This window comes from Rhizobium sp. NZLR10 (assembly GCF_019685125.1).
In the GTDB taxonomy this organism is placed as follows: domain Bacteria; phylum Pseudomonadota; class Alphaproteobacteria; order Rhizobiales; family Rhizobiaceae; genus Rhizobium.
In genome coordinates this window covers 56336-400910 of the sequence record NZ_JABDWE010000003.1, presented here as the reverse complement: position 1 = coordinate 400910, position 344575 = coordinate 56336, and the positions used below count along the sequence as shown (strand labels likewise).

At 61.5% G+C, this 344575-nt stretch carries 318 protein-coding genes, 2 tRNA genes, 2 other RNA genes, 11 pseudogenes and 2 riboswitches; of the genes and pseudogenes, 141 read left to right on the top strand and 192 right to left on the bottom strand.

Annotated features, from left to right (window positions below):
- Positions 1-199 precede the first annotated feature (199 nt).
- Positions 200-1780 (bottom strand): Na+/H+ antiporter, encoded by a 1581-nt coding sequence (locus tag HJB82_RS07575; protein ID WP_207580917.1) that lies wholly within the window; start codon positions 1778-1780, stop codon positions 200-202.
- Between the two features lie 15 nt (positions 1781-1795).
- A complete protein-coding gene (locus tag HJB82_RS07570; RefSeq protein WP_207580918.1) occupies positions 1796-2032 on the bottom strand; it encodes a hypothetical protein in 237 nt (78 codons plus the stop codon).
- Positions 2033-2107: 75 nt separating this feature from the next.
- Between HJB82_RS07570 and HJB82_RS07565 the strand changes: the two genes are divergently transcribed.
- Positions 2108-2884: a protocatechuate 3,4-dioxygenase gene (locus HJB82_RS07565; protein WP_207580919.1), complete on the top strand. Its 777-nt coding sequence runs from the start codon at positions 2108-2110 to the stop codon at positions 2882-2884.
- A gap of 191 nt (positions 2885-3075) precedes the next feature.
- Positions 3076-3354, top strand: coding sequence for a nodulation protein (locus HJB82_RS07560; protein ID WP_207584333.1), 279 nt, complete (start codon positions 3076-3078; stop codon positions 3352-3354).
- 24 nt (positions 3355-3378) lie between these two features.
- Here HJB82_RS07560 and HJB82_RS07555 read toward each other — a convergent pair whose 3' ends face one another.
- The 8 genes from HJB82_RS07555 to HJB82_RS07520 form a co-directional block, all read right to left on the bottom strand.
- Positions 3379-4869: a right-handed parallel beta-helix repeat-containing protein gene (locus HJB82_RS07555; protein ID WP_207580920.1), complete on the bottom strand. Its 1491-nt coding sequence runs from the start codon at positions 4867-4869 to the stop codon at positions 3379-3381.
- A 554-nt stretch (positions 4870-5423) separates the two neighbouring features.
- Positions 5424-6911 (bottom strand): right-handed parallel beta-helix repeat-containing protein, encoded by a 1488-nt coding sequence (locus HJB82_RS07550; protein ID WP_207580921.1) that lies wholly within the window; start codon positions 6909-6911, stop codon positions 5424-5426.
- Positions 6912-7220: 309 nt separating this feature from the next.
- Positions 7221-8429: an ABC transporter permease gene (locus HJB82_RS07545; protein WP_221139773.1), complete on the bottom strand. Its 1209-nt coding sequence runs from the start codon at positions 8427-8429 to the stop codon at positions 7221-7223.
- A gap of 4 nt (positions 8430-8433) precedes the next feature.
- Positions 8434-9573, bottom strand: coding sequence for an FtsX-like permease family protein (locus HJB82_RS07540; protein ID WP_221139772.1), 1140 nt, complete (start codon positions 9571-9573; stop codon positions 8434-8436).
- Positions 9570-10268: an ABC transporter ATP-binding protein gene (locus tag HJB82_RS07535; RefSeq protein ID WP_221139771.1), complete on the bottom strand. Its 699-nt coding sequence runs from the start codon at positions 10266-10268 to the stop codon at positions 9570-9572. Before HJB82_RS07535 ends, HJB82_RS07540 begins: the two co-directional genes overlap by 4 nt.
- A 200-nt stretch (positions 10269-10468) precedes the next feature.
- Complete coding sequence (locus HJB82_RS07530) at positions 10469-11713, bottom strand: efflux RND transporter periplasmic adaptor subunit (RefSeq protein WP_221139770.1); 1245 nt, start codon at positions 11711-11713, stop codon at positions 10469-10471.
- Between the two features lie 176 nt (positions 11714-11889).
- Entirely contained in the window at positions 11890-12933 is a 1044-nt protein-coding gene (locus HJB82_RS07525; RefSeq protein ID WP_221116765.1) for an AraC family transcriptional regulator, read from the bottom strand.
- 178 nt (positions 12934-13111) lie between these two features.
- Positions 13112-13903 (bottom strand): SDR family NAD(P)-dependent oxidoreductase, encoded by a 792-nt coding sequence (locus HJB82_RS07520; protein ID WP_221133149.1) that lies wholly within the window; start codon positions 13901-13903, stop codon positions 13112-13114.
- A 98-nt stretch (positions 13904-14001) separates the two neighbouring features.
- On the opposite strand from HJB82_RS07520, the gene HJB82_RS07515 reads away from it, so the two are divergent.
- The gene (locus tag HJB82_RS07515) at positions 14002-14919 is read left to right on the top strand and encodes a LysR family transcriptional regulator (RefSeq protein WP_207580927.1); all 918 of its coding nucleotides are present in this window, start codon (positions 14002-14004) and stop codon (positions 14917-14919) included.
- Between the two features lie 131 nt (positions 14920-15050).
- Here the strand turns inward: HJB82_RS07515 and HJB82_RS07510 are convergent, their stop codons facing one another.
- The 14 genes from HJB82_RS07510 to HJB82_RS07445 all read right to left on the bottom strand — a co-directional run bounded on the left by HJB82_RS07510 (position 15051) and on the right by HJB82_RS07445 (position 28696).
- Positions 15051-15680 (bottom strand): dienelactone hydrolase family protein, encoded by a 630-nt coding sequence (locus HJB82_RS07510; protein WP_311043802.1) that lies wholly within the window; start codon positions 15678-15680, stop codon positions 15051-15053.
- Between the two features lie 9 nt (positions 15681-15689).
- Positions 15690-16067 carry a cytochrome C oxidase subunit IV family protein gene (locus HJB82_RS07505; protein ID WP_207580929.1) on the bottom strand — a complete coding sequence of 126 codons (378 nt, stop codon included), beginning with the start codon at positions 16065-16067 and terminating at the stop codon, positions 15690-15692.
- A gap of 7 nt (positions 16068-16074) precedes the next feature.
- Entirely contained in the window at positions 16075-16794 is a 720-nt protein-coding gene (locus tag HJB82_RS07500; RefSeq protein ID WP_207580930.1) for a heme-copper oxidase subunit III family protein, read from the bottom strand.
- A gap of 70 nt (positions 16795-16864) precedes the next feature.
- The gene (locus HJB82_RS07495; protein WP_207580931.1) at positions 16865-17578 is read right to left on the bottom strand and encodes a cytochrome c oxidase subunit 3; all 714 of its coding nucleotides are present in this window, start codon (positions 17576-17578) and stop codon (positions 16865-16867) included.
- A complete protein-coding gene (ctaD, locus tag HJB82_RS07490) occupies positions 17575-19344 on the bottom strand; it encodes a cytochrome c oxidase subunit I (protein WP_207580932.1) in 1770 nt (589 codons plus the stop codon). The genes HJB82_RS07495 and ctaD overlap by 4 nt, the downstream gene beginning before the upstream one ends.
- A 65-nt stretch (positions 19345-19409) precedes the next feature.
- Entirely contained in the window at positions 19410-20228 is an 819-nt protein-coding gene (locus HJB82_RS07485; RefSeq protein WP_207580933.1) for a cytochrome c oxidase subunit II, read from the bottom strand.
- Between the two features lie 145 nt (positions 20229-20373).
- The gene (locus HJB82_RS07480) at positions 20374-20763 is read right to left on the bottom strand and encodes a cytochrome c family protein (RefSeq protein ID WP_221133138.1); all 390 of its coding nucleotides are present in this window, start codon (positions 20761-20763) and stop codon (positions 20374-20376) included.
- 200 nt (positions 20764-20963) lie between these two features.
- Entirely contained in the window at positions 20964-21887 is a 924-nt protein-coding gene (locus tag HJB82_RS07475; RefSeq protein ID WP_207580935.1) for an MYG1 family protein, read from the bottom strand.
- A 354-nt stretch (positions 21888-22241) separates the two neighbouring features.
- Entirely contained in the window at positions 22242-22805 is a 564-nt protein-coding gene (locus HJB82_RS07470; protein WP_207580936.1) for a hypothetical protein, read from the bottom strand.
- Positions 22806-22906: 101 nt separating this feature from the next.
- A complete protein-coding gene (locus HJB82_RS07465) occupies positions 22907-23671 on the bottom strand; it encodes an ABC transporter ATP-binding protein (RefSeq protein ID WP_207580937.1) in 765 nt (254 codons plus the stop codon).
- Positions 23668-24699: an iron ABC transporter permease gene (locus HJB82_RS07460; RefSeq protein ID WP_221139769.1), complete on the bottom strand. Its 1032-nt coding sequence runs from the start codon at positions 24697-24699 to the stop codon at positions 23668-23670. Before HJB82_RS07460 ends, HJB82_RS07465 begins: the two co-directional genes overlap by 4 nt.
- Positions 24700-24704: 5 nt before the next feature.
- Positions 24705-25721: an ABC transporter substrate-binding protein gene (locus HJB82_RS07455; protein WP_221139768.1), complete on the bottom strand. Its 1017-nt coding sequence runs from the start codon at positions 25719-25721 to the stop codon at positions 24705-24707.
- 173 nt (positions 25722-25894) lie between these two features.
- A riboswitch (cobalamin riboswitch) is annotated at positions 25895-26151 on the bottom strand.
- A gap of 255 nt (positions 26152-26406) precedes the next feature.
- Positions 26407-27687: a bifunctional sulfur transferase/dioxygenase Blh gene (gene blh / locus HJB82_RS07450; RefSeq protein WP_221116759.1), complete on the bottom strand. Its 1281-nt coding sequence runs from the start codon at positions 27685-27687 to the stop codon at positions 26407-26409.
- A 535-nt stretch (positions 27688-28222) separates the two neighbouring features.
- Positions 28223-28696, bottom strand: coding sequence for a cupin domain-containing protein (locus HJB82_RS07445; protein WP_207580941.1), 474 nt, complete (start codon positions 28694-28696; stop codon positions 28223-28225).
- 200 nt (positions 28697-28896) lie between these two features.
- Here HJB82_RS07445 and HJB82_RS07440 point away from each other — a divergent pair, with 200 nt between their 5' ends.
- Positions 28897-29427, top strand: coding sequence for a 2'-5' RNA ligase family protein (locus HJB82_RS07440; protein ID WP_207580942.1), 531 nt, complete (start codon positions 28897-28899; stop codon positions 29425-29427).
- A gap of 302 nt (positions 29428-29729) precedes the next feature.
- On the opposite strand, the gene ilvB is transcribed toward HJB82_RS07440, so the two are convergent.
- The 3 genes from ilvB to HJB82_RS07425 form a co-directional block, all read right to left on the bottom strand.
- On the bottom strand, positions 29730-31352 hold the full coding sequence (gene ilvB / locus HJB82_RS07435; RefSeq protein WP_246762762.1) for a biosynthetic-type acetolactate synthase large subunit: 1623 nt from the start codon (positions 31350-31352) through the stop codon (positions 29730-29732).
- Positions 31353-31698: 346 nt separating this feature from the next.
- Positions 31699-32130 (bottom strand): hypothetical protein, encoded by a 432-nt coding sequence (locus tag HJB82_RS07430; protein ID WP_207580944.1) that lies wholly within the window; start codon positions 32128-32130, stop codon positions 31699-31701.
- 72 nt (positions 32131-32202) lie between these two features.
- Positions 32203-32691, bottom strand: a complete 489-nt coding sequence (locus HJB82_RS07425; RefSeq protein ID WP_221116757.1) for a hypothetical protein — start codon at positions 32689-32691, stop codon at positions 32203-32205.
- A gap of 148 nt (positions 32692-32839) precedes the next feature.
- On the opposite strand from HJB82_RS07425, the gene HJB82_RS07420 reads away from it, so the two are divergent.
- The 3 genes from HJB82_RS07420 to ftsZ (HJB82_RS07410) all read left to right on the top strand — a co-directional run bounded on the left by HJB82_RS07420 (position 32840) and on the right by ftsZ (HJB82_RS07410) (position 36112).
- Entirely contained in the window at positions 32840-33508 is a 669-nt protein-coding gene (locus tag HJB82_RS07420; protein WP_221116756.1) for a response regulator transcription factor, read from the top strand.
- On the top strand, positions 33505-34872 hold the full coding sequence (locus tag HJB82_RS07415) for a HAMP domain-containing sensor histidine kinase (protein WP_221139767.1): 1368 nt from the start codon (positions 33505-33507) through the stop codon (positions 34870-34872). The genes HJB82_RS07420 and HJB82_RS07415 overlap by 4 nt, the downstream gene beginning before the upstream one ends.
- 217 nt (positions 34873-35089) lie before the next feature.
- Positions 35090-36112, top strand: coding sequence for a cell division protein FtsZ (gene ftsZ / locus HJB82_RS07410; protein ID WP_207580948.1), 1023 nt, complete (start codon positions 35090-35092; stop codon positions 36110-36112).
- A gap of 75 nt (positions 36113-36187) precedes the next feature.
- On the opposite strand, the pseudogene HJB82_RS07405 reads toward ftsZ (HJB82_RS07410), so the two are convergent.
- Positions 36188-37704, bottom strand: a pseudogene (locus HJB82_RS07405) (Ig-like domain-containing protein).
- A 250-nt stretch (positions 37705-37954) separates the two neighbouring features.
- Positions 37955-38779, bottom strand: a complete 825-nt coding sequence (locus HJB82_RS07400) for a helix-turn-helix transcriptional regulator (RefSeq protein WP_207584335.1) — start codon at positions 38777-38779, stop codon at positions 37955-37957.
- Positions 38780-38870: 91 nt separating this feature from the next.
- Between HJB82_RS07400 and HJB82_RS07395 the strand changes: the two genes are divergently transcribed.
- Positions 38871-39761 (top strand): SDR family oxidoreductase, encoded by an 891-nt coding sequence (locus HJB82_RS07395; protein WP_221116753.1) that lies wholly within the window; start codon positions 38871-38873, stop codon positions 39759-39761.
- Positions 39762-39860: 99 nt separating this feature from the next.
- Here the strand turns inward: HJB82_RS07395 and HJB82_RS07390 are convergent, their stop codons facing one another.
- The 3 genes from HJB82_RS07390 to HJB82_RS07380 all read right to left on the bottom strand — a co-directional run bounded on the left by HJB82_RS07390 (position 39861) and on the right by HJB82_RS07380 (position 41577).
- Entirely contained in the window at positions 39861-40304 is a 444-nt protein-coding gene (locus HJB82_RS07390; RefSeq protein WP_207580951.1) for an SRPBCC family protein, read from the bottom strand.
- A gap of 116 nt (positions 40305-40420) precedes the next feature.
- A complete protein-coding gene (locus HJB82_RS07385; RefSeq protein ID WP_221116752.1) occupies positions 40421-40834 on the bottom strand; it encodes a GFA family protein in 414 nt (137 codons plus the stop codon).
- Between the two features lie 50 nt (positions 40835-40884).
- Positions 40885-41577, bottom strand: coding sequence for a type 1 glutamine amidotransferase domain-containing protein (locus HJB82_RS07380; protein WP_207580952.1), 693 nt, complete (start codon positions 41575-41577; stop codon positions 40885-40887).
- A 223-nt stretch (positions 41578-41800) separates the two neighbouring features.
- Here HJB82_RS07380 and HJB82_RS07375 point away from each other — a divergent pair, with 223 nt between their 5' ends.
- The 12 genes from HJB82_RS07375 to HJB82_RS07320 all read left to right on the top strand — a co-directional run bounded on the left by HJB82_RS07375 (position 41801) and on the right by HJB82_RS07320 (position 53919).
- Complete coding sequence (locus HJB82_RS07375) at positions 41801-42802, top strand: LacI family DNA-binding transcriptional regulator (RefSeq protein WP_207580953.1); 1002 nt, start codon at positions 41801-41803, stop codon at positions 42800-42802.
- 111 nt (positions 42803-42913) lie between these two features.
- Complete coding sequence (locus tag HJB82_RS07370; protein WP_207580954.1) at positions 42914-43948, top strand: sterol desaturase family protein; 1035 nt, start codon at positions 42914-42916, stop codon at positions 43946-43948.
- Entirely contained in the window at positions 43945-44256 is a 312-nt protein-coding gene (locus tag HJB82_RS07365) for a MocE family 2Fe-2S type ferredoxin (protein ID WP_207580955.1), read from the top strand. Before HJB82_RS07370 ends, HJB82_RS07365 begins: the two co-directional genes overlap by 4 nt.
- A gap of 151 nt (positions 44257-44407) precedes the next feature.
- A complete protein-coding gene (locus tag HJB82_RS07360) occupies positions 44408-45613 on the top strand; it encodes an NAD(P)/FAD-dependent oxidoreductase (protein WP_207580956.1) in 1206 nt (401 codons plus the stop codon).
- Positions 45613-46497 carry a sugar phosphate isomerase/epimerase gene (locus tag HJB82_RS07355; protein ID WP_259669714.1) on the top strand — a complete coding sequence of 295 codons (885 nt, stop codon included), beginning with the start codon at positions 45613-45615 and terminating at the stop codon, positions 46495-46497. The genes HJB82_RS07360 and HJB82_RS07355 overlap by 1 nt, the downstream gene beginning before the upstream one ends.
- 145 nt (positions 46498-46642) lie before the next feature.
- Complete coding sequence (locus HJB82_RS07350; RefSeq protein ID WP_207580958.1) at positions 46643-48295, top strand: bifunctional diguanylate cyclase/phosphodiesterase; 1653 nt, start codon at positions 46643-46645, stop codon at positions 48293-48295.
- A gap of 77 nt (positions 48296-48372) precedes the next feature.
- Positions 48373-48879 (top strand): hypothetical protein, encoded by a 507-nt coding sequence (locus HJB82_RS07345; RefSeq protein WP_207584336.1) that lies wholly within the window; start codon positions 48373-48375, stop codon positions 48877-48879.
- The gene (locus tag HJB82_RS07340) at positions 48876-50048 is read left to right on the top strand and encodes a methyltransferase domain-containing protein (protein ID WP_221133144.1); all 1173 of its coding nucleotides are present in this window, start codon (positions 48876-48878) and stop codon (positions 50046-50048) included. The genes HJB82_RS07345 and HJB82_RS07340 overlap by 4 nt, the downstream gene beginning before the upstream one ends.
- Positions 50045-52408 carry a SpoIIE family protein phosphatase gene (locus tag HJB82_RS07335; RefSeq protein WP_221139766.1) on the top strand — a complete coding sequence of 788 codons (2364 nt, stop codon included), beginning with the start codon at positions 50045-50047 and terminating at the stop codon, positions 52406-52408. The genes HJB82_RS07340 and HJB82_RS07335 overlap by 4 nt, the downstream gene beginning before the upstream one ends.
- A gap of 3 nt (positions 52409-52411) precedes the next feature.
- Complete coding sequence (locus HJB82_RS07330; protein ID WP_221139765.1) at positions 52412-52972, top strand: slr1658 superfamily regulator; 561 nt, start codon at positions 52412-52414, stop codon at positions 52970-52972.
- A gap of 7 nt (positions 52973-52979) precedes the next feature.
- Positions 52980-53318, top strand: coding sequence for a slr1659 superfamily regulator (locus HJB82_RS07325; protein ID WP_207580962.1), 339 nt, complete (start codon positions 52980-52982; stop codon positions 53316-53318).
- A 175-nt stretch (positions 53319-53493) separates the two neighbouring features.
- Positions 53494-53919, top strand: coding sequence for a pyridoxamine 5'-phosphate oxidase family protein (locus HJB82_RS07320; protein ID WP_221133145.1), 426 nt, complete (start codon positions 53494-53496; stop codon positions 53917-53919).
- A 333-nt stretch (positions 53920-54252) separates the two neighbouring features.
- Here HJB82_RS07320 and HJB82_RS07310 read toward each other — a convergent pair whose 3' ends face one another.
- The gene (locus HJB82_RS07310) at positions 54253-55188 is read right to left on the bottom strand and encodes a LysR family transcriptional regulator (protein WP_207580964.1); all 936 of its coding nucleotides are present in this window, start codon (positions 55186-55188) and stop codon (positions 54253-54255) included.
- Positions 55189-55343: 155 nt separating this feature from the next.
- Between HJB82_RS07310 and HJB82_RS07305 the strand changes: the two genes are divergently transcribed.
- Complete coding sequence (locus HJB82_RS07305) at positions 55344-57035, top strand: GMC family oxidoreductase (RefSeq protein ID WP_221139764.1); 1692 nt, start codon at positions 55344-55346, stop codon at positions 57033-57035.
- 28 nt (positions 57036-57063) lie between these two features.
- Positions 57064-59577, top strand: coding sequence for a CoA transferase (locus HJB82_RS07300; protein ID WP_221139763.1), 2514 nt, complete (start codon positions 57064-57066; stop codon positions 59575-59577).
- A gap of 364 nt (positions 59578-59941) precedes the next feature.
- Here HJB82_RS07300 and HJB82_RS31980 read toward each other — a convergent pair.
- Positions 59942-60067, bottom strand: a pseudogene (locus HJB82_RS31980) (hypothetical protein); the annotation flags it as partial.
- Positions 60068-60272: 205 nt separating this feature from the next.
- On the opposite strand from HJB82_RS31980, the gene HJB82_RS07290 reads away from it, so the two are divergent.
- Positions 60273-60932, top strand: coding sequence for a hypothetical protein (locus tag HJB82_RS07290; protein WP_221116748.1), 660 nt, complete (start codon positions 60273-60275; stop codon positions 60930-60932).
- Positions 60933-61313: 381 nt separating this feature from the next.
- On the opposite strand, the gene HJB82_RS07285 is transcribed toward HJB82_RS07290, so the two are convergent.
- The 3 genes and pseudogenes from HJB82_RS07285 to HJB82_RS07275 all read right to left on the bottom strand — a co-directional run.
- Positions 61314-64097 (bottom strand): EAL domain-containing protein, encoded by a 2784-nt coding sequence (locus HJB82_RS07285; protein ID WP_221139762.1) that lies wholly within the window; start codon positions 64095-64097, stop codon positions 61314-61316.
- 128 nt (positions 64098-64225) lie between these two features.
- Positions 64226-64660, bottom strand: coding sequence for a hypothetical protein (locus tag HJB82_RS07280; RefSeq protein ID WP_221139761.1), 435 nt, complete (start codon positions 64658-64660; stop codon positions 64226-64228).
- A 698-nt stretch (positions 64661-65358) separates the two neighbouring features.
- Positions 65359-65565 (bottom strand): annotated as a pseudogene (locus HJB82_RS07275) (GFA family protein); the annotation flags it as partial.
- A 128-nt stretch (positions 65566-65693) separates the two neighbouring features.
- On the opposite strand from HJB82_RS07275, the gene HJB82_RS07270 reads away from it, so the two are divergent.
- The 3 genes from HJB82_RS07270 to ilvD all read left to right on the top strand — a co-directional run bounded on the left by HJB82_RS07270 (position 65694) and on the right by ilvD (position 70479).
- Positions 65694-66296: a hypothetical protein gene (locus HJB82_RS07270; protein ID WP_207580969.1), complete on the top strand. Its 603-nt coding sequence runs from the start codon at positions 65694-65696 to the stop codon at positions 66294-66296.
- A 315-nt stretch (positions 66297-66611) separates the two neighbouring features.
- Entirely contained in the window at positions 66612-68318 is a 1707-nt protein-coding gene (locus tag HJB82_RS07265; protein WP_207580970.1) for an adenylate/guanylate cyclase domain-containing protein, read from the top strand.
- A 487-nt stretch (positions 68319-68805) separates the two neighbouring features.
- The gene (gene ilvD / locus HJB82_RS07260; protein WP_221139760.1) at positions 68806-70479 is read left to right on the top strand and encodes a dihydroxy-acid dehydratase; all 1674 of its coding nucleotides are present in this window, start codon (positions 68806-68808) and stop codon (positions 70477-70479) included.
- A 105-nt stretch (positions 70480-70584) separates the two neighbouring features.
- Here the strand turns inward: ilvD and HJB82_RS07255 are convergent.
- Positions 70585-70835, bottom strand: a pseudogene (locus HJB82_RS07255) (ATP-binding protein); the annotation flags it as partial.
- Between the two features lie 144 nt (positions 70836-70979).
- On the opposite strand from HJB82_RS07255, the gene HJB82_RS07250 reads away from it, so the two are divergent.
- On the top strand, positions 70980-71465 hold the full coding sequence (locus tag HJB82_RS07250) for a hypothetical protein (protein WP_221139777.1): 486 nt from the start codon (positions 70980-70982) through the stop codon (positions 71463-71465).
- 406 nt (positions 71466-71871) lie between these two features.
- On the opposite strand, the gene HJB82_RS07245 is transcribed toward HJB82_RS07250, so the two are convergent.
- The 5 genes from HJB82_RS07245 to HJB82_RS07225 all read right to left on the bottom strand — a co-directional run bounded on the left by HJB82_RS07245 (position 71872) and on the right by HJB82_RS07225 (position 78360).
- Positions 71872-74004, bottom strand: a complete 2133-nt coding sequence (locus HJB82_RS07245; RefSeq protein WP_221116743.1) for a beta-galactosidase — start codon at positions 74002-74004, stop codon at positions 71872-71874.
- A 13-nt stretch (positions 74005-74017) separates the two neighbouring features.
- Entirely contained in the window at positions 74018-75163 is a 1146-nt protein-coding gene (locus HJB82_RS07240) for an ABC transporter ATP-binding protein (RefSeq protein ID WP_221139759.1), read from the bottom strand.
- A 38-nt stretch (positions 75164-75201) separates the two neighbouring features.
- Positions 75202-76053, bottom strand: coding sequence for a carbohydrate ABC transporter permease (locus HJB82_RS07235; RefSeq protein WP_207580974.1), 852 nt, complete (start codon positions 76051-76053; stop codon positions 75202-75204).
- The gene (locus HJB82_RS07230; protein WP_207580975.1) at positions 76053-76937 is read right to left on the bottom strand and encodes a carbohydrate ABC transporter permease; all 885 of its coding nucleotides are present in this window, start codon (positions 76935-76937) and stop codon (positions 76053-76055) included. The genes HJB82_RS07235 and HJB82_RS07230 overlap by 1 nt, the downstream gene beginning before the upstream one ends.
- 148 nt (positions 76938-77085) lie before the next feature.
- Positions 77086-78360, bottom strand: coding sequence for an ABC transporter substrate-binding protein (locus HJB82_RS07225; protein ID WP_207580976.1), 1275 nt, complete (start codon positions 78358-78360; stop codon positions 77086-77088).
- Positions 78361-78555: 195 nt separating this feature from the next.
- Here HJB82_RS07225 and HJB82_RS07220 point away from each other — a divergent pair, with 195 nt between their 5' ends.
- Together HJB82_RS07220 and HJB82_RS07215 are read left to right on the top strand one after the other, a co-directional pair.
- Positions 78556-79767 carry an ROK family protein gene (locus HJB82_RS07220; RefSeq protein ID WP_207580977.1) on the top strand — a complete coding sequence of 404 codons (1212 nt, stop codon included), beginning with the start codon at positions 78556-78558 and terminating at the stop codon, positions 79765-79767.
- 383 nt (positions 79768-80150) lie between these two features.
- A complete protein-coding gene (locus tag HJB82_RS07215) occupies positions 80151-80537 on the top strand; it encodes a cupin domain-containing protein (protein WP_207580978.1) in 387 nt (128 codons plus the stop codon).
- Between the two features lie 82 nt (positions 80538-80619).
- Here the strand turns inward: HJB82_RS07215 and HJB82_RS07210 are convergent, their stop codons facing one another.
- On the bottom strand, positions 80620-81087 hold the full coding sequence (locus tag HJB82_RS07210) for a DUF4168 domain-containing protein (RefSeq protein ID WP_207580979.1): 468 nt from the start codon (positions 81085-81087) through the stop codon (positions 80620-80622).
- Positions 81088-81314: 227 nt separating this feature from the next.
- On the opposite strand from HJB82_RS07210, the gene HJB82_RS07205 reads away from it, so the two are divergent.
- Positions 81315-81929 (top strand): 3'-5' exonuclease, encoded by a 615-nt coding sequence (locus tag HJB82_RS07205; protein WP_207580980.1) that lies wholly within the window; start codon positions 81315-81317, stop codon positions 81927-81929.
- Positions 81930-81953: 24 nt separating this feature from the next.
- Here HJB82_RS07205 and HJB82_RS07200 read toward each other — a convergent pair whose 3' ends face one another.
- The gene (locus tag HJB82_RS07200) at positions 81954-82817 is read right to left on the bottom strand and encodes a DMT family transporter (RefSeq protein WP_207584337.1); all 864 of its coding nucleotides are present in this window, start codon (positions 82815-82817) and stop codon (positions 81954-81956) included.
- Between the two features lie 122 nt (positions 82818-82939).
- On the opposite strand from HJB82_RS07200, the gene HJB82_RS07195 reads away from it, so the two are divergent.
- On the top strand, positions 82940-84322 hold the full coding sequence (locus tag HJB82_RS07195) for a PLP-dependent aminotransferase family protein (protein ID WP_207580981.1): 1383 nt from the start codon (positions 82940-82942) through the stop codon (positions 84320-84322).
- A gap of 294 nt (positions 84323-84616) precedes the next feature.
- Here HJB82_RS07195 and HJB82_RS07190 read toward each other — a convergent pair whose 3' ends face one another.
- Complete coding sequence (locus HJB82_RS07190) at positions 84617-85018, bottom strand: PleD family two-component system response regulator (protein ID WP_164011395.1); 402 nt, start codon at positions 85016-85018, stop codon at positions 84617-84619.
- Between the two features lie 10 nt (positions 85019-85028).
- Positions 85029-86771, bottom strand: a complete 1743-nt coding sequence (locus tag HJB82_RS07185) for an ATP-binding protein (protein ID WP_207580982.1) — start codon at positions 86769-86771, stop codon at positions 85029-85031.
- A gap of 84 nt (positions 86772-86855) precedes the next feature.
- Here HJB82_RS07185 and HJB82_RS07180 point away from each other — a divergent pair, with 84 nt between their 5' ends.
- The gene (locus HJB82_RS07180) at positions 86856-87389 is read left to right on the top strand and encodes a GNAT family N-acetyltransferase (RefSeq protein WP_207580983.1); all 534 of its coding nucleotides are present in this window, start codon (positions 86856-86858) and stop codon (positions 87387-87389) included.
- 200 nt (positions 87390-87589) lie between these two features.
- On the opposite strand, the gene HJB82_RS07175 is transcribed toward HJB82_RS07180, so the two are convergent.
- From HJB82_RS07175 to HJB82_RS07165, 3 genes are all read right to left on the bottom strand, one after another.
- On the bottom strand, positions 87590-88504 hold the full coding sequence (locus HJB82_RS07175) for a phosphotriesterase (RefSeq protein WP_207584338.1): 915 nt from the start codon (positions 88502-88504) through the stop codon (positions 87590-87592).
- Between the two features lie 310 nt (positions 88505-88814).
- Positions 88815-89447: a PQQ-binding-like beta-propeller repeat protein gene (locus HJB82_RS07170; RefSeq protein ID WP_207580984.1), complete on the bottom strand. Its 633-nt coding sequence runs from the start codon at positions 89445-89447 to the stop codon at positions 88815-88817.
- A gap of 93 nt (positions 89448-89540) precedes the next feature.
- The gene (locus HJB82_RS07165) at positions 89541-90761 is read right to left on the bottom strand and encodes a helix-turn-helix domain-containing protein (RefSeq protein ID WP_207580985.1); all 1221 of its coding nucleotides are present in this window, start codon (positions 90759-90761) and stop codon (positions 89541-89543) included.
- A 119-nt stretch (positions 90762-90880) separates the two neighbouring features.
- Here HJB82_RS07165 and HJB82_RS07160 point away from each other — a divergent pair, with 119 nt between their 5' ends.
- Complete coding sequence (locus HJB82_RS07160; protein ID WP_207580986.1) at positions 90881-91690, top strand: thioredoxin family protein; 810 nt, start codon at positions 90881-90883, stop codon at positions 91688-91690.
- Positions 91691-91695: 5 nt separating this feature from the next.
- Positions 91696-92082 carry a hypothetical protein gene (locus tag HJB82_RS07155; RefSeq protein WP_221116737.1) on the top strand — a complete coding sequence of 129 codons (387 nt, stop codon included), beginning with the start codon at positions 91696-91698 and terminating at the stop codon, positions 92080-92082.
- Positions 92083-92229: 147 nt separating this feature from the next.
- Here HJB82_RS07155 and HJB82_RS07150 read toward each other — a convergent pair whose 3' ends face one another.
- On the bottom strand, positions 92230-92871 hold the full coding sequence (locus HJB82_RS07150) for a metallophosphoesterase family protein (protein ID WP_207580988.1): 642 nt from the start codon (positions 92869-92871) through the stop codon (positions 92230-92232).
- A gap of 444 nt (positions 92872-93315) precedes the next feature.
- Here HJB82_RS07150 and HJB82_RS07145 point away from each other — a divergent pair, with 444 nt between their 5' ends.
- Positions 93316-94338: an LLM class flavin-dependent oxidoreductase gene (locus tag HJB82_RS07145; protein WP_207584339.1), complete on the top strand. Its 1023-nt coding sequence runs from the start codon at positions 93316-93318 to the stop codon at positions 94336-94338.
- A gap of 25 nt (positions 94339-94363) precedes the next feature.
- Here the strand turns inward: HJB82_RS07145 and HJB82_RS07140 are convergent, their stop codons facing one another.
- Complete coding sequence (locus HJB82_RS07140; protein WP_207580989.1) at positions 94364-95188, bottom strand: AraC family transcriptional regulator; 825 nt, start codon at positions 95186-95188, stop codon at positions 94364-94366.
- Between the two features lie 97 nt (positions 95189-95285).
- Between HJB82_RS07140 and HJB82_RS07135 the strand changes: the two genes are divergently transcribed.
- Together HJB82_RS07135 and HJB82_RS07130 are read left to right on the top strand one after the other, a co-directional pair.
- Positions 95286-96209, top strand: coding sequence for a phytanoyl-CoA dioxygenase family protein (locus HJB82_RS07135; protein ID WP_221139758.1), 924 nt, complete (start codon positions 95286-95288; stop codon positions 96207-96209).
- 206 nt (positions 96210-96415) lie between these two features.
- Positions 96416-97333 carry a LysR family transcriptional regulator gene (locus HJB82_RS07130; RefSeq protein ID WP_207580991.1) on the top strand — a complete coding sequence of 306 codons (918 nt, stop codon included), beginning with the start codon at positions 96416-96418 and terminating at the stop codon, positions 97331-97333.
- On the opposite strand, the gene HJB82_RS07125 is transcribed toward HJB82_RS07130, so the two are convergent.
- The 3 genes from HJB82_RS07125 to HJB82_RS07115 form a co-directional block, all read right to left on the bottom strand.
- Entirely contained in the window at positions 97322-98587 is a 1266-nt protein-coding gene (locus tag HJB82_RS07125) for an MFS transporter (RefSeq protein ID WP_221139757.1), read from the bottom strand. The two genes, HJB82_RS07130 and HJB82_RS07125, sit on opposite strands and share 12 nt — an antisense overlap.
- Positions 98584-99228 (bottom strand): helix-turn-helix transcriptional regulator, encoded by a 645-nt coding sequence (locus tag HJB82_RS07120; protein WP_207580993.1) that lies wholly within the window; start codon positions 99226-99228, stop codon positions 98584-98586. Before HJB82_RS07120 ends, HJB82_RS07125 begins: the two co-directional genes overlap by 4 nt.
- A 73-nt stretch (positions 99229-99301) precedes the next feature.
- Positions 99302-100420, bottom strand: coding sequence for an adenylate/guanylate cyclase domain-containing protein (locus HJB82_RS07115; protein WP_207580994.1), 1119 nt, complete (start codon positions 100418-100420; stop codon positions 99302-99304).
- 194 nt (positions 100421-100614) lie between these two features.
- On the opposite strand from HJB82_RS07115, the gene HJB82_RS07110 reads away from it, so the two are divergent.
- Entirely contained in the window at positions 100615-100839 is a 225-nt protein-coding gene (locus tag HJB82_RS07110; protein WP_207580995.1) for a hypothetical protein, read from the top strand.
- 82 nt (positions 100840-100921) lie between these two features.
- Here HJB82_RS07110 and HJB82_RS07105 read toward each other — a convergent pair whose 3' ends face one another.
- Positions 100922-101242, bottom strand: coding sequence for a GCG_CRPN prefix-to-repeats domain-containing protein (locus tag HJB82_RS07105; RefSeq protein ID WP_221139756.1), 321 nt, complete (start codon positions 101240-101242; stop codon positions 100922-100924).
- A gap of 184 nt (positions 101243-101426) precedes the next feature.
- Positions 101427-101873: an SRPBCC domain-containing protein gene (locus HJB82_RS07100; protein ID WP_207580997.1), complete on the bottom strand. Its 447-nt coding sequence runs from the start codon at positions 101871-101873 to the stop codon at positions 101427-101429.
- 415 nt (positions 101874-102288) lie between these two features.
- Positions 102289-102431: riboswitch (FMN riboswitch) on the top strand.
- 76 nt (positions 102432-102507) lie between these two features.
- Here HJB82_RS07100 and HJB82_RS07095 point away from each other — a divergent pair.
- Positions 102508-102942, top strand: coding sequence for a 6,7-dimethyl-8-ribityllumazine synthase (locus HJB82_RS07095; RefSeq protein ID WP_007630468.1), 435 nt, complete (start codon positions 102508-102510; stop codon positions 102940-102942).
- A 160-nt stretch (positions 102943-103102) separates the two neighbouring features.
- Entirely contained in the window at positions 103103-103792 is a 690-nt protein-coding gene (locus tag HJB82_RS07090; protein WP_221133158.1) for a VOC family protein, read from the top strand.
- Between the two features lie 157 nt (positions 103793-103949).
- Here HJB82_RS07090 and HJB82_RS07085 read toward each other — a convergent pair whose 3' ends face one another.
- Both HJB82_RS07085 and HJB82_RS07080 read right to left on the bottom strand, forming a co-directional pair.
- A complete protein-coding gene (locus HJB82_RS07085; RefSeq protein WP_207580999.1) occupies positions 103950-104726 on the bottom strand; it encodes a DUF1194 domain-containing protein in 777 nt (258 codons plus the stop codon).
- A 101-nt stretch (positions 104727-104827) separates the two neighbouring features.
- Complete coding sequence (locus HJB82_RS07080) at positions 104828-105730, bottom strand: LysR family transcriptional regulator (protein WP_221116730.1); 903 nt, start codon at positions 105728-105730, stop codon at positions 104828-104830.
- Between the two features lie 186 nt (positions 105731-105916).
- Between HJB82_RS07080 and HJB82_RS07075 the strand changes: the two genes are divergently transcribed.
- Both HJB82_RS07075 and HJB82_RS07070 read left to right on the top strand, forming a co-directional pair.
- Positions 105917-106642, top strand: coding sequence for an SDR family NAD(P)-dependent oxidoreductase (locus HJB82_RS07075; protein WP_207581001.1), 726 nt, complete (start codon positions 105917-105919; stop codon positions 106640-106642).
- The gene (locus HJB82_RS07070) at positions 106636-107124 is read left to right on the top strand and encodes a RidA family protein (RefSeq protein ID WP_221116729.1); all 489 of its coding nucleotides are present in this window, start codon (positions 106636-106638) and stop codon (positions 107122-107124) included. Before HJB82_RS07075 ends, HJB82_RS07070 begins: the two co-directional genes overlap by 7 nt.
- 97 nt (positions 107125-107221) lie before the next feature.
- Here HJB82_RS07070 and HJB82_RS07065 read toward each other — a convergent pair whose 3' ends face one another.
- Positions 107222-107761, bottom strand: coding sequence for a Pycsar system effector family protein (locus HJB82_RS07065; RefSeq protein WP_221139755.1), 540 nt, complete (start codon positions 107759-107761; stop codon positions 107222-107224).
- A gap of 128 nt (positions 107762-107889) precedes the next feature.
- On the opposite strand from HJB82_RS07065, the gene HJB82_RS07060 reads away from it, so the two are divergent.
- Both HJB82_RS07060 and HJB82_RS07055 read left to right on the top strand, forming a co-directional pair.
- Positions 107890-111648 (top strand): FecR domain-containing protein, encoded by a 3759-nt coding sequence (locus HJB82_RS07060; protein ID WP_311044400.1) that lies wholly within the window; start codon positions 107890-107892, stop codon positions 111646-111648.
- A complete protein-coding gene (locus tag HJB82_RS07055) occupies positions 111648-113630 on the top strand; it encodes a CHASE2 domain-containing protein (RefSeq protein ID WP_207581004.1) in 1983 nt (660 codons plus the stop codon). Before HJB82_RS07060 ends, HJB82_RS07055 begins: the two co-directional genes overlap by 1 nt.
- A 108-nt stretch (positions 113631-113738) precedes the next feature.
- On the opposite strand, the gene HJB82_RS07050 is transcribed toward HJB82_RS07055, so the two are convergent.
- A complete protein-coding gene (locus HJB82_RS07050; protein WP_207581005.1) occupies positions 113739-114605 on the bottom strand; it encodes a LysR family transcriptional regulator in 867 nt (288 codons plus the stop codon).
- 68 nt (positions 114606-114673) lie between these two features.
- On the opposite strand from HJB82_RS07050, the gene HJB82_RS07045 reads away from it, so the two are divergent.
- Positions 114674-115645 (top strand): quinone oxidoreductase, encoded by a 972-nt coding sequence (locus HJB82_RS07045; RefSeq protein ID WP_207581006.1) that lies wholly within the window; start codon positions 114674-114676, stop codon positions 115643-115645.
- Positions 115646-115712: 67 nt separating this feature from the next.
- Here HJB82_RS07045 and HJB82_RS07040 read toward each other — a convergent pair whose 3' ends face one another.
- Complete coding sequence (locus HJB82_RS07040; RefSeq protein WP_207581007.1) at positions 115713-116249, bottom strand: GNAT family N-acetyltransferase; 537 nt, start codon at positions 116247-116249, stop codon at positions 115713-115715.
- Between the two features lie 311 nt (positions 116250-116560).
- Between HJB82_RS07040 and HJB82_RS07035 the strand changes: the two genes are divergently transcribed.
- Positions 116561-117541 (top strand): SDR family oxidoreductase, encoded by a 981-nt coding sequence (locus HJB82_RS07035; protein ID WP_221139754.1) that lies wholly within the window; start codon positions 116561-116563, stop codon positions 117539-117541.
- A 130-nt stretch (positions 117542-117671) separates the two neighbouring features.
- Here the strand turns inward: HJB82_RS07035 and HJB82_RS07030 are convergent, their stop codons facing one another.
- Both HJB82_RS07030 and HJB82_RS07025 read right to left on the bottom strand, forming a co-directional pair.
- Positions 117672-118484 (bottom strand): class I SAM-dependent methyltransferase, encoded by an 813-nt coding sequence (locus HJB82_RS07030; protein ID WP_207584341.1) that lies wholly within the window; start codon positions 118482-118484, stop codon positions 117672-117674.
- Between the two features lie 177 nt (positions 118485-118661).
- Positions 118662-119414 (bottom strand): nucleotidyltransferase domain-containing protein, encoded by a 753-nt coding sequence (locus tag HJB82_RS07025; RefSeq protein ID WP_221139753.1) that lies wholly within the window; start codon positions 119412-119414, stop codon positions 118662-118664.
- 284 nt (positions 119415-119698) lie between these two features.
- Between HJB82_RS07025 and HJB82_RS07020 the strand changes: the two genes are divergently transcribed.
- Positions 119699-120394: a fumarylacetoacetate hydrolase family protein gene (locus HJB82_RS07020; protein ID WP_207581010.1), complete on the top strand. Its 696-nt coding sequence runs from the start codon at positions 119699-119701 to the stop codon at positions 120392-120394.
- A 10-nt stretch (positions 120395-120404) separates the two neighbouring features.
- Positions 120405-120935 (top strand): gamma carbonic anhydrase family protein, encoded by a 531-nt coding sequence (locus HJB82_RS07015; RefSeq protein ID WP_207581011.1) that lies wholly within the window; start codon positions 120405-120407, stop codon positions 120933-120935.
- A gap of 148 nt (positions 120936-121083) precedes the next feature.
- Here HJB82_RS07015 and HJB82_RS07010 read toward each other — a convergent pair whose 3' ends face one another.
- Positions 121084-121485, bottom strand: a complete 402-nt coding sequence (locus tag HJB82_RS07010; protein WP_207581012.1) for a hypothetical protein — start codon at positions 121483-121485, stop codon at positions 121084-121086.
- Positions 121486-121690: 205 nt separating this feature from the next.
- Entirely contained in the window at positions 121691-121942 is a 252-nt protein-coding gene (locus HJB82_RS07005; RefSeq protein WP_221139752.1) for a hypothetical protein, read from the bottom strand.
- On the opposite strand from HJB82_RS07005, the pseudogene HJB82_RS31890 reads away from it, so the two are divergent.
- Positions 121830-122182: pseudogene (locus HJB82_RS31890) on the top strand (hypothetical protein). The gene HJB82_RS07005 and the pseudogene HJB82_RS31890 overlap by 113 nt on opposite strands.
- Before the next feature lie 11 nt (positions 122183-122193).
- Here the strand turns inward: HJB82_RS31890 and HJB82_RS07000 are convergent.
- The gene (locus HJB82_RS07000; protein WP_207581013.1) at positions 122194-122592 is read right to left on the bottom strand and encodes an ester cyclase; all 399 of its coding nucleotides are present in this window, start codon (positions 122590-122592) and stop codon (positions 122194-122196) included.
- A 330-nt stretch (positions 122593-122922) separates the two neighbouring features.
- On the bottom strand, positions 122923-123498 hold the full coding sequence (locus HJB82_RS06995; protein ID WP_207581014.1) for a transglutaminase-like cysteine peptidase: 576 nt from the start codon (positions 123496-123498) through the stop codon (positions 122923-122925).
- A gap of 191 nt (positions 123499-123689) precedes the next feature.
- Between HJB82_RS06995 and HJB82_RS06990 the strand changes: the two genes are divergently transcribed.
- Positions 123690-124553, top strand: a complete 864-nt coding sequence (locus HJB82_RS06990) for a hypothetical protein (protein ID WP_221139751.1) — start codon at positions 123690-123692, stop codon at positions 124551-124553.
- 267 nt (positions 124554-124820) lie between these two features.
- Here the strand turns inward: HJB82_RS06990 and HJB82_RS06985 are convergent, their stop codons facing one another.
- Genes HJB82_RS06985 through znuC form a run of 3 tightly spaced genes read right to left on the bottom strand, consistent with a single transcriptional unit; the run spans position 124821 to position 126947 of the window.
- Positions 124821-125219 carry a Fur family transcriptional regulator gene (locus HJB82_RS06985; protein ID WP_207581016.1) on the bottom strand — a complete coding sequence of 133 codons (399 nt, stop codon included), beginning with the start codon at positions 125217-125219 and terminating at the stop codon, positions 124821-124823.
- The gene (gene znuB, locus HJB82_RS06980) at positions 125216-126031 is read right to left on the bottom strand and encodes a zinc ABC transporter permease subunit ZnuB (RefSeq protein ID WP_207581017.1); all 816 of its coding nucleotides are present in this window, start codon (positions 126029-126031) and stop codon (positions 125216-125218) included. Before znuB ends, HJB82_RS06985 begins: the two co-directional genes overlap by 4 nt.
- Complete coding sequence (gene znuC / locus HJB82_RS06975) at positions 126024-126947, bottom strand: metal ABC transporter ATP-binding protein (protein WP_207581018.1); 924 nt, start codon at positions 126945-126947, stop codon at positions 126024-126026. The genes znuB and znuC overlap by 8 nt, the downstream gene beginning before the upstream one ends.
- Positions 126948-127049: 102 nt before the next feature.
- Between znuC and HJB82_RS06970 the strand changes: the two genes are divergently transcribed.
- From HJB82_RS06970 to HJB82_RS06960, 3 genes are all read left to right on the top strand, one after another.
- Positions 127050-128075, top strand: a complete 1026-nt coding sequence (locus tag HJB82_RS06970; protein ID WP_311044138.1) for a zinc ABC transporter substrate-binding protein — start codon at positions 127050-127052, stop codon at positions 128073-128075.
- Positions 128076-128194: 119 nt separating this feature from the next.
- Positions 128195-129400, top strand: coding sequence for a GTP-binding protein (locus tag HJB82_RS06965; protein WP_221139750.1), 1206 nt, complete (start codon positions 128195-128197; stop codon positions 129398-129400).
- Complete coding sequence (locus tag HJB82_RS06960; protein ID WP_207581020.1) at positions 129397-129564, top strand: hypothetical protein; 168 nt, start codon at positions 129397-129399, stop codon at positions 129562-129564. The genes HJB82_RS06965 and HJB82_RS06960 overlap by 4 nt, the downstream gene beginning before the upstream one ends.
- A gap of 269 nt (positions 129565-129833) precedes the next feature.
- Here HJB82_RS06960 and HJB82_RS06955 read toward each other — a convergent pair whose 3' ends face one another.
- A complete protein-coding gene (locus tag HJB82_RS06955) occupies positions 129834-130160 on the bottom strand; it encodes an RcnB family protein (RefSeq protein ID WP_221115731.1) in 327 nt (108 codons plus the stop codon).
- 316 nt (positions 130161-130476) lie between these two features.
- Here HJB82_RS06955 and HJB82_RS06950 point away from each other — a divergent pair, with 316 nt between their 5' ends.
- Together HJB82_RS06950 and HJB82_RS06945 are read left to right on the top strand one after the other, a co-directional pair.
- A complete protein-coding gene (locus HJB82_RS06950; RefSeq protein WP_207581022.1) occupies positions 130477-130860 on the top strand; it encodes a VOC family protein in 384 nt (127 codons plus the stop codon).
- A 183-nt stretch (positions 130861-131043) separates the two neighbouring features.
- Positions 131044-132375, top strand: a complete 1332-nt coding sequence (locus HJB82_RS06945; protein ID WP_207581023.1) for a hemolysin family protein — start codon at positions 131044-131046, stop codon at positions 132373-132375.
- A gap of 91 nt (positions 132376-132466) precedes the next feature.
- On the opposite strand, the gene chrA is transcribed toward HJB82_RS06945, so the two are convergent.
- Together chrA and HJB82_RS06935 are read right to left on the bottom strand one after the other, a co-directional pair.
- A complete protein-coding gene (gene chrA / locus HJB82_RS06940) occupies positions 132467-133888 on the bottom strand; it encodes a chromate efflux transporter (RefSeq protein WP_207581024.1) in 1422 nt (473 codons plus the stop codon).
- Position 133889: 1 nt separating this feature from the next.
- Positions 133890-134705: a chromate resistance protein ChrB domain-containing protein gene (locus HJB82_RS06935; RefSeq protein ID WP_207581025.1), complete on the bottom strand. Its 816-nt coding sequence runs from the start codon at positions 134703-134705 to the stop codon at positions 133890-133892.
- A 314-nt stretch (positions 134706-135019) separates the two neighbouring features.
- On the opposite strand from HJB82_RS06935, the gene HJB82_RS06930 reads away from it, so the two are divergent.
- Positions 135020-135331 carry a hypothetical protein gene (locus HJB82_RS06930; RefSeq protein WP_207581026.1) on the top strand — a complete coding sequence of 104 codons (312 nt, stop codon included), beginning with the start codon at positions 135020-135022 and terminating at the stop codon, positions 135329-135331.
- Between the two features lie 252 nt (positions 135332-135583).
- Here the strand turns inward: HJB82_RS06930 and HJB82_RS06925 are convergent, their stop codons facing one another.
- From HJB82_RS06925 to HJB82_RS06895, 7 genes and pseudogenes are all read right to left on the bottom strand, one after another.
- The gene (locus HJB82_RS06925; protein ID WP_221139749.1) at positions 135584-135886 is read right to left on the bottom strand and encodes a hypothetical protein; all 303 of its coding nucleotides are present in this window, start codon (positions 135884-135886) and stop codon (positions 135584-135586) included.
- A 60-nt stretch (positions 135887-135946) separates the two neighbouring features.
- On the bottom strand, positions 135947-136243 hold the full coding sequence (locus HJB82_RS06920; RefSeq protein ID WP_221139748.1) for a hypothetical protein: 297 nt from the start codon (positions 136241-136243) through the stop codon (positions 135947-135949).
- A 154-nt stretch (positions 136244-136397) separates the two neighbouring features.
- Positions 136398-136473, bottom strand: a tRNA-Lys gene (locus HJB82_RS06915).
- 221 nt (positions 136474-136694) lie between these two features.
- Complete coding sequence (locus HJB82_RS06910; RefSeq protein WP_207581029.1) at positions 136695-137606, bottom strand: PhzF family phenazine biosynthesis protein; 912 nt, start codon at positions 137604-137606, stop codon at positions 136695-136697.
- Positions 137607-137841: 235 nt separating this feature from the next.
- A complete protein-coding gene (locus tag HJB82_RS06905; protein ID WP_221139747.1) occupies positions 137842-138612 on the bottom strand; it encodes an NUDIX hydrolase in 771 nt (256 codons plus the stop codon).
- A gap of 8 nt (positions 138613-138620) precedes the next feature.
- Positions 138621-139730: an endonuclease/exonuclease/phosphatase family protein gene (locus HJB82_RS06900; protein ID WP_207581031.1), complete on the bottom strand. Its 1110-nt coding sequence runs from the start codon at positions 139728-139730 to the stop codon at positions 138621-138623.
- A gap of 560 nt (positions 139731-140290) precedes the next feature.
- Positions 140291-140809, bottom strand: a pseudogene (locus HJB82_RS06895) (TOBE domain-containing protein); the annotation flags it as partial.
- Between the two features lie 144 nt (positions 140810-140953).
- On the opposite strand from HJB82_RS06895, the gene HJB82_RS06890 reads away from it, so the two are divergent.
- Entirely contained in the window at positions 140954-142012 is a 1059-nt protein-coding gene (locus tag HJB82_RS06890) for an aldo/keto reductase (protein ID WP_221139746.1), read from the top strand.
- 293 nt (positions 142013-142305) lie between these two features.
- Here the strand turns inward: HJB82_RS06890 and HJB82_RS06885 are convergent, their stop codons facing one another.
- A complete protein-coding gene (locus HJB82_RS06885) occupies positions 142306-143526 on the bottom strand; it encodes a PLP-dependent aminotransferase family protein (protein ID WP_221115734.1) in 1221 nt (406 codons plus the stop codon).
- 312 nt (positions 143527-143838) lie between these two features.
- Between HJB82_RS06885 and HJB82_RS06880 the strand changes: the two genes are divergently transcribed.
- The 5 genes and pseudogenes from HJB82_RS06880 to HJB82_RS06860 all read left to right on the top strand — a co-directional run bounded on the left by HJB82_RS06880 (position 143839) and on the right by HJB82_RS06860 (position 146485).
- Entirely contained in the window at positions 143839-144939 is a 1101-nt protein-coding gene (locus HJB82_RS06880) for a branched-chain amino acid aminotransferase (protein ID WP_221115735.1), read from the top strand.
- A 66-nt stretch (positions 144940-145005) separates the two neighbouring features.
- Positions 145006-145224: pseudogene (locus tag HJB82_RS06875) on the top strand (PIN domain-containing protein); the annotation flags it as partial.
- 116 nt (positions 145225-145340) lie between these two features.
- Positions 145341-145589 (top strand): type II toxin-antitoxin system ParD family antitoxin, encoded by a 249-nt coding sequence (locus HJB82_RS06870; protein WP_221115737.1) that lies wholly within the window; start codon positions 145341-145343, stop codon positions 145587-145589.
- Positions 145576-145908: a type II toxin-antitoxin system RelE/ParE family toxin gene (locus tag HJB82_RS06865; RefSeq protein WP_207581037.1), complete on the top strand. Its 333-nt coding sequence runs from the start codon at positions 145576-145578 to the stop codon at positions 145906-145908. The genes HJB82_RS06870 and HJB82_RS06865 overlap by 14 nt, the downstream gene beginning before the upstream one ends.
- A complete protein-coding gene (locus tag HJB82_RS06860; protein ID WP_221139745.1) occupies positions 145898-146485 on the top strand; it encodes a bifunctional 2-polyprenyl-6-hydroxyphenol methylase/3-demethylubiquinol 3-O-methyltransferase UbiG in 588 nt (195 codons plus the stop codon). The genes HJB82_RS06865 and HJB82_RS06860 overlap by 11 nt, the downstream gene beginning before the upstream one ends.
- A 101-nt stretch (positions 146486-146586) precedes the next feature.
- On the opposite strand, the gene HJB82_RS06855 is transcribed toward HJB82_RS06860, so the two are convergent.
- Positions 146587-147111 carry a hypothetical protein gene (locus tag HJB82_RS06855; RefSeq protein ID WP_221115739.1) on the bottom strand — a complete coding sequence of 175 codons (525 nt, stop codon included), beginning with the start codon at positions 147109-147111 and terminating at the stop codon, positions 146587-146589.
- A gap of 82 nt (positions 147112-147193) precedes the next feature.
- Here HJB82_RS06855 and HJB82_RS06850 point away from each other — a divergent pair.
- Positions 147194-148146 (top strand): annotated as a pseudogene (locus HJB82_RS06850) (LysR substrate-binding domain-containing protein).
- Between the two features lie 361 nt (positions 148147-148507).
- On the opposite strand, the gene ilvC reads toward HJB82_RS06850, so the two are convergent.
- A complete protein-coding gene (gene ilvC, locus HJB82_RS06845; RefSeq protein ID WP_207581039.1) occupies positions 148508-149527 on the bottom strand; it encodes a ketol-acid reductoisomerase in 1020 nt (339 codons plus the stop codon).
- Between the two features lie 49 nt (positions 149528-149576).
- The gene (locus tag HJB82_RS06840; RefSeq protein WP_207581040.1) at positions 149577-150242 is read right to left on the bottom strand and encodes a TetR/AcrR family transcriptional regulator; all 666 of its coding nucleotides are present in this window, start codon (positions 150240-150242) and stop codon (positions 149577-149579) included.
- Positions 150243-150383: 141 nt separating this feature from the next.
- Between HJB82_RS06840 and HJB82_RS06835 the strand changes: the two genes are divergently transcribed.
- The gene (locus HJB82_RS06835) at positions 150384-150863 is read left to right on the top strand and encodes a hypothetical protein (RefSeq protein WP_221139744.1); all 480 of its coding nucleotides are present in this window, start codon (positions 150384-150386) and stop codon (positions 150861-150863) included.
- Between the two features lie 21 nt (positions 150864-150884).
- Positions 150885-151249, top strand: a pseudogene (locus tag HJB82_RS06830) (DUF4087 domain-containing protein).
- Positions 151250-151267: 18 nt separating this feature from the next.
- Here the strand turns inward: HJB82_RS06830 and HJB82_RS06825 are convergent.
- The 3 genes from HJB82_RS06825 to HJB82_RS06815 all read right to left on the bottom strand — a co-directional run bounded on the left by HJB82_RS06825 (position 151268) and on the right by HJB82_RS06815 (position 155018).
- On the bottom strand, positions 151268-152950 hold the full coding sequence (locus tag HJB82_RS06825) for a hypothetical protein (RefSeq protein WP_221115742.1): 1683 nt from the start codon (positions 152948-152950) through the stop codon (positions 151268-151270).
- Entirely contained in the window at positions 152950-154005 is a 1056-nt protein-coding gene (locus HJB82_RS06820; RefSeq protein WP_221139743.1) for a glycosyltransferase family 2 protein, read from the bottom strand. The genes HJB82_RS06825 and HJB82_RS06820 overlap by 1 nt, the downstream gene beginning before the upstream one ends.
- Positions 154006-154109: 104 nt before the next feature.
- Complete coding sequence (locus HJB82_RS06815; RefSeq protein WP_207581044.1) at positions 154110-155018, bottom strand: AraC family transcriptional regulator; 909 nt, start codon at positions 155016-155018, stop codon at positions 154110-154112.
- Positions 155019-155218: 200 nt separating this feature from the next.
- On the opposite strand from HJB82_RS06815, the gene HJB82_RS06810 reads away from it, so the two are divergent.
- Complete coding sequence (locus tag HJB82_RS06810) at positions 155219-156265, top strand: NAD(P)-dependent alcohol dehydrogenase (RefSeq protein ID WP_207581045.1); 1047 nt, start codon at positions 155219-155221, stop codon at positions 156263-156265.
- Between the two features lie 221 nt (positions 156266-156486).
- Here the strand turns inward: HJB82_RS06810 and HJB82_RS06805 are convergent, their stop codons facing one another.
- From HJB82_RS06805 to HJB82_RS06790, 4 genes are all read right to left on the bottom strand, one after another.
- The gene (locus HJB82_RS06805; protein ID WP_221139742.1) at positions 156487-158454 is read right to left on the bottom strand and encodes a translation factor GTPase family protein; all 1968 of its coding nucleotides are present in this window, start codon (positions 158452-158454) and stop codon (positions 156487-156489) included.
- A gap of 417 nt (positions 158455-158871) precedes the next feature.
- Complete coding sequence (locus tag HJB82_RS06800) at positions 158872-160137, bottom strand: NAD(P)/FAD-dependent oxidoreductase (protein ID WP_221139741.1); 1266 nt, start codon at positions 160135-160137, stop codon at positions 158872-158874.
- Positions 160138-160424: 287 nt separating this feature from the next.
- Positions 160425-160949: a BA14K family protein gene (locus tag HJB82_RS06795; RefSeq protein WP_207581048.1), complete on the bottom strand. Its 525-nt coding sequence runs from the start codon at positions 160947-160949 to the stop codon at positions 160425-160427.
- A 225-nt stretch (positions 160950-161174) separates the two neighbouring features.
- Complete coding sequence (locus HJB82_RS06790) at positions 161175-161639, bottom strand: Lrp/AsnC family transcriptional regulator (RefSeq protein WP_207581049.1); 465 nt, start codon at positions 161637-161639, stop codon at positions 161175-161177.
- Between the two features lie 156 nt (positions 161640-161795).
- On the opposite strand from HJB82_RS06790, the gene HJB82_RS06785 reads away from it, so the two are divergent.
- The 5 genes from HJB82_RS06785 (at position 161796) to HJB82_RS06765 (ending at position 166068) form a co-directional block, all read left to right on the top strand.
- Positions 161796-162530, top strand: coding sequence for an aspartate/glutamate racemase family protein (locus tag HJB82_RS06785; RefSeq protein WP_207581050.1), 735 nt, complete (start codon positions 161796-161798; stop codon positions 162528-162530).
- Positions 162531-162791: 261 nt separating this feature from the next.
- Positions 162792-163709: a helix-turn-helix domain-containing GNAT family N-acetyltransferase gene (locus HJB82_RS06780; protein WP_221139740.1), complete on the top strand. Its 918-nt coding sequence runs from the start codon at positions 162792-162794 to the stop codon at positions 163707-163709.
- A 59-nt stretch (positions 163710-163768) separates the two neighbouring features.
- Positions 163769-164392 carry a TetR/AcrR family transcriptional regulator gene (locus HJB82_RS06775; RefSeq protein WP_207581052.1) on the top strand — a complete coding sequence of 208 codons (624 nt, stop codon included), beginning with the start codon at positions 163769-163771 and terminating at the stop codon, positions 164390-164392.
- A 104-nt stretch (positions 164393-164496) separates the two neighbouring features.
- Positions 164497-165720, top strand: coding sequence for an MFS transporter (locus HJB82_RS06770; protein WP_207581053.1), 1224 nt, complete (start codon positions 164497-164499; stop codon positions 165718-165720).
- Between the two features lie 165 nt (positions 165721-165885).
- Positions 165886-166068 (top strand): DUF6429 family protein, encoded by a 183-nt coding sequence (locus HJB82_RS06765; RefSeq protein WP_246762763.1) that lies wholly within the window; start codon positions 165886-165888, stop codon positions 166066-166068.
- A 37-nt stretch (positions 166069-166105) separates the two neighbouring features.
- Here the strand turns inward: HJB82_RS06765 and HJB82_RS06760 are convergent, their stop codons facing one another.
- Positions 166106-166522 carry a helix-turn-helix domain-containing protein gene (locus HJB82_RS06760; RefSeq protein WP_207581054.1) on the bottom strand — a complete coding sequence of 139 codons (417 nt, stop codon included), beginning with the start codon at positions 166520-166522 and terminating at the stop codon, positions 166106-166108.
- A 123-nt stretch (positions 166523-166645) separates the two neighbouring features.
- On the opposite strand from HJB82_RS06760, the gene HJB82_RS06755 reads away from it, so the two are divergent.
- A complete protein-coding gene (locus HJB82_RS06755) occupies positions 166646-167554 on the top strand; it encodes an SDR family oxidoreductase (protein WP_207581055.1) in 909 nt (302 codons plus the stop codon).
- A gap of 114 nt (positions 167555-167668) precedes the next feature.
- On the opposite strand, the gene HJB82_RS06750 is transcribed toward HJB82_RS06755, so the two are convergent.
- Together HJB82_RS06750 and HJB82_RS06745 are read right to left on the bottom strand one after the other, a co-directional pair.
- On the bottom strand, positions 167669-169501 hold the full coding sequence (locus HJB82_RS06750; RefSeq protein ID WP_246762675.1) for a WG repeat-containing protein: 1833 nt from the start codon (positions 169499-169501) through the stop codon (positions 167669-167671).
- A 176-nt stretch (positions 169502-169677) separates the two neighbouring features.
- Positions 169678-170430 carry a pyridoxine 5'-phosphate synthase gene (locus tag HJB82_RS06745; RefSeq protein WP_207581056.1) on the bottom strand — a complete coding sequence of 251 codons (753 nt, stop codon included), beginning with the start codon at positions 170428-170430 and terminating at the stop codon, positions 169678-169680.
- Between the two features lie 453 nt (positions 170431-170883).
- On the opposite strand from HJB82_RS06745, the gene HJB82_RS06740 reads away from it, so the two are divergent.
- Positions 170884-171576 (top strand): MerR family transcriptional regulator, encoded by a 693-nt coding sequence (locus HJB82_RS06740; RefSeq protein ID WP_207581057.1) that lies wholly within the window; start codon positions 170884-170886, stop codon positions 171574-171576.
- Positions 171577-171700: 124 nt separating this feature from the next.
- Here HJB82_RS06740 and HJB82_RS06735 read toward each other — a convergent pair whose 3' ends face one another.
- Together HJB82_RS06735 and HJB82_RS06730 are read right to left on the bottom strand one after the other, a co-directional pair.
- Positions 171701-172828: an ATP-dependent RecD-like DNA helicase gene (locus HJB82_RS06735; protein ID WP_207581058.1), complete on the bottom strand. Its 1128-nt coding sequence runs from the start codon at positions 172826-172828 to the stop codon at positions 171701-171703.
- A gap of 79 nt (positions 172829-172907) precedes the next feature.
- Positions 172908-173824: pseudogene (locus HJB82_RS06730) on the bottom strand (LysR substrate-binding domain-containing protein).
- 132 nt (positions 173825-173956) lie between these two features.
- Here HJB82_RS06730 and HJB82_RS06725 point away from each other — a divergent pair.
- The 4 genes from HJB82_RS06725 (at position 173957) to HJB82_RS06710 (ending at position 177316) form a co-directional block, all read left to right on the top strand.
- Entirely contained in the window at positions 173957-174436 is a 480-nt protein-coding gene (locus HJB82_RS06725; protein WP_221139739.1) for a carboxymuconolactone decarboxylase family protein, read from the top strand.
- Positions 174437-174504: 68 nt separating this feature from the next.
- Entirely contained in the window at positions 174505-175260 is a 756-nt protein-coding gene (locus HJB82_RS06720; RefSeq protein WP_221139738.1) for an SDR family oxidoreductase, read from the top strand.
- A 61-nt stretch (positions 175261-175321) separates the two neighbouring features.
- Complete coding sequence (locus HJB82_RS06715; RefSeq protein ID WP_207581061.1) at positions 175322-175741, top strand: cupin domain-containing protein; 420 nt, start codon at positions 175322-175324, stop codon at positions 175739-175741.
- A 93-nt stretch (positions 175742-175834) separates the two neighbouring features.
- Positions 175835-177316 (top strand): mechanosensitive ion channel family protein, encoded by a 1482-nt coding sequence (locus HJB82_RS06710; RefSeq protein WP_221139737.1) that lies wholly within the window; start codon positions 175835-175837, stop codon positions 177314-177316.
- A 107-nt stretch (positions 177317-177423) separates the two neighbouring features.
- Here the strand turns inward: HJB82_RS06710 and HJB82_RS06705 are convergent, their stop codons facing one another.
- Entirely contained in the window at positions 177424-177912 is a 489-nt protein-coding gene (locus HJB82_RS06705; RefSeq protein WP_207581063.1) for an Rrf2 family transcriptional regulator, read from the bottom strand.
- A 236-nt stretch (positions 177913-178148) separates the two neighbouring features.
- Between HJB82_RS06705 and HJB82_RS06700 the strand changes: the two genes are divergently transcribed.
- Genes HJB82_RS06700 through HJB82_RS06690 form a run of 3 tightly spaced genes read left to right on the top strand, consistent with a single transcriptional unit; the run spans position 178149 to position 179873 of the window.
- Complete coding sequence (locus HJB82_RS06700; RefSeq protein WP_207581064.1) at positions 178149-178529, top strand: hypothetical protein; 381 nt, start codon at positions 178149-178151, stop codon at positions 178527-178529.
- 49 nt (positions 178530-178578) lie between these two features.
- A complete protein-coding gene (locus HJB82_RS06695; protein WP_221115755.1) occupies positions 178579-179094 on the top strand; it encodes an RNA polymerase sigma factor in 516 nt (171 codons plus the stop codon).
- Positions 179091-179873, top strand: a complete 783-nt coding sequence (locus tag HJB82_RS06690; RefSeq protein ID WP_221139736.1) for an anti-sigma factor — start codon at positions 179091-179093, stop codon at positions 179871-179873. Before HJB82_RS06695 ends, HJB82_RS06690 begins: the two co-directional genes overlap by 4 nt.
- Before the next feature lie 202 nt (positions 179874-180075).
- Here the strand turns inward: HJB82_RS06690 and HJB82_RS06685 are convergent, their stop codons facing one another.
- From HJB82_RS06685 to nthA, 3 genes are read right to left on the bottom strand one after another with little or no spacing between them, the layout of a single operon-like run.
- A complete protein-coding gene (locus HJB82_RS06685) occupies positions 180076-180447 on the bottom strand; it encodes a nitrile hydratase accessory protein (RefSeq protein WP_221139735.1) in 372 nt (123 codons plus the stop codon).
- Positions 180434-181093 (bottom strand): nitrile hydratase subunit beta, encoded by a 660-nt coding sequence (nthB, locus tag HJB82_RS06680; RefSeq protein ID WP_207581068.1) that lies wholly within the window; start codon positions 181091-181093, stop codon positions 180434-180436. Before nthB ends, HJB82_RS06685 begins: the two co-directional genes overlap by 14 nt.
- Positions 181090-181734, bottom strand: a complete 645-nt coding sequence (nthA, locus tag HJB82_RS06675; protein WP_207581069.1) for a nitrile hydratase subunit alpha — start codon at positions 181732-181734, stop codon at positions 181090-181092. Before nthA ends, nthB begins: the two co-directional genes overlap by 4 nt.
- 258 nt (positions 181735-181992) lie before the next feature.
- Between nthA and HJB82_RS06670 the strand changes: the two genes are divergently transcribed.
- From HJB82_RS06670 to HJB82_RS06660, 3 genes are read left to right on the top strand one after another with little or no spacing between them, the layout of a single operon-like run.
- Entirely contained in the window at positions 181993-182661 is a 669-nt protein-coding gene (locus tag HJB82_RS06670) for a hypothetical protein (RefSeq protein ID WP_246762676.1), read from the top strand.
- Positions 182662-182682: 21 nt separating this feature from the next.
- Positions 182683-183966, top strand: coding sequence for an SDR family oxidoreductase (locus HJB82_RS06665; protein ID WP_221132067.1), 1284 nt, complete (start codon positions 182683-182685; stop codon positions 183964-183966).
- Positions 183966-184442, top strand: a complete 477-nt coding sequence (locus HJB82_RS06660) for a DUF2269 domain-containing protein (RefSeq protein WP_207581070.1) — start codon at positions 183966-183968, stop codon at positions 184440-184442. Before HJB82_RS06665 ends, HJB82_RS06660 begins: the two co-directional genes overlap by 1 nt.
- On the opposite strand, the gene HJB82_RS06655 is transcribed toward HJB82_RS06660, so the two are convergent.
- Entirely contained in the window at positions 184434-185027 is a 594-nt protein-coding gene (locus HJB82_RS06655; protein WP_207581071.1) for a LysE family translocator, read from the bottom strand. The genes HJB82_RS06660 and HJB82_RS06655 overlap by 9 nt on opposite strands.
- 151 nt (positions 185028-185178) lie before the next feature.
- On the opposite strand from HJB82_RS06655, the gene HJB82_RS06650 reads away from it, so the two are divergent.
- Entirely contained in the window at positions 185179-186027 is an 849-nt protein-coding gene (locus HJB82_RS06650; RefSeq protein WP_221139734.1) for an aldo/keto reductase, read from the top strand.
- A 34-nt stretch (positions 186028-186061) separates the two neighbouring features.
- Here the strand turns inward: HJB82_RS06650 and ilvN are convergent, their stop codons facing one another.
- Together ilvN and HJB82_RS06640 are read right to left on the bottom strand one after the other, a co-directional pair.
- Positions 186062-186634 carry an acetolactate synthase small subunit gene (ilvN, locus tag HJB82_RS06645; protein WP_207581073.1) on the bottom strand — a complete coding sequence of 191 codons (573 nt, stop codon included), beginning with the start codon at positions 186632-186634 and terminating at the stop codon, positions 186062-186064.
- A gap of 83 nt (positions 186635-186717) precedes the next feature.
- A complete protein-coding gene (locus tag HJB82_RS06640) occupies positions 186718-188508 on the bottom strand; it encodes an acetolactate synthase 3 large subunit (protein ID WP_207581074.1) in 1791 nt (596 codons plus the stop codon).
- Between the two features lie 324 nt (positions 188509-188832).
- Here HJB82_RS06640 and HJB82_RS06635 point away from each other — a divergent pair, with 324 nt between their 5' ends.
- Positions 188833-190857 (top strand): ATP-binding protein, encoded by a 2025-nt coding sequence (locus tag HJB82_RS06635; RefSeq protein ID WP_207581075.1) that lies wholly within the window; start codon positions 188833-188835, stop codon positions 190855-190857.
- A 64-nt stretch (positions 190858-190921) separates the two neighbouring features.
- Here the strand turns inward: HJB82_RS06635 and HJB82_RS06630 are convergent, their stop codons facing one another.
- Positions 190922-191824 (bottom strand): dihydrodipicolinate synthase family protein, encoded by a 903-nt coding sequence (locus HJB82_RS06630; protein WP_207581076.1) that lies wholly within the window; start codon positions 191822-191824, stop codon positions 190922-190924.
- 308 nt (positions 191825-192132) lie between these two features.
- Positions 192133-193029 carry a tRNA (adenosine(37)-N6)-dimethylallyltransferase MiaA gene (miaA, locus tag HJB82_RS06625; protein WP_207581077.1) on the bottom strand — a complete coding sequence of 299 codons (897 nt, stop codon included), beginning with the start codon at positions 193027-193029 and terminating at the stop codon, positions 192133-192135.
- Between miaA and serB the strand changes: the two genes are divergently transcribed.
- Positions 193028-193918, top strand: coding sequence for a phosphoserine phosphatase SerB (gene serB / locus HJB82_RS06620; RefSeq protein WP_207581078.1), 891 nt, complete (start codon positions 193028-193030; stop codon positions 193916-193918). The two genes, miaA and serB, sit on opposite strands and share 2 nt — an antisense overlap.
- Before the next feature lie 305 nt (positions 193919-194223).
- On the opposite strand, the gene HJB82_RS06615 is transcribed toward serB, so the two are convergent.
- The 5 genes from HJB82_RS06615 to HJB82_RS06595 all read right to left on the bottom strand — a co-directional run bounded on the left by HJB82_RS06615 (position 194224) and on the right by HJB82_RS06595 (position 199733).
- Positions 194224-195999, bottom strand: coding sequence for a Do family serine endopeptidase (locus HJB82_RS06615; RefSeq protein WP_207581079.1), 1776 nt, complete (start codon positions 195997-195999; stop codon positions 194224-194226).
- Between the two features lie 206 nt (positions 196000-196205).
- Positions 196206-197165 (bottom strand): protease modulator HflC, encoded by a 960-nt coding sequence (gene hflC / locus HJB82_RS06610; RefSeq protein ID WP_207581080.1) that lies wholly within the window; start codon positions 197163-197165, stop codon positions 196206-196208.
- Positions 197166-197168: 3 nt separating this feature from the next.
- Entirely contained in the window at positions 197169-198257 is a 1089-nt protein-coding gene (gene hflK, locus HJB82_RS06605) for an FtsH protease activity modulator HflK (RefSeq protein WP_207581081.1), read from the bottom strand.
- A gap of 149 nt (positions 198258-198406) precedes the next feature.
- Complete coding sequence (locus HJB82_RS06600; protein WP_207581082.1) at positions 198407-198925, bottom strand: dihydrofolate reductase; 519 nt, start codon at positions 198923-198925, stop codon at positions 198407-198409.
- Between the two features lie 13 nt (positions 198926-198938).
- Positions 198939-199733 (bottom strand): thymidylate synthase, encoded by a 795-nt coding sequence (locus HJB82_RS06595; protein ID WP_221139733.1) that lies wholly within the window; start codon positions 199731-199733, stop codon positions 198939-198941.
- A gap of 111 nt (positions 199734-199844) precedes the next feature.
- Between HJB82_RS06595 and ssrA the strand changes: the two genes are divergently transcribed.
- The 4 genes from ssrA (at position 199845) to HJB82_RS06575 (ending at position 201481) form a co-directional block, all read left to right on the top strand.
- Positions 199845-200207, top strand: a transfer-messenger RNA (tmRNA) gene (gene ssrA, locus HJB82_RS06590).
- Positions 200208-200335: 128 nt separating this feature from the next.
- Positions 200336-200851 (top strand): SspB family protein, encoded by a 516-nt coding sequence (locus tag HJB82_RS06585; RefSeq protein ID WP_207581084.1) that lies wholly within the window; start codon positions 200336-200338, stop codon positions 200849-200851.
- Positions 200852-200898: 47 nt separating this feature from the next.
- Entirely contained in the window at positions 200899-201093 is a 195-nt protein-coding gene (locus tag HJB82_RS06580; RefSeq protein ID WP_221139732.1) for a DUF4169 family protein, read from the top strand.
- Positions 201094-201262: 169 nt separating this feature from the next.
- Complete coding sequence (locus tag HJB82_RS06575; protein WP_207581085.1) at positions 201263-201481, top strand: ribbon-helix-helix domain-containing protein; 219 nt, start codon at positions 201263-201265, stop codon at positions 201479-201481.
- Between the two features lie 96 nt (positions 201482-201577).
- Here the strand turns inward: HJB82_RS06575 and HJB82_RS06570 are convergent, their stop codons facing one another.
- From HJB82_RS06570 to HJB82_RS06560, 3 genes are all read right to left on the bottom strand, one after another.
- The gene (locus HJB82_RS06570) at positions 201578-205285 is read right to left on the bottom strand and encodes an AsmA-like C-terminal region-containing protein (RefSeq protein ID WP_221115772.1); all 3708 of its coding nucleotides are present in this window, start codon (positions 205283-205285) and stop codon (positions 201578-201580) included.
- A 210-nt stretch (positions 205286-205495) separates the two neighbouring features.
- Positions 205496-206908, bottom strand: a complete 1413-nt coding sequence (locus HJB82_RS06565) for an FAD-binding oxidoreductase (RefSeq protein WP_207581087.1) — start codon at positions 206906-206908, stop codon at positions 205496-205498.
- 268 nt (positions 206909-207176) lie between these two features.
- Positions 207177-208211, bottom strand: a complete 1035-nt coding sequence (locus HJB82_RS06560) for an aldo/keto reductase (protein ID WP_221139731.1) — start codon at positions 208209-208211, stop codon at positions 207177-207179.
- Between the two features lie 92 nt (positions 208212-208303).
- Between HJB82_RS06560 and HJB82_RS06555 the strand changes: the two genes are divergently transcribed.
- Together HJB82_RS06555 and HJB82_RS06550 are read left to right on the top strand one after the other, a co-directional pair.
- Positions 208304-209206, top strand: a complete 903-nt coding sequence (locus tag HJB82_RS06555) for a LysR family transcriptional regulator (protein ID WP_221132073.1) — start codon at positions 208304-208306, stop codon at positions 209204-209206.
- 254 nt (positions 209207-209460) lie between these two features.
- A complete protein-coding gene (locus HJB82_RS06550; RefSeq protein WP_221139730.1) occupies positions 209461-210555 on the top strand; it encodes an AbrB family transcriptional regulator in 1095 nt (364 codons plus the stop codon).
- Here HJB82_RS06550 and HJB82_RS06545 read toward each other — a convergent pair.
- Positions 210515-211426, bottom strand: coding sequence for an AraC family transcriptional regulator (locus HJB82_RS06545; RefSeq protein ID WP_207581091.1), 912 nt, complete (start codon positions 211424-211426; stop codon positions 210515-210517). The two genes, HJB82_RS06550 and HJB82_RS06545, sit on opposite strands and share 41 nt — an antisense overlap.
- A 41-nt stretch (positions 211427-211467) precedes the next feature.
- On the opposite strand from HJB82_RS06545, the gene HJB82_RS06540 reads away from it, so the two are divergent.
- Positions 211468-211875, top strand: coding sequence for a DUF2000 family protein (locus HJB82_RS06540; RefSeq protein WP_221132076.1), 408 nt, complete (start codon positions 211468-211470; stop codon positions 211873-211875).
- 49 nt (positions 211876-211924) lie between these two features.
- Here HJB82_RS06540 and HJB82_RS06535 read toward each other — a convergent pair whose 3' ends face one another.
- The 9 genes from HJB82_RS06535 to HJB82_RS06495 form a co-directional block, all read right to left on the bottom strand.
- The gene (locus tag HJB82_RS06535) at positions 211925-212590 is read right to left on the bottom strand and encodes an OmpA family protein (protein WP_003564977.1); all 666 of its coding nucleotides are present in this window, start codon (positions 212588-212590) and stop codon (positions 211925-211927) included.
- Between the two features lie 349 nt (positions 212591-212939).
- A complete protein-coding gene (locus tag HJB82_RS06530) occupies positions 212940-213938 on the bottom strand; it encodes a flagellin (RefSeq protein ID WP_207581093.1) in 999 nt (332 codons plus the stop codon).
- Between the two features lie 271 nt (positions 213939-214209).
- A complete protein-coding gene (locus HJB82_RS06525; protein ID WP_221132078.1) occupies positions 214210-217365 on the bottom strand; it encodes an efflux RND transporter permease subunit in 3156 nt (1051 codons plus the stop codon).
- A complete protein-coding gene (locus HJB82_RS06520) occupies positions 217362-218567 on the bottom strand; it encodes an efflux RND transporter periplasmic adaptor subunit (RefSeq protein WP_207581095.1) in 1206 nt (401 codons plus the stop codon). The genes HJB82_RS06525 and HJB82_RS06520 overlap by 4 nt, the downstream gene beginning before the upstream one ends.
- A gap of 370 nt (positions 218568-218937) precedes the next feature.
- Entirely contained in the window at positions 218938-219846 is a 909-nt protein-coding gene (locus tag HJB82_RS06515) for an adenylate/guanylate cyclase domain-containing protein (RefSeq protein WP_207581096.1), read from the bottom strand.
- Positions 219847-220009: 163 nt separating this feature from the next.
- Positions 220010-221560: a SpoVR family protein gene (locus tag HJB82_RS06510; protein WP_207581097.1), complete on the bottom strand. Its 1551-nt coding sequence runs from the start codon at positions 221558-221560 to the stop codon at positions 220010-220012.
- Entirely contained in the window at positions 221557-222831 is a 1275-nt protein-coding gene (locus HJB82_RS06505; protein ID WP_207581098.1) for a YeaH/YhbH family protein, read from the bottom strand. Before HJB82_RS06505 ends, HJB82_RS06510 begins: the two co-directional genes overlap by 4 nt.
- Positions 222832-222843: 12 nt before the next feature.
- Positions 222844-224787: a PrkA family serine protein kinase gene (locus tag HJB82_RS06500; RefSeq protein WP_207581099.1), complete on the bottom strand. Its 1944-nt coding sequence runs from the start codon at positions 224785-224787 to the stop codon at positions 222844-222846.
- A gap of 407 nt (positions 224788-225194) precedes the next feature.
- Positions 225195-225671: a VOC family protein gene (locus HJB82_RS06495; RefSeq protein ID WP_207581100.1), complete on the bottom strand. Its 477-nt coding sequence runs from the start codon at positions 225669-225671 to the stop codon at positions 225195-225197.
- Positions 225672-225934: 263 nt separating this feature from the next.
- On the opposite strand from HJB82_RS06495, the gene HJB82_RS06490 reads away from it, so the two are divergent.
- Complete coding sequence (locus HJB82_RS06490; RefSeq protein ID WP_221115788.1) at positions 225935-228415, top strand: ATP-dependent helicase; 2481 nt, start codon at positions 225935-225937, stop codon at positions 228413-228415.
- A 27-nt stretch (positions 228416-228442) separates the two neighbouring features.
- Here the strand turns inward: HJB82_RS06490 and HJB82_RS06485 are convergent, their stop codons facing one another.
- Positions 228443-228790, bottom strand: a complete 348-nt coding sequence (locus tag HJB82_RS06485; protein WP_207581102.1) for a hypothetical protein — start codon at positions 228788-228790, stop codon at positions 228443-228445.
- A gap of 363 nt (positions 228791-229153) precedes the next feature.
- Between HJB82_RS06485 and HJB82_RS06480 the strand changes: the two genes are divergently transcribed.
- From HJB82_RS06480 to HJB82_RS06470, 3 genes are all read left to right on the top strand, one after another.
- A complete protein-coding gene (locus tag HJB82_RS06480) occupies positions 229154-229651 on the top strand; it encodes an EF-hand domain-containing protein (protein ID WP_207581103.1) in 498 nt (165 codons plus the stop codon).
- 240 nt (positions 229652-229891) lie between these two features.
- Entirely contained in the window at positions 229892-230527 is a 636-nt protein-coding gene (gene pncA, locus HJB82_RS06475) for a bifunctional nicotinamidase/pyrazinamidase (RefSeq protein ID WP_221139729.1), read from the top strand.
- A gap of 92 nt (positions 230528-230619) precedes the next feature.
- Entirely contained in the window at positions 230620-231285 is a 666-nt protein-coding gene (locus HJB82_RS06470; RefSeq protein WP_221115789.1) for a dihydrofolate reductase family protein, read from the top strand.
- Between the two features lie 45 nt (positions 231286-231330).
- On the opposite strand, the gene HJB82_RS06465 is transcribed toward HJB82_RS06470, so the two are convergent.
- Positions 231331-231594, bottom strand: a complete 264-nt coding sequence (locus HJB82_RS06465) for a DUF2164 domain-containing protein (protein WP_207581106.1) — start codon at positions 231592-231594, stop codon at positions 231331-231333.
- A 133-nt stretch (positions 231595-231727) separates the two neighbouring features.
- Between HJB82_RS06465 and HJB82_RS06460 the strand changes: the two genes are divergently transcribed.
- Entirely contained in the window at positions 231728-232456 is a 729-nt protein-coding gene (locus tag HJB82_RS06460) for an AzlC family ABC transporter permease (RefSeq protein WP_207581107.1), read from the top strand.
- Between the two features lie 3 nt (positions 232457-232459).
- A complete protein-coding gene (locus HJB82_RS06455; protein ID WP_207581108.1) occupies positions 232460-232768 on the top strand; it encodes an AzlD family protein in 309 nt (102 codons plus the stop codon).
- Positions 232769-232874: 106 nt separating this feature from the next.
- Here the strand turns inward: HJB82_RS06455 and HJB82_RS06450 are convergent, their stop codons facing one another.
- A complete protein-coding gene (locus HJB82_RS06450; protein ID WP_221115790.1) occupies positions 232875-234740 on the bottom strand; it encodes an aminopeptidase P family protein in 1866 nt (621 codons plus the stop codon).
- 278 nt (positions 234741-235018) lie between these two features.
- On the opposite strand from HJB82_RS06450, the gene HJB82_RS06445 reads away from it, so the two are divergent.
- Positions 235019-235192 (top strand): hypothetical protein, encoded by a 174-nt coding sequence (locus HJB82_RS06445; RefSeq protein WP_207581110.1) that lies wholly within the window; start codon positions 235019-235021, stop codon positions 235190-235192.
- Positions 235193-235643: 451 nt separating this feature from the next.
- Here HJB82_RS06445 and HJB82_RS06440 read toward each other — a convergent pair whose 3' ends face one another.
- Together HJB82_RS06440 and HJB82_RS06435 are read right to left on the bottom strand one after the other, a co-directional pair.
- Positions 235644-236522, bottom strand: coding sequence for a 50S ribosomal protein L11 methyltransferase (locus tag HJB82_RS06440; RefSeq protein WP_221115791.1), 879 nt, complete (start codon positions 236520-236522; stop codon positions 235644-235646).
- Between the two features lie 68 nt (positions 236523-236590).
- Positions 236591-237193 carry an SCO family protein gene (locus HJB82_RS06435; RefSeq protein WP_207581112.1) on the bottom strand — a complete coding sequence of 201 codons (603 nt, stop codon included), beginning with the start codon at positions 237191-237193 and terminating at the stop codon, positions 236591-236593.
- A gap of 146 nt (positions 237194-237339) precedes the next feature.
- Between HJB82_RS06435 and HJB82_RS06430 the strand changes: the two are divergent.
- Positions 237340-237829: pseudogene (locus HJB82_RS06430) on the top strand (methyl-accepting chemotaxis protein); the annotation flags it as partial.
- A 2-nt stretch (positions 237830-237831) separates the two neighbouring features.
- On the top strand, positions 237832-238302 hold the full coding sequence (locus HJB82_RS06425) for a chemotaxis protein CheW (RefSeq protein ID WP_003541378.1): 471 nt from the start codon (positions 237832-237834) through the stop codon (positions 238300-238302).
- Between the two features lie 300 nt (positions 238303-238602).
- On the opposite strand, the gene HJB82_RS06420 is transcribed toward HJB82_RS06425, so the two are convergent.
- Positions 238603-239097 carry a CreA family protein gene (locus HJB82_RS06420; protein ID WP_207581113.1) on the bottom strand — a complete coding sequence of 165 codons (495 nt, stop codon included), beginning with the start codon at positions 239095-239097 and terminating at the stop codon, positions 238603-238605.
- Between the two features lie 176 nt (positions 239098-239273).
- Positions 239274-239864 carry a 3'-5' exonuclease gene (locus HJB82_RS06415; protein WP_207581114.1) on the bottom strand — a complete coding sequence of 197 codons (591 nt, stop codon included), beginning with the start codon at positions 239862-239864 and terminating at the stop codon, positions 239274-239276.
- Between the two features lie 283 nt (positions 239865-240147).
- Here HJB82_RS06415 and HJB82_RS06410 point away from each other — a divergent pair, with 283 nt between their 5' ends.
- Positions 240148-240684, top strand: coding sequence for a GNAT family N-acetyltransferase (locus HJB82_RS06410; protein ID WP_221139728.1), 537 nt, complete (start codon positions 240148-240150; stop codon positions 240682-240684).
- Positions 240685-240713: 29 nt separating this feature from the next.
- On the opposite strand, the gene ligA is transcribed toward HJB82_RS06410, so the two are convergent.
- The 10 genes from ligA to aqpZ form a co-directional block, all read right to left on the bottom strand.
- The gene (ligA, locus tag HJB82_RS06405; RefSeq protein WP_221139727.1) at positions 240714-242870 is read right to left on the bottom strand and encodes an NAD-dependent DNA ligase LigA; all 2157 of its coding nucleotides are present in this window, start codon (positions 242868-242870) and stop codon (positions 240714-240716) included.
- Positions 242871-243041: 171 nt separating this feature from the next.
- The gene (locus HJB82_RS06400) at positions 243042-243569 is read right to left on the bottom strand and encodes a DUF6886 family protein (protein WP_221132091.1); all 528 of its coding nucleotides are present in this window, start codon (positions 243567-243569) and stop codon (positions 243042-243044) included.
- Between the two features lie 75 nt (positions 243570-243644).
- Positions 243645-245318, bottom strand: coding sequence for a DNA repair protein RecN (gene recN, locus HJB82_RS06395; protein ID WP_221132092.1), 1674 nt, complete (start codon positions 245316-245318; stop codon positions 243645-243647).
- A 5-nt stretch (positions 245319-245323) separates the two neighbouring features.
- Positions 245324-246193 carry an outer membrane protein assembly factor BamD gene (locus HJB82_RS06390; RefSeq protein ID WP_207581119.1) on the bottom strand — a complete coding sequence of 290 codons (870 nt, stop codon included), beginning with the start codon at positions 246191-246193 and terminating at the stop codon, positions 245324-245326.
- Between the two features lie 245 nt (positions 246194-246438).
- Positions 246439-247395, bottom strand: a complete 957-nt coding sequence (gene lpxC / locus HJB82_RS06385; RefSeq protein ID WP_207581120.1) for a UDP-3-O-acyl-N-acetylglucosamine deacetylase — start codon at positions 247393-247395, stop codon at positions 246439-246441.
- 261 nt (positions 247396-247656) lie between these two features.
- The gene (gene ftsZ, locus HJB82_RS06380) at positions 247657-249375 is read right to left on the bottom strand and encodes a cell division protein FtsZ (protein WP_207581121.1); all 1719 of its coding nucleotides are present in this window, start codon (positions 249373-249375) and stop codon (positions 247657-247659) included.
- Positions 249376-249431: 56 nt separating this feature from the next.
- Positions 249432-250763, bottom strand: a complete 1332-nt coding sequence (gene ftsA, locus HJB82_RS06375) for a cell division protein FtsA (RefSeq protein ID WP_007630115.1) — start codon at positions 250761-250763, stop codon at positions 249432-249434.
- Complete coding sequence (locus HJB82_RS06370) at positions 250760-251692, bottom strand: cell division protein FtsQ/DivIB (protein ID WP_207581122.1); 933 nt, start codon at positions 251690-251692, stop codon at positions 250760-250762. Before HJB82_RS06370 ends, ftsA begins: the two co-directional genes overlap by 4 nt.
- Positions 251680-252606 (bottom strand): D-alanine--D-alanine ligase, encoded by a 927-nt coding sequence (locus HJB82_RS06365; RefSeq protein ID WP_207581123.1) that lies wholly within the window; start codon positions 252604-252606, stop codon positions 251680-251682. The genes HJB82_RS06370 and HJB82_RS06365 overlap by 13 nt, the downstream gene beginning before the upstream one ends.
- A 295-nt stretch (positions 252607-252901) precedes the next feature.
- Entirely contained in the window at positions 252902-253588 is a 687-nt protein-coding gene (gene aqpZ, locus HJB82_RS06360; RefSeq protein WP_207581124.1) for an aquaporin Z, read from the bottom strand.
- Positions 253589-253806: 218 nt separating this feature from the next.
- On the opposite strand from aqpZ, the gene HJB82_RS06355 reads away from it, so the two are divergent.
- Together HJB82_RS06355 and HJB82_RS06350 are read left to right on the top strand one after the other, a co-directional pair.
- Positions 253807-255117 (top strand): MFS transporter, encoded by a 1311-nt coding sequence (locus tag HJB82_RS06355; protein WP_221115794.1) that lies wholly within the window; start codon positions 253807-253809, stop codon positions 255115-255117.
- 113 nt (positions 255118-255230) lie between these two features.
- On the top strand, positions 255231-256160 hold the full coding sequence (locus HJB82_RS06350) for an SDR family oxidoreductase (RefSeq protein ID WP_221139726.1): 930 nt from the start codon (positions 255231-255233) through the stop codon (positions 256158-256160).
- A 3-nt stretch (positions 256161-256163) separates the two neighbouring features.
- On the opposite strand, the gene murB is transcribed toward HJB82_RS06350, so the two are convergent.
- The 18 genes from murB to HJB82_RS06260 all read right to left on the bottom strand — a co-directional run bounded on the left by murB (position 256164) and on the right by HJB82_RS06260 (position 275720).
- Positions 256164-257138, bottom strand: coding sequence for a UDP-N-acetylmuramate dehydrogenase (gene murB, locus HJB82_RS06345; RefSeq protein ID WP_221115796.1), 975 nt, complete (start codon positions 257136-257138; stop codon positions 256164-256166).
- Positions 257135-258550, bottom strand: a complete 1416-nt coding sequence (gene murC / locus HJB82_RS06340) for a UDP-N-acetylmuramate--L-alanine ligase (RefSeq protein WP_207581128.1) — start codon at positions 258548-258550, stop codon at positions 257135-257137. Before murC ends, murB begins: the two co-directional genes overlap by 4 nt.
- The gene (gene murG / locus HJB82_RS06335; protein WP_221139725.1) at positions 258547-259671 is read right to left on the bottom strand and encodes an undecaprenyldiphospho-muramoylpentapeptide beta-N-acetylglucosaminyltransferase; all 1125 of its coding nucleotides are present in this window, start codon (positions 259669-259671) and stop codon (positions 258547-258549) included. Before murG ends, murC begins: the two co-directional genes overlap by 4 nt.
- Before the next feature lie 5 nt (positions 259672-259676).
- Complete coding sequence (gene ftsW / locus HJB82_RS06330) at positions 259677-260831, bottom strand: putative lipid II flippase FtsW (RefSeq protein ID WP_164011711.1); 1155 nt, start codon at positions 260829-260831, stop codon at positions 259677-259679.
- A 1-nt stretch (position 260832) separates the two neighbouring features.
- Complete coding sequence (gene murD, locus HJB82_RS06325) at positions 260833-262245, bottom strand: UDP-N-acetylmuramoyl-L-alanine--D-glutamate ligase (RefSeq protein WP_221139724.1); 1413 nt, start codon at positions 262243-262245, stop codon at positions 260833-260835.
- Between the two features lie 7 nt (positions 262246-262252).
- Positions 262253-263353 (bottom strand): phospho-N-acetylmuramoyl-pentapeptide-transferase, encoded by a 1101-nt coding sequence (mraY, locus tag HJB82_RS06320; protein WP_207581131.1) that lies wholly within the window; start codon positions 263351-263353, stop codon positions 262253-262255.
- Positions 263354-263375: 22 nt separating this feature from the next.
- Complete coding sequence (locus HJB82_RS06315; RefSeq protein WP_207581132.1) at positions 263376-264809, bottom strand: UDP-N-acetylmuramoylalanyl-D-glutamyl-2,6-diaminopimelate--D-alanyl-D-alanine ligase; 1434 nt, start codon at positions 264807-264809, stop codon at positions 263376-263378.
- Positions 264806-266326: a UDP-N-acetylmuramoyl-L-alanyl-D-glutamate--2,6-diaminopimelate ligase gene (locus HJB82_RS06310; RefSeq protein ID WP_221139723.1), complete on the bottom strand. Its 1521-nt coding sequence runs from the start codon at positions 266324-266326 to the stop codon at positions 264806-264808. The genes HJB82_RS06315 and HJB82_RS06310 overlap by 4 nt, the downstream gene beginning before the upstream one ends.
- Positions 266327-266332: 6 nt before the next feature.
- Positions 266333-268093, bottom strand: coding sequence for a penicillin-binding protein 2 (locus HJB82_RS06305; protein WP_164011719.1), 1761 nt, complete (start codon positions 268091-268093; stop codon positions 266333-266335).
- Positions 268093-268614: a hypothetical protein gene (locus HJB82_RS06300; protein ID WP_207581134.1), complete on the bottom strand. Its 522-nt coding sequence runs from the start codon at positions 268612-268614 to the stop codon at positions 268093-268095. Before HJB82_RS06300 ends, HJB82_RS06305 begins: the two co-directional genes overlap by 1 nt.
- Position 268615: 1 nt before the next feature.
- On the bottom strand, positions 268616-269641 hold the full coding sequence (rsmH, locus tag HJB82_RS06295; protein WP_221115799.1) for a 16S rRNA (cytosine(1402)-N(4))-methyltransferase RsmH: 1026 nt from the start codon (positions 269639-269641) through the stop codon (positions 268616-268618).
- Between the two features lie 17 nt (positions 269642-269658).
- The gene (gene mraZ, locus HJB82_RS06290; RefSeq protein ID WP_221115800.1) at positions 269659-270096 is read right to left on the bottom strand and encodes a division/cell wall cluster transcriptional repressor MraZ; all 438 of its coding nucleotides are present in this window, start codon (positions 270094-270096) and stop codon (positions 269659-269661) included.
- A gap of 426 nt (positions 270097-270522) precedes the next feature.
- Positions 270523-270920: RNase P RNA component class A (gene rnpB / locus HJB82_RS06285), an RNA gene on the bottom strand.
- A gap of 53 nt (positions 270921-270973) precedes the next feature.
- Complete coding sequence (locus HJB82_RS06280) at positions 270974-272149, bottom strand: FAD-binding oxidoreductase (RefSeq protein ID WP_207581137.1); 1176 nt, start codon at positions 272147-272149, stop codon at positions 270974-270976.
- Positions 272150-272160: 11 nt separating this feature from the next.
- The gene (locus HJB82_RS06275) at positions 272161-273348 is read right to left on the bottom strand and encodes an FAD-binding oxidoreductase (RefSeq protein ID WP_221139722.1); all 1188 of its coding nucleotides are present in this window, start codon (positions 273346-273348) and stop codon (positions 272161-272163) included.
- A gap of 117 nt (positions 273349-273465) precedes the next feature.
- Complete coding sequence (locus tag HJB82_RS06270; RefSeq protein ID WP_007630080.1) at positions 273466-273993, bottom strand: lytic transglycosylase domain-containing protein; 528 nt, start codon at positions 273991-273993, stop codon at positions 273466-273468.
- Between the two features lie 261 nt (positions 273994-274254).
- Positions 274255-275016, bottom strand: coding sequence for an N-acetylmuramoyl-L-alanine amidase (locus HJB82_RS06265; RefSeq protein WP_221115802.1), 762 nt, complete (start codon positions 275014-275016; stop codon positions 274255-274257).
- Positions 275013-275720, bottom strand: coding sequence for a DnaJ family molecular chaperone (locus tag HJB82_RS06260; RefSeq protein WP_164011729.1), 708 nt, complete (start codon positions 275718-275720; stop codon positions 275013-275015). The genes HJB82_RS06265 and HJB82_RS06260 overlap by 4 nt, the downstream gene beginning before the upstream one ends.
- 456 nt (positions 275721-276176) lie before the next feature.
- Here HJB82_RS06260 and HJB82_RS06255 point away from each other — a divergent pair, with 456 nt between their 5' ends.
- From HJB82_RS06255 to HJB82_RS06245, 3 genes are all read left to right on the top strand, one after another.
- The gene (locus HJB82_RS06255) at positions 276177-277388 is read left to right on the top strand and encodes a pyrophosphate--fructose-6-phosphate 1-phosphotransferase (RefSeq protein WP_221115803.1); all 1212 of its coding nucleotides are present in this window, start codon (positions 276177-276179) and stop codon (positions 277386-277388) included.
- Positions 277389-277446: 58 nt separating this feature from the next.
- Positions 277447-278082, top strand: coding sequence for a LysE family translocator (locus HJB82_RS06250; protein ID WP_221115804.1), 636 nt, complete (start codon positions 277447-277449; stop codon positions 278080-278082).
- 115 nt (positions 278083-278197) lie between these two features.
- Positions 278198-279127: a lytic transglycosylase domain-containing protein gene (locus HJB82_RS06245; protein ID WP_221115805.1), complete on the top strand. Its 930-nt coding sequence runs from the start codon at positions 278198-278200 to the stop codon at positions 279125-279127.
- A 31-nt stretch (positions 279128-279158) separates the two neighbouring features.
- On the opposite strand, the gene HJB82_RS06240 is transcribed toward HJB82_RS06245, so the two are convergent.
- Positions 279159-280583 (bottom strand): serine hydrolase, encoded by a 1425-nt coding sequence (locus HJB82_RS06240; protein ID WP_221115806.1) that lies wholly within the window; start codon positions 280581-280583, stop codon positions 279159-279161.
- A 189-nt stretch (positions 280584-280772) separates the two neighbouring features.
- Here HJB82_RS06240 and HJB82_RS06235 point away from each other — a divergent pair, with 189 nt between their 5' ends.
- The 5 genes from HJB82_RS06235 to HJB82_RS06215 all read left to right on the top strand — a co-directional run bounded on the left by HJB82_RS06235 (position 280773) and on the right by HJB82_RS06215 (position 285945).
- On the top strand, positions 280773-282017 hold the full coding sequence (locus HJB82_RS06235) for a DUF3419 family protein (RefSeq protein WP_221132099.1): 1245 nt from the start codon (positions 280773-280775) through the stop codon (positions 282015-282017).
- Entirely contained in the window at positions 282014-282688 is a 675-nt protein-coding gene (locus HJB82_RS06230; RefSeq protein ID WP_221139721.1) for a class I SAM-dependent methyltransferase, read from the top strand. Before HJB82_RS06235 ends, HJB82_RS06230 begins: the two co-directional genes overlap by 4 nt.
- Positions 282689-282813: 125 nt before the next feature.
- Positions 282814-283611 carry a GH25 family lysozyme gene (locus HJB82_RS06225; protein WP_221115808.1) on the top strand — a complete coding sequence of 266 codons (798 nt, stop codon included), beginning with the start codon at positions 282814-282816 and terminating at the stop codon, positions 283609-283611.
- Positions 283612-283692: 81 nt separating this feature from the next.
- Positions 283693-284910 carry a lytic murein transglycosylase gene (locus HJB82_RS06220; protein WP_221139720.1) on the top strand — a complete coding sequence of 406 codons (1218 nt, stop codon included), beginning with the start codon at positions 283693-283695 and terminating at the stop codon, positions 284908-284910.
- 129 nt (positions 284911-285039) lie between these two features.
- Positions 285040-285945: a DMT family transporter gene (locus tag HJB82_RS06215; protein ID WP_221115810.1), complete on the top strand. Its 906-nt coding sequence runs from the start codon at positions 285040-285042 to the stop codon at positions 285943-285945.
- Between the two features lie 551 nt (positions 285946-286496).
- Here HJB82_RS06215 and metF read toward each other — a convergent pair.
- The 4 genes from metF to HJB82_RS06195 all read right to left on the bottom strand — a co-directional run bounded on the left by metF (position 286497) and on the right by HJB82_RS06195 (position 291075).
- On the bottom strand, positions 286497-287399 hold the full coding sequence (gene metF / locus HJB82_RS06210) for a methylenetetrahydrofolate reductase [NAD(P)H] (RefSeq protein ID WP_221139719.1): 903 nt from the start codon (positions 287397-287399) through the stop codon (positions 286497-286499).
- A gap of 1 nt (position 287400) precedes the next feature.
- Positions 287401-288426 carry a metalloregulator ArsR/SmtB family transcription factor gene (locus HJB82_RS06205; protein WP_221139718.1) on the bottom strand — a complete coding sequence of 342 codons (1026 nt, stop codon included), beginning with the start codon at positions 288424-288426 and terminating at the stop codon, positions 287401-287403.
- Between the two features lie 161 nt (positions 288427-288587).
- Positions 288588-290237, bottom strand: a complete 1650-nt coding sequence (gene ettA, locus HJB82_RS06200; protein WP_207581151.1) for an energy-dependent translational throttle protein EttA — start codon at positions 290235-290237, stop codon at positions 288588-288590.
- A gap of 97 nt (positions 290238-290334) precedes the next feature.
- Positions 290335-291075, bottom strand: a complete 741-nt coding sequence (locus HJB82_RS06195) for a ribonuclease T2 family protein (RefSeq protein ID WP_207581152.1) — start codon at positions 291073-291075, stop codon at positions 290335-290337.
- A gap of 255 nt (positions 291076-291330) precedes the next feature.
- On the opposite strand from HJB82_RS06195, the gene HJB82_RS06190 reads away from it, so the two are divergent.
- From HJB82_RS06190 to HJB82_RS06175, 4 genes are read left to right on the top strand one after another with little or no spacing between them, the layout of a single operon-like run.
- Positions 291331-292275: an alpha/beta fold hydrolase gene (locus HJB82_RS06190; RefSeq protein WP_221115812.1), complete on the top strand. Its 945-nt coding sequence runs from the start codon at positions 291331-291333 to the stop codon at positions 292273-292275.
- Positions 292276-292292: 17 nt separating this feature from the next.
- Positions 292293-293249 carry a DMT family transporter gene (locus tag HJB82_RS06185; RefSeq protein ID WP_207581154.1) on the top strand — a complete coding sequence of 319 codons (957 nt, stop codon included), beginning with the start codon at positions 292293-292295 and terminating at the stop codon, positions 293247-293249.
- Between the two features lie 16 nt (positions 293250-293265).
- Positions 293266-294453 (top strand): CaiB/BaiF CoA-transferase family protein, encoded by a 1188-nt coding sequence (locus tag HJB82_RS06180; RefSeq protein WP_207581155.1) that lies wholly within the window; start codon positions 293266-293268, stop codon positions 294451-294453.
- A gap of 2 nt (positions 294454-294455) precedes the next feature.
- Positions 294456-296114, top strand: a complete 1659-nt coding sequence (locus HJB82_RS06175; protein WP_207581156.1) for a thiamine pyrophosphate-binding protein — start codon at positions 294456-294458, stop codon at positions 296112-296114.
- A gap of 39 nt (positions 296115-296153) precedes the next feature.
- Here HJB82_RS06175 and HJB82_RS06170 read toward each other — a convergent pair whose 3' ends face one another.
- From HJB82_RS06170 to HJB82_RS06160, 3 genes are all read right to left on the bottom strand, one after another.
- Complete coding sequence (locus HJB82_RS06170) at positions 296154-296498, bottom strand: RidA family protein (RefSeq protein WP_207581157.1); 345 nt, start codon at positions 296496-296498, stop codon at positions 296154-296156.
- An 86-nt stretch (positions 296499-296584) separates the two neighbouring features.
- Positions 296585-296923, bottom strand: a complete 339-nt coding sequence (locus HJB82_RS06165) for a TIGR01244 family sulfur transferase (protein WP_207581158.1) — start codon at positions 296921-296923, stop codon at positions 296585-296587.
- A gap of 71 nt (positions 296924-296994) precedes the next feature.
- Complete coding sequence (locus HJB82_RS06160) at positions 296995-297834, bottom strand: DUF4432 family protein (protein WP_221115813.1); 840 nt, start codon at positions 297832-297834, stop codon at positions 296995-296997.
- Positions 297835-298089: 255 nt separating this feature from the next.
- Between HJB82_RS06160 and HJB82_RS06155 the strand changes: the two genes are divergently transcribed.
- Complete coding sequence (locus HJB82_RS06155) at positions 298090-299490, top strand: L,D-transpeptidase (protein WP_207581160.1); 1401 nt, start codon at positions 298090-298092, stop codon at positions 299488-299490.
- Positions 299491-299560: 70 nt separating this feature from the next.
- Here HJB82_RS06155 and HJB82_RS06150 read toward each other — a convergent pair whose 3' ends face one another.
- From HJB82_RS06150 to HJB82_RS06125, 6 genes are all read right to left on the bottom strand, one after another.
- A complete protein-coding gene (locus tag HJB82_RS06150) occupies positions 299561-300259 on the bottom strand; it encodes a ParA family protein (protein WP_207581161.1) in 699 nt (232 codons plus the stop codon).
- 303 nt (positions 300260-300562) lie between these two features.
- Positions 300563-301714, bottom strand: a complete 1152-nt coding sequence (locus HJB82_RS06145) for an iron-containing alcohol dehydrogenase (protein WP_207581162.1) — start codon at positions 301712-301714, stop codon at positions 300563-300565.
- Positions 301711-303096 (bottom strand): aldehyde dehydrogenase family protein, encoded by a 1386-nt coding sequence (locus HJB82_RS06140; protein ID WP_221115815.1) that lies wholly within the window; start codon positions 303094-303096, stop codon positions 301711-301713. Before HJB82_RS06140 ends, HJB82_RS06145 begins: the two co-directional genes overlap by 4 nt.
- 207 nt (positions 303097-303303) lie before the next feature.
- Positions 303304-304671, bottom strand: a complete 1368-nt coding sequence (locus HJB82_RS06135) for a glutamine synthetase family protein (protein ID WP_207581164.1) — start codon at positions 304669-304671, stop codon at positions 303304-303306.
- A gap of 249 nt (positions 304672-304920) precedes the next feature.
- Positions 304921-306477 (bottom strand): amino acid permease, encoded by a 1557-nt coding sequence (locus HJB82_RS06130; protein WP_207581165.1) that lies wholly within the window; start codon positions 306475-306477, stop codon positions 304921-304923.
- Between the two features lie 121 nt (positions 306478-306598).
- Positions 306599-307369, bottom strand: a complete 771-nt coding sequence (locus HJB82_RS06125; protein WP_207584345.1) for an N-formylglutamate amidohydrolase — start codon at positions 307367-307369, stop codon at positions 306599-306601.
- 178 nt (positions 307370-307547) lie between these two features.
- Here HJB82_RS06125 and HJB82_RS06120 point away from each other — a divergent pair, with 178 nt between their 5' ends.
- The 6 genes from HJB82_RS06120 to HJB82_RS06095 all read left to right on the top strand — a co-directional run bounded on the left by HJB82_RS06120 (position 307548) and on the right by HJB82_RS06095 (position 313041).
- Positions 307548-308420: a MurR/RpiR family transcriptional regulator gene (locus HJB82_RS06120; RefSeq protein ID WP_207581166.1), complete on the top strand. Its 873-nt coding sequence runs from the start codon at positions 307548-307550 to the stop codon at positions 308418-308420.
- Between the two features lie 191 nt (positions 308421-308611).
- Complete coding sequence (locus tag HJB82_RS06115; protein ID WP_207581167.1) at positions 308612-309715, top strand: ABC transporter substrate-binding protein; 1104 nt, start codon at positions 308612-308614, stop codon at positions 309713-309715.
- Between the two features lie 73 nt (positions 309716-309788).
- Positions 309789-310682: an ABC transporter permease subunit gene (locus tag HJB82_RS06110; protein ID WP_207581168.1), complete on the top strand. Its 894-nt coding sequence runs from the start codon at positions 309789-309791 to the stop codon at positions 310680-310682.
- Positions 310679-311467: an ABC transporter permease gene (locus HJB82_RS06105; protein WP_207581169.1), complete on the top strand. Its 789-nt coding sequence runs from the start codon at positions 310679-310681 to the stop codon at positions 311465-311467. Before HJB82_RS06110 ends, HJB82_RS06105 begins: the two co-directional genes overlap by 4 nt.
- 12 nt (positions 311468-311479) lie before the next feature.
- Positions 311480-312541, top strand: coding sequence for an ABC transporter ATP-binding protein (locus tag HJB82_RS06100; RefSeq protein ID WP_207581170.1), 1062 nt, complete (start codon positions 311480-311482; stop codon positions 312539-312541).
- Positions 312542-312735: 194 nt separating this feature from the next.
- On the top strand, positions 312736-313041 hold the full coding sequence (locus tag HJB82_RS06095; protein WP_221139717.1) for an NIPSNAP family protein: 306 nt from the start codon (positions 312736-312738) through the stop codon (positions 313039-313041).
- Positions 313042-313110: 69 nt separating this feature from the next.
- Here HJB82_RS06095 and HJB82_RS06090 read toward each other — a convergent pair whose 3' ends face one another.
- The 5 genes from HJB82_RS06090 to HJB82_RS06070 form a co-directional block, all read right to left on the bottom strand.
- Positions 313111-314112 carry an ABC transporter ATP-binding protein gene (locus HJB82_RS06090; protein WP_221115817.1) on the bottom strand — a complete coding sequence of 334 codons (1002 nt, stop codon included), beginning with the start codon at positions 314110-314112 and terminating at the stop codon, positions 313111-313113.
- A gap of 10 nt (positions 314113-314122) precedes the next feature.
- On the bottom strand, positions 314123-315187 hold the full coding sequence (locus HJB82_RS06085) for a Gfo/Idh/MocA family protein (protein ID WP_221115818.1): 1065 nt from the start codon (positions 315185-315187) through the stop codon (positions 314123-314125).
- The gene (locus HJB82_RS06080; protein WP_207581173.1) at positions 315184-316023 is read right to left on the bottom strand and encodes a carbohydrate ABC transporter permease; all 840 of its coding nucleotides are present in this window, start codon (positions 316021-316023) and stop codon (positions 315184-315186) included. Before HJB82_RS06080 ends, HJB82_RS06085 begins: the two co-directional genes overlap by 4 nt.
- A gap of 9 nt (positions 316024-316032) precedes the next feature.
- A complete protein-coding gene (locus tag HJB82_RS06075; protein WP_207581174.1) occupies positions 316033-316980 on the bottom strand; it encodes a carbohydrate ABC transporter permease in 948 nt (315 codons plus the stop codon).
- Positions 316981-317200: 220 nt separating this feature from the next.
- Positions 317201-318460 carry an ABC transporter substrate-binding protein gene (locus HJB82_RS06070; RefSeq protein WP_221115819.1) on the bottom strand — a complete coding sequence of 420 codons (1260 nt, stop codon included), beginning with the start codon at positions 318458-318460 and terminating at the stop codon, positions 317201-317203.
- Between the two features lie 524 nt (positions 318461-318984).
- Between HJB82_RS06070 and HJB82_RS06065 the strand changes: the two genes are divergently transcribed.
- From HJB82_RS06065 to HJB82_RS06050, 4 genes are read left to right on the top strand one after another with little or no spacing between them, the layout of a single operon-like run.
- Complete coding sequence (locus HJB82_RS06065) at positions 318985-319869, top strand: N-acetylglucosamine kinase (protein WP_221139716.1); 885 nt, start codon at positions 318985-318987, stop codon at positions 319867-319869.
- Positions 319866-320630: a GntR family transcriptional regulator gene (locus tag HJB82_RS06060; protein WP_207581177.1), complete on the top strand. Its 765-nt coding sequence runs from the start codon at positions 319866-319868 to the stop codon at positions 320628-320630. The genes HJB82_RS06065 and HJB82_RS06060 overlap by 4 nt, the downstream gene beginning before the upstream one ends.
- A gap of 59 nt (positions 320631-320689) precedes the next feature.
- On the top strand, positions 320690-320944 hold the full coding sequence (locus HJB82_RS06055) for a type II toxin-antitoxin system prevent-host-death family antitoxin (RefSeq protein ID WP_207581178.1): 255 nt from the start codon (positions 320690-320692) through the stop codon (positions 320942-320944).
- A gap of 6 nt (positions 320945-320950) precedes the next feature.
- Positions 320951-321379 carry a hypothetical protein gene (locus HJB82_RS06050; RefSeq protein ID WP_207581179.1) on the top strand — a complete coding sequence of 143 codons (429 nt, stop codon included), beginning with the start codon at positions 320951-320953 and terminating at the stop codon, positions 321377-321379.
- A 95-nt stretch (positions 321380-321474) separates the two neighbouring features.
- Here HJB82_RS06050 and metH read toward each other — a convergent pair whose 3' ends face one another.
- Entirely contained in the window at positions 321475-325248 is a 3774-nt protein-coding gene (metH, locus tag HJB82_RS06045) for a methionine synthase (protein ID WP_221139715.1), read from the bottom strand.
- A 171-nt stretch (positions 325249-325419) separates the two neighbouring features.
- Between metH and HJB82_RS06040 the strand changes: the two genes are divergently transcribed.
- Complete coding sequence (locus tag HJB82_RS06040; protein WP_221139714.1) at positions 325420-326664, top strand: AGE family epimerase/isomerase; 1245 nt, start codon at positions 325420-325422, stop codon at positions 326662-326664.
- Positions 326665-326667: 3 nt separating this feature from the next.
- Here the strand turns inward: HJB82_RS06040 and HJB82_RS06035 are convergent, their stop codons facing one another.
- The 8 genes from HJB82_RS06035 to HJB82_RS06000 form a co-directional block, all read right to left on the bottom strand.
- Positions 326668-327291 (bottom strand): DUF2799 domain-containing protein, encoded by a 624-nt coding sequence (locus tag HJB82_RS06035; protein WP_221115824.1) that lies wholly within the window; start codon positions 327289-327291, stop codon positions 326668-326670.
- Positions 327292-327420: 129 nt separating this feature from the next.
- Positions 327421-327915, bottom strand: a complete 495-nt coding sequence (locus tag HJB82_RS06030) for a heme-degrading domain-containing protein (RefSeq protein WP_164011818.1) — start codon at positions 327913-327915, stop codon at positions 327421-327423.
- A gap of 91 nt (positions 327916-328006) precedes the next feature.
- Positions 328007-328618, bottom strand: a complete 612-nt coding sequence (locus HJB82_RS06025) for a flavin reductase family protein (RefSeq protein WP_221139713.1) — start codon at positions 328616-328618, stop codon at positions 328007-328009.
- A gap of 4 nt (positions 328619-328622) precedes the next feature.
- Positions 328623-329366, bottom strand: a complete 744-nt coding sequence (locus HJB82_RS06020) for an aspartate/glutamate racemase family protein (protein WP_221139712.1) — start codon at positions 329364-329366, stop codon at positions 328623-328625.
- A gap of 1 nt (position 329367) precedes the next feature.
- Positions 329368-330189 (bottom strand): ABC transporter permease, encoded by an 822-nt coding sequence (locus HJB82_RS06015; protein WP_221139711.1) that lies wholly within the window; start codon positions 330187-330189, stop codon positions 329368-329370.
- Between the two features lies 1 nt (position 330190).
- Positions 330191-331105, bottom strand: a complete 915-nt coding sequence (locus tag HJB82_RS06010) for an ABC transporter permease (RefSeq protein WP_221139710.1) — start codon at positions 331103-331105, stop codon at positions 330191-330193.
- A 302-nt stretch (positions 331106-331407) separates the two neighbouring features.
- Complete coding sequence (locus tag HJB82_RS06005; protein ID WP_207581187.1) at positions 331408-332706, bottom strand: PotD/PotF family extracellular solute-binding protein; 1299 nt, start codon at positions 332704-332706, stop codon at positions 331408-331410.
- Between the two features lie 49 nt (positions 332707-332755).
- Positions 332756-333844: an ABC transporter ATP-binding protein gene (locus tag HJB82_RS06000; protein WP_207581188.1), complete on the bottom strand. Its 1089-nt coding sequence runs from the start codon at positions 333842-333844 to the stop codon at positions 332756-332758.
- A gap of 264 nt (positions 333845-334108) precedes the next feature.
- Here HJB82_RS06000 and HJB82_RS05995 point away from each other — a divergent pair, with 264 nt between their 5' ends.
- On the top strand, positions 334109-334819 hold the full coding sequence (locus HJB82_RS05995) for a GntR family transcriptional regulator (RefSeq protein ID WP_221139709.1): 711 nt from the start codon (positions 334109-334111) through the stop codon (positions 334817-334819).
- Positions 334820-334907: 88 nt separating this feature from the next.
- Here HJB82_RS05995 and HJB82_RS05990 read toward each other — a convergent pair whose 3' ends face one another.
- Together HJB82_RS05990 and HJB82_RS05985 are read right to left on the bottom strand one after the other, a co-directional pair.
- On the bottom strand, positions 334908-335321 hold the full coding sequence (locus HJB82_RS05990) for a DUF4174 domain-containing protein (RefSeq protein ID WP_207581190.1): 414 nt from the start codon (positions 335319-335321) through the stop codon (positions 334908-334910).
- A 116-nt stretch (positions 335322-335437) separates the two neighbouring features.
- Positions 335438-335821: a hypothetical protein gene (locus HJB82_RS05985; RefSeq protein ID WP_207581191.1), complete on the bottom strand. Its 384-nt coding sequence runs from the start codon at positions 335819-335821 to the stop codon at positions 335438-335440.
- A 360-nt stretch (positions 335822-336181) separates the two neighbouring features.
- Between HJB82_RS05985 and HJB82_RS05980 the strand changes: the two genes are divergently transcribed.
- The 3 genes from HJB82_RS05980 (at position 336182) to HJB82_RS05970 (ending at position 337424) form a co-directional block, all read left to right on the top strand.
- A complete protein-coding gene (locus HJB82_RS05980) occupies positions 336182-336406 on the top strand; it encodes a hypothetical protein (protein WP_207581192.1) in 225 nt (74 codons plus the stop codon).
- A 26-nt stretch (positions 336407-336432) separates the two neighbouring features.
- Entirely contained in the window at positions 336433-336672 is a 240-nt protein-coding gene (locus tag HJB82_RS05975; RefSeq protein WP_207581193.1) for a DUF2934 domain-containing protein, read from the top strand.
- 455 nt (positions 336673-337127) lie between these two features.
- Entirely contained in the window at positions 337128-337424 is a 297-nt protein-coding gene (locus tag HJB82_RS05970) for a GIY-YIG nuclease family protein (protein WP_207581194.1), read from the top strand.
- A gap of 641 nt (positions 337425-338065) precedes the next feature.
- On the opposite strand, the gene HJB82_RS05965 is transcribed toward HJB82_RS05970, so the two are convergent.
- Positions 338066-338260 carry a hypothetical protein gene (locus tag HJB82_RS05965; protein WP_207581195.1) on the bottom strand — a complete coding sequence of 65 codons (195 nt, stop codon included), beginning with the start codon at positions 338258-338260 and terminating at the stop codon, positions 338066-338068.
- Between the two features lie 124 nt (positions 338261-338384).
- On the opposite strand from HJB82_RS05965, the gene HJB82_RS05960 reads away from it, so the two are divergent.
- The 3 genes from HJB82_RS05960 to HJB82_RS05950 all read left to right on the top strand — a co-directional run bounded on the left by HJB82_RS05960 (position 338385) and on the right by HJB82_RS05950 (position 340225).
- The gene (locus HJB82_RS05960; protein WP_207581196.1) at positions 338385-339110 is read left to right on the top strand and encodes a LuxR family transcriptional regulator; all 726 of its coding nucleotides are present in this window, start codon (positions 338385-338387) and stop codon (positions 339108-339110) included.
- 261 nt (positions 339111-339371) lie between these two features.
- Positions 339372-340037, top strand: coding sequence for an acyl-homoserine-lactone synthase (locus HJB82_RS05955; RefSeq protein WP_207581197.1), 666 nt, complete (start codon positions 339372-339374; stop codon positions 340035-340037).
- Positions 340034-340225 (top strand): hypothetical protein, encoded by a 192-nt coding sequence (locus tag HJB82_RS05950; RefSeq protein WP_003593249.1) that lies wholly within the window; start codon positions 340034-340036, stop codon positions 340223-340225. Before HJB82_RS05955 ends, HJB82_RS05950 begins: the two co-directional genes overlap by 4 nt.
- A 133-nt stretch (positions 340226-340358) precedes the next feature.
- Here the strand turns inward: HJB82_RS05950 and HJB82_RS05945 are convergent, their stop codons facing one another.
- Entirely contained in the window at positions 340359-340727 is a 369-nt protein-coding gene (locus HJB82_RS05945) for a response regulator (RefSeq protein ID WP_207581198.1), read from the bottom strand.
- Positions 340728-340947: 220 nt separating this feature from the next.
- Between HJB82_RS05945 and HJB82_RS05940 the strand changes: the two genes are divergently transcribed.
- The 4 genes from HJB82_RS05940 (at position 340948) to HJB82_RS31505 (ending at position 343349) form a co-directional block, all read left to right on the top strand.
- Positions 340948-341023 (top strand) — tRNA-Ile (locus HJB82_RS05940).
- A gap of 282 nt (positions 341024-341305) precedes the next feature.
- Positions 341306-342373, top strand: a complete 1068-nt coding sequence (locus HJB82_RS05935; RefSeq protein WP_221139708.1) for a hypothetical protein — start codon at positions 341306-341308, stop codon at positions 342371-342373.
- A gap of 281 nt (positions 342374-342654) precedes the next feature.
- A complete protein-coding gene (locus HJB82_RS31885) occupies positions 342655-342864 on the top strand; it encodes a hypothetical protein (RefSeq protein WP_207581200.1) in 210 nt (69 codons plus the stop codon).
- A 290-nt stretch (positions 342865-343154) separates the two neighbouring features.
- A complete protein-coding gene (locus HJB82_RS31505) occupies positions 343155-343349 on the top strand; it encodes a hypothetical protein (RefSeq protein ID WP_259671359.1) in 195 nt (64 codons plus the stop codon).
- Positions 343350-343609: 260 nt separating this feature from the next.
- Here HJB82_RS31505 and HJB82_RS05930 read toward each other — a convergent pair whose 3' ends face one another.
- Entirely contained in the window at positions 343610-343804 is a 195-nt protein-coding gene (locus tag HJB82_RS05930; protein WP_207581201.1) for a hypothetical protein, read from the bottom strand.
- A gap of 249 nt (positions 343805-344053) precedes the next feature.
- On the opposite strand from HJB82_RS05930, the gene HJB82_RS05925 reads away from it, so the two are divergent.
- Positions 344054-344200 carry a hypothetical protein gene (locus HJB82_RS05925; protein WP_003593213.1) on the top strand — a complete coding sequence of 49 codons (147 nt, stop codon included), beginning with the start codon at positions 344054-344056 and terminating at the stop codon, positions 344198-344200.
- Positions 344201-344575 lie beyond the last annotated feature (375 nt).

The window sequence follows — 344575 nt, the reverse complement described above, 5'->3', positions numbered from 1 at the left end:
AAGGTCGACATACGAAAACAGCGACCCCGTCCGATCATCCCCGCCGCGCATCCAAATTCCCTCGAAATCACTTGCAAGATGGAATCATGTGTCCAGCCCAAAAGCCAGTGGGTTTTTCAGCAGCCTGCTAGAGCGTGGCAGCGAAGAGAGCTCCGACAGTTGGCCCGCTTCGCGAGCTCCACGCGTGAGACACTGAACGTCAGGCCTTGGCCGAGATCGCGCTCAGCTCCTCGAGATCGAGATCGCGTTCCAGCTCGTCCAGCGTCTCGTCATCGATGTCGCCGGCGCGGTGGAGACGAATGAGTTCCCGTCGCCCTGTCGCAACCGCTTCGAGAACGACGTCAAAATGAGCATGGAGCAGCGGCACGTAATGCTCGGTTCTCTCGGCGTAGTCGACGATGGCTGTCGCCCTGCGCTGATAGCGCTCCAGCAATTGAGGGTGGATGAGCTTTCCCTCTGCGTCATATGCCAGGTTTTGGACGATCCCGAGCTGCACCTGTGCCATGGCGGCTTCGGCCTGGCTCATTGTCAGGCGCGCTCTTTCCGTCTCCGGCGCCAGCCGCGCCCAAGCAATCACCCGCCCCAATGTCGTGCCCTGCACCAGCACGGTTCCGAGAATGACGGCGAAGGACGTGGCGAGGATGAAGTCACGGCCCGGGAAATCCTCGGGCAGGCTCAGCGCCAAAGCGAGCGTGACCACCCCGCGCACGCCTGCCCAGCTCAGAACGGTCGCCCCGCCTGCTCCGAGCGGCCGGGCACGCGTGAACCCGAGCGCTGCACACGACCTGATGACGAGATCGGAGGCGAAGACCCAGGCGAAACGCGCGACCACGAGTGTCACGAGGATCGCCAGCATCGGCAGTCCCATCGTCGCGATCACAGTGTTAAAGCCGCCGCCGCGTTCGACGACATCCCGGAGCGACAGCCCGATCAGTGTGAAGACCGCCGCCTCCATAAGGAAGATCATCACCGTCCAGAACGAGGTGCCTCGCATGCGCGTCGCCGCTGAAAATACAGTGTGCTGGTGCCAGGAAGCGATCAGGCCCGTGGTAACGGTGGCGATGACGCCGGAAACATGCAGCAGTTCGCCAAACAGATAGGAAATCCAGCCGAGCAACACGGTGGCGGCGATGATAAGATAGTCGTCGCCGAGATGCCGGATAAGTTTGACCCACGCCGCTCCGATCACGATGCCGACGATGGCGCCGCCGAGCGCCAGCACGAAGAAGTTACCAACCGCCTCCCCCGCGCTGAAGGCTCCCGTTGCGGCGGCGGCAACGGCAAAACGGAAGAGAACCAAGCCGCTCGCATCGTTGAGCAGGCTCTCGCCTTCCAGCAGAATCTGAAGGCGCCTTGGCAATCTTACGCGCTCCAGCACGGCGCGCGCTGAAACCGCGTCCGGCGGCGCAACGATCGCGCCCAATGCCGCGCAGGCGGCCCAGGGAAGTGATGGAAAGATAAGATGGACGACAACAGCCACGACGGCGCAGGTGAAGAGTACCGCGCCGACGGCAAGCGAGGCGATCCCGATCATATGGCGCCGCAGCCGCGACAACGCAATTGACCAGGCGCCATCCATCAGCAGCGGCGGCAGGAAGATGACCAGCACCAGCTCGGGATCGACTGATATCGCCGGCAGCCCCGGCACAAAGGCCAGCAAAGCGCCCCCGGTCAGCAGCGCGACGGACGGCGGCAGTCCGAGCCTGTGGGCAGCATAGTGCAGCGCGATGATCGCCAGAAACATCGCGATAACAAGCTCGAATAAGTGGGTTGGTTCCATGTGCCCTGCCCTGGCTCAGCAACGAATGTCGGATGCCTGCTCCAAAGAGTTACAGCGACGTTGCGCATCTGAAAAGACGCGCCGCGCTGTAAAGGTTGCAAGATCGGAAATGGCTGTTTTGGTCCAGATGCGGCCGAAGATAATTTCCGCCTCTGCCATCAGCGGCCGACCAAGGAGGATATCTGGCAAGCCTATAAGACGCAGCGGGAGCTCGTTGATGGCAAGATTGGAGACTTCGGCCCAGGTTGCCATCAATCATTGTCTGGATTTAATTGGAACTTCCTGCGCATCCTCCTTACACGCTGCGTCTTCAAGAAAGGAAGACATATGAAAAGGCGAACCCTCGTGCTTGGAGGTGCGACTATTGTCGCTTCAACCGTGGCTGCGGCAGCCATCTGGCCACGGCGGCATATCACCGTTGCCGCCAGGACATTCGACTGGAAGGGAACGGATTTCCTGAGCGGCGGCACAAAGTCGGTCGCATTGGAAAAGTTGCCTGCGCCGCTCTTCCGCAGCCGTCCGAATTGCATCGTGACCACCGCCCAGACCCTTGGCCCCTGCCACGTCAACAATATTCCGGCCCGTCAGGACGTCTCGGAAGGAAAGGCGGGGCTGCCGTTGCGGCTGGCCGTGCGCATCGTCCATGCCGCCGATTGCCGCCCGGTCGAAAATGCCGATATCGAGATCTGGCATACCGATCATCGCGGCGTCTATTCCGGCCGCGAGGCGGCCGACATGTGTACGCTCGGCGACGCCGAGGCGGTCGGCGGGCTCGCCTTTCGCGGGCGCCAACTGACGGATGCTGAGGGGCAGGCAAGCTTCCTGACGGCCTATCCCGGATGGTACAAGGGCCGCACGCCGCATGTTCACTGCCGCATCCTGGTCGAAGGCAAGGAGCTTCTCGTCAGCCAAATCTATTTCGACGATACGCTGAGCGACATCATTTATGGCGAACATCCGGACTATCTTGGACGCCCTCCCCGCGATACCCGCACTGAAGCCGACGGCCTTATCCCAGAGGATGCCGCCGATCACATGTTCGATTTCGAGAAGCTCGACGGCGGCGTGCTTTCCGCCACCATCACGATCGGCCTCTCCTCCTGAGCGGACAAGCCAGGGAGAAAGCCGCCAATCGCCAGCGGTTGACCAAGTGCCTTTCCAATTCTGGCGCGCAATGCCGGGCTCAGCGGAAGACACGCGGCGCTAATCTAATTCCGCATCCGGCATGAAACCAGATGCAGCATTCCTTCGTACTAACTCTCGACAGCAGAATACAGGCAGCGAGGGTCGATGGCATGGTCAGGAATGAAGGTGTAGCACACATCACCCGGCAGGTCGCCGAACAGGGGCTGGCCAGGCTGATGATGAGGCTGCCCGCGACGAGGGCAACGATCCGAGCGGCCGCGGCGAGCCAGCCCCATCTTTACGAACTGTGCGGAGCCTATGGCGAGGCCTGCGCCGTCCTCGATCGCATGCGCAAGGATATGTCGGCCGATCCGGCGATCATTACCGAATACGAGATCATCTGCGCGGAAATCGAAATCGACGTCACCGGGATCCTGCTCGGCGACTGATGAGTTTGCCGCCGGCATCCCCCGTCACGTCAGCACGCCATCCACATGGATGGAAATGCTCAGCGTATCCGTGTCGAAATGATGCGCGACCCCATCGGAGATCTTATAGAGGAAAGTCTCGCTCACGTTTCCGCTAAGCCCGGCAAGCTTCGTCGTGTCGAGCGTGTAGCTATAGTCGCCGTGATCGTCGACATGGATGCTGCCGTATTGGCCGGTCAGCGTCAGGCCATCCTTGCCGACGACCTCGCCCCCGAAGCGGCGAAGCAGCAGGGTCCCATTGGCCGAGCTGTCGTTTTCAAGGAGATTGCCATGATGGGCGCCATCCGTGTCGGCTGAGATTTTCAGGCTGTCATGGGTTGCGACAATCGCCGGGGCCGCGTCCACGTGCGTCGTATCTGCCGCAGTGAGACTATCGTGAGCGAAAAGCGTCGCCTGGGCCTCGTCGAGCGTCGTGTTGTTGCTGACCGGAAAGGTGTTCGCCGCGATGATTGCCGGCGATATGCTGTAGGGCGTAACGTCGCTTGCGATGACATTATCGTGGAAGGCGCCGGATGCAGGTCTGTCGACCTTCAGCGCTGCCTGCGACAGGTCGTCGAAGACGTTGTTATGGATATCGATATCTTCACGAATATAACTGGTGGTGCCGGCAGCGCTGACCGCCACGCCCCATACGCCGTCATGGATATAATTGCCCGAGATATCATAATCCCGCGTATCGCCCTGGTCGCCGAGACCGATGGCGTAGGACCAGCTGTAACCGCCATATCCTGAAATGTCGTTGTCATGGATGGCAATATTCGTGCCCGCCTGAGCGCTCACCCCGAAGCCGCCGCCAACCAGCGTGTTATCCTCGATTAGGGCATTCACAGGCCTGATGAGCGCCAGCACGCCCTTTGTGCTGATGGCACCCGTCTGGTCGAGAACATTGCCGCTGATCAGGATGTTGCTGCTGTCGTTCATCTGCACGGCGTCTGCCGCAGTTCCATGGGCGTTGGTGACGGTATTGTTGATGAGGGTGACGCCGTTGATCTTCTCGATCCAGATGCCGTCGCCGTTCACGTCGTTGATCGTGCTGTTTTCGATGGTGATGTTCGAGCCGGTTCGGAAGGTGACGGAACCGGCCTTGCCTGCCAAGCCGGTGTGATCGACCTCGACATTGCGCACCGTCCAGTTCGAAACACTGCCGCCATAGATGGCTGCACCGCCGGTATCCGAAATCTTGATGTTCTCGATGACGATATTGGAGGCATAGAGGCTGTGAATGCCGTCGCCGGGACTGTGGATGACGGGCGCATCGCCGACCCCGTAGCTGCCGATGGTGATCGGGGCGCTGACGGTGCCGGAATATTTGAGGTCGAGCTGGTCGTTGTACACGCTACCGGCAGCGAGCAGCACACTGTCGCCGGGCTGTAGCTTCAGATTTTCCACCGCCCAGAAGGACGCAAAAGGCGTGTCCTCGCTCGTTCCGCTGTTGCTATTGGCCCCTGTTGCCGAGTTCACATAATAGACTGTCATATCGCCTTGTTCTCGCATTGTCGCGCAGCCCTCTGGATGAGCGGCGACGAGTGGATCGGATGCGGTCGGGGCGAAAGGCTGGAGGGCCTTCTATGCCATACGGCGATAGACAGGCCTTTGGCCTGCCTTGCTCCCGAGAAGCCTGGCGGTGGCTGCATCCTCAATAATACAACTTAAACGTAAACAATATATAAAATAACGACCGAAAGGTGAATGAACGGTAACCTACCTTTTATTGACGGTCAGGCGAGGTACCCAGCAGACCAGTTCTCTTCGGTGGTCGCCCTCGTCCTCGGAGCCCAGGCCCCATCAGGATGAGGCCGAAGAGAAGGTGTGGCTTACCAATCGGTGCACCATTTAGAAGGCACACCGGTCAGCCCTCATGCTTGAGGCACGTAGCCAGCGGGGCGAAGCTTCGAAGGACGAGGGCGGGGTGGCTGAGCGCCCCTAACTCCATCTGAAATATTCGATAGCACTGGGGGTGGCCGCCCTCGCCCTGCGAGGCCCCTTCGGGGCACGTCAGGGTGAGGGCGGCGAGAGGCCGTCCCCTACCCTCAGCTCAGCAAGCCATCCGTATGGATGAAGACAGTCAGCGTATCCGCGTCGCTATGATGCGAGGTTCCATCGTCGACACCATAACTGAAGGACTCGCTCACATGTCCGCTATGGTCGGGGAGCTTCGTGTCATCGAGCGTGTAGGCATAGTTGCCCTCTCTGTCCACGTGGATGGAACCATAGTCCCCGGTCAGAGTCAGTCCGTGCTTGCCCACGCTTTCGTCTCCGAAGCGGCGAAGCACCAGGGTGCCGTTGTCCGAACTGTCGTTTTCGAGAAGATTGCCATGATGGGCGGCGCCCGTATCGGTCAGGATCTTCAGGTTATCATGAACAGCGGCAATCGCCGGATCCGCGGCCGCGTCCGTCACTGCGGCAGCCTTGGTATTCGTGCTTGCAAGCGCCGTCTCGACATTTGCGACCGTATGGTTGTTACTGACGGAAAAGGTGTGCGCGTCAACGACGGCGGGCGACAGGCTGGTGGCATTGACCCCGCTCTCGATGGTATTGTTGTAGAACGTGCCCGATGCCGGCCGGTCTACTTTCAGCGCTGACTGCGTGAGGTCGTCGAAGACATTGTCGTGGACCTTGATATTCGTGAGGGTATAGCTGGTGCCGATGGCGCCGCTGACGGCCACTCCCCAGGCGCCGTCGTGAATATGGTTGCCCGATATGTCGTAATCTCGCGCACTACCCTGATCGCCGAGACCAACGGCGAAAGACCAGCTGTAACCGTGAAATCCGGATATGTCGTTGTCGCGGATGGCGACATTCTTGCCCGCGGGCGCACTGATGCCGAAGCCACCCCCGGTGAGCGTATTATTCTCGACCACCGCATCCGTGGCCCGCACCAGCGCGATCACCCCCTTCGGGCTGCTGGCATCAGTCTGGTCGAGATGATTGCCCTTGATCAGAATATTGCTGCTGTCGTTGACCTGCACGGCATCGGCCGTCGAGCCATTGGCGCTGGTGACGGTATTGTTGAGAAGTTTGACGCCGCTGACCTTTTCGATCCAGAAGCCGTCGCCTTTGACATCCGATATCTTGCTGTCTTCGATCGTGACGTTCTTGCTGTTCCTGAAGGTGACGGCACCGGCGTTTTCCGACATTCCCGACTTGGCGATCTCGACATTGCGGACCGTCCAGTTCGTGACATCGCCGCCATAAATGGCCGCACCGCCTGTGTTCGATATCTTCAGGTTCTCGATGACAATGTTCGACGCATAAAGACTGTGGATACCGTCACCGCCGCTATGGATGACAGGTGCGTCCCCCGTCCCGTAACTGCCGATCTTGATCGGCGCGCTCGCGCTGCCGGAATTTTTGATATCGAACTGCTCGTTGAACACGCTGCCCTTGGCGAGAAGCACGCTGTCGCCGGCTTTCAGCGTCAAAGATTCCACTTTGGATAATGTCGCAAAAGCTGATTTCTCGCTCGTTCCGCTGTTCTGATTGGAGCCGATTGCTGAATTCACATAATAGGTTGTCATATCGCCGTGTTGCCTTGTTGGTCGGATCGCTATGAGCCGCGAGAATCGAATCGGTATCGGTCGATCCGACGCAGCGGGGGCAACCGGCCACGGCAAGAAGGCGACAAGATGTTGTCAATGCGGCAGCGAGAAGGTTCGCGGGCCTTCTTCCACAGGCAAACACCCCAGTCGACTAAGATATTGGAAAGATGCAACTTATCCGAAAAATATCCGGCACGGTAATTGCATGAACCGACGGCGTCGCACGGTTCTGTGATGACTGGGCCGCAAAGCGCGCCGACCGAGGGCGGGTGACAATCACGGCGCCTCCTACCCCCTCGCCCGCAACGCCGAACTCAGCGGCAGCCGGGCAGCCGCCAGCGCCGGCAAGGCGCCGCCGAGGATGCCGATCGCAAGCCCCAGCACGCCGGCAGTCAGGATCACATCAAACGTCACATCGAGTTGGAACGCCATTTTGGTGTTGTTGGCGCCCATTGTGCTCGCCTGCCAGCCGTTAAAGGCAAGGCGGGAGGCGAGGATGCCGAAACCCGCGCCAGCCACGGAAAGCAGCACCGCCTCGAACCAGGTGGCGGCGAAGGCCGGCAGGCTGGAAAACCCGAGCAGGCGCAGCGTGGCGATCTCGACGCCGCGGTCGGAGACCGAGTTCATCATCGTGTTCAAAGCGCCCGCCGTCGCGCCGATCGCCATCAGCAGCGCGATTGGCCAGCCAAACAAGCGGATCAGCCTCTCGGTCCGCTCGGCCTGCGCGGCATAGAGATCGGCCTCCGAGATGGTGGTGAGCGGCGTGCCAGATAGATCAGACAGGCGCTGGCGCAGCGTCGCCAACGCTGTTGCGGGGTCGACGCCGGCAAGCTTCACGCGCAGGCTCTGCACCTGCCCCTGCCAGTCGAAGGCCGATTGCACCGCGTCCAGATCCGCCCAGATCTCTGACTCGAAGGCGCTGCCGCCGGCGGTGAAATGGCCGGCGACGGTCCAGTCGACCGCGCCGAACCGTACCGTCTGGCCGACGCCAAAGCCGGGGAAAGCCTCTGCGACGCGGGCGCCGACGACGATCTCGCGCGCGCCTGATACAAACAGCCGCCCTTGCAAAAGCCGGGCGCGGCCCCGGAGATCGATCCCGGCCCGGTCCATGCCCCGCAGCGACAGCGTCTGCTCGGCACCGTCGCTCCCCTTTACATCGATCGGCACGATGGTCTCGCGCGACAGCGCCAGTCCGCCGGCGCCATCGCGCGCAATCCCGGTATCGCCGCTCATGGCAGTCAGGCTGCGGATCGCATCGGCCGGCACGTCCGAGCCGGTCTCCTGATTGGTGCCGCCGCCGAGGATGATGGCGATATCGGGCGAGCCGGCGGCGGCAAGAGCGGCCTCGAAGCCGCGCGCCATCGCCAGAAAGCCTGACAAAACAGCGACCACGAGGGCGACCGACAGCACCATCGACAGCGAAATCCACAGCCGCCGCGGCAGGCTTCCGAGGTTGACTCTGATCATGAGAAAGGTCTGCTTGAGCGCTGATGACATTGGATTATCTCATTCTGAAGGCGTTGACGATTGGCAGGCGCATGGCGTTCAGGGCCGGCAACAGCCCGGTCAGCAAGCCAAGCCCCACAATGATCGCGGCGGACTTGAGCAGTACCTCAAAGCTGAAGACGAGGCCGAATTCCGGCCCGATGGAGAAAGTTGCGAGCTTGGCGAGGAGGAGCCCACCGGCGCCACCGACGGCGAAGATGAACAGCGTCTCGCCGAGAATGAGCGCCATGATCGCCCCGCGAGAAAAGCCGAGCACCTTCATCACGCCGATCTCGAAGCGGCGCTCCCTGATGGCGAAGAGCATGGTGTTGACCGATATCATCAGGATCGTCACGAAGGCGGCGCCGACGACGAGGCTGACGATCAGCCCGACATCGGCGAATTGCCGCAGAAACGCTTCGAGGAACTGCTTTTCCGATTGCGTCCGGGTCTGCGCCGCCGAATTGGCAAAGAGCGCATCGATGCGCGCCGCCAACAGGCCCGAGGCGACACCTTCGCGCGGGCGCACCACGAAGGCGTCGACCGTATCCTTGTCGCGCGCGCGGGCGGCATTGACCATGTCGTAGCGGGCGAGCATGAAATAGGTGTCGGTGCCGGCATCAGAACCCTCGAAGATGCCTGATATGGTGAAGCTCCAGTTCCGGCTGCCGTCGGCCTTCATGATCTGGCTGGTGACGCCGATGCGCTGGCCGACCGACCAGCCCTGCGCCTCAGCCAATGCCCTGCCGACGAGCACCCGGTCGCGACCCTCTTCCAGCGCCGCGATCAGCTCTGGCGTCAACCCGAGTTCGGCGCCATTGGCGGCGGCAATCGCCTGCGGATCGACCGCGCTGACGGCCACGACATTCTTCTCGACCTCGACGAAGCCTCGCATGCGCGCCGTATAGGCGACGGCCGCGACATCACCCTCCGTGGCGATTCGGTTGAGATAAGCAAAAGGCAGCGGCAGCCCCCGGCCCGATTTGTTGAAGACGCCGAGCAGATTGTCGCTGGCGCCGGCCGCGCTCTGGCTGCCGCTGACGAAACTCGCCGTCAGCCCGTAGATCAGGAAGGCGATGCCGACCGAAAACATCAGCAAAACGGCGCGTAGCCGTTTGCGCCAGGCATTGCGCCGCATGAGCTCGACGAAGGTCATCGGCTTTCCCCCTCGACGAATTCGCCCTTGTTGAGATGCAGCGTGCGCCGGGCAAAGGCGGCGGCCTCGGGATCATGCGTGACCATGATGATGGTCTTCCGAAGCTCGCGATTGAGGAGGCCCAGCATCTCGAGGATATCATTCGCCGATTTCCGGTCGAGATCGCCGGTCGGCTCGTCGCAGAGAATGAGATCGGGATCGGAGACGATGGCGCGCGCAATGCCGACGCGCTGCTGCTGCCCGCCCGACATGCTCGACGGAAATTGCCGCTGCCGCCCGGTAAGCCCGACAAGATCCATGACCGTATCGACGCGCGCCCGCCGCTCCTTGCGCCCCAGCGGCTTAAGCAGCAGCGGCAGCTCGATATTCTCCGCCGCATTCAGCATCGGCAGCAGATTGTAGAATTGGAAGACGATGCCCATGCTGTGCGCCCGCCAGGCGGCTCTCGCCCCCTCGCCCATCTGCTCGAGATGGCTGCGCCCGATCCGGATCTCACCGGCGTCAGCGCTGTCGATGCCGCCAAGCATATTCAGCAACGTCGATTTCCCCGAACCCGACGGCCCCATCACCGCGACGAAATCGCCGCGCGGAATGGAAAGGTCGAGCCCCGAGAAGACCGGTATGGTCTCCGCCCCGATCCGGAACGCCTTCCTGACGCCGGCAAGCGTAATATAAGGATCTTGAATGTCGGTCATACTCTGCTCCTTGGTGGTTCGTTGATCCGTGGCCGGGAACCGGTGGCCGCCCTCGTCCTTCGAGGCCCCCCTGTGGGGCACCTCAGGATGAGGTCGGAGAGACGTCGCGGTTTGCGGCGCCGGAAGCCAAACCGCACGGCACACGATCAGCCCGCCGCCACGCGGCACACTTTCCAGCCACACGGCACAACAACCAGCCCTCATTCTGAGGTGCGCAGGCCAAAGGCCGGAGCCTCGAAGGACGAGGGCGGATGATGGGCACCAGCGGCCGACGCACCCACACCCGCGGCATCACCCACCACCAGCCGGATGCGCGCAGCCATGGCAGGCCGCATGCCTGGCGGCGGAGACGCCAGCGACAGGCGCAGCGTCACCGTCCCCTTCTCCCGCGAAATGACAGGCGCGATCTTCGAGACCTCGACCGCAAAGGGCTGGCCGGGAAAGCCGTCGAGCACTGCCTCGCCTGACAAGCCCGGCCGCATCAGCGCGATATTGGCTTCGGCCACATCGGCATCGATGACCAGGCTCGCCATATCGGTAATGACGAGCAGGCTTTCATCCTCCCGCACGCTGTCCTCGCGCGACAGCACCGTGTCGCCGACATGCGCGTCGAGCCGCGTGACAGTGCCGGAGATCGGCGCACGCACAGTCAGCGCCTCCACCTGCTCACGCGCCTTGTCGATCTCGAGTTCCGCTTTTTTGACATCCTGTCTTGCCTGCTGGGCTGCATTCTCGGCCCGGTCGACAGCTGTCCCCGCCTCCTCCAGCGCCTGCGCCGACATCGCATCACGTCGGGCGAGCCGCCCTGCGCGCGCAAGCGACGACCGCGCCTGCGCTAGTTCGATATTCCTCGCATCAAGTGCCAATGCCGCCGCCCGCCCGGCAATCTCCACGCCCCGAAGCGAAAAGCCCGCGCCGGCATCGTCGAGCCGCACCAGCACCTGCCCCGCGACGACGCTATCGCCCGCCTCCACCCCGACCGCGACAATCCGGCCCTCATATTTGGAAAAAACGGTGGTGATAACGAGTGCGGTGACATAACCGGAGCCGGTGATTTCCCGGGTCGAAGCAGTCGTGCCCTTCGCTCCATCCTCGATCGGAGTCCGTACCCCCTCAACGGCGGCACCGCGCCTGGCTGGCGCCTCCACCCCATCGGCGGATATCCCAAGGTCGCTGCCCGAAAACCCCGCAAGCGCGGTCTCGATTCGCTGCAGCGCCTCGGATCCATTGGAAAGAACCGCCGCCAGCGATGCCGCCGCCGCAATGACGAGCATTGCGCCAGGGGTCGTGCGCCGCCGGGCATGAGGCTTCGGCGGCTCTGTCTCGAAGGCCGCGGGCTCGATCGAAAGCGATCTGAGCTTGGCGGCAAGGTCTCGGTCATGTTCGGATGTGGTGTTCATGCCGGCAAACATCGCCGACCCGGCAGAAATCGCGACCTGGAACACGATCCAGGGAGTCCTCGATCGCGATTGTGTACGTGGGAGTGGCCGGCCTCGTCCTTCGCGGCCCCTGCGGGGCGCCTCAGGATGAGGGCGGAGAGAGGTCGCGGTCGGCTCACCGGCAGCCGCCATCGCTTCCCTAGAGGCGGCCTGGAACTCGTCGGCTCAGGCTGAACATCCTCTCACCCCTTCCGCTGCCGCCAGGCCAGCGGCGTCATATCAGTCACCCGGCGGAATTCGCGGTTGAAATTGGATTTGGTCTGGAAGCCGACCTCGAACATTACCTCGGTCACCGGTTTCTCGGTGGCGGCGAGCAGCCGGCAGGCCTCGCCGATCCTGTAGTCGTTGACATATTGCGAGACGTTCTTGTCCATTGCCCGGTTGATCGCCGCCGAAATCTGCCGCGCCGGGATGCCGGCCTTGCGGGCCAGCCGGTCGAGATTGAGATTGGCGTCGCGATAGAGTTTCCTTGCCTCCATCAGCGCATCGACCGCAGCGATCGTCTCCTTATCCTCGCTCGTCTCCGGCCGCAGGGCTGTCTCCACCGTCTCGGCAGGCGCCCGGCTTCGGCTGGCGACGGCGGCCGCGATACCGAGGATGACGAGGACGGCGAGATTTCCTATACTGATCAGCGTCAGCGCGCGCTCGCTGTGTGCCGAGGTAAGGTCGAGGAAGACGAAGGTATCGACCGCGGCCGAGAGACACAGGGCGGCGGCCGTAAAGATGATCGCCCGATAGGCCGGCACCGCCCCTTCGAAGGGCGCCAGCCGCAGCGCATCTGCGCCAGGGCGCATCAGAAGCAGGATGACCAGGGCATAACCGACGAAAACAAGCACCAGCGCGATATCGATCGCATCCCGCCAGAAAGCCGTCAGAAGCAGGATAACGACGGCGGGCACGGCATGCAGCGCAATCCGCACCGGCAGCGGCCGCCGGCTCGTCCGGACCAGCCGGGAAACCCCGGCATAGGCGAGCGGCGGCACTATCGCCGCGATCACCGGCGCGACCATCCCCACCGTCTGCACCCCATAGCCCCAGCGCAAGCCGGAGAGCACGGATTGCAGCGCGGCGAGCAGGATAAGCGCCAGAAACGGCCGGTTCGGCGCAGCCTCCTCGTCCTGCCTGAGGACGGTAACGAAGAGGACAAGCAGCAGAAGGGCAACGGCGAAGGGAAGCGGAATAAACAGCATGGCCTGATAGGATCGTGGCGAATAGATGGTCATCATTGCCGAGATCCTCGCCCGAAGCGACCTCCATCACGTTTTAGGTAGGGATTTTTGGCTCCGCCTCTCCGCGCTCATCCTGTGCTCGTCAGCAATCCGGCCGCGGCCACGGCCGCCTCCTTGCTCCGTTCGGCAAAGGTGACGGCGGTGATCGTCAGCAGTGTATCGGTCACACCATCCCTTATGCGATGGTGTTGACGAGGCCGCCTTCGGCCCGGAGCGCCGCGCCATTGGTAGCAGACGAACGGGGGCTCGCGAGATAAGCGACCAGGCTTGCCACTTCCTCGGCCTCCACCATGCGCTGCAGGATCGAGGCGGAGCGTGCGGTTGCGAAGAATTCGGCCTCGATCTGCTTGATGGGCGCGGAAGGATCGCTCGCCTGGCCGCGCAGGAAGGCTTCGATGCCGTCGGATCGGGTCGGCCCGGGCAGCACCGAATTGACGGTGACGTTGGTGCCGCGCGTCAACTGTGCCAATCCACGTGAAATCGAAAGCTGCGCTGTCTTGGTGGTGGCGTAATGGATCATATCCTGCGGGATGGCGAGCGCGGATTCGCTCGAGATGAAGATGATCCGGCCCCAGTTCCGCTCCAGCATGCCGGGCAAATAGATGCGTGACAGGCGCACGCCGCTCATCACATTGACTTCGAAGAGATGGCTCCAGTCGGCATCGCTGATGTCGTTGAATGCTTTGCTTTCATAGATGCCGAGATTGTTGACCAGGACATCGATGGAGGGTGCCGCCTTGGCGATCTCGGCAACCCCCTCACCGGTACCGGCATCGGCCAAAATCCCGCTGACGCCCTTGGCGCCCGATGCCGTGATATCGGCGATGGCAGTGTCGAGCTTGCTCCGGTCGCGGCCGGTGATGATAACACGTGCGCCTTCGGCGGCCAGCGCGCGGGCGATTTCCAGCCCGATGCCGGCGGTGCCGCCGGTGACGAGTGCAGTCCTGTCAGTCAGTTTCAAGTCCATCATGAGGTCTCCAAATTGCGTTCTGGACCAATTTATGATCTGAGAAGACAAAGAACTATTGCCTGAAATGGACATGCACCTGTGAACGAGGTTCCTCAATGATGCGCGTTCTGATGGAGCGTTCAGGCGAGATGGAAGTCTTTGCCCGCGTGGTCCAGGAGGGCGGCTTTTCGGCCGCAGCCCGCAGCCTCGAAATCACTCCGTCCGCCGTCAGCAAACTGATCGCCCGCCTGGAAGCACGGCTCGGAACGCGCCTGTTGCTGCGCACCACGCGCGCCCTGACGTTGACGGAGGAAGGCGAAGCCTATCATCGCGCCGCACTCAGAATCCTGCAGGATCTGAACGACGCCGATCAGGAAGCGGCGGGCGGCGCTGTTCGCGGCCGGCTACGCGTCAGCGTCACCGTGCCCCTCGGAACTATGTTCGTCGCACCCGCCATGCCTGATTTCGTCGCCCGCAACCCCGATCTCATCGTCGAGCTGAGCCTCACCGACGGCATCGTCGATCTGGTCGCTGAGAAGACCGACGTTGCCATTCGCATGGGAAACCTTCCGGATAGCGGCCTGATCGCCCGCAAGCTCGGCCAGTCCCGGCGCGTCGTCTGCGCCTCGCCATCCTACCTTGCGCTGAAGACGCGGCCGCAGATCCCGGCCGATCTCGAACATCACGACTGCCTGACCTTCAGCTTCCGCCGCGCCCGGCCGTCATGGCCCTTCCGCTGCGACGGCAAGGATATCGAACAGCCGGTGTCGGGAAGCCTTGTGGTCAACAACGGCGAGACGATGAAGCAGATGGCGCTTGCCGGCGCTGGCATCGCCCGTCTCGGCCGGTTCCACGTTGCGGCCGAAATTGCCGAGGGAAGCCTTGTCGCCTTGCTGGAGGATTGCAACCCGGGAGACTTGGAACTGATTCACGCCGTCCACGTTGCCGGTGGCCCCATCCCCCATCGCGTTCGCGCCTTCATCGACCACATCGTCGGGACGCTGAAGGCCTCGCCGCTGCTGCATGCGGATTGATTGCTCGATGAGCGACAGGGTGACGCCGGGATGGGGCCGTTCAATCGCCCGAGCATCGCCTCTCCATGCGTGCGCCGACGAAGATGTCTGACCTCCCGGAGGTCACACCTACGACAGGGCCGACGCCAGGATCAGAGGCGATGCAGGAACTCAAGCACGCGGGTGGTGAGGAGCGCAGTCGCATCCGCGTCATAGGATGGCAGCGAACTGTCGGCGAAATAGTGCTGATCGCCGGGATAGAGGAAAAGCTCTGCGTCCTCGACCTTCGCCACGATCTCGCGGGCGGCGTCGACGTCACCCTCGCCGACAAAGATCGGATCGTTGTCCATACCATGGATCTGCACCGCAACGCCGTCCGGCCAAGGTCCAAAAGCCCATTCGCCGCTGATCGGCAGGCAGGAGTAAAAAAGCAGGGCCCCGCGGGCGCCCCGCCGTGTTTGTGCCAGCTTCTGCGCCGGCAGCACCCCGAAGGAGAACCCGGCATAGACCAGTTCGGGAGGCAGTTGGTCGGCGACCCGGACGCCGCGCTCCCTGATGGCGTCGAAGCCGATCTCGCCAATATGGGCAAGCCCCTCCTCGATGCTGTGGAATATGCGTCCGTCGAACAGATCAGGCGTGTGCACGATGTGGCCGGCTGCCCTGATCTCGTCGGCGAAGGCGCGCACTCCAGGGGTCAGCCCTTGTGCGTGGTGGAACAGCAAAATCTCGGCCATAATTGCTTCCGGTTGAAATAGTCTATTCGATAAAAATTCGGAACCGATGACCGATATCTACGGCCCAGCCCCAAAGAAGGCGAGCCGGGTGAAAATCGTATAGTCCGCCTCCGATACCATCAGCGCGACGAAAACCAGCACCAGCACCGGCGGCAGCAGAATGGCGTAGACCAGCGCCAGCCGTTCCCAGGCCATGTGCATGAAGATGGCGACGATCAGCCCGGCCTTCAGCATCATGAACACAAGGATCAGCGTCCACCTGAGATAGCTCTGGATGCCGAGATAATCGACCATGTAGGAACAGGCGCTGAGCACGAAGAGCAGGCCCCAGACGAAGAGATAGAGCCGGATCGGGTGCTGCTGTCCCGGGGCTTGTGAATGCGGTGTTTGTGCATGCGCCGTTTGGGTGTGTGCATGCGCCGTTGTCTCGTTCATGACGACCTCACCACAGATAAAAAAACGCGAAGATGAAGACCCAGACCAGGTCGACGAAGTGCCAGTAGAGGCCCATGATCTCGACGGCCTCGTAGCGCCCTCTCCGGCTGGTGAAGAAGCCGCGGCGCTCCTCGTCGAAATCGCCCCGCCAGACCTTGCGGGCGACGATGAGGAGGAAGATGACGCCGATCGTGACGTGGGTGCCGTGAAAGCCGGTGATCATGAAGAATGTCGATCCGAACTGTGCTGCCCCCCACGGGTTCTCCCAGGGGCGCACGCCTTCGGTGATCAGCTTGGTCCATTCGAAGGCCTGCATGCCGACAAAACATGCTCCGAGAAGTGCGGTCAGCAGCATCAGCATCGCCGTCTTGTGGCGGTCGCGGCGATAGCCGAAATTGACCGCCATCGCCATGGTGCCGCTGCTTGAGATCAGCACGAAGGTCATGATTGCGATCAGAATCAGCGGAACATCCTCGCCCCCGATATGGAGCGCGAAAACCTCGCTCGGATTGGGCCATGCGACCGGCGTCGACATACGGGCGGTCATATAGGCGATCAGAAAACAGCCGAAGACGAAGGTGTCGCTGAGGAGAAAGATCCACATCATCGCCTTACCCCAGGACGCCGTCTTGAAGGCGCGCTGATCCGAGCTGAAATCGGCGGCGATACCGCGCAGACCGACCGGCCTGAGGTCCGGCTCGCCGTGCGTCTCGATAGTCTGTGCCATCTGCAACCTCCTAGTTCGGCCCCTGGTTCAGCCCCTATTTCAGCCCCTATTTCAGCCCCTATTTCAGCCCCTATTTCAGCAATGTGCGGCAGAGATCGACGAAATCATTCGCCCACCCGGCAAAGAGGGCAAAGAGCAACAGCCAGACGGCGAGCATGAAATGCGAATAGATGGCGGAAAGATCGACGCTGAGGCGTAGCCTGTCCGGCGCGACGTCGGTTGAGAATGCCCTGACGGTCGTGTGCGAGAGCACGGCAAGCCCACCGAGGATATGCAGTCCGTGCAGGCCGGTCAGCATGTAGAAGAAGCTGTTGGCGGGATTGTCGGCAAGCACGTAGCCGGCTGCAGTCAGTTCCCGCCAAGCCTGGATTTGTCCGACGAGGAAGAAGACCGCAAGCGCAAGTCCCGTCACAAGCGCTGGCCGCAGGGCTTCCATGCGGCCGTGCCGCGCTTCTCGTTTGGCCCATTGCAGCGCGGCACTGCTCAAGGCAAGTGCTGCCGTGTTCACCCAGAGCAGGCGCGGAACCGGCATCCCCCACCAGTCCGCCGACGCCATGCGCATGAAATAGGCGCTGACAGCAAGGCTGAAGAGCGCGCCGACGACACCGAGAAACACGAACAGGCCGATTTTCACCGCCGGCACGGGTGGCCGATCGGCGCTATGATGATCCGGCAGTTGCATGGATCCGGCTTCCAGCCAGGGCTTCGAGGTCAGCCGCTGCCCGGAAAGCCACCAGAAGATGATGGCGCCGACTGCGGCAAGGAAGAGCAGGATGACGTTCATGCCGGCACCTCCCGGGTGATGCCATCGCTTGCCGGCACATTCTGCGGGATGAAATCCTCGGCCGCCCCTGGCACGCTGTAATCATAGGCCCAGCGGTAGACGACAGGCAGGTCCTTGCCCCAGTTGCCGTGCGCCGGCGGCGTCTGCGGCGTCTGCCATTCGAGCGTCGTTGCCCGCCATGGATTGCCGCCGGCCTCCCTGCCCCGGAAAAGGCTCCAGACCAGATTGAACAGGAAGACCATCTGCCCGGCCCCGACGATCAGCGCCATGACCGTGATGAAGATGTTCAGCGTATGGGCCGAAGGTGGAACGAAGGCCGTCTCCCCGAGCTCGTAGTAGCGACGCGGCACGCCGAGCAGGCCGAGATAATGCATCGGAAAGAAGATCGCATAGGTGCCGAGGAAGGTGATCCAGAAGTGGATCTGGCCGAGCGCCTCGTTCAGCATGCGTCCCGTCACCTTCGGATACCAGTGATAGATCGCCCCGAAGATGACGAGGATCGGCGCCACACCCATGACCATGTGGAAATGCGCGACGACGAACATCGTATCCGACAGCGGCACGTCGACGACGACATTGCCGAGGAACAGACCGGTCAGGCCGCCATTGACGAAGGTAACGATGAAGGCGAGCGCAAAGAGCATCGGCAGCGTCAGATGGATGTCGCCGCGCCACAGCGTCAGCACCCAGTTGTAGACCTTGATCGCCGTCGGGACAGCGATAATCAGCGTCGTGGTGGCGAAGAAGAAGCCGAAGGCCGGGTTCATGCCGCTGACATACATATGGTGCGCCCAGACGACGAAGCTGAGCGCGCCGATGATGACGATCGCCCAGACCATCATGCGATAGCCGAAGATGTTCTTGCGCGCATGCGTGCTGATCAGGTCCGAGACGATGCCGAAGGCAGGTAGCGCGACGATATAGACTTCGGGGTGCCCGAAGAACCAGAACAGGTGCTGGAACAGGATCGGGCTGCCGCCGCTATGCTGCAGTTGCGTGCCCATTTCGACGATGGCGGGCATGAAGAAGCTGGTGCCGAGCACGCGGTCGAACAGCATCATGACGCAGGCGACGAAGAGCGCGGGAAAGGCCAAGAGCGCCATCACGGTGGCGGTGAAGATGCCCCAGACGGTGAGCGGCATCCGCATCAGCGTCATCCCCCGCGCCCGCCCCTGCAGCACGGTCACCACATAATTCAGGCCGCCCATGGTGAAGCCGATGATGAAGACGATCAGCGAGGAGAGCATCAGCAGGATGCCCCAGTCCTTGCCGCCGGGCGTGCCGGAGAGAACGGATTGCGGCGGATAAAGCGTCCATCCAGCCCCGGTCGGACCGCCGGGGGCGAAAAAGCCCGCAACCAGGATCAGCACCGCGAGCAGATAGATCCAATAGCTCAGCATGTTCGCGTAGGGGAATACCATGTCGCGCGCGCCGACCATCAGCGGAATGAGGTAGTTGCCGAAGCCGCCGAGAAACAGCGCGGTCAGCAGATAGATCACCATGATCATGCCGTGCATCGTGATGAACTGGTAATAGTGATCGGCGTCGATGAAGGCGAAATGGCCGGGGAAAGCAAGCTGCAGCCGCATCAGCCAGGAGAGTACCAACGCCACCAGGCCGATCGAGATGGCGGTGATCGAATATTGCACGGCGATGATCTTGGCATCCTGGCTGAACACATATTTCGTCCACCAGCTTCTCGGATGGTAAAGCTCGACATCCTCGACTTCGGCGGATGGAATGCTGCCGGATGGAATCTCGACCATGATCTCTCTTCCCTTTCCCCGCCGGTTAACTGAGCCATCAAGCGGCTCCGGCGGCTGCGCCGAAGTCAGTTTGCCTGCGGCGGCTCTCCCGATGACGCCGTAAGCTGGGTGAAAGTCTGTTGCTGCCCGAGCCAGGTCTGGTAGTCCGCGTCGTCGTCGACGACGACGGTGCCGCGCATTTGCGGGTGGCCGACGCCGCAGAGTTCGGCACAGAGGATCTCGAAGGTCCCAGTCCGCGTCGGCGTCAGCCAGAAATAGGTGATCATGCCGGGGATCATGTCCATCTTGGCGCGGAATTCCGGCACGTAGAAATCGTGGAGCACATCGACGGAGCGCAGCAATATGTGCACCGGCTTGCCGATCGGCAGATGCAGCTCACCGCCCTCGATGATGACGTCGTCGAGGCCGCTTGCGTCGTTCTTGTCGAGGCCGAGCGGATTGTCAGGAGTGACGTTGCGCGTCTCCGCACGGCCAAGCTTTCCGTCCGCGCCCGGCAGGCGGAAGCTCCACAGCCACTGCTGGCTGACGACCTCGACCGATGCGGCATCGGCGGGCACCGTGATGAACTGGTTCCACACAATGAGGCCGGGCGCCAGCATCGCCGCGACGCCGACCGCCGTTCCCCCTGCCAACAGCAATTCCAGCCGACGGTTTTCAGGCTCATAATGCGCCCGGTTGCCGGGCTTGTGGCGGAAGCGGAACACGCAGTAGGCCATGAACGAAATCACCGCTACGAAAACGGTGCCGGTGATCCAGAAGGTGATGACGAGGGTACTGTCGATATAGGTCCAGTTGGACGCGATCGGCGTCCACCACCACGGGCTCAGCACATGGAACAGCACCGAGCCGACGACAATCAGGACGAGGATCAGCACGACAGCCATTTCCGCTCCTCCTCGAGCAGGTTGACCGTGAAACCGCATTCCGCAGAAAGTCCGTGTTTATTATCGCACAGATAGAAAATATCGGCAATTACGGCAATTTAGGCATGCGCCGTCGGCCGCGACCCGTCATTTGGAGTATTCAACCTCACTGGGAATATTGCTTGAGATAGGCGATGAGATCGGTGATCTCCTGGTCGTCCTTCAGGCCGACAAACGCCATCTTCGTGCCCTTCACCTTCGCTCTCGGATTGTGCAGATAGTCACGCAGCACCGTCTCGTCCCAGACGAGACCGCCTTCGCCTGCCGCCTTCATGCCGGCCGAATAGGCGAAATCAGGATGCGTTCCCGCCTTCCTGCCAAACAGCTTGTTCAGCGACGGGCCGACCTTGTTCGTATCGGACTCGGCGATATGACAGGTCGCACATTTTTTGAAAACGGTGGCGCCCGCCGTCGCATCACCCTCCTGCGCCCCGGCGACAGCAGGGAAAAGGGCAGTCACAGCTGCACCAATCAGCAGAACAACACGGTAATCCATGGCAAACCTCATCCTCCTCAAGGTCGCCAGCCACTCACACCGTCCATTATCTCTCGCGTGTGGGTGGTGGTTGTTATGGCCCAAAGCTTAGTCCTTCGCGGATGCAAGTCAATCGCTTCCACATTTGGGTCACCTGAACGCCTCTGATACCAGGTGGACCCGACGCGGATAACTGCCACGCCAGCTGACGCCCTTTTTGACTACTCCCCGATCGAGAGCGCTTCCTTTACCGCCAACTCGGCCATGGCAAGCGTCGCCTCGCGGGTTCTGGCGGCGGCGATGAAGCGGCCGTTGTGGCAGAAGGTCGCACCCTCTATGCCGCAAACCGCCTCCAACTCTCCATTAGCAAGACCGGCCCAGGCTGCCGGCAGATCGGCCCTGAGCTCGAAACCCTGCTCGGCACGGCGGATGCCGGTCACGCACCAATCTTTTTCGCGCGGGTGGACGACGAACAGCAGGTGATCGGCGCCGGCCTTGACGATGGCGGGACGGAAGGGCATTCCTCTTGGCAATTCCAGAACACGCCCTTGCCCCGCAGCCTCGATCGCCCGATGCACCATCGCCTCGGCCCGCAGTTTTGCGGCACTCTGGGCGATCCTCGCCTCAACGAAACTGCGGGCAATGGCAAGAGCCGCATGGAAGGCGCGATCGTCTGCCTCGGGGTCCGCTTCGTCGAAAACCGGTTTCAGGGTCTCCAGCAGCGCCGGCAGCGTTAGCCCCGCCAGCGGTCCCGAGGGGCTGAGCGCACCGTTGTCGGTCAGATCGATCGGCAGCACGAAGCCGGCATCGAAAGAGCCATGCACCACATCGACATGTGTTTCGGGAAGGCCGGAGGCTGCGAGATAATCACGGCCGTAATGCTTCCAGATCAAGCCGAACGAGCTGTAAGGCTGGCCATCGTCGCGCAACGGCGCGCCGCGCTGGTGGTGATCGAATATCCCGGCATCGGGGTCGTAGACGCCGCCGACATCGTAGATGATCCGGTCTTTGCCCGGCGTGATCCATTCCGGCGCCCGGCTGCGGACGATGCGCGCCTGCGGGAAAAGCCGGGTCAGGATGACGCTCGACAGCAATTCGTCGGCATGGAAGCCACCGGAATGGGTGACGAGAAAATTGGGGATCATGAAAGGCCTTGTCGTTTTCGGCGGGTCCGCCTGGGTCAGCACCAGATAGCGGTTGGCGGATATAACGACAAGCCTCTATGGGATGAGGCTCTTGGACTTTGGCGTATTGGCGCCTGCAGTGACTGCCGCGGTGGAATAGCAAGAGCAAACCCCCGGCATCCCCGAAGCCTGGGCGCGGAAACCTCCAACGCCCCTCATCCTGATGCGCGTAGCCCACAGGGCGAAGCCTCGAAGGACGCGCTGCAGCGCTGCTCCTTCCGCTGGCGCACCCACCTCGCCCTTCGAGGCCTGTAAAGGTCGGCCGAAACAACTGCGCAGCGGTTTTGGCCGAACGACGTGCATGAAATCAGAGGCCTAAGACAGCGCCGGTCCCGGCTGTCTTGCAACCAGCGCACGGCCACCCGCCGCGCCGGCATGAAGGCAGATGAGCCCGATCGCAGCGATAGAATTGATCAGCAGGACATTTGCCACGACCGACGCCGAAAACGCGCTCTCGCCTGACGGAAGCACCGCCGTTGCGGCAAAGAGTACGCCTTCATAGGCAACGAAGCCGGCCATGAAGGCGCCAGCCGCGGTGACGGCAAGGTCCGCCGCGAGACGAAGCACTCCGAGCGCTGCCGCCAGAGATGCGATTGCAGCGATACCGATCGCCAAGCCCCAGGCATAACTGTCCCAAGTCTGGGGATAACCGAGCAGGAGATATCCGACCATCTGGTTGGCGAGCCAGGCCAGCAAAACCGCCGTCACCGCCATCCGCCGAGGAAGAATGACCGCTGACACCGCCGCCAAGGCCACGAAGGGCGTCACGCAGGCAAAAAGCAGGCTGAGAGCGACGCTAGCACCTGAAATGATGACGACCCAGGCGACCGCGAAACCGGGAACGACCGGGCGCAGGGGAAACTGATTTCTTTCGAGCATCGCGAAACTCCGTTCGACCGGGCGCCCGCGCCCCAGGAAATCATACGCCAGTCCTGGAAAAATGCCAGTAAGCCTCTCCCTGAGAACGAATTCCCAGCCGCTCAATCCATGACGTATTGGATATGATGCCGGCCATGCACGGCCGATTTCTGGACATGGGCGCGAACGCCGAAAACACGGGCGATCATATCCTCCGTCAGCACATGCTCCGGTGCGCCCGAGGCGACGACCTCGCCCTTCTGAAGCACCGCCAGGCTGTCGCAGAACATCGCCGCCAGGTTGAGATCGTGCAGCGCGACGATGCAGGTGATGCCGAGTTTCGAGATCAGTTGGAGAATGTCGAGCTGATGCTGGATATCGAGATGATTGGTCGGCTCGTCGAGCAACAACTCGCTCGGCGCCTGCGCCAGCGACCGCGCGATATGGACACGCTGGCGCTCGCCGCCCGACAGCGTCTGCCAGAGCTGGCCCGCCCGCTCCCCCATGTCGACCCGTAACAAGGCCTCATCGACCGCGGCATCGTCCTCCGCGCCCCAGGGCGAGAGCAGCCCGCGATGTGGCGTGCGGCCGAGCCGCACCGCGTCGCGCACCGTCAGCTGCGTATCGGTCGTCGACTGTTGCTCGACGAAGGCGATGCGCCGCGCAAGGGCTGCGCGTGACAGCGAGGCGATATCGTCTTCGCCCAGCCGGATGACGCCACTGCGGACCTTCCGCAGCCGGCAGATCAGCCTGAGCAGGCTCGATTTGCCGGAGCCGTTCGGCCCGAGCAGACCGAGCACCTTGCCCTTTGCCACCGTCAGGCTGACGCCGTTGACGATGACCGTGTCGCCGGCGGCGAAACTCACCGCATCGATGGTAATGCTCATGCACTCCTCCGGACGCGATAGAGGATGACGGCGAAGGCCGGCGCGCCGAAGAGCGCCGTGACGACGCCGATCGGCAGGACCTGCTGCGGGATGATGATGCGCGAGACGATATCGGCGCCGACCATGTAGATTGCGCCGCCGAGCGCCGTTGCCGGCAGCAGCCGCCGATGGCCCGGCCCGACGAGAAAGCGGGCGGCATGCGGAATGACGAGGCCGACGAAGCCAATCGAGCCCACCACGCTGACGACGCTTGCCGTCATCGCCGCCGTCAGGCCGAACAGCAGGATCTGGACGCGGCGCACGGCAATGCCGAGCGAGGCCGCCGCATCCGTGCCGAAGGAGAAGGCGTCGAGCGCCCTGACATGGACCATGCAGATGACGAAGCCGGCAAGCGCGATCGGCACCGAGAGATAGACATCCGGCCAGCGCACGCCGCTGAGCGACCCCAGAAGCCAGAACAGGATGCCGCGCGCCTGCTCGGCATTCGCCGATGTCGTCACTATGTAGGAGGTCAGCGCATTGAAGAGCTGCGAGCCGGCGACGCCGCAAAGGATGATGCGCTCGCCGGTTCCCCCCGCACCCGTCGCAAGGAAGCCGATCAGCAGAAAGGCGATGACCGCGCCGATGAAGGCGCCGCTCGACAGGCCGAAAACACCGTAGCCGAAGCCGAGGATCATCACGCACACCGCTCCCGTCGAGGCGCCGGCAGAGATGCCGAGCACGTAGGGTTCGGCCAGCGGATTGCGCAGCAGCGCCTGCAGCACGGCGCCACAGAGCGAGAGCGACGCGCCGGCGCTGGCCGCAACCAGCGCCCGGCTCAGCCGATAATCCCAGACGATGCCCTGGTGGATGCGGCTGAGCTCGAAATCCGTGCCGAACAGCCGGTTCGACACCGCCTCCGCCGTGGTCGCTAGCGGGATCGCGATCTCCCCGATCGAAACAGCGAGACTGATCATCAGGCCGAGAAGCAGAAAGGCAGAAATGGTGAGCGCGCCAAGCGCCCACCATCCGTGTTGTCTGACCGACATTGCCTTCACTGCGAGAGACCGAAGGACTTGATGCCGTTCGCCAAGGTCTCGATGCCGTCGATCGTACGGATCGTCGGGTTCATCGATTGCGCGTCCATCATCACGAAGTGCTCGTTCTTGACCGCGTCAAGCTCCTTGGTCACCGGGTCGTTCTCGAGAAAATCGATCTTGACCTTCGGATCGTCGGCGGCGTAGCGGCGCCGGTCCATGGTCGCCAACACGATAACCGCCGGGTTCACCTGAGAAATGGTTTCCCAGCCAACCAGCGGCCATTCCTCTTCGGTTGTCACGACATTCCTGGCGCCGATCGCCTTCAGGATATAGGCAGGCGCGCTGTTCTTGCCAGCGATGAAAGCATCGCCATTGACTTGCTTGCTGGAGAACCAGAAGACGATGGGCAGGTTCTTGCCCGATGCGCCTGATATCGACGCGACGGCATCCGCCTCGCGCTTCTTCAACTTGGAAATCAGCGCATCGCCGCGCTCCCTCACGTCGAAGATCTCCGAGAGCTCGGCGATCTCACGGTAGACCAGCTCCATCGTGAACAGCTCCTTGCGCACACCGTCGCCGCCATCGGTGTTGACCTTGGCGACGCAATCGGCCGGCGCGAGATAGGTATTGATCCCGAGATCCTGGAACTGCTCCCGCTTGCCGACGGAGCCCTGCGCGCCGACATGCCATTCGAACTCGGCCGCCACCAGGTCGGGCTCCCGCCCAACAACGGATTCGAAGCTCGGATCATTGTCGGCGAGACGCTTTATCTTGCTGTTAGCCTCGGCATATTGCGGCAGGACGGGACCTACCCAGACGGCCGTACCAGCAATCTTCTCGGCAAGGTCGAGCGAGAAGAGAATTTCAGTCATGCCCTGGCCGATCGAAACGATCTTCGACGGCGCCTTCTGGAACGTCACCTGCTGACCGCAATTGGTGATGGTCAAAGGATATTGGGTGGCGGCAAGGCTCGGTGCCGCAAGGCCGATCAGCCCGAAGGCAAATGTCATGGTGGCGAGAATCTGGCGCATGAAAAACCTCGATTGAAGAGAAAAAGCATGGTTATGCCGCACCCGCGGCCGAAGGCACGGTGATACGTGCGCTAACCGCAGGAGGCCCAATCGAGACGGATGCATGCCGAAATTCGGCGAAGGTTCAGAAGGTCAATCATGTCTGTTCCTTGTCCGGGCATCCCCGCCCGGTTGATTGGATCGTGATTGACGGCAGGTCTCCTGGCTTGCGGATATCCGTCGGTTCATCCGCCTTCCCGCGATATCTCGCAGTGGCAGGGCTATAAGCCCTTCAGAGATGGCCAGTCGCTGGCCACACCTGAGATGATCGACAATCCGCATACAGTTGCGGGGGCAGCCACGGTCTCGGTCCCTGCTGGGTCGTCCTTACCGTGTTCCCTATTAATCCCCTTGGAGTCATCTTCAGGGAACCGTCGCCCCCAGTTACGTCGCCTGCCCGCAAGACGTCAATGCCTATTGCGGAGGATTGGGTTCGTGCGGGTGAAAAATAGAGACGGAACGTAGGGGGCCTGTTGGCCGGTGTAATACCTGCATCCTCGCCTCCTCAGGATGAGGCTCTCTTGAGCGTTGGCGCCGCTTTCTCCCGTTCCCGCTGTCGTGAGCGCGGCATCCGCCAACGTCCCTGATGCTGATGTGCGCAGCCCGAGAGGGCGAAACCTCGAAGCACGCCGCACGCTACTTCTTGCTACAACGCATCCAGCGGTATCTTCAGATACCGCCGCCCATTTCCCTCCGGCTCCGGCAATCTGCCTCCCCGAATATTCACCTGTAGCGCGTGCAACATCAGTTTCGGCTTCGGCAGCGTGCGGTCGCGCGCCTGGCGCAGCGCCACAAAGCCGGCCTCGTCGATGCCTGATATATGCGGGTTACCGTTTTTCTGGGCGGCCACCTTGCTTTCCCAGCGCGCGTGGCGCCCGCCGGGCTGATAGTCGTGGCCGGAAAAGAGCCGGGTCTCATCGGGCAGCGACAGGATGACCTGGATCGAGTGCCAGAGGGCGCTGGCGCTGCCGCCGGGGAAATCCGTGCGCGCCGTGCCGGAATCCGGCGTAAATACGGTGTCGTGCACGAAGGCGGCATCGCCGATCAGATAGGTCACCGAAGCAAGCGTATGGCCGGGCGAAAACATCACACGGGCTTCAAGCCCACCGATCTCGAAGGTGTCGCCATCGGCAAACAGCCGGTCCCACTGCGAGCCGTCGGTTTCGAGTGCCGGCAAGTTGTAGATCTCCTTCCAGAGCACCTGGACGTCGGTGACATGGGCGCCGATCGCCGTCGGCGCGCCGGTCTTTCTCTTGAGGTAATGCGCGGCGGAGAAATGATCGGCATGCGGATGCGTGTCGAGGATCCACGCGACCGTCAGCCCCTCGCTGTCAATATGAGCGAGGATGGCGTCGGCATTCGCCGTTCCCGTCGCGCCCGACATCTCGTCGAAATCGAGCACCGGGTCGATGATGGCACAGCGTTTTGTCACCGGGTCTGAAACGACATATTGCACGCTGCAGCTGCGGGGCTCGAAGAAAGCCTTCACACCAGCCGCCTGCCCAGCCCGCTTTTCCAGCCAGCGGCGTGCGCCGGCAAGATCGAAGCCGAGTCTTTGGCCGAAGACCTCGACCTCTCCGGGCTGCATCCGCCCGTCGAGCACCTCTCCCAGCACATAGAGCGTCAGCGCCCGTGTGCCGCTCTTGCAATGAGCAACGACCGGCCCCTTCGCCTGCGTCATCGCCATCTGGAAAGCGCGGATATCGGCCTCGGTGATCTCGGCCCCTTTCACCGGCACGAAGCTGTAGGCGAGCCCCGCGGCAGCAGCAGCAGCCTTTTCCGCGGCATTGCCAGGCTGCCCCGGCTCCTCGCCATCCGGCCGGGCATTGATGACGCCGGCAAAGCCGTTTGCCGCAAAAGCGGCAAAGCCCGCGGCATCGGGCTGTCCCGTCACCGATATCAGCTCATTGACCCTCACGGATGTCATCGAAGCCCCCATGCTACCTGCATCATGCAGTATCGCATGTATATCGATACAATCTCACAAGTATATTGCCGAGCGCAAGAATAGCCGCCTGGCGTTCCCCGCGCCTGCGGCAAGTCCGCAAACCTGAATGATGCCGGCTACGCCATCGAAGCCGCCTTCAACCGCGCCTTCTCCCGCGCCTTCGCCATCCCGCCGGTCGCCTGGCGGGCGATGGCGCGGGAATAGAGCGAGAGTGGGCGTCAGACATCGAGCCGATAGCATTCACCTGGTCGGCAAAGCTTCCGCATCCTGCCCTTTTCCGCCAGCCCCGGCGCCCCCCAAGAGAGCCTCATCCTGAGGTGCCCCGAAGGAGCCTCGAAGGACGAGGCGGACGCTCGGCGCGGCGGCAATATTGATGCGGAGCAGTGCCGCCGCGTGTCCTTCGAGGCTCCGCCCTGCGGGCTCCGCACCTCAAGGATGAGCAGCGTTGGAGGACGCCGCCCCCATAAGCTCCGTTGTCAATCTTACGCAAGGCCGCGATGGTCGATCAGCGCCATCATGGGCTCTTCAATCCGAGCGCCAGCGTCATGTCGTTGATGATCCCCAATCGCGCTTCGATCACCGCGATTTTCGCGGGCGTATCAGCACCGAAGGCGTCGATATCGATGAACAATTGCTCACATCCGCCCGGCGTCACCATGCCGAACATCTGACCGGGTTCGTCGCTTATGTTTCGCCAGCTGTGCTGTACATGCGGCGGCAGAACGACGACGCTTCCCGCAGGCGCATCGAACTCCTCGTCGCCGCATTGAAATTGGTAGAGCCCATGGATGACTCGAAAGACTTCCGTCTCCCGCGTATGCGTGTGCGGGGCCGGACCATGACCCGGCGGGGTGAAGGTTTCCCACATCCCGAACGCGCCGCCGGTCTCCTTGGCCGTGGCATGGATGACGATCCTCGCGCCGAAGGGCGTTCTCGCCAACCGCTCCTTACCGGGCAAAGAAACCACGGCGCTCCTGAAACTCGACATTTCTACCTCCCTCGGCAAGCTTTTGCCAACGGCCGCGTCGTCACCCCTGCTGCGCCTCGTTCAAGCATCCCATGATAGTCGAATCCCCGCGGCGGAAAAACAGACAAAGCCGCCCGATATCCTGCAATGCCGGCGGCTGCTCGACATCGGCAACGATGTAAAGCTATGGTTCAGCCGGGATAGACTGATAACGCTCGCGCATGTCTTACGGGGTCAGCCTCAAATGTCTGAACGAGACCGCGTCGCCGGTTTTCAAACTCTGGGAGGAAGCCGCTGTATTCGAAGAGATCGCTTCGATGCGGGCTTTGAACTATCCTCGCCACCTCACCCTCGCCGTCTATCAAGAGCTTGCTTCCGATCGGTTGGCCGAGGCGTTCGAGCGTGTTTTCCGCACGCGTTCGACCGTGACCGTGAACTTTTCGGGTGCCAGTTATTTCGAGAACGAGTTCATCGTCTTATGGGCGCGTCCGATTGCGGACGACGCGCTTTTCCAGTTGCACGCGGCACTGCACCAAGAGATCGATCCCGCATGCTGTCACGAGCACTATAGGCCCGGCAACTGGGTACCTCACTGCACCGTCGCCGCAAAAGTGCCGAAGGCAAAATCAGAGATCGCGATCAACTGGGCGAACGAAAACCGGATGCAGTTCGCGGTGAATTTCGATGCCGCAGACTGTGTCCGATTTCCGCCTGTGGAGCTAATGAGCGAGATCGCATTGACGCAGCAATGACGGCCGGCGGCGCAAGGCGACCTGCTTGATACGACAGCTTTCAGTGGTCGATGCAGAGGATGAATGCCGGGCGGAGTCTGGCCGTTGGCACACCGCAGGACCTTCCGGTGACACAAGCCGCGCCCTCTCTCCACCCTCATCCTGAGGAGCCCCGTAGGGGCCTCGAAGGACGAGGGTGGCCAGTGGCGGTTCATCTGGCGGTGGATGTGGACTTAAGCGCCGAGCCACCCGCCCTCGTCCTTCGAGGCTCCGGCCTTTGGCCTGCGCACCTCAGGATGAGGGCTGATCGGTGTGCCGCTGGGTTAAGTTGACGGTGTGCCATGCCAGTGGGCACTGTCGGCGACGCGGCAGTCGAACAGAACAGGCATGTCCACCTCGATCATCTCCAGGATTGCATCGTCGAGTTCGGCCAGCCTCTCGCAGCGAATGCCATGTCCGCCATAGGCTTCGGCAAGCTTCACGAAATCCGGGTTTCCGTGCTGGCGCTGCGTTCCCTGATCGCCGCCATTGAGAATGAAGATCTTGATCGGCGCGTTGTGCTGCACGGCGGCCGACATTTCCTTCATCGTCACCTGCACGGAGGCATCGCCGGCGATGTCGATGACAAGGCTGTTGGGATTGGCGATCTGCACGCCGAGGGCGGCGGGCAGCCCGTATCCCATCGTCCCCAGGCCGCCTGACGTCACCCAGCGGTTCGGTCGCTCGAAGTCGTAAGATTGCGCCGCCCATATCTGATGCCGGCCGACCTCCGTCGTGATGTAGGTATCCCGATGCTTCGTCAGTTCATAAAGCCGCTCGATGGCATATTGCGGCATGATGACGTCCTCGCGCTTCGCATAGGAAAACGATCGGCGCGCCCGCCAGTCGGCAATCGCGCTCCACCACTCGGTCAGCCGCGCCCGGTCCGGCGCCTGCGGCAGCGCCCGCCACAGGCGAACGAGCTCGGCCAGCACACCCGCGGCATCGCCCCGGATGGCGATATCGGCGCGCACAGTCTTGTTAAGCGAGGAAGTATCGATATCGATCTGGATCTTCCGGGAATTCGGTGAGAAACCATCGACGCTGGCGGCAAGCCCGCCATCGAAGCGCGCCCCGATGCAGAGCATGAGGTCGCAGTCATGTATTGCCATGTTGGCCTCGTAGGAGCCGTGAAGCCCGGCCATCTTCAGCCAGTTCGGGCTGGAAGCCGGATAGGCGCCGAGCCCCATCAGCGTCGACGTGACGGGAAAGCCGGTGAGATCGACCAGTTCACTCAGCAGTTTTGACGCTTCAAGACCGGAATTGATGACACCGCCGCCCGCGCAGATAATCGGCTTACGTGCCGTCGCCATCAGAGCGGCCGCAGCCTCGATCTCCCTGATGTCGCTTAGGCGGTCCGGCTGATAGCTCGTCCTCGGGGCGACTGCCTCAGGCGGCGTGTAGTTGCCGCTCGCAAACAGCACATCCTTCGGCATGTCGACCAGAACGGGGCCGGGCCGGCCCGATCCGGCGATGCGAAAGGCTTCGTGGATGGCCGCCGCCAGATCATTGACGTCGCCGACCAGCCGATTGTGTTTCGTGCAGGCGCGGGTAATGCCGACGGTATCGCATTCCTGAAAGGCATCGGACCCGATCAGCGACGTCGGCACCTGGCCGGAAAGGCAAACGAGCGGCACGGAATCCATCAAGGCATCCTGAAGGGGCGTGATCGCGTTGGTGACGCCGGGGCCTGAGGTCACCAGCATGACGCCGACCTTGCCCGTCGAGCGGGCATATCCCTCGGCGGCATGGCCGGCTCCCTGTTCATGGCGAACCAGAATGTGTCTGATGTCTTCCTGCTGGAAAAGCTCGTCGTAGATCGGCAGCACCGCAGCACCCGGATAGCCGAATATATGCTCGACGCCATTGTCTCTCAGCGCCTGGAGAACGATTTCCGCGCCGGTCATCTGCGCGCGCGGGGTGTCGATGGAATGACGGGATCTCATGGTTCCGTTCCTTGATCAGTGTGATGATGTGTGGAAAGTCCGACGAGGCCCGCGCCCAAATTCAGGGCATAAAAAAAGGCCCCGTCAGGAGCCTGCTTACCGCGCATGGGTGCTTTCGCTGGATGGTTACACCATCCTGCCCATGCGCCCGATCACCACTGCCAGAACCAATGCGATTTTCATAGCGTCACAGCTAAAGGCAAATCGGCTCGTCGTCAATGCTTCCGAAGGAGACGAAACCGCCCGCGCGAGAAGGCGGGCGGTTGCATCATCGTGTGATGTCCTGGCTATGCCGGGGTGTTCAAGATTAGTTCTGGCCCTGCAGGCGGTCCATGACCTGGAGCAGCAAGTCGGCGCAGGCCTTCATCGGTTCATCCTCGGCGCATTTCAGATCGATCCGGGTGGCCCCATCCTCGATCCGGAAATGCGCGGCCTTGGACGGCGGCGGCGGCGGCGGGCGATGACCGCGGAAACCGCGGAAACCCCTGTCGTCGCGGAAACCCATATCGTCTCTCGAACCATGCCACCGGTCATCGGGACGATCTCCCGGCCGCGCATCCGGCCCACCCATCATCGGCTCGTTATCACCGGAAGCAGGCGGTGGCGGTGGTGGTGGTGGTGAGGCCGGGTCGGCCGCCACGGGCGGAGCTCCGGCGGGTGGCGGGGCGGGCGGTTGTTGGGCGAAGGCGGTGCCGGCCAGTGCGGCAAGAGCAAGGCCTGATAGGAGAAGTCTTTGCATGGGAATTGTTCCTTTGCGGGAATTGAGAAGCACGTTTGTAAACACCGCAACGCGGCTTTGGTTCACGGCCCGTCAAGGCCTGTGATCGAAATCCTCAAATGGTCGATGCGGCGGACCTTTCGGCGGGCGCAGCGCTTCGGTTCGTCCGTCCTGGCGAACGAGATAGCTCGCATGCACGAAGCCATCGTCGAAGCGCCCCTGCACGGTGACGGCCTCGTCTCGGGTAACGAGCGCGCCACCCTCGCCGGCTCGGCCTGTTTCAACAAGCGCCTTGCCGCTATCGTCCTGCAGCACGAACTTGTTGCCGTAGATCTCGGCGACCTTGCCCTTGATCGTGACGAGGCTCGATGCCGGCATGGCCGAAATCGCCACCGGCGCCAGCGGCGCCATCTCTGGCATAGGACGCATCATTTTCACCGCGCCCGCACCCCCGACAGCACCGATGACAAGCGCCACGGCGGCAGCAATGACGGGGATCACCAGCCGTCGCCGGCGCTGTCCTGGCGGGACGGGCGTGGCTGCGCCCTCGGTATGCACGTTGTCCTGGTCTTCATTCGGCATATATCTGTTCCTTGCATCAGTAGTGGTCGCACTCTAGCCGTTCCACCCCGTCGCCCGCCTGAACCTCTCCGTTCAGATTGAGTTAAGCTCGGCCCGATAGTTTTGGTCCGTCCCCAAAGATGCCCGGCCCCGATGAAAGCCCTGCCCCATGCGCGTACTGCTCGTCGAAGATGACGAAGACCTGAGCGGCCGGATCGCCGCCGTGCTGCGATCGGAAAACTTCGTCGTAGACATATCGCGCAACGGAGAAGACGCTCTCCACGCGGGGCTGACCGAACTCTTCGACGTCGCGATCCTCGACCTCGGCCTGCCGAAGATCGACGGCGTCAGCGTGCTGAAGGGCTGGCGCGAGGGCAGCCGCAACCTGCCGGTTCTGGTGCTGACGGCGCGCGACGGCTGGCCGGACAAGGTCGCAAGCTTCAAGGCCGGCGCCGACGATTTCCTCGCCAAACCCTTCAAGGTGGAAGAACTTGTTTTGCGCCTGCGCGCCCTGGTGCGCCGGGCAGCCGGCCACGCCGCCGCGCGGCTTACCTGCGGCGCGCTGGTCTTCGATGCCCAGCTCGGCACCTTCGAGCTCGACGGCCTGCCGCTGAAGCTGACGGCGTTGGAATGGCGGGTGCTCTCCTGCCTGATGCTGCGCAAGGAGATGGTCGTCGACCGGCGCGAACTGACCGAGCGCGTCTATGACGGCGATGCCGAGGTCGACTCTAATTCCATCGAAGTCATCATCGCCCGGCTGCGCAAGAAGCTCGGGAGCGACCGCATCGAGACGGTGCGCGGCCGCGGCTATATTCTGACGTCGGCAGCGGCGTCATGAAGGCTTCGTCTTTCAAGCCGAGATCGATCGCCGGCCGGCTGCTGATGTTCTCGGGCATCTTCGTGACGCTGGCGCTCGCTGTGGCCGCCCTCGTGCTCTGGCTAGCGCTGAAGACTGTGGTGCGCGAGCAGGTGGACCAGCGTCTGGACACACAGATCGGCGCCCTCGCCGGCGCCGTGATGCGCGACGCAGAGGGAAGGATCACCCTGTCGGCGCCGCTCGATGCGCCGCCTTTCGATCGCCCCTCATCGGGCTGGTACTGGCAGGTCGACGCCGGAGAGCAGCGCCTGACCTCCCGCTCCCTGATGAACGGCACGATAGACGCACCGCCGCCACGGCAGGACCTGCGCCATGTGCTGACGGGCATGCCGACATCAGGCAGGGGCGGCGATCGCGGAAGAGGGCCGCTCTACCTTCGCCAAGCCGTGCGCAGCATCGACGGCATGACGCTGACCATCACCGCGACGGCGCCGATGATCGCCCTCGTCGGCCCGGCGCTTCGCGCTCTCTTCTGGCTGGTTCCCTGCATGCTGCTGCTCGGGTTGGTGCTGATGACGGGCACCCTTTGGCAAATCCGCTTTGGCTTGCGGCCGCTGACATCCATGGCGACCAATATCGATGCCATCAACCGGGGAGAACGCGCCCGCCTGCCGGAGGAAGCGAGCGCCGAGCTTGCGCCGCTGTCGCTGAAAACCAATGCGCTTCTGGCGGCCAATGAGGAGAGGCTCGCGGCAACGCGCATGCAGTTCGCAAACCTCGCCCATGGCCTCAAGACCCCGGTGGCGAGCCTGCTGCTGGCGCTCGACGATAAAAACGACCCCAAAGGCGCATTGCGTAGTCTGGCCGCCCGGATCGACAACCGGATCAAGCACCACCTCGCCGCCGCCCGCCGGGTGATGGCCTCGTCGAATAATGTTGCCAGCACCGACATGGCGGCATCGCTCGCCGATCTCTACCGGGCGATCGGCCAGATCCATGCCGAGCGTAGGATTGCCTTCGACAGCGACATCACCCCGGGCCTGCGGGTCGCCTGCGACGAAAGCGATGTCGAGGAAATGCTCGGAAACCTGATCGATAACGCTTTCAAATGGGCTGCCTCGCGCGTCACCATCCGCGCCGGGCGCGACGGCCCGATCGCCCGCATCACCATCGAGGACGACGGCCCGGGCATCCCCGCCGACCGCCTCGCCGCCGTGCTGCTGCCGGGCGTGCGGGAGGACGAACGCGTCCCTGGCAATGGTTTTGGGCTGAGCATCGTGAACGAGTTGGCGGGGCTTTATGGCGGGTCGCTGGCGCTCGAGGCTGGGGCGGTGGGGTTGGTGTGCATATTGTGTTTGCCGGTGGCGGTGGGAGTGGCGGGGTAAGGTCGAGGTGGAAAATTGAGCGCCTCAGAAGCATAACTGTCCGTTCTCGACATGATGCTCCCGCCCTCAAAGCCGCGACCCGCCCCTTTACCGATCGCCGCCGCTGTCGACGAGACGTCTTTCGCCTCGCCTCTGCCTTGTTGGACGGCTATCCTAAGCGACGATTCGCTATCCGCGACGAGGGCGTGGCGTGAACGAAGCATCAAAGGAGAGCGCGATGACGGACGCCAAGGGCGGCATTTCGGGACTGCGGCCGCACATTACTGTGATCGGCGTCGGTGGTGGTGGTGGTAATGCGATCAACAATATGATCGCGGAAAACCTGGCAGGCGTCGAATTCGTCGCCGCAAATACCGACGCGCAGGTCCTCGCCACCTCCAAGGCGACGCGCCGCATCCAGCTCGGCGCCAATGTGACCGAGGGTCTCGGCGCCGGTTCCCTGCCGGAGGTCGGCCATGCGGCGGCTGAGGAATCGATCGATGAGATCATGGATCACCTGGCCGGGTCGCACATGTGTTTCGTCACCGCCGGCATGGGCGGCGGAACGGGCACGGGCGCGGCACCCGTCATCGCCCGCGCCGCACGTGCGGCCGGCATCCTGACAGTCGGCGTCGTCACCAAACCCTTTACCTTCGAAGGCAACCGCCGCATGCGAATGGCGGAGATCGGCATCGAGGCGCTTCGCCAGGCAGCCGATACAGTCATCGTCATCCCCAACCAGAACCTCTTCCGCATCGCCGATGCGAAAACCACTTTTGCCGATGCCTTCATGACGGCCGACCGCGTGCTCTATGCCGGCGTTGGCTGCATCACCGATCTCATCGTCAAGGAAGGCCTGATCAACCTTGATTTCGCCGATGTGAAATCGGTCATGCGCGGCATGGGCCGCGCCATGATGGGCACTGGCGAAGCCTCCGGTGAAAGCCGCGCGATGAAGGCGGCGGAAGCGGCAATTGCCAACCCGCTTCTCGACGATATCTCGATGAAGGGCGCCAGGGGCGTGCTGATCTCGATCTCCGGTGGTTCGGATATGACACTGTTCGAAGTCGACGAAGCGGCAAGCCGCATTCGCGACGAGGTGCAGGAAGACGCAGACATTGTCGTCGGCGCCATCTTCGACCGCAGCCTTGACGGCAGGTTCCGCGTCTCGGTCGTGGCAACCGGCCTGGAAGGCAGTGCCATGCCCGCCTCCGCTTCTCAACCAGTCGTAGAGCAGATCCAGACGCGCACGCTGCAATAGCGCCGCCGCTGATATCATGGCTAAACGTCGCCCAGTACAACGAACGGACGGGGCGACGTCACGCGGTTAAGGCCGTCAGACAAACAATATGTCCGAGATGTTGTGCACCACGGAGATTTCGTCGGTCTCAGTGTTGGTGAGTCCGCCGCCGCGTCATAGACCACGTTGGTGGTGGAGTCATCTCCCGATATGGCGATGTTGACATCGATTGTTGTCTTGACCCCGGTTTCGAAATCGAATGCCGTGCCGATATGCTCGCTTCCGAAGGAATCGCCGAAGAAGAACGTGCCGTCGACGGCAAAGCCGTATCCCAGCCCGCCGGCGGCGAAAGTCTTGGATTCGATCGGGTTCAGCGTGTCGGGATCGATTTTGGAGACCTGCCAGGTCGCATCATCGATGCGGCCGACGACATAGATGCCGGTCGAATCCTGCATCGTATTGACGGCCGTGAATCCACCCCAGTCGAACGTACCCGCCCCATTCTCGCCGATAAGGCCGGGAATCGGGTCGCCCTGCTGATCGAGCGATCCGTCTGCGGCGTCCCACTTTGCGAGATAGGTCTGATCGGGGAAAGGGCCTTCGCCTTTGACCTCGTTGGTTCTTCCGATGATCTCGCCGCCGCGGACCGAAAAATAGGTTCCGCCGATGTCATATTCGCCAAGGTCATATTCGCCAAGAGAGATGGCGCCGCTGGCATTGTCTGCTTCAAAGGCCGAGGCGTTGTCGTAAATGCTCACCATGGAATCATCCGGGAAACCATGGCCGGAGCTGACGTAAAACTTGCCCGTTTGCGGATCGACCGCGACCCCCTGGAGTTCGTAATGGTCCAGGAAGGGGCGCACCACCTCCGCCTGGGACTCAACATGATTGGTGTTCAACGACTTGCCGTCCGTCACGCCGTCGACGGTCAGCGAGATCACGCCGGCATCCGCGTGACCGGCGCCGTCGGAGACCTTGTAATATTGAAGCGTCTCCGTGACATGCTCGCCATCGTTGAGACCCGCCTTCACGGCGGGATCGAGATCGTAGGTGAAGCCTCCGTCCGCCGAAAAATGGAAGGTGCCGAATTCACCGGCGACGTCGGTGCTCCGCGTGGCGCTTACGCTGATGCCCTCGACTGAGCGCAGAAAGATATGACCCGCCTCCCCGGCAATGTCGTTGGCAAGCACGTTGCCCGCCATCGCGCCGCTTTCGCGGAAGGTAAAGGCATCGTCGACCGCGACCGGCGCACTGGTCACCCCGTGAATGTCTAGCGTGAAATGTCCGACATCCGTATTGCCGGCGGCGTCGGAAATCTTGTAGCCGATCGTCTCTCTCAGCGTCATTCCGTTAAGGAAGCCCGCTTTGGCGGCCTCGTTTAGTGTATAGGTGTATGAGCCGTCAGCCTTGACGTGGAACGTCCCGTGCTCGCCCCCGATATCGGTGACCTGCCCATCCTTCTTGGCGAGAACCCTTTCGCCGTCGAAGAAGTTGAGAAACATATTGCCGTTGGCCGCTGATATATCGTTGTCCAGCAGATTGCCTGAAATAACGTCGCTCTCGTAGACGGTGTGCGAGTCATCGACCGCCACGGGTTTTGCAAACACTGTCATGGATATCTCCTTCAAGATCCATTCGCCTTGGTCGATTGGGAGGAAACAGCCATTGCAGGGGAAGGTCAAATTATTTTCTAGTAAAAGTGGCATTTTAGCTTTTTGCAATTTTGTCATGCCGCAAGAGGTTGCCGAGCGCCAACGCTCAAGAGCGCCTCATCCTGAAGCGTGGAAGCCGAAGGCTGGAGCCTCGAAGGACGAGGCGGGTGCGCGTCGTATCAGTTCCGCACTTAGACCCCGACTAGAATCCTCACCCCACCACCGCCCTAATCTTCTCCGCATCCGCTGCCGTCGCCGGGTTATAAACCACCATGCTGAGATCCGGCCGCCCGTCCACCTGGAAGGCCGAATACTCGAAAGAGAGCAGCCCAAGCACCGGGTGCTTGATGTGTTTGGCGCCCTCGCCATGGGTGCGCACGTCATTGTCGCGCCACATCGCCAGGAATTCCGGGCTCTTGCGGCAGAGTTCGTCGACCAGCGGCTCGACCTCGGCCGCTGCACCCGCGCGGGCCGCGTCCACGCGGAAGGCGGCGACGACGAAGCGGGCGACGCTTTCCCAGTCGTACTGGGCGGCGCGCACGCGTGGATCGAGGAAGATGAAGCGCAGCACGTTGCGCTCCTCGGGCGGCAGCGCGCCGTAATCAGTGAGCAGCACGGTTGCCGCCCGGTTCCAGGCGATCACGTCCCAGATGGCGTTGCGGATCAGCGCCGGGCTCGGGTCCAGCGCATCGAGCACGCCCTGCAGCCTGGGCGTGACGCCCGCTTGCCTGCGGTAACGCACCTCGGGCGGTCGGCCGAGGCCGATGAGGAACAGATGCTCGCGCTCGACATCGGTCAGCATCAGCGCCCGCGAGATCCGGTCGAGCACATCGGCGGACGGCGCCCCGCCGCGCCCTTGCTCCAGCCAGGTGTACCAGGTGGGGCTGATATTGGCTCGGTTTGCCACCTCCTCGCGGCGCAGGCCCGGCGTGCGGCGGCGTTCGCCGGCAAAGCCGAGGGCTGCGGGGTCGAGCTTGGCGCGGCGGCCCTTGAGATAGGCGCCCAGCCGGTTTTCGAAGGTGACGAATTCGCTCATGCTGTTAGCCATTATACCATGATAAGATCACTACTTTACCATGATAGGGCCTTGCCCGATATCTGTCTCCATCGAAAACGGAGATATCGACATGCGCGTATTCGTCACCGGAGCCACAGGCTGGGTCGGCTCGGCCGTCGTCAGCGAATTGATCGCTGGCGGCCATCAGGTGCTTGGCCTCACCCGCTCAGAAAAGGGGGCTGAGGAATTGTCGGCCGCGGGCGCCGAGGTCCATCGCGGCACGCTCGAGGATCTGGAAAGCCTGAAGCGCGGCGCGGCCGAGGCCGACGGCGTGATCCACACCGGCTTCAACCATGATTTCTCGAAATTCGCCGCAAACTGCGCCCTCGACCGGCGCGCCATCGAGGCGCTCGGCGAAGCCCTCCAGGGCTCCAGCCGCCCGCTGCTGGTCACCGCAGGCCTCGGCCATGCGCCCGGCCGCGTCGGCACCGAAAAGGACCCGCCCATGCCGACCACCGAGACCTATCCCCGCGCCTCCGAAATCACCGCGGTATCGCTTGTCGCGCGCGGCGTGCGCGCCTCGACCGTCCGGCTTCCGCCTTCGGTGCACGGCCATGGCGACCACGGCTTCGTGCCGATCCTGATCGATTTCGCCCGGCGAACGGGTGTTTCGGCCTATATCGGCGAAGGCCAGAACCGCTGGCCGGCGGTGCACAGGCTCGATGCCGCCCGCCTCTATCGCCTGGCGCTGGAGCGCGGCGCCGTGGGCGGACCCTTCCTGGCCGTTGCTGAGGAGGGTGTGCCATTCAGGCAGATCGCCGAGGTCATCAGCCGGCGGCTCGACGTGCCCGCCGTCTCGCTGTCGCGGGAAGAGGCGGCAGAACATTTCGGCTGGTTTGCGATGTTCGCCGGCTTCGACGTGCCCACGTCCAGCGAACATACCCGCGCGCTGTTGGACTGGCACCCGACCCAGCCCGGCCTTATCGCCGATATCGACCATCCGGCCTATTTCGGCGGGTAAGGTCCGCCGCGGCGTCGAACGGAGCGCCTCAGAGTGAGGCGCTCTTGTGTGTCGGCGCCAGCCTGTGCGATCCGCTCCCGACAGGCTGCCTGAACCAAGCTATTCCTGGATATCGGGTTCAACCACCCTCGCGAGGTTTTTCAGCGACTCCTGCCAGCCGAGATAGCAAGCCTCAGGCGGGATGACGTCGGGCACGCCTGCCTGGGTAATATCCACCTCGGTACCAACCGACACCTTCTTCAGCGTCACGGTGACCTCCATTTCGCCTGGCAGGTTGGGGTCGTCGAACTTGTCGGTGTAGCGAACGCGTTGGCCTGGGACGAGCTCGCGGAATTCGCCGCCGAAAGCATGGCTGTTGCCGGTCGTGAAGTTGCGGAAAGACATTCTGAACGTGCCGCCGACGCTCGGCTCCAGATGATGTACGGTGCAGAGGAAGCCGTTCGGCGGAAGCCACTTGGCAAGCGCGTCCGCTTCGATGAATGCGCGATAAATCTTCTCCGGGGTGGTCGCCAGAACGCGATGCAGGCGTATAGTGTTCGGCATGTTCGTGATCCTTTTAGATGGACGGAATGGACGAGCTAAGGACGGATAAGATCTGGCCGATCCGACACGGGATTGATCTTTTCTTCAAGAAAGATCGATAGAAGTCGAATCTCCCTTCAGCCCGGCATGCCTTCGAACTGTGGAAGGTGGAGCGGTGTTGCCCAGGCAAGCCGCCGTTTGGTAAACATCTCGACCCCCGGCTGTATCAGCTCGGGCCGATCCAGGCTGCCGAGGGTGACGAAGACGAGGCCGGGGAAACTCTCTAGATTGCTACTGAACAACCTCGCGCCGCAATCCGGGCAGAAATTGCGATCGAGACCCTTGCCGGAATCGGCGATATAGTGAAACGCCTTCGGGCTGCCGGCGGTCAGGGTGAAATCGTCCTGCGGCACGGCAAAAAAGGTGGCGGCTTCGCCGCCCGAGGCCTTCTTGCAATCCAGGCAATGGCAGTCGGCGACGAAAGTCGGATCGGTATCGAAGGCGAACTGCACCGCGCCGCAGGCGCATTTCCCCGTATATTTCCGGCTCATGCCAGGCACCTTTCGTCTGGTGTTGAAATGCTCAAGGCCGCCTGCGGGCGTCAGGCTGCCGCGTGCTTACCGAGCGCATCGAGCAGAAGGCGGGCCGCCTGTTTCGACGAGGCTGGGTTCTGTCCGGTAATCAGCAGCCCGTCCTGGACGACATGCACGGCCCAGTCCTCCATCGCCGAAAACTTCGCCCCCTGCTCTTTCAGCACGTCTTCGAGCAGATAAGGCACGATCTCGACGAGGTGCACGGCCGCCTCCTCGGAATTGGTGAAGCCGGTAACTATCCGCCCCTTCGCGATCGGTCCGCCGTCCGGCGCCTTGACATTGGTCAATATCCCCGGCGCATGGCAGACGAGCGCCAGCGGCTTTCCCGCTGCAAGCGTCTCCTCGATTAGCGAGTGCGCATTGCGGTCGTTCGTCAGGTCCCAGAGCGGGCCGTGGCCGCCGGGGAAAAACACGGTGTCATAATCCGCCTGGTCGATGTCAGACAGCATCAAAGTGTTGGCGAGCGCAGCCGTCGCGGCCGGGTCTCGTTCAAATCGCCGCGTATCTTCCGTCTGAAACGCCGGCTCGTTGCTCTTCGGATCGAGCGGAGGCTGGCCCCCTTTCGGCGAAGCGAGTGTGATCTCGGCCCCGGCGTCACGGAAGACGAAGTATGGGGCAGCGAGTTCCTCGAGCCAGAAGCCCGTTTTCCTGCCGGTGTTTCCCAGTTGATCATGCGATGTGAGAACCATGAGAATTTTCATTTGCCCAACTCCTTCGGTCCGGCCGGAGGACAAAACCTTCCGCGTCCGGTTTACGGTGAAATACGGCCTGCAATCTCATGTTGAACTGGAGAAATCATAGATCGGTCGCCCCTGCGACACAAGTCAGAGCCTCCAAATACCATCTGTGAGAATTGAAGCGAAGATGTAAGAAGAGAAGATCTGACGCGCAGAGATCAACGAGGGCGCGCAAGGGACCTGGAATGTGAGCAAGCCGAATTATCGGGACATCGCCCGCCATGCCGGCGTGGGAACCGCAACGGTCGAGCGGGTGCTGAACGGGCGTGGGGGTGTTCGTCCCGAACTTGTCGAGAAGGTCATATCCGCCGCACGTCGCCTGGATTACCCGCGCAAGCTTCCCGAGACCCATCGCGGCCTGCTTAGGATCGAAGTGCTGATGGTTCGTCCGGAGACCAGCTTCTACCGGCGCCTTTCCCTTGCTTTCGAGAGAATTGCCGCCACCCTCGACCCTTTGGTCGTCGTGCATCGCAGCTTCACCGACGAGATGAACGCCGAGGGAATTGCGCGACGCATCCTGTCCACCGACCTTTCACGGGCCGGGCTGATCCTTGCCGTGCCGAGCAGCCCGGTGATCGGTGCTGCGGTGGAAAAGGTAAATGCGCAGGGCCTGCCGATCGTCCAGGTCGTCACCCGCGCGTCCGAGCACGTCGGAGAATTCATCGGCATCGACAATAACGCTGCCGGCCGGACGGCCGCACTCTATATCAGCCGAATGGCTCCGCGGGCCGGACCTGTCGTTGCAATCTGCCACCCCATCTATCAAGTGCATCGCGATCGGATCCGCGGCTTTTCCAATTACTTTCGTGATTATCCCGGCGCCTCCAGCTTCGAATGGCTGGGATTTGGCGGCGATGAGGAGCGTCTCAGCGCCGATCTCCTGTGGTCGGCGCTGGAAACGTATCCCGGCCTTGCCGGACTGTACAATGCCGGCGGCGCCAACGCCGCCCTGATCGAAGTGCTTCGCCGGCATCCGCGCGGCCGCGACGTGTTCTTCGTCGGGCACGAATTGACCGATTACACCCGAGCGGCGCTGCAGGACGGCATCATGGATGTGGTGCTGGATCAGGCGCCGGAGGCGCAGGCGCGGCGCGCGCTCGATCTCGTTCTGAATAGGATAGGCTTGACCGATATCAAACCGGACCAGGCACCGATCCGTTTCATCACCATCACCAAGGAAGGGCTTTGATCTAATCAGATCAAGGAAGGCTTCGGCATTCACCAGCGCCCCTGCTATTTTCCAGTCAGCACAGATATGTGGGCGACGCGGAAACATCCGGCGTGCCCTAAGGAGATGCCAATGGATGATCTGAAATTCGGCAAGCGCAACAAGCGCGGCGACTGGGCGCCGGACCAGCATGTGGAGAACGCGCCGCTTTTCGTCTTTCCGCCGCGGCTGATGGTGGTCCTGAAATGGCTGCCGCATTATTTCCTTCCCTGGAACCTGATTTTTGCGGTTTCTGCGCTCGCCTACTGGGCCTGGATCATTCCCCCGGTCGACACGATGAAATCGCTGAGCCTCGGCTGGACCGCCTGGCTCTATGCGGTGAACGCCATCGCGGTCTTCCTGTTCTACGGTGCCTTCGAACTGCATCTCTACGTGTTGAAGCGGCAGGAAAACCGCTTCAAGTACAATGGCAAGTTCCCGGCCGACCACAGGAACAACGCCTTCTGGTTCGAACGCCAGAACCTCGACAATATTCTGCGCACCTTCCTGTCAGGCGTGACTATCTGGACCGCCGTCGAGGTCGGCATGCTCTGGGCCTACGCCAATGGCTATGCGCCGTGGCTGAGTTTTGCGGAAAATCCATGGACGCTGGCACTCGTGGCGCTCGTGGTGCCGATCATTCACGAGTTCCACTTTTTCTGCATACACCGGCTGATCCACACGCCCTTCCTCTACAAATGGGTGCACTCGGTCCACCACAATTCGGTGAACCCTTCGCCCTGGTCGTCGCTGTCGATGCATCCGATCGAGCACCTGCTCTATTTCGGAACGGCGTTCTACCATCTGTTCCTGCCCTCCAACCCGATCATCATGCTCTACCAGCTGCATTATGCGGGCTTCGGGGCCATTCCCGGCCATGTCGGCTTCGACAAGGTCGAGATCGGCAAGGAGAGGCTGGTCGATAGCCACGCCTATGCGCATTACCTCCATCACAAATATTTCGAGGTGAACTACGGCGACGCGCTGATCCCGCTCGATAAGTGGTTCGGCACCTGGCACGACGGTTCGCCCGAAGGCGAGGCGCAGATGCAGGAACGCTACCGCAGGCGCAAGGAAAAACTCGCAGCCCGCAAGGCCCGCCTGGAAGTCGGGGGAGCCGCCGAATGAACTGGGTTTCAGCTGGCAAGCTCGACGAGATCGAACAGGAAGGGGCCATCCGCTTCGACCATGGCGGGCGCACCTACGCGATCTACCGTGGTCCGGATGACAGCGTCTACTGCACCGCCGGCCTCTGCACCCACGAGGCGATCCATCTCGCCGAAGGATTGGTCATGGATTTCGAGGTGGAATGTCCAAAACATTCCGGCGCCTTCGACTATCGCACCGGCGAGGCCATCAGGCTTCCGGCCTGCGAGAACCTGAAAACCTATCCGGCAGAGGTGATCGACGGAGAGGTTCGTGTCGCCCTCGGCTAGCATGTCGCCCGGAAGTGCGCAGTGGTTCCGGGATAAAGACATGCATGAAACCAAGGCCTAAAGCGTGTCGCATGAATCAAAATCTGATGCGGCTAATCCTGTGCGGCCGGCGTCTCCTCACGAGCGCAGCCGCTCTTTCTATGGAGAAAACATGGACGGTATCGTCATCATCGGTGCGGGCGAATCCGGCACCCGGGCGGCCTTTGCCCTGCGCGAAGCAGGCTATTGCGGATCCGTCACGCTGATCGGAGCCGAGCCGCACCTGCCCTATGAACGGCCGCCTTTGTCGAAGACCGGCAACGGTGCGGTGCAGATGAAGCTGATCTGCGCGGCAGACGCACTGGAAGCGGCCGGCATAACCTATCTCAAGGGCTTGTCGGCTTCGACGCTCGATACCGGCGCCGGAACGGTGCGCTTGAGCGACGGGCGGGAACTGCGTTACGAAAAGCTGCTTCTGGCCACCGGCGCGCGGCCGAGACGGCTCACATGTCAAGGTGCAGCGCGTGCGCTCGACTTCCGCACCCACGCCGACGCCGAAGCGATCTTCTCTCGTGTAGCGCCGGGCGGCAACGTGGCGATCATCGGCGCCGGTCTGATCGGGATGGAACTCGCATCGGTCCTTCGCAGAAAGGACGTCGCGGTCAGCGTGATCGAAGCCGCACCGAGACCTTTGGGCCGCGCCGTCCCCACACGTTTTGCCGAAAAGCTGCACGCCAGACATGCTGCCGAAGGTGTGCGCTTTCACCTCGACCGGAGCGTGGCGGCGATCAGCGACGACGGCGTCACCCTGACCGATGGCAGCCTAGTGCACGCCGATCTTGTCGTCGGCGCCATCGGCGTCCTGCCGGACATCGCTTTGGCGGAAGCAGCGGGACTGGCCACAGGCAACGGGATCCTGACGGATACCTGTCTTCGCACCAGCGCGCCGAACGTTTTCGCGGCCGGCGATTGCGCGGCCGTGGCCCAACCCGGCGGCGGACATTTTCGCTATGAAAGCTGGCGGAACGCCAGGACGCAGGCCGAAACCGCGGCGCGAAACATGGCCGGAGTCACCGAGACCTTTAGCGCCCTCCCCTGGTTCTGGTCCGACCAATACGATCTTGGCCTCCAGGTGGTGGGGATGCCGCAGCCCACCCATCAGACCGTCCTGCGTTCGGCTGCGGATGGCGAGCTCGAATTCTATCTGGACGCTGGCCGCCTAGTGGCAGCCGCCGGCCTTGGCATCGGCAATGGCCTGGCCAGGGACATCAAGCTCGCCGAGATGTTGATTGCCGCAGCTATCAGCCCCAGCCTCCCGGAACTGGCCGACCCCGGTGTGAACCTCAAAGCGCTTCTGAAAAGCGCACGGGCGGCGTGATGCAGAGGCTGCTGATCTTCCAGTCGCTCTGGGCCATGGAGCGCCGGCACACCGATGGGTTCGAGCGCACACTCGACGACAACATCGCGATGATCTCCGAGGCGGGCTTCGACGGCATCAGCGCACATTACACCAACCGCCGGGATGTCGTGCGCCTGAACGAGTCCATCCGGGGCACCGGCTTAAAGATCGAGGGCGTTTGCTTTCCTCGCAGTGTCGAGGATCTACGTCTGCCGCTGGAACTGGCCGCGGAGTTTCCGGTCAGTCACATCAACCTGCAACCCGATATCCGCCCGCGCCGCATCGATGCCTGCCTGCCGCTTCTCGATGGCTGGATGCGGCTCGCTGAAGATGCCGGCATTCCCGTGTTCATCGAAACCCATCGCGACAGGATGACCGCGGACCTGTTCTTTACGCTGGATTTGCTGGATCAGCGACCCGAACTGCCGCTGCTGGCCGACCTGTCGCATTTCCTGGTCAGCCGCGAATTCGCCTTTCCGGTCGACGAGGAGAACCACGCTCTCATCCGACGCATCCTGCAGAATGCCCATGCATTTCACGGCCGGGTCGCCTCGAGCGAGCAGGTGCAGATCGAAATCTCCTTCCCGCATCACCGGCCCTGGGTCGATCTCTTCCTCGAGTGGTGGGAGTACGGTTTTCGTAACTGGCGATCACGCGCCGCCGATGACGCCGAGCTGGTCTTTATCTGTGAGTTGGGCCCCAAACCCTATGCGATCACGGGCAGAAGCGGCAACGACCAGACGGACCGATGGGCGGAGGCCCTGGCGCTTCGGCAGATGGTGCGTGGGCTGTGGGCTGCCACTGCCTGGTCCCCCATACATCGGCCTTCCAATCATGGAAATCCACCTGCTGGATCAGTGTAGTGTGAACTCACACGGTAAGCGTGTTGGCGAAGGTTTGGGATTGTGAATCAGATATGCCTAATGTAAATCTTGACGTGCACAAGTTGTGAGACAGTTAATTTGCTACGATATCTGGTTAAGGACATTCGCTGGGAGAGGCTTGGAGATGCGGAAAATTCGTGCGGCCAGCCCGGCCCTCGGACAAACACAGCCAGAAGCTTCGAGTTCAATCGACCGGCTTTTGTTCTTTGACCGCGATTTCAATCCCATCGAGAATTTGCTGGGCAATGAGCTGCCTGCTTCTGTCAAGCCGGCAGCGTCACTTTGGGAGCATTTTCCAGAGCTGGACAAATCGGCGATTACGCTTGCTTTCCGCTCATTGGATGACAGCGGCAAGCCTTTGCGGGTATCGGGCGATCTTGGCAGGTCTGGGTCGCACGGGCTGACGATCTATCGGATCGGCGATCTGTTTGCCGTGGTCCGGTCGGAGGAACTCGCCGACGACGAGCGCGCAACCCTTTTGCATCTGGCGACCCACGATCCGCTTACGGGACTGCCGAACCGACGCCAATTCAGTGAGGACCTCACCGAATTGCTGCGGGAGACCGCAGGCTCGAACGAGACACTATCCCTGATGCAGCTCGACCTTGACGATTTCAAGCCCGTGAACGACACGCTTGGGCATCCGGCGGGCGACAAGCTTCTCCAATTTGCTGCAAGGCGTATTCAAGACTGCCTGACCGGTGATGACAGAGCCTATCGACTGGCTGGTGACGAATTCACCGTCATTTCCATGGGCTCGGGACAGCCGGCCAAAGCGCACCGGCTAGCAGAAGTCTTGGTTGCCGCATTCAAGAAACCCTTCACGATAGATGGCATCGCGGTCTTTGTCGGCACCAGCATCGGCATATCCACAGCTCCGCCGGACGGGACAAATCCAGAGCAGCTTATGAAGGCGTCCGACCTTGCACTCTATGCCGCAAAAAAAGAGGGGCGCGGTCGAGCAGCCGCGTTTGATGCCTCAATGCTTGAGTCGCTGGAACAACGCGAACTGCTGCGCCGCAGCCTGCGCATGGCCTTGATCCAACAGCAATTCTTTGTCGAATATCAACCCATCGCCGAGGGCGGCTGCGTTGTCGGCTTCGAAGCATTGCTGAGATGGCACCATCCACTGCTTGGAAAAATTCCACCTGCGGCATTTATTCCGATGGCCGAGGCTGATGGAATGATGCCTGATATAGGTGCATGGGTTTTGGAGCAGGCATGCCGCGAGGCGATGAACTGGCCAGAGAACTACGTCGTCGCCGTCAATGTGTCCGCAGCTGAATTCCTGACCAGCGGCCTCACCGACCGGATATCCCAGACGCTCGACCTGGTCGGATTCCCGCCCGAGCGTCTGGAACTTGAGATAACTGAAAGCGTCCTGCTTGAGCGGACCGTCAACAATATCGACACGCTGAACACTCTCAACGTGCTGGGGATACGGATCTCGCTGGATGATTTCGGGACAGAATATTCCTCCTTGAGCTATCTGAAGACATTCCCTTTCGACACCATCAAAATCGACAAGTACTTTATCACCGATCTGGAAAGCGATCCGAAAAGCCAGACGATCGTCCGCTGCATCGTGAACCTCGCACATGGTCTCGACATGCAGGTGACGGCCGAAGGGGTCGAGACCCCAGGTCAGGCGGAATGGTTGGACAGTGTGGGCTGCGACAGGCTTCAAGGCTATCTGGTGAGCAGGCCGCTTCCGGTCGAGGCGATCAGTGAGTTCATCACCCGCATGGAAACATCCGTAAGCCACGCGCTGCCATAGCAGGAAACCGATTTTTCGCCGTGTTTTGAGAGGGCATGCATCAACCCGAGGCTCCAGGCAAGCTGATGGAGGCTGTATTGGAAGAGGAAGCATCAGGTTTCGATGACCCGGCATTGGCGCCGATGGTATCGCTGGAACTGAACGTTGCGATGTTCAAATCCAAGTGGCAGTTTTGCGACAGGATTACCGAATATCTCTCAGACATTCTCGGCCAAGGTCACAGCGATCCCGCTCGATATTCGAATTTTCTTTCCGTCGCGGCCAACGAGCTCATTGAACTTGCTTTCCGTTCGACAGGTGAGCCGGGAAGGATAAGTTTCCGTCTCTATCGGGGCGCGACGTTCAATCGGCTGAGAATTGCGTTTGCCTGCGAGGAAGCATCTGGCCGTGAGCAGGCGGGTGCGAGATCAGGCGAACGCCAGTCTCTCCCAGGCGCCGGGGCCGACTTGGTCATGAAGTCCGATGGGACGATTTTGCTTAGAGATTTGGCAACCCTATTCCGCGCCGCTATCCGAATTGAGAAAGATGGCGCCCACGGGATCCAGATCATCGCGGATTTCCCTTCGGCCGAGGACTTTCAATGAACCTGCTTGCTCACCCCTTCACCGTCCGTTTCGATCCGACAAATCAGGAGCTGTTGCTGTCTGGCAAGATGCGGCCCGAAAGTGCAACCGAGATTGCCGATGCCCTCAAGCTGGTGCGGCAAAGTTTGGAAAAATACAGCGGCGTCGTTTACCTGAATGTCAAACGTCTGACGCACATCAACATGACGGCCTTCGTCGCTCTGTCCGATATACTGACCGCAAGCTGCCGGACCAAGCCGGAACGGAAGATTGTCATCATCACGTCCAGCGTGGTGGCCTGGTCGACTTCGTTGTTCCAGACGTTGGCGGCATCACAACCAAACCTGTCGGTTGAAGTCTACGATTCGTCATTTTATCCAGGCCAGAGCTTTGTCGAGGATGAGACTTTCATTCCCATTCTCCGCACCCAGACGAAAATGACATGGAGGCACGAGCGCGAACTCCTGCCTCGCCACGGTCTGCGCAGCGGCCTTGTCATCGCGGATATCTGTTGCGGAATTGGCGATTTCGCCGCCTTGGTTCAACGGGAATTCAAACCGGCACGCCTTGTCGCGCTGGATCATTCCGTACGAAGCCTCGAATATGCACGCAGGGTCGCTGCCGACTTCGATCTGCAGGGGATAGAGTACACCTATGGTGACGCGTCCCAAATGCTCCTTCGCGATAATCAATTCGACTTTGTGACCTGCCGACATTCGCTCCAGATTTTCAACCGTCCCGAGATGCTGCTGCGGGAGCTTTACCGTATCTGCAAGCCCGGCGGCCGCGTCTACATCACCAACGAAAAAAATTCGCATTGTCTGGGCGAGCCCCATGCGGAAACGATAAAATGGACTTACGAAGAAGTCGCCAAACTGTTCAGGCACTTCGATATGGATGTCGAGATGGGGCCGAAAAGCCGTCATCTTCTCGCCGACGCCGGCTTCGACACCATCAAGGTCGATAACTTCATGGTCACGAATCTTGACGGGGATCCGCAGGACTTCGCAGACATCATCGAAGCCTGGGAAAATGTCTACGCCGGTGAGATGGCGGTTCGACGGGGCGACTCGTTGGATTTCATTCGCAGGTTCCGGCAAGGATTCAAAGATCACGTCTTTGCTGCCCTTCACCCCAAGGGTTATGCAGGCTGGCCGATTTGGGCGGCTTCCGGCCGAAAGCCGTTATGATGGACGGCAAATCATTGTCGAAAGGACCGATAAGACTGGGCTCGTTTCGAGCAAAGTTCATCCTGGTTGTCGGTGGGGCTGTGCTCTTTGACCTGCTGGTCAGCGGTGGACTGGCGCTTTGGAACGTTCAGAGGCTATCGCGTGACGCAACGCTCGAGGTCGGCCAGGGTCTTGAAGCTGCAAGCCAGGAATATATCCGCACATATGCCGATTCGACTGCAGCACAGGTGAGTTTGCTGCTGCGCCAGGTTCATAGCGACGTCAGCACGCTCGCAGGTGTGCTCCAGGCGCAGATCGACGATCCCGCGCGCAATTCGGACGTCGGCGCGGCAATCGCGCGCACATCTCCCGGCAGCGTCAGCCTCTCTTACGATCAGACGGGGAAGTGGTCTCAAAACGCGCCGGGCTCAGTCTCCGTCGTCAGCGTCTGGGGCTACTTGCTTGGACAAGACCAGAAGCCGAGACCCGACGTTGAGACCGATATCCAGGCGAGCGCGGTTCTGGATCTTGTAGCGCCGAGCTTGCTGCAGCACGGTGCTTCGAAACTGCAGATGTATTACATCGGATCGAAAGAACGACCGATTTTCAGAACAGCGCCCTATACCGACCAGGCTCAGACCTTCGACCGGCTCTATCCGGGTCACAACGAGGCGAATTTCTGGGACTTCTTTTTTCCCGGCCTTTACGAGTCCTGGCAGGGCTGGGCCAAGGATATGAAGACGCGGCCGGTCGCGGCCGACATCACCCAGACCGCGCCCTATACGGACGCCATCACCGGAAAGCTGATCGTCAGTTTCTTTCATCCACTCTGGACAGCCGACAGGAAGGATGTCGCCGGGACGGCCGGCGCCGACATCACACTCGACCAGCTGGCGCAGACGGTTGAAAATGTCAAAGTGGCCCAATCCGGCTTTGGCTTTCTCGCCATGTCCGACGGCAATGTCGTCGCGATCAACAGCACGGGCGAAAAAACTCTCGGTCTGCGGTCCGCCAGCGATGCGAGCGGAACCGGGGTGACCGGCCTGGAGCGCTCGCTGAAGGGCAGCGCCCAGCCTGCGATCGCCAAACTGGCGCTTGACCGCGAACAGGGCATCCAGCATTTGCTGTTGCAGCAGGACGGCAACGAGGTGCCCTATATCGTTATCGTCAAGAAACTGCCTGCGACCAATCTCTGGGTCAGCGGCCCGGTTCGGCAAGAAGCGATGCTGCTTGGCGTGGTTGTGCCCGAGCGGGAAATCGATGCCTCGCTCTATGCCGCCCAGGCCAAAATTTCCGACGCGACAAACCGGATCGTGCTCTACCAAATTCTGGCAATCCTGATGTCACTGCTGATCGTGACGATCGCGGTATTTGCGGCCTCGAAACGAATAACCGGCGGAATCAGCGCGCTTGCCGGTGCCGCCAAGCGGATTCAGGCGAAGGACTATTCCGTCAGGGTCGCAATAACAAGCAAGGATGAGGTCGGCGAAGCCGGCGAAGCATTCAATCGGATGGCCGAAGAGATCAGCTATCACACCGAAAATCTCGAGCAGCTCGTCGAAGAGCGAACCGCGCAAATCGAAGACGCAAAGGAAGAGATTTCGACGTTGAACGCACAGCTCCAGAGAGAAAACAGACGTCTTGGCACGGAACTCGCCGTCGCCGAGCGGATTCAGCTCATGGTGCTTCCGCTGGATCAGGAGCTCGAGGAGTTTCAGGCGCTCGAGATTGCAGCCTATATGAGGCCGGCGGAAGAAGTCGGCGGCGATTATTACGACGTATTGAAGAACGGAGGTCGGTTGAAGATCGGCATCGGCGACGTTACCGGACACGGGCTGGAAAGCGGCGTATTGATGTTGATGGTTCAGTCCGTCGCCCGGGCCCTGCAGGAAGCCGGAAACACCGATGCAGTGAAATTTCTCACGAATCTGAACAGCGCCCTGTTTAAAAATATCGTCAGGACGAAAATCGACAAGCACCTCACTCTGGCGTTTCTTGACTACGACGGAAAAGAGATGATCCTATCGGGACAACACGAGGAAGTTGTCGTCGTTCGGGCGAACGGCGAGGTTGAGCGCATCGACACCATGGATCTGGGCATACCGATCGGGCTCGAAGCCGATATCTCTGCCTTCATCAAAACCCGTGAAATCGCGTTCGAAAAAGGCGATCTCATTCTCCTGCATACGGACGGCGTCACAGAAGCCGAAAATGACGCCGGAGAACTGTTTGGCATCGAACGCCTGTGCCGCGAAGCAGTTCGCTTGAAGGATCTGAGCGCTGAGAAAGTCGTTTCTGAAATTGTCGCGACACTCATGCTCTTTATCGGATCGCAGAAGATTTACGACGACATCACGCTACTCGCAGTGCGGCATAGGTGAGACATGAGGCCAACGGTATACGGCAGCGAATCCTTGGCCGGCATAAGTCTGGATTCGGGCACTCGCCTGACCTTAACGGATGGCCCCCTTCAGCTTGGATGGAAACACTCCGGAATGACGTCGGACTTCATAGCGGAGGTTATGGCTCTGCGGTATTCGGGCTCGAAGAAGGGCTATGTGCAGGCGCATCACGACATCGGATACCTCAGCAACGAACTGATCGAAAACGCCGTGAAGTTTCGACAGCCTGGTGAGATCCTTATTGAAGCCGGCATATTCGACGGATCATTTTTGATAAGGGTGCAGAACACGATCGATGGCGTGACATCCTCTCGCTTTCAGCAGCTATTGCATCGCCTCCAATCGAGGGACCCCGGAGAACTTCTTCTTGAGCAAATCGAAACCAACGCCATATCAACAGCAAGCGGTTCCGGCTTGGGGTTACTCACACTTCTGAGCGATTACGACGCAGAAATGGCATGGGCATTCGAAGAGAGTGAAGGTGAGCGTATCATACTGACGACGACTGCAGCCGTGGCGATGCCGCCCTCCTCCAATCCGTGAGCGAAGAATGGAAATCAGCGACGAAAACTTCCGCGTATGGGCGGAACAAAACGAAGTGTATTTCGATGGGGTATTTCGGCTGGCAGGACCGGACGCCTATGCGCCCATCTACTCATTGATAACAGGCCTGCTCCACGAGGGGCACAAACAGGTGACTTTCAACCTGACCGGTCTCGAGTTCCTCAATTCCTCCGGCATAAATCTCCTGGCCAAGTTGACCATTGAAGCTAGAAAGATGGGCGACCTGCTGCTCGTCGTCAAAGGCACCCACCAATATCCTTGGCAAGCGAAATCCCTGCCGAATCTCAAAAAGCTGCATCCGCTTCTCGATTTGCGATTGGCATGATCCTCCTTCGGCGAAGGCTAATCACCGTAAACGGTGTTTAGCCGGCACCTTCCAGATCGCCGCATGGTTGACGCTGACCTTGACACCCTCCATTGCTGTGTCCCGCTGCGTTGGGAGGGGAGCGCGTATTCGCATCCTGCCGGTAACTCTCCCAGCCATCCACGAGGATGAAGCGATGGACGACATTCAATCCAAACGAATGATTCTCGAATTCCTGAGGAAGCACTCGTTGGCTGTGATCGCGACATCTCATCGAAATGGCACGCCTGAAGCTGCGGCCATCGACTTTTCCGTTCGGGACAACCTTGAAATCGTGTTCGATACCTTTGAACACACTCGCAAATTTGCAAATATTTCGGAGCAGAGCAGCGTCGCACTCGTCGTCGGCTGGGACGACAATATTTCGGTTCAGTATGAGGGCGATGCCATGAAGGTTTCCGCTTCCGATATTGAGAGATACCAGGAAGCGCATCTTAAAAGCGTTCCAGTTGAGAGAGAATTTGTCGAGAAGGGTGCTGTGATATTTAGGGTCAACCCTCGTTGGATACGATATTCGGATTTCACTAAAGAACCTCCAGAGGTTATCGAGGTTCACTTCTGAAGGCTGACCGATCCTCTTCACCCCTTGCTCCGCAATCGGCGCAAGTCCCGTGCGGGTGATCACCAGTTTGCGACGCGTGTGCCCAATAATAGGCCAGCCGAATGTCCGGCCCGAATCTCAAAAAGCTGCATCCGCTTCTCGATTTGCGCTTGGCGTGAATTGAGCCGAGGGAGGAAGAGGTGGCATCCACGCCCAATCCTCCGCTCATTGGGAGTAGCATAGGCGCTGTCGTGCTCGCACCTTGACCACATGCTTTGTTATTTCGAAGGTTGCCACTCCCAGGAGGCGGCGGGTTTGCGCCAATTGCGAACTTAGGGCTCTCTCCAACGGCAGCTACAGGTCACTCCGCCAGAGGCGATCCATCATATCGAATGCGAGCGCGACGTTCGGGTCGGAACGACGCGGGAGCAGGCATGCGAAGCCCAAAGTGGTCTGCAGCTCGACCCTGTCGGCAATGACCAGGCCGTTGGTCTGTCGCTCATCGAGGGCGATGGATTCGCGGCACAAGCTGAGACCCAGGCCCGTTCGCACCATGGCCAGCATCGAAGTCTCCTGGTCAACTAGCGCGACGACATTCTGCTTGAGGTTGAGGCTGCCGAGCTTCTTGGCCAACAATCGGTGGTGAACCGATGCCGGCGGCGTGCCGATCCACGGCAGTTCGGCAAGCTCCTTCCAGTCCTTCCCTGCGACGAGGCTGGCAAAGGCCGGCGGTGCCACGACACGATAGGTCAGATGCGAAATTGGACGGATGAAGAACTGCGCGTCAGACGCCGCATCCTGGACCTGGGTGCTTGATCCGTAGTCATCGAGATCACCAAGGAAAAACCCGACATCCAGCTCGTTGCGTTTCAAACCGATCGCCACTTCTCCACTCATTCCCTGGCGAAGCTCGGTTTCAATTCCCGGGCCGCTTTCGACCAATGCCTGCAGGAATGCACCAAGACGGGTAAATTCCGGATCGATGATCGTGCCGATCCTGAGCTTGCCGCGAAGTTGCGCCGTGAGGTGCCTGGCGGTCTGGCTGAACTCCATGACCGAGGCGATAACCTGCTCCCCTTTGGTGGCGAGCAACGCGCCATCGCGAGTCAGTTCGAGCCCGCTCGCCGTTCGCCGGAATAACGTCAGCCCGACATCGTCTGCAAGGCGCTTCAACTGGAGGCTAATCGCCGGCTGTGTGAGATGCAGAAGCTCTGCGGCGCGGGTGACGTTGCCTTCCCGGGCAACAGTGACGAATGCGCGCAGCAGCTTCAGGTCCAGATGATCCGCCATATAAAATTCTCTTATAATTGATTGTCGCATTTATCATTGGATTGTGCCTTTGGACAACGTTTATATGCTGCCAGGAGGATGATCATGTCCAAGGAATTTGATCCAGCTTATAATCGGAGCGCCGTTCCATTCGGCTCTGCGGGGACGCCGGCGTGATGACCACCGGCTCCCCGACAGATGCACACATCTACGATTACATCATCGTCGGCGCTGGCTCGGCCGGGTGCCTGCTGGCCAACCGGCTGAGCCGCGACCTTTCCAAGCGCGTGCTGCTCATCGAGGCAGGGAAGAAGGACAACTACCCCTGGATTCACATCCCCGTCGGCTATCTCTATTGCATCGGCAATCCGCGCACCGATTGGCTCTACAAGACTGAACCGGAAGCCGGCCTCAACGGGCGTTCCCTGCGTTATCCGCGCGGCAAAACGCTCGGGGGCTGCTCGTCGATCAACGGCATGATCTACATGCGCGGCCAGTCGCGCGATTATGATAGTTGGGCCGCTCAAACGGGTGACAGCGAATGGTCCTGGGAAAAATCGCTGCCGGATTTCAAGGCGCACGAGGACCATTACCGCCTCGATGGAGGTGCTGATCCTGTCACGGGTGACAATAGCCGATTTTCCGACATGCATGGCCATGGTGGCGAATGGCGGATCGAGAAGCAACGTCTCAGATGGGACATCCTCGAATCCTTCGCCGACGCAGCGGTGCAGGCTGGCATCCCACGTTCGTCCGACTTCAACAGCGGCGACAATGAAGGCGTCGGCTATTTCGAGGTCAACCAGAAATCCGGATGGCGCTGGAATACGTCGAAGGCTTTTCTTCGCCCGATCCGCAATCGCCGCAACCTGTCGATCTGGACAGAAGCCGAAGTCGACAAGCTGATCGTCGAGACGGCTCCCGATGGGCGCAAACGTTGCGTCGGCCTATCTCTCTATCGCCGGAACCAACGCATGTCCGTTCGGGCCGAGCGCGAAGTCATCCTCTCGGCCGGGGCTATCGGCACGCCGCAGATCATGCAGTTGTCAGGCATCGGTCCGGCGGAAGTGCTGAAGGCGGCAGACATCGAAGTCAAACACGATCTCCCCGGCGTCGGCCAGAACCTGCAGGACCACCTGCAAATCCGCGCCGTGTTCAAGGTCAGTGACGTAAAGACGCTGAACACGCTGGCAAACAGCCTGATCGGCAAGGCCAGGATCGGTCTGGAATATGCCATCAAGCGCAGCGGACCAATGAGCATGTCGCCCTCACAACTCGGGGCTTTCACGCGCTCCGACCCCGGCCGAGGGCATGCCAATCTCGAATATCACGTTCAGCCGCTCAGCCTCGACGCCTTCGGCGAACCCTTGCATGCGGTTCCGGCGTTCACGGCAAGTGTCTGCAATCTCAATCCTTCAAGTCGCGGCAGTGTTCAGGTCCGTTCCAATCGCCGTGGTGAAGCGGCTGCGATCGCGCCGAACTATCTGAGCACGGATGAGGACCGCAGGATCGCCGCAGACAGTATCCGCCAGATCAGGTCGATCGTCAGCCAGCCGGCGCTTGCGAGATACCAGCCTGTCGAGTGGAAGCCGGGGGTCGAATTCCAGAGCGATGGCGATCTGGCAAAGCTGGCCGGCGACATTGCCAACACCATCTTTCATCCCGTCGGGACCGCGAGAATGGGCCGCGATGACGATAATATGGCCGTGGTCGACAGCCGGCTGCGCGTCCGGGGTATCGATGGCCTCAGGGTCGTCGATGCCAGCGTGATGCCGACCATCACCAGCGGAAATACCAGCGCCCCGACGATGATGATCGCCGAGAAGGCAGCCGGCTGGATCATCAGCGACGCGCAAAAGCGCGCCTAAGAACAAGAGCATTTCGGAGGATCACACAATGACATCGATTTCGCGTTCCGCATTGCCGCTCTCGGGCGTTCGGGTCGTTGACTTCGGCCAGTATATCGCCGGCCCGGCCGTTGCCATGATCCTTGGCGATCTCGGTGCGACCGTCGTGCATATCGATCCACCATCGGGTCCGCTCTGGGACAATCCGGCCAACGCGATCCTCAACCGCAACAAGCTGATCGTGGCGATCGACCTGAAGACCAAGGCTGGAGCGGAAGAGGCCAATGCGTTGGTCGCCGAGGCCGACATCGTCATCGAGAATTTCCGGCCGGGCGTCTTGGCCCGGCTCGGCATCGACTTCGAAGCGTTGCGCGCGGCCCGGCCGGAAATGATCAGCGTCTCGATCCCCGGCTTTGCTTCGAACGATCGGTTGCGCCGCGACTGGCGGGCCTTTGAGACCGTCATTGCCGCTTCTTCCGGCGTATTCACCGACATGGGCCTGAACCGAGTACTGATGGGTATCAATCCGTCCTTTTCGCCCCTGCCGCTGGCATCCGCCTACGGCACCATGCTGGCGGCTTCCGCCGCGGTCTTTGCCCTGCAGTCGCGCGAGAAGACCGGCCATGGCGATCACATCGAGGTTCCGCTCGCCGCCGCAGTCATGGAGGGCCTGTCCTATAATTCGATCAAGATCGACGATTACCCTGTGCGCTACCAGACCCAGCGCGAACAGGAGATCGAGCGCCGCCGCACCGAAGGCCTGCCGATGGACATGTCCTATGACGACCTTCAGGAATTCCTCGATCCGTTCTATCGCAGCTTCCTGTGCAGCGATGGCCGGATGTTCTACGTCGTTTGCCCGAGCCACAAGAACCACGCCAAGCGCTGCCTGCAGACGCTTGGCATCTATGACGAACTGGTCGAGGAAGGACTTCGCGAGGAAGAGGATACCTATCTCCCCGTCGCCGCATGGTCATCCGACGTCTCGCTCGGTGTCTATCCATTGCCAAAATTCTGGGCCGACAAGATCGCCGGCCGAATGAAGCAAATCTTCCTGACAAAGACTTCAGCCGAATGGGAGCGCGTGTTCGGTGAGGGCCTGTTCCCCGGTGCGCCGCAGCGATGGCTGCAGGAATGGATCGCCGACGACCATGCCAAGGCGGCGGGACTGATGATCGAGGTCGAAGACCCCGTTCTTGGCAGCATGACCCAGCCGGGACCGATGGCCTGGCTGCAGGAAAGCGCCGAGGCCATGCTCAGCCCAGCGCCGCGCGCCTGGGGAAGCGTTGCCGACGCATTGGCAAAACTGCGGACGATAAAGGCCCCAGAATTGCCTTTGCCGGCAGTAGGTCCTGCTGGCGGATGGCTGGATGGCGTCAAAGTCCTCGATCTTTGCAACGTCATCGCCGGACCGCATTCTGTCGCCTATCTCGCCCGCTTCGGCGCGGAGGTCATCAAGATCGATCCGGCCAAGCCACTCTACGACTGCTGGAACACGGTGATCTTCGGCATGTCGCATATGCGCGGCAAACAATCCGCACTGCTGAATATCAGCTCGCCTGATGGACGGGTCGCTTTCGAAAAGCTGGTGAAGTCCGTAGACGTCGTCGTCTGGAACGCGACCGACCGGCAGGTCAACGCCATGGGCCTCGACGTTGAGGGCTTGAAGGCCCTCAATCCACAGGCGATCTTCTGCCAGCTCGATTGCTTCGGCGGCGTCCGCACCGGACCGCGCACCAACTATCTCGGCTATGACGACCTAGTGCAGGCAGCAACCGGCATCATGCTGCGGTTCGGCGGTTCGATGCAGACGCCCGAGGAACACGCTCATGTCGGCACGATCGATGTCATGTGCGGCTTTGGTGCAGCGCTCGGCGTGGCCGCAGCGCTCTACCAGAAGTCAAGAACCGGCGTCATCGGACGTCCCAGGACTTCGCTTTCAGCACTGACGGGTTTGGCGCAGATTCCATTCTGCTATGACTATGAGGGCCGCAGGCCGTTCGACGAGCCTTCAGGACGCGCGACGAGAGGGTTCAATGCGCTCGCGCGGGTCTACGAGACGCAGGATGGCGGCTCGATTCTCTTGGCCGCAACTGAAGACGACCTCCCCGGGTTCTCGGGCGTAGAGGGATTGACGCGCTTGCCTCTGCTGGCTCCAGGCGACCGTGAGACTTATCTGACCGATGCGTTCGCCACCCGACCCGCCGAAACCTGGCATCAGCGCCTTATCGCCGCTGGCATCGGCGTATCGCTCTGCGATAATATCGAGAGCATCCGGAGCCGCAGTGCGCGCGTTGCCGACGGCACGCCGGGGACGGACCGCGGCAGTTATTCGTTCTCGATCTTCCCCGATCATCCCAGCGGTCACACAGTGACACAACTTGATCCGCTCGCCGTGAGGTCGACGCAGGCGACGGTAACTTCGTTGGCTCCCGCCGAAAAATACGGAGCGTCGACGGCAAAGGTATTGTCGGAGGTGGGCTACAGCGAAAGCGAGATAGAGATGTTGATCACGTCGGGATCGGCCAGCGTCTCATGGAGCCATGAATACCTGCCGAGCTAAACGCGTCGGAAGTCTCAACTGCCGATGGCTGACACGCGTTCCATTGGCGGGCCTAACCGCATACGTTGATGGTTCATCCCATCCCCTATTCTCCTTGGGTTGCCCCGGTCGCAAGCTCTGACACAATCCGCGCCTTGACCTCATCCGGCCATTGGCGATGCACCTCACGTCGGCTCCGCCGCGTCGTTAGAACCTCCAACGTAGTCTCATGGAGAAACTCCTTGTCACTCGTCCATGGAATGTCGATCAAAGATCAAGCGACAGAAGACAACGTGGGCCGACAACATCGGGTACGGTGTAGCACATACCTCCTTTCCCTCTCGATCCTCGTTTCGAACCACCAGATTGGCCGCGACGATGGCCGCTAGCACGCCAGCGTTCGCCACGATGACAGGTGGTGGTTCGGCTTCAGGCCGTAGCGATCAGCCACATCTTGCACCGTCACGCCCGGACGCAGGCCCCCCGAGGCAGTCCTTGCCTTGATCTCATCGGGCCATTGGCGATGTCCCTACAGACTATAGCGGCCAGGACAGCAAAGAAACGAAACGTTAAGCAATTCAGGCCGTGTAGGACCATAGCCGGGGCTATGCACTGGACCTCGGTCCGATGTGCGATGCGCGATCACCGTCTAATCTTTCATATCTGCTCACGTCGTGCCCTGCACGGCTCCTGACGGTCTGATACGGAGAACAACGATGCGGATAGCAACCTTAGCGTCCCTGGCCGTGCTTTCGCTGGCGCTTGCAGCAAGCCCGTTAACGATTGCCGGGCTCGACTCGGCCGCACTGGCAAAGGACGGCGGAAACGGCGGCGGCAATGGTGGTGGAAATGGCGGAGGCAATGGCGGCGGTCATGGCGGCGGCAATGGAAACAGCGGCAGCCATGGCAGCGGCAACCAAGGCAGCGGTTCGACCCACGGCAACTCCAACTCTCAAGGCGTGAGAGGCAAATCTGGCGAGGCGGCGGGCAAGTCCAAGTCCGCGAAAGCAGGCGAGACTAAAACCAGCACCAAAGAAAAGAACCTGTCGGCGCAGCTTGCAGGCCTTAACTCCTTGAAGCGGAACTACAGGGCGTTGATGCACACATCGGACCCACGCATGACTGCCATTTCGGCCTATGCCGTGGCTTATGCCCAGTATGAACTCGACAATGGAATCGAGCCCGCAGCCGATGACCCTTTGTTGGGGGATGAGGCGCTCGAGGATGCATTGGCTTCGGCAACGAAAACCGGTCAGGTCAGCCCCGCCGTTCTGGACGAAGCCAAGACCATTCTCGGTGTTGGCGACGCGAATGGAAAGATCGATCAAATCCGCACCTCGCTTGAGAACGCCGCTCCGGCGACTCTCGATGAATAGCCGCTAGTGAGGTGCAGGCGGTGCGAAGCGCCCAGTGGTGGCGCTCCGCACTAAACTACGAGAGCATTTCCGTCTTTGTCTAAGTAGCGGAAATGCTCTATTTTTTTGAGCAATTTCGGGTGTAGAACACGGTCTGAGACCTCCGCGAGGGCTGCCCCTCATCCGGCTGCCGCCACCGACCGGGGTCGAGCCACGCGTCTCGACCCGTCCCTTCGGACCCCCGTAAACGGGGCGAAGGGGCCTCTCAGTTCCCCTCCCACCTCTCGCAGGGCACGTCCCCTCGCCCCGTTTACGGGGAGAGGGTTAGGGTGAGAGGCAGTTATCGGTGCGAACCGGACAGGCGTCTGTCAAACCCAAAATCCTGTCCCTCCGGACGCCGCTTCAAGCCGCCCTCTCAACCGCCGGCTCGCCCATCGCCTGGGGCTTTCCGAGTAAATAACCCTGCGCCTCGTCGCACTGTTCTTCCAAGAGCGTGTCGAGCTGCGCCTGCGTTTCCACGCCTTCGGCCAGCACCGGCACCTCCAGGCTGCGGCCGAGTGCCAGGATGGCTCTGACGATCGCCTTTGACTGGGGGCTGGTTTCGACCTCGGCCATGAAGCTCTTGTCGAGTTTGATCTTGTCGAAGGGAAAGGAGCGTAGCGTCTCCAGCGACGAATAGCCGGTGCCGAAGTCGTCGATTGCGATCGACACGCCGAGCGCCTTGATCTGCCGCATCGTCCGCAAGGCCTTGTCCTTGTCGACGATGATCGAGCTTTCGGTGATTTCGATTTCGAGACGCCGGGCATTCAGACCGGTTTCCGAGAGGATGTCTGATATGACGGCCGCCATATCGGAATGGCCGAGCTGGATCGGCGACAGGTTGACGGCGATTTTGTAGCTGTTGTTCCAGCTCGCCGCCTCCCGGCACGCTTCCCGCAGCACCCATTCGCCGATCGGCAGGATCGCGCCGCATTCCTCGGCCAGGCCGATGAAATCCATCGGCGGGATGTTGCCGCGTTCGTGATGCCGCCAGCGCAGCAGAACCTCGTAGCCGGTGATCTCGCCCGTTCGCACCGATTTCTGCACCTGATAGTGCAGATGCAGCTGGCTGCGATCAATCGAGGCCCAGAGGTCCTTGGCGAGCGAGCGGCGGCGGCGCGCATGCTCGTCCATGGCAGCCTCGTAGAAGCAGACCCTCTGCAGCAAGGATTGTTTGGCGCGGTACATCGCAAGGTCGGCATTGGCGAGAAGCCCGTCGACGCTTGCGGCGTCGCTCGGATAGATCGCCACGCCGAGGCTGGCGCCGGTCTTGATCTCGAAGCCGTCGATGGAAACCGTCCCCGCGAGCGCGCCTTCCAGCCGCGCGATGAAATCGTGCAGGGCGCTCAGCTCATCGAAGCGCTTGGTCGCGGCGAACTCGTCTCCTCCGAACCGGGCGATGAACTCGCCCTCCTGCCGCGCCTCGTCGAGACGCCGCGCCAGCTCGACGAGCACCTTGTCGCCGGTGCCGTGCCCGTGCTGATCGTTGATCTCCTTGAACTTGTCGAGGTCGATGCCGATGACGGCGACGTTGCCCCTCACCCGGTCGGCGATCATCATTTCCTCAGAGACGCTCTCGCCGAACTGCAGCCGGTTCGGCATGCCGGTCAGGCCGTCATGCTTGGCAAGGAAGGCGACCTGCTCCTCGGATTTCAGGCGATCGGTGATGTCTTCGAAGGTGGCGACCCAGCCGCCATTGGGCAGCATGTTGACGTTCTGCTGGATGGATATGCCGCTCGGATATTTGTGAACCGCGCTGCCGGCGCCTGATCTGATCAGTGCCATGTTCCTGATATAATGCGCCTCGGCCTGCACGGATGCCTCTGCGGCATCCTCCGCATGGGCGGAATAGCCGACGTCGACGATCTGTTGGTAGCCCATGCCGGGACGCACCGATCCTTCGGGAAACCGGAAGATCTCGAGATAGCGCTTGTTGCAAAGCACCAGGCGCTCGTCCCTGTCGAACATGCAGATGCCTTGCCCCATATTCTCGAGCGCGACGTCGAGATTGCGGGTGATCTCCTCGATCCGGTCGGCATCCGCCTTCTGCTTGCTGGTGTCCTTGGTAATCTTCACATAGCCGATCAGTTGGCCGGTCTCGTCATAGATCGCGTCAATGACGACATGAGCCCAGAAGGAGGAGCCGTCCTTGCGATAACGCCACCCCTGGGCCTCGAACTTACCTTCAGTGCGGGCGGTCTGAAGCGCCTGCTGCGGCAGGCCTTTGCGGCGGTCTTCCTCCGAATAGAACAATGAGAAATCCTTGCCGACGATCTCATCGGCTCTATAGCCCTTGGCGCGCTCGGCGCCGGCATTCCAATTGCTGACCTTTCCATCCGGATCGAGCATATAGATCGCGTAATCGGTCACCCCCTGCACCAGGAGCTTGAAGTTGCGCTCCGCCCTGGCGGTCTTGGCCTGCCAACGCACGGCGAAAATGGCGGCCGCAAACCCGGCCGCCAGCAGCGAAAAAGTGACGGCGGCGATCGTCACCGCCATCAGTGCCGGTGAAAGAAGCGTGGCGGGATCGAGCGCGGTGATGCCCGGAATGACCGTCACCCCTGCCATTGCGGTGAAATGCAGGGCGACGACGCCGAGCGTCAGCAAAACCGTCGGCACCAGCCTGCCGAAAGTCGACCGGCCGCTCCGGCCGGCAAATCGAAAGGCAGCGATCGAAAAGGCAACGCCGAGAACGACCGAGGCCGTCACGTAGCCCGCATTCCACGAGATCTCACCGGGGAATTCGATGGCCAGCATGCCGGTGAAATGCATAGACCAGATACCCACGCCGAAGAGCACGCCCGCCAGGACGTTCGCCACCCATCTGTCATAGGCGATCTTGGCGGCAACCGCCGCCGTCGTCGCCACGATCGCGACCAGCAGCGAGACCAGCGTCAATCCGGCATGGTAACCGACGACGACGCCGGAATCGTATGCCAGCATGGCGATGAAATGCGTGGCCCAGATGCCAAAACCGCCCGCCGCCCCCGCCGTCACCAGCCACACCCAGCGAACCGCGCCCTCGGACAATGTCGCCCGATTGAGCAGAACGAGCGTGCAATGGCTTGCGAGAAAGCAGATCAAACCCGCAAGCCCGACCAGCGTGAGATCATGCTGCTCGGTGATGCACGTCAGAACGGTAAACATGGAATAGGCCCTCGATTTGAGGGGCACGTTAAGCAGTGGGCGCTTAAGGAAGGTTGAAATGGGTAGGGCGGATGGGTGGCAAATGAGGCTGTTCGGGCGGGTTGTTCGGTGGGTTGTGAGATTAGCGTTTACGGTGGGTGTCTGGGTATGGTGAATGAATTGGTGCGGTGGGGATCGAAGTGCTCATCGTAACGTTCGAGCTTCTCACCCCGAGTCACAGCAACCTCAAACGGACATGCGTGCTGAAATACGCTTGTGCCCATAGATGCATCTGGCGATATTGCAGACCTCAAATCAGGATGTGAAAGGCGGCAGATGACGTCGCTGGCGTTGATCACAATAACACCGTGTGCAGCAATGCTCATATCTGCATGCATCATGCGCAGAGGATTTCGGACCTGGATTTCATTGCTGCTGGCTTGCTCCACAGTGGCGATTGCAGCCTTCGAGCTGCGAAGCGGATTTAAGCAGACTTGTGAAATAGCCGAGAGCGAATGCGTCTCGATCCCTCGATCAAGGGCGAGACCGATCGCTTCGCCTATCGGTTTGTGAAGCGGTGACAAGTGCGGGCGCCAACCTCAACTCGGCCTCCGAAGGAGGCCAGGATACTGCTCAACTGCGCCAGTCTGCAGCACGTCAGCTTTAGGAACTCGCTGGAGAGCCTGCAAACGTCAAGCTTGGGCAAATGCAAGAAGCAGCGTCGCGGCGTGCTTCGAGGCTCCGCCCTGCGGGCTGCGCACCTCAGCATGAGGGCGCGGGAGGATGCCGCGCAGTCATCGCGGGCGCAGGAGGATGTGCACAGCCTAAGCGAGAGCTTGCGCGATCCGCCTGCACTTAGATATCGTTTCGCGCTGACAGCGATGTGCATCGGGAACAAAATGCGCCGAGCTTTTAAATATATTGCAGCGGCAGTAGGATTTGGCGTGCTCGTTAGCGTTTGTATGATCGTGAAGGGACTGTTTGACGCCAACGATCATATTGACCGCTGCGCTGACGAAACCTCAGGACGATACATATTTGACAAGGACGCGAGAGCCGGCGCTTGCGGATGATCGCTTAAAACCGGACAACCAACTACAAATTTTTCAACGTTATAGGCCGGAAGCTGACGAACTGCGTCGAGGCACGAGGCGGCTGAAAAGCAGTTCGTCAGGCACCCTCCGTGTAGCGTCTTGAAAGTAAGTCGTTGCTGTCGTTGCTCCCGGCACGACGGCTTTTCGCGGCAACGCCAGCACCGCACCGGCAGCCGCCGGAACTGGACTCAGTCGTCACGTCCCCTCACCGCCCATGAGCTGGTATCGTGATCGGGGTGCTGGTTGTTGTTCGCCTTGATTGCCGCGGCCCAGTCGGCGCCGTTGGTTTCGGTCGCGCCGGTGTTTTCTATGCTGGTGATCGTATCAAACCAGGCCACCATGTTTTCGGTGCAGGTATTGGCATGCGGCGCGAAGGCGTTCGAATCGTCAAGCGAATTCTCATGGCAGGTCATCAGGTCAAGTTCGGTCAGGCTGTGGGCGAGCCCCGGGCCGACGACTTAGACTAGATTTCCCCAATTTCACCCAAGCACCATGATACGGAGTTGGATGAGGGGAATCTAGGATGTCGATCTTGCTAAGAAGTTTATCGCTACTGGTTGGAATAACATTGGCGGTACCAGCCTTTGGCAATTGCTTAACCGCCAATGAGACCAAACAGGGCGTCCTGCTGACCAGAGAGGCGCCTTTCTATTCCGTATTCTACAAGCCGGACGGCCCGGGTCTCACCGAACAACGGCTGATGGAGCGCGACGGTTCGTTGCAGCCGGTCTCGGCTGTATATTTGCACCCCTTGCTCGTCGAAAAGAGAGTGAGTGCCAGCGGGACGCATGAGCTGAAATACGCGAATGCGATTGCGTTAGACGATCTACCGCAGAAGAAGAACTGGCAATCCGACACCACGCTTTTCATCAATGGCAAAAAATCCGTTTCGGGCACGACTTTCATGAGGTTCGACGGCTTGGGAGAGGAAACGATTGCATCTTGTTCCTACAAAGTCTGGGCCATCAACAGCCGTCTGGAACTGACGGAATTGCCGCCGATCATTTTCGAACAATACTATTCCCCCGAGCTTCATCTCGTTCTTCGTTCGGTAAAGCTGGGCCCCTCCAACCAACCGTTGAGCGAGATTCGATTTGATCGGTTCCAAATTGGCTGGGGCAACTAGGGGACATTGTCCACTCTATCATCCCAGAAAGCCCGCTCTCTAAGGCTTCTGCGCGATAGTGGGGCGCTCCCTCCCTGCCTACTACTCTGTCGTCGCGAGTCGATGCGACCGCTCGCCACCTATCGCCAGACGTTCAAGAACCGTCCCTTTCCGTGGATACTCATTTCCGTGTCGTCCGCCGCGACGCCGTCGGTCACAAAGAAGGATGACGGCTCGATGGAGGTGGAGATCGCCTGGACATTACCTCTTACGGCTTGTTGACTCACCCGCAGTTGAACAATAACTTGCTAATTTGGTCGTTGGGCTTGTCCTCACATGACGGATCAATTTCTTCAGCGTCGTCTCGCTGCCATCGTCGTTGCCGATGTGGTGGGATATTCACGCCTGATGGAGGCTGATGAAGTCGCAACGCTGGCGAACCTCAGAGAACTCCGTTCTGGCGTTATCGAGCCGGCTGTGACGCGCCACAACGGTCGCATCTTCAAGGTCATGGGCGACGGCTTCCTAATCGAATTCGGTAGCGCGGTGGACGCAGTCGAAGCCGCGCTGGAAATGCAACGGGCCACCACGACTGTCGAGGCTTCCGGAGATCGACGCCTACTTTTGCGTGTAGGCGTCAATCTGGGAGATGTCATTGACGATGGTTCAGACGTCCTCGGCGACGGCGTCAATGTCGCGGCGCGCTTGGAGACGCAGGCCGCACCAGGAGGTATCTGCATTTCAGCCAATGTTCACGGCGAGATCGTCGGCAAGATTAGCGACCGGTTCTTTGATGCAGGCGAACGCTACCTGAAGAACCTGACGCGCCCGATCCACGTGTGGCATTGGCCGGATGCGCTGCAGAGCATATTGCCGCTGCCCGAATGTCCCTCGATCGCTGTCTTGCCGTTCACGAATATGAGTGGGGATGAAGCGGACGCGCCTTTCGTCGACGGCTTGACCGAAGATCTGATCACCGACCTTTCCCGTACGGCTGGCCTGTTCGTCATCGCGCGCAATTCCGTGTACGGCTACAAGGGCAAGCCGGTCGACGTAAAGCTGGTCGCCCAGGAACTCGGCGTCCGCTATGTCCTGGAGGGGAGCGCCAGACGCGCCATGGGACGTGTCCGCATCAATGCCCAATTGGTCGACACGCTTGCCGGCCAGCACTTGTGGGCCGAGAGGTTTGACAGGACGCTGGAAGATGTTTTCGAGTTACAGGATGAAGTTAACGCCAAGATTGTCGAAGCCCTCGTCGGCCGGCTGACCATCCCGACGCCGCGCAATCGGCCGAAGAACTTTGAGGCGTACGATCTGTGTGTGCGCGCCCGCCTCCTGACGGAAGAGTCGCCGCAAACTGAGCGTGAGGCCTATATGCTGCTCCAGCGCGCGGTTAAGCTCGAGCCATCATATGCCGAGGCGCTCGGTCTGCTCGCCTATAACCGTTGGCTTGCCTGGGCTCATTTCGGCGAGCCCGAAGATCCCAACCGCCGGATGGCGGCGACGTCAGCGCAGAAGGCGGTCGAGCTGGATCCCAACGATGCCGGCTGCCGTTACGTTCTGGGGACCATTTTGGCTTATGAGCGGCGATGGGAGGAATCAGAGGCCGCCTTCGCCAAGGCCCTGGAGCTGGACCCCAACCACGCCGACACCTGGGCCGCCATGTCGGACATTTCCGTGCTGGACGGCAGGGTTGCCGACGGACTGGCGCAGATCGAAAAAGCTCTGCGGCTCAATCCCTATCCAGCCTGCTGGTATCTTTGTCATCTTGGGCAGGCGCAATACGCCGCGCGTGATTATGAGGCGGCAACCGCTACACTCCGCAGGAAAGACACGTATCGTACCAACTCACGCAAATTCCTGGCGGCTACGCTTGCGCAACTGGGCCACCGTGAGGAGGCGCGGCGAGAAGCCGAATTGTTCCTGATCGCCCACCCTCATTTCACCATTGGCCATTGGCTGAGCTCCCAGCCGCTGCGCGATGCATCCGTACGAGACCACTTTGTCGACGGTTTCCGAAAGGCCGGCCTGCCGGAGATGTGACAGCGAGTGGGAACAATCCCGACGCGTTCGAGGACTTGATCAACGGATATGCGCTGCGCGAGAACGGCGGTCTGGATCGCAGTGCCATGCTTTTTCAGTCGCTCCACAAAACGCGTCAACCAGCCCGAGTCTCGCATGACTTTTCCGCTGGACCGCCTTGCTCAGGTGGCGATGAGCCCATAGCCCAGAATGAAGACAGGATGCTTTGCGAAACATTTAAGCAGCTTCGCCGAGACATGAAGGCGACGACGCTTACTTCCGCTATCGGCGGCGCAAAGATGCCGTTACCTTGAAACTAGACAATGTCTGCTTTGCGGCAGGTGCAAGCTATGCTCCAACGGCCGAAATGAGGGCGCGAAGCGGAAATTATTTCCGCTGTCGGCCCAAAACAGTCCTACAGGCTCGCCGAAAGGAAAACTGATCTATACGATCTTATGGTAATGATTGCGTCTCGTCAGTTCGCGTGGACTGAGGCCGGAGGCATGTGATGCCCTTCAATGATCGATCAAAGCATATTACCGAAGGGGTGGCTCGCTCACCCAATCGTGCCATGTATTATGCGCTGGGCTATAAGAAAGCCGATTTCGAAAAACCAATGATCGGCATTGCCAACGGGCACTCCACGATCACGCCTTGCAATGCAGGACTGCAACCATTGGCGGATGCGGCGATCGCGGCGATCAAGGCGGCAGGAGCCAATCCCCAGGTTTTCGGTACCCCGACGATTTCTGATGGTATGTCCATGGGCACCGAGGGCATGAAGTACTCGCTGGTGTCCCGAGAGGTGATTGCCGATTGTATCGAGACTGCCGTTCAGGGCGAGTGGATGGACGGGGTACTCGTCATCGGTGGCTGCGACAAGAACATGCCAGGCGGGATGATGGGAATTCTTCGGGCAAATGTTCCCGCCATCTATGTCTACGGCGGGACGATCAAGCCGGGCAGATGGAAGGGACAAAAGCTTTCCGTGGTGTCTTCCTTCGAGGCGGTCGGTGCGTTCATGGCCGGAAAAATGAGCCAGGAAGATTTTGACGGGATTGAACGCAATGCCTGTCCCTCCACAGGTTCATGCGGGGGTATGTTTACGGCCAATACCATGAGTTCGTCTTTCGAGGCGCTGGGCATGTCGTTGCTCTATTCATCGAACATGGCCAATCCGGACCACGAGAAGATCGAGAGTGCAGCTTCGTCGGCCAGAGTGCTGGTCGAGGCCGTGAAGAAAGGTATCACGCCTCGTAACATCGTCACGCGCAGTGCCATCGAGAATGCCGTGGCCCTGATCATGGCAACCGGCGGCTCCACCAATGCCGTTCTGCACTACCTGGCGATCGCCCACGCGGCCGAGGTCGAATGGTCTCTGGACGATTTCGAGCGCATCCGCCGCAAGGTTCCAGTTATCTGCGATCTCAAGCCGTCCGGAAAATATATGGCGGTAGACCTGCATCAGGCGGGCGGCATTCCCCAGGTGCTGAAACTGTTGCTCAATGCCGGGCTCCTGCATGGGGACTGCCTGACCATCACTGGTCGCACGATCGCTGAAGAACTGGAGACCGTGCCGGATCAACCAAGGGCAGACCAGAATGTCATACGGACCCTGGATGCGCCGCTCTATAGCGAAGGCCATCTCGCGATCCTCAAAGGCAATCTCGCGGAAGGTGGGGCGGTCGCCAAGATTACTGGCCTGAAGAATCTGGTGATCACTGGTCCGGCACGCGTATTCGAAGACGAGCAATCGGCGATGGATGCCATTCTGTCAGACAAGATCAAGCCGGGCGATATACTCGTCCTCCGCTACCTCGGGCCAAAGGGTGGTCCTGGCATGCCGGAAATGCTCGCCCCGACAGCCGCGATCATCGGCCGGGGCCTTGGCGATAGCGTGGGGCTGATCACGGACGGACGATTCTCGGGCGGGACCTGGGGCATGGTCGTCGGCCACGTCACCCCGGAAGCTTTTGTCGGAGGCACGATTGCGCTGGTTCGCGAAGGTGATCCAATTACCATCGATGCGCATCGCAAGCTGCTGCAACTCGATCTGCAAGACGAAGAAATTTCGCGGCGGCGTGCTGAATGGAAACAACCGAAACCCCGATATACCGCAGGCGTGCTGGCTAAATTTGCCGCTCTTGCCAGACCGGCCAATGAAGGAGCTGTGACAGGGTAGCATCAGGGACCAAAAGCTTCCGCTGTCGGCCGCAAAGCATGCGCAATCGGACGATCCCACCAGGGGAAAGCTCCCACTACAATCCCGGTTTGGCCGAGACGAAGGCCCCGCCTTGCCCTTTACCTTCTCCTGCTCAAGCGCGATGACCAATTCGATCGTGGAGAAGAAGCGGACCTTTCGCCTGAACGCCAAGGGCAGTCGCAACATGGGTTTTGCCTGTTCCGGGCCTGCCGATAAGCACAACATTCTGCGCCGCATCCATGAACTCGCACCGTTGCTTCATTTATCTCGCTGGTAGTGAAGTCGACGCCGGAGAGGTCTTTGTAAGCCGGGAAGCGGGCGGCATTCATGTGATAATGGAATGTGACCAAGAGGGCTCCCCACCGCCTCCCGTCGGCCAGGATATTAAGGTCCAGACGACGTCATCGGGGGTGCCGCGATTCCACCCTAATAACGATTTACAACAGGGCACCCTGAGGCCGTTGCGCAAAGGACCGACAATGAGCAAATCGCTTGGGAACGGTATCAAGGCTCTTTGTATTCCGTTCGCCGTCGCCGTTTTGTTTCACGCGCCAGCGTTCGCAGAATGCCGATCGCCACTCGATCGCCCTGAGTGGCCTGCGATCGCCCGATCAATTGCCACGCTACAATTGTGCGAACAGATTCCTATTGGCCCTAATCAAACCGCCAGATTTCAGCTCGTTTCGGTGAAGATTTGTACTTTTTCGAGTGGTGTCAGTACTCTTTCGGCAAGGGCAGTGTTGACGTGTGAGTCCGGTTCTGAGGACCTCATTCAGTTGCCACAGCTTGATAGTGACGTTTTGGCTACCGTGTCCCTTGATACCGCCGCATGTCGGATTTTGGATTCCGATATCCAAATCAGCGGAGAAATCGGTGGCCTTCTGTCTGGTCTCGAAAATACTCAACAAACCGCTCGCGACTGGGCGCAATCGCAATTGTCGCGGTTGTGCGCTTTGCAGCAATGAGGCTACCCCTATCAACATGCCGGGTGAAAAACCGTCGACGACAAAATACCGTAGACAATTCCTCCCGCTTCACCTGCCTCTATCCGCGCCGCCATTCAGATAACTTCGACCGACCTACCAGCACACACTTGCCCATGCGGCTCCGGCACACCATCCGGCGAGCACACCAGTCGGATAATGGACGCCACTACCCGAAGCCTATCGCTTACGGACGCCGGGGCAACGCATGCTGCGAAACCTCTGTCCGATGAGGGAGGTTGGAGAGTGCCGCGCCCAATTACAGGTGGTGGAATGCCGTGGTTTTGCTACGTCTACTGTTACGACACCGTCTCGCGCCAGCGCCCCATAGAGCCTCATCCTGAGGCGCCCCGCAGGGGCCTCGAAGGACGGGCGGTGCGCCACGGCCTCACCCCTCCAGCTCAACAATCGCACAGCCATAGCCTCCAAGATCCAGCCTACCCGTCACCGGCTTCTCCCCATCCAGCAGGTCCCGCCCGGCCGGCACGCCGCCGATAGACGCCGGCTGGTCGGTATAGTTTTGCACGAAGAGCAGCCGCCGTTCCTCATTCATCCGCATCGTCACCTCCACGCCTTCGGGCAGACCGCCGACCAGCGGTTCGATCCCGGCCTGGGGAAAGAGGCGTTCAGTGAGCGCCTCGGTCAGTTCAGGCGTGAGATAGGTGCCGAGATAGACCACCTGCCCCTTGCCGACCTTGCGGGAGGTTGCCATCGCCTGGCCTTCGGCATAGCGGTTGGACCAGGCGGCGATCACTTCGACATCGCCGTCGACGGCGAGGTTTTCATAGAAGTGGCCGGCGGTGATTTCGCGGTTGCCGATCTTGAAGCGGCGTTCGCGGCGATGGGATTCGGCCGGCTTGTTCGGCGGGATGACGAGCCCGCCCGAGCGCTCCATCACGTCGAACAGGCCGTTGGCGCCCGGCGCGGTCAGACGGCCGAAATCTTCGACGCACACGCCAGTCAGCTTCGAAAGGGTGGTGCCGGGGGCGGTCTCGCGGATGACGTGGTTGTCTTCATTGCGGGTGCCGGTGCGGGCGCCGATGACGACGGTGCCGCCCGCCGCCGCGAAGGCTTCGAGCTTCGCCGTCCATTCGTCCTTCCACATCACCCAATGGGGGACATAGAAGAGCTTCAACCTGGAAAGATCGTCCTCGGGATGGATGAAGCCGCAGGCGATACCGCGATCATAGCAATGCTGGTGCAGCAGGATCGCATCGTCCTGCGGGCTCGGCAGGCCGATCGGATAGGTCTTGTGAGCTTCCTGGTTGTCGAAATCCGAACCGGCGATGCCGACATCCATGCGCACATAGGTGCCGAGGATCTTCGGCTGCAGCGCAATCATCTCGGTGGCGAAGCGCTTGGCTTCCTCATAGCGGTGGCGGGCGACATCGTCATGGTCGATGATGCCCATCCAGTAGATCTCGGCGCCGAAATGGGCCGGACGCCAGCGGAAGAACATCAAGCCGTCGGCGCCGTGAGCGACCGAAGACAGCGCCATGCGGCGTAGCTCGCCCGGTTCCGGCGTCAGCGTGCAGAAGCCCGGCTGGCTGCCGAAGCCCGATTGCTGCTCGGGCACGATGTAGTTGCCGGAGAAGCCGCGGCAGATATCGAGGTGCAGCGCCTGCACCTTGGCGTGGTTGCCGAGCCGCTGGAACTCGTCATAGAGCATCGGATAGATATCATAGCCGACGAAATCGAGATCCTTGCTGAACTGGCCGCGGAAATCGATATCCCGCAGGCCGCCGAGATTGTGGAAGATGAACCAGGCGGATTTCACCGCGCGCAGGATCTCGACCTGGTCGTGCTGGAAGCGCGCCGTCGAGAAGGCGAGGAAGCGGTGGTAATCCTGCAGATGGCCGGGGCTTGGAAAGGTCGGGCCGAATTCGATCGGCAGCACCACCTGGTCGAAACCATCATAGGCCGTCGCCCAAAAATCGCCGCCCCAGGCGCGGTTGAGCTTGCCGATCTCGCCGTATGTGTCGGCAAGGTAAGCCTGGAATTCGGTGAGCGTCGCCTCGGAAAAGCTCTCCGGCATGCTGGTGTTCAGCTCATTGTCGGTCTGCCATCCGACGACATGCGGATTGTCGCGATAGTGCTCGGCCATCGCCTTGGTGATGCGCCGGCTGTGTTCACGCAAGACAGGGCTTGCCGTGTCGCAGTGCTGGCGCGAACCGTGGCTCATCGGGCGGCCCTTGCCGTCGACCCGGAGGACCTCGGGATGGGCCACGGTCAGCCAGCGCGGCGGCGTCGCCGTCGGGGTGCATAGGATCGTATCGATGCCGTAGCGGCCGAGCATGGCGATGGCGCGGTCGAAGAGATCGAAGTCGAAGGCGCCGAGCTTCGGCTCGAGAATATGCCAGGCGAATTCGGCCATTCTGACGGTGTTGAAGCCGGCCTTCGCCATACGCTCGGCGTCGCGCTCCCAATAGCTTTCATCGACATGCTCGGGATAATGCGGGGCGCCGACGAGGAAGCGGTCGGTCTTGACGGTGTTCCATACGGAGAGGGTCTTGTCGGACACGGGATGGTCTTTCCTATCTGTCGAGAATGGTCTTGCGGGCGCTGATCGTGCGGCCGCCTTCGGATGAAAAGAGATAGAGCTCGCTGGCGTCGAGCTTCAGCGCCACCTTCTGCTCGGCGGCAAAGGGCGCGACGTAACTCAGCTGCACCGTGATGTTGCCGGTGCCGCTTTCCGAAGCGATGGTCCGCATATTGCCGGCGTCGACATAGAGGATGGTCTCGCGGCCGAGATGCTCGACCAGCCGGACCTGGCCTTCGATCGCCCCACCCTGACTGGCATCGGCGACCATCGATATCGTCTCCGGACGAACGCCGAGGGTCAGGCTGGTGCCTTTCGACAGCGCCGTCGCCTGCGCCAGTTCCACTGTCACCGGCACGAGACCGGGCGCCGAAACCGTCACGTTGCGGCCGGACAGGTCGTCGACGGTGACGCCGAGGAAATTCATCCGTGGCGCGCCGAGGAAGCCGGCGACGAAAAGATTGTCGGGATTGCGGTAAAGCTCCAATGGCGAGCCGACCTGCTCGATCACCCCCCGGTTGAGGACGACGATCCGGCTTGCCATGGTCATCGCCTCCACCTGGTCATGGGTGACATAGACCATGGTGGCGCCAAGCTCGGCATGCAGGCTGCTGAGCTCGACGCGCATCTGGGTTCTAAGCGCCGCATCGAGGTTCGACAGCGGCTCGTCGAACAGGAAGACCTCGGGCGAGCGGGTGATCGCCCGGCCGATCGCCACGCGCTGCCGCTGGCCGCCGGACAGCTGCTTCGGCCGCTTGTCGAGCTGATCGGTGATCCGGAGGATCTTGGCTGCGCGCGCCACGGCCGCCTCGATCTCGGCCTTCGGGCGCTTGGCCATGCGCAGGCCGAAGCCCATGTTCTCCGCCACTGTCATGTGCGGATAGAGCGCATAGGACTGGAAGACCATGGCGATGCCGCGATCGCCCGGTTCCTGCTTGCTGACATCGCGGCCGTTGATCAGGATCTGGCCGGAGGAAATCTCCTCCAGGCCGGCGATCGATTTCAAAAGCGTGGATTTGCCGCAGCCTGATGGACCGACCATGACGATGAACTCGCCTTGCGCGACCGAAAGGTCGATGCCGCGTAGCGCATGATAGGCGCCGTAATTCTTGTTGATCTGCCGAAGTTCGAGACTGGTCATGTCCTGGCCCTCTCTTGTTGAAACGAAAAATGCGGCACTCATCCCTTCACCGCCCCCATGGTCAGGCCGGCGATGAAATGCCGTTGCATCAGGAAGAACATCACCACCGGCGGCACGGCGACGACGATGGTGCCTGCGGAAATCAGGTTCCAGGCCGAGACCCATTCGCCGCGCAGATTGGCAAGGCCTGCCGTCACCGGCTTGACGCTATCGCTGACGGTCAGCACCACGGCCCAGAAATAGTCGTTCCAGATGAAGGTGAAGATCAGGATGGCGAGTGCGGCCAGCGCCGGCCGCACCAGCGGGATCGCCACATGGATGAGCGTCTGGAAGGGAGAGGCGCCTTCGGCGCGGGCCGCCTGGAACAGTTCATCGGGCAGTGCGGCGATGAAATTGCGCATGAACAGTGTCGCAAAACCGGTCTGGAAGGCGACGTGGAAGATGATCAGCGCCGCCGTCGTATCGATCAGGTCGAGCCGCACCATCAGGTCGCGCACCGGGATCATCATGATCTGGTGCGGCAGGAAATTGCCGCCGACAAACAGCGCGAAGATCAGCATGTTGCCGCGAAAGCGGTAACGCGACAGCACGTAGCCGGCGAGCGTCGAGAGCGCCAGCACGCCGATCACCGAGGGAATGGTGATGATCAGGCTGTTGAGGAAATAACGGGCCATCGGCGTCTGGGTGAAGACCGCAGTGTAATTGTCGATCACGCCGATGCCGGTCGGCCATCCCCACAGATTGCCGCCCATGACATCCTCGGTCGAGCGGAACGAGGTGAGGATGATCGCAAACAGCGGGCAGAGCCAGAGCAGCAGCACGATGATGACGGTAAGCACATAGAGGCGGCGCTGCCAGACGGCGGCCTCGGGAATGGGACGAGGATACATCAGCCTCCCCTCTCTTCGGTACGGATGATGCGGGTGAGGTACCAGACGATGAACACGGCCATGATCACGAACAGCACCGAGGCGATCGCCGCGCCGTAACCGAAGCGGTAGGAGAAGATCGACTGCTCGAACATCTGGTAGGCGAGAACCGAGGAAGAGCCGAACGGCCCGCCTGATGTCATCACCGACACCATGTCGAAGGAGCGGAGCGCCCCGACCACCGTGACGGCGATGGCGATGAAGGTCACCTGGGTCAGTTGCGGCAGCACGATGTGCCACAGCATGTTCCAGCCCCTCGCCCCGTCGACGCGCCCCGCACCGATCAGCTCTTCACTGAGATTGTTGAGGCCGGCGAGATAAAGCACCATGCAGAAGGTGACCTGCGGCCAGAGGGCGGCGATGACGATGGCGAAGGTGACGAAATGCTCATCAGAGAGCACCGCTGGCGCCGTCGCCCCGAACGCCTTGAAGATCAGCGCCAGCAGCCCGAATTCCGGCGTATAGACCCAGGTGAACACGACGCCGACGGTGACCGAGGCCAGCACCAGCGGAATGAAGAACAGCGACTTCAGAAAGCGCATACCGCGGATTTTCTGGTTGACCAGGAGCGCGATGGCAAGCCCGATCGGCGGCGCGGCCATGAACATGACGAGCCAGATCAGATTGTTCTTAAGCGACACGTAGAATTGCGGATCGTTATAGAGCTCGACGTAATTGCCGAAGCCGATCCAGACCATCGGGCCGAACCCATCCCAGTCGTGCAGACTGATCCAGACGCTGCGGACGGCCGATAGCAGGATGACGGTAGAAAACAGCACGATCGCCGGCGCGATGAGCAAAGTCGGGGTAAGCCACCAACGCTGGCGGCGCCATAGCATTAACATCTCTGGAGCCTCAATTATGACAGGAGTTGGCCTATGCCTGCTCCGGAAGGTGTGGAGGACACCTCCACATTTTGGAGCGGCGGTGCGTATACCGCCGCCCCTCGGGAGCGGGCACAGGCCCACTCCCAGCGTCTCCGGGAGGAGAACTCTAAATCTTATAGATCCGCTTACGCGTCCCCTCGAGCCGCGTGAGGATCGCCTTGCGTCGGTCGGGCTTGGCCATGAACTCCTGGAAACCGACGAGGCCTGCCTGGGCCATATCGGGGTCGCTGTCGCGGTCGTAATATTGCGACGTGCCCTGCACCGTTTTCATGACCTCGACGGCGACATTGACCAGCGGGTCCTTGCTCGGCGGCAGGTCATGACGCGGCGGCACGTTGCCGCCCGGCTCCAGATAGGCAGCCAGGTTCTCGGGCTTGTAGAAATAGGCGAGGAATTCGCGCGCGCCCTGCTTGTTCTTGGCCTTGGCGGGAATGTGGATCGAATTGACCGAGAATTCCTCGAAGTGGCCGACCTTGGGGTCGAGCACTGGGAAGGTCGCATAGGCGAGCTGCGGAAGGTCCTCGGCAGTGAAGGCCGAGCGCAGGAAGGCGCCCAAATTCATCATGCCGGCCTTCTTCTGCGCCAAGAGCGCCGCCGCCTCCTGCCAGCCGAAGGAGGTATGGTTCGCCGTGAAGAACTCCTTGGAAATCATCGCTTCCCACTGGTCGAAAACTGGGGTCAGCGACGGGTCGAGATAGCTCATTTCGCCGTTCATCAGCGCCATGTGTTTGTCGAGTCCGTTGATGCGCAGGTTCATCTGGTCGAACCAGCCGGCCGCCGGCCACAATTCCTTGGTGCCCATCGCCACCGGTGTGATGCCGGCCGCCTTGCACTTTTCGCCATAGGCCATGAACTCTTCCGCCGTCGTCGGCACCGTCAGGCCATGCTCGGCAAACACATCCTTGCGGTAGAACATGCCCCAGAGCGTGCCGCCTGTGGGAAGGCCATATTGCTTGCCGTCTTCGGTGACGGCCCCTGCGGTCGCACCGAGCACGTCCTTGTACTTTTCCTTCTCGAAGAGATCGGAAATATCGTCGAACAGGCCGCGCTTGACGAAGGCGCGCATGCGGTTTCCCGAAAACCAGGAGCAGACGTCAGGGGCACCGGCCACCAGATAGTTGCGGATGGCCGTCTTGTGGGCCTCGTGGTCCATGTTGTTGATGACGACGTTGACCCCGGCTTCCTTGCTGAAGCCCGCGGCGATCGCCTTCAGCGCGTCGAGCGCAGCACCGTTGTTTTCGGCGGAGATCATCGTCACCTCCTGCGCCTGCGCGATCGCCGGGATCGGGAAGCTGCCGGTAACAGCCGCGGCGGAAACCAGGCCCGCGCCCTTCAGGAAGCGTCTGCGGGTGGTCGACGGAAATTGCTTCAAAAATGTCATTGAATTCCTCCCAGTTGATCGATCGATATCTCCCGACCGCCGCCTCCTCCATGAAACGACCGACCAGGCCTTCAACACATGCGATCGACCCGCAATTCCAGCGATAATCCGCTTGGCTGAGTTGATCCGCGGCCGAACTTATGCATAGATCTTTTCGGCCCGCAATAATTAATTTACAAAATTAAGGAATGCATCGTGAAGTTAAAAGGCGACCAGACCACGGCGAGAGCCATGAACCGACGCCTCATTCTTAACCTTCTCAGGCGCGAGGGGCCGAGAAGCCGCGCCGATATCGCCACCGTCATCGGCTTAAGTCCGGCCGCCGTCACCTTCGTCGTCACCGACCTTCTGGAGGAAGGCATCGTCATCGAGGGCAAGACCGTGCCCGGCCTCACGGGCCGCCGGCCGATCCCGGTGGATATCAACTACGAACACGCGCTTGCCGTCGGCTTCAAACTCATGGTGGATTCGGTCGAGTGCGTGGCAACCGACCTTGCCACCAACCCGGTCGCCGCCATGCGGGTCAGCCTTAACGGCCACGACCCTGATCAGGTCGCCGACCTCTTGGCGGCCACCGTGCCCGAACTGGTGAAGCTCGCCGGCCGGCCCGACGCCCGGCTCGCCGGCATCGGCATCTCCATGCCCGGTGTCATCAATCACGAGCAGACAGCCTGCGTGCGCAGCCACCGCTTCAGCTGGAACAACGTCCCCCTCGCCGCGCTGGTCGCGGCCCGCGTCCACGTGCCGGTCTGGCTGGAGGACGACACCAACGCCTATGCCATTGCCCAGCAGCTCTTCGGCCTCGGCCGCCAGCACCGCAACATGGCGGTGCTGGCCGTCGGCGTCGGCATCAGCTGTGCACTTGTCATCGACGGCAAGCTCTATCGCGGCGCCAATGGTGCTGCCGGCAAGTTCGGCCACACGCTTTTCGAGGAGAACGGCCGGCTCTGCGAATGCGGCAAGCGCGGCTGTCTGATGGCCTATCACTCCGAAATCTCGATGCTCCGGCGCTGGCGGGAGGCAATCGGCCGCGACGAACTCGGTCTTCCCGATCTCCGCAAGGCGCTCGCATCAGGCGACGCCACCGCCCTCGCCCTTGTCGGAGATTCCGGCCGCGGCATCGGCACTGCCCTTGCCAATCTCGTCAACATCACCGATCCCGAGGTCATCGTCGCCGGCGGCGAAGCCGTCTCCCTCGGCGACCCTTTCCTGACGCCGCTGCGCGAGGCGCTGGCCGCCCGCACCTTCAGGACCGCGCCGCCGCTGCTGCCCGACTGGGAGGACAATTCCTGGGCCCGGGGTGCGGCTGCGCTGGTGACCCAGAAGATCTTCGACTTCGAGTCATCGGGTGGTGTGACGGATATTGCGACGCTGGCTGGGGTTAGAGGCTCAACGTCGGCGGCTTGAGGTACGGGAATCGGCCGGATTGTCCTACCTTACAAGCCCCCCTCTGCCCTGCCGGGCATCTCCCCCACAGGTGGGGAGATCGCCTGGCGCAAGGGCTTCCCAAAACAACAAGCGTCACAGCATGCCGAACGGTAGACGGGCGGGAAGGTTTAGCCACTTGCCAATCTCCCCACCTGTGGGGGAGATGGCCGGCAGGCCAGAGGGGGGCTTGCACGGCAGGACAGAAGATAAAATCCCGCCACCCGAACAGCCCGGAGCCGCCGCTGCCTAGATACACTCGCTTACAAAAATGCCGATTTCCCGACACATCCCCGGTTCAATTATCGACTGAAATGCCCTTGCGGCCAACGAGCCGGAAAGGTCAATTTAGGAAGGATGACACGATGAAAATGATCCAGGCTATGGCGCTCGCCCTCGCTCTGGGCGCCGCCACGGCAGCGCATGCGGAACAGCCGCTGCAACGCACCGATCTGATCAAAAACGATATCGACGTGCCCGGCCATGAGGGCGTTCAGGTGCGCGTCGATTTCGCTCCCGGCGTTCTCGCGCCAAAGCATTCGCATCCTGGCGAAGAGATCGCCTTTGTTCTCGAGGGAACGCTGGAATATCAGCTCGAAGGCAGGCAGCCGGTGACGCTCAAGGCCGGCCAGTCCCTGTTCATTCCGTCGGGCGTGGTGCACTCGGCAAAGAACGTCGGCAACGGCGAGGCTTCGGAGCTGGCGACCTACATCGTGCGCAAGGGCGAGGCGCTGGTCGTGCCCGCCAAGTAGGCCGCATCAGAATTGGGGCGGGCGCGGGAAGTGCTTGCGAAGTGGACTTTCAGCCCGCCCGCCCCGTCGTTTCGGTTTAAGCCTATTGCTGCTGCTGCCCCGGCGGCGGCGTGCCGATCTTTTCCAGCACTTTCTTGGCCAGAGCCGGGTCGCTCTGCGCGGCCGTCAGGATCGAGGAGTATTCCTCGACGGAGATGCCGTTCGAGGCTTCGACGGTGTCGACCATCTGCTTCTTGGCTTCTGCCTGCAGCTTCTGCTTGCCAGCCTCGTCCTTCGTCGCGCCGATCTTGGCCGAATATTCCTGCCGGACCTTGTCGACCTGCAGATAGGCAACGGCAAAGGCCTCGATTTTCTGATCGCTGACGGCGGCGGGCGCACCGTTGCCGCCGGGTTGTCCCTGCATCGGCGCCTGACCCTGTGCCGGCGGCTGCGCTTGTGCCGACGGCTGCTGTTGTGCCTGGGCCATCTCAGCAGCGGAGGCCGGGCTGAAAGCAAGCAGGCTGAAGACCGCAGCGGTCATCGTTGCGACGGGTGTGTAACGAGTGATCATATTCGTTCCTTTTTCACGTGCATGATTTGTCGGCAGCAAGACCGCCTCGGTCGATCGCTCAGCCGCTCAAGGGCTGGCGAGGTCGCGACGATGGAACCTCTAAGAGGGCACGGTGCGGCGGTAACGGGGCCATTTGCTGACGATTGAGCGGCGGCTTTGTGACCGCCGACGTATAGACCGGTGCGGGAATTTCCGTGCCGGCTACCAGCCTGGAGGGAATGCCGACAATGAAGACCGCCATCATATTCGACTGTGAATTTCTCTGCCTCGAAGGCTCGCAACGCAGATTTTGGTGCGCGGCCCACGATCCCGACCCCGTCGTTGCAATGATCGGCGCCGTCAAGCTCGGCCTCGAGGGAGAGTATCCGATCCTGGATACATACAAGTCTTATGTCAGGCCCATCGACCGCCTCGGCAAAAGATATCCGCTCGATCCTTACTTCACCGATCTGACGAGCATTTCCGGAGAAGACATCGATGCTCATGGCGTGGCATTGCAGGATGCGCTTTCCGGTGTCGACAGCTTCTCGGACGGCGCCCGGTTTTGGTCGTGGGGCAAGGATGAGCTGAACATGATGGCCATCAGTTGCTATATTGCAGGCATTCCACCTTCCATCCCCGCCCATCGGTTCGACAACGCCGTCAAGCTTCTCATTGCTGCGGGCATGCCGATCGAGGACTTGGCAAAGACGCCTAGCAACAAACTGGCCGACTATTTCGGCGTCGACCATCCTCCGCTACGGGCGCATGACGGGCTCGACGATGCTCTGTCGATGTCATACACGCTGCAACATCTGATGAGGATCGGGCAATTGCAGCCCGAAGCCTTCGATCAAACCTGACTGAGACCGCTTCGGGACTCTCCCCTAGCGCGCAAACCTGCGTGCACCCACGACGCACAGGATGACGGCGACCGTCACGGCGAGCATCGCCCAGGTCACGGGTTCGTGCAGCAGGGTGGCGGCGAGCGCCAAGCCGAAGAAAGGCTGGAGCAGCTGCAGCTGGCCGACGGCGGCGATGCCGCCTTGCGACAGGCCGCGGTACCAGAAGATGAAGCCGATCAGCATCGAAAACAGCGAGACATAGGCAAGGCCGACGAGCGCCGGCGTTTCGATGCCGGCAAAACTCGCCGGCCGATGGAACAGCGCAACCGCGACCATGACCGGCAGCGACAGCACCAGCGCCCAGGAAATCACCTGCCATCCGCCGAACGTGCGCGAAAGCCGGCCGCCTTCGGCATAACCGAGGCCGCAGACGATGATCGCCGCCAGCATCAAAAGATCGCCGACCGGCGACGCGGTCAGACCCTGCATCAATGCGAAACCCGCCACCAGCGCGCTACCGAGAATGGAGAACAGCCAGAATGCCGGCTTCGGGCGTTCGCCGCCGCGGATCACGCCGAAGACCGCCGTCGAGAGCGGCAGCAGCCCGATGAAGACGATGGAATGCGCTGACGTGACGTGCTGCAGCGCCAGCGCCGTCAGCAGGGGAAAACCGACCACGACGCCGAGCGCGACGATGGCAAGCGAGAGGATGTCGCGCCGGCTCGGCCGCTTCTCTCTGAAAGCGATCAGCAGGCCAAGCGCCAGAACGCCAGCGATCGCCGCACGCGCCACGGTCAAGAAGACCGGATCGAACTGCATCACCGCCACACGGGTGGCCGGCAGCGATCCGCTGAAGATCACCACCCCGATAAAGCCATTGATCCATCCCGACGTCATGCGGTCCATCTCGCGCTCCATGATGCGCTGCACTCCTTTTTGCTTTCACGCTTATCGGCCAATACGGATAGTCATGACAGTGACAATCTGATACGGTTTCGCGAAACTGTTATGGTGCGGAAGCAGTACAGATGGACGAAGCACGCACGCGCGTGGAGATGGTCGTCGCGACGATCCGGCAGCGCATCGCGGGGCGCAGCCTCACACCCGGTGCAAGGCTGCCTTCGGTCCGGGGGTTGGCAGCGACATTGAAGCTGTCGACCTCGACCGTCGTCGACGCCTATGAGCGCCTCGTCGCCGAAGGCGCGATCCTGGCAAGGCCGGGCTCGGGTTTTTACGTCGCCAACCAGGCAGCCCCCTTTGCGCTTGCCGAGGCCGGGCCGAAGCTCGACCGCGCCGTCGATCCCTTCTGGATATCCCGGCAATCGCTGGAGGCCGATGAAACCGCCTTGAAGCCCGGCTGCGGCTGGCTGCCGCCCTCCTGGCTGCCGGGGGAAGGCATGCGCCGCGGGCTCAGAACCCTTGCCCGCGCCGATGGACCGGCGCTCGCCGATTACGGCTCGCCGCTCGGCTTGCCGCAGCTGCGACAGCTGATTTGCCGCCGCATGGGCGAACGAGGGATCGAAGCCTCCCCCGACCAGATCATGCTGGCCGACTCCGGCACCCAGGCAATCGATCTGCTCTGCCGTTTCCTGCTCGAGCCCGGCGACACGGTGCTGGTCGACGACCCCTGCTATTTCAATTTCCACGCGCTTCTGCGCGCCCACCGGGCAAAGATTGTCGGCGTGCCCTACACGCCGTCCGGTCCCGATATCGAGCGATTTGCCCAAGTCGTCGCCGAGAAGCGGCCGCGGCTCTACATCACCAACTCCGGCATCCACAATCCCACCGGCGCAACGCTTTCCCCGGTGACGGCCCATCGGCTTCTGAAACTCGCCGATCAATTCGACCTCACTATCATCGAGGACGATATCTTTGCCGATTTCGAGCATGCGCCGGCCCCCCGCCTTGCCGCTTTCGACGGCCTCGAACGGGTCGTCCACATTGGCAGCTTTTCGAAGACCCTGTCGGCCTCGGCCCGCTGCGGTTTCGTCGCCGCAAAACCGGAATGGATCGACGGCCTGACCGACCTCAAGATCGCCACCTCCTTCGGCGGCGGCCGGTTGACGGCGGAGCTGGTGCTGAACGTCTTGAGCGACGGCAGCTATCGCAAACACGTGGAGACGCTGAGACAGCGGCTCTCCCGGGCAATGAGCGAAGTCTCGACCAGGCTGAAGGGCCTGGGGATAGTGCCCTGGCTGGAGCCGCAGGCCGGCATGTTCCTCTGGTGCCGCCTGCCCGATGGCGTCGATGCCGCTGATGTGGCGCGGGCCGCATTGGAAAAGAGAATCGTTTTGGCTCCCGGAAATGCCTTCAGCCTGTCGCAATCGGCGACGAATTTCATGCGGTTCAATGTGTCGCAGACCCTAGATGCGAAAGTGTTCGAGATGCTGGGGGATGTGTTGGGGAGGTAAGGAGTGTGAGGCGGGGACTGGGCCGAGATGCTGCGGGCAGCAGCGTGCGGCATCCGTGGTCATCTCGCACCCACCTCTCCTCCGTCATTCCTGTGCTTGTCACAGGAATCCAGTGCGCCCAAGTCCTTGGGCGCGGAAGACTTTCTTGAAGGCTGCATGGAGTCATTCACGGCGCAGACGCGCCGTGGCTGGATTCCTGTGACAAGCACAGGAATGACGGGGAGAGGTTAGGCGCCAGTTGATGCCGGGCCAGGGGCCGCACGGCACACTCTTCATCATCGCCCAAACCACTCCTCAAAACGACCGATTGACCGCCTTGTCATTTTCCAGCCGCGTCACGCAACCTTCAAGCTTGGCGAGCAGCAGGTCGAAGTCGAGCGGCTTTGTCAGATAGTCCGCCGCTCCGCCGCGCAGACCGGCAAGCGTGTTTTCCCGGTCGGTCAGCGCCGTCAGCAAGATGAAGGGGATGTTGGAGAGCTCGGGGTGATTGATCTGAATTTCCGCCAGAAGCTGGTGTCCGTCCATGACCGGCATCGAAATATCGCTGATGACGATATCGGGCCATTTCGACAGGATCATTTCCAGCCCTTCGGCGCCGTTCGAGGCCTCGAGCGTCTTGTACCCGGCTTCGCTCAGTTCCTCGACGAGGAGGTTCCGGATCTCGACTTCATCTTCTATGCACAGGACTGTAACCATAAGCTTTTCCCTAAGCTGCGACGTGCTGATCCGACAATAGAAACTCTATTGGCAGAAGAATGATAAATGTTGTGCCCTTGCCGAGCTCGCTCGTCACCTCAACGGTACCGCCATGCAATTCGACGACCTGCTTGACGACGTTCAGGCCGATGCCGGTTCCGGCAATGCCCGTAGCACTGCGAGCGCGATAATAGGGTTGGAACAGCTTCGGCAGATCATCCGAATCCATGCCGATGCCGCTGTCGGCAATAGCGATCTCTACCGTCTTTTCCTCAACCCGGGCACGAACATAAATGTTCGGCGCGTTGGGCGAATATTTGACGGCGTTCGAAATCAAGTTGGTGAAGACCTGTTCCATCGCGCTGCGGTCGAACGTCAACAGATCGGGCATCGACTCGACATCGAGATGGAGCACATGCGAGCGGCTGAGGTGGCGCTGTCTGTCGCAGCAGGCGACGAGCAGCGCTTTCAGATCGCCTTCGCTCCGCTTCAGTGTGATCTGTCCGGTTTCGAGCCGGCCGCTGGCGAGGATGCTCTCCATCAGATCGACCATGCGCACCACCGCGCTGCGGATCACGCCCGCCTTTTCGTGAACGTAACCGCCACTGACATTGGTGGTCGAGCGGCAGAGCCGCTGGGCGGCGGCATCGATGATCGCGAGTGGCGTGCGAAACTCGTGCGACGCCATGGCAACGAACTGGCGCTGGAGCGCATTGACCTGGCGTTCGTGCACCAGCAGCCGGTCCAGTTCCTCTCTCTGCCTTTCGATCTCTGCCGTTCGATCGGCCACCATTTCTTCCAGATGGTAGCGGTGATGGGTGATCTCAGCCTGGCTGTCCAGCAAGGTCAGCGACGTGCGATGAAGACCGCGCCCGAGCCAGAACACGACAGCGATCAGCAGCGCCAGGCAGCCAAGCCCAGCCGGTGCGATCTGTTGAAGCAGCATGAATCCGGGCAGGATAGGAGACCATACGAGATAACCGATCGTGCCGCCGTCTCGTGACGAGACCGGCACCTCAGCGCGCCCGTCCTCACTTTTCGACGCGAAATGCAATCCTTCGAGGCGCGCATAATGGGCGATGCTTTCGGCGGCTTTTTCATCGATGAACTTGACCGAGACGGCGATGAACTCCTGGCCCGCTTCGACCTGCATCCTGGCCGAGCTCGGCAGAATGGGACGCGCGCTGGCGATTGCCGGCCGGCTGCCGATCATGATCGTACGAACCGTCGCCAGTTGACCAAGCGGTTTGGTGCCGGGCTTTGCAGCCTGCTCGGCAAGAACCGCGCGCATCTCCCCGGCGAGTGCTGTCATTTCTTGGCCGTCGTCGCTGCCGAGCCGTGGCGGCATGGCATCCGCGCCGTCGCGGAACGCAAACATCAGGCGATTGGTATCGTCGAAGATATAAGTCCTGTCGTGCCCGAAATACTGGCTCGTCCACCGGCCGATATTGTCGAGCAGCCATTCATGGTTCCGCTGCTTGGCATAAAGGAAGGCATCGTCCCATTTGGCAATGCTTTCCTGTTCTCGGGGAAGCGCCGCGATCTGCTCTTCCAGTCCTTGGTCGACAAAGTCGGCCTGCCGGCGCAGCGAGAGATCATCGACCTTCACGGCGGCGAGCCAGGCAAATCCGCACAGCAACACAGCCGCCGCGCAGGTGAGTGTCACCAAGACGAATGTAATGTGGGATGTTAGCCTGACCTTCAATATCTGCAACCTTTTGATGGCGCCTGCTGCCGAGAAATTGACACGCAAAGGTTGACGGACCGTGAATTATACGCTCCCCTAAAGTCCGCGGCATGCCGCCGAATGCATTCGCGATCGTCGAAGGAGAAGCGCATGGACGCCGCCGCGCCGGATACGTCAGACGTCAGGATCGAACCGATCTCTGCTGCCCAAATCGACAGCTTTCATCGCACGCTCGATGTGGTCGCGCGGGAGAAAAAATACCTGTCCATGCTGGAAGCGACGCCGCTACCGGAAACGCGCGCCTTCGTGATGGGCATGATTGCAAAAGCCAATCCGCAATTCGTTGCTATCGCTCAAGACGAGGTCGTCGGCTGGTGCGACATCAACCGGCATTTCTTCCCGTCGCACGCCCATCGCGGAAAGCTTGGCATGGGGATTCTTCCGGCCTATCGCGGCCAGGGTCTCGGACGAAAGCTCATCGAGACGACATTAAGGGCCGCGCAGGAGGTCGGGTTTATCAGGGTCGAACTCGATGTTTACCAAGACAATCTCCGGGCGATCGCACTCTATGAAAAACTAGGGTTCGTGCGCGAGGGCATAATTCGGCGCGCCGCGCGTATCGACGGCCGGTTCATCGATGCGATCGGCATGGCGCTTTTGTTCGATGAGGATCCAGCGGTATAAGTCGGCGTATCGTCGTACTGAGATTGCGAGCCTCGGAGAGGAAATCACCGCCAAGGGCATCGTGACGCCGGCCGATCTCATCGATGCGGACAAGTTGCGGATTTTGAGCAGGCCGTTGATATCGGCGCCCCGCTCAAGTGATCATCGCGCTTCTCGGAAAACGGTTACGCCGGTAGGTTTCTTTCGCCCGCCCCCTGCCCCTATCGGGCGAAAGCCTCGAACGGGTTCTCGTGGGTCAGGCGCATCAGGGTCCCGTCGTCCACGCCCCGCCGTTTTAGCTCGGGCAGCAGGACCGTGGAAAGATGGGTGTACGGCTTGGGTGTCCCGCCCATCGGCAGCGCCGGATCGAACCAGCCCCGGTCATGGCTCAACAACAGGCGGTCGCCGCAGCCCGCCTCCAGCGCCTTCATCACCAGTTCCGCCACCTCCTTGTCCCCGGCCCTGCCGACATGGTCATACTCGATCCAAGCGCCGCGCTCGGCGACGGCGACGTTGTAGGCGAAGTCCTTTTCTTCCTGCGTATGGATCGAGATGAACCTGTCGGCCCTGTAGCCCTCCGCCTCGATGACATCGAGCTGATCCATGACGACCCGTCCTCTGATCGTATGACTGCCGATGACGGCGTCTGTCTGCGCTGCCGCGCGCGCGGCTGCCCGCAGGATTTTCGTCTCGAGCGCCGTCATGCCGTCATCGCCGGCGCTGAGCTTGATCCAGCCCGCCTGGAACCCAGTCTCGCCGATCTGCTCCGTCAGCTCGCGAAGCATCCACGCCTCAAGCTCCTTCTCGGAAGCATAGCGGACCCATTCGGGGATCCACGGCTCGCGGTAATTGCCGGTGGGAACCACAATCGGAAAATCCGTAGCAAGCGACACGGCAAGATCGATATCCGCACGACGTCCGACGCCGCCCGTCGAGCATTCGACGAGTGCCGTCACCCCGAGCTTCTTGATCCGCTCGATTTCCGGGGCCATCAGCCGAACGACGGCGTCGGTCTCTGCTTCGGCATAACCGGGCTGGTCGGGTGTCCTGAGGTCAACGAAGACGTGCTCATGCGGGAGGATCATCCCCAGTTGAGATTTGCTCCTAGGCCCGAGCGTTGTGTGCAGATGCTTCAAAGTCTTTCCCGCGGTCATAACGGCTTCGGGCAAAGCCCTCGCCCGAAACCGCGAAGGTAGATCGTTAAGTGACGAAATCAATCGCCCACTCGATCGAAATTCTGCAAGTGCGCTCGTGTCAATTTCCGGCTTCGCACTGATTGCTGGTGAGCAAACGGCCGCCGGGGAGAGGATATGCCGCATCGGCGTCTTCGGCGCAGCGTCAACGACGTCTCGTCCCGTCCTTGCCTTTGCGTCCCCGCAAATCGATCTATTGGATCGATCGCTCCCACTTCGCGCGACCGGGCCCTACCACGGTGGCGCGTGGCTCTCACCCCGGCCGGCGCACCGTGCGAACCTTGCCGCTGCCGCCACCGCCGCAGAAAAAGCAGTCGCCGCCATCGGATTCGAGGCCGGAGACACCGACGCCTTCGGGCATGTCGAGACGTTCCAGCACCTCCCCCGTTTCGGGGTCGATGCGCCGGACGTCGCTGTCGTCGCCCTCCCAGGTGCCGTGCCAGAGCTGGCCGTCGACCCAGGTAACGCCTGTCACGACTCGGTTGGATTCGATGGTGCGCAGGATCTTGCCCGTCTCCGGGTCGATCTGATGGATTCTGCGGCCTCGGTGCTGGCCGACCCAGAGCGTGCCTTCGGCCCAGGCAAGCCCGGAATCGCCGCCATTGCCGGGCGCCGGGATGGTGGAGAGGATGCGGCCGGTCTTCGGGTCGATCTTGTGAATGACATCCTCGGCGATCTGATAGAGAAACTCGCCATCGAAGGCCGTTCCGGCATGGGACGCGACCTCGATCGAGCGCACCACCTCGCCGCTTGCGGGATCGAGCGCGTTCAGGCGGTCGCCCGAGGCAAACCAGACATGCGCGCCGTCGAAGGTGACGCCATTGACGCGCTCGGCGCCGGGAAACGGTCCATATTCACGCAGGATATTCGCAGCTGATTTTTTCATCTCTTTTCCCTATAACTCAAGCTTTCCTGTAACTCGGGCCTTCCTGTAACTCGGGCTTCCCTAAAACTCGGCTTGCTTATAACTCGGGCGATCCTAATCGCTCGGCAGCGGCCCGGGGAGTAACAAGATCGTCGGGAAACCCGATAGCGGCGGGCTCATCCAGCGCCGTGCCCGCCCGCGCCCCAGTGATTGCACCTTGCCTTCCCCAGCCAGGGAATCCAGCGCCCGCTGCACGGTGCGGGGGCTCGCTCCGAGCGCGATCGCCAAGGCCGAGCTCGACCAAGCCTCGCCGTCGGCCAGAAAGGCGAGCACCGCCCCATGAGACCCTTCGACGAGGGGGGCCAGCACGGCAATCTCCCGGGCGCCGGGCAGCGAAAGCACAAAGCCGCGCTTCGTCGCCGAAACCTCCGCCAGTCCGCGCAGCTCGGCGCGCAGCCGGCCGATCTCGACCCTCAGCCGGGCGCGATGCGATTCATCGGCGTGTTTGCCACGGAAGGCACGGGCGATGAGCGTACCCCGTGCCACATCCGCCGGCCAGGCTTCGGCAAGTGCGCGGGCGAGCGCAAACAGCACGGGCCGCGTCGCCAGCGAGACCGCCGTCCCAGCGTTCCACACCACATGGCGGCAGGCATCGACGACGAGCATGCCGGAGGAAAGCAGCTCTTCCACCGCAGCAAGCAGCAGCGGACGTTCTTGCCCGCGCGACAGCAGCCGCGCCGCCGGAGTATCGAGCACCAGGGCGGCGGCTTCGACCTCCGCCGTCAAAGCCGGGATATCGGCCGCGCGCGCTGCAAGCCTTGCCCGGTCAAGCGCCGAACGCGCCGCCCTCGTCTGCAAGCGGCGGACGGCAATGCCAGCCGCCACCAGCTCGTGGGCAGCCCGCAGAGCCGGCGGCAGCGGCGTCGGATCGAGTGCTGCGAGCGAGCGCTCGGCCTCGTCGAGGCCGCCGATCAGCACCAGCCTGCGAATGGCCACATTGCCTGCATGGGCGGCATTGACCCTGTCGCCGTGCGCATCCAGCACCTTGCGCGCCGCTTCCAGCGCCTTCGGCGGCCAGGTGAGATCGCGCGAGACGAGCGCGATCTCGGCCTCGGCGACCACGCAGCGCGCTCGCGCCACTGCCTCCCGTGGGCCGAAGGCGCGCGCCGCACTCTTCAACAGCGCCTTGGCGCGAACGAGATCGCCAAGCTGTGCCATCGCGATGCCGCGCAGCGCCAGTGCCGGCGCATCGTCGCGCAACGCCACCCGCTTCAGCGCGCCGAGTGCATCGCCCGATGCCAGCGCCCGCGCCGCGGCTGTGATCAGCGAGTCCATTCAAATCCCGTCACACTTGTCACTCCCGTTATTCCCCTGCCCGGCCGTAATCTGCGTGAGACCGGCTGGCAACCCTGCGCCGGATGCTACGACGATAGACAGGCAAAGGAGAAGACCCAATGACGATACAGCTCGGAACACGGCAGGAGTGGCTGGAAGCGCGGCTCGATCTGCTCGAAGAGGAAAAGGTGCTGACGCGGCAGAGCGACGCGCTGGCGATGAAGCGCCAGCAATTGCCGCGTGTCAGGATCGACAACGAATACCGCTTCGACACCGAGGCGGGCAACGTTTCGCTGAAGGACCTCTTCGGCGGCCGCTCGCAGCTCCTCGTCTATCACTTCATGTTCGGGCCGGATTACACCGCCGGATGCCCGTCCTGCTCCTCGATCGCCGACGGATTCAACGGCTTCTTCGTTCATCTCGAAAACCACGACGTCGCCTTCACGGCGATCTCGCGGGCGCCGATCGCAAAGCTTCAGGCATTCAAGCAGCGCATGGGCTGGAGCTTTCCCTGGGCCTCCTCCTTCGGCAGCGACTTCAACGGCGATTTCAGCGTCTGGTTCACCCCCGAGCAGCAGCGCCAGGGCGACATAGAATATAATTACCGCCGCGAGCAGCCCGCCCCCGAACCACTCGCCTTCGAACCATTGGCCGGCAAGACCGTGCAGGAATGGCAGTTGCGCGGCAGCGAGGGACCGGTGGCGCAGATCGCCGCCATGACCGAAACCGATGTCGCCACCTACACCCGCGACCGGCCGGGCGTCAGCGCCTTCGAGCTTGCCGATGGCGCCGTCTACCACAGCTATTCCAGCTATTCCCGCGGGCTCGACGGGCTCTGGGGCATGTACCAATGGCTCGACCGCGCTCCCAAGGGACGCAACGAAACCGGCGTCTGGTGGCGCCACCACGACCGATATGGCAAGGAGTGACTCCAATGCCGCTTCCCCTCCACACCTCGAAAAGGGGCGGCGAATACGCCGCCTCGGGCGCCAGCATGGCTGCCCCGGGCGGCAACGCCGCCCTCAACGCCGCCGAATGGCTCTCGCTGGCCGCCGCTGCAGACGGGTCCGTCGGTAAACCGGGCAAATCCACCTGGAGCACCCTCGCCGCCGCTGATTGGCTGTCGCTCGCCGCCGCCCCGACATTTGCGCTCATGGCGCTGCTGACGGCCACGGCTAGCAGCGCCGACATGATCTGCACGACCACGCCGGATTTCCTGCCGATCGGCGGAATGGTGCCGATGTACCTGCTGATGAGCGGCTTCCATTTGGCGCCCTGGCTGCGGCTTGCTGCCGGCAGGCGAGGTATAGGCCGCCAGTGATGGTGCCAACGCCATCAATCTTTCCTCCGGGGTGGCGTTCTCGCCATTTTTTTTGCTGACGGGTCATAGCGAGGCGATAGATACCTCGCTGCGCACTGCTCCCGCTCAGCCGTCTGCGGCTTTACACCTTTATCGACGCGGCTAAGTTCATGCCTTCACCTCGATGAAGTCAATCGGCCCGCCGGCAACGTCATCATCAAACACCGCACAGGAAAGCTTGCCGCCGAAGACGCAGCCGCTGTCGATATTGGTGCGGTTTCCTGTCGTCACCGGATTGGATAGCGACGGTGTATGGCCGTGGACCAAATGCTTGCCCCAATACTCTTCAGACCGGCCGGGAGGAAACCGGATCCATAGAAGATCGTGCTCGCTCTGCTGCTCCAGTGGAAATGCGGGATCGACACCGGCGTGGACGAAGATGCGGTGCCGATCGAAATGCATGAGCGGACGACCGGCCGCCCATTGCAGATGCTGGGGCAAAACCCTGCCGCCAAACGAAATCTCGGTTTCAAATCCGCCATTGCCAAGCCATACGGCTCTGTTATCGCTATCGGCATAGGCAGCGACCATCATGTCCTCATGATTGCCCTTCAGGCAGATCCAGCGCCACGGGTCGGACGGACCGGCAATGAGCCGGTCGAGGACACGTCTGCTGTCAGGCCCACGATCGATATAGTCGCCAAGGAAAACCACAGTCCCCTCGGAAGCGTAAGTTGTGATGCGATCGATCATGCTGTCGAGCGGATCGATGCAGCCGTGAATATCGCCTATGGCAAACGTGTAGCGCATGTTCCAAGCCTCTCGGCGGCAATGTGACGGCCCGCGGTCAAGGCCGAGAAGGCGCGCAAGGGTTGGCACCGAGGCTCACGCACCTTCGCCGTCCGCGGCATCATAACAAACGCAAACCCCGCCGCCATCGCGAAAACCGACTCCATATCCGGCATTTACCGCGATTGGTTCTCCTTCCGCTTGAGGAGATCGGCGGGCGCGGCTGTTGGCTCTCTCCGATCTCATCTCGAGGTGCCCCGTGAGGGCCTCGAAGGACGAGAACTGATCGGTGTACCTCAGGACGGCAGAGAGTTTGCGGCAACCGGCGTTTGGCGGCCCTCCCGCCGAAAGACCGGTTCCGACAACATCGATGCGCCCCACCCGACCAGTTCCGATTGTCTTCCGGGCCGGAACTGTGCGATGACCGATCGACCCCTACACAACGGTTCAAGGTGCGGCATCGGCATGAAGAAGATCGGTTTCCTCTCGTTCGGGCACTGGACGCCCTCGCCTCAATCGCAGACGCGCTCGGCCGGCGATGCGCTGCTCCAGTCGATCGACCTTGCCGTCGCGGCCGAGGAGCTCGGTGCCGACGGGGCGTATTTTCGGGTGCATCATTTCGCCCGCCAGCTGGCCGCACCCTTCCCGCTACTATCAGCCGTCGGCGCAAAAACCAGCCGGATCGAGATCGGCACCGCGGTCATCGACATGCGCTACGAGAACCCGCTTTATATGGCCGAGGATGCCAGTGCCGCCGACCTCATCGCCGGCGGCCGGCTGCAGCTTGGCATCAGCCGCGGCTCACCCGAGCAGGTGATCGATGGCTGGCGCCATTTCGGCTATGCCCCGCCCGAAGGCCAGAGCGAGGCTGACATGGCCCGCCATCACGCCGAAGTATTCCTCGAGGTGTTGCGCGGCGAAGGTTTTGCCAAGCCCAACCCGCGGCCGATGTTTCCGAATCCGCCAGGCCTCCTGCGCCTCGAGCCGCATTCGGAGGGGCTGCGCGAGCGGATCTGGTGGGGCGCAAGCTCCAACGCTACCGCCGTCTGGGCGGCCAAGCTCGGCATGAACCTGCAGAGCTCGACGCTGAAGGACGACGAGACGGGAGAGCCGTTCCACGTCCAGCAGGCCGACCAGATCCGCGCCTACCGCGAGGCCTGGAAGGCAGCCGGCCACACGCGCCAGCCGCGCGTCTCGGTCAGCCGCAGCATCTTCGCACTCGTCGACGACCGCGATCGCGCCTATTTCGGCTACGGCAATGACGAGGACGACAAGATCGGTTTCCTCGACGAGAAGACCCGGGCGATCTTCGGCCGAAGCTATGCCGCCGAACCCGATGCCCTGGTTAAGCAGCTCGCCGAGGATCAGGCGATCGCCGAGGCCGACACACTGCTGCTCACCGTCCCCAACCAGCTCGGCGTTGCCTACAACGCCCATGTCATCGAGGCGATCCTGACCCACGTCGCCCCGGCGCTTGGCTGGCGCTGACGCTCCGACCGATGCTGCCGGGCGCTCACACCCGCCTATATCTAGCGCGGAATTCGCGAGGACTGCAGCCCTCGCGCTCGTGGAAGACCCGTGAAAAATAAAATGGGTCGTCCAGGCCGACCATGGCGGCCACCGTTTCGATCTTTTGGTCGGTGGTTGCCAACAGCTGTTTGGCATGGTCCATGCGCACCCGAAGCTGGAATGCTTTGGGAGGCAGTCCGGTTTCAAGCGTGAACCGCCTGCGCAGCGTCGCCGGCGACATGCCGTGCTCGGCGGCGAAGGCAGCGAGATCGAGCGGTTGCATCGCCCGCTGCCGTAGCGTTTCGACGATGTCGGCCATATCAGGCCTTCCCTGGTGTCGATTGGCCCCTCCGCTCGCCTGTCTGGCGGCTGCGATGACGATGTGATGCAGCATCAATGCCGCCGACGCCTGCCCAAGGTTGGTATCGTCAAGCAGATCGGCATGAAGCTTGCCGAAGAGCCGCGTCAGCTCATCGAGATGATGCAAGGCGACGACGGGGTGCCGCTCGGCAATCATCCTCAGCCTGACGAAGTCTCGCGTGAAGGATCCCTCGAAAAGCGCCCAGCGCTCGTCCCAGCCGCCTTCGTCGGGAGCGTAAGAATGCGTGCGGTTGGGAAACAGCCAGAACAGAGCAGGCCCGGTCAGCCTCAGCCGGCCGCTGGCTGCGGTTTCCAGCCAGCCTGGCCCGCGCTCCACCAGCACGACGGCGAAACTCGGAAGTTTGCGGTCGCTCACCGCATGGCGGGCGTGCTGCCTGCCGCTTCCGATGACCGCCAGGCCGCCGGCCGCGCCGAGCGGCGTTCTATAGATGGCCTCGGCGTCTCTCATGATGAGCGAAAAGTCCAGCTGCCAATTTTCTCTATGTCGATTATCCCTGCAGATCAGCTAATTGGTGGCAAATCAACTTAAGCTGAGGAAGGCTGAAATGTCGATTGCCGCCAGAGCCGCGCAGACCCGAACGCCGGATTTTCCCCTTACCGCCCACGGCAAGACCTTGGCTGCGGAGCGGATGGGCTGGCTCACGCCGACCGATCCGGCCATCGGCGTCGACGCCATCCGCCGCCGCTACCAGGACGATGGCTATGTCTGGCTGAAAGGTCTTCTGCCACGGGCCGATATCATCGACTTCCGTGGCTGGGTCTTCGAACGCCTCGCTGCGACAGGACTGGTCGAGCCCGGCAGCGATTTTACGCTGGGGCTCGCATCGGCCACCGGCTGCGACTGGAGCCTGGCGGACCGGCGCCTGATGTCGCTCGTCCGCTCCGCCGCCTATGAAGGCTTCTGCACGCAACCGCCGCTCATCCGCTTCATGGATGATTTCCTGCAGGGCATTTCCTATCTGCACAGGCGCAAGATCATGCGTTTCACCCAGCCGGGATCGCCGACGGCCACACCCGCTCACTACGATCTCGTCTACCTCCGCGGCGGCACCCGCCGCCTGGTGACGGCCTGGATCCCGATCGGCGACATTCCCACCGAGATGGGCGGCCTGGTCTACCTCGAAGGCTCGCATGCGCTTGGCGTCAAGATGGAGGCCGAGTTCCAGGCCGCAAGCGACGATCTTTCTCCGCAAGAGCGGATCAGTGCCTATAACAGCCACATGACGGAAGGCGGCTGGGTGTCGAAGGATCTCCCTGATATGGCGGAGCGCTTCGACACCCGCTGGCTCGCTGCCGATTATGAGGCTGGTGACGTTGTGCTCCACTCGCCCCATATGATCCACGCCTCGACCACCAACCAGGACAGCAGCCGACGGCTGCGCCTCTCCACCGACATCAGATATCAAAATGTCGACGACGAGATCGACGCCCGATGGAACAACCATTGGAGTCTCGGCGATATGCTGTAGCCAGGCTTCCCGCGTCCCAATCGGCCGAACTCCGCCGCGGGCTTAGCACCAGCGTCAGCTCCATCTCGAAATATCAGACCGAACGCACTCCGACATAGAAGCGGAGCGTCGGGACCTTACAGCCGCGTTGGACGTTGATGGTCCGAGCCTTGAATCGGTCGCTGACTGACCGACTTATGGCTGTAGCGAACCGCTCGAGTTGCCTGATGCCGCGTACGAACCTGAACGATATCCTGATCTTCATGGCCGTCGTCGATGCCGGAAGCTTTATCGCCGGCGGCGAGGCCTTGGGCCTGTCCCGTTCGGCGGCGGGAAAGGCCGTCATCCGCCTGGAGGACCGGCTCGGCGCACGTCTGCTCAACCGCACGACGAGAACATTGAACCTGACCGACGAAGGGCGAGTGTTTTACGACCGTGGCTTGCAAATCCTCGCATCGGTAGACGAGGCAGAAGCGAGCGTGGCAGGCAAGAGCGGTACGCCGCGCGGCGTTCTCAGGCTCACCGTGCCTGATGCCTTCGGACGGCGCGTCGTGCTGCCCCTGTTGGAAGAATATCTTCGGGCCTGGCCCGACATCCAGGTGGAGATGAGCCAAACCGATCGTCTTGCCGACATCGTCGAGGAAGGCTTCGATCTGGCAATCCGGATCGGCGCGACGGCATCGGACTCCCGGCTGGTCTCGCGCGTGATCGCCACCTACAGGACGCGGCTCTGCGCCTCGTCGTCCTATCTTGCCGAACGCGGCGAGCCGCGCGATATCGACGATCTCGCAGCCCATGACTGCCTGATTTTCGCCAGCCGCAATCAAAGACAAGGCTGGCGTTTTCGCGGCAAAGGCGGCTCGTGGATCAAGGCGCGGGGGCGCAGCCGCCTGAGGCTCGACAGCGCAGAGGCGGTCCGCGACGCCGCCTTGGCGGGGCTGGGTATCGCTCTCCTGCCCGATTTCCTCGTCGCCGACGATCTCGCCGCTGGCCGTCTCCGGCACGTCCTCCCCGACCTCGAAACCGATGACGCCAAGATCGTCATGCTCTATCCCGACAAGCACCTGCTGGAACCGCGCATCCATCGTTTTGTCGATCTGATGGTCGAGGCGTTGGGGCACGAGAGACCGCGCTCATCGCCTTGATACGGAAGCACCGGCATCGGTAATAGCCTTGTCGAAGCCACGGAAACTTTTCAGCGCAAGGGGAAAGAGAGTTGCGGCGAGATAGGCAAGCCCGGTGAGCAATAGTGCCGCGGCAAGGCCGATCGTGCTGATCAGCGCGCCGCCGACGAGGCCGCCGAAGGGAATGAGCGCAAAACAGAGGGCGGCATTCATCGCGGTCACGCGGCCGATCAGCGGCTTGGGGATGCGCTCGAAAACCACCGCCGACAGGATCGGGTTGAGGAATCCCGAGGCAAATCCGGCGATTGCCAAGGTGACGAAGATGAGGAGGAGCGGCGCATCCAGCGCAAGGATGAAAAAGCGCGGAAATCCGGTCAAGAGGAACGCCACGGTATAGACCATCAGGCGCGGCATCCGTTCGCCGATCGCCGCCGCAATCGCCGCGCCGGCGATCGAAGCGCCGGTGAAGGCCGCAAACATCGCCCCCAGCAGTTCCGGACCATGGCCGGAATCGCGTGTCCAGACAGGCAGCAGCACCGCATGATAGGCTTGGTCCAGCAGATTGGTGATCGCCACCATGGCGACAATGCTGACGAGCACCGCATCGCCACGCAAAAAGCGCCAGCCTTCGCGGAGATCGTCGAGATAGGAAGCCCTTTCGGCCGGTCGGACGTCGGGTGCGCCGGATAGCTCGGGCGCGCGCCGCATCCCGGGGATGCCGACTGCGACGATCAGAGCGGCGGCGGCAAAGGTGGCGGCATTGACGAGGAGCGCCTGGCCCGGGCCGATCAGCCCGATCAACGCGCCCGCGCCGGCCGCCCCCGCCGTCGAGGCCAGCCGCTCGATCGCATTGGCGACGCCGGTCACCCGTTCGAGCGGCACATTCGCGAGCGCGGCGATGTCGGGAACCATTGCCTGCTTGGCGGCGTCGGAAGGCCCACGCAGCACGCCCATGGCAAAGACCACGGGCAGAAGCACCGGCATGCCGAGCAGGCCGAAAAAATCGAGCAGCGGCACCAGTCCCACCGCGGCCACCGAAGCGGTATCGCAGACGATGGCGATGCGCTTGGCGCCGACGCGGTCGATCAGCGGCCCGCCGAGCGCCTTGGCGACGACATAGGGCAGCATCTCCATCATCGCCGTCAGCCCGGTCAGGACAGGGCTACCCGTCGTGCTCAGCACCAGCCAGGGAATAGCAATGGTCGATAGCCGCGTGCCGGAAAGCGAAAGCGCCTCGGCTGCGGCAAGCGCTAGGAAAGGCCCGCCCCTTCTCACGGTTCGCCATCCTTTTCGCGATGCGGAAGCCGGCCCGGATAGGGAAAGGCATGCAGCATGATGGAGAAGGGAACCATATCCCCGGGTGCCGGCTCACCCAAGGGCGGAGCTACCCGCATCGCTTCGAGGATGATGTCGGTCAGCTGCTTGGTCAGCGCCTCGGCCTGTTTTGCCGTCATCGGGATGATCATGTCGTTGGCAGCACTCGCCTTGCGCCATTCCCCCGGCAGTTCGGCATATTCCTCCAGCGCCTGCTGCATCTGGCCGACCTGCAAGGAGAGGACCGCCTGGTTGAAGGCGTGATCGAGATCCAGCGCTTCACCCTCGGCCTCGCTTGCCGGCACCGAGGTGAGCTCGTGACTGGCCCGCCACCAGCGGTCGCGCCGTGAAACATGCGGCGCTTCCTCGATGAAGCCGTATTGGGCAAGCTGGCGCAGATGATAACTGGTCGCACCGCTGTTCAATCCCAGTTGCACCGCCAGCTGCGTCGCCGTGGCGGGTCCATCGACCCTGAGCATGCCGAGCATGCGCAACCGGACGGGATGCGCCAGCGCCTTCAACGCGACGGGATCAGGTACGACCCGGCTGACGGTGCGCGGCGGCTTTGAATGGGCGACGGTCTGGCGATGGGGATCCTTCATGCCAGAAGCTTACCATTGCAAAGATATCTTTGCAAAATTTTCTTTGCATAACTGCAAGCGCCCTGTCCGTGACTTAAGCTTCTGCCAGGGTGAAGACTGCGCAAGGGTCGGTAATGCCGCGCAAGCTATGCTCTCCGAGCGGCATCAAGGCCGTCGTCGTATTCGCCGCCACCGCTCCCGAAATCAGCACGTTTCTGCCGAGCGGCTTGCAGAGCCCTTCCAGGCGGCTGACCAGATTGACCGCGGGGCCGATGGCAGTAAAGTCCAGCCGGTCGGCCGCACCGATATTGCCCCATAGAATCTCGCCGAAATGCAGCGCCGCGCCGAACGGCAACGGCGCCAGCCCCTGGGCCTGGCGCACCTGGTCGAGATGGCTCATGCCGGCACGGCTGGCGGCGACCGCCCGCAGGGCGGCCTCGCAGGCCTCGCGATCCCCCCGGGCGATGTCTGCTTCGCCCGACGTCGCGGTGACCGGAAAGATCGCCAGCACGCCGTCGCCTATGAATTTCAGCACCTCGCCGCCGAAGGCGTGCACTGCGCCGGCGACGCGATCAAAATAAGCGTCGAGCGCGGCAATCATCGCCTGCGGCTCCGTCACTTCCGAAAGCGCGGTGAAATCACGCAGATCGGCACAGAGAAGGGCAGCGCGGATGGTCTCACCGGTGCCGCGGGCAAGCGCGCCGGCCTGCACCCGGGCAGCACTGCGCCGGCCGAGATAGGCTTCGAGCAGCGCGGCCCGCGCCTCCCGCGCCGCCAAAGCGGCGAGCGGCGCTGCGGCAAAACGCGCGACTTCGCGCAGCAGACTGGCCTCGGCCGCACCGAATGCGCCGCCCCCTGCCCCGTTGGCAACTCCCGCCCAGCCAAGCAGCGGCCCGTCCGATGCCTGATTATCCTGTGCAGGCCCGATCCGGCTCTCCCACACCGGCCCGAGCCCACCCAGCCAGTCGCGCCCGGCCTCACTCTGCGGAGCTGCAGCAAAGGCCAGCGCCTCAATGACGGCCCCGGTCTCGGCCCGCCACAGCCAGGTGCGCCGAGCGATGATTGGGTGCGGCACGGAAAGCGTCAGCGCGCCGCCCGAAAGCGGCAGGCCGTCAGCCAAAAGCCGGCGCCCGAGCTCGGCCAGAAACCGTTCGGGACCAGGCGAGGCACCGGCCTCATCAACCAACCAGGCAAGGGGAGATGGCAGATCCATGCTTCAACATGACATCGCCCCGGGACGTCCGCAAGGATGCCTTCTGAAGCCCCATCGACTCCTTCAGCCATTCCACGCAGACAATTCCTGTCGAGATTCTTCCATCACGGCGAAAAGCAAAAAATAACGCTTTAAACTTGCGCCGTTTTGCTTCCATTATGCGGCGGTTCGTCATCGTGTGATTGAGGGGTACGATGGGCACGATTTTCTGGCCGAAAGATCCGCTGGATGGGAATGACATGACGCTGCTGACGTCGATCCTTCGGCGGTGGTGCGACAGGCATCAGGTCGAGCTGACAGCACAGGAGAGCAGCCGCAAGGCGAAGGAACTTGTCGAATGGTATGAATTCGGCGTCAAGGATCCGATCGAACTCGAAGAACTGATCGAGGGCAAGTACTGGCTGGTCAGCAAAATCTGACCTGATCACAGTCGTAACATTCAAGAGAAAAGGCCGGGCGAAATATCGCACCGGCCTTCGTCAATTTGCCCCTGGGAAGGCTTCAGTCGTCATCCCGCCAACGGCGGTGGTGATCGCCGCGCCAATCATCGCGCCAGCGCGGACCATCCCAATCCCGGTGACGCCGCTCCCAGCCCCAGCGGGGCGGACCGCCGTAAAAGGCCACCGGCGGCGGGCGTCGCCAGTTTGGCCGGCATTCGCCCCAGCGGGTCAGATGCCAGCCGCGGCCGCACGCATAGTCGACCTTCGTGACATCGCTTGTGACATTGCTCTGGACATTGATTGTCGCCATCGGCATCGCCTCAGCTGTGCCGACCGAGAGGCTGCCAGCGAGCAAGGCAGCCGCGATAGAAAGTGCCTTCATCGAAAACTCCAATTCATCCAGCCGTTCCCACCCTAGGGCCGCCAAATTGAACTGGAGATGAACTTCACGTTCATGTTTGCGGGAGAAAAAGAAGCGATTTCGGACCGCTCATCGCAGCGCCGGCCAGCTGGTTTTCCCGCAAGGGCAGGCGCTTCAGGGCCATCCACCGGCCCGCAAAAACCGTTCATGTCCTGCCGTAAAATGCGTCGGGACCCGGGTCACGCCCGGCGGCGACCTCGGTCAGCCGCCCAAGGTAATGCGCCCAGCCTTCCGCATGCCCGGCGCATTGATCGGCGCTCGGTAGGCCGCTATGCGTCAGTCGCAGCAGTGTTCCGCCCCCCTGCTCGATCAGGTCGATCTCGACGAGGCTCGACCCCGGCGGCACCACCTCGCTGCCGTCCCAGCCGAAGCTGTAGGCAAGGCGATGAACCGGCACCACCTCGCGAAACGAGCCGCGCGCAAAGCGGGCACCGGTGACGTTGACAAGATAGAGCCCGCCCGGCTGCGGCTCGACCTCTGCCTCCGTCCCCATCCAGCGCAGGATCTTCTGCGGGTCGGTCATCAGCGCAAACACTGCGGCCGGCGGCGCCGCAATATGCGCCTCGCGGTGAACGACGAAAGATTCTGGCATCACGCTCTCCGATAGTTGTCATGGCCTGCCTCGCCGCGGGCGGGATCAGCGGGTCATGCTGTTTTGACGTGGGTGTCCTCGCGTGAGCATGTAGGCGGAAGTACCCGATCAGCAAGGGTGGTCGGGCCACGCCGCCCCCGTCGCCCGGCACCGGCGCGGCATCCTCCAACGTCCCTCATGCTGAGGCGCGTAGCCCGTGGGGCGGAGCCTCGAAGCACTCGCCGCAACGCTGCTCCCTGCCTTCATCTAGCATCCGCGCACCCGCCGCGTCCTTCGGGGCCTCTGCGGCGCACCTCAGGACAAGGCTCTCTGGGGGGTGCAGCCAGCTAGGTGGCGATCGCCTCACCCCATCCCCGCCTCCGCGATGCAAGCATTTCGCCCTATTGCCAGCCCTTCGTCTTCCCCCTATTGTCCCGGCCGTTCTCAGGGCGGGGTGAAAGTCCCTACCGGCGGTATGCAGTTTCGATTGCGAGCCCGCGAGCGCCTTCCTCGGAAGGGTCAGCAGATCAGGTGAGATGCCTGAGCCGACGGTCATAGTCCGGATGAAAGAGAACGCACGTTCCCAGCCCTTGCGGCTGTCGGGGACGTTCGTGATCGCCTTGGGTGATGTGTCTGTTCGCCAAAGGAGATTACCATGACACCCACCCGCTACGCCTTTATCAAAGCCAGCTGGCACGCCGACATCGTCGACCGCGCCCTTGACGGCTTCTATCAGCTCGTGCCGCCCGAACAGGTCGATGTGTTCGATGTTCCCGGCGCATTCGAGATGCCGCTGCTTTCCCGCGATCTGGCCGCAAGCGGACGTTATGGCGCCGTCATTGCCGCGGCTTTCGTCGTCGACGGCGGAATTTACCGCCACGAATTCGTCGCTCAGGCGGTGGTCGACGGGCTGATGCGCGCCGGCATGGATACCGGCGTGCCGGTGCTTTCGGTTTCGCTGACGCCGCATCAGTATCAGGAAACCGAGCACCATAAGCAGATCTACCGCGCGCATTTCGTCGAGAAAGGGCGGGAGGCCGCAAAGGCCGCGCTCACAATCGGGAAGACACGCGCCGCTCTTGCCGCGTAAGGCGGCTCCCCCCGAACCGGGGCGGCGGGACCGATCCCGCCGTCTTCATCAGGTCAATTCCGACAGAATAATTGATTCGACGCCCTCGCCGCGCTGTGATCCACTCACCCCCGACATGTATCGCCATTCTTAATGCGTCCCAAACCTTAAGGAGCTGAAGATGAGCAATGCAATGCGCAGTGAAACCCCTATCGAAAATTCGCGAACACGGCCCGTCGACACCAAGCTCGAGGTGGTCGTCATCCCCGTTTCCGACGTCGATCGCGCCAAACGTTTCTACGACAGCCTGGGCTGGCGGCTCGACGCCGACTTCGCCAATGATGCCGATTTCCGGGTGCTCCAGTTTACCCCGCCCGGCTCCGGCTGCGCGATCATCTTCGGCGAGAACGTCACCGCCGCGCCACCTGGCTCCGCCCAGGGGCTCTACCTTATCGTCTCCGACATCGAGGCCGCCCGCCGCGATCTTATCGCTCGCGGCGTCGAGGTCAGCGACGTGTTCCACGACGCTGCCGGCGTCTATGCCGGCAAGGACGAGCCCTATCTCTTCGGACGGCTGCGCATCGCCGGCCGAGATCCCGAAAACCGCAGCTATCGCTCCTTCGCCTCGTTCAAGGATCCCGATGGCAATGGCTGGCTATTCCAGGAGGTCACCACGCGATTGGCGGGACGCATCGACGCCGACGAGACAGCCTTTGCGACCTCGAGCGACCTTGCATCAGCGCTGCGCCGCGCGGCGACCGCCCACGGCGAACACGAAAAGCGAAACGGCGGCAAGCACGACGAGGGCTGGCCGGACTGGTACGCCGACTACATGGTCAGTGAACAGTCTGGCCGAGAGCTGCCGCTATAGGCAGCGGTCTTTTCCGGCGAACTCAAACAGCCCTTGTTGAGGCATGCCTTCCTCCTGCGCACCTCCCTGAGGTGCGCAGGAGGAAGGCCAGTAGCCTCGAAGGACACCTCCAACGCTGCTCCGTGCATTCATTCGGCGTCGGCGCACGCGCCCGCCGTCACCGCTCGAAAAAATCCCGCCACTGTTTCTCGCCAACCAGGCAGTCGACCCCGGTCTCGGCGCCGGTGATTCTCTGCACCGTTGCCGGCGGGGAAAACCCGCTGATCTCCAGCACCAGCTTGCGGCGCACGGCAACGGCGAAATCCTCGATGTTGCGGACCGGCAGCACGAAGGCGCCGGGGCCGCCGATCACGCAATCCGCATAATATGTGTCGAGCCCGTTCGGCGCATCGGAGGGCCGCAGCATAATGGCAAGGCCATTGATGATCATGCCTGCTTCCACCGCCTTGTCGCGGGCGGATATGACTGGATTTCCGGAATTGTTCGGGCCATCGCCCGACACATCGATCACCTGTCGTCTGGACGGAAACGGACTGGAAACGATCATGCTGGCGCCTTGGGCGATCGCGGTGGAGATCGATGTACGCCGCTGCGTGGCAATCGGCCGGGCTTCGAGCTTTTCGGCAAAAGCGATCGCGTCCGCTTCCGTCTCGATGACCTGCCAGTCGATCACCGAATCCTGGACGACATAGCCCGCCCATTCGAAATAGCTGATGGCGATGCGGCCGGTCAGACCGCCCTTCACCGCATCGATGAATTCCTTGTGCTTGAGCGCTTCGACATAACCCTCGCGCTGGATGCCGATCTCCTCGAAATCCATCGAGCGCGAGGTGTCGACGGCAAGGACCAGGGTCACGTCAACCTCGTTTCCCCCCGCCTGCGCTGCCGGGACGAGGCCGGAAAGACCCATAAGCACCGCAACTGTCGTCAGCATCGGCAGATCCCCGCGCCATCCAAGCGCGCAACCTTAGCACAGCTTGGCCGATGCAGGACGCCCGGCCACGCCGGTAGTTTCAATTTTCGGTGATGGCCGGCTCAATGCAGCGGCAGCCACAAAGGGCTTTTCCATGCTTTCAGCGCGTCGAGGAAGACCTGCAATCTGGCGGGCAAGAAGCGGCGGGTGGGATAGACGGCATGCACGAATATCTCCTCGGACGACCAGTCCGGCAGCAGGCGGATGAGCGCACCTCTCCTGATCTCATCGTCGCAATAGGTCGAAGGCAGAAGGCCGATGCCGTGGCCGCGATTGGTAAAGGCGCTCACCGCGTCGAAATCCCGGCTCGAGACCGGCCCCGACACCTGCTGGCGGACCGACTTGCCGCCGCTGACCAGATGCCACTCCGCTTCGCCGTTGCGGCCGTTCAGCAACACGCACTGATGCTCATTCAGGTCCTGGGGCTCTGAGGGAGGCGCCCTGCCCTTCAGATAGTCCGGCGCGGCGACCAGATAACGCACGCTCTTTCCGAGCCGCTGCGCGATGATTGAGGAATCCTTGAGTTCGCCGAAGCGGATGCCGAGATCGATATTCTCGGCGATCAGATCGAGGAACAGGTTGGTGACGAAGAGATCGACCTGGATATCGGGATAGGTCTTCAGGAAGGACGATACGAATTCGTAGAAGACCTCCTGCCCGAAAATGACGGGCACGGAGATCTTCAGCAGGCCTTCCGGCTTTTTCTGCGTTTCCGTGAGTGCCTGCTCGGCGTCGATAAGATGGGCGAGCGGCTCACTGCACTGATCGAAATAGGCCCGGCCCTGCGCCGTCAGGCTAAGCTTGCGGGTCGTGCGCTGCAGCAGCGTCACACCAAGCTGCTCCTCCAGCGACGTCACCTTCCGGCTGACGGTCGAGACCGGCATGCCGAGGGAATGGGCCGCGCGGCTGAAGCTGCCATACTGCGCCACCTTCACGAAAACCGCGATGTCGTTCAGGTCTGCCATGCCAGGATTTTTGCATGGATGCAAAAGAGAATCCAGATATTTCCATCTAATCGGGGAATGGAGTTTTCATCATATTCACCTTGCGAAAACGATCATAACCCGATGGAGGCGCATTCGCAGCAGCCCCGTCTCGAGCGACCCGCCTTCGTAAGGCCTGCGTTGCCCGACCAGACTATGGAGTTCAACATGACTACCGCAAAGACTGTCATCGTCACGGGCGCCTCCCAGGGTATCGGAGCCGGGCTCGTCAACGCCTTCATCGAGCGCGGCTATAATGTCGTCGCCACCTCACGTCAGGTCAGCGCCTCGGATGCCTTGCAGGCGTCGGACAGACTGGCGCTCGTCGACGGTGACATCGGCGATGCCGAAACCGCGGCGCGAGTGACAAGGACCGCGATCGACCGGTTCGGCTCGATCGACGCCCTCGTCAACAATGCCGGCATTTTCTTCAGCAAGCCCTTCGTCGATTACACCATGACCGACTTCCGGAAGCTGTCCTCGACCAATCTCGAAGGCTTCATCCACCTGACCCAGTTGGTTGTCCGGCAGATGCTGGCCCAGAAATCGGGCGGCAGCATCGTCAGCATCACCACACCGCTGATCGACCATCCGATCGCCGGCTTCTCGGCCTCGGTCGCCATGATGACCAAAGGCGGCATCGACGCGATCTCCAAGAACCTGGCGATGGAATATGCAAGCGAGGGAATCCGCGTCAACACCGTGGCTCCCGGGGTCGTCGACACGCCATTGCACAAGGACAATCCGAAGGACTTCCTGAGCACGCTGTCGCCGATGGCTGGCATTTCCAACGTCGCGGAAGTCGTCGATGCGGTTGTCTTCCTGACCGAAGCTCCGCGCGTGACCGGGGAGGTGCTGCACGTCGACGGCGGCGCACATCTGGGCAAATGGTAAACCACCCGCAAGCGCACGCAGCCGGCGCAGAACGCCGGCTGCAGGAACTCGGCATCACGCTTCCCTCGCCACCAACACCCCTGGGGGCCTATGTGGAGGCGGTCAGGAGCGGCAACCTGGTCTTCTTCAGCGGCATGCTGCCGGTTGTCAACCGCCAGCCGCGCTATATCGGCCGTGTCGGCGGCGCGCTGACATCAGAGGACGGCAGGAAGGCGGCCGAGACGGCGACACTGAGTGCGCTGGCGGCCGCCAAGGACTATCTCGGCTCGCTGGACAGGGTCGTCAGGATCGTCAAGCTCGGCGTCTATATCGCCACCGAAGGCGATTTCCGCGATCACCCCAAGGTCGCGGACGGAGCGTCGGAAATGCTGCTCCAGGTCTTCGGCGAGGAAAAACTCTCCGGGCGCGTCGTCCTCGGCGTCGCCAGCCTGCCGCTCGGCGTACCGATCGAGCTTGAGCTCGTTCTTGAGGTCGAGGATTGAAGAGGACGGGCGCGCTTCGGCGCGCCCGTCTCACCGCCCCTGCATTCTTGGCTTGGCGTGCGCTCAGCGCAAATGAGTTTTGTTAACAACCCCATCCTCACATCGCCACCAATAGCAGGACGTAAGCGATGACGCTCACCATCAAACCGCGAAACGCAAAAGTGACGCAGCGGTATTTGCTGCGAGCGATGGCGGAGAGGATGTTGGCGTTTTCGAGATATTGGTCGAACAGATAACGCTCGTCGCGCCGCAGTGCCGCGTCGAAGAACAGATCTCGATGGTTCTGCCAGGCGCCCCAGAACAGCGAGGTCGAGCTATCCAAACGGCGCGGCAGCACAACGAGGATCGCCGACAGGATGGAAAAGACCGAAGCTGCGGCAAGCAAGCCGGAAAACAGCATGCTCCCTGGTGTGCCGCTGATATAACGCCCCAGGCTGAAAACCGCCCTCACCTCGCTGGAGCTCACCAGGAAGGCCAGCATGAACGTAAAGATATAGGCAGCCTTTTGATCGGATATCTTGACCTGATCGTAAAATATATCATTGATTTTCTTGATATGGTCGAAATACTCCACGCCGATATCCGCGCTCGACGGCTGGCTTAGCATAACCTCAGTTGCAGTTTCGAATTCGCTCACGTGAATACTCCATCCCCAAGTGTTTCCCTGATATTACACTTGACGGCGAAAGCAAGAACACGTGTGCAACGCGCTTGACTTTTCCCCTCTACACGGACAAAGGGGAAGCGGGTATGGGGTCTGGGGTTATGCGGGGTTATTCCAAGAACATCTGTCGTGCGGGCATGGCGCTGGCGCTTGCTGGTCCCGGTCTCGCACCGCCGGCAATGGCCGATCCGGTCCAGCGTGCAACACCGGTCGCCGGTTCCGTCATCGCCCGCAAGACCGGCGAAGAGGTCCGTTTCATCGACGTATCGAATTGGCGTGTCGTCGATATCAATCAGGATCTCCTGACCGGCGACGTGCTGCGCACCAATGCCAACGGCCAGCTCGCCATCGTCTTTTCCGACCACACCCAGGTTCGCCTCGGCCGCAATTCATCGCTGCAGGTCAAGAAAATGGCCGCCAGCGGCGACACGACACTGGAGCTGCAATCGGGAACGATCTGGGCGCGCGCCGAGCGTGGCGGCCAAGGTCTGACGGTCGAGACACCAGCGGCCGCAGCCGCCATCCGCGGCACCGACTGGACGATGACCGTCGAGGGCAACAAGACCTCGATGATCGTGCTCGAAGGCCGTGTGGCGCTGAGCAACCCGCAGGGCAGCGTCGAGGTGAACGAAGGCGAAGGGGCGGTTGCCACGATCGGCCAGGCGCCGCGAAAGCTGGTGATCGTCACACCCGATGATCGCGAGCAGATGCTGTTCTACCTGAACCTGCGCGATGGCTTCGGCCTGATGCCGACCTCTCCGTTGCCGGCAGGCCGCATGGCCGATGAGCGCCGCCGGCTGCTGACTTTGTCGCCGGAACGTCGCACCACCGAGAACTGGCTGGAGCTTGCCGAAGTGCAGAGCGCCTTCGACGGCCGGCCGGTCGCCGCAAAGACGCTTCAGGAGGTTCGCCGGCGCAAGCTGACCACCCTCCAGAAGGCGCGCGTCGACCTGATCAATGCCACGATCGCCGGCTCCGAAAAACGCTATGACGAAGCCGCAAGGCTGTTTGCGGCGGCACTGCCGCATCTTGATCCGGCCCGCCGGAACATGGCGCAGTATGGCGGCTATTTTGCCCGTTCGCTTTCCGATCCAGCCCATGTCGAAAAGCCGCCGTCATCAGCGGTCGGCCCCTATGGCGCGATCATGCAGGCCTACACGGCAGGCTTCCTCAAAAATCCCCGCGCCTCCGTCGACCTGATCAAGGATGCGGAAAAGCGTTTTCCTGATGACCCAACCCTGCCTGCGATCCGCGCCCAGCTGGCGCAGCTGATCGACGACCGCGCCCAGATGCTGGAGGCGGTCAACCGCGCCCTCTCGCTCGATCCCAATCATCCGATCGCCCTTGCCGCACGCGCCGCCTACAAGGCGAGTTACGAAAGCGATATCGATGGCGCCCTGGCCGATCTGAACCGCGCCATCGAGCTTGCGCCGGGGGCCTCGGGATCGTTGAACTCGATGGGCCTGCTGCAAAGCGCCCGCAACGCCAATGACGAGGCCGAGGCTGCGTTCCTAAAGGCGATCGCCCTCGATCCGCAGGATCCGGTCCCGCACGGCAATCTTGCCATCCTCTATCTCGACCAATCCAGGATGAAGGATGCCAAGCGCGAAATCGATGCGGCGCTCGCCGCCGATCCCTCCTTCGACATCGCTCTCCTCGCCCGCGGCCGCTATTACCTGCAAACCGGCGAGCGCGACAAGGCGCTGGAGGACCTGCTGGCCGCCAGCACCGCCAATCCAGCCCATTCGCAATCGCAGCTGATGCTCGCCGCCGCCCATTACGAAAAGGGCGACCGCATCCCTTCCGAGCAGGCAGTCGACAATGCCGACAGGCTCGACAAGAACGATCCGGTCATCTCCTCCTTCCGCACCGCCATCGATATCGACGATTACGACGCCGACGGCGCGATCCGCAACGCGCAGGAATTTCTCCGCCGCTCGCGCGCCCGTGGCGGTGATTACAGCGCGCTCGGCGCCAATGAGGATGCCGGCTCGACGCTGAACAACGCTTTTCGCCTCCAGGGCCTGGATGCCTGGGGCCGCTATTACGGGGATGCGGTCTTCAGCCCCTTCGAAGGCAGCGGCTATATCGACCAGTCGATCAAGGGCAGCATCTTCCCTTACGTCAATGCAACGAGCTTCAGCGATGACAATGTCATCCAGAACCGTGGCAACGCGTCTAGCTATTCATCCTTTATCCAGGGCTTGCTGCTTGATCCGCACATGCTCTCCGGCCGCTCTCGTTCGGCAACGCTGCTGCGCACGCCTTTCATCGAAGGCTCGCTCGGCGGCGGCATCAATAGTGTCGACGGCCATACAAGGCGCATCGGCGAGGCCGAAATCCAGGGCTTCTCGAACGAGACGATCCCGCTCAGCTTCTTCGGCAACCTGACCTGGGAAGAACTGGTGCTGGACGGCGACTATCGCAACTTTGGCGGCTTCCAGACCAACAACAAGCTCGTCGGCGGCAATGGTTATCTGACGGCAACGGTGACGCCGGACGATCGTGTGGTGGCCTATGTCAACCATGCCAAGAACGATGGAACGCTGAACGCACTGACGGCAGGCTCGTCACTGACGGACTTCCTCAACCTCCTGGGCTTCGGGGTTCGCACCGAAGTCTCTTCGGAATACAATTATCGGCGCAATATCACCGAAACGACCAATGCCGGCCTCGGCTGGAGCCATACCTTCGGCTACGAAAACATATTGAACGGCGCCTTTCTCTATTCGGAAAGCAAATCGCAGACGTCCACCTCTCTTCAGGTAGACGATGCACCGGTTCTCGGTCTGCCTGACCCCGACATCATTCCATTCTTGGACGGGACGGAGGAGCTGTCCTCAAAAGCCTATGTCGCCGCGCTCAGCCATTCCATCGGCAGCGGACCGCTGACTTGGCGGTACGGCATCGAAGGCGGCTGGATCGATGCCAGCGCGACCACCTCCTCTCGCCTTCATGAACTCTTTCCGCTCTTCCCGATCATCCCCGGGACCACCGACGGCCCGGACACATTCAATAACCGCGTCAACATCGCCCGCGCCTACATCGACGTGCTGCACGAGATCACCCCCGAACTCAAAGGCGAGTATGCTCTCTTCGGCACGCAGATGAGCGGCGGCAGCGTCGATGTCAGCCGGCTGGAGCCACGCTTCGGCCTCGCCTGGGCACCGGCCGAGAACCATTGGCTGCGCGCTGCCTTCATGCGCCAGAGCCTCGACACCGGCGTTCCCACTCTTGCCCCGATCGGCATCCTCGGTTTGCAGGCCAACCAATATTCGATCGGCGTCGAGGGTTATACCGATACGGTGGCGCTGCAATGGGATGCCGAGTGGACCGACCGGCTCTTCACCTCGGTCGAATATCAGCACCAGGAATTGCATGATTTCTCGATCGACCTGCCGCTGATCGCGCTGCCTGCGGCAGACAGCCTGCCGCTGTCGCGCGGCAGCATCGACCGCGCCGCCGTCACGGCCAACGTCGCGCTCGGCGCCGGTTTCGGCCTCTCGGCCACCTATGCCTACATGGAATCGGAGAACAAGGACCCGCTGGAGCCGAACTACGGCGGCTCTCTGCCGTTTATCCCGAAGAATTCCGGCCAGATCGCGCTGACCTGGGTCAACGAGGCCAAGGTCAAGGCGACGGTGGCCGCCAATTATGTCGGCGAACGCGACGGCGATGATCTCGGCACCACGCTCGACGATTACTGGAGCCTCGACGCCCACCTGATCTGGGAACCGCTGGACAAGCGCATCGCACTCGAAGCTGCCGCTTATAACCTGCTCGACGAGGAGTTCGAGATCACGCCCGGCGTGCCCGGCTGGGGCCGCGCCTTCAAGGGCACCCTCAAAGTCCGCTTCTGATGCGGGAGCAGGATAAGCCTCGGCAGGCCAGGCCCACCGGCAGTCAGACCGGGAGCCGCCGTCTCAGGCTGCTGATACTGTCGCTGTCGGTGCTGATCGCCATCTCGCTGTTGTCACGCCTGCCCGCCTGGTCGCTGCTGGAGCTCAGAAGCTACGATTACCTCTCGACCGTCGACGATCCACGCCCGCCTCAAGGTGGACCTGTCATCGTTGCGATCGACGAACCGTCGCTTGCCGATATCAACGCCCAATGGCCTTGGCCGCGCAGCCTGCATGCCGAACTCGTGAGACAGCTGCGCGCCGCCGGCGCCCGTGTCATCGGCCTCGACATCATCATGGCCGAACCCTCGAACCCCGGCAATGACGCGGCAATCACCGAGGCCGTCGGTCCCGACACCGTGCTTGCCGGCGACGAAACGCTTATCGAGACGCCGCAGGCCTCGCAACTGATCCGCGCCACGCCGCTGCCGCAGCTGACGCAAGCGGGTGCTGTGACCGGCATCGCCTCGATCGATCTCAGCGGCGACGGCATCTTCCGCCGCATTCCGGGCTATGAGGACGGCTTTGCCGCCATGCTGGCGAAGACGTCGGGAACGCCGGCGGAGATTCTGTCGGCCGGCCGGCTCATCCAGTCCTTCGGCCCGGCCCGCAGCTATCCCACGGTCTCCTACTACCAGGCGCTCGACCCTGAGAATTTGCTGCCGCGGAATTATTTCAAGGGCCGAGTCGTTCTCGTCGGCCTCAGCCTGCAGAATGCGCCCGCGATCGACAAGGGCGGTGTCGATGCCTTTGCGACGCCCTATACGGTTCACACCGGCAAACTCGTCTCCGGTGTCGAGATTCAGGCGACCATCTACGACAATATCCGTGCTGGCCTGTCGATCGCCGAAGCCCGCCTGCCCGCGGTTGCCGCCTGCATCCTGATATCGGTGCTGCTTGCCGCCACGACCGTCTGGCGCTCGACGGGATGGCTGACGATCGTCACCAGTGCGGTGGGCCTCCTCGCCTTCGCCGCCGTAAGCTTTGCCGGCATCCGGCTTGCCCATGTCTTCGTCTCGCCGCTCGGCCCGACGGTCGCCTATATCTCGGTCGTCTTCGGCCAGGCCGCCTTCGATTATGCCGAGGAGCGCCGCAACAAGCGGCAGATCATCCGCGCCTTCGCCCAATACATCTCCCCCGATCTCGTCAAGCGCCTGTCGAACGATCCCTCGCAACTGAAGCTCGGCGGCGAGCGGCGCACGCTCTCGGTGCTGTTCTCGGATGTACGTGGCTTCACCACCATCGCCGAGACGCTGAAGGACGATCCGGAGCAGCTGACCGGTCTGATCAACCGGCTGTTGACGCCGCTCTCCGACGTGGTGATGGATCATGGCGGGACGATCGACAAATATATGGGCGATTGCATCATGGCCTTCTGGAACGCGCCGCTCGACGATCCCGACCATGCCCTCCATGCCGTGCGCGCCTCGCTTGCCATGCAGACAGCGATTTCGAGGCTGAACAACCAGCTGGAGCGGGAAGCGGCAGCGCATGGCGGTAAACCGCACGTCCTGAAGATGGGCGTCGGCATCAATACCGGCGAATGCATCGTCGGCAATATGGGCTCGACCCGCCGCTTCGACTATTCCTGCCTCGGCGACAGCGTCAACCTCGCCTCCCGCCTTGAAGGCGCCTCGAAGAATTATGGCGTAGCGCTGCTGCTCGGCGAGGATACCGCAAGACTGGTCGCCGACACCTACACCGTCGTCGAGCTCGACCGGATCATCGTCAAGGGCCGCACCGTGACGTCGCCGGTCTTCACCGTCCTGCACAAGGCCGATCCGCTGTCCCTCGCCGCCCATCGGGCGTTCATCGATGCAAAATATGCCGGCACGCTCGCGCCATCCGACCACGTCTTCGAGAGGCTGGCTGCTGACATGCCCGAGCTAGCCCCCTATTACGCGATCGTCCGGGATGCGCTGGTTGGCGACGGCGGTGAGTGATCATCCGGGGCAGCGCTAAAACCAGGTTCTGCGCATGGAACCCGTGAAATGAAGCGCGCCCTCAATAGCTTCGTAGCTCGCGCATGTGACGCTCCATTTGGCAGCCGATCACTTCCCGAAGGCGCGCTTGAGCGCATCCACGACCACACGCACGGAGGGGACGTCCTTGATCTCCGAATGCACGACCAACCACACGTCCCTTCCAAGAGCATGTTCCCCCGTGATGCGCTGGAGATCGCCGGATTCCGCGACGGCGAAATCCGGGAGCATGACGACACCGCCACCAAGCCTCGCCGCTGCGGCCTGAAATTCCAGTACCGATGACCTCACCGCTATCGGCCGGCCAGCGGCCAGCTCAATGAGACGAGCCTGCTGCGGCGAGGCGTTCATTGTTTCGTCATAGCCGATGAAGGTCCATTCGGATGGCGCAACGGTTTCGAGGTATGACTTTGAGCCGTAGAGGTCGAAGGTGATCTCGCCAAGCTTGATGATGGAATAGTCGCCATCTTCTGGCCGCGACAACCGCACAGCGATATCTGCCTCCCGTCGGTTCAACGAAGCGAGCCGTTTCTCTCCGACAAGCGTGATCTGGACGGCTGGATGGTCTCGCCGGATGGCCACGATTGGCTGCGCCAGAAGGACGCTCGAAAGCGCTGGAGGAGCGCTGATCCTTACGTGGCCACGCAGTTCAGTCGAGCTGCTGCGACCAAGCTGCTCGATTGCGGCAGTTTGCGTGGCGATAAGCATTGCATGCTTGGCAACCTGTTCCCCATCGGCGGTTAGAACGACGCGCCGTCCGCGACGGTCGATGAGCTTGCGTCCCAGTCTGGCTTCCAGCGATGCAACACGCCGGCTTATTGTCGCATGTTCAACGCCGAGCTGCTTCGCCGCGCCGAGAAACGTTCCGGACCGTGCGAGCGCCAAGAAATGCCGCAGGTCGTCCCAATCGATTTGTGTGAATTCTTTCCCAATCATTGGGAGACAATAGGGAATTTTAACGCATCTCGCCACCGGGTAGTTTGACTGCATCAAGGAGACAAACGATGACAGATCAGATTGTACTGCTGAACTCGCCGGGCGACGTCGCTCAGTTCCAGGTCCAGGATCAACGTGTCCATCCTCCCGGCAACCGCGAGATCCAAATCCGCCATCACGCTATCGGGACCAATTTTCTCGACGTCTATCACCGCAAGGGCATCTACTCGCTGCCCTCATATCCCGCAGTGATCGGCGCGGAGGCCGCAGGCGTCGTCGAAGCTGTCGGCCCCGGCGTCGAGAACTTCAAAGAGGGCGATCATATCGCATATGCGGGACCGCCGGTCGGAGCCTACTGCTCGACTAGGAACATCGCTGCCGACCGTGCGATTAAGCTTCCCAAGGCGATTTCGGCTAAAACGGCGGCAAGTTCGCTGCTCAAAGGCATGACCGCTTACATGCTGTTGACGAAGACCTACAATGTGCATGACGGGAGTTGTGTTCTCATTCATGCGGCCGCCGGTGGACTGGGCAGCATGCTTGTTCGTTGGGCAAAGTCGCTCAATGCCACGGTGATCGGCACGGTCAGTAGCGCTGAAAAGGCGGCGCTCGCCGAATCCTACGGAGCCGATCATCTCGTGGTCGGACGGGGAGCGGATATTGTCACAGAGGTCAAGGGGCTGACGGGCGGAAACGGTGTCGACGTCGCCTTTGACGGAATTGGCGGTGACATGCTTGTTAAAAGCATCCGCTCGGTCCGACCGTTCGGCATGGCTGTCAGCATCGGCCAGGCCGCCGGCCCGGTTCCACCCGTTCCCCTCGAGGAACTCCGGCCAGGCAAGGCGCTCTCTCACCCGAGCATCATGGCTTGGTGCACTGACATCGATAGATATCGTGAGGCCGCTCAAGCGGCGGTCCGGGCGATGGAAACAGGGATCGTCTCTCAGATCGGCGCCGAATACAGCTTGAGAAATGTTGCGACGGCTCATGAAGAAATGGAGTCGGGGCGCTCCGCCGGCAGTATCTTGCTGGTACCTTAGAGCGAGCAAAAATGCGCGACTGTTTTGGGCCTGCGCAAACCGGCCATCCCGAACCTCTACGGCGGCCTCAAGTCCGGAGTTCGCCGAGGGTGTACATGTTGGTCGGTGCGCCATGCAGCATCACTTCGCGGTCGAAATGGAAGCCGTATTTCTCGAGAATGCGCTTTGAAGCGACATTGATGGGGCGGACCAACCCGATCACCCGCTCCGCATGCAGATCGTCGAAGGTAAAGGTCAGTGTTTCCCGGACCAGCTCCGTGGCATATCCCTGCCCCCAGCTTTCGGGGTGCAGATGATACGAAAGATTGAGGCCGCCGAATTCCTTCGAAACGGTCACGCCGCCGAAACCGATCAGCGCGCCGTTCGCTTCGACCGCCCAACGCCCGAACCCATGATCTTTCCAATGCCCGATATCACGGGCAAGCCGCGCAGCACTTTCATCGGGCGAGTCGGGCCGCGGCACGGGTCGGTGTGCGACCAGCTCCGGTCGGGAGAAAAGCTCGGTCAGGAAAAGAATATCCGTTGATGCAGGAGCCCTGAGCCTCAATCGCGCTGTACGCCTCATTGCCGGCGACGCGGCGCCATTGAGTTCTTTATCGGACATTGTCTACCTCTTCATCGAGGACGGGATATCCTCGGCGCCCCTCATCTAGGCGCGGCATCCGCCAACGCCCCTCATCCTGAGGCGCGCAGGCCAAAGGCCGGAGCCTCGAAGGACACGCCGCAACGCCGCTCCTTGCACCCATCAACAGCCCGAACACATGCCGCTCGCCGTTCGAGTCCTTCGGAGCATGTCGGGACGAGGCTCTCTTGGGCGTTGCCATTCTCAGATGGCGAGATTTCTGGGAGACGATCAAGTTCTTTCGCGCTATGAAGAGCCATCATCGATCCCGCGCAGACCCCGAGGTCACTCTCATGGCTTTGAAAGTTCTTTTCATTGGCGGCACCGGCCAAATCTCCTATCCATGCGTTGAGCGGGCCGTTGCCCAAGGCCATCATGTCAGCGTCTTCAATCGTGGCTTGAGAAGCAACCCGTTGCCTGCGGGGGTGACCTCGATCGTCGGCGAACTGGGATCGCGCGACTATGCCGATCTCGCCAAGGCCAACTATGATGTCGTGTGCCAGTTCATCGCCTTCACGCCCGATCAGGTCGCGCGCGACATCGAACTGTTTGCGGACAATTGCGGTCAGTACATTTTCATCTCTTCGGCCTCGGTCTATGAAAAGCCGCCGCGTCACTATTTGATTACCGAGGAGACCCCGGCGATCAATCCTTACTGGCCCTACAGCCAGGCCAAGATTGCCGGCGAGGAGTTGCTCAAGAAGTCCATCAAACTCGCCTGGACGATCGTCCGTCCCAGCCACACCGTTCGCACCGGCCTGCCGATCATGATGGGCGACAGCGACGTCATGGCGAGACGCATGCTGGATGGCGGGCCCACCATCGTGGCGGGCGACGGCCACACGCCGTGGACACTGACCCGCGCGGTCGATTTCGCAATGCCTTTCGTCGGACTTTTCGCCAAGGAGGCAGCGCTAAATGAGATTTTCCATATCACCTCCGATCGCGCACATATCTGGGACGACATCCAAAAGACCATCGCAAGATTGCTGGGCGTCGAGGCGAAGATCGTCCACATTCCGACGGACACCCTGATCAAATACAATCCGGAGTGGGTAGGCCCACTGCTCGGCGACAAGGCCTGGACGGCAATCTTCGACAATTCGAAGGTCAAGCGCGTGGCCGGCGATTTCACCTGCGCCGAGAGCCTGGAAGAAATTCTGGCCGAGCCGATCATGTACCTCAAGCAGCGCCTGGCCAAAAGCCGTCCGCCAAGGGGTGAACTTGATGCTCTGATCGACAGGATCTGCGCTGCCCAAGGCGCTCTCGGCTAGGCATGTACTTCGGGTGTTCGCCAGCTCTGGCATGATGTTGAAAAGTGTGTGCGGTTTTCTCATGACATCATGCTCTAACTCTTAAGAACAGGATTCAGATTAGGCCGAGCGGGCCTAAAATCATCCTGTTCTAGGCCACGGCCACGATGACATGCGCCTGAATTTTGGCAGCAACCTCGCCGCCGCCATGCCTGTCTGCAATCGCGGATGCAGCGTAGTCGGTCGCAGCCTCCAGTTTTCCTGCCTCTCTGGCTTCGATCTCATTGCGAAGAAGCGTGCCCTGACAATAGGCAACGGCCGGAATGCGGGGCGAGGATGCGCGGCTTTGTTCGGCCCTCGTTTCGATCACCACATGGGAGAAACCTGCGCCCTCCAACTCCGACCGGATCAGGTCCTTGTCGTGGTAGCCATGCGGCGTGCGTGCCAGGAAGCGCGGCGGAGCGTTCGGAAAAATCCTGGCGAGAGCATTCGTCACATCATTCGCAAACACATTCTCTTCGATGCGATCCCATACGCTCAGCAAAAAACGTCCTCCTGATTTCAGGACCCGCCTTGCTTCGCGGTAGGCAGCCGGCCGGTCGGGAAAGAACATCGCCCCGAACTGACAACAGACGAGATCGAAGGCCGCATCCTCAAACGGTAGCGCCAGAGCATCCGCCTGGCGCCATTGGATGCGGCTGTCGGGCGTTTGCCGGGAAGCGGCATAGTCGAGCATCGGCTGGTTGAGGTCGCTGACAACATAGCTTGCGCCTGACGACAATCTTGGCGCCAATACGCGGGTAACGACCCCGGTGCCCGCGGCGGTTTCCAACACGGCGCTCGGCGAGAAGGATGCCGCCCGCCCCGCAAGATCCGCAGCGTAAGGTTCGAAAATCAACGGAACCATATAGCGGTCGTAGTTTTCCGGAACCGAGCCTGCGAACACCTTATCCGTTTCCAGCATTGCCATCACTATCCCTTCCGATGGCTCAAAGATTAGCATGGAATGACGTGTTGAGGGCCTGTTTTCGCCCGAGCGACGTTCAGCAGCGTCTGCGGCAATGTCGGTTGACCAACTCTCCGGTCGGAGATGACAACGCCGCGGATTCTTCAATTCGGTGCTGGAAACCCTGCAGCCTTATTATTCCAGGCGGCGCGCTTCCATCGGCGCGTCCTGCCTGAACCCCTCGAAATAGCGGCCGCCATGCAAGGCAAGCTCGCGGTCGGCCAAAGCCAGAAATCGCGTAGCGTCGCCCTCTGCCGCCAGCCTGAACGCCGCGTCGAATTCGATTGCCAATTGTGCATCGAGCGCTCTTATGAGACGCGGCGCCCACTTTCCGCGGCCGGCCCACGCGCCACGCCCGAGGAGGATGAGGTCGGCGAGTTTCTGATAGAGCTGCGCAGCGATGGCCGCGATCTCTTCGGGCGGGGGCGACCCGCGCAGATCGTCGGCAAGATCGGTGACGTGATAGCGCAGCATGTCGTAGCTTGCGCCGGCAAGAGGTTTTGGCCCTGCTGCGAGCATGCTTGCGGCCCTGGCCTGAACGATGCGTGCGCTGTCGAAATCCAGGCCCACGATGCTACCGGTCGCCACCATGGTGACCATGACGGGGCAGCCGCTCTCCGCATCGGCATGAAGATAATGCGCCAGCGTCTGTTCGTCGTGGACGAAGGCCTCGACCGGGAAACCGTCCTCAGTGAACGACTCCCGCGAGGCTCTTTCCAGCGATGGGAACACGACCACGAGATCAATATCCGAAAACGCAGTCCCATCGCCACGCATGAGCGAACCAGCCACGTAGGCGAAAGCCGCCCCGGCAAAGCGGCTGGTGACGCAACGACGGGCAACGGCCAGCGCCCGCTCCGCAAGAATATGCTTCTGGATATCGTCCATGATTTCATCCTCGAATGCGGGACACGGGCGGCAACAAAAAACCCGCTCGTCTCCGGCGGGTTGGTCTTAGCGGCAATGAACGGAATTCAGTTCACGCGTCTAACACCCACCGCGGCGCGATGGTCGTAGACTGTGTTGAAACTGCAAAAATCCTGCTCATGGCCAACGTTAACCTGCGACCTTGACAGCGTCAATGCACCGAAGCGGGACGCCCGGGACGCTTCCCCGGCGCGATGTTTTCCGTCTAAGATGCGGCAAGACTCGAAAACAGAAAGAGCCCGCTCATGTCCGATCCCGCAACCGTCATCCCGCTTCCGCAACCGGTTTTGCTGCCGGTCGAGGGCAGCGCCGAGCGTTTTCCGGTGCGCCGCGTCTATTGCGTCGGGCGCAACTATGCCGACCATGCGATCGAGATGGGTCATGATCCCACCCGCGAGCCGCCCTTCTTCTTCCAGAAAAATGCCGATAACCTGCTGCCGGCGGGCAATGCCTTCCCCTATCCGCCACTCTCGAAGGACGTGCATTACGAGGTCGAATGTGTGCTTGCGCTGAAATCCGGCGGCGCCAACATTAAGGCCGCAGACGCGCTCGACTGCATTTACGGCTATGCCGTCGGCGTCGATTTCACCCGCCGCGATCTGCAGGGCGAGGCCAAGAAGCTCGGCCGTCCCTGGGAGGTCGGAAAGGCCTTCGAACATTCCGCCCCCGTCTCGTCGATCGTTCCGGCAAGCCGCCTCGGCCACCCCTCGCAGGCAAATATCTGGCTGGAACAGAACGGCAAGCGTGTCCAGGACGGCGATCTCAACCAGATGATCTGGAAGGTGCCGGAGATCATCGCCGAACTGTCGAAGCTCTTCACGCTGGCGCCGGGCGATATCATCATGACCGGCACGCCTGCCGGCGTCGGTGCGGTCGCCAGGGGCGATCGCATCAGTTGCGGCATCGACGGCGTCGCCACCCTATCGGTCGAGATCGTCTGAGGAGCGAGCCATGCCCGTCTATGCGCTCGGCGGATCAACGCCGAAACTTGCCGCTGCCGGCCTCTATTGGATCGCACCGGATGCCAATATTATCGGCGAGATCGAGCTCGGCGAGAATGTCGGCGTCTGGTTCGGCGCCGTGCTGCGCGGCGACAACGAGAAGATCACCATCGGCGAAGGCACCAACATCCAGGAAGGTGTGATGGCCCATACCGACATGGGCTTCCCGATGACAACAGGCAAAGGCTGCACCATCGGCCACCACGCCATCCTCCACGGCTGCACGCTCGGAGACAACGTGCTGATCGGCATGGGCGCCACCATTCTGAATGGCGCGAAGATTGGCGACAACTGCCTTGTTGGCGCCAATGCGCTGGTGACCGAAGGCAAGCAATTCCCCGATAATTCCCTCATCGTCGGAGCACCCGCCCGCGTCGTGCGTGTGCTCGACGAGGCGGCAATCGAAGCCATCCGCCGCTCGGCGGAAAACTACATCGCCAACTGGCAACGCTTCGCCCGCGATCTCAAGCAGATCGGGTGATCGGGCCGGCAGAATCGGGGAACACGTGCTTGAGTTTCGGCGAAAGCGGCTGATTGCGCGACGCCTCTGCATCCCGCATTCTGGATGTCAGAGAAGTTCCGCCATTGCCGCAATGACGGCCCGAGGCTGATTTCGTTGAAAAACCGCCTTATTCGGCAGCTTCGAGAAACTGGCTGTTTCGTGAGGAAGAGGCAAGCGCCTGAACCCTGGCTTCCGCCTTGGCGATCAGCTGATAGAATTCGTCCTGCGCTTCGACATCCAGTTGAATGACGGCATTGACGTCATCGGGCGTATCGCAAACGCAGGCGATTGCCGAAATGGGACAGATGCCGCCTGGGTAACGCTTGCCGGTTCCGGTATAGGCGCGACGGCCCCAACGCTCGGAATAAACCGTCTCTTCTCGCTCGAGATGCAGGATTGTTCCCTTGCAGGCGGTCACAATGGCCGCCTTGCCGTAAGCGAACCAATGATAGTTCAGCTTCCGGAGAATATATTTGCCGGTGATATCCTCGCCAGCCAGTTCGGCAGGGTTTTCAATCATTCTGATCATGAAGGCTTCCCTCAACGTTTTCAGAATATCCTTCATCTCTGCTTACGCGACAAGTCAAAAAACGCTGCTTTTGGAGACACTTAGTCACAAAGTGTTTCCGATTCTTACATAAATCATTCGTTGGGCCGTGTGTCGGGTACACAATTCCTCGTCGAATTTGCCGTACCTGCACTCGATTTCGGCATTGTTCGAGGTGGCGGCGACGTCACTGTCCCCTTGTGTTTTTCTGCCTGGGCTCGATATGTCTCCCTGACTGGTCCGAAGACCGTTCCGTTTTTTCCTCCCAGAAAACGACCGCTGTTTCGCCAAATTGCCACCAGCAGGAGAATTTCATGGTCGACGCGATCAACCCCATCTCCGCCACCGCCCCGTCCGAACCCACTAAGGTCGGCACCAGCACATCGATCGGCTCCGAACCCGACAATGCCTGGGTCGCCGCCCGCCAGTCGCCGATCACCGCCGATCAGATGGCACTCAAGAAGGAAACCGAAAGCGATTTCATCCCGCACGCGAATCTGATCGTCCACGACGAGGAGAACTCACAGAAGCGGTTTGCGCACGCGGCATCGGAAGAAGGGGAAGAAGCTGGGCATCAAGCGGAGCAACCGGTCTTGTCAGGCGAGGCGAAAGCGAGCGGATCGGCACCCGCAATTTCGACGACGACACCCCGTTCGGAGAGCGCGTCGTCATCGTCTGATGTCCGCGCAATTACCGCTCGCCCTGAAGCTGAGCTTCGATGGCCACCTTGTCGACCACCGACCAGACCTCGACGATCTTTCCGTCGCGAAATTCGTAGATGACGTTCTCGGCGAAGGTCACTCGCCTGCCGTTCACATCGATGCCGAGGAATTCTCCCTTGGGCGTGCAGTCGAAGCTCAGCCGGCACGCTAGGTAAGGCGGGTCAACGACTAGCATTAGCACATTGAAACAAAGGTCCGGAATATCATCGAAATCGCGCTCCAGCATGGCGATGTAACCCGACAACCCGATCTGTCGCTCGTTGTGAATCGCGTCGCGGGCGACGAACTGCCCGAGGTTCGGCCAGTCCTGCCTGTTGAGGCAGGCGATGTAGTCGCGATAGAGATCCACAAGTTTGGTTTTCGTCATGGTTCGTTCCAGGCTTGGCAACAGCTCGGCGGTGAAGATAGTGCCGGAACCGGTGCTTGTCAGCGGCGAGCCCTTTCGAAGCGCGGCGCCCTCTGACGCCAGCGCTGAACGGCTCTCATCGAGTTACCTGAGCTCCCTTGTGTTTTGCCGCTTCGGCTCACTCACGAGTTTGAAGGAGCCAATATTGCCGCGCCCTCTTCGCCCGAGGAACGGCAGGCCTGGTCTCTTGCAGGAGACTTCCCAGTCTGCGAGACGGGACCATTCGCGGCCGAGCCGGGGCTGCCGGTGTCAGGCACCTTGGCGATGCGATTGAACGACGACGCGTCTGGTTCAGGAGAACTCACCGGCGCGAGGACCAGCAAGCGTCACGCGCCAGCCCGTTCGCGATTGGAAATCCTGCGTGGCCAGAAACGTATAGCCGGTTATGCGCCAGGGCTTCACGGCGCTGGTCAGATTATCCAGCACAAAATCGCCGCCGTCCGTCCGGGCAATGAGAACGACATGGTTTTGATCATGCGGTCCGATGACCACGGAAAGCGCCAACCGGTTCGAGGGAAACCCAGCCTCGATCAGGTCCTTCATCTTCTGGAGGGCGTAGTCCTCACAGTCGCCACGGCCGGCGACCGGTAGAGACCAAACATCCTTGGATCCGGATGAGGGGCGATCTTCTGCGGGAATGATGCGTCCATTTACAGCACGATTGACCTTTTGAAGAAGCGCCATGCCTGCCGCGTCGTTCAGCTGTTGCGCCGCCATCCTGCCGCACAGCCATTTGTACTTGGCGCAGGCTGCGCCGAATCCCACAGGTGCGCCGATGCTTCTCGTCACAGGTAGCGATGACCCGGCAACAGCCTGAAAAGCCAGGAGAATGAATGAGATAGCAGCAAGAGAAAAGAGACGCGCCATAGCGGATTCCCCTTATTTGTATCGTCACGATAACAGAGTCGGTATAAAAATTTATTAAAATTTTATACTTACGAATTTAACCTTATTATATAACTGACACAGATTAACTATTGTTTATTCTTCACGTTAGTTGATCGTTAGTATACGAACTCTCTCCATTAACATTCGGTTAACCTTGGGAGACGGTTGAAATGATCAGCAGAGCATCGAAATTGGGCATTGCCTTAGCTTCGCTTCTGGCAAGCAGCAGCTTGGCAACCGCAGCCCCGGCAGTGGTTAACTGCAACAGCGCAGTTCGCGGCACACTCGAATACAGGCTGTGCATGCCGACCAAATCAATTCCGGCCGGCAGCAAGTTCAGCCCGAGAGATAGCGACCCCAGCAGCCAGGGCACCGGCAGCGGCAAGAAAACATCGAGCACCGGGTCGACTGCCGAAAACAGCGGCAACCAGGTTGCTGACGGTGGCGGAAACGATACCGGCGGCGGAGATGACACCGGCGATGGCAAGGACCACGATCACCACGGCGGCAAAGACCACGATCATCACGGCGACAAGGACCGCGATCACCACGGCGACAAGGACCGCGATCATCACGACGGCGACAAGGGCAAGGATCAAGGTCACGGCAAGGGCGACAAAGACGGTTCGGGCAAGAGCGACAACGGCGGCTCCGGCAAGAGTGACAACGGCGGCTCCGGCAAGAGCGACGATGGCGGCTCCGGCAAGAGCGACAATGGCGGCGCCGGCAAGAGTGACAATGGCGGCTCCGGCAAGGGCGACAACGGCGGCTCCGGCAAGAGTGACAATGGCGGCTCCGGCAAGGGCGACAATGGCGGCTCCGGCAAGGGCGACAATGGCGGCTCCGGCAAGAGCGACGATGGCGGCTCCGGCAAGAGCGACAATGGCGGCTCCGGCAAGAGCGACAATGGCGGCTCCGGCAAGAGCGACAATGGCGGCTCCGGCAACGGCTCCGGCAAGGGCGACAATGGCGGCTCCGGCAAGGGCGACAACGGCGGCTCCGGCAAGGGCGGCTCTGAATCCAAGCCGGACTAAGCTTATCCGCGCAGAAACGAAAAAGGTGAGGCCGGTCTCCGGCCTCGCCTTTTTGAGTCATCGCTTTGTATATCGATCGGTAGCAAGTACCGTGAGGGAACCAACGCGCGGATCGTTACCGCCGCTCGGCGAGCGCGAGCCTGCAGCCTTGCATATATGGGGGCAAACCGCGAATGCACTCTGCACAAGCGAAGGGTAATGAAGGATGCGCCGTGTAGCCCCCTCACCTACGCTCAGCGCATTTGAGGCTTGCGGGCATCCCTCGCTTCACGCCGCGCAGGTCTCGCACAATCCGCGGATCTCGATCGTCGTCTTCTCCGGCTTGAACTTCTGCCCGCGCACCCAGCTCATCAGCCGGTGGTCGACCTCGTGGTCGTGGAATTCCGTCACCTGGCCGCAGCTTTCGCAGATGGCGAAGGCGACGATGCCGTGGCTGTGGCAGTCGTCGCCGGGATGGGCACAGGCGACGAAGGAATTGATGCTTTCGAGCCGGTGCACGACGCCGTATTCGAGCAGTTTTTCCAGCGCCCGGTAGACTTGCAGCGGCGCGCGAAAACCGTGGTCGCGTAGCTTGTCAAGGATGGTATAGGCGCTGAGCGGCCCTTCGGCCTTTTCGAGCACATCAAAGACCAGCGACTGGTTCTTGGTGAGTTGCGGTGTCGTCATGAGCCTTGTCCTTGCATGACCGCGCGGTGCCGCCTGACGGGAAGCAGGCTGAACATGAAGAGGATCAGCGCCGCGACCACGATCGAGGGGCCCGACGGCGTGTCGTAGGTGAGCGAGCCGAACAGCCCGCCGACAACGGCCACAGCTCCGATCAGCGAGGAGAGCACCGCCATGATCTCCGGCGTCGCCGAAAAGCGCCGAGCCGCAGCCGCCGGAATGATCAGCAGCGAGGTGATGAGCATGATGCCGACGATCTTCATGGCGATGGCAATGACGACGGCCATCAGCAGCATAAAGAACAGCCGCGCGCGCTCCGGCTTCAGCCCCTCGGCCTCGGCAAGCTCGGCATTGACGGTTGCCGCGAGCAGCGGCCGCCAGAGCCAGGCCATTGCCACGAGCACGAAGAGCCCGCCACCCCAGATCAGCGCGATGTCGGTCGGGGAAACGGCGAGAATATCACCGAACAGGAAGGCGATGAGATCGATCCGCACCCAGCTCATGAAGGCGACCATGACCAGGCCGATTGCCAGTGTGGCATGCGAGAGGATGCCGAGCAGCGCATCGGCCGACAGCGCCTGGCGCTTCTGCAGGAAGAGCAGCAGCACCGACACGAGCGCGGCGACGGCAAAGACCGCCAGCGTCAGATTGAGTTCGAAGAGCAGCGACAGCGCGACGCCGAGCAGCGCCGAATGAGCGATCGTATCACCGAAATAGGCCATGCGCCGCCAGATGATGAAGCAGCCGAGCGGCCCCGTCGTCAGCGCCAGGCCGACGCCGGCAAGGATGGCGCGCACGAAGAAATCGTCAAGCATGGCGGCCCTCCCCACTGTGAGAATGGGCATGCGAGTGCTCATGTCCATGGTGATCGTCATGATCATGAGCGTGGTCGTGCGCATGATCGTGGTCATGCGCGTGATGTCCGTCGTCGGGGTGGCAGTGATCGGTGACCGTGCCGTCGGCATGCTGCACGCGCCCATCCGGCAGGTGCGTATGGTCGTGGTGATGGCTGTAGACGGCAAGCGTCTGCGCCGCCCGGCTGCCGAACAGGCGCACATATTCCGGGCTGCGGCTGACAGCCTCCGGCGTGCCGCGGCAGCAGACATGGCCGTTGAGGCAGATGACCGTATCGGTCTCGGCCATGACGACGTGGAGATCGTGCGAGATCAGCAGGATGCCGCAGCCAGTCGCATTGCGGATCGACTTAATAAGGTCGTAGAGCGCGATCTCGCCTGAGAAATCAACCCCCTGCACCGGCTCGTCGAGCACCAGCAGATCGGGTTTGCGGGCAATCGCGCGGGCCATCAGCGCCCGCTGGAATTCGCCGCCGGAGAGATGCTGCACCTCGGCATCAAGCATATGAGCGACGCCGGCGGATTCGAGCGCCGAAAGCATGTCACGCTCCGGCAGCGGGCCGGTCAGCGTCATCAACCGGCGCACCGAAAGCGGCAGCGTCCAGTCGATTGAGAGCTTCTGCGGGACGTAGCCCACTTTGAGGCCGGCCTTGCGCTCCACCCTGCCCTCATTGGGCTTCAACACGCCGATCGCCGCCTTGGCGCTGGTCGACTTGCCGGAGCCGTTCGGCCCGATCAGCGTGACGATCTCGCCGCGCGACACGGAAAATTCGACGCCGCGCACCAGCCAGCGGCCATTGCGAAGGACGCCGACATTCTCAAGCGAAACCAGCGGTTCGGCCCTGATACCAGCGGGGGGCTTTGCGGGAGAGAGCATCAAATTTTCCGAAAGTGCTGTTGCGTCCTGCTATCGCACACGTTATAGCATAACGCAATTGATGTAATAACATAACAATTTGAATTCAAGCGGAGCATGCCAATGAAACGCGCCTTGGGGTCTGCCCTCAAAATGCTGGCCCTCAGAATGCCGGTTCTTGCAATCCCGGCTTTGGCAATCCCGGCTTTGGTAATCCCCGCTCTGTTCTTTGCCGGCACGATGCGTGCGGCGGATGCGCCTGTCGTCGTCACCTCGATCAAGCCGATCCATTCGCTGGTCTCGGCGATCATGCAAGGTGTGGGCGAGCCGGAACTGATCGTCGACGGCGCCGCCTCGCCGCACACCTACAATCTGAAGCCCTCGAACGCGCGGGCCTTGCAGGAAGCCAAGGTGATCTTCTGGGTTGGCCCCGGCCTCGAGGCCTTCCTCGAAAAACCGCTGCAGGCTTTGGGTTCGGATGCCAGCATCGCAGCACTCGACGACGCGCCCGGCCTCGTGAAGCTGCCGTTTCGCGAGGGCGGCGCATTCGAGCCGCATGACGACGGCGATGAACATAGCGAGGCCGAAGCCGCACATGGCGCCGAAGCCGACCATGATCACGACCACGGCGCCTTCGACACACATCTCTGGCTCGATCCGATGAACGCCAAGGCGATGGCCACCATGATCACCACGACGCTGGTCGCCGCCGATCCCGCCAATGCGCTGACCTATCAGGCCAATGCCAAGGCGCTGGACGACCGGCTGACGGCGCTGGACAAGGAGATCGCCGCCGCCGTCGCTCCCGTCAAGGACAAACCTTTCATCGTCTTCCACGACGCCTACCAATATTTCGAGCACCGCTACGGCATCCGCGTCGCCGGCTCGATCACCGTCAGCCCGGAAACCATCCCCGGCGCCGAGCGCGTCTCGGAAATCCACAGCAAGGTTGGCGAGCTTGGCGCAACTTGCGTCTTTGCCGAGCCGCAGTTCGAGCCGCGGCTCGTCGATGTCGTCATCGAGGGCACACGCGCCAAGTCAGCCGTGCTCGACCCCGAAGCCGCTACGCTGAAGGCCGGTCCTGATCTCTACTTCACCCTCATGCGCGGCATCGCCAACAGCATGAAGGACTGTCTCTCCAACGCATGACCACCATGCGGCGACGCGCGGAGAGAGCTGAGGCGGAAAGAGGCGGACAACCCCGTTCCGCTTTTTTTCGGCAATTCATAGGTAATGATATAACATTAATAATAATCTGATGAGGTCCCATGAACAACAGACTTCCCGTCACGGTGCTTTCAGGTTTTCTCGGCGCCGGCAAGACGACGCTACTCAACCATGTGCTCGCCAATCGCGAGGGTCTGCGCGTCGCCGTCATCGTCAACGACATGGGCGAAGTGAACATCGACGCTAGTCTGGTGCGCGATGGCGGCGCCAATCTCTCGCGCACGGAGGAGCAACTGGTCGAGATGACCAATGGCTGTATTTGCTGCACGCTGCGCGACGACCTGCTGAAGGAGGTACGCCAGCTCGCCGATCAGGGCCGCTTCGACTACCTGCTGATCGAATCCACGGGCGTCGCCGAGCCCCTGCCCGTCGCCACCACCTTCGAATTTCGCGACGAGAACGGCCAAAGCCTTTCGGACGTCGCAAGGCTCGATACGATGGCGACGGTCGTCGATGCCGCCAATCTGCTCGCCGACTACGCATCGGCCGATTTCCTCGCCGACCGCGGTGAAACGGCGGGCGACGGCGACGACAGGACCATCGTCGACCTGCTGGTCGAGCAGATCGAATTCGCCGATATCGTGGTGCTGAACAAGATCGGCACGGCAAGTGAGACGGAACGCGACGCCGCGCGGAAAATCATCATCGGCCTCAACCCCGATGTGAAGCTGATCGAGGCGGATTTCGGCAAGGTGGCGCTCAAGGAGGTGCTCGGCACCGGCCGCTTCGACATATCAAAGGCGGAGACCCATCCGCTCTGGTACAAGGAACTGCACGGTTTCCGCGACTATGTGCCGGAGACCGAAGAATACGGTATCCGCTCCTTCGTCTATCGCGAGAAGCGTCCCTTCCATCCGGCAAAATTGCAAGCCCTTCTCGACAGGACATGGCCGGGCGTGGTGCGCGCCAAAGGCTTCTTCTGGTTGGCGACGCGCCCGCATCACGTCGGCGAAATCAGCCAGGCGGGCGCGATCGTCCGCACCGGCAAGATGGGTCTGTGGTGGGCATCGGTGCCGCGCGAACAATGGCCGGACGAGCCGGGCTTCCTGCGCGCCATCAGCCCCTATCTCGACCCCGTCTGGGGCGACCGTCGCCAGGAGATCGTCTTCATCGGCGCCGACCCCATGGACGAGACCTGGATCAGAAGAGAGCTCGACGCCTGTCTCGTCGAAACCGAAGTCTTCGCGCCCGAGCGCTGGCGAAACCTGCCCGACCCTTTCGCCAGCTGGAACCGCCAGGCGGCATGAAGGCAACGGCAATCAAACCCTACCGCTGCGTCTGCACGGAGTGTGATCCGTTGCCACCGATCAAGGGGCTGCATCCGTCGGCGCATGATGAGGATGTAAAGGTCGATGCCGGAAGTCCGAAGGGGTTGCTTGGCATCATCGCCGCCGTGCGCCGGAAGAATTAGCGCAGGCGTCACCTCACCCCACCCTCATCCCTGTGCTCGTCACAGGGATCCAGCCCACCCTCATCGCTGTGCTCGCTACAGGGATCCAGAGCGCCCAAGTCCTTACCGCGCGGACGCGCGGTGGCTGGATTCCTGTGACAGGAACAGGAATGAGCAGTGGGGGAAGCGATGGCGCTCTATCGAGACAAAATACCCACTCCAGCCAGGATCTCCACCTTACTCCCAAAATCTGAAAGGGCGGCCGAAGCCGCCCTCCTCATATCCACCAATCAGCGACCAGCAATAATGCTGGAGATCACACCGCTGGTGACGCCGATCAGCAGGTAGTCGTTGTCGGCCCGGACCCAGCGATAGCCGCGCGGCGGCGCAGCCAGCCGGTAGCGGCGGTAGTCGTTGACGTCGTGAAACCGGCGGCGCTCGCTGGCGTTGACGCGGTACCCCTTCTTCCAGTGCGGCCGGACGACCGTTTTCTCGACGATCACCTTCTTCTGCACGACGACAGGCGGACGGCGATAATCATCGGCGCTGGCTTGGGAGACAACCATCGGGGAGAGAAGGAAGGAAGCGGAAAGGAGAGCTGCAAAAATCTTTTTCATGTGGGGTTCCTCGTGTTGGGCACGGGAGAGAACTAGGCCCGAAAAGATGAACCGAAACTGAAATTTAAATTAAACTTTCGTAACGGAATCTGTAGCCTGTAGCTCGGCGCTTATATTTTAGATTAGCCTTATACGCCATGCCGAGCAGCCGTTTTATTCGAGACGTCGTGATCGGCGGAGTCCGAAGATCGGATTCGATTTTCGGAAGGATTGGGCGCAGATTCAAAATCATGGAGCGTTTCTCCGCGGACCCGATCAGGAGCTTTGCGCCGCCGGACCGTCGTGCGGGATCGCTCGATAACAATGGAGGAAACCTATGCCCGGCATCAGCATGCGTTACATCGTCGACGACGTCGACGCCGCGTTGGAATTCTATACGAAACATCTTGGCTTCTCGATTGCGCTTCACCCCGCGCCCTCCTTCGCCATCCTGACCAAGGACGGGTTTCGTCTGCTCGTCAGCGGCACGACGGGACCGGGCGGAGCTTCCCAGCCAATGCCCGACGGGCGAAAACCTGAACCCGGCGGATGGAATCGCATCCAGATCGAGGTCGGCGACCTGGAGGCGGAGGTCGCGACGCTGCGCCAGGCGGGCGCGCGTTTTCGCAACGAGATCGTGCAAGGCATGGGTGGCAAGCAGATCGTGCTCGATGATCCGGCCGGAAACCCGATCGAACTCTTCGAGGCGCCGAAGAGATGAACGCCACGGCATCGATCATGCGGTCGGCTGCGCCCTCTTGTGCACCGCATCGGGCAACCGCGCACATCATCTGACGCGGTGGGCCGGCATCGGCATCATCACTGGAAGAACGGCGGCTGCGCCTTGCTACATGTGTGCGAGCGTGTAGTTTCGGGCTAGCATCATTTCAGAGGTAGGGAAAACATGTCCGAATCCGCGGGCGGGCTCTTCGACTATGTCGGGATACTAGCCGTGCTACTTCTCGTCGCAGCCAATGGCTTCTTCGTCGCCGCCGAATTCGCGCTGGTCTCGGTGAGGCGCAGTCGTGTCACCGAACTTGCCGCGGCCGGCCGCATGAATGCCTCAGCCCTTCAGCGCGCCGTCGACAATCTCGACGCCAACCTCGCAGCCACCCAGCTCGGCATCACCATCTCGTCGCTGGCGCTGGGCTGGGTCGGCGAACCGGCGCTTGCCCACCTGGTCGAACCTCTGCTGTCCTGGCTGCCCGGACAATGGGCGACCACAGGTGCACATACCGTCGCCATCGTCATTGCCTTCGTCATCATCACAGCACTTCACATCGTGCTCGGCGAGCTTGCACCGAAAAGCCTGGCGCTTCAGCGCAGCGAAGCCACTTCGCTTGCCGTGGTGCGTCCGCTCGGGCTTTTCCTGGTGCTGTTCAAGCCGGCGATCTTTGCTCTGAACGGCATGGGGAACCTGGTTTTGCGGGGTGTGGGTCTTCGTGCCGGAACCGGGGAATCGTCGTTCCATTCGCCGCAGGAGCTCAAGCTGCTGGTCGCCGAAAGCCAGGAGGCCGGCCTTCTCAACCAGGTGCAGCAGCAGCTTGTCGAGCGAGTCTTCAACATCGGCGACAGGCCGATCTCCGACATCATGACCCCGCGTCTCGATATCGAATGGTTCGACGCCGATGACAGCGAGGCGGAGATCCTGAAAACCATCCGCGAATGCAGCCACGAACAATTGCTGGTCGCCCGCGGCTCGATCGACGAACCGATCGGCATGGTGTTGAAGAAGGATCTTCTCGACCAGGTTCTCGACGGCGGCAAGGTCCGGCCGATGGCGGTGATCAAGCAACCGCTGGTGCTGCACGAGGGCACCTCGGTCGTGCGTGTGCTCGACAGTTTCAAGGCCTCACCTGTCCGGCTCGCCATCGTTATCGACGAATATGGCAGCCTCGAAGGCATCGTCACCCAGACAGATCTGCTCGAAGCCATCGCCGGCGATCTGCCGGGATCCAATGAGGAGCCCGACATCGTCGTGCGGGAAGACGGATCGCTGTTGATCGATGCAATGATGCCGGCCTTCGACGCCTTCGAACGGCTGGGCCTGCGCGATCGCCCGGATGCGGATTTCCATACGCTTGCGGGCTTCGCGCTGCACCAGCTCCAGCATATCCCCGAAGCCGGCGAAACCTTCGTGTTCGACAGCTGGCGTTTCGAAGTGCTCGACATGGACGGCATGCGCATCGACAAGATGCTGGCGACGCGCATCCCCGCAGACGGGGTGGGAGCCTAAAGAATTTCGGTTTTTCTCCCACTCAGAAATGCTTAGTTTACTGATTTTTGCGCTATTCTGGACGCTACCGCTGCGGACCTTTGAAAGCGCTCTAGCTTACCGCCAGCGTCCAAAGCATTCCCGATATCGCACAGGCAAGCAACGTCGTGATGACCGATGTCTTGAACCGGAAGATCGCGATGGCGGCGGCGGCCGACAGCGCCATTGCCGCCGGCACGGCCGATTGCAGCACGGGGATATCGAGCCGCAGGCCGCCAAGGCGGACGGTCGCGACCTCGGCAAACAGCGTGTGCAGGCCAAACCAGATGGCGAGGTTGAGAATGACCCCGACCACAGCCGCCGTGATCGCCGACATCGCGCCGGCGAGCGCCACATTGCCGCGCAGTTTTTCGATGAACGGCGCGCCGAGGAAAATCCACAGGAAACAGGGCACGAACGTGACCCAGGTCGTCAAGATTGCCGCAAGCGTGGCGGCGAACATCGGATCGAGCGATCCGGGATTGCGGTAGGCGCCCATGAAGCCAACGAACTGAAGCACCATGATCAGCGGCCCCGGCGTCGTCTCGGCCATCCCCAGGCCATCCAGCATCTCGCCGGGTTTCAGCCAGCCGAAACGCTGCACGGCTTCCTGCGCGACATAGGCGAGCGCGGCATAGGCGCCGCCGAAGGTGACGACCGCCATCTTGCTGAAGAACAGACCGATCTCGGTGAAGACGTCGTGTGCCCCGAACGCTGCATAGAGGGCGGCGATGGGTAAAAGCCAGAGAGCAAGCAGAGCTGCCGACATACGCAGCGACCAGGCGAGATTGGGACGCGCATGATCAGGTATGCCGTCCCCGAGCGCAGACTCGGCATCCGAAAGCATCGAACCGCTCCCAGCCTTGTGGCCGCCACCCGGCCTGAAGGCGGCAAGCCCGAACCTGCCGCCGATGAAGCCGCTCATACCGGCGGCAAGCACGATCAGCGGGAACGGCACGTGCAAGAAGAAGATAGCGACGAAGGCCACGGCCGCAATCAGGAGCATGACGTTGTTTCTGAGGGCGCGGCCGCCGATGCGGATGACGGCCTGCACGACGACGGCAAGCACCGCTGCCTTCAGCCCGAAAAACACACCGGCGACGATGCCGACGCTGCCATAAGCCGCGTAAATATAGCTGAGGCAGAGGATCGACAGGAATCCCGGCAGCACGAACAGCAGGCCGGCGACGAGACCGCCCAGCGTGCGGTGCATCAGCCAGCCGATATAGACGGCGAGTTGCTGCGCCTCGGGGCCGGGAAGCAGCATGCAATAATTCAGCGCATGCAGAAAACGATGCTCGCCGATCCATCGCTTCTCGTCGACAATGATCCGGTGCATGACGGCGATCTGGCCGGCCGGGCCACCGAAGCTCAAGGCGGCGACGCGCAGCCACACCTTGAAGGCTTCGCCGAACGAGACGCCGTGGTGATGCCCTTCTCCCGCATTTCTCTCCACCGTTTGGCCCGTAGGGCCATTGTCTGTCATCTCGGCCATCTCATGCCCTCTTCTTCGGCGCGGGCCAGTTGTGGGTTTCCTCGGTCGCGTCCCGGCACCAGCGGAAGAAGGCATCGTAGAGAAGCATTCCGGCCTCGAGCTGCTCCAGATCGTCGGAATACATCCTGGAGAGGCCGAGCGAAGCGGCAAGCAGGCCAGACGCCTCGGGCGCAAGATCGAACTTTGCGGTATCCGCCGCCCTGACGATCTGCGCCAGGCGCAGAAGCGGCTCGGACGCCAGGCCGAATTCCTCGACCATCACGTCGAAGGTGCAGAGCTCGCCGCGATGGCTCCAGAACACGCCTTCGATATCGAAGGGTACGGCGCCGAAGCGCTCGCCGACGGCACACACTTCGGGCGCCGGGACGAACAGGAAGACGGCGTCCGGATCAACGAAGCGCCGGATCAGCCAGGGACAGGCAATGCGGTCGATTTTCGGCCGCGCGCGCGTCACCCAGACGGTGCGTCCTTCAGCGTCGCGGGGCGGCAGCTTTTCATCAGGCACCGCCGCTCCGCCAGCGATCCAGGCTTCGAAGCCGCCTTCGAGGCTTTCGGCGTCGATCCCGCTATGGCGCAGATAGGCGGCCACACCATGGCTGAGCTTGCTGCCCTTTTGACAGACCACAACGACGGCATCGGCATCGATGCTGCCCGCCCAGGACGCGACCTCGGCATGGTCGCGCCGGATCGAGCCCGGAACCAGGCGCGGATCGAGTGCGAAGTCCGCCTCGGTGCGAACATCGATAATGCAAGGCGCCCCGGGGGTTCCGATGAGGCGGCTGAGTTTTTCGGCGGAAATTTCGAGAAATGACGGCATGACGCGTCCCTCCGTTGATCGGTACTATTGGACGCGATTCTTCAGCATGACGCCTCGTGGGGTGATCGCGACCCCATGGCAAAACCATGGGCAACAGACCCCGTCGTGTCAAGCGGACGCTTGCATAGAACAGAGACGCGCAACGTTCACGTCGGAGCGGCTGTGGGCAAGCAAGCCCACAAGCAGACGGCCCTGGCTGCCGATTCTGGCGGGCTGCGGCGCGGAAACCCCTGATAGCAACCGGTTCCCGGCACCTGCACGGAACAAAATGCCCACTTCGGCATTCTTCTTTCACCGAAAGAGGAGAAAGTACCATGACGTACGACCCCAATAATGCCAACGACCCGAACCGCCCGCTGAACCCAAATCTGGATCTGCGCACCACGCCTAGCCCGCGCACCAATAATACGTGGGTTGTCTGGGTCGCTGCATTGGCCGTTATCGCTGTCGCTGCATTCGCCTATTCGCAGTGGAGCACCCCCGGCACATCCCCTGATACAACAGCCTCCACGACGCAATCCGAGCCGGCGCCGGCCAAGCCGATCGCTCCGACTGACAACCCTGCAACGCCTGCACCGGCACCAGCACCGGCACCGGCCACGCCGGCGGCGCCTGCCCAGCAGTAACAGTTGCTCACTCGAAAGAAGTCGGCAAAGCGCCGGCTTCTTTCTGCCGTGGGCTCTTGAACATTGTGAAACAAACCCTATTTGAGGGATAATAAATTTGTCTCTGACGGCTGACCACGGATGTACTGGCAGCCGTTATCGAGACAGATCGAGGAAGGGTCGGTGCGAGTTTCGCCCGGCCTTTTTTCTTGAGCGGGTTACCGAAGAATGCATGCCGGTGATGACGCTGAAATCAGCGATTGAAATCGGAAATTATTTCGGGATTCTGTTATAGAAGGACTGGGGATCGTACACGCACTGGTAGTCGAGAAGGCAAATTTTGCCGTTGCCATCCCTTAACCTCGCCGTTTCGTACTTGTCGCCCAGATTGCACCTGGCCGGTGGATAACGAAAGCTGCGGCCACCCAAGCCCATGCGCACGAAAACGGCTTTGTCTTTGCGGATGATCTGGGAAAGCTCATCGCAACTATGATCCTTGGCATTGACTTCCACCGCCTCGACGGCGAGGGCTGCGGACGGAAACAACAGCGCAACGGCCAGCACAACGGTTTTCATGAAAACTCCTGAATATGCAGATATGAAGTTGAGGCATCGCACCGATTCATGCCTCAAAAGCTAAGGGAAGTTATAGGGCGACGCGGGATCGAAGACACAGACATAGTCGAGAATGCACTGCTTCCCACCCGCATCGCGAAAACTCGTCGTCGCGCGCTTGTCGCCCATGCTGCATTGCGCTGGCGGATAGCGGAAGCTGCGGCCACCGAAGCCGACGCGGACAAAGACCTTTTTATTCTGACGGATAATCTGCGCAAGCTCGCTGCAGCTATGCTCGCTTGCCTTGACCTCCTTCGCCCCAGCGGCAAAGGCCGGCAACGGCAGCAACAACGCAGTGGCTAGAATGACGCTTCTCATGAACCCCTCCCACTTATGAGAGAGCAAATAGGGCGCTGGGATCGACGCTGCCAGACCTGCGGACAGCCCGACCATGCCGCCCAGTCCGGAACAGTCTCCGGCAGGCCGGAAAACCCGGCCTGAATTCAAATAATTCAATATTATCAAGAGATTTTGGTGGGTGATGTAGGGCTCGAACCTACGACCCGCTGATTAAGAGTCAGCTGCTCTACCAACTGAGCTAATCACCCGTTCGCGCTTGGTTGCGCGGTGTGACGGGGCGTATAAACAGGATCGGCAGGCTTGTCCAGCACATCGGCGAATTTTCTTTGGTTAATCGCGAAGATTTTTCGGCATGGCTGCAATGCAGCGCGCAACCCCGACCATCGGAACCGATTTTCGGCAAGGATTATGCGCAGATTCAAAGCGATAAGGCGTTCTTAGCTATCGGACGCGCGGCGCTCTGGTGAAATCAAAGGTCGAGCGTGCCGCTGGCCAGTCGCACCGCCTGGCCGCCGATCCGCGCATTGGAAATCGCCCCGCCGTCGACATCGATATGCAGGTGGATGAAGGATGGCCGACCCATCTCGACGCCCTGCTCGATCATGATCGGGTGATGCCCGTCCGTCAGCCGGTCGAAATGGTGGATGGCACCGGAGAGTGCTGCCGCCGCCGAGCCGGTGGCCGGGTCTTCGACGATCCCCATGCCGCTTGCGAACATGCGCGCATGGAACTTCGCCACGTGGTTGACGCCGCCGCGGCAATACACATAGGCCGAGGCAAGCGCACCGTCGACGAAGGGCACGATCTTTTCCCAGAGCTGCGGATCGAATTCCACCCGCTGCGCGGCTCCGACATCGTGCACCGGGATGAGCAGGAAGGGAACGCCGGCGCTCCAGACCGAGGGCACGTGATTTTCGAAGCCGATCTCGGTCACCTTCAGCGACAGCGCATCGGCCATGCCGAGTTTGTCGAGCGGCATGATGGCCGGCTGCGATTTACGCGGCAGGTCGAATTCCGCAAAACTCGCCTCGCCCTCCCTAAGCCGCACGGCGCAGCGCACCGGCCCGACATTTTCCTCAAGCACCGTAACGAGATCGAGCGTCGCAGCGCCATGCGCCCGCTCGGCCAGCGCCACCGCCGTACCGACCGTCGGATGGCCCGCAAACGGCAGTTCGCGCCCGGGCGTGAATATCCTGAGCTTCGCCGCATAGGCGGGATTGCTCGAAGGCTGCACGAACACCGTTTCGGAGAGATTGATCTCCCGGGTGATCGCCTGCATCGCCTCGTCGCTGAGATCGTCGCCGTCGAAGATCACCGCCAGCGGGTTGCCCGCAAGCTTTCGATCGGTGAACACGTCATAGACGCTGTAGCTTCGCGCCACATCGGCCTCCTTGAATCGGTCATCGCGCCGCCAACCTGCCCGACCAAACGGCCGAGTGCAAGGCGCTAAGTCCGCATGGGTGCAAGGAGCAAAAGCTGCGGCCTGTCCTTCGAGGCTCCGGTCTTTGGCCTGGGTGCCTCAGGATGCGGGGCGTTGGAGGATGCCGCGACCTCTCTCCGACCTCATCTGAGGTGCCCCGCAGTGGCCTCGAAGGACGAGGTCGGCCTCCCGCCTCTTATGCGCCCGCCTTGCCGAAATACCAGCTAATCACCGGTAGCATCGAGATGTTATAAGGATGCGCCGAGGGGTCCGCCGAGCGGATGGCCACCGCACCGGCGATCTCCTTGTCCTCGGCGACCAGCATGTGGGCTTCGATCCGCTTCACCATCTCGTCCGCCGTCATGTCGAAGCGGAAGAGCCGCATGAGCGTTACCGTGCGTCTGGAATAGCTGGCGTAGAGCCCCGGCCCGGCCGCCGCGTCGGCGAGGTCCAGGCCTGTCTCTTCGTGGACTTCGCGGCGCATATTGGCCTCGATGTCGCAACGCCCGTCGACGATGTCCTCCTGTTCCAGCGAGCCGGCGGCGAAATAGACCTGGCCGGGATTGGCGGTGTGGGCGCCCATGCGGATCGCCACCAGCGCGCCGTCGGCGCTTTCGAGCACCGGATAGGCAAAGATATGCAGGCCGCCCTGACGCTGCGGCTGCCGGCGCCACCACATGAAAGCGGAAAAGGGAGTAACGTAGCCCTCGCCCGCAATCCCGTCTTCACTGAACGACAGCCGCTGCTGGAACACCAAGCGCCCATCGAACAGCGCCGGGTTGGCGGCCGTTTCCCTGGCCCAGTTTTCGCGGATCGCTGCCTCCTCGGCGAGGACGAAGGGATGGCTGCCGGGCAGGACGCGCAGATTAACGCCGGCGATCGGGAAAACCGTCGCCTCCGGCGGCCAGCCGGCGAAATCATCGGAAAGGTCGCTCGTCGGAAATTTCATGTTCAAATTCGTTTTCATGTTCGCTTTCAGGGGAGATCCAGTGTCATGACAACGGGGCAATGATCGGACGCTTTCGGCCTGTCCCAGCCGGTGCGCGGGTAACGTTCCACCTCCTGCCCCGGCGGGAAGATGGTGCGGTAGGGTTGGCCGCTGCGGACAATTTCCGGCAGGCGGCCGGCATTGTGGGCGGCGAGATCAGGTGAAAGCCAGAGATAATCGAGCTGGCAGAGCCACTGCTCCTGCGGCCCGCGCGCGTGATAGAGCGTCCAACGGTCGAGGGGCTCGCGGCGGCGCACGACGTTTTCGGCAAAGCCGTCATGGCTGAAAACGTCGAGTGCGCTCTCGGCCTCATCGTGGTGCTCGAAACGATAGCCGGCCCCGCGGCGGCCGATGACATCGACGCGCTCCTGATAATCGTTCATGTCGCCGCAGATGGCGAAGCTCCTCGCGCCGGCTTGATCCGCACCGAAGCGATCCTCGATGATGCGCCGCACAGCGCGCGCCTCGGCGCGGCGGATCGGCATCGTCGATTGCCGCCCGTCCAGCCCGTCGCGCGGATTGCCCATCGACTTGAAATGCACGACATAGAGCGAGAACGGCCGACCACCGATCAGAAGATCGAGTTCCAGGCAGTCGCGTTTGAAGATTTTGTCGTCGACGCGGTTGGTAAGCGCCAGCTCCTCGTCGAAGAGATCGAGATCGCGATAGGTCGTCATCGCATGGCTTCTTATACCCCTGAGCTCGATCTTCTGGCCGTCGCGCGTTTCCTCGCGCATCAGCACGGCGACATCGATGCCGCGGCTGTCATTACCCTCCACCAGATATTTCTGCCGGTAGCCGTTTCCGACCATGCGGAAGAGATAACCATATTCGAAGGCTTGAAGGGCGGCCATATTATCGATTTCCTGCAGGCAGAGGATATCGGCATCCGCATCGGCGATCGCCAACGCCGTCATCTGCCTGGTGTCGTCGGTGGCGGCGATCACCCGCGCCTGCTCAAGCTGCTGATAGACACCCTCGCTCGACACCTCGAAAAGCTTGATGACGCGGTCCTGGCGTAGCTGGTTGCGAAAGCCGGTGAAATCGAAACGGGTCAGGAGATTTTCGACATTGAAGGTGGCGAGGCGAAGCGACATGGCAGGAGTCCGGTTGCGAGCAGTACCTTAACCGGCAATCGCCGCAGGAAAAGGTGGCGCGGCCAAGAAAGTTGCGGACAAATGCCCTCTGCGCCTAGATATGGCTGGGCGGGCTTGAGGTGGCGGAGTCGTGAGGTTGGCTCGGCGCGCTATTGGAACTGCTCGATGAGCTCCCGTTGCTCGAACTGCCATGTAATTCACTTGGCTTAAACGTTCGGGTTTTCCATTCGCCATCCCGTTTCTGCGGCTGTAAAGATGGGCATCCCTGAAGCACGCTCGCGGCACTCAAAAGAACCGCCGAAAGCACGAAAACGGATCGAATACGCCTTACTTGAACTGGAATGCGAGTATGGTCCCTCAATAAACTGATTATCGCGGGGGTTTTGCTTAGTCCATTGCGTTCGTAATAACTTAGCCGTTTGCTTTACATCATGGATGGCTAGATCGAATTCGGAAGAGATATTCATTTTTTGGCGATTCGTAAGAAGATAACCGCGATTTTCAATCTTATATTGCCGATCTTCAACTGGCTCACCGTAAAAGTCGAGACTTCCTCCATCAAGCCGCCACCCGGCGCGGATGACGACGCGCACCGCTTCACCGGGCAAGACAGCCACGCGGCTGAAAGCGCGCAGCGTCTAGCCGTTGCCGAGCGTGAGTTTGACGGCATAGCGCTCGCCTTCGAACAGCACGGTTTCGACAACTGCCGGAGCCCCCTCGCCGCCGATGATCACATCCTCCGGCCGCACCAGGATATCGGCGCCATCGGTATTGGCCGCCTGCAGTGCATCCTGCAGCTCGTCCCACTCCAGATGGCGTTCGCTTCCCATGACCGGCAGCGTAAGGACGGCCCCTCGCCCGATCAGCCCTCCGACAACATGCCCCTCCGGCCGTGCGTAGATCTCGGCCGGCGGCGCCACCTGCAGCAGGCGGCCTTCGGACATCACGGCGACGTCGGTTGCCAGCGCCATCGCCTCGCTCTGGTCGTGGGTGACGTAGATCATTGTCGCGCCGGAGCGCTGGTGAAACTCGCGAAAAGTCTCCTCCATCTCCTGTTTCAGATGCTGGTCGAGATTGGCGAAGAGACCGTTTGATGATCCTCGCTTGGAATTAATTGAAAGCGTAAGCTAACGCGAGCGCTTCACGCAGGCGTGAACGCCCGGCCATTGCCATCGAGCCGCTTTGCGGTACGTCAATCATTTTTCGATGAAGGAGGAGTTTCAATGGAATATCGTTCGCTCGGCCGTTCCGGCCTGAAGATCTCCACATTGACCATGGGCACAATGACCTTCGGCGGCGTCGGATGGGCGAAGACCGTCGGTGACCTCGGCGTCTCGGAGGCGCGCAAGATGATCGATATGTGCATCGATGCCGGCATCAACCTGATCGACACCGCCAATGCTTATTCCAATGGTGAATGCGAAAACATCATCGGCGATGTGCTCTCCGGCAAACGGCCGCAAGGCGTGCTGCTGGCCACCAAGGCCCGTTTCGGCATGGGTGACGGCCCGAACGACCAGGGCCTGTCGCGCTACCACCTGATTCGGGAATGCGAAGCGAGCCTCAAACGCCTGAAGACCGATGTCATCGACCTCTACCAGGTGCATGAATGGGACGGCCAGACGCCGCTCGAAGAGACGATGGAAGCCCTCGACGCCCTGATCAAGCAGGGCAAGGTGCGTTACGTCGGCTGCTCGAACTATTCCGGCTGGCACATCATGAAGGCGCTTGGCATTGCCAACGAGCACCGCTACCAGCGCTTCATCAGCCAGCAGATCCATTATACGCTGGAAGCCCGCGACGCCGAATACGAGTTGCTGCCGATCGCAATCGACCAGGGCCTCGGCGTGCTGGTCTGGAGCCCGCTTGCCGGCGGCCTGCTTTCCGGCAAGCATCGCCGCAACCAGGCCGCTCCCGAAGGCACGCGCCAGTTCGCCGGCTGGACCGAACCGCCGATCCGCGACGAAAACCGCCTCTGGAATATCGTCGAGACGCTGGTCGCGATCGGCGAGGAACGTGGCGTCTCAGCCGCCCAGGTGGCGCTCGCATGGCTGATCGGCCGCAAGGCAGTGACCTCGGTCATCATCGGCGGCCGCACCGACGCCCAGTTCCGCGACAACATCGCCGCCGCCGAACTGACGCTCACGGGCGAGGAGCGCAAGCGCCTCGACGCCGTCAGCCTGCCGCCGGTGATCTATCCCTATTGGCATCAGCTGAACACGGTCAGCGACAGGCTCGGTGAAGCCGATCTCGAGCTTTTCGGCCCGCATCTTCAGCGATAGGCGATCATGACGGCGCCGTGGTCGACCGCGTCGGCTACGGCAAGAGCGAAACGGCGAACGAAGGCTGGACGACGATCTTCTGATTGGCGCTGGCTGGCTGCTCCCCCTTCTCCCCACCGGGGAGAAGGGGGCCCGAAGGGTCGGATGAGGGGGCCACACGGCGGGCCTTTGCTTGCCTTCGCTTGCGCTCGGCGCATTCGCGGCGTTCGCCGCTCACCCCCTCATCTGCCTGCCGGCATCTTCTCCCCAGCTCGCGCGCACGCCACGCCCACCCTCGCCGCAACCTGCAGCGATCAGCCGCCGATCTCGGCCGCAATCAGCGCGCCCAGGCGACCGATGCCGTCCTCGATCATCTGCTCGTTGGCGCACGAGAAGCTGACGCGGAAGGTGTTGGCGCCCGAACCATCGGCGAAGAAGGCCTTGCCGGGCACGAAGGCGACCTTGGCGGTTTCGAGCGATTTCGCCAACAGCTTGGCGCCGTCCATGCCTTCCTGCAGTGTGATCCAGATGAACATGCCGCCTTCCGGCTTCGTCCAGCTGGTGCCCTTGGGCATATATTTCTCGAGCGCCGCCAGCATGCAGTCGCGGCGACGGCTGTAGGTGGCCTTGATCTTGGCGACCTGGGCATCGAAGCCGCGCTCGGCGACATCGGCAATTGCCATCTGGTTGATCGTCGAAGAATGCAGGTCGGCCGCCTGTTTCATCAGCACCAGCTTGCGGATGACGGGGGCATTTGCGACGACGAAGCCGACGCGAAGGCCGGGCGCCAGCGTCTTCGAGAAGCTGCCGCAATAGATCGTGCGCGTATCGTTGATATGCCCCTTCTCGGCGATCTCCAGCGCCAGGATCGGCGGGATCGGGTCGCCGTCGTAACGCAACGACTGATAGGCGGCGTCTTCGATGACGGCGATCTCAAGTTCTTCGGCCAGCGCCAAAACCTTCCGGCGGCCATCGAGATCGACCGTTTCGCCGGTCGGGTTGGAGAAGTCGGCGGAGAGATAGGCGAACTTCACCTTGCCGCCGGCTGCCGCTGCGGCCGCGCGGTAGGAGTCCGGCGTTCGGTTGCCGTTCGGTGTCAACTGGTCGTAGGCCGGCTCATAGGCGTTGAAGGCCTGCAGCGCGCCAAGATAGGTCGGCCATGTCACCAGCGCGGTATCGTTCGGCGACAGGAACAACTTGCCGAGATAATCGAGGCCCTGCTGCGAGCCGGAGACGATGAAGACATTGTCGAGTTCGCAGGGAATGCCGAGATCGGCCATCTGCCGGACCAGCCATTCGCGCAGCGGCTTGTAGCCTTCGCTGACCGAATATTGCAGCGCCGAATTGACGGCAGCGCCAGCGAAAATATCGGCATAGGCCTGCTTGAACTCCTGATCGGGAAACAACGCCGGATCCGGAATGCCGCCAGCAAAGGAAATGATGTCAGGTCGGTCGAGAAGCTTCAAAAGCTCGCGGATCTCGGATGCGCGCATGCGCGACGAGCGCGACGCAAACATGGTGTCCCAGTTCAGCATGGGGTTTCCTCGTATTTTCTATTCCCTGCAGCAGACCATGCCGGGGAATTTATGTCAACAATGCTGACCTATTTTCTTGTCATGGTGACATGTTGGAATCTTATATTCAAAAGCCTTTGATGTTCGGGAGTTCACTTGATGTAGCCGCCATCCGATGTCGAAGGCATCGGTTGCGAATTTGCTGCTCGACGTCAGCCACATCAAACGGTTATTCCTCTGATCAAAGTCGAAACCGGCTGATTCAGACCCTTTCAAGACCTACTCGGCGGCGGTAGTGTCGCCACTATTCAATTTACTATCAAGGTGCCAGAAATGACCGTGACGTCAGCCTCCCCTGAAATCAAAATCGAACTCCACAAGTCTCCCGTCTCGGACGCCGATCGCATCCAGGCACTCGAGACTCCCGGTTTCGGCAAGCTCTTCACGGATCATATGGTCCTGGCACGATGGACTGCCGAAGATGGCTGGCACGATGCAAAGGTTACGCCGAGGCGGCCCCTGGAGCTCGATCCTGCGAGCGCCGTGCTGCACTATGCTCAGGAAATCTTCGAGGGCATGAAAGCCTACAAGGCGGATGATGGCCGGATTCTGCTCTTTCGGCCTGAAGAGAACGCACGCCGCTTCGCGCAGTCGGCGACCCGCATGGCGATGCCTCCTGTGCCCGAAGAACTCTTCCTGAAGGCGGTCGAAGAACTGGTCCGCGTTGACAAGGCCTGGATTCCGTCCGGCGACGCCAGCCTGTACCTTCGCCCCTTCATGTTCGCCAACGAGGCGTTTCTCGGCGTTCGTCCGGCTCAGGAATATGTCTTCTGCATCATCGCCTCTCCGGTCGGCGCCTACTTCAAGGGCGGCGCAAAGGCGGTTTCCCTATGGGTCGAGACCGAATACACACGTGCAGCCGCCGGCGGCACCGGCGCTGCAAAATGCGGCGGAAACTACGCAGCCAGCCTCGTGGCGCAAGCCGAGGCGACCAAAAAGGGTTGCGATCAGGTGGTCTTCCTGGACGCCGCAGAGCATCGCTGGGTCGAAGAACTCGGCGGCATGAACGTCTTCTTCGTGATGAACGATGGATCAGTGGTGACCCCGCCCCTTGGCGGCACGATCCTGCCGGGCATCACCCGGGCTTCCGTGATCGTGCTCGCCGAAGAAAAGGGCTTGCGCGTCGAGCAGCGCCCCTACTCGTTCGCGGAATGGCAAGACGACGCTGCCAGTGGCAGGCTCGTCGAAGCGTTCGCTTGCGGCACTGCCGCCGTCCTGGCGGGCATCGGCCTGGTTCGACATGCCGGCGGCGAGTTTCTGGTCGGAGACGGACAGACCGGCAAGTTGACCAGCGAACTGCGCCAACAACTCGTCAGTCTGCAAAAGGGCGTAACGAACGATGCGCACGGCTGGACGCGCTTGATCCCGACCTGAACTTCGGACGTTCCACGCGAACGGCGGCGTCAACACCGACAGGGTAGGCGCCGCTGTCCGTCGCCCGCCATCGACAGCTTCATCGCCTATACCGCGAGATGCATGGTGGTGCCCCTCGACACGACGCTTGCCCACCGTGCCGCGGAGATATCGGCAGCCCTCAAACTTGCCACCGCTGATGCGATCATTTACGCGACGGCCGAGCACCATGATGCAGATATTCTGACCTGCGACGTCCATTTCAAGGATTTCGAGCGGGTCGTCTCCATCGATAAAAAAGACTGACCTTGATGTGACCCAAGTGTTCGACGGCGGCGCTCAACGCTTCTATGATAAAGTGGGAAATGGTAATCTGGCATCGGGGACGCCGACACCGGCATGGACGGGCGGCACTGAATTCAATGGCGAAAATGACGATCTCCCTTCCGGATGATCTGGCCGAATACGTCGCACGCCGTGTTGCAAGCGGCAGATACAGCAGTGCCGGCGCATTTCTGGCGGAACTCGTCCTGAAGGATCAAAACCACCGCAAGCTCGATGACGAAGAACTGCGCGAGATTCTGAGGCTGGCTGAGGAAAGCGGCATCAGCGACCGGCGCATTGCCGATATTCTGCTGGAAACGAAGGCGAAGCTGCGTGACCACCTATAGGCTGACCCGAACCGCAGACGCCGTGTTGTCGGGCATCGACGAATATGCCAGCCTGCATTTCGGCGAGGCGCAGGCGGATGCCTATCTTCTCGATTGGGACAGAATTTTCGTGCTTCTTTCGCGCGTGCCCTCCATGGGAGACGAGTGCGACGAACTCGGCGCCGGCCTTCGGCGCCTCCTCCACATGCGCCATGTCGCCTTCTACCGCGAGATACCGGAAGGCATCCTGGTCATCGACATTATCGGCGCCGACCGGCTTCCCGAGAGACACCTTCAATCCAACCGACGCCCCCGAACGGCCGACCCGCATGCCTCGTGACACGACCTCCGCCTTTTACGAGAAAAACGCCGAGACATACGCCGACCGGGCACGCAGCCTGCCGAGGCAGCAGCTCGATGCCTTCCTCGCCGGTATTGCACCGGGTGGCGCAATCCTCGAACTCGGCTGCGGCGGCGGGCAGGACAGCGCCTACATGCTGTCGCAGGGTTTCGAGGTGACACCGACGGATGGCTCCGCCGAGCTTGCCAGACAGGCGGAAGTGCGGATCGGCAGGCCGGTCAAGGTCATGCTGTTCCAGGAGCTCGACGCCGACAGCGCCTTCGACGGCGTCTGGGCACATGCGAGCCTTCTCCACGTCCCGAGGGCTGAACTGCCCGATGTCTTCGCCCGCATCCGCCGCGCCCTGAAAATCGGCGGCTTCCTCCACGCAAGCTTCAAGGCGGGAGAAGCGGAAGGCCTTGACGGCCTCGGGCGTTATTACAACTATCCGTCCGCCGAATGGCTGTCGGAATTGCTGAAAAAAGACGGCTGGTACAACATCGCCATCGAGGAAAGCGACGGCGGCGGCTATGATGGCAAGCCGACCCGCTGGCTGACGGTGAGCGCGGAACGATAAAGGCCGAAGCTTTCGCCCCGGCCTTAAACTGCAGCAGCTTGATGCATATCGCCCAAAGCGCGGAATTACCTCTCGAAAGCATGTCACCCCGTCCTGGCCGGTCAGTTGGCAACAGGATCGCCGCGAAGGGTTTGAGCGGTAATGGACTGCCGGCGCACAAGCAAATAGAGCGCAACCATATGGGTGATCATCAGCAGCGGTACATAGACGATCACGACCACATAGGCTGCGCCTAGCTGCCCCGCCAAGACAGGCAGACCGGACTGGGCGCCGCGGTAATAGTCGATGACGAGATCACCGGCGCCCACGAGATTGAAGGCAATGACGAGCAGCCAGAACAGTGGCCGGATGCGGAACGAGATCAGCGCCAGCATGGCCAGTAGCCCGGCAGCAAGGTCGCCATAGGCGGCCGTGACGGCAAAGCCGGCCGGCAGATCGGGACCGACGACGCCGGGAAGGATGAAGACGAGGCCGAAGAAGCGGAAGCTATGGAGCGTTGCGACCGCCCGTTGCGCCCCGGCGCGGTCCATCGACTTGAGCCGGGGCAGGACATAGACGCCGATGCAAAGCAGCCAGGCGACGTAGCCGAGCAGCAGGTGAAGCTGGAAGATGGCGGCCGGGGACATTTTGCCTCCTGTCTGGCTGCTGGTTCCAGCGCAATATACGGCCGCTTACACCGGCGACTATTCGGGATAATATGGACGGGGCATGAAGCAGAACTTCACAGTAGGCAGGGCGCGCTCGACGGGGTGGAGGCGTTCCTCAGCGTTGCCCAGCACCGCAGCTTTCGCCGGGCGGCGGCGGAACTTGGCGTCACTCCCTCGGCGATCAGCCAGGCCGTGCGCACGCTGGAGGCGCGGATCGGCGCAGCCCTGTTCATCCGAACGACGCGCAGCGTCGGGCTGACGGAAGCTGGCGAGCGTTTCCTTTCGCGTGCAAAACCGGCCTTCGAAGAACTCATCGCCGCAAGCGCCGTCGCGCATGAGCTTGGACGAGGACCGACCGGACGGCTGCGCCTCTCGGTGCCGCGTGCCGTTGTCCCGGTCCTGCTCGAGCCGCTGATTGCGTCCTTTTCCCAAGCCTATCCCGAAATTGAAGTGGAGATCGCCGCCAGCGAGAAACTGGTCGATCTCGCCGTCGAAGGCTTTGATGCAGGGATAAGAATGGGCCAGTTCATCGATGCCGACATGATCGCGGTTCGGTTGACGCCGCCGTTTCGGTTCATCGGGAGCCCGATCTATTTCTCCAACCGGGATCTTCCAGCGTCCCTGGACGACCTGCGTCACCATGCATGCCTCAGAATACGCCGCTCCAATGGCGCGCTCGCGCCGTGGTCGCTCGACGACAAGGGCCGCGCCATCGAGATCGCCGTCGCGGGGCCGCTTATCACCCACGACTTCCCGACCATGCTCGGCGCAGCCATCGAGGGGATGGGCGTAGCCCAGGTGCCGGAGCCGATCGCCGTCGAACAGATCAGGGCGGGAAAGCTCATCGAGGTGCTGGCATCATTCGCGCCGACGGCGCCGGGCGTATTTCTCTATTATCCCAGCCATCGGCAAATGACACCGAAACTGCGCGCCTTCATCGATCACATGAAGAACCGTCCGGATGCGGCCGGCAAGACTCCCATTCGGGGCAACGGTGACAAGCCAGTAAAATGATTCCCGGTCGGCTTGAAATCATCGAGCACGAGCATCGCAAGTCCCACGATCTCAGGTGGCGAGCCGCCTTTGCCCTCGATGTCGACAATCCAATATCGTTGCCCGGTTATTGTGATATCAGCCCGCTCTCCCACGGCGATGCGGCCGCGGCTGGCGCCACCGACGTCGATGCATCGATCGAAAATCAACGAGCCGTCGATCGATAGGCCGAGGGCCTTGCCAACATGTGAACGGCCATCAGGTCGTGAACGCCGACCGCTACTGCGCACAATGTAGCGGTTTTTGGGAGACGACATGCCCAAAACAAAAAAACAAGCGCGCCGCACGAACCAAGGCCCGTGCGACGCACCCTTGAAACCGCTTAGTTGACCGACTTATCGACCAGCTTGTTCTTGCCGATCCAGGGCATCATGCCGCGCAGCTTGGCGCCGACTTCCTCGATCTGGTGGCTGTCGTTCAGGCGGCGGATGCCCTTGAAGCGCGAGCCGCCGGCGCGGTATTCCTGCATCCAATCGGAAGTGAACTTGCCGGTCTGGATGTCGTTGAGGACGCGCTTCATCTCGGCCTTGGTCTCGGCGGTGATGATACGCGGACCGGAGACGTATTCGCCCCACTCGGCCGTGTTCGAGATCGAGTAGTTCATGTTGGCGATGCCACCTTCATAGATCAGGTCGACGATCAGCTTCACTTCGTGCAGGCACTCGAAGTAGGCCATCTCAGGCGCGTAACCGGCTTCGGTGAGCGTTTCGAAACCAGCGCGGATGAGCTCGACGAGACCGCCGCACAGAACGACCTGCTCGCCGAAGAGGTCGGTTTCACACTCTTCGCGGAAGTTGGTTTCGATGATGCCCGAACGGCCGCCGCCAACGCCGCAGGCGTAGGAGAGCGCCAGTTCAAGCGCATTGCCGGAAGCATTCTGATGAACGGCAACGAGGCAGGGAACGCCGCCGCCCTTCTGGTATTCACCGCGAACCGTATGGCCCGGGCCCTTCGGCGCGATCATGACGACGTCGACCGAAGCCTTCGGCTCGATCAGGCCGAAATGCACGTTGAGGCCGTGAGCAAAGGCGATCGCAGCGCCGTCGCGGATATTCGGCGCGATCTCCGCCTTGTAGATGTCGGCCTGCAGCTCGTCGGGGGTTGCCATCATCATCAGATCGGCCCAGCCGGCGGCTTCGGAAACCGTCATGACCTTGAAGCCGTCGGCTTCGGCCTTCTTGATGGTCGGCGAGCCGGCCTTGAGCGCGATGACGAGGTTCTGGGCGCCGCTGTCCTTGAGGTTCAGCGCATGGGCACGGCCCTGCGAACCGTATCCGATAACGGCGACCTTCTTGGCCTTGATGAGGTTGAGATCGGCATCACGATCGTAATAGACGCGCATTTGAATTTCCTTCCCTTTGCTTGTCTTGTTGACTGTCATTAAAGCGAAATCAGCCGAGAACCGGCATCTCCGCCAGAACCTTGTCCGTGCCATGGAGCCTGAGGAAGGCGGTGACCGCCCTCTCCGCCTGGCGTGCGGTATCCTTGAGGCCCGGTTCACCGAGCAGCATGCGCACATGCAAGTCGGAAACGACAAGGCCGTAAAGCGTGTGATAGGCCTCATCGGCATCGGAAAACCGCAGGAGCCCTGCCCTCTTTCCGGCATCGATCAGCGCCATGGCTCGGCGGTCGATCTGGCGGCGGCCGCGCTCGAGCAGCAGCCTGCCGAGCTTCGAGCCGTCGCGGTTCGACTGGCCGATCGCCAGCCGGTTCAGCGCCAGCGAGACGTCGCCCGCAAGCACCTCCAGCAGATCGCGCGCGAAAATCACCACATGATCGTGCAGGCTCGCCGCCGTTAGCCGCTCACCATTGCGCTCGAAGGTGCGCACCTTGCTCGCCTGATAGGCAATCATCGCCGACAGCAGCCCATCGCGATCGCCGAACCACTTGTAGAGGCTTTCCTTCGAGCAATTGGCAGCACGTGCGACACCAGACGTCGTCAGCGCCTTCTCGCCGCCATCGACGAGCAACCGCAGCGCCTGCTCCAGAACGGCGTTCTGGCGCGGCGAAAATTCGCTCGGCTCTGCGGTATCGACTGACACGGTCATGGCTCCCATATACGTACCGTACGGTACGGTTCTTGAGGTTTATGCGACAAACCGATCAGGCCGTCAAGAAGCCCGGATAGATTTTTTTAGTACGGGAAACCGCGCTGAAACACCAGAATTGGATAGGCACCGCCGCTCAGCGATCGCATAATGCCGCGCTACGCGATTTTCCCGGAGGCTTCGATGTCACGTCTGTCTGCAGCTGTTTTCCTGCTCGTAGGAATTTTCCTTGGCGGCTCAGACACTCTCGCCCAGTCCGACAGCGACGTCTATAACCGCATCGAGGCACTGCACGGCGATGCCGCAGGATTTGACCGGCCGCTGCGCCAACTCGTTCAGGCCATGCGCTCGGGCGACGCCGAAACCATCGCCGGCCTTGCCGAATACCCTTTGACGGTCAAGGCCGATGGCGAGAGCTATGACGTTGAGAGCGCTGAGGATTTCATCGACAATTTCGGTGATCTGGTGACACCGGAAACGCGCAGCGCCGTCGGGCGCCAGCAATATCAGGATCTCTTCGTCAACAGCGACGGCGTCATGCTCGCAAACGGCGCAGTCTGGATGGGCGCCGTCTGCGAAGACAGCGCCTGCGAGGCGAGCCATTGGGCGATCATCGCGATCAACAACTGAAATCAGGCAACAAGGAAAGCCATGAAATACCGGATAGCCGCCGCGGTCATAACCGTAGCTCTTGTGGTCGCAACCAATACGCGGGCCGCCGAGACCCATTGCGGCTGGATCGAGAACCCGACCCCCGCCAACTGGTGGCTCGAGGATGCCGAGAACACCTGGACGATCATGACCAGGGTGACGAGAACGGCGAACCCGAAGGCATGGAGCTGATCCCCGATATCTCCGAGAATGATTATGTCAGGAGCAACGGCAATTACGGCTATGCCTGCGCCTGCATGAACGTCGAGACGGATGGCAAGGAACGCATCACGAAAATCCTTTCCTTCCGCCAGCTTGCGCTCGCCAAATGCCGTGCCGACAAGGCGCTGAAATTTCCTGGCTGATCCGCGAAGAGGCGCAGCCTATGACGTCGTAGCGCAGCCAGCCGGGATCGACAGAGGCTCTGCCGTCATCGTCTTATCGATCGCGTAAAGCTTTGCGAAACCGGCATCCTCGATCAACGTCAGGCCCGCCGGCATGAAGGTGCCGACATAGCGGTCGGAAACATCGCCATTAGCGACAAGAATAAAATCGAAACGTCTGCGCCAGTCCGAAAGATAGGGCGTAAAGTCTCCATACTCCCGCATCATTGCGGGACATGAAAGCACGCCGATCGACAGCAGATTGCCTTCAGGGACCGCGATCTCAGACCACGGCGGCAGAACGGATAACGGCTGCTTGCCTTTTGCCGTGAAGACCGTCGGCACGAAAGCATGGGAGAAGGGAACGGCGAGCGTCGGCAGGTGCCGGAAAGTATCCAGCCCCCAGGCAAAATACCGATTGGAGTGGGCAAGACCGACCACTGTCGTGGGTTCATGCCCCAGAGGCAGCACAGCCGCACCGGCCGGCACATTTTTCAGCACACGCTCGACAGCACCGACATCCTTCTGTGCCAACCACCAGTTCCACCCGACCCAGGCTGTACGGCCGAAGACCGCAAGATTGACCACGAGCGCCAGCAACAGGGACTGCCGGCGCGTGAGATTGGCAAAGGGGCACACCATCGCCATGGCGACGAGCGCCGTCATGATCGGAAAGCGCCAGCTGATCCATCCGGTGCCGAGCATGTGCCGTGGCGAAACACAGGAGAAAAGCAGTAGGCCGAAGGCGGCGACGGCAAGACCTGCATGCACGCGGATGTCGCCCGCCCGTGCGGCACGCGTGCAAACGAGGATCAGCGGCAAAATCAGCACGACATCCACCAGCGGGACGTAGGTGACGATGGCTGACAGCAGATTGATGGCGATAAGGGCGACGCCGTCGTTCCAGACAATACCAAGTCCATCACCACCGGCATTGGGCAAAGCTGCCGTATGGAGATAGAGCGCGAGCGGCGGCAGGATGCAGGTCCCGAGCGCCAGCGCCAACCGGCCGGCAAGCCTGACGACGCCCGCCTTCAATCGCAGTATGTCGAAGCGCCAGGAAAATTCGAGGCCGCAGACGATCGCCATGTAGAAGCCGAGCGAGAAGATATGCATTGACGTCAGCAGCAATGCCGCGGCAAGCCGCCAGGCAAACAGCAGGCCGGGATTTCGGCCCTGCAGCCGTAAATCGACGCAGGCGAAGAACAAGGCCATACCAAGGCCGATCTGGAAATTGATGAAGCCGCCGATCATCGTCGAGCACCAGCCAAGCGACGTTATTGCGATCTGCCAATAGTGCCGGCCGCCGAAAAGGGCGCGATGCAAGGCGATCGCGCCAAGCGGCGGCAGCACGATCGCCAGGAAAAGCAAGGCCCGCGCCAGCCTGTCGGCGCCAACAACCGGCCCCAGCCAGGTGGCAAGAAGATCGATGCCGACATTGGTAAAGGTGCGGTTCCAATCGACCGCGTAGATTTCAGGAAACGGCTGCTCGCTGATCCCGCCGGAAAGAAGCCAGATGCGGGCGTAGTGATTGGCGTAGTCGAGCACTGGCGGAAAGGGAAAAAGCACGACCAGGATCGCGGCAAGTGTGACGAAAGCGACGATCGCAATAGTCGAATCCTGCGGGGCGGTGCATTCCCCAGGCTCGGCTGCCGCCATGGGAGACCTCGCAATCCGGTCCATCAACCGATCCGACTGTTCTTCTGCGACCGCAGCTCACCGGATGCGAGGGCTGCATCCAGCGCGGCGCGCTTGTCGCCGGCGTTCATCTCCGAAAAAGTGGTGGGCAGTTCGGCCGGTTCGCCGCCGCGCAGGATTGTTTCGATCATGAACATCGGCCGCTTCTTGCTCTCCTGTACGAGACGCCCGAGATACTCGCCGATGATGCCGATACAGATCAGCTGGATGGCGCTGAAGGCGCTGACCGCAGCCATGATCGACGACCAGCCAGTGACCGTCTCGCCCTGCAACCAGCGAACGAAGGTGAAGACGAGCAGCGCCATCGCGACGCCGGCGCTGATCATGCCGAGCCATGTGGCTATACGCAGCGGCGTCGTTGAAAAGCTGGTGATCGCATCGAGTGCAAAATTGATCATCTTGCGCAGCGGATATTTCGTCGTGCCGGCAAAACGGGCGTCGCGCTCATAGGGAAGCGCCACCTGCCTGCCGCCGATCCAGCTGACCATGCCACGAATGAAACGATCGCGCTCCGGCATCGCCAGCAAAATATCGACGACGCGTCGGCGCATCAGCCGGAAATCGCCGGTATCGCGCGGGATGGTCACGGAAGCGAGCTTGGAAAGCGCGCGATAGAAAAGCGAAGCGGACGCGAGTTTGAACCAACTTTCGCCTTCGCGGCGCGTGCGCTGGCCGTAAACGACATCGGCGCCGCGCTCCACGATTGGCATCATCATCAAAAGCAGCTCGGGCGGGTCCTGCAGATCGGCGTCGATCAAAAGAACGCGCTCGCCCCGCGACGCCGAAAGCCCCGCCGTCGCCGCCAGCTGATGGCCGTGATTGCGCAGCAGACGAACGCCGAGCACCTGCGGCACATCAGCCGCCAGATGTGAAATAATCTTCCAGGTGTCGTCGGACGAGCCGTCATCGACGAGAATCAGTTCGAAGGCATCGCCGGCGACGCTCTGGGCAGCAGCGGCGGCGCGGCGGCAGAACTCGCGCAGTCCCTCTTCCTCGTTATGACAAGGCGCGACGATGGAAAGGAGTGGTGCTTGCGTCATGCGGACAGCGGTGCCTGCTCGATGTTCGGCGCCAGACTAGCCACGAAACGTCAAACATCCTTTAATGCCGCGCCGTGCCTTGGCGCGTCGCGCGCGCCGGCGCGCTATTCCGCCGCCATGATCTCGCGCCCGCCGTCGACATCGCGGGCGGGCGAGGCGCCGTAGAGGCGGCTGTATTCGCGGCTGAACTGCGACGGGCTCTGATAGCCGACGCGGTGGCCGGCCGTGCCCGCATCGAGGCGCTCGACGAACATCAGCCGGCGCGCCTCATGCAGGCGAAGCTGCTTCTGATACTGCACCGGCGTCATCGCCGTGACCGATTTGAAGTGGTGATGGAAGGACGAGACGCTCATGCTGACGCGGTCGGCAAGATCCTCGATGCGCAGCGGCCGTGCAAAATTCTCCTTCAGCCAGGCGACGGCGCGCGAGATCCTGTTGCTGTGGCTGTCAGCCGTGGCGATGTTGATCAGCCGCGCGCCATCCGGCCCGGTCAGCACCCGGTAGAGAATTTCCTGCTCGATCAGCGGCGCCATGGCAGGAATGTCGCCCGGACGATCGAGCAAGCGCAGCAGGCGGACGGCAGCATCCAAAAGCTCCGGCGGCGCGACGTTCACCACCATGCCGCGCTGCCCATCGGTATGGGCGGCAGGGCGGGGAATATCGATGCGGCTGAGCAACTCCAGCAGCTTTTCGGAATCGATTGCCAGCGCCAGGCAGAGATGCGGAACCTCAAGGCTCGCCTCCGTGACACGCCAGGCGACCGGCAGGTCGAGCGAGGTCAGCAGATAGTCCCCAGTCCCGTAGCTGATCAGTTCCGTGCCGAGGCGCAGCCTCTTGGCCCCCTGCAGGACAAAGCCAAAACAGGGCCCGTAGCTGCTGTGCAGCGGATCGCTGGGCTTGGAGCAACGGCTGAGGTGAAGATTGCCGATATCAGTCGAGAATGCGCCGTCACCCGGCGTGAAGCGCAGCGCGATGTCGACGATTTCCTGATAGGGGCTGAAAGGCAATGTCATGCGGCAACTCTTTCTGTCTGACGCCAATTGGGCAGCTTTTATGTAAGTAGCTCCGGCACTTCCCAAATAGGCCGCTCCCGGCATTTTTGCAGGATCGTGCAAAAAGCTGAGAGGATCACTCTACCTCCGTCGCGCAGTTCCGGGCAATAGTCCGCCATCCCGATCAACCCCTACCTCCAAAATCGAAAAGGAAGGTTCCCATGCCTATTGCAAAAGGCTACGCCGCGACCGACGCCTCCAAGCCGCTAACCCCCTTCACCTTCGAGCGCCGTGAGCCGAACGATGACGACGTCGTCATCTCGGTGCAATATTGCGGCGTCTGCCATTCCGACATTCATCAGGCCCGCAACGAATGGGGCAACTCCAGATACCCGATGGTGCCCGGCCACGAGGTTGCCGGCGTCGTTTCCGCCGTCGGCTCCAAGGTCACCCAGTTCAAGGTCGGCGACCGCGTCGGTGTGGGCTGCTTCGTCAATTCCTGCGTCGGCTGCGCCACGCGCGACCTGGATTACGAGCACTTCATGCCGGGTCTGGTCCAGACCTATAACGACGTCGAAGCCGACGGCGCGACCCCGACCTTTGGCGGTTATTCCGATTCTATCGTCGTCAAGGAAGGCTATGTGCTGCGCTTTCCCGACAATATCCCGCTCGATGCAGGCGCTCCCCTGCTTTGCGCCGGCATCACGCTCTACTCACCGCTCGCCCACTGGAAGGCCGGCCCCGGCATGAAGGTCGCGATCGTCGGCATGGGCGGCCTTGGCCATATGGGCGTGAAGATCGGCGCGGCCATGGGCGCCGACATCACCGTACTCTCGCAGTCGCTGTCGAAAAAGGAAGACGGCCTGAAGCTCGGCGCCAAGGACTATTACGCAACGAGCGATGCAGAAACCTTCACCAAGCTGGCCGGCACCTTCGACCTGATCATCAACACGGTCGGCACGGTGATCGACTGGAACGCCTATCTCAGCCTCCTGAAGCCCGATGGCACGATGGTACTGGTCGGCGTTCCCGAGCATCCGGTTCCGGTCCATGCCTTCTCGGTCATCGGCGGGCGCAAGAGCCTCGCCGGTTCCATGATCGGCTCGATCAAGGAAACCCAGGAAATGCTCGACTTCTGCGGCAAGCACAACATCGTCTCGGAGATCGAGAAGATCAACATAGAGCAGGTCAACGAAGCCTATGAACGCGTCCTGAAGAGCGACGTCCGCTACCGCTTCGTCATCGACATCGCCTCGCTGGCGGCTTGAGGAAACGAGAGGCGGCTCCTTTGGGAGCCGCCTCGTCGATAGCGAGCGGCATCCTCAGCCGCCCTCATGCCGAGGTGCGATCCGCAGGATCCCCTCGAAGCACCCCCGCAAACGCCGCTCCGTGGCTCGCCAGAGCGCCCGCCCCGTGCTTCGAGGCTCCGGCCTTCGGCCTGCGCACCTCAGCATGAGGCTCTCTTGGACTTTTGGGCTCTCAGGCAAGCTCAACCGTCTCGCGACACGCTCTCGGCACGGCCCAGCAAACGCAGCAGATATTCGACGGGGTTGAATGGATCAGGCCCCGAGCGCCGGCGCAGGCGTGGCGGCCCGGCCATAGGGTTATAGTGTTCGAAAGCCGTTTCCATCGTCCCTGCCCCGCTCGTCAGGCCCGGCAATTGCTGCTGGACGCTTTGAACCATCTGAGACGCCAGAGTGCCTTCGAGCCGCGCCACGCCATCGGCGATCACCGAATCCGACGTCGCCGCAGCGGATTTCGCCAGCAAAGTGAGCACGCTGCTCAGGCTCTCGACAGGCGCTTCCAAGTGAAAGCGGTTGAAAGGCTCGCAGACGACCGTTTGCGCAGCCGAGAGCGCCGTTGCCAGCACCCAGGGCGTCAATTGCCGGAAATCGGCGGCGGTGCTTGCGGGCGAACTGTGCCGCGCCGCCGTCATCGCCACATGACAATCGATGACCTGCCAGCCGAAAATGCCCTGTTTCAGCGTCTCGAACACGGTTTCCTCGACCGCCCGGTAAAAGGCAACGGGCATCTGCCCGACCTCCACCTCCAGCGCGAAGCTGTTGCCTGCGCCGGCAGGACGCGGCTCGACGCGCAGGCCGATGGTGGCGAGAAACGGATTCGGCTCCTTGAAGAGGATCTGCAGGCCGGCCCCGGTGCCGGCGGGTCTCTCGACCAAGATGGGCGTACTTTCCTCGAAACCCGCATCGAGGCCGAAATCCGTCAGCAGCGTCGATTGGATAACCTCCTTCTGCACCTCGCCATAGAGCGACACGAAGACTTCATTCGTCTCCTCGGTCCTGCGCAGATTGATCAGCGGATCCTGCTCGGCCATCTGGTTCAGTGCCAGCCAAAGTGCCGCGCTGTCCGAGGGCCGCCGGGCAAGCACGCGAGTTTCGAGCGTCGGCGGAGCGAAGTACGCCCGCCCGCCCGAGGCCGGATCGCTGCCCACCGCATCGCCGATCCGGGCGCCGGCAAGGCCGCCGACGCGGTCGATCTGGCCGGCGCAGAAGCGCGCGGCGCCATGGCTGCGGCCGGCCTCGAACACATGGATTGCGGTCACCCGATCCTCGCCCCTGGGCAGATCCAGATATTGCCGCAGCCGCACGGTGCCCGAAGTCAGGTAGAGATAGGCGAGCTTTTCGCCGCCCCAGCCGCGCTCGATCTTGAAGATCTTGCCGGCGACCGGCCCGTCCGGATCAAGCCGCCGCCCGGGCAACAGCGTCGCGATGGCCGAGCTTAGCGCCGGCAGGCCGGCGCCGGTCATGGCCGCTCCTGCGAAGACGGGATTCACCAGGCCCCTTGCCACCTGATCGGCCAGGCTGCGCCTGAGCCTTTCCGTGGTCAGTCGTTCGGGGGCGAGCACATAGTCATCGAGCAGCGCCTGGTCGTTCTCGCCGAGCGCCTCGCAGAGCGCCGAAAAAAGCGGCTCGTCTCCCGGCGCCCGAGCCTCCACCCGGGCAAGCTTGCTGCCGGCGTCGATGACGGAAGACATGGCGATGGGACGCACCGCCAGTTGCGCGGCAAGCGCTTCCATCACGTCCGGATACCGCGCGCCGAGGCGATCGACCTTGTTGATGAAGAAGACGAAGGGCACGCCAAGTCGCCGCAGCGCCCGCACCAGCACACGCGTCTGCGCCTGCACGCCCTCGACCGCCGAAACGACGACGACCGCGGCATCCAGTAACCCAAGCACCCGCTCGACCTCGGCGATGAAATCGGGGTGGCCGGGTGTGTCGATCAGATTGACGGTCCTGTCGCCGATCGTAAACGACACAACCGCGGCCCTGATCGTAATGCCGCGTTGCCGTTCGAGTTCGAGCGTGTCCGTCTGTGTATTGCCTGTATCGACGCTGCCGAGCTTGTCGATGACCCCGGCGTCAAAAAGCAGTCTTTCGGTAAGACTAGTCTTGCCCGCATCCACATGGGCGAGGATGCCCAGATTCAAAGTGCGCATGAACCACCAACTTCTCAGAATTTCGGATGTGATTTTCGTGAGAAGTGAGTCGGCGCATTGGAACCTCTATTCGCTGATCGCGACGGCTGGATGCGGAGCGCCCGGTGGTTGGGCGACGCGGGTGGAATGCTAAGGGCGCGTGGGCAGATGTGTCAAGCCTGGGTGTATCCCTGCGCGTGGCGCGGCGCCAAGCACACCGATCAGCCCTCATGGTGAGGGGGCCCAGAGGGCCGTCTCGAACCACGAGGGCGGGTGACTATGCGGGAGCGTGCTGCGGGCCGAATCGCTGGTGACGCGCCGGTGGCCGGCCCCGTCCTTCGAGGCCCCTCCGGGGCACCTCAGATGAGGCCGGAGAGAGGGCGCATTCCGAGATGCACTTTAGGCAATCCGCAGGATCGCCATACACACCGCCGAGTCCTACCCCTCCTCCCGCATCGTCTCCCGCTGCGTAATCAGCCGGGCGCTGTGCTGGCCGCTGAGATAGATCCATAGCCAGCTCCAGGCGACGGAGAAGCGCGAGCGGGTGCCGATCAGGAAGTAGATGTGGGCAAGGCCCCAGATCCACCAGGCGATCCAGCCCTTCAGCTTGATGCGGCCGAAATCGATAATCGCCGCACTCTGGCCGATCGTCGCCAGGCTGCCCTGATGCCGGTAGCGGAAGGATGCGGGCGCCGGCTTGCCGGACAGGCGGGCGCGGATGACCTTGGCGACGTAGCCGCCCTGCTGCTTGGCCGCCGGTGCGATGCCCGGCACCGGCTTGCCATCCTCGCGCATGACCGATGCCGTGTCGCCGATGACGAAGACATCGGACAGACCCGGTGCGCTCAAGTCCTTTTCGACGACGACGCGCCCTGCCCGGTCGGCGGCAACGCCGAGCCAGCGTGCCGCCGGCGAGGCGGTGACGCCGGCTGCCCAGACGATCGTCCGGCTGGCGACGAAGGTATCGCCGATCTTCACGCCGTCGGCGCTGCACTCGGTCACCGGCCTGCCGAGATGGATCTCGACGCCGAGTTTCTCCAGCACCGTCTGGGCATAGGCCGAAAGCTCCTCGGCGAAGCTCGACAGCACCCGCGGGCCGGCCTCGACCAGCACGACGCGGGTCTTGCGCGTATCGATGTTGCGGAATTCCTTCGGCAGCGTGAAATGCGCAAGCTCGGCGATGATGCCGGCAAGCTCGACGCCAGTCGGCCCGGCACCGACGATGGTGAAGGTCAGAAGCGCGTCGCGCACGGCAGGATCGCTCTCCATCTCAGCCTTCTCGAAGGCGAGCAGCATGCGCCGGCGGATCGTCGTCGCATCCTCGAGCGTCTTCAGGCCCGGCGCCACTGGCTCCCATTCGTCACGGCCGAAATAGGCATGCGTCGCCCCGGTCGCCAGCACCAGCGTATCGTAACCCAGAGTCATGCCGTTGCGGAGGGACACCGTCCTGGCGCCGCTATCGACACCGGTGACCTCGCCGAGCAACACCTTCACATCGGGCCGGTCGGCATAGAGGCGGCGGATCGGCCAGGCGATCTCCGAGGTGGAGAGAATGGTCGTCGCCACCTGGTAGAGCAGCGGTTGGAAGAGATGGTGATTTCGCCGGTCGACGAGCGTGATCCTGACGCCGGCACCTTTCAACCCGTTGACGAGCTGCAGCCCGCCGAAACCGCCGCCGACAACGACGACATGATGGTCGCTCATGACATACCCCTTTGCGCCATTTTGCACAAAGCCAATGTGGCCCTCGGCGCAATGGTTGCAACCGCCGTTTCGGCATGTCTCCCCTGCGCCGATCGCAGTCGATGGCGCTGAGATTATCGGCTACTCCTGCAATGATCCCGGCGAAGTTCCGGCGCGGAAAGCCAGTCGGGTTTTAGTTGCCCGGAGCGAGCTTCGGCTGGGTGCAAGGCAGACATGCCGTGCGAACGGGTCGCAGGACGGTCGTCGGGCCTGCAACCAGTTCACAAGCGGCATATGCGTCGTACCAATCAATAGGCACCGACGCACTGGCGACGGGGTCCGTGATAGGGCTGGAAGGTATTGTCGAACGCCCTGTACGAACGATAGCGCGCATAACACCAACTCTCGTGGCTGCTTCCCCCTCCATAATAGGCTGATGATGCATAGTTCTGATATGGCCGGCCGTAATAGCCGTAGTAGGGCCGGCGGTAGCCGTATGGCGAGCCGTAATAGCCGTAGGGCGACCCGTAGTACGAGCCGTAATAGGGCTGTGACAAGGCGCCGCCAATGATGGTGCCGACAGCGAGACCACCCAAGGCCCAGCCCCAGCCCGCTCCACTATGGTGGTGCCCCCCGTAATACCCGCCTCCGTAATGGCCGCCACCCCCGTAATGGCCGCCACCCCCGTGGCCGCCATGGCCACGCCATTGCACCTGCTCTATCTGCTGCTGTGCTTCGATCCTGGGTGGGTTGATAGCCGGAAACGCCTGAGCCGGCGTGATGCCCGGCACACCTATGATCAAGCATAACGCGGCGACGCTTAGCTTTCTCATGACTGTTCTCCTCTGCTCCTCCAAGTGGAGGATACATCTTCCCCTCCTCCTGAACCAAAGGTGAACGCAATATGTCGAAAAATGTTCCGTCTGGAGACAAATTAATCGCTATCGCTGGTGCTGAGAATTATCGGCTCCTCGTGCAATCCGCACCTTGCCTTTTCCAGAAGGCTGTAAACGTGTCGCGCATCGTCGATCCCCAGAATCTGTGGTTCGTTGGCGAGACTACCGGGCGTAGCCCACGGGTATCGCCATTCCATGTTTCAATTCTTCCATCGAGATCGACGCCGAAACATCGAAGAGTTCGAGCTTGCGAACGATCTGCTTGTAGATCACGTCGTAATGCTCGACGCGCGGCAGCACGATTTTCAGGATGTAATCGTGATTGCCGGTCAGCCGGTGCGCCTCGACGATCTCGGGAATGTCGGCGATGATCCGGCGGAAGGTCTCTGTCCACTCGTCGGAATGATGCGCCGTCTTGACCAGCGCAAAGACCGTCGTCGGCACGCCCATCTTTTCCCGGTCGAGCACGATGATGCGCCGGGCGATATGGCCGCTCTCTTCCAGCCGCTGGATCCGCCGCGAGCAGGCCGACACCGAAAGCGCCACGCGCTCGGCCAGATCGGTCACGGATATGCCTGCATCCTTCTGCAGCATGTCGAGAATGCGCCTGTCGCGATCGTCCAACATGTGTAAGAAATAACCCTTCCGCCCTGATTTTGCATGATCTCTCCAAATCGCGCAAAATAATAGCATGTATTGGACGTAAGGGACAAATAATGCAAACACGCCGCGCCAGAACTGCGGCATTATTTTCGAAACTCGAAGCATGAGGAGCATGAAGAGATGGAAACGATCGGCCTGATCGGCGGCATGAGTTTCGAAAGTTCGGCGGTCTATTACCGCTTCGTCAACGAGATGGTGCGCGCCCGCAGGGGCGGCCTCGCCTCGGCCGAGCTCATCCTGCATTCGGTCAATTTCGAGGAGATCGTCGCTCTTCAGAAGGCCGGCGACTGGGCTGGAGCGGCCCGCCGCCTCGGCGCAGTTGCGGAACGGCTGCAGGCTTCAGGCGCCGGCTGTATCCTCATCTGCACCAACACCATGCACCTGATCGCCGATGAAATCGCGGCAAAGGTGTCCGTGCCGCTAATCCATATCATCGACGAGACGGCGAAATCGCTGCATGCGGCCGGCCGCAAGCGTCCGCTGCTGCTTGCCACGCGCTACACGATGGAGCACGGCTTCTACGCCGACCGGATGAAGAGCCTCGGCCTAGACATCATGGTGCCCGACGCCGCCGACCGCACCATCGTGCACGACATCATCTTCAACGAACTCTGCGCCGGCAGGGTGCTCGACAGCTCGCGCGAAAAGCTGATCGATATCATCGACCGCGCCATGGATAACGGCGCCGACAGCATCATCCTCGGCTGCACCGAGATCTGCCTGATCCTCGATCCCAACCGCCTGCCACTGCCGGGCTTTGACACTACCGCGATCCATGCCCGCGCGGCGGTGGATTTCGCTCTCGGCGACGAGGAGGCGGAGACAGAAGAGGCGGAGACAGAAGAGGCGGCTTGACCGCGCCACAATTTAGTTGACTCAGTCAACTAAATGCATGAAAAATGTCTTCGTTCGGAGATCTTTTTTCAGTTTGTTGGCACAGTCGGCCACCCCTCCTTCGTCATGCTCGGGCTTGTCCCGAGCATCTGCCTCCGGTTGACAGGCAGCAAATCCTCGGCACAAGGCCGAGGATGACGCCGAGTGAAGAGCGTGCTTTGCCCCGCAGTCTGGCGAGATCTCCATCTGGAGATCTCCGTGTCTCCCTTGGAGATCACGCCCATGTCCGATTCCGCCCTCATCGAAACCGCCCGCGATTTCAACCGCTTCTACACGAACTTCCTCGGCCTGCTGAACAAGGCCTATCTTGACTCGCCCTTCACCCTGACGGATGCCCGCATTCTCTTCGAGATCGGCTCGCATGACGGCGTCAGCGCCGCAGCCCTTGTCCGCGACCTGCATCTCGACCCGGCCTATCTGAGCCGCATCCTCAAGCGTTTCCGCACCGAGGGGCTGATCGAGACCAGCCCGGATCCGGCCGACCTGCGCAGCCAGATCATCAATGTCACCGACCGGGGACTCGCGCAGTTCGAGGAACTCGGCCGGCGCGCCAATGCCCAGATCGCCGCCCGTTTTGACGATCTGGCGATCGGCGAACCGCAAGCCGTCGTCTCGGCCATGCATACCATCCGCGCCCTGCTCGACCCGGCGGCCAAGCCCGCACCCGCCATCATCCGCGCCCACCGCGCCGGCGATATCGGCTGGATCGTTCAGAGCCAGGGCCGCTTCTACGCCGAGGAATATGGCTGGGACCTGCGCTTCGAGGCGCTGGTCGCCGAGGTCGCCGGCAAATTTCTCGCCAACTTCGATCTCGCCAAGGAATATTGCTGGATCGCCGAACGTGGCGGCGTCAATGTCGGCTCGGTCCTCGTCACCAATGGCGGCGACGGCATCGCCAAGCTGCGGCTGCTCTATGTCGACAAATCGGCCCGCGGCCTCGGGCTCGGCAAGCTGCTGGTCGACGAATGCATCCGCTTTTGCAGGCAGAAGGGCTACCGCGAGCTTTCGCTCTGGACCAATGACATGCTGGAGACGGCCCGCGTCATCTATATCAAGGCCGGCTTTCGGCTTGTCTCCGAGGAGAGACATCGAATGTTCGGCACCGAAGCGAATGGCCAGACCTGGGTCCTCACCCTCTGACTTGCTTCGTCGCAAAATTTCGCTTGATTTGGAAACGATCATTTCCTAATTAGGCGAACATGAACGCAACGACCCTCGACCATCAAGAGAAGACCCGGAGCCGCGGTCGTCCGCGGGAATTCGATGCGGAGGCGGCACTCGACGCAGCCCTGCGCGTCTTTTCCGAGCGCGGCTATCATGCCGCCTCGATCAGCGAACTCACCGAGGCCATGGGGCTGGCCGCCGGAAGCGTCTACAAGGCCTTCGGCGACAAGCGCGGCATCTTCCTCGCCGCCTTCGACCGCTACCGCGCCGTGCGTCGCGGCCTGCTCGATGCCAGGCTGGCAAGTGCCGAGACCGGCCGCGACAAGCTCCATGCGCTCATCACCTTCTTTGCCGGCTCTTCGCACGGTGAAATCGGCAGGCAGGGTTGCCTCGTCGTCGGCAGCGCCAGCGATCTCGCCCTCTTCGACGAAGAGGCGGCCGAACGTGTCGCCACCGCCTTCATGACCGACGAGACGCTTCTCGCCGACCTCATCCGCCTCGGCCAGTCCGACGGCTCGATTTCGGCGCATATCGATATATCGGCGGTCGCACTTGCGCTTCTCTGCCTCACCAAGGGCATGCGCGTTATCGGCAAGACGGAACGCAGCGGCGAAGAAATGGCTGCCGCTGCCGAAGCCGCGATGAAGCTGGTGACCTGACATTTCCCCCAGGGGAATGCCAGCATTCCCCTGCGCGGCCGGAAACGGGTGGCTGCCGGCAGACCGATTTGCGATTAATCCTTTCAACCATACCGGAGTTTCTGATGAGCATTTCAGCCACCGCGCCGGATAAGGCCATTCCACGGGCGCTATCCCCCTGGCTCACCTTTCTTTTTGCCGCCGCCTGCGGGCTGGTGGCCGCCAATCTCTATTACGGCCAGCCGCTTGCCGGCTTAATCAGCGCCGAGCTCGGCTTCACGCCTGCCGCAACCGGCCTGATCGTCACGCTGACGCAGATCGGCTACGGCCTCGGCCTGCTGCTGATCGTGCCGCTCGGTGACCTCACGGAGAACCGCCGGCTTGTGCTGCTGCTGGTTGCCGTCTCCGCTGTTGCGCTGATCGGCGCGGCGCTGGCTTCAACACCCACGGCCTTCCTCGTCGCCTCACTCTGCATCGGCCTTTCATCGGTCGCCGTTCAGGTCCTGGTTCCCTTTGCCGCCAACATGGCCCCCGATGCGACACGGGGACAGGTCGTCGGCAATGTCATGAGCGGCCTGCTCTGCGGCATTATGCTGGCCCGCCCCTTCGCAAGCTTCGTCGCCGAGGCCTCGTCCTGGCATGTGGTCTATTACGTCACCGCAGCGTTGATGATCGTGCTCGCCGTCATCCTGCGCGCCAACCTGCCGGTCCGCGTGCCGAAGACGAAGCTACGCTACAGCGAGCTGCTGGCTTCCATGGGCCACTTGGCGCTGACCTCGCGCGTGCTGCAGCGCCGGGCGCTTTATCAGGCCGGTATGTTCGGCGCCTTCAGCCTGTTCTGGACGACGACGCCGCTGCTGCTCGCAAGCCCGGCCTTCGGCCTGACGCAGAACGGCATCGCCCTCTTCGCGCTCGCCGGTGCTGCCGGTGCCATCGCCTCGCCGATCGCCGGCCGGCTTGCCGATCGCGGCATGACGAAAATTGCCTCGACGCTTGCCATGCTGCTCGGAATGGCTTCCTTCCTGATCAGCCATTTCGCCGCGGACGGCTCGCTGACCGCCCTGATCCTTCTGACGGTGGCGGCGATCATGCTTGATTTCGGGGTGACGACCAATCTCGTCTGCGGCCAGCGCGCCATCTATGGCTTGAACCCGGAACATCGCAGCCGGCTAAACGGCCTCTTCATGGCCACCTTCTTTGCCGGCGGCGCGCTCGGCTCGGCGCTCGGCGGCTGGGCCTACGCGACCGGCGGTTGGACGATGACCGCCTGGATCGGCTTCGCCTTCCCGGCGCTCGCCTTCCTGTTGTTTCTGACGGAACACCGCGGCAAGCAGGAAAGCAAAATCTGAGACCGGATATCTAAAACCTTGACAGTGCCGGCTTATAAATGCGGACATCCCGGCAGCAGCCTACGCATCCGCTCACTGCTGCCGAATTTTCGTTTCTGCATGGGATGTTCCAGCATGGACATAGACGAAGACAAGATCGATGACGCTGTTCTGGCATTGCTATGACTGACGCTGCATGACGAGGACAGAGCTTGGAAAGGCTTCGACTGGGACGCAATGGACCGTCTGTATCGGAAGGGCCTGATCGCAAATCCCGCAGGCAAAGCCAAATCCGTCGTCCTGAGCGACGAAGGTTTGCGACGATCTGAGGAATTGTTCCGCGCTCTTTTTACTCGACCGCCGGAATGATCACCGTTGCCGGTTTCTAGAAACGTGACCTACCTTACTAACTATCGGCTGAATCAAAACGCGAACGGGCGGCGCGAACGGCGTCGTGGTTCGCTTCCGCCCAGTTCAACAGTTGCGACAGTGGCCGGTAGAGCGAACGGCCGAGATCCGTCATAGAATATTCGACGCTCGGCGGCTTGGTCGGGAAGACTTCGCGAGCGACATAACCGTCCCTTTGCAGATCACGCAGCGTCTGCGTCAGCATGCGCTGCGATATATCGGGAAGCATGCGCCGCAGCTCGCCGAAGCGGCGGGGCTCGGCCGCCAGCACTTCGAGCAGCAGCGTCGACCATTTGCCGCCGATCTGCTGCATCATGTCCCTGACGGGACAATTGGAAAAATCGAGGCCAGCCAGATCGATCTCGCGCCGCGCCCCCGGCATTCTGTTCTTCAGACTGACGACCGCACCGCTCATCTGCTGGTTCCCTTTTGGTAACGTAGAGCCGAAAAACTGCCTCCTTTACATCGCCGAGTCAATTCCTATTCTAGTGTTACTCTCTTTTCGAGACTACCCCCAGAACACAGAAGGAAACGACGTATGAACGAAACCATCCTTGTCACCGGCGCCGCCGGGCAGCTCGGCCAGCGTGTCATCCATCATCTCATCGAGACCTATAAGGTCGCTCCCGGCAGCATCGTGGCGGCTACGCGCAGCCCGGAAAAGCTCGCCGAACTCGAAAACAAGGGCGTCGTCACCCGCAAGGCCGATTTTGATGACGCGGCAGGCCTGGAGAAGGCTTTCGCCGGCATCGACCGGCTGCTAATCATCAGCACCGATGCGCTGGATACCCCCGGCAAGCGCCTCACCCAGCACAAGGCAGCCGTTGCCGCTGCCGCTAAGGCAGGCGTCAAGCACATCGCCTATACCTCGATGCCGGCGCCGGACGATTCGCTCGTCACCTTCGCGCCGGATCATCTCGGCAGCGAAAACGCCATCAAGGCAAGCGGCATCGCCTATACGATCATCCGCGACGCCTGGTATCACGACAATTACCTGCACGGCATGCCGCACAACCTGCAGGGCGGCAAATGGTACAGCGCCACGGGCGACGGCAAGGTCTCGACCATTTCGCGTGACGACTGCGCCCTGGCAATCGCCGCCGCCCTTGCCTCCGGCACCTCCGAGAGCGCCACCTATACGCTGACCGGCGCGCAATTGCTCACCAACCGGCAGATCGCCGCCATCGTCTCCGATGTCGCCGGCAAGCCGCTCGAGGTGGTCGACGTCAACGACGAGCAGCTCGGCCAGGGCATCCGCGGCGCCGGCCTTCCCGGTTTCGTCGCCGACATGCTGGTTTCGGCCGACGCCAACATCCGCGCCGGCAAATTCGACATCGTCACCGGAGACTTCACCAAGCTGACCGGCAAACAGCCGCAGCCGCTGAAGGATTTCTTCGTGGCGCACAAGGCTGCGTTGACGGCTTCAGGCAATGCCGGAGGCCATTGAGCTTTCCGCTCATCCCTGCGCTCGCGGCAGGGATGAGCGGACTCCGATTCTGGACACTGGATCCCTGATCACATCAGATGTGTCGCTCACCGCACCGACGCGCAGGGTCGCCCCTCAGAATTGCGAAACGAAGCCAGGCGGTTTTTCCCTGAGGTCAAGTCCGTATTCAAGCTCGGCCCGCATCCAGAGCACGCCGCTTTCATAGGGATCGTCGGACATTGTCTCAGTTCGCGCGTCGGCGACATTGCTGTCAGCCCAGTTCTTGACACACGCGACGCTCTCGCGTTTCCGCTCATTCCGATCGATTGCACACCATTCTCGTCCTTCGTCGAGCGGAACCCATGCGAGACCATCCCGGAAACAGGTGATGGCCCGATATTTCGGCTCGACGACAGTGTTCCCGGCGGCATCCTCAATGCCCCAAAGCAAGGTTCCGTTCGAATTCCTCGAGACGCGCTGTCCGCCGTCGGGTCCGCAACGCAACTTTGATCGCCGGTCTTCCAGGCGGCGCGGCTCGGAGACTTCACGTCCTGATGCGTCGATCCAAAACTTCCGCCCATCCTTCGATACCGCATAGGCACCGGAATCGGGCTGCAACTCATCGAACTGCGGAGCGAGGGCTAACACACCGTTGGCGTCCAGTATTCCCCATTTGCCCTGAACATCGACGCCGGCATAGCCACCGCTGAAACCAGATTGGCTCTGAAATGATGGTGGATCGACAAGCAGTTTACCGTCCTGCTTGAGAAACCCCCATTTTCCATTGTACCGAACCGATACGGGGAATTCGCAGGTCATGTACGTGTTGTCAAAAAGATACGAAACGGTCGGCTTTCCATCCGCTCCGACGACCTGAATAAGGTTACCGCGGTGGATGAATTTGAGACCCGAAGGACATGCCGCCCACGCCTTCCCGTCCTCCGGGTCGGGCACCAGATCCCCGGCCCGGTTGAGCCCGATCCACTGGCCGTCCACCGATACCCTGGCCACCTCACCGGAATAATCCGGCAGTCTCGCATCGTCAAACAGACGACCGCCAAGCAACCGTCCCGCCTCGTCAAGGACGCCCAATTTCTGGTCTTTGGCCACACGGTAAAACCCGTTTCGATGATCCTGGATCCTAAATTGCTGTGGGGCGAGAATAGTTTGGCCGTCCCGGCCGATCACGCCGCATTGGGTGGCGTCGGCCCGGTCACGTTGGCTGGACTGTCCTTTGTGTCCGGCCGAACCGCCATAACAGACAATTGCTCTTCCTCCACCGAGTTTGCTGGCTGTTTCGAAGCGAGGCTCGACCTTCCAGGTTCCGTCGGGAGCAAGCAATCCGTATCGTTTATCTCCCGGCTGAGCTGCCCAAACGAAAGTGCCGAATTCGAATTCTTTAATGGCCAGCTCGTCCTTCAGTATCTTTCCTGAAGGCAGATCGACGAGCAGATAGGGTCGATCGCTCCTCTCAAAAAACAGTTCCCCGAACATAAAACGCAGGAAGCCGAAAGAATCCGACGCGACCGCTTTGCCGGGACGAACGAGCGCCGCCCCGGCTCCGAATGGAATGGCACGCGCATAGTACGGCAACAGCAGAAACTTGCCCGTTCTGTCGATAATTCCTGCCTTGTCAGCGACCACCACTTCGGCGTGGCCTTTGCGAAATCCGCGGGCAAGGTCGAACGCAGGCGCGATCACCATCTCGCCACTCGAATTGATATAGCCGAATTTCCCCTCGGAGCGCACGGCGGCCAGCCCCTCCGAGAAAGGAAGCGCAACTTCGAACTTGCGATCAATCCGCGGTTCTAACGTCGCTCTGTCGATATAGCCGCAAAGAGCGTAGACGCCGCCGCACCTTTCCACCCATCTTTCCGGCCGGGGATCGGCGACGCCGGTTCCAACGGAGCAGAGCAAACTCGCCCATGCCGCCGCGACAAACATAAATTGACGTGTAGCAACGCTCACCCTAACGCCCCCCGGTTGAAAGAACTAGGAGATGCTCGTGTGTTGGAAATATGGCCAATCCGCAGGTCGGAGGTCATGAGTACAGGAATCCAGCGCCTTCACCCCATGAGCACGGGAAACCTTTGCAGCGTATCAAATTAGTTGCCGCCAATACGCAAGAAGGAAACAGCCCTTCCTTAAACCGCCTGCCCGCACGCCCGGCAGAACCGCCGCACCGTCTCGGCCATGCCGTATTCCAGCGCGTCGGCGGTCAGGCCGTGGCCGATCGAAACCTCGGCAAGCTGGGGAATGCGCTTCACCAGCGCCGGCAGGTTTTCGACGGTCAGATCGTGGCCGGCATTGACGGCAAGGCCGATCGCCAGCGCCGCATCCGCCGTCCGTCCGAGCGCGTCGAGGATCGGGGCCGCCCGTTCCGGCGCGTCGTAGCAGCCGCCATAGGGACCGGTATAAAGTTCGATCCGGTCGGCGCCGACCGCCTTGGCGATATCAATGGCTTCAGCATCGCCATCGCCGTCCGCAAACAGCGACACGCGGCATCCCATCGCCTTCAGCCGCGCGACGGCATCGGTCAGAAATGCCCGGTGCTTGCGGAAATCCCAGCCGTGATCCGAGGTCGCCTGGGCGGGATCGTCGGGCACCAGCGTCACCTGCTCCGGTGCCGCCCCGGCGCAGAGTTCGAAGAACTCCTGCGTGGGATAGCCCTCGATATTAAACTCGGCCTCGGGGAATTCGTCGTCGATCAGGTTGCGAATGACCGGCAGGTCGGAAAAGCGAATGTGGCGCTGGTCGGGACGCGGATGCACCGTTAACCCGCTCGCGCCGGCTGCAAGGGCGATTCGCCCAAGCGCTTCGACGCTCGGCCAGGGCAAGTCGCGCCGGTTGCGCAGCATGGCGATGGCGTTGAGGTTCACGGAAAGCTTGGCGGGCATGGCTGATATCCATCGGTACGGGAAACGGAGGCCCTGCTTTTAAGCCAAGGGCCGCGCGATGGCCAACGAGATTCGCAGATGAATGCCATGCCGATCGCTAATAGCATCGCCGTTGGCTGGGCATTCCAGCGCCCTTGCGTACCGCAAACAGTAATTCCCGTCGCCTGTGAAGACGACCGGCCGATGCCGCAATGCAGCACATGTTTTGCTGCAGCACACCCAGAAACCCGGGCAAATCACGTCGTCGCGTTGCTATCCCATTTAAAAGAGATTACTTTTAGCACTTATAAAAAAGTTCGTTCACGCATAACGTGGACATTGTATAGCGTAAACGTAGGCCGCGTACTGCTTCTTTCCCAATGACAAGAACGCCAGAGGAAAACCCCACTCGCCGCGCCTGGGAAGCAACTGGCAAATCCGCATGAGGTGCAACACTATGCCCTAGGAGGGTTCATGCCAGACGGTTCCAAACGCCTGTTTGCTGCCGCCGGTAACGCTTCGGAGGCCCGGTCAAAATACCGGTTCCTGCCTTCGGCCGCGCTGCCGCCGGATCTACCGGATGGTCCGGTGCCCATTGCCGATATGGCCAACGCATTCGGCGTTACGCACAGGACGCTGCATTTCTACGAAGAGAAGGGGTTGGTTTCGGCCAATCGCATCGGCCTGATGCGGGTCTACGGACAAGACGATGTGATGCGTATGGCGGTCATCACCGTCTGCCGTGAGACCGGAATGCCGATCGCCGTCATCCAGGAATTGATGGACGAGCTTCGCAAGGCCGAGTCGCAGGAAAGAGCCGAGGCGATGTTCCGCGAAGCGCTGCAGGTGCGCAAACGCGAGCTGACGGCCGAGATGTCGACCCTGCACCGCCAGCTCCAGCAGGTCGGCGACCTCCTGGACTATGACGCCAGTGTCGAAGAGCCGCCGTTGAACGACAACCAGGACAGCGCAAGCCTGACCCCGCAGGAGCTGCAGTGCCTGGAGCTGATGGCGGAAGGTTATTCCACCCAGCGAATCGCCCGAGCGCTCGACCTGAAACACGACGAAACCAGGGATCTCGAAGCCGGAATCATCCTGAAATTCCGCGCCAACAACCGCTTCCAGGCGATCGCCAAGGCTGTTCTGCTCGGCATCGTCCAGGCATAACCACGTGCAAGCCTGACGCACGTCGCGTGCAAGCCTAACGCACGCCGCATGCAAACTTGCACGCATCATTCTCGACGGCCGCCACCGTCGACTTCCCGCCCAAGATCGCCAGGCGCGATCGAGGTCAGCGCACGATCGTCAGCGTCTCCGCCGCGCGCGTGATCGCGGTATAAAGCCAGCGTTCGCGCGTATCGCGAAAGGCCCAGCTCTCGTCGAACAGCACGACGTCGTTCCATTGCGAGCCCTGCGCCTTGTGAACGGTAAGCGCATAGCCGTAGTCGAACTCGTCGTAGCGTTTGCGGGTGTTCCAGGGGATCTCGCCTTCGACATCCTCGAAGGCCTGTTTCAGGAGCTTGATCTTGGCAGCTCCCCGGTCCATGTCGTCGTCCTCGGGCCGAACGAGGAGATTGATGCCGGGCTTCGTCGTTTCCTTGGACGAGGTCATCACCTGCCAGAGCGAGCCGTTCAGCAGGCCCTTGGCGGGATCGTTCCGGAGACAGACGAGCTTGTCGCCGGTCTGCGGGTAATCGGCATTGAAGCCTTTCAGCTCGCGCAGGCGCTGATTGTAGCGCCGCCGGGTCCTGTTGGTGCCGACGAGCACTTGGTCGGCATCGAGTACCAGCTGCTGCGTCACCTCGTTCTTCGAGATCACCTTGGCCGTGCCGTAATCGCCGTACATCACCTCATTGCCCTCGCGCACCTGCATGGCGAGCTTGATGATCGGATTATCGCGCGCCTGGCGATGGATATCGGTCAGCAGGTAATCGGGATCCTGATTGGTGAAGTAACCGCCGCCGGTGACCGGCGGCAGCTGGCCGGGATCGCCGAGCACCAGGATCGGCGTGCCGAAGCTCATTAGATCCTTGCCGAGCGCCTCGTCCACCATCGAGCATTCGTCGACGATAATCAGCGCCGCCTTGGCGACCGGGCTCTGCCGGTTGATCGAAAACATCGGTGCGATCGAAGTCTTGCCGGTCTCTTCGTCCTCCACCGCTTCCTCGCCGCGCGGGCGGTAGATCAGCGAATGGATCGTCCGGGCGTTGGAGGCGCCGCGCGAGCGCAACACTTGTGCGGCCTTGCCGGTAAAGGCCGCAAACAGCACATCACCGTCGACATTCTCGGCGAAATGCTTGGCAAGCGTCGTCTTGCCCGTTCCGGCATAGCCGAATAGGCGAAAGAGCGGCGAACGCCCTTCATTCAGCCATTTCGAAACAGCCTTGAGGGCTTCGTCTTGTTGCGGCGCAAATTGCATGATCGGACGACTTGGCAGGATTCGCGGGCGTTAGGCAAGGCGGAAAACGGCAAATCGCGCGGCGGGACGATCATCCGTTCTACTGCCAGCCCATGCCGCTCGCGCACATCGACGGGTCCCGCCCGATCGCATCGGTCAGAAAATCCAGAACCGTTTTGACGCGGAGCGGCATGTTGCGCCTCGAGGGATAGACGACCGTGGTCGGCAGGCGGCTTGGTTGAAAATCCTCCATCAAGGGGATCAGCCGGCCAGCGGCGATATCCGGGACGGCGATGATATGGGAGAGGACCGCCAGGCCCGCGCCGGCAAGGGCTGCCCTGTGAATGGCGACGGCGCTGCAGGCGGTCAGGCGCGGCGAAATCCGAACCGAAATGTCTTCCGAGCCATTCGAGAACGACCAGGTGGAAGCTCCGCCGGCCCTGTTGTAGCACAGACATTCGTGCTCCCTGATGTCTTTCGGCGCCCGCGGCGCTTCCTTGCGCGCGAGATAGGTGGGTGATGCCACAAGGAAGGCCGTCGTCCAACCTATCCGCCGGCAAACGAGGCTGCTGTCAGCGACCGAGCCCAGCCGCACTTCGAGGTCGAGGCGCTCCTCGATCATATCGGAGCTTTGCTCCCTGAGGAGCAGTTCGACCGAAAGCTTCGGATGGACGGCAAGAAGATCGCCCAACCGTTCGCTGAGATAGAGGCCGAGCGGCGCGGGGACGCTGAGTCTGACCCTCCCCGAAGCCATGGCCCCATCCGATCCGGCCGCATCGCCGAGTTCCTCCACCGCTTCAAGAATCCTCAGCGCCATCGGCAGCATCCGTTCCCCCTCCGCCGTCAGCGACAGGCCGCTCGTCGTGCGATGTAGGGGGCGCGTGTTGAAATGGCCTTCAAGGCTGCGACCTGCCGTGAAACCGCCGGCTGTGTCACGTCGAGATCATGCGCCGCCGCTGAAAACGAGCCCGTCTCCACGACGCGTTGGAAGGCTCGCAATGCCGAAACGATATCCATCCCTGCCCCCTCATACTTTTGCGCATAGGCCTTATGCAGCCAAACTAAGCGAGAATGGCTTTACAGTCCAGCAATTAAGGATATCTTATATCCATAAGGATACTAAATATCCTTAATTAGAGGAGAGATGACATGAGCCAGCGATTGAACTACGCCCAGCAGTCCCCCGAGCTTTTCAAGAAATTCATGGAATTCAGCATGGCGCTGAAGAGCAGCGTGATCGACGAGAAGCTTCAGGCCCTCATCGAGATCCGCGCTTCACAGATCAATGGATGCGGCTTTTGCCTTGACATGCATGTGAAGCAGGCAAAGATCCATGGTGAGACCGAGCTCAGGCTCCATCACGTCGCCATCTGGCGGGAATCCAACCTGTTCGTTCCCCGCGAGCGCGCAGCCCTTGCCTGGACCGAAGCGCTGACGAAGCTTCCCGAGGGCGGCATTCCCGACGAGATTTACGAACGGGTTCGCGGCCAGCTTTCCGAAAAGGAAATCTCCGATCTGACCTTTGTCGTCATGGCCATCAATGCCTGGAACCGCGTTAATGTCGGCTTCAGGACGGTCCCCGGCTGGGCCGACAAGGCCTATGGCCTCGACAAATCAGGCTTGAACTAAACCCCACAATTCATTGAGAAGATTCACCTTTGACGCTGTCGCACCCCGGCAGCGAACGGAGATCTGTTATGAAAATCGTTGTCATCGGCGGAACCGGCCTCATCGGTTCAAAGACTGTCGAACGCTTGCACAAGCGCGGGCATGACGTGATTGCCGCCTCGCCAAACTCAGGCGTCAATACGATCACGGGAGAAGGACTGGCGAACGCGTTCTCCGGCGCCGAAGTGGTGCTAGACCTTGCCAATTCGCCATCCTTCGAAGACAAGGCCGTGCTCGAATTCTTCGAGGCCTCGGGCCGCAATCTTCTCGCCGCCGAGAAGGTTGCCGGGGTAAAACACCATGTCGCTCTCTCCGTCGTCGGTACCGAGCGACTGCAGGAAAGCGGCTATTTCCGCGGCAAGCTCGCTCAGGAAAGACTGATCAAGGCGTCCGGCATTCCCTACACCATCGTGCATTCGACGCAATTCATGGAATTCCTCGGCGGAATCGCCCAATCGGCAACGGTCGGCCAGACAGTTCGCCTGTCGCCGGCCTATGTCCAGCCGATCGCCTCCGACGACGTCGCCGACGTCATGGCGGATGTGGCGCTCTCCGCGCCCGCCAACGCCACAATCGAGATATCAGGTCCGGAACGGGCGCGCCTGAGCGAACTCGTCGCCCGATATCTGAAGGCGATGAAAGACCCGCGTACCGTGGAAGCCGATCCGGAAGCGAAATATTTCGGCGTCCGGCTCAACGACCAGTCGCTCGTTTCCGACGACAGCCGCAGCCTCGGCTCGATCACCTTCGAACAATGGTTCGCAAAATCCGCCCAGCCGAAGTGATTTGCGCCAGGACGCGGCCGCTCGGGCGCGTCCTGCTCATCCAAGCAATATGGAGATTCCAATGATCAAAACCTCAGTCCTCGCCGCCGTCGCCCTCGCCTTTCTGACTGCCACCGGCGCCAGCGCCCACGACAACAGCAAGTCTGCGAAGGTCACCCTCGTCTATGAGCACGAGCTTCCGAACGTGCCGGGCAAGAGTATCAAGGGCGTGCTGGTCGAATATGGGCCGGGCGGCTTCTCCGAAGGCCACACCCATCCGGACACGGCCTTCATCTACGCCACCGTGCTCGAAGGAGCGATCCGCAGCCAGGTCAATGACGGCCCCGTCAAGGTCTATCATGCCGGCGAGAGTTTCTCCGAAATGCCGGGCGACCGGCACGGCGTCAGCGCCAACGGCAGCGAAACCAAGCCCGCCCGCCTGCTCGCCGTCTTCGTGGTCGACATCAACCAGAAAGAGCTGACCTATCCCCTCAAGAAGTAGGGGGCCGCCAAGCCGTCCGCGCGGGCCGATGCTTGCGCTGGCGGCCGACATGCTGAATCATACGCCGCCCGCCCCTCCCGGAGACAAAGACAGATGATCTACGACGCGCTCTTCGGCAAGCCTCTGATATCGCTCATAACAGTCGGCTTCGCCGGGATCGTCGTCTGGCACCTGCTTTCCCGCCAACGGCCCACGACGCGGCTGGTGGTGCAGATATTCTTCTTCGCCGCGATGACTTTGATCCTCGTCGGCAGCGGCATCGAACCCCACCGGTTTCAAGGATATGAGTCCGAGGATCCGCAGGCCCTGCTCGTCATCGTCGCGAAAACGCTCTGGTGGATTCATTTGGCATGGGCCGTCATCGGTTTCATCAGGCTGTATCTGGTGCTGGAAGGCAGTCCACGAGAGGCTCGCCTGCTCCAGGATCTCGTCATTGGCGTCGTCTATATCGGCATGGCCCTGTCCGTTCTGGCCTTCGTCTTCGGCGTGCCGATCGGCACCCTCGTTGCGACCTCGGGCGTCGTCGCCATCATTCTCGGCCTTGCGCTGCAGAGCACGCTCGCAGACGTCTTCTCCGGCATCGCGCTGACCCTCGGCCGGCCATACATCATCGGTGACTGGATTCTTTTGAGCGACGGCACAGAGGGACGCGTCGTCGAAAGCAATTGGCGCGCGACGCACATCCTGACCAGCGCAAACAATCTCGTCGTTCTGCCGAACAGTTTTCTGGCCAAGCTCGCCGTGACGAATGTAAGCCGGCCGGACGAAAGCCATCTGCTGATCCTCACCATCCGCATCGCCCCGACACGGATGCCGGCATCGGTCCGCCAAGTGATGTTGTCGGCGCTCGCGAGCTGCAATTCCATCGTGCGCGAGCCGCCGCCGGTCGTGGCGCTGAGGGGGCTGGACGCCACGGCACTGGAGGTCGAGCTACAGTTCCGGGTGACGAGCCCCAGCCAGCACGCGACGGCGCGAAACGAGGTGCTCGATCTCGTCTACCGTCATTGCAAGTCGGCCGGCCTGCTTCTGGCCATTCCGGCGGCCGCCTCGGTCCTGACGGGCGATCTGCCGACCGAAGAGAGCGCACGGGCGCCCCGCGTAACGCCGCTCGAACTGATCGAGGCCATACCGATCTTTGCGGCGCTGACGACCGATGAAAAGCAGAAACTCGCCGAGACAACCGCCGTGCGTGAGTTCCGCAAGGGCGACGTGATCGTGCGGGAGGGCGAAATGCTGCCGTCCCTGATGATGGTGCGGGCCGGCATTATCGCGGCGCGGCACGGAGATGGGGAACGCGGGCGGCTCGCGCCGGGTGATTTTTTCGGAGAAACCGGACTGCTCTCCGCCATGCAGGAAGTCTGTACCCTGGAGGCTCTTACCGCCGTGACGGTCTATGAAATCGATCAGCAGGCCTTCGCGCCGCTGCTGAGTGAGCGTCCGGCGCTGGCGGAAGAAATCGCCGAAGACCTCGCCCTCCGCGCGGAGCGATTCCGCGACGATGCCGCCCTGCCCGCCGAACCCGCCCACAGCGCGCGCGCTATCCTGAAAACCATCAGGACAATCTTCAGGGCCTAGCGCATCGTGCTTTCCGAAAATCGAAATCGATTTTCGGAAAGCACGATGCGTAGATTCAAAGTGTTACAGCGTCCTTTGCGCGTCTAATACGACCCGCGGCGCTGTAATCAGCCGGCGCGCTTGAGCACCCATTCGAACGTGCTCCGCCAGAGCTCGGGGGGCACTTCCTCGGACAAGGTGCCGACCAGATCGGAAAGCCGGACGCGTCTCAGCGTATCCCGCCAGGCCTCGTCCGCCGCCCACATAACGCGCGCGACCGCGCAGGGCTTGCTGTCGCAATATCCTTCGGCCCGGCAAGGATTGTTCGCCCGGATGTTCGTGCAGGTGAAGCTCAGCGTTTTGCCCTCGACCGCCTCGACGATGTCGAGGAAATTGATCTCCGAAGGAGGGCTCGCAAGCCTGTAGCCGCCAGTCGGGCCAAGCGTGGTCTCGACCAGCGATGCCTGCGAAAGGCTCTGCAGCGCCTTGGAGAGATATTCCTTCGGCAGACCATGAAGCTCTGCGAGCGCCTTGGTGGAAAGGTACCTGCCCTCGGGCAGGCCTGCGAGAATGGCGCAGCAGTGGAGCGCCCACTCGACCTGGCTTTTCAGGATCATTCAGCAACTCGCGTGATGGCTGTTTCAGGATGCGAATTAAGGATATACGCTATCCGAAAATCGGCATAATGTAAATGACCGCGCAAACCGGCCTTCGCCCCTGCCCGCGGAATATCGGCACGGGCTCGCGCGCCTCCTGCCATAAAACTTTCCATGCGTTGGGAACAAAACCGCCTCGTCTCGTGTCTCATCTCAGGCATCGCAAAATTGCATGCCCAATCTCAAGGAGAGACATCATGAAATCCGTGAAATTCCTGTTCGCCGTGGCGGCTGCCGCCCTTGCCGCCACCGCTGCTTTCGCAGCCACTCCAGTCAAGGAAGTCGAATCCGCCAAGGGTAAAGTTCTTGCCGGCAAAGACGGCATGACCCTCTACACCTTCAAAAAGGACGCCAAGGGGGTTTCCAACTGCAACGACGATTGCGCCAAGAACTGGCCGCCGCTGATGGCCGCTGGCGGTGCCAAGGCTGATGGTGCATATTCTATCATCGACCGTAAGGACGGCACGAAGCAATGGGCCAAGGACGGCATGCCGCTTTATTACTGGGTCAAGGACAAGAAGATGGGCGACATCACCGGCGATGGCGTCGGCGGCAACTGGAGCCTTGCCAAACCTTGATTGTAGAGGCCTTGATCGAAGGGGCGGTCATTACAAGAGAGCGGTCGGCGTGAAAACACCCGCACCGGAAAGTTTCGAGGGCCAGATCCTGGCCCTCCTCCCCTCGCTCCGGCGCTATTCGCGCAGCCTGACGCGCTCGGATGCCGATGGCGAGGATCTGCTCCAAGACTGTGTCGAGAAGGTGCTGGCGCGCCGTGGCCAATGGCGCGGCCTCAATCTGCGCGGCTGGGTCTTGACCATTATGACCAATCTCTACCGCAACGGCCGGCGCGGCAAGGCGCGCGACGCTATCGTCGAACTCGACGCCGCAGGGGACATCGCCGCACCCGAAACGCTGGCCGATCCGCTGGAGCGCGCCCGGCTCGACAACGCGCTGAACAGCCTTTCGGAGGAGCGCCGCGCCGTGCTGATGCTCGTGGTCATCGAGGGATACACGTATAGCGAGGTTGCCGCAGCCCTCGACATCCCCATTGGCACCGTCATGTCCCGGCTGTCGCGCGCCCGCCAGCGCGTCGCCGAGCGGCTGAAAGCCGATAACATCATTACGCTTCGGAGGCCGAAATGAACGAAGCCAACCCGATCGTCACCGAAGCCGATCTCCACGCCTATGCCGACGGCCAGTTGCCGCAAGCGGCGCGCGCCCGGATCGAGGCTTACCTCGCCGACAATCACGACGAGGCAGCAATCGTCGCCGAATGGCAGGCGCAGAATAGCAGCATCCGGTCGCTGTTTTCAGGATATGAGAAAGCGAAGGGCACGGACACCCTGCTCGTCTCGCCCCTGCGCAGCGTCTCATCGGGGCGGAAACGCCTGGCGATCGCCGCCGCCGCCCTTGTCGTCTTTGCGCTCGGCACCGTCAGCGGCCACTACGGCCCGGCTCTTCTGGAAAGGCCGGAGCTGCAGCTTGCTGGCTCCGAAACCCTGCCGAAGCAGGCGGAGACCGCGTTCATGGTCTACGCCGCCGAGGTTCGCCACCCGGTCGAGGTCTTCGCCGACGAGGAGGTCCATCTCGCCACCTGGCTCGGCAAGCGCCTGGCCATCCAGAATCTGAAGATCCCCGATCTGCAGCCACTCGGCTTCAAACTGGTCGGCGGCCGCCTGCTGCCCGTCGATGGCCGACCGGGCGCCATGTTCATGTACGAGAACCAGGCAGGCGAACGCCTGACCGTCATTGTCGGCCGCAACACCGAAAACCGCACCGCCAGCTTCCGCTTCGCCTCATCGGGCAATCTCGAGACCTTCTACTGGATCGACGGCGAACTCGGTTATGCCGTCACCGGCGAAATCTCCAGGCAGACGCTGCGTGATGTTGCCGAGGAATGCTACCGGCAGTTTCCGTCCTAGAGCATGTCTCGCAAAAGTATGCCGCGGTTTTGCGATAAAGACATGCATAAAAACAAAGACCTAAAGCGTGACAACCGATTGTGAAAGATCGCGACACGCTTTAGAGCAACTCCAGGAAAAGTGCGAAGCGGTTTTCCGTCCGGAATTGCGTAAAAACAATAGACTAGAGCGGTTCTGCGCTTCCGTTGAACCGCTCTACAGATCAGCGCAGCGGATCGTTGGTAAGTTCGATCGGCTGCCCGTGCGGCGTGGCTTCGGCGGCCCGCTGCCAGCTCTGCTGCAGGTCGAGGATGACGGATGCATCCGCTATACCGCGACTAACGAGCAGTTCGGAAAGGGCCGCCACCCAGCAGTCGAAATAATCGCTGCCATCTTCGGCACGGCCGGGCGTATGCAACTCCTTAGACAGGACCTCAGCCCATTCGCCCCAGGCGAATAGCCCCTTCTCATGCAGATGCACGGTCATAGCGAAAGCTTCCGCCGCCCAAGGCTCGGGAAAAATCGGATCACCCTCCGACGACCTCGGCAAGCCTGGCGATTGCGCCAGCTGAGACGGCGTCTCACAAACGCTCAAGATAGCTCTCCCACGCATCGATGGAGACCCTCAGTGATGGATCCGCCCCCTCGCCCCAGATCTCGCCGCCGTCGAAGACGACTGTGTAGAGCCATTGCGGATTTTCGCCGCGGCCATGCGCGTTATCGTCGGGGAAGACGAAAGCCCCTTGCACCGCCTCGACGACACCCGTCTTGGCGCGCGCATAACGTGGCAGGCGCGTGTGCGTGGCCGGATTGAAATTCTTTGTCTTCACCACCTCACCCACTGCGAAGAGCGGCGTGGTCCCGATCGGACGATCGCAAGGTCCGCCTTTGGCCAGAGCAGCAGGCACCATCTCCGCCTTCAGCACCCGCTTCGGCACCGCGCCGCCCTGCTGCGCATGGCCGGACTGCAATTCCGCGCGCGTCGCAAAGCCGTGCCGTTCGAGCAGCGTCTCGACGCCGCGGATCCAGATCTCGTAATAGCTGGCGGCGAGGTAGTCGGCCGGCGGAATATTCTCGCGCGCATGCCGGCTTTCATCGATCGTCCATGCGCCGAAAGCGCCGCAGGAAAGCGTGACGCCGAGCGCCCGCTTTTCCCATTCGGCGTGGAAACAGGGTTCGTCCTTTTCCGGCGCGACAGGACCAAAACCCATCTGACCACCGAGATCGTGCGGTCCGTTCATGCAAGAGCCTCCGGGCTTCGGGCGACGGCCGTGCCGATCATTGCATCGCGGCTGACGAGATCAGCGAGAGCTGCCTCGTCTATTCCGTCCGTGCCGTCCGGCCGTTCGGGAATGACGAGATAACGCAGCTCCGCCGTCGAATCCCAGACGCGGATCTTCTTCTCCTTCGGCAGCGTCAGCCCGAATTCGGCAAGCACGCCGCGCGGATCGATCACCGCGCGCGAGCGATAGGCCGGCGCCTTGTACCAGACCGGCGGCAGGCCGAGCACCGACCAGGGATAACAGGAGCAGAGCGTGCAGACGATGAGATTATGGGTCTCGGCCGTATTGAAGACGGCGCGCATATGCTCGCCCTGCCGGCCGGTATAGCCGAGGCTGGCAATCGCCGCCGTCGCATCGCGCTTCAGCCACTCGGCGAAATCGGCATCGCTCCAGGCCTTGGCAACGACATGCGCACCGTTCCTCGGCCCCACCTTCGTCTCATAGGTCTCGACAATCGCATCGATCGCCGTCGGGTCGATCAGACCCTTCGCCGTCAGCAGCGTTTCCAGCGCTTTGACGCGGGCTTGCATGTCGGAATAGTGGTTGTCGTGGTCATGGTCGTCGTGGTCATGACCTGCATGATCGTCGCTGTGCCGCATAACGCTCTCCCGAATAGGCGGCTGGATCTTAGGCGCTGGTCGGATGGCCGCCAAGTGCGTTTCTCGTAAAGATGCCGCCAGGCGAATAGGGATTGGTTAAGCAAACCATCCTTCACCCCGCCGATATAACCAAACATTAATGGCTTCATCTTCAGATTGCACCGCATGAAAACTCCGACATTCGGCCGAAGAACCAATCCGCCCGCCTCTTCCTCCTCCTCTCAGGCAGAGGAAATAAAGATCCGTGCGCAAAGCGCTGTGCAGGACGATCCGCGCCCGAACGAGGCCGGCAATCCTTTGCAAGGCCCGAGGCTCGTGGCCCGCGCCCTCCTCGACCGGATCCGTCAGGAAATCGCCGAAGACGGCCGTTTTCGGATGATCGATCTATTGGCGGCGCTCGGATCAATCGGCGGATTCTCTTGTGTTCTTGCCGCACTCAATGTGGCTGAAGCAGGGCAATGTCGCGACGGCGCCGATCTAGTCACCATGGAAACAAGGGATGGATCTCGCTACTACGCTGGCAATCTGCCGAATGCTTTCCTGCTGGAAAGCCATGATTCTCTGCTGGCGCTGACCTATGGCGCCGCCGGAAACCAGGGCGCGGTTCTGTCGCAAGAGACGGTCCTCGATACGTTTCGCCATGTCGCGGCCACCATCGGCGATCCGCAGTTCGGCAGGCCACGGTTGGCGGAAGATGATCAGCCCGGCGCCCTGCCCATCAGCTATGTCAGGCGCCTCTGGCCGATTGCCCGGCAGGTTCTGGATATGAACCATGTCCCGGTCCGGCGGCGGCCGCTGGCGATCGGCATGGCAATCGAGCTTGCTTTCGCGATCGACGAGCAGCCGATAGACCCGCTACTGGCAGCACAAATCGTGACCGAATGCGCCGTTCCCATGGCAAAAATCGATCCGCGTAAAATTGCTTGAGGTATCGGTAACCTCCTCCTTATGAATATTCTCATTCTCGGTGCTACAGGCTTTATCGGTTCGGCGGTCGCGGCAAGATTGCTAGAGGATGGCCATGTCATCACCGGGCTTGGCCGGAATCCCGGCCGGGCGCGCCTCCGCCAGCCCAGCATCCGTTGGATCAGCGCAAATCTGGCTAGGATGACCGACGCGGCCGACTGGGCGACGGTACTTGAAGGCCAGCAGATTGTCGTCAACGGCGCTGGCGCTTTGCAGGACGGCCTGTCTGACGACCTTGCCGCCACACAGGAACGGGCGATGATCGCGCTGCAGGGAGCAGCACGCACGGCCGGCGTGAAGTTGATCGTCCAGATATCGGCGCGCACTGACGGCGCCGGTCGTGATCGGCCCTTTCTAGCGACCAAGCGTGCCGCCGACCTGGCGCTTGCGGCAAGCGGCATTCCCTACGTGATCCTGCGCCCAGCGCTAGTGCTCGGCCGAAACGCCCACGGTGGCACAGCGCTGCTGCGTTCCCTCGCTACCATCCCCCTCGTCCTGCCGCTCATCCACGCCGACAGCCCGGTCGAAACCGTCGCCGTCGAAGATGTCGCCGCCGCAGTCTCAGCCGCAATCTGCGGTGCGCTCCCCTCCGGCAGCGATATCGAACTGGCGGCCGAAGAACGGCAAACGCTCGCAAGCCTCGTCAAACTCCACCGCGCCTGGCTCGGCCTGCCGCATGCACCCGTCATTTCCATTCCGCCCATTCTTGCAAGGCCGGTCACATGGCTTGCGGATATGGCCGGTCATCTCGGCTGGCGCTCGCCGCTGCGCTCTACCGCCATGACCGTCATGTCCGAAGGTATCAGCATGGATCGCGCGCCACCGTCAGGCCTGGCGACTCTCTCGGCGGCCGCAACCCTTTCGGGCAATCCCTCCGGCGTGCAGGATCTCTGGTTTGCCCGGCTCTATCTCCTGAAGCCGCTTGTCATCTCGGGCCTCTCCGCCTTCTGGCTGCTCTCCGGCCTGATCCCGTTGCTTGCGATCGAGAAAACATCCACCCATTTCCTGCCGTTTATGCCGGAGGCAGCCGCAACGATGCTGACACTGGCCACCTGCCTGATCGACATCGCGCTCGGCGCCGCCGTCCTTTTCCGTCCGCTGGCCAAACGCGCTCTTCTCGGCATGCTGGCCGTGTCGCTCGCCTATCTCATTGGCGCAAGCCTCATAGAACCGGCACTCTGGCTCGATCCGCTCGGCCCGCTCGTCAAGGTGCTGCCGTCGATCCTGCTGACGCTGACAGCCCTCGCCACCCTGGATGAACGCTGATGCTTGAGCAATGGTTGCTCTTTGCCCATGTCATCGGCGCGACCGTGCTCTTCGGCACCGGCGCCGGCATCGCCTTCTTCATGATGATGGCGCACCGGACACGTGATCCCCGGCTGATTGCCCATGTCGCCGCCACCGTCGTCGTCGCAGACACCGTCTTTACCGCCACCGCAGCCATTCTCCAGCCGGCCACCGGCGCTCTGCTGGCCCGATCGATCGGCTGGGAGCTGTCGGAGGGATGGATCACGCTTTCGCTGCTGCTTTACGTCGTCACCGGCCTGTTCTGGCTGCCGGTTGTCCGGATCCAGATCCGGCTGCGCGATCTCGCCCGCATGGCCGCGGCGTCTGGAAGCGCCTTGCCGCCGGCTTATTTTCGCCTCTACCGCATCTGGTTCGCCTGCGGTTTTCCGGCCTTCTCAGCCGTCGTCGGCATTCTCTGGCTGATGCTGATGAAGCCGGCAATCGCTCTATTTTAGCATCGGCCAGAGGCTCGCCACCAATAGCACCGCCATGCTGATATTGAACCATCTCAGCCGCACCGGATCGGAAAGCCATTCCCGCAACGCCGAACCAAAGCCCGCCCATGTCGATACGCTTGGCACGTTGACGGCTGCGAAAGCCAGGCCGACGAGAAGCACGCTGCCCAAGTAAAGCTCCGGATTGGTATAGGTCGCCATCGCGGTGACCGCCATTACCCAGGCTTTCGGATTGACCCACTGGAAGGCGGCAGCCGAAAAGAATGACATCGGCTCGACGCCGCTCCTGCCTTCGGCGAGCGACCGCGAAGAGGCGATCTTCCAGGCGATCCAGACGAGATAGGCACCGCCGGCAAATTTCAGCGCCATATAGACGACCGGCACCGTATGCAGAACCGCACCGAGCCCGAGGCCGACGCCGATGAGCAGCGAGAAGAAGCCGACACCGATGCCGAACATATGCGGGATCGTCCTGCGGAAGCCGAAATTCACGCCCGATGCAAAAAGCATCATATTGTTCGGCCCCGGCGTGATCGACGTCGTAAAGGCGAAGAGAATGAGGGCGAGAAATGTATCCAGCGGCATGCGACCTCCCGAACCGACCTTCTCGGCCGAGTTCATTTTAGGTCAGCATAACTGTCCTAAACAGCTGACACCATTCCATCATTGTCATGGTGACAGGATTGCTTGAAAGATGGCGATACGGCCCAATCTCTTCGCGAACGGAAGAAAACCCATGCAGGACGACCCGATCCCATCCATTACATTCCCGAACGGCGCGCAAGTGCCGGCACTCGGCCAGGGAAGCTGGGCCATGGGCGAGGATGCCGGCCACGCTAGGGCGGAGATCGAAAGTCTCAAGGTCGGCATCGATCTCGGCATGACGCTGATCGACACCGCCGAAATGTACGGCGACGGCGGTGCCGAAGAGATCGTCGGCCAAGCGATCAGCGGACGGCGCGACGAGGTCTTCATCGTCAGCAAGGTCTATCCCTGGAACGCCAGCCTGAAGGGCACGGTCGAGGCCTGCGAGCGCAGTCTCGAACGGCTTCGCACCGACAGCATCGATCTCTATCTCCTGCACTGGCGCGGCAGCCATCCGCTGGCCGAGACCGTCGCGGCCTTCGAAATGCTGAAGGCATCCGGCAAGATCGGCGCCTGGGGCGTCTCCAACTTCGACACCGGCGACATGGAGGAACTTCTCGGAGTGCCCGACGGCGCCAATGTCGCCGCCAACCAGGTGCTCTACAATCTCTCCCGCCGCGGCATCGAATTCGACCTCTTGCCCTGGTGCCAGAGCCGTAAGATTCCCGTCATGGCCTATTCGCCGATCGAGCAGGGACATATCCTGCATCATCCCGAGCTGATCCGCATCGCCAAGGCCTATCAGGCAACGCCCGCCCAGCTGGCGCTGGCCTTCCTGCTCGAACGCGACGGCGTCATCGTCATCCCGAAGACATCGAATGCTGAACGCGCGGCGGAAAACCGCGACTGCGTCTCGCTCGATATCACTGCCGAGGACTGGCAGGCGCTCGACGCCGTCTTCCCGCCGCCCACCAAGAAAAAACCGCTGGAGATGCTCTGATCTTCAGCGGCTTCCAATTATTACAGCAGCGAGCTTACATGCCCTGCGCGCCGCGATTCATTGCGGCGATGCCGGTGCGGCAGACCTCGATGAGGCCGAGCGGCTTCATGATCGCCACGAACTGATCGATCTTCGATGACTTGCCGGTTATCTCAAGAATAAAGTGACCGACCGTCGCATCCACCACCTTGGCATGGAAGGCATCGGCCAGGCGCAGCGTCTCGGCGCGCATGTCGCCCTCGCCGATCACCTTGACCAGCGCCACTTCGCGCTCGATCGGCCGGTCCTGGCCGAGTTCGCGGGCACGCACCGTCAGGTCGACGACGCGGTGTACCGGTACGATGCGCTCGAGCTGCGCCTTGATCTGCTCCAGCACATGCGGTGTGCCGCGTGTGACGATGGTGATCCGGGAAAGATGCGCCTGATGTTCGGTCTCGGAGACCGTCAGGCTTTCGATATTGTAGCCCCGGCCGGAAAACAGGCCGATGACCCGGGCAAGAACGCCCGGCTCATTGTCGACGAGAATGGAAAGCGTGTGGCTTTCGATCGCCGCCGTTTCCGGCGAAATGAAATAGGCGGAGCCCGTGGGCTGAAGGTGTGCGTTCATGGTCTTGAGTTTCCTCTTCCCTGCCGCATAACCCCGAAAATCGGAAACGATTTTCGGAAAGGATTATGCGCAAATTAAAAATGTCAGACGAGCGCGCGGCCCTTGGCATCGATTGCATTGGCGACCGCTTCGTCCGTGGCCTCATCCGGCAGCAGCATTTCGTTGTGGGCCTTGCCCGAGGGGATCATCGGGAAACAATTGGCGAGATTGGCAACGCGGCAATCGAAAATGACCGGCTTTCTGACCTCGATCATCTCCAGAATGGTGTCGTCGAGATGCTCCGGCTTTTCGCAACGCAGACCGACAGCACCATAGGCTTCCGCCAGCTTGACGAAATCAGGCATCGCCTCGGTATAGGAGTTCGACAGCCGGTTGCCGTGCAGCAGCTGCTGCCACTGGCGCACCATGCCCATATACTGGTTGTTCATGATAAAGATCTTGATCGGCGCATCGTGCTGGATCGCAGCCGACATTTCCTGGATGCACATCTGGATCGAGGCATCGCCGGCAATGTCGATGACGAGGCTGTCGGGATGGGCGATCTGTACGCCGAGCGCTGCCGGCAGGCCATATCCCATCGTGCCGAGGCCGCCGGAGGTCATCCAGCGGTTCGGCTGCTCGAAGCCGAAGAACTGCGCCGCCCACATCTGGTGCTGGCCAACCTCGGTCGTGATGTAGGTGTCGCGGTCCTTGGTATGCGCGTAGAGCCGCTCCAGCGCATATTGCGGCATGATGACATCGCTGCTCCTTGTATAGGCAAAGGAGTTGCGCGCCCGCCAGCGAGCGATATCGGTCCACCAGTCCTCAAGGCGGCCCTTTTCCGGCTTCTTCGGCAGCGCCCTCCACAGGCGGACCATGTCTTCGAGGATATGGCCGACATCGCCGCGGATGCCGATATCGACACGGACGTTCTTGTTGATCGAAGATGGATCGATATCGATATGGATCTTCTTCGAATTCGGCGAAAAGGCATTGAGACGGCCGGTGATACGGTCGTCGAAACGGGCGCCGATGCAGACCATGACATCGCAGTCGTGCATCGCCATGTTGGCCTCATAGGAGCCATGCATGCCGAGCATCTTCAACCAGTTCTTGCCCGAAGCGGGATAGGCGCCGAGGCCCATCAGCGTCGAGGTGATCGGGAAATCGGTGAGTTCGACCAGCTCGCGCAGCAGCTTGGAAGCCTCAGGCCCGGAATTGACGACGCCACCGCCGGAATAGATGACCGGACGGCGCGCATTCGCCATCAGCTCGATCGCCGCATGGATCTGGTTGAGGTCGCCCTGGATCTTCGGCTGGTAGCTCTTCTGGATCGCGTAATCGGCGGGCGGCGTGTAGGTGCCGGTCGCAAACTGCACGTCTTTCGGAATATCGACGACGACAGGACCCGGACGACCGGACTGGGCGATGCGGAAGGCTTCGTGGATGACTGCGGCGAGCTGGTTGACGTCCTTGACCAGCCAATTGTGCTTGGTGCAGGGCCGGGTGATGCCGACCGTATCGCATTCCTGGAAGGCGTCGGAGCCGATCAGCGGCGTCGGGACCTGACCGGTCAGGCAGACGAGCGGGATCGAATCCATCAGCGCGTCCTGCAGCGGCGTGACCGCATTGGTAGCGCCCGGGCCCGAGGTCACCAGCATGACGCCGACCTTGCCGGTGGAGCGCGCGTACCCTTCGGCCGCATGACCTGCCCCCTGCTCATGGCGGACGAGGATGTGCTTGACGTCTTCCTGCTGGAAGATCTCGTCGTAGATCGGCAGGACCGCGCCGCCCGGATAGCCGAAGATATGTTCGACGCCGTTGTCCTTCAGCGCCTTGAGAACGATCTCCGCTCCCGTCATCCGATTGCCTGCCGCCTGATTGTCCGTGCTCATCTGTCTGTTCCGTTTGATGCTGGGATTGCGTTTGTGGCCGGAAGCCCGAATTTCGGGCATAAAAAAAGGCCCCGGAGGAGCCTGTCATCTAGCGCATGGGTGGCTACCGCCGGATGGTTACACCATCCTGCCCATGCGCTTTCCCACCACGATAAGAGCCGTTGCGATTTTCATGGTCGGAAGTGATAGACAGAAAATTTCGCAGCGTCAACGCATGCCGCAATAAAAATCCATCCGCGCTCCTTTACCCTCTAAAAACCATGGTTTGAAGGATTTGTTAAAGGATGGACTTTATTCTTATGTCCCATTGCAGGGAGTAGCCCTTTGCTCAACAACGACTTGCGCGTGTCTGGCAAGGCAGGCGAGCACGATCGCCGCGATGGCCATGCACCGGGAAATCGCTTTCTTGGCCGCGTCGTTGCGTGCAGCGGCTCGCGGGCGACCATTGCTGCCGTCGCCGAAGAAGGCGGCACCGATCTGACCGAACTCTGGTCCGTCGGTCGGCTGATTTCGATCAGTGTCGGCCGCAACCGCGTCGTCGCCCTCGTCTACCAGATGAACACCGGCAGCCATGCCTGGGGCGAAGGCGAGGACAATAATTTCAAAATCGAGACCGAGCTGCTCGGCGAAGTCCGTGTTGATGAGGACGGGCGCGAAGAATTCTCGACCGGCATCTCGTGTTATCCCTATCTCGGCGCCATCGCCCATCGCATCCGCGCTGCCGACCTGATACGCATCTATGATGCGGGAGAGGGCACGACCGCCGTCATCGGCAAGCTGACTCAGGACGAAAGTATCGACGCGGCGATCCACATCCCCTCAATGCTCTCCAAGCATTTCGCCGTCGTCGGCTCCACCGGCGTCGGCAAGTCGACGGCCGTGTCGCTGCTCTTGCACAAAGCGATCGCGGCGGATCCGAAACTGCGTGTGCTGATCCTCGATCCGCATAACGAATTCGCCGCTGCCTTTCCCAACCACGCCGTCACCATCGATACCGATACGCTCGACCTGCCCTTCTGGCTGATGCGATTGGAGGAGTTTGCCGAAGTCGTCTTTCGCGGCCGCCCGCCGGTGCCCGAAGAGCTCGACATGCTGCGCGATATCCTGCCGGAAGCCAAACGCGCCTTCCGCGGCAGTGACAATTCGCTGGTGCGCCGCACGACGGAAAAGAGTTCCATCACCGCCGACACGCCGGTGCCCTACCGCATGGCCGATCTGCTGGCGCTGATCGACGAGCGCATCGGTCGCCTCGAAGGCCGTACCGAAAAGCCCTTCCTCCGGTCGCTGAAAATGCGCCTGATCGCCGCGATCAACGATCCGCGCTACCACTTCATGTTCTCCAACAACACGATCAGCGACACGATCACCGAGACCATCGCGCAGATCTTCCGCGTTCCGGGCGAGAACCGGCCGATCTGCGCCTTCCAGCTCGCCGGCATTCCCTCCGAAGTCGTCAATTCGGTCGCCTCCGTGCTCTGCCGCATGGCCTTCGAGGTGGCGCTGTGGAGCGAAGGCGCCATCCACATGCTGGTCGTTTGCGAAGAAGCCCACCGCTACATCCCCTCCGATCCGAGCCTCGGCTTCGTGCCGACGCGCCAGGCGATCGCCCGCATCGCCAAGGAGGGACGCAAATACGGCGTCTCGCTCGGCATCATCACCCAACGGCCGGGTGAGCTCGACCAGACGATCCTGTCGCAGTGCTCGACACTCTTTGCCATGCGCCTTGCCAACGACCGAGACCAGGAAATCATCCGCTCGGCCATCCCGAACTCGTCGATCTCGACGACGAGTTTCATCTCCTCGATCGGCAACGGTGAGGCGATTGCTTTCGGCGAGGCGATCAGCGTACCGATGCGCATGCGCTTTTCCCGCGTCGACGAGAGCCTGCTGCCGAAGGCGAGCAGCGCCAACAGCAAACACAGTGAGGAAGATCCGGATACGGTCGACCTGCGCAAGATCGTCACCCGCATGCGGGCGGTCACTGTCGGACCCGACATCTCGAATTTCCAGGTGAGCTATGCTGCGTCCGCCGCAGGCCCCGACGAGGCCGATGCAGCCGACGAGGATATCGACGCAATACCCTACGCGCCGCCTGCGCCGTCGTCCGCTCCGCTCGAATCCTACCGGCGCGAACTGCTGCCGCAGACACCGCGACTGGACCCGGTCGCACCGCCAGCGATCGACCCCCGGCTGGACGCGCTCCGCCGCGAGATGCGCCGCGAGGAGCCGGTCTTCCCCCGGCCGGCATCACCGACGGACCAGCCCGCGATCACCCGCCGGGAACCCGGCACGTCGCTGCGCGAAAGCATCCTGAAAAAACCGCTGAGCAGCCTCTACAACAAGGATTGACGCTGGCGCTCGATCTCCAAAGTACGACCCGAAAAGCGTAGCGGTTTTCGGACGACATCATGCCCTACCGTTCCAAGGCGATCAGGGGCTCGACAGCGTCGAGCACACGCTGCCGATCCATCGGCCCAAGCGGCAAGAGTGGCCGCGGCAGCTGTACCTGGGCGAGAGAAAGAACGTCGACCAGCGTATAGACCACACGGATGCTTCCGAAATCCTTGAACGTTTTCCAGAGCGGCTGCAGGAGGCCATCGAGCCGGAGCGTCTCGGCGCGGTCTCCGGCAATCGCGGCTGTGGTTAGCGCAAGAGCAACGCGCGGAAACAAGCCGCCGACGACGCTGTACCAGGCGTCGGCGCCTGAGAGGAGCGCCTCGGCAGCGCCCCAGTCGCCGCTGTAGCCGATCTCAAGGTTCGTCGTCTGACGCAATGCCGCCAGTTCGCCTCTGAAATCGCTGTCAACGGGCAGAGGCATCTTCACCGCCCTGATTGTCTCGATCTCGGAGAGCCGCTGCAAAAGGTCCCGGCTGAAGGTAAAGTGGGTCGTGCCGGGATTGTTGTAGATGCAAAGCGGCAGCTTCGCCGCCTTCGTGACCGCGAGGAAGTGCTGGTAGGCTTCTTCCTGGGTGAGCGGCGTATATGAGACGGGCGCCAGCAGAAGAGCGTCTGCACCAGCGGCCTCGGCATCCCTGGCGAGATCGACGGCATGGTCCGTCCGCAGGGCACCGGCGCCGACGACGAGGGGAACGCGACCTGCGACGCACTCGACCGCAGCTTGAACGGCCCGCAGCCGCTCCTCACGCGTGAGAAAGGCGTAGATCCCGGTGCTGCCGAGAAGGCCGATGGAAGCGACGCCTGCGTCACACAGACGATCCAGCAGGCGGCAGAGGGATTCGGTGTCCACGCGGCCATCTATATCGGCGGGGGTCGGCGGAAAGGCCGAAAGGCTATGAAACGGTGAAGCGACAGACATGATGCGATCCTAAAAGACGGTCGACATGAGAACAACAGGCGCGATCCGGCACCGGCGAAAAACACGGCAAGACTTCCCTCGGTCGCCGACGCAGACTTTGGTAACAGCACCAATGTCGACTATGCCAATGACACTTATCAGATCTCCTGCGATCGCAAAGTACCCGGTTACCATATGCCTGATCGAGACCGACCGGGAGCCGTCGACGAAGGCGGGCTCTTATGGTCACGAACAACCGCACAGAATGAAAGTGGATTTTGCCCAATACCCAGCACAAGTGCGACAGCCGAACGACTTCGCCGCCTCACCTAAACCGTCAGCTGTTCCCAGCTGCCGTCCATCTGGTTGCGGAACCAGGTCATTTGCCGCTTGGCATATTGCCGCGTTGCCGCAGCCCCCTTCTCCAGCACCTCGTCGCGCGTCATCTGGCCCTTCAGCATCGCCGCAATCTGCGGCACGCCGATTGCCTTCATCACAGGGGCCTCGGCCGGCAGACCAAGCGCCACCAGCGTCTTCACCTCGTCCTCCGCGCCCTGCCGCAGCATCTTTTCGAAACGACCGTTGATGCGCTCATGCAGCACCGCCCGGTCCGGCAGCACGACGATCTTGCGAGCCTGGGCAGCGTCGATCACCACTGGTCCGGACCGGCCCTGGAATTCGGCGATCGACCGTCCCGTCGCCTTGACCACTTCAAGCGCCCGGACGATGCGCTGCCCGTCCTGGCGGTTGAGGCTTGCCGCCATGGCGGGATCGGCCTCGGCAAGCTCTGCATGAAGCCCCTCCGGCCCCTCCTCCAGCAGCCGCGCCCTGAATTCCTCCCGTAACGCCTCCGGTATCTCGGGCATATCGGCGAGGCCGCCGGTCAGCGCTTTGAAATAGAGCCCGGTGCCGCCGACGAAGACCGGCAGCCGGCCGGCAGCTCTGAGCGCCGGCAGCAGCACCGCGACATCGCGCAGCCAGGCGCCAGTGGAATAACCGGAACCCGCCGGCACATGGCCGTAGAGATGATGCGGCACACCCTGCATCTCCTCTTCCGACGGGCGCGCGGTCAGCACCTGCAGCGTGTCATAGACCTGCATGCTATCGGCGTTGACGACCGCGCCGCGATGGCGCTTTGCCAGTTCGACGGCGAGAGCGGACTTGCCGCTGGCAGTCGGCCCGGTTATCAGGATCGCGTTCACTGTGCTCAGAAGGTTTTCCATCATGGCCCTCGTTGCCACGCTTGTTGCCAATCCGTCAAATCCCGTGCTGACACCCGCAATCGCCGAAAAGGCGGCCGAGGCGGTGAACGCTGCCGGCCTCTACTGGCTGGCCGACGGCATCGCCTGCGACATCGCGCTGCGTGACGGCATGGATGCGCAAGCGGCCGAGGCCAATATTCTTGCAGTCCTATCAGGCGCGCCGATCGACCTCGTCATCCAGGAGCAGGAAAGCCGCCGCAAGAAGCTGCTGATCGCCGACATGGATTCGACCATGATCGGCCAGGAATGCATCGACGAACTTGCCGCCGAAGTTGGCCTGAAGGAGAAGGTCGCGACCATCACCGCCCGCGCCATGAACGGAGAGATCGCCTTCGAGCCCGCTTTGCGCGAACGCGTCGCCCTGTTGAAGGGCCTGCCGATATCGGTCGTCGACGAAGTGATCGCCAAGCGCATCACGCTGACGGCGGGCGGCCCGGAACTGATCGCCACCATGAAGTCGAAAGGTCACTACACCGCCCTCGTCTCCGGTGGCTTCACCGTCTTCACCAGCCGCATCGCCGCCACTCTCGGCTTCGATGAGAACCGCGCCAACACGCTGCTCGAAGACGGCGGCATCCTCTCCGGCTTTGTCGCCGAACCGATCCTCGGTAAGCAGGCGAAGGTCGATGCACTGAACGAGATTTCGGCAAGCCTTGGCATTTCGCCGGAAGAAGCAATCGCCGTCGGCGACGGCGCCAACGACCTCGGCATGCTGCACCTCGCCGGCGCCGGCGTCGCCCTCCACGCCAAGCCCGCCGTTGCCGCAGAAGCCAAAATGCGCATCGACCACGGCGACCTGACCGCGCTGCTCTACGTCCAGGGCTATAGGAAGACGGATTTTGTGACCGCGTAAACCACGCGACACACACTTCTCCGCCTTCACCCGTGTGACTGTGGCCGCCCCTCTGCCCTGCCGAACATCTCCCCCACAGGTGGGGAGATCGGCTGGGCGCACTGGCTTCCCCAAACAATTAACGTCCAGCACGGCAAAACGATAGATAGGAGGCGCAGGCCATATCCGATCTCCCCCCTTGTGGGGGAGATGCCCGGCAGGGCAGAGGGGGTACCGCACGGCACGCCCTCTCCTCGCTCATTCCAGTGCTTGTCAATGAAGGAAGTCGAGGCCACGGCAGCGAGACGGTCACCGCCGCCGTCCCCTTACTCCATCGGCACCGCCACAAACCGCAGATCGCCGTTTGCCGATGCGATCATCAACTGGGCGTTGCGGCGGCCCTCCTGTTTCAACGCCTGCACTTTGGCGGCGACCGCATCCGGCGACTTCATGAACTCCTGCGCCACCTCGACGATCACATCGCCTGGCTTTAACCCCTTTTCGGCCGAGGCCGAACCGGGCGTCACCTCCGTCACGACGACACCGTCGACGCTCTCGGCGATGCCGAAAGCCTTGCGCGTTTCGGCACTCAAAAGCGACAGCGACAGCCCGAGCACGTTCTTCGGCGTTGCCGCATCCGGCGACACCTGGCCCTGGTGATGGTCGGGCTTGCCCGGTGTGGGCTGCGCCTGATCGTCGGAATCCGGCTGGTCCATGTCGTTGTTCTCGCCGGGATCAGGCGTAATCACCCCGTCATCCTGTGAACCATCGGGCGCCGCATCGTCGGATGCTGCCGCCTGATCGCTGTCCTCGAGCCGGCCAAGTTTGACCTTGACGGTCTGTTCCTTGCCGTCGCGCAGCACCACCACGTCGACTTCCTTGCCGACCGTGCTTTCCGCCACAACGCGCGGCAGATCGCGCATTTCGCTGACGGTCTTGCCGTCGAATTTCAAGATGACATCGCCAGCCTTGATCGAACCATCGTCGACGGGGCCGCCCTTGATGACCCCGGCGACCAGCGCGCCCTTGGCGGTGTCGAGCCCGAGGCTGTCGGCGATATCGTCGGTCACCGGCTGAATGCGCACGCCGAGCCAGCCGCGCCGCGTCTCACCATATTCGCGTAATTGGTCGACGACGCCTGAGGCAAGCTCGGAGGGTACCGAGAAGCCGATACCAATCGAGCCGCCGCTCGGCGAAATGATCGCGGTGTTGATGCCGATCACCTCACCCTTCATGTTAAAGAGCGGCCCTCCGGAATTGCCCTTATTGATCGCCGCATCCGTCTGGATGAAGTTATCGTAGGGGCCGGCATTGATGTTGCGGCCGCGCCCGGAAATGATGCCCACCGTCACCGAGCCGCCGAAGCCGAACGGATTGCCGATCGCCATCACCCAGTCGCCGATGCGCATCGTGCTGGAATCGCCGAATTTCACCGATTTCAGCGGTGCCTTCGGCTCGACCTTCAGCACCGAAAGATCGGTCTTCGTATCCGTGCCGATCAGCTTCGCCTTGAGCTTCGAACCATTGGCAAAATTGATCTCGATGTCGTCGGCACCCTCGATCACATGGTTGTTGGTGACGATATAGCCGGCCGGATCGATGACGAAGCCGGAGCCGAGCGAGCTGACATTATGGTTCGGGCCCTTGTTGCCCTGCTGCTTGTTGAAGAAATCGTTGAAGAATTCCTGGAACGGCGAGCCGTCGGGCGCCCGCGGCGCCGGGCCTGCGCCCTCGTCGTCCTTCACATTCTGCGAGGTCGAGATGTTGACCACGGCGTCGAGCAGCCCCTCGGCGAGATCGGCAACCGAAGCCGGACCACTGTTGGGCACTCCGGGCTGAATTGCTGGGGCCTGAATTGCTGGGGCCTGAATTGGTGAGGCCTGCATCGGTGCGGCCTGCTGCGGTGCGGAGGGTGCAGGCGGCGTAGGTGCAGGAGCGGCCGTTTCCGGAGTAGAAGGAGCGGGTGCAACAACCCCAGGCGCTGTCGTCTCAGGCGCGGTTTGCGCATAGGCGGCCCCGTTCATGCCGGCATGCGCAAGAATTGCAGCGCTGGCCATAAGCGCGAGCGTTCGTCTGAAGGGCGAGCGAGTCGTGGGGGCCATCAAGCATCCTCATAAGCGGTAAATGCGCACATTGAGCACCAGCATAAGGCGGAATGATGGAGGGTGAAATCACCTTTTCGCGAAATCCCCGAGCAATATGATGCGCCCTCGCAAAAGCCTGATTATCTCGACCTTTCCACGAAAAAGGGCCGGCACTCGGGCCGACCCTTCCAGGATTGTCAGGATGCGAATGGCATCCCTTGGCGTCAGTTCGCCGGCTGCGCGGGTGCTGCGGGAGCAGCCGCGCCGGGAATTGCCGCCGCCGGATTTGTCGGCGTTCGCAGGGTGCCGGCGGCATTGTCGAAATAGCGGAAGAATTCCGAATTGGGCGACAACACCAATGTCGTGTCCTGCGACGAGAGCGCAGAGGAATAGGCCGCCATCGAGCGATAGAACTCGAAGAAACCAGGATCCTTGCTGAAGGCGTCGGCGAAGACGCGGTTGCGTTCCGCGTCGCCCTGACCGCGCAGGATTTCCGCATCGCGCTGGGCGCCCGCGGTGAACTCGACAACCTGGCGGTCGGCGATGGCTCGGCGCCGCTGGCCTTCTTCATTACCCTCGGCACGGATACGCTCGGCCTCGGCCAGGCGTTCCGAGCGCATGGCGTTATAGGTGTTGGGCGCAACCTCAGGCGAAAGGTCGGTGCGGCGGATGCGAACATCGTCGATATGCAGGCCGAGATTTTCGGCATCGGTTCGCAGGTCGTCGCGAATCTCCAGCATCATCGCGACACGCTCTTCCGAGAGCGCGGCATTATAATCGCGCAGACCGTAGACGCGGCGAAGCGATGAATCGAGCTGCGCCCTCAACCGCGCTTCTGCGGCCTCGCGATCGCCCGAGACCGTTTCGCGGAAGCGGCGAACATCCGAGATGTTATAGATCACGAAGGCGTCGACGTCGAAGGTTTGACCGTCCTGGACCTGAACGCGGATATTGTCGAGATCGAGCCTCAATGCCTGCTTTTCGACCAGCTGAACGCGGTCGGCATCCATGAAGCCGAAGGGCAGCTTGAAATAGATACCGGGCTCGGTCTTGACCGACTGGATCTGGCCGAAGCGGACGACGATCGCCTGCTCGCGTGCATTCACCACGAAGATGGACGAATAGAGCCCGACCAGAACGATGGCGAGGATGAGGAGTATGATGGGAAGTCTGTTCGATGTCATGGCTCAACCTCCCTGCTGCGCCGGCTTGCCGAGCTCATTGAGCGGCAGATAGGGCAGCACGCCCTGCTTCTCGTCGATAATGACCTTCTTCGAATTCTTCAGTACCTGCTCCATCGTTTCGATGAACAGCCGCTTGCGGGTCACTTCGGGAGCCTTCGCATATTCGTCGTTGATCGCAGTGAACCGCTGCGCCTCACCTTCCGCCTCCTTCACGACGCGGTCCTTGTAGGCGGCTGCATCTTCACGGATTCGCGCCGCATCGCCTCGCGCCTGGCCGAGCTTCTGGTTGGTGTAGCGATTGGCCTCTTCGATCGTGCTGTCGCGGTCGCGACCGGCACGCTGCACTTCTTCGAAAGCATCGGCGACTTCGCGCGGCGGCGCCACGTTCTGGATCGTCACGCCGGTGACGGTCACGCCTGCGCCGTAGCGGTTCATCGTATCTTGCAGGATATTGAGCACGTCCACTTCGATCGGCTGTCGATTGCTGCGGAAGGCGTCCTGCGCCGGACGCCGTCCGACGATTTCGCGCATGGCGCTGTCGGAAACCTGCTGCAGGGTCTCTGCCGGATTTTCGACGTTGAAGAGATAGGCCTTCGGATCACTGACCGTGTAGAACACGGCGAACTGCACGTTGATGACGCTCTTGTCACTAGACAGCATCAGGCCGTTTGAAGACGATGCCGAGGTCGCCCCGATATTCAGCTGTTGCACGGTCACCTTGACGGTCTCGACGGAGTCCATCGGCCAGAGATGAAAATGCAGGCCGGGCATCGAGATCTCGTCCTTCGGCTTGCCGAACCGCAGTTCGACGCCGCGCTCATCCGGCTGCACCACGTAGACGCACTGGATCAGCCAGAAGACGGCGACGATCGCCGCGACGATCACCGCGACGCCGCCGTTGAAACCGCCGGGAATGATGTTGCGCAGCTGGTCCTGGCCGCGCCGGATGATATCTTCCAGATCGGGCGGTCCGCCCTTGCCGCTGCCACCGCCGCGCGGGCGGTTCGGCCCCTGGCCCCATGGTCCCTGATTATTATTACCGCCGCCGCCGCCCCAAGGGCCGCCGCCGCCATTCTGATTGCTCCAGGGCATCAAAACCTCGTTGTTCGTTAAGTCTTCCACGCATCCGGAACCGTGGGGGCTGACCGGTGGATGCGTTGGTGACCGTTATAGGTATCGCCGCATCGGCTTTCAACGCAACGTGAGGAACTTGGTCAATTTAAATGGAAAATAGTTCATTTTCAGCCGTGTCGGCGTTCATAGACGACGAAGCGCGTGGGGTGACTGTCCTTCTCGCCGGCCGGAACCGCGATAGACTCCCCTGCACGCCAGATGTCGGGATCGATCGCGGGGAACGAAGCGTCCCCATCGAGGTCGGCCTCGACATGGGTGATGCACATCCGGTCTGCAAGGCCGATCGCCTGGGCGTAAACCTGCCCGCCGCCGATAATGCAGATCTCGTCGACGCCCGTTTCGATGGCCAGCCTTTCGGCCGCCGTCATCGCCTCCGGCAGCGAATGCGCCATGGAGACATCAGCATGGTCGATCGCCACCTGCCGCGAGATGACGACATTCGGCCGCCCCGGCAGCGGCTTGCCGATTGAATCGTAGGTCTTGCGGCCCATCACGACCGGCTTGCCCAATGTCAGCGCCTTGAAGCGCTTGAGATCGCTCGAAAGCCGCCAAGGCATGTCGCCGTCGCGGCCGATGATGCCGTTGCGCGCAACGGCGACGATAATGGTCTTGCGGATGTCAGCCATGAAATATCCCGGATCAGACCGCGATCGGCGCCTTGATGCTGGCATCGGCCTCGTAGCCGATCAGCTCGAAATCGTCGAAGGTGAAGTCGAAGATGTCCCTTACATCGGGGTTGATGCGCAGGAAAGGCAGCGGCTTCGGCCGGCGCGCCAGCTGCAGCTTCGCCTGGTCGAAATGATTGTGATAGAGATGGGCGTCGCCAAGCGTGTGAACGAAATCGCCGGGCTTCAACCCGGTCACCTGAGCCACCATCATCGTCAAAAGCGCATAGGAGGCGATGTTGAACGGCACACCGAGGAAAATGTCGGCCGAGCGCTGATAGAGCTGGCAGGAAAGCTTGCCTTCGGCGACATAGAACTGAAATAGACAATGGCAGGGCGGCAGCGCCATCTCGTCGACCTCGGCCGGATTCCAGGCCGAGACGATGTGGCGGCGCGAATTCGGGTTGTTGACGATACCTTTGACGAGGTTGGCGATCTGGTCGATATGGCCGCCATCCGGCGCTGGCCAAGAGCGCCACTGGGCGCCGTAGACCGGCCCGAGATCGCCGTTTTCGTCAGCCCACTCGTCCCAGATAGAAACGCCGTTCTCCTTGAGATAGCGGATGTTCGTCTCGCCCTTCAGGAACCAGAGGAGCTCGTGGATGATCGAGCGCAGATGCAGCTTTTTCGTCGTGAGGACGGGAAAGCCCTCTTCGAGATCGAAGCGCATCTGATAGCCGAAGACCGAGCGCGTGCCGGTGCCGGTGCGGTCGCCCCGGTCGGAGCCCTTTTCCATCACATGGGTCAGGAGATCGAGATATTGCTTCATGTTGCGCTGATTCCGTTTGCGTTAATTTAAGCCTCTAGCAGCAGGAAACCAATCGCCGGCAGGCATTTTCCCAATATTTCTGATGGATCGCATAACGCTTTTATGACGTTTGCCCTTTCCATCGGCTGAGGAAACCACTATATCACCCGTGCTAGCTTTCGGGCTGGCTATGGCGATAAATGAGCGGTGTAATAAGCCTATTGGACCCGGGGGCGGTACCCGGCGCCTCCACCAAAAACCGGCGGCCTCGAAGGCCGGCTTTTGATGGGGGCGAAACAGGATCGACAAGGGTGTAAAGATCGTCTTTTTGCTCGGCATTGTACCGCCGTTATCGGGCTAAAATTGTAGTTGCAAACGACAACTATGCGGAAGCTCGTCTCGCTGCTTAATCGCGGTGTGACACTTCAATCAAAGTCCTAGTGGTTCGCACCTCTAGGCGGGGTCCGAAGGCACCTGGCAACAGAAGCCTTCACCTTCTCCCTGCCGCCGAAATCATGTATGCTGCTTAAAAACGTGACTCGGCTCCGGTCTTTCCCAAGGCGCCTGGACGTGGCATATAACCTTGTGAAAAGACTTCCGAACCGACGAAAGACAGGAAAAGCATGGGGCAGGATCATATCCGCTACGACATTCTGGCACAGGATGCACTTCGCGGCGTCATCCGCAAGGTTTTGGCGGAAGTCGGAGCGACGGGCCGCCTGCCGGGCGACCATCACTTCTTCATCACCTTCCTCACCGGTGCCACCGGCGTACGCATTTCCCAGCACCTGAAGTCGAAATATCCCGAGCAGATGACCATCGTCATCCAGCATCAGTTTTGGGAGTTGAAGATCACCGAGACGCATTTCGAGATCGGCCTTTCCTTCTCCGACGTTCCAGAAAAGCTGGTCATCCCGTTCAATGCGATCCGCGGCTTTTACGATCCCTCCGTCAATTTCGAGCTCGAATTCGACGTTCCGCTCGCCGATGGCGAGGAATTGCCGTCCGGTGAAATCACCGCCTATCCAGTCGACGCGGCAGGAAAGTCGGATGAGGCCGCAGGAGCAAAACCTGCCGATGGCGAAGAGAAGAAACCGGGTTCGGTCGTCTCGCTCGACTCCTTCCGCAAGAAGCAGTGATTGAAGGGAGGCCAAGCCTCCCTTTTTCATAAGGATTAAGGCCCCGCATGAGTGCCGAAATCGTCAATCTGCGCCAATTCCGCAAGAAGCAGGCCCGCTCCGAAAAGGAGACGCAGGCCGAACAGAACCGTATTTCCTTCGGCCGCACCAAGGCCGAAAAGCAGCTCACCCGCAGCCTGAACGAAAAGGCTGACAGGGCGCATCGAGACGGCCGGATCGAGACGGATGACGATGGCCCGTGACGGTTTCATGCAAAGCTTGAACAGCCGGAGTGGGCTCTGAAAGTTTTGTCTTGTGCATGTCGTTGTCCCGCAACTGCTGCACACTTCCGGGCGACCTGCATTGAGATCAGCCACTTATGCGGTTTGCATGAATCGATCTGACAATCCCATCAAGATGTAAAGCCGCTTCATGATCCGCAAGCATTCGGCGACATTACACGGCCACCGCACCAGTTTCTCGCTGGAGGATGAATTCTGGGCCGAGCTGAAGACGATCGCCGCAAGCCGCTCTATACCGCTCGCCGCGCTGATTTCGGAGATCGATGATCATCGGCCGCCAGACAGCAACCTGTCCTCGGCGCTCCGGCTGCATGTGCTCGCTTGGGCGAAAGCCGGCGCTACTGCATAGTTCTTAAATCGGAATCGAAAGCGTTACAGCGTCCTTTGCGCGTCTTTCAGACGCGCGGCGCTGTAGCCGCGAGCTGTAATCAAATCCCATGCATTTTCATTGCGCCTGAACGCCTGGCACCTGGTCGAAATTGAGCGAACCGGGCAGCGGCCCGCTGCGCCGCGCCGCTTCCGCCTCGGCGGCAGCCCTCGCCTGCGCATCCGCCTTGGCTTTGGCTTCCGCCGTGCGTGCAGCCTCAGCCTCGGCAGCAGCCTTTTGCGCCGCCGCTGCCTGCGCCAATGCGCGCAGTCGCTCTTCCTCCGCCTGCCGTTGTTGCTCGATCTCAGCCGCCTTGACGCGCTCGGCGTCATTGAACCGGTAGAGTGCTGCCTCGCGCCGCAGCCGCTGCTTTTCGAGCACGATCGCTTGTAGCCGCTCGACGCGCCGGCGCTCGCGCTCAAAAGCGCGTAGCGACAGATAGCTGGTGATATCGGTCACATCCATCGTCTTGCCGGGCGACGGCAGCATGCCGGAAAAATTCAGCCTGAGCGCCGGCTCGGCGCCGGACAGCGCTTCCGTGCCCGGATTGAGCCCGACGCCCAGCGTCGCGGTGATCCGCTCCTCCGGCAGCGCGATCTGCGCATCGGCGGTGATGCGGGCCAGATCGTTGGCGACGGTGACGTTCTGCACGCGCAATGTCCCATCGGTGATATTGAAGGGGATGCCGAGTGGCGGCAGCTTCGCCTCTCCGTTGCTGAGCAGCGTCTCGACGATAGGATGCACCTTGCCGGCATTGATCTGCTCCTGCATGGTGTCGGTCGCAGCAAGCAGCGGTGGAAGGATGGCAAGGTTCAGCCCACGTATGCTGGTTTCGCCGAGCCTCAGTTCGCCCGAACCGTTGAGCGAACTGGCAATCTCGCCGATCGTCTTGCCCGAGGCTTCCATCGACAGCGACAATCCGAATTTGCCGTTGGCGATCGGCGCGCCGTCGCGCAACCAGACGACGCCGGCAAGATCGGAATCGGCAAGTGCAAGCTTCGTCTGCAGGAAGCCGGTACCATCGGCATTGGTGAACAGCAGATTGCCGGAGAGCTTTCCGCCATCCAAGTTGCCGGCCATGTCATTGAGCTGCAGCTCGTCTCCCTTGTAGGCGACGTTGCTGGTAAAGTCGGTGACCTCCGTTTCCGGCAGACCGGGCCAGAACTGCTTGGCCGTCAGCTTCACATTGACGTCGAGATCCTTGAAGACGGGCAACCCGAGCGGCGCCGTCGTCAGCGCGCCATTGGCGGGATCGACGATCTGGCCGAACACCGCCTCGCCGAGCCAGCCGGCATCAGCCTTGGAGAGCCTCAGCTCGCCGGACGCGGTCGTCTTCGCAGCCTTCCGGTCAAAGCTTAGCGCGCCTGAAAACTCGTTGTCGGCCGCATGGCCCTTGAGATCGGAAAAGACGATCTTGTCGCTATCGACGGCGGCATTGACCTGCAGGCCGAACGGCAGCCCGGTTCCCGTCTGCGGCAGGGCGATCCCGTTCATGATGAGGTAGGGGTCGATGTCGGCGCTGTCGAGCGAAAGCACGATCTGGCCGTTCATGAAAGTCTCCGGCCGGACATCGACCTTACCATTGGCGGTGAACGAGGTCCGGTCGGTCGCAAAGGTCAGCGCCGCATCGGCAGGATCGTTGCCCGATGCCTTCACCTTCAGTGTCAGGCGGCCATTGGCGCCGACATCGACCGGCAGCGGATCGAGCCCGGCCTGGCCGAACAAGACGGACGGCACGGCGTTTTCGAGCGTCGTTTCGAGGCTCGTCGTGCCGTTGCCGGTCAGCGCCAGGAGATCGGACATGCGGTAGTCGAGATTGACGCGGCTGCCATTCGAGACGCCCGCCAGCGTTACCGTCAGGGCGTTGCCTTCATCACCGCCGAGCGTCAGCGCGCCGCGCAGCGCCGTATTGCCGTACCAACCGGCATTGCGCACCAGCCGGTCGAGCACCGGGTGATGCGGCAGGTGCTCGCGCAGCATGGTGAAGAAGCCGCCGGGATCAGCCGATTTGAAGGTGATCTCGCCCGCGCCCTTGTAGTCGAGCAGCGAGCCTTCCGCCCTGCCGGTCGCCGTCAGCTCGGCGCCGGCGATGTTCTTGATCGACAGCCGGTCGACGGCAAGCGCGCCGTCGGCGATCGTGAAGGTGGTCTCGACATTTTCGGCATCGACGCCGAAGGCGGTGAACTTGTCGGCCTTGAGCTGGGCGGCAATCTTGTGGTCCAGCACGTTGTCGCCGGCATCCTGGCCAGTCATCAGCCCGCTCAGCGCCTGCAGCGCATCGAGATCGAGCGTATCACCGTTCAGCGCCACCGACAGCGTCGGCGTCTGGCCGGAAAGCGCCTGCCGCTCCAGCCGGCCCTTCAGGGTCGCCGGCCCGATGGCGATTTCAAGATTTTCGAACCGCTGCAATTCATGTGTCAGGCTGACATTGGCGGAAAAGCCCGCCTGCCGCAATTGCCGGATGGCCGGATCGACCGAGCCGGCAAGCCAGGAGGCAAGTCCCGTCGGCTGGCTGGAGGCCACCACGATCTGGCCGTTGAACGAGGCGTCGCCCTGAAGCAGCAGCTTGCCCTTGCCTTCCACCTGCGTACGCCCCGGCAGCGTACCGCTGGCGCTGTCGATCATCCAGCCGGTACCGGCCGGCTCCAACTCCAGTTGCACGTCGCGCAGCGTCGTATCGCCGGCGACGATCGCCGGCAGCTTGACACTCGCCTTGCCCGGCACCTGCGGAATCGGCACCTGGCCGATGACATCGATCAGCGAATTAAGGCGCTGGCGTGCCGAAACCGCCGCGTCGCGCGTCGTCTTGCCGGCCTCACCCTGATTGCCGATGCGGTTGACATCGATCTGCTGCCCGTCGGCGGTCAACAGGAATTCCGGCTCATTGCCGGTATCCAGCGTCGCCTCGCCGGTTATGACGTAGGGATCGTCGGTTGGGCCGATCTCCATCCGGTATTCGGGAATGCGGATGCGTTCGTTGGTGAGCTCGAAGCGGCCCTTGACGCGCGGCGGCTGCTCTTTCTTGTTGGCGGGCTTGGCACTGTTGCGGTTTTCAATCGCTGCCGAAAGCTGGCCCTGATAGTTCGGCTTGCTGTCGACGAGCTTCAGTTCACCGTCGAGATCGATGCTGACGGGGTGCTTGTCCGGCGAAAGCTTCGTGCGCATGCGCAGCACGCCCTTCTCGTCCGGCTGGCTGCTCGAGATCGAAAAGCTGCCGTGCTCGCCGTCAAGGGCCGCATCGCCCTCGATGCGCCAGGGGCCGGCCAGCGACTTGGCCGACATTTCCGCATTGAAGCCGGTGATGCGGCGTGAACGGCCCGACTGATCATCGATGAACTCGACTTCGCCGCCACTGACATGCACGTTTTCGAGAACGACGGTTTTCGCCGGTATTTCGGCGCGGCTGCCGCGCATCCAGTCGAGCGTGCCGTCCTTGAGCAATCTCAGGCGCACCTTCGGATTGACGACGCGCATGTCGAAGATCAGCGCCTCTCCCGACAGGAAAGGCGCGAGTTCCGCATCCATGGAGAACTGCTCGACCTGGACGATCGGCGTGCCGTCCGCTTCCTGGCCGACGCGCACATCATGCAGCGTGACCGACGGAAACGGCAGGAGCCGCGCATCCACCGTCCCGTAGACAGTGACTTTCTTGCCGATGATGCGGCTCGCCTGATCCTCGAAATTCTTGCGGAAATCCGTCCAGTCGATGAATAGCGGCGCAAGCAGCGCCACAAACAGCGCTACGACGATCACTCCCCCCAGAAAGACGAGGAACCGGCCTACCAATTCAAGGATTCTCCATTCGGGATTCTGGTGCCGACACTAGAGCACTTACAGCAAAAGTGCACAGCGGTTTTGCCGGGAAAAGCGCGAAGTGATGTTCTCAGCGAATTGCGGAAAAACAAAAACACAGAGCATTTCCGAAGTGCAGAGAACGGAAATGCCCTAGCGCTGTCGATGCCGGGGCGAAGGCCCAAGTTCAGGAGAATATTCCGGTCAGCCATGGTAGAAAATCTTGCCGGGATTGAAGATATCGTCCGGATCGAGCGCCTGTTTCACCTGTCGCATCAGATCTACCGCGCCTCCGAGTTCCTGTTTCAGAAACGCCATCTTGCCTTGACCGATCCCGTGTTCACCGGTGCATGTCCCGTCCATGTCGAGCGCCCGCCGGTTGAGCCGCTGCACGAAACTCTCGGCCATGACGATGTCTTCGGCGCGTCTATCGTCGAACAACAACAGCACATGGAAGTTCCCGTCGCCGGCATGGCCGACGATCGGTCCCAGCAGCCGGTGCTCCTCGATATCCGCCTGCGTTTCGGAAACGCAATCGGCGAGCCTCGATATCGGAACACAAACATCGGTCGAAAGTGCGGCAAGCCCAGGCGCCAGCGCCCTTGCAGCCCAATAGGCGTCGTGGCGGGCCTTCCAGAGTTTCGTCCGCTCCTCGGCATTGGCGGTCCACAGGAATTCGGCCCCGCCACATTCTGCCGCGATCTCCGCGAAGGCTGCCGATTGAAGCGGCACCGTCTCGTCGGTGCCGTGGAATTCGAGGAAGAGCGTTGGGCTTTCGGCATAGGAAAGCTTGGAATAGGCATTGCAGGCCCGCATCTGCACCGTATCGAGCAGCTCGATGCGCGCCACCGGAATACCCATCTGGATCGTCATGATGACGGCATCGCAAGCAGCCTTGACGCTCGGAAAGGCGCAGGCGCCACCGGCGATCTTCTGCGGAATCGCCTGCAAGCGCAGCGTCACCGAGGTCAGGATGCCGAGCGTACCCTCAGCGCCGACGAAGAGCCGCGTCAGATCGTAGCCGGCGGAAGACTTGCGGGCGCGCCGCGCCGTGCGGATCTCCTCGCCATTGGCGGTGACCGCGGTGACGGCAAGCACATTGTCCTTCATCGTCCCGTAGCGCACGGCATTGGTGCCGGAGGCCCGCGTCGACGCCATGCCGCCGATTGAGGCATTGGCGCCGGGATCGATCGGGAAGAACAGGCCGGTATCGCGCAGATGGATGTTCAGCGCTTCGCGCGTCACACCCGGCTCGACGGTGCAGTCGAGGTCCTCCGGATTGACCTCGAGCACGCGGTTCATGCGGCTGAAATCGATGGAAATACCGCCATTGGCGGCATTGACCTGGCCCTCCAGCGAGGTGCCGACGCCGAAGCCGATCACCGGCACCTTGTGGGCCGCACACGCCCTGACCGCCGCCTTCACATCTTCGGCGCTCTCGGCAAAGAGCACGCCGTCGGGCAACTGCGGCGGGATGTAGGTGGTCGTGTGGGCATGCTGTTCGCGGAAGGACTGGCCGGTCTGGAAGCGCTCGCCGAAGCTCTGCTTGAGAATACCGAGCACGGCGGCGATGCCCGCCTCGTTGCGTGTGCCGGCCTTCGCGTCCTTCAGCGCCATCCCTTTAATCTCCCTGCCATTCCGCCGAAACCGTATCGTGTCCCGCAGGCTACAGCGCCGCGCGTCTTTTCAGATGTGCAAAGGACGCTGTAGAACTTTAAAATTGCTGCATAATTTCATCCTTAAATCGATTCCGATTTAAGGAATTATGCAGCAGGCTGGGTATGCGGCAAGTCAAAGCGGCTGTCCAGTTAAGATTGGCAGAAGATTTCATTCCCCCTTTGTTATAGGCCGGTAGCCATACACAAAGTCCGCCGTCTCCGGCGCCTCAGACGATCGGCGGGTTGAGCCGCGCAAAACCCTCTTGCCGCCGATAGGGGAAATAGGGATAGGGCACTGTTACAGCGCTGACGGCGTCGAGCCTTTCGATCTGATCCTTGGACAGGCTCCAGCCGACCGAACCGAGGTTTTGCCTGAGTTGCTCCTCGTTGCGGGCGCCAATGATGACGCTCGATACCGTCGGCCGGCTGAGCAGCCAGTTGATGGCGATCTGCGGCACCGTCCGGCCGGTCTCGGCTGCGATGGCGTCCAGCACATCGATGATGTCGAACAGTTTCTCGTCGTCGACCGGCGGGCCATACTGCGCCGTCTCGTGCAGCCGGCTTGACGCCGGCAGCGGTTGGCCGCGGCGGATCTTGCCGGTCAACCGTCCCCAGGCAAGCGGGCTCCAGACGAGGGCTCCAACGCCCTGGTCGGCGCCGAGCGGCATCAGCTCCCATTCGTAATCGCGGCCCGCCAGCGAATAATAGACCTGATGGGCGACATAACGCGGATGGCCGTGGCGCTCGGCGACGGCAAGCGATTTCATCAGCTCCCAGCCAGAAAAATTCGAAACCCCGACATAGCGGATCTTGCCCGATGCCACGAGCCCGTCGAGCGTCGACAACACCTCCTCGACCGGCGTCGAGGCATCGAAGGCGTGAAGCTGCAGGAGGTCGATATAGTCGGTCCCGAGCCGGCGCAACGCATCTTCCGTCGCACGGATCAGCCGCGCCCGCGACGTTCCCCAGTCCTGCGGCCCGTCGCCCGTTGGCAGCGCCGTCTTCGTCGAGATCAGCACAGCGTCGCGCCGGCCGCGAATCGCCTGGCCGCGCACCTCTTCGGAAGCGCCGGCCGAATAGACATCGGCCGTGTCGAAGAGATTGACGCCGGCTTCGAGGCAGATATCGACGAGCCTTCGCGCCTCCTCCGCATCGGTATTGCCCCAGGCGCCGAACAGCGGCCCGCTGCCGCCGAATGTGCCCGCGCCAAAGCTCAACACCGGCACTCTGAGGCCGGATGCGCCGAGATTTCTGTAGTCCATGGATCTGTCTCCTTCGTTTCCTGTAGGATAGACCTTGGCCGTTTGGTGATATAGATTGCATTCCAGCAAATCATCTGTGACTTGAATTCATCATGAGCCGTCAGGACATTAACCGCTCCGGTGAAATGGAAGTCTTCGTCAGTGTCGTCGAGCGCGGCGGCTTTTCCGCGGCCGCCATGGCCCGCCGCATGACGCCGTCGGCCGTCAGCAAGCTCGTCGCCCGGCTGGAGGCACGCCTCGGCGCCCGCCTTGTCAATCGTTCGACCCGCAAGCTGCAACTGACGCCCGAGGGCTGCGCCTTTTATGAGCGCAGCATCGCCATCCTTGCAGATATCGGCGAGGCGGAACGCCATGCTTCGACCGGCGAGGAAGCCGCCGGCCGCATCCGCATTAACACCAGCGGCTCGTTCGGCTATCATGTGCTGGCGCCGCTGGTTCCAGCCTTCATGGCGCTTCATCCCGCCGTGACGCTGGATATTTCCCATACCGACAGGATTGTCGACCTGATGGAGGAACGCGCCGACGTCGCGATCCGCGCCGGCCCCTTGAAGAACTCCAGCCTGATCGCCCGCAAGCTCGGCGCCACCGGCAAGATCATCGTTGCCTCGGCGGATTATCTCGGGCATCACGGCGAGCCACGCACGGTCACCGATCTCCACCGCCACTGCCGCATCGGCTTTTCCTACGTCCGCGCCGTCGAGGGCTGGCCGCTACGCGAAGGAGGCGAGACGGTAACTGTCCCGATCATGCCGGGCGTACAGGTGGGAGACGGCGAAGCCATGCGGCATCTGGCGCTATCCGGCGCCGGCCTCGCAAGACTTGCCGCCTTCACCGTGCGCGCCGATATCGATGCCGGCCGGCTGGTGCCGGTGCTCGAAAACCTCAATCCCGGCGATCGCGAGGAATTCCACGCTCTCTATATCGGTCAAGGCGGCCCGCTGCCGGCACGCGTGCGCGCGCTGCTCGATTTTCTCGCCAGCCACGTGCGTCTCTGATGCATCGCGGCCAAACCGTTCAGCAGTTCGCGACGACGACGCGCATAAAAACAATGGCTTGACGGGCCGGATGAATCAATTTCGCAGTCCAGGACGCCGATAAAGCCCGATTTCGCAATTGACCGTCCGCCTCGCACCCGCCTATACCGGACCGCGCTAGGCGGTCTTTGCCACCGGCCGCTCTTTGCCATGCCGGGACATCCTCCCACCTTCAGCCTCAGGGCTTGGCACCGGCCAGGAAAGATACGGGGAACATGTCACCCAGCGACGCAAGCCGCCTGCTGCGCGATACCGGCCTGCCGAAATGGGCGCTGCTGCTGGCGCTTTCGCTCGCTTTCACCGTCTTCCTCGAACTCTTCGCCCTGCCTGCCTCGCTGCTGATCGGGCCGATGGTCGCAGCGATCTTGCTGGCGCTCGCCGTCGGCAAGGGAAAGCTTCATGTGCCCTTCTGGCCGCTGCAGCTCGGCCAGGTCCTCGTCGGCCTCATGATGGCGCGCACCATTACGCCAGACATTCTCGGCACCATGGCAAAGGACGCACCGCTCTTTCTGCTGTTCATCTTCTCGGTCATCGCCATCGCCACCAGCCTCGGTTGGCTTCTGACACGCTGGCAGGTCCTGCCGGGAACGACTGCCGTCTGGGGCTCCTCGCCGGGCGGCGCGTCCGCCATGGTCATCATGTCGGAGGCGTATGGCGCCGACGCCCGCCTCGTCGCCTTTATGCAATATCTGCGCGTCGTCTTCGTCGCCGTCGGCGCCTCTGTGATCTCGCGCCTGTGGGTGGCGGCCGACGGTGCCGAGCAGCCGCCGCTCGTCCTCTTCCCCGAAGTCGACTGGCCGGCCTTTGCGGCGACGTTAGCTTTTGCGGCCTTTTGTACCTATGGCGTAAAACGTCTGCGCATCCAGGGCGGCACGATCATCGTGCCGCTCTTTCTCGGCGCCTTTCTGCAGGGCTCGGGCCTCCTGAAGATCGAGCTGCCGATGTGGCTGCTTGCCATCGCCTATGCGCTCGTCGGCTGGAGCATCGGCCTGCGTTTCACCCGTTCGATCATCAACCACGTGGCGCGCGCCCTGCCGCGGGTATCGGCCTGCATCCTCCTGCTGATGGCGCTCTGCGGCTGCATGGCGGCTGCCCTTCATATTTTCGCCGGCATCGATCCGCTGACGGCCTATCTCGCCACCAGCCCCGGCGGCGCCGATTCCGTCGCCATTATCGCCGCCTCCAGCGATGTCGACGTGCCCTTCGTCATGGCGATGCAGACCGGCCGTTTCCTGGTGATCCTGATGATCGGCCCGATGCTCGCCCGCTTCACCGCCCGCCGTTCAGGCCTTGCGGAAAACCCCGTGTAAAGCGCCGCGCAGAGTTGTGGACGAGCGTTGCCCACTGGCCAGGCGTCATGCCATAGGCCTTCTTGAAATGCCGGTTGAGATGGCTCTGGTCGGCAAAGCCCGTTGCCGCTGCCGTATCCGAAATCCCCTCGCCTGCGCCGATCATCGCCCGCGCCTGCTGCAGCCGCCGCATCAGCAGGTAGCGATGCGGGCTGGTGGCGAAGGCCGTCCGGAAATGCCGCGACAACGCGAAACGGTCGAGCCCGGTCACCGCCTCGAGTTCACCGGAGCGTACCGGCCGCGTTGCATGCGCCTCGAGATAATCCCGCGCCGCCCGCGCCTGCCGCCAGGCAACGCCGCCGAGCGGCCGGCGCGGCATCGACGCATGCCGGGACAGCCCGCCCGCCACCTGCGACAGGAAATCGTCGACGAAAAGCTCATCCAGTTCGCGGTCGAGTTCGCTGAGAGCGGCGAGCAGCACACCCGCCAGCGCCGGATCGCCGATGACGGGTTCGTCGACGAAAGGCAGGCCGACCCCATCCGCCTCCAGGCATTCGAGAAGCAACGACGGCTCCAGGTAGAGCATACGGTATTGCAGCCCGTCCTCGGTCCCTGCCCCGCCGTCATGCTCCTCGTCCGGATGCAGCACGATCACCTGCCCCGGCAGGCTGAAACGTTGCTCACCGCGATAGCGGAAGGTCTGCACCCCCTTCAGCGTCACGCCGAGCGCATAGGTGTCGTGACGGTGCGGCTCGAAGGCATTGCCTGAGAATTGCGCCCCGATGCGCTCGATGCCGGGAAAAGCCGGCGCCGCCAGGATGGCGTTGCCGGATGGTCCTGCGCACAAACGTTCAAGACCTTCGAAGGCCTGCGGATGTAGATCCTGGCTCAATGGGCCCGATACTCCATGACCGATACAGAGGTAACTGTCCGATGTTTGATACCAAAATTGCCGTCGTCCTGCGAAACAATCTTGCCGGCTGGCAGAAGCTGAACGTCACCGCCTTCCTGATGAGCGGCATCGCCGGCGGGCATCCCGAGATCATTGGCGAGCCCTACAAGGACCGTGCCGGCAATCTCTACAATCCACTATCGATCCAGCCGATCATTGTTCTCTCCGCTGACGAGGCGACGATGTCAGCCGTCCACCGCCGTGCGCTGGAGCGCGATATCACCGCCTCGCTGTTCATCGAGGAAATGTTTGCGACCGGCCACGACGCGGCCAACCGCGCCGTCTTCGCCGAGTTTGCGCCCAACGATGCCAAGGTGGTCGGCATCGCAATACGGGCCGAAAAGAAGATCGTCGACAAAATCACCAAGGGCGCGACGATGCAGCAATAACAAAACGGCCGGGCATGGCCCGGCCGCTTCAAAGACGGAAAAATCCCACTCAGCCCTGGGTGATCGGCGCGATCTGGATTTCGACGCGGCGGTTCTGGGCGCGGCCGGCCTCGCTCGCATTGGAAGCGACCGGCTGCGAAGGGCCGAAGCCGACGGCTGACACGCGGCGCTGGTCGATTCCCTGGCCGCCGAGGTAATCGGCAACCGAAAGCGCGCGGCGCTGCGACAGGTCCTGATTGTGTTGCAGGCTGCCGGTCGAATCCGTATGGCCATTGACGTCGATCAGCGTGCGATTGAATTTGCGCAGCACGATCGCCACCGAATTCAGCGTCGGATAGAAGCCCGGCTTCACCGCGTCCTGGTCGACGTCGAAGGTGATGTTCGACGGCATGTTGAGGATGATGTTGTCGCCGTTGCGGGTCACCGAAATGCCGGTGCCTTCGAGCTGGGCGCGAAGCTCGGATTCCTGCTGGTCCATGTAATTGCCGATCGCGCCGCCGGCGAGTGCGCCGACGCCGGCGCCGATCAGCGCTGCGTTGCGCTTGCCGTGGCCGCCGCCACCGACAGCCACGCCGACGAGAGCGCCCCCGAGGGCGCCAAGCGCCGCGCCGCCCGCCGTATTGGAAACCTTCTGTTCACCGGTATAGGGATCGGTCGTCGTGCAAGCGCTGAGATAGCTTGCTGCAACAGCCAGAAGTAGGAATTTCTTGATCATGGACAGGTCGGTCTCCGTTCAAAGCTGATGCGAGCAAATGGCAAGGATTGCGGCAAGAAAATGAAGATGTGCTGTTGATAAGGGAATTTCAGTCGCCGAAACAGGCGCCATGTTGCGGGAATGCGCTGATATCACCGGTTTTGACAGATCGACCACGCTTACGGGCAGCAAGGTGCGACGATAAGCCCGGTAAGAAGGCCCGAATGCATGTCGCCCGGAACTGTGCAGCGGTTCCGGGATAACGACATACATAAAAACAAAGACTTAAAGCGCGAGAAGCGAATCCGAAGGATCGCGACGCGCTTTAGGGGCCGTCTCGAACCACGAGGGTGGCGGGCTGGGCGATCGCTTAGAAATTCTGGAACAACTGCCTTACCGTATCATAAGTGGCATTTGCGATATTCAGCGATTGCAAGCCGAGCTGCTGCTGCGTCTGAAGCGCCTTGAGCTTGCTGGACTCCTCCTCCATGTCGGCATCGACGAGGCGGCCGATGCCGGCGGTGTTGTTATCGTGCAGTTTGGTGGCAAAGTCGTTCTGCAGGTTGATGCGTTTTTCCAGCGCGCCGAAGGCCGAACCGACCGTCGTCAGCTGCGTCAGCGCCGCATCGACAACGCTGATCATCTGCCCGATCTGGCCTTTCGTCATACCTGTTGCCACCGAGATCACCACCTGGCCGGCCGTGGTGCCGTTCTTGCTCGTCATCAACACGTAGTTCTGTGCGGCGCCGAGTTCGGTGGCGAAATTGGACGAGGTCAGCACGCCATATTCACCGGAACCGGTGGCACGGTCGTCGATCAGATAGCGCGCATCCTTGGAGGTCGTGGCTCCGACCGGCGTCGTGTCGATATGATAGCTCAGCATGCCGACGGAGACCGTCCCGTCGGCATTGCGGATGAAGGAGGCCGGAATCTGGCGCGGCTGCGTCGGCGTCGCGTCGTTGTTGAGGATCACCCAATTGTCGCTGTTGAAGGTTGCTGATTCAGAAACACTGCGCAGTTGCTCCTGCAACTGCTTGATCTCTTCATCGACCTTGTTCTTGTCGATGCCGTCTTCGGTTGCGGCAACCAGCTTGGCTTTGATCTCGGAGACGACGTCGATGACGTTCTGGACGCCGGTATAGGCTGTGCCCATCGTCGCAGCCGCCATGCCGAGCGCATCCTGGATCGCCGAAACCGCCTTGTTGTCAGTGCGCGCGGTGGTGGCGACCGACCAGTAGACGGCATTGTCGGCGGCTTTTGCGACACGCATGCCGGTCGTGATGTGGTTCTGCGTGACCGTCATATTCCGGTTGATATCGCGCAGCACATGAAGCGCCGCGTCCACGGAGACGCGCTGATAAATACTCACGGGAACTAAACTCCAAAACGCAAAACAGACGCAAACGACACAAGAAATGAACCGTTGCCGCGCGGACATTCATGTCCGAGGTCGCTGGAACTCCAGCGAATTGCAGCCTTCAAGAAATGAAGAAGACCAGCCGGTTACTGGTAACGATAATTGCCGTTTATGCTTAACAAACGGCTAAACTTCGGAAGTAATTTATCTTATTTCGTAAGGTTCATAGCCCATAAAAATGCCGTCAGACGGGATCCGGCGGCGCTTAAGTCGGATGTGAACTTTACTCGGCGGCCTGAAGCTGCTCCTCGGCGGATGCTGCGCGCGGCCGGGTGGCGACCGCCATCTCCTCGTGTAGCCGCGCTTCTTCATGAGCGTGCGGCTTGGCGAAGCGGGCAAGCAGCAGGTAGGCGACCGGCGTGATGAACAGCGTCACCAGCGTCGCAAAGCCGAGACCACCGACGATCACCCAGCCGAGCGCGACGCGCGCTTCGGCGCCCGCGCCATGGGCAAAGACCAGCGGCACGCCGCCGAGGATGGTGGCGATCATCGTCATCATGACAGGGCGGAGGCGCAACGCGCACGCCTTCTCGATCGACGAGCGCACGTCCTCGCCCCGGTCACGCAGCTGATTGGCGAATTCGACGATCAGAATACCGTTCTTCGCCATGACGCCGACGAGCAGCACCAGGCCGATCTGGCTGTAGATGTTGAGGCTGGAGCCGGTGATAACAAGCGCGAACACGGCGCAGGCAAGGCCGAGCGGTACCGTCGACATGATGATCAGCGAGGAGAGCACGCTTTCGAACTGCGCCGCCAGCACCAGGAAGATGATGACGATGGCAAAGCCGAAGGTCAGTGCCATGCCATTTGAATTCTCTTCCAGCGTCGCGGCTTCGGCGAGCGGCAGTAGGCGTGCGCCAGCCGGCAGCAACGGCTGCGCAAGCTGCGTCACCTGCTTGACCGCATCGCCGAGCGACATGCCGTTTCTGAGACCGGCAGTGATCGCGACCGAGGCGAGCTGCTGCTCGCGGTTGAGCTGCGGCGCGACCGAACCTTCCTTCATCGTGGCGATCACCGACATCGGCACGATCTTGCCGTCGCCGGTTTTCAGGAACACGTTCTCTAGGTCGGTCGGATCGTCAATCGGCCGCGTCGTCGACGTCAGAAGCACGGGGTAGGATTCGCCATCGACGAAGACGTCGACCACCGAGCGCCCTTCGAGCAGCGACTGGATCGCCGTCGAAAGCCCGGTTATGTCGATGCCGAGATCGGAAGCGCGCTCGCGGTCGATCGCCACCGACACCTGCGCCTGGCTGGGCTCGTTGGTCAGGCGCGGCGTATCGTACTGGCCGGTGGCGTCGAGTGCCTGGACCAGCTTGGCGGCGGCCGCCGTCAGCGCCTCGTGATCATTGCCGATCAACGCCATCTGCAAGCCGCTGCCGGCGCCGCGGATGCGCAGGCTGTTGGAGGAGATGGCGTTGCCGCGCAGGGCCGGCACCCTTGATGCCGCCTGGTTGATGTCTGCGACGATTTCCGCCTGCGTCCGATGGCGCTCCCCCCAGGGAGCGAGCGTCAACACCATGAAGCCGCTGTTCAGCGAACCACCCTGGCCGGAGATCGAGAAGACGTTGCGGATGTCGCCTTTATCGACCAGCGGCTGCAGATATTCCTCGACGAGCTGCATCTTGTCGCGCGTATATTCGAGGCTCGATCCCTGCGGCGTCGTCAGCCGCATCATCACCATCGACCGGTCCTCTTCGGGTGTCAACTCGCTCTTGACTGTGGAAAAGGCGACGAGTGCCGCGCCGGCGAGGATTACCGAAAACAGGATGACGACGAAGGGGGCGTTGAGGCAGCCGTGCAGCGCCCATTTGTAGAGGCGGGCAAGCGCCCCGCCGAAACGGCCGAGCGCGCCGTGATCCTCGATCATCGGCTTGGTCAGCATGCGCGAGGCAAGCATCGGGCAGAGCGTCAGCGCCACGATCGACGACAGCCCGACGGAGAAGGCGAGCACAAAGCCGAATTCACGGAAGAGGCCGCCGACCTGTCCCGGCAAGAAGGATAGCGGTATGAACACAGCCGCGAGAGTCGCGGTCGTGGCGATAACGGCGAAGAACACCTCGCGTGTTCCAAGCACGGCCGCCGCGCGCGGCCCCATGCCTTCAGCGCGCCGGCGCACGATGTTTTCGAGCACCACGATCGCGTCGTCGACGACGAGGCCCGTTGCCAGCACGATCGCGAGCAGCGTCAGAATGTTGATCGAGAAGCCGACCATATAGATCGCCGCCAGCGTGCCGATCAGCGCCACCGGCATGCTGACCGCCGGGATCAGCGTCGCGCGCCAGTCGCGCAGGAAGAGATAGATGACGGCGGTGACGATAACGGCGGCGAGCACCAGCGCCAGCACCACCTCATGGATCGCACCCTGGATGAAGACGGCGTCATCGCTGGTGATCGCGATCGTCGTGCCCTCCGGCAGCGTCTTCGACAGCTGCTCGACGGCGGCCTTGACGCCGGTCGAGATATTCAGCGTGTTCGACTGTGCCTGGCGGATGATGCCGAGGCCGATGCCCGGCTTGCCGTTGGAGCGCAGCGCCGTTTCGCCGTCGCGTGGTCCGAGCGTCACCGTCGCGACATCGCCAAGCCTGACACGGTCCTGCAGCATAACCTTGGAAAAATCTGCCGGCGTCTGCAGGTTGGCGGTGGCGCGCACCACGATATCCTGCGTATTGCTCTTCAGCGATCCCGCCGGCACGTCGAGTGCAGCGTTGTCGAGCGACTTCGTCAGATCGCCGATGGTCAGTCCCCGGCTCGCCAGCGCGCCCTGGTCGACATCGACGCGGAAAACCTTCTCCTGGTCGCCATATTCCTCAACGTCGGCGACGCCGTCGACAGATGCGAGGCGGTCGATCACCTCGTTTTCGACGAGTTGTGTCAGGTCGTCCATGTTGAGCTTGGTGGAGGTGACGGCAAGACGCATGATCGCCGAGGAATCCGAGTCCGCCTTGACGATCTGCGGCGCATCCGCTTCGTCAGGCAGGTTCTGGGTGATGCGGCCAATCGCGTCGCGCACGTCGTTGGCGGCGACGGCGAGATCGATCGCATCGGAGAATTCGAGCGTCACCCGGCTCTGGCCGAAGGAAGAGGTCGATGAGATCGATTTCAGACCGCTGACACGCGCCACCGCGCCCTCGATCACTTTGGTCAGTTCCTGGTCGATCGTCTGCGGCGATGCGCCGTCGAAGGTCGTGCGCACAGTGACGACGGGACGGTCGACATCCGGCAGTTCACGCACCTCGACGCCGACGTAAGCCGCAAGGCCGGCGACGACCATCAGCGTGTTGAACACCAGCGCCAGGATTGGCCGGCGAACAAAAAGCGCAGTGAAGCTCTGCTTGCCCGACGGCCTGTCCTGATGGATCTCGGTCACGCTCACTGGGTGGCGACCTCCGCATTCGCGGCGACATCGGCGCTCAGACGCACCGCCCCGCCTTCCCGCACGCGCTGCAGACCCTGCGTCACGATCTTGTCGCCGTCTTTGAGGTCGGCTTTGACGAGCACGAAATCCGGGTTGCGCTGCACGACGCTGACCCGCACCTTGCGCGACTTGTCGTCGTTGACCCGCCAGACGAAGGAGCCCTGCGAATCCCACTGCACCGAGACGGGATCGACTGCCGGATATTTGTCGCCGGCAAATTTCATGCTGACGCTGAAGGACATGCCGGCGCGCAGCTCATCCGAACTGTTGCCGATCTTGGCGCGCAGGCGAAGCGTGCGGCTTGCCGCGTCGATGCGGTTGTCGACGGCCTCGACCATACCCGAAAATACCTGTCCGGCTTTTGCCACCGACATCGCCTCGACCGGCTGACCGAGCGATACCGTGTTGGCGAAGCGCTCCGGCACCCAGAAGTCGACGAGAATTTCCGACCGGTCGTCGAGCGTGACGATCGGGATGCTCGTCGTGACGTTGTCGCCGATGTTGACCGGTAAGATACCGACGATGCCGTCGATCGGCGCGATAATGTTGCGCCGGGCGAGATTGAGTTCGGCGGCCTGCAGCTGCAGCCGCGCCCCCTGCTCGGCGATCTCGGAATCGAACACGTCCATGCGCGACACGCTGGACTTGATGTTGTGATAGAGATTGGATTTCTCGACGGCAGCCTTGACTGCCACATCCGCCTGGCCGCGGGCGATCACCTGCTCCTCGCTGTCGAGCGTGGCGAGCACCTGGCCGGCCTTCACCCTGTCGCCCGACTTGATGAGGATTTCGCGGATCGTACCCGATGCTTGGGGCGTGACCGCGACCGAGCGGATCGCGTCACCCGTGCCGATGGCGTTCAGCCGGTCGTTGACGACGCCCTGGACAACGGCCTGCGTCGCAACGAGGATGGCGCTGTTGCGCCCGTCGGCATTTCGGCGGTTCTGCCCCTGTCCCTCACCACGTTGCTGCCCTTGCGCCCGCGCGGGAGCGTCGGCATCCGCGGTCCCCTCAGCCTTTGGCGCGATCTTGGAAACGATGCTGCCTGGAATACCTGCATCGCGCATCGTATCGCCGGCACCGGGCACAAAGAAAACCCACGCGGCGAAGCCGGCAACAATGACGATGAGCGAAAGTACAAACTGCTTCCAAAAAGCCATTCACGTCTCCGGAGGGACTCGAGGTTGGACCAGGGTCGGTCGAAAGAGGCGCTGCGGGATCAAGATTCCCGTCTGATGCGACAATATCGCGCGTTTACAGTTTACCGGCAAGCATAAGCAGCCGGCATTACCGATTTGTAATATCAGCAAAGAATGGAAATAACCCGGCCGCTCACTTTTGCTTGAACAAACCCCTGCCATGCCTTTAACACCGCCGATTGTCGGGCGAGATGCCGTCCAGAATCGCTGCCGATGTGGTTGGATTTCTGAAGCGCCCCGCGATCTTTCAGATTCGCGCCTCGCGCTTTAGCGCTTTGTATTTACGCATGTCGTTAGCGCAAAACCGCTGCACACTTTTGCGCGACACGCCTTAGCGACGCATCGACCACCGCAGGCCCATCACAGCCGTAATCCCCAGTATTGGCCACACCGCCCAGAACTGCCCCGTCCAGGTGAAAAGGTTGATGCCGGCAATACCGAGCGCCACGATCGCCAGCGAGGCGATCCTGCGGTTGAACCGCGTCTGGTCGCGGTTCCAGGCGAGCGCCGCGACGACGGCGAGCGCAAGCACTGGAAAGCACGCCCAGAAAACGCCCTGCCACGATAAAAGATTGATGCCGATCAAGACAGCGGCGATGACGCCGAGCACACCGAACAGCCTGCGCCTGCCAGGTGCCGGTCTTGCCTCGGCGATCTCAGCCGCCGGCTGCGGCCGCGCGGGGCCGGATCGTTGGCGAGGCGGCGTCTCGTCCTTGGCATTGCCGATCTTCACCGCATAGCTCGGCACGCCTTCATCGACGTTCTTCACCATCAGCGGCCCGAGGAACTCAAAACCGACCGCGACCTTGTTGCGAACCTGATCGTAGACGGTACTGGATATGACGATGCCGCCGGCCGAGGCCGAGGCCTGCAGCCGCGCGGCAATATTGACGCCGTCGCCGTAGATGTCGTCGTTTTCGACGATCACATCGCCGAGATTGATGCCGATGCGAAACAGCATGCGCCCGTCCGTCGGGCGGCGGGCGTTGAAGCCGGCAAGTTCGTTCTGGGTATCGACAGCCGCGCGCACCGCCTCGACGACGCTTGGGAAATCGGCGATCAGCCCATCGCCCCAGGTATTGATGACACGGCCGCCATGGCTTTCGATCAGATGCCCCATCGCTTCCCGGCAGCGCTTCAGCGCCGCAAGCGTCCCCTCCTCGTCAGCTCCCATCAGCCGGGTATAGTCCTGCACGTCAGCACAGAAGATCGTCGTCAGCTTGCGCCGCGTTTCACTCATGGTCTCTCGTCTCCGCGCTATCCGTCCCCGGAAAGATCGCTGCAAAGGCTGAAACTGGCCGACAGGGGATCAAGTGGGCGATTGCAACGCCGGTAACCTACTAAGGCTTTATGTCTGTCGCCACCGATAATTGCTCATGATCGCCCTTCAGCATACCGGCGGATTATTGCACGATCTTGCGCGGGCTTGCTGAATGTTCTCTGGCCACGGTATTCGAGCCATCGATTTCCTGAAGCAACACGTCGTAGCCCCAGAGATCGGCAAGATGTTGCAGGACGAGCCTGGTATCGGCTTCCTGAAGATAGCTGCCATTCATCATGATATGTTGCAGCAACAGGCGGCGGTCACCGGCGAGGTCGACATCGACGATATCGATTGCCGGGTCGGTCCAGCCGATATCGTATTCGCGGGAGAGCTGGCGGCGGATGCGCAAGTATCCGCGCTCATTGTGGATCGCCGAAACCAGAACCCCTTCGGTCTGTTCCGGATCATCGTAGAGGTGGAACAGCCGCAACTGGCGGATCAGGTTCGGGCTCAGGAATTGGCTGATGAAACTCTCATCCCGGTAATTGGCCCAGATGTCGCGCAGCACCGCCATCGCATCGCCTCGCCCTGATATATCGGGGAACCATGCGCGGTCTTCTTCCGTCGGCTTCGTGACGATCCGCTCGATATCCTGCATCATCGCAAAACCGAGCGCATAAGGGTTGAAGCCCGAGAACCGCCGGTCGTCGTAGCTCGGCTGGAACACGACGTTGGAGTGGGACTTCAAGAATTCCAGGAAGTTGCCGTCGCTGATCTGCCCCCGCTCGTGAAGCCGGCTCATGATCTTGTAATGGACGAAGGTGGCGGTTCCCTCGTTCATCACCTTGGTCTGCCGCTGCGGATGGAAATATTGTGCGACATGCCGGACGATGCGAAGGATTTCCCGCTGCCATGGCTGCAGCCGCGGCGCGGTTTTCTCGAGAAAATAGAGGATGTTGTCCTGCGGAAGGCCAAGCGCGGCGCGTCGCTTTTCCAAACCGCCGTCGCTCGCCTTCTTGGCCTTGCCGACGGGCACCGTTCGCCAGAGATCGTTGAACATCTGCTCTTCGTGGGCGCGACGCTCCTGCTGCCGCTTCTCCTCCTGGCGAAGGTCGATGGTGGTCTTGCCCGCATATCGATGCACCCCGTGCGACATCAGCGCATGCGCCGCATCCAGCGTCCGCTCGACCGCCGTCTCGCCATAACGTTCTTCGCAGCGGGTGATATAACCCTTGGCGAAGTCGAGGTAATCGAGGATGCCCTCCGCATCGGTCCAGAGCTTGAAGAGATAGTTGTTCTTGAAGAAGTGGTTGTGGCCAAACGCCGCGTGCGCGGTGACGAGCGTCTGCATCGTCGCCGTGTTCTCCTCCATCAGGTAGGAAATGCAGGGAGAACTGTTGATGACGATCTCGTAGGCGAGGTCGCGCATGCCGCGGCGGTAGAAGGCTTCGTGATGCGCGAAGTGCTTGCCGAAGGACCAATGGCGATAAAAGAGCGGCATGCCGGTCGAGGAATAGGCATCGAGCATCTGTTCAGAGGTAATGACTTCGATCTGGTTCGGATAGACATCGAGGCCGAGTTCGCCGAGCGCGATCTCCTCGCAGGCGTCGTGGATACGCTGGAGCGTTGAAAAGTCCCAGTCCGCCCCCTCGAACAACAGCCGCTCCCTTGGCCTCATCGTCATGGTCATGGCGTCACCCTCGACTGTGCATCCCGCTTCTGGAAGAGATCGTGGAAAACAGGGAATATCTCGCCGCGCCGGCAGACCTTGCGCATCGAAAGCGGCAGCAGCTCTGAACGGATCCCGTCATAGAGCATCCAAAGCGGTGAACGGGATACGGAAGAGTCGCCGCCTTCTTCGCCCACCTCGATATAGGCGAAGTACTGGCATAGCGGCAAAATCTCGCGCAGCAGCTGTCCGCTCAAATTTCCGTCCGAATGGGCGTTGTCGCCGTCCGAGGCCTGGGCGCCGTAGATATTCCACTCTGCCGGATCGAAACGCGCAGCAATGATCCGACGCATGGCAACAAGCGCGCTGGATACCAGCGTGCCGCCGGTCGCCGGACCGTAGAAGAAGGTTTCCTCGTCGACTTCCTCGGCCTTGTCGGTATGGCGGATGAAGACGATCTCCACTTTCTTGTAGCGCTTCGACAGGAAAAGATAGAGCAGCAGGTAAAACCGCTTGGCAAGATCCTTCATGTGTTCCGACATGGAGCCGGAGACGTCCATAAGGCAGAACATCACGGCTTTGGCCACAGGCTTCGGCTCGTTCTCGAAACGGCGATATCGTACGTCGAGCGGATCGATATAGGGAATGCGCCGGCTTTTTTCCGTTAGGGATTTGAGTTTTGACTCAAACGCCAGGCGGCTCTCGTCGTCCTCGCACTCCTCGATCTGCCGCTGTAGGGCTTCGATCTCTTCGCGACGCGGACGGTGAAGCGCGACGCGGCGCATCATTGCAAGTCTCGTTGTGCGGCCGACGGCGATGTTGGACGGCGATCCGGAGACGGAATAGCCGGCCCGCACCGGAGTCTCCTCTTCCGTTTCGGCTAGACGCCGTTTGGCAAGGTCTGGAAGTTCCAGGTCATCGAGAAATACATCAAGGAATTCCTCCCGGGTGAGCACGAAGCGGAAACCGTCCTCCCCATCGCCTTCGCCCGCATCTTTTGGTTTTCCGCCCCTCGCGCTCGGCGGTCGCGGAATGATGTCGCCTTCTACGAAGGCTCTGTTTCCCGGCAGAATGTGATCGGCGGTGCCGCCGTCGCCCCTCCGAAGGCTCGGTTCGGCCATTCCGTCGATCGGCAGGCTGATCTCACCGCCGTCGAGCACATCGCGAATGTTTCGGTTTTGCAGAGAACGCTTTACCGCCTGCTGCACGGCACCTTTCATGCGCCGAAGAAACCGTTGCCGATTTTCGAGACTTTTACCGCGCGGATTTAGCCGACGGTCGACAATGTGCATATTGGCTCCGCATTAACTTGCCTGTTTGACGCGCATGTACCATTCGACGAGGCGCCGAACCTGCCTCTCCGTGTAACCCCGCGCGGCCATGCGCGAGACGAATTCGCTATGCTTCTTTTCTGTTTCCGAGTCCTTCTTCGATCCAAAGGAAATGACCGGCAAAAGATCCTCGACCTGCGAGAACATACGCTTCTCGATCACTTCCCGGATCTTCTCGTAGCTTGTCCATGACGGATTTTTTCCGCCATTGGATGCCCGGGACCTCAACGAGAACTTGACGATTTCGTTGCGGAAATCCTTCGGATTGGCAATGCCTGCCGGCTTTTCGATCTTCGTCAATTCCTGATTGAGGAGCTCGCGGTCGAGAAGCTGGCCAGTATCGGGATCCTTGAAGTCGACGTCTTCGATCCAGGCATCGGCATAATCGACGTAGCGGTCAAACAGGTTCTGTCCGTAGTCCGCATAGGATTCAAGATAGGCCTTCTGAATCTCATTGCCAATGAACTCTGCATAACGTGGCGCAAGATCGGCCTTGATGAATTCCAGATAGCGCTTCTCGACATCATCGGAAAACTGCTCGCGACGGATCGACTGTTCCAGCACATACATCAGATGGACAGGATCGGCGCCGATATCCGTGGTGTCGTGATTGAAGGTCGAGGCAAGCACCTTGAAGGCGAAGCGGGTCGATATGCCGTCCATGCCCTCATCGATGCCGGCAGCATCCCGGTATTCCTGAACGCTGCGGGCGCGCGGGTCGGTTTCTTTCAGGCTCTCGCCGTCATAGGTGCGCATCTTCGAGAAGAACGTCGAGTTCTCGTGCTTGCGCAGGCGTGAGAGCACGGAAAAACGGGCCAGCATTTCGAGCGTTGCCGGGGCACATGGCGTATCCGCCAGCTCCGATCCCTCGATCAGCTTCTCGTAGATCTTCTGCTCCTCCATCACCCTGAGGCAATACGGCACCTTGATCACGCAGATGCGGTCGATGAAGGCCTCGTTGTTCTTGTTGGCCTTGAAGGTCTGCCATTCGGCTTCGTTCGAATGCGCAAGGACGACGCCTGAGAAGGGTATGGCGCCGATATTCTCGGAACCGATATAGTTCCCCTCCTGGGTCGCCGTCAGCAGCGGATGCAGCATCTTGATCGGCGCCTTGAACATCTCGACGAATTCAAGGATACCCTGATTGGCGCGGTTGAGCCCGCCGGAATAGCTGTAGGCATCGGGATCGTTCTGCGAGTAGGTCTCCAGCTTGCGGATGTCGACCTTGCCGACCAGCGACGAGATATCCTGATTGTTCTCGTCTCCGGGCTCGGTCTTGGCGATGGCGATCTGGCGCAACCGCGAAGGCTGAACTCTGACGACACGGAAGCGGGAAATATCGCCGCCGAAATCGTCGAGCCGCTTCAGGCACCACGGGCTCATCAGCCCGTTCAGGCGCCGCAGCGGGATACCGTATTGCTCCTGGAGCAGCGACCCCATCGTCTCCGGATCGAAGAGGTTGAGCGGACTTTCGAAAACGGGGCTGATCTCGTCGCCCGCCTTCAGCACATAGATTGGATGAACCTCCATCAATTGCTTCAGCCGCTCCGCTAAGGAAGACTTGCCGCCGCCGACCGGGCCGAGCAGATAGAGAATCTGCTTGCGCTCCTCGAGCCCCTGTGCCGCGTGCCGGAAGAAGGAAACGATGCGCTCGATCGTCTCTTCCATGCCGTGGAAACCGGTAAAGGCCGGATAGATCCGGATGGTCCTGTTCATGAAGATCCGGCCAAGCCGCGTATCCTTGGCGGTATCGACCATTTGCGCCTCGCCTATCGCGGAGAGCAGGCGCTCCGTCGCATTGGCATAGGCAATCGGGTCCTTTTTGCAGAGATCGAGATACTCGGCCACCGACATATCGGTTTCGCGGCGTGCTTCGTAACTGCGCGTAAACGCATCGAATACGGATTCGTTCAGCATGGGCCCTCCATTAAGGTTATGCCGCAGGCTCAAAGTCGTATAACCATCGAGATGGCTACGACGTTCCTAAGAATCAATAATTTCGTAGGTATATTCGACGCTCACCGGCTGTTTCTTGCAACGCACAAAAACGTGCATGCACCGGTTATTTTTACTCTACGAAACTGTTTCTCATTATAGTTGAAAAAAGCACCCCTGCGGTATCAGCACATTTCGCGACGTGACAGAAAGATGAAAAGGGTGTGCAATGTCGCCCGTGATTCGAACTCTGGAAAAATCGGCGATTGGCAGCCAAATCTGCGCAGAGTCGATGCTGGCCAGCACGTGCCGACCCGCTCCTGACATGATGGAAACGGGCGCATCCGGGCCGTGAGCCAATCGTCGCGACCGTCCCCCGCCGCGGCAATTCAGCCGTTGAATGCCTTCTCCAGCGCAGCGACATCGATCTTGACCATGCCGAGCATCACCTCGGTCACGCGCCTGGCCCGCTCGCGGTTGTCGTCAGCGATCATCTCGGCAAGCATGCGAGGCACGATCTGCCAGGACAGGCCCCAGCGGTCCTTCAGCCAGCCGCAGGCCTCCGGCGTGCCACCATTGGCTAGGAATGCTTCCCATATCCGATCGATCTCGGCCTGGCCTTCCAGGAGAATCGCGATCGAGAAGGAATGGTTGAAGCTATCGAGCGGGCCGGCCTTCATTGCCAGGAAGGCCTGATCGCCGAGTGTGAACTCAATCAGCTCGACGCTGCCGGGAGGTCCGCTCGGCGTCTCCGCCGGCAATATGGTGGTGCGGCCGATCCTGGAGTCGGGAATAACAGACACGTAGAATTCGACAGCTTCACGGGCTTCCTCCGCGAACCAAAGATTTGAAACGACCTTCGCCATGCAACAGCCTCCTTGTTGTTGATGAGCATGTCCCCAGACTACTGCCCGATGATCCAAGCCCGATCCAAGGACGCCCGGCCGGCGCCGGTTCCGACAGACTGCGATTAGAAATTTTCGCCCCATTCCAGCCGACATGGCGAGCGCAGCCGCGCCGGCCGGCGGCCTTGCCGCCCGCAGTAACCCGCTTGGATTAGCGGTGGCTCGGGAATGAAAGCAGAACATCTTTTCTGGTCTTTCCTTCCCGAATCACTACATTACGCGCCATGAGCAATAGTTTCGACGATATTCCCTTCTTCGACGAAGAGCCGGACGAGATGGCGCGCAAGCCGCAGCCGCCTGCCGCGCCCGCAGCAAGAGCGCCCGCCCCCGGCGGCGGCATTGCCGCTCGCGCGATGGCGGCCCGCGACGGCGGCGCCCGGCCGGATTATCTTACCGGACTGAACCCCGAGCAGACCGAAGCCGTCGAAACCCTGGAAGGCCCGGTCCTCGTGCTTGCAGGCGCCGGCACCGGCAAGACGCGCGTGTTGACCACCCGCATTGCCCACATCCTCAATACCGGCCGCGCCTTCCCGTCGCAGATCCTCGCCGTCACCTTCACCAACAAGGCCGCCCGCGAGATGAAGGAGCGCATCGCACTGCTCGTCGGCGGCGCCGTCGAGGGAATGCCCTGGCTCGGCACCTTCCACTCGATCGGCGTCAAGCTTCTGCGCCGCCACGGCGAGCTCGTCGGCCTGCGCTCCGATTTCACCATTCTCGATACCGACGACGTCGTCCGTCTGATCAAGCAGCTGATCCAGGCCGAAGGCCTCGACGACAAGCGGTGGCCGGCCAAGCAGTTCGCCGGCATGATCGACACCTGGAAGAACAAGGGTCTAGGCCCTGCCGATATCCCTGAGGGCGATGCCCGCGCCTTTGCCAATGGCCGTGGCCGCGATCTCTATTTTGCCTATCAGGCACGCCTGAAGACGCTGAACGCCTGCGATTTCGGCGACCTGCTGATGCATCCGATCGCGATTTTCCGCAAGAACCCGGATCTCTTGAAGGAATATCACGGCCGCTTCCGCTATATCCTCGTCGACGAGTACCAGGACACCAACACCGCCCAGTATATGTGGTTGAGGCTTCTCGCCCAGCGCTCCAAGGGCGAGAAGCAGAATGTCTGCTGCGTCGGCGACGACGATCAGTCGATCTATGGCTGGCGCGGCGCCGAGGTCGACAATATCCTGCGCTTCGAAAAGGATTTCCCCGGCGCCAAGGTCATCAAGCTCGAGCGCAACTACCGCTCGACCGAACATATTCTCGGGGCTGCTGCCCATTTGATCGCCCATAATGAAGGGCGGCTTGGCAAGACGCTGTTTACCGACCGCTCCGATCCAAACGACGTCAAGGTGCAGGTCCACGCCTCCTGGGATTCGGAGGAGGAAGCCCGCGCCATCGGCGAGGAAATCGAGCAGCTTCAGCGCGGCAAGCATCTGCTGAACGATATGGCGATTCTCGTGCGCGCCTCTTTCCAGATGCGCGAATTCGAAGACCGCTTCGTCACCCTCGGCCTCAATTATCGCGTCATCGGCGGCCCACGCTTCTACGAGCGCCTGGAGATCCGCGATGCGATGGCCTATTTCCGCATGGTCGCCCAGCCCGCCGACGACTTGGCCTTCGAACGCATCGTCAACACGCCGAAGCGCGGCCTCGGCGATACGACGGTGCGCGCGCTGCATGACTACGCGCGCGCCCGCGATATCCCGATGCTTGCGGCAGCCGCCGACATCATCGAAACGGATGAGCTGAAGCCGAAGGCGCGAAAGGCACTCTTCGATGTGATTCAATCTTTCCGCCGGTGGCAGGAACTGCTTGAAAACACACCGCATACCGAACTTGCCGAGCAGATCCTCGAAGAGTCCGGCTATACCGACATGTGGAAGAACGACAAGAGTGCCGAAGCCCCCGGCCGCCTCGAGAACTTGAAGGAGCTCATCCGCTCGATGGAAAGCTTCGAGTCGATGCGCGGCTTCCTCGAGCACGTCTCGCTGGTCATGGACGCCGAGACCAACGAGAATCTCGATGCCGTCTCGATCATGACGCTGCACTCGGCCAAGGGGCTGGAATTCGACACCGTCTTCCTCCCCGGCTGGGAGGAAGGCCTCTTCCCGCATCAGCGCGCGCTGGATGAAAGCGGTCGCGCCGGCCTGGAGGAGGAACGCCGCCTTGCCTATGTCGGCATCACCCGCGCCAAACACCGCTGCCATATCTGGTTCGTCTCCAACCGGCGCATCCACGGCCTCTGGCAGTCAACCCTGCCCTCGCGTTTCCTCGACGAACTGCCGGAAACCCATGTCGAGGTCGCCGAAATGGAGCAGAGCTATGGTGGGTATGGCCGCGGCGGCTACGGCCAGTCCCGCTTCGACAAATCAGAACCCTTCGCCAATTCCTATTCCACCCCCGGCTGGAAACGCGCCCAGGCCAACAAGACCGACGCCACGCGCGACAATTGGGGCTCCCGCTCCGGCCACGCCGTCGAACGTATCGGCTATGGCGAAAGCGGCCCGAAGGGGCGCACGATCGAAGGCGAACTGGTGGCAAAATCCACCTCGTCGGAACCGTCGAAGTTCACGCTCGGCGACCGCGTATTCCATCTGAAATTTGGCAACGGCAACATCACCGGCATCGAAGGCAACAAGCTGACGATCGAGTTCGACCGAGCTGGACAGAAGCGGGTGTTGGACGGGTTCGTCGAGCGCGTCTGACGTCGCGTCAGCATGGCGGGAAAACGCTCACCCGAGCATCCGCATCCTTCCAAGACCCAGGATATCATTGACGAGGGCGATGCCGATCCCCGCGGCGACGACTCCCAATCCGATTAGAAAGAGCCGGCGCGACCGATCATATTTGACGGCGATGAGGGAATTGCGCGCCAGCAAATCGGCGAAGACCTTCACCTGAATGGCTATGCCGATGGTCAGGAACAGCATCGGCAGGATATCGATGCGGCTCCAGTCATTGGGATTGGAAACCCAGACGCTGATGAAATTAAGGGAGAAACCGAGGATGATCCCGGTCGCCGTCAGCGATCCGTTTCGGAACGTCGCATCGATCTTCTCGTTCGGCTCTGGCTCGGACATGGTTTCGCTTCCGGCTTGCGTCTGAGCAAGAAAGGCAGAAATCGCGCCCGGGAGCAAGATCGCCCTCGCATCGCGCGTCCGGAAGGGCGGACGAAATGCCGTCGCGGCGGAGAGCCGGCGCAGCGCTCAAGGCCCTTTCCGCGAGCACCGCCAGCGCGGTCTCATGTGATCGCCGACGCGGAACCCAATTCGACAGAATCCATCTGTCGATAAAAATACAACAATTCCAATAGGATATATTTGGTAACCGAAAAGTTAACGTGTCAAAACGTCGCTTTGACGCTTTCTGCAAATCAGCTTAGCTCGGAAGCTGCCCGTCCATGAAAGGCGGGCCTCACGACGAACTTTTTAAAGGAGGTTCAAGTGACCAGTGTTTCATCTCTCGGCAGCACATTAACCCAGTACCAGTCTCCGCTTTCCAGTCTCGACAAGAATGGCGACGGCGTCATTTCACCAGACGAGCTCGCCGCCGCATCACAGTCCTCGACATCAGGCACGACCGCGACTGACGGCGATAGCGACGACAGCAGCACTGATATCGCCAAGAAGATCACCGCCGACATCCTGTCTCTGATGCTGTCCTTGCAGAAAACCGACGACAGCGACAATCAGGGCGACGGCGGCGATCAGAGCGACGATTCCAAGGGCGTCCTCGCCGCAATGGATACCAATGGCGACGGCAAGTTGACCGAGTCCGAATTCCTCGCCGCCGATCCAAGTAAAATCAATGCGTCAGGCGATAGCGATCCGCTCCTCACCAAAGTGTTGAGCGACATGCAGACGGCTCTCCAGGCCCACCGCAATACCTACGGCGCTTCCGCCGCAGCAAGTGATCCCGCCGACGACGTGACCGCGGCGTAGTTCGGCATGGGGCTCCGTCGGGGGAGCCTCGATCCGCCAGATGCAAAAGCGTCTTACGTCTCCCCTTCCGTTTCGACACGAGAGTCGCCGGCAATTCTCTCACTGATTGTATTAGAGCATTCTTTTGCAGCCGGTTACTACCGCTAGTACGAGAATTAACGCTTGCGCGTCGGCGTCTGGAAATCCACTAGTTGATGCGTTCAATGTGCTTGGCGTCTGATACTGGAACAAGCGAAGGGATTGGCCTTGATAAAAGCGCTGCTGCTCGTCGACATTCAGAATGGCTTCTGTCCGGGCGGCAACCTGCCGGTACCGGATGGCGACAAGGTGGTTGCCGTCGCAAACCGCCTGATCGACAGCGGCAAATACGATCTGATCGTTGCCTCGCAGGATTGGCACCCGCCGGGCCACGGCAGTTTCGCCTCCGCCCATCCGGACGCCGCAGCGTTCGAGATGGGGGAACTGTCGGGTAAGCCGCAGATGATGTGGCCCGACCACTGCATCCAGGGCACGCTCGATGCTGAACTGCATCCCGCGCTCAAATCCGAAGAGATCGACCTGATCCAGCAGAAGGGCGAGGATCCCGACATCGACAGCTATTCGGCCTTCCGCGACAATGACCGCGATGCCTCGACCGGCCTTTCCGATTTCCTTGAGGACCAGGGTGTCACCGACCTCGACGTCTGCGGGCTGGCGACCGATTACTGCGTCAAATTCTCCGCGCTCGACGCGTTGGAGATGATGCCGGGTGTCCGCGTCCGCTTCATCGAGGACGCCAGCCGCGGCATCACCCCCGAAGGCGTCGCCGCCGCCATCGATGAGATGCGGACGCATGGCATCGCCATCATCGACAGCGCCGAGGTGGTGGTTAGGTAGCTCGATGCCTCGAAAAAAGACCGCATCGTATGTCGGATCGGCACCTGCCGCATCGTCCTTGCTGGAGATACACCGATGACGAGAGCGGCGTGATGAGAAAAGTTGTTGCCGCAGCCTTTGTGAGTTTGGATGGCGTCATGCAGGCGCCTGGCGGGCCGCGGGAGGATCCGACCAGCGGCTTCACCCTAGGCGGCTGGACCGTCAATTATTGGGACGAGCCGATGGGCCAGTTCATGGGCGGGATCTTTACCGATCCCTTCGAACTGCTGCTCGGCCGCAAGACTTACGAGATCTTCGCCGCGCACTGGCCCTTCGTCGGGAAAGACGATCCGATTGGCAAGGTCTTCAACGCCGTGACCAAATATGTCGCGACCACCTCGCAAAAGCCGCTGACCTGGGAAAATTCCGTTGCGCTGCGCGGCGATGCCGCCGCCGAAATCGCCCGGTTGAAGCAGCAGGACGGCCCCGACCTCCTGACACAGGGCAGCAGTGGCCTGCTGCAAACCTTGCTGACGCACGACCTGATCGACGAGTTCCGGCTCCTGACCTTCCCGCTGATCCTCGGCACAGGCAAGCGCCTGTTCGGCAAGGGTGCCAAGCCGGAGGCGCTGAAGCTCACCGCCAACACGGTTTCGACGACCGGCGTCATCATGAGCGTCTACGCGCGTGGAGGCGCAATCAAGACGGGAACGTTCGAGCTGGCGCAGCCCTCCGAAGCCGAAATCGCCCGCCGGGAGCGGATGAAGCGCGAGGGCTGAACGCCTCTTCGTTCTGAAATCTTGGGCCGCGTCGCCGCGCGCCGTTTACGGGATCGTGCCCTTGCTCTTCTCATCTCGCTCCAGCAGATAGATATCTTCCGCCAGGTCCTCCATCTTCTTGAGAAGCGCCGCATGCGCGTCGCGCAGGCCCTGATTGTAATAATGAGCGCCGATCTCATCGGCGAAGAAGTCGAGCAGGAACTCTGCCGGCAGAACACCGATCGATTGGTCGAGTTCCGTTTCGAAATAGCGGCGGATGCTGGAAACGATCGTCGTCTTCGCCTCTTTCGAAAATTCGATTTTCTTCATGGTTTCCTCTTTGCCGGATGCGATCAGGACTTTGATGGTTCAGCGAAATCGATTGGTCAATCAATGAAATTCAATTGCCGACGCAGACCATAGACCATAAGGGAAACCTTGGATTCCAACAGGATGAGATCGCATGACTCGCGCCGACTTTGTTGAAGGTTTGCGGGGCGGCTTCGCCGTTGCGCTGGCGTCGGCGCCCTTTGCCGCCCTGTTCGGAGCGCTTGCGGTCGAAAACGGCATGTCGCTTCCCGAGATCGCCCTTATGAGCGGCACCGTCTATGCCGGCGCCAGCCAGATGGTCGGCATCGAACTTTTCGGGCATAATGTCCATGCTTGGCTGATCGTGCTGTCGATCCTTGCCGTCAATTTTCGCCACGTGCTCTATTCGGCGGCGATGGCGCGCTATATCGGCGATTTCACGCCGGTCCAAAAGTTCTTCACCTTCTTCCTGCTCGTCGATCCGCAGTTTGCCGAAGCGGTGAAACGCGGCGAGGCCGGCCTGCCGGTGACCTTCGCCTGGTATCTCGGCTTCGGCATCATCATCTACATCCCCTGGGTGCTGATCAGCGTCGGCGGCGGCCTGCTCGGCGGCTTCATCGGTGATCCCAAAGCGATCGGCCTCGATATCCTGCTGCCGGCCTATTTCCTCGGCATCGTCCTCGGTTTCCGCAAACGCGACAATTTCCTGCCCGTGGCACTCGTCAGCGCGGTCGCGTCGGTGCTTGCCTATCGCTATGTCGGTTCGCCCTGGCATGTCAGCCTCGGCGCCGCCGCCGGCATCGTGCTTGCCGCTCTATTACCGCTGCCGCAACCGGGTGATCTCGAGGCCGACGCCCTTCAATCCGAAATTCACGAGGTCTGAGCCATGGAATTCGACCTTCACATGGCGCTCGTCATCTTGGCAGCCGCGGTCGCCACCTACGCCACACGCATCGGCGGTTATATCCTCATCACCAGGATGAAGCACATCCCGCCGCGCATGGAGGCGGCGCTGAACGCCGTGCCGGCCGCCGTGCTGACGACGCTGGTCGCCCCCGCCTTCTTCATCGGAGGCTGGGATTCGAAGCTGGCGCTGGTCGTCGCCCTCTTCGTCGGCCTGCGCGTCTCGCATAGCTGGATGCTGGTCGCCGCCTGGATCGTCGTGATGGCGTGGCGCCACACGATCGGCGTCTGAGCACCGGCCCGAAGGCCGGCATCTCAATATTCTAGAGCATGATGCCGAAAAGTCTGAGCGGTTTTCTCATGACATCATGCTGCAACTCGATAATGTAGAACAGGATTCAGATTTTAGGCCGACCCGGCCTAAAATCATCCTGTTCTAGCGGCAGCGTCGCATTTTCGAGCCAAGCCCTGACATCGTGATCGTGGACGAGCGGCATCAGCGCCTCGCATGTGCGGCGGTGATAGTCGTTGAACCAGTGTAACTCGTCATGGGTCAGAAGCTCGGCAATGACGAGGCTGCGGTCGATCGGGCAGAAGGTCAGCGTCTCGAAGCCGAGCATCGCCGCATCGCCGCCGTCGATCTCCTCGGCCGCGCGCACATAGATCAGGTTTTCGATGCGGATGCCGAAGCTGCCAGGCCGGTAATAGCCCGGCTCGTTCGACAGGATCATGCCGGGCAGCAGTTCCTGCGTCGAAAGCCTGGAGATGCGCTGCGGCCCCTCATGCACCGAGAGATAGGAGCCAACGCCATGGCCCGTGCCATGGGCGAAATCGGCGCCTGCCCGCCACAGCGCGATGCGGGCGAGCGGATCGAGGTCGCAGCCGCGCGTGCCCTTTGGGAAACGCGCCGTGCTGATCTGGATCATTCCCTTCAGCACCAGCGTGAAGAAGCGGCGATGCTGTTCCGAGACAGTGCCGATGCCGACGGTACGGGTGATATCGGTCGTGCCATTGATATATTGCGCGCCGGAATCGATCAGAAAGAGTTCGCCGGCCTCGATCATCCGGTTGGTCTCGGTCGTCACGCGGTAATGCATGATCGCCGCATGTTCGCCGGCACCCGAAATCGTGTCGAAGGAAATGTCCTTTAGCGGGTTCTGCATGCTCTGCCCGACGCGGGCACGCGACGCTTCGAGATGCTCGGCGGCAGCGATCTCGCTCACCGTCCCGGGTTTCGTCTGCGACAGCCAATAGAGGAATTCCACCATCGCTGCCCCATCCTGCAGATGCGCGGCGGCCGAGCCGTTGATCTCGACGTCGTTCTTCACCGCGCGCGGCAGCTTGGCGGGATCGGCGCCCTCCACCACTTCGCCGCCTGCCTTGCGGATGATCTCCGCCAGCGCATAGGAGGCGATATCCGGGTCGATCAGCACGCGGCCGCCATCCGTGGAAACGACAGTGAGTCTCTCCTCCAGCGCCGAGGGTGGCATCTGCGCGCAGATCTGTGCCAGATAGGCTTCGGGCTCGATGCCGGTCTTGCGCTTGTCGAGGAAGAGTTCGGCCCGCCCATCGGAATGGACGATGGCGCGGGCCAAAGGATGCGGCGTGTGCGGCACGTCGGCGCCGCGAATGTTGAAGGTCCAGGCGACCGAGGACGGATCGGCGATCAGCACCGCCGCGAGCTTCTTCTTCGCAAGGTCGGCGGCGATCGTGGCAATCTTGTCGCTCGCCAGCAAGCCGGCCTGCGCCACATTCTGGATGCTGACCGCGCCGAGCGGCTCGGCCGGCCGGTCGCTCCAGAGCCTGTCCAGCGGATTGTGCGGCAGGAAGACCAGCGTGCCGCCGACCTCTGAAAGCGCTCTTTCCAGACGGCGCACCTCGGCGCCCGCATGCAGCCAGGGATCGATACCGAGCCGCAAGCCCTTGGCGCCGTTTGCAGCCAGCCAGAGATGCGGCGGCTCGTTGACGAGATCGCCGCCCGAGAAGACCGACCCGTCGACCTGTTCGGCAAGTTGCGTCACATAACGCCCGTCGACGAAAACGATCGCCTGCGTGCGTAGGATGAGCGCAATGCCGGCCGAGCCGGTGAAGCCCGTCAGCCATGCGAGGCGCTCCGAACCGGCGGGAACATATTCGCCGTTGAACTCATCGGCACGCGGCACCAGGAAGCCGTCGATACCGAGCGAATCGAAAGTAGCGCGCAGCGCCGATACCCGATCCCTGCCGAACTGCGGCGTGGAGGTGACGTCGAAGGACTGGAACATGCTGAAAACCCGAATGATTGAGACGAATCCGGTGAATGGGATGCCGGCCATGTTAGCGAAATTTCAATCGATGGGGAGAAAAAGCGACGAAACGAGTCAAAACCCGTCGTGCCGCCCAACATTTTGACAGAACTGTGACGCGAAAAGTTAATTTGGCACGCTTTATGCATTTGCCGCATGGCTCCCATGAGCGAAACCCTCTGCCTCCGCATTTCAGAATAGCTATATAGACGCCATCGAACGGTTCGCGATGAACCTGAAACAAAGGAATTTTTGAAATGACCGCCTCTCTCTCGCGCTTCGCATATAGCAGCCCGTTGCAGGCTGGCGAACGCCAGACCGTGCGTCACGTCATCGGCGCCCGCCGGCCACAGAACGACGACAGCCTCAAGCTGCTCGGCGCCGGCCAGCGCGCCACGCGCCACAACGGCGCTCCCAGCTACGCGTTCTAAGCCTGAAAGCCTGTCCGTCTCCTCCCTCCCGGACCGGCCTATTGGAATGCAGTAGAGCCCGCTCGAGCGCTCCTCCCCTTGAGCTCGCGGGCATTGGCCGGATAGACCGGTCCAAGGCGGTGCCATCGGCACCGCCTTTTTTGTTGGTTTGGGAAAGTGCCCGGCGGTTTCGATAGACTGCGGCGCCAGCCCCGACCTCCCTCATTCCTGTGCCCATCACAGGAATCCAGTGCGCCCAAGTCCTTGGGCGCGAAAGACTCTTTTCAAGATATGAGGTCATTCACCGCGCAGACGCGCGGTGGCTGAATTCCTGTGACGAGCACAGGAATGGGGGAGGCGAGGTGCTTGCTCCTATCCGCATGGACTGACTTGGTGAGGGTGGAGAGGAGACGTGACGCCTCACGCAAGACACCGTTCCAGGGCAAGCCCTTCACCTTGCAATTGCCAAAAATCATGGCCGATCGAAGTGGATCGTCACCCAGCCATTCCGCCAAATCGTCCTGACATGACGAAGCCTTGCACCGCTATAGGCGGCGATAACCTTCCATCGCTGAGTGGCTAGAATGCCGGAGAGAATGACCGATCCGCCGGGTGCCAGATGTGTCGCAAGCTTCGGCGCCATACGGATCAGCGGCCGGGCGAGAATGTTGGCGATGATGAGATCGAAAGGACCATGCTCGGAAAACGCCGTCGAATGAAAACCGGGCGCGGTCCTGGTAACAATGCCAGACGCGATGCCGTTGCGGCGTACATTCTCGGCCGCCACCCGCGTCGCGATCGGATCGATGTCGGTCGCGAGCACCGGTATGTTCCTGAGCTTGCGCACCGCGATCGCCAGCACGCCGCTGCCGGTGCCGAGATCGAGCGCGTTGCGGACCGAGCGCGAACGCACCACGGCATCGATCACCTCGAGGCAACCAGCCGTCGTGCCATGATGGCCAGTGCCGAAGGCCTGGCCGGCATCGATCTCGATGGCGATGTCGCCCGGGCGGATCTTGTCGCGGTCATGCGAGCCGTGCACCAGAAAGCGCCCTGCCCTGACGGGCTTCAGCCCCTCCAGCGACTTTACCACCCAGTCGACGTCAGGGATGACTTCCCGCTCCAACCGGGCATCGGGGAAAGAAGCCTTCAATGCGTCCTCGACGCGGGAGTGCACTTCAGCCTCGTCCTCGGTCATCATATAGATCGAGGCTTCCCAGATGTCCTTCTTTTCATCGATCTCGGTGGTGCCGATGGCAAAGTCTTCTTCGCCGAAGACCGCGCTCAGAAGGTCCAGGATCTCTTCGGCCCTGCTTTCGGTCGTCGTCACGTAAAGGCGGATTTCACTCACGATAGGCGGTCTTTCCCGTTTCCGTTGCCCGCCACCGGTCGAGCCAACGCCCCATCACGCTGAAACCATCACCCCTTGCTGACGAGATTCTCCAGCTTCTTTACCGCCGTGTCCGGGTTTTCGCCATAGGCGATCGTTCCGGCAAACCGCCCGGCCGAATCGAGCAGGAAGACCGAGGCGGTGTGATCCATCGTATAGTCGCCGTTCGGATCCTTTTCGTCGATCGGCACCTTCTTGGCGTAGACGCGGAAACCCTTGATGACTTCGGCAATCTTGTCAGGCGCGCCTGATATGCCGGTAATGCGCTTGGAGACGTTGGAAACGTACCCGTTCATGATCTCGGGCGTGTCACGCTCCGGATCGACGGTCACGAAATAGGCCTGTAGCTTGTCGCCCTTCGGGTCAACCTTCTCCATCCAGCCGTTGAGCTCGAAAAGCGTCGTCGGGCAAACTTCGGGGCAATGGGTGAAGCCGAAGAACAGCGCCGTCGGCTTGCCGCGCAGCGCCTGCTCAGTGATCGGCTGTCCGCTTTGCGAAACCAGTGTAAAGGGCACGCCGAAGGGCGCCTCCACCGCCACATCCTTCGATTTCATGGGGTACAGCGTTAACCCACCGAGAACCCCGGCAAGTATCAGGACGCCGACCCAGATGGCGATGCGAAATGACTTCATTGGCATGATCCTCGATCCAGGCGGATATGTACCGCCGCCCCTTAGCCCCCGCGTGATTATAGTCTCGACCGGACGCGCGCAATTCAACAATGCGTTTTCCGAGCCGTGATGAATTGCCTCACGTGTTCAAATCGGCCGCGACGGTGGAACCGCGCGAACTCGACGGTCGCACCGCGGGCGCCGTAAGAATATCAAGACCTTAATCGAGAAATTCGCCGACAAGATGCAGATCGGCGGCGAATTGGCAACGTTCGCCAGCAAAGATGTTTTGTGCATCGGCGAACATGTTAAATCAATCGTAACCTCTGCGGGGGAACAATCGGTTTGACTGAACGAAATCAATACGTCGATCAGGCAATGGATCAGGTCACGCAGAAGAACGCGGCCATGGTGGAAGAGACAAAGGCTGCAAGCCACACGCTCGCCATCGACGCCGAAACCCTAACGCAACTGATCAAGCAGTTCAAGACCGGCGAGGGCATGAGCGCCCGGCAAACGCCGCGAGAAGCAAATGCCGCCTCGCATTCGAGACCATCTCCCGCGCGCCGCCTGATCGGCATAGTCGCGGGCGCATTCAACGGCTCCACCGCCAAAGCCATCGCTTCTCCCGCCGGGGACAACTGGGAAGAATTCTGATCATGAACAACAATAACGCCATCAAGCAGTCTGGCGCTTATCTCGAAATCGTCTCGTTCCACCTGGGCGACCAGGAATTCTGCATCGACATCATGGCGATCCGCGAAATCCGCGGCTGGGCGCCGGTGACGCCGATGCCGCACACTCCGCCCTACGTGCTCGGCCTCATCAACCTGCGCGGTGCGGTCATCCCCGTCATCGACATGGCCTGCCGTCTCGGCATGAAGATGACCGAGCCCTCCGAGCGCTCGGCGATCATCGTCACCGACATCGCCGGCAAGCTGGTCGGCCTGCTGGTCGAACAGGTTTCCGACATGATGACCATTAAGAGCGAAGACCTGCAGCCGCCGCCGGAAATCATCCCGGAAGCCCAGCGCGCCTTCTGCCGCGGCATCGTCGCGCTCGAAAAGACCATGGTCTGCTTCCTGAATCTCGATACGGTTATCGCCGACGAACTGACTCAGGCGGCTTGATACTTTTCCATTCTGGCGTTGGAAGGCCCGGCTCGTCCGGGCCTTTTTATATTTGAAGAAGACCGACTCGCCGCCAATCTCTCCAAGCCGCGTGGCACACCCTCTCCTCCCTCATCTCTGTGTTTGTCAAAGAGATCCAGCCACGGCGCGTCCGCGCGCTGAATGACTCGCTTGTCAAGAAGGGTCTCCCGCGCCCAAAGACTTGGACACGCTGGATGCCTGTGACAAGCACAGGCATGAGGGAGCTCCGAGGGATGCACTACTCAAGATGAAACGCGCGTTGCACACCAACCCGCAGCCTTATTGCGGCTTCCCATTCTTCCACGTCACATTCTGCCCATACAAGGGAATCGTCGAAATCGACATCTTCGCCGAGCCGTCCGTCAGCTCCCTGGAATGGGCGAGATAGATGAGCGTGTCATTGGTCTTGTCGTAGATGCGGTTGACGACCAGCGTCTTCCAGATCAGCGACATGCCTTGCCGGAATACTTCGCTGCCATCCTTGGACAGGTCGATACTGCCGATCTCGATCGGCCCCGTCTGCCGGCAGGCGATGGAATTGTTGGAGGGATCTTCAAACCAGTTGCCGTTCTTGAACCGGTCGATCAGGCTGCGGTCGAAATAGGTGACGTGGCAGGTGACGCCCTTGACCTCAGGATCGGAGACTGCCTCGACGATGATGTCGTTGCCGATCCAGTCGACCCCGACCTTGCCGACGACCTCGGCCGAGACGGCGCCGGCGGAAAGGGCGGCGAAAGAAAAGGCGGCGAGGAGAAGATTGCGCGGCTTGGACATGGCGGCTCCTTAGAGCGCCGCGCGTCCGACCGGACGCGCTAAGGACGCTCTATCGCTTTGAATCTGCGCATAATCCTTTCCGAAAATCGATTCCGATTTTAGGGGTTATGCGCTGATCCGCGTTCTAGATAAGTGCGTCCCGATGCTTTGCAAGAAAGGCCGACGGCGGGAAACGATCAGCCCTTCCGGCAGGTACAGGGCTCGTAGGCCCGCGCCGTCAGCCGGCCGGGCTTCATACCGATCATCGCCGGTATGGCGTGAACGGCGTTGGCCTTGACCGCTTTTGCCATCTCGATGGCTGCAGCAGCGCAGACGACGGCGTCCTCGGCAGCATTGTGGTGAACGAACCGCAGGCCGAGATGCTCGGCGATCAGGTTCAGCCGGTGTGAGAGGAAGTGCGGCCAGATCCGCTGCGCCATCTTCAGGCTGCAGAGATAGGAAAGCTCCGGGTAGGATTGCCGATAGAGATCGAGGCTCGCCCGCCAGACGCTGAAGTCAAAGGCGGCGTTGTGGGCGATCATTGTCGCACCGCTGATATCCTCGTGGAATTCGTCCATCACCTCGGGAAACTCCGGTGCATCCTCGACATGTTCCGGCCGGATGCCGTGGATCGCAATGTTCATCCCGGAAAAGCGCATGTCCCGCGGCCGGATCAGCCGCTCCTCGACGCGCGTGACCCTGCCCTCCTCGATCCAGGCAAGGCCGACAGAACAGGCGCTGCCGCGTTGTTCGTTCGCCGTCTCGAAGTCAATGGCGATGGTCTTCAAATCAGCACCCGAATCATTTCTTCGGGAACAGAAATACCGTCCCGCTCCCGGCCGCGCAAATTCGACACGACGCATGGTTGACTTTTCAACCGGCATATCGAAACTTCTCGCCATGATTGGTTCCATGACCATGGCAGCGCTTATTCATCACACCACGACCCTTGAAGGGTACGCGGGAGCGATGGCGCGTTAACAGCGATCCGATCATCCCGAAAACCCTGCCGAGGCGAGCAGGGTTTTCCGAAACTCAGGCTCTCCTCCTGAAACCAACGGAGAGCAGCCAATGTCTGAAAACGAAGAGAGTGAACCTGGCCGCCGAGCGCGCCTGCCGGACGGAGTTCTCGTGCGCGCCGTGCGCCTTTCCGATGCGGAGGAAATCACCGATCTGATAAATCTGCCGGGCTATCGGGCCGGAACCCTGCGGCCGCCGTACCAGAGGGTCGAAGAGGTTCGCAGAAATATGGAAAACCCGACGCCGGGCGCGCTGAACCTCGTCGTTACCCTGGATGGCAGGATCGTCGGCAATTGCGGCCTCAATCGCCTCTCCGGCCGCAGGCAGCACGTTGCGAGCCTCGGCATGGGCGTGCATGACGATTTCACCGGCCACGGTTTCGGACAGATCCTGCTCGGCGCGATGGTCGACGCTGCCGACGACTGGCTCGATGTCAAACGGCTGGAACTGACCGTCTACACCGACAATGACGCCGCCATCGGCCTCTACGAAAAGTTCGGCTTCGAGCGCGAAGGTCTGCTGAGGGCCTTCGGCTTCCGCTCAGGGGAGTATGTCGACGCCTATACGATGGCGCGGCTCAGGCTATGAGCGTGGGCTGGCGGCTTGCCGTCAGCCCTTCACCCACTGATCAATGCCAGCCACTCGTCCTCGTCCATCGTCTGCACGCCGAGCTCTCGCGCCTTGTCGAGCTTGGAACCGGCGCCGGGACCGGCAACGACGATGTCGGTCTTCTTGGAGACCGATCCCGCCACCTTGGCGCCGAGGCTTTCCGCCCTCGCCTTCGCCTCGTCGCGAGTGAATTTTTCCAGCGAGCCGGTAAAGACCACGGTCTTGCCGGCGACCGGACTGCCTGAGGTGACCGGCTGTTCGGCCTCCTGTGGCTTCACCTGCCTGATCAGCTCCGAAATCACCGCAACGTTGCGCGGTTCCTTGTAGAATTCGACCATGGCGCGGGCAACGACATCGCCGATGCCGTCGATGGCGTTGAGATCGTTCCAGGCGTCGCCGGAAAGCGTCTCAGCCTCCCGCATAGCCGTTTCAAAGGCTTCGTAGGTGCCATAGGAGCGCGCCAGCAGCTTCGCCGTGGTTTCGCCGATGTGGCGGATGCCGAGCGCGTAGATAAAGCGATGGAGCGCAATGCTGCGCCGCTCGTTGATCGCCGTATAAAGCTTGCCGACGCTGACCTTGCCGAAGCCGTCGATATTTTCGAGCTTGGTCAGCGATTGCAGTTGCCGCTCCTCCAGCGTGAAGATTTGAGGCGCCGTGCGAATCTGCAGCGACGGATCCTCGTTTTCGAAGAAGAAGTCGATCTGCTTCGAACCGAGCCCCTCGATATCGAAGGCGTTGCGCGAGACGAAGTGCTTCAGATGCTCGGTCGCCTGCGCTCGGCAGATAAAGCCGCCGGTGCAGCGGCGCACCGAATCCATCTTACCGGTCTTCTCGTTGACTTCGCGCACCGCATGCGAACCGCAGACCGGGCAGGTCGTCGGAAACTCGTATGCGGCGGCATCGGCGGCGCGTTTTTCCATCACCACATCGAGGATCTGCGGAATGACGTCGCCGGCGCGCTGGACGATGACGGTATCGCCTTCGCGGATATCGTGGTCCTCCGGCCGGATGCGCTCGCCACTATTGCCGAGACCCTTGATGTAGTCCTCGTTGTGCAGCGTCGCATTGGTAACGACGACGCCGCCGACGGTGATCGGTTTCAGCCGCGCCACCGGCGTCAGTGCGCCGGTGCGGCCGACCTGGATCTCGATCTTCTCGACCTCGGTGAAGGCCTGTTCGGCCGGAAATTTGTGCGCCGTCGCCCAACGCGGGCTGCGCGAGCGGAAGCCGAGACGGGCCTGCAGCTCGAGACTGTCGACCTTGTAGACGACGCCGTCGATGTCGTAGTCGAGATCCGGACGCTCAAGGCCGATCTCGTCATAATGCGCCAGGATGTCGGCGACGGAATTCAGCCGCTTCATCAGCGGGTTCACGGGAAATCCCCAATCCTTGAAAGTCTGCACCATTGCGAACTGCGTATCTTCAGGCATCTCCGACATCTCGCCCCAGGCATAGGCGAAGAATTTCAGCTTGCGGCTCGCCGTCACCTTGGCGTCGAGCTGGCGCAGCGACCCGGCCGCCGTATTGCGCGGATTGACATAGGTCTGCTTGCCCTCCGCCTCCATCTGCCGATTCAGTGCCAGAAAGTCGCTCTTGGCCATATAGACCTCGCCGCGGATCTCCACGACGGCGGGCACGCCCTTCGGCAGCTTGTTGGGGATTTCTGCGATGGTGCGAATGTTGGCGGTGACATTCTCCCCCGTCGTGCCGTCGCCGCGCGTAGCAGCCGTCACCAGACTGCCATTCTCGTAACGGATCGACATCGACAGACCGTCGATCTTCGGCTCGGCGGTAAAGGCAATCGACTGGTCCGGCAGACGGCCGAGGAAGCGATAGACGCCGGCGACGAAATCCTGCACGTCCTCCTGTGAGAAAGTATTGTCGAGCGACAACATCGGCCGCGCATGAACGACCGGCGAGAAGGTGACGGAAGGCGCAGCGCCCACACGCCGCGACGGGCTATCTTCCCGGATCAGCTCGGGAAACCGCACTTCCAGCGCATCGTTGCGGCGCTTCAGCGCGTCGTAATCGGCATCCGAGATCTCCGGCTGGTCCTTGCCGTGGTAGAGCGCATCGTGATGCGCGATCTCCTTTGCCAGCCGTTCGAGTTCGGCGGCAACCTCTTCGATCGTCAACGTGTCGACGGCGAAACCTTCGGTGGACATGGAATATTACTCCAGGGAATCTGGCCAAAAAATCTCGATTGGTTTTAGAGCAAAATTTCCGGATGAAAAGAGAGGCAGTATCTGTCGCGTCGGGAAGATCGCTCTGCTCTGGGCTGCATTGACACGTCGGAGCATCGCACAGACGGATAGCATTGGAATACCCTGCCCGCCCTATTCCCAATCCCTCGCATTGCGCAGCCGGATGCCGCTGACATGCAGTCCAGTGTTCCAGAGGCCCTTCAGCGGCCGCAGGCTATCGACGACCCGCAGGTCCACACCGCGCGGCGCAAACGCCAGATCCAGCCACGAGATAGCAGTCCGCTCAATCGGAATGACGCGCCGGTCGCATACCCACATACCCGCATCATCAAGGTCGACGAAATCGTCGGTCGGCATCTCATAACGATGAATCGTTTCCGACTCGAGCCTTTCCAGCCAATGGCGCTCGACGAAGCCCGCAGCCCGCCAATCGCCGAGCCAGCGCCGCCGCTCCGTCTCCGGTGTCTCGGGTTTCGCCCAGATCAGGATCCGCGGGCAGTCACGTGGAAAGAGATACATGAAGTCATGATCGCCATCGATCGCCCAGACGAGCGGACCGTTCAGCAATTCCCGGCCGGCCGGGCGAAGGGAGGGGATGCGGACCGGGCGCGGTTCGAAGACGGCGATATCGGGATCATCGCTGAAATGGAAAAGACGCATGGCAAGAGATCACCGCTGATCGAGTGACTCGCATAGCGTGAATCGGAACGCCTGTCACAGCGGCTGGATTGGCGATCAGCCGTTGCCGGCCAGCAGCCGCTTCGCCGCCGCCCTCGCCTCTTCGGTCACCGAGGCGCCCGCCAGCATGCGGGCAATCTCTTCGGTGCGGTCCTTCTGCGCCATCGTCGCCACGCGCGTGGCAATCTTTTCGGATCCCTCGGCCGCCGGCCCCTTGGAGATCAGAAGATGCGTCGCCGCCCTTGCGGCGACCTGCGGCGCATGCGTGACCGACAGCACCTGCACACGCTCCGACAGCCGCTTCAGCCGCTGGCCGATCGCATCGGCCACCGCCCCGCCGACGCCGGTATCGATTTCGTCGAAGACGAGCGTCGGAGCCGATCCGCGATCGGCGAGCGCCACCTTCAGGGCCAGCAGGAAACGCGACAGCTCGCCGCCGGAGGCGACCTTCATGATCGAGCCCGGCCGCGTGCCCGGATTGGTCTGGACATGGAACTCGACGACGTCAATGCCCTCGGCGAGCGCCTCCTGCGCATCCGTGGTGATCTCGACCATGAAACGGGCGCGTTCAAGCTTCAGCGCCGGCAGTTCCGTCATCACAGCCGCAGCCAGTGCGGTGCCGGCGTGATGGCGTTTGTCGGAGAGCGCGCGCGCCGCCGCATCGTAATTTTCCCGTGCCAGGCCTACCTCGGCTTCGAGCCGGGCAAGCCGCTCCTCGCCCGCGTCGAGATCGGCGAGATCGGCGATCATGCGGACGGCAAGCGCCGGCAGCTCAGTGACCGGCACGGAGTATTTGCGCGAGGCGGCCCTGAGCGCGAAAAGCCGCTCCTCGACCCGCTCCAGTTCCCTCGGATCATATTCGGTCCTGCGCAGCGCTGCCTCGACTTCCATCTGCGCGTTGGAAAGCTGGTCGAGCGCGGCATCAAGCAGCGTCACGGTGTCTTCGAGCAGGCCCGGCGCCTCATGGCTCTTGCGCTCCAACCGGCGCACCAGCGAGGCGATATGGGGCACTGGCGAGGCATTGCCGTTCAGGAACTCGGACGCCTCGGCAATATCGCCGGCGATTCGCTCGGCCTTCATCATCTTCTGCCGGCGATCGGCGAGTTCGTCCTCCTCGCCATCCTGCGGCGAGAGCTTCTCGAGTTCCTCGACGGAGGAACGCAGATAGTCGGCTTCGCGCGCCGCACCTTCCACCTTCTCGCGGTGCTTCTTCAGCGCCCGCTCGCTGTCGCGCCACAGGCGATACAGCCGGGATACCTCGGAAACCTCATCGGTAAGACCGCCGAAGGCATCGAGCAGAGTGCGGTGGGCATTGGTGTCGACAAGGGCGCGATCGTCGTGCTGTCCGTGGATTTCGACCAGCATCTGGCCGGCCTGGCGCATCAGCTGCACGCTGACCGGCTGGTCGTTGACATAGGCCTTTGTGCGTCCGTCCGCCGATTGCTGGCGGCGGAAGATCAGGTCGCCCTCGTCGTCAATGCCGTTTTCACGCAGGAGGGTGCGGGCGCCGTGGTCCATGCCGACGTCGAACACCGCCGTCACCTGGCCCTTATCCTCGCCATGGCGCACCAAGCCGCCGTCGCCGCGCCCACCGAGCGCCAGCGACAGGCTGTCGAGCAGGATGGATTTGCCCGCCCCGGTCTCGCCCGTCAGCACGGAGAGGCCGGTCTCGAAGGCAAGATCCAGCCGCTCGATCAGGACGATATCGCGGATCGAAAGCTGGATCAGCATTGGCCTCAGGAACCAAGAAGAAGTTTTTTGCCTGCCGCAGCGATCCACGAGCCCTTGTTCTCACGCGGCTCGGCACCGCCACTCTGCAGCAGCTTGTAGGAATCGGCGTACCACTGGCTGTCGGGATAATTGTGGCCGAGAACGGCAGCCGCCGTCTGCGCCTCGTCGACAATGCCCATAGAATAATAAGCTTCGACGAGACGCGCTAGGGCCTCTTCGATCTGGTTCGTGTTCGGATATTTCTCGACGACGATGCGGAAGCGCGAGATCGCGGCGAGATATTCCTTCCGCTCCATGTAGTAGCGGCCGATCTGCATTTCCTTGCCGGCAAGCTGATCGCGCGAGAAGCGGATCTTCGCCTGCGCGTCGTCGACATATTCGGAATTCGGATAATTGTCGATGACGGCCTGCATCGCTTCGATCGTCTTTGCCGAGGCGCGCTGGTCCTGCGTCACGTCGACGATCTGCTTGGAATAGGTGAGACCGATGAGATACTGCACATAGGCCGCATCCGGGGATTTCGGATATTGCGACATGTAGCGGTTGCCTGATGCAAGCGCATCATCCAGGCGGCCCTGGCGGTATTTGACGAAGGTGCTCATCACAAGCGCCTTGCGCGCCCATTCGGAGAACGGGTTCTCGCGGTCGATTGCGTCGAACTTGCGCGCCGCTTCCGCCATGTTGCCAGCCTTCATGTTGGCAAGGCCCTGGGTGTAGAGCACATCCGGCGGATCGGTTTCGAGGCCGAGCTTGGTGATGTCGATATCGGGATCCGACTGGCAACCGGATATCGAGGCGCCTGCGCTGAGCACCAGAAGCGATGCGAACAAAGCACGCGCTGTCTTCATCATACCTTCAGATCCTGCATAACCCATTCGAAAGAACCCCACTGCCGCCGCTCGCTCCACGGCAGCCACGCCTCTCTGGCGTTTCTAGCCACAAATGTGCATCAAGAGCAACGCAATGATAAGGCATTAACGCATTTTTGTGGCAGCGGCCGGGGAATGACTGGCTTTTCATCTTCTTCCCCGAGCTGTGGCAGTTAAGCACCTGACCCAGCTGGACATAAAAAAACCGCCTCCGGGAAAGAGGCGGCCTGGTCTTGAGAATGTGCTGGAGGTCATGCCGACCAGGGAGCGAATTCCGAAGCACTGACCGCGATCAGTTCGCGGGCAGCGACGCGCTGGCGCGGTGTCGACGTCTCGACCACCTCGTAGGCGGAGGAATCGGCGAGCAGCGCCTTCAGCGCATTGGCATTCATCTTGTGACCGCCGCGATAGGAACGGTAGCAGCCGATGAACTGGACGCCGGCAAGCGACAGATCGCCGACGGCATCGAGCGTCTTGTGGCGGACGAATTCGTCCTTGGCGTAGCGCAGCCCTTCGACGTTGATGACGGTATTGTCGTCCGAGATGACGACGGAATTTTCGAGCGAGGAGCCGAGCGCGTGGCCCGAGGCCCAGAGACGCTCGACATCGCGCATGAAACCGAAGGTGCGGGCGCGGGAAAGCTCGGCCTTGAAGACGGCGGCGGTCATGTCGCCGGCCCACTTCTGCCGGCCGATCAGCGGGCAGTCGAAATCGATCTCGACTTCGAAGCGCGTACCGTCATAGGGGCGGAATTCGCTCCAGGAGCCGCCATGCTCGATTCGCACCGGCTTGGTGATACGGATGTAGCGGCGCTTGACGCGGAGCGAGACCAGACCGACCTGCTCGATCGCCTCGACGAAAGGCAGCGAGCTGCCGTCCATGATCGGCATTTCGGAGCCCTGCACCTCGATCACCACATTGTCGAGGCCGAGCGCATAGATCGCCGCCATGACATGTTCGATCGTCGCGACAGAATGGGCGGGCGAGAAGCCGAGCACGGTGCAGAGGTCGGTATTGCCGACCTGCGAGGAGACAGCCTTGAGTTCGGTGATGTCGCCATTGTCATGCAGGCGCTGGAAAACGACGCCGGTGTCCGATTCGGCCGGGTTCAGCGTGATCGAGACATTAGCGCCCGAATGCACCCCGATGCCCGAAAGCGACACGGGACGCGATACCGTCGTTTGAAAACCCAGCAAGCCAATTGCCATAAAATCTGCCTTTATTCTTCCGCACCGGCGGTCTGTCCGATCGGCGCGGTCACCGTTCTTTCTGCACAAGGAGCCACACGAAAAGTCTCCTAGGGCAGATTCGTTGCACCATACTTACGTGCCACGGCGCTCCAATCCAAATCACTGTTTCTTTCGCTTTGTTACGAAGTCAGGCAATTGAAATCGCTTGCGAATCGTGGGCTGAAAAACAGCAATGCCCGGGACCTTGATCCCGGGCATAAATGGTGCCGAAGCACGCCTTCAGTTCGACTGGCGACGCAGGAATGCCGGGATTTCCAGCTGGTCGTCTTCCTGCATCATCCGGGCCTGCGGAACCGTCCGGCCCTGGTCGTCGAGGTTGCCGCGACGCGGTGCGTAGAGGCTGGCCTCCGGCGACAGCGGACGGCGCTGCTGCGAAGCGGCTGCCGGTGCGGCAGTCATGTCGGCAGCAACGGCGTCGTCGTCGCGGCGGCCAAGCGAATTGGTGATTCGCTTCAGCAGCCCCATCGGACCGCGTTCTTCCGCCGCATGTGCGGAAGCCGGCTGCGTGCGGTGGTCAAGTTCGGCCTGGACGACCGGCGGGAAATCCTCGACCTTCGGCATGCGCATCGGTTCGGGCGCTTGGCGGATGATCGGCTCCTGCCGAACTGGCTGCTGCTGGACGGGCTGGCTCATCACCGGCTGGCTCATGACTGGCGCCGGAGCTTGCTGCTGCGCCGGTGCCGGACGCATTGCCGGAGCTTCCGGCGCAGGCGCGAAGATCTTGCTCTGCGGACGGAAGGTTTCCTGCTGTGTCACCGGCTGTTGCAGCGGTGCGGCGGCGCGCGGGGCCGGAATTTCGAGCTCGCGTTCCATCTCCGCTGCGCGGATGGTCTGCGCGATCGGATCCATGGCCTTCGGTGCCTGCATCACGGCGGCAGGCTGAACTGCGGCCGCTGCCGGAGCAACAGCCGCCGAGGGACGGATAGCCGGCCTTGCGGCTGGCTGGAGGTTGCGCTCGGCAGCCTCGTTCATCGCCCGATCGATGCCGGTCGCGACGACCGAGACGCGGATGATTCCTTCAAGCGATTCGTCGAAGGTGGCGCCGAGGATGATGTTGGCGTCGGGATCGACTTCCTCGCGGATGCGGGTCGCGGCTTCGTCGACTTCGAAGAGGGTGAGGTCGCGACCGCCGGTGATGGAGATCAGCAGGCCCTGGGCACCCTTCATCGAGGTCTCGTCGAGCAGCGGGTTGGCGATTGCAGCCTCTGCGGCCTGCAGCGCGCGGCCGGAGCCGGAGGCTTCGCCGGTACCCATCATCGCGCGGCCCATTTCGCGCATCACCGAGCGGACGTCGGCGAAGTCGAGGTTGATGAGACCTTCCTTCACCATCAGGTCGGTGATGCAGGCAACGCCAGAATAGAGAACCTGGTCGGCCATCGCGAAGGCATCGGCGAAGGTCGTCTTATCATTGGCAATACGGAAGAGGTTCTGGTTCGGAATGACGATCAGCGTATCGACAGACTTCTGCAGTTCCTGGATGCCCATCTCGGCCAGACGCATGCGGCGCCCGCCTTCGAAGTGGAACGGCTTGGTGACGACGCCGACCGTCAGGATGCCCTTGTTGCGGGCGGCCTGCGCGACCACGGGAGCTGCACCCGTGCCGGTGCCGCCGCCCATGCCTGCGGTGACGAAGCACATATGTGTGCCGTTCAGGTGATCGACGATCTCATCGATGCACTCTTCTGCCGCCGCGCGGCCGACTTCCGGCTGCGAACCTGCACCCAGGCCTTCGGTGACATTGACGCCGAGCTGGATGATGCGCTCGGCCTTCGTCATCGTCAGCGCCTGCGCGTCCGTGTTGGCAACGACGAAGTCGACGCCCTGGAGGCCGGCGGTGATCATGTTGTTGACGGCATTGCCGCCACCGCCACCAACGCCGAATACGGTGATGCGCGGCTTCAGCTCTGTGATGTCAGGCTTTTGCAGCTTGATGGTCATTGTACCTGTTCCTTCTCTCTCTGGCCGCATCGCCACGCCGGCCAATTACTCAATTTTCAGAAGCTTTCCTTCAGCCACTGGCCCATCCGGGCTATGCGGCTGTTATTTCCTCCAAGCGACAGGAGCAGACCGCTCTGTGACGCATGTGTCTCCATGTCCGCGACCTGCGGATAGATCATCAGGCCGACGGCCGTCGAAAAGGCCGGGCCCTTGGCCGCCGTCGGCAATCCCGAGACGCCCATCGGACGGCCGATGCGGACGTTGCGGGCAAGGATACGCCGCGCCACGTCGGCAAGGCCGGTCAACTGGCTGGCCCCACCGGTCAAGACGACGCGCTTGCCGACGATCGGGCTGAAGCCGGAGCGCTGGATGCGGTCGCGGATCAGTTCCATTGTCTCTTCGATTCGGGCCGAAACGATGCGCGAAACCAGCGCCCTCGGCACCTGCGACGGCTGGTCGCGATCGTCCTCGCCGATCGGCGGGATCGAGATCAGCTCGCGCTCGTCAGAAGAATTCGAAAGGGCCGTGGCATGCACGACCTTCAGCCGCTCCGCATCCTCGATGCGGGTCGAAAGGCCGCGCGCAAGGTCGGTGGTGACGTGATGGCCGCCGAGGCCGACGGCATCCGTATGAACGAGCTTGCCTTCGGCAAAGACCGAGATCGTCGTCGTGCCGCCGCCCATATCGATTGCCGCACAGCCGAGCTCGACCTCGTCGTCGACGAGCGCCGCAAGGCCCGATGCATAGGGCGTTGCAACGATGCCCTCAACCGATAGATGCGCGCGATTGACGCTGAGTTCGAGGTTCTTCAGCGCCGAGCGCTCCGCCGTCACGACATGCATGTCGACGCCGAGCGCATCGCCATACATTGCCAGCGGATCGCGGATGCCGCGCTCGCCATCGAGCGAAAACCCGGTCGCCAGCGAATGCAGCACCGAACGGTCCTGGCGCAACGACTGCTGGCAGGCTGCCGACAGCACCTTCTTCAGATCGTTGAGTTCAACTTCCTGGCCGCCGAGATCGATCGTCGCGGTGTAGATATCGCTGCCGAGACGGCCGGCCGTCAGATTGACGATCAGGCTCTCGACGGTCAGCCCCGCCATGCGTTCAGCCGCGTCGACGGCGAGACGAATGACGCCTTCCAACGCGTCGAGATCGGCAATCACGCCGGTCTTGATGCCGCGGGAACGCTGGTGACCGATGCCGATGATTTCGATATTGTGCGTCCGGCCCGGCAGGATCTGGCTTTCCTCGCGCGGCGTCAGCCGGCCGATCATGCAGACCACCTTGGTCGAGCCGATGTCGAGCACCGAAACGACATGCGACCGCTTCGACGAAAGCGGCTTCAGGCGCGGCAATCCGAAATGGGATGAACCGAACAAGCTCATATATTCTGCCCCGCCTTCTTCAGTTCTTTCGTACGTTCCGTCACCGCCGTCTGCCGGCGAACCGCCGCCTCCGGCGTCAGCTGGATCGCGGTTCTGTCGGACAGCCTGAGATCGACCGCAGCAATATCCCGCTCCAGGAGCTGGTGCTCCTTGTCGAACTTCGAAAGCGTCGCCAGCGCCTGATCGATACCGACTTCCGGCAGCTTGACGACGACGCCATTATCCATGTGCAGATCCCAGCGACGGCCCGATATCCAGACATAGGCCTTCACGCGAGCCTTCACGTCGGGCCACTTCGAGAAGGCGTCGTCGAGCGAAGCCGCAGCCGTTTCCGCATCGCGGCCGACGACGAGCGGCAGCGACGAAAATTTGTTGTCGCGCAGCGGCGCAATGACGCTGCCGTTCTTCTCGATCAGGGAAAGCTCCTGTCCGTGCTGCCAGATCGCATAGGCCTGACGCTCCTTGAGCTTGACCTCGATCGTCTTCGGATAGACCTTGCGAACCTCGACACTTTCGACCCAGGGAAGCTGCACGATCTTGCGGCGGGCAGCATCGACGTCGAGGGCGACCAGCGAGGTCGTGCCATCGAGACCGATCAGCTGCAGGATCTCGATTTCGGAAGTCTCCGAGTTGCCGGAGACCTTCACATCCTCGATCGCAAAACCCGCCGCCGTCGTCGTCGCCTGCGCGACAGCTTCGGTGTGGCCGCCGAGCGACATGCCGTAAAGCCCGGTCGCAGCCAGGAGAGCGAGTGCAGAAACCGTGCCCGTATGGGCCGGAATGTAGATGCGGCCGCTGCCGAGACTGACCAGGAAGCGGGTAACGCGGCGCAGCGGACGCGGCAGGACGAACCGCTCTTCGGCTTCCATGATCGGAAGCACGGCATGATGGCTCGGACGCCCAATCCTCTTGACTGTCAACGCAAACACGACGCGTCCTCCACCATCCACCGGAGAAACCGACCAAAGGAATAGCCGGCATGACCGGCCATTTCGGGCACGAGCGAGGTTGGAGTCATACCAGGCTGGGTATTGACCTCCAGCCAGATGATTTCGCCGTCTTCGGACAAACGATCGTCGTAACGAAAGTCGGACCGACTGACGCCGCGACAACCGATTGCCTGATGCGCCCTTAAGGCCAATGTTTGTATTTTTTGGTAAATATTCGGTGAAATTTTCGCGGGGATGACGTGTTTTGAACCGCCCGCCGCATACTTGGAATCGTAATCATAGAAATTGTGTCCCTGCGGCACCACTTCCGTGACACCGAGCACCGTCTCGCCCATGACACCACAGGTGAGCTCACGGCCATGGACATAGCGCTCGACAAGCACCTCCTCGCCGTAGCGCCACTCGGGCGAGCTGACGATCTGCGGCGGATGCGCCTGATCTTCCGTGACGATGACGACGCCGAAGCTCGATCCCTCTCGGACGGGCTTCACCACATAGGGCGGCTTCATCGGATGCGTCGAGGGAAAGGCGAAACGGTTGACCACATGTGATTCGGCGACCGGAATGCCGGCGGCGGCAGCAACAAGCTTCGCCTTGTCCTTGTCCATCGCCAGCGCCGAGGCAAGCACGCCCGAATGCGTATAGGGGATCTCGAGATATTCCAGGATGCCCTGGATGGTACCATCCTCGCCGAACGGCCCATGCAGCGCGTTGAAGACCACATCGGGCTTCAACGCGGCGAGCTTCTCGGAAACGTCGCGGGCGACGTCGATGCGCGTCACGTCGAAGCCTTCTGCTTCGAGGGCCTCTGCGCAAGCCTTTCCCGAGGAAAGGCTGACAGGCCTTTCCGAGGAAAATCCGCCCATCAGGACAGCAACGTGCTTGCGACTCATCAACACCCCCAAAAATAACTTCCGTTTTCGAAATCGACGCTTGCGCCAAGCTGTCCGCGCCGTTTCAGGCCTTTGTCCGATCTGGATGCATTAGAGCATCATTATGGTTAATGAAGTGTTTACTTTCGTTAACTCCGCCTTCCCAAGCGCGGCATTTGTCCGTGGTGCGCGCTTCATTTCTCCACCCCCCACGCCTCGGGAATGTTGGAGCGAACATGCCCACCGATCCGCGAGAACAGAAAAGCCCGCGCGGAAAAACCACGCGGGCTCAATGAGATAACTCTGGATCCTATAGTCAGTCGGCGTCGTCGAGGAACTTCCACACTAGCCCGCCGAGCGCCCCGCCCGCGAGCGGTGCAATCCAGAACAGCCAGAGCTGCTGCAGTGCCCAACCGCCGACGAAAAGCGCCTGGCCGGTGGAACGCGCCGGGTTGACCGAGGTGTTTGTCACGGGAATAGAAACGAGATGGATCAGCGTCAGTCCGAGGCCGATCGCAAGCGGCGCGAAGCCCGCCGGCACCCGGCTGCTGGTCGACCCCAGGATGATGATGAGGAAGAACATGGTCAGCAGCACTTCGATCAGCAGCGCCGAAAGCAGCGAATAACCGCCCGGGGAATGATCGCCATATCCGTTGGCGGCAAAGCCGCCGAGTTCGAAACCCGCCTTGCCGCTGGCGATGAGATAGAGAAGCGCGGCCGCGGCGATGGCGCCGAGCACCTGGACGACGATATAGGGAACGAGACGCGCCGCGGGAAACCGTCCGGCAACGGTCAGGCCGAGCGAGACGGCGGGGTTGAAATGGCCACCCGAAATGCCGCCCGCGGCATAGGCCATGGTGAGCACGGTCAGGCCGAACGCAAAGGCCACGCCGACAAAACCGATACCCAGCTCGGGATAGGCCGCCGCAAGGACGGCGCTGCCGCATCCACCGAAGACAAGCCAGAATGTGCCGAGAAACTCGGCAACAAGACTCTTTTGCATGCGCCCCTCCTAAGCCTCAACCACAGAGTTTATAGTGAATCTGCCACAATTCGATTCCAGTCAAGCCGGCGGCAAATGCTGCGGCAAGCTCCACGCAAGAAACCGCGGGTTCGAGATACGATATGTGCGACGCGAGAAGACGTTTTCTCAGAGCTGAAATTGCGTTAAGACCCGCCGATCTCCCAAGCCGTTTCATTGAAATACTGATTGGAAAGAAAATGACAGACGCGATCTCCGCATCGCCGACCCCTGCCTCGAGCGCGCAAGTCAATTCCCCGGCACGCGTTCTCATCGCCAGCCTCGTCGGCACCACGATCGAATTCTTCGACTTCTACGTCTACGCGACGGCAGCCGTCCTCGTCTTCCCGCATCTCTTCTTCCCGGCAAGCGATTCGAACGCCGCAACGCTGCAGTCGCTCGTCACCTTCTCGATCGCCTTTTTCGCCCGCCCCATCGGCGCTGTAATTTTCGGCCATTTCGGCGACCGCATCGGCCGCAAGGCGACACTGGTTGCTGCGCTGATGACGATGGGGCTTTCGACCGTTCTGATCGGCCTGCTGCCGGGCTATGATTCGATCGGCATCGCGGCACCCTTGCTGCTGGCGCTTTGCCGCTTCGGTCAGGGCCTCGGCCTCGGCGGCGAATGGGGCGGCGCCGTCCTGCTCGCCACCGAAAACGCTCCTCCCGGCAAGCGCAGCTGGTACGCCATGTTCCCGCAGCTCGGCGCCCCGATCGGCTTTATCCTTTCCTCCGGCTTCTTCCTCATCCTGGCGGAAACGATGAGCAACGAGGACTTCCTCGACTATGGCTGGCGCATCCCCTTTATCGCCAGCCTCGCCCTGGTCGCCGTCGGCCTCTATGTCCGCCTGAAGATCGCCGAAACGCCGGAATTCCGCAAAGCCGTCGAAAAGCACGAACGCGTCGCCGTGCCGATCGCGGTCGTCTTCCGCGGTCATCTGCGCAGTCTGATCCTCGGCACCTTCATCGCGGTCGCCACCTTCGTGCTGTTCTACCTGATGACGGTGTTCACGCTCTCCTGGGGCACGACACCTTTGGAAAAGGGCGGGCTCGGTTATTCCCGCGAGCAGTTCCTGGTCGTCCAGCTTGTCGGCGTCGTCTTTTTCGGCCTGACCATCCCGCTTTCCGGCTGGCTCTCCGACCGCTATTCGCGCCGCCTCATCCTGACGCTGACGACGATTGCCATTGCGATCTTCGGCTTCTTCTATGCGACGCTGTTGACCAGCGGCCTGACCGGCGCCTTCCTTTGCTCGATCATCGGCCTTGCTTTGATGGGCTTCACCTACGGTCCGATCGGCGCGGCCCTTGCCGCCCCCTTCCCGACCATGATCCGCTATACCGGCGCCTCGATGACCTTCAACCTCGGCGGCATTTTTGGCGCCTCGCTCGCCCCTTTTATCGCCACCCGGCTCGCCACCCACTACAGCCTGGACTATGTCGGCTACTACCTCGCCGCCTCGGCTGTGATCTCGCTGGTCTGCATCCGGCTGTCGGGCCGCGAAGAGGTCTGAGCCTCGGACAGCAAATGAACCGGAAGCCGCGACGGCCACTGTCGCGGCTTTTTTATTGATGCGGTCGACACTTCCGGCTAACCGGAGCACTCAAGGTAAACGGGGAACAGATCATGCGATGCCTCATTACCGGCGCAGCCGGCTTTGTCGGTGGGCCTCTCGTCGAAAGACTGCACAGAGAGCGGCTATGCGAGCTTCAGGTAACCACGCGATCTTCAGCCGCCAGCTTTCCGGAAGGTGTGCGGCATTTCCCCATCGAGATATCCAGCGAAACTGACTGGACGGCAGCTCTTCACGGTGTTGACGTCGTCGTCCATCTCGCCGCCCGCGTGCATATCATGAATGACCGCGCAGCCGATCCACTGACGGAATTCCGCCGGATCAACACCGCCGCCACTCTGAATCTCGCCGAACAGGCTGCACGCGCCAGGATAAAAAGGCTCGTTTTCATCAGCAGCATCAAAGTCAATGGTGAAGAGAACGATCGGCCCTTCCGCCACGACGACACGCCAATGCCGCTTGATCCCTATGGTGTTTCGAAGCTGGAAAGCGAAATCGGGCTGCATGAAATCTCCGCCCGAACCGGCATCGAAGTCGTCGTCATTCGACCGCCGCTCGTCTATGGGCCGGGCGCCAGGGGCAACTTCGCGCTGCTCGTCGGACTTGTCAGGAAGAAGATACCGCTCCCCTTCGCGTCACTGAAAAACCACCGGACGCTGGTAGCGCTTCCGAACCTCGTCGATCTGATTATCACGGGCATGACGCATCAGGGCGCTGCCGGCCAGACGTTTCTCGCAGGCGACGGAGAAGATCTCTCAACGCCCGGGCTCATCGAGGGAATTGCCGCAGGGTTGGGTGTCAAACCAATGCTGCTTCCCTTCCCCCCCGCTCTGTTGCAGCTGGGCGCGCGATTGACCGGAAAAGACGCCGTCTACCAGCGTCTTTGCGGTTCGCTGCAGGTCGACATATCCCACACCCGCGACGTGCTCGGCTGGTCACCCATCGTCACGCCACGCGAAGGTCTGAAGATCGCTGTGAAGTAAGAATTATTCGCTGGTGACGCCATGGAACGGGCGCACTTCGCGGCCGGGCATGAAGACACCGAGGCGCTTGATTTCCCATTCGAGCTTGATGCCCTCTTTCTCGAAGACTTCGCGGCGCACTTGTTCGCCGAGATATTCGAGATCGTAGCCGGTCGCCTGCCCCATGTTGATCATGAAGTTGCAGTGAAGCGACGACATCTGGGCTCCGCCGATGACGAGGCCGCGGCAGCCGGCCTCGTCGACCAATTTCCAGGCCGAATGGCCCTTCGGGTTCTTGAAGGTCGAGCCGCCAGTCTTTTCGCGCACCGGCTGCACCGTCTCGCGGTGATTGCGTACGGCGTCCATCTCGGCGCGGATCTGCGCGCGCTCTTCCGGATAGCCTTCGAATAGCACCGAGGTGAAGATCAGCTCGGCGGGTGCTGCGGAATACCGGTAGGAATAGCCCATTTCGGCATTGGAAAGCACATGCTTATTGCCGTTGCGGTCGACGGCGTTGACCTCGATCAGCCGCTCGCGTGTCTCCACGCCGTTTGCCCCGGCATTCATACGCGCCGCGCCGCCGATGCTGCCTGGAATACCGTAGAAGAAATGAAAGCCGCCAATGCCGTTATCCATCGCCATCGCGGCCACATGTTTATCGGGGCAGATGGTGCCGGCAAGAATGCGGTTTTCGCCGGCAAGCGCGACAAAGCCGAACCCCTTGGCGGACAGGCGCAGCACGACGCCGGGAATGCCGCCGTCACGCACCAGGATGTTGGAGCCGACGCCGATCACCGTCAGCGGCACCTCTTCCGGCAGTATCTTCAGGAAGGCGACGAGATCGTCGATGTCATGCGGCTGGAACATCAGCTCGGCGAGGCCGCCTGCCCTGAACCAGGTGACGCGGTCCATGGGGGCATCCGGCGTGATGCGCCCGCGGATATCCTTTACACCGTCTCCGAGAGACGCGAGAAGCTTTTCCCCATTCACCTGTTTCATACGGACTTTCCCGATAGGCCTTCCAGTTGCGTGGGCAGCGCCGCCGCCCAGGATGTGATGCTGCCAGCCCCCAACAGAACCACGAAATCGCCAGGCTTTGCAACCTCCGCAACCATCTGCGGCAGAAGCTCCGCCGAGGTGAGAAAGCGGGCGTCGCGATGGCCGCCGGATTTTATCCGCGAGACCAGCGACACGGAATCGATACCCGCGATCGGATCTTCGCCCGCCGCATAGACCGGCGCGAGGAAAATGCTGTCGGCGTCGTTGAAGCAGGCGGCGAATTCCTCGAATAGGCTCGCAAGGCGGCTATAGCGGTGCGGCTGGTGGACCGCGATCACCCGCCCCTTGCAGGATTCGCGGGCAGCGCGCAGCACCGCCTTGATCTCGACGGGATGGTGGCCGTAGTCGTCGAAGACCTGCACCCCGTTCCATTCGCCGGTCAGCGTGAAACGGCGCTTGACGCCGCCGAAGGAGGCAAGCCCCTTGGCGATATCGGCGCTCGATATGCCGAGCCGGTTGGCAACAGCGATCGCCGCCGTCGCGTTGGAAATATTATGCCGCCCGGGCATCGGCATGACCAGCCCCTTGAGCTCGATTACCTGGCCGGTGCGGCGGCGGCGGATTTCGACGTCGAAGATCGAGCGCGTGCCGTCGATGCGCACATTCGTGAAGCGCACGTCGGCCTGCGGGTTCTCGCCATAGGTGATGATCTTGCGATCCTCGATGCGGCCGACCAGCGACTGCACCTCGGGATGGTCGAGGCACATGACGCCGAAGCCGTAGAACGGCACGTTCTCGACAAACTGCCGGAAGGCGGCGCGCACGGCATCGAAATTGCCGTAGTGGTCGAGATGTTCCGGATCGATATTGGTGATGACGGCGACATCGGCGGGAAGCTTCAGGAAGGTGCCGTCCGATTCGTCGGCCTCGACCACCATCCACTCGCCCTCGCCCATGCGGGCATTGGTGCCGTAGGCGTTGATGATGCCGCCGTTGATCACGGTCGGGTCGAGCCCGCCGGCTTCGAGCAGCGTCGCGACCAGCGAAGTGGTCGTCGTCTTGCCATGCGTGCCGCCGATGGCAATCGCATTGCGGAAGCGCATCAACTCGGCAAGCATTTCGGCGCGGCGCACCACCGGCAGCAGCTTTTCGCGCGCGGCGATGAGTTCCGGATTGCTCTTCTTGATCGCCGTCGAAACGACGACGACTTCGGCCTCGCCCAGGTTTTCGGCCCGGTGGCCGACGAACACCTCGATGCCCTTGTCGCGCAGTCGCTGGACATTGGCGCTGTCGGCCTGGTCAGATCCCTGCACCTTGTGGCCGAGATTGTGCAGCACCTCGGCAATGCCGCTCATGCCGATGCCGCCGATGCCGATGAAATGAACGAGACCGATCGCCTTCGGCAGTTTCATGCGCGTGTCCTCTTGAATTCCGCAATTGTCCGTCCGGCGGCAATAGCCTCAACCATGTCGGCAAGCAAGTTCGCGGCATCGGGTTTCCCGGCCAGCTTCGCCGCCGCTGCCATGTGCGAAAGCTTTTCCGGATCGTTCATCACAGCCGTCAGGATCGCCGCGATCTTCTCCGGCGAAAGCTCCGACTGAGCAATTACCTTGGCCCCGCCGGTCGCAGCCAATGCTGCGGCGTTCGCCGCCTGGTCGTGATCGAGAGCGTGCGGGTAAGGCACCAGCACGGCCGGCCGGCCGATGACGGAGATTTCCGAAACCGTCGAAGCGCCCGAACGGCAGATGACGAGATGCGCCCTTGCCAGCCGCTCGGCCATGTCGGTGAAGAAGGGGGCGATATCGGCGCCCATCTCCAGCTTGGCGACGCAGCCGCCGACCATTTCCATATCCTCAGGGCGCACCTGCTGGGTGATGCGCAGGCGCACGCGAAGCGTGTCGTCGAGCAGGCTGATCGCCGTCGGCAGCGCCTTGGAGAAATATTGGGCGCCCTGGCTGCCGCCGAAAACGACGAGGTTGAAGGCTTCGCCGGGATACGAGGGCGTGTAAGGCACCTCGGCGGCTGCGATGATCGCCGGGCGGACCGGATTGCCGGTCGTCACCGTCTTGTCCGGGAAGGCGCCGCCGCCCTCCGGCAGGAAACCGCCGGCGATACCCTGCACGCGGGTCGCTAAGGCCTTGTTGGCCCGGCCCATCACGGCGTTCTGCTCGTGGATCATCGACGGCACACCGAGCCGGGTGGCGGCGAGCAGCGGCGGCACTGTCGGATAACCGCCGAAACCGACGACGATAACCGGCTTCAGCCGCTGGATCAGCTTCTTTGCCGCCCGCATACCGCTCCAGAGCGTCCACAGTGAGCGGGCGACAGCAACCGGGTTCTTCGAGCCGATCGTCGCCGACGGCACGACATGGATCTCCTCGGCCGGAAACTTGCCGGCATAACGCTCGGCCCGGCTGTCGGTGACGAGATGCACCGCGTAGCCGCGCTCCTTCAGCTTGAAGGCCAGCGCCTCCGCCGGGAACACATGACCACCGGTTCCCCCGGCGGCAAGCAGCACGATGCCTTTGCTCATGGCTTTTACTCCGCCGGCATGCCGTGCGGGACGCGGAAAAGGCTCCGGTCCTGCGCGCGTTTTTCCGGTCTATGGCGCGTCAGCGCCAGAATGAAGCCGGCGGTGACGCAGATCGCCACCATGGACGAGCCGCCGTAGGAAATCAGCGGCAGCGTCATGCCCTTTGCCGGCAGAAGCTCGAGATTGACGCCGATATTGATGATCGACTGGATGCCCATCTGCAGCACCAGGCCGGCAACGGCGAAACGGTTGAAGTCGTTGCGCTCGCGGTAGGCATGAGAGAGGCCGCGCAGCACCAGCACGGTAAACAGCGCAACCAGCGCTATGCAGAAGACGATGCCGAATTCCTCGGCCGCGACCGAGAAGATGAAATCGGTATGCGCATCCGGGATGATCCGTTTGACGATACCCTCGCCTGGCCCCTGGCCGAACCAGCTGCCGCGGATGATCGCCTCGCGCGCGGTGTCGATCTGGAACGTGTCGCCCTCGCCGGTCATGAACTTGTCTATTCGCAGCGCAACGTGCGGGAAGACGTAATAGGCGCTGAGCAGGCCGCCGGCGCCGCCGATGCCAAGCAGCATGATCCATATCCACGGCATGCCGGCCATGAAGAACATCCCGCCCCAGACGGCCGTCGTCAGAATGGTCTGGCCGAGGTCGGGTTGCGCGACGAGCAGAGCGGCGACGATGGCAAACAGGATGATGGCGAAAAGATTGCCGGGGATCTCCGGCTGGCGCGCATGTTCGGCAAACAACCAGGCGCAAACCACGACGAAGGCCGGCTTCATGAATTCCGACGGCTGGATCGAAAGGCCGGCGATCCAGATCCAGCGCCTGCCGCCCTTGACCTCCTGCCCGACGAACAGCACCAGCACCATCATGGCGATCGAGATGATCAGCAGCAGGATCGCCGTTCGCCGCACCTGGCGTGGCGTCAGGAACGACAGCCCGAGCATGACGGAGATCGAAGGGATCATGAAGGCTGCATGGCGCTTGACGAAGTGGAAAGGCTCGAGCCCGATGCGCTCGGCGACAGCCGGAGATGCCGCGAACGACAGCATGAAACCGATGCCCATCAGGAAGATGAACATCGCCAGGAAGAAGCGGTCGATGGTCCAGAACCAATCGGCCAGAGGCCCACGTTCCGCGCGGCTTACCATGTCATTTCTCTCCTGTTGCCGAACCGATCAGCATCGCAATTCCGTCAAGCGCTGCGACGTGGCCGACGAAGGCATCGCCCCTGACTTCGAAATTCTTATACTGATCGAAGCTTGCGCAAGCCGGGGATAACATCACGGCCGAAGCGCTGCTCTCGTCGCGCTCGGCATCGGCTGCCGCATGCGCAACCGCACGCTCCAGCGTGCCGGAGATCTCGTAGGGCGCAGCCTTGCCGAGCGTCGCAGCGAATTCCGCCGCCGCCTCGCCGATCAGATAGGCCTTGGCGATGCGCGGGAAATAGGGAGCGAGTGTTGTAATGCCGCCAGCCTTCGGCAGGCCGCCGGCGATCCAGTAGATGCGATCATAGCTCGAAAGGGCCGGCGCTGCAGCATCCGCATTGGTTGCTTTGGAATCATTGACGAAAACGACGCGGCCGCGCTGCCCTACAGGCTGCATGCGATGCTTGAGGCCGGGAAACGAGGCAAGGCCGGTGCGAATGTCGTCAGCGGAAATTCCGACGGCAAGGCAGGCGGCCACAGCTGCGGCGGCGTTCTGCGCATTATGGCTGCCGCGCAGCGTCTGGATACCGTCGAGATCGGCGAAGGGCAGCATGGCGCCGCCGGCGGCCTGAATGAGCCTGCTTGCCTCGGCATAAATGCCTGATGCCACTACGCTGCGGCGCGAAATGCGGACTACCTTGACATCCGCCCGCTCGACGCGGTCGGCAATCAGCGCCGAATGGCTGTCGTCGACGCCGACGATCGCGACATCGCTGCCGGCAACCAGCCGTTCCTTGATATCGGCATAATGCTGCATCGTGCCGTGGCGGTCGAGGTGATCAGGCGTCAGGTTGAGCAGGATGCCGGCGGACGGGTTCAGCGTCGGCGCCAGATCAATCTGATAGGAGGAGCATTCGACGACGTAATAGCGCTCGGCCTTCGGCGGATCGAGCGTCAAGACCGCCGTGCCGATATTGCCGCCGAGCTGCGTATCGTAGCCTGATGATTTCAGGATATGGGCGATCAATGCTGTCGTCGTCGACTTGCCGTTGGTGCCTGTGATGGCAATGAACGGGCAATCAGGCGCATGGGCGCGGCGCTCGCGCACGAAGAGCTCGACGTCGCCGACGATATCGACGCCGGCGGCGCGCGCAAGATCGACGGTCCAGTGCGGCTTTGGATGGGTGAGCGGCACGCCGGGCGACAGTACGAACAGCGCCTGCTGGCTCCAGTCGATAGTGTGCAGGTCCTCCGTCCGGATGCCTTCGGCTGCAGCCTTGGCGACGCTGTCGGGATTGTCGTCCCAGGCGGTTACCTCGGCGCCGCCTGAGACCAGCGCCCGCGCAGTGGCAAAGCCGGAGCCGCCGAGCCCGAAGAGCGCGACCTTCCTGTCCTTGAGCGTCGTGACCGGGATCATCGTCGGCTCACCGCAGTTTCAGCGTCGAGAGGCCAAGCATGGCAAGGCCGACGGCGATGATCCAGAAGCGGATCACTACCTGACTCTCGGTCCAGCCCTTCTTCTCGAAGTGATGATGGATCGGCGCCATCAGGAACACGCGCCGGCCGGTCATCTTGAAGAAGCCGACCTGGATGATCACCGAGAGCGTCTCGATGACGAAGAGGCCGCCGATGATCGCCATGACGATCTCGTGTTTGGTGGCGACGGCAACGGTGCCGATCGTGCCGCCGAGTGCGAGCGAACCGGTGTCGCCCATGAAGATGGCGGCCGGCGGCGCATTGAACCAGAGAAAGCCGAGACCGGCGCCGATGACCGCGCCGAGGACGACGGCGAGCTCGCCGGTGCCGGGCACGAAATTGATCTGCAGGTAGTTCGCAAACACCACGTTGCCGGCGAGATAGGCAATGACGCCGAAGGAGGCGGCAGCGATCATCACAGGCACGATGGCAAGCCCGTCGAGGCCGTCAGTCAGGTTGACGGCATTGCCGGCGCCGACGATGACAAAGCCGCCGAAGACGACGAACATGATGCCGATATTGATCATGAAGTCCTTGAAGAAAGGAAAGGCGATCGAAGAACCGAAGGTCGAACCGGCAATGCCCGAGGCAAGGGCGGTGCGCATCATGAAATAGACGGCAATGCCGGCGATGACAAATTCGATGCCGAGACGGGCCTTGCCGGAAAAGCCCATGTGGCTCTGCTTCGTGACCTTGAGATAATCGTCGTAGAAGCCAATCGCGCCGAAGCCGAGCGTCACCAGCAAAGTGGCGACGACATAAACGTTGGAAAGATCGGCCCACAGCAGCGACGCGCCGACGATGCCGGCAAGGATCATCAGCCCGCCCATGGTCGGGGTGCCGGCCTTCTTGAAATGCGTCTGCGGCCCGTCGGCACGGATCGGCTGGCCCTTGCCTTGGCGGATGCGCAGCGAATTGATGATTGTCGGCCCGAACAGGAAGACGATCAGCGCCGAGGTGAACAGAGCGGCCCCTGTGCGGAAGGTAATATATCTGAACAAGTTCAGAAATTTGAAATATTCCGACAGTTCGACAAGCCAGATCAGCATTCAGGGCCCCTTGTTTACCCGATCAAAGTTCGCGTTGCGTGTCGGAAAATGGCGGGAACTTGTCAAGGAGCGCGGCGACGATCTTGCCGAAACCGATGCCCAGAGACGATTTCACCATCAACACGTCGCCTGGTGCGACCGAGTTCAATACATAATCCGTCAATTCGCCAGTGTTCTCGCGATATTCGACATGGACGCTTTCCGGCAGCGATTCCTTGAGCGCAGCCATTTCTGCTCCTGCGAGCCAGACATGTTCGATGCCGGCCGCAAGCACCGGTACGGCAAGATCGGTATGAACCTTCTGCGCATACTCCCCCATCTCCAGCATGTCGCCGAGCACAGCGATACGGCGTCCGCCGCCGGTCGGCTCGGAAGCCGCCAGCAGTGCGATCGCCGCGCGCATCGAAGCCGGATTGGCATTGTAGCTCTCGTCGATCAGCGTGAAGCGGCCGCTGCCGACCGAAAGCCGGTGGCGCTTGCCCCTGCCCTTTTCAGGCCTCAGAGTCGTGAGCGCTTCGATCGCCTTTTCCATGTCGGCGCCGACGATCCTGACGACGCCGAGCGCTGCGAGAGCATTCTCGGCGATATGGCGGCCGGGCGCGCCGATCGCGACCTCCAGCGTCTCACCGCCGATCGTCAGCCACAGCGTCGAGTTCTCGTCCGAGCCGTTGAATTCCGCCAGCCGGAATTCGGCCTTGGCATGCTGGCCGAAGGAATGGATATGCTCGACGCCGAGCGACTGCGCCGTGCGGTCGAGGAAATTGAACTGGTCATTGTCGCGGTTGAGCACGACATGGCCGCCCGGTTCGAGCCCCTCGAAGATCTCGGCTTTGGCGGCAGCGATTTCCTTGATGTTCTTGAAATTGCCGAGATGCGCCGGCGCGATTGTGGTGACGATGGCGACATCGGGACGGATCATCGCTACCAGCGGCCGGATCTCACCGGGATGGTTCATTCCGACTTCGAAGACGCCGTAATCCGTATCCTCAGGCATGCGCGCCAGCGTCAGCGGCACACCCCAATGATTGTTGAAGGAGGCGACGGAAGCATGCACCTTGCCGGAGGGCGACAGCACGTGCCGCAGCATCTCCTTGGTGGTCGTCTTTCCCACAGATCCCGTCACCGCGATGATCCGGGCCTTAGAGCGCTCGCGCGAAGCAAGGCCGAGCCGGCCGAGTGCTGCGAGCACGTCCTCCACGACGATCATCGGCACCGTCAGGCGGCCCATGGCCGGAAGTCTCGCCTCGCTGACGACAAGAAGGGAGGCGCCGTTTGCCGTCGCCATCGATGCGTAGTCATGACCGTCGACACGGTCACCCTTGATCGCGAAGAAGGCTTCGCCCGGAGTGATCGAGCGGCTGTCGATGGAAATGCCGGTGATGCCTTCGGGCGGAGTGCCGAAGGGGCGCCCCGCCATTGCTGCGATCATATCTTCGGTCGTCCAGAGCCAGCTCAAGATTGCGGTTCCTCCAAGGCCTTGCGCACCTCCGCATGATCGGAAAACGGCAGGGTAACGCTGCCGATCGTCTGCCCTTCCTCATGCCCCTTGCCGGCGACGATCAGCGTATCGCCGGATCTCAACATGCCAACCGCCTCGCGGATCGCCGTGGCGCGATCGGCGATTTCCGAGGCGCCGGGTGCTGCCGCCATGATCTCCGCCCGAATCGAGGCCGGCTCCTCCGAGCGCGGATTATCGTCGGTGACGATGACGACGTCGGCAAGTCGGCAGGCGATTTCGCCCATGATCGGCCGTTTGCCGCGATCACGGTCGCCGCCACAGCCGAAGACAACGACGACGCGGCCCGTGGTGAAGGGTCTGACCGAGCCTAGCACGTTTTCCAGCGCATCCGGCTTGTGGGCGTAGTCGACATAGGCGAGCGCGCCATCTTTCGTATGGCCGACCAGTTCGAGACGGCCGGACGCACCGATGAGTTTTTCGAGCGCGGCCATCGCAACCTTCGCCGCAACGCCGGTCGACATGGCAAGCCCGGCCGCGACCAGCGCGTTGGCGACCTGAAAATCGCCGGCCAGCGGAATGTCCACCTCGAAGATCTCGCCGTCGATATGGATCTCGGCGGTCTGCTTGTGGCGGAAGTGCTCGACGCGTTTCAAGGCGAGGTAATCGCCCTTGCGCCCGACAGTGCGGACGTCGTGACCGGCATCGGTCGCAGCCTTGATCGACTGCGCCGACCACAGATCATCGGCGAAGATCACCGCCGGCGACCCCTTCGGCAGCAGCACATCGAAAAGCCGCATCTTGGCGGCCATATATTCTTCAACGGTCGGATGATAATCCATGTGGTCGCGGCCGAGATTGGTGAAGGCGGCCGCCGCAAGCCTAGCGCCGTCGAGCCGGCATTGGTCGAGGCCGTGGCTGGAAGCCTCCATCGCCGCATGCGTGACACCTTCATCGGCAAGTTCGGCCAAGAGCTTGTGCAGCGACACCGGATCGGGCGTCGTCAGCGAACCATATTCGTTGCGCGTCGGCGAGACGACGCCGGTCGTGCCGATCATTGCCGCAGCATGACCCGCATTCGCCCAGATCTGCCGTGTGAAGGAGGCGACGGAAGTTTTGCCCGCCGTGCCGGTGACGGCGACTATGGTCTCGGGCTGCCTGGCGAAGAAGCGCGAAGCGGCGATCGAAAGGAAACGGCGAGGCTCTTTGACCGCAAGCACCGGGATGGAGGCATCGATGGCTTGGGAGGCGATCGCGACGGCAGCGCCCCGGCCGGCGGCATCCGCGATGAAGCCCGCGCCGTCCGCCTTGGTGCCGGCAACCGCGACGAAGGCATTGCCCGGCGCCACATGGCGGCTGTCCGAAGACAGGCCTGAGATGTCAAGCAAGCCTGCCGGGCCTTCGAGCTGTGCTTCAAGTTCCGGAAACTGATCTCCGGCCAGGTCTCGCAATTTCATCGAATGCACTTTTCTCTCTTGAAACCGGTTCACCCCTCGCGAATCGGCGCCGATATTCATTCACACTCAATAAGACACCAGCAAGGCCGATCCGCCCTCCCCGAATTTCGGCTCGATGCCGAGAATGGGGGCCGCACGGCTGATGATCTCGCGGGCGATCGGGCCTGCGGTACCGGCGGAGATCGTTCCGCCATAGGCCTTCTCGCCGGTTTTCGGCTCATCGCAGAAGGTGATCACGGCATATCTCGGATCGTTGATCGGGAATGCGGCAATGAAGGAATTGAAGTTCAGCGTCGCCGAATAACGACCGTTCACCACCTTGTCGGCCGTGCCGGTCTTGCTGCCGACGGCAAAGCCCGGCACGCGGGCGACGCGGCCCGATCCCTTGTATCCGTTGAAATCGAGGAGATAGCGGATCTCGTCGCTGGTCGTCTTCTTGATCACCTGCGTGGCGATCTCATCGGCCTGTTCGCGGCTGCGCGGCAGGAATGTCGGCTCGATCAGCTTGCCGCCGTTAACGAGGGCGGCCGCCGCCACGCCTGTCTGCAGCGCCGTCGTCGAGACGCCATGGCCGAAGGAAATCGTGATAGAATTGATCTTCTTCCAGACGCGCGGCTGGCTCGGCATCTTCACCTCAGGCAGTTCGGTCTGCATCTTCGTCAAGAGGCCGAATTTGGTCAGATAATCCTTCTGCGCGTCGATGCCGACAATGTCGATGACGCGCGCCGTGCCGATATTCGACGAATACTGGAAAATCTCAGGCACGGTCAGCCAGCGGCGCTGCCCATGGAAATCGTGGATGGTGAAGCCGCCGATATAGATCGATTTGCTGGCATCGAAACTGTCGGTCATCTTGACCTTGCCGCTGTCGAGCGCCATCGCCAGCGAAAAGGTCTTGAAAGTCGATCCCATTTCGAAGGTGCCGTTGGTCATCCGGTTGAGCCAACCCTCCTTGGCCCCTTGCTGCGGATCGTTCGGATCGAAATCCGGCGCCGAGGCCATCGCCAGCACTTCCCCGGTATGCACGTCGATAACAGCGGCACCGGCGCCCTTGGACTGGAAGTTGTTGACGGCGTTGACGACCGCGTCCCGGACGATGTTCTGGACGCGCAGGTCGATCGAAAGCCGCACCGGCTCGAGAGGCTGGTCGCTGGTCATGCCGACCGAGGCGAGGTCGGCGAGCCCCTGGTCGTCGATATATTTCTCCATCCCGGCAACGCCACGATTGTCGATGTTAACGTAGCCGAGGATGTGCGCGGCGGTAGAGCCGCCCGGATAGAACCGGCGCTTCTCCGGCCGGAAGCCGATGCCGGGAATGCCGAGGGCCAGGATCTGGCTCTGCTGCTTCGGCGTCAGCTGCCGGCGCAACCAGGCGAAATGCGAGGTCTTCGCCGAGAGCTTTTTATAGGTGTCCCTGACGTCGAGTTCGGGCAGCACCGTCGCAAGCTTCTCGACCGCCTCGTCGGCATCGACGATCTTGTTGGGCTCGGCAAACAGCGAGACGGTGCGGATGTCGGTCGCCAGCACTTCGCCGTTGCGGTCGAGAATGTCGGGGCGCGAGGCCATCAGCCGATCGGGCGGCAGGATGCTGGAGACGACCTCCTGATCCTTCATTGCATATTCGACAAGACGGCCGCCGATAATGACGTAGACACCCATGAAGCCGAGGATCAGCAGGCCGACGCGGCTTTTAGCCTGCCCTGATTTCTTCTTGCGGGAGCCCTCGATCGCCAGGCCGGCAGGGGAAGGACCGCCGAACCGATTATAGACGCCGGCAGAAAAATGCGCCTGGCTCTTCAAGACCATGATGCGGGAAAGAAACGACATTATTCCACCGACCCCGTTTCGATCTCATCTGCATCATCTTCCGGCTCGACGCGCGGCGCGGGCTTTGGAACAGGCCGCGCCTTCGTCGTGACGGTCGCCCCGGCAAGAGCCGCGCCTTTGGCGCCGGCCTCGGTAACGCTCTTGGCGTTGGCCTCGGTCGCGCCCTTGGCGCTGGGCTCGGTCGCGCTTTTAGCGCTGGCCTTGGCCTCCGTCACGTCGGGCACCGGAACCTCAGACTTCAACATCGGCAATTCTTTGGCATGCACCAGCGCCGTCGATTGCGTCGGCTGCAGCTGCAATTCGTCATCATAGGCCTTGACCAACCGTTCAAGACGGTTCGGCTGCGATTGCAGCGCCCAGTCGGCCTTGAGAAGGTCGATGGTGTCCTCTTCGAGCTTGATCTCCGCTTCGAGGCGATGAACCTCCTCGAGCTTCAATTCGGCGCGATGCTTGATCGTATAGGTGACGGCGGCGGTGGCCGTCATGACGCCGATGAGCACGAGATCGAACGTTTTCAACATGTCAACCTCCAAGCTTTCCGAGACTGGCGAGATTGGGAAACCCAAAGAGCGACATATCCGCGGCCTCGGCCGCAGCCTCCGTCCTCAGTCCGGCGCGCAGTTTGGCGGAGCGGGCGCGCGGATTGATCTCCGCCTCCGCATCGCTTGCCGAAACCATCGGCTTGCCGATCGCCGCAAAGGTTGCCGCCCGCTCATGCGCGACAGGCAGATGCCGCGACCCCGCCGCCTTGCCGGCACGATCGGAGAAGAATTTTTTGACGATGCGGTCTTCGAGCGAATGAAAGGTGACGACGACGAGCCTCCCGCCCGGCTTCAGCGCTGCTTCCGCCGCAAACAGTGCCTGCGCCAGTTCGCCGAGCTCATCGTTGACGAAGATGCGCAAGGCTTGGAAGACGCGCGTTGCCGGATGGATCTTGTCCTTCATCTTACGTGGAGTGACGAGCTCGATGAGACCTGCAAGATCGCGCGTCGTCTCGAACGGCTTTTCCTCGCGGCGCTTCTCGATTGCATGCGCGATGCGCGGCGACTGGCTTTCCTCGCCGAGAAAATGGAAAATGCGGATGAGATCGGCGACTTTGGCGCGATTGACGACATCGGCGGCCGAAACGCCTGTCGCCGACATGCGCATGTCGAGCGGTCCATTCTTCTGAAAGGAGAAACCGCGCTCGGCCTCATCGATCTGCATGGAGGAAACGCCGATATCGAGCACGACGCCGTCAAGTCCGCCTTGCGGCACATGATCGGCAAGATGTGAGAATTGCGAATGAACGAGCTTGAGACGGTCACCATGGGCGGCGACCATTGCCTGGCCAGCGGCAATCGCCGTTGGATCGCGGTCGAGCGCGATCACCTCGGCGCCGGCAGCAAGGATGGCCGAGCTGTAACCGCCCGCACCGAAGGTACCGTCGAGAATGAGCTTGCCGGGCGTGGGCGCCAGCGCTGAAAGCACTTCATCGAGAAGGACAGGAATGTGACGAACCGGTCCGCCACCGGCATCAGTTGAACCTCCGCCAGGATTCGCCACCATTCCGTTCCCTCGTTCTTTCAGGAACGCTTGCCCGCCAGCTTGCGCTCCCCTCGTGCCTGCACCTGCGCAGCCACAAAAGCCTGCGGCTGCCAGAGCTGAAAATAGTCCGCCCGACCGACGAAGGTCACTTCGTCCGAGATGCCGGTAAAGCCGCGAATGAAATCCGTGACCATCAGCCGTCCCTCGGCGTCGAGCTTCATGAAGACCCCGCCTCCATGAATGAGAAGCGACATCTCGTTCGCATCCGGCGAAAACGGATCCTCCGCAGCAATCCGCCGTTCGAATCTTTCGAGAAGATCCGGACCGCCGACGCTGATCGCCGGAAACACAAAGTCCTGGAAGCAATAGAGCTCCTGAACATTGCGCTGCGCCAGCACGGAACGAAACGCGGAAGGCACGGAAACCCTGCCTTTGGCATCGATCCTGTTGGTCGCACTCGAAAGGAAGCGGCTCATCACACGAAACATCCGTTCCCGCAGGGATCCGGACCAAAAGACGCCCGAAACTCCCGATATCAGACACAGCTTCGCAAGCCGGATGAGCAAAAACCCCTCCGACGCTTCCGGAAAGGAAGACGCCTTTGCTTTGCGATGAATGGGCAGATGATTGCCCCGGTGCAGTGCGCATTTGGGATAGCATGGGACCATATGGGCGTCAATGGGATGCGCCCATTTTGCAGTGGACGCATGATCAAAAATTTATAAGCCGTTAAGTTTAACAAAGGGTTAGGATCACCCTCTCACGATGGCGCGCAACCGTGCTTTCGCAAAAAGAATTTTCGCCCGGCGGATTGCATGAGCATCCACTTGAAAACTTTCAGTTTCAGCAACTTATCTGGAAGTGATTCTTGAAATTGCGGCTTGATCGCGCCACAAAAGTTAATCGCCAGTTGGCCTGTAAGCCGGGTTCTGTATGGCTCCGGCGTGAACCGGAACGTGGCAGCCATTCCTCTGGGACAGCGCTCGCACGCTGCCTCGCGCAACCCACCCGGATGGCTGGCCTGGAAACCGGCCGGAAGGCCTTTCGGCCTGCCACGTCATCCCTATTCGGTCTTGCTCCCGGTGGGGTTTACCGTGCCATTTCCGTTGCCGGAGATGCGGTGGGCTCTTACCCCACCCTTTCACCCTTACCTGTCATGACAGGCGGTTTGCTTTCTGTGGCACTTTCCCTGAGGTCGCCCTCGCCGGACGTTATCCGGCACCGTGTTTCCGTGGAGCCCGGACTTTCCTCACCCTACCGCCTTTCGGCATTGATAAAGCGCGGCTGCCCAGCCAACTGGCAGGGCTCCCATAAACGAGAGAGAGGGCAATTGCCACCGAAATCAAAATTTATTTAGCGAAATTGCGGTGTGAAATCCGTGGAGTAGCCTTGTTCGCTGATTCCGCCTGCCAAAAGCAGCTCGGCCCCAAGCCGGCCGATTTCGTCCGAACTCTTGGCCGACGTGCCAGCACAGCCCGTCGCCACCGCGATTTCTGGCGATGAGGTATAGCCGATCATCGGGTAACCACTCGCCGTCTGCGACACGACGCAGGCGGCCGTCGAAATCGAGAGCGGCACCAAGTCGGGCACGAGACCTTCAACGATGCGCTTGAGGTGTGCCCCCACGCTGTCGCGCCCTTCTGTTTTGAACCAGGCCCGCATCGCCGCCTCGTCGCCGAGTGCCAAATCGTCGGGATCACCGCCGATCTTCAGGTAGAGTTTGCCGTCGGGATAGCGGATCGGCGGCAGCAGATAGATATGGAGGCCGGGCACATTTAGAATGAGCGACGGCATGGTCGCAAGGCGCGCCGCGTCGGTCTCGCTCACTTCGAAAAGCGTGACGGTCCGACCATAAACCGTCATGGCAACGGGCTTCGGCAACAGATTCTCGGCAATAGAAAATCCGCCCGCAGCCAGCAGCACCTTTTCACCGCGATAGGTCCGGCCGCCTGCAGTCTCGACGACAGCCGATCCGCCCTCGCTGCGGATCGAGACGACATGGTCGCAAATGACGGCAGCACCTGCCCTTTCAGCCAGCAGCGACTGCGCCTTCACCAGCTTGCGCGGGCTGATATGCCCGGCCCCTCTCGCCTCGAAGACGCCGGCGGCGCCATCGGGGAAGGCGAAGAAGGGAAAGGCGGCCTTCAGCCCGGCCGCGTCGAGAAGGCTGGTTTCGACGTCCAGCAAAACGGCAGCCTGCCGGGTCTTTTCGAGATAATCGCTTCGATCAAGCGCGACAACGACGCAGCCGGCCTCGCGATAAAAGTCGATGCCGCTGTCGCGGGCGATCTCGCCATAGCGACCGATCGAGCGGTTGGCGAGCAGCGCCCAGTTGCGGTCAGGATCGATGGTGCGGGTGATGCGCCCTTCATCGTAATGGCTGGCGAAAACGCCCTGATGCGCCTTGCGATCATCAGGTTCGTCCGGGCCGATCACCGCAACACCGTCCGCTTGGCGCGCCAGATGCCGCGCCGCCGCAGCCCCCATTAGCCCGCGCCCAACGACGATGTATTTGAAATCGATTGTCATCGCATTTCTCCTCAAACGAAGACCGGCGTGAGTTCACTGCCGAAATCCGCGTCGCCAAGTTGCCCTTCCGTAAGAAGCACCGCTCCCAGCCGCCCAAGTTCGTCGGAGGATTTGGCCGCGACGAAATTGCCGCCGGTTAGCACCGCGATGCGCGGCGACTGGGTATATCCGGCATAGGGATAACCGGTCGGTGTGAAATTCGCCACGCAGGGCGCCGAAGTGACCGGGCAGCTGGCAAGCTCCGGCATCAGTTGCAGGGCGATGGCTGAGAGATTATCGCGCTCGGCAGCATTGCCGTCTGAACGGAACCACGCGCCGACATCCTCCAACCTGTCGAAGGAAAGTGCCTCGGTGTCGCCACCGAGCTTCAGATAGGTCTTGCCGTCGGGATAACGCACCGGCGGCAGGATATAGATGTGGTCCTCCTCCCGGTCGCCGAGCACGATCGTCGACGGCATATCACCGAAGGTCGCCATCTCGCGCTCGCCGATCTCGTAGAAGGCGACCGTGCGCGCCAGGACTCTGGTGTCGACAGGACGCGGCAGCAGGGCATGGAAATTGCTGAAACCGCCGGCAGCGACCAACACGCGCTCGGCGCTGTAGCGTCTGTCGCCGACCGTCACCTCGACATGCGAACCGGCATCGCGCACCGATGTCGCAGTTGCCTCGATCAGCGCAACACCGCCCTGTTCGGCAAGCCTCGTCTGCGCCCGCACCAGTGACCGCGGGTTGATGTGCCCGGCGCGCTTGCGCTCGAAATATCCCGTGAAATCAGGATCGACGGCAAGATAGGAAAAACGTTGGCGAAGTTCCGACGGCGCGATGGTCTCGATATCGCTGCCAAGCGTCCGGCTGACAGTCAGCGCCCGGTTGATGTAGTTCCGCTCATCCTTCACCGTCGGACCGGTGAAGAGGCAGCCGACCTCCGAATAGAAGGAAATGCCGCTCCTTGCCTCGATCTCGCCGTAGCGGTCGAGCGCCCGGGCGGCGAAACTTCCCCAGGCCAGATTGCCGTCGAAGGTGCGGGTGATGCGCGCTTCGTCGTAATGGCTGGCGAATATCCCCTCGTGGGCGTTGCGTTGCTCCGGCTCGCGCGGGCCGATCAATGCAATGCCGTCGGCCATCGACGAGAGGTGTCGTGCGGCAGCGGCACCCATCATGCCGCGTCCGATGATGATGAACCTGAAATCGACTGCCATATCTAACCTCGTATCGAGGTAGCCCACCTCGTTTCAGGTGGGGATATCACGGCGAGCGTCCTGATTCATATCGCAAAAATGCCGGAAAGAAATTTCTCCCGACCCGTCTGGCGAAGCTCAATCGAGCATCGCCAGCACCTTGCCGCAATAGGTCTTGGATACCGGGTTCATGCGGGTAGCGGCATGGCCGGCATTGTATTTCAGGATAGTGTTGCAGGTCTGCCCGCCACCGAGCTGATGGGCGGCCGCCAGATATTTCATCCCGTATTTGATGTTGGTCTCCGGATCGAACAGGCCTTTCTTCGTACCGGAGTAACCCATCATCCGCGCCGTCGCCGGCTTGATCTGCATCAGGCCGACTTCGCCGGCGCTGCCGCGGGCATTCGGATTGAAATTGCTCTCGACACGCACGACAGCCTGGGCGAGCGCGACGGGCACGTTGTATTCGGCGGCATATTTATTGATCAGCACGGCATAGGGAGTGCTCGTGGAAAAATCCGGCATGGCGTAACCGCTCTGGCGATCGACGGTTTTCAACGAGATGGTTTCGGCCCTGGCACCCCAGTCATCCCCCGCCAAGGCAAAACTATATCCCGCCAGCAGCATGCCAACGCATGCCGCAGCACCAACAATCATATTCTTCATGTAGTCTATTCACTCCGACCCATAGAATTGCAGGACTGCGCGCCTCGCCGTCATCCGGTTATACGCGATCAAGGATTGACCGTGTTCCGCAGCAATTCTTATCGTTTCATTTGGCGCTCATCGTTACACTTGGAAAGGCCGCGAGCGCTGTTCAGCGGGCGTTCTTAGACCATCGCAATGAGGAGATAATAGGGAAATGATGTGGCGAGGTGGTTTTCCCGCCGGTCGCGAGAAATCCGCCCTGATGTCCGGCTCTTCCGCTCAGGAATAACGCGGCAGCGCCGACAGCAGCCGGTGCAGCGTATCGATTGTCGAGAAATCGGCGATGCCGTCCACCCGTTCGGGACGAAAATGGCGTTGGAAGGCTTCCACGTCACCTGCCGTCTTTTCGGAAAATTGACCTGTGATTTCAGTGCTGTAGCCATAGAGAGACAGCATCGACTGCAGTGCTTCGACAGGCTGGCCGGCGTCACCCCGCTGGAAGAAGCGTCCGCCGGTGATCGTTGCCGGCTCGACCCAGTGCCCGATGCCCGCCCGGTGAAGTTCGGCCCAGGGGAATTTTTCGCCCGGATCAACCTTGCGGATCGGGGCTACATCGGAGTGCCCGAGGACCCGTTCCGGCGCGATCGACCAACGTTTGACACAGTCGCGACACAATTCGATCACCGCGGTGATCTGCTCATTCGGATAATCGGGAAGCCCGCCGGGATGGCCGGCATTGGCGATCTCGATACCGATCGACAGCGAATTGATATCCGTCTCGCCCTGCCAACTGCTCTTTCCAGCGTGCCAGGCACGCCGCGCCTCCGGTACGAGCTGCACCACCTCACCGTTCTCATGCACGAAATAGTGGCTGGAAACCTGGCTTTCGACGCGACAGAGCCAGTCGAGCGCGCCATCTGCCGTTGGCATGCCGGTATAGTGCAACAGGACCATGTCTGGACGGCGCCCGTCCGTTCGCTCGCCGTGGTTTGGCGAAGGCTGCACGCGGGCGCTGCGGCAGTCGGCCTCGAACGAGGTCATGCGGCACGGCGTTCCTTCTCGATCGCCGCATAGGCTGCATTCAGCGCCGCCATGCGTTCGTTGGCGATCACGTGGAATTCCTTGGGCACGCCGCGCGAGATCAGCCGGTCGGGATGATGTTCGCTGACGAGGCCATGGTAGCGGCGGCGGATGGTCGGGAAATCATCCGACGGCGAGACGCCGAGCACCTTATAGGGATCGCGGCCGGACGAGACATGGCGTGCGGCGATCTGCTCGAAGCGGGTCTCGCTCATCTGGAAGATCTCACCGATATGGCTGAGGAAATTCAGTTCCTTCTCGTGGATCAGCCCATCGGCCTTGGCGATGTGGAAGAGGCCGTCGAGCACGTCTTCCAGCACGGTGCAATTGGCCGCGCAGGTGACGCAGAGCGTCGAGAGCCGTTCGGCATAGGCCTCGTAGCCAGCGACGTCCTGGCGTGCAAGGTTGTAAAGCCTGGCGACGTTCTTTGCCTGATCCTGTGGGAATTCGAAGATTTCGCGGAAGGCTTCGACCTCCTTCTCGCTGACGATGCCGTCGGCCTTGGCCATCTTGGCTGACAGCGCGATGATCGCCACGGAGAAAGCCACTTTGCGCCGGGTCTCGGGATCGCCTTCGAAAACTGTTCGGATAGCCTCGACCACCGCAGACAGCGCATTGCCCGCGGTATTGCCAATGGCATTCAACAGTTTTTCCCAGAAGGACATCGAAATCTCTCGCATGATTATAGGCTTATATGCAAACAGCTTGACCAAAGAATCGTAGCCTTTGCAAGGCGGCTATTGGTCGTAGGGCCGAACACAGTTTTCACGATTTTGTAATTGTCGCACCGCAGCAAAGGATTCTCGTGCACTCGGCACTTCCGCTACGGTGCGCGCCACGCCGGCAATTTCCACAACTGTTCTCGGCAGTCAGAACCGGCCTGAAACGATTATATCAGTTCTTCCGGTCACTACGCGGCAGAAAGGCGCTTTTTCGTAAATTCTTTACTTTACAGGCTCCTTTCCCTGCCGCATCCATGCGCTCATGCATTTCGCCCGGAAGTGCAGCGGTTCCGGGATAGCGACGTGCATAAAAACAATGAGCTAAGCGCATCGCTTGAATCGACTTTGATGCGACGCCTATAGCTGATGCCGCCGCACCGAAACGCCATAGGAGGGATCATGGCCAAGCAGAAAGTTGCAATGCTGACCGCCGGAGGCCTTGCGCCCTGTCTCTCCTCCGCCGTCGGCGGCCTCATCGAACGCTACAGCGACATCGCCCCCGACCTCGATATCGTCGCCTACAAGTCCGGCTACCAGGGCGTACTGCTCGGCGACAGCATCGAGATCACCCGCGAAATGCGCGAAAAGGCGCCGCTGCTGCATCGCTACGGCGGCTCGCCGATCGGCAACAGCCGCGTCAAGCTCACCAACGCCGCCGATTGCGTCAAGCGCGGCTTGGTCAAGGAAGGCGAGAACCCGCTGCGGATTGCCGCCGAACGCCTCGCCAATGATGGTATCACCATTCTCCACACGATCGGCGGCGACGACACCAACACCACGGCCGCCGACCTCGCCGCCTATCTCGCCGCCAACGGTTACAACCTCACCGTCGTCGGCCTGCCGAAGACTGTCGACAACGACGTCGTGCCTATCCGCCAGTCGCTCGGCGCCTGGACGGCCGCCGAAGTCGGCGCGCATTTCTTCGACAATGTCGGCAACGAGCAGACGGCCGCCCCCCGCACCCTCGTCATCCACGAGGTCATGGGCCGCCATTGCGGCTGGCTGACGGCCGCTACCGCCCGCGCCTATCTCCAGCGCACCAGCCGCAATCAGTATGTCGACGGCCTGATCATGAACGCACATCTGAAGAGCATCGACGCCGTCTACCTGCCTGAGATGGCCTTCGACCTCGACGCCGAGGCTGCCCGCCTGAAGGAGAGCATGGACCGCAACGGCCACGCCACGGTCTTCGTCTCCGAAGGCGCCTGCCTCGACGCCATCGTCACGGAGCGCGAAGCCGCCGGCGAGACCGTCAAGCGCGACGCCTTCGGCCATGTGAAGATCGACACGATCAATGTCGGCGCCTGGTTCCAGAAGCAGTTCGCCAGCCTGTTGAACGCCGAACGTTCGCTCGTGCAGAAATCAGGCTACTTCGCCCGATCGGCGCCGGCCAACGGCGACGATCTCCGGCTGATCCAAAGCATGGTCGATCTCGCCGTCGAAAGCGCGCTCAACAAAGTCTCCGGCGTCACCGGCCATGATGAAGCGCAGAACGGTAAATTGCGCACTATAGAATTTCCGCGCATCAAGGGCGGCAAGGCTTTTGACCTTTCGACGGCATGGTTTGCCGAAGTCATGGACAATATAGGTCAGAAATACAAAGAAGCGTGATTGACGGATGGTTAATATGATGTCTTTGCTTGTTCCCGAGGAATAGGGAGGAGACACCATGTCACTTGAAGCTTGGCTCGCTTTTGCGGCCGCATCCGCCATTATGCTGGCCATACCGGGGCCGACGATACTGCTCGTCGTTTCCTATGCGCTCGGTCATGGCCGCAGGACTGCGTTTGCAACGGTGTGCGGCGTGGCGCTGGGTGACTTCACCGCGATGACGGCGTCTCTCTTTGGTCTCGGCGCCGTCCTGGCCGCCTCCGCCACCCTTTTCACCGTCCTGAAGTGGATCGGCGGCGCCTACCTGATCTGGCTGGGAATCAAGCTCTGGCGGGCTCCCATCATCGGCGAACCGGTTGCCGACAACGACAATCTGCCGGAAGAGAAGTCGCTCAAGATCTTCCTCCACGCCTATGTCGTCACCGCCCTCAATCCGAAGAGCATTATCTTCTTCGTCGCCTTCGTGCCGCAATTCCTCAATCCGGCCCTGCCTTTCGTCGGTCAGATGGCGATCATGGAGGCCACATTCCTCGTACTGGCGATCCTCAACGCTTCCACCTATGCGTTTCTCGCCCATACCGCGCGCGGACTGATTCGCAAGGCGAGCATCCAGCGCGCCGTAAACCGTACCGGCGGCACGCTGCTCATCGCTGCAGGCGCCGTAACGGCCGGGTATCGCCGTATTGCAGCCTAGTAACATTGCGTGGTTGCCGGAATGTCACAAATAGGTTAATGGGGTCACCAGGGCTTAAGGTTTTTAGTAACTTTTATACGCTGCCGGGGCGGCGCGATTTCACGAAAGTGGCGGAATGGTAGCGATCGGATTGTCCGGCCTGAAACGCAGTCTTGTCGTTTCGACGATACTCTGCGGCGTGATGACGGGATGCGCCAGCGTCGAATACACATCTCAGGCCGAACTGACAGCCGCCCAGACCGTTGTGCCGATGCCTAAACCCGGTGAAGACGCCACGCTTGCTGCGATTCCGACAGCCGAAGGCACAGCCGGTCAGGCAGTCGCCGGCGCCACCCTTCCCCAGGCATCCCCTTCCCCGACCGCGACGGCGATGCCGACCGTGACAGCCTCTCAGCCTGCCGACCTCGCCATACAGCCGGCAGCCTATGCGCAAATTCCGCTGACGCCCGAAATGACGGCGATCCAGTCGGTGGTGCCGACGCCGCGTCCAGGATCCCCTGCGCAGCCGACGACGCAGCTTGCCTTTGCCGCGACACCGCAGAACGGCGCGCTTGCGGCACTTGCCGCAGTCGATACGACGCCGCGTTCCAGCATGGACTACGGGTTCGATGAATCCGGGCCGATCGATCCGCCGACGGCGCCGCCGATGTTTAGCGACGACGACAAGGACGATGCGCCGACCGTCGAAAAGAGCTTCGTTACCAAGCTCATTCAGAAATATTCGAAGCTCTACGAAATTCCCGAGACGCTGCTCCACCGCATCGTCCATCGCGAGAGCCGCTACAACGCCAAGGCCTACAACAAGCGCGGCTATTTCGGCCTCATGCAGATCAAGTACAACACCGCCAAATCCATGGGGTATGACGGCGCCCCCGGCGGTCTTTTCGATGCCGAGACCAACATCAAATATGCCGCGAAATATCTGCGCGGCGCCTGGCTCGTCTCCGACAGCAAGGAAGACGATGCCGTGCGCCTCTATGCGCGCGGCTATTATTACGACGCCAAGCGCAAGGGCATGACCGACATCGCCCAGGGCAACTATTAAGCAATAGAACGACTGAAACGACGAAGGCCGCCTATGGCTGCGGCTGCGCTGGCCGTTGCGATCCCGCCTGCTGTTGTGGCTCTCCCGGTTGCGGCAAGGTCGCCAGGACCGCCTTGAGAAGCGTCTGCGGCTGATAACCGAGCCGGCTCGGCGTCAGCCCGAGCCGGATGACGACCAGATTGGCGGACGGCACGATCGCCATGCTCTGCCCGTCATGCCCCGTCAGCCAGAATGTATCCTCGGGCAGCCCGAACTTGGCACTCGGGCCGCCGGGCGCGAGCCAAGCCTGGCCCTGCGTATAGCGGCCGTTCGACGCTGCCGTCGGCGTGCGCATGGCGCCGACAAAACCTTCCGGCAATAGCCGTTGACCGTCCCAGACTCCATCCTGCAGCAGGAACTGGCCGAAGCGCGCCCAGTCACGCGCCGTCGCGTAGAGATAGGAGCTTCCGGCGAACGTGCCGCGCGCATCGAGTTCGAACACGGCGCTGGTCATGCCGAGCGGCGAAAACAACGCGTCATCAGGATAGGAAAAGGCCGCCTGTGCATGGCCGACCCTGTCCATCCAGATGCGCGACAAGAGCACCGCGGTGCCGCTCGAATAGCGGAAGCGCTTACCCGGCGCTGCCTCCAGCGGTGCGTTGGCCGGCAGCGACACCATGTCGGGGTCAAGATAAAGCATGCGCGTCACATCGGCGACATCACCATAATCCTCGTTGAAGGCAAGTCCGCTCTCCATGCCGAGCAGGTCGGAGACCTTGATCCTGGCGCGCGCATCGTTCTTCCACTGCGCCAGCAGATTGTCGTCGTCGAATGAGATCTTGCCGTCGAGCATCAGCCGGCCAAGGATCGCAGCATTCACCGTCTTCGTCATCGACCAGCCGATCAGCGGTGTCTTCGCCGAGAAGCCGGCGCCATAAGTTTCGGCGACGATGCGGCCGTTGCGCAACACCACGATCGCCCGCATGGCCGGGCCGGCTACTCTCTCATCGGCAAGCAGGGCGGCGATCTTCCCGTCCGGCCGATCGCCGGCGCCGTCACCCTCCGGCCACAAAGCCTCGTTCACCTCCGCTCTGGCCGACGCATTGAAAGGCACCGCATTCGCCGCCGCCTCGAAATTGCCGTCCGGCACGCTCGTGCAGCCGAAAGCGCCACGATAGAGCGCATAACTCGGCGCAAACAGTCCCATGAAGCGCGCCGTCACACGATCGCCGTCGCGGTCGACACTGACTCGCACCAGCCGCAGCAGCGGATTTCCGGGCGCCTGGACATCATCATGGAGCACTTCCTCGGCCTCCCGGCCGGCGATGAAGACGTTGGAGCAGATGATCTTGGCGGCATAGCCGTCGCCGACACGTAGCAATTCCGGCGGCTGGACGAAGAGCCAGCCGGCGACGCCGATGACGGCGAGAACGACAAGGAGAGCAAGCGCCTTCGGCATACGCAGGACAAATCGCATGGCATTCCTCCATGCCCGAGAGAAGCAGGAATCGCACGCGCCGGAAAGGGGCCGCGGCGGAGAAGAGCCGTCATTGCGATCACTTTACCAGGAGGGCGATCACTCCGGAGAACGGCGCCCACAGCCCACGTCATCAAACTGTAGCAGTGGCGCGCTACACGCCCTGAACGCTAAAAAGGTGACAGACTCATGTCAGAATTTGCACCGGATGCCGGCTTCCGCAAGAACCGGAAACTCAAGGACGCCCTTCTCCGCCACAAGGCTTTTTCGAAGGATGGTTTTTCCGAGCGTCTCTTCGGCCTTCTCTTCTCCGGCCTCGTCTATCCGCAGATCTGGGAGGATCCGGATCTCGACATGCAGGCGATGGAGCTGAAGCCCAACCACCGCATCGTCACCATCGGCTCCGGCGGCTGCAACATGCTCGCCTATCTCTCCAAGGCGCCGGCCTCGATCGACGTCGTCGATCTCAATCCGCACCACATCGCGCTGAACCGCCTGAAGCTTGCCGCCTTCAAGCACCTTCCCGGCCATTCCGACCTCGTCCGTTTCCTGGCGATGCCGAACGAGAAGTCGAACAGCCGCGCCTACGACCAGCATCTCGCCGCCAAGCTAGACGAGGCGACCCGCAGTTATTGGAACGGCCGCAAGTTCGGCCGCCGCCGCGTTACCGTCTTCGACCGCAACATCTACGAAACCGGCCTGCTCGGCCGCTTCATCGGCGCAGCCCACCTTCTTGCCCGCCTGCATGGCGTCAAGCTGCGCGAGATGACCAAGACCCGCTCGATCCGAGAGCAGCGCCAGTTCTTCGAAGAGCAGATCGCGCCGCTGTTCGAAAAGCCGGTCGTGCGCTGGATCACCGGCCGCAAGAGCTCGCTCTTCGGCCTCGGCATTCCACCGCAGCAATATGACGAGCTCGCCAGCCTCGCCGCTGACCATTCGATCGCAGCGGTGCTGAAGCACCGCCTGGAAAAACTCGCCTGTCATTTCCCGATGCGCGACAACTATTTCGCCTGGCAGGCCTTCGGCCGTCGCTACGGTACCGAAGAGGAAGGTCCGCTGCCGACCTATCTGAAATCGGAGCATTACGAGGTGATCCGCGCCAATATCGACCGCGTCAACGTCCATCATGCAAGCTTCACCGAGCTTCTGGCCCGCGAGCCGGCCGCCTCGCGCGACCGCTACATCCTGCTCGACGCGCAGGACTGGATGACGGACGAGCAGTTGAACGACGTCTGGCGGGAAATCACCCGCACGGCGCGTGATGGCGCCCGCGTAATCTTCCGCACCGCGGCCGAGAAGAGCATCATCGAAGGCCGCCTGTCTTCCTCGATCCGCGACCAGTGGGATTATTTCGAGGAGAAATCGCGTGAGCTGACGGCGCTCGATCGCTCGGCAATCTACGGCGGTTTCCACATCTACGGGAAGAAGGCGTGAGCAAGGTCGACACCGAGATGGCAGGAAAGAGCGGCGAACATGCCAGCCTGATGGATGGCATGTACCGCTATCAGCGCCATATCTACGACCTGACCCGCAAATATTACCTTCTCGGTCGTGACAGCACGATCCGCAATCTCGACGTGCCCGAGGGCGGCACCCTGCTTGAAGTGGGCTGCGGCACCGGGCGTAACATGGCCTTCGCCCATCGGCATTTCCCGGCCGCGAAGCTGTTCGGCCTCGACATTTCCCAGGAAATGCTGATTTCGGCGCGCAAGACCTTCGCCACCAAGGCGACCATCCCGGAATTCCGCGTCGCCGACGCCACGGCGTTCACGCCGCGCGAATTCGGCGTCAGCGGCTTCGACCGCATCCTGATCTCCTATACCCTATCGATGATCCCCGACTGGGAGCGCGCCGTCGATGCGTCGATCGCCGCACTCAACCCCGGCGGCCAGCTGCACATCGTCGATTTCGGCCAGCAGGAGGGCCTGCCCGGCTGGTTCCGCCACATGCTGCAGTCATGGCTTGCGAAATTCCACGTCACCCCGCGCCTCGATCTGCGCGACGTCCTGGAAGCGCAAGCCCATGAAAACAACGCGAGATTGTTGTTCGGTACCGTCGGCGGCGGTTATGCCTGGCGGGCGGCTATTATCAGCAAGCGCTCATAATTCACTTGAAACTAACCGAATTTTTACGTTGATATGGTGAAAAGAGGGTTATCCTCTGCCGACTCGTCTTTTTCGAAGGTCAGGCTGTGGGGCAAAGAGATCATTCGAGTTACGACGGGACGCCCATGCGCCGGCTTTTGTTTTGCGTTTTGCCCCTGGCCATCCTGTTGGCCGGCTGCTCCTCCTCCGGGTATGACTATCTCGAAACGGCATCGATCAAGCCGAAGATGCGTTTCAAGGATACTGATCCGCAGGATTTCGGCCCCAAGCATCCGCAACAGAACCAGGTCCATGGGATCGACATCTCCAAGTGGCAGGGCGATATCGACTGGGCGACGGTGAAGAATTCCGGCGTCGCCTTCGCCTTCATCAAGGCGACCGAAGGCAAGGACAGGATCGATCCGCGTTTCGACGAATACTGGCGCGAGGCCCGCGCCGCTGGCATCCCGCATGCGCCCTATCATTTCTATTATTTCTGCTCCTCGGCCGATCAGCAGGCCGACTGGTTCATCCGCAACGTGCCGAAAGAGGCCATGCGCCTGCCGCCGGTGCTCGATGTCGAATGGAACGCAGAATCGAAGACCTGCCGCTATCGTCCCGATCCGGAAACCGTGCGCGCCGAAATGCAGCGATTCATGGACCGGCTGGAGGCCTATTACGGCAAACGCCCGATCATCTACACCTCGGTCGATTTCCACCGGGATAATCTGGCCGGCTACTTCCAGGACTATCATTTCTGGGTCCGTTCGGTGGCAAAACACCCCGAGGTGACCTATTCCGACCGCCGCTGGGCCTTCTGGCAATATACCTCGACCGGCGTCATTCCCGGCATCAGCGGTCCCACCGATATCAATGTCTTTGCCGGCAGTGCAAAGAACTGGAACAATTGGGTTGCGGCCGTTTCCAAGGATAGAAATTCTTAGTAACGTCTTCCGATGTTTCTTGCTTCCGTCACATTCCTCTGTGAAAGCGACGGCAATCTTTTTGATATAAGGACCGCATCCATGCACCGCTCGCTCACAAGCCGCTCTGCACTCGCTCTTCTGTTTGCCCTCGCCCTCGCCGGCGGAGCAGCCGCCCAGCAGGCGCCGGACGCAGCCGCGGCAGCGCCCTGCGGCGGCGATCTCTCCGCCTTCCTTGAAGGCGTCAAGAAGGATGCGGTTGCCGCTGGCGCAAGTGCGGCAGCCGCCGACGCCGCCTTCGCCGGCGCCGAGATCGATCCCAAAGTTCTGAGCCGGGATCGGGCCCAGGGCGTCTTCAAGCAGACCTTCCTCGAATTCTCCCAGCGCACCGTCAGCCAGGCCCGCCTCGACATCGGCCGCCAGAAGATGAAGCAATATGCCGAGGTCTTTGCCCGCGCCGAACAGGAATTCGGCGTTCCCTCCGGCGTCATCACTGCCTTCTGGGCGATGGAAACCGATTTCGGCGCCGTCCAGGGCGATTTCAATACCCGCAATGCTCTGGTGACGCTGTCGCATGATTGCCGCCGCCCCGAACTCTTCCGCCCGCAGCTGATCGCCCTCGTCGAGATGGTTCAGCACGGCGACCTCGACCCCGCTACCAATACCGGCGCCTGGGCCGGCGAAATCGGCCAGGTGCAGATGCTGCCACGCGACATCATCGCCTATGGCATGGACGGCGACGGCGACGGCCATATCCGCCTGAAGCAGAGCGGCCCGGATGCCATCCTGACGGCAGCGAAATTCATCCAACATCTCGGCTTCGAACGCGGCCAGCCCTGGCTGCAGGAAGTGACCGTGCCGGATAACCTGCCCTGGGAAAAATCGGGCCTCGGCGGCACGATGAAGGCCGGCGAGTGGTTCGCGCTCGGCGTCAAGCCGCGCGACGGAAATACCGCCTTTGGCAATCTCGAAGGCGATCTGGTGCTGCCGCAGGGCCGCATGGGACCGGCCTTCATCGCCTACCCGAATTTCAAGATCTATCTCGAATGGAACAAGTCGTTCATCTACACGACATCGGCCGCCTATTTCGGGACGCGTCTTTCGGGCGCCGAGCCCTATCTCAAGGGCGTGCCGGAACAGGGACTCGCCAGCGACCAGATGAAAGCGCTGCAGACCAAATTGCAGTCCCTTGGCCACGATGTCGGCGAGATCGACGGCATCCTCGGCTCTGGCACGCGTGTCGCTATCCAGAAGGAGCAGCAGCGCCTCGGCATGCCGGCCGACGGCTGGGCCACACCTGCCCTTCTCAACGCTCTCTGATCACCGCTGACACCTAACGCCGCCCACTTCGCAAGAAACGGGTGGCGCGGTCCGCCGTCTGCGCTAAGCATCAGATCTGAAGCGGGTGCCGGTCTTCGTAAACGACCGGCTTACGGTGGAGGAAGCGGCGTGGACAGCAGAATGAATGCCTGGATCTGGGGCCTGCTGGTCCTGCTCGGTCTGATCTGGGGCGGCTCCTTCTTCTTTGCCCGTATTGCCGTCCATCACGTGCCGCCGCTGACCCTCGTCTTTCTCAGGCTGCTGCTCGCAGCACTGGCGCTGCATATCTATATCGCCGGCCGTTTCGACGTCTATTCGACCCTCAAAGCCCGCTGGCGCGAATTCCTGATCCTTGGGCTCATCAACAATGCCCTGCCGCATGCGCTGATCTTCTTCGGCCAGACCCGCATCGGCGCCGGCCTTGCGGCGATCCTGAATGCGACGACGCCGATCTGGACGGTGCTCATCGCCAACTCCTTCACATCGGATGAGAAGCTATCACCGGCAAAGATCACCGGCTGCCTCGTCGGCCTCACCGGAACGATCGTTCTGATCGGCCCCGGCATGTCGGCTGGCGGCGAGGCGCCGCTCTGGGCACTGCTTCTCCCCGTGCTTGCCGCGATCTCCTACGGCTTTGCCGCCACGTACGGCAAACGTTTCAAGAATGTTCCAGCCCCGGTCACTGCTGCCGGCCAGTTGACCGCCTCCTCGCTGATCGCGCTGCCGCTGTCGCTGCTCTCAGATCGCCCCTGGGCGCTGGCCGCCCCGCCGCTCGAAGCGCTGCTTGCCATCCTGGCACTGGCGCTGCTGTCGACCGCTTTTGGCTATATCCTCTATTTCCGGATTATGGCGGCGGCCGGAGCCACCAACGCCTCGCTCGTCACCCTGCTGGTGCCGCCGAGCGCCATCCTCCTCGGCGTTCTTTTCCTTGATGAAAGCCTGGCACTCGGCGAATTCGCCGGCATGGCGCTGATCGGTTTCGGCCTCGTCATTCTCGACGGCCGGGTCTATCGCCTGCTGGCGAAGACCACCTGATACCGGTTGCGAATTCCGCATGTTTTCAACCGGTTGCCCGGTTGCCATGTTTTGGGCGCATAGGTAAATCCGCACTCGCCGGATTTAACGGCATGTTAAAATCTGTGACAAAATTTCATCGAAAATAATATAATACTTTCAATCGCTTGATTAAATTCTGCTCAGCTTATCCACCGCATCGTTCTGCAGCGCAGCATAGAATCTGCTTCCCAACCGACATATTTCAGACATATTATTGGCCGGTTAACGCGAGGAGACAGACATGGGACTCACGCAATCCTTGAATGTTCTGTTGGTCAGTGCAGCGTTTGCTTTCGTCTTGTCCATGCTCTTCATCTGAGCCGGCCGAGGAAAGCGGAATGACTGGTAGCACCTGAACTCCCCTGATCAATCCGCCAATAAAAAAGCGCATGTCCCGCCCGACATGCGCTTTTTCATCTTTTTGAACTAAGCATGTCGCGCAAAAGCGTGCAGCGGTTTTGCGGCTACGACATGCGTAAAAACAAAGCGCAAGGAGCGAATCTGAAAGATCGCGACGCGCTTTAGAAAGATCAGGCGGCCGCGCCCGCACTTTTTGCCGCCCGGCGTGAAAAGCCGAGATTATCGAGCACGGCGGAAACCAGCGGCGCGCGGTTCATCGTGTAGAGATGGAAGTCATAGATGCCACGCCGGACAAGATCCTCGATCTGTTCGGCGGCGACATCGGCTGCGACCTTGGCGCGCTCATCGGGCTTGTCGTCGAAGCCGTCGAAGCGCTCATCGAGGAAGGCCGGGATCACAGTGCCGCAGGCCCCGGCAAAACGCTTCAGCTGCGTCAGGTTCTGGATCGGCATGATGCCGGGCACGATAGGGATCGAGATGCCGACAGCGCGCACCCGCTCCAGGTAGCGTTCGAAATTGTCGTTGTCGAAGAAGAACTGCGTCAGCGCCCGGTCGGCGCCATTGTCTGCCTTGCGCTTCAGCATCTCGATATCGGCAGTCGTATCGCGGCTTTCCGGGTGTTTTTCCGGATAGGCGGAAACCGAAATCTCGAAATCGCCGATCTCCTTGAGGCCGGCCACCAGCTCCGCTGCGTTGGCGTAACCGCCGGGATGCGGCTGATAGGGCGCGCCGGCGCCGCCGGGCGCATCGCCGCGCAACGCAACGAAATGCGTCACGCCAGCCTTGCGGAATGTATCGATCACCTGATGCGTCTCTTCCTTCGTCGCGCCGACGCAGGTGAGATGCGAAGCGGTGGCGAGCGGCGTCTGCGACAGAAACCGCGAGACGGCGGTCAGTGTCGGCGCCTTGGTGGTGCCGCCGGCGCCATAGGTCACCGAGACGAAATCCGGGTCCCAGTCCTGCAACTCGCCAACCGTCTGCCAGAGCTGACCTTCCATCTCTTCCGATTTCGGCGGGAAGAATTCGAAAGAGATCCCGATGTTGCGGCCGCGTACCTCGTTATTCAAAGCCATGTCATACTCTCCCGGCAAAGGTAGGTTCGGCGCCTTCGCTTGTCTGCGAAGCCATGAGGCGCCTCGGGTCGCGCGCGAGCCAGACGGTGACCGTCAACCCCTGCCCGTTTGGCTGACCCGGATGAAGATCGACGACCTGCTCGACGTCGAGCCCGGTCCTGTGCAACCAGTCGGATATCGCCTGGTGCGAAAAACCGAGACGGACATGCGCATGCTCGTCGCGGAGATATTCGAGCGTGTGCGGCGCAAGGTCGATGACCACGAGCCGGCCGCCCGGCCGGAGCATGCGCGCCGCTTCCGCGATCGCAATCTCCGGCTGATCGAAGAAATGCAGCACCTGATGGATCGTCACCACATCGAAATCCTGGCCCTCGAACGGCAGGTTCAGGATATCGGCGTGGCGCACGGTGGCCTTGGTGATGCGAGACTTGTCCAGATTGGCGCGGGCTACGCTCAGCATGTCGCGGCTGGCATCGACGCCGATCGCCCGGCGATAGAGCCCGGAGAGAAGCTCGAGGATGCGGCCGGTGCCGGTGCCGAGATCAAGCAGCGAGTCGATCGGCTGGCCGCCGAGCAACCGGATGACGGCGGCATCGACCTCTTCATCGGCGGCATGCAGGCGGCGAAGCTCGTCCCATTCCGCCGCGTTGCGGCTGAAATAGGCCTGTGCCCGCTCGGCGCGCTGGCGCTTGACCTGCGACAGCCGTTCGCCGTCGCGAAGAACGGTCGGATCGTTTTCGGAGACATGCTTCAGCAATGCCCGAACGAGCATTGCCGCCTTGCCGTCCTGCTTGAGGCGGAAATAGGCCCAGGCGCCTTCCTGGTAGCGTTCGATCAGTTCGGCCTCGCCGAGCAGCTTCAGATGGCGGGAGATGCGGGGCTGGGATTGGCCGAGAATTTCGGTAAGATCGGTCACCGTCAAGTCGCCGCCGTCGAGAAGCGCCAGAAGCCGCAGACGCGTCGGCTCGCCGGCCGCCTTCAAGACGTCCACCAGCGCATCCAGTCCAAGCTTCAAGGGTTCACTCATCTTCGGTCCAATCAAGATATAAAGATATCTTTATGTGATTTGAAAGACGGTGACAAGCGTCAATTCGCGCTCCCGCGAAATTGCCTGCTCAAATTGCGACAGGCCAGACGTGAAAAAGCCCCGGCCGAACCGGGGCTTTTTGACTGGAAAAACGGCTGCGATCAGCGCGTCAGGCGCTTATGGGCCTGGCTGCCCGGGTTGAGCGCGTCGGGGCCAAGGCGACGAACCTTGTCCTGTTCATAATCTTCGAAGTTGCCTTCGAACCATTCGACATGGCCCTCGCCTTCGAAAGCCAGAATGTGGGTCGCCAGACGGTCGAGGAACATGCGATCGTGGCTGATGATGATGGCGCAGCCGGCAAACGCCTCCAGCGCGCTTTCCAGTGCACCGAGGGTTTCCGTATCGAGGTCGTTGGTCGGTTCGTCGAGCAGCAGAACGTTGCCGCCGGCCTTCAGCATCTTGGCAAGGTGAACGCGGTTGCGCTGGCCACCCGAGAGATTGCCGACCTTCTGCTGCTGATCGCCGCCCTTGAAGTTGAAGGCGCCGCAATAGGCTCTGGAGTTCATATCGAACTTGCCGAGCTTGATGATTTCCGCGCCGCCTGAAATTTCCTCCCAGACGGTCTTGCTGCCGTCAAGCGCATCGCGGCTCTGATCGACATAACCGAGGTGGACCGTCTCACCGATGCGGACCGATCCCGCATCCGGTGTCTCCTGGCCGGTGATCATGCGGAACAGCGTCGTCTTGCCGGCGCCGTTCGGGCCGATGATGCCGACGATGCCGCCGGGCGGCAGCTTGATCGACAGGTCGTTGATCAGCGTGCGGCCCTCGAAACCCTTGGTGATGCCTTCCATCTCGATGACCACCTGGCCGAGGCGCTCGCTGACCGGGATAATGATCTGCGCGTCGCCGGGACGCTGCTTTTCGGCCGCCTCCACCAGTTGTTCGTAGGACTTGATACGCGCCTTGGATTTTGCCTGACGCGCCTTCGGGCTGGAGGCGATCCATTCCTGTTCGCGGCTGATCGCCTTCTGGCGGCCGGCCTCTTCCCGGTTTTCCTGCTGCATGCGCTTGGCCTTGGCGAGCAGGTAGGCCGAATAGTTACCTTCGTAGGGAATGCCACGGCCGCGGTCGAGTTCGAGGATCCATCCGGTGACGTTGTCGAGGAAGTAGCGATCATGGGTGATCATCATAACGGCGCCCGGATAGTCGCGCAGATGTTTTTCGAGCCAGGCAATCGTCTCGGCGTCGAGGTGGTTGGTCGGTTCGTCGAGCAGCAGCAGATCCGGCTGCGAAAGCAGCAGCCGGCAGAGAGCGATACGGCGGCGCTCACCACCGGAAAGGCTGGTGACATCGGCGTCGCGCGGCGGGCAGCGCAGGGCTTCCATGGCCATCTCGACCTGACTTTCCAGATCCCAAAGGTTCTGGCTGTCGATAATGTCCTGAAGCTTCGATCCCTCTTCCGCCGTCTCGTCGGAATAGTTCATCATCAGTTCATTGTAGCGCTCGAGCACCGCCGTCTTCGAAGCAACGCCTTCCATGACGTTCTCGAACACCGTCTTGTTGGCATCGAGGTGCGGCTCCTGCTCGAGGTAGCCGACTGTCGCTCCTTCGGCGAGCCAGGCTTCGCCGGTAAATTCCGTGTCTTGACCGGCGATGATGCGCAGCACCGTGGATTTGCCGGCGCCGTTCGGTCCGAGGATACCGATCTTGGCATCGGGGTAGAAGGAGAGGTGGATATTCTCCAGGATCTTCTTGTTGCCATAGGCCTTGTTGAGGCCGGACATATGATAGATGAACTGACGTGCCATGCTGCGCTGCTCCGGGCGGAAAACTTCGATCGTGCCGCTATGTAGGCGAAACAGCGCCTGCGGGCAACGCCGAAACCCGGTTACTCAGGATTTCCGGTCAAAAGCCCGCAGCATCGACGACGCCCTCGTCGCAGCCGAAGGAGGTTTTCCCCGCCCCCTGGATCAGATCGGCAAGCCCGGCGCTTTTCGCCGACGCCGCCCCGGCGGCCTCCGAAAGCCCGATGGTCAACCCGCTGATCATCTTGACATTGCCGGCCCGCCGGCAGCTCATCTTGACGCGCTCGCCGGCGCCCGGCCCGAAGCTCTTGTCGAAAGCTGCCTTGATCGCCTCGGCCTTAACCTGCTTGCCGATATTGGCGGCGAAGAGATCGCGCACGGCCGAGGTATTGAGCGCGCCGAGGAGATGCACGCCGACGCCGAAATAATCTTCGGCGCTCATTTTCGTGCAGGTGCCGTGTTTTGTCCACTCATGCCGTTCCAGACCGGATTGCGTCCCGGGCATGGCCTTTGCGAGCGCCGCCTGCGTCTCCGCCGAAAGCGTGACCGCCGGCAACGTGTTCCAGCTGCCGTCCTTATCGGCGGCCTTCTGCTCGGCGTTGACGTCGCAATAATTCTGTCGCATCGGCCAGAGCCCGTGCAAGGAAAAATTCGTCGCATCGGGGCGCTCGCCGGTCTGGCTCGCACATTCGGCCTTCTTCTGGTTCGTTTGGCAGAAAGCCGGCTGCCAGCTTGCTGAAAGAATAAAACGGGTGCGCCCGCCGGCCTCCTGCGCCACGGCGGCGCCGGCAACAACCATCGAAACGGCGAACGTCAAGGTACGCAACTGCATGCTGCTCATTTCAACCCCCAAAAAAGAACAATACAGGAACAAATAAGCACGAAGATCGAAAGCCCGCAACCCTGAATCGTAGCGTTCCCGCATTTTGTTATCGGATAACTCAAGGCTCGGTGTTGCATTTGCCTTCAGCGCCGCGCGTCTTTTCAGACGCGCAAAGGACGCTGCAGCACATTGCTGCTGCATAATTCCTTAAATCGATTCCGATTTAAGGAATTATGCAGTGCGATCTGGTCTGTTCCTGCAAGGAGGATCCAGATGTTTTCTGAAACGCAAAAGCTCACCGTGCCGGGGGCGTCGCTTGCCTATCACCATGTCGAGGCCGCCGGCCCGGCGCGCGGCATCCTGTTGATATCGCACGGCCTCGCCGAACATTCGAAACGCTATCGCGCTTTCGCAGAGGCTATGGCGGCGCGCGGCTATCACGTCTATGCCCATGACCACCGCGGCCACGGCGAGACGACGGCCCCCGACGCGCCGATCGGCCGCTTCGCCCGGCGGGACGGCGTCGACAGAGTGATCGGCGACGTCATCGCCATGCGCGCTCACGCGGCCTTGCGCCATCCCGGCCTGCCGGTGATCCTCTTCGGCCATTCGATGGGCGGCCTGATCGCCCTCAATGCCGCCGTCACGGCGCCTGTCGATTTCGACGCCGTCGCCGTCTGGAATTCGAATTTCGCAGTCGGTCTCGCCGGCCGCGCCGCCCAGGCGATCCTGCTTGCCGAGCGCATGCTGAAGGGCTCCGACGTGCCGAGCGGCCTCCTGCCGAAACTCACCTTCGGCGCCTGGGGAAAGTCGATTCCGGGATGCCGCACCGAGTTCGACTGGCTCTCGCGCCTTCCCGACGAAGTCGACAAATATATCACCGATCCGCTCTGCGGCTTCGACGCCTCGGTCTCTCTCTGGCTCGATCTTTTCGACCTGACTTTTCGCGCCCCGCAGAAGCGCCATCTGGATCGGCTGCCGCGCCACATGCCAATCCATCTGGTCGGCGGCGGTGAAGACCCGGCGACGGCGCGTGGAAAAGCCATCGTCTGGCTGTCAAACCATTTGAAAGCCCGGGGCTTCTCTCGTATCAGCACTGAGATATATCAGGGCATGCGGCATGAGACGCTGAACGAGATCGGCGCAGAAGCGGCAACCGCAGCCTTCGCGGACTGGTGCGACGAGGCCGTCGCCAGACCCCGAGCGGCCAGATCCTGAGCAACAAGGATTTCATCATGAGCAACACCACTGCCCGCCCCATATCGTCCAACCCCGACGTGACCACAGGGCTTGCGCTGATGTTTCTTTCGGTAATGGTCTCGCCGCTCATCGACATCTTCGCCAAGCTTGCCGTCGTCACGATCCCGTCCGCCGAGATCACCGCCGCCCGCTTTGCCCTACAGGCGCTCTGCATGCTACCGATCGTCATATGGCGGCGCAGCTTCACCGACTTCTCCTGGCGCCAGAGCCTTTTCCATGCCATCCGCGGCGCGATCATAACGGTCTCGATGATCTCCTTCGTCACCACGCTGAAATATATGGCCGTCGCCGACGCGATTGCGATCTTCTTCGTCGAGCCGATCGTGCTGACCATTCTCGGCGGCATTTTCCTGAAGGAAACGATCGGCTGGCGGCGCTATACCGCCTGCGGCGTCGGCTTCTTCGGGGCAATGCTGATCATCCAGCCGAGTTTCAGCGAAGTCGGCTACGTCGCGCTCCTGCCCGTCCTCAGCGCGCTCTGCATCGCGATCTTCGTACTGATGACCCGCGTCCTCTCGCACCGGGAAGATCCCTGGGCGATGCAGTTCCAGATGGGCATCTGGGGCCTCATCTTCTGCGCCATCCTGCTTTTTGCGGGCGAAGGAAGCGGTTCCGATCTCTTCGATCCCGTCATGCCTGAAGGCAGCGCCTGGTTCTACCTCGCCGGGGTCGGCGCCATGGCCGCGATAGCGGGCATCTTCGGCGTCTATGCCTATCGTGCAGCACCGGCCTCGACGCTGGCGCCGCTGCAATATTTCGAGATCGTCTCGGCGACGATCTTCGCCTGGCTTGTTTTCGGCGACTTTCCGGATGCGGTCAAATGGCTCGGCATTATGATCATCATGGCGTCGGGCTTCTACATCCTCTGGCGCGAGCGCCGCTTTGCTTCAAAGCCTGTATCCGATACATCTGAGGCGACACTGGCGCCGTAGAAACGGACGAGGAAATATGACGACGAAAAAGCCGCCGCTTGCCGGCATCCGGGTGATCGAGCTTGCCCGCGTGCTCGCCGGTCCCTGGGCGGGACAGATGCTCGCCGATCTCGGCGCCGATGTCATCAAGGTCGAAAATCCCGACGGCGGCGACGACACCCGCCAATGGGGGCCGCCCTTCGTCGAAGGCGCCGATGGCGAAAATCTCTCGGCCGCCTATTACCACGCCGCCAATCGCGGCAAGCGCTCCATTACTGCTGATCTGAAGAGCCCCGAAGGTCAGGATCTCGTCCGCCGCCTTGTCGCCACCGCCGATGTAGTGATCGAGAATTTCAAGCTCGGCGGCCTCGTCAAATACGGGCTCGATTACGATAGCTTGCGCCAGGTGAACCCGAAACTCGTCTACTGCTCGATCACCGGCTTCGGCCAGACCGGCCCCTATGCCAGCCTCGCGGGCTATGATTACATCGTCCAGGGCATGTCAGGTTTCATGTCGATCACTGGCGAGCCGGACGGCCAGCCGATGAAGGCAGGCGTTGCCATCGCCGATATTTTCACCGGCATCTATGCCGTCTCGGCAATCGAGGCTGCCCTGATCCACGCGCTCAAGTCAGGCGAAGGCCAGCTCGTCGACATGGCCCTGCTCGACGTGCAATCGGCCGTGCTCGCCAATCAGAACATGAATTACCTCGTCTCCGACAAGGCACCCACCCGCCTCGGCAATGCCCATCCGAATATCTCACCCTATGAGGTCGTGCCGGCGGCAGACAGCTATCTCATTCTGGCGGTCGGAAACGACGGCCAGTTCCGTCGCCTCTGCACCATCCTCGGCCTTGACGCCATCGCCGGCGACGAGCGTTTCGCCACCAACAGGGCCCGCGTCGCCAATCGCGGCGAGGTGCGCAGCCTCATCTCGACCGAGACCCTGAAATGGCGGAAGGCGGATCTGCTGAAGGCCTGCGAGGAGAATGCGGTTCCCGCCGGCCCGATCAACACGATCGAAGAGATGTTCGCCGACCCGCAGGTACAGGCCCGCGGCCTGCGCATTGACCTTGCGGATGCGGCCGGAACCGTGATCCCCGGGGTCAGGACGCCGGTGGTGCTGTCGGAAACGCCGTTGTCTTACATCAGGCCGAGCCCACGTCTCGGCGAACACAGCGAAGAAATTCTGGCGGAACTCGCCGAGCGCGAGAGGAAGGTATAGGCATGAAGAGGACCGGCGGGCAACTGATCGTCGAGGCGCTGAAGGCGAACGGCGTCAAGCGTCTCTCCTGCGTGCCCGGTGAGAGTTTTCTCGCCGTTCTCGACGCCCTGCGCGACAGCGAGATCGACGTCGTCGTCTGTCGCCAGGAGGGCGGAGCGGCGATGATGGCGGATTGCTGGGGCAGGCTGACCGGCGAACCCGGCATCTGCATGGTGACCCGCGGCCCCGGCGCTACCAACGCCTCTGCCGGCCTGCATATCGCCAAACAGGATTCGATCCCGATGATCCTCTTCATCGGCCAGGTGCAGCGAGAAGCCCGCGAGCGCGAGGCCTTCCAGGAGGTCGAATTCCGCCGCGCCTTCACCGAATTCGCCAAATGGGTGGGCGAGATCGACGATGCCGCCCGCATTCCCGAGTTCGTCACCCGCGCCTTTGCGGTCGCAACCTCGGGCCGGCCCGGCCCAGTCGTGCTGACGCTGCCGGAGGACATGCTGCGCGATGAGGTCGAGGCTCCCCGCGCTAAGCATTATGTCAGCGTCGAGGCGCATCCCGGCCGCCGCCAGATCGACGATCTCCATGTGAGACTGCTAAAGGCCGAACGGCCTATGGTGATCCTTGGCGGCACGCGCTGGGATGCCGACGCCGTCGCCGACTTTGCAGGCTTCGCCGAGCGTTTCCGACTGCCGGTCGGCTGCTCCTTCCGCCGGCAGATGCTGTTTGATCATCTCCATCCCTGCTATGCCGGCGATGTCGGCATCGGCATCAACCCGGCGCTGGCGAAGGAGATCAAGGAGAGCGACCTGCTGATCCTGCTCGGCGCCCGCATGTCGGAAATGCCGTCTTCGTCTTATACGCTGATCGACATACCCTACCCTCAGCAATCGCTGATGCACATCCATCCCGACGCATCCGAACTTGGCCGTATCTATCGTCCCGATCTTGCCATCTGCGCCGCACCTGCCGATTTCGTCGCAACGCTCGCCGATCTGGAAGCGCCGGCCGAGCCGCGCTGGGCCGAGCGCACGAAGCATATGCATCAGGCCTATCTTTCCTGGTCGAAGCCGCCAGCGACAGGTCCTGGCCCGGTTCATATGGGGCCGATCATGGAGTGGCTGGAGGCCAATACCCGGCCGGAAACGATCTTCACCAACGGCGCTGGCAACTATGCCACCTGGGTGCATCGTTTCCATCGTTTTCGCCGCTTCAACACTCAAGCCGCCCCCACCTCCGGCTCGATGGGTTACGGCCTGCCGGCCGCCGTCGCTGCCAAGCGGCTCTTTCCCGAGCGAGAGGTCATCTGCTTTGCCGGCGACGGCTGTTTCCTAATGCACGGCCAGGAATTCGCCACCGCCATCCGCTTCGGCCTGGCGATCATCGCGGTCGTCGTCAATAACGGTATCTACGGCACGATCCGCATGCATCAGGAGCGCGAATATCCCGGCCGCGTCAGCAGCACCGACCTGACCAATCCCGACTTCGCAGCCCTTGCCCGCGCCTATGGCGGGCACGGCGAGACGGTGGAGCAAACGGCGGAATTCGGCCCGGCCTTCGAGCGGGCGCGTGCCAGCGGTAAGCCGGCGATCATCGAGATCAAACTCGATCCCGAGGCGATCACGCCGACGCGCACACTCTCGGAAATCGCGCAAGCAAAAAGCCGGTAGGTCTCCCCACCGGCTTCGACACGCAATCCCGCAGTGACCTCAGTCGATCGCGGCCGTAACGATGAACTCGACCTTGTATTTTGGCGCAGCGAGCTTGGCTTCGCTGGTGGCGCGGGCCGGCGGATTGGCCGGATCGATCCAGCCTTGCCAGACAGCGTTCATCTCGGCAAAATCGGCGATGTCGGAGAGATAGATGATCGTCTGCAGGATCTTCGACTTGTTGCTGCCGGCTTCAGCCAGCAGGCGGTCGACTTCGGCAAGCGAAGAGTTGCACTGATCGGTAACGCTGTCGCCCTCACCGACCTGGCCTGCGAGATAGACAGTGTTGCCGTGAATGACAGCGCCGCTCATGCGCGCGCCGACGTCGATACGCTTAATGCTCATCATAGTCTCCTGAGTGAATGGAAGGTGGCGGCGCTGCGGCACAGCGCCGGAAAATCGGGCGCCGGGACGGGCGCGGTTAACGGGGCTCAGCCGCGGATATGGTGGGTCTTCTGGTAGATCGCTGTCGAGCGGGCGCCGGAGCGGCAGTAACCGAGCATCGGCCGCGGGAATTCGTCGAGCGCGTCGACCATGCCCTGCACGGCTTCCTCGGTCACGCCCATCGGTCCAACCGGCACATGGGCGATATCGAGACCAAGCTCTTTGGCGCGCGCCTCGATGACCGAGAACGACGTCTGGTCGGGGCTCTCATGGTCGGGACGGTGGCAGACGATCGATTTGAACCCCATCGCCTTGATCTCGTCGAGTTCTTCAAGCGTGATCTGGCCCGAAACCGAATATTCATCGTCAATCTGGCGAATATCCATCGTCTTGTCTCCTCAAAATCGTGGGCTGAAGGTCTACGACGGGAGGCCCGCGAGCGTCAACAACACTTCGCTCAGAGGAAGGCGAAGGTCAGCGCATAGCTGCGGCTCTCGCCGGGTGCCAGCATGTTGAACTCACCGGCCACCTCGAGCTCGTCGCGGGAGACCCAGCGATGCGAGACCGGTTCGATGCCAATGATATGGGCCGGCGCTTTCTGGTTCCGCCACACCTGCAGATGGGGCAGCGTATTGGCGCGGAAGCGCACGCGGAGCGTCCTGCCGCCGATCGCGGCAATCGGTCCAAGCCGGATCTCCGCGAAGCCTTCCTCCGTCGCTGGCGCCGGAACGCAGAAGATGCCCCCCGGCTCCTCACCGAATGTCCATGGGAAACCGCCATTCTCAAGCATCCGGCCTTCAAGCAGCGTGCCCTCGTCCAGCCATTTGCCCCCGGTATTCATGTGATACATCAGGAAGGTCGGCACCGTGTGATCACTCGTATTGACGACCCGGTCCTCGAGCTGCACCTCGCCAGTCGCCCCGTCGATCCGCCACAGCCGCTCGATGCGCTGCGGCAGTCCCTCGACAGTGGCGATGTCGATATCGGCGCGGCATTCGGCATTGCCGTTCTCGTACTTCGTCCACAGCACCTTGGCCGCATGGCCGGAGGCCGATCCGTGCAGCGGATAGACCTTGCCGTCGGCCCGGCCGGCAATCGGCTGCCGGTGGCGGATATGGTCCGGGCCGCAAGTGAACAGGAAGCCTTCGAGCGAGTGATCGATTCGCGGATCGCCGTCGTCGGGAATGGCGCGCTTCGGCGCAATGTCGACGCCTTCGACGATGCATCCGCCGATATCCAGCACCGACGTTTCATCCAGCATCAGGCGCGGCCCGCTTGCGGCAGCAAATTCGATCATCGCAGTCTCCTCAGGAGGTTGTCGGCGGCCGTAGCGTTAGGTTTCGCGCCGTCATTCGTCAATCGGCGCAGTCCCCATCCTGTGTTTTTGCCGCAACCATGGATTTTGCGGAACTGACACAGAGACGCAAACGTTTATGAGTAAAAGGAAATCTTAGTGATTTTCATATTTTGTTCAGCACGGTTTCATAAATTCCACACTAGCGTCAAAATTCGCAGGTGTGTGTCTGCCAGTCACAGTTCCGAGGTATGAGACGTGAATCGCTTTTTGAAGTCGGCATTTTCGCTTGCGGCCGTGCTGGCGGCCATCGCGGCTGCAGCACCGGGGGCAGGCGCGCAGCAGTTCCGTGACCGCCGGCAGAGCGATGTCGTGCTGGTTACGCCGAACGGCGAAATTCTCGACTATGTCCCCCGCGGCTATATCTATGCCCGCGACCGCAGCGGCAATCGCGTGATGATCGATGCCTATGGCAATGTCGTCGCCACCGAGATGCGCGCCCGCGGCTACTATCCGCCACGGCCCGGTCCGCGCGAGGTCTATGCCGACCAGAACGGCAACGATCCCTATTACGCCGACGACAACGCCTCTGGCGATACGCGTTATTCTGAGCGCGGTGCGGTCACCGGCGGTATTCCGCGCGATGCGGCGATCGAACGCCAACCGCTCGACGGTCAACCCTATCCCAATGACAACAGCATCGGCAATCCGCAGCCCGGCGACGATTATGCCTCGATCGATCCCGACCAGCAGCTCCCGCCCGCTGACGCGCCGAGCGCCGCACCGGATGAGCCCGTCATCACGCTGAAGAACAAGTCGAAGCCCGAGATCGTCGCGCTGCAGGTCTTCCTCGATCGCGCCGGCATCTCCCCCGGCGTCATTGACGGCCATATGGGCTCGAACGTCACCAAGTCGGTCTATGCCTATGACCAGATGACCGGCTCCAGACTCGACCCGAACGACACCGACGCCATTCTCGAAGAGCTGCGCATGAACGGCGGCCTGCCGGTCGTCAGTTACACGATTACGCCGGCCGATGCCGCCGGCCCCTTCGTCGCCCAGATCCCGGAAGACTATTCGCAGAAGGCGCTGCTGCCGTCGCTCGCCTTTTCCTCGACCACCGAAATGCTGGCCGAGCGATTCCACATGGATGAAGCCTTCCTCAAGGAAATGAACCCCGGCGCCGATTTCACCGTTGCCGGCACGATCATCAAGGTCGTCAATCCGGGCGAGCCGAAGAGCGGCGAGGTCGCCCGCATCATCGCCGACAAGGGCCGCAAGCAGGTCTTTGCCTATGACGGCGCCGGCAATCTCATTGCCGCCTACCCGGCATCGATCGGCTCGACCGACACACCCTCCCCGTCGGGCACCGTCACGGTCGAGCGCGTCGCGTTCAATCCCGGCTATACTTATAATCCGAAGATCAATTTCCAGCAGGCCGGCAACGACAAGATCCTCAACATTCCGCCCGGCCCGAACGGCCCCGTCGGCACCGTCTGGATGGCGCTGTCGAAGCCGACCTACGGCATTCACGGCACACCCGAGCCTTCCAAGATCGGCCGCACCCAGAGCCATGGCTGTATCCGCCTGACCAATTGGGATGCGACCGAACTTGCCAAGATGGTCAAGCCGGGCGTGACGGTCGAATTCGTCGACTGAGGATATCTGGTGCACACGGAAAGGCCGCCGGATCACTCCGACGGCCTTTTCCGTTTCATAAGGAGGATGCTCAGGCCGCCGTCGCCATACGGGCAGACTCCGTCAGCCTGACCGGCAGCTTGCTCATCATTTCCTCGGCGAAACAGGTGGCGTTTTCACGCGCCTTGTCGAGATTGCTGACGCGTGTGGGCTCGATCGTGTGCAGTGTGCCGCCACAGTCGAAGATGTCGCGGAAGGCCGAGCGTTCGATGATGGCGGTATCCAGCACCGGAACATGCCGCTCGCTGAGCAGCGACTTGACGACCTGTAGCGCCCTTGTCGTCACCATCGAGTTGACGCGGGTCAGCACCACCGAATGGCCGATCTTGATGCCCGCCTTCTCGTCCAGATACTGGAGCAGTTCAAGCACCTGTGCGCCACCGCGCGCATCCATCGCACAGCCCTGGATCGGGATCAGCACGTGATCCGAAAGGCCGACGGCGGTGGCAAGCAGCGGATTGCGCGCACCCGGCAGATCGACGATGAAATAGTCGGTATTGTGCTTGTTCTCGCTGATATGCAGCGGCAGCGAAGCGGTTGTCACGAAGTCAATCACCGAAATATTGGGCACATGACCCGATATTTCGTGCCAACGCGAAATCCAATGCTGCGGGTCGGCATCGAGAATGGTGATGCGGTAACCCTTGCGGGCTAACTCGGTGGCGAGCAGCAGAACAGCGGTCGTCTTGCCGGCCCCGCCCTTGGTATTTGCGAATGTAATGACAGGCATGTTCGGTCCTCGGAAGGAAATGGCGCGAGCCGGAATCGCTCTTTTACGCACCGTCGGAGCATCGTGCGGTTAATCCATTCTTTACAATCATGGTTAACAAATCCCGAACACGCCCGCCGAAATTGCAGTTGGTATTTTTCACATCCCTAAAATTCATGCATGTCGCCCAAAAGTGTTCAGCGGTGTTGGGACAACAATATGCATCGGGCCAAGACTTGAAGCACGGATGCCGCCAGTACAAAAAAGACAAAAAAGCCCGGAAGCCAATAGCTTCCGGGCCAGTCTGAAGGTCCGCTGTTATGGTCAGAAGCAATCCCTGAAAAGGGCCTTGGTATTTTCGAGCGTCAGTGCAACCGGGTTGCCGCCGGCACTTGGATCTTCGATCGCCATCGCCGACAATTCGTCGATCCGGTCAGCCGCGATTCCCATCGCCGACAACGTCTCGGGCACGCCGAGCTCGGAGCGGAGTTTCAGCACATAATCGTAGAAGCCGTCGAAACCGCCCGAGATCCCGAGATAGGCAGCGGCGCGCCCGATCTTCTCCTCGATCGCCTTGCGATTGAAGCGCAGCACCGCCGGCATGACGACGGCATTGGTCATGCCGTGATGGGTGTTGTAGACGGCGCCAATCGGGTGCGACAGCGCATGAATGGCGCCGAGCCCCTTCTGGAAGGCGACCGCGCCCATAGCGGCAGCGGACATCATGTTGGCGCGGGCTTCGAGATCGGTGCCCTCTCTATAGGCGCGCGGAAGGAATTCCTTGACAAGCCGCATGCCTTCAAGCGCGATACCGGCTGACATCGGGTGATAGAAGGGCGAGGAATAGGCCTCCAGGCAATGAGCGAAGGCATCCATGCCGGTGCCGGCGGTGATGATCTTCGGCATGCCGACCGTCAGTTCCGGATCGGAGATGACGACGCCAGGCAGGAACTTCGGATGGAAGATGATCTTCTTCACATGCGTTTGCGAATTGGTGATGACGCTGGCGCGCCCCACCTCCGAACCGGTACCGGCCGTTGTCGGCACGGCGACGATCGGGGCGATGCCCTCGAGGCTCGCGCGCGTCCACCAGTCGCCGATATCTTCGAAGTCCCAGACTGGCCGCGTCTGGCCGGCCATGAAGGCGACGCACTTGCCAAGGTCGAGGCCGGAGCCGCCGCCGAAGGCGACGACGCCGTCATGGCCGCCATCCTTGAAAGCCCTGACGCCGGCATCGAGGTTCTTCTCGTTCGGGTTCGGGTCGACATCGGCAAAGATCGCCCGGCCGAGGCCGGCATCCTCGAGAATATCGAGCGCGTTCTTGGTGATCGCCATCGAGGCGAGGCCGCGGTCGGTGACGAGCAGCGGCTTTTTGATGCCGAGGCTCTTGCAGGCGTCGGCCAGTTCCTTGATGCGGCCCCGGCCGAGCTTGACCGATGTCGGGTAGCTCCAGTTTGCGGTGATGTTGCTGCTCATGCTGTGACTTTCTTCAGATGGAAGGATTTCGGACGCGTGAGATTTTGGAAGCCGATGATCGACAGCGAGCCGCCGCGGCCGGTCTCCTTGACGCCGGTCCAGCAGAGCGCCGGATCGAGATAGTCCGCACGGTTCATGAAAACGGTGCCGGTTTCGATCTCGCGGCCGAGCCGCGCTGCCCGCTCGACATCGCCGGTCCAGAGCGAGGCCGTCAGTCCGTACTGGCTGTCGTTCATCAAAGCGAGTGCCTCCTCGTCGCTCTTCACCTTCATGATGCCGACCGCCGGACCGAAGGTCTCCTCGCGCATGAAGGCCATGGAATGGTCGACATCGACGAGAACCTGCGGTGCCAGATAAGCGCCACCGTCATCCTGCGGAAAAAGCTTAGGGTCGACAAGCGCCTTGGCACCCTTGGAAACCGCTTCGGCGATCTGTTCGCGCACCACTTTGGCGAAGCGCTTATGCGCCATCGGCCCGAGCGAGGTATCGGGATCGAGCGGATTGCCGAGCTTGTAATTCGACACCCAGGCGACCGACTTCTCGACGAAGGCGTCATAGAGCGATTCATGCACATAGATGCGCTCGATGCCGCAACAGCATTGGCCGGAATTATAGGTCGCGCCGTCCATTAGCGTATCGACGGCAGCCTCAAGATCGGCGTCATCCATGACGTAACCCGGATCCTTGCCGCCGAGTTCGAGGCCGAGGCCGGTGAAGGTGCCGGCGGCTGCCCGCTCCATCGAGCGTCCGCCTTCGACCGATCCGGTGAAATTGACAAAATTGAAGCTGCCGGCGGCAATCAGCGCCGACGTCGTCTGATGGTCGAGGAAGACGTTCTGGAACACGTCATCGGGAACGCCGGCCTCGACGAAGGCCTGAACCAGCCGCTCGCCGACCAGCAGCGTCTGCGAGGCATGTTTCAGCACCACCGTATTGCCGGCCATCAGCGCCGGTGCGATCGTGTTGATCGCCGTCATATAGGGATAGTTCCACGGCGCGACGACGAAGACGACACCATGCGCTTCGCGTTCGATGCGGCGCTCGAAACGCTCGCTCTCCTCGACGACAACAGGCGCCAATGCATCCGCCGCAATCGAAGCGACATAATTCGAGCGCTCGTTGAAGCCCTTATATTCGCCGCCATACTTGACCGGCCGGCCCATCTGCCAGGCAAGCTCCGGCACGACGACATCTGACATCTCGTTCAGCCGCGCCGCACCCTTCAGCACCAGCTGCACGCGCTCTTCGAGCGGCCGTTTCGCCCAAGCCTTCTGCGCCTTGCGGCCCCGCGCCACCACGTCCTTGGCGGCATCGAGAGAAAGTGCGGCGCGCTCGGCGTAGACCGACCCGTCAACCGGTGAAATACATTGGATCATTGCCATGATCGATTTCCGTCCTCGTATGATCAAAAATTTCGTCGAGGGCCATAGCCCCTCATCCGCCTGCCGGCACCGTCTCTCCGCTCGCTTGGCGAAGGGGGCATGCCGATGCCTCTCCGTCCCCAGCCCACCCCTCGCATGGTACGTCCCCTCTCCCCGTCAGAACGGGAAGAGGGTTGGGGTGCAGGACAAGCAATCCGTAAATGCCTATTAGGCTCTTTCGAAACCGCGCGCCACTTCCCAGTCGGTGATGCGGCGGTCATATTCTTCCTGCTCCCATTCGGCGGCACGGGTATAATGGTCGATCACGTCGTCGCCGAAGGCTTTGCGCAGCATTGCCGATTCCGTCATTTCGATCGTAGCGGCACGCAGCGTGCGCGGGATTTCGCGAACGCCCTTGCCGCCATAGGCGTCGCCGACAAAGGGGGCTTCGAGTTCGAGCTTGTTCTCGATCCCGTCGATGCCGGCGGCAAGCAGTGCGGCGAAGGCGAGATAGGGATTGAGATCTGAGCCGCCGACGCGGCACTCGATACGGATTCCCTTGGTCTCCTCGCCGCAGAGCCGGTAGCCGGCGGTGCGATTGTCCTTGCTCCAGATCGCCTTGGTCGGCGCAAAGGTGCCGGCCATGAAGCGCTTGTAGGAGTTGATGTAGGGCGCCAGGAAATAGGTGATCTCGCTTGCATGGGCGAGAAGCCCGGCCACGTAGTTGTGCATCAGCGGCGACATGCCGTATTTGCCGGTATGGTCGAAGAATAGCGGCTTCTCCTCCAGGCTCCAGAGCGACTGATGGATATGCGAGGAACTCCCGGCGGCGTTGTAATTCCACTTGGCCAGGAAGGTGATTGCCTTGCCTTTTGACCAGGCGATCTCCTTGCAGCCGTTCTTGATGATCGCGTGCCGGTCGGCCATCGCCAGCGCATCGGCGTAACGCACGTTGATTTCCTCCTGGCCGGCGGAAGCCTCGCCCTTGGAATTCTCGACCGGAATGCCGGCGCCTTGCAGCCCGGTGCGGATCGCCCGCATCACCTCTTCCTCCTTGGTGGTCTGGAAGATGTGGTAATCCTCGTTATAGGCGCTGGCGAGCTTGAGGTTGCGGTAGCCGGACGCCTGCGCCGTCTCGTAGCTCTGGTCGAACAGGAAGAATTCGAGCTCGGAGGCCATGTAGGCCTTCATGCCCATATCCTCAAGGCGCTTCACCTGCTTCTTCAGGATCGCGCGCGGCGAATGGGCGACCTCTTCATGGGTATGATGGTCGAGCATGTCGCAGAGCACCAGCGCCGTGCCGTCGAGCCAGGGGATACGGCGCAGCGTCGCCAAATCCGGCTTCATCGTATAGTCGCCGTAGCCCTTTTCCCAGCTTGTCGCCTTGTAGCCGGAGACGGTCTCCATCTCCATGTCGGTGGCGATCAGGTAGTTGCAGCTATGCGTCTCCTTCCAGGCGCTCTCGAGGAAAAATTCCGCCTGGAAGCGCTTGCCCATCAGCCGGCCCTGCATATCCACCTGGCAAGCCAGAACCGTATCGATGCGCCCTTCGGCAACATCCTTCCTGAGATCGTCGATTGTGTAGCTGCTGCTCATGATTGATCCGCCTGACATTGGAATTGAGAAGATCGGGGCAACGAAATCGCATGCGCACGGCCGGATGTGGACCTGATGCCTTTTCGTTGAACCGGTGATGGGGCCGCAGGATGCGGCCCCGCCATTTGAGAGGGAAGCCTCGATGCCTAAAGCATGTCGCGTAAAAGTGTGCCGCGGTTTTGCGCTAACGACATGCGGAAAAACAAAGACCTAGAGTGCGAGGAGCGATCTGAAAGATCGCCCCGCGCTTTAGTGTTCGCCGCTTTCGCCAACGGCTGCTTCGGCCGCCGCGATCTCGGCCTGGCGCTTTGCCACTTCGGCGCCGATCGGCGGCCCCTTGAAGCGCCGGCTTTCGAAGCCGAACCAGACGATCGCAGTAACGAGGAGGAAGCCAACAGTGATGTAAAGCGCCCATTCGTTCGGCGGCTGGATGCCGAGAACGAAGATCAGGATCATCGCGATGACAGTCAGTACGGCAAAGAGCTTGAAGACGCCCTCACCGAGGTTCCACGGGCCCATCTTGTCCCACTTCGACGTGCCCCAAGCGAACAGGCCGAGGGTGATCGGGATCGCGAAGGAGAAGAACAGGAAGATGACCGTGCACGCGACGACGATTGTATAGACCGGCGTGTCGCCGATCGAAACGAGCGAAGAACCCCAGACGAAGAGAACAGACAGGATCGAGCCGGTCCAGATCGCAGCCACCGGCGTGCGGTACTGCGGGCTGACCTTCGACAGCGCCTTCGATGCCGGCAGACCGCCGTCACGCGAGAAGGCGAAGATCATGCGCGAGACCGAGGTGACCGTCGCAAGACCGCACAGCCACTGGCTCACCAGGATGGCGAAATAGAGAATATCCTTGACGATGGGATTCACTTGGCTGTCCATCGCCCAGAAGAACACATTCCAGCCCTGTTTTGCCGCATCGTCCATGTTCGGCAGCATCAGGACGAAGGCACACAGCATGATGTAGCCAAAAAGCGCCGACCAAAGCACCGAGGCGACCATGCCGCGCGGAACCGATTCGGCAGCCTTGACCGTCTCTTCCGAAGTGTGAGCCGAAGCGTCATAACCGGTGATGGTGTAGATCGGCAGCAGCAGGCCGAGAAGGAAGACCCATGTTCCTGACGTGGCCGGCCAAACGTTGCCGCCGGCTTCACCGGAATAGTTGGCGAAGGTGAAGAGGCGTCCGACCTCATAGGAGGGGGCGGCGGCGAGGCAGACAACCGCGAGCGCGATCGAGCTCGCGAAGATCAGATAACCGGAAAAGTCGGTCAGCTTCGCAGTCAATCCGATGCCCATGTGGTTCACGAGCGCCTGCGCGCCGGTGATGATCACGAGGAAGATGATGCGCACCGTCGTCGTGTCCGTCAGCCCGAGATAGGTGGTGCCGAACGAACCCATGAAGAAATAGTAGGTGCCGACATTGATAGCGCCGAGCACGGTGACGAGACCGAGCAGGTTGAACCAGGCAGTCAGCCAGCCGGTGAAACGATTGCCGAGGATCGAGCCCCAGTGATAGAGCCCGCCGGCTGTCGGATAGGCCGAGCTGATTTGCGCCATGGCGATGGCGAAGACGAGCGAGACGAAGCAGCCGAGCGGCCAGCCGATGCCGATCGCCGCTCCGCCGGCACCGGAGGTCGCCTGCGCCAGCGAATTGATGCCGCCGGAGAGGATGCAGATAATGGAGAATGAGACTGCAAAATTCGAGAATGAACTCATTCGCCGTTCGAGTTCCTGGGCATAACCCATGGAATGCAGGATGTGCACATCCTGTTTCTTGTCCAGTTCGGAATAATCCGACATGACTTCCCCCTGTTCACGATCGGCCGCGGGATTGCGGGCCGGTTCAGTGCCAAATTGTCCGCGGCCTTCTCGCCGTACGGACGTCCGCAGTTAGACTGCTCCCTCGGGTCTTCTTTTTATGTCAGGCGTCCAGGCTTTGCTGGAGCAGCCCTGTTAGATAGTCGGCCATGACCCCTTGGCCGACATCGTCTGCGATGAGGTCGTTGCGGACCTCGATCATCACATTGCGCAAGCCGTTCGAAAGCCCGTGCAGGATCAGCGTGTGGGTCACGCCGTCCTCGGGCCCGTAAGGCTGGTTGCGTTCTGTCCTGTAAAGCGGCGCCTCGGCCGCTGCCTTCAGCATAAGGTCGGCGAACCGGCTGTCCTCATCGTGCAATATGCCGAGTTCCACCGGTCGCTCGCGGCCGTGATAGACCGGCGTGAAACTGTGGATCGTCACGATGATGCTGTCTTGTCCCCTCGCCCGGCGATCGCGGATCAGCCCACGAATCGCGTCGTGGAAAGGCACGTAGAGCGCGTCGGTGCGCGCAAGGCGTTCTTCGGCGGTCAATTCCTTGTTGCCGGGAATGGCGTAAATCTCGCTCGTCTCCGGCATGGCGCCAGGTGAACTGGGCGGCCGGTTGCAGTCGTAGATAAGCCTGGAGAACCGCTGGTGAACGAGCGTCGCGTCGAGCCCTTCCGATATGCCGCGGGCAACCGCAAGGGCGCCCGGGTCCCAGGCAATATGGCTCGCGAGTGCTTCGCTGGGCAGGCCAAGATCGCCAAAATGCGCCGGAAGCGCATTCGAGGCATGCTCGCAGATTAGCAGCACCGGGCTCTGGCCACGGACGCGCTCGATCCCGACACAGTCGCCATCCGCTTCGCTGAGGATTTTCGGCCCGGCCAGCACCAAAGGCGCCACTCCTTATCCCTTAACAAATTCCTTATGAAGAAAAGAATTCTTCAGGTTTCGATCACTGTCAAGCGTCGACTGAAAATTTCTTTTCACGACAGTGGTTGACATGGATTATGACAGCGTTCTTAATTTGAGTGGGAAAGTGGCGCCAGACCATCCCGGGGAGCATAGTCACGTGACAGTTGCGTCGAAGACGGTTTCGGACGTCATACACTCGCATTTCGGGGTGTTGACGCGTGCCGAAAAGCAACTGGCCGAAAGCCTTCTCGACAATTATCCGGTGTCCGGTCTCGGCAGCATCACCACGATCGCCGAGAATGCCGGCGTTTCGACGCCGACCGTCGTGCGCATGGTTCAAAAGCTCGGCTTCAAAGGCTATCCGGACTTTCAGGCGCATCTGCATCTGGAGCTCGAGGCGACGATCTCCAACCCGATCACCAAGCATGATCGCTGGGCTCAAAATGCGCCGGGCACTCATATCCTCAATCGTTTCGCCGATGCCATCATGGGCAATCTGCGCCAAACGCTGAGTGATCTCGATACCGCGACCTTCGACAGTGTCGCTTCGCTACTCTCCGACCGCAAGCGCGGCCTTTATTTCGTCGGCGGCCGCATCACCGGCGCGCTTGCCGAGTATTTCTTCACCCACATGCAGGTGATCCGTCCTGCAACGACGCTGCTGTCGTCGAATTCCAGCAGCTGGCCGCAATATGTCCTCAACATGAACGCCGGCGACATCCTGATCATCTTCGACATCCGCCGCTATGAGCAGGAGATGGTGAGCCTCGCCACCGCCGCCCGCAAACGCGGCGCCGAAATCGTTGTCTTCACCGACCAGTGGGGCTCGCCGGCCGCCAAGCTGGCCCGGCATGCCTTCCGCGTCCGGATCGAGGCGCCGTCGGCCTGGGATTCCTCCGTCGTCACCCTGTTCATCGTCGAAGCATTGATCGAGGCCGTTCAGAATTCGACCTGGGACGAGACGAAGGAGCGCATGAAGACGCTTGAGGGCTTGTTCGAGCAAACCAAGCTTTTCCGCAAACCGGGTTAGGAGGACAAGACTAAAACAGAGAAAAAACAAGGACGGATTTTCGCGGAAACAAAGCAGTGCCGTCGCAAATAAAACACGTGTCGCAAACGCCTGCTATCCATAGAAAATTAACGTCATCCAGCCGTCACACAAGCTTCATGTAAGCTCATTAACAGCATCGCCAGACACTGAAAACCCGAAGGAGAACAACAGTGATCTCTAACATTTCTCGACTTCTGTCGCTCTCTACTGCGATGATCGTGGCTTCTACCGCGATTGCCGCCGCCGAGCCGAGCGCTGAATTGATCGCCGCCGCCAAGAAGGAAGGCACTCTGACGACGATTGCTCTTCCGCACGACTGGTGCGGCTACGGCGACGTCATTGCCGGCTTCAAGGCCAAGTATGGCCTCGAGGTCAACGAACTGAACCCGGACGCAGGGTCGGGCGACGAAGTCGAAGCCATCAAGGCGAACAAGGGCAACACCGGCCCGCAGGCTCCTGACGTCATCGACGTCGGTCTCTCCTTCGGTCCGTCTGCCAAGAAAGACGGCCTGATTCAGCCTTATAAGGTTTCCACCTGGGATTCGATCCCGGACTCGGCCAAGGATGCCGAAGGCTACTGGTACGGCGACTATTATGGCGTTCTCTCGTTCCTCGTGAACAAGGATCTCGTCAAGGAATCGCCGGCCGACTGGACCGACTTGAAAAAGAGCGATTACGCAAACAGCGTCGCGCTGGCCGGCGATCCGCGCAGCGCCAACCAGGCTGTCCAGGGCGTCTATGCCTCTGGTCTTTCCGCATCCGGCGGTGACGCGGCCAAGGCGGGCGAAGAAGGCCTGAAATTCTTCGCCGAACTGAACAAGAACGGCAATTTCGTGCCTGTTGTCGGCAAGGCGGCTCCGTTCGCACAGGGCTCAACGCCGATCATCGTCGCTTGGGACTACAACGCGCTCTCCTGGGGCCAGAGCCTCAAGGGCAACCCTCCGTTCGAGGTTGTCGTTCCGAAAACGGGCGTCGTTGCCGGTGTCTACGTCCAGGCGATTTCTGCCTTCGCTCCGCATCCGAACGCTGCCAAGCTCTGGATGGAATACCTTTATTCCGACGAGGGTCAGCTCGGCTGGCTGAAGGGCTATTGCCACCCGATCCGCTTCAACGATCTTGCCAAGAACAACAAGATCCCGAAGGACCTGCTCGACAAGCTGCCGCCGGCAGCAGCCTACGAAAAGGCCGTCTTCCCGACGCTCGAAGAGCAGGCCGCCGGCAAGGAAACCATCACCAAGAACTGGGATTCCGTGGTCGGCGCCAGCGTCAAGTAACCTCTGATCCTGCCTCCCCGCCGCATAGGCGGGGAGGTTTTCTCACTCCGACGCCCCAGGATGAGCTTTTTCCATGAGCACGGTTTCAACGCCTATGGTGAGCAGTGCCCCCTTGATCAACAGAGATCGCGTGATCGACTGGCTGGGCATTGCACCCTTCATTATCTTCTCCCTGCTGTTCCTGATCATCCCCACGCTTTATCTTGTGGCGGGCGCGTTCCTGACCCCTGAGGGCAACCTCACGCTGAAGAATATCGGCGATCTCTTTACCCCCTCGATCATGAGCGCTTACTGGATCAGTATCCGTGTCTCGGTGGCGTCGGCTCTCGGCGGTGCGTTGATCGGCTTTTTCCTCGCCTGGGCCGTCGTGCTTGGTGGCCTGCCCGCCTCCGTCCGCTCGACCCTTTTGACCTTCTCCGGCGTCGCCTCGAATTTCGCCGGCGTGCCGCTTGCCTTCGCCTTTCTGGCAACGCTCGGCCGCACCGGCCTTGTAACGATCTTCCTGCGGGAATGGTTTGGCTTCAATCTGTACGGCACCGGCTTCAACCTGCTGTCCTTCGTCGGCCTCACTATCACCTATATGTATTTCCAGATCCCGCTGATGGTGCTGATCCTGACGCCTGCCCTCGACGGTATGAAGAAGGAATGGCGCGAAGCCTCGCAAATCCTCGGCGCCACCAACCGCCAGTACTGGACGATGGTGGCGCTCCCGATCCTCTGGCCAAGCCTGCTTGGCACGACGCTGCTGCTCTTCGCCAACGCCTTCGGCGCCATTGCCACCGCTTTCGCGCTGACCGGCAGCTCGCTGAACATCGTACCGATCCTTCTTTATGCACAGATCCGCGGCGACGTTCTGCACAATGCCAACCTCGGCTACGCCATCGCCCTCGGAATGATCGTCATCACCGGCGTCTCCAACGTCCTGTACCTCATGCTGCGCATGCGCGCCGAACGGTGGCAGAAATGAAAGCGCAACGTCTCGGAGCCTGGATCGCCATTATTTTGGGCGCGTCCTATTTCATCATTCCGTTGATCGGCACCATTGAGTTTTCGCTGCGCATGCGCCGCGGCGAATACAGCCTCGACGCCTATCAGTCGGTCTTCTCGGACGCCCAGTTCCGCGAGACCTTCGGCTATTCCATGATGATGGCACTTTTGACCATCGTCTTCGGCATGCTGCTCGTCGTTCCAACGGCCTATTGGGTGCGGCTGCGCCTGCCGCAGATGCGCCCGGTCGTCGAATTCATCACGCTGCTGCCGCTGGTCATTCCGGCGATCGTCATCGTCTTCGGTTACCTCAGGATGTACAACTCATCGTCCTACCTACCGCTGACGGGTTCGACGACCGGCACCAACATCCTGCTGGTCTTCTCCTACATCACACTGTCGCTGCCCTACATGTACCGCGCCGTCGATACCGCCATGCGCGCCATCGACGTCCGCACCCTCACGGAAGCCGCTGAGAGCCTCGGCGCCCGCTGGACGACCATCATGTTCAAGTGCATTTTCCCGAACGTCATGAGCGGCGTGCTGTCTGGCGCCTTCATCACGCTTGCGATCGTCATGGGCGAGTTCACATTCGCTGCCTTGCTCAACCGTCCGGCCTTCGGCCCCTACCTGCAGCTCGTCGGCGCCAACAAGGCCTATGAGCCTTCGGCGCTCGCCGTCATCGCCTTCTCGATCACCTGGCTCAGCATGGGCCTGCTCAACCTCGTTTCCCGCTTCGGCAAAGCCCGCCCGGCAAAGGCTTAAGGTAATTGGCTCATGTCTTTTCTCACGCTGACCAACATTCAAAAATCCTTCGGCCCGGTTCAGGTCGTCAAAAACTTCAACATGAACATCGAGAAAGGTGAATTCGTCTCCTTCCTCGGACCGTCCGGCTGTGGCAAGACGACCGTCCTGCGCATGATCGCCGGCTTCGAAACGCCGACCGGCGGTACGCTGACCATCAACGGCAAGGATCAGAGCGCGCTGAAGCCGAACCAGCGTAATATCGGCATGGTGTTCCAGGCCTACGCGCTTTTTCCCAACATGACGGTGCACGACAATGTCGCCTTCGGCCTCAAGGTCGCCGGCGCCCCGAAGCCTGAGATCGATGCCCGCGTCAAGGAAATGCTCGGCCTGATTAAGCTCGATCACCTGGCCGACCGCTTTCCCTATCAGCTGTCGGGCGGCCAGCAGCAGCGTGTCGCCCTTGCCCGCGCGCTTGCCGTCAAGCCACAGGTACTGTTGCTCGACGAGCCGCTCTCCGCACTCGACGCCAAGATCCGCGTGTCGCTGCGCGAGGAAATCCGCCAGATCCAGCAGCAGCTCGGCATCACCACTGTTTTCGTTACCCATGACCAGGAAGAGGCCCTGTCGATCTCCGACCGCATCGTCGTCATGAATGCCGGCAAAGCCGACCAGATCGGTTCGCCGTTCGAGATCTACAATGCGCCGGCAACGCGCTTCGTCGCCTCTTTCGTCGGCACGCTGAACCTCATCGAGGCCAAGGTCGTCGACCCCGATGCCAACCGCATCCAGATCGGTGATCAGAACATCACGCTGAAACAGTCGGTCGCAGCCCACAAGGCCGGCGAAACCATCTCGCTGGCGCTGCGCCCGGAGGCCGGCTCGCTCTCCGACAGCGTCAGAAGCGATACTGCGCTGACCGGTCACGTCGTCTCGGCCCACTTCCTGGGGTCGGTCATCCGCACCCGCATGAATGTCGGCGGCAACGTCATCTCCTTCGACATGTTCAACAGCCCGGGCACCACCCCGCCGCAGGCCGGCGAAACCGTGACACTGCGCTTCATGGCAGCCGACCTGCTGATCATCCGCGACTGAGTTCGCCAAACAGCTCAAGCAAAAGGCGCCGCGAAACGGCGCCTTTTTCATTTCAGTCCTGCCGAATTGTCAACAAACGTGATGCAGCCATCACCACAAAGCACTTGAACTCTTTAAGCTCGCTGCCAGAAGTTGAGCAAATCAAATGAACCGCGCGGCACTCCGCACTGCATTTTACGCGATGGGATATGTCAATGATTACCTGCCACCTGCGTTATGTGATCGATCCGTACAAGCTTGCCGAATTCGAGGAATATGCCCGGCTCTGGATTCCGATCGTCAACAGGATAGGCGGCACCCATCACGGTTATTTCCTGCCATCCGAAGGCGCCAACAACATTGCCGTTGCATTGTTTTCCTTCCCGAGCCTGGCCGCCTACGAGGACTACCGTACGCGCATGGCAAGCGATCCAGAATGTCAGGCCGCTTTCGAGCTCGACAAACGCAACCGCAGTATCGTCAGCTATGAACGTAGCTTCATGCGGCCCCTGCTCGGCTGACCGAACCGGCACACGGCCACTGGAAATGAAAAGCCCGCACGCTGGCAGGGCTTTCATTCTGTCATGCGCTCAGCGGATCGCCTGGTCGTCCACATCGAAGCGGTGCACATGCGCCTGGTCCGGCGTCGCATAGACGATCTCGTCCGGCTCGTACTGGTGCTCGCCGAAGAGACGGGCCGTCAGCAGGCCGCACTGGTCGGATTCCAGATAGATGATCGTGTCGGCGCCGAGATGCTCGACATGCACGACCTTCGCAGCCCAAGTCCCCTGCTCGCGCGACAGCGTCATGTGTTCGGGACGCACGCCGATCGTCTTGGCGCTGTGATCGCCAACCTTCTCCGCCGCAATAAAATTCATCTGCGGCGAGCCGATGAAGCCGGCGACGAAAACATTGGCCGGTCGTTTGTAGAGTTCCATCGGCGAACCGATCTGCTCGATCGCGCCCGCGTTCAAGACGACGATCTTGTCGGCAAGCGTCATCGCCTCGACCTGATCGTGGGTGACGTAGATCATCGTCGCCTTCAGGCTGCGGTGCAGCCGGGCGATTTCGAGCCGGGTCTGGACGCGTAGCGCCGCATCGAGGTTCGATAGCGGCTCGTCGAACAGGAAAAGTTCCGGTTCGCGCACGATGGCGCGGCCGATCGCGACGCGCTGGCGCTGGCCGCCGGAAAGCTCCGCCGGCCGGCGCGCCAGATAGGGCTCCAGCGACAACATGCCCGACGCCTTGCCGACGCGCCTTTCGATCTCGTCCTTGGCGGTGCCGGCCTGTTTGAGGCCGAGCCCCATATTGTCCTTGACCGTCAGATGTGGATAGAGCGCATAGGATTGGAATACCATGGCGATGCCGCGCTTGGCCGGCGGCGTCAGCGTCTCATCTCGGCCGTTGATGACGACAGCGCCCGAGGTGACGTCTTCGAGGCCAGCGATGCTACGCAACAGCGTCGATTTCCCGCAGCCCGACGGCCCGACGAAGATGACGAATTCGCCGTCCTTGACCTCGAGGTCGATGCCTTTCAGCACCTCATGCGTGCCATAGGTCTTGCGGATGGATTTGAGTTGAAGCGATCCCACTGATTTTCCCTTACAATCTGACCGGCTGGCCGGTACGCACGCTCTCGTCGGCGGCAAGGCAGATGCGCAGCGACGCCACCGCATCCGCCATATGGCGATCGAGGTTCAGATCCTCACGGATCGCCCTCAGCACGAAGGCCTGTTCCAGGTCGCAGAGCGCCTGATGACCGGGCTCGCCCGTCATCCTCATGTCCTGGTCGGGCCGGATGAATTTGCCGTCCGGGCCGGTTTCGGCGGTATGCAGACGGATCACCGAGGTCTTAGTATGGGTGTCGATATCGTCGGACTTGGCGTTCGGATCCATGACGATCGACACTGCGCCCTTCGGCGACATCACATCCTTCACGAAGAAGGCGGTCTCCGAGATCATCGGGCCCCAGCCTGCCTCGTACCAGCCGACCGAACCGTCCTCGAACAGCACCTGCAGCTGACCGTAATTATACATATCGGCGGCGATTTCCTCGGATAGCCGCAGCCCCATACCGCGCACTTCGACGGCCATGGCATCAGTGATCTGGCACATCACGTCGACATAATGCACGCCGCAATCAACGATCGGCGAGGTCGTGCGCATCAGCGACTTGTGGGTCGCCCAGGTCGGGCCGCTGGACTGCTGGTTGAGGTTCATGCGGAAGACATAAGGCGGGCCGAGCTTGCGCGCTTCTTCGATCAGCCTCGTCCAGGAAGGGTGATGGCGAAGGATATAACCGATCACCAGCTTACGGCCTGCCTTCCTGGCGGCCGCCACGACGCGCTCGGCATCGGTGACGGTGGTCGCCAGCGGCTTCTCGACGAAGACGTCGCAGCCAGCCTCGAAGGCGGCGACGGCATAATCGGCATGGCTGTCGGAATAGGTGTTGATCGAGCAGAGGTCCGGCTTCAGCTCGGCGAGCGCCGTCGTAAAATCGGGATGGATCGTATAGGCCTGCAGCTCGGGTTCCAACTTCGGCGTCGAGCGGTTGACCATACCGACGATCTCAAAGCCTGGATTGTTGTGATAGGCGAGCGCATGACTGCGGCCCATATTGCCGAGGCCGGCAACGAGGACCCGGATCGGTTTATCGGATTGGCTCACTTGACGGCTCCTGAAGTGATGCCGCGGATCAGCTGCCGCGAGAAGATGACGTAAAGGACGAGGATCGGCAGGATCGCCAGCGATAGTGCGGCCAGCACCGCATTCCAGTTGGTGACGAACTGGCCGATGAAGATCTGCGAGCCAAGCGTGACCGTTTTAGTGGCCTCGGAGGGCGCTAGAATCAGCGGGAACCAGAGATCATTCCAGATGGGGATCATCGTGAAGACCGCGACCGTCGCCATCGCAGGGCGAACCAGTGGCAGCACCAGCCGGAAGAAGATCGCATATTCGGAAAGCCCGTCGATGCGCCCGGCATTCTTCAGATCGTCCGAAACCGTGCGCATGAATTCCGACAGAATGAAGATCGCCAGCGGAATGCCCTGCGCGGTATAGACGAGGATCAGCGCCGTCAGCGTATTGACGAGACCCGCCGCCACCATGCCCTGCAGGATCGCCACCGTGCCGAGACGGATCGGGATCATGATGCCGATCGCCATGTAGAGACCGAGCAGCATATTGCCGCGGAAGCGATATTCCGAGAGCGCGAAAGCCGCCATCGCACCGAAGAGCAGCACCAGCAGGATCGAGACTATCGTCACGATGAAACTGTTCTGGAAATAATTGGCGAAATCGCCCTGGCCGAGCACCGTCTGATAGCCGACGAGGCTGAAGGTTGACGGCGTCGGCACCATCAGCGGCTCGCGGAAGATCGAGGCGCGATCCTTGAACGAGTTGACGATGGTCAGGAAAACAGGAAACAGCGCGACCAGCGTATAGGCGCCAAGCGCCAGATGCATGAGGCCGGTGCGAATGGGAGATGTGCGTGCCTTGGACATGCCCGCTCCTCAGAATTGGTAGCGACGCATGCGCCGCTGGATAACGAAAAGATAAAGCGAGACGCCGGCGAGGATGATGAGGAACATGACCGTGGCGATCGTCGCGCCCATCGAGCGGTCGCCGAGCTGAAGCTGGAAACCGAAGAAGGTGCGGTAAAGCAGCGTGCCGAGAATGTCGGTCGACATGTCAGGCCCGGCGAGAGCGCCCTGCACGGTGTAGATCAGGTCGAAAGCGTTGAAATTGCCGACGAAAGTCAGGATCGAGATGATGCCGATCGCCGGCAGGATGAGCGGCAGCTTGATCTTCCAGAATTGCGCCCAGCCGGTGATGCCGTCGCATTCGGCCGCCTCTATCACCTCTTCGGGGATGCTGAGCAAGGCCGCATAGATCAGCATCATTGGAATGCCGATATATTGCCAATTCGAGATAAGCGACACGGCAATCAGCGCCGAACCGGGCTTTCCGAGCCAGGGCGCGAACAGGAATTTCAGCCCGATAAGATCGAGCATCCAAGGCGCCACGCCCCAGATCGGCGAAAGGATCAGCTTCCAGATGAAGCCGACGATCACGAAGGAGAGCAGCGTCGGAAGGAATATCGCCGTGCGGTAAAAGGCGACGCCGCGTAGCTTCGGCACCGAAAGCAGGGCGGCAAGCGCCACGCCGATCGGGTTCTGCACACACATGTGGATGACGAAGAAGACAAGGTTGTTGACCAGCGCGTTCCAGAAATCATGCGCCCAGCGCGGATCGCCGAACAGAACCTCGAAATTCGCAAGGCCGACGAAGGCCGGCTGCCCGTCGATCGTATTGTAGAGTGAAAGCCGGAGCGTTTCGATGAGCGGCAGGACCATGATGGCGGAATAGACGATGATCGCCGGCAGCATAAAGACGAAAATATGCCAGCGCACCGGGCGCTTGATCGGAACGATATCGACCGCGTTGTGGTTTTCGCTCATGGCTTTTGCCTGTTCTTGTCGACTGGCTGCAAGGGCAGCACAGATGGAAAACGTTTCGCCTTCTCCACCCTCTCCGCCTATGGGCGAGAGGGAACGCGCCCCGCTTGGATGCCAAGTCGGGCTGGAAGGTCGCTTGCGAGTCTCCTTCTCCCCTGAACTGTGGAGAAAGGGGCCGGCAGGCCGGATGGGAGGGGCGGTAAACGCCGCCCCTCCGCACCATTCACTTGGCCGGCTTGTACCAGCTGTCGAGGCCCTTCTGGAGCTTCTCGGCAGCGACCTGCGGCGTATCAGTGCCGTTGATCACATTGGCCGATTCAACCCAGGTCTCGTTTTCGAGGTTCGGCTTGCCGCGCGACAGGATCTGGTAGGTCGAGCGCACGGTCGACTTGTACGGGCCGCGCCAGGAAACGAACTCCTGAGCAAGCGGATCGGACATCTTCACCGGGTTGGAGTTCAGGCTGAAGAAGCCCGGCAGCGAATTCGCATAGATATCGGCGAATTCAGGCGAAGCGACCCAGCTCAAGAACTTCTTGGCTTCCTCTGCATGGGTGCTCTTCGCGTTTAGCGCGACGCCGATATCGGGGTGGTCGGAGATGTAGCCCGTGTCGCCGGCCTTCGGAATCGGCGGCGGGAAGGCGCCCATCTTGAACTGGGCCTGGCTGTTGAACAACGAGATTTCCCACGAACCGGCCGGATAGATCGCCGCACGGCCGAGCGTGAAGAGGTTCTGGCTGTCGGAGTAGGTCTGCGCTTCGAAACCGTCGCCGAGATAAGGCTTCCACTTGGCAAGCTCTTCATAGGGCTTGACCCAGTCGGCGTCGGTCAACTTTTCCTTGCCGGAGATCAGGGCGGCGCGGCCGTCCTCGCCCTTCCAGTAGTTCGGGCCGATATTCTGGTAGCCCATGGTGGCGGCTTCCCAGAGGTCCTTCGTGCCCATGGCAAGCGGAATGTAGGTGCCATCGGCCTTGATCTTGTCGAGCGCCGCGTAGAACTCGTCCTGCGTCTTCGGCACGGAGATGCCGAGCTTGTCGAAGGCATCCTTGTTGTAGATGAAGCCGTGGATGACCGAAGCCATCGGCACGCAGAAGGTCGACTTGCCGTCGTCGGTGCTCCAGGCGGCCTTGGCGACCGGCGAGAAGTTTTCCATGCCCGGCAGGCTGGTGATGTCGGCGAGCTGCTTCTTGTTGAAGAGTTCAAGCGAGGCATCGAACGGGCGGCAGGTGATGATATCGCCTGCGGAGCCGGCATCGAGCTTGGCGTTCAGCGACGCATTGTATTCGGTCGGCGCGGTCGGCGAGAAGACGATCTTGATGCCCGGGTTCTTCGCTTCGAAGGCCGGGATGATCTTCTCCTGCCAGATCTGCAGGTCGTCGTTACGCCAGCTTTCGACCGTCAGCGTGACGTCGGCGGCATGGACGAGGCCCGCTGAACTCAGCAGGCTGGAGGCAAGCAGCAAGCTTTTCAGAGCAGTGTTTTTCATTTCCCTCTCCTGTGTTTTAAGCGCCGGAAGGCGCTGTTTTCGATCTGAAACAAGCAGTTGATGTGCCCGAGGAAACACCCAATGCCCCTTGGAGGACCGCCAGCGACTGCCGGCCCCGAAAGCTCGATGACCGCGAAGGCGATTGCCTACGGCCTGGCCGCCTCCCGGCGACTTGCATCGGGCGCGGCAAATTGATGGGAAAGCCGATGGATGTCTGAGTTTCGCCACCAGCCTGTCGGCCGACGGGTTGTTCTCTCGATCATCCTCGAAGCGGTTCCGGCTTGGTTTCGCTGCCGGTTTTCGTGGGCTTCGATGTGCTGTTCCCTTTTGACGAATTAAGGCCAAAAAAATACCAATTGTCCAGCCGAATTTAACTTTTCGGCTGGATTAAAATCATTAAAAAATTTTATTCAACAATATCAATAACATAAAAAGGCATATTTTTTCTACCATTCCCACTTGGTAAATGGTATTTTTTTGGTATTGTAGAAAAAACATAGGGAACGGCGTATTTCGGAGGCCCGATGACAGAGCTTGCAATCGGCATAGACGGCGGCGGAACAAGCTGCCGGGCGGCTGTCGCGGACAGAGATGGCAATATCATCGGCCGTGGCAAATCAGGCCCTGCCAACATCCTGTCCAATCTGGAAAACTCTCTTCTCAATATCGTCGAATCCGCCCGGCAGGCGCTGCGCGACGCGGGCCTGGCCGCTGAAACCATCTCCTCCGTTGCATCGGTCGTCGGCGTCGCCGGCGCCAATGTCGGCGATTACGGCAGGCGGATCGAAGAAGCCCTGCCCTTTGCCGAAGGCCTAGTTGTCACCGATGCGCTGATTGCCCTGCAGGGGGCACTCGGCGATGCCGACGGCATCGTCGGCGCCTTTGGCACAGGTACGGTCTATAATGCCCGCAGGAACGGCCGGCTGAACGGCATCGGCGGCTGGGGCTTTATTGTCGGCGACCAGGCAAGCGGCGCCCGTCTCGGCCGCGATCTCATGGAACGATCGCTACTTGCCCATGACAGCGTGCGCCCGGCGTCGCCGCTCACCGAAGCGGTCATGGCCGAATACGGCAACGATCCCGAACGCATCGTCGAATTCGCACATTCCGCAAGACCGACGGATTTTGCCCGTTACGCGCCCATCGTTTTCGACCATGCGGCCAAGGGCGATGCCGTCGCGATCGGCATCGTCACGGATGCGGCAACGGCAATCGGCGAAAGCCTGGACGCGTTGCTCTGGCCGGATTGCCCGTCGATCTGCCTGCTTGGCGGGCTTGCGGAAGCTTATGAACCGTGGCTTTCCGAACGCTATAGGTCACGGCTTGCCAGGCCGAAGGGCGATGCCCTGCAGGGTGCGGTGGAACTTGCGGTGAAGCTCCTCAACGACAGGCAGAGAGGTGCGGCATGACCGACGACCTCGCCACCCTCCTGTCCCTGGAGCGCCTGCAGGCAGCAGGCACGGGCCCGCTCTACGTCAAGCTGCGCCGCAGGCTCGAAGAAGCCGTGCGCACCGGAACGCTCGGTCACGGCGATGCGCTGCCGCCGGAACGCGATATCGCCGAATTCGCCGCCGTCAGCCGCGTTACCGTGCGCAAGGCGATCGACGAGCTCGTCGCTGACGGCCTGCTGGTGCGCCGCCACGGTTCGGGCACCTTCGTCGCCAAGCCGGTCTCCAGGGTCGAGCAGCGCCTGTCGCAGCTCACCTCCTTCACCGAGGACATGGCGAGGCGCGGCATGTCCTCCCGCTCCGAATGGCTGCACAAGGGCGTTCACACCCCCTCGCCGGACGAGATGATGATCCTTGGCCTCGGCACGGACGTGAAGGTTTCGCGCCTCTCTCGCCTGCGAATCGCCGACGAGCAGCCGCTGGCGATCGAAAATGCCAGCGTCTCTGGCGAATTCCTGCCCGATCCGTCCGCCGTCACCAATTCGCTCTACGCCGAGCTCGAACGCCTGCAGGTCCGGCCCGTGCGCGCCGTGCAGCGCATTTCGGCGACCAACATGAAGGAAGCCGACGCCCAGCTTCTCGGCGTCTCCGTCGGCGCCGCCGGCCTGTCGATCGAACGTATCTCCTATCTCGGCTCCGGCCGCGCCGTAGAATTCACCCGCTCGCTTTATCGCGGCGACGCCTATGATTTCGTCGCCGAGCTGACGATCGGGGTGACCTGACGGCTTGAACTTATCCAAATTATACGTATAGTTCGGAGATCAACGTTGGGAGACTTCTCATGGCACGGACCACGGCTCTGGAATTTCAGCGAAAATTCGGCGAGTTTCAGCATCAAGCGCAACGCGAACCCGTCGAGATCACGCGTCATGGCCGCCGTGAATTTGTGCTGATGTCAGCCGAGCAGTATGATTGGCTGAAGGCCGCTGCGCAACGGACTCATAGGACAGCCGATGCCTTGTCCGTTGTCATCGATGCCGTCGAAAGAGCGGAGATGGATGCTGCCCACACACCCCTCGATGAACTACTGAAATAACGCATCATGGGGTCAATTCCCGAACCGAAGCCCGGCCTCGTCGTGCGCTATGATTACCTGTGGTTGCGCGAAGCATCGGCGGGTCGCGATCAAGGCAAGGACAGGCCCGCCTGCCTCGTCGCGGCAAGCGATAGTCTAGCCAATCCCCGCTACGTCATTCTGCTGCCGATCACGCACACGCCGCCGTCCGGCGAAACGGTCGGAATAGAAATCCCGCCAAAGGTGAAGCACGCAATCGGTCTGGACGACGCTCCGAGTTGGGTCATCGTCTCCGAACATAACATCGACGAATGGCCGAATGGCGGGCTTTCGCCCGTGCCAGGCAGCGAGGGGATATTCGCCTACGGCTTCATCCCGCCCGGGCTTTTCGCAACGATCAAGGCGAAATTTCTTGATCTTGCCAAATCCAGGAGGAGCGATTCCGTCCACCGCTGATTACACGTTCATTTTAAAACGCATGAAGCCGGAAAGTGAATCACTGTCCGGCTTCATTGTTTCCCAAAGCAAAGTGTTACAACGCAGGCAGCTTCTCACGCCGCGTCTTCGATCTCTTCGCCCGTCTTGCGCGGCACGTAGTTGAGCACCGGTCCGAGCCAGCGCTCGATTTCGGAAACCGCCATACCCTTGCGCCCGGCATAGTCTTCCACCTGATCGCGCTCCACCTTGGCGACGCCGAAATAATAGGAGTCGGGGTGGCCGATATAGAGGCCGGAGACCGAGGAACCGGGCCACATCGCATAGCTCTCCGTCAACTTCACACCGGCCGCCGTCTCCGCATCGAGCAGCGTGAAGAGCGTTGCCTTTTCGGTGTGATCCGGCTGGGCGGGATAACCGGGCGCCGGGCGGATACCGGCATAGGCTTCGGTGATCAGATCCTCTTTGCTAAGCGTCTCGTCCTTCGCATAACCCCAGTATTCGCGCCGCACCTGCTCATGCATGCGCTCGGCAAACGCTTCGGCGAAGCGGTCGGCCAGCGCCTTGACGAGGATCGAGGAATAATCATCATTCGCCCGCGCGAAGCGTTCGGCGATGGCGATCTCCTCGATCCCGGCCGTCACCACGAAGCCGCCGACATAATCCTGCACGCCGCTCGAAACCGGCGCGACGAAATCGGAGAGCGCCACGTTCGGCCGCCCGTCCCGCTTCGAAAGCTGCTGGCGCAGCGTGTAGAAGGTGGCGAGCTCCTGGCTGCGGCTCTCGTCCGTGAACAGGCGGATGTCGTCGCCGACAGCACCGGCTGGCCAGAAACCGATGACGGCGCGCGGGCGGAACCACTTCTCGTCGATGATCTTCTTGAGCATCGCCTGCGCATCGGCCCAGAGCGCGCGGGCTGCCTCGCCCTGCTTCTCGTCCTCGAGAATGGCGGGGTAGCGGCCGCGCAGTTCCCAGGTCTGGAAGAACGGCGTCCAGTCGATATATCTGGCAAGCTCGCCCAGATCGTAATCCTCGAACACCTGCGTGCCGAAGAATTGCGGCTTCGTCGGCTGGTAGCCGGACCAATCGACCTTATGCGCATTCTCGCGGGCCCGCGGCAATGGCAGGCGCACCTTCTCGGCTTCGCTGCGCGCGTGGGCGGCCGCCACCTTGGCATATTCGGCTCTCATATCGTCGACATAGCCTTGGCGTGCCTCCGGCGACAGCAGCGCCGAGACGACGCCGACGGCGCGGCTCGCATCGGTGACGTAGACCGCCTGCCCCTTGTTGTAGCCCGGATGGATCTTCACGGCCGTATGTACGCGGCTGGTCGTCGCCCCGCCGATCAAAAGCGGGATCTCGAAACCCTGCCGCTCCATTTCGGCCGCGACGTGTACCATCTCGTCGAGCGACGGGGTGATCAGGCCTGAAAGTCCGATGATGTCGACCTTTTCGGCAATCGCCGTTTCGAGAATCTTCGTCGCCGGCACCATGACACCGAGGTCGACGATCTCGTAATTGTTGCAGGCAAGCACGACGCCGACGATGTTCTTGCCGATATCGTGCACGTCGCCCTTGACGGTCGCCATCAGGATCTTGCCGGCCGAGCGACGTTCCTCGCCGCCGTTGAGGCGCTTTTCCTCTTCCATGTAGGGCAGCAGCACGGCGACCGCCTGCTTCATGACGCGCGCCGACTTGACCACCTGCGGCAGGAACATCTTGCCCGAGCCGAACAGATCGCCGACGACGTTCATGCCGGCCATCAGCGGTCCCTCGATGACATGCAGCGGCCGGGCAGCCTGCAGGCGCGCCTCCTCGGTATCGGCTTCGATATATTCGGTGATGCCGTTGACCAGCGCATGTTCGAGGCGCTTTTCGACGCTCCATTCGCGCCAGGAGAGGTCCTGGACCCGGCCCTCCCTGGCGCCGGCGCCACGGAAGCGCTCGGCCACTTCGAGCAGTCGCTCGGTGCCATCGGGACGGCGGTTCAGCACCACGTCTTCGCAGGCCTCGCGCAGTTCCGGATCGATATTGTCGTAGACGGCAAGCTGGCCGGCATTGACGATGCCCATGTCCATACCCGCCTGGATGGCGTGGTAGAGGAACACGGCGTGCATCGCCTCGCGCACCGGCTCATTGCCACGGAACGAGAAGGACAGGTTGGAGACGCCGCCCGAGATATGCACCAGCGGCATGCGCTCGCGGATCGTCCGCGTCGCCTCGATGAAGTCGACGCCGTAATTATTGTGCTCTTCAATGCCGGTCGCGACCGCGAAAATGTTCGGGTCGAAGATGATGTCCTCGGGCGGGAAACCGATCTTTGCAGTCAAAAGCTTATAGGCGCGTGTGCATATCTCCACCTTGCGCTCGTAGCTGTCCGCCTGCCCCGTCTCGTCGAAGGCCATGACGACGACGGCCGCACCGTAATTGTGCAACAGCCGCGCCTGGGCGAGGAAATTCTCCTCGCCTTCCTTCAGCGAGATCGAATTGACGATCGGCTTGCCCTGAACGCGCTTCAAGCCGGATTCGATGATCGAGAACTTCGACGAGTCGATCATCACGGGCACGCGGGCGATATCGGGCTCGGCGGCGATCAGGTTGAGGAACTCGACCATCGCCTTCTCGGAATCGATCAGCCCCTCGTCCATGTTGATGTCGATCACCTGCGCGCCGTTCTCGACCTGGTCGCGCGCCACATCGAGCGCTGCGGTGTAATCGGCATTGGTGATCAGCTTGCGGAAGCGGGCCGAGCCGGTGACGTTGGTGCGCTCGCCGACATTGACGAAGGGAATGTCCTTGGTCAGCTCGAAAGGTTCGAGACCCGACAGCGACATGAAGGGGCGATGCTCGGGAATCGCACGTGGCTTGTACTTGGCGACGGTCTCGGCGATTGCCCTGATATGTTCAGGCGTCGAGCCGCAGCAGCCGCCGACGATATTGACCAGGCCTTCGCGGGCGAAGCTGTCGATCTGCGCCGCCATCAGCTCCGGCGTTTCGTCGTACTGGCCGAATTCGTTCGGCAGGCCGGCATTCGGATAGGCGCAGATGAAGGTGTCGGCGACGCCGGAAAGCTCCTGCAGATGCGGGCGCATCGCGTTGGCGCCGAGCGCGCAGTTGAGGCCGATCGTGAAGGGATTGGCGTGGCGCACCGAGTTCCAGAAGGCCGATGGCGTCTGGCCGGACAGGGTGCGGCCGGAAAGGTCGGTGATCGTGCCGGAGATCATCACCGGCAGGCGCACGCCCTTGACCTCGAAGCGCTCCTCGCAGGCAAAGATCGCCGCCTTGGCGTTCAGCGTGTCGAAGATCGTTTCGATCAGGATGATGTCGGCGCCGCCGTCGATCAGCCCGTCGATCTGCTCGCCATAGGCAATGCGCAGATCGTCGAAGCTCACGGCGCGAAAACCGGGATTGTTGACGTCGGGTGAGATCGAGGCGGTGCGGTTGGTCGGTCCGATGGCGCCGGCGACGAAACGGCGGCGGCCATCCTCGCGCTCGGCGCGCTGTGCTGCCCGGCGCACGATCTCGGCGCCTTCCTTGTTGAGGTCGTAGACCGCGCCTTCCATCGCGTAATCGGCCTGCGCGATGCGGGTCGAGGAGAAGGTGTTGGTCTCGAGAATATCGGCGCCGGCCTTGGCGTATCGGTAATGGATCTCTTCGATCGCATCTGGCTGGGTCAGGATCAGAAGGTCGTTATTGCCCTTCTGGTGGCAGGCGCAGCCGATGAAGCGCGTTCCGCGGAACTGGTCTTCGTCATAGCCGAGCCCCTGGATCTGAGTGCCCATGGCGCCGTCGAGAACAAGGATGCGCTCGCTCGCAGCCTGTCTCAAAGCTGCAAAAACTTCATTGCCGTCACGTTTGCCCGTTTCCGGACCAAAGAGGTTGTCAAACACGGGAGGGCTCCTTGACGTCGTAAGACCAGACAGTCCACATCACATAAAGATATCTTTATGTCAATATATGCCTATCAATTTCGTGCTTTGCAAGCCTGGCCCCATGACAGACTCGAATGGCCTCTATATAGGCATTTCAAAAGCATCGCGCACGAAATCGGAGGAAATGTCATGGCACCCGTGCTTGGAAACTGGACGAGCCGCGCCTATCATCGCGGCTGGCTGCTGAACCAGGCAAATGGCCTCTTCGATTTCTTCCAGCACAATTCGCGCAACCCCAAGGGCGGCTTCTACGATCTCGACGATACCGGCAGACCTCTCGACGCCGAAGGCCAGGTTCGCGGCGTCCATATCGCGGCGCGCGCCGTGCATTGTTTCTCGATCGGCACGCTGCTCGGCCGCCCGGGTGCCAGCGACCTCGTCGATCACGGCATGAACTATCTCTGGAACCAGCATCGCGACCGGAAGAATGGCGGCTATTTCTGGTCACTGAACAATGACGGTCCAGTCGACACCAACAAGCAGGGTTATGGCCACGCTTTCGTGCTGCTGGCCGCCTCCTCCGCCAAGACCATCGGCCATCCGCTTGCCGACGGCATGCTTGACGACATCACCGAGATCCTCAACACCAAGTTCTGGGAAGCAAAGCACGGCGCCATCGCCGAGGAATTCACCGCCGACTGGCAGCCGCTCGATGGCGGCACCTATCGCGGCCAGAACTCCAACATGCACCTGACCGAAGCGCTGATGGCCGCCTTCGAAGCCACCGGCGACAGAGAGTACCTGACCAAGGCCGAAAGCATCGCCGATCTGGTCATCCGCCGGCAGGCCGGTTCGGTCGACTGGCGCGTCGCCGAGCATTTCGACGCCGAATGGAACCTCAACAAGCAATACTATCATCCGAACGAAATGTTCCGCCCGGCCGGCACGACGCCCGGTCACTGGCTGGAATGGGCCCGCCTGATCCTGCAGCTCTGGACGCTCGGCGGCAAACGCATCGAATGGCTGCCGGATGCGGCCAAGGCGCTTTTCGCGCAATCCATGGCGCTCGGCTGGGACAATGACAAGGGCGGCTTTTTCTATACACTCGACTGGGACGACAAGCCCGCCAAGCGCAACAAGCTCTGGTGGCCGGCCTGCGAGGGTGCCGCCGCCGCCCACTTCCTCAACGAACACCTTCCGAGCGATTTCCACGAAGACAGCTACCGCAAGATCTGGAACGTCATCGAGCGCGCCTTCATCGACCACCACAACGGCGGCTGGCACGAGGAGCTGACGGAAGACCTCATTCCCTCGCACTCGCTCTTCCCCGGCAAGGGCGATATCTACCACGCCCTGCAGGCCTGCCTCATCCCACTTTTCCCGGCAACCGGCAGCCTGACGAAAGGCATCGCCGAGGCTGGCGGCAAGCTCTGAGCTTCAGTAACCCGGCGCCCTCAATTCGGCGTTTGGGTTGCGCTGGAACCATTCGACATCCTCGTTGACGCGGTCGAGTTCGTCCTGCACGTCGCGCTGGTCGCGGCGGATGTCGTGCATGTCGTCTTCCAGATCGTCGATCCGCCGGCGCAGCTCCGACCTGTCGCCGTCCTTCGCATCCTTAAGCTTGTCGGAGAGTTCGTCGATATTAGCCTCCTTGGAGCTGTAGTCGTTCTGCATCGCGTTGAAGCGCTCCTGCAGCCCGTGCTGCTTGCCGCCGAGGTTGAAGCCACGCAGGAAGCCCGACGCGGTTTCCGGCGGGCAGACATTGGCGTAGCCGCTGCCCGCCTGGCCGCGCGCCAGCCCGCTGAGCGGCGTGCAGTAGCGCACCAGGCCCGCCTGGTAGCCCTGGAACCAGATCGTCTGATCCGGCACGATCTTGACCCGCTCGCAGGATTTTGCATGCGCGGCGAAGCGCTGCTGCGGCTCGTAGCCCGCAGCACCGTCGCTGTCGCCGATCACCCGCCAGTCGGCGGCCAAACATTCCTCCTTGGAAAGCGTGTTGCAGGAGGCCAGGAGAAGGCCGAGACCGATGGCGGCGGCAAGCGCGAAGAACAAGCGGATCATGGCATCCCGGGAAGGTTAAGGAGGGCGATGCCGCACCTTAACCGCAGGACAAGGCAACGTCACCGCAGCGGCGACGAAATTTTGCAGTTTTCATGGCTTTTTTCTGTCGAAATTACGGCAGTCTACCCTTCAGAGCGGAGCGAGCCGCAGCGTATCCAGATCTTTCGCGAGCATCAGCGCCAGGGCCTCGACCGCGAGATTGTGGTCGTCGCGTTGCGGCAGGCCGGAGACGGTGACCGCGCCGATGCAGCCGGTGCCCTTGACGTTGATCGGGAAACTGCCGCCATGCGGCGCATAATCGGCGTCGGGAAGCCCGTTATCCTCAACCGTCTTGCCATCCTTCCTCAGCTTCAGGCCGGAGGCATAACTGCTGCGGAAATAGCGCAGCACCATGTTGCGCTTGCGCCGGACCCAGTTGACGTTATCGGGCGTCACACCCGGCAATGCCGCATAGAAGACCGGCATTGCGTGCAGGGTCACGTCGATCGCGATGCCGAGGCCGCGCTCGGTGGCGAGTTCCTGCAGGAGCTTGCCGAGCTGCCATGCCGTCGTCAGGTCGAAGGCGTCGAAGCTCAGAGCCTTCTCCTGCTCCGCAATCCGGCTGAGATCGTCCTCGATTGTCATGGGCAAGCGCTCCTCTGCCGCGATAATCCGCTGCAGACAATTCTCGCCAACAGCGAAAATGTAAAGCAAAAACTTGGGCCTACCTCACCTGTTAGAGCTTCGGCGTCAGCATCTCGAAACGATCGCGGATGGTGGCGCAAGTATCGCCGCCGAGCCTCGCAATGGCATCGAGCGCGGCCGGATCGACATGCAGCCGTTCCGGATCGACGACCCCGTCGCGGTAATGCGCATAGACGATCTCGCCCATGACGATCTGCCGCGAGCGGCCGAGCTCCAGGGTCACATGCCGCCGGCATTCGAAGGCGGCCGGCGCCTCGGCGATAAAGGGTGAGGCTACTTTCTCGCCTGATATCGCCGTCAATCCCGCTTCCTTCAGTTCGTCGACGCCGCGGGGATATTTGGCGCCGCAGACATGCATGGCCTCGGCGATGGCGAAGGAGACGATGTTGACCGTGAAGACCTCGGTCATGCGGATATTGTGGCCGGTGTCCTTGAACGACATGTCGGCATTGTTTTCGACCCCGATCGCTAGGATCGGCGGATCAGCCGAAAGGCAGTTGAAGAAACTGAAAGGCGCCGCGTTGACCTGGCCGTGCTCGTCGACCGTCGTCACCAGCGCGATCGGCCGCGGGATGATCGTACCGATCATCAGCTTGTAACGCTCGCGCTCCGAGAGCTGCTGGAAGTCGAAGGACACCGCCATGGGATCAGCCGACCCTCTGGGCCGGCGAGAACCCGCTCATCGCCCCTGTGAAGGATTTCGGCAATGGTGAGGCATAGGAGCCGCGCTTGCTGGTGGAAAGCTTAAGCGACACCAAGGCCTCGGCCTGCTTGACGGCGGCCGCCACACCATCGACGACCGGCACGCCGTAGATCGCCTGCAATTCGCGCGCCAGATCGGTCATGCCGGCGCAGCCGAGCACGATCGCCTCGGCGCCGTCTTCGGCAAGCGCCCGCGCGATCTCGGCCCGGAGCTTGCCGACCGCGCCCGAGGCCGCATCTTCCAGCTCCAGCACCGGGATATCGCAAGCGCGCACCCTGGCGCGGTCGCCCATGCCATAGCGGCGCACCAGATTGTCGATTAGCACCCGCGACCGCTCGAGCGTCGTCACCACGGTGAAGCGCTGCGCCAGGAAGCCGGCCGTCACGACTGCGGATTCGCAAAGCCCGAGGATCGGCACATCGGCAAAGCTCCGTGCCGCTTCGAGCCCCGTATCGTCGAAGCAGGCGATGACAGCCGCGTCGTATCCGGCCGCCTGCCGCTCCTTGAGTTCGCTAAGCAGACCGGGGATCGCCAGCGCGCCGTCATAGTGGCCCTCGATGGAGACGGGCCCCATGCGCGAGGTGGCGACGATAATCTCCGTGCCGGAAGCAGCCACCGCACGCGCGGCGGTCGCAGCCTTCTCGGTCATGGAGGCCGTGGTGTTCGGATTGACGATGAGGATGCGCATGTCAGTCTATCTTTGCCTGCCGCCGGCCGAGCATGGTCATGATGCCGAGCGCGATGAGAATGATGGTGAAGGAAAACAGTGTCGTCACCGTCCCGAGCGCATAGAGCACCGGCGTCGTGACATTGGTGGTCATGCCATAGATTTCGAGCGGCAGCGTGTTGTAACTGCCCGAGGTCATCAGCGTGCGGGCGAATTCGTCATAGGAGAGCGTGAAGCCGAACAGACCGACGCCGATCAGGCTCGGCGCGATCATCGGCAGCACCACATGGCAAAAGGTCTGCCAGGAGCTGGCACCGAGATCGCGCGCCGCCTCTTCATAGGCCGGCGAGAAGCGGTTGAAGACGGCAAACATGATCAGCACGCCGAAGGGCAGCGTCCAGGTGAGATGCGCGCCGAAGGCCGATGAATACCAGGCGGGCCTCAGCCCTCCCTCCTGGAAGACGACGCCGATACCGAGCGAAATGATGATCGACGGCACCACGAGACTTGCGACGGTGGCGTAAAACAGCGCGGTCGAACCTGGAAAACGGCGGCGGAAGGCAAGGCCGGCGAGCAGCGACACGGTGACGGTCACCACCATCACCATCAGCCCGAGAGTGAAGGAGCGCCGGAAGGAGGCGCCGAAATCGCCGACCGCCTGCTTCTCGAACAGGTTGAAGAACCAGTGGATGGAAACGCCGTTCATCGGGAAGGTCAGACCGCCGTCCGGCCCCTGGAAGGAGAGGATCAGGATCGCCGAAAGCGGGCCGTAGAGGAACAGCACGAAGATGACGAAGAAGATCGCCAGCAGATAGAATCCGAGGCCGCGTTTTTCGTGGTTCATCTCAAAGCTCCTTGCGGATGTCGACGACACGCAGGATGGCCGCGACCATCAAAAGCACCACGGCAAGCAGCACCACGGCATTGGCGGCCGCCGCCGGATATTGCAGCAGCGACATCTGGTTCTTCATCATCAATGCCACCGAGGCGCTCTGGCCGCCGGACATCACCTGCACCGTCGAAAAGTCGGCCATGACGAGGGTGACAACGAAGATCGTGCCGATCGCCATGCCGGGTTTGGCCAGCGGAATGACGACGTTCCACAGCACCTGCCAGCCCGACGCGCCCGCATCGCGTGCCGCCTCGAACAGCGACCGATCGATGCGCATCAGCGTGTTGAAGATCGGCGTCACCATGAACAGCGTATAGAGATGCACCATGGCGAGCACGACAGCGAAATCGGAATAGAGCAGCCATTCGATCGGCTGCGGGATGATGCCCATCTTGATCAGCGCCGAATTGATAAGACCGTTGCGCCCGAGCACCGGGATCCACGAAATCATCCGGATGATGTTCGAGGTCATGAACGGCACGGTACAGACGAGAAAGAGGATCATCTGGGTCGAGGTCTTGCGGATGTGGAAGGCCAGGAAATAGGCGACCCAGAAACCGATAAGAAGCGTCAGCGCCCAGACGATCGCCGTGAATTTCAACGTGTTGAGATAGGTCTTCCACGTCACCCACGAACCGAGCGTGTCGGTGTAGTTCATCGTCAGGAAATCGGGATAGAGGCCGGCGAAGTCGTAATCCCAGAAGCTGACGACGGATATCATAGCGATCGGCAGCAGGAAGAAGAAGCCGAGAATGCCGATCAGCGGCATCGCCTGGAGATAGGAGATCGCTGACGGGGAAAGGCGAAAGGAGCTTTTGCCGCGGGCGCCGTGACTGCCCTCTTCCGTTTCTGCTGCGATGGTCGCCATTATCCGGTTCTCCGTTCTGATTACGGCAGGTTGAACGAAGGTGCATGCCGCCCCCTCATCCGCCTGCCGGCACCTTTACCCGGGTCGAGCCACTGGTCTCGACCCGTCCCTTCGGACCCCCTAGGGGAGAAGAGAAACGCGGCAGCGCCTGGGCCACCGCGAACCTTGCTTTGGTTTCGCAGCATCGCTGCGAACTCCCTCTTCTCCCCGGCGGGGAGAAGATGCCCGAAGGGCAGATGAGGAGGCGGAGCGGAGCGACGTCTTCAGCATCAGCGAAAGACGACGCTGCCCCGCCCGAAACATCAGGCAGCGATGAACTCGTTCCAGCGGCGGACCATGTAGCGGTCTTCGTCCATCACGGAGTTCCAGCAGGCGACGGCGCCCATGCGGGTTTCGAACGAGCCGCCGTCACGCACGGCGCCGGCCTTTTCCATGACCTTGCCCTCGGGAGACAGGATGTCGCCCTGGGCCGGCTTGCCCTCGATCCAGTAGCCCCATTCGTCGGCCGACATGAATTCCTTGGCGGTGTCCATGGCAGCGGAATAGTAGCCCTGGCGGTTGAGGTAGCCGCCGACCCAGCCGGACGTGTACCAGTTGATGTATTCGTAAGCCGCATCGAGCTGGGCGCCCTTGAGATGCGAGGCAAGGCCGAGACCGCCGCCCCAGGCGCGATAGCCTTCCTTGAGCGGCTGGAAGGTGCAGGCGATGCCCTTGGAGCGGACGGCGGCGACGGCCGGCGACCACATCGACTGGATGACGACTTCGCCCGAGGCCATCAGGTTGACCGACTCGTCGAACGACTTCCAGAAGGCGCGGAACTGGCCGTCGGCCTTGGTCTTGATCAGGAATTCGATCGTCTTGTCGATCTCTTCCTTGGTCATGTTGCCCTTGTCGGCATATTTGATCTTGCCGGAGGCTTCCATGATCATCGCCGCATCCATGATGCCGATCGACGGAATGTTGAGGATCGCGGTCTTGCCCTTGAAAGCCGGGTCGAGAATATCGGCCCAGCTGGTGATCGGACGGCCGGTGAGGTCGGGGCGGATGCCGAGCGTGTCGGCATTGTAGATGGTTGGAACCATCGTCATCCACTGCGTCGGCTCCTTGGCGAATTTCTTGGAACCCTGCGCTTCGACGAAGCCGACCGTGTGCGGCGCCGTGCCCTGGGCGATGACGCTGTCTGCCTTCAGCTTGCCGTTGATGAACAGCGGCACGATCTTGTCGTAATATTTCAGCTTCTTGACGTCCATCGGCTGCATCACGCCTGTTGGAAACACCTTCTTGGCGATCCAGTATTCGATGTCGGCGATGTCGTAGCTGTCAGGCTGGGTGACGGCGCGCTGGGCGGCGGCATCGGAATCGGTCGCCGTCATCTCCAGCGTGATGCCGAGGTCGGCCTTGCACTTCTCGGCGATGGCATTGATGTTCGAAACACCGGTGCCGAACTGGCGAAGCGTGATGTTCGTCTTCGCCCAGATTGTCGGGAAGCCGGTGATGGCGCCGGAGCCGGCAATGGCGCCGACGGCGGCAGCACCCGTCTTCAGCAGGGTGCGGCGGGAAAGACCCTTTTCCGCCTTGGTCGATGTGGTTTCAGTCGTCATGCCAGTTCCCCTTTTTGTTGGATGGGCAAGGTTGGTTGTCGATGGTGGTTCAAGCGGAAGCGCGGCCGAGCAGCACGGCATCCTCGAGCGCCCAGCTGAGTGAGACGGCGTCGCCGACGGCGACCGGACGGGCGAAATAGTCGCTATCGTCGGCAATGACGGTGAAATCGTCGCTGCCGGCGCCGATAACGGTGATCTTCACCGAAGAGCCGCGATATTCGATGTTGGAGACGATCCCGTCGAAGCCGAGCGTCCATTCGGTCGCCACCTGCAAGCGGACACGGTCGGTGCGGATGCCGATATCGACGGGCTCTCCGATCTCCCTGCCCGTTCCACGCACCGAAAAGCTCTGCCCCTCCGGCACGCTCATGACGAGTACGCCGTTCTCGCTCGACGTTACCCGGCCGGTGAGCACGTTGTGATCGCCCATGAACCGGGCGACGAAGGCGGTCGCCGGCTTTTCGAAAATTTCGCGCGGTGCCGCGGCCTGCTCGATCCTTCCGTCATTCATGATGACGATGACATCGGCGAGCGCCATCGCCTCTTCCTGGCTGTGGGTGACGTGCACGAAGGTAATGCCGAGCGACTTCTGCAGTTTCTTGAGCTCGGCGCGCATGCGGATCTTCAAAAACGGATCGAGCGCCGACAGCGGCTCGTCGAGCAGCAGCGCTTCCGGGTCAGTGATCAGCGCGCGCGCCAGCGCCACGCGCTGTTGCTGGCCGCCGGAAAGCTGGGCCGGGCGCCTAACGGCATAGGACTCCATCTGCATCAGCTTCAGCATCTCGAGCGCCTTGGCCCGCCGTTCCGCCTTGTCGACGCCCTTCATCTTCAAGCTGAAGGCGACGTTGTCGATCAGGTCGAGATGCGGGAACAGCGCGTAGGACTGGAACATCATCGCCGTGCCGCGCCTGGCCGGCGGAAAATCGGTGACGACTGTATGGCCGAGCCGGATATCGCCCGACGAGATGCTCTCGTGGCCGGCGATCATCCGCAGCGTCGAGGTCTTGCCGCAACCCGACGGGCCGAGGAAGCAGCAATAGGAGCCGGCCGGAATCTTCAGGCTGATCTCATCGACCGCCGTCGTCGCGCCGTAGACCTTCGAAACGGATACTAAATCGATCTCTGCCGCTTTCGACATCATGCTTCCCCTGTTCGGAAAAGCCGATGCATCCGCCGTGCCAGATTCCCTCACGCCGCGCCAAGCTCTTGTGAAACAAAGATTTTGCCGACGACAGATCCATGAGGAGAATTTTGAGCACGACAGTGTCTGCACATGATTTAGGCTATCGTGCTCAATTTTTGCAAAAAATCGTATACAATTTAACCGGCATTTCGGGCACAAAATCATTTAACTTTTGCCGCGAAGCCGGATATGGTTTGCCCGCCATCAGGGAATGATTTCATGAAATCCGCCGCCACGGCTCAGCAGGCCGAAGAACCCGCCGAAACCGGCGCGCAACAGATCCGCGACGCCATTCGCGAGGCAATCGTCGAACGCAGGCTTTCGCCCGGCACCAAGCTTTCCGAAAGCGATGTCGGCAATCTTTTCAATGTCAGCCGTACGCTCGCCCGCGCCGCTTTGCAGGCGCTCTCCTATGAGGGCCTCGTCAACGTCGAAAAGAACCGCGGCGCCTTCGTTGCCTATCCCTCGCCTGAAGAAGCCCGCCAGATTTTCTCAGCCCGCCGCCTGGTCGAGCCCGGCCTGTTGCGTGAGGCAGCGGCGCGGATCACCCCGGATGACGTCAGAGATCTGAGAGAGCTGTTGCTGGAAGAGGGCCGGCTGATGGGCGAGCGTGGCCAGACGGCGCGCCGCGCCGAGATCAAGGCATCCGGCGATTTCCACTTGATGCTGGCGGTCATATCCGGCAATGCGATCATGCAGCGCTTCATGGAGGAGCTCGTTGCCCGCTCGTCCCTGGTGATCGCGCTTTACGGCCAGTCGACCGCCTCGAGCTGCGGCCATTCCGAACACGGCGAGATCATCTCGGCAATCGAAAGCACCGAACTGGACCGCGCCTGCGAGCTGATGCTGCATCACATCGCCCATATCGAGGGCGATCTCGACCTGCGCGAACGCAAGAGCCTCGGCCTCAAGGAAGCTTTCGAACTTTAACGGTGCCCGCCGAGCGATAAGCAGGCAAAGACGTCGGACGCGCGGCTTTCGCCACACTCCGTGTCGCGTCAAGCGGAGGGTCGAAACACTACCAAGGCGTCTGCTTCGGCAGCATTTCGAAGGCCGCGAAGATATCCTCGGCGGTCCGCGGCTCGCTCGAGCGCAGCTTCACGGCGCCGTCGCGGCCGACCAGGATCAGCCCGAACGCGCCGGATGGCGGCCCCTGCAGCCGCTCTCTGACATCGTCGGCATCGAGTTCGGAGCCGTCGTCGAACAGCGAGAAAGCACCGCCGCCGGCAATGATGAAAACCTCGACATCTTCCTCGATGAGACGCATATGCGCGTTCCGCAGCCAATCGTCCTGGATGACGGCGCGGTCGTCCTGCGCATCGGCGAAGATGATCAGCACGCGCTTTCTGTCGCGAAACTGCTCGAGCGATTGCGGAAGCTCCGGCGCGCGCCGCGGAGCGCCGATGATTTCATGAACGATGGATTTCAGCATGATGCTCATTCCTCACCCGCACTGGCGGCGGGCCTGCCGGTAAAACGGCTGGCAATGGGCGAGGTTCCGCCAGGAAGCGGAAAAGGATCGCGGCCATGGCCGCGATCCTCATCCAGTCAGTCGCGGTTCTGTTCTTCGGCGGTGCGAGCCGAAACGGCGACGAGATCAACCGTGCCATTGGCAAGAAGGCGCTTGCGCACCAGCACGCGCATGACACGCGCCGCCGTCGAGAAAGTCATCTGGTCGAGCGGGCCTTCGCCCTCCCACGGCTTGGTGAGCCGTTCGGTAACTGCGCCGACGATATTCATCGGCACGATATCTGTGCATTCGCGCATCGCTTCGAAAACGAAGCCGATGGGGATGACCCGTCCTTCGTAAGTCACGATCGGTTCGGTCAGTTCGCTGTCCCATTCCTCGAAGGCATAGAGCGCTTCGCGAAACAGCTGCTGGAGGGTAAACGGCGCATGGCCGTCATGAAGTGGCGGCAGGGCATTCATCATGTCTGTCTCCTCTTGATGGGTTGAAGCCAAAGTCCTCCGGTATCGGTCGCGCCAACGCGGGGAACGGAACGTTTTTGCTGCCCCTGCGAACCGATTAACACGATTGATTCTATAGACTAACGCGCCGGGGTAAAGCCCATTTATCGGCGATCCCGGAAGCGAATTCCATAACGCGCTGATATTCTTGCATTTTTTAGTTGAAATTTTCCCCGCGCCGACCGTTCTTGAAAATCTATGTCGCAGCTCCAGATTGCCCCGCAATGGCACGACCGCGCGAAAAAACGCTGAAAATTCACGGAACTTTTGTCGCTGTAATCTGTTTTGTTCTCACATTTGAAAAACAGTCTGGGGTAATCACCAATGACGCAAATCCGTGAACCGGAGCGCCGAAGCAGGATCCTGCGCGGCCGGCCCTACAGCCTTGATGAATTCGCTTCCAAATATGGCCTGCTGAGCGATCAGGCCGAAAGCCTGTTCACCCGCTTTGGCCCCTCCTCGATCGAACTCGACCTGCTGATGGCCGCCAAGCGCCGCCTGCCGGTTCGCCACGACAGACCAATTACTCATGACAGAATTGCGGAATAAACACCTTTAACGAATGGAATGAATAGATGAGCAACAGACGCCACGAATGGATCAGCAAAAGAGCTTACGCGATCTGGGAAGAACAGGGCCGCCCGCAAGGACGTGATGACGATCACTGGCGCCAGGCGGTTGCCGAACGCAATGCGCTGGAACGCACCCAGGCCTCCGTTGATGGCCGCGAGGTGCTGGTGAAGTTTCGCCCGAAGCCGCAGCGGCCGGAAATGCCATGCCAGGACTGGGCCAATCCATCGACAAAGGTCGGCTGATCTTTTCTGCGGAGCGCATCCCTTGCCAAGAAGCCCCCTGTGGCCGGCCTCGTCCTTCGAGGCCTCTGCGGGGCACCTCAGGATGAGGTCGGAGAGAGGCGCGCTTGCCTCATCGGAGAACGCGGCGCTTGCCGCCGATAGTCTAACAGCAGGCACAACAGCTAGCCCTCATGGTGAGGAGGCCCGCAGCCTCATCCACATCGCCACATTAATCGCCAGTGGCCGGCCTCGTCCTTCGAGGCCCCGGGCGGGGTACCTCAGGAGGAGGGCGGAGAGATGTGCGGCTTGCCTCACCGGAGGCCGCCGTGCCTCCGATAGTCTGGCAGCAGGGCGCAACAACTAGCCCTCATGGTGAGGAGGCCCGCAGGGCCGTCTCGAACCACGAGGGCGGGTGGCGGGGCACTCACGGCGCCGCACGATTGCTGCCCACTCGCTCCCCATGCTAGCCTTCCACCATGGAAGTCACCGTTTATATCCTCCGCTGCAGCGACGGCTCGTATTACACCGGCCTCACCAAGCAGGAGATCGAGGCGCGTGTCTGGGAGCACAATGCCGGGACCTATGACGGCTACACTGCCAAGCGCCTCCCGGTCGAACTCGTCTTCACCGAAACCTATGACCGCATCATCGACGCCATCGCCCGCGAGCGGCAGATCAAGGGCTGGTCCCGCCGTAAGAAGGAGGCGTTGATTGCCATGGATTACGAGGCCTTGCCGGAATTGTCCAAACGCGGGCCAGTCGAGGCCAAGTGAGCGCGCGTGGCCGGTGGCCGACCTCGTCCTTCGAGGCCCCTGCGGGGCGCCTCAGGATGATGGCGGAGAGAGGGCGCGGCCAGCCTCACCGGAGGGCGGAGCGAAGCTGAGATCCGTCGACCAAGCCAAAAGCACTCCGATCACCCACTAGCCACACGGCACCACGACCAGCCCTCATCCTGAGGTGCGCAGGCCAGAGGCCGGAGCCTCGAAGGGCGGGGGCGGGTGATAGCCGCAGCTCCCATTACCGGAGGAGATAGCGGTGGCCGGCCTCGTCCTTCGAGGCCCCTGCGGGACACCTCAGGATGAGGGCGGAGAGATGCCGCGGCTTGCCTGAGCGGAACGAGGGTGTAGCGCGTCTGTCGCGCGGGAGGGTCCGCAATGGCACAGTGCAACCGCTTCCCCGGACACTGGAAACGCTTCATCAAGCATATTGACACAAATCCATGGAATACGGGCTTTCCGCTTACCCGCCTGCGACATTGCCGCTCGACACTTTCTTCGCAAAATCGGAAACGGATAAGAATGAAACGTGGTCACTCGCGGGACACGGATTTTATCTCGCCGCGGCACCAATTCCGGTGCCCGGCCGATCCTGTAATATCGGGAAAAGCCTGAAACGCCCGCCAGGGCAGGCCATGTCAGAAAGCGTTGTTTTCCACGCAAAGCGCCCGGTGGACCTCGGTCCAGAACAGCGCCAGCGGCGTGTCGCCATTGCGTTCGGCAACGAGCGCGCGGATCAGCGCTTCGGAGCCTGCCATGTCCTGCCAGCTGGATTTCAGGCCCTTGGCGGCCTGTTGGCATTCGGCAATCTCGAATGGTCTTCTGCTGTCCATATGAGGTCTCCTCGTGGAAAGGCGCTAGCAGACGGAGCCTGGATTGTCATTCCCCGCATATGTGGGGATGCCTTGTATTTATGACGGTCCTCGCGGTAGGATTGAGGGAATTGGGGCAGTGGAAATGACTGAGAATACCTATAGCGAAAAGTTCGAGTCGGCTTTCGAACAGATCAAGGCTGCGGCCAATGTAGATGGCGCCATCCGCGTTCTGCAGGCGGAATATGGCCTCGATTTCGTCACCTACCACCTCGCCCAGACGATCGCCAGCAAGATCGATTCGCCCTTCGTGCGCACCACCTATCCGGATGCCTGGGTCTCGCGTTATCTCCTGAACAGCTATGTGAGGGTCGATCCGATCGTCAAGCAGGGCTTCGAACGCCAGCTGCCGTTCGACTGGAGCGAGGTCGAGCCGACGCCGGAGGCCTATGCCATGCTTGTCGACGCCCAGAAGCACGGCATTGGCGGCAACGGCTACTCCATTCCCGTCGCCGACAAGGCGCAGCGCCGCGCGCTTCTGTCGGTGAATGCCCGCATACCGGTCGACGAATGGACCGAGCTGGTCCGCCGCTGCCGCACCGAATGGATCGAGATCGCCCATCTGATCCATCGCAAGGCGGTCTACGAGCTGCACGGTGAGAACGATCCGGTGCCGGCATTGTCGCCGCGCGAAATCGAGTGCCTGCATTGGACGGCGCTGGGCAAGGATTACAAGGATATCTCGGTCATCCTGGGCATTTCCGAGCACACGACGCGCGACTATCTGAAGACCGCCCGCTTCAAGCTCGGCTGCGCCACGATCTCGGCCGCCGCCTCGCGGGCCGTGCAATTGCGCATCATCAATCCCTGAAGCGCGTCGCGCGTCTTTTGAGACGGGCAAAGGATGCTGTAACTTCGAATCCTCGCATCGTGCTTTCCGAAAATCGTTTCCGATTTTCGGGCCGGTGCGCCAGGTCGTCGTTTGGCGCATGTCGTTGTCGCAAAACCGCGGCACAGTTTTGCGCGACATGCTCTGCCCCCCTCATCTGAGGGGGCCCATCTGAGGGAATTTCCGATCCGGCCCGTCTGAACCATTCTGCTCTCCACGAACTTGCAAACGCTGGAGGGCAAGATGTTTGTAATCATTCAGGCTCACGAATATCAGAAATACGCTGCCGTACTTGATCAGATGTTTCGCCTGCGCAAGCAGGTTTTCGCCGATACGCTCGGCTGGGACGTTCCCGTCGTCGGCCCTTACGAGCGCGACAGCTACGATGCGCTCGCTCCCGCCTATCTCGTCTGGTGCAACGACAGCCGCACCCGTCTTTATGGCGGCATGCGCCTGATGCCGACGACCGGCCCGACCCTTCTCTACGATGTCTTCCGCGAGACTTTTCCGGATGCCGCCAATCTCATTGCGCCGGGCATCTGGGAGGGCACGCGCATGTGCATCGATGAGGAGGCGATCGCCAGGGATTTCCCGAATATCGACGCCGGCCGCGCCTTCTCGATGATGCTGCTGGCGCTTTGCGAATGCGCGCTCGATCACGGCATCCACACGATGATTTCCAACTACGAGCCCTATCTCAAGCGCGTCTACAAACGTGCCGGCGCCGAAGTGGAAGAACTCGGCCGCGCAGACGGTTACGGCAAGTATCCCGTCTGCTGCGGCGCCTTCGAGGTGTCGGACCGCGTGCTGTGCAAGATGCGCGCCGCCCTCGGCCTGACCCTACCCCTTTATATCAGACACGTGCCGGCCCGCTCGGTCGTGACCCAATTCCTGGAGATGGCAGCATGAACCGCCTCGCTGAAACCGCAATACAGAAAGATATCGGCGCCTTGGAGCGCCACGTGCTCGCCTCCCGCGACATTGCCACGCAGATAGGGGATCCCTTCCTCTCCTATCTCCTCTCGATGGCGCTGTTCACGATCTACGAAAAGAAGGCTCACCACGAGAACGAGGCGCTGAAGAGCAGCTTCAGCTGAGGGCGCGACCCCCTCCGCACGCCCGAAGACCAGCATGTCTCCCGGCGCCTCGCGCGCAGCCGCAAAACCGTCCCCGTTTTGCGGCTGCGCGCCCAGTCATGTCATGGGGAAGTCCTATCACCAAGCAATCCAGTCACGTCATCAGCGAAGCGATCGTCGAGATCAGCGCGTCGTGCATGTAGGGCTTCGGCAGGAAGGCGGTGTTGGCCGGCAGCGCCATGGGGTCCAGCCGCACCATGCCCGAGGTGATGATGATGCCGATATTCGGCCGCATCGCCCTCACCCGCTTGGCAAGCTGGATCCCGTCCATCGAACCTGCCATGTTGACGTCGGTGAACAGGATATCGACATCCTGCCTGCCCTTCAGCACCACCAACGCCTCATCGGCATTTGCCGCCTCCAGCGCCACATGGCCGACATCTTCAAGCACATCGAGGACAGTGAACCGGATCAGCGGCTCGTCCTCGACGATAAGCACCACGGCACTGTTCAACGCCACCATCTGCGACCGCCCTCTTCATCGAATCCAATCTCTGTAATTGCCGCCCGCGCGAGAAGGTTCCAGTACCGGCGCCCACGAAAGATGCACCGTCCACAGATGCTTGCGCTCTGCGCTTGTGGCTCCCTGCAATTTGCGTTAGAGCGAACCGATGCTGTGGGAACCATTGCCCCGGCATCCAGGCGCCGGCCTCCGGCGCCAAGGCGCCCACCACCGGCGTCAAGGGCCTGTAGCTCAATGGTTAGAGCCGGCGGCTCATAACCGCTTGGTTGGGGGTTCGAGTCCCTCCGGGCCCACCACCATCCTAAGGTTTTGAATTTTCATAAATTTTAGGTGTAGCCGGACGCGAAATTCCGGAATTTTGACACGAGGTTCCGGAATTTTTGGACATCTGTTGAAGCCCTCTTAAAGCTCGTTTGAAGCTGCCTCAAACCATCCTCAATGTCATTCCGCCCCGAAAAATTGCGATGGTCGTTTGACCATGTAGTGATCGTCACAGACAGCAATTTCCAATATAGATCGCCACTCGAAACGGAATGGCCAGAGAGGCAATCCGCAATATCACTGGGGGTGTATGAACGATGACGTTGATCGCGAGCTTCAAGTGGAGGCAGACCTACTTTGCGTTTGGAGACACGTTGGTCACCACCCCGAAGAAAACATACGAAGACACGCCCATACCCACACGAGACCTCCCCAATGAAACCGAGCAGCTGGATGGAAGTGGTCTCTGGGTTGCTGGCCTAGCAAGGAAGGTTTTCACGATCGGCCCTCATATCGTCTTCGGGTGGAGCGGGCCGATGGCAAATTTTGAGAAAGCTCTTCGATATCTTTACGCGGCGCCGCTCGATAAACCTTTATCGCTGGAGGATCTAAAAACTATCTTGAATAAAGCGGGACTTCCGACTGATCGAGCATCAGCCTGGTTCGTCAACGCATTTATATGTGATGGAGGTTTGGCAGGATTCAGCCACAACATGCAGAAAATCGCCCAGGAGAAGGACGGCGTAATTTCGGTTGCGGGTTCCGGGGCGCAGACATTCCGAGAGATCCTGGATTTGGACAGCGCCGCCGAGACGGACGGTCTAACCGTCTTTAAACGCACATTAGCCACTCAAGCGCGTTTGCTCCTTGGACAACAACGCCAAGGCCACCATCTCGACCATGCGTTTGGAGGCGCATTTGAATTCATAGGAAGTGCGAATCATTCATTCGTCAATTTGGATCGTGTGCTAATCGTATTTCGCGACTATTGGGATGTCGGCGAGCAAAATGACGTTCGTAAGGATGTGGACAATGTTTCGCGTGTCGGCAACACTTTCAGCAAAATTGACGCTGCCTACTACATGAGCCACATCGACGATACGCTGGTCGTTGGTCGCTGGTTTCCCGGATCACACAAAATGTTTGCCGCGCCTCGGCCATTTGACGATCAGTTGCCTTCACTGGGTGAAACCTCCTGGTGCGGGGTAGATCAGGTATTGGAGGTTTTAACGCACTATACTGGCAATAGGTCTTCGGTGTTCGATCGGATCCCGGATGAATACGATTTCGAGGTGATAGGGGAAGCAACCCGCGTCACCCTTCCAATGTCGCTCCCGGTGGACTTGGAGAGCGCACTTCGCGAACATATTGGTCAAGAAGCTTAAATGGCCGGACCGCCGTCTCGGGCATAGTTACTGTCCTCCGTAGCCGATTACTTGGCGAGAGATTTGTCTCGTCGGAGGCAGCGTCTAGACCGCCTATCACTTACGGTTTGCCAACTATCGGCTGGTGGAGACTTACCGAGAATGATCGGAAACCTCGAGTTCGGCAGCGCTTTGCGGATTGATACGCGCATGATCAGCCTGATCGCCGAGCCACCTGCCTTTCGATAGAAGTTGTGGTACTTATTAATGGATGTCGTTGTTCTCGGGAGGGGTAGCAATTCATGGTCGTGCACAGGGATATGACTAGCGACGAATGGAAGTGGCTTGTGCGCCTCTGCCAACACGAAGCGGATAGCATTCCGAAGGAAATCGAAGCGCGGTTTACCGAACTTGGTCTGTTCGGGCCGAATGGTCTTTCGGACAATGCCAGGAATCTGGTTCAAAATGAACTGCTGGCAGAGCGGCGGAACAGACTGCAAGGGCTTCACTGAGTGATAATTTTGGACGCCAAGCAGGCGTCCAAGGCGGTGATGTTCATTGCGGCACGGCCCAAGCCGGAAAACCGACTATCTCGGCGGCGGCGTTTCCTAGAGTGGCTATTTGGAGAGCCAATGGCCTCCCCAACAGGTTTTCCGGGTTAGGCTTAGCCCTCGGGTGAAGCTGGCGAAGGTTTGTCAACAAATAACGAAATCTTGATCGACAAGCACAGTTATCGGAATGCCACATCGACCCTAGTTGTCAGGAATACAAGGACACTCTTTGGGCAATGCTGGATGGTCACATGCTACAAACTCGCAAACTATTGGCAGCCATGACAACCGTCTTCGTCATCTCCATGTCGGCATCGTCCTGCACCACGAGCTCACATGACTCGGTGCAAACGGGCTCGGTCGGGTATACCTCTCACAGCGCTGACTTTGCTCTCCGGCCCGCCTGCCGCAATGGATTCGGCAACGATCGTCCGTGCAGCTATTAGCGCTGGAAATGCGGACGCCAGTGCCGTGATAGCTCCATTGGTCGGTGCCGCATCTTTCGGCACGGCATGCTTGTCAGACGGAAAAGTGGAGCCGCCGGCTGCAGGCAGTTGGCTGTAATTGCCCAACAATCTCCGCTTGCTCGGTCCATGGGAAGCCAGTCGTGGATTGGGCCATAGGGGCGATGTGGGGCGAAACATAGGCTACCGCCACGACAGCATCAGACTGACTTCGTCCAACGACATGGTGCTCAGGACTCTTCCTAATAACTACAAGAACGCCCGTCGCTAGGTCTGAACCCGCCCCCGCAGGCCGGGTTGAGCGGGCGACTCTCGTGATAGTAACCGTCGCCGATCGAAGAGGTCTGGTCGAGGCTTCCGGACGACGTGCAGGCCGACGTGATCGTTGCAAGGCTGATCAGCGTTCCGGTCGCGATAAAGGCGAAAAATCGGTTCATCTGAGCGTCTCCTTCGGAAGGGCGTGATTTCAGCCCAAGAGGGCAATCTACCACGCGATGACGGGTGTTTGTGAGGATTTAGAGCGGTTGGCCGCCTCGGCGGCCCCGCCTAACGCCAATGTGATCGCCTTTCACCTGCCTCCGAGCCATGCACTGTCGCATAACTGTCATGTAAAATTGCCCATTGCGATGGCAGCTTGGGCAAAATATATGCTGCCGGCTAACAAAAAAAAGAATGAGTGAACTGCCATGAGTGCCCTGCATAAACTTTTCAACCGCAATCTCCTGACCCGTTTCGTGACCGGTCTCGGTGCGGTTCCCCAGCGTTTTCGCGACGCGCGCGAAGAGCGCAAGCCTGCGATCCATCCGTCGTTTATGGATGATTTCGGCGCATAAAGCGCGCCGCGAAGCCGTCTGCGGCTTCTGATCAAGAAATAGGCAATTCCTTCCGGAACTAGGACCAGTCGACAGGCCGGCCTTCGGCGCCTGCGAAACCGTGGAACTGCAGACCAAGCCGGTGAAAACCGTGCCCAGGATGGAGAGGGTGTGCCGTGGTCGGCCCCCTCTGCCCTGCCGGGCATCTCCCCCACAGGTGGGGAGATCGGCAAGTGGCTAGGCCTTCCTACCTCTCTTCCGTTGCGTCGTTCTGCGACGCCAATTGTCTGGGGAAACCCGTGCGCCCAGCCAATCTCCCCACCCGTGGGGGTCCGAAGGACGGGTCGAGACCCGCGGCTCGACCCCGGGCCCGGCAGGGCAGAGGGGGCTGACACG

Coding starts and splice junctions, on each gene's coding strand:
- HJB82_RS06010 (WP_221139710.1), bottom strand. CDS start 331,105: ATGGCGACCATCGCAGCAGAAACGGAAGAGGGCAGTCACGGCGCCCGC.
- HJB82_RS06560 (WP_221139731.1), bottom strand. CDS start 208,211: ATGGACTACAGAAATCTCGGCGCATCCGGCCTCAGAGTGCCGGTGTTG.
- HJB82_RS07105 (WP_221139756.1), bottom strand. CDS start 101,242: ATGAAGGCACTTTCTATCGCGGCTGCCTTGCTCGCTGGCAGCCTCTCG.
- HJB82_RS07420 (WP_221116756.1), top strand. CDS start 32,840: ATGCGCGTACTGCTCGTCGAAGATGACGAAGACCTGAGCGGCCGGATC.
- HJB82_RS06160 (WP_221115813.1), bottom strand. CDS start 297,834: ATGATCGAATTTGCTGCCGCAAGCGGGCCGCGCCTGATGCTGGATGAA.
- HJB82_RS06355 (WP_221115794.1), top strand. CDS start 253,807: ATGACAGACGCGATCTCCGCATCGCCGACCCCTGCCTCGAGCGCGCAA.
- HJB82_RS06710 (WP_221139737.1), top strand. CDS start 175,835: ATGATCTACGACGCGCTCTTCGGCAAGCCTCTGATATCGCTCATAACA.
- HJB82_RS06070 (WP_221115819.1), bottom strand. CDS start 318,460: ATGAAAAACACTGCTCTGAAAAGCTTGCTGCTTGCCTCCAGCCTGCTG.
- HJB82_RS06655 (WP_207581071.1), bottom strand. CDS start 185,027: ATGCCGCTGGATACATTTCTCGCCCTCATTCTCTTCGCCTTTACGACG.
- HJB82_RS07330 (WP_221139765.1), top strand. CDS start 52,412: ATGAGGCCAACGGTATACGGCAGCGAATCCTTGGCCGGCATAAGTCTG.
- HJB82_RS07165 (WP_207580985.1), bottom strand. CDS start 90,761: ATGGACTCGCTGATCACAGCCGCGGCGCGGGCGCTGGCATCGGGCGAT.
- HJB82_RS06995 (WP_207581014.1), bottom strand. CDS start 123,498: ATGGCGCGTCTCTTTTCTCTTGCTGCTATCTCATTCATTCTCCTGGCT.
- HJB82_RS07050 (WP_207581005.1), bottom strand. CDS start 114,605: ATGATTGGGAAAGAATTCACACAAATCGATTGGGACGACCTGCGGCAT.
- HJB82_RS07035 (WP_221139754.1), top strand. CDS start 116,561: ATGGCTTTGAAAGTTCTTTTCATTGGCGGCACCGGCCAAATCTCCTAT.
- HJB82_RS07320 (WP_221133145.1), top strand. CDS start 53,494: ATGGACGACATTCAATCCAAACGAATGATTCTCGAATTCCTGAGGAAG.
- HJB82_RS06105 (WP_207581169.1), top strand. CDS start 310,679: ATGAAAGCGCAACGTCTCGGAGCCTGGATCGCCATTATTTTGGGCGCG.
- HJB82_RS07155 (WP_221116737.1), top strand. CDS start 91,696: ATGCCGCTTCCCCTCCACACCTCGAAAAGGGGCGGCGAATACGCCGCC.
- HJB82_RS06130 (WP_207581165.1), bottom strand. CDS start 306,477: ATGTCGGATTATTCCGAACTGGACAAGAAACAGGATGTGCACATCCTG.
- HJB82_RS07120 (WP_207580993.1), bottom strand. CDS start 99,228: ATGAAGGATCCCCATCGCCAGACCGTCGCCCATTCAAAGCCGCCGCGC.
- ftsZ (WP_207580948.1), top strand. CDS start 35,090: ATGACGGACGCCAAGGGCGGCATTTCGGGACTGCGGCCGCACATTACT.
- HJB82_RS06575 (WP_207581085.1), top strand. CDS start 201,263: ATGATCCGCAAGCATTCGGCGACATTACACGGCCACCGCACCAGTTTC.
- HJB82_RS07090 (WP_221133158.1), top strand. CDS start 103,103: ATGAGCAATGCAATGCGCAGTGAAACCCCTATCGAAAATTCGCGAACA.
- HJB82_RS06955 (WP_221115731.1), bottom strand. CDS start 130,160: ATGAAAAAGATTTTTGCAGCTCTCCTTTCCGCTTCCTTCCTTCTCTCC.
- HJB82_RS06925 (WP_221139749.1), bottom strand. CDS start 135,886: ATGAAAACCGTTGTGCTGGCCGTTGCGCTGTTGTTTCCGTCCGCAGCC.
- HJB82_RS06145 (WP_207581162.1), bottom strand. CDS start 301,714: ATGAGCAGCAACATCACCGCAAACTGGAGCTACCCGACATCGGTCAAG.
- aqpZ (WP_207581124.1), bottom strand. CDS start 253,588: ATGCAAAAGAGTCTTGTTGCCGAGTTTCTCGGCACATTCTGGCTTGTC.
- HJB82_RS05950 (WP_003593249.1), top strand. CDS start 340,034: ATGAACCGCCTCGCTGAAACCGCAATACAGAAAGATATCGGCGCCTTG.
- HJB82_RS06425 (WP_003541378.1), top strand. CDS start 237,832: ATGAACAACAATAACGCCATCAAGCAGTCTGGCGCTTATCTCGAAATC.
- HJB82_RS06195 (WP_207581152.1), bottom strand. CDS start 291,075: ATGAGCAGCATGCAGTTGCGTACCTTGACGTTCGCCGTTTCGATGGTT.
- HJB82_RS06900 (WP_207581031.1), bottom strand. CDS start 139,730: ATGTCGCTTCGCCTCGCCACCTTCAATGTCGAAAATCTCCTGACCCGT.
- HJB82_RS07545 (WP_221139773.1), bottom strand. CDS start 8,429: ATGTCATCAGCGCTCAAGCAGACCTTTCTCATGATCAGAGTCAACCTC.
- blh (WP_221116759.1), bottom strand. CDS start 27,687: ATGACATCCGTGAGGGTCAATGAGCTGATATCGGTGACGGGACAGCCC.
- murC (WP_207581128.1), bottom strand. CDS start 258,550: ATGAAACTGCCGAAGGCGATCGGTCTCGTTCATTTCATCGGCATCGGC.
- HJB82_RS06800 (WP_221139741.1), bottom strand. CDS start 160,137: ATGAGCGACCATCATGTCGTCGTTGTCGGCGGCGGTTTCGGCGGGCTG.
- HJB82_RS06930 (WP_207581026.1), top strand. CDS start 135,020: ATGACGTACGACCCCAATAATGCCAACGACCCGAACCGCCCGCTGAAC.
- HJB82_RS07360 (WP_207580956.1), top strand. CDS start 44,408: ATGGACGGTATCGTCATCATCGGTGCGGGCGAATCCGGCACCCGGGCG.
- HJB82_RS06465 (WP_207581106.1), bottom strand. CDS start 231,594: ATGAAGAAAATCGAATTTTCGAAAGAGGCGAAGACGACGATCGTTTCC.
- HJB82_RS07325 (WP_207580962.1), top strand. CDS start 52,980: ATGGAAATCAGCGACGAAAACTTCCGCGTATGGGCGGAACAAAACGAA.
- HJB82_RS06880 (WP_221115735.1), top strand. CDS start 143,839: ATGACCGTGACGTCAGCCTCCCCTGAAATCAAAATCGAACTCCACAAG.
- HJB82_RS07445 (WP_207580941.1), bottom strand. CDS start 28,696: ATGTCGAGTTTCAGGAGCGCCGTGGTTTCTTTGCCCGGTAAGGAGCGG.
- HJB82_RS07095 (WP_007630468.1), top strand. CDS start 102,508: ATGACACCCACCCGCTACGCCTTTATCAAAGCCAGCTGGCACGCCGAC.
- HJB82_RS06020 (WP_221139712.1), bottom strand. CDS start 329,366: ATGCGCATCCTCATCGTCAATCCGAACACCACGGCCTCCATGACCGAG.
- HJB82_RS31505 (WP_259671359.1), top strand. CDS start 343,155: ATGCTACAAACTCGCAAACTATTGGCAGCCATGACAACCGTCTTCGTC.
- HJB82_RS06815 (WP_207581044.1), bottom strand. CDS start 155,018: ATGACATTGCCTTTCAGCCCCTATCAGGAAATCGTCGACATCGCGCTG.
- HJB82_RS07340 (WP_221133144.1), top strand. CDS start 48,876: ATGAACCTGCTTGCTCACCCCTTCACCGTCCGTTTCGATCCGACAAAT.
- HJB82_RS06260 (WP_164011729.1), bottom strand. CDS start 275,720: ATGTCCTTCTGGGAAAAACTGTTGAATGCCATTGGCAATACCGCGGGC.
- HJB82_RS05980 (WP_207581192.1), top strand. CDS start 336,182: ATGACGCAAATCCGTGAACCGGAGCGCCGAAGCAGGATCCTGCGCGGC.
- HJB82_RS07425 (WP_221116757.1), bottom strand. CDS start 32,691: ATGCCGAATGAAGACCAGGACAACGTGCATACCGAGGGCGCAGCCACG.
- HJB82_RS07265 (WP_207580970.1), top strand. CDS start 66,612: ATGACGGATCAATTTCTTCAGCGTCGTCTCGCTGCCATCGTCGTTGCC.
- HJB82_RS06855 (WP_221115739.1), bottom strand. CDS start 147,111: ATGTCCCCGGCCGCCATCTTCCAGCTTCACCTGCTGCTCGGCTACGTC.
- HJB82_RS06110 (WP_207581168.1), top strand. CDS start 309,789: ATGAGCACGGTTTCAACGCCTATGGTGAGCAGTGCCCCCTTGATCAAC.
- HJB82_RS06785 (WP_207581050.1), top strand. CDS start 161,796: ATGGAAACGATCGGCCTGATCGGCGGCATGAGTTTCGAAAGTTCGGCG.
- mraZ (WP_221115800.1), bottom strand. CDS start 270,096: ATGAGCCGCTTCCTTTCGAGTGCGACCAACAGGATCGATGCCAAAGGC.
- HJB82_RS07210 (WP_207580979.1), bottom strand. CDS start 81,087: ATGATCACTCGTTACACACCCGTCGCAACGATGACCGCTGCGGTCTTC.
- HJB82_RS05960 (WP_207581196.1), top strand. CDS start 338,385: ATGACTGAGAATACCTATAGCGAAAAGTTCGAGTCGGCTTTCGAACAG.
- HJB82_RS07055 (WP_207581004.1), top strand. CDS start 111,648: ATGCGGGAGCAGGATAAGCCTCGGCAGGCCAGGCCCACCGGCAGTCAG.
- HJB82_RS07555 (WP_207580920.1), bottom strand. CDS start 4,869: ATGACAGTCTATTATGTGAACTCGGCAACAGGGGCCAATAGCAACAGC.
- HJB82_RS06025 (WP_221139713.1), bottom strand. CDS start 328,618: ATGGCGGTGTCCTTCGACTTCCAGCAGCTCTCGGAGCGCGAGCGTTAC.
- HJB82_RS07150 (WP_207580988.1), bottom strand. CDS start 92,871: ATGCGCTACACGTTTGCCATAGGCGATATTCACGGCTGCATCGATCCG.
- miaA (WP_207581077.1), bottom strand. CDS start 193,029: ATGATGGAAAACCTTCTGAGCACAGTGAACGCGATCCTGATAACCGGG.
- HJB82_RS06005 (WP_207581187.1), bottom strand. CDS start 332,706: ATGACGACTGAAACCACATCGACCAAGGCGGAAAAGGGTCTTTCCCGC.
- HJB82_RS06095 (WP_221139717.1), top strand. CDS start 312,736: ATGATTACCTGCCACCTGCGTTATGTGATCGATCCGTACAAGCTTGCC.
- HJB82_RS06265 (WP_221115802.1), bottom strand. CDS start 275,016: ATGACCTCGTTCGAGGCCGACTGCCGCAGCGCCCGCGTGCAGCCTTCG.
- HJB82_RS07190 (WP_164011395.1), bottom strand. CDS start 85,018: ATGGTTACAGTCCTGTGCATAGAAGATGAAGTCGAGATCCGGAACCTC.
- HJB82_RS06805 (WP_221139742.1), bottom strand. CDS start 158,454: ATGCGCACTTTGAATCTGGGCATCCTCGCCCATGTGGATGCGGGCAAG.
- HJB82_RS07365 (WP_207580955.1), top strand. CDS start 43,945: ATGAACTGGGTTTCAGCTGGCAAGCTCGACGAGATCGAACAGGAAGGG.
- HJB82_RS06080 (WP_207581173.1), bottom strand. CDS start 316,023: ATGTCCAAGGCACGCACATCTCCCATTCGCACCGGCCTCATGCATCTG.
- ftsZ (WP_207581121.1), bottom strand. CDS start 249,375: ATGACCATCAAGCTGCAAAAGCCTGACATCACAGAGCTGAAGCCGCGC.
- HJB82_RS06455 (WP_207581108.1), top strand. CDS start 232,460: ATGGAATTCGACCTTCACATGGCGCTCGTCATCTTGGCAGCCGCGGTC.
- ctaD (WP_207580932.1), bottom strand. CDS start 19,344: ATGGTCGAGATTCCATCCGGCAGCATTCCATCCGCCGAAGTCGAGGAT.
- HJB82_RS05970 (WP_207581194.1), top strand. CDS start 337,128: ATGGAAGTCACCGTTTATATCCTCCGCTGCAGCGACGGCTCGTATTAC.
- HJB82_RS06790 (WP_207581049.1), bottom strand. CDS start 161,639: ATGTTGGACGATCGCGACAGGCGCATTCTCGACATGCTGCAGAAGGAT.
- chrA (WP_207581024.1), bottom strand. CDS start 133,888: ATGGCCGAGATGACAGACAATGGCCCTACGGGCCAAACGGTGGAGAGA.
- HJB82_RS06490 (WP_221115788.1), top strand. CDS start 225,935: ATGAGCAATAGTTTCGACGATATTCCCTTCTTCGACGAAGAGCCGGAC.
- HJB82_RS07135 (WP_221139758.1), top strand. CDS start 95,286: ATGTCGATTGCCGCCAGAGCCGCGCAGACCCGAACGCCGGATTTTCCC.
- HJB82_RS07305 (WP_221139764.1), top strand. CDS start 55,344: ATGACCACCGGCTCCCCGACAGATGCACACATCTACGATTACATCATC.
- HJB82_RS06470 (WP_221115789.1), top strand. CDS start 230,620: ATGAGAAAAGTTGTTGCCGCAGCCTTTGTGAGTTTGGATGGCGTCATG.
- HJB82_RS06820 (WP_221139743.1), bottom strand. CDS start 154,005: ATGACGCAAGCACCACTCCTTTCCATCGTCGCGCCTTGTCATAACGAG.
- HJB82_RS06140 (WP_221115815.1), bottom strand. CDS start 303,096: ATGGCAATGATCCAATGTATTTCACCGGTTGACGGGTCGGTCTACGCC.
- recN (WP_221132092.1), bottom strand. CDS start 245,318: ATGCTGATCCAGCTTTCGATCCGCGATATCGTCCTGATCGAGCGGCTG.
- HJB82_RS06615 (WP_207581079.1), bottom strand. CDS start 195,999: ATGGCCCCCACGACTCGCTCGCCCTTCAGACGAACGCTCGCGCTTATG.
- HJB82_RS07430 (WP_207580944.1), bottom strand. CDS start 32,130: ATGCAAAGACTTCTCCTATCAGGCCTTGCTCTTGCCGCACTGGCCGGC.
- HJB82_RS06450 (WP_221115790.1), bottom strand. CDS start 234,740: ATGTTCCAGTCCTTCGACGTCACCTCCACGCCGCAGTTCGGCAGGGAT.
- HJB82_RS07205 (WP_207580980.1), top strand. CDS start 81,315: ATGAAGACCGCCATCATATTCGACTGTGAATTTCTCTGCCTCGAAGGC.
- znuC (WP_207581018.1), bottom strand. CDS start 126,947: ATGCTCTCTCCCGCAAAGCCCCCCGCTGGTATCAGGGCCGAACCGCTG.
- HJB82_RS31885 (WP_207581200.1), top strand. CDS start 342,655: ATGGTCGTGCACAGGGATATGACTAGCGACGAATGGAAGTGGCTTGTG.
- HJB82_RS07385 (WP_221116752.1), bottom strand. CDS start 40,834: ATGAGCCGGAAATATACGGGGAAATGCGCCTGCGGCGCGGTGCAGTTC.
- HJB82_RS07170 (WP_207580984.1), bottom strand. CDS start 89,447: ATGAAAAAATCAGCTGCGAATATCCTGCGTGAATATGGACCGTTTCCC.
- HJB82_RS06015 (WP_221139711.1), bottom strand. CDS start 330,189: ATGAACCACGAAAAACGCGGCCTCGGATTCTATCTGCTGGCGATCTTC.
- HJB82_RS07370 (WP_207580954.1), top strand. CDS start 42,914: ATGGATGATCTGAAATTCGGCAAGCGCAACAAGCGCGGCGACTGGGCG.
- HJB82_RS07335 (WP_221139766.1), top strand. CDS start 50,045: ATGATGGACGGCAAATCATTGTCGAAAGGACCGATAAGACTGGGCTCG.
- HJB82_RS07310 (WP_207580964.1), bottom strand. CDS start 55,188: ATGGCGGATCATCTGGACCTGAAGCTGCTGCGCGCATTCGTCACTGTT.
- HJB82_RS06580 (WP_221139732.1), top strand. CDS start 200,899: ATGAGTGCCGAAATCGTCAATCTGCGCCAATTCCGCAAGAAGCAGGCC.
- HJB82_RS06735 (WP_207581058.1), bottom strand. CDS start 172,828: ATGCAATTTGCGCCGCAACAAGACGAAGCCCTCAAGGCTGTTTCGAAA.
- HJB82_RS06175 (WP_207581156.1), top strand. CDS start 294,456: ATGAAGAGGACCGGCGGGCAACTGATCGTCGAGGCGCTGAAGGCGAAC.
- HJB82_RS06510 (WP_207581097.1), bottom strand. CDS start 221,560: ATGACCATGACGATGAGGCCAAGGGAGCGGCTGTTGTTCGAGGGGGCG.
- HJB82_RS06840 (WP_207581040.1), bottom strand. CDS start 150,242: ATGGGAGCCATGACCGTGTCAGTCGATACCGCAGAGCCGAGCGAATTT.
- HJB82_RS07520 (WP_221133149.1), bottom strand. CDS start 13,903: ATGGACTTGAAACTGACTGACAGGACTGCACTCGTCACCGGCGGCACC.
- HJB82_RS05995 (WP_221139709.1), top strand. CDS start 334,109: ATGAAATCCGCCGCCACGGCTCAGCAGGCCGAAGAACCCGCCGAAACC.
- HJB82_RS06305 (WP_164011719.1), bottom strand. CDS start 268,093: ATGTCGTTTCTTTCCCGCATCATGGTCTTGAAGAGCCAGGCGCATTTT.
- HJB82_RS06055 (WP_207581178.1), top strand. CDS start 320,690: ATGGCACGGACCACGGCTCTGGAATTTCAGCGAAAATTCGGCGAGTTT.
- HJB82_RS07415 (WP_221139767.1), top strand. CDS start 33,505: ATGAAGGCTTCGTCTTTCAAGCCGAGATCGATCGCCGGCCGGCTGCTG.
- HJB82_RS06310 (WP_221139723.1), bottom strand. CDS start 266,326: ATGAATATCGGCGCCGATTCGCGAGGGGTGAACCGGTTTCAAGAGAGA.
- HJB82_RS07215 (WP_207580978.1), top strand. CDS start 80,151: ATGAAAATGATCCAGGCTATGGCGCTCGCCCTCGCTCTGGGCGCCGCC.
- HJB82_RS07015 (WP_207581011.1), top strand. CDS start 120,405: ATGCCCGTCTATGCGCTCGGCGGATCAACGCCGAAACTTGCCGCTGCC.
- HJB82_RS06905 (WP_221139747.1), bottom strand. CDS start 138,612: ATGAAAACGAATTTGAACATGAAATTTCCGACGAGCGACCTTTCCGAT.
- HJB82_RS06720 (WP_221139738.1), top strand. CDS start 174,505: ATGAAAATCGTTGTCATCGGCGGAACCGGCCTCATCGGTTCAAAGACT.
- HJB82_RS07270 (WP_207580969.1), top strand. CDS start 65,694: ATGTCGATCTTGCTAAGAAGTTTATCGCTACTGGTTGGAATAACATTG.
- HJB82_RS07560 (WP_207584333.1), top strand. CDS start 3,076: ATGGTCAGGAATGAAGGTGTAGCACACATCACCCGGCAGGTCGCCGAA.
- HJB82_RS07470 (WP_207580936.1), bottom strand. CDS start 22,805: ATGCTCGAAAGAAATCAGTTTCCCCTGCGCCCGGTCGTTCCCGGTTTC.
- HJB82_RS07515 (WP_207580927.1), top strand. CDS start 14,002: ATGATGCGCGTTCTGATGGAGCGTTCAGGCGAGATGGAAGTCTTTGCC.
- ligA (WP_221139727.1), bottom strand. CDS start 242,870: ATGTCCACCGAAGGTTTCGCCGTCGACACGTTGACGATCGAAGAGGTT.
- HJB82_RS06990 (WP_221139751.1), top strand. CDS start 123,690: ATGATCAGCAGAGCATCGAAATTGGGCATTGCCTTAGCTTCGCTTCTG.
- HJB82_RS06825 (WP_221115742.1), bottom strand. CDS start 152,950: ATGGACCGGATTGCGAGGTCTCCCATGGCGGCAGCCGAGCCTGGGGAA.
- HJB82_RS06725 (WP_221139739.1), top strand. CDS start 173,957: ATGAGCCAGCGATTGAACTACGCCCAGCAGTCCCCCGAGCTTTTCAAG.
- HJB82_RS06100 (WP_207581170.1), top strand. CDS start 311,480: ATGTCTTTTCTCACGCTGACCAACATTCAAAAATCCTTCGGCCCGGTT.
- HJB82_RS06970 (WP_311044138.1), top strand. CDS start 127,050: ATGAAACGCGCCTTGGGGTCTGCCCTCAAAATGCTGGCCCTCAGAATG.
- HJB82_RS07145 (WP_207584339.1), top strand. CDS start 93,316: ATGAAGAAGATCGGTTTCCTCTCGTTCGGGCACTGGACGCCCTCGCCT.
- ilvN (WP_207581073.1), bottom strand. CDS start 186,634: ATGAACGCACACCTTCAGCCCACGGGCTCCGCCTATTTCATTTCGCCG.
- HJB82_RS07160 (WP_207580986.1), top strand. CDS start 90,881: ATGACGATACAGCTCGGAACACGGCAGGAGTGGCTGGAAGCGCGGCTC.
- HJB82_RS05990 (WP_207581190.1), bottom strand. CDS start 335,321: ATGCTGAAATCCATCGTTCATGAAATCATCGGCGCTCCGCGGCGCGCG.
- HJB82_RS06770 (WP_207581053.1), top strand. CDS start 164,497: ATGAGCATTTCAGCCACCGCGCCGGATAAGGCCATTCCACGGGCGCTA.
- HJB82_RS06135 (WP_207581164.1), bottom strand. CDS start 304,671: ATGAGCAGCAGCTACACAATCGACGATCTCAGGAAGGATGTTGCCGAA.
- HJB82_RS06505 (WP_207581098.1), bottom strand. CDS start 222,831: ATGCACATTGTCGACCGTCGGCTAAATCCGCGCGGTAAAAGTCTCGAA.
- HJB82_RS06065 (WP_221139716.1), top strand. CDS start 318,985: ATGACAGAGCTTGCAATCGGCATAGACGGCGGCGGAACAAGCTGCCGG.
- HJB82_RS06520 (WP_207581095.1), bottom strand. CDS start 218,567: ATGGCTTTTTGGAAGCAGTTTGTACTTTCGCTCATCGTCATTGTTGCC.
- HJB82_RS06390 (WP_207581119.1), bottom strand. CDS start 246,193: ATGGGTTATGCAGGATCTGAAGGTATGATGAAGACAGCGCGTGCTTTG.
- HJB82_RS06030 (WP_164011818.1), bottom strand. CDS start 327,915: ATGACAATCGAGGACGATCTCAGCCGGATTGCGGAGCAGGAGAAGGCT.
- HJB82_RS06410 (WP_221139728.1), top strand. CDS start 240,148: ATGTCTGAAAACGAAGAGAGTGAACCTGGCCGCCGAGCGCGCCTGCCG.
- HJB82_RS06150 (WP_207581161.1), bottom strand. CDS start 300,259: ATGCCTGTCATTACATTCGCAAATACCAAGGGCGGGGCCGGCAAGACG.
- HJB82_RS06945 (WP_207581023.1), top strand. CDS start 131,044: ATGTCCGAATCCGCGGGCGGGCTCTTCGACTATGTCGGGATACTAGCC.
- HJB82_RS06365 (WP_207581123.1), bottom strand. CDS start 252,606: ATGAGTCGCAAGCACGTTGCTGTCCTGATGGGCGGATTTTCCTCGGAA.
- HJB82_RS06555 (WP_221132073.1), top strand. CDS start 208,304: ATGAGCCGTCAGGACATTAACCGCTCCGGTGAAATGGAAGTCTTCGTC.
- metF (WP_221139719.1), bottom strand. CDS start 287,399: ATGGCTTTGAATAACGAGGTACGCGGCCGCAACATCGGGATCTCTTTC.
- HJB82_RS07235 (WP_207580974.1), bottom strand. CDS start 76,053: ATGTATCCTCGTCCCATTCCCGAGGCCGCCGTCTGGCAGCGCCGCCTC.
- HJB82_RS07060 (WP_311044400.1), top strand. CDS start 107,890: ATGCGGGGTTATTCCAAGAACATCTGTCGTGCGGGCATGGCGCTGGCG.
- HJB82_RS06810 (WP_207581045.1), top strand. CDS start 155,219: ATGCCTATTGCAAAAGGCTACGCCGCGACCGACGCCTCCAAGCCGCTA.
- HJB82_RS07465 (WP_207580937.1), bottom strand. CDS start 23,671: ATGAGCATTACCATCGATGCGGTGAGTTTCGCCGCCGGCGACACGGTC.
- HJB82_RS05930 (WP_207581201.1), bottom strand. CDS start 343,804: ATGAACCGATTTTTCGCCTTTATCGCGACCGGAACGCTGATCAGCCTT.
- HJB82_RS06180 (WP_207581155.1), top strand. CDS start 293,266: ATGACGACGAAAAAGCCGCCGCTTGCCGGCATCCGGGTGATCGAGCTT.
- HJB82_RS06445 (WP_207581110.1), top strand. CDS start 235,019: ATGACCGCCTCTCTCTCGCGCTTCGCATATAGCAGCCCGTTGCAGGCT.
- HJB82_RS07300 (WP_221139763.1), top strand. CDS start 57,064: ATGACATCGATTTCGCGTTCCGCATTGCCGCTCTCGGGCGTTCGGGTC.
- HJB82_RS06585 (WP_207581084.1), top strand. CDS start 200,336: ATGGGGCAGGATCATATCCGCTACGACATTCTGGCACAGGATGCACTT.
- HJB82_RS06665 (WP_221132067.1), top strand. CDS start 182,683: ATGAATATTCTCATTCTCGGTGCTACAGGCTTTATCGGTTCGGCGGTC.
- HJB82_RS07535 (WP_221139771.1), bottom strand. CDS start 10,268: ATGACCGACATTCAAGATCCTTATATTACGCTTGCCGGCGTCAGGAAG.
- HJB82_RS06920 (WP_221139748.1), bottom strand. CDS start 136,243: ATGAGAAGCGTCATTCTAGCCACTGCGTTGTTGCTGCCGTTGCCGGCC.
- HJB82_RS06460 (WP_207581107.1), top strand. CDS start 231,728: ATGACTCGCGCCGACTTTGTTGAAGGTTTGCGGGGCGGCTTCGCCGTT.
- HJB82_RS06040 (WP_221139714.1), top strand. CDS start 325,420: ATGGCACCCGTGCTTGGAAACTGGACGAGCCGCGCCTATCATCGCGGC.
- ettA (WP_207581151.1), bottom strand. CDS start 290,237: ATGGCACGTCAGTTCATCTATCATATGTCCGGCCTCAACAAGGCCTAT.
- ftsW (WP_164011711.1), bottom strand. CDS start 260,831: ATGGTAAGCCGCGCGGAACGTGGGCCTCTGGCCGATTGGTTCTGGACC.
- HJB82_RS06245 (WP_221115805.1), top strand. CDS start 278,198: ATGGTAGCGATCGGATTGTCCGGCCTGAAACGCAGTCTTGTCGTTTCG.
- HJB82_RS06500 (WP_207581099.1), bottom strand. CDS start 224,787: ATGCTGAACGAATCCGTATTCGATGCGTTTACGCGCAGTTACGAAGCA.
- HJB82_RS07455 (WP_221139768.1), bottom strand. CDS start 25,721: ATGCGCCAGATTCTCGCCACCATGACATTTGCCTTCGGGCTGATCGGC.
- ilvC (WP_207581039.1), bottom strand. CDS start 149,527: ATGCGCGTCTATTACGATCGTGATGCCGATCTCAACCTCATCAAGGCC.
- HJB82_RS06190 (WP_221115812.1), top strand. CDS start 291,331: ATGTTTTCTGAAACGCAAAAGCTCACCGTGCCGGGGGCGTCGCTTGCC.
- HJB82_RS06870 (WP_221115737.1), top strand. CDS start 145,341: ATGGCGAAAATGACGATCTCCCTTCCGGATGATCTGGCCGAATACGTC.
- HJB82_RS07495 (WP_207580931.1), bottom strand. CDS start 17,578: ATGAACGTCATCCTGCTCTTCCTTGCCGCAGTCGGCGCCATCATCTTC.
- HJB82_RS06760 (WP_207581054.1), bottom strand. CDS start 166,522: ATGAGCGGTGCGGTCGTCAGTCTGAAGAACAGAATGCCGGGGGCGCGG.
- HJB82_RS06350 (WP_221139726.1), top strand. CDS start 255,231: ATGCGATGCCTCATTACCGGCGCAGCCGGCTTTGTCGGTGGGCCTCTC.
- HJB82_RS06755 (WP_207581055.1), top strand. CDS start 166,646: ATGAACGAAACCATCCTTGTCACCGGCGCCGCCGGGCAGCTCGGCCAG.
- znuB (WP_207581017.1), bottom strand. CDS start 126,031: ATGCTTGACGATTTCTTCGTGCGCGCCATCCTTGCCGGCGTCGGCCTG.
- HJB82_RS07525 (WP_221116765.1), bottom strand. CDS start 12,933: ATGATGACCATCTATTCGCCACGATCCTATCAGGCCATGCTGTTTATT.
- HJB82_RS07020 (WP_207581010.1), top strand. CDS start 119,699: ATGTCCGATCCCGCAACCGTCATCCCGCTTCCGCAACCGGTTTTGCTG.
- HJB82_RS06715 (WP_207581061.1), top strand. CDS start 175,322: ATGATCAAAACCTCAGTCCTCGCCGCCGTCGCCCTCGCCTTTCTGACT.
- HJB82_RS07440 (WP_207580942.1), top strand. CDS start 28,897: ATGTCTTACGGGGTCAGCCTCAAATGTCTGAACGAGACCGCGTCGCCG.
- HJB82_RS07250 (WP_221139777.1), top strand. CDS start 70,980: ATGAGCAAATCGCTTGGGAACGGTATCAAGGCTCTTTGTATTCCGTTC.
- HJB82_RS07285 (WP_221139762.1), bottom strand. CDS start 64,097: ATGTTTACCGTTCTGACGTGCATCACCGAGCAGCATGATCTCACGCTG.
- HJB82_RS07540 (WP_221139772.1), bottom strand. CDS start 9,573: ATGACCTTCGTCGAGCTCATGCGGCGCAATGCCTGGCGCAAACGGCTA.
- HJB82_RS07100 (WP_207580997.1), bottom strand. CDS start 101,873: ATGCCAGAATCTTTCGTCGTTCACCGCGAGGCGCATATTGCGGCGCCG.
- HJB82_RS07115 (WP_207580994.1), bottom strand. CDS start 100,420: ATGGATCTGCCATCTCCCCTTGCCTGGTTGGTTGATGAGGCCGGTGCC.
- ilvB (WP_246762762.1), bottom strand. CDS start 31,352: ATGACCGGCGCGGAAATCGTTCTCCAGGCGCTGAGAGACAATGGCGTC.
- HJB82_RS06225 (WP_221115808.1), top strand. CDS start 282,814: ATGCGCCGGCTTTTGTTTTGCGTTTTGCCCCTGGCCATCCTGTTGGCC.
- hflC (WP_207581080.1), bottom strand. CDS start 197,165: ATGACATCGAACAGACTTCCCATCATACTCCTCATCCTCGCCATCGTT.
- HJB82_RS06740 (WP_207581057.1), top strand. CDS start 170,884: ATGCCAGACGGTTCCAAACGCCTGTTTGCTGCCGCCGGTAACGCTTCG.
- HJB82_RS06960 (WP_207581020.1), top strand. CDS start 129,397: ATGAAGGCAACGGCAATCAAACCCTACCGCTGCGTCTGCACGGAGTGT.
- HJB82_RS06485 (WP_207581102.1), bottom strand. CDS start 228,790: ATGTCCGAGCCAGAGCCGAACGAGAAGATCGATGCGACGTTCCGAAAC.
- HJB82_RS07290 (WP_221116748.1), top strand. CDS start 60,273: ATGCGGATAGCAACCTTAGCGTCCCTGGCCGTGCTTTCGCTGGCGCTT.
- HJB82_RS07550 (WP_207580921.1), bottom strand. CDS start 6,911: ATGACAACCTATTATGTGAATTCAGCAATCGGCTCCAATCAGAACAGC.
- HJB82_RS07030 (WP_207584341.1), bottom strand. CDS start 118,484: ATGCTGGAAACGGATAAGGTGTTCGCAGGCTCGGTTCCGGAAAACTAC.
- HJB82_RS06170 (WP_207581157.1), bottom strand. CDS start 296,498: ATGAGCATTAAGCGTATCGACGTCGGCGCGCGCATGAGCGGCGCTGTC.
- HJB82_RS06270 (WP_007630080.1), bottom strand. CDS start 273,993: ATGAAGAATATGATTGTTGGTGCTGCGGCATGCGTTGGCATGCTGCTG.
- HJB82_RS06255 (WP_221115803.1), top strand. CDS start 276,177: ATGGCCAAGCAGAAAGTTGCAATGCTGACCGCCGGAGGCCTTGCGCCC.
- HJB82_RS06165 (WP_207581158.1), bottom strand. CDS start 296,923: ATGGATATTCGCCAGATTGACGATGAATATTCGGTTTCGGGCCAGATC.
- HJB82_RS06420 (WP_207581113.1), bottom strand. CDS start 239,097: ATGTCCAAGCCGCGCAATCTTCTCCTCGCCGCCTTTTCTTTCGCCGCC.
- HJB82_RS06205 (WP_221139718.1), bottom strand. CDS start 288,426: ATGAGTGAACCCTTGAAGCTTGGACTGGATGCGCTGGTGGACGTCTTG.
- HJB82_RS06300 (WP_207581134.1), bottom strand. CDS start 268,614: ATGTTGAAAACGTTCGATCTCGTGCTCATCGGCGTCATGACGGCCACC.
- HJB82_RS06060 (WP_207581177.1), top strand. CDS start 319,866: ATGACCGACGACCTCGCCACCCTCCTGTCCCTGGAGCGCCTGCAGGCA.
- HJB82_RS07390 (WP_207580951.1), bottom strand. CDS start 40,304: ATGCCGAACACTATACGCCTGCATCGCGTTCTGGCGACCACCCCGGAG.
- HJB82_RS07225 (WP_207580976.1), bottom strand. CDS start 78,360: ATGACATTTTTGAAGCAATTTCCGTCGACCACCCGCAGACGCTTCCTG.
- HJB82_RS07230 (WP_207580975.1), bottom strand. CDS start 76,937: ATGTTAATGCTATGGCGCCGCCAGCGTTGGTGGCTTACCCCGACTTTG.
- HJB82_RS06660 (WP_207581070.1), top strand. CDS start 183,966: ATGCTTGAGCAATGGTTGCTCTTTGCCCATGTCATCGGCGCGACCGTG.
- HJB82_RS06275 (WP_221139722.1), bottom strand. CDS start 273,348: ATGGCAGTCGATTTCAGGTTCATCATCATCGGACGCGGCATGATGGGT.
- murD (WP_221139724.1), bottom strand. CDS start 262,245: ATGATCCCGGTCACGACGCTCAAGGACAGGAAGGTCGCGCTCTTCGGG.
- HJB82_RS07110 (WP_207580995.1), top strand. CDS start 100,615: ATGGGCACGATTTTCTGGCCGAAAGATCCGCTGGATGGGAATGACATG.
- HJB82_RS07400 (WP_207584335.1), bottom strand. CDS start 38,779: ATGAGCGAATTCGTCACCTTCGAAAACCGGCTGGGCGCCTATCTCAAG.
- HJB82_RS07080 (WP_221116730.1), bottom strand. CDS start 105,730: ATGGCAGACCTGAACGACATCGCGGTTTTCGTGAAGGTGGCGCAGTAT.
- mraY (WP_207581131.1), bottom strand. CDS start 263,353: ATGCTGATCTGGCTTGTCGAACTGTCGGAATATTTCAAATTTCTGAAC.
- HJB82_RS06280 (WP_207581137.1), bottom strand. CDS start 272,149: ATGACAATCGATTTCAAATACATCGTCGTTGGGCGCGGGCTAATGGGG.
- HJB82_RS06650 (WP_221139734.1), top strand. CDS start 185,179: ATGCAGGACGACCCGATCCCATCCATTACATTCCCGAACGGCGCGCAA.
- HJB82_RS07045 (WP_207581006.1), top strand. CDS start 114,674: ATGACAGATCAGATTGTACTGCTGAACTCGCCGGGCGACGTCGCTCAG.
- HJB82_RS06220 (WP_221139720.1), top strand. CDS start 283,693: ATGCACCGCTCGCTCACAAGCCGCTCTGCACTCGCTCTTCTGTTTGCC.
- HJB82_RS06780 (WP_221139740.1), top strand. CDS start 162,792: ATGTCCGATTCCGCCCTCATCGAAACCGCCCGCGATTTCAACCGCTTC.
- serB (WP_207581078.1), top strand. CDS start 193,028: ATGGCCCTCGTTGCCACGCTTGTTGCCAATCCGTCAAATCCCGTGCTG.
- HJB82_RS06600 (WP_207581082.1), bottom strand. CDS start 198,925: ATGGCTGACATCCGCAAGACCATTATCGTCGCCGTTGCGCGCAACGGC.
- HJB82_RS06075 (WP_207581174.1), bottom strand. CDS start 316,980: ATGAGCGAAAACCACAACGCGGTCGATATCGTTCCGATCAAGCGCCCG.
- HJB82_RS06795 (WP_207581048.1), bottom strand. CDS start 160,949: ATGAGAAAGCTAAGCGTCGCCGCGTTATGCTTGATCATAGGTGTGCCG.
- HJB82_RS06745 (WP_207581056.1), bottom strand. CDS start 170,430: ATGCCCGCCAAGCTTTCCGTGAACCTCAACGCCATCGCCATGCTGCGC.
- HJB82_RS06690 (WP_221139736.1), top strand. CDS start 179,091: ATGAACGAAGCCAACCCGATCGTCACCGAAGCCGATCTCCACGCCTAT.
- HJB82_RS06400 (WP_221132091.1), bottom strand. CDS start 243,569: ATGCGTCTTTTCCATTTCAGCGATGATCCCGATATCGCCGTCTTCGAA.
- HJB82_RS06705 (WP_207581063.1), bottom strand. CDS start 177,912: ATGATCCTGAAAAGCCAGGTCGAGTGGGCGCTCCACTGCTGCGCCATT.
- HJB82_RS07140 (WP_207580989.1), bottom strand. CDS start 95,188: ATGAGAGACGCCGAGGCCATCTATAGAACGCCGCTCGGCGCGGCCGGC.
- hflK (WP_207581081.1), bottom strand. CDS start 198,257: ATGCCCTGGAGCAATCAGAATGGCGGCGGCGGCCCTTGGGGCGGCGGC.
- HJB82_RS06595 (WP_221139733.1), bottom strand. CDS start 199,733: ATGAAGCAATATCTCGATCTCCTGACCCATGTGATGGAAAAGGGCTCC.
- HJB82_RS07075 (WP_207581001.1), top strand. CDS start 105,917: ATGACTACCGCAAAGACTGTCATCGTCACGGGCGCCTCCCAGGGTATC.
- HJB82_RS05985 (WP_207581191.1), bottom strand. CDS start 335,821: ATGATGAATGCCCTGCCGCCACTTCATGACGGCCATGCGCCGTTTACC.
- HJB82_RS07040 (WP_207581007.1), bottom strand. CDS start 116,249: ATGTCCGATAAAGAACTCAATGGCGCCGCGTCGCCGGCAATGAGGCGT.
- HJB82_RS07570 (WP_207580918.1), bottom strand. CDS start 2,032: ATGGCAACCTGGGCCGAAGTCTCCAATCTTGCCATCAACGAGCTCCCG.
- HJB82_RS06540 (WP_221132076.1), top strand. CDS start 211,468: ATGTTTGATACCAAAATTGCCGTCGTCCTGCGAAACAATCTTGCCGGC.
- HJB82_RS06640 (WP_207581074.1), bottom strand. CDS start 188,508: ATGAGCACGGACAATCAGGCGGCAGGCAATCGGATGACGGGAGCGGAG.
- nthB (WP_207581068.1), bottom strand. CDS start 181,093: ATGAACGGACCGCACGATCTCGGTGGTCAGATGGGTTTTGGTCCTGTC.
- HJB82_RS06700 (WP_207581064.1), top strand. CDS start 178,149: ATGAAATCCGTGAAATTCCTGTTCGCCGTGGCGGCTGCCGCCCTTGCC.
- HJB82_RS06775 (WP_207581052.1), top strand. CDS start 163,769: ATGAACGCAACGACCCTCGACCATCAAGAGAAGACCCGGAGCCGCGGT.
- HJB82_RS07500 (WP_207580930.1), bottom strand. CDS start 16,794: ATGGCACAGACTATCGAGACGCACGGCGAGCCGGACCTCAGGCCGGTC.
- HJB82_RS06965 (WP_221139750.1), top strand. CDS start 128,195: ATGAACAACAGACTTCCCGTCACGGTGCTTTCAGGTTTTCTCGGCGCC.
- HJB82_RS06890 (WP_221139746.1), top strand. CDS start 140,954: ATGGAATATCGTTCGCTCGGCCGTTCCGGCCTGAAGATCTCCACATTG.
- HJB82_RS06985 (WP_207581016.1), bottom strand. CDS start 125,219: ATGACGACACCGCAACTCACCAAGAACCAGTCGCTGGTCTTTGATGTG.
- HJB82_RS06495 (WP_207581100.1), bottom strand. CDS start 225,671: ATGGCGAAGGTCGTTTCAAATCTTTGGTTCGCGGAGGAAGCCCGTGAA.
- HJB82_RS06515 (WP_207581096.1), bottom strand. CDS start 219,846: ATGAGTGAAACGCGGCGCAAGCTGACGACGATCTTCTGTGCTGACGTG.
- HJB82_RS07180 (WP_207580983.1), top strand. CDS start 86,856: ATGGACGCCGCCGCGCCGGATACGTCAGACGTCAGGATCGAACCGATC.
- HJB82_RS06435 (WP_207581112.1), bottom strand. CDS start 237,193: ATGAAGTCATTTCGCATCGCCATCTGGGTCGGCGTCCTGATACTTGCC.
- HJB82_RS06885 (WP_221115734.1), bottom strand. CDS start 143,526: ATGCTGAACTGGGACACCATGTTTGCGTCGCGCTCGTCGCGCATGCGC.
- HJB82_RS07565 (WP_207580919.1), top strand. CDS start 2,108: ATGAAAAGGCGAACCCTCGTGCTTGGAGGTGCGACTATTGTCGCTTCA.
- HJB82_RS06235 (WP_221132099.1), top strand. CDS start 280,773: ATGTCAGAATTTGCACCGGATGCCGGCTTCCGCAAGAACCGGAAACTC.
- HJB82_RS06950 (WP_207581022.1), top strand. CDS start 130,477: ATGCCCGGCATCAGCATGCGTTACATCGTCGACGACGTCGACGCCGCG.
- HJB82_RS07505 (WP_207580929.1), bottom strand. CDS start 16,067: ATGAACGAGACAACGGCGCATGCACACACCCAAACGGCGCATGCACAA.
- HJB82_RS06250 (WP_221115804.1), top strand. CDS start 277,447: ATGTCACTTGAAGCTTGGCTCGCTTTTGCGGCCGCATCCGCCATTATG.
- HJB82_RS07000 (WP_207581013.1), bottom strand. CDS start 122,592: ATGACGAAAACCAAACTTGTGGATCTCTATCGCGACTACATCGCCTGC.
- HJB82_RS06565 (WP_207581087.1), bottom strand. CDS start 206,908: ATGGCGCTGAAGGACGCGAAGGCCGGCACACGCAACGAGGCGGGCATC.
- HJB82_RS07355 (WP_259669714.1), top strand. CDS start 45,613: ATGCAGAGGCTGCTGATCTTCCAGTCGCTCTGGGCCATGGAGCGCCGG.
- nthA (WP_207581069.1), bottom strand. CDS start 181,734: ATGCGGCACAGCGACGATCATGCAGGTCATGACCACGACGACCATGAC.
- HJB82_RS06185 (WP_207581154.1), top strand. CDS start 292,293: ATGAGCAACACCACTGCCCGCCCCATATCGTCCAACCCCGACGTGACC.
- HJB82_RS06935 (WP_207581025.1), bottom strand. CDS start 134,705: ATGCCGTCATTTCTCGAAATTTCCGCCGAAAAACTCAGCCGCCTCATC.
- HJB82_RS06535 (WP_003564977.1), bottom strand. CDS start 212,590: ATGATCAAGAAATTCCTACTTCTGGCTGTTGCAGCAAGCTATCTCAGC.
- HJB82_RS06550 (WP_221139730.1), top strand. CDS start 209,461: ATGTCACCCAGCGACGCAAGCCGCCTGCTGCGCGATACCGGCCTGCCG.
- murB (WP_221115796.1), bottom strand. CDS start 257,138: ATGAAACAGGTGAATGGGGAAAAGCTTCTCGCGTCTCTCGGAGACGGT.
- HJB82_RS07240 (WP_221139759.1), bottom strand. CDS start 75,163: ATGACCAGTCTCGAACTTCGGCAGATCAACAAGAATTACGGCGCCTAT.
- HJB82_RS07200 (WP_207584337.1), bottom strand. CDS start 82,817: ATGGACCGCATGACGTCGGGATGGATCAATGGCTTTATCGGGGTGGTG.
- HJB82_RS07475 (WP_207580935.1), bottom strand. CDS start 21,887: ATGATCCCCAATTTTCTCGTCACCCATTCCGGTGGCTTCCATGCCGAC.
- HJB82_RS05955 (WP_207581197.1), top strand. CDS start 339,372: ATGTTTGTAATCATTCAGGCTCACGAATATCAGAAATACGCTGCCGTA.
- HJB82_RS07195 (WP_207580981.1), top strand. CDS start 82,940: ATGGACGAAGCACGCACGCGCGTGGAGATGGTCGTCGCGACGATCCGG.
- HJB82_RS06860 (WP_221139745.1), top strand. CDS start 145,898: ATGCCTCGTGACACGACCTCCGCCTTTTACGAGAAAAACGCCGAGACA.
- HJB82_RS07485 (WP_207580933.1), bottom strand. CDS start 20,228: ATGGCTGTCGTGCTGATCCTCGTCCTGATTGTCGTCGGCTCGGTGCTG.
- HJB82_RS05965 (WP_207581195.1), bottom strand. CDS start 338,260: ATGGACAGCAGAAGACCATTCGAGATTGCCGAATGCCAACAGGCCGCC.
- HJB82_RS05975 (WP_207581193.1), top strand. CDS start 336,433: ATGAGCAACAGACGCCACGAATGGATCAGCAAAAGAGCTTACGCGATC.
- HJB82_RS07380 (WP_207580952.1), bottom strand. CDS start 41,577: ATGAAAATTCTCATGGTTCTCACATCGCATGATCAACTGGGAAACACC.
- HJB82_RS07085 (WP_207580999.1), bottom strand. CDS start 104,726: ATGCTGACGACAGTTGCGGTGCTTATGGGTCTTTCCGGCCTCGTCCCG.
- lpxC (WP_207581120.1), bottom strand. CDS start 247,395: ATGGCAATTGGCTTGCTGGGTTTTCAAACGACGGTATCGCGTCCCGTG.
- rsmH (WP_221115799.1), bottom strand. CDS start 269,641: ATGGTGGCGAATCCTGGCGGAGGTTCAACTGATGCCGGTGGCGGACCG.
- murG (WP_221139725.1), bottom strand. CDS start 259,671: ATGAGCAAAGGCATCGTGCTGCTTGCCGCCGGGGGAACCGGTGGTCAT.
- HJB82_RS06035 (WP_221115824.1), bottom strand. CDS start 327,291: ATGATCCGCTTGTTCTTCGCGCTTGCCGCCGCCATCGGTCTCGGCCTT.
- HJB82_RS07575 (WP_207580917.1), bottom strand. CDS start 1,780: ATGGAACCAACCCACTTATTCGAGCTTGTTATCGCGATGTTTCTGGCG.
- HJB82_RS07480 (WP_221133138.1), bottom strand. CDS start 20,763: ATGGATTACCGTGTTGTTCTGCTGATTGGTGCAGCTGTGACTGCCCTT.
- ilvD (WP_221139760.1), top strand. CDS start 68,806: ATGCCCTTCAATGATCGATCAAAGCATATTACCGAAGGGGTGGCTCGC.
- ftsA (WP_007630115.1), bottom strand. CDS start 250,763: ATGAGCTTGTTCGGTTCATCCCATTTCGGATTGCCGCGCCTGAAGCCG.
- HJB82_RS07395 (WP_221116753.1), top strand. CDS start 38,871: ATGCGCGTATTCGTCACCGGAGCCACAGGCTGGGTCGGCTCGGCCGTC.
- HJB82_RS06050 (WP_207581179.1), top strand. CDS start 320,951: ATGGGGTCAATTCCCGAACCGAAGCCCGGCCTCGTCGTGCGCTATGAT.
- HJB82_RS06835 (WP_221139744.1), top strand. CDS start 150,384: ATGCCGCGCTACGCGATTTTCCCGGAGGCTTCGATGTCACGTCTGTCT.
- HJB82_RS07350 (WP_207580958.1), top strand. CDS start 46,643: ATGCGGAAAATTCGTGCGGCCAGCCCGGCCCTCGGACAAACACAGCCA.
- HJB82_RS06240 (WP_221115806.1), bottom strand. CDS start 280,583: ATGCGATTTGTCCTGCGTATGCCGAAGGCGCTTGCTCTCCTTGTCGTT.
- HJB82_RS05925 (WP_003593213.1), top strand. CDS start 344,054: ATGAGTGCCCTGCATAAACTTTTCAACCGCAATCTCCTGACCCGTTTC.
- HJB82_RS07025 (WP_221139753.1), bottom strand. CDS start 119,414: ATGGACGATATCCAGAAGCATATTCTTGCGGAGCGGGCGCTGGCCGTT.
- HJB82_RS05935 (WP_221139708.1), top strand. CDS start 341,306: ATGACGTTGATCGCGAGCTTCAAGTGGAGGCAGACCTACTTTGCGTTT.
- HJB82_RS07460 (WP_221139769.1), bottom strand. CDS start 24,699: ATGTCGGTCAGACAACACGGATGGTGGGCGCTTGGCGCGCTCACCATT.
- HJB82_RS05945 (WP_207581198.1), bottom strand. CDS start 340,727: ATGGTGGCGTTGAACAGTGCCGTGGTGCTTATCGTCGAGGACGAGCCG.
- HJB82_RS07070 (WP_221116729.1), top strand. CDS start 106,636: ATGGTAAACCACCCGCAAGCGCACGCAGCCGGCGCAGAACGCCGGCTG.
- HJB82_RS06000 (WP_207581188.1), bottom strand. CDS start 333,844: ATGTCGAAAGCGGCAGAGATCGATTTAGTATCCGTTTCGAAGGTCTAC.
- HJB82_RS06630 (WP_207581076.1), bottom strand. CDS start 191,824: ATGTCTGTCGCTTCACCGTTTCATAGCCTTTCGGCCTTTCCGCCGACC.
- HJB82_RS07010 (WP_207581012.1), bottom strand. CDS start 121,485: ATGATCAGAATGATTGAAAACCCTGCCGAACTGGCTGGCGAGGATATC.
- HJB82_RS07130 (WP_207580991.1), top strand. CDS start 96,416: ATGCCGCGTACGAACCTGAACGATATCCTGATCTTCATGGCCGTCGTC.